Genomic DNA, 338,545 nt, shown 5'->3' on the forward strand with positions numbered 1-338,545 from the left:
TTCACGTTCACCTGGTACCCAGGGCGACGGGTGATCATTTGACCAGGCCCTGGGTCGCGTCGGCGAAACGCGACGAGGAGCTGGCGGCCGTGCGCGCCCTGCTCCTGGACGGCCGGTCAAGCCCGCTCGAACCGTGAGTTGTCACTTGACAGCGGGACCTCCGGGCCTGCATCCTTAATTAGGAAAGTTTCTTTACTATATCGGCCGCACCGTCGCGGATCCGGTCGAACTGGGGGACAGTTCACGGCTTTGTCCTATCTGGACAGTGAATGATTCCTCCTTCGTCATGCCCACCGGCAAAGAAGGAAGTCCACTGCTGTGACGCATCCCGACCCCACCGTTCGTCGCGCCAGAATGGCCGTGGTGGGCGTTTTCGGGCTCTGCGGGCTGATCTGCGCGGTCTGGAGCGCGTCACTGCCGTCGATCAACGCCCGGCTCCACCTCGGCGAGGGCCGGATCGGACTGGTGCTGCTGGTCACCGCGCTCGGCTCGATGAGCTGCATGCCGGTGGCCGGGCGGCTGGCCGACGCCTGGTCGAGCCGCGCGGTGTCGCGGGTGGTGGCGCCCGTCGCGGCGCTCACGCTGCTCGGTCCCGCGCTGGCCCCGAGTTTTCCGGTACTGCTGGCCGCCGCGTTCGTGCTCGGCGGTGCGCTCGGTTCCTTGGACGTGGCGATGAACGGGCAGGCCGTCGAGGTGGAAACCCGATACGGCCGCCCGATCATGTCGGCGTTCCACGGGGTGTGGAGCCTGGGCGGGGTGGCCGGTGGCCTGACGATCACCGTCGGACTGCATCTCGACACGGACGGCACGGCGTTGATGGTCGGCGCCGGCGTGGTCGCGGCGGTGCTGTTCTTCCTGCCGGGCAGGCATTTGCTGTCCGGCGCGGCCCGGCGCGAGGTGGCCGGTGAACCGGTCGTCTCTTCCGGTGGGCTGCCGACGAGCACCATCATGCTGCTCGGCCTGGTCGCGCTCGCCGGTTTCGTCAGCGAAGGCGCGGGTTACAGCTGGGCTTCACTGCACGCACAAGAAGCGCTCGGCGCGGACCCGGCGACGGCGTCGTTCGCGTACACGGCGTTCGCCGCCGCGCTGACCGTCTCCCGGCTCACCGCCGATCGGCTCCGGTCGAAAGTGCGCCCGGCGAACTGGATGCGGTGCGCGGGATCGGTCGCCGTCCTGGGTTACGCGCTCGTTCTCGCCGCACCTCTGCTTCCCGCGGGACGGCTGGCTTTCGGCCTGGTCGGCTGGGTGGTCGTGGCGGCCGGTCTGGCGACCGTCGTACCGGCGATCTTCAGCGCCGTCGGCGCGGGTGGCGCGAACGTCGGGCGCGCGCTTTCCTGGGTGACCACCATGGCCTACGCCGGTCAGCTGGGCGGACCCGCGGTCATCGGCCCGCTCGCCGACGCCACCTCGCTGGGCACCGCCATGGTGGTACCCGGCCTGCTCGCGGCGGTGATCGCCATCGCCGGACCGATCGTCGTCCGGCGGGCGACCGACCGGCGACTCACCACAGCCCGACTCGACTGAGTGACACGCACCATGGGGGTAAATCGATGCTCTATGCCGGAATCAGCTGGACCGCCGCGGGTTTCGAGATCGCGGTTCTCGACGGGAACGGGCACGGTGACCGGCCGCCCGTGCGGTTCGCCGCGGACCGGACCAAGGAGATCGCGTCCTATCTGAAAGGTCTCGGCGGCCCCGTCACCACGGTCGTCGACAGCACCAACGGCATGCTCGACGGCGGCTTCATGGCCGCCGGCCTGGACATGTACCGCGCCGACCCGGCCATCCTGCCGCCGAGGCCTGCCTTCGGCTCGGTGTCCGCCGTCGAGCTGGCGCGCGCGGCCTGGCGGGATCCCGCTTCCGTGGTACGACTGAAGATCGATCCGGGTTCGCTCACCGGGCGGATGGACGAACACTTTGCGGCGATGGCCTCCAGTGACGAAGCGTTGGCCACGATGACAGCCGCCGGACGCTCGCTGGAGCACGGCGATCGGACGCGTGGGCAGATCGCGCTCACCTTCGACGACGGCCCAAATCCTCCTTACACAGGGCGGATTCTCGACATTCTCGAGTCTTACGGCGTCTGCGCCACCTTCTTCTGTGTCGGGCTGAACGCGGGCGCGCGCGGCGAGGACCTGCGACGCATGGCGGAACAAGGCCATGGCATCGGCAATCACACGTGGTCCCATCCCTACCTGCCGGATCTCTCGCCGACGGAGCTGGCCGACCAGCTGAACCGCACCGGCGACGTGGTCGCGGCGGCCGTCGGCACCGCGCCCGCGTTCTTCCGCCCGCCCTACGGATCACGGACGCCCGAGGTGCTCCGTTCGCTGACGAACCTCGGCACGCGGCTCGCGCTGTGGGACGTCGACACCGAGGACTGGGCGATGCGCGGCCCGGACGTGATCGCGCGAACCGTGCTTCGGCGAACGAAACCCGGCTCGATCGTGCTGATGCACGACGGAGGCGGCGACCGTTCCCAGACCGTCACCGCCTTGCCGTCGGTGATCGAAGGACTGCTTGCCCGCGGACTCGAATTCGTCCGCGTCGAAGACCTGGTGACCCCGAACTTCGCGACAGGAAAGAGATGACGATGCATCCCATCGAGCTTGCGGAGACCCACGTCGGACCGAGCATGCTGCGCAGGCTGGCGGCGGCCTGGCCCAAGCGCGCGACCATCCGCACCGACATGGCCGGGGTGGTCAACCCCGGCGAATACGACCCCAGCCTGCTGGACTACCCGCTGCACCTCATGCCGTTCTCGGAGCACCCGCGGTTCCTCGAAGCGTCGGAAAAGCAGCGGTTGCTGGTCAACACACTGGCGTGGATCGCCTACAACGAACGTGTCATCGCCGCCGAGGAACACGTGGCGAACCCGACCTTCGAAAAACTCGCGCACGGCGTCTTCTCCGGCGTCGACCGCTACGAGGTCAAGGAGGTCGTCCAGCAGTCCCACATCGACGAGGTGTGGCACACCTACATGCACATGATGGCGATGCAGCGCACCCGCGAAGCACGCGAGATCGACCTCGAAGAGTCCTTTGTGGAGCCGGTCACGAACCGCAGGCTCTACGCGCTCGCCGAGAGCATGGCCGAGCAGTGGCAGCGCGACCTGCTCTATCTCATGTGGACGGTCGTCGGCGAGGTCAGCATCAACGCCTTCCTCGACCTGCTGGCCGGTGACAAGTCCATCCAGCCGATGCACGCGCTGATCGCCCGGCTGCACGCCCGCGACGAGGCGGCGCACGGTCCCGTGCTCGCCGAGCTGATGAAGGAGATCTACCCGAAGCTGGAACCGGAGCGGCAGGAGTTCTTCATCCGGTACCTCCCCGAGGCGATCACCGCGTTCGGCGCCGAGGACTACGAGCTGTGGCCGCAGGTGCTCCGGTTCGCCGGTATCGAGCACGTCGACGAGATCATCGCCGACTGCCGGGCCGCGGAGGACGGCGAGGTCATGATGAACGATTTCGCCACCGTGCACCGGCTGCTGCGGGACCTCGGGATCGAAGACAAGGTGAAGTACCACTTCGTGACGGCCAAGGGCGGGGTGAAATGATCCTGACCGGGCCGGAGATCACCGAGTCGGTGACCGACGGCCGGATCGCGATCTCCCCGTTCAGCCCGGATCAGGTCAATCCGAACAGCTACAACGTCAAGCTCGGCGGCACGCTGATGTCCTACCGGGACAAGATCGTCGACGCCTACCATCCGAACCCGACCAAGACGATCCAGCTGCCCGAGGACGGGTACGTGCTCCAGCCCGACCAGCTCTATCTCGGGCACACCGAGGAGCGGATCGGCTCGGACATCTACGTGCCGCTGTTGTTCGGCCGGTCCTCGGTCGGCAGGCTCGGGTTGTTCGTCGAGATCACCGCCCCGATCGGGGACATCGGATTCCACGGCCAGTGGACGCTCATGCTCTCCCCCGTGCAGCCGTTGCGCGTCTACCGCGGTATGAAGATCGGCCAGATCATGTTCTTCGTGTCCTCCGGTGAGATCGACCTCTACGCGGGGAAGTACCAGTCGGCGGTCGGCCCGCAGGAGTCCCGCTACTGGCGCGACAGAGTGGCGGTGACCTCGTGATCCTCACCCGCAAGGCGATCGAAAAGGCGCTGGAGAGCGGGGACATCGCGATCGACCCGTTCGAGGCGGACCGGTTGTCGCCCAACGCCTACGACTGGCGCCTCGGCGAGAAGATGCGAGTGTTCGACACGGAACTGGACGCGGCCAGATCGACGCCGTTCACCGAGCTCGTCATCCCGCCCGAGGGTCTCGTGCTCGAACCGGGGAGGCTGTACCTCGGGGTCACCCACGAGCGGACCCATTCCGAGCGATACGCGCAGATGATCAACGGTGACCACACCATCGGCGGGCTCGGCATCTGGGTCCATGTGTCGGCGCCGCTCGGGCACGTCGGCCACGCGATCAACTGGACATTGGAGATCAGGGTGGCCAGGCCGGTCCGGGTCTATCCGCTGATGACCTTCGGCAAGATCATCTTCCTGGTGGCGCACGGATCGCCGTCGAGCTACCAACGGATCGGGACGAAGTACACGAACACGGCCGGTATCGACATTTCCCGGCTGTACGAGGAATTGTCGTGAAGACGCTGACCGGGATCGACCTCCCGCCGGGCAGCCCCGGCGGGAGCGTCGAGCTGCTCAAGGATCTCTACCTCGCGCCGGAAGCACCGATCGAGGCCGGTGTCTTCATGCTCGGCTCCGGCGCCACCCCCGGCGGGCCGGAACTGCTCGACGTGCCGGGCAAGCAGCTCGGCGGACCAGGGTTCTGGTCCTATGTAGACGATCTGGCGATGGCCATCCGGTGCCGTTTCGATCCGGCCGATTTCGACGCGGTGCACTGGCAGCACCTGAGTTTCGGTGCCACACCCGCGTTGCTCCGCGCGTTCCCCGACCACCCGCGGATCGCGCTGGTGCACGGCACCGACCTGCTCTTCGCGGCGGAGCATCCCACCCAGCGTGAGGTGCTGCGCGAGGCCGCGGCGGCGGCGGGCGCGGTCGTCGTGCCGACCTCGGCGATGGCCGACCTCCTGCGCACGGTCACGCCGGTCGAACCGAAGCGGATCGTCCACCTGCCATGGGGAATCCCCGATCGGCTGCTGCACTCACCGCCGCCCCGGCCCGAACGGCGGGACGGCTTCCGGGTGCTGTACGCGGGGCGCCTGACCGCGGAGAAGGGAGCGGCCGAGCTGATCGCGGACCTGACGGGGCTGCCCGATGTGACGTTGTGCGTCGCGGCGCCCGAGCACGAGTTCGCCGCACTCCCGGTGGACACGGCGCAAGTCGACTACCTCGGCTGGTTCGACCGGCCCGCGTTGTGGCAGGCCTTCGCGCGGCACGACCTGCTCGTGGTGCCGTCGACGACCTTGGAGGCATTCGGACTCGTCGCGGTCGAGGCGCAGGCCTGCGGACTGCCGGTGGCGTATCAGCCGGTGCCGGGGCTGACCGAGGTGCTGGGCGACTCGGCCATCCGGGTCGCCCGGTCCACGCTCGCGGACACCGTCCGGCTGCTGGCCGAGGACGACAGCGCCCTGACGGACCTGCGTGCGGCCGGGCTGTGCAACGCGGCCCGGTTCCCGCTGTCCAGTACCGCGGCCGGGCTGGAAGCGCTGACCGCCGGGGTGCGCCGGTGATCGCGCAGCGCGGGCTGTTCGCCGGGCCCGATCCGGTGATCAGCAAGGATCTCTACGCTCAGCTCGTCTCGGGCGGCGCCCGCCGCGACCGGACCACGCTCACGCTCGAACCGGCGTCGAAGGTCTCCGGCAACACCTACTTCGGGCGGTTCCCGGCCGGCTACTGGCAGCGCTGGACGAGCGCCGGCGTGGTCGAGGTCGAACTGGAGGCCAGTGGTTCCGGCACGGTTTCTTTGCTGGCATCGGATTTCGAGGGCGAGCCACGGGTGGTGGCGGCGCAGGTCGTCGACGGCGCACCGATCTCGCTGGCCGCTCCCCTCGACCGGTTCGTCGACGGCGGTGCGCTGTGGCTGGACTGGGAAACCGAACCGGGCGAACGACTCGTCGTCCGCGACGTGCGCTGGACGGTTCCGGCGGCGGAGCGGGCACGGCCGACGGTGGTGACCATCTGCACGATGAACCGCCCGGCCGACTGCCTCGCCACGCTGACCGCGATCGCCGGTGACGACCTGGCGCTGGCCGCGGTGCACGCCGTGTACGTCGTCGATCAGGGCACAGACCACGTTTCGGCCGAGGACGTTTTGCCGCCGGCCAAGCTCCGGTACCTGCGGCAGCCGAACCGGGGTGGCGCGGGCGGCTTCACACGCGGCCTGTACGAGGTCGCGGGCGAGCACGTGAACGTGCTGTTCATGGACGACGACATCGTGCTGGAACCCGACCTGATCGTCCGGATGACGGCGTTCTCGGCGGCCACGGCGGAACCGCTGATCCTCGGCGGCCAGATGCTGAACCTGCTGCACCCCACGCGCTTGCACGCGGCGGCCGAGTACACCGACCTGGACGGCATCCGGCCGGGCAGGCCGGTCCGGCACAGCCTGCACGCGGTCGACCTGCTGGCCACCGATCCGGCCACCGGCAGGCCGTACCGGCAGGAGTTCCGCGTCGACGCGGGCTACAACGGCTGGTGGGCGTGCCTGATCCCGGCCGAAGTGGTCAAGGAGGTCGGCTATCCACTCCCCCTGTTCTTCCAGGGCGACGACGCCGAGTACTCCTACCGGGCCAGGGAACAGGGGTTCCCGACGGTGACGCTGCCGGGCGCGGGCCTGTGGCACACCGACTTCCCGTGGAAGGACGCCGACGAGCTCAATCGGTATTTCATCCTGCGCAACTACACGATCATCTCGGCGCTGCACGGTGATTTCCCCGTGCTGAAGATCGCCGGAACCCTGCTCGCCGAGCTGGTCGAGGCCCTGCTGGGCATGCGGTACGGCGCCGCGGCGACACTGATCCAAGCGGTGTCGGACTTTCTCGACGGGCCGGACATCCTGCGCGACGGCGGGGTTTCGGCGCTCGCCCGGATCCGCGAGGTGCGTTCCCGCCATCCTGAGACCGTCGTACATCCACCGACGGCCGTGCCCGGACTCGCGTCGAACGACATCGTGATCAGCGAACCGGGTGTCTTCGACCGGCTGGCACTCGGGCCGTTGCTCGGCGTGCACCGGCTCGCCGTGGGCTCCGTGCCGGTTTCGGAGGCCGACTGGTGGCGTGTCGGCGCGTTGCGCACGGCGGTCGTGACCGACGCGTCGCAGCGGGGCGTCCGTGTCCGCACGTACGACCGGGGGCACCTGGCCCGGCTGGCGTACCAGGGCGCGCGGGTGCTCACCAGGTTCATCCGCGACGGCGCCGCCGTCCGCGAGCAGTACCGCGCGGCGCTGCCGCGGCTGACCAGCCGGGACGCCTGGACCGGATTGTTCTCGGACGAAGGATTGATCGCATGAAGCCCTTGCTGGTGGCGACGGATCTCGACGGCACGGTGGTGCGCCCGGACGGCACGATCTCCGACCGCACGGTGTCGGCGTTCGCGCTGGTCGAAGAAGCGGGTGCCGAATTCGTGGTCGCCACCGGCCGTCCGCCGCGGCTGGTGGCCGAGATCGCCGGGAGATTCGGTGACCGGGGCCTCGCGATCTGCTCCAACGGCGCCTATCTGTACGACATGCACACCAGGACGGTCGTCGAGGAGTACGCCATCACGACACCGGATCTCGTCGAGGCGGTCGCCAGGCTGCGTGCGGTGATCCCCGGCATCGGCATCGCCGTGGAGCACGCCGACCGGTTGGTCGCGGACTCGATTTACGAGCCGTGGGAATGGGACCGCGGCGCCACGGTCGAGCGCGCCGACGACGCGACGCTGCTGAGTCTGCCCGCGCCGAAGCTGCTCGGCAGGCACCCGTCGCTTTCCGCCGACGAACTCCTCGCACTGGCCAAGCCGGCCTTGGACGGGCTCGTCGCCGCGTACCACTCCAACGGCTCACGCCTGGTCGAAGCGATCGCGATCGGGGTGAACAAGGCGGCCGCGCTGGCCCGGCTCGCCGAGCGGAGCGGGGTGGCGGCCTCGGACGTGATCGCGTTCGGGGACATGCCCAACGACCTGCCGATGCTGTCCTGGGCGGGTACGGCGTACGGCGTCGCCAACGCGCACCCCGACGTGCTCGCGCTGGTCGACCACGTGATCGGCAGCAACAGCGAAGACGGCGTCGCCGTCGTACTCGAACAGCTCTACGCGAAGGAGAACTCCGTTGTCGGTGAATGAGTTGGACCGGCTCGTCAACGCCTGCCTGCTGGCCGGGTACACCGGGGCCGAACCGCCGTCGTGGGTGCATTCGGCGCTCGACGAGGGGCTCGCCGGGGTCACCCTGTTCCCGGCCAATCTGGCCGGTGGCAGGCAAGCGATCGTCCGGCACACCCGCGCGCTGCGGCGGACGGCCCCCGACGCGCTGATCGCGCTGGACGAGGAGGGGGGTGACGTCACCCGTCTCGACCACGAAACCGGCAGCGCGTATCCGGGCAACCTGGCGCTCGGTGAGATCGACGACCTGGCCTTGACCGCCGAAGTCGCCGCGGCCATCGCGGCCGAGCTGAAGGCCTGCGGGGTCAACCTCAACCTGGCCCCGTCGATCGACGTCAACAGCGATCCCGACAACCCGATCATCGGCGTCCGGTCTTTCGGCGCCCGGCCGGAGCTGGTCGCTTCCCACGGCGCGGCGTTCATCGAGTCCATGCAGGACGGTGGCGTGTCCGTCTGCGCCAAGCATTTTCCCGGTCACGGCGCGACGGTGACCGATCCACATCACGCACTGCCCATTGTGGACTCTCCGGCCGCGACCTTCCGCGAGCGCGAGCTGGCGCCCTTCGTGTCGGCGATCAAGGCGGGCGTCCACGCGATGATGACCGCCCACGTGCTCTATCCCGCACTGGACCCGGACAACCCGGCGACGCTGAGCCGCCGTCTCCTCCACGACCTCGTCCGCGAAGAGCTGGGCTACGAAGGCGTGCTGCTCTCCAGCGCGATCGCCATCGAGGTCGGTCAAGGCAACCAGGACATCGGCGCGGTGGCCGTCCGTGCTCTGCGGGCGGGATCGGATCTGCTGCTGCTCGGGCCGACCGAGGGCGCGGAGCTCGCCGCGGTCATCCGGGCGTCGGTCGCCGAAGCCGTCCGCGCGGGCACACTTTCGTGGGAAACCCTGGAAACCGCAGCCGCACGGGTGTCCACCTTGCGCACCCTGGCCGCACCCCGCCCGCTCGGACTCGAAGCCGCGCGGCGCGCTCTGCGCGTCGAGGGACCGGTCACCTTGACCGCTCCCGCCTTCGTGGTCGAACTGCGCGCCGGTGGCAACGCGCTGGGTGAAGCCCACTGGAGCCTCGCCGGCCGGTTGACCGAACTCGGCGCCGCCCACTCGACGGTGCTCGCCGCCGAAGACGACCCGGTGGTCCTGCCGTCTACCGGCCCGGTGGTGCTGGTGGTCCGGGACGCTTACCGGACCCCTTGGCAGGCGGCCCGGCTCGCCGAGGCGCTGGCCGCCCGGCCCGACGCGATCGTGGTGGCCGTCGGTATGCCGGACGACGTGACTCCGCAGGTCAAGGCCAGTATCCGGACCTACGGCGCCGGTGCGGTCAACATCGAGGCGGCGGTGGAACAGCTCACCGCACAGTGGCCGTGAGCGGCCGACATCGGCGCTCGGACCTGTTTGCGCGATCCCGCCACCGCCGTCTATCTTCCTCCGTGTCCGGATAACGGCTCAAGATGTCCGCATATCGAACGCGGCACCTGCTCCGGCCGACGCGACGAGGAGCGAAAGTTGACGAACGTGCCCGCCTCGCACGACACGGCCGGTTCGCGGTCCGGCGGCGTCAGCCGGTCGGCGTTCAGGCGGGTCCTGGCGGGCAGTACCGCCGGCGCGGTGCTGGAGTGGTACGACTTCGCGCTCTACGGAATCCTGGCGGCCACCGTGCTCGGGCCGCTGTTCTTCCCCGGTGGCGACGGGTTCGCCCAGCTGCTGCTCGCGCTGGCGACACAGGGACTCGGCTTCGTCGCGCGCCCGATCGGCGGCATCGTCTTCGGGCATCTCGGTGATCGCCTCGGGCGCAAACCCATGCTGGTGACCACTTTCCTGCTGCTCGGGCTGTCGACGTCGGCGATCGGGCTGCTCCCCACCTACGCCCAGGCCGGCATCGGCGCGACGATCTCGCTCGTCGTGCTGAGGCTGATCCAGGGGTTCGCCCTCGGCGGCGAGTTCGGCGCGGCGGTGCTGATGGTCAGCGAGTACGGAAGCCCGAAGCGGCGCGGCTTCTGGTCGGCGTGGCCACAGGCGGGAGCGCCGCTGGGCACGGTGCTGGCCACGGCCGTGGTCGGCGGGATCGCCTTGGTATTCCCCGAGAACACCTTCGACCAGTGGGGGTGGCGCGTCGGTTTCCTGTTCGCGATCCCGCTCCTGGTCATCGGTTTCTGGATCCGGCGGCGCATCGACGAGTCGCCGGTGTTCCAGGAGGCGCGAGCGCGGGCCACGGCGGCCACGGACGTCGTCCGGGAGCGATCGAGCATCGTCGAGACACTCGCCCACCCCGGTCCCCTCCTCCGCGGTCTCGGCGTGCGGCTGGGCGAGAACGTGGCGTTCTACGTCTACACCGTCTTCGTGGTCGCCTATGCCACGAAGACCTTCGGCTACGACAAGCCCGACGTCCTCCTCGCCGTGGCCGTCGGGTCACTGCTGCAGTTCGCCGGGATGCTGACCGGCGGCTACTGGTCGGACCTCGTCGGGCGGCGTCTCGCCATGCTGGTCCCGGCGGCGGGCCTCGCGATCTGGGCACCGGTCTTCTTCGCCGTCGTCCAGGCCGACAACCTGTTTCTGCTCTATCTCGGCGTCGGCGTCGGCGCGGCACTGCACGGCCTCCTGGCCGGGCCGGAAGCCGCGTGGATCGCCGAGCTCTTCCCGACCCGCCGCCGGTTCGCCGGTGCTTCCCTGGTGTTCCAGGGCTCCTCGATCATCGCCGGCGCACCCGCGCCGCTCATCGCCGTGTGGCTGGCCGGAAAACACGGTCCCACGGCGGTCGTGCTGTACCTCGTCGGCACGATCGCCGTCACCCTTCTCGCGCTGCTCCTCAGCACCGAAACCCGGGGCGCCGACCTGAACTCCGACAGCAGGTGACCAGCCACTTTTCGAGCCGTCCGGCCGGACATCCTCCTGTTCCGGGCAGGACACCGGTCCGGACGTGTCCTACGCGCCGCCGGATCCATACGGGCGGGTAAGGATTTCCAGCACGTGACCGTCCGGATCGTCGAAGTAGACACCCCGGCCGCCGTCATTGGTGTTGATCTCCCCCGCGCCGCGGTGTCCCGGCCCCGCCCAGTACGTCAGGCCTTTTTCGCGGATCCGCCCGAAAATCGTGTCGAACTCGTTCTCCTCGACCAGGAAAGCGTAGTGCTGCCTGGAGAACTCCTCGGTGCTGTGCATGACGTCGAGCGAAACCCCGTTATCGGTCTGGACGACCAGGAAGGGTCCGAATTCGGCTGCCTCGGGCAGTCCGAGGATCGAAACCAGGAAATCCGCCGTGGCGGACCGATCGGTTGCGTGGATGATGGTGTGATTCAGCTGAACTGTCATGGAAAACACCATGACACCTCGAGTTCGCTGGAGGTCAACACGGTCGCCCGTAACGTTTCACGACCCGTCACGACTTGACTACGGGAGCCGACACGAAGGGGACGTGATGCGTGCTTTGGTGATGGCCGGTGTGGCCGGTCTGCTCATCCTGACTCTCGCGCCACCGGCCGCCGCGTCCGGCGTCCCGGAGCAGTGGTCGGCCGGGCCGTTCACAGCGCAGGTCGCGGTCATGGCCGGGGACGTCGACGGCGACGGCAAGGACGACCTGGTCAGCTACAACACCTATCTGTACGGGTGCTACGTGCTGCGGTCGAGCGGCTCCGCCTTCCAGCCACAACAGAACTGGGGTGCCGGAGACTTCCTGAGCAGCGGCTTCAACGGTAACGCCAACTTCGTCGGCGACATGGACGGCGACGGCCGCGCGGACGCCATCGCCGTCCGGCGGTCCACGGCCTCGACACCTCGCGGCATCTTCGTGGCGAGGTCGATCGTGGACCACTTCGGCGTGGAACGCTTCGGAACGCCCAAGCAGTGGCTGAACAACACCATCGCCGGTGACTACGGGAACCTGGCCGCCGATCTGGACGGCGACGGGGACACCGACGTGATCGGCCTGTTCGACGTGGCCACCCTGGCGGCGAGGTCCGACGGCGGCACGACCCTTCCGCTGGTCGCGTGGGCACCGCCCATCCGCGGCGGGAAGGCGACCCTGGCGGCCGACGCGACGGGTGACGGCAAGGCCGACCTCATCCTCGTCGACGCGGACGGCACGAGGGTGGTGACCGGCACCGCGAACCGCTGGTTCGACGCTCCGGTGTCGTGGTCGGCGATTCCCTTCCACGGCGGCAAGAAGACGCTCACCGCGGACATCGACGGCGACGGCGACGCGGACCTCGTCGCGATCAACGAAAACGACGTGCGGGTGATGCGCTCCACCGGGTCGAGCTATTCCCCGCCGGAATCGTGGTACGCGGGCTCCTTCTACGGCACGAAGGAGACACTCACGGCCGACGTCGACGGAGACGGCGACGCGGACCTTGTCGCGGTGAACGCCGACGACGTCCGGGTTCTGCGCTCGCAGTAGCGAGTCTGCCTTCACCGATCAGAAATCCTCCGCCGCGGCGTCAGTTCTGGTAGCCCCCTCGCCCCGGTGGAAGGATTGACGACCATGACCGACGCCAGACCGCTGGACGCCGACGAGGCCACGTTCATCGCGGCGGCCCGCTCAGGCGATACCGCTCGGTTCGCGCTGCTCACCGAGCGCCACCGGCGTGAGCTGCAGGTGCACTGCTACCGGATGCTCGCGCACTACGAGGACGCTCAGGACATGACGCAGGAGACGTTCCTGCGAGCGTGGAACAAGCGGGAGTCGTTCAAGGGCGACGCCGCGCTGCGGACCTGGCTGTACCGGATCGCGACGAACGTCTGCCTGGACTTCCTGGAGAAGCGCACCCCCGTGCCGTCCGGCCTCTCGGACTCCGGTTCCGGAATGCGGTACCTGCAGCCGTACCCCGACCGGATGCTCCCCGAGGACCCGCAGGAATCGGCGGTGGCGCGGGAGACGATCGAGCTGGCGTTCATCGTCGCCGTCCAGCACCTGCCGCCGCGGCAGCGAGCGGTGTTCATCCTGCGCGACGTCCTCGGCTGGCCGGCGTCGAAGGCCGCCGACGCCCTCGATTCGACCGTCGCGTCGGTGACCAGCGCCCTGCAGCGGGCCCGCGTGACGATGCGCGGGCAACTGCCCGCCCACCGCCTCGACTGGCGCGGCCCCGCCACCCACGAACTGTCGGATGACGAACGCGACGTGGTGAAGGCGTACATCGACGCCCATGAGCGCAACGACCTCGACGGGCTGATGTCCCTGCTGCGCGACGAGCTGCGCTTCGCGATGCTGCCCGAGCTGGGCCCAGTACTCATGACGGCCGAGGACGCGGTCGGCGGCTGGGTTTCCGGTGGGCTCTTCCAGCCAGGCCACGACGACTGGCGCGGGATCGCCACGACCGTCAACCGCATGCCCGCCGCCGCGCTGTACCTCCGCACCCCCGCGGACCGGGAGTACCGGCTGTTCGCCATCGCGGTCCTGCGCGTCGTCGACGGGAAGATCGCCGATCTCACCGGATTCGACGCCACCGGCAAACCATGGCTGGCGCTGCCCCCGACGCTGTGACCACTCAGCGCCTTGTCTCGTATCGGGTCATCAGCACGCCACCGGGAAACGTCCGCGTCTCCACCAGGGTCAGGTTCACCCAGCTGTCCAGCGCGGTGAAGAACGGCGTGCCGCCGCCCACCAGAACCGGCACGGTGACCAGCACGTACTCGTCGATCAACCCGGCCCGCATGGCGGCCCCCGCGAGGGTCGCGCCGCCGATGTCCATCGGGCCGGCGTCCTCGTCCCTGAGCCGGGTGATTTCGGTGACCGCGTCGCCGGTGACCAGGCGGGTGTTCCCGTCGACCGTGCCGGTCGTCGAGGAGAACACGACCTTCGGCATGGCCCGCCAGCGGCGGGCGTACTCGATCACCGCCGGTGTGGCGCCGGGCTGCCGGTCGGCGGTCGGCCAGTGGGAACTCATCGCCTCCCACAGCTTGCGTCCGTACAACGCCAGCCCCGTCGCCGCCACCCGGTCGGACCACCAGCCGAACAGCTCGTCGTTCGGCGACGAGTCCGGTCCCTCACCACCGCCCCAGCCGAGGTCGTCCCCGGGCGCGGCGATGTAGCCGTCCAGGGTCACATTCATGCCGAAGGTCAGTTTCCGCATGGCGTCAGCCTTCCGTGAGTCGATCTCACACGTACAGACGGTCGCGGCGCGAAAACCTCATCGGTGCGCGAAAGACCGGGCAGCCCGGATCCCCGGCGTCAACCGGCATGAGCCGCGGCGAAGGCCAGGAGCGGTACAGCGGTCCGCGGCGGATCCTCGATGTTGGGCGAATGCCCGAGCGCGGGCAGCATCTCGACTGCCGCGCCTGGAACAGCGCGGTAGTCGCCGGCGGAGGACGGGCGCCACCGACGGTCCTCCTCGCCGAAGATCACCAGCAGCGGTTTGCCGAGCGGCGCCAGCCGTTGCGGGAGCGCCCGCTCGTCCAGGTACGCGCGGATCGCCTGCGACATCGCGCCGAACACGGAGAAGTCGATGTCACGGAACTGGTCCACGAACGATTGGGGGATCTCGAATCCGGTGCGGAATCCGTCGTTCATGGCCTGACGGATCTGAACGTCGGTCAACTCCGCCGATGACGCCGCCCGGATGGGGACCTCCTTCGCGATGTATGCGGCCATGCTGGGGCCGGTGTTGATGAACACCAGCGCGGTCACCAGGTCGGGTCGTTGCTCGGCAAGGGCGGTGGCGAACACCCCGCCACTGGAGTGGCCGACGATGACGACGTGTTCGACACCGAGCCCGTCCAGTACCGCGCCGACCCGGTATGCCTGGTCCGGGACCGCATAGCTCGCGGCGTCCGGTTGGGCCGACCGGCCGCACCCCGGAAGGTCGATCCGGATGACGCGATGGGATCGGGTCAACAGCGGCACCATCGGCTCCCACGAGCGGGCCGAGGCGGCGGTCCCGTGGATGAGCAGGAGCGCCGGGGCGTCGCGCGGGCCGTCCTGGCACACGTGGATCCCGCCGCGGCTCAGGACTTCGTCGTTGGAAACAGTCATGCGTGCACTGTGACCGCCGGTGCGCGCCCGCGGCTTGTACGAATGTTCCGGCCGGCATGCGTAGCATGGCGGAATGGGGGGCGGCTTGTCCGAACGGGACTTGGCTGAACGGGACGACGCGGTGTTCTGGGACATCACCTGCCCGAACCGGCCCAGCCGGGTGCCCGGGGTCTCCATGGCCGGGTTCGGTGACCGCGGCATCACCCCACCCGGCCTCCGGTTGATCCCGCACCCGACGGTGACCCTGGTCCTGGTGTTCGGCGGCACGGTTGCCGTGGAGGACGCCACCGGTCGCCGGCAGCAGGGCAGCTTCGCCACCGGGCTCGGGTTCGGCGACGTCGTCCGCTCGCTGCGGACGGACGACGTCGAAGCCCTGCAGGTGCGTCTGTCACCGGTGGTCGCACACAAGGTTCTGGGCACCACCGACCCGGTCGACGCCGTGGTGACCCTCGACGAGCTGTGCGGCCGGGAGGCAGCCCGGATCAGCGACCGGCTGGGCGACCTTTCCTCGTGGGAGGACCGCTTCGCGTGGACCGATACTTGGCTCGCCCGGCGCTGTGCGGCGGCGTCGCCGGTCGCCCCGGAGGTGGCCTGGGCCTGGCGACAGATCGTCGCCACCCGCGGGATGGTCCGGGTCGAGCAGTTGGCGGCCGAACTCGGCTGGAGCCGCAAACGGCTGTGGTCCCGGTTCCGGTCACAGCTCGGCCTGCCGCCCAAACGCGCCGCGAAGCTGGTCCGCTTCGACCACGCCGTCCATCGCCTGGTCGCGGGGCAGGACGCGGCCGGAGTCGCGGCCGACGGCGGCTACACCGACCAGTCCCACCTACACCGGGACATCGTGGCGTTCACCGGGCTGACCCCCACCACAGTGGTCAACGAACCATTTCTCGCGGTCGACCACATCGCATGGGGCTGGCCCAGACCGCGGAAGCCCTGACGCCGAGCCCTTTCCCGCACCGCCTGGACCGGTAGGTAGCGCAGGCGCTACCCCCGGCGTCGGGGCGGCGCCACCGCGGATCGGCGGGTTGACCCGATGGTGCGAAACGCGGCTGACGGAGATGCTTGGTGAAGACCGAAGCCATCGAACGAAGGAAAAGCATGTCGAGAGTGAATTCCCTGCGCCGTAACACTCTTCGTGCCGCCAGTGTGGCGTTGGCCGCGGCTTTCTGCGCGGTCGCGGTACCCGGCGGCGCCGGTGCCGTGGTGAACGGGAAGAACTCCACCGAGCGTTACGAGTTCATGGCCTCGATCCCGGAGGTCGTGCCCGAGATGAACAACGCGAAGGGCGTCTGCGGGGCCGTTCTGGTGCATCCGCAGTGGGTGGTGACCGCGGCGCACTGCGTCGACCCGGACAACAACCCGGCCAGGCCGGAAGGGACCGTGCGCATCGGCAGCGAACGGCGGACGACCGGCGGCACCGTACGCAAGATCGACCGCTGGGTTCGCCACCCCGGCTACCAGCCGGGCGCGCCGAACAAGAACGACATCGCGCTGGTGCGCCTGGACCGCCCGGTCTCCGAGCGGCCCATCCGCATCGCCGACCGTCCCGGTCGTCCCGGCACGCCGACCCGCTTGATGGGCTTCGGCACCACGGTCGACACCGCCGACTTGGAAAAAGTCGTGTTCCCCGAACGGCTCCAGCAGCTCGACACCCGCATCGGCGCCGTGTCCGAATGCTCCCCCGGGTACGCGGATTCGACCCGGCTGTGCACCATCAGCCGCAAGCGCGGCGCGATGGCGTGCATGGGCGACTCCGGCGGGCCGCAGGTCCAGCGCGGGAAGGGTGGCCGCTGGGAGCTGATCGGCGTCACCTCCGGTCCCGGCGACGACGACGTGCCCTGCGCCAACGGGCCCGGCCTCTACACCAACGTGCCGGCCTACACCGGCTGGATCCGCCACACCATCCGCTGAGGTGATCGGCCCGGTCGTGCCCGAACCGCGCCAGAACCGGTCGAACGCCCGGAGCTGGTCGGCCCGGGCGGACCGGGCCCTTCATCGGGCACCTCGCTCGGAGAGCAAGTTGTCCGGCACCCGCGCGCAGGTGCACACCACGTTCCGCGGCGAAGGTAAGATCAAGCGGCGCGTCCGTGGGCATCGGCGACCTCGTCCGAGGCGAGGCAGTCTGCCACCTGATCCGACGGGAGGTCCCGTGGCACTCGAACCTTCGTTCTCCGCCGAGGTGTTCCGTCGAGCCGCCGCGCGGCCGGATTGTTCGCCTCGGCTCTCGCGGGCCGCCGACGCCGTTCGCGAGGGCAAGTTCACCTGGGAGGACGTCGCCGCGGGCACGTGCGAGCATCCGCTGGCACTCGCGTTGTTCGCGCCGCAGGCGAAGGAGAAGGTCTGGCCCGTCCTGGCCGCCATCGAAGCGGAACTCGCCGACGAACAGCTACCCGAGGCTCCCCCACCGCCACCACGTCCCCGCCGGACGCCTGTCGCGGACGAGGACTTCAGCGACGTCACCTATCTCGAAGACCTCGCCGAACCGCCCAGCCATCCCGCCTGGCCCAGGCGGCCTCGCTAGCTTCCCGGGTGCACGCTCGAACGGGCGGCCTCGGTCGTCAGGGAGCGACGCCCCGCCGGGCGTTGCGCCGGCTTCCGTTCACGAAGTCGTTGAAGCGGTCCACCAGCCAGACGGTGCGGAGTCCCAAGGGGCTCATCATCATCGGGCGCGGGAACTCAGGCTCTTCCCGCCACAGTTCTTCCAGGTCCTCGTGTCGCTCGCCGTCGACGATCAGATCGGCGATGAGAGAGCCGACATAGGGTGCTTGGGCCAGACCGTGGCCGTTGCAGGCGATCGAGTAATACGTACTGTCGTCGAGTTGTCCGGCGATGGGCAGCCAGGACGAGGTGATCGCGATCCAACCTCCCCACGCACGGTCGACCGCGACGTCGGACAGCGCCGGAAACCGGGTCGCGAAGGCTCCCGCGAGTTCTTCGACGAGCGCCGGATCCGGTGCCTTCTGCGGGAGCGGGTAGGTCCTGCCCCGTTCGAGGCGCCGGACGCCGAACACGATGGTGCCGCGCGGCGTCAGGCGGTAGTTCTCCATGATGTTGTGCTGAGTGACGAGTCCCGAGCGGCTCGTCCACCCCAGTGCGGCCAACCTGGCGGGGTCGATGGGCTCGGTCTCCACCTCGATGACCCAAATGGGCACGGAGAGCCGTGGCGGAGTGATGTCCCACTCTCCCGCGTACGCGTTCGTCGCCAGCACCACCTTGTCCGCACGCACTTCACCCCACGGAGTGCTGAGGACCACCTGACCGCGGTCGTGTGCGACGTCGGTGACCTTCGTCTGTTCGAAGACTCGCGCGGGCGTGCGGAGCAGGGCACGTCGCAGCCCCAAGGTGAATCGGCCGGGATTCATGATCCCACCGATCTTCTCGCGCATCCCGCCGAGGAATCCGCGGGGGATTCCGAGCTCTTCACTCGTGCCCAGTTCCACGTCGGCGCCGACGCGCCGAAGGAGCTTGGCCACCCGGCGCACGCGCCCCAGCTGGCCACGGGACACCGCCGCGAAGACATTGCCTGTCTGTTCGTAGTCGCAGTCGATGTCGTGCTTCTTGATGAGGTCCTCGACGTGGTACGCCGCATGCTCGGCAAGGCGGATCATTCCCGGCATCTTCTTGCGGTACAAGAGATCGAGGAGCTGAAGATCCCCGCCCGGAGCACCGGCCAGTTGCCCGGCGTTGCGGGAACTGGCGCCGTGTCCACAGAATTCGGCCTCCAGCAGCACCACGTCCTGGCCACGTTCGGCCAGCCGCAGCGCCGTCGACATGCCGCCGATGCCACCACCGACGACCGCGACCTCGCAGGTGAGGTCGCCGGTCAGGGAAGGCAGGACATCCGAGGGCGGATCGACCCAGCCGCTGAAGGCGGTGTACTCGACGTTGCCGGTCTTCATCGCACGCTCCGGACAACGCTGTGTTCGTCCGAAGCCGGTTCGGCACCGGTCGTCACGTTGTGCTCGTGCAGGGCGCGATAGGCGAAGAAGACCACGAACATCTGGAATCCCCAGGTCGCCAGCGCCGCGGTGTAGAAGAGCGTCCGGTGCGCGTCGTCGCCCGGGATCGGGAAGAAGTCGTACGTGATCGCGATGGCGGATCCCGCGAGGGTGACCAGCCCGGTGCAGACGGCCTGCTTTTTGGCGCCGATCCGCCAGAGCCGCCGGATGAAGTAGGCGAGGAAGATCGTCGTGAGCACGTTGACCACGACGTAGAACGTCGCCGGGCCGAGGTGCAGCTTGTCGGCGCGGAATTGCTGGAGGTACAGCCCGGCCACGGCGGCGAGGGCGAACACGCCGACATCGACCGCGACGGACGGCCTGTATCGGTGCGTCACGCGCATCAGCCCCATCACGAGGATGAGGGTGATGCCGACGGAGCGGGAGAAGGCGTCGAAGAAATACGCGATGGTGTAAAGAAAGCTGTTCTGGTCTCCGCCCAGCAATGCCCACAGGAGAAAGTTCGAGCCGGACGTGGCGACGATCATCCATTCCAGGCCGAGCAGATAGTTCTTGTAATGCCGGATGAATTTCCAGCCGAAACAGAAGCCGGCGAAGATCATCCAGAGATCGGCCAGCATGAAGAGCATTTCCTTCATGTCCTTGTTTCCTTCGAGTCGTGCCTTCACCGCTGAACTGAAGGCGGTGTGCGGGCCGGCGGCCGGAGCCCTGGAGACGCTGAGCGGATTTGTGATCCGGCCCATATGCTACGCCGCTCTTAGCCATCCGATCAAGTCACTTGACTAAGATTTTCCGCTGCTAAGCTGGTCTTGACTTAATCAAGCGTCCAACTACGTGCACCGGGAGGATTTCGTGCCACGGATCTCCGCCGCCCAACGGCGTAGCGACTTCATCAAGGCCGCGGTGGAGGTCATCGCGACCTACGGCATCGAAGGCGCGACGACCCGGCGGATCGCCGAGCAGGCTCAGGCGAACCTGGCGATGCTGCACTACTGCTACGACTCCAAAGAGGATCTCTTCGCCGATGTCTACGAGTTCGTGGCGAGCCGGTACCGCGACGCGCTCGAGAACAACGACTCCCCCGGCGACGTGGCGGAGACGGCCCGACGGCTCCTGCGCGGAGTCATGGAGTGCTATCTGGAGTCAATCAGCTTCACCGCGGCGACGGCGGAACTCATCAGCTGGGCGCGGCGCCAGCACGGAGACCGCGGGATCGCGGTGTACGACAAAGCCCTCGAGACGGTGCGCACCGCACTGCGTGACGCCGCTTCCGACCAACCGCTCGAACCGGAGATCGTCGAAGAAATCGCTTTCGTCATCGCCACCCTCGCCGACGGCTTCGCCGCGAACTGGTTGACCTATGGGGATCGGTCCGCCGCGCTCGCCCAGATGGAGCTCGCCACTTCGGTTCTCGACAGCTGGCTCGCGGCGAGGCTCGGCTCCGCACCGGTGGCACCGTGACCTGGCGTCACAACGGCAAGTCGGCCGAATCGACACCGACGACCCGGTCGCCGCAGAAGACGCGTACCGACTCCGCCGGCCCGTGGCCGCCGATGCCCGCCAGGCCCCAGAAGCTCTGAGCCGAGTCGTCGCCGAGGTCGGCGATCTTGGCGCCGTTGACCCGCACCTCGCCGGACAGGATGCGGGAGCCGACGTCGATCGCGCGGCCGGTGTCGGCACCGAACACGTAGGCGTCGAGGCCCGACGGGCTGGCGTTGGCGACGCGCAACGCCCCTTCGTCGGAGTCCACGGCGTGCAGCGAAACGACCGGGCCGAACAGTTCGGCGGTGGCCTGGGCGGGGTCGGCGCCGACGGCGATGGTCGGCGACAGGAAGTAGCCGCCGAGTTCGGGCAGCCTTGCGGGCCGGTGGAGGGTCGCCCCGAGGTTCCACAGTTGCTCGATCCTGTCTTGCAGGGTCCGGAAGTGCGGGGCGTTGGAGATCGGGCCGAGCTGGACGTCCTCGTCGAGTGAGTGGCCGACGACGAGCTTGGAGATCCGCTCGGTCAGCGCGTCGAGAAGAGGGGCGACCAGGCTGCGGTGCGCGAGGATCTTGCCCGGCCCTTCACACCATTGACCGTTGAGTTTGGTCATGCCGTCGAGGATGCCGTCGGCGGTCACGTCGAGATCGGCGTCGTCGAGCACGAGCACCGGGTTGTTGCCGCCCAGCTCCAGCTGCAGGACCTTGAAGTCCTCCGCGGCCGCCCGCGCGATGGCGCGTCCGGCGCCGGGTCCGCCGGTGAACGAGACGATCTTGACGCGCGGGTCGGCGGTCAGCCTGGCGCCGACGTCACCGCCGCCGTGCACCAGCTGCAGCGCGCCGCTGGGCAGCCCCGCCGCGAGGAAGCACTCGACGATGAGCTGCGCGCTGCCGGGCGCGTGCTCGGACGGCTTGAGGATGACGGGGCAGCCCGCGGCGATCGCGCTGGCGATCTTGGCGGCGGGGATGAAGCTGGGCCCGTTCCACGGCGTGAGGATCGCGGCGGGCCCCCACGGTACCTTGTAGAGGCGGACGTCGCGGCCGCCCGCCGCCAGCGCGGTGACCCGGGGGATGTTCACCAGATCCGCCGCCGACGCCCGGATCCTCGCGGGCAGGAAGGCCGCGACCTCGCGTGTGACGCCGATCGGTGTGCCGCTGGTCAGCGAGTCCGTACGGGCGATGTCCTCGATACGGGTCTCGACGATGTCGGCGACGCGCTCCAGTATCTCGGCGCGCTCACGGCGGGCGTCCTCGTCCCAGTGGCCGACGTCGTACACGCGCTCCGCGTGCCGCAGCGCGCGTTCGACGTCGTCGGGTGCCGTCGTGACGGAGCGGTGGACGCGCTCGCGCGTGTTGGGGTCGAGGTTCCACGCGTCGGGGACCGTCTCGGCTTCGCTCCAGGCGTCGGCGATGTAGTTCACCGGCTGGGAGATCGTGCTCTCGTTGCTCATCTTCGCGTTCCTTCGTTGGTCAGGATTGGACGTCGACGACGATGCGGGTCACGTCGCCGGATTTCATCGCCTCGAAGCCCTCGTTGATCTCGCCGAAGGGGATGACACGCGTGACCATCTCGTCGAGCAGCAGGCGTCCCTGCTGGTACAGGCGCGCGAGCTGGAGGATGTCCTGCCGCGCCTGCCCCGAGCCCATGTAGGAGCCGATGAGCCGCTTCTCCTCGAAGAAGAAGTCCGCCGCCGGGATGCTGAGTTCGGTGCCTCCTGGCGCGATGCCGACCAGGCAGGCGGTACCGGTCGGGCGCACGAGGGCCAGCGCCGTCGCCGCGGTGCGGGCCGAGCCGACCGCCTCGAACGAGTAGTCCACGCCGTCACCCAACTGGCGGTGGAGTTCCGCGACCGGGTCGCCGTCCCCGCCGTTGACGACGTGGGTGGCGCCGTAGCCGCGCGCGGCCTTGAGACGCGCGTCGTCCAGGTCGATCGCGACGATGGCCGAGGCTCCGGCGAGCCTGGCGCCTTGGATGATGGCCGATCCGACGCCGCCGCAACCGACGACCGCGACCGTGCTGCCCGGCCGTACGCGGGCGCCGCGGAAGACGGCACCGACGCCGGTGACGACGCAGCAGGCCAGGAGACAGCCGACGTGCGGCGGAACGTCGTCAGGGAGTCGCACCAGCGAGTTCTCGCGCATGAGGACGTGCCGGGAGAACGCCCCGATGTCACCGAGCCGCTCGATCGGCGCGCCGTCCGTGGTCTGGAACGCGGGCCGGGGGCGGCGGCGGATCTCCTCCACCCGCCCGCACTGGGTCGACCGTCCCGCCTCACAGTTGGCGCACCGGCCACAGGACGGTGTCAGCGCGCCGACCACGCGGTCCCCGGCGCGCAGCCCGGACACCTGCGAACCGACCGCCTCGACCACGCCCGCGACCTCGTGCCCGACCACGACCGGCAGTTCGGTCGGCACCGTTCCGGTCATGTAGTGCAGATCGCTGTGGCACAGCCCCACGTTCGTGACCGCGACCCGCACCTCGTGCGGCTCCGGGTCGTCCACCCGGATGACGGTCAGTTCGAGCGGCTCGCCGACGGCGGTCAGCACCGCGGCCTGGGTATCGATCATGTCGAGGTCTCCTTTTCGGCTCCTGCGGTGTCCCTTGTGGACAGAAATCCCTCGATGCCCGCGGTCAGAACCCCGCTCTCCCACGCCTGGGCGGCGGCGAGGTCTTCCCGGGCGAAGGCCGCTTCGACGTCTTCTGCCCGCGGACGCAGGAGCGCGAGGTGAAGCGCCGTCGTGTTCCCCTCGGGCGTCCACTCGATGACGGTGTCGACAGCGCGGCCGATGAGGGCGCCGGGCTCGACGATTTCGTCGAGAAGCCCGACTCGCAGGGCTTCGTCGGCCCGGATACGAGGGGAGCCGAGGACCACGCGCATCGCGTGGTTCCCGACGAGGCGCCTCAACAGCACGCTGGAGGCGTTCGAGATGGTGATGCCCCGGCCGTTTTCCGGTTGGTAGTACTCGGCTTCCGGAGTTCCGATGCGGGCGTCGCAGCACAGCGTGAGTTCCGAGGCTCCCCCGACCGCGATTCCGTTGACGGCCGCGACCACGGGCACTCGCGTCTCAAGAATCGCCCTGGTGAGGTCGTGGAAACTGGCGAACGCTTCCCGCATCTCGGCGTCCGTGGACGGCGCGCTCTGGAGATCCATTCCGGCGGAGAAGGCTCGGCCCTCGCCGGTGAGCACGATCCCGCGCACGCGCTCGCCGGTGCCGAATTCGCGGATGGCGGCCGCCAGTCGCAACCGGGTGGCGACATCCAGTGCGTTGAGTCTTCCGGGCCGCCGGAGGGTCAGCACCGCCACGTCCCGGACGAGGTCGACGCCGAGGAATCCCCGTCGTGCGCCGAGGTCGTAGGTCACGCCGGGATCGTCCGCGGCACGGGCCTTCAGCGCCGGTTTGGAAACGCGTTCGGACGGGGTCCGGGGAAAATCGGCGACGAATTCGACATAGCGCGGCACCTTGAAGCGCGCGAGTTCCTTGCCCGCCCGCTCGACGATCCGCTCGGCCGTCGCACGACAGGAAGGCACTCCGGCCGCCAGCTGGACGAAAGCCTTGACCTCCTCGCCGAGGGTCTCGTCGGGTTCGGCGACGACGGCGGCCGAGACCACCAGATCGTCCCGCTCCAGGGCGGCTTCGACCTCGACGCTCGCGACGTTCTCGCCACCGCGCCGCACCATGTCCTTGATCCGGCCGACCAGCCGGATTCCGCCGTCCGGGCGCCGGACGACGACATCGCCGGTGTGGAGCCAGCCGTCCCGAAGCACCCGGGCGGTGTCCTCCGGACGGTTCCAGTAACCGTTCATCATCGGCGTGCCCGCGACGACCAGCTCCCCGGCCTCGCCGTCGGGCACCTCGGTGCCGCAGGGATCGACGACGCGGACCTGTTTCGTCGGGACCGGCCTCCCCAGGTTCCCGCTTCCCACCGCGTCGGTGTCACCGAACGGGCTGAACAGGTCGATCCCGGACTCGGTCATCCCGTAGATCTCGCGCCACGGCGCGCCCCAGCGCTCCTCCAGCCGAGCGTGCAGCCCGACCGGGATTCCCGAGCAGAACACGAGCCGGAGGTCGTTGTCGCGGTCTTCGGGCGTGGGCGGCTGTTTGAACAGCAGCGTCGGCATGGACCCGAGGACGTAGAAGAAGGTCGCACGATGCCGCCGGACGTCCGCCATGAAGGTCGACGCGGAAAACCGGGGCACTACGACCAGCGGGGCGCCGACCGTGAGGGCCAGCGCGGTGTTCCACTGTGGATCCATGTAGGAAAACGGTTGCGCCGTGAGAAGAACGTCTTCGGGTCCGAGCCCGGTCGCCGACGCGCAGATCCAGCCCAGCCGCACCCAGTAGTCGTGGGTGAGCATGCACGCCTTGGGGAAACCGGTCGTGCCCGAGGTGTACTGCAGGTTCGCCAGCGTCCCGCCGTCGATCGGCACCGCCGGAGGCGCCACCGGGAACGGCTCCGACCCGTCGTCGGCGACATCGACGACGCGGACACCGGCGAGTTCGTCCTCACCGGCGATGACACCGGCGATCAGCTCCACGCGATCGGCGTCGGTGAACACGACGCGTGCGCCCGAGTCCCGCAGGACGAAGGCGAGGTCGGCCCGCCGGTAGGAGCTGTTGACCGGGACGGTGACCGCACCCGCCTTCAGCGCGGCGAGCCACACCACGGGCCAGTGCACGACGTTCGGGAGCATGATCGCGACACGGTCGCCCTGCCCGACGCCGTCGGCCTCGATCAGCCGGTGGGCCAGCCTGGAGGTCCAGTCGTCGATCTCGGCGAAGCTCCAGGACCACTCGCCGAACCGCAGGAACTCCCGTTCCGGGGAGTCCCGCGCCCGGTGCGCCAGCAACTCGGTCAACGTCGGGACGGCGGGGTCGTCGCCCGCCTGTCCGGCTGTCACTTTCGCGGTCATGGCGAACTCCTCTGCCTCTTCGCCGCGGCCTGGACGATCCACGTCATGGCCGGGTCCTCGCTCTTCATCCACTCCGGATGCCACTGGACGCCGAGCACCGGGGCACCTGGCAGTTCGACCGACTCGACCACGCCATCGCTCGTCCGCCCGGTCACGACCAGACCGGTGCCGCAGCGGTCGACGGCCTGGTGGTGCCAGGAGTTGGTCATCGCGCGCTCACCGAACAGGCCGGCGGCGATCGAACCTTTCTCGAACGACACGAGGTGCTCAGCGGTGCCATCGGTGGGCGCGGCCTCCGCCGACAGGTGACTCACGGACCCGGCCGGAAGATCGGCGACGAGGGTGCCGCCGAGCGCGACGTTGAGCACCTGCATCCCCCGGCACACACCGAGCACCGGAATCCCCGCCTCCAGCGCGGCACGGACGAGTGCGATCTCGTACTCGTCCCGGGCCGTGTCGTGGGCCATCGGGTCCAGTCGTGGATCGATGTCGCCGACCACCGCCGGGTCGCCACCCCAGAACGCCGGGTGGACGTCTTGCCCGCCGGTGATCACGACGCCGGACAACCACTGACAGATCGCCGTCGCGTCGGTGTCGTAGGAGAGATGCACCGGGAGGCCACCGGCCCGCGCGATCCGGCTCGCGAAGTCCGACATGTAGCTGTCGAGACAACGGTCTCCGTACCGCTCGTCGGCTCCCTTGACCAGCTCCAGCCGGAACCGCCTGCCGGTGGTGCCGATCAGCGGACGCGCGCTCACGGGAACTCGAAGTAACGGGTGGATTCCCACTGCGAGAGTTCAGCGAAGGGATCGCCGCCTTTGGTGTGGAACTCCATCCACTCCCATCGCCGCGACGCGACCCAGAAGCCCACGAACTCGTCGCCGAGGTACTCGCGCAGCAGAGGATCGGCGTCCAGGGCCGCGCCCGCCTTCGACATCGTGTCCGGGATCCGGGTCACTCCGTGGCCTTCGGGCAGGCACCACGCCATGTCCGTGACCTGCTCCGGCGGCTCGATCCCCCGCTCGATGCCCGCCAGCACTCCGGCCAACACCCCGGCCAACGCCAGGTAGGGATTGACGTCGGCGCCGGGGAGCCGGTACTCGAGGCGCGAGTACCGGGGGTGCCCGGTGATGGCGCGCACCGCGGCCGTCTTGTTGTTCACGCCCCAGCTCACGGTGGTGGGCGGCCCGGTGAAGTCCACCAGTCGCCGGTAGGAGGTGATCTGCGGCAACGCGAGCGAGGTGTTGCCCTCCATCGTGGCCAGCAGTCCTCCGACCGCGTGCCGCATCAGCGGGGACGGGCCGTCTTCGGCGAAGAACCGGTTCTCTCCGTCGCGCTGGAGCGACAGGTTGAGGTGGGCGCCTTGTCCGTAACCTGCCGTCGGCTTGGCCATGAAGGTCACGGTGTGGCCTTGGTCGAACGCGACCTCCCGCATGATCTGCCGGGTCCGCGCCCAGGAGTCGGCCAGCGTGATCGGATCCGTCGGCGCCAGATTCAGCTCCGTCTGCCCGGCGGCGGCCTCGTCGGTCCATGCCTCCCAAGCGATACCGACGCTATCGAGGCGGCCGACGACCGCTTCCATGTAGTCGATCCAGTCCTTGGACCTCGCCAAGTGATACGTCGCTCCCGTGCCGCCGCCCAACGGCGTCAGACCCCGGTACCCGAGTTTTCGCGCCTCTTGAACGGATTCCTCGAACAGCGTCGCTTCGATCTCCACGGCGACGGTCGCGGTGTACCCGAGCACCGCAAGCCGCGCCACCAGCTTCCGCACGAGATTCCGCGGACAGATCGGCACGGGCGTGCCGTCCTTCAGCCAGTAGTCGCCGATGACCGAGTCCAGCCCCGGCTTCCACTCGACCAGGGTCGACAGGTCGGGGACCAGCTGGATGTCGTGGAGATTGCCACGCCAGTCCGGAAAAGCGTCACCGAGGACGATCTCGTTGCCCAGGTCGATCGCGAACAGGATGTCGGCGAAGGCGAAGCCGGATTCCTTGCCCGAGGCGAACTTCGTCATCGACACGTTCTTGCCCAGAAAGCTTCCGTCGTGATTGGTCGCCTCGAGGCGCACGGCGCGGGTATCAGACATCGAAGCGAACCCTCCAGGACGCGGCCGTCATGACCGACATCTGTGCCAGCGTGCCCTTGAGCCGCAGACCGGCCGCCAAGGAGGCGACGAAGTCGTCCGCGCCGCTGAACACACCCGCGAGAACGTCGGGCGGCCCCGCCATCAGATACTCGGTCGTCCCGTCGCCGAACCGATGCCGTTCCGGACCGCCGGGGCCGTCGGCGTCGACGATCAGCACCTCGGGAATGCCCGGTATTCCCCTTGTCACCGCCCAGAAATGCCGGGCGGACTCGCGCCAATGCGGTAACGGCGGCGTCAGCGCGCGCAGGATGCCCGCGGCCAGGACGACATCACCGGCGGGCTCCCGCGTGGACGCGAAGCGCCTTCGCAGATCGACGACGACCGTCGCGTCGGGCTCGCCGAAGACTCCACCGGTCACCGTGATCGCCTTGTGGCCTGAGGAAATCGTGGCGGCCTGTGGCGTGTCGTGGGAGCGGATCGCCACGGTGCCGTCGGCTCGGCCCAAGAGCTCGTGTGCGTGACCGATCCGCGAGGAGTCGCGCAAGGTGCGTCCGATCAGCCGGACGACCGGACTCGCGTCGTCTTCGATCGTGATGGGGAAGGTGGAGCCCTCCCGCACGGGCGCCTCGGGAAACGTCATGATCTCGGCCATCGCGGGCCCTTTCGATCTTGGCGAGTGTCGCGTCATAGTTAGTCAAATGACTCGATCAATTGACAAAGATGATGGGCGTCCCGTCGCGCGTTGTCAACAGACCCTTTCGAGCGAGCGCCTGAACCGCCCCTTGACGAGAGATGAAAGTTGCCACACACTCGGCCAACTGACTTAATCGGATGACCTACTCGGTCAGGAGCTCTCATGAAAGTCATCCATCGGCGCTACGTCGCCTACTCCGAAACCCACTACGCCGGCAATCTCGTCGACGGGGCGTTCGGCCTGGCGCTGTTCGGCGACGCCGGAACCCATCTCGCGATCGTCACGGACGGCCACGAAAGTCTCTTCGCGGGTTACTCGTCCGTGGAATTCCTGTCGCCGGTGCGTGGCGGGGACGTCATCGAGGTCGAAGCCCGGCTCGCGGCCAAGGGAAACCGGAGCCGGACGATCGACTTCGAGCTGCGCGTCATCGCCAGGGCTCTCGACCACACGGGCAGAGCGGAAGTCCTCGCCGAGCCCATCGTCGCCACCCGGGCTCGCGGGACCGGCGTCGTCCCCGTCCTCCCGCAGGACCGAAACCCAGAAGGAAGTGCAGCATGAAGGACACAGACGCGTCGGAGTCCGCCGACATCGTCGTCATCGGCGCCGGAATCTCCGGTATCGGCGCGGCCCGGCATCTGATGGCCGACTTCCCGGGCAAGAAGGTCATCCTGCTGGAGTCCCGCGACTCGATCGGCGGCACCTGGGACCTGTTCCGCTATCCGGGTGTCCGGTCCGATTCCGACCTGCACACCTACGCCTACGAGTTCAAGCCGTGGCGGCACCGGAGCGCGATCGCCGAAGCGCCGTTGATCCGCGAATACCTCGGCGAGACGGTGCGCGAGTTCGGCCTCGACGACATCCTGCGGCTCCGGCACCGAGTGACCGCCGCCGACTGGTCCAGCGACGAGGCACGGTGGACGCTTCAGGTCACCGCGACCGACGAAGCCGGTACCGAACGCACGAAGACCATCAAAACCCGCTTCGTCTTCAGCGCCACCGGCTACTACCGATACGAAGAGGGGTACACGCCCCCCTTCGAGGGCCGTGGCGATTTCCGGGGGGACATCCTGCATCCCCAGCACTGGCCCGAAGACTACGACCACAGCGGCAAACGCGTGGTGATCATCGGCAGCGGCGCCACGGCGGTGACGATGCTCCCGGCCATGCTGATGGGTGAGGGGGCCGCGGCGCACGTGACGATGCTCCAGCGCACACCGAGCTACATCGCCTCCCAGCCGCGAGTCGACAACATCGCCGTCAAGCTCACCAAGCTGCTCGGGGCCAAACGCGGCTACGCGGCCACGCGCCTGAAGAACATCTGGATCGACTTCCTGCTCGTCAGCAGCCTGCGCAAGTTCCCCGACTTCGGCCGGAAGGCGCTTCGCAGGTGGACGCTCAAGGAACTTCCGGCGGACGTCGACGTGGACACCCATTTCAATCCGCCGTACGCCCCCTGGGACGAACGCCTCTGCGTCACCCCGGACGGCGAGTTCTTCAAGGCACTCCGCGACGGCGACGCCGAGGTGGTCACCGACCGGATCGACCGCTTCATCGAGGACGGCATCCTTCTGCGGTCGGGCAAGACGTTGAAGGCCGACCTCATCGTCACCGCGACCGGTCTCGTCATGCAGCTGCTGGGCGGCATTCAACCCACAGTGGACGGTCGTCCGGTGAAGATGTCCGACGTCGTCCTCTACCGCGGCGCCCTCATCTCCGGAGTGCCGAACTGGGCCATGATGCTCGGCTACACGAAGGCGTCGTGGACCCTCCGGCTGGGCAACGTGTGCCGCCTGGTCGGCGACGTGCTCCGCCGTATGGACGCGAACGGCTACGACATCGCGGTCCCGGTGGCGCCGGAGGAACTGGCCACCACGGATCTCCTCGACCTCACCGCGGGCTACATGCAGCGGGCGAAACCCCACCTTCCCCGGCAGGGCACCGAATCGCCGTGGCGGATGCACACGACGTTCGTGAAGGACAACCGGCTCTTCAAAGGTCAGCTTGTCGACCGCAACATCCGTTTCTCCGTTCGCACACCCGCGGCCGCCGGCCTCACGAGTGCGGCGGCGGACTCGTGACCGCGGCGCGCCTGACGTTGAGCCGACGTCTTCAACGGGGCTTCGTCGTCGCACTGAGCCGCATCCCGGCCCCGCTCCTCAGCCTGGCGGTACGCCCACCGGTCAACAGCGATGGCGACCGGATGGCACCCGACGTCGCCCTCCTGATGAAGCTCACGGCGGCCGGTGCCGACTACAGCGACCTTCCGGTGAAAGCCGCCCGAGAGGTGACCGAGCGCGACGCGGCCTTGTTCGCGGACCGGATCGCCCCTTGCGCGATCGAACGAGAAGTCGATCTCGGCGATGGGTTGCCGTCGACCCGCTACAGCACCGGCAAGACCTCCCGAGCGCTGATCCTCTTCTTCCACGGCGGCGGTTTCGCACTGGGGAGCCGCGAGGGCTACGCCGCCCCGGCGCGGATGCTCGCACAGGGAACGGGCGCCGACGTCTTGTCCGTCGAGTACCGGCTCGCCCCCGAGTACGCCTTCCCGGCGGCGCACGACGACGCGCTCGCCGCGTGGCGGTACGCCGTCGAGCACGCGGCCGACTGGGGTGTCGACCCACACCGGATCGTCGTCGCCGGGGAAAGCGCCGGAGGCAACATCGCCGCTGTGCTCTGCCAGCGGCTCCGAGGTCAAGCGGTCCAGCCGATGGCGCAGGTGCTCATCCAGCCGGTCACCGACATCTCGCGGCGACGTCCCTCTCAGGACGAGTTCGCCGGGTCCCCCGCTTTGTCGGCCAAGCAGATCGACTGGTTCATGGGCCACTACCTCCCCGAAGGAACCGACCATCGTGACCCGCGGGTCTCCCCGTTACTGGCAAGTGACCTGGCAGGTCTGCCCCGCGCCATCGTGACGGTCGCCGGTTTCGACCCGCTCCGCGACGACGGACTCGCTTACGCGGCCGCGCTGACGGCGAGCGGCGTACCGACCGCGGTGATCCACGAGCGCGGACTCGTGCACGGCTACATCGCCTTCACCGCGATCAGCCCGAGCAGCAGGACCGCCACGGGACGGCTCGTGCGAAGCGTCGCCGCGGCACTGACATCGACACCGGTACGGAGCGAACCATGACCGAATCCATCCAGGAGCACACAGCGGACGTCGTCGTGGTCGGCGCGGGCATGGCGGGCCTGATGGCGGCGACCACCCTGTCCGATCAGGACGTCGTCGTGCTCGAAGCCGCCAGCCGGGCCGGTGGTCGCGTGGAGTCGGCTCGCCGAGGCGACTACTGGATCAACCTCGGCACCCAGTTCACCGAGGGCACCGGTCCCTTGATCGAAGCCCTGGAACGCCACGGGGTCGGCATGGGGACACTGGCCGGTAAGAAGGTGGCCCTAGCGCTTCACGGAAAACAGGTCGACACCTCGAATCCGTTCGGTTTGATGGTCCGCTCCCGGATGACCTTCGGCGACCGGGTCGGGCTCGCGGCCGTCGGCGCGCGCATCATCGCGGCGGCACCGTTCCTGCAGCTGAACCCCGACACCCGCCTGGCGGAGCGCGTCCGGGCGAGGCTCGACGCCCTCTCCGCGTCGTACGTACTTCGAGGAGTGCGCTCCGAAGTCGCGCGAGACATGGTCCGGTCCTGGTCCGGGCAATGGATGGGCTGCGAGCCCGAGGAGACCGCCGCGACCCAGTTCATCACTTCGATGGGCATTCTCCTGACCGATCCGGCGAAGGTGCCCAACCTTTCCTTGCCGGAAGGGGGAAACCAGACCCTCACCGACATCCTGGCCGCCGACCTCGGCGATCGGCTGCGGCTGAACTCGCCGGTGAGATCGGTGGAGTGGACCGAGAACAGCGTCGTCGTGGCTTACGAGGACGAGAACGGACCGGCGCGGATCCGTGCCCGCCGGGCGATCGTCGCCGTTCCCGCCGACGTGGCCGTGAAGCTCATGCCAGGCCTCCCCACCGGCTATCGGAGGGCGTTCGACGACATTCGCTACGGCCGTTACGTGGTGGTGGGTTACTTCACCCGCGAGGAGGGCCCACAGCGGTGGGACGACTACATCGCCGTGTCGACACCACAGCTGTCGTTCCAGGCGATGTTCAACCATGCCGCGGCGTTGCGCGGGCCCGGCCCGCGAAAGCCGGGCGGCGCGCTGGCCTGCTTCGCGGGCGGCGCGGTGGCCGACAGTCTTTTCCAGCTCACCGACGAGGAGATCATCACCCGCTTCACCGCGGACCTCCTCTCGCTCTACCCAGAACTCGAAGGAAAGCTCGACGAAGGAATCGTCCGGCGCCACCACCGGGTCGTGCCGTTCTGGGCACCCGGCGGACGTGCCTCGCTGGCGACGCTGCGCGGAAACCTCGGCCCCGTCCACCTGGCCGGCGACTACCAGCTCGACATGCCCTCACTCGCCGACGCCGCCACGTCGGGTGAGCGGGCCGCGAAGCGGGTTCTGGCGAGCATGTCGTGAGGGCGGGCCCTCTGTCGTCATACCCGTCTTATCGAGGGTAAGGCCAATATCGCGTGATCGGCTCGATGCCGTTCTCTCCGCTGAGACTCGAACACCGTGTTCGATTTAGGACTGTGTGCGGTTTCGTGGTGGGGTCGTGAGTGCTGATCGGGGTGAGAACACCACTTGGCACTCACGACTTCCCTCGGCGGACCTGCACCCGGACGCGGGCACACCGAGCCACTTCGGTATACCAAAGAGCCGGTTCGGACCCCGGCAGGAAAGGTGCTCCCCGTGTTGATCCGTGACGTCCGCCCGTGGGGTGGACAGCGCAGCGACGTCGAAGTGGCCGGTGACCGGATCGCGGCGGTGCGGCCGCACGATCCGGCCGCCGCCACGGCGCCCGGCACGGTCGAGGGGCGCGGGCGGCTGCTGTTCCCGTCGTTCAGTGACGTGCACGTCCACTTGGACTCGACGCGGATCGGCCTGCCGTTCCGGCCGCACACGGGCGCGCCGGGCGTGTGGGCGATGATGCTGAACGACCGCGAGAACTGGCGCGACGCCGAGGTCCCCCTGCCCGAGCGCGTCGCCGGGACGCTGGAGCGGATGATCGCCAACGGCACCACGCGGGTGCGCAGCTACGCGCAGGTGGACGTCGACTGCCGGTTGGAGAAACTCGACGCCGTTCTCGCCGCGAAGGAGCGGTTCGCCGCGCACGCGGACGTCGACGTGATGGCGTTCCCGCAGGCCGGGATCCTGCGCGAGCCCGGCACCGCGGACGTGCTGGAGGCCGCGCTGCGGTCGGGTGCCACGGTCGTCGGCGGGATCGACCCGTGCTCGCTGGACAAGGACCCCAAGGGGCATCTGGACGTCGTGTTCGGGCTCGCCGAGAAGTACGGCGTGGAGGTGGACATCCACCTGCACGAGCCGGGGCACCTCGGCGTGTTCTCGACCGACTTGGTGATCGAGCGGGTCCGCGCGCTGGACATGCGCGGCAAGGTGACCATGTCACACGCGTACGGCTTGGGCTCGGTCTCGGAGTCGGTGAGCCGCCGCATGATCGACACGTTCGCGGAGCTGGACATCGCGATGGCGACCGTCGCACCGTCCGTCGACGGCCAGCTGTCCCTGGCGGACCTCACGACCGCCGGCGTGCGCGTCGGTCTGGGGGAAGACGGCCAGCGAGACTACTGGAGCCCGTACGGCAACTGCGACCTGCTCGACCGCACCTGGCAGCTGGCCTTCACCCACGGCTTCCGCCGCGACGACCTTATCGAAATGGCACTGGCCGTCGCGACGATGGGCGGCGCGTCGATCATGAGCCACGACGTCCCTAGGCCGGCCGGCATCACCGACCGTCCCGGCGTGGCCGTGGGCGATCGCGCCGACCTGGTACTGGTGGACGGCGAGACCCCGACGAGCGCGGTGATGGACCGCAGCAAGGACCGCACGGTGCTGCACGACGGCGTCGTCGTGGCGGACGGGCTGGCGGTGGTGAACCTCTGATCGGCCGCGCCTCGACGTGCCCCGATAGTAGGCTTCGGGCGTGAGAACCCGGCCCGCCACCCCAGACGACGTAGACGCTCTCGTTCCCCTCTTCGAGCACTGGGGACACCCACAAGATCGCGCGGGGGTCGCGGAGATTCTGAAGCAGTGGCAAGACCTTCCCCGAGGCGCTCTCATCGTCGCCGACGACAACGCCGACGTCGTCGGAATGGCCGCTGTCGTGGCGAATCCGCGACTGGCCGACGCGAAACGCAACGCCCATCTGCAGGGACTCGTGGTCGCCCGGCGGCGGTTGCGCACCGGCGTCGCGAGCATGTTGCTGACCGCGGCGGAGGACCTCGCCCGCGAATGGGGCTGCGTGCGGCTGGAACTCACCACGTCACGCACCCGGGACGCCGCACAGCACTTCTATCGGGCTCGTGGCTATCACGAGACCACGAGCCGGCAGGAGCGCTTCATCCGCGAGCTCCACGACCGGACCGCGGGCATGGCGCGCTGAGGGGTCAGTGCCCGTCCGGCTCGGAGCCGATCCGGTACGGCACCGGCCTGCCGTCCGCGTCCCGGACCGGCACCGGATTGCCGTCGGCGTCGACGATCTTGCCGTCGACGATCCTGTCGCCGTTCTTGAGCCGGGAAAGCGCCTTCAGGTCCGAGTAGTCGATCACTCGCGTGGCGGCCGCGAACACTGACGGGTTGTCGTCTGTCTTGCCCGCCTTCAAGTGGTTGAAGAACAGGTTCAGCAGGACCGCCGTCAGCGCGGCGGCGCTGATTCCCGAGTGGAAGATCGTGCCGACCCACGCCGGGAAGTGATGGTAGAAGTCCGGCGCCGCGATCGGGACCATGCCCAGGCCGACGGAAGCCGCGACGATGACCAGGTTCATGTTCCCGTTGTAGTCCACTTTGGACAACGTCTTGATGCCGGACGCCGCGACCGTGCCGAACAGGACGAGACCCGCGCCGCCCAGTACCGGATAAGGAATCGCGGCGACCACCCGCCCCAGTACCGGGAGCATGCCCAGTACCAGCAGGACCACCCCACCGGCGGTCACCACGAACCTGCTCTTGATCCCGGTGATCGCGACGAGGCCGACATTTTGGGCGAACGCGCTCTGGGCGAACCCGTTGAAGACCGGCGCGATCGCCGAAGACGCCATGTCGGCCCGCAGCCCGTCGCCGATCCGGCGTTTCCCGACGGGCGTGTCGACGATCTCCCCCACCGCCAGGATGTCGGCCGTGGTCTCCGTGAGGGTCACCAGGATGACGATGAACATCGAGGCGATCGCGGCGACGCTGAAGGTCGGCGGGCCGAAGGCGAACGGTGTCGGCACGGCGAAGATCGGGCCCTCCCCGACCGCGGAGAAATCGGCCTCGCCCAGCGCGGCGGCGAGCACGGTGCCGACCACGATGGACAACAGGATCGAGAGCCGGGACACCGCCGGGATCGGGACCTTGCTCAGCACCAGCACGATGACCAGCGTCAGCGCGGCCAGCCCGATGTTGGAGACCGAGCCGAAATCCACCGCCTTGGCGTCGTTGCCCATCGCCCACCGCGCGGCGACCGGCATCAGGCTGAGGCCGATCACCGTGATGACCGTGCCGGTGACCACCGGCGGAAAGTACTTCACCAGCCGAGAGAACACCGGCGTGACGAGCACGCCGAGCAGCGCCGAGGCGATGACGGCGCCGAACACCGCGGGCAGGCCGCCGTCGGCCACGATCGCGGTCATCGTCGCCACCCCGGCGAACGAGGTTCCCTGGACCAACGGAAGCCGGGAGCCGAAGAAGGGCAGGCCGAACGATTGCAGAATCGTCGCCAGCCCACCGATGAAGAGACAGGAGGCGACCAGCAGGCCGATCTCCGACGGCGAGACCCCCGCGGCGCCACCGATGATCAGCGGCGGCGCGATGATGCCGCCGTACATCGTCAGTACGTGCTGGATGCCGTAGGTGAAACTCTTGCCCGCCCCGAGCCATTCGTTCTCGGAACCGCCTCTCGCGGCCGCGTCACCCGCCATCGGCCTTCTCTTCACCATCGGATCCGCCTCTCAGCAGTGCCGGGCCCCAAGTTTCGATCTGCGGAGGTTAACTTCCACATGGCAGAATTGGCAAGACCGGGCGAGCCGGCCCAGGGCCGGGGGGGGGCGACGGCGAGCGCTGGAGCCAATTCTTTCCGGAGTATGACGGGAGCTCTCGTTCCGTGGTCCGGCGCCGCCCACCGGTGTTCTGATTCCCTTCCACCGCAACACTGGAGGGAAATCATGGACAAGTTCCGCAATTCGACGACGCGTCCGGCACCGAGACGCAAGGCTCTCACCCTCGCGCTTCTCGTGCCGTTGGTATCGCTCACGGCGGTGATCGGCGCCGGGACCGCCGAGGCCGCGACCGATCGCACGATCAAGGTGGTCACCTACAACGTGGGCGACGCGGGTGGCCTCAAAGCCGACCTCGTCCGTCTCATCGAGACCGAACGTCCCGCGGTCATCGGACTGCAGGAGGTCGCCGACCGCGAGGAAGTGGTGAAGGACGCGGCGGCCGCGACAGGTTATGTCGCCATTTACGAAACTGACCGTCAAGCGGTGAAGCACAACGCGATCCTCGTACGCGGCAACCTGACCATCTCCGGCCACGGGGCCACCGAGATCTCCCCTTCGTCCAAAGTGGACCCGTCCACCCCGGGAACCGGGCCCGCGGAACCCGGCGACTGCGGCTGCTGGGTACCGCCGAAGTACATCAATTGGGTGCGCGTGGGAGGTTCCGAATTCCAGTGGGTCGTCGGCGTCGCGCACCTCACGCCGTCCGCGCAGCGGTACGACCTCAACCGCGAACTGCACAATCTCCAGGTCCGCAACACCGCCGACTGGTTCTCCTCGCGGGTGGCCGAGCCGATCGTCATGGGTGACTTCAACGCCGAACCGGGATCGGACCTGATGACCGGTCTCCGGCGCGTGGCCAAGGCGTACAGCGCCCCGAGTCACGAAACCCGGTCCATCGACCACGTGTGGGCGAAGAGGGATTCGGCGGGCTCCGAGGTCGACGCCCTGTCCGGCTACGGCAGCGACCACCGTCCGGTTCGGGCCCGGGTGACGGTGACCCGATGAGGAGGCTCTCGTACCTGCGCTCGTTGGTGATCGGCGCGGTCGTCGCCGCGTGCGGTGCAGGTCTCCTGACGGCGCTGCCGAGCGCGACGGCAGTCGAAGCCGACACCGGACCGCGAGACGAGTCCCTGGACTTCCGGTTTCCGGCGGCGGACCTGATGCGGGTGCCGGACACGAACACCTACATCGCCGTCGGGGCCAGCATTCCCGGCAAGAAGCTGCCGTACACGAAGGTCGAGTTCGCCGACGGCTCCTTCCAGCGCCGCGGCGCCATCGATGGTGACGCGTGGGACGGTGTCACGTTCCCCACCGGCTACTGGGCACGGCGGGATTCTCCACTGTGGACACCATCGATGTTCGCGCACCAGGAGGACGGGCGCGTCGTCTACTACGTGTTCTACAGCGCGGCGCTACCCGGGCCCGAACCGGACGGCCAGGCGAAACACTGCATCGGCTACGCCACCTCGTTGCGCGCCACCGGAGGGTTCGTCGCGAACGCCGATCCGCTGTTCTGCCCCGGACACGGGTGGGCGATCGACGCCGACGTGAGCCGGGGCCAGGGCGAGGTCTGGCTGACCCTGCGCAACGGCGCGTGGACCCAGAACCGGATCACCGCGCTGGGCGCGGCCAAACTGGAATTCGACCGGGCCCGGCACGTGCGGCGGCTGTCGGAGGACGACGCGAAGAAGTTGATCGACAACGCGAATCTCGAGTGGACACACCACAACAGTCCCGCCGAAGACGTACTCACGATCGAGAATCCCAACGCCGTCCGTATCGACGGCGAGTGGTTCCTCTTCTATTCGGGGAACAACTGGTACGCGAACCGCTACTCCACGGGCGTCGCGTACTGCGGAACCGCGTTGACCGGCAACCGGTGCACGCCGATGTACGAGCAGCGGGCGTACTTCTCCTACGAGCCCGACCCGGAGGGTGAGCCGCGGTTCCGGCCGGGGCTGCCGGACAAGTACCGCAAGAAGAACCTGCCGGGCAACAAACGGGGCCCGGGAGCGTTCACCGCCTTCCCAGCGCCCGATGGTTCCTGGTGGGCGTCCTGGAACTACATCACCGACGCAAGCCTTCTCCCGCAGGAGGACCCGTCGCCGGAACGACGGAGCAGGATCGCCCGGCTGACCAAAACCGGCAGCGGAGCCACCGCCGACTTCACGGTCACCTGGTAACCGCGAGTTTCGCGACGGCTCGTGAGTGACGATGAGGGTCTCAACCCTCTTTGTCACTCACGAGCCCATCCGGGTCAGGACGTCACGCGGGTCAGCCAGGAGCGCAACTCCGTCGCCATGACGACCGGGGCGTCGAGGTGGACCAGGTGCCCCGCCCGCTCGACAGGGGTGAGCGAGGCACCGCGAATGCCCGCGGCGAGCCGCTCGCCGGTGGCCGGCGGAATCCAGGTGTCCTCGGTGCCCCAGAGGATCTTCACCGGGAGGTCGATGCGGTCCAGCAGTGCCTCGTTCTCCTCGAGGTACCGCTCGTCGTATGCGGCGATCTGGCGATAGAAAGCCGGTTGTCCCTCCTCGCCGAGCCATGGGGCGGCAAGCCGGGCGAGGTCGTCCTCGTGCAGTCCGCGGTGGGACGCGTTGCCGATGTACGCCTTGACCAGAGCCTCGTGGATGTACGGCGGGACCTGGGCGAGGACGTCCGGGTGCTGCTTGACCAGGCGGAAGAACGGTGAGCCCGCGGGCGGGATCGCCACGACGTCGGCCATCAGCAACGACGCGTACGCCACCTCGTGCACCAGATGGGTGCGCAACGAGACGGCGCCGCCGTAGTCGTGCGTGACGACGTGCGGCCGATCGAGTCCCCAGTGCGTGAGCAACGCCGCGAACGCCTCGGCCTGGACACCGAAGTCGACGGGATGTCCGGCGTCCTTCGACGACTGGCCGTAGCCCGGCATGTCCCACAGGTACACGGTGAAGTCGCCGCTCAACGCTTCCGCGAACGGGCGCCACAGCCACGACGACCACGGCGTTCCGTGGCAGAACACCACCGCGGGTCCCGAGCCGGTCTTGTCCCAGGCGATGCGCCGCCCTTCCCAGCTGAACGTCTCACGAAGATCCATATCCCTCATCGTAGGCGGCCCGCTGCTCGGCGAATCCTGAATCGAGTCCGTGGCGATCAGATTTTCTTCGACACGGACTTGACACAATCTACGGTGATGGCTATAAGAAAAGTATCGGTCAGGAACCTGGTGAAGACGCCCCTGGAAGTGATCGAGATGTACGGCACAAGCGTTCCCCGCCCCGCTGGGCGGCTGCCGAAGACACGGCAGGCGGGCTTCGTCGAGCTGATCTGCCTCGACCCGGTTTGGGTGCGCACGGAGTTCGATGCGATCATCGCCGCCAACTTCGGCGCCGACACGCGGGCCGCGGTTCCCGTACGCCGCCCACCACGTCACGCACCGGATTTCCGCGACCGTCCCGGTGAAACGGACCGGAGGCCCATCCTCCCCTCGTGGATCGGACGCGGTGATCTCGCGAGGATGGCCCACCGGGTAGGAGCCAGGGAGCGGTCTCCTCCGCCACGCGGCGGCGGTGTCACACGGCAAGCTAGTCCAAGACGTTTTACTTACCCTGCCTGGAAGTTGAGTCCGATCCGCCCGCCACGGCACCGCGCTGCGGCGGGCACCGGATTGCCCCGGGGCGGCAGTCCCACAGATCTCAAGCGGGTTCGACCGCCCATCCCGAAACGATTGGTGTGGAAGGAGACTGTGACATGTTGATGCGTACCGACCCGTTCCGTGAGCTCGACAGGCTGACCCAGCAGTTCCTCGGCGCCAACGGGACACTGGCCCGTCCGGCGGCGATGCCGATGGACGCCTACCGCACCGGCGACGAGTACGTGGTCGCCTTCGACCTGCCCGGTGTGCGCCCGGACTCGATCGACCTGGACGTCTCACAGAACGTGCTGACCGTGAAGGCCGAACGGCCCGGACCCGGCGACGACTCCGCCGAGTACCAGGTCGCCGAGCGGCCACGTGGTGTGTTCAGCCGGCAGCTGTTCCTGGGCGAGACGCTGGACGCCGACAACATTCAGGCCGGCTACGAGGCCGGTGTGCTCTCGTTGCGGATCCCGGTCGCCGAGCGCGCCAAGCCGCGCAAGATCGCCATCAGCGCGGACAACGACACCAAGCGGATCAACGCCTGACCGATCGTCCGTAAGGCCCCGGAGACACCCGTTCTCCGGGGCCTCGCCCGACCGAGCTGGAGGATCGTGGTGGACCAGGACAAGCCATGGAACGACGTGGCCGATCAGCTGCGCCCGGCCCGGGCCGACCTCGATGTCGACGGCGACCCCCTCGACGGCGAGGAGCCGATCGAGGTGGTCGATGCCGATCCTGCCGACGTCGCCGACCAGCGCCGCGTCGTGCCGCTGCCCGACGACCAGTCCGGTCTTTGAGCGCACCGACGGCGGGCGAGGGGAGCTGAGCGATGCCCCGGCACGATCCCTATCGAGTCCTCGGCGTCACCCGCACGGCCGAGGACGGCGAGATCACCGCGGCGTTCCGGGCACTGGTGCGCGCTCTTCATCCCGACACCCGGCGTGAACCCGCCGATCCGGCACGCCTGGCCGAAGTTCTGGCCGCTTACCGCCTGCTGCGCGACCCTCGTCGCCGCGCGGCCTACGACCGCCGGCATTCCCCCGCGGCACCAAGGGATCCGGGAGCCACGCCGATTCCCGTGCGCGTGCGCACCGGTCACTCACCCCGGCAACCCGACATCCGGGTCAGCCCGGTCCGGCGCCACTTCGGCTGAGTGACGCGCGAAAGTCGGCGGGAGCCGCTCCGCGGCCATGGCACGGGAGCCGGGCCTGTCCCCGGAACGAGTGAATCCGCCTCACCGGAGCACCGCTCGGTGCTCGCGAAGGACCGGGACCGCGGCCCGGTCCGGTATCCAGGGTCCATGCGCATCCTGTCCGAGTCGCGGCTGTCCGCCGTCCTGTCCGCCGCCCTCACCTGTCCGAGGGTCGTGGTCAGTGGCAATTTCGCCACCCCGTATCGCGCCCTGGAGCTGCTGGACAAGGCCGTGGCCGAGTACCGGCTGTTCGCGCTCAACGCCCAGCCCGGTCTTCCCGACCGTGCCGGGGTGACGCTGGAGACGCCTTTCGTCGGGGCCGGGATGCGCGGGAAGCCGATGCTGCGGTACTTCCCCTCCCGCCTGTCATTGGTGCCTCGTCTGCTCCAGCAGGCCCTGCCGCCCGACATCGTGGTGATCCACACGTCCACCCCGGTGGACGGATGCGTGTCCCTGGGCACGGAGGTGAACATCCTGCCGTCGGCGATCGAGGCGGTGCGTGCGCGCGGCGGTCTCGTGATCGCCCAGCTCAACCCCCGGATGCCCTACACCTACGGCGACGGCGTGCTCGCCTGTGACGAGGTGGACTACGCGATCGAGGTCGACGAGCCGCTGCCCTCGCCCGTGCCGCGCCCGATCAGCGACGTCTCGCACGCGATCGGTGAACGCGTCGCCGAACTCGTCCCGGCCGGCGCGACCCTGCAACTCGGCATCGGCGCCGTCCCGGACGCGGTGCTCGCCGCGCTGACGACGCGCCGGGGTCTCGCCGTGTGGTCGGAGATGTTCAGCGACGGAGTGCTGGGGCTGGAACGGGCGGGCGCGCTCGACCCGGACGCGCCGGTGACCGCGTCGTTCGTGTTCGGCGGCGCGGAACTCTACGACTGGGTGGACCGCAATCCCCGCGTGCGGCTCCTGCGCACCGAGAAGACCAACGACCCCGGCCTGATCGCCCGGCAGCCACGGCTGGTCTCGATCAACAGCGCCCTGCAGATCGACCTGTACGCGCAGGCGAACGCCAGCCGAGTGCACGACGTCATCTACTCCGGGTTCGGCGGGCAGACCGACTTCGTGGTCGGAGCACTGCACTCCCCCGGCGGCCGCGCGATCATCGCCCTGCCCTCCTGGCACCCCAAGGCCGACGTGTCCACCGTGGTACCTCGGTTGGCGGGCCCGGTCACCTCGTTCCAGCACAGCTACTTCGTCAGCGAACAGGGCACCGCCACCATCTGGGGCCACGACGCCGGTGAACAGGCCGAGCAGATCATCGGGCACGTCGCCCATCCCCGGGCGCGCGACGAACTCCGGGAGGCGGGCCGCCGCCTCGGTTTCCCGCTACGGGACGGGAGTTGAGCTTTCGCCGAAAAGGACGATTTCCGCCTGTAGTCACGTTGTTACGTCCATCAGCCTGAATCTTTCGGGAAGCCGCATGGACGGCGGCATACTCATCTCATGGGCGACGGCGCACTGTCAGACGCGGAGCACACGGGTCCGAACGGACGACGCCGGGTCGTCTACGTGACACATCACCTGCCCTGGCCCGTCGACAGTGGCGGACGATTGCGCGAAGCGCAGCTCATCGCCAGGCTCGCCGATCGCTTCGACATCGACCTGGTCGCGGTCAGCAAGGACCTGGACAAGGACCGACGGGGTATCCGGCAGGCGTGCGCGCTCGGTGTGCGCCCACGGCTCTTCGCCGCGACCCAGGCGGAGGGAGTGTCGGGTCCTCACGCGTTACGGCACGATTCCGCACCGGCTCGCCGTCACCTGCGGCACCGATGGAGACGCGGGGCCGGTCGCGCGGCAGGCACGGAGGTCGTCCACGTCGAGGGCCACTACCTCATGTCGCTGTTGCCGCGGTCGGCGCGCCGACGGGCGATTCTGGTCGAACACAACATCGAGTCCGCGCTGTTGCGCCAAGCGGTGCACGCGGTTCCGCCGCCTCGACCGGAGCTTTCGGTGACTTCTGCCGACGCCGCCCGAACCCGGATCGACGAACGGCAGGCGTGGCTGACAGCGCGGATGGTGGTCGGGGTGACACCGGAGGACGTCAGCGCGATCGCCGAAGTCGTCGGACCGGCCAGGGCGCGGCTCGTGCCGAATGGCGCGGATCATGTCCTCGGTGCCGACGAACGAAAGTTCCGGCGCGATCCGGAATGCGCGTCGCAGCTCGTTTTCGTCGGGAACTTCGCGTATTCGCCGAGCGCGGACGCGGCGCACGAGCTCATCGAACGCATACTTCCCGCCGTGCGCGCGCTGGCCGGGCCCGCTTCGCTGGCGTTGGTCGGCTCCGGTCCGCCTCGGTGGCTGTACGAGGCCGCGGCGCGGCGCGGTGGTGTCACGGTGACAGGCACGGTCGCCGACGTCGTTCCGTGGTTGCGCGGCGCGACGGTCGTCGTCGCGCCGCTGCGGATAGGCGGTGGTGTGAAGGTGAAGGTCCTCGAAGCGCTGGCCTTGGGCAAGGCCGTCGTCACCACCGGCATCGGCGCACAGGGACTGCGACACCTGCCGCCCGGTTCGCTCGTACTGGCGGACGAGCCGCACGAGTACGCCGTCGCCGTCGCGCGACTGCTCACCGACGATTCCGAACGCGAGCGCCAGGAGTCCAGAGCCCGGCTGGCCGCGCGACGGCTCCCCACCTGGGACTCCGCCGCGGAGCGGCTCGCGGCGTGCTGGAGTGAGGGCTGATGTCCACTGAGCGCGGCATCCACGGCCCTGTCCAAGGACTGGTCGTCGGGGACCACAACCGCGTCGAAATCGTCCTGCCGCCGGGTGAGTCGGTCCCGTTCATGGCGCCGCCGCGGCCGAGGCACAGCCTCATCGGCCGCACCGAAGCACTCGACGCCCTGCGGCGCGATGTGCTCGCCGGCCACGACTCGGCGCTGTTCGCCCTCAAGGGCATCCCTGGCGTGGGCAAGACCGCTTTGGCCATCGCACTCGCCCACGATCCGCGGGTGGGCGGCACCTTCATCGGCGGTGTGCTGTGGGCAGGCCTCGGCCCTTCACCGGACGTGATGACCCTGCTGGCGAACTGGGGTGCGGCGCTCGGCATCCCGGCCGAGCAATTGGCGACCGCGGCCAGCCCGCAGGCCCGGGCCCAGATCGTCCACCTCGCCATCGGCCTGCGCCGCATGTTGCTGATCGTGGACGACGCGTGGAGCCTCGAAGCGGCTCTCGCGTTCCGCCTCGGCGGTCCCAACTGCGTGCATCTCCTGACCACGCGGATCCCCGCGGTCGCGACGCGCTTTGCCGCGAAGGCGACGGATATCAAGGAACTCCAACGGGACGCGAGCTTGCGGCTGCTCACCCGCCTCGCGCCCGAGGCCGCCGAGGCCGACCCCGCGGGCGTAGGCGATCTCGTCGACCTCGTCTCCGGGCTGCCGCTTGCCCTGATCCTGATCGGTAATCACCTGCGGACCCGCTCCGCCGGGGGAAGCCGTCGGCGGGTGCGCGAGACCATCGTGCGGCTCCGGGACGCCAAGAACCGCCTCACCGTGAGCGAACCGCGAGGCTTGCTCGACAGCGGCGCCTACGACACACCTCTCTCACTGGCCGCGTCGATCCAGGTCAGCGACGCGGCTTTGCCCGATGAGGGGCGGCGCGCGCTGCGCGACATCACGGCGTTCCCGGCGAAGCCGAACTCCTTCGGTGAGGACGCGGCGGCCGACGTCCTGGAACGCGGTTTCGAGGATATCGACCTGCTGGTGGATCTCGGCCTGCTCGAGCACACCGGCGATCAGCGCTACACGCTGCACCAGGCGATCCACGACTACGCGCACGCGGACGGCCCGACCACGCGGGCGCGGGAACGCTTGGCGCGCCACTACGTCCACAGCTTGGAGGCGACGCGGATGCCCCGGTCGGGATCGACCAGGCCGGACGGACTGGACGAGGGCTGGTCGGCCGATACGGCGAACGTGCTCACGGCCCTCGACTACGCACAGGAACGCGGGCTGCACGAGGAACTGGTGTCCGGCGCGAACGACTTCGCGGAGCATCTCAACCGGCGGGGTCTGCTCACGCAAGCCCAGTTGCACCTCGAACGTGCTCTCGCCGTCGCGGATCGGGTGTCCGACGTCGACGCGCTCACCCGGACGAGAATCAACCTCGCCGGCGTTTACCAGCAGCGCGGCGAGCTGCGCGCGGCCGAGGACCTGCTCGACAAGGGCCTGGGGAAGGGCACGGACGCGGCCCGTGGCGGGCTGCGCTTCGACGCGCTGCTCAAACTCGGTTGGGTGCGTGGACGGCTGGGCAAGGTCTCCGAAGCCCGCGCGGCTCTCTCCGCAGCCCTCGACATCCATGACGAGATCGACCGGCCGGGTGGGCGCGCGGCGGCACTGATGGGGCTCGGGTGGCTCGACACCGTGCACGGCAGACAGGCGGAGGCGGCCGAGAGCCTGGTCGCGGCGTTGGAGGTGGCGAGAAGCACCGGGGAGAAGTACCAGATCGCGGACATCCTGCAGCGGGTCGGCTGGCTGGAGGGCATGCGTGGCCGCCGCGAACAGGCACAGGAGGCCTTCGCCGAGGCCGCCTCGGTGGCTCGCGAAAACGGCTTCCCCACCGTGCTCGTGGACGCGCTCAACGGTCTGGGATGGCTGGACGGTCTGCGAGGCGACTATGGCAGCGCCCGGGTCCTGTTCGAAGAGGCGATCGCCTTCGCCGAGGCGACCGGGTACGCCGAGCGCTACACGCTGCTCGGTGGTCTCGCGTGGGTGGTCAAGGAAGAAGGCGATTTCGCCGACGCCCGCGCCCGCTACGAGGAGGCCCTGGTCATCGCCAGGGAGAAGGGCGAGACGGAGAAGACATCCTTGTTCCTGGCCAAACTCGCCGAGCTGGAGGTCTTGCTCGGCGAACCCGGCAACGCGCGGGTGCACGCCCGCGAGGCCGTGGACCTCGCCCGCGAGCTCCACCTGCCCGATCGGCTCGTCGATCCGTTGCGCACCCTCGCGACCATCGCCCGCGGGCAGGGTCTGCCCGAGCGGGCCCTCTCCTTCCTCGACGAGGCCACCGGCCCGGCCCGGGAAATCGGCAACGACTTCCTGCTGGCAGACGTGGCCAACGAGACCGGTTTGGCACACCTCGACCTCGGCAGGCTCGAGACCGCCGAGGAATTCATGATCACGGCGGCGGACCACGCCCGCCGGGCCGACGCCGGTGATGCCCTCGGTCGCGCGCTCTTCGGCCGGGCGAAGCTGGCACTGGCCCGCGACGACCTTGCCGGAGTGCGCGCGTTCGTCGCCGACGCTCTGCGCGTACTGGACGGTGCGAGCCCGGCGCTGGCGCGGGAGGTGAGCGCGTGGCGAGACCAGGTGCTCGGCTCGTCCACCTGACCGCACGGCTCGGGGCGGTCGCTTTCACGATCGGCTTCGGCTACGCGGCGCTGGCCCGCGTCGGCGTTCTCCTGCCCGCTCTCCGGTCCGTCCACAAGAGACACTCGCGGCCGGTCGATCCCGGCGGAGCACCCGACGGGCACGCGGTGACCTTCCTGGTCCCCGCCCGGCAGGAGCACTCGACCATCGGCCGTGCTCTCCGCTCGATGCTGGCCTGCCGGCCTGGCGACGGCGGAGTGGTGGCTGTCGTGGACAGTGACGACCCGCGCACGATCACGGCGGCCGAGGGCGCCCACGACGGCAGCGGGCGTCTGCGGGTACTCCACGACGCGAGCCCTGGCGGCAAAGGCGCCGCCCTGACGGCGGCTCTGACCGTCATCGACACCGAGATCGTCGGCGTGTTCGACGCCGACAGTGTCGTCCGGCCCGGTCTGCTACCACCCGTGAGGCAGGCTTTCGCGGACGGCGCCGACGTCGTGCAGGTACCCGTCCGGCCGTGCTGGAATCGCCCGGCCGCATGGCACGGCACGCGCACGCTTCTGGACTACGCGGCCTGGTCGAGTGGCCGGGCGGGGACGACGACAGGCGTCGTCCGGCTGAGCGGAACCGGTGTCTTCTTCCGGACCAGCCTGTTGCGCGCGGTCGGCGGGTGGCGGCCCTCGCTCACCGAGGACTTCGACCTCGCCCTGCGCCTGACCGCGGCCGGGGCCCGGATCACGGTGGTCGACCGTCCCGACCTCGCCACCGACGAGCAGGTACCGCACTCGGCGTCCAGCCTGCTCCGGCAGCGGATTCGCTGGCACCAAGGCTTCCTGGAGATCCTCGCCACCGGAGTGTGGTGGCGGATGCCGACCACGCGCATGCGGATGTCCGCGGTGGGCCCGCTTCTCGTCCCGGTCGGCCGCGCCTTGGCGGCTGTCGCGGCGGTGCCCACGCTTGCCGCCGTTCTGGCCGCGGGGAGCGCGCCGCTCACCCTCCTTGTGCCGGCGGGCCTCAGCTGTCTCGTCCTGGCCATCGACGTCGCGGTCTTCGTCCGGCTCGCGCCGTCCTACGGAGTACGACCGTCCCTGGCACGGCTGGTGGCACTGGTGCTCGGCGCCGTGCCCTTCTACACGGTGTCGGCCACCGCGTCCACGCTCGCCGTTGTCCGTCAGCTCACTGGACAACACGATTGGGAGACAACGGAACACGCCGCTTCGGAGTAGCCTCGCGGCACGGTGGCGTGAAATCGCACGAGGAGGCCTGGTGGATCCGATAACAGTGATCGTCACCGCGTTGGTGGCGGGTGGCGCGGCAGGGCTGCAGAGTTCAGCGGGCGATGCGATCAAGGACGCCTACGCCGGGTTGAAAGCGTTGATCATCCGCCATTTCGGGACCAAACCCGAGGTGACCGTGGCGGTCGAGCAAGCCCAGGAGTCTCCGGAGGTCTGGACCGCTCCCCTCAAGGACGCCTTGACCAAGGCCGGCGCCGATCAAGTGCCGGAAATCGTCCGGGCGGCGCAGGAGGTCATGCGGCTCGCCGAGCCCGAGGCGGCGAAGGCCGGTAAGTACAACGTGACCATCACCGGGAACGTGCAGGGCATGGCGACCGGCGATCATCAGCATGTCGAAATGAAGTTCGGTCAGCAGACCTGAACCCGCTCACCGGTCGCGGATCACCCGGTCGCCCAGGATCAGGAAGTCGAGGCCGAGCTCGCGGAACGCGCGCAGGGCATCCACCGCCGTGTTCACGATCGGTTCCCCCGGTCCGTTGAACGAGGTGTTGACGAGCACCGGCGGCACCCCCGCCCGCCGAAGCGTCTCCAACAGGCTTCGCACCACAGAAGCCGATCCGTCCGGGAGAATCTGCGGCCGGGTCGTGCCGTCCACGTGCACGGCGGCGGGCATGACTTCGAGCCCGTGCTCCGAGACGACGGCGTTGCCGATCATGTAGAGATCGCGCAGTCCCTGACCCGGCCATAGCCGGGGCGCGTAGCCGTGGAGCGTGACCGGCGCGAACGGCCGCCACCGCTCACGCCGTTTCACCGTGTTGAGACGGTCGCGCATGCTCGGGGCGCTGGGGAGCGCGATGATCGAGCGGTGCCCCAAAGCACGCGGCCCCACCTCGGCTCTTCCCTCGGCGACCGCGCCGATGCGGCCGTCGAGCAGCATCTCCACCACCGTGTCCGGCGTGAACGGGGTGACGACGAGGTCTCCGAAGTCCGGATGTTCTTCCCCGATCGCGGTCCCGAGGTACGGCGACTCCAGCAAGCCGGTCATCACCGGAGGGCGGACGGACCAGGCCGCGCCCAGTGCCACCCCCGCGTCGTGCGGGAAAGGCGGGATGTAGACCGGTTCCGGCAGCCTGCCGTTGGCCACCGAGTTGAGGGCGACGCCACCGGCGAGGCAGACGTGCGGGAATCCGGTCAGCCGTCGGGTTTCGGCGTGGAGAGCGGGCAGCGCGAGCTCGACGGTCCGCTGCGCGGAAGCGGCCATCCGGACGGCGACCGGGTCACGGGCGAGGTCGTCCGCCGTGCTCGTCACCGTGCCGAATCGCTCACCCAGATAGCTCCCCCAAGCGTCGACGATCGTCTGGTACTTCGTGCGGGGGTGGAGGCCGAAGAAGGACGGGCCTTCTTCCACGAGGTCCCCGAGTGGCAGCGGGTCGACGCCGTCGGTCGTCTCGTACGCCGCCAGCCCCATCGTCTTTCCGGCGTCCAGAATCCCCAGGCCGAGAGCGCGGGTGGTGGCCTCGTACAGCGCGCCGAGCGAGAATCCCCGGTGCCAGTGACGCAGTGGCCGTAACCCGGTCATGCGATCGGCCGCGTAGACCGTGGTGCCGTAGAACTCGCCACTCCCGTCGACGACCAGGACACCGGCCCGTTCGAAACCCGACGCGTGAAAGGACGACAGCGCATGGGCCACGTGGTGTTCCACGAAGACGATCTCGGGCCGGTGCGGGGTGGTCAGCTCCTCGGCGAGGGCACCGAACAACGCGGACAACAGCCGTCGTCGGTCACGGCCAGGGAAATGCCAGAGGTTGCTGTGCGGGATGTCCCAACCGACGGCGACGACGTCGACGTCCCGAAAACCGATGCCCGCGGTCCTCAAGCAGTGGGCGGCGGCCCGCGCGGGAAAGCTGTCCCAAGCGTGCTTCACGCGAGTGAACCGCTCCTCCTCGGCGAAGGCATGGATACGGCCTTCACCGTCGACGAGCGCCGCCGCCGTGTCGTGCCACTCCCAGTTGATTCCGAGCACCCACACGTGGCCCTCCCTGCCCTGCGCCGACCCGACGGCTGTCTGGACGATTGTCGCCGCTGGCCAGGCCCGCCCATACCGCTCGGCAGGTACATCATTTAGTCGGCTAAAGGCGAAAACCCCGAAGAAAGGCGTCGAGTTCGGCTCGGCCCGGCGACGTGGCAGGTCCCCGCCGGGTGACGGCGATCGCGGCCGCGGCGTTCGCCCGGCGGGTGGCTTCGACCAGCTCGGTCCCGGCGATGAGTTCGGCGGCGAGCACACCACAGTGCGCGTCCCCCGCACCGTTGGTGTCCACGGCGTCCACCGCGAAACCCGGCACGGTGACGACCCGCTCCGCGGTGACCACCCGGCATCCGGCGGGTCCGTCGCGGACGATGACCGTCTCCACGCGATCGCTTCCCACGTCGAGGATGTCCGCCTCCCTGACATTGCAGCTCAGAATGTCCACATGCGACAGCACTGCCGAGAGCACCGGAGCCGGGATGTCCCCGGCGAGCGGACCCGGATCGAACAGCACGGTCGCGTCACCGGCACGCGGCAACCAGTGCGTCAGCGCCTCCGCGTTCGTCTCGTGCAGCAGGCTGTATCCGGTGAGATAGACGACGTCGTGGCCGGTGGGGACGATCTCGTCGAGCAGGCCCCGCGGCATCCGTCCTTCGGCACCGGTTCCGGTGATGAAGGTGCGTTCGCCGTTGTCCTCCACCAAAGCGACGGAGATACCGGTGTCGCCTTCGCCCGACCGGCCGTGCGCGAGGACGATGCCCTCGGCCGCCATCGCCGCCCTGGCGAGGTCGGCGAAGTTCCCGGTGCCGTGCATCCCCGCGTAAAGGACGTCTGCGCCCGCCCTCGCGGCCGCGGCCATCACGTTGAACCCACCGCCAGGCAGGAAGTCCATTGTGGACGCCATCACGTCACCGCCGGAAACGGGCAGCTTCGGTACCCGCATCACCAGGTCCAGTACGACCTGGCCGGTGTGGATCAACCGTCCGCTCATCGGACGGCCGATCCGGGGAAGGTCAGGTGGAACCGGAAGCGCGCCGGGTCCAGCAGGCTCACCACATGCTCGACCAGTCCGCCAGTGGCGTCCACAGTGGACCGGGTGGTGTGCAGGAACAGCTCACCCGGTTCGCGTTCCAGCAGCGCCGCCGAGGCGGTGTCCAGCTTTGCGGTGCAGATCCACTGCTCGCCGCCCGCCGCGCGCAATCCGGCCGCGCGCAGTGTTCTGGCCAAGGACCCTTTGACCAGGCTTTGGTCGGACAGGTCGGGCAACGGCACGTAGGCGGTCTCAAGGGAAACAGGCCCGGTTCGCGGATCGCGGCGCAGCCGTCGGACCTGAGTCACCCGCGCGAGGCCGTACCGCTTGGTCAGCTCGGCGTCGGACACTCGCTCGATGCCGAGCAGTTCGGTTTCGATCGCCACACCACCGCGCTCGAACGCCTTGGCCCAGCCGGTGAGCTGGTCGAGCTCGACGTCGTCGAAGGTGACGAAGGAACCGACCCCGGTCTGGGTGGTGATCAGACCGCGGTGCTGCAGATCCGCCAGCGCGCCACGGACGGTGCCACGGCTGACCGAGTACCGGCGGGCGAGTTCGTTCTCCCCCGGCAGCCGGTCTCCATGGGCGAAGCGGCCGGAAGTGATCTGCCCGGCGAGCTCATCGACCAGCCGGTTCCGCTTACCGAAGCCGACCTCGCCGCCGACCTGTCCAGTCATGTACATACATGTACAGCCCGAGTTTGCCGATGTCCAGACCGCTCTTGCTAACGCGACACCGGCGCCCTACGGTGACCTGGGAGCGCTCCCAGGCAGTTGTCAACCGTCAAAGCAGACGGAGGAGACCCACTCCGATGAGACCGCTTTCCCTTCCCCGCCGGTTCCGCCAGGCCACCGCCGCCCTGACCCTTCTCACCCTCGCCGCCGCCCTCACCACCGCCACCGCGCACGCCGCCGACTATCAACGGATCCTCAACGGCGCCTTCACTTCCGGCACCGCCGATCCGTGGTGGGCGAGCGCCGGGGTCACCAACCGCGTCGTCGACCAAGAGCTGTGCGCGTCGGTCACCGGCGGCACGACGAACCCGTGGGACGCCTTGATCGGCCAGAACGGCGTGCCGTTCGAGGCCGGTCAGCAGTACACGATGTCCTTCGACGCCTACGCCACGACATCCCAGCCCATCGCGGCCAACGCGGGCGAAGGTGTCAGCCCGTATCGCGGGATCGCCCGGCACGAGGTCCAGCTGGGCACGAGCAAACAGAGGTACACCTTCACGTTCACTTCGGAGCTGGACTTCCCGGATTCGGGCAACGGCCAGCTCACCTTCCAGCTCGGTGGCAACCCGGCGGACAACACCATCTGCGTCGACAACGTCTCCTTGGCCGGCGGCGTGATCCCACCCGGTGGTCCGCCCGCGCCGACGAAGAAGGTGCAGGTCGACCAAGTCGCGTACGCACCAGGACTGCCGAAGCACGCCACCCTCGTGTCCGACGCGGCGACCGCTCAGCCATGGGCACTGAAGAACTCCGGTGGTACGACCGTCGCCACCGGCCTGACCACACCGAAGGGTGTCGACTCGCTGTCCGGTGATCCGGTGCACCTGATCGACTTCTCGTCCTACGACACCGCCGGCACGGGATACACGCTGACCGTCGGCTCGGAGACCAGCTTCCCGTTCGACATCTCCGTCGACCCGCTCAAGAAGCTGCGCTACGACTCGCTGGCGTTCTTTTACCACCAGCGCAGCGGAATCGAGATCGAAGCGCAGTACGTCGGCGCCGCGTACGCGCGGCCGGCCGGCCACCTCGACGTCGCGCCCAACAAGGGCGACACCACCGTGCCCTGCCGGTCCGACCTGAACTGCGGTTACACGCTGGACGTGCGCGGAGGCTGGTACGACGCGGGTGATCACGGAAAGTACGTCGTCAACGGCGGTATTTCGGCGTGGCAGGTGCTCAACACCTACGAGCGCGCGAAGCTGATCGGCGACGCCACCGCGCTCGGCGACGGCAAGCTCGCCATCCCGGAAAAGGCCAACGGGGTGCCCGACATCCTCGACGAGGCCCGCTGGGAGGTGGACTTCCTGCTGAGGATGCAGGCACCCGACGGCATGGTGCACCACAAGATCCACGACGCCGACTGGACCGGCCTTCCCACGCTGCCGCACCAGGACAGCCAAGCGCGACGGCTGTCGCCGACCAGCACCGCCGCGACGCTGAACATGGCGGCGGTCGCGGCGCAGGCCGCCCGTGTCTGGAAGACGATCGACCCGGCGTATTCGGCCAAGGCCCTCACCGCGGCCACGAGGGCTTACGCGGCCGCGAAAGCGACTCCGAAGAAGATCGCCGACCCGAACGACGGCACCGGCGGCGGCTCGTACTCCGACAGCACGCTGACCGACGAGTTCTACTGGGCCGCCGCGGAAATGTACGCCACCACCGGCGAGGCGTCCTATCGCGTGGACGTCACCGGCTCGACCCTCTACAAGGGACAGTCGATCACCGACCGGGGCTACGACTGGGGTTCCACCGGCCCGCTGGGTGACATCACCCTCGCACTGGTGCCCACCGGCCTGCCGACGGCGGACGTCGCGGCGATCAAGGCGGCGTTCGTGGCCACCGCCGACAAACACCTGAACCAGATGGCGTCACTCGGCTATCCCGCGCCGTATCGGGAACCCGACGGCAGTTACGTGTGGGGCTCGAACGGCCTCATCGCCAACAACGCCTCCGTGCTCGCGCTCGCCTACGACTTCACCGGTGCCGCCAAGTACCGCGAAGGCGTGTTCGAGGCACTGCACTACCTGCTGGGCCGCAACCCCGTGAGCTACTCCTACGTGAGCGGATACGGCGAGCAGCCGGTGCGCAACGTCCACCACCGGCACTGGGCCAACCAGCTCGATCCGACGCTGCCCACCGCACCGCCCGGGGTGCTCTCCGGCGGTCCGAACAGCTCGCTGCAGGATCCCGTCGCCGAACGCCGGCTCGCCGGTTGCAAACCGCAGAAGTGCTTCGTGGACCACATCGAGGCCTACTCGCTCAACGAGGTCACGGTCAACTGGAACTCGGCGCTGGCATGGATCGCCAACTGGGCGGCGGAGAAATCGGGCTCGAGCGACACCACTCCCCCGGCCACGCCGGGCACCCCGGTCGCCTCGGAGGTGACCGCGACGGGAGTCAAGCTGGCCTGGACTCCTTCAAGCGACCCGGAAAGCGGCGTCACGAACTACGACGTCGTCTCGATCGAGGGTGACGCCCCGCGCGTGGTCACCACCGTGACCGGCACGTCCGCGACGCTGACCGGGCTGCGGCCGAACACCGCGTACCGGCTCGCCGTGCAGGCCCGCAACGGGGCCGGACTCAAGTCGGCGCTGTCCGGAGCGGTCGCGGTGACCACCGCACCGGACGGCCAGTCGTCCTGCGAGATCACCTATCAGGCGAGTGGGTGGAACACCGGGCTGTCCGGGAACGTCACCATCACCAACACGAGCGGCGCGGACTGGGGCTCGTGGACCCTCGGGTTCACCTGGCCGGGAGACCAGAGGATCACCCAAGGGTGGTCGGCCGTCTGGACACAGAACGGCACCGCGGTGACGGCGACCCCCACGTCGTGGAACAGCCGGGTGCCGGTGGGCGGTTCGGTGCAGATCGGGTTCAACGCCTCCTCGTCCCCGCCGCACCCGGAACCGACCGGCTTCATCATCAACGGGCAAGCCTGTACGCGGGGCTGAACCCATGAGTGGCGATTCGGGTCCTGACCAAGGGCTCGGAAGCCCGCCCAGCCTCAGTAGCGACAACGGCCGCGGGTGAAGGCTCCTTCCCCAGTACATGATGGCCCCCTTCCTTGCGCTAGGCGCAAGGAAGGGGGCCATCATGTACTTCCGCCGGCCACGCAAGGCCTTCACGGCACCCCTCCGTTGATCAAGCTCGTGCGATCACGCCCGGCCAGACCACGGCAACCCGCACAAGCCCCACCTCAAGAGAGCCCTTCACGGACACGCCGCCTTTGGATGCCCGCTCGGATGGATCACCGCAGCCTGGCACATTACATCGTTTTCGATGTATCGTTTCCGATATGAAGGCCAGCGAGCTGTACCTGCTCGGCAAGCATCTGATGGAGCTCGCCTCCCGGGGCATGCGTGACGACACGGATCCGGAGACCCCGGAGATCTACGACCTGCTCATCTCGGTGCTCGTCGAAAGTCCGGCCATGTCGATCGGCGAGCTGACCGCGCGCACTGGTTTCGCGCAGAGCCATGTCTCCGCGGCCGTCGCGAAGCTGCGGGAAGGAGGTGCCGTGGTGACGCACCCGGATCCGGCGGACCGGCGCCGCACCCTGGTCACGCCGGTCGAGGGGCTGGTGGAGGCGGTGACCCACCGGCAGCAGCGTGCTGCCGAGCAGATCATCGCGGAGGCGCTCGCCGAGCTCGATCCGGACACGGCCGCGGTCGCGGACCGGGCCGCGCGACTCACGCTCGCGGCGGAGGAGTTGTACCGGGTACTGACCGCTCGCGCGTTGGGCGTGCCAGGGCATCTCGACCTGATGCCGCTGAACTCGCTGACCGAAAAGGCGACCGAAAGACCGAAGAGGAGGGGAAAATCATGACTGGGGCGATCGATTACCCGTTCACGCAGGCGGAGCCGTTGCGGTGCCCGGCGGAATTCACCCGGCGGCAGGACGAGGAGCCCGTCGGCCGTGTCCGGCTGGCGTCCGGCGAGGACGCCTGGCTCGTCACCCGTCACGCCGACATCCGGACGTTGCTGGCCGATCCGCGGTTCCGGCCATGGGTGCCCGGAACTCCCGTGGACAGTGGCGGCGAAATGCTCTTCACCATGTCCGGGCCCGAGCACACACGGCTGCGCCGTATCGCGGCCAGAGCCCTCACGCCTCGCCGGACCGAGTCGCTGCGGCCACGGGTCGAAGCCGTCGCGGCGGACCTGGCCGCGAAGCTGATCGCGCAAGGACCGCCCGCCGACGTGCTGGAGGGATTCGCGATCCCGTTCGCCCTCTCGGTGCTCAACGAACTTCTCGGCGTCCCGCCGTCGGCTCGCGACGATCTGCGGACCTGGACCGACGGAATCGTGGCGGTGTTCACCGCACCGGACTACGCGGAGATGGCCGAAGCGGCGCAAAACCTGGGCGGCTATCTCGCGGAACTGGTCGAAGCGAAGCGGAACATGCCCGGAGACGACCTGCTGACCGGGCTCATCGAGGCGCGGGACGACTCAGGTGACGCCTTGCGGCCGGAAGAGGTCACCCACCTCGCCTTCGCGATCATGATCGCCGGATACGTCCCGCCCGCGAACGCGCTGGCCCAGGCCGTACTGCGGCTGGCGGTCGCACCGGAGCTGCCCCGGGATCCCGGCTCCATGTCCGCGCTCGTCGAGGAACTCCTGCGCCAGGACCAAGGTTCGGCCGCGGACCAGGGACGGGTGGCCGTCGAAGACGCCGGGATCGGCGGGGTCCCGATCCGCGCCGGCGACTTCGTCCTCGCGCCGCTGCGAGCGGGTAACCACGACCCCCGGCGGTTCCCCGAGCCGGAATCGGTCGATCTCGCTCGCGCGCCGGGGCATCTCACCTTCGGGCACGGGCCCCATCACTGCCTGGGCGCGGCTCTCGCCCGGCTGGAACTCCGGATCGGCCTCACCGCGCTGCTGGGCGTCGCGCCGCGACTGCGGCTGGCCGTACCGTTCGGGGAACTCACCTGGCGGCGGATGTTCCTGACCCTGCAAGGACCAGTCGCCGTACCGATTGCTTGGTGACTCCCTCCCCCAAGTACATGAAGGCCCCCTTCACTGCGCCTGGCGCAAGGAAGGGGGCCATCACACGACCGGTTTAGTGGGCGAGCACCCCGCTGACCTCGTTCGGCGTCCCCGGCAGCGCGCCGGTCGTGGTCTTCGTACCGGAGGCGAGATCGACGGCGTGAATCTCCTTCTTGCCCGGATCGGTGACATACGCCGTTCCGCCACGCACGAAGATCGCCGGCCGCGGCCGCTGCCATTCGAGCGGTTCCTGCCAGGAGCCGAGCACCGCGATCTTCTTGGTCACCGCGCCGGTCACCGGGTCGATCACGTGGATCTGCCCGTCGGTGCCCAGTACCAGTGCCTCGCCCCGCGGGCCGCGCGCCAGCGACCGGAAGGTGTAGCTGGTCCCGAGTTCCACGTGCTTGAGCGTCGCCTTCTCGGTGTCGATCAGCGACACCCGCGTCGGACGCTCGAGTTCCGCCGCCTTGTCGACCTTGTAGTCGCCCAAGGTGATCGGGGAAAGGTCCGAGCCGGCCTGGTTGCCGATACGGCCGTAGGGGTCCGGGCTGGGGACCTTGGTGATGGCGCCGTCACGATAGATGAGGACGCCGGTCTCGCAGCCGATCACGACCGCTTCGCCCCGCGCGGTGGCTTCACCGTGTACGCCGGGGCACTGTTCGTTGCGCGCGATCTCTTTCTTGTCCTTGTCCAGCACCACGATGCCGGGTCGGGCGTCCTCGTTGCCGATGGTGGTGACCAATTCGCCACCGGTGAGTTCGACGGCCACGCCGTGATGTGCCTCCGGCGTCTTGTGTTTCGGCGCGGGCGGAGCCGAGGCGCCGAGTGTCTTCGGATCGAACACCGTCACCTCACCGGTCCCGTCCGCGAACAGCACCGTCTTGCCGGCGTGGCGGACGACGTGCCCCGGTTTGGCCGCCTTGACCTCGGTGTCGGTCAGCACGGCGCCGACGGCGTCGAGCACGCGGAAGCCGCTGGAAGTCGAGACCAGCAGATGCCGGTCGTTTCCGGCCGGGTTGAGCCGGTTGAAGCCGCCGAGCGGGAGATCCTTGGCCATCTTCAAGGTTTTTCCGTCGAGCACCAGGATTCCCCCGTCATAGGTGACGGCGACGGGGTCGGTCACGACGGCCGCCGACGCCGGGGTGGCACCTTGAGCCCGCGGTGCCGGTTCTTCGGTCGCGCAGGCGGCGAGCGCGAGCGTGCTCACCGCCGTCGTCATCAGTGCGGCATATCGGGTGGGGCGTGCCATTCAACTGCACCTTTCTTCTGTGCCAGGTCTTTTCAGGAGCGGGTCAGGCCGGTGGTGATCGACTCGGTGTTGGCGCGCATCATGTCCAGGTAGGTGGCCGCGCCCTGGCCCGGTTCGCTGAGCGATTCGGAGAACAGCGAGCGCACCGCCACCCGCAGGCCGGCCTGCTCGGCCAGCACCCGGGCGAGCCGGTCGGGCTGGGAGGAATCCGCGAAGATGACCGGAACCCCGGCCGAACGCACGACGTCGGCCAGCGCCTTCAGATCCGACGAGCTGGGTGAGGCGAGGGTCGTTCCACCGGGGATCACGGCGCCGACCACCTCGAACCCGTAACGCTGGGCGAGGTAACCGAAAACATGGTGGTTGGTGACCAGCTTCCGCCGCTCCGCCGGGATGCTCCCGAACTTCCGGGTCATCATGGCGTCGAGCGCCTCGATCTCGCCGCGGTAGCGGTCGGCGTTGGCCCGGATCACCTTTTCGTCGACTCCGGGCACCCGGGCGACGATCTCGTCGGCGATCACCTTCACCGCGTCGCGCACGCGGCCCGGGTCGGTCCAGAAATGCGGATCCTTGGTGCCGCCCGCGTAGTCGATGGGATTCGCCCGCTCTCCCACAGGAAGGGCCGCCACGCCGTTTTCCTCGGCGGTGCGCACCGTGCGCAGCATGCCTTCTTCGAGCCCGAGTCCGTTGTAGACGATCAGCCCGGCGCGTTCGACCTGTGCGGCTTGCTGCGCGGAGATCCCGAACGAATGCGGATCGGCGTTCGGTTTCATCAGCACGGTCACCTCGGCCTGCTCCCCCACGATGTTGCGGGTGAGGTCGCCGAGGATGTTCGTGGTGACGACGACGGAGTTCCGGCCCTCGCCACTCGCGGAACACCCGGAGAGCGCGAGCGACACCGCGGTGACCAGTGCGAGCAGGCGGCGGCTCATCGACCGGTCTCCACGATGTGACCGGCCTTGCCGTCGACCCTCAACGTCCTGGCGCGACGGAGGTTGTCGTTGTAGTCGATCTCGTACACCTCTCCGGAAAGCGGGTTGTTGACGTACGCCCGCGTCGTGTCGACCTGAATCGAGGGCGCCGCGGCCGCGGCAGCCTCGGGCGACAGCAACGAGATCCGGGCCTGCTCCTTCCCGGTAGCGCCGTCGTAAGCGCGCAGGCCTCCATCCCGCGCCAGCACCAGAAGGGGGCCGCCCTCCCCCACCGCGTTCACCGCGGCGACCGGTCCGGTCTCGAGGTATCGCCAGGCCCGGCGGCCGACGTCCAGCGACCACACCGCGCCGTCCCCGGATTCGGCCACGAGCGTGGTGCCGCCCGGCCGATGGGAGAACGCGGTGGCGCGCTCGTGTGCGACGGCTTCCGGCGGGTACGGGATCTTCTCACCGGTGAATGTGCCGTCCTTCTCCGTGACCAGCAGTGCGCCGTCCGCGCAGCCGAACACCACGCCCCGTCGGGTCACCGCCTGCCCCTGCAGTTCCGGGCACGGCGGATCGAGCTCCGCCACCGGTTTTCCTCGCCGGTCATGGACCCGCACCCGGTGGGCGTACGGCTTGCCGGGGTCCGCCACCGAAGCCAGGATGTGCTTGCCGTAGGGCACCGCGACGCCGGCGTGTGGCTCGCGCACGATCCTGCCCAGTTCGGCCACGGAACCCTTGTCGAGCGCGGCCCGGTCGAGCACGGACGCTGAACCGTCCGAAAAGGACACCACGGAAACCACCGGATCGCTGTACGCGCCCAATGGTTGTTTTCCCGGCGCCAGGCCGACTTCCCGGGGCTTCGCGCGGTAGTAGTGCACATGGTCGCCGTGGTCGACCATCCAGGCTCCGCTGTCGATCACGCGCACCGAAGCGTCACCGCCGGTCAGATAACCGAACCGCCCGTCGCCGATCAGGCCGCGTACCCCTTCGACGCGTCCGGCTTCGTGCACCTCCTCGGTGATCAGGTCCACCACGCGCACGGCACCCGAGGCGGGATCCGCGACGATCAATCGTGACTGCGCCTCGGCGGCTTCCTCGGCGCCTTCGACATAGCCATGCGGGACCTCCGCGGCGGTGTCCCGCGGCGGCTCGCCGCCACAGGCCGCCAGAGTCACCGCCGTGACCGCGAGAACGACCGCCGTCCGGCTTTTCTTGAGTCTCATCGTGAACGCTCGATCTCCAGTGTCGGGGAACGGAAGTGCTGTCGCGCGAAGGAAAGGGCCGCGGAGAGGAAGAACAAACCGACCGCGCCGGCGGCGATGGTCGCGCCGGCCGCGGTATCCCAGTGCCAGGACACGAGCAGACCACCGACCGTGGCCACCACACCCAGCAGCGCGGCGACGAGCATGATCGTGGTGATCCGCCGCGACCAGAAGAGCGCCGCCGCCGCGGGGGCGATGAGCAGGCCGAACACCAGCAGCGTCCCCACCACCCGGAACGAAGCGACGATCGTCAGCGTGACCAGCGCCAGCAGCACGGCGTTGGCCAGGCGCGGACGCAGGCCGAGGGTGTGGCCTTTGCGGACGTCGAAGGTGAGCGCGGTGAAGGACCGGTGGCCCAGCAGCGCCACCGCCGCCACGACGACCAGCGTGATCGCCAGGCCCACCAGATCGGCGGAGCCGACAGCGAGCACGTCACCGAAGAGGAATCCGGTGAGATCGACGGCGAACGACCGTGAATGCGAGACGATGATCACGCCACTCGCGAGCATGCCGACGAAGAGAAGTCCGATGGTGGTGTCCTCCGACAATCGCCGCGAGCGACCGAGTGCCGTGACGCCGAGCGCCATCACCCCGGCGCTGACCGCGGCGCCGATCAGCAGGTTCACGCCGGTCAGCGACGCGACCGCCACGCCGGGCAACATGCCGTGCGACATGGCGTCGCCGATGAAGGCCATCCCCCGCAACACCACCCACGTACCCACGACCGCGCACACCACCGACACGAGCACGCCCGCCACGAGCGCTCGCTGCACGAAGGACACCTCGAAGGGGACCAGTAACCACTCCACGCGAACCACTATAATGGTAATGATTGTCATTATCCGAATGAGGTGGGATGAACTCGGACACAACCGCCCTCACACTCGACGGCGTACATGCGCACTACGGCCACCGGGAAGTGCTGTGCGGCGTCACCGCCGAGGTGCCGCACGGGCGCCTCACCGCGGTCGTCGGCGCGAACGGAGCAGGCAAGTCGTCGCTGCTCAACGTCGTCGCGGGGGTTCTGCCACCGACCGCCGGTTCCTGCACCCGCCGGGATCCCCGCCGCGTCGCTTACGTGACCCAGCAGAGCGAGGTGTCCTCATCGCTCCCGGTCACCGTGCGCGCCACCGTCACCATGGGTCGCTGGGCGCACCGCGGCCCGTGGCGCCGACTGTCCGCGATGGACCGTGAAGTCGTCGAGGAATGCATGGCACGTCTCGACATCACCTCGATCGCGCACCGGATGCTGGGCACTCTGTCCGGTGGCCAACGTCAGCGGGCGCTGGTGGCGCAAGGGCTGGCGCAGCAAGCCGGACTGCTGCTGCTCGACGAACCCTCGGCCGGTCTGGATCTGCACGCCCGGGCCATGATCGACGAGGCACTGCGGACCGCGCTCGCCGAAGGGACGACGATCCTGCGCGTCACCCACGATCTCGCGGTCGCACGCCGAGCGGATCACTGTTTGCTGCTGCGGGACGGTCACCTCGTCGCCGCGGGTCCGCCGAGTTCGGTATTGACCTCCGGCCAGGTGGCGGAAGCCTGGGGAATCCCGTTGACCGACTGAGATGCGCCCGCAGGTCCGTGAAGGCCTCCTTCCCTACGGTGAGGGTAGGGAAGGAGGCCTTCACGGACCGCTTGCTCAGCTCGCTGTGCCGCGGAATCCCTTGAGCCGCAAGCTGTTCGTGACCACGAAGACCGAGCTGAAGGCCATCGCGGCACCGGCGATCATCGGGTTGAGCAGCCCCGCCGCGGCCAGTGGCAGCGCCGCGACGTTGTAGGCGAAGGCCCAGAACAGGTTGCCCTTGATGGTGCGCAACGTCCGCCGGGAAAGCCGGATCGCGTCCACCGCCGCCCGCAGATCCCCGCGGACGAGGGTGAGATCCGACGCCTCGATCGCGACGTCCGTCCCGGTACCCATCGCCAGGCCGAGATCGGCCTGGGCCAGCGCGGCCGCGTCGTTGACGCCGTCACCGACCATCGCGACCACCTTGCCTTCGCCCTGCAGCCGCTTGACCACGTCGACCTTGTCCTTGGGCAGGACCTCGGCGATCACCTCGGTGATCCCCACCTCCGCCGCCACCGCGCGGGCCACGGCCTCGTTGTCGCCGGTGAGCAGGACCGGGGTCAACCCGAGCGCCCGCAGCTGCGTGATGGCTTCGGCGGAGGTCGGCTTGACCGTGTCGGCGACGACGAGGACGGCGCGGGCCTTCCCGTCCCAGCCGACGACAACCGCGGTGCGGCCCTCTTTCTCCTCGGCCGCCTTCACCTCGGCGAGCGCCTCCGGCAGGTGATGCGCCCACTCTTCCAGCAGGGCGCTGCGCCCGGCCAGTACCGCCTTGCCGTCGACGATCCCTTGCACACCAAGACCTTCGACGTTGGCGAAGCCCTCGACCGACGGCAGCTCACCCACCCGCTCGCGGGCCGAGCGGGCGATGGCCTGCGCGATGGGGTGCTCGGACGCGTCTTCCAGCGCGCCTGCCAGCCGCAGGGTCTCCTCGGTGTCGACACCGTCGGCGACGTGCACGGCCACCAGCGACATCTGCCCCGTGGTCACGGTGCCGGTCTTGTCGAGGACGACCGTGTCCACGGCGCGGGTCGATTCCAGCACCTCCGGCCCCTTGATCAGGATCCCGAGCTGCGCGCCGCGGCCGGTGCCGACGAGCAACGCGGTCGGCGTCGCCAGGCCGAGCGCGCACGGGCAGGCGATGATCAGCACGGCGACCGCCGCGGTGAACGCCGCCGCGACCGAACCGCCCGCCCCGAGCCAGAACATCAGCGTGCCGGCGGAAAGCGCGATCACGACCGGTACGAACACCGCCGACACCCGGTCCGCCAGCCGCTGGACCTGGGCCTTCCCGGTCTGGGCGTCCTCCACCAGCTTCGCCATCTGCGCCAGTTGCGTGTCCGCGCCGACCCGTGTCGCACGGACGACGAGCCGTCCGCCCGCGTTGACCGTCGCACCGACCACCGCGTCCCCGGGACCGACCTCGACCGGCACACTCTCCCCGGTCAGCATGCTTGCGTCGACGGCGGAACTGCCTTCGGTGATGACACCGTCGGTGGCGATCTTCTCGCCCGGCCGGACCACGAACTCGTCCCCCACGGCCAGCTGATCGACCGGGATACGCACTTCCCCGCCGTCGCGGAGGACCGCGACGTCCTTCGCGCCCAGCTCCAGCAAGGCCCGCAACGCCGCGCCCGCCCGCCGCTTGGAGCGGGCCTCGAAATAGCGTCCGGCGAGGATGAACGTCGTGACACCGGCGGCGACCTCGAGATAGATGTTGCCGTCACCGGCCATGCGCTGAACCGTCAGCTCGAAGGGATGCGTCATCCCCGGCGTCCCGGCTGTCCCGAACAGCAGGGCGTACAACGACCACAGGAACGCCGCCAGCGTGCCCATCGAGATCAGCGTGTCCATGGTGGCCGCGCCGTGGCGCAGGTTCGCCCACGCCGCCTTGTGGAACGGCCACGCCGCCCACACCAGGACCGGTGCGGCCAACGTCAACGAGATCCACTGCCAGTAGGTGAACTGCAGCGCGGGCACCATCGCCAGCAGGATCACCGGCACCGACAGCACCGCGGAACCGATCAGCCGCTGCCGCAACGGCGCGATCGGATCGGCCTCTTCACGAGGCTCGCCGAGGTCGGCGCTCTTCGCCGGGGCGGGTACGGCGGCCGAGTATCCGGCCGCCTCCACCTGTTCGATCAACCGCCGCGGTTCGATACCGGCTGGATAGGTGACCTTGGCCTTCTCGGTGGCGTAATTGACGGTCGCGGTGACCCCGTCGAGTTTGTTCAGTTTCTTCTCGATGCGCATCGCGCAGGACGCGCAGGTCATGCCGGTGATCGCGAGTTCGACTTCGGTCGTCCGCGCCTGGTCGACATCGGATGTCATCGTGCTCACTCCTTTTCCGACTCTCGCGGTCAGCCGTGTCCGCCGTGGCCGTCGTCGGCCACCGGCGCGGCGGTACCCGTGGCGACGGTGAACTCCGCGGTGCGGACCTTCCCCTGGTGCTGGAAATCCAGGAACAGCCGATAGGTGCCGTCGGACGGGACTTCCGCGAAGAAGGTGATGGCGGGTCCGGGTGCGGTACGGCCGTCACCGGGCTCACCGTCGGGGTGCACGTGCAGGTAGGCGAGGTCGCCGCCGCGCAGGGCCACCAAGTGTCCGTAGGCTCCGAGGTAGGGCTGCAAGTCGGTCACGTCCTGGCCGTCCTTGGTCACCATCAAGGTCACCTTCGAAGACCGGCCCGGCGTCAGGTCACCGTCGAGGCGGACCCGGTAGCCATCGACGTTCGCGACACGCGACGGCTGGTACTCGACCGGCTTGAAGTCCCCGGCCGCGGCGACGTCGACCCCCAGCGTGGTCGCTGTACCGCCTGACGGTTTGAAGTCGGCGAAGACGCGGTAGGAACCCGCCTCCGGCAACGCGAGCGGCACCGTCCACGTGCCGTCCGCCCCCAGTTCGGGATGCACGTGCCGGAAGCCGGCGGTGTCGCGGCGGACGACGATGAGATGCATCCGCTTCTCGTGTTCGACATCGTAGGCGGTGATCGGCGCCCCGTCGGAACCGAGAATCCGGAAGGAGAAAGGCCGGGTCGTCCCCGGCGTGAGCGTCGTGGTGGTGGGCGTGAGGGTGTAGCCGCCCCTGGACGACGCGAGCCCGCCGGGCTCGTCGGTCCGCGCTGCCTCCGCGACAGTGCCGCTGTGAGCGTCCCCGTGCCCGGCGTCCTCGCCGCCGGGCAGGCCGGCGGCGCCGGCGAAGGGACCGACAGCGCTACCGGCGGCCCAGGCGCCACCGGCGACCAGGGCAAGCGCCACACCGTAGGCGGAGAGCTTCGCTGCTGTGTTCATCGTGAAGTCCTTAGTACGGGCCATGGGCCCGTGGTCATGGAGCCGCCGCGCGAATCAGGCGGTCAGCTCGTATCCGGCTTCTTCGACGGCCGCGCGCACGTCGGCGACCTCGGGTTCCCGGGAGCTGATGACGGTCACCGCGCCGGTCGGCAGGTCGACACGGACGTCCGTGACGCCGCTGATCTTCCCGACCTCTTCGGTGACCGAGCTGACGCAGTGGCCGCAGGTCATGCCGGTGACGGTGTAGGTGGTCTCGCGCATGGTGTTCTCCTCCGTTTTCTTCGGGTGACTCAGGAACGGACGAGGCGGGCGATGACGTCGCTCGCCTCCTTGATCTTCTCGTCGGCTTTGGCGCCGCCCTTGGCGATGGCGTCGGACACGCAGTGCTTGAGGTGTTCGTCCATCAGCCCCAGCGAAACCGATTGCAGCGCCTTGGTCGCGGCGGAGACCTGGGTGAGGATGTCGATGCAGTACTCGTCCTCGTCGACCATCCGCTGCAGGCCCCGGATCTGTCCTTCGATCCGTCGCAGCCTGGTCAGGTATTCGTCATTGCCTTGCGCGTATCCGTGCATGTCCGACCTCCTGACACCGACCCTACATACCCTAGGGGGGTAGGGCAAGCGGCATACCCCGGTGACGTATGCCACGACACCGCCACCGACGCGCTCCACGCACCGAACGGGCATGCTGGGACGAGACAGGGCGAACCGGAGGGACGGACGTGACCGGTCACGGCGACAGCAAGACGAACCACCTCAAGCGCTTGCGCCGCATCGAGGGGCAGCTCCGCGGACTTCAGAAGATGGTCGAGGAGGACGAATACTGCATCGACATCCTCACGCAGGTCTCCGCGGCGACCCGGGCGCTGCAGTCGTTCTCGTTGGAATTGCTGAAGCAGCACATGGCGGGCTGCGTCGTCGAGGCGGCGGCGAAAGGGGGTCCGGAGGCGGACCGAAAGATCCGCGAGGCCTCGGAAGCGATCGCACGTCTCGTCCGCTCCTAGCCACTCCCCCGGCCACTTCCCGCATTCAGAGGACTAAACGCGGAAGTGGCTCATCGCGTTGACCACTCCGCGGAGGAGACGACCTCGAATCCCCGGCTGGGGAAGACGGCGTCCATGAAGAAGTCGTGCATCGCCGGATCGCCGTCGGCGCAACCATCGCGGAGCACGGTCACGTGGTAGCCGCGGTCCGCCGCGTCGTAACACGTCGCGGCCACCATCGCGCTCGTCGCGACCCCGGCGATCGCGACGGTGTCGACACCGCCCGCCCGGAGCACCAGGTCGAGATCCGTACCAGCGAAAGCGCTGGCACGGCGTTTCAGTACGACGACGTCCTCGTCGGCGACCGGCAAAGTGAGTTCGGTGCCCGCCGAGCCTTCATGGAAGGTGTCCCCGGCTTCGAAGAACGATCTGACCAGCGCGTTGCCCGGTGGCAGGTCCGCACCGTTGCCTCGCATCGCGAAGTGCACGAACACGACCCGGACACCGGCGGCGCGGGCACGCGGAAGCAGTTCGGCGACCTGCGGCAAAACCTTTCCGGCGAACGGATACTTGTCCGTGATACCTCGCTGGAGGTCACCGATGATCAGCGCGACGGTCAAGACGGGCTCCTCTCCAGCAGACGGCTGTGTGTCAGACGACGAAGACGCAGAACGGGTGTCCCGCCGGATCCGCGTACACGCGCAGCGGTTCGTCGGGGTCGTCGCTGCGGTCGAGCAAGAGCCGGCCACCGAGTTCGAGGACGCGTGCGTGCTGCGCGTCGAGCTCCTCGACCGAGTCCACGGTCAGGTCGAGGTGCAACTGCTGGGGCACCGGGGCGGGATCCGGCCAGCTCGCTTCGGGCAGCCGATCGACCCGCTGGAAGGCGATTTGCACGCCGCCTGCCGGGTTTCTCAGTACCAGCCAGTCTTCGCCGCGCTCGTCTCCGGCTCCCGCCGACGGCGGTTCGTCGCCAGGACGGTAGTTCCACACCAGCAGCCGCCGGTAGAACTCGGCGAGCACACGGGCGTCGGTGCAGTCCAGCACCACCTGACAGAACGTCGGACCCTTGTTCGGCTCGACCACGCAGCCACCTCCGGCTCTTCCACCCCATCCCTCAGTACCTGCAGTGAACCTCAGCTCACCGCCGCGCGCTGATCGAGAACGGCGAGAACCTGTTCACACCAACGAATGTTTCCCTGCTCGAACGAGATCCCGCGCGCGAGCGTCAAATAGGGGCCGACCCGGGGCGCGGTAGCGAGAAAGTCCGGCTCGGTGGCGTCACCGAGCAGCCGCTCCCGGAGGCGTTCGAACCGGTTGAGTTTCGTTTCGGCCGTGGCCATCCGGTCCACCACGGCGCGCCGGATCGCCTCGTCGTCGCCCGCTTCGACAGCCTGGATCTGCACGAGCAGTTCGTCACGGATCGCGGTGGGCTTCGGTGCTCGCGTGGTGAAGTCGGCGAGTTCGGCCGCGCCGGCGTCGGTCAAGGAGAAGAGCCGCTTGTTCGGACGGCGCCCCTGTTCGACGACCCGTGCCGCCACCAGGCCCTGCGACTCCATCTTGTCCAGCTCCCGGTAGAGCTGCTGCGGCGTCGCGGTCCAGAAGTTGGCGACCGACGCCTTGAAACTCTTCGCCAGGTCGTAGCCGGAGGATTCACCCTCCAGCAGCATCGCCAGGATCGCGTTCCGCAGCGCCATGGGCTGATCGTAGTCAGCTCGTAGATTAGTCGCAAAGTTGATTACCCACTTGATGGACACTGGACCGGCGAGCATCTACGCTCGGCCTCCTCTACTCAACAAGTTGACTAAGAGGAGCTCGCCATGCCCACGTTCCGTCAGGCCGTCGAAGCGAAAGACGCTGCCGCGATCGAAGCGATGCTCGCCGACGACGTGGTCTTCACCAGCCCTGTGGCGTTCAAGCCGTATCAGGGCAAGGCGATCACCGCGGCCATCCTGCGCGGTGTCCTGCGCGTGTTCGAAGATTTCCGCTATGTCCGCGAGATCCAGGACGGCACGCACCACGTCTACGAGTTCGAAGCGATGGTCGACGGGTTGCGGATCAACGGCTGCGACCTCCTGACCTTCGACTCCGAGGGCAGGATCGCCGACTTCAAGGTGATGGTCCGGCCGCTGCGTGCGGCGGAAGCGCTCGCGGCGCGCATGGGCGCCCAGTTCGAAGCCATCAAGGCCGACGCGCTGGGCTGAATCGGGCGGCGGATTGGGCCGATCGGGGCGGAACCGTCACTCGTCCTGGTCAGTGTGGCGGGCCCGGGTTTCAGGACGAGCGGGAGTGCGCGATCCTCGATCTGTGACGACCGACGACAACATCGACGACGCGCGCTGGCGTGCCTCCTTCTGGCGCGAGATGGCGACGATCGAGCGAGCCAAGGGCGCGCTCATGGAACGTCACGAGGTCGACAGCCACGCCGCCGCGGCACTGCTGGCGTTGTGCGCCGAGCAGGACGGCATCGAGATTTCCGAAGCCGCTCAGCGGCTGAGCTGAGGAAGAGGGCCGTACGCGCAGCCGTCGCGACCGGTGGTGCGGCTGAGGCTGATGGTGGGCTTCCCGGGAAGGTGCCGCACGAGCATCGTCACCCGGTTTCGCACCTTGATCACAACCTGGGGACCGGCGATGAAGGAATACGAGTCCCTCAAGGAGTGAACCACCGTGGGCTGAACCCGAATCGCCACTCAGGACTGGCCGGCGTGCCGTCTGCTCACGATCTCCGTGATCCAGACGGGCGCGAACGGGGACGTGCAGTTCGGCGGAGTCGGATAGTCCTTGAGGACCTCCAGGCGCTCCCCGATGTCGATCGCCCGGGCACGATACTCGGGGTGGTCGATGCCGATCTGCGCCAGGCAGTGGTTCATCGCCCACTGCAGACGGTCCGGGGCTGCCTTCATCTCCGCCTCGATGACGTCGAGCAGACGAGACAGGTCGAGGCCCTCGGGCTTCTTCGTCACGCGCTCGGTGGTCAGTGCCCAGCCCGCGCTCGCGACCACCGGATCCGGATCGGCGAACCAGGCGGACCGCAGCCCTTCGGCGTGCGGGTTCTTCTTCACCACATAGTTCACGAGCCAGTCGTGCACCTTCGGGGTCCGCGCCTCCCGCACCATACGGTCCAGATCTTCACGGTCGAACGCCTTCGGGCGGCAGATCAGGAGCGCGAGCAGTTTCGCCGCGGTGTCGCCGGTCTCCCAGAGCTCGCGGGCGAGCTCCTGCTGGGTCTTCAGCCGTTTGGCGAACGCGCGCAGCTTGCCGAGGTTCACCCCGTGATCGTCACCGTGTTTCTCGTTGACCTGGCGTGCTCTCTGGTCTTCGAGCGCGGCGAGTTCGGCCATCACCTCGGCCATCGTCGTCCCGGACACTTCAGCCTCCTGTCACCGCGAGTGGCGTTCAGCCTACGAGGCGCTTCCGTGTGGAGCAGTCGCCGTCCGGATCGGGCAACCGGGTGACCGGCCCGAAACGCTCATCCAGCGGTGCGGGCAGAGGGGCTGATACGGTTGCCTGGTCGCGGTTCAGACACCAGCCGCCGGGCCCTTTCTTTTTTTGGGTCCGGTATGTCCCGTACCGGGGCAGCAGCCGGGCCCCGTACCGGCAAGGAGTCAATTTGACCGACTATCGCGCACCGGCCGCCGAGCGGCCCCGTTCAACCCGGAGATTCGTGTCCCCTCTCGACGTCTCGGTCACCGCGTCCGACACCGATACGGTGGTCACCGTTTCCGGTGAAATCGATCTCGCCGTCTCCGACGGCCTGCGGCAGACCCTGGAGGAAGAGCTCCGGTTCAGCCCCGCGGCGCTGATCGCTGACCTGTCCAAGGTCACCTTCTGTGACTCGTCCGGCTTCACCGCCTTCGTCCAGATCCGGGCGAAGGCCGATGAGGCGGGCGTCCCGTTCATCCTGGTCACCCAGGAGCGGGCCTTGCTGCGCCCCATGTCTCTTCTCGGCCTCGATGCCGTTTTCAACGTGCATCCGACCCTGGAATCGGCCCGGGACGCGCTCACTCGCTGACGCCCGGTTCCCCGAGTGCCTGCTCGCCGGCGTAGCCGAGCGGCCTCGGGGATGCCACTCGTCGGGCGGCCGACGAACTGTCCACCCGCTGCTTGAAGACCTCGTGAAACGGGTACTTCCCGGCGAGTCGGGAGGTGATGGCGATGTCCACCGCGCAGACCGGTGCGGGCCCGGTCGTGGTCGGGTTCGACGGTTCGGGCGAGGCCCGGCGGGCCGTTCGATGGGCGCTGACCCAAGCGAAGACGCGGGCACGCGGTCTGGTGCTCGCTTATTGCGCGCGTGACCGCCTGCCTCCGCCCGGCGCCGACCTGGTGGCCTCCCCGCTCGCGGGAGCCGTTCCGGAGGCCGCCGACGAGGCGGCCGCGGTGGAACCGGCGCGTCGGCAGCTCGGCTCGATGGCCGAAGCGCTTCATCGCACCGAGCCTGACCTCGACGTCCGGACGGTCGTCCGCGGCGGCACCCCGGAGGCGGTACTGACTTCGGTCGCCGACGAGACGGACGCCGCGATGATCGTGCTCGGGGAATCCCACACCGGCGTCTTCACGCGAGCGATGCTGGGGTCGACCGAAGCCGAAGTGACCAAAACCGCCGGACGGCCGGTCATCGTCGTCCGCGGTGAAGAGTCCGCCCCCGGCGGGCCGGTGGTGCTCGGCACCGACGGCTCCGAGCAGAGTTCCGCCGCGGCCGCCTTCGCGTTCGACTTCGCGGCGCGTCACGGCTTGGCGGTGCACGCCGTCCACGTCGCCCGGATCCCGGTCTGGGGACCGACGAGCGAGCCGCTGCTCGGCGGCCCGATCCTCGACCCCGCGCCCGCGGCACCCCAGGAGATCTCCGACGAACTGGTCGACCGGCAGCTGAAACCCTTGCGCGAGCGGTTCCCCGAGGTGGCCGTGGAGGTCGTGCACGGTATCGGTCCCACCGGGCAGGCACTGACCGGACAGTCTTCGGACGCGGCCTTGCTGGTGCTCGGCCGGAGCGAGCACGGCCCGCTGCGGCGGCTGCTGCTCGGCTCGATCAGCGACGACGCCCTCCATCACGCGCGCTGCCCCGTCGCGGTGGTCCGCGCCTAGGGTAGGGGCGCAGGATCGATTCCAGCAGCGTGCGGTCCGTGTAGGCCAATCTTTCGAGTGGTTTCCGCGATTCACTCCCCGGCTACACCGATCGTATGGATCATCGCAAGGCACCGGTACTCGAGGCGTTGCGCGAGTACCGTGACCGCGGCTTCGTACCGTTCAACGCGCCTGGTCACAAACAGGGCCGGGGCGTCGACCCGCGCGTACTCGAAGTGGTGGGACCGGACGTGTTCGCGTCGGACGTCATCGCGCTCAACGGACTCGACGACCGGTTGATGCGCGCCGGTGTCCTTGCCGAAGCGCAGAAATTGATGGCCGACGCCGTCAGCGCGGAGCACACCTTCTTCTCGACCTGCGGCAGTTCACTCTCGGTCAAAAGCGCGATGCTGTCGGTCGCCGGTCCGCACGAAAAGCTGCTCGTCCCCCGGCACGCGCACAAATCCGTGATCGCGGGGTTGATCATCAGCGGCGTCTGCCCGGTATGGGTACGGCCGCGCTGGGACACCGAACAGCATCTGACCCATCCCCCGGGCCCGCAGGAGTTCGCGGCCGCGTTCGAAGACGAGCCGGAGGCCAAGGGCGCGCTCATGGTGACGCCGACCGATTACGGCACCTGCGGGGACATCCGCGCGGTCGCCGACGCCTGCCATGACCGCGGCATTCCCCTGATCGTCGACGAGGCGTGGGGAGCGCATCTGCCCTTCCACGACGATCTGCCGCCGTGGGCGATGGACGCCGGCGCCGACGTCTGCGTGACCAGCGTGCACAAGATGGGGGCGGCGGTCGAGCAGAGTTCGGTGTTCCATCTTCAGGGTGACCGCGTCGATCCGAACGTGCTCAAGGCACGGGAAGACCTGCTGGGCACGACCAGCCCGAGTTCACTCGTGTACGCCACGCTCGACGGCTGGCGACGTCAGATGGCCTTGCAGGGCAAGGAATTGCTCGCCGCCGCGTTGAAGCTGGTCTCGTCGGTGCGGCAAAGCGTCGCCGAGATCGGCGGTCTCCGGGTCCTGCATGACGAATTCCTCGGGCCGCGGCTGGCCGATTCCGTCGACCCGCTCAAGGTGGTGATGGATGTGCGCGACCTCGGGATCAGCGGATATCAGGCCGCGGACTGGCTGCGGGAGCACCGTGACGTCACCGTGGGGTTGTCGGACCATCGCCGGATCGTCGCGCAGTTCAACCATTCCGACGACGAGAAGACGGCGACCGTCCTGCTCGACGCGCTCGAAGCGCTGACCGAAGCCGACCTGCCGGCCCCGCCCGAAGTCCGCATCCCCGATCCCGCTGACTTCGAACTCGAGACGGCGATGCTGCCGCGTGACGCCTTCTTCGGACCGGCGGAGCAGGTGGCGGCCGACCGCGCCGTCGGCCGGATCTGCGCCGAGATGATCACGCCTTACCCGCCGGGAGCGCCCGCCGTCCTGCCCGGCGAGGTACTGACCGAACCGATCCTGGACTACCTGCGCAGCGGGCTGGGGGCGGGAATGGAACTGCCCGACCCGGCGGACGCGGAACTGAAGTCGGTCCGGGTGGTCGCCCGCCGGTGACCGGCTCATCGCGCGGGCTTGGGCCAGCGCGATGCCGACGCCCGCCACCTTGTCCCACGCCTCCCCGACCGAGCCGACCCGGCCGGACAGCAGCTGGTCCTCCAGGTGATCCTGCAAACCGGGCAGCAGGTGGGCGAGGTCGTCGGCCAATTGCCGCAGCGCGCCGATACGGCGGCTCCGCCGACCTGGATTCCATGCCGTGAAGTACCCCTTTCGGCGTGGCGGAAAACCACGTTTGGCCAGGGCATACCTCGGGTATCTGCCGCAGGTGAAAGACGACGTACTCACGTTCGGTATCGAGGAAGAGTTCTTCGTGGTCGGCCGCGACGGTCACCTGGCCCCGGCGGGCGACATGGTCGTCGACGCCGCGGATGAAGACGAGGGCGAGCTTCAGCACGAACTCACCCGGTCACAGGCCGAATCGGCCACGGACATCTGCACCACGCACGATGAGGCGCTGCGGCAGCTTCGGAACCTGCGCGCGGATCTGGCGAGTGCCGCCGCCCGGCGGGACTGCCGCCTGTTGCCCTGTGGCAGCGCCCCGCTGGCGGAAAGCGAACTCCCGACGATCACGCCGAATCCACGCTACGAGCGGATGGCCGAACACTTCGGAGCCATCGCCCGCACCTCGCACACCTGCGGCTGCCACGTCCACATCGCCATCCCCGACCGGGAAACCGGCATCCGGGTCCTCGCGCGGGTCCGCCCGTGGCTGCCCGCCTTGCTGACCGTCACCGCGAACTCGGCCATCTGCGACGGCTACGACACCAGTTACAGCAGCTGGCGTTATCAGCAGTGGAGCCGGTGGCCCTCGGCCGGACCCCCGCCTGCCTTCACCTCGCTGGACCAATACGAAAGCATCGTGGACGCCTGGTTGCGCGCGGGCGCGATCCTCGATCGCAAGATGATCTACTGGGACGTAAGGCTTTCCGAAAATCAGCCGACACTGGAGTTCCGGTTCTCCGACGTCGCCGCCACCCCCGAGGAAGCGACTCTGCTGGGAGTGTTGATCCGCGGCATGGTCGCCACGATCCTCGACTCGGACGAACGGCCGGCCGAACTGCCCAACGAAGTCCTGCGAGCGCACCTTTGGCGTGCTTCGCGGGAAGGCTTGTCCGGTCGCTGCCCCCATCCCCGCACAGGTGACCTCGCTCCCGCCACGGAGGTGCTCGAGGACGTCGTCGCCTTCGCCGCGAGTGCGCTCAAAGAGAGCGGTGACTACGACTTCGTCCGGGAAGGCTGTGTCCGGCTCGTCGAAGGCGGCAGCGGAGCGGACCGGCAGCGTGCCCGGTTCGCGGAACGTGAACGGGCCGAGGACGTCGTCGAGCTACTGGCCGTGCGGACGGAGTGAACCCCACTCTCAGGCTCGGTCCAGCTCCGGCGGGCGGCGCAGCGGACCCCATTGAGCGTCCTCTTTCGCGTGCTGCTGCAGCAGATCGCGCGCTTCGTCCAAGACGTCGGTGGAAATCCGGGCGACCGGCTCCGGATCGGTGAGCAACGGCTCGTTGTCCGGTCCGGTGCCGGCGATCCGGCCCGAGAGGACCCAGGGTTTCGTGTCCCGGCGCCGTTCATGCTGAAGGTGGCAGTAGTCGTAGAGCTTCCTGGCCAGCCACAGGTCCAGCGGCTGGTCGCGCCACCACGGTTCGGGTTCGAGGGGGTTCACCGACAGGCCGGGCAGTTCCACCCCGGTGAGCTCGTCACGGCTGGTACCCGGCCGGTGCTCCGGCGACGGCGCCCAGCGCACGTACAGTTCTTTCCGTCCCCGCACGAGGTCGGCGAGCTCCCTCAACGAAGTCACTTGCTGCATCTGTCCGCTCCACAGTGGTCACGGTGACCGGCGCGCCGGCGTCCCTGCTCCGCCGGGACTGCCCACGCCGGTCCACCTCGCGGCCGGGGGCGCACAACCTCGTTGCCCCGGCCGCTCGTCTCCGGTTACCCCTTCAGACCGCCGCTACACGGAACGACGGTCCACAAGGTGCGCGATCTCCTCCACCACCCGTGTCGCCTCCGGGATCGACGCGATCATCCAGGCATGGATCATGCCTGCGTACTCGTGGTAATCGAGCCGGACGCCCTGTTCGGTGCAGAGCGTCCGCAGTCGTCGCGCGTCGGCGAGCAGGACGTCCCTGGTACCGATGTAGGTGGTCAGGTTCCCGAGACCGGTGAGATCCCCGGAGATCGGACTGAGCCGGGGATCCGTCCGCGGCAGCGGTCCACTGTAGAGCCGTGCCGCCTCGTTCAGCCCGGTGAGCGCGAGGGATGGATCCCGCCGGTCCAGTGCGGGCTGGGCCGGGTGGCTCATCGTGAGATCCAGCCAAGGCGACAGCAGCACGGTCTCCTTCGGCACCGGACGCCCGTCGTCACGCAACGACTTGACGAGTTCGAGCGCGATCCCCGCACCGGCGGAGTCACCCATCACGACCTGGTCCTCCGGCTGGAGGCCGGCGGCGAACTTGTCGTAGGCGCGCTGGACGAACTCGACGGTCTCGGGGCACTGATGTGCGGGCGCCAGTGGATAGATCGGGACGGTCACCGTGCACCCGGTACGGGTGATGAGCCGGCCGAAGAACTTCCAGTGGTCGTGCTGGATCTGGTGCACGTAGGCGCCGCCGTGGAAGTACAGCACCTGCTTGCCGATCCCGGCGTCGTGCGGCCGGATGGTGTAGCAGGGCCGTCCATCCACTTCGGACTCCCGGACGTCGAACCGGCGGCGGATCGACCGGCTCGGTTCGGTGTGGCCCGCACGCTGGCTGCGTTCGATGCTTCGTCGGAAACGGTCGATGTCGGCGTAGGTCCGTTTCCGTTTGGTGATCCGTGACCAGGCGTAGAGTGCCTTTGCCCGCAGGCTTGGCTCAGACGTGGTCACGGGGCACCGTCCGATGCCAGTTGCGGGAGAACACCCTTCGTTCCCCCTCGTACCCGTCGAGCTGGGCGTCGATGACGAACTCGGTGGGGGTGCAGGAAACCCGGGTGCGGGTCTCGGACCTGGCTTCCCAGTCACCCCGGGAGAAGGTGATCGACCACGAGGTTTCCGCCACCGGGGAACAGAAGTCGTCCGCCACCCACGAGTAGCGCTCCAACACGTTCCTGGTGACTTCGAGATCGATGTCCTCGAAGCGGACCTTGCCCTCGTTCTTCACGATGTCGAGCGCGGACCGGTAGTCGATCAGGTCACGGGAGACGGTCCAGCGTTGCTCACCGGGTTCGAGTTGCGTGGCGGGCAACGGTTCCGTGCCTTCGGGCTCGTCGAACGGACGTGCGGGCACCTCGTCCGCTTCGGCCATCGGCCGGACCGGGAGGGTGAGCGTGCTCTGTCCGGTGTGGACGGTCACCATCGCCGGTTCCGGCGGTGGCCAGGCCAGCGGCCAGTACGACGACGAGAGCGAAAGCCGGATCCGGTGCCCGGCGGGGAAGGCCTGCGCGACCGCGTTGAGTTCGATCCGCACCCGGTAGCGTTTCCCCGGCTCCACCGGTTCCGGATCGTCGTGCCCGTCCCGATGGGTCAGGTTCAGCAACCCGTAGGTCACCCGCGTCGCCCGGCCGTCCGGCGCGACGTCGGACAGGCGGGCGGCGACCATCGCCACCGGCTTGTCCGCGGAGACCTCCAGCTCCACCACCGGTGAACCGAGGATCTCGCACGGTTCGGTGAGTTCGTCGGTGTCGAAGACGAGGGAGCCGCCGTCCTCTTCCCGCTGGTCGTACGGCAGGTCGGGCGGTGCGCTGTAGGAAGCCCACTTCCCCGCGAACTGGCCGACCGACAGCGGCGAGGAAACGGACAGCCGCTCCTGCGGGACCTCTTCGCCCGGCCGGGCGATCCGGTGCCGGGTGAGCCGGTGTTCCGACGGGTGGACGTGCGGTGAAGGCCAAGACGGTTCGCCGACCCAGCGGCCGGGCCGGTCCTCGTAGGACGTCGACGGCGGTACGCTGTCCTGCATCCAGGTCTGGAGCATCGGCCCGTCCATGACGCCGTTCTCGATGTCCTTCAGCCAGTGATCCCACCAGCGGACCAGCTCCTGCAGGTACCCGATGGCCGGACCCGGCCGGCCCAGATGCGGGTACTTGTGCGACCACGGCCCGATCAGCCCTCGGCGCGGGACGTCGAGATTGGCCAGCAGCCGGGATACCGCGTTCGAATAGCCGTCGGCCCAGCCGCTGGAGGCGAGCACGGGCACCTGGACGTCGCTGTAGTTCTCGCAGACCGAAGCGTGCCGCCAATAGCCGTCACGACGCTGATGGCTCAGCCACTCACCGATCCAAAGGCTGCAGTTCTCCAGCCGTTCGAACCACAGGTCGCGCCACCGCTCCCCCGCCAGCGCCGGGTCGGGCGGCAACGTGCTGTAGGCGAACATCGTGGACGCCTCGGCGACGTTGTCCGACAGCAGGCAGCCACCCATGTAGTGCATGTCGTCGGCGTACCGGTCGTCGGTGAAGGACGAGATCGCGATCGCGGCGAGGCCGGGCGGTTTGCGCGCGGCGGTCTGCAACGCGGCGAACCCGCCCCAGGAGATGCCCATCATCCCGGTCCGGCCGGTGCACCACGGCTGCGCCGCGATCCATTCGAGGACCTCTTCGGCGTCGAGTTGCTCCCGTTCGAGGTACTCGTCGGCGAGCACGCCCTCCGACTCCCCGGACCCCCGGATGTCCACGCGGACACAGGCGTACCCGTGGCCCGCCAGATACGGATGATGCACCGAGTCCCGCACCGACGTCAGATCGCGATGGCGGTACGGGATGTACTCCAGGATCGCGGGCACCGGTTCGGTGTCCGAGGCGACCGGACGCCAGATCCTGGCCGACAGCCTGATCCCATCGGACATCGGGATCCAGACGTGGTCGTCCTCGGTGATCTCGTACGGCAGCGAAGCCACCGTCCGCATGGGCTATCCCTCCTCGAATTCGAACCGCAGCGCTTCGGTGCACCGGCGGTATTTCTGCTCCATCTCCCGTTCGGTCTGCGCCGCGACGAAGAGATGGGCGAGTTCGTAGCTGTAGCTGTCCTGCGCGGGCAGCTCAGAAAGCCGCATGCCCTTCTCGGGCACGATCTCGATCTTGACGCCGGGGATCTCGGCCTCCAGGTCGGCGACCTCGGCACGAGTGGGTACGCGGGTCACCATCCCGTCTTCGAACCGGCGGTAGTACCACTTGCCCGCGATCTGGTAGTCACCTCGATGCCGCCGCTCGCCGGGATCCTCGCCGAGCCCCAGCCGCACCATGATCTGGTGGTTCGCCAGGCCGTCGACGTATTCGAAGAGCTCCGCGTGGGACTGGGAGTGCCTCGGGTTGATCTCCAGCAGGCAGGCCTGCCCGGATTCGGGATGGCAGAAGAACTCGATGCTGAACGTCGCGTTGTCGAAGCCGATCTGCTCCATGACCAGCACCGAGATCTCCTTCATCCGCCGGACGGAGTCGTCCGGCAGCTGCGACGGGTACTGGTGTCTCATGAAGCAAGGCGTGTCGGGGTAGTTGATCGAATCGAGCACGCCGTACACGGTGACCTGTCCATTGTGGACATAGCCTTCGGTCGCGGCCTGGACGCCGGTGAGCGCGCCTTCCGCCAGGCAGGCCGCACCGCCGGCGTCGGCGACCGACTGGGGCAGGTCGACCTTGCCGAGGATGTGGTCGAAGGGTTTGCCGACCCGGTCGACTCCCTGGCGGATCTCGGCGACGGCCTTGGCGAGCTCCTCGTCGTCAGCGACGTGGAAGGCCAGTTCGGACGAAAACGACTTCACCGGCTTGAGCCACATGGGGTAGTCGACGCCATCGGGTGGCTCAGGCTTCTCGTTGTCCAGATCGACGATGCCGAACGCGGGCAGCTCGTCGATCACCTTGGCCTGTTCGAGACGGCTCCAGTACTTGTGCTCGGTCTTCAGCACCGCTTCGAGCGAGACGCCGGGCAAACCGTACTTCTCACACAGCATCGCCACCATCGTCGAGGCCGGGAAGTCCCAATAGCTCACGATGGCGTCGATCGTGCCGTCAAAGGCGTCCAGCTGCTTCTGCGCCTTCTCCATGAGGTCGATGATCGGGATTTCTCCGTACTGGAGTTCTTCGACCGTCAGCAACTGGTGGAAGTGGTAGCGGTCCGCGCCCGGGATCCGCCTCAGTACCTCTTCGTTGCTCTCGTCGAGACCGATCACGAAGATGTTCTTTTCCTCGGGGGACCTGGGAGCTGTGTTCATGACCGACGGCTACCCCGCTCCCCGAGCCGGAAAACCCCGCCGTCGCTGGTTTGCCCGCGTTGGCGTGCGGGCATCCGGGCGCCATGACGGAGTTGCCCGGAACGCGTTCACTGTGGCTCGACACCGCTCCCGCTCCTGATCGGACCGGTACTCCGCTGCCGAGGGAGGTCGACGTCGCCGTCCTCGGTGGTGGTATCGCGGGACTGACCACGGCCTACCGGCTGGCGAGGGCGGGACGCTCGGTGCTCGTCCTGGAGGCGGCCCGTCTCGCGGCGGGTGTTTCGGGCCACACCACGGCGAAGATCAGCACTCAACACGGGCTGAAATACGCCACCCTGACCAAGTCCAAGGGCGCCGAAGCCGCCGCGACGTACGCGTACACGCAGGCCGCGGCCCTGGACTGGATCGCCGCCGCTTCCGCCGAACTCGGCATCGACTGCGGGTTCACCCGCGCCGACAGCTTCGTCTACACGACACGGCCGGGGACGGTGGAAAACCTCGAACGGGAAGCCGAAGCCGCCGCGGAAGCCGGTCTGCCCGCCACCTTCGTCACGGACGTCGACCTCGACGTGCCGTCACTCGGTGCGGTGAAGTTCACCGGGCAGGCTCATTTCCACCCGCGCCGGTGGCTGCTCGGTCTCGCGGAGCAGATCGAACGCGCGGGCGGCACGATCGTGGAGGGTGTCCGCGCGGAAGGCGTCGACGAACTCGGTGGTACCCGGGTGCGGACCACCGCCGGTGAGGTACGGGCGGGGGAAGTCGTGGTGGCGACCCACTATCCGATGCTGGATCGCGGCCTGTTCTTCGCGCGGCTCGACCCGGTGCGCGATCTGGTCGTCGCGGGCCCGGTCGAAGGCAATCGGCGGGTGGAGGGGATGTATCTCGACGCCGACACGCATCACTCCGTTCGCGGCTATCTCAACGACGGTGTCCCGTACGCGGTCGCCGGCGGCGAGCACTACCGGGTCGGCGACTCCGTCGACGTGGAGAGCCGTTACGAACGACTGGCGAGCTGGGCGAGCGACCACGCCGGGGTGCACCGGGTGACCCACCGCTGGTCCGCCCACGACTTGTCCACTGTGGACTCCGTACCCTATGTCGGGCGGTACCATCCGGCGAGCCGTCACCTCTGGGTCGCCACCGGCTTCGGCCAATGGGGGATGACCGGCGGCACCGCGGCCGGGCTGCTCCTGGCGGATCTGCTGACCGGCAAGGAGAACCCCTCGGCGAGCCTCTACGACCCCAACCGTTTCGACCTCCGTTCCGCGATCACGACCGTGGAGAACAACGCCACGGTGGCGAAGTTCCTGGTGGGCGACCATGTCAGCGCTCTGCGCAAGCCCGCGGCCCTGGACGAGCTGGCCCCCGGCGAAGCCAAGGTCACCCGGGACGGCGGTGAACTCGTCGCCGCCTACCGTGATCCCGACGGTGAGCTGCACGCCGTCGGCGCGCATTGCACCCACCTCGGCTGCCTGGTCGCGTTCAACAACGCGGAGAAGACCTGGGACTGCCCGTGCCACGGCTCGCGCTTCGCCTTGGACGGCTCGGTGATCCAGGGGCCCGCCGTGCACGCGCTGCCGAGGAAGCGGGAGCGGCGATGACCGGCATCGGTGTCGAAGAGGAGTTCCTGCTGGTCGACCCCAGAACCGGGGTGAGCTGTCCGCGCGCGGAAGCCGTGGTCGCCCGGCAGCAGGCCTGCTGTCCGCTGCCCGACGGCGCCGCGGTGCACCGGGAATTGCGGCCGACGCAGATCGAGGCCGCCACCGGCGTCTGCGAGACCTCGGAAGAGCTGTATCACCACCTGGTGGCGGGACGGCGGTCACTCGCCGAAGCGGCCGCCGCCGAAGACTGCGCCATCATCGCCTCGGGTACCGCGCTGCGCGGTCCGCCCGACCGGGAGCCCCAGGCCGACGACGACCGGTTCGGCAAGGTGGACGACCTGTACGCGGGAGTGGTGCGGTCCTACGAGGCCTGTGGTTGTCACGTCCACATCGGCGTACCCGACCGCGACACGGCGGTGGCCGTGGTGAACCATCTGGCCGAATGGCTGCCCACGCTGCTCGCCCTGTCCGGGAACTCGCCGTTCGACGGTGGCCGGGACAGCGGGTACGCCAGCTGGCGGATGGTGGAGCAAAGCCGGTTCCCCGGCTCCGGGATCGCACCGCACTTCGCGGGCATCGAGGACTACGAGATCCAGGTCGACCGGCTGGTGGACTGCGGCGTGCTCGTCGACGCCAAACAGACCTTCTGGCTGGCGAGGCCGTCACCGAGCTGGCCGACGGTCGAGGTCCGCGCGGCCGATACCGCCTCGACCGTGGACGAGGCCGTCTTGCAGGCACTGCTGACGCGCGCGCTGGTGCGTACCGCGCTCGACGCGCTGGACAAGGGCGTCGAAGCCGAACCCCTCGACCCGCAGATCGCGGCGGCCGCCGTCTGGTCGGCCGCACGATACGGGCTGTCCGGACCGGCCATCGACCCGATCGCCGGGAAACCGGTCCCGGCCGCCGGCAGGCTCGCCTCGCTGCGGGAGCACACGCGATCGGCGCTGGCGGAGACCGGTGATCTGGCGCTCGTGAACACCCTTCTCAACCAGCTGGAAAACGAAGGAACCGGAGCCGAACGGCAGCGCCGGGCCGCCGCCGACGGTGACATCGCGGTGCTGCGAATGTTGACCGAAGAAACGGTTCCGCACGGGTAGATCGGGTATCCCCCGATCATGACGACGACGGAAACGCAGGTGGCCGCGAGGCTGCCGGAGATCCGCGGCCCGCTGTCCGCCGCCGTGATCGACACTTTGGCGGGCGGGCGCACCAACGACTTCGACCTCGACGAGGTGCGGAGCGCCGACCCCTTCGGCGAAGACCTCCAACTGGCCTTGTACGTCTGCTATGAACTCCACTACCAGGGGTTCGCCGAGGTGGACCCGGGCTGGGAGTGGGACACCGGGCTGCTCGGCTTCCGCGGCGCGTTGGAACGCGTCTTTCTCGACGGTATCCGGGCCGCCGTTCCCGGCGGTGACGACGTCGACGGCCTGCTCGACGAACTCCTGGTCGAACCGGTCGACGGCGACGGGGTCTCCCACTTCCTCCGTGACGACGGCGCCTGGTGGCACCTCGAGGAGTACTTCGCGCACCGGTCGATCTACCACCTGAAGGAGGCCGATCCGCACGCGTGGGTGATCCCGCGCCTGCGCGGAAAGGCGAAGGCGGCGCTGGTCGCCGTCGAGTTCGACGAGTTCGGCGGCGGCCGGGCCGATCAGGCGCATTCCCGGCTGTTCGCGGATCTGCTGACCGCGGCCGGCCTGTCACCGGACTATCTCGCCTATCTCGACCACGTCCCCGGCTGCACGCTGGCGACGGTGAACATGATGTCGCTGTTCGGTCTGCATCGGAGCCTCCGCGGCGCCCTCGTCGGGCATTTCGCGAGCGCCGAGATCACCACGGCCCCGGCCGCGCGGCGGATGGACGAAGCGCTGCGACGGCTCGGTGGCGCGGCGGAGTGCCGGTACTTCTACACCGAGCACATCGAGGCGGACGCCGTACACGAACAGGTGCTGCGGCACGACGTCATCGGAGATCTGCTTGCCAGGGAACCGGAACTCGCGGCGGACGTCGCCTTGGGCATCCAGGCGACCGACCTGCTGGAGTCCCGGCTCGCCGAGCACCTGATGAAGGCCTGGTCGGCCGGGGAGTCCTCACTCCTCCGGCCGCTGCACCCCTTGCCGTGAGCGGCGGCGGTGGCTGGTGTCGCAGAACGGGTAGCGCTTGCTGCGACGGCAGGCGCAGAGAGCGACCACGAAGCGGTCCGAGGTGATCGTTTCACCCTCGGGGGTGACGATCTCGACCGGTCCCTCCACCAGCATGGGACCGCCGGGTTCGATCCGCACCCGGGTCCTACGGCCGGTCGGCACGGATCACCACCAGTTCTTCGAGCCGCTGGCCCGCGGTGATCAGGCCGGCGGCTTCGAGGAACTCCGCCCGCTTCCGCATCACCGGGCCGAACGGGATGAACCGGCTCGCCACCACGGCGGCCGTCATCCCGGCGGCCCGCAACTCGTCCAGCGACTGGTCGACCCCCGCCACGGTGGAGTGAACCAGCAGGAGATAGCCACCGGGGGCGACCAGGGACGGCGCTTCCGAGCAGACCGGGCTCAGCACGACCCGCCCGTCCGGCCCCGCGTCCCAGGCCCGTGCCGCGCCGGATGCCGGGATCGGGCAGGGGACATAGGGCGGATTGGCCAGCACGACGTCGTACGGCCCCCTGCGGGCCGCCTCGGCGAGACTGCCGCGCACCGGCCGGACCGGCAGCCGTCGCAGGCGCGCGTTCGCCCACACCGCGGCCAAGGCCCGGCGGGAGATGTCCACGGCGGTCACCGCCCCGGCCCCACCGGCCGCTGCCGTCAGCGCGAGCGCGCCGGTCCCCGTGCACAGATCGAGCACCTTCGCACCCGGTGCCATCCCCGACGCCCGCAAGGCCGTCGCAAGGAACCAGGTGTCGTCCTGTGGTCTGTACACCCCGGGCGGCCGGAGTAGCCACGGGCGCGCCGGGGCAAGTGGTCTCGCGGAACTGGTGATCGCGGTCATGGCCCCTCCGGCTCGCCGACATCGGTGCTTCCGGCTACCCCGGCCGTCCGGCTCCAAACGTCCAAAGTGGTCTCGAAATCCGTACGGGGGAAACAGGATTAGCCCGCCTGTGACGGGGTAGTCCTTCGGAAACCGTCGAGGATTCGAGGTGCCCATGATGGGTGACGACCGGGACCAGACCGCCGAGAGCGGGAAGAAAGAACGCGACGAGGAACGTCAAGAGGTACGGGGCGAGCAAGGCACGTCCTCCGGCGATCCGCACGACGACACGGATCCACAGTCTGGCTGAGCCCCGCCCGGGATCGCCACGGACACCCTCGATCGGGGTATCCGTGGCGTTTTCGTGGCGCCCTCACGGGGTATCTCTATCGGTCTTTGGTGAACGGAGGACCTTTCCGATGAACGAACGTTCGACCATCTCACCCCTGCGGCCAGTGGTGCTGGTCATCGCACTGGTCCACTTGGCATTGGGGCTGCTCGGTTTCTTCTTCCTGCCTGAGGCCAACCCGGCCGGGGAGAACACCCTTTGGATCTTCAGCGCGACCGGGATGCTCAACGTCATCCGCACGGTCGTCGGTGTGCTCGGGGTGGCGGCGGTGCTGAAGCCTTCCGCGATCCTCGCCTACAGCTGGATCGTTTTCGTCGCCTTTGCCGGCTTGACCGCGTTCGGTGTGCTTTCCGCGGCCACGACACTTGCGGGTGACGCTGTCAATGTCGGCTGGGCTGACAATGTGCTGCACGCGCTCACCTCGCTGACCGCGCTGGCCGTCGCCCTTCTCACCACCCGGCGGGCGCGACGAGATCAAGCCCGACCGTCGACGAACGTTTAACTCGACTCCAGCGGGTAATCAGTCGTATATGACGAAGATGGCGCCGCTCAGGATCTTGCTGTGGCACGTTCACGGTTCGTGGTCCGAGGCTTTCGTCCGGGGTGGGCACCGTTACTACCTCCCCACCCTCGACGAAGGCGGACCCTGGGGGCGTGGCCTGAGCGGACGCGACTGGCCCGCCGCGGAAGAGGTTCCCGTCGATCGGCTGAAGGACCTTGACGTCGACGTCGTCGTCCTGCAACGTCCCGACGAGCTTGCCTTGGCGGCCCGGTGGCTGCGCCGTCGTCCCGGCATTGACGTGCCCGCCGTCTACGTCGAGCACAACACCCCCCGGCCGCACGCGGTGACCACCCGCCATCCCCTCGCCGACCGCGACGACATCCCGCTCGTCCACGTGACGCACTTCAACGAACTCATGTGGGACTCGGGCATCGCGCCCACGGTCGTTGTGCCGCACGGGATCCCCGATCCCGGCGAGCGGTACACCGGCGAACTCCCGCACGGTGCCGCGATGATCAACGAACCTGTCCGGCGGGACCGGATCACCGGCACCGACCTGCTGCCCACCTTCGCGGAGATCGCCCCTGTGGACGTGTTCGGCATCGGCAGCGGGGAACTCGAGGGCAAGCACCCCGGAGTGCGGCCGGGGGGTGATCTCCCGAGCCGGGAGTTGCACACCGAGGCCGCCAAACGCCGGGTCTATCTGCACACGGCCCGCTGGACGTCCCTCGGTCTTTCGCTGCTCGAGGCGATGCACCTGGGGATGCCGGTCGTCGCGCTGGCCACCACCGAAGCGACGCTGGCCGTGCCACCCGACGCGGGTGCGATCTCGACGGACGTCCAGGTGCTGACGAAGGCCTATCGAGAGCTTGTCCACGAACCTGATTTCGCCGTACTGGCAGGGAAGGCGGCACGAGAGCACGCGCTGGCGCATTACGGCCTCGACGCTTTCTTGAAGCGCTGGGACGCCCTGCTGACCGAAGTGACCGCTTGATCCGCCCGGAGCGGACGGGAAGGAGACTTATGAAGATCGCGATGGTTTCCGAGCACGCCAGCCCGCTCGCCGCGCTGGGCGGAGCCGACGCCGGTGGCCAGAACGTCCACGTCGCCGAGCTTTCGGCCGCGCTGAGCCGTCAAGGGCACGACGTCACCGTCTACACGCGCCGCGAGAACCGCCGCTCCCCCGCGATGGTGGAGACTCCGGACGGCTACCGGGTCGTCCATGTGTCCGCCGGGCCACCGAAGAAGCTACCGAAGGACGACCTTCTGCCCCATATGGGAGAGTTCGGCCGGGTACTCCGCTCCAAATGGGCCAAGGACCGCCCCGACGTCGTCCACGCGCACTTCTGGATGTCCGGGCTCGCCTCGGTGCTCGCGGCCAAGGACCTGGAAATCCCGGTGACGCAGACCTTCCACGCCCTCGGCGCGGTGAAACAGCGCTACCAGGGCAAGAACGACACCAGTCCGGCGGAGCGCGTCCGGCTCGAGCGGATGATCGCCAAACAGGTCCACCGGGTGATCGCGACCTGTTCGGACGAGGTGTTCGAACTCGTGCGCATGGGCTTGACCCGCTCGCGTGTCTCGGTCGTGCCTTGCGGCGTCGACCTCACGACGTTCACTTCGGACGGCGAGGTCGCTCCCCGCACGGCCCCACATCGGATCGTGAGTGTGGGCAGACTGGTGCCACGCAAGGGTTTCGACATCGCCATCGCCGCGCTGGCCGGATTGCCCGACACCGAACTGGTCATCGCCGGCGGCCCCGGCTCGGGCTCCCTCGACAAAGACGACGAAGCACGCCGCCTGCGGGGCATCGCCAAACGGTTCGGGGTGAGCGACCGGGTGCACATGCCCGGGCAGGTGTCACGGAAGGACATGCCCGCACTCCTGCGGTCCGCCGACGCCGTCGTCTGCACCCCTTGGTATGAACCCTTCGGCATCGTGCCACTCGAAGCGATGGCATGCGGCGCCCCGGTGGTGGCCAGTGCCGTCGGCGGCCTGATCGACACGGTGATCCACGGCGTCACCGGTCTGCACGTCCCGCCGCGCGACCCCAAGGCGCTCGTGACCGCGCTGCGACGGCTGGTCCCGGACGCGTCCCTGCGCGAGACGTACGGGGTGGCGGGCTGCGACCGGGTGCGCGCGCGGTACTCGTGGGACCGGGTGGCGGCGGATACCGTGCGGGCTTACGAGCGGATCCTGACGAACGAGACCGAAGCCGCTTCGGAAGCGGAGGCCGGTGTGGGTTCGTGAGGCGGCGAGGTCGCATTTAGTCGACTGAATGCGGGGTGCGGATGGTCACCCACTGGTGTGGGGCTGGTGCGGGTTGCCGGTCGGCACGAGCTTGATCAACGGAAGATCAGGGACGTTGAGTGTCCCGGATCTCCGTTGATCAAGGTGTGAGACGGGCAGAGGGCCACCTCAACCCACGTATCGCCGCGCCACCGAGTTCCGCTGCGCGTCCTCCAGCAGCACCAGCCCCCGCTCCACTTCCAGCGGCACCACCGCACGATTCCGCAGCACCCAGGGAATCCCCCGCACCGCCTCGGCCACCGCGGTCACGGTCGCCCGGTCCAGCGGCGCCGAGCGCAGCACGGTGACCATGCGACGCAGGATGCTGGATACCGGCCGTCGTAGCCACAGCGTCCATAGGGTGTTCCGGATCCCGAGTTGCCGTCGGCGGCGCGGATCCCGGAGGGTGGACGGCGCGTGGTGGATCACCATCTCTTCGTCCCAGCACATCCACCAGCCCCGCGCGGCCAGATCGAGGGCGAACAGCTCCTCCTCCCCGCCGAGCCACATGCGTTCGGAGAATCCGCCGACGTCGGTGAACGCGCGGACACGCACAGCCGACAGACCCGCCATCACGCCCAGCAACGCGGGGCCTGGCAACCAGTCCGGTCCGGGGACGGGCGAATGCCTCAGTTCCGGGGTGATGGGGTCTTCTGTCAGGCCGGGTTCCACCAGGCACCGGCCGGTCACCACGCCGAGACCGGGATGGCGGTCGAGTTGTTCGGCGGCGCGCGTCAGGGCGCCCGGCTGCCATCGGGTGTCGTCGTCGCAGAAGGCGACGTACGGCGTACTCACCGCCCCGACGGCGACGTTTCTGGCCACCGCCCCCAGGTTCCGGGGCGACCGGAGCACCCGGACCTGGGGGTATCGCCGCTCGACGGCGTCCGCGGAGCCGTCGGTGGAAGCGTTGTCCACCAGCACGATCGGCGCGGCGTCGGGCAATGCCGTCATCTGCTCGAGTGTTTCCAGCAGCTGGTCACGCCGATTGTGGGTGATCATCACGACCGTGATCCGGTCCCGCACTTCAGCCTCCCTGCGCGTGTTCGAGCACGCGGATCTGACGTTCCACTCCGACGGGCAGCGGCCGTCGTTCCGCGAGCGCCGACGGCAGACGGCGGAGGGCTCCGGCGAGCGCGCCCAGTACCCGCGGCTCGCGCGGGATCCGGGTGAGCACTCGAAGCCCGTCGGCGAGGCACTGGCGCACCGGTCGCCGCATGACCGTGATCAGCAACCGGTTCCGCAGTTCCGTGCGCTCACGCCAGCCTCGCGACGGCCGCACCGACGACGGGTGGTGGTGCGCCCGCACGCGGTCCACGTAGCACAACCGCCAGCCGTGGGCGGCGAGATCGTAGGACAGCAACCGTTCTTCGGCGCCGAAATGCAGCAGCGGGCTGAATCCCGCGGCCTGCAGATAAGCTTTCCGGCGGACGACGGCCGAGCAGGCGAGGAAACCGAGCACCGACGGCCCGGGAAGCCCATCGGGCGTGCCCAAGGGACTCTCCGCCATCAGCGAGACGACCGGATCCTCACGTTCTTCTTCCCCGACAAGGGTTTTCGCCGCCACCAGCCCGACATCGGCGTGTGCTTCGAGGATCCGCTCGGCTTCGGCGAGCGCGTCCTCGGCCCACCAGGAGTCGTCGTCGCTGAAGGCGACATACGGTGTCCGCGCCAGCGCGACGCCGAGATTCCGGGCGGCCGCGCCGAGATTCCGCGGTAGCCGGACCACCCGGACACCGGGAACCCCGGCGGCACGATCGGCCGTGTCGTCACTGGACGCGTTGTCGAGCACGATCACCGGAGGCCGTGGCCGCAAGGCCGTCAGTTCGGTCAAGGTCCTGGTCAGTTCCGTGGCGCGGTTCCGGGTGGCGATCACCACCGTGGTCCGGGCACCGGTCATCGCATCGGCCCCGTCTTGAGCGCCTTGACCATGTCCTTGACGAGTCTGTTGTCCGTCGGCAACGCGCGGAGCGCGGCCACCGCCCGGCCCTGGACCGAGGAACACCACCGCCACCACGAATCGAGGACCTCCGGCTGAGTCGCCTCCTCGGCGGGAACGAGCGCCGGCCAGCCGAGGGCGTTGGCCTGCGCGGTCACCTTTCCGCCACCGACGACCGGATCGACGGCCAGCACCGGTACGCCTGCCCGCAGCCCCAGTACCAGACCGTGCAGCCGCGTCGTGACCACGAGATCCAGGTGCGACAGGATCGAGGTGAACTGGTCCGGCGTCTCGCACCGTTCCCAATCCGAAGCCGCCAGACGCGTGTCGAGGGGGATCCTGCCGCAGTTGACCCCGGAGATCCACTCCGTCACCGCGGTGTGGACTTTGCCGTGCCGCGCCGCGTCGCCGTACTCGCGTTGTTCCGGAGCCAGGATGATGCCCGCCGCGAGCACTTCGTCGGTCGCCGCCTCGACAGAGAGATCCGGTACGGCGAGCCCGCCACGATCACGGGCCAGCACCTGGTCGAAGCCGGTGACGGTGTCGTCCTCCGGATCGATCACCGAGACTCCGACGGCGATCCGCCAGCAGTGGGCGAAACGCCGGTGCACCTCGCGAACCTGCCACCCGTGCGCGGGCCCGCAGACGAACACGACGTGGCTGTAGCGCGCCGGATCCACTTCCTCGTAACTCAACTCTCGCGGGCGATAAACGGGACTCCAGGCCAGATCGTGCGGAACGCCCACAGTCGACAATGCTTCGTCGATCCGGCGCATGCTGAGGACATCGCCCGCGGTGGCCTCCCCATGCCGGAAACTCGCCCAGCCGATCACCAATGTGCGCATACTCGACGCTTACCCCGCCCTGCGCGGTTCACACGGGTTTTTCCCGAGGCGTACCCGGGTAGCCCGTCGCCATGACTCCAGCGTTCGGACGTGCCTTGGTGACCGGGGGTGCCGGTTTCGTCGGCTCGCACCTGTGTGAGCGGCTGCTGGCGGCGGGCACCGAAGTCGTCGCGGCGGACAACTTCGCCACCGCCGACGCCGGCAACGTCGAACATCTCCTCGGTCTTCCCGGCTTCCGCTTGGCGACCCGGGACGTCACCGAGCCGCTGGACGAGCCAGACCACTTCGACGTCGTGTTCCACCTGGCCTCCGCCGCCTCGCCCCGCGACTACTTCCGGCTTCCGCTGGAAACACTGCGCGCGGGGTCGTATGGCACCGAGCACGCCCTGGACATCGCCGAACGCGACGGCGCGCGCTTCGTCCTCGCGTCCACCAGCGAGGTCTACGGCGATCCCCGGGAACATCCGCAGCGCGAGGACTACTGGGGGCACGTGAACCCGATCGGCCCGCGCAGTGTCTACGACGAGGCCAAGCGGTACGCCGAAGCGCTCACCTCGGCGATGCGCCGGGAACGCGGGGTGAACACCGCCATCGCCCGGATCTTCAACACCTACGGGCCGAGGATGCGCGCCGACGACGGCCGGATGATCCCGACGTTCGTCTGCCAGGCGCTCGGCGGCGAACCGCTCACCGTGGCCGGGACGGGACAACAGACCCGTTCGATCTGCTACGTGGACGACACCGTCCGAGGCCTGCTGGCGCTGGCGGCCTCCGATCTTCCCGGCCCGGTGAATCTGGGGAACCCGCACGAACTCACCGTGCTGCGGATCGCCAAGGAGGTCTTGTCGGTCACCGGCAGCTCGTCCGCGATCGAGTACATCGACGCGGCGGTCGACGATCCGACGCGCCGCTGCCCCGACATCTCCCTGGCGCGCCGCGAACTGGGCTGGGAGCCGGAGATCGAGATGGCGGAGGGGCTGCCGCGCACGGTCGACTGGTACGCCCGGAACATCCCCCTCGAGCCGCTTCGCTGAGTAGCGACGTCCTGGGCTTTTGCGCCGCGTCGTTTATCCACGATTGCACCGGGTAGCGCTATAGGAGCAAGGGCGGGTCACGGCCCGCATCCCGGAACAGAGAGGTGGCCCGGTGCGCATTCTCGGTGTCAACGCCGTCTTCCATGATCCGGCCGCCGCGCTGGTCATCGACGGGGAAATCGTGGCCGCGGCGGAGGAGGAACGGTTCAGCCGTCGCAAACACGGCAAACGGCCCGTCCCGTTCTCCACTTGGGAGCAACCGGCCGAAGCGGCCGCGTGGTGCCTCGCCGAAGCGGGCATTTCCGCGCGGGATCTCGACGCGGTCGGCTATTCCTACGACCCCGCCCTTGTCGAACCCGAGCTCGATGGCCACGACGGGAAGAACGAAGGTCTGCGGACCGATTACGCCCGCCGGGCACCCGCCTTCCTCAAGGCGGCATTGCCCGGTCTGGACCCCGCGATCGTCCGGTTCGTCCGGCATCACGTCGCGCACGCCGCTTCGGCCGCGCTGGCCGCGCCCTTCGGCGACTGCGCGGTCCTGGTCGCCGACGGTCGTGGTGAAAGTACCTCGTATCTCGCCGGTGAGTACCGCGACGGCAAGTTCGAGGAACTCGCGGCGCAGCGGCTTCCCCATTCCCTCGGGCTCATGTACGAGGACCTCACCGAACACCTCGGCTTCGCCCGCTCCAGCGACGAGTACAAGGTGATGGCGCTGGCCTCGTACGGAGAGCCGCGGTTCCTCGACCAGATCCGCGAAAACGTCCACATCAACGGCATGGGTTTCCGGACCGACCCGATCGACTGGACCTCGTTCGCACCCGCCGTCGAGCCGGGCCAGGAACCGCAGCGGGTACACGCGGACCTGACGGCGAGTGTCCAGCGCTGTCTGGAAGACGTCCTCCTCGACCTCGCCAAAGGGCTCCACGAGCGCACCGGGCTGACCGATCTGGCGCTGGCGGGAGGGATCGCGCTCAACTGCGTCGCTAACACCCGGCTCCACGCGGAGGGCCCCTTCGACCGGATCTGGGTGCAGCCCGCCGCCGGTGACGCGGGCACCGCGCTCGGCGCGGCCCTGCAGCTCGCGGCCGACTTCGGTGAACGCGGCCGTCCGATGTCCGGCGCCGATCTGGGCCGCGGCTGGACGGACGACCAGCTGGAGAGCGCACTCAAGACCGCGAACGTACGGTACGAGCGGCCGGACGACGTCGCCGAAACGGTGGCGGAGGCACTCGCGGACGACCGGATCGTGGCTTGGTTCCAGGGCCGGGCGGAGTTCGGCCCGCGCGCGCTCGGCCACCGTTCGCTGCTGGCGCACCCCGGGCACAAAGCGAATCTCGAACGGCTCAACGACGTCAAGGGCCGTGAACAGTTCCGGCCGGTGGCGCCGATGGTACTCGCCGAACGCGCCGGTGAGGTCTTCTCCCGTGGCCCCCTGCCCAGCCCCTACATGCTTTTCGTGCATGACGTCGCTCCACAATGGAGGGACCGGCTCCCGGCGGTCACCCATGTCGACGGCACCGCCCGCGTGCAGACCGTCGATGCCGCACAGGAACCGCTGGTGGCCAGGATGCTGACGGCGTTCGAACGGCGCACCGGGATCCCCGCCGTCGTCAACACCAGCCTCAACACCGCGGGAAGGCCGATGGTCGACTCGCCGCGGGACGCGCTCGAGTGCTTCGGCTCCGCGCCCATCGACCTGCTCGCCATCGGCCCGTTCGTGGTCCGCCGCCCGTGAACTCCTTGAACGACTTTGGAGGTGTCTCGTGATCGAAGAACACTTCGCCGCGTTGAGGGACGCGGCCGGGAAATCCGTTTCCTGGGCGCCGAAACTCCGTGACTGGGGTGACCATCTGGCCACTGTCCTGTCCTCCGGCGGACGACTGCTCGCCTGCGGCAACGGCGGAAGCGCCGCCGAAGCGCAGCATCTCACCGGTGAGCTGGTGGGCCGGTTCCGCAACGACCGGCGGCCGTTCTCGGCGATCGCCCTGCACGCGGACACCTCCGCCGGCACGGCCATCGTGAACGACTACGGCGAACACGAACTGTTCGCCCGCCAGGTCCGGGCACACGGTCGTCCCGGTGACATCCTCGTCTGCCTTTCGACCAGCGGTACCAGCCAGAACGTCGTCGCGGCGGCGAAAGCCGCCCACGAACTCGGCATCACGACGTGGGCGCTGACCGGCCCCTCCCCCAATCCGCTCGCCTCGCTGTGCGACGAGGCGATCCCCGTGGAGGCCGCGTCCACGGCCACCGTGCAGGAAGTCCATCTGGCACTGGTCCACGCCTTGTGCACCGCGCTGGACGACGCGCTCGGGGTGCCGACGTGAGGCCGCTGGTCGTACTGGGGGACGCCCTGCTGGACGTCGACATCGACGGCACTTCCGAGCGCCTCTGCCCGGACGCGCCCGTCCCCGTGGTCGATCTCGACCGGCATTGGCGGCGGCCGGGCGGCGCCGGCCTCGCCGCGCTGCTCGCGGCGCGGTCCACCGCCCACGTCGTCCTGGTCGCCCCACTCGGTGGTGACCAGGACGGGCGCGCACTGACCGGTTTGCTGGAGCGCGAGGTCGCGCTCGTCCCGATGCCGTTGCGGGGCACCACCGTCACCAAGACGAGGGTGCGGGCCGCTGGGCAGTCCCTGGTCCGTCTCGACAGCGGCGACGGCACGGCGGACCTGGCACCCTTGTCCCGCGAGGTGCGGGACGCGCTGCGTTCGGCGGGCACGATCCTCGTCGCCGATTACGGCCGGGGAGTGACCGCCCATCCCGGCGTCCGGAAGCTGCTCGCGGAGCTGGCGGGCGAGATCCCGATCGTCTGGGATCCGCATCCTCGCGGCGCCGAACCGGTGCCGGGGGTCCGGCTGGCCACGCCGAACCTGGCCGAGGCCGAGCATTTCACCGAAACCCGCTCCGGCCCGGAAGACCTCGCCAAACGCCTCCACGAGCGGTGGCGCGTCGAAGCGATCAGCGTCACCACCGGCCAGCACGGGGCCGTCCTGACCGACGGAGAGCGGTGCGCGACGTTCCGGCCGCCCACCGGTATCACCGCCAAGGACACCTGCGGCGCGGGTGACCGCTTCGCCTCCGCGGTGGCCGCCGCCCTGCTCGACGGGGCGGCCATCGACGACGCGGTGGCCTCGGGGGTCGAAACCGCCGCTCGGTTCGTCGCCACCGGCGGTGCCGCGACCTTGTCCACTATGGACACCCGAGACGAGCAGGAAACCCGGCACAATGGCGCTTCGGCCTTCGATATCGCCGCCCGGGTCCGCGCGCGGGGCGGCAGGCTGGTCGCCACCGGCGGCTGTTTCGATCTGCTGCACCCCGGGCACGCCAGTCTGCTGCGCCAGGCGCGCGCACTCGGCGACGCGCTGATCGTATGCCTCAATTCCGATGACTCGGTCCGTCGCCTGAAAGGACCGGGTCGGCCGATCGTGGCCGCCCGCGACCGCGCGCGGCTGCTCACCGAACTCAGTTCCGTCGACGCCGTCGCGGTGTTCGACGAGCCCGATCCCGCCGCACTGCTGGACCGCCTGCGCCCGGATGTCTGGGTCAAGGGCGGCGACTACGCGGACACGGAGCTTCCCGAAAGCGCCGTGGTCCGACGGCACGGCGGCGAAATCGTCCTGATCCCGACCATCCGCGGTTATTCCACCTCCCGGCTGGTGGCCGCGGCGGAAGGAGCATGATGCGTCCCCTCGGCAATATCCTGATCACCGGCGGAGCTTCCGGCCTCGGTGCGGCGACGATCGAGGCCGTCCGCGAGGCGGGCGGCACCCCGCTCGTCATCGACCGCGCCGAACCAGCCGCCGACGTCGACTTCGTCCAGGCGGATCTGGCGGATTCCACCGCGGCCGAGAACGCCGTGCGGGTACTCGCCGAACGCGCGGGCGGGCTCGACGGGGTGTTCACCGCGGCGGGTACCGATGCCTGCGGAGCACTCGACGAAGTGTCCACAGAGGACTGGGAACGCGTGGTCCGGGTCAACCTGCTCGGTACGGCCGCGGTCGTCCGCGCCGCGCTGCCGTATCTGCGTGAGAGCCACGGCACGGTCGTCACTTGCGCGTCGACGCTCGGGGTCCGGGTCGCGGGCGACGCGAGTGCTTACTGCGCCTCGAAATTCGGCGTCGTCGGCTTCACGAGGGCGCTCGCCATGGAACTCGCCGGCCGCGTCGGGGTGACCTTGCTCGTCCCCGGCGGAATGCACACGGCGTTCTTCGACGACCGCGCCGAGCAGTACAAGCCGCCGCCGGACGCGAAACTCAACCAGCCCGAGCACGTCGCCGCGAGCGTGGTGTTCGCGCTGTCGCAGCCGCCCGGCTGTGAGGTCCGGGAACTCGTGGTGTGCGCGTCGGAGGAAGGGTCGTGGCCGTGAGCGGCGGCATCCTCGTGCTGCGTGCGCTCGGCCTCGGCGATCTGCTCACCGGTGTCCCCGCGCTGCGCGCCCTACGGCGGGCGTTCGACGGCGAACGGCTGGTCCTCGCCGCCCCTGAAGGCCTCCGCGACATCGTCGAACTCATCGACGCGGTCGACGAACTTCTCCCGACGGCGGGCCTCGGCGAGCTGGCGTGGCCCGGTGCACCGCCGCGGCTCGCGGTCAACCTGCACGGCCGCGGCCCGGAGAGCATCCACGACCTGCTCGCGCAGGAACCGGTCGAACTGATCACCCACCGGCATCCCGACTTCCCCGGGGTCGACGGCCCGGACTGGCCCGAAGACGTGCACGAGGTCGACCGCTGGTGCCGCCTGCTCGAAGCGGCGCGCATCCCGGCGGAACGCGACGCACTCGGGCTCCCACCGCCGCCCGGGCCGAGTCCGGCACCCGGTGCGGTGGTGATCCACCCGGGCGCCGCCTTCGCGGCCCGCCGCTGGCCACCGGAGCGTTACGCGCACGTGGCGCGGGAACTCGCCGGAGAGCACCGGGTGGTCGTCACCGGCAGCGCCGCCGAGGTACCGCTCGCCAGAGAGGTGGCGGAAGCGGCGGGGCTGCCGGAAGACGCCGTCCTCGCCGGGAACACCGGCCTCGCCGAACTCGCCGCGACCGTCGCCGAGGCGAAGCTCGTCATCTGTGGTGACACCGGCGTCGGACATCTCGCCACCGCGTACGGAACGCCGTCGGTGCTGCTGTTCGGGCCGACTCCACCGTGCCGCTGGGGACCGCCGCGCGAGGCTCGGCAGCACGTGGTGCTTTGGGTGGGCGATGTCGGCGATCCGCACGCCGACCGGCCGGATCCGGGTCTGTTGCTGCTGCGCGAAGACCGCGTCCTCACCGCGGCCGAAGGACTGCTCGCGGAAAGGGCGTCGCATGGTTGAGCGGGTCGGCGTGATCGGCGCCGGATACGTCGGTCTCACGAGCGCCGCGTGCTTCGCGCACCTGGGGCATCAGGTGATCTGCGTCGACAACGACCAGTCCAAAGTAGGCTTACTCGATCGCGGCGAGATCACCATCGCCGAACCCGGCCTGGCGGAGCTGGTCCGCGAGGGCCTGAACTCCCGTCGGCTGCGGTTCTCCACGGCGCCGGAGACGCTGTCCGATGTGGACGTGCTCCTGCTGTGCCTGCCCACACCGAAGGGCGACGGCGGGAACGCCGACGTCCGTATCCTCGAAGAGGTCGTCGCCACCCTGCCCGACCTGCTCGAATCGGGATGCGTGGTGGTCACGAAGTCCACCGTCCCGGTGGGCACCGGCGCGCGGCTGCCGGAGCTGCTGGGCCGGCCGGATCTGCCGGTGGTGAGCAATCCCGAATTCCTTCGTGAGGGCCACGCCGTCGAGGACTTCCTGAACCCCGACCGGATCGTGCTGGGCTCGACGGAGCAAAACCGGCGCGCTGCCGAACGAGTGGCCGCGTTGTACGGGGAGACCGGCGCTCCGGTCTGGTTCACCGACCCGGCGAGTGCCGAGCTGGCGAAGTACGCCAGCAACGCGTTCCTGGCGCTGAAGGTGTCCTATGTGAACATTCTCGCCGAACTCTGCGAGCACTACGGTGCCGACATCCGCGACGTCGGGCGGCTCATGGGGCTCGACCCCCGGATCGGTCCCGCGTTCCTGTCCCCCGGCCCCGGCTGGGGTGGCTCGTGCCTGCCCAAGGACACCGCCGCGCTGCTGCGGACCGCCGAGCAGGCAGGCGTAGATTTCGGCATCCTGCGTGACGCCATGAAGGCCAACGCCCGTCAGCAGGCCGCCGTGACGCGAAAGATCCGGCAAGCGGTCACCGGCGCTTCGGACGGCTCGCTCGCGGGCGTCCGCATCGGACTGCTGGGACTGGCGTTCAAGGCGGGGACCGGGGACCTGCGGGACTCCCCCGCGCTGGCGATCGCCCGCGAACTCGCCCGCGGCGGCGCGATCCTGACCGCCTACGACCCGGGCGTCGAAGCGGTCGAACCGGACCTCGTCCAGGTGGTGGACGACCCGTATCTGGTGGCGAAGGACGCCGCCGCGCTGGTGGTGCTCACCGAATGGCCCGAGTTCCGTGATCTCGACTGGGACCGGCTCGCCACCGCCGCCGAACGCGCCGTCGTCGTCGACGCCAGGAACCTTCTGGACCCGGCGGCCGTCGCCCGAGCCGGGTTCACCCATACGGGGCTCGGCACCCATCCGAACAGGAGGACACGATGACCCAGCCGTTGAAGGCCCTCGCACTGGTGTGCACGCTGAAACCGTCGCCATCCCCCACGAGCAGCGGGCTGATCGCCCAGCAGGTGCTGGACAAACTGGCCGAACACGGGGCGACCGGCGAACTGGTACGCGTTGTCGATCACGACGTCAAACCCGGTGTCGAGGCCGACATGGGCGAAGGCGACGCCTGGCCCGAGATCCGCCGCAAGATCGCCGCCGCCGACATCCTGCTGATTTCGACGCCGACCTGGGTCGGGCACCTGTCCAGTGTGGCCCAACGCGTACTGGAACGGCTCGACGCCGAACTGTCCGAAACCGACGATGAGGGCAGGCCGTCGATGTTCGGCAAGATCGCGGTGACCGCGGTCGTGGGCAACGAGGACGGCGCGCACAAGATCACCGCGGACCTGTTCCAGGCGCTCAACGACATCGGGTTCACCGTGCCCGCGCAAGGTGGGACGTATTGGAACGGCGAAGCCATGCAGGGCGGCGACTACAACGACCTCGACGAAACGCCGGAAGCGGTCGAATCGACCAACGCGACCCTGGCCCGCAACGCCGTCCACTTGGCGAACCTGCTGCGCACGAGCCAATACCCCGCGTCATGACAAAACGCGGTGTGTAATCGAGTGCCTGGCGGGGTACCTCTGGTGCGTGATCGTGAAAGTGCTGGCGCTCGGTGCTTGCCTGCTGCTGGCCGGTTGCACCGGAGCGAGCGGGCAGGAACCGGTGAAAGAAGCCACCGGGAGGTTCCTCGGCGCACTCGCGTCGGGTGACCAGCGCTCGGCGTGCGCTTTGCTCGCGCCCCGGGTCCGGGAGTCCTGGGGCCCGGAAGGCTGCGAACACGGTCTCACCAGAGCGGCCGTGCCGGGCGGCACTCCGGAAACGACGTCGATCTGGAGCGAAGAAGCCCAGGTCAAGACCGGCGGCGACACCCTCTTCCTGCACGAGTTCTCCGTCGGATGGTTGATCACCGGCGCGGGCTGCCATCTCCGCAACGAACAGGTCTACGACTGCGCGGTAGGTGGGCCATGAGGGCGCGGGGGGTCTTCACCGTTTACCTGGTCTTCGTCGTGGCAGGCCTCGGGTACTGCATCCTTCTCGGGCTGCTGCACCGGTGAAGGGGGGCGACGATGCGACGCTTTCTTCGTGACAACGGCCTTTCACTGGGCTTCGGATTATTGTTTCTGGCCAGTCTCGTGGGACAGGCGTTCGCCGGACTCTCCGCCTACAACGACGGACAATTGCGGCACGCCGCCGAACCCATCGGCCTGATCGACTACCTGACCTCCGCCGATTTCGCCGTCGACGTCGCCGAAAACTGGCAATCCGAATACCTGCAATTCTTCCTCTACGTTTTCGCCACCGTATGGCTCCTGCAACGCGGTTCGCCCGAATCCAAACCCGCCGGCCGGGCCGGCCTGGAGAGCGACGAAGCCCAGCAGGTCGGGGCGCACGCCACCAAGGAGTCACCCCGCTGGGTGCGGGCGGGCGGCTGGCGCACCGGCGTTTTCTCGGTGTCGCTCGGCCTGATGATGCTGGGCCTGTTCCTGCTGTCGTGGCTGGCCCAGTCGGTGGCCGGGATGAGCGCCTACAACGCCGAGCAGCTCGCGGACTTCGGCGACCCCGTGAGCTGGTTCGAGTACCTGGTCTCGGCCGATTTCTGGAACCGGTCCCTGCAGAACTGGCAGTCGGAATTCCTCGCCATCGGCTCGATGGCGGTGTTCAGCGTATATCTGCGCCAGCGCGGTTCCCCGGAATCGAAACCGGTCGGCGCACCCCATCACGTCACCGACGAATCCGGGTGAGTCCCCACCCGTCCGCACTGTCCGAAGTCCGTGAAGGCCTCCTTCCCTACCTTGAGAGTAGGGAAGGAGGCCTTCACGGACATTCGAAAACGCGACGGCCCGATCGGACCGGTAATGCCGCCGCGCTTACGAAGTCTCGGCCAGGACGTCCCGCACCGAAGAAGCGGGCAACTCTCCCGTCAGCGCGAAATCCACCCGCCGCGCCACGGAGACGACCTGGTCGGCGAACCGCTCGTAGAACCGCGCCAGCAACGTCACCGAGATCGCGGGCGCGACGCCGTCGGTCCAGTCGGGGCCGGTGACCAGCTCCATCAGCTCCTCGTAGAGGGCGTCGACGCGCTGATCGGACCGCGCCAGCGACTGGAACACCTCGGCCGTCGGCCCGTCGATCGCCGCGCCGAGGTCTTCCGCCATCGAACAGGCCAGTATGCCCATTTCGCCGAACCGTCCGGTGAGCGCGTCGGGAACGGCGAACTCCGGTGACCGCAGGGCCTGCTCGGCGATGTGCTGGGCGAGGTCGCCCATCCGCTCCAGCCGGTCGGCGCAGTACACCGCGGCGAGCACGGTCCGCAGGTCCCGCGCGACCGGCGCCTGCAGGGCGAGCAGCTTCTGCGCGGTCTCCTCGCACTCGGTCCGTGCCGCGTTCAGTCGCACTTCGACCGTCGCGAGCTCGGCGGCCGCCTCGACGTCGTGGTCGAGGAAGACGCGGTTGGCCAGGCGGAGCTCCTCGCACGCCATGCCGCACATGTCCGACAAGCGCTCACCGAGGACGCTCAGCTGGCCATGGAATCGTTCCCTCATGCCAAGGCCTTCGCTGGTTCAAGGACGTACGTCGCGTAGGCCGACCTGATCACCGGCTGGGCGACATTGCGCACCGGCACCCCGCCCGGGCTGACGCCCTGTTCGCTGCCGTAATGCGCGTGCCCGTGCAGCGCGAGCGCGGCCCCGACCTCGTCGATCGGCTCGCACAACAGGTACGAACCGAGGAACGGGTGGATCTCCGGTGGTTCGCCGTGCAGCGTACCGGGAATCGGCGCGTAGTGCGTCAACGCGACGATCACGTCCGGCTCCTCCTCGCGGAGCCCTTCCAGCGCGGTGCGCAGCCGGTTGGCCGCCGCGATGGTGTGCTCGACGAAATCCTTCATCTCGCGTTCGCCGAACCGGCTCGCGCATTTGCCCGCGAAGCCGCCGCCGAAGCCTTTCACCCCGGCGACGCCGAGTGTGCCGCCGTCGAGTTTCACCGTCGTGGCACTGCCTTCCAGGACGGTGATCCCGCTTTCCTCCAGCAATCCGCTGACCGCTTCGGCCTGGTCGGAGTGGTAGTCGTGGTTGCCGAGCACCGACACCACCGGGACGTCGAGCCCGGCGAACTCGTCGGCGACCACCCTGGCTTCGTCGATGGTGCCGTGCCGGGTGAGGTCGCCGGCGAGCAGCAGCACGTCGGCGTGCTCGGCGATGTTGTCCAATGCCGGCCGCAGCAGGCCTCGGTTGTCCTCACCGAGGTGGACGTCCCCGACCGCGGCGACCCGGATCACCGGATCTCCTCGGCGCGCGCGGGTTCGCGCACGTCGGCCAGCCGGACGTCGTTGTGCACGAGTTCGGCGGCGATGTGTTCGCAGATGACGGCCTCGACGTCGGCCTTGCGGTTCTCGCAGGCGACCTCGCCGCTGAGCCGGACCTGATCACCGCGCACCGTGACGTGCACACCGAGTTCGGCCGTCCTCGGATCCTCGGCCAGTGCCTTGGTCAGCCTCGCTACCAGGTACTGGGGTGCCTCCGCTGGCATGGGGAGCTCCTTCCCGTCGATGATGGACAGTGCCGCGAGCAGGGTGAGGAACGACCACGCGTAAGGCGACTCGGAGGTCTCCTCGGCCACCCGGTGCCAGTCGACCTGCTCGCGGAGGTCGCGCGCGATCCGCAGCAGCGGCCCGAAATCACACCGGTGCGGGCTGAGGACGAGGACCTTGTCGACGAGCAGGTCCGTGCCGTTGAGCACGGGCGCGGCGGTCGCCCCGATCCGCATCAGCGAAGCGCGGTCGAGCATCTCGTCGTTCACCGGCCGGTGGTTGGGGCGGAAGATCAGGTCGACCAGGCAGTCGCCGTCGTAGACCTTGGTGAGCCAGTCCTCGGGCGGGTGCACCCGTCTCATCCCCGCCGCTTCCAGGGCCCGCGCCGCTTCCTCGATGTCTTCGTGCTTGAGGAAGAGGTCGACGTCGTGATCGGACGGAGGGCCGCCTCGCGCGTAGACGGCGAGACCGCCCGCGACGGCGAACCGCACCGAAGTCCCGTCCAAAGTGGTCACCACTTTGGTCAAGGTGTGCAACAGCTCCTTCTCGTTCACGGCCGCTCCCCCACTCCGGTCGCCAGTTCGTGGGCTCGGCCGACGTCCGGTTTCAACGGCTCGGTCGGCAGCCCTTTCCCTTCCTTCAGTCCGTTGAGGAACGCTTCGATCGCCTCCTCCGACGAATATCGCGGCGTCCAGCCCAATTCCTCCCTGGCCCGCGTGCAGTCCATCACCGGCAGGTGCAGGACGGCGTCGAAGAGTCCCGGCGTGGCCGGGATCAAGTGCAGGGACCAGGCCGCGGCGAGCGCGCGCCGGACGAAGACCGCCGGGACCTTCACCGGCTTGGCACCGAAGATCCGGGCCAGCGAGCGGGTGTCCAGCACCGGGTCGGCGGCGATGTTGAACGCGCCCCTGACCTCTTGCAGCGCGCAGCGGCGATAGGCGTCGGCCACGTCGTCGGTGTGCGCGGTCTGGATCCGCAGCTGCGGGATGTCCGGCAGGAGGGGGATCAGGGACGGGCGCACGAGCTTTCCCGGCACGAAGGGACCGCCGAAGAGGCGGCGCTGTTCGGGCGCCGCGGCCTTCTGGAAGAGGAAGCCCGGGCGCAGCCGCACCACCCGCATCCGCGGATGGCTCCGGTCGAACGCTTCGAGAACCCTTTCCACATAAGCTTTTTCGCGGGTATACGCGGCCTTCGGTGAGCCGTGCGTCGGCCACTCCTCGGTCACCGGGTGATCGTCGTCGCGTGGCGAATACGCCCCGATCGACGAGGCGTACACCAGCGCCGGGACCCGCATGGCCTGTGCGGTCTCGAAGACCCGGATCGAGCCGAGCACGTTGGCGCGCCAGGTGATTTCGGGCCGGTGGGTGGGCTGGAACAGCCAGGCGAGGTGGATCACCACATCGGCACCGTCGAACACGGCACGAAGGTCGTCGCGGGCGACGTCGGCGGTGACGAACTCGGTTTTCGGGCTCTCCCATCGGCTGGGGCGCCTGGCCACCCCGACGATCGACCCGACCTCCGGATCCGAACCGAGCGCACGCACCACGGCTGTCCCGACGTTACCGGTGGCGCCGGTGACCACAATCCGCTTTCCGCTTCCGGTCATGGGTACGGTTACCCAAGGTGGACGCGGCTTAATCCGCCTCCAGCCGCTGTACCAGGCGGCGGGCGGGCAGGGCCATCGCGCCGAGCCCGATCGACGTCGTGACCTCGTCCGTGGGCATGACGAGCAGGCGATCGAGTTCCTCGACCAGGCTCCGGCAGCGGTCCAGCTTCTCCGAATCACCCGAACGGGCCACCTCCGCGAGCGTCTCGAGCAGCTCGCCGATCACTCCGCGCGCGTACTCCCCCGGTGGCTGGATCGGTTGCTCGCTCTGGACGGCTTCGCTCACCGCGTCGATCAGCTGGGCGAGCGGCGGCCACAGCGAGACCAGGTTCGCCAGCGGCTCTTCCCGCTCCTCGCGCCCTCGGCGGAGGTTCAGGTACCGGCTCTCCCTGGTCCAGCCGATCGCGTCCTCCGCCTCCGCGACCAGGCTGCGGACGTCACGCATCCGCTCCTGCAGGCGTTCGGCCGCTTCGGGATCGTCACCGCCGCGGACCAGGTGCGCGGTCTCCTCCAGGACGTCCCCGATCGCCGAAGCGAGCCGGGACGTCGCCGTCCGCAGCCGTTCCCCGTGCAGAGGCGGCAGGACGACCGCGTTCAGCACCGCGCCGATCGCCGCGCCCAGCGCGGTTTCCAGCAGCCGGTCGGCGAGCAGGACGGGCTCGGTCGCGCTGCCGTAGGAGATCAAGAGCATGCCGGTGATCCCGACCCACACCCCCGAGTCGCCGAACGCCCGCCAGGAGCCGATCAGCAATCCGGTGAAGACGGCCAGCCCGAGCGCCACCGTCACCGATGGGATCAGCTGGCCCGCGGCGGCCGCCAGCAGCACTCCCACACTGACCGCGCCGACCTGCTGTGCCCAGCCGCGCACGGATCGGTACACGGTGGCCTGCACCAGGAACACGGCCGCGTACGGCGCGAGAAAGGGCTGCGGAAGCCTGAGCACCGCCGTCGCGACGATCCACGCGATCACGGCCGCCGCCGTGGCCTTCGTGATCTGGATGAGGCTTCGCCGCTCCTCTCCCGGGACGCGGATCACCCGGACGATCCACGCGAACGGCGACGTCCACCGGATTCCCCCCGCCATCAGGGTCCCGGCGGCGCGAGGTGGACGACCTTCGTCTGCGTCATCTCGTCGAGCAGTTCGGGTCCGTAGCCGTAGCCGCTCCCGCTGGCCCGCCGCGGATGCGCGGCCCCGCCGGGTGCGCCGCCGAAGACGTTGTTGATCTTCACCGTGCCGACCGGGAGTTCACGCCAGGCCCGCTGCGCGTGCGTCATCGACGAGGTGAGCACGGTGGCGGCGAGGCCGTACTCGTCGCTGGCCGCCTGGCTGAGCGCCTGGTCGAAGTCGGCGACCACGCGGACGGGAGCGACCGGGCCGAAGGTCTCCTCGGTGAAGACCCGCATTCCCGGTGTGCAGCCGGTGAGCACGGTCGCCGGGTAGAACGCGCCGGGACCGTTCGGCAGGTAGCCGCCGATCAGCGGATCGGCTCCCTGCGCGAGCGCCTCCGCCACCTGGCCGTGCACGCGATCGCGATGCCGCCGGTCGACGAGCGGGGCCAGCTCGCGAGTAGCGGCCTCGGCGACCAGTGCGCTGAGGAAGGTGTCGGCGATGTCTTGATGGACATAGATCCGTTCCACGGAAACGCAGATCTGCCCTGAGTTGGCGAAAGCCCCCGTCGCGGCCTGTTCGGCCGCCCAGCGCGGGTCCACGTCGGCGTCGACGATGAGGGGATCGTTGCCGCCGTTCTCCAGCAGCACCTTGGCTCCCGTCCTCGCCGCGCTCTCGGCGATCGAACGGCCCGCCACCGTGCTGCCGACGTGCGCGACGAGGTCGACGTCCGGATGGGCGGCGAGTTCGGCGCCGACACTCCCGTCGCCCTGCAAGGTCTGGAGCACCCCTTGTGGCAGCGCTTGGGACAGCACGCCACCGAGCCAGGCCCCGGTATAGGGGCAGCGCTCGCTCGGCTTGTGCACCACGGTGTTCCCGGTGACCAGCGCGGCGCCGAGCAGGCCGCAGGCCACCGCGACCGGATCGTTCCACGGGGTCAGCACCGCCACCACGCCCCGCGGTTCCGGCACCATCAAGTCGGTCGCCCCGGGGTCACCGAGCAGAGACCTCCCCCGGTGTACCGGGCCCAATTCGGCGTACTGCTCCAGTGTCCCGGCCCCGGCCAGCACACCTTCCTCCGCTTCCGCCCGGGGTTTCCCGGTCTCGTTCTCGATGAGGACGGCGAGTTCACTCGCCCTGGCACGCAGCGACCGGGCCGCGTCCTTCACCGCGGCCCCCCGTTCCGCCGCCGGCGTCGCCGCCCAGGCGGACCACTCGCGCCGAGCCGTGGTGAGCACGGCCTGGACAGCGTCCGGGGTCGCGCACTTGACGCTCCCGACGAGGCTGTCGTCGGCCGGGTTGCGGATCTCCAGCACGGCCGTGCGATCCGTTGCCGTCATTCGCATCTCCTTCGAAGTCTTTGCGAGCGGTTACCCCGAACAAGCGTTCCGACACCTCGTATGTGCCGTTTACCGGATCCGCGGCTGGGTAACGGTCCCGAAAGACGACCACCGAGAAGGGCGGGCCCGTGGCGCAGCGCCGAGAGGACGCGAAGGACGAACAGCTGCAGGGAGCCGGGTGGACCCGCGGGATTCCGTCTTGACCACCCAGCGAGGGGTCCGGATCGATCACACGAACGACTCACTGACGGCCGGAAGCCGCGGCCCCACCCTGCTCGAAGACTTCCACGCCCGGGAGAAGATCACGCGTTTCGATCACGAGCGGATCCCCGAACGCGTCATCCACGCGCGCGGCGCGGGCGCCTACGGATACTTCGAGGCCTACGACGACTCCCTGGCCGATTACCCGGTCGCCGAGTTCCTCACCAGCGGCGAGAAGATCCCCGTCTTCGTGCGCTTCTCCACCGTCGCCGGTTCACGCGGCTCGGCCGACACCGTCCGCGGATTCGCGACGAAGTTCTTTTCCCGGCAACGGAACTACGACCTGGTCGGCAACAACATGCCGGTGTTCTTCATCCAGGACGGTATCAAGTTCCCCGATTTCGTGCACGCGGTCAAACCCGAGCCGCACAACGAGATCCCGCAGGCGCAGTCGGCGCACGACACGTTCTGGGACTTCGTCTCCCTGCAGCAGGCAAGGACCCCGACTTCAACCGGCGCGATCTGTGGGACGCCATCGAGGCCGGGCGGTACCCGGAATGGGAACCGGGGGTGCAGCTCGTCGACGAGGACGCCGAACACGACTTCGACTTCGATGTGCTGGATCCCACGAAGCTCATCCCCGAGGAGCAGGTGCCCGTGCGGCCGGTCGGGCGGATGGTACTGGGCCGCAACCCCGACGACTTCTTCGCCGAGACCGAGCAGATCGCCTTCCACACCGCGAACGTCGTGCCCGGGATCGACTTCGGCAACGATCCGCTGTCGCAGGCGCGGAACTTCTCCTACCTCGACACACAGCTGGTCCGGCTCGGCGACCCCAACTTCCCGCAGCTGCCGGTGAACCGGCCGATCGCGCAGGTGCACACGAACCAGCGCGACGGCCACGGGCAGCAGGGTGTCCACAAGGGACGGACGAGCTACTTTCCCAATTCGCTCGGCGGTTGCTGCCCGGCGATCGCCGATTCCGGCGTGTTCAGGCACTACATCGAAGCCGTGGCCGGGCGCAAGATCCGGGAACGCAGCGAAAGCTTCAAGGACTTCTACAGCCAGGCGACGTTGTTCTGGAACAGCATGACCGCCGTCGAGCGCGAGCACATCGTCACCGCGTTCCGGTTCGAACTCGGCAAGGTGGAGGACCGCGAGGTCCGGGTGAGGACGATCACCGAACTCGACAACGTCGATCACGACCTGGCCGCCCGGGTGGCCGAAGGGATCGGTGTCAGCGCACCCGCCGCTCCCGCGACCCCGCACCATGACCGCACTTCACCCGCGCTTTCGCAGCTGAACCAGCCGACCGGGAATCCTGCCAGCCGCAAGGTCGCCGTGCTCGCCGCCGACGGCGTCGACACGGTCGGCGTCGGCCGTCTCGTCGCGGCCCTGACCGAACAGGGCGCGATCGTCGAGGTCTTGGCACCCACCGAAGCCGAGCTCCGGCCGGGCGGCGAGGGGGATCCACACCATGGCCTCGGTGCTCTACGACGCCGTCGTCGTTCCGTGCGGTCCGGGTGCGACCGACATCCTGGAACGCGACGGCTACGAGGTCCACTTCGCCGCCGAGGCGTACAAGCACGGCAAGCCGGTTGCGGGGTTCGGTTCGGGTCTGAACCTGCTTCGCCGTGCCGGAATGACGGCGAAACGGCCGACGACGCCGAAACCCTGATCGACCAAGGCGTCGTCACCACCACCGCGGCCGAGCAGACCATTCCCGACGGGTTCTTCGCCTCGTTCCTCGCGCAGCTGGGTGAACACCGCTCGTGGCTGCGGAAAACGGACTCGATTCCCGCGTAGCGGGCGGGTCCCGGGTTTGTGCCGGGCGTACCCGGGTATCGGAAGAGAGTGACCCACCTGGATTACACCATCGTCATCCCGACCACCGGCCGGGAGAATCTCCAGACGCTCCTGGCCGGTATCGAAGCCGCCGGGGAACCGCGACCCGCGCGGATCATCGTGGCCGACGACCGGCCCGGCGGTGCCGACCTCGAGCTGCCTCAGTGCACGCCGGAGGTCGAGGTGATCCGCACCGGCGGGCGCGGTCCCGCCGCCGCTCGCAACGCCGGGTGGCGACGCGCGGCGACGGAGTGGATCGCCTTCCTCGACGACGACGTACTGGTCAGCTCGGAATGGCCGAGGAAACTCGCTGAGGACCTTCTTCCGCTCGGACCGGACACCGCGGCGTCCCAGGCCCGGCTCGTCGTGCCGCTGCCCCCGGACCGCCGTCCGACCGATGACGAACGCGGGACCGCCGGCCTGGAGACGGCCAGGTGGATCACCGCCGACATGGCCTACCGCCGGACGGTGCTGGCCGAGGTCGGCGGCTTCGACGAACGCTTCCCCCGCGCCTACCGCGAGGACTCGGATCTGGGGTTGAACGTCGCCAAGGCGGGCTACCTCATCGCGAAGGGCGAACGGGTCACCACCCATCCGCCCAAGCGGTCGGGTCCGCTGGCCAGCCTGCGGGCTCAGCGCGGCAACGCCGACGACGCGCTCATGCGGCGCAAGCACGGTGTCCTCTGGCGTCAGCAGACCGCCGCGGGCCACGGGCGGCTCGACCGGCACGCGCTGGCCACGGCGAGCGCGGTGGGCGCCGCCGCGCTGTTCGCGGCGGGACGGCGTAAGGCAGCCGCCGCGGCGGTCGGGGTGTGGGCGGGGCTGACCGCCGAGTTCGCCGCCCGCCGGATCGCGCCGGGGCCGCTCACGCCCGGCGAGGTTTCGCGCATGCTCGTGACCAGCGTGCTCATCCCGCCCGCGGCCTGCTATCACCGGCTTCGCGGCGAACTGCGCCATCGCCTGTCCCGGCGGCCTCAAGCGGTGCTGTTCGACCGGGACGACACCCTCATCTTCGACGTGCCCTACCTCGACGATCCCGAAGGCGTCCGTCCCGTGCCCGGCGCCAAGGAACTGGTGCACAGCGTGCGGAGCGCGGGCATCCGCGTCGGCGTGGTCAGCAACCAGTCCGGAGTGGCGAAAGGCCTGATCACGCCGGAACGGCTGGCCGCGGTCAACGCCCGCGTCGAAGAGGCGCTCGGACCGTTCGACACCTGGCAGGTCTGCGTGCACGACGACGGCGACGGCTGCACGTGCCGGAAACCGGCGCCCGGAATGGTGCGCCAGGCCGCCGAAGCGCTCGGTGTGGACGTCCGCCGGTGTGTGGTCATCGGCGACACGGGAGCCGACGTCGACGCGGCGCTCGCCGCCGGAGCCCGCGGGATCCTCATCCCGACCGCGCGGACCCGGCCCGAGGAGGTCGTCCGCGCCCGCCGCCGCGCGACCGTCGCCCGCGATCTCGCCGAAGCCGTCCACCTGGCCGTCGCGGGTACCCGATGAGGGGAACGGTGCTGGTCGCGAGGATGGACAACCTCGGCGACGTCCTGCTCGCCGGTCCCTGCGTCCGCGCGGTGGCCGCCGGGGCGGAGCGGGTCGTCCTGCTCACCGGCCCCCGCGGGCGCGCGGCGGGTGACCTGCTGCCCGGTGTCGACGAGGTCGTGACCTGGTGCGCCCCGTGGATCGACCCCGAACCCCCGCCGGTGACCGGCGAAGACATCGACCAGCTCGTCCGGCGGCTGCGCGGACTGTCCCTCGACGCGGCACTCGTGCTCACGTCGTTTCACCAGTCCCCGCTCCCGCTGGCACTGGTGCTGCGGATGGCGGGCGTGCCCTGGATCGGCGCGATCTGCGAGGACTATCCGGGTTCCCTGCTGGACCTGCGGCATCACGTGCCCGGTGATCCGCCGGAACCGGTCCGGATGCTGTCACTCGCCCAGCAGGCCGGGTTCTCCTTGCCTTCGGAAGACGACGGCGGTCTCGCCGTCCGCGAACCGTTGCCGCCGGTTGACCACTTGCCCGGGTTCGAAGCGCTCGATGAGGGCTACGTCGTCGTCCACCCCGCGGCGTCGGTTCCGGCCCGCCAGCCCTCCGCCGCCCGTTCCGCAGCGATCGTCCGGGCACTCCAGGCCGCCGGGCGGCGCGTCGTCGTCACCGGTTCGCCGTCGGAACGCGCCCTCACCCGGGAAGTCGCCGGAGACGCGCTCGACCTGGGCGGGCGCACCTCACTGCCCGAGCTGGCGGCCGTGCTCGCCGGCGCGGATGTGGTCGTCGCGCCCAACACCGGCACCGCCCACCTCGCCGCCGCAGTCGGGACGCCGGTGGTGTCTCTGTTCGCCCCGGTCGTCCCCGCGGCCCGCTGGGCGCCCTATGGCGTGCCGACCGCGCTGCTGGGCGATCAGCACGCCGCGTGCCGGGACAGCCGGGCCCGGATCTGTCCGGTACCCGGCCATCCCTGCCTGGACCGCGTGCCGCCCGAAGCCGTCGTCGAGGCGGTGGAACGGCTCAGCCTGGTGTCGTCTCGCCGCCGAGTGCCGCGATGACCTCGCCGCTGTAGTACGACGAGAGCCGGTTCGACGCCAGGAACACGTACGAGGGCGCGAGGTCGTCGGGGTGGGCCGCCCGCTCGAACGGGACCTGCAGGCCGAACTTCTCCACCTTCTCGGGCGGGAACGTCGACGGGATCAGCGGCGTCCACACCGGACCCGGCGCGACACAGTTGATCCGGACGCCGCGGTCGGCCAGTGCCTGCGCCATCGCGTAGGTCCAGGCGTGCACGGCGCCCTTGGTCGCGGAGTAGTCGATGAGGGACTTGTTACCTCGCAAGCCGTTCACCGAACCGGTGTTGATGATCACCGAGCCCTTGTCCAGATGCGGCAGCGCGGCGTTCGTCACCCGGAAGTAGCTGTGGATGTTCACCTCGAACGTGTGAGTCCACTGTTCGTCGGTGAGTTCTTCCGGCGAGTCGACCGGCCATTGGGTGGCGATGTTGTTGACCAGGATGTCGAGCCCGCCGAGTTCGTTCACGGTCCGGTCGACGATCTCGCGGCACTGCGCCGCCTCGGCCAGGTCACCCGGTAGAAGGAGGCACTCGCGACCCTCGGCCCGTACGCGCTCCTCAGTGTACTTCGCGTCTTCGTGCTCGTTGAGGTAGGCGATCGCGACGTCGGCGCCCTCCTTCGCGAAGGCGATCGCGACCGCCCGGCCGATTCCCGAGTCCCCGCCGGTGATGAGCGCGCGCTTGCCGTCCAACAGGCCACGGCCCTCGTAATCCTCCATGGAGTCACGGGGATGCGGGTCCATTTTCGACGTCACGCCCGGCGGGTCCTGTTGCTGCGGCGGTCGTAACTTGTCGGCCATGGGGGCTCCTCCGGTCGGTTGTGGATCTTCCCGGAGGGGTTACCCGTGTCGGCGCGGTTCTGAACATGGGCGCGTCCGTGAAGGACTCCTTGAGGACTCGTATTCGGCTACCCACTGGCGCGAAGCCTGTGCGGTTTGCCGGTCCACAGGTCGTGATCGGGCACGAGCTCGATCAACGGAAGATCGGGGACGTCGAGTGTCCCGGATCTTCCGTTGATCAAGGTGCGAGAGCAGGCGACGATGCCTGCGGAACACCACCCTCGTGCAGGTCAGGCGCGGGTACGCGAACTCACCGGCCGTCAGTGCACCCGCCGGTCCTCGGCCGTGCCCCGGTACCGGATCGTCCACAGGCTGCGCCGGATGTAGGTGCGCTGCAGCCACCGGTCCCGCCCGTTGTGCCGCGCGAAGAACTGCGACCGCGCGTGCAGCCCCTTCCGGTTGTTGATCAGCAGCGCCGTCCCGGGCTCCAGCTTGACCTGGTGCGCGACTTCGCGGCAGACCCGCTGCAGTTCCTCCAGCGCCTGCTCCGCCTCGACGGTCTCCCCCACCACACCGTTGGCCGAGACCGCGACCTCCGGCGAATCCGACGGTCCGGAGATGATCGGCACGAGGTCGGACAGCACGTCGGCCCCCTTGGCCACGTCGCGCACGTAACTCCCGGGCGCGTTGAGCCGGAACAGGGGACGCCGCAGGACGTCGAGCACCTGGGGGTCGAGTGCGCCGGAGATGTCCCGGCCGTCGGCGTAGTAGGTGACGGCCTCCTTGTTCCCGTCCTGCCGCACGCAGTTCAGCACCAGGAAGTCCGGATTGGACACGTCGTACCGGCCGAGGTCGTCGTGCACGATGTCGTTGTGGAAGTTGAGGAACACGTGCGAGCTCTGATTCGTCTGGCTGCGCGCCCCGGCCGAGACCGGGACGACGTCGTGCACGAGCCGCCCGCTCTTCTCGGTGGTGAACCCGACAGGCTCGCCGAGCAGCTGACTCAGTCCCAACAGGACGGTCTCGGCGACGAACGTCTTCTTGTCCTTGCTGGGTTCCCCGTCGACCGGTGTCTCCGGCAGTTCCGGATCCACCGGCAGGTTGCGCACGAGCGCGACACCGGGGGTGTCGACGTGCCTGCCGAAGTCCAGGATCGTCTGCGACTGGTCGATGGGCAGCCGCGAGAAGACCACCCGCAGCATCGCCAGCGAACGGTCGATGTCGTCGACGGGATTCGGGAAGGTCCGCAGCTCGCTTCCGATGGTCTCGCGGACCTCGTCGGCGAGCACGACCTCCGCGAAGGTGCTGACTAGGGTTTCCTGCTTGCTGGTCATGGCGTCCTATCTGCTTTCCGCCGCCGCTGGACCGGCGGACTTCTCTTCGTCCTTTTCGGACTTCTTCCCGAACCTGGAGATCAGGGCGAGCGCGGGAGCGGTGGCGACGGTCGAGACCAGCGTCATGATCACGAGCATCGCGAACACCGTCGGGCTGATCACCTTCAACTGGAGACCGACGTTGAGCACCACCAGCTCGGTCAGCCCCCGGCAGTTCATCAACGCCCCGAGCGACAGCGAATCGCGCCAGCCGACGCCGGTCAGCCGAGCGGCGGTGGTACTGCCGGCCCATTTGCCGAACACCGCCACCGCCGTGATCAGCGCGCACCACGCCCACAGGCTCGCCTCGCCGAGCAGGCCGAACTGCGTGCGCAAACCGGTGTAGGCGAAGAAGAGCGGCAGCAACAGGGTCACCGTGACACTGCCCAATTTGCCGGCCGCGCGGCTCACCACCGGATCCTTGCGCGGCGCGACCACGCCGAACAGGAACGCGCCGAAGATCGGGTGGATGCCGATCTCCTCGGTCGCCAGCGCCGACAGCATGATCCCCGCGAGCAGGATCGCCAGCACCGCCGTTTCGGGGACCCGCGGCAGCCATTTCGCCAGCACCGGGCGGACCACGTAGACCATCACCAGGGCGAAGACCACGGTCAGCGCGATGGTGAGGAAGACCTCGGTGCCCGATCCGCCCTGGCTGATCGCGATCACGACGGCCAGCAGGCACCAGGCCGCGACGTCGTCGACGGCCGCGCAGGTCAGCGCGAGCGCGCCCAGTGTGGTCTTCGCGATCCCGCGATCGGTCAGGATCCTCGCCAGCACGGGAAAGGCGGTCACGCTCATCGACACCGCGATGAACAACCCGAAGCTCAGGAATCCCACGTCACCGCCGAAGACCGGATACAACCCCAAGGCCAGCACGATGCCCGAAGCCATCGGCAGCGCGATGCTCACCTGGCTCACCGTCACCGCGGTGAACCCCCGCCGCCGCACCGCGTCGAGATCGATCTCCGAGCCGACCAGGTACATGAAGAAAATGAGTCCCAGCTGCGCGAGGATGTTGATGATGGAGACCACATCGCCGGGGAACAGCCAGGCGAACCCGGCGGGCCAGAGCAACCCGAGCAGGGAGGGGCCCAGCAGCACACCGGCGACGATCTCGCCGATGACCGCGGGCTGGCCGAGCCGTCGCGCGGCCAGCCCGGCGAGATGACACGCGGCCAGAATCACCGGAAGCGCGACGAGCAAGCGCGGATACGGATCCGACCCGCCCGTCGCGGCCGTGGTCGCGGCGACGTGGCCCTCGTCGTACGCCGAGCCGAGCCCGAGCACCACGATCACGACCACGAGCGGGACCGCGACCAGCACGGCGCCCGTCAGTACCCGCCGGACGGTGACCGTCCTGCGGGCTTCCGGCTGCGCGGACTTCATCTGTTCCCCTTATCCCGCACGCAGTTCCAGCGTGCAGCATTTGACGCTGCCGCCCGCCTTGAGCAATTCGGACAGGTCCGCGCCGATCGGCTCGAAACCGCGTTCGCGCAGCTGCGCGGTAAGCCCGGTGGCCGCCGGCGGGAGCACGACGTGCTTGCCGTCGGACACGGCGTTGAGGCCGAACACGGCGGCGTCGCGTTCGGAGGCCAGGATCGCGTCGGGGTACAGCTCCTTCAACACCATGAGGCTGTCCTCGGAGAACGCCTCCGGGTAGTACATGACCGTCTCGTCGTCGAGGACGGCGAGCGCGGTGTCGAGGTGGTAGTACCGCGGGTCGATCAGCGTCAGCCCGATCACCGGGCGGCCGAAGAACTCACGGGATTCGTTGTGCGCCTCCGGATTCGTGCGGAACCCGGTCCCGGCGAGGATCTTCTGCCCGGCGACGAGGTAGTCGCCCTCCCCCTCGTTGACCCACTGCGCCTGCCGCACGTAGCGGTATCCGTTGGCGCGGAACCAGTCCAGGTACGCCGCGGACTCGCCACAGCGCTGCGTGTGCTGGAATCGCGCGACGAGCACCTGCCCGTCGACCACGGTGGCGCCGTTGGCCGCGAACACCATGTCGGGCAGCCCGGGCAGCGGGTCGAGCAGGTCGACGCGATGACCCAGGTCGACGTACAGATCGTGCAGCCACTCCCACTGAGCGATGGCCAGTTCGGTGTACGTGGGCTTCTTCGGGTCCATCCAGGGGTTGATCGAGTACTCGACGTCGAAGTACGTCGGTCTGACCATCAGGTAGTGCCTTGGGGTGGCTGTACGTGACACGCTGTCCTCCACGCGGTTTTGGGCGTCTTCCACCGCCGCGCCCTGGGTGAGGGCGCGGGTTCGTCGAACGGGATTCGGTGCTACTTCTGGGTTTCGCTCAGCTTGACCTCGATCTTCCCGGCCAGGTCGTTCGCGTTGCGCATGGCTTCGTCGAAGGAAGAGCCGAGCGCGCCGATACCACCGAAGATGTTGTTGCCGAGCGGCGGTCGCTTGATCAGATCACCCGGCTTCGCGAAGATCTTGAGGTAGTACAGGGATGCCGACTCGCTCACCGCCGGCGGGACCTCGATCGAGGAGATCACACCCCCAGGGCAGATCAGGCACATCGCGGCGGTGTGCACGCCGGTCGGGTGGTAGTGCTGGACATCCGGCCGCACGCCTCGGGAGACGTCCATGAGTCCCTTGATGGGGTCGTAGCCCGCCGAAAGCCGCGCCATGTGGTCGAGTCCCCCGCCGCCGGGACGGACGGCGATCTCCAGCAAATACGGTCTGCCCTGGTGGAACCGGACCTCTGCGTGCAACGCGCCGCGCGTGAGCCCCTGCGCCCGCACCCCGGCGGTCACCACGGCGTGCACCTCGGCCACCTGTTCGGGGGTCAGCGACGTCGGAGCGTGGTGCACGTCGTCGTCGAAGGTCTCCCCCTCCGACGTGACTCTGTCCACAATGGACCCGAGGTAGACCTCGTCGTCCCACGCGAGCGCTTCGATGAGATGCTCGTGACCGTCCAAGAAGGACTCGACGAGCAGGCCGTGCGGCCCGAGGTCCAGCCCTTCGGCCTCCATGTTGTACCAGCTCATGTTGTCGATTCCGGCCCGCGCCTGCGCATAGCGCTCCCGCATCTTTTCCTCGTCGTCGACACGGAAGACGAAGTTGCTGGCCGCGCCGAGCGTCGGCTTCAGGATCACCGGGTAACCGAAGTCCTCGGCCGCGCGCAGGGCCTCGTCGACGTCCTCGACGAACCGGAAGTCCGGATGCGCGGCGCCACCCTTCTCGTGTGCCTGCCGCATGATCAGCTTGTTCCGGCTCGTGCGCGCCGCGTCGACGCCGATCCCGGGCAGCCCGAGCGCTTCGGCGACGGCGGCGACCAGGACCACGCCGGACTCGGAGAAGGTGAGCACCCCGTCGAAGGACTCCTCGGCGTGCCACGCCTTGGCGTGCCGGATCAGGTCGTCGAGGTGGTTGCTGCCGGCGATCCGGTAGCGCTCCCGTGGCCAGAGGTCTTCCGTGCCGATCCCGTTGAGCACGTACAGCACCCCGCCGAAGTCCTCGATCTGCTGGTACCGGGGCAGGTAGTAGTAGGAGTTCTGACTGGCTTCCAGCGCGAGCAGTTTCACGACACACCTCGTAGGGCAGGGCGGGATGGGTGGACGCCGGACGCGCGCACGAGCGGCCGGTCGAGCGGTTCGAGTCCGGTCGGGGCCGGTTCCGCGCCGGTCAGGCGCGCGGCGAGCGACCGGGCGATCAGCGGGGCGAACTTGAAGGACGAGCCGCCGCACGCCGCGTAGGACAGGACCCGGTCGCCGAGGACGGCGAGCATCGGGCCGAGGGTGGAACGCCGGGCGAGGTAGTGGCAGTCCCGGGTGTCGATCAGCCAGTCCCGGCGGAAACCCGGGATCAGCGCGGCGAACGTGTCGATCAGGTGCTCACGCCACCACGACGGCGCGGCGCCACCGCCGACCTCGTCGACGATCCGGCAGGCGCTCGCGGCGCTGAGCTTCAACGGCGTCCCGGCGACCGGCGGGACCAGCCACGCGCCGCCGGGAGTGCCGAGCGAGGTGATCGCCGGGGTCGCCGCCCACGCGGCGGCCTCGGCGGGCGGCACATCGCAGTAGAGCATCGTCTGCCGGTGCAGTACGAGTTCTCTGGAGAGCTCGGGGGCCAGCAGGTCACGCGACCACGGACCGGCCGCGAGCAGGACGGCGTCACCGCGGATGACCTCACCGTCGGCCAGTCGTACCTCGGCCCGGTCGGCTTCGACACCGACCACCTTGCGATGCGGGTGAAGTTCGGCGTGCGCGTGCCGGCGCAGCCAGCCCGCGCAGGCCGCCAGGACCCGGTCGGCGAGCAGGACTCCGGCATGGGACTCGAAAACCGCCCCCGTACCGGGGTGGAACCCGGCGTGTGGGAACGCGGCGGTGAGTTCGTCCGCACCGTACACTTCGGCCTTCGAACCGGCCGCGGTCAGCAGTTCCCGCGCGGCCGTCGCCTTGTCCGCGTCGAGCGCGGTGAGCGCGCCGACCTGCTCGTAGAACGCCGTGGTCAGCAGCTGTTCGAGCTCGATCCACGCGTGATGCGCGCCGACGGCGGCCGTCGTCGTGGCGAGGTCGCCGGGATGCAGCGCACGCAGCACGCGGTGGCGGTCGAACGAAGTGGCGCCGGAGAACGGGATGTCGGCCTGGTCGGCGACGATCACCTCGTGCCCGGCCGACACGCACTCGACGGCGGTCAGCAGCGCGATGACGCCACCGCCCGCGAGCACGACTCGCATGGCCTTCCCCTTCGGTGGAAAGTTCGAGTGGGCGCGACGGGATGCCCGGACGCCGCCACTGGGGAGGCGGCGTCCGGGTCTTGCCCGGTGTCGGGCAAGAGATCAGGACGCGCGCGGGGTCACGAACGTGTCGTTGATGACGTAGCCGTCGAGGCCGTACGTCTCCCCGTACTCGATGAGATCACTGGTGCGGTTGAGGAAACCGCGTCCGTTGTTGTTCAGCGAGGTGTTGCACAGCACGCTGAACCCGGTCTGCTCGCGGAACGCTTCGAGCAGGTCCGTGATGCCGGCGTTGCGTTCCCGCGTCACCGTCTGGGTGCGCGCGGTACCGTCGACGTGCGTGATGGCCTTCAATTCGTCGGAGGTGACGTGGTTGAAGTACAGCATGTACGGATCCTCCACCGAACCGACGAACCACTTCGGCGCGTCCGACTCCAGCGCGATCGGCGCGATCGGGCGGTAGTCCTCGCGACGCTTGATCTTGTTGAGCCGCACGGTGGTGTCCACGGTGAACGGCGCGGCCAGGATCGACCGGTTGCCGAGCGCCCGCGGGCCCATCTCGTACCGGCCGCGCGCCCAGCCGATGATGTTGCCGTCCTTGAGGTATTTCGCGACCTCGCTCGCCACGAGCGGCCGCGTCTCGTACTTCGCCGGATCCGGGACGACGTCCTCGACGAAGTTCTCCCCCGCGTAGACGTCCCATTCGATGGTCGCCTGCCCGGTGTAGAACCACTGCGCGTCGATGGCCGTGCCCAGCGCGGAACCGCTGTCGTTCGGGCAAGGCGGCACGAACACCGAGGAGAACAGACCGCTCTCCCGCCACAACCGGTTCCAGTCGCAGTTCAGCCCACAGCCTCCGGAGATCAGCAGCGGCAGGCCTTCGGTCAGGTTCTTCTCGGCGTAGTCGTGGAACCGGTTGAAGATCGCCTGCGAGTGCTTGGCCGCCGCGTTGCGGTACTCCTGCGACCAGACCCCGGCGTTGTACAGATGCGACCACGACATTTCCTCTTTGGACAGACCGAGGATGATGCCGTCACGGTCGAGGATGAAGTCGATGGTCTTCTGCTCGTCGGGGGTGAGCGGGCCGGGTTCGGCGAACCCGGTCAGCGCCATCTGCTTGCCGGCGTCGTTGAACCGGAACTTTCCCTTGCCGAGCGGGAAACCCGGATCCGCCAGCGCGAAGAGGTAGGCGTACTTCGCGCCCGGGTCGGTCAGCACGTGCTGCAGGTGAGTGGCCTCACCGCGCTCGTCGATCCGGTAGAAGTCCCCGATGTTGCCTTCCCACACCAGGGAGTAGTACGCCTGGCCGGGTGCCGCGGGGGCCATCCCCAACGAGGTGTAGATGTGCGAGCGCTCGTGGGTCGAGGAGAAGTAGCGCACGTCCTTGCCGAAGAACTTGCCCGCCTCGTCGGAGATCGCGCCCTCGCCGACACCGAAGTATCCGGTGCGGGACGGTGGTTCCACCGAGAACTCTCCCTTGACCCAGCCGCCGAGCGCCACCACGTCGGGTTGCCTGTCGAGCATCCCCGCCGCTCGCGCCATCAGCTCGCCGGTGATCCGGTCGTAGCGCGGGTAGTTGTCCTTTTCCGACTCCAGCGCGAACAGCAGCTTGCCGTCCTCGATCGCCACGATCCCGCCATCGTGACCCTCTTTCATGGACAGAATCAGCATTGTGTCACCGAATTTCGCTCGCCTTCATTCGTCGACTCATTCAAGCCGCGCCGCCCGTTGACCGGAAGCTTCGCGCGGGGAGAACAATCAACCTTCCGACGAGCTGCCCGGCAGGGTGCGCACGGCCTCGTGTCGCAGCGACTCGAACGCGTTCTTCCGCGCCCGGCGGCCCACCATCGGGACCGCGGCGGCGAGCGGGTTCGGTTCCCGTTGCCGCTCGGCGGCGAACGCGCTGACCAACCGGGAGACCGCGTAGCGGCCGGCCACAGTGGCGCGCTGGAGAAGTCCGGCGTCCACCACGGATTCGAGGAGTTCGTCCGCGGTCTCGATCATGATGCCCATCGCCGCGGCGACCCCGATCGACGTCGCCCAGCCCGCCCCGCTCTGCCCGAAGTGATGGATGGCCTCCCGCCCGGCGGGCGAAAGATGTTCGTAGGCCGAAGTGAACCGGTCCCGGACGTTGACGTCACCGACACAGAGACTGTCCATGAGCCGTTCGCGATCCGCGAGCCTGCCCGCCGTGTACGCGATCGCCCATTCCGGACGCGCGGCGATCTTGCGGCCGACGATGTTGATCGCCAAGGGCAGATCGCCGCACAGGTCGGCGATCGCGTCGGTCGCGTCGTGTTCGGCGTGGACCCGGCCCACCCCGGCGATCCGCCCGATCAACGCCAGCGATTCTTCGCGGGTGAACGTATCCAGCTCGATCCGGTTCGTGTCCTCCAGCCCGAGCAGCCGGGCGCGGCTGGTCACCACGACCTGGCTGTGCGTGGCCTGGCCCAGCAACGGCCGCACCTGACCTTCGTCACCGACCCCCGCGAGCAACACGAACAACCTGCGTTCGGCGAGCAGGGACCGGTACAGGCCGACGCGCTGCATCGGGTCGTCGGGCACGAGATGCGCCGGCACCCCGAGCGCGCGCAGGAAGCCGCGCACGATCCCGTTGGCCGACCGGCCGCCGGTGCCACTGTTGCTCAGATCGGCGTAAAGCCGCCCGTCCGGGAAGTCGGCGGCGACCTCTTCGGCCAGCCGCAGGGCGAAGGCCGTTTTACCGACCCCGATCGGACCACTGACGACCAGCGGCGCCTTGACCGGACCGGTCGCCCCGATCATCCGGGTGGCCTTGGCCAAATCCCTTTCCCTGCCGACGAAAGTCCTCGATCCCATCGGCAGCTGGGCCGGACGGGCCAAGTGGATGACGCCGGATGCCGACGCGTGCGCGCCATCCGCCGGAATCTCGGCCGGCGGTGGTGCGGGCGCGCGCTCCTCCCGCGCTTCGACACCGCCTCCCGTTTGGCCTGCGACGCTCCGCCAACGCCGTTCCCACGCCGCGCGGTCGCCCCCGCACGCGGAGACGAACGCCAGTGTCACGGCGAGGGTGGGCAGCCGGTGGCCGCTCGCCGCGCTGGACAGCACGGAAGGCGCGAACAGCGCCGTCCTCGCGAGTTCCCGGTAGCTCGGGTTTCCCGCCCGGTTCCGTAACACCCGCAGATCATGAGCGAATGCGGCGATCGGACCAGTGGAGCCGTCCAACGGTCGCTCGGGTCTGCCCATGCCATCTCCTCCCCTGGATGGGGTAACGCGATCGCGCTGCGTAACCGACATCCTTGTGGCCTTCCTGGCCACAACCCTAAAGGACCAATGAACCATGCAGCAGATACAAATAGGTGACTCAATGTACAAAGTCCAATAGTTGGACGCGGAAATTCACCTGCTTGGTGGCACCGGATAGGGTTCCGCCATGTCCCGCTCCCTCCCGCCTCTCGCAGAACTCCGACGCGCCGCCGAAGTGTTCAACGGGTTCGCGAATGCCGACACCTCTTGGCTTCGGCTCCTCGAAGCTGTGTCCGATCAAAACGGGCTCTCCGCGATCGACCTGTCACAGACCGCACATCGCACAATTCTTCTTCGCTGGTTGAACTCGTGGGGTTGCCGTATCCGCTATCCGCGGGAAGGGGAGCCCGCTCCGTTCGACGACGGGATCCGGGATTGGTGGGAAACCTGGGGCGCGGCCCTGCCGGACGTCGAGCTGGTCCACCTGACGGATGCGGGCATCGACACGGCCGCGAAGGCATACGCGGACCTCTCCGGTGTCGTCGTCTCAGCGGGACGGACGAAGCGCACCCTCGGTCCGACCGCCGCCGCGAAGGCGCTGTATGCGTTGCGACCCAACACGATCATGCCGTGGGACGCAGCCATCGCGGGCACGCTCCACGGCGCCAGGGACGGCGCCGCGTTCGGCAGGCACCTGCGCCTCGGCCGCGAGTGGGCCGCCGCCACTCTCGCGGAGGCGGACTCGAACGGCGACGGTATTTCTGCCCTGGTGGGCAGACCGGTGTCACTCGCGAAGATCCTCGACGAATATCTTTACGTCGCCATCACCATGGGCGCGGCGGGTGACTGGGGAACGGACAGCGGAGAATGGTGGAAAGATGGTAACCGGGGATGACGTCAGAAAGATCGCTTCGGAGCTGCCTCGCGCGTATGAAGCGCTGGTCCGGGACCGGGTGAAGTTCCGCGTGGGGCGAATCGTGTTCCTTTCGCTCTCACCTGACGAAACCGTCCTGGGATTCGGCTATCCCAAAGAGGAGCGAGAAGCGCTCGTGGCGGGCGAACCGGACAAGTTCATGATGCCGATCGCGTCCGATATGCGCTATCAGTGGGTTCGCGTCCGTCTGTCCGCGATAGATTACGAAGAGTTACGAGAGCTGATCGTCGACTCGTGGCGAATGTGCGTGCCGAAGAAGGTCTGGGCGGAATACCTCCAAAAGAACCCGCGGTGAAGCCCGCCTTTCGGCGTGAGCCATTCGGCGTCGTCGACTGCCCTTTTCGGTCGCGTGAATCGCCGCCGAATCCGCAGGTTCCTTCACGGCAAATGCGCCTTGGAGTGCCCCAAGGGGCGACCGCCGCGGGCCGCGGTGACGCGTGCGTCGGAGTGGTCTCGCTCGCAATGAAAGGTCCTTTCCTCGCAAATTTTGCAAGGAAAGGACCTTTCATGGCATCCGGCGCGCCGCCCACTCCGCACCCACCCACACGGCGCCGGTCGCGGTCCGCTGTTCAGGTGCGGGAAGTCCGTGAAGGCCTCCTTTCCTACCTTGAACGTCAGGGTGCAGGCCGCCGATGAAGGAATCGGGACGTTGAGTGTCCCAATTCCTTCATCGACGCGGGGGCACCTACTCGGCGACCTCTTCGATCGCCGAGATCCCCCGTGACCCGTGAGTGCCGTACCGCTCCCACACCTCGTTGAGCCGGATCCGCCCGTCCGGCAGGAACTCCGGGGTGTTCGTGCTGTGTCCCGAAATCACCTGCCCGCCGGTCAGCACCATGGTGTAGGCCAGCTCGATCGTCCCGTCCTCGCCGCACTTCCCGGTCAGCGACCCGAGCCGCACGCCGCCGCCGGACAGTTCGGCCCACACCAGGTCGTCCTTCTGCCGGTACCGGGTCACCGGCGCGTCCGGGTCGGCGCTGACCTTCCGGAACCGTTTCCCGTCGTAGTTGATCATGCGTCCTGCTCCTTCGGTCCGGGAGCACCCGGAAACCAGAGATCGTCCGAGGTGAGATCGGTGAGGTCGTACTTCCCGAGGGCGCTGGCGAGCAGCCGCAGTTCGAGTTCGAGGCACCGCACCAGCCGCACGAGCCCTTCGGTCGCGTCCTCGTCGACGGCGAGCAGCGCCGCCCGGCCGAGGCCGACCGCGGAAGCGCCCATCGCCAGGCATTTCAGCGCACGGGCCCCTTCCCAGATCCGGCCGGACACCAGCAGCGACGCGTCGTGCTTGCCGACCCGGCGCAGGCATTCCACCAGCGGCAGGCCCACCTGGTCGAGGAACACCGACGGCGCCCAGCCGGTGCCGCCCTCGGCACCGTCCACGGTGACCGCGTCCGCTCCCGCCGCCCACGCGACCTGTGCCGCCTCACCGACGTCCCGGCCTGGATGCAGTTTCACCCAGGCCCGCGCCCGCGGGTAGTTGTTGCGCATCAGGTGGATCTGCTGGCGCAGGATCTCCCCGGTGAACGTGCCGGGACTGCTCGAGCGCAGCACCATCGCGGTGTCCGTGCCGAACGCTTCGTCCACTGTGTACTGTTCGGCGACCTCGCCCGCGGCCGTGCGCGAGAGCACGGTCATCCCGCCGAGGCCCGGTTTGGCCCCCTGGCCCACCTTCAGTTCGAACGCCAGACGCCCGCTCTCCAGCAGTTTCGTCGCGGACGGGTCGCTGTAGACGAGATTCCAGACCTCCGCGTCGGCGTCCTCGGTGCTCTGCTGCACCACCACACCACCCAGCCCGTCCGGCACCGCGCCGGCGTACGCGCGGATCCGCCCGAGCAGCCCGTCTTCCGCGCTTTCGCCCATCCGCCCGTAGCCGTGCATGGGCACGACGTTCTCGCCGATCACCATCGGCATCCCGAGTCTGCCCGCCTGCTCGCTCGCGGCGATCCCGAGTCCGCTGCCCGCCACCTGCGTTGACCCGAACGCGCACAGGAAGACCGGCGACGGCGCCGTGAAGCCGCCGAGGACCGTCGTCAGCCCGACATCGCCGTAGACCGGTTCCCGTGCGAGGTCGAACATCTTCTCCAGGCGCCGCGGGACGAACACCGGCGGCACGATCCGCGCGCGGTCGAGTTCGTCGGTGCCCGAATCGACGTCCGCGCCGAACAACGTGCGCCCGTATCCCCCGACATCGGGGAAGATCGCCGCGCTGCCTTCCCGCGCCCGCGCGCGGATCGCGTCTTCCGGAAGCTGCCGTGCGGTGATCACGGCGCCGCGATCCCCGGCAGCTTCGGGTACGCGTTGGCCTGCCAGACCGCGTCCAGCCCGGCGAGGTACCGCGTCACCCGCTCCAGTCCCATGCCGAAGCCGGCGCTCGGGGGGAGTCCCTCGCGCGCGAGGTCGAGGTACCAGCGGTACTTCGCCGGGTTCTCCCCTGTCTCCCGCATCCGCTCGATGAGCCGCCGGTACTCGTGCGTGCGCTCACCGCCACTGCACAGTTCGCCGTACCCGTCCGCGGCGATGAGGTCGAAGTTCCGCAGCACGCCCGGTTCGGTGCTCGACTCGCCGTCGGTGAACCCGCGGGACCCCTTGGGGTAGTCGACGATGAAGAACGGCCGGTTCGTCTGCTCGGAGATGATCCGCTCGCCCTGCCAGTCGATCTCCGCGTCGGCGCTCTGCCCGTGCAGCAGCCCCCGCAGCCGCGACACCGCCTCGCGGTGCGTCATCCGCTCGAAGTCCTCCTCCAGCAGCGGCGTGAACGCGTCCTGGTCCCGGCCGAGCGCGGCGAGGTCCATTTTGGACTCCCGCAGTGTGTAGGCGACCACGTGCCGGAGCAGTCCCTGCGCGAGATCGAGGACGTCCTCCCGGCTCGCCCGCGCGACCTCGACGTCGATCTGGGTGAACTCGACCAGATGCCGTCCGGTGGTCGAGGTCTCCAGCGGCTCCAGCCGCACGTTCGGAGCGACGTAGAAGATCTTGTCGAAGGCCAGCAGCGACGCCTGTTTGTACAGGATGACGCTGGTCATCATCTTGTACTTGTGCCCGTAGTAGTCGACGTCGACCTGTTTGGCGCCGCGGCAACCCGGGTCGGTCACTGGCCCGATCAACGGCGGCTGCAGTTCCACGAAGCCGTTCATGCCGAGATACTCGCGGGTGCCCGCGGTGATGCTGTTCTGGATGCGCAACGCCGCCTGTGTCACCGGCGACGTGAGATGCTCGCGGGTACCCGGCGGCAATGCCGCGTCCGCTGTTCCGGTCATGTCCTACTCCCCTGAATTAGTTGAACGGTGTCGATTCCGGGCATCCCGTAGCGCTCGTCGAACGACCGCTCGACGTACCGGAGCGCGTCCAGCAGGTCGCTGGAGGTCATTCGTCGCTCCGACGGCAGGTCGACGAGATCGCCCAGTGGCATCGCGCCGATCCGCTGCCATTCCAGGCGCCCGCCCGCGTCCAGCCGTCCACGCGCCCGGCCGGCGTTGTCCGGGTGCAGGCAGAACGGGACGTCCAGCTGTCCCCGCGCGAACGCGGTGACCAGCGCCCGTCCGAGGTCGCCGTCGAGCGAAAGGACGTTGTCCACCAGCGCTTTCGCCTGCGCGTGGATCCCGGTGTCACCGAGATGACCGATCCGGGAGACGCCCCGCGCGGCGTCGGCGGCGTGTTCGAGGGCGGTCACGTTCTCCGCCACGGTCGGCAGCCGGTGCGCTTCGGCGGTGGTCTTCACGATCAGCCTGCTCGCGCCGGTGCGGGCGGCCAGCCGCGCGGACTCCGCGATCAGCGCCAGCGCGCCGCCGGGAGTCCTCGGGTAGACGCCCATGTAGCCGTAGACCACCACGTGCGTCCGCGCGTGCGGTACGTATTCCCTGATCAGGGCGTGCAGCGCGGCGATCGCCTCCTCGTCCTGCCCGGCGTGGGTCTGCTGCGCGTAGCTGAAGGAAAGGCAGCGCACGCCGTGCCGCCAGAAGAACATCCCCTCCAGCACACTCAGCGCGACCAGCAGCGCGGGCGGGCACAGCTGCCCCATCATGCAGCCGCCGAAGGTCTCCAGATGCGGCTCCAGTTCCGGGCTCCTGGCCTCGGCCAGGGTTTCGCAACAGCGCCGCCAGTTGTCGACGGCCGCCGAGAGCGGCATCCGGCTGTAGGGCAGGCAGTACGACACCGGCCCGCCCTCGGTCGCGTGCAGCCCGAAGTCGAGCAGTGTCCGCACGATCCGGCGGGGATCCGCCGAACCGTGCCGGATCTGCACCGGGAAATCCTCGGACAGCACCCCGTCGAGCAACGCCGCCGTGGTGGCGGGCTCGTGGTCGGCGAGCGGGTAGCCGTTGAGGTCGGCACCGGCGGCCAGCGCCGCCCGTGCCGCCTCGCTGTCGCCGACCCGGGTGTAGCTGTCGATCGTGATGGTGCCGACGGTCGCGGCCCGCGCCGCCCTGGTCGCCAGCAGTCCCCTGGTCATCCGTCCCGGATCCGCGAAACCCATCCGGGGCTGGACGACCAGGTCTCCCCTGGCGTGGTGGCGTTCGACCACCGCGCCGAACGAAAGTCCCCGTCGCGGGGCGAGCACGCTCATCCGGCACCCAGCGGGACACCGGGGGCGCGCACGGACAGCGTCCGCAGGAACGTCCGGAACGGGCTCAGCCCGCCGGAGTCCTCGAACACCGCGTCGAAGCCTGCCTCCAGCAGCCGGGCGGCGTTGCTCCCGCCGGTGACGTCGAGCTTCCCGCCGATCACGACCGGCGTCGTGACCAGCGCCGGCTCCGCGCGGAAGGCGTCCATCAGCCGGACGCCGTCTTGGCAGCCGTGTCCGTTCAGACTGCTGATCACCACCAGGTCCGGCCGCCGGGTGACGCATTCGCGCACGATCGTCGCGTCCGGGACGCAGGCGCCGAGATTGGTCACCCGGCACCCCAGTTCCTCCAGCAGCAGCTCCAAATACACCAGGTTCCAGGTGTGCGCGTCGGACGAGAGCCCGGTGACGATCACGTCGAGACCGGCGTCCGGAAGGGCGGGCTGGACGGTTTCGATGCTCATGGCGCGGCGTTCTCCCTCTCCTCGCCGTCCGGCCGCACGTCGATCTCGATCAGCGCGACCGCTTCTTCGGCCAGGCGCGACGCCTCCGCCGGACTGGCCGCGGTCACCATCAGATCGCCGACGCGGTCCCACGAACTGCGCAGCCCGTCGAACCGGTCACCGGCCGAAACGCCGACGTCGCACAGGAACACGCCCTCGGCCTGTGCCGCCTTCTCGACACCGCGCACGTCCTCGATGAAGCCGGGCTCGATGGACACGAACCGCACCGCGGCACCGCGTTCGGCCTTGCGCGGCAACGCGTCCACAACCGGTTCACCCTTCATCACCGAGAAGTAGGCGCGATTCAGCTCCACCGGGTAGGCGCGCTGGATCAGCTCGATGATGCCGTCGCCCGCGAACCGGCCGGCGCATTCGACCAGATACGGCACCCCGTTCGAGACGATCCATTCACAGTGGACGATGCCGGTGCCGAAGCCGGTCGCCTCGGTGAGCCGCCGGGTTTCCTCGGTCAGCAGCGCGGTCAGTTCGTCCGGGATGTCGGCGGGGACGATGTGCGCGAGTTCCACCGGGCGCGACCCGGGGAACAGCCGTTTGCCGGTGACGTTGGCGAACAACGGTTCGCCGTCCCGCAGCAGCATTTCGACGCTGTACTCGTCGCCGTCGACGAAGCTCTCGGCCAGCATCTTCAGTTCCATCGCGCGGTCCGGGACGAAGACGCCCTCGTCCTGCACGGCACAGTCGGCCCAAGCCTGCTCGACCTCGGCCGGGTCGGTGATCACCTGGGTGCCCACCGACGCCTGCCGGTTCGCGGGCTTCAGCACGATCTTTCCCGGATGCCGCGCCATGAACTCGCGGACCTGCGCCGGGGTTCCGACCTGGGCCGAAGGCGGGTTCGCGACCCCCGCCGCCCGGCTGACCAGGCGCAGCATCCCCTTGTCCCGCAGGATCTGCGCCGCGCCGAAGCCCGCGCCCGGCAGGCCGTACCGTTCCGCGAGCCGGGCCGCGAACGGGGTCGCGTACTCGGTCAGCGGGACCACCGCGGCCGGATCGAGGTCGTCGTGGACGTGGTAGAACTCGTCCGCCTTGCCGGGGAGGTGGAACTCCCACTCGATCAGGTCCCGCACCAGGGCCGAACCCGCCACCGTCTCCCGCGCGCCGCGTTTGCGGACCACGTCGGGCTCCTCGACGAAGATGACCGTTCCGTCGGGCTGGAAGTCCTTGATGGACGAACCCAGCGCGGCGGCCACGAAGCCGACCAGCAGCACCGGGCGCGTCATGACTCGTCCTCCTCCACGTAGTACCAGTTCTCGGGGTTGATCAGGCCGTACGGGTTGAGCGGGGTGAACCCGCGCAGGTTCCCGGCGACTTCGAACAGGCGCCGGGGGAACGTCGGCATGAAGATCACCGGGGCCTGGTCGGCGATGTACTCCTGGTACTCGTACAGCGCTTCGAGGTCGTCGGTGGTGACCGTCTTCGCGATCAGCTCGTCGGCCCTGGCGTCGCGGTAGTTGCTGAAGTTGCAGGCGGCCCCGCTCTGGAAGAGGTTCTCGCCGGTCGGGTAGTTGTAGACCCAGCCTCCACCCCAGCAGGACAGCTCCCACAGCCGCTTCTCGCCCGGCCCGTCCTCCGCCACCAGGACCGAACCCATCACCTCTTCCAGGCGGATCTCGATCCCGGCCTTGGCCGCGTCGTCGCGGAACTGCGTCATGAGCCGGGCCAGCGAAGGCCGCCCTTCCCAGTAACGCAAGGAGAAACTCAGCTCGGTTCCGGCAGGGATGCCCTCGCCCGCCGCGCCGGGCCCGGTTCCGGGCCGCACGCACACGGCGGGGGAAGCCTCGGTGTCCCAGCCGTTTTCGGCCAGCAGCGTACGTGCCCGTTCCAGGTCGAACGGCCAGGACCCGCCGCGTTCGGTGATCTTCGGTGAGACCAGGTCGCTCTTGGGCAGGACCGGGATCGGCCCGGTCTGGCTCCAGCCGTAACCCTGATAGACCTCGCGGGCGCCGTACTCCTGGTCGAAACAGCTCTGGAGTGCCTGCCGCACGTACGGTTGCCGGAGCAGCTGGCCGGCGACGGTGGGGTTGCCGAAGTTCACCGCCATGAAGTTGATGTTGAACAGGATCTGCGGTTCCAGCTGGAATCCGGCGCCGAGCGGGTTCGGCCCGCCCCGCGTCGGGTCGCCGTCCGGTTGGACGCCCTTACCCGGCGGCAGGAAACCGACCTGGACGTCGCCCGACCGCAGCAGTTCGTACTGCTGCTCGTCCGACGTCGTCGAGACCTGGCGCAACTCGTCCAGGTGCGGCGGGTTGGGGCCGCTGTAGTGCTCGTTCGGGACGAAGGTGATGACCCCTTCTTTCGTGTAGCTCTTCAGCCGCCACGGTCCGTTGACGACACTCCACACCGGACTGTCCGCCCACCGGGTGCGGTGGGTGTTGTCCTCGGCGACGGGATCGCCGTTCTCCGCCATCAGGAACTCGTACACCGCTTCCGCTTGGCCGATGTCGTGGGTCGCGTCGGCGGGTCCGGCCGCGGTGCGGTCCCACGCCTTCGGCATCGGCGTGATCATGGTGAGCTGGTTCAGCAGCACCCAGTTCTTCGAGTACGCCTTGTCGAAGGTGAAGCTCACCTTGTCGTCGACGACCTTCTCGAAGGACACCAGGTTGTCCGGGAAGTAGCCTTCGCTGTAGGCGCCGAACTTCGGCCCCTTCGTCTTCAGCATGTTCATCCAGAAGACGACGTTGTCCGCGCAGACCGTCTCGCCGTTGGACCATTTCCACGGTTTGATCCGGACCGTGCAGGTGCGGCCGGTCTCGTCCCACACCGGCTCTTCGCCCACGCTGAGGTCGTAGTCGATCGCGGGTTCGCCGTCGCGGCCGAGCCAGTAGAGGGGCCGGTACATCAGCATCTGGAACTCGTAGAGGTTCCGGATGCCGAAACGCTCTCCGGGGGTGAACGGGAAGATCACCGCGGGCGGGAACCCGGGAAGGCAGGCCCAGGTCGCCACGCCGCCCTTGATCGGCTTGTCCGTCATGGTTTTCGCTTCCTCCGAATTCGGCCGCGGTCAGGCGGCGGTCGCCTCGAGAACTTCGGCGGGCTGCTTGTTGTCCTGCGCCGACAGCGGTTTCGCCAGACTGAAGTAGGTGCCGATCACGATCGCGCCCTGCAGGATCGCCAGCCCCCAGAAGGCGTGGGGCACGGTGGTCGCGTCCGCCAATGTCGACAAGCCGACCGTCGCGCCGACGCCGAGCCCGAGGCCGACGGCCTGGGTGCCGCCGAAGATCCGGCCGACCCGCTCCTCCGGGCTCGCCCGCATCAGCAGGGTGCGGGCGGCGATGCGGCCCTGCGCGAAACAGAACCCGGCGAACGGGATCGCCACCATCAACGCGATGTAGTGCAACGGCTGGATCGCCAGGCAGATCAGGTTCCCGAGCGTGCCGAGCACGGCGAGGTGGATGCCCTTGAACCGTTTGCTGACCTTGCCGTACAGGGCGGCGCCGGCGATGAACCCGGCCCCGGCCAGCGCGTCGACCACGCCGATCATCCAGGCGCCCTGGTTGAACGTCTGCAGGATCAGCGTCGTCAGGATGACGTTGGCGACCATCAGGCCGATGTTCCCGTTGGCGTACAACAGCGCGAGCCGCTTGATCGGCTGGCGCACCGGTACCTCGACCGGCGCCGACGGGTCCACGGTCACCGTCTCGACGATGACCGGCGCCTTGACCGGCTTCCGGCCGATCGCGTAGACGAGGACGGCCGAGAGCATGAAGGTCAGCGAGTTGAAGATGAACAGCGGTGTGGCGCCGAACCAGATCACCAGGAAACCCGCCAGCGACGAGGCGAGCAGCATGCCGGCGTTGCTCGCCATCTCGAAGTGGGAGTTGAACTTCCCGAGCCGTTCGTCGGCGACCCGTTCCTTGATCAAGCCGTTGCTGGCGGGCATGAACAGCGCCGCGGTGCAGGCGAGCATGAAGTTCGCTATGTAGGAGCCCAGGTTCGCCGGGCCGCCGATCCACAGCCACACCGGCAGCGCGAACGCGGTCATCGCGCTGACCAGGTCCGCCGCCACGCAGAGCATCCGCCGGTCGACCCGGTCGACCAGTTTGCCGAACAGCAGCGCGAGCGCGACCTGCGGGACCGACACCGCGATGAACAGCCAGCCGACGGCCAGTGTGGTCTGCTCGGCGTGGAAGACCAGGATCGCGGCCGCGGTGATCTGGAAGGCGTTGCCCGCCGTGGTGATGAAGCCGGCCGGGACGAGCAGCCGTTCGGCGATCCGGGACCGCCGGACCGCGTCGGCGGAGAGGGTGCTGTCGAGTGACATGGGGGCTCAGACCTCGCTCGTCGGGGGGAATTCCAGTGGTGGCACGGCGAACGCCGTGGTGTGCGTGACGTCGTAGGCGTCCGCGGTGATCCGGAGGTCGAATCCGCCCGCGCTCGCGGCACGCGCGGAGAGGTCGATGAGGATCGGTGAGGCACAGCCGATCAGCGCGCGCAGTTCCAGGAAGAGGTCACCCAGCCTGCCGCGGAGCACCTCCTGGTCGAGGTTCCCCGCGAGGGTGCGTTCCGCGGCCGCCCGCAGCCGTTCGACGTGCTGCACCACCAGATCCGCCGCCCGGCTGAGGCTGAAGTCCTCGAGTTCGTAGTTCAGGACGAACCGGGACACCATCGCCGCCGCGCGTTCCGTGGCCTCGGTGGACACCGGAAGCCCGCCTTCGCCGCCGACCTCGGCGGTGAGCTTGGCCAGGGTCTCCGCGAGTTCGTTCCAGGGCGCGACGAGCCGTTCCCCGGCGATCTTCTCCAGCGCGGCGCGGCTGAAGTTGGTCCTGGCGAACTCGGGGGCGGTGAGGTTGAGATAGAACCGCGCGAGGTCGCGCGGCAGTTCGGCCGCCAGTTCACGGGCCCAGACCACATGTCCCTTGCTGGTGGAGAACTTCTCGTTCTCGAGTTCGTAGAACTCGTTGACCAGCAACGTGTCCGGCAGGACGTAGCGGCCGTCGTGGGCGATCAGCTCGGCGACGTGGACGACGCCCCAGGTGAACAGCGGGTCGAACCCCATGAACACCACGACCCGCGCGTCGTTCTCCGCGAGCCACGCGTCGTCGTCGGCGACGACCGGCTTTCCGTTGCGTCGCAAGGCGTATTCGGTGCAGTACATCGACGCGGGCATGCCCTCGACCCAGGCGTTGAGCGTCTGCCCCGGCGTTTCCGCGAACGGCGCGGGCAGCCCCCAGCTCACCGGATAGGTGATGGCGAAGTCCGGCAACGGTCCGGCCAGCAGTTCGCGCATCAGCCCGAGCACGTGCGGCCGCCAGGCGGGACCGCGTTCCTCGTAGTAGGCGAGCAACTGTTCGCGGTACTCCGAGACGGGGAAGACCAGGATCTCCGTCTCGCGGTAGGTCACCTCGTCTGCCGGGTCGAGCACCGAATACGGCTCGATGAGCGCGTCGAAGTCGATCGGGTGCCCGCATCCCTCGCAGAATCCGCCGCGGCTGTCGGCGAGACAGGTGGGGCAGCCACCGCCGACGAAACCTTCGACCAGGAATTCGCCCTCGCGCTCGCTGTAGGGCAGCCGCACCTTGCGCAGGCGAAGCTTTCCGTTGTCGTACAAGCGGTTGACGTAGTCGTGCACAAGGACCTTGTAGCCGTCGTCGGTCGGCGAGAAGCCGTCGACCTCGACGCCCATCGCCTTGAAGGTGCGCTGGATGTTCTCGGTCGACTGCTTCACCAGCTCGGGCGGGGTCACCCCGACCCGGGCGGCGCTGGTGACGAGGTAGGTCTGGCTGTCGTCGGTGCACGAGGCGAACACGCCCTCGCGACCCGCCGCGCGCAGATACCGCCGGTGCACGTCGGCGCCGAGATACGGGCCGGCGATATGCCCGATGTGCAGGTCCCCGTTGGACGTCGGCGGGCCGCCGATGATCACGACCGGTCTCGTGTCGGCCATGCTCACACCCCCGCCCGCTCGGACGGCTGTGCCGCGTGCCGGGCGGCGAACTTCGCCGTCATGTCGGCGTCCCACCAGATCGCGTACATCTCGAAGTCCTCCGCACCGTCGTTGAGGATGCGGTGCTCGGTGCCGGGCGCGTGGAACTCGATGTCGCCCGGCCGGAACGCGCGGCGTTCGCCCCCGGTCTCGACGACCGCCTCGCCGCTGACGGCGATGAAGATCTCGTACTCGTGGTGAGAGTGCGCACCCGTCGCGCCGTGGGCGGGCACCGTGACCCAGGCACCTTCGAACGGCGCGTTCAGCGCCGCCCACGGCAGGAGCCGCTGTCCGTAGGCGCCGTTCTCGAAGACCATCTTTTCCCGCTCCAGCGGACGGATCTCCATGACTGCTTCTTCCTTTCCGTGGCTCAGCGGGTGGCGACGATGGGCGCGGTGTCCGACGTCGGCTGCGGCGGCACCGACGGGGCCTCGCCGCGATGGGCGAGGATGTCCTGCAGGATGTCGTTGGCGCGCGGGGCGAGCACGCTCAGCAGCGAGTCCGCGATCCCGTGCGTCGCCTCGTTGACCCCCTGGAGGTAGACGGCGGCGGTGGCGGGCTGGTCGATCTCCAGCCGGTAGTCGCGGGTCACCTTGATCTCCGAGAGACCGATCGATTTCGCGATCTCCTGGACCATCCTCGGCATCTCCGGCGAGAAGCCGGTGCCGAGCAGCACGAGATCCGTGCGCAGTTCCTGCGTCTCGCCGGTACGCCGGTCGGTCAGTTCCAGCACGACCTCGTCACCCTCGTCACGGGCGTCGGTGATGTCGCTCATCGTGATCATCCGCAGCCGCGAACGCCCGGAAAGCCGGTCGAGGTACATCGAGCGGTAGAGCGCGTCCATCGTGCCCGGCGCCAGCCCGGAGTAGTTCGTGTGGTGCATCTCGGCGAGCATCTGCTCGCGTGCCGCGGGCAGCGCGTCGAAGAACTTGTCGACCTGGGACGGGAAGAACAGCTCGTTGTTGAACTTGCTGCTCTCGTAGTAGTTCAGGCCGATCGACCGCATCACCATCGTGGGCTTGCATTCGGGCAGGTCGTTCTGCACCGCGCCGAACAGTTCCGCCGCGCTCTGGCCGGCGCCGATCACCGCGACGCGGTAGGGCAGGTCCTTGCGCAGCTTGGCGATCCGCGGCAGGTACTGGGTGCTGTGGATGACGCGGTCCTGGTTCACCGTCCGGAGCTGGTCCGGGATCCGCGCGTCGCGGCCTGCCCCGACCACCAGGTACCGGCTGCGGATGACCTCGCCGTCGGCGATCCGGGTCTCCCAGCCGGTGAGCGTGCCGTCCGTCCACACGGGAGTGATCTCGCGGCATTCCCGGCCGCGCTGAAGATCGACCATCGACAGCGAGTCGGCAGTCCACTTCAGATAGTCGGCCAGCTCGACCCGGTACGGGACGAAGCTGCCCATGTTCACGAACTCGTTGAGCCGGTTGGTGTCGTGCAGATAGTTGAGGAACGAGAACCGGCTGCGCGGATTGCGCAGGGTCACCAGGTCCTTGAGGAACGAGACCTGCGACAACGCCTCCGGCAGGAGCATGCCCCGCTGCCAGGAGACCTCCTCGTCGCGTTCGATCAGGACCGAATCGCGGGCCAGGCCGGGCGCGAGCTCCTCCAGTGCCACTGCGAGTGCCAGGTTGGACGGTCCTGCTCCGACTGCGAGAAGCTCGACATCACGGTTCGCCATTGTTTGCTCCGCCATCGTTGAGAGTGCTTGGAAGGTGTTCTGCGGTGCGGTCACGCGGTCAGCCACCGGTGGCCACGGAGGGCAGCAGGGGGTACGCGGTCAGCCGGACCTGGGCCATGGCTTTGTCCAGCACCACCTCGCAATCGTCGGGATCTCGACCGGCACAGATCACATACGCGTGGCGCGAAATGAACTCCGCCGGCGGCAGCCGCATCCGCGCGCCCGGTTCGACGAGCCCGCCGGAGGCGAGAATCCCGTTTCCCAGCAAGGGTTCCGGCACCGAAACCGATTCGACGACGCAGTCCTGCTTGGGGTAGCCGAACCGCACGCCGACCCACCGGTCCTCGGCCTCGTGCGGGATATGGGGCCGCATGCCGAGCGCGACGTCGACCGCGGCGGCGCCCGGGTCGATCCCGGTCGCGAACCGGGCCAGCAACGGGATCAGGTCCCCGCCGAGCCTGCCGTTGATCTCCACGATCACCGGCCCGCGTTCGGTGAGCTTGAGTTCGGTGTGGGTGACGCCGTACCGGAAATCGATCGCGCCGTGCGCTCGGGCCAGCGTCGAACGGAGTACGGGGTCGGCGAGCAGTTCGTCGGAGGAGCTGACCAGGTGGCCGAGTTCCTCGAAGTACGGATGCATGCCGACCGTCTTGTGCGCCAGGAACATCGGCGTGTACTCGCCGTCGACGACGGCGCCGTCCACGCTGATCTCCGGGCCGGTCAGATACTCCTCGACCAGCGCCCCGCCCTGGTAGGCGGGAGAGCCACCGAAGCTGGCCTCCTCCGCGGTGCGGAACGCCTTCCGCACCGCCTCGCCGTCTTCCGCGAGGCTGACGCCGATGCTGGCCCCTCCCCCGCGCGGCTTGACGACGACCGGATAGCCGATCCGCTCAGCCACGCGGACCGCCTGCTCTTCGTCGTGCACGAAACCGAAGTCCGGCTGCGCGACCCCGGCCGCGGTGAGCGTCCGGCGGCTGAGCCATTTGTCGCGGCAGCCCTCGATCGCGGAGATCCCCGCGCCCGGCACGCCGAGTTCGTCCGCGACGTGCGCCGCGGTCACGATCAACGCCTCGTCCCACGAAACCACGCCGAATACCGGCGTGGTCGCGTTCAGCGCGCGGGCCGCGGCCAGTACGGCGTCACGGTCCTGCAGGTCCAGCACCGTGGCGCCGGTGATGTAGCGGTCCTGCCAGGTCGGTTCGTCCCCGTTGAACAGCCACAAGGGATGCCGGTGACCGGCCGACGCCAACAGGTACTCCCGGTACGGCCGCATCCCGCAGCCGATGACCAGGACAACACCCTCCGCTGAGCTCATTCCCTCTCCCCACCAGCCCGTCGCTTCGTCGCGGGCTACTACATCCCGGGGATTGGTTGACCGGAACCCTTGATTCGGGCAGAACAATCAACGGGATGCGTGGTGGAGCACGTCTCGTGAGTGGCAGGGATGGTCAGAACCGTCAGCACCGCTCCCGACTTACCTGCTGTTCGGGACCGGGCCTAGTTGCGGTTCCCGTAGGACTGCTCGCACGGGTATCCGTCACGGTCGGCGTCCCAGCTCAGCGGACGGCCCGCGGCCACCCAGGCGTTGAACGCGTACTCGAACGAGTACCCCTCGGAGAGAAGCCGCTGACACGAAGTGAGCCGCTGGACCGCGGGCGTCCGGGTGACCGTCATCGGCGGCTCCACGACGACCACGGAAGTGGGCGGCGGCGGTGCGACGACCACGGCGGTGGTCGTCGACGGCGGCGCGAGTTCGCGCACCACGGTGACCGGGGTACCGACGGTGGGCGTCCCGCAACCGCCCAGTCCCCCGGCGGATACGGCGGCACCTGCCGAAACCAGCAGCGCCGCGATCTTCCTGTTCATCTACTTGCCTCCCGATGGAACCGCCGGATGCTCTCCAGAGGAGGTCGGCGGTTCCACCGGTGTCATGACACGAATCGCGTGATCGAGGCCGTAAGTCCCCGGAGGCCGGGAGTTATGGCAGGGCAGGGACCGGGCCGGAAAGCCCTAGGACTGGACGACGTTCACCATCCACGAGATGCCGAACTTGTCGGTGCAGGCGCCGAATTCGTCGCCCCACATCTGCTTTTCGAACGGGACCGAAACCGTGCCTTCGGCGGACAGTTTCTCCCAGTATCCGCGCAATTCCGCACCGTCGTCACCACTGAGGCTGACCGACACATTGGTGCCCGGGTTGTGCTCCATTCCCGGCGGCGTGTCCGAGGCCATGATCGTGTACCCGCTCGGCGATTCGAGCTGGGCGTGCATGATCTGGTCCGCCACGGGCGAGTCCGCCATCCCGTATTCGCCGAACGTGTTCAGCGTCAGTTCCCCGCCGACCACCGACTTGTAGAACTCCATGGCCTGGCGGGCGTCACCGGCGAAACTGATATAAGGGTTGAGACGAGAAGCCATCGAACGCTCCTTCGGATCGGTTCACCGAGCATCCTGGCAGACCCCGCGGAACGCGACAATGACGGAACTACGGCCGGGTGAATCCGGCAGGGGGCCGAAAATTCAACGCGGTTCACCGAACGCGGTGAGCGAATTCCCGAATGCGCCTTTTCCGGCGAGCGTCGTTGTGACGGCCCGCCCGCAGACGTCTACCCGGGAGCACGAGAAGGACGCATCTTGGATCGCTGGACGATAGCTACCGATTGACTTTCGATAGATAACGCGCGAAGATCGATGCATGCTCACAGCGCAACGGGCGGTCGCGCCCCTCAGAGTGTTCCTCGTGCTCCTGTTCGGGATCCTGGTGCTCTTCCAGGTCATGTCCCTGCCCGGGCAGTTCGCGCACATGGCCCGCCAGAACCCCGACCTGGCCTACCTGCGCTGGCCCGCGACGGCCGTTTCCGTCTTCTGGGTGCTGTGCGTCCAGGTCGTGGTCGTGGCCACCTGGCAACTGCTCACCCTGGTCAAGAAGGACCGGATCTTCACCGAAGCGTCGTTGAGGTGGGTGGACGCGATCGTCTGGGCGATTCTCGCCGGTTGGCTCGTGCTCGCGGGCGTGTTCCTCTACGTGGGCTTCAACGCCAAGGACCCGGGCCTGCCACTCCTGTTGTTCCTGGCGTTGATCGGCGTCGCCGTACTGGGCCTCCTCATGGTGGTGATGCGCACGCTGCTGCGCCAGGCCACCACGCTGCGGTCCGATCTGGAACAGGTGATCTGATGCCGATCGTCGTCCGCATCGACGTCGAACTGGCCAAACGCAAGATGAGTGTCGGCGAATTCGCCGAACTCGTCGGCCTCACCCCGGCGAACGTGGCCGTGCTGAAGAACGGCCGCGCCAAGGCGGTGCGGTTCAGCACCCTGGAAGCCATGTGCCGAGTACTCCAATGCCAGCCCGGCGACCTGCTGGAATGGGTCGACGACGAAGCCTGATCGGGCTCAGCCGGAGACCAGCTCGAACTTCAGGTGGAAGTTGTCGAGCGTCGCGGGCAACGGCCGCTCCGGACCGAGGACGGCACCCGAAACCAGCTCGAAACGACGGTCGCGGATCAGGTGGGCGAGCATCGTGCTCGCGCAGAACAGCACCAGATCGCGGCCGGGGCAGATGGCGGGGCCGGCGCTGAAGGGCACCAGCGCCGGATTGGCCGCCGCGCTGCCGTCCAGCCAGATTTCGGGTTCGAACCGGTCGGCATAGGGCATCGACTCCGGATCGCGGTGGAAGAACGGGGTGAAGATCAGGATCGTCGTCCCCGCCGGCCCCCACGCGGTATCGGCGGTGCTCTCGCGCAGCAACGCCGGCGTGGTCGGCCACAGCCGGACCGATTCGAGAGCGCAGGCACGCAGGTAGGCGAATTGATTCGGCTGGGCCAGATCGGCGTCACCGAGTTCCTCGTCGGCCCGTTCGCGGGCGGCGGGATGGGTGGCGAGCAGCGCGAGGGCGCGGAAAGTGACGATTCCGGCCGCGTCGAACGCGAAAAGCCAATGGGCGACCTGGTCGGCGACGACCTCGGGTTTCCGTTCCTCGGTGGCGGAGGCGATGACCTCGGCGAGGCTGCCGGGTTCGACCCGCTCCAGGTGCTCGATCAGCCGCTTGCGGAACCGCTCGTGCAGTTCCTCGCGGCGGGGATGCGCGTAGGCCCAATTCGCGTCTTTACGCAGCCGGGCGAGCATGTCGGTGAGTTCGTCGTCGCCCGCGGCGGACTCGCCGAGGGTGACCTGCCGGACGATCCGCCACCAGGCGAGGTTGAAGGTGTCCCAGTCCAGGGTCCCCTTGTCCCACAAGGACGCCGCTTCCTTGGCGATCACCGTCGCGAAGGGGGCGGCGAGGTCGTGGAGCGGACGGCCCGGTTCGAGGACCTCCTCGTTGAACCGACGGCGCGGCGGCCGGTCGGTCGCGTCCGAGATCAGCACGCCGTGCGGCTGGAAGTGGCCCAGCGCGGCCCTCTTCTCCTTCGTCGACGGGCTGAACGGCACCGGCGCGGCGGCGAGCACCTCGGCGACGTCCTCCGCGGAAAGCGCCAGATCGACCGAACGCCCTGGCACCCGCAGCCGCAACGGCCCCGGCCCGTATCGGGCCCTGAGCCGACCCAGCAAGCGCACTGCCGGGCGGTCCACCTGCAGTTTCTGCGCAGCGGCCAAGCCGAGCGGCCGCCGCTTGATCACCCCGCCCGCGAGCGTGGGCAGCACGACCTGCACGGCGACGCGGAGCGTGTCCTGAATGGAGGCGGTGGCCGGTTCGGTGTTGGTGACCATGACTCCCGGCTACCCATCGCGATGGGCGCGAAACCGGTTTGACCGGGTGGTGGGCCGGGAAATCGCTCGAAATGGCGACCAAGGCACCCGGGGCGGATCCGCCCGAAACCACTGACCTGGACCGGCTCCGTGAGGCGGCGTCCTCCTGTCACGGATGTGATCTCTACCGCGACGCGACCCAGACCGTCTTCGGCGAGGGGCCCCGCAAGGCGGAGATCATGGTGGTCGGAGAACAGCCCGGCGACCAGGAAGACCGGGCGGGTGCGCCGTTCGTCGGACCGGCCGGACGGCTCCTCGACCGGGCCCTCGACGAAGCGGGTTTCGATCGCCGGAAGATCTACGTCACCAACGCGGTCAAACACTTCAAGTTCAAACGCGACGAACGCGGCAAGCGGCGCATCCACAAGACGCCGTCGAAGACCGAGATCGTCGCGTGCCGTCCGTGGCTGCACGCGGAACTGGCGGCGATCCGTCCGGAGCTCTTGATCTTCCTCGGCGCGACAGCGGCGAAGGGGCTGCTGGGCGACGACTTCCGCATCACCAAAAGCCGTGGCGAGCGGATCGAGCTCCCCGAATTCGACCTCACCGCCGTCGCCACGGTCCACCCGTCCGCGGTGCTGCGCGCGCCGGACCGCGACGAGGCCTATCAGGCCTTCGTCGCGGACCTCGTGGCGGCGCGCGGCCGTTGATTCACCGCTGGATCAGGCCACTTCGGAGCTGCGACCGCTGCTCGCGTGCAGGCCGAGCATGTCCAGCAGCCTCGCGCAGTCATCGGCGCTCGTCGCCCGTGAAGCGACGGCGAGCGCCGCCTTGCGGCGCACCGCCTGGTACTCCGGGGAGTCTTGGCCCTCCGGGAGCAGGTCAGGTACCGAGTGAAGTCCGAGTTCGTTGCTCATCATTCCCCCTTCAGGTGAAGGCCGACGTAGGGCCAAGTACCCACGACAGCCGGCTTAAACACAGGTGACTCCGTTCGGATGATCAGCCGCGCAACGCCGGAAGCAGCTTGTCCTCGGCGAACCGGAGGAAACCTTCCTGCTGATCGCCGCCGATCTGGATGAGGGCGAGGTCGGTGAAGCCCGCCGCCTCGTACTCGGCGGCCTGCTTCACGATCTGGTCGACGTCCGGTCCGCACGGGATGGCCGCGGCGACGTCCTCCGGTTTGACGAACTGCGTGGCCCCGGCGAACCCCGACGGCCCCGGCAGCTCGGCGTTGACCTTCCAGCCGCCCGCGAACCAGCGGAACTGCTCGTGCGCGCGCCGGACGGCGGCGTCGCGGTCCTCACCCCAGGACACCGGCATCTGGGCGATCTTCCGGCTCGGCGGGCCGAGTTTGGCGGCGTCCCACTCGCGGCTCAGCGATTCGTCCGGCTCGACCGCGATCATCGCGTCGGCGACCGGGGCGAACCTGGTCACCGACTGTGACCCGGACACCGCCACCGCGATCGGGACGCGCTGCTCCGGGAGGTCCCAGAGCTTCGCCGAATCCACCCGGAAGTGCTCACCCGCGTAGTTGAAGTACCCGCCGTCGAACAGCCCGCCGATGATCTGGAGTGCTTCGGCGAGCATCTCGTGGCGAACGTTCGCCGGTGGCCAGCCCTGGCCGATGACGTGCTCGTTGAGGTTCTCCCCCGCGCCGAGGCCGAGGGTGAACCGGCCGTCCGAGAGCGCCTGGATGGTCGCCGCCTTCTGCGCGACCACCGCCGGGTGGTACCGCATGGTCGGGCACGTCACAAAGGTCATCAATTCGACCCGTTCGGTGCTCTGGGTCACCGCTCCCAGTACGCTCCACGCGTACGGCGAATGGCCCTGTTCATCCAGCCAAGGTGAGTAATGGTCGCTCATCACCTCGAAGTCGAATCCCGCCTCCTCCGCCCCGGCGGCGTACTTCACCAGGTCCTTCGGTCCGGCCTGTTCGGTCATGAGCGTGTAGCCGATACGCATCGAAGCCTCCCTTCGCGTCTGATCACCGCGTACCCACCCGTTGTCGAGGTCAACCGAAGGTTTATCCGGCGAATCGATCGGGGTACCTGCCCGGGTGAGAGAGGAGTCACGGATGCCTCAGCAGGGTTGGAGCGACAAACGAGAACGTCAGTACGAGCACATCAAGGAATCGGCCGAGGACCGGGGCGTGAGCACCGACCGCGCCGAGGAGATCGCCGCGCGCACGGTCAACAAGAACCGCGCGCAGGCCGGCGAGTCGCGCGAGGCGAGCCGCTCCTCCCTCGAGGACATGTCACCACAGCGACGGGGTGGCAAGCGCTCGGGCAATCGGCTGGGGCCGAACGGCCCGACCAAGGACCAGCTCTACAACGAAGCGAAGAAACGCAACGTCAAGGGCCGGTCGAAGATGTCCAAAAAGGAGCTTCAGCGGGCCCTCGGCCGTTGATCACGCGTCCCGCGGCGGGTCCCCTCCGCGGTTGTCATACGGCCACGGACGGATAGGTTTGAGAATGGATGCACACGGACGGGGCCGCCTCACCCCCCAAACCCGGCCTCAGTCGGACGGCTTGGTCGACCAGGTCGAGCTTCGCCTCCCTGCGGAGGCGGAACAGATTCCTCTCGTCCGCACGCTCACCCATGGGGTGGTGGCGCGTGCGGACTTCGGCTTGGACGCCATTTCAGACGCGAAGATGGCCGTCGACGAAGCCTGTTCACAACTCGTCCAGCCCGCGGAACTGGGAGCCGTGCTGTGCTGTGTCTTTCACGAGATTCCGGAGGGCATCGCCGTCTCGATCTCGACGCGGACTTCGAAGCCCTTCTTGCCGAGCGAAACGACGTTCGGCTGGCATGTCCTGACAACCTTGACGCGCTCGGTGACGGCGCGCGCCGAGCCGATTCCCGGCGAAGTTGGGGGTATCACGACGATCGAACTCGTCCTGACCCCGGGAACGAGCGACGGGTGAGCGGCGAGCGCAAGACACTCGCACGGCAGGCGGACGACTACGCCCAGTGCGAGCCGCTCTTCGAGGAGTTGTCCACCCTGCCGGCGGACTCCCCGCGCCGCCAAGAGGTGCGGGCCCGGCTGGTCACCGAACTGCTGCCCCTCGCCGAGCACATCGCCACCAGGTTCTCCGGCCGGGGCGAGCCCCGCGAAGATCTGGTGCAGGTGGCGCGGATCGGGTTGATCAACGCGGTCGATCGCTTCGATCCCGCCCGGGGCCACGACTTCCTCTCCTTCGCCGTGCCCACGGTCATGGGCGAGGTCCGGCGGCACTTCCGCGACACCGGCTGGTCGGTCCGGGTTCCGCGGCGGCTCAAGGAACTCCACGTTTCCCTCAGCCAAGGGACGGCCGCGCTGTCCCAGACTCTCGGACGTGCGCCGACGCCGACGGAACTCGCCGAATACCTGGGCCTCGACATCAACGAGGTGCGTGAAGGCCTGCTCGCCGGCCAGGCGTACCAGACGTTGTCGGTCGACAAGCCGGTGCACGACGACGCCACCGAAGCCCTTTCCCTCGCCGACACTATCGGTGAGGAGGACCACGAGATGGCCTTGGTGGAGAACCACGAGGCGCTGCAACCGCTGCTGCGGGAACTGCCGAAGCGGGAGCGGGCGATCCTCGTGATGCGGTTCTTCGGCGGCTACACGCAGACGCAGATCGCCGAGAAGGTCGGCATCTCGCAGATGCACGTCTCGCGGCTTCTTTCGCAGACGCTGGACCAGCTGCGAGGAAAACTCTCGGAGTAGGCGCCCCACGCCTCGTGGGCGCTGAAGATCGGTGCGGTACATGATGGCCCCCTTCCTTGCGCCTGGCGCAAGGAAGGGGGCCATCATGTACTTGGGGGCCGCAGGGCACAGCCCAAACGTCCGTGAAGGCCTCCTTCCCTACCTTGAGAGTAGGGAAGGAGGCCTTCACGGACTTGTTTTCCTACGGCGTCGTATACGGCGCGTGCTGTTCGATCGACGGGCTGGCCGTCGGGAAACGCCCTTCCTGGCCGGGAACCGGAGCCACCGTGGTGCCCTGCTGTTCGGGCTCGACACGCTGCCTGGGGCGGTTGATCACCGCTTCGGCCTCCTGCTCACCGCGGATCCGGGAGAGCACGCTCAGCGTGATCCCGTGGGCGATGGCCAGGACCAGCAACAGCACACCCAGTCGGCCCACCACACCCGGCAGGTCACTGCCGCCGATGTCGACCGTCGACAGCAACGCCAGCACGCCCAGGGTCGCGAGGTGGAACAACACCGTGATGAGCCAGGTCATGGACGCCCCGGCGGCGGGATCGCCGTGCGAACCTCGCAGGTAGCGCTTACCGCTCTGGTAGATGATCAGGCCGTCGAGCATGACCAGCGCCACCCCGATGACGAGGAAGGCTACGTATGCGTTGGTAGTCATGCCGGGACGCTCCCTTCGTAGAGGACCTCACCCACAGAGATACCCGGGACTTCCACCTGGAAAACGCGCTTTTCCAGGCGGAAGTCCCGGGTATGGGTCAGCTGCCGGGGCGGTCGACGTCGCCGCGCCAGGCGCCGGTCTCGTGACCGCGGCTCTCGATGAACTCCTTGAACCGCTTCAGGTCGCTCTTGACCCGGCGGTCGAGGACACCGAGCTTGTCGGCCACGTTTTCGACGAAGCCCTCGGGGTCTATGTCCATCTGCGCGGTGACCCGGGTCTTGTTGTCGTCCAGGCGATGGAAGGTGATGACGCCGGCGTGGTCCGGACCGGAGTCCGACGTCCACGCGACGCGCTCGTCGGGGTGCTGTTCGGTGATGGTCGCGTCGAATTCCCGGCTCACCCCACCGAACTTGGTCACCCAGTGGGTGTGGGTCGCGTCGATTTGACGGATCTCTTCGACGCCTTCCATGAACTGCGGGAAGGACTCGAACTGAGTCCACTGGTTGTACGCGGTCTTGACCGGTACGTCGACGTCCACCATTTCGGTGATCGTGCTCATGCATCCTCCTGTCGGTTGGGTGCTGTTCGAGCCGGCACTCTCTCGGCTACCCGGCGCTCCCCGCGCTGAAACTCGCCGTGATTGACCAGCCGTACTCCCGGGTACCCGGCGGACAGAACACTCCGAGGAGGTGCTCCATGATCGAGGAAATCCACCGGAAGCCGGCGGCGGACAAGTCGATCGGCGAACTGGTCTCCGACCTGAGCGACGAGGTCAAGCACCTCGTCCGCGACGAGATGCGGCTGGCCGTGGTCGAATTGCAGGGCAAAGGAAAACGCTTCGGGCTCGGCGCCGGGCTGTTCGGCGCGGCCGGCGTCTTCGCCCTGTTCGGCCTGGCGACCCTGATCGCGGCGGTAGTGCTGGCACTCGCTCTCGTCATGCCCGCGTGGCTGGCGGCCGTGGTGACCGGCGCCGCACTGCTGCTGATCGGCGGCCTTGCGGCCGTCGTCGGCCGCAAGGAGGTCGCGAGTGCGACCCCGCTGATGCCGGAAGAGGCCATCGAAGGCGTCCGCAAGGATGCCGACACCGTCAAGCAGGGGGTGCGCTCATGAGTGATTTTCCCAAGAACGCCGAAGAAGCCCGCGCCGATCGCGACGTGACTCGCGAGGAACTCACCGAAACCCTCGACGCGCTCGGCAAGAAACTCGACGTGAAGGCCCGCGTGCACGACAACCTGGACGCCAAGGTCGACCAGGCCAGCGAAAAGATCGCCGAAAAGGTTTCGGAGCCGGCCGCGCGAAAGTTCCGTCAGGGTGCCGAAGTCGTCCGCGCCAACCCATTGCCGGTCTTCGCCGGAGTTCTCGCGCTCCTCGTGACGATCCGTCTGATCATGCGAAAGAGGTCTTCGTCGTGAACAAGGTTCTCTACAAACCGATGAACATGGTCATCAGCGCCCTCGGCGGGATCCTCGCCGGGGCGGCGTTCAAGCAGATCTGGAAACGCGTCAGCGGTGACGAGGACGCGCCGGACGCCATGGACCGGGACTTCACCTGGGCCCAGGTGATCGTCGCCGCCGCCGCGCAGGGTGCGATCTTCGGCGCGGTGAAGGCGGCCACCGAACGAGCGGGCGCGATCGGTTACCGCAAGGCGACCGGCGACTGGCCCACCAAGGACTGACCCGGAAGGGTGACGATGCGCGTAGTGATCATCGGCGGCGGTTTCGCCGGCTACAACGCCGCCAAGACCCTGCTCAAATCGGTCGACGACGACACGGAAATCGTCGTGCTGAACCCGACCGATTACTTCCTCTATCTCCCCTTGCTCCCCGAAGTCGCCGCCGGAATCCTCGAACCCCGGCGGATCTCGGTGTCCATTCCCGGCACCCTGCGCGGCGTGCGCCTGGTGCTCGGCACCGCGACGTCGGTCGACTTCGACGGCCGGACCGTGAGTTACACCGATCCCGAGGATCGCGAACACCACATCGGATACGACAGGCTCGTGCTCGCCGCGGGCAGTGTCAACAAACTGCTGCCGATCCCTGGGGTGCCCGAGTACGCCCACGGTTTCCGTGGTCTTCCCGAAGCCCTCTACCTCCGTGATCACGTCACACGGCAGATCGAACTCGCCGCCTCCGCGACGGATCCGGCCGAACGCGACGCACGCTGCACGTTCGTCGTGGTCGGTGCCGGATACACCGGGACCGAGGTCGCCGCGCAGGGTCCGGCCTTCACCGACGCGCTCGCCGCGCGGCATCCCGAACTCGAAGGCCAGAAGATCCGGTGGCTGCTGCTGGACGTGGCCGAACGCGTCCTGCCGGAACTCGACCGGCGGCTCGGCAAAACCGCCGACGAGGTGCTGCGGGCACGCGGGGTCGAGGTGCTGATGAAGACCTCCGTCGACAACGCCGACGAAAAGGGCGTGACGCTGACCTCCGGCGAATCCGTGCCGACCAACACCCTCGTCTGGTGTGTCGGGGTCCGGCCGGATCCGCTGATCGAGGACCTCGGCCTCAAGACGGCCAAGGGCAGGCTGGTCGTGACCGCACAGCTGAACGTCCCCGGACGGCGGGACGTCTACGCCTGCGGTGACGCGGCCGCGGTGCCGGATCTGACCCGGCCGGGCGAATACACCCCGATGACGGCACAGCACGCCGAACGCCAGGGGAAGCTCGCCGGACGGAACGTGGCCGCGTCACTGGGACACGGCTCGCACGGCACCTACCGGCATCACGATCTCGGCTTCGTCGTCGACCTCGGCGCCCACCAGGCCGCGGCGAATCCGTTGCACATCCCGCTTTCCGGTCTCGCGGCCAAGGCGGTCACCCGTGGCTACCATCTGCTCGCCATGCCGGGTAACCGGCTGCGGACCGCCGCCGACTGGGCACTGGAAGCGGTGGGCAAACGGCAAACCGTGCAGTTAGGACTCGTCCGGTCGGGCTCGGTGCCATTGGACACCGATTCCCCGGAACTCCCCCGGACCAAGTGTTAGAGGAAAGGTGATCATGTCCGCCGAACCCGATCCCGTCCGCGCCGAAGGCCCCTCGGTCGTCACCGACGGTGGCAACGAAGCGGCGAAACTCGTCGTCCTCGACCCCGCCGGCGAAGGCAAGAACGGCGAGCTCCCGGCGACCTGGCGTCCGCTCACGGCCCAGCGTCAGGTGATCTGGTGCCGTCTGCCGGTGGACGGTGCGTTGACCCAGGCCGACGATGTGGTCGGTGACGCGGAACCCGGCGGGCCGCCGATCGATGTCGTGGCGAGCGGCGAGGCGGCCGGAGACGCGTTGCGGCTGGCGGAACGGCACCCGCGCGCGGTCGGCCACGTGCTGCTCGTCGATCCCGTACCCGACGAGACCTCCGAACTGGCCGAGCGGGTGCGTTCGGCCGGGACCGTGGTCGAAGTGCTCCCCCACAGCACGGGCGAACCGTTCAACCGGGTCCCGCCGCCGTTGCCCCTCGGGCATCCGGACGTCGTCGCCGGGCTCACCAGGATCCTCGAGGACGTTTAGCCGCCGGACGGCGGCGGTATCCGCCGCCCATGAGCGAAACCGTTGCGGACCACGTTCTGGCCAGGCTGCGCGAATGGGACGTCGAGCAGGTCTTCGCCTATCCCGGGGACGGGATCAACGGGCTGGTGACCGCGTTCGGCGCGGCGGACAACAGACCTCGCTTCGTGCAGACCCGGCACGAGGAGATGGCGGCGTTCGCGGCCGTCGGGTACGCGAAACTGAGCGGTCGGCCGGGCGTCTGCATGGCGACGTCCGGCCCGGGCGCGATCCACCTGCTCAACGGCCTGTACGACGCCAAACTCGACCACGTGCCGGTGGTCGCGATCGTCGGGCAGACGGCGCGCAGCGCGATGGGTGGCAGTTACCAGCAGGAGGTGGACCTCCAGGCGTTGTTCAAAGACGTCGCGAGCGAGTACCTCGTCGAGGTGAATGTCCCCGAACAGCTGCCGAACGCGCTCGACCGCGCCCTGCGCACGGCCATGGCCCAGCGCGCTCCCACCGCGCTGATCATCCCGGCGGATCTGCAGGAAGAGCCCTATCACCCGCCACAGCACGAGTTCAAGCACGTGCCGTCCTCCCCGCCGGATCACCCGCGGGCCAGTGTCGTCCCGCCGACCGAAGAACTCACCCGGGCCGCGGAAGTGCTGAACGCGGGCGAAAAGGTCGCGATCCTGATCGGGCAAGGCGCGCGCAACGCCGTGACCGAGCTGCGTGAGGTCGCCGAACTCGCCGGCGCCGGAGTGGCGAAAGCGTTGCTGGGCAAGGATGTCCTGCCCGATGACCTGCCATACGTCACTGGCTCGATCGGCCTGCTCGGGACCCGGCCCACCTACGAGATGATGCGGGACTGCGACACCCTCCTGATCGTCGGTTCGAACATGCCGTACGCGCAGTTCCTGCCGGAATTCGGCCAGGCCCGTGCGGTCCAGATCGACATCGACCCCCGGTTCCTCGGGTTGCGTTATCCGACCGAGGTCAACCTGCTCGGCGACGCGAAGAGCACCTTGCAGCAGCTGATTCCTTCGCTGGAACGCAAAACCGAGCGGGGCTGGCGGGAGAAGATCGAGAAGAACACCGCCGAATGGCAGGAGACCGTGACCCGCCAGGCGATGCTGGAGGCGAATCCGGTCAACCCGATGCGGATCGTGCACGAGCTGTCCGAACGGATCCCCGAAGACGCCATCGTCACCGCGGATTCCGGTTCGGCCACCAACTGGTACGCCAGGAATCTGCGCATGCGCGGCCGGATGCGGGGCACGCTGTCCGGCACGCTGGCGACGATGGGTTCCGGCGTCCCGTACGCGATCGGCGCGAAGTTCGCCCATCCCGACCGGCCGGTGATCGCGCTGGTGGGCGACGGCGCGATGCAGATGAACGGGATGGCCGAACTGCTGACCATCGCCCGGTATCGCGAACTGTGGGCGGATCAGCGGTGCGTCATCTGCGTGTTCCACAACGGCGATCTGAACCAGGTCACCTGGGAGCTGCGCGCCATGGGTGGCTCACCCAAATTCGAACCCTCGCAGAGCCTGCCGGAAGTGTCCTATTCGGACTTCGCGCTCCAAGTCGGCCTCGGCGGGATCGCCGTCGACGATCCCGCCCGGCTCGGGGAGGCGTGGGACGTCGCGCTGTCGGCCGATGTGCCGACGGTGCTCGACATCCGCTGCGACCCCGAGGTGCCGCCGATCCCGCCGCACGCCACCTTCGAGCAGCTGAAGTCGATGACCGAAGCCGTCCTCAAGGGCGAGCCCGACGCCTGGCACATCGTGACGCAGGGGATCAAGACGAAGATGCAGGAACTGCTGCCTTCGCGCCGCTGACGCTCAAGCGGTGACGCCGCCGTCGAGGACGATGTCGTGCCCGACGACGTACGCGGACTCGTCGGAGGCCAGCCAGAGTACCGCCGCGGCGATCTCGTCGACCGTGCCGATGCGGCCCAGCGGGATGACCGCGGCGAGCCGTTCGGCACGGTCGGCCTCGGTCTCACCGGGCCGGAAGGACATTCCGGTGTCGGTGGCGCCGGGGCTGACGGCGTTGATGCGGATCCCTTCGGCGATGTGGTCGCGGGCGGCGGTGCGGGTCAGCACACTCACGGCGGCCTTCGAAGCGGCGTAGGCGGCCATGCCGGGCAGGCGGTTGTGCGAGCCGATGTTGGACGCCATGTTGACGATGACTCCCCCACCGCTCGCCCGCATCCGCGCGATCTCGTGCTTCATGGACAACCAGGTGCCGGTGAGATTGGTACGTATGACGGCGTCGAACCCGTCTTCGTCGAGATCGGCTGTCGGCGCCGGAGTGCCGAGAACACCCGCGTTGTTGAACGCGATGTCGAGCTTTCCGTGCCGCCGCACGGTTTCGGTGACAAGGCGCTCGACTTCGGCGCCGACACCCACATCGGCGGCCACCGCGTCGGCCGCGCCGCCCTCGGCCTCGATCTCCTTCACCGTCTGCCGCAGTTTCTCGCTGTCCCGACCGGAGACGACGACCTGCGCGCCTTCGCGCGCGAAGGCCGCCGCTGTGGCGCGGCCGATGCCGGAACTTCCGCCGGTCACCAGCACGACCTTGCCGCTGAAACGCTTCCCCACCGTGCTCACAGTACCCAACTTTCTGGTCCGATCGTTCTAGTATTCGGAGCTGAAAAAATCATCGCGACCGGGCGGCATCGAGGACCGCGAGAGCCTGCTCCGCCGTCGCCTTGGCCCGTGGCGCCGGATCCGGCCCCTTGCTCAGCACCCGCATGCCCTGCAGAACGGTGAGCAGGAAGCGGGCGAGCGCCTCCGGATCGGTGGCGGCGTCGAGTTCGCCTTGCGCCTTCGCCCGGCTCAACGCCATCCGCAAGGCCAGCTCGAGCGCGTCCCAGCTGCGCTCGACGGCGCGGGCGACCTCGGGATCCTTCGGCATCATCTCCATCGCGGCGTTGACGACGAAACAGCCGTCGCGCCCCGATTCATCGAGAATTTCGGCAAGATAGCGCTCGATGAGCCGCCGCACCCCCGCGAGCGCGGGCCCCGGTCCGGCGAAGTCCTCGACGAACCGCTCGTTGCCCCGGGCGATGTAGCGGTTCAGCGCCGTCAGGTACAGGTCGTGCTTGGTACCGAAGGTCGCGTAGAGACTCGCCTTGCCGATGCCCAGCGCGGCGACGAGGTCGTTGACCGAAGTGGCCTCATATCCCTGCCGCCAGAACAGTTCCAGCGCGGCGTCGCAGGCCGCGTCGACGTCGAATTCCTTCACCCGGGACACGAGAGGAAGACTAGCCGTATCTGTAACAGTCGGTCAAATAAGCGGCAGTGTGCGATGGGTCTCGTCGTAGGCCGACCGGGCCTCCTCCACCTTCGGCAGGTTCTCCGTCGACCAGACCGAGAGGGTCGCGAACAGCGGCGCCAGGCTTCGCCCCAGGTCGCTGATCTCGTACTCGACCCGCGGTGGCACTTCCGCGTGATAGGTCCGCGTGAGGAGGCCGTCGCGTTCCAGTTGCCGCAGCCGCTGGGTCAGCACCTTCGGCGTGATCGTTCCGATCCGCCGCTCGAGTTCGACGAATCGCAGCCTGCCGAACTCGTTGAGTGCCCACAGAATCGGCGTGGTCCAGCGACTGAAGACGAGGTCGACCACCGGGGCGATCGGACAGGCCTGCTCAGGGGTCGGCAAAGCGTCGGCTCGCATGGGACCAAGTTACGCGGCTCCGGGTTGCCGAGTCGTCATGATCCGGACACCTCCTCGCCCCCGAAGGCGGCGTAACGTTCTGTTATGGAGTTGACCACCGAGAGGCTCGTCGTCCGCGAGTGGTCCGAGGACGACGCCGAAGCCGCGCTGGCGATCTACGGCACCACTGAGGTGACCCGCTGGCTCACCCCGGCGATGAACCGGGTGGCCGACGCCGCGGCCATGCGTTCGGTATTGCAGGCCTGGCACCAGGCACAGCCCAATCTCGTGCCGCCGCGCGGGAGATGGGCGGTGCAGCGCAAGAAGGACGGCGCGGTCGTCGGCGGGCTGGGCATCCATCTGCTGCCCCCGTACGAAGAAGACCTGGAGATCAGCTGGCAGCTGCATCCGGACGCCTGGGGCGAGGGATACGCTTGCGAGGCCGCCCGCGCGCTGATCGGCTGGGCGTTCACCCAGGACACGGACGAACTCTTCGCCGTCGCGCGGCCGAACAACGTGCGCGCCATCGCGACCGCGAAACGGCTCGGAATGGCCTGGGTCGGGGAAACCGACAAGTACTACGGGCTCCGCCTGCAGGTGTACCGGATCCGGCACACGGACCTCGTCTAGGCCCGCTGGTCCACACGCGACATATCGCCCGTCCGCGGTGGCGACGATCCACCCCCGCGGGACCCCGGACCGCGGCCTCGGCCTCGTCGCTGACCGCGAGCAGCCCACAGCCGCTGTCGGCGTCCCAGCGCGTCGCGCGCGTTGCACTCGCACGCAAATCGAGATACCGTCACCATTCAGATGATGAAAACATCCGAACTGGGAGACCTGCCTTGTCCGACGTTCCCGAGATCTCCTTGACCGACCCCCAGGTCCTGCACGACCCCTTCACCGCCTACAGCCCCGCCCGCGAGCGCTCCCCGGTCGCCAAACTGGTCGCACCAGGACTGGCGATGTGGGCGGTCCTGCGCCACGAAGAGGCGCGGAAGATGCTGAGCGACCCGCGCTTCGCCTTGAGCCCGAACAGCTACCAGCGGATGGACATCCCCGACCATTGCCGCCCGTACATGCGGACCATGCAGGAGGCCGAAGGCGCGGAACACCTGCGGCTCCGGCGACTCGTCTCCCCCGCGTTCACTCCGCGCAAGGCCGCCGCGCTCCGGCCGGGCATGGAACGGCTCGTGAACGAACTCCTCGACGGTTTCGCCGGGGAAAGCCAGGTGGACCTGATCACCGCGTTCGCCCGCCCGCTGCCGATGGACGTGATCTGCGCACTGGTCGGCATCCCCGAAGCCGACCGCCCACGCTGGCGTGAGTACGGCGCGACGGTCGCGGCCGGGGACGGCGCGGGACTGGCGAAGGCGGTCCCGGGGATCGTCGAGGACTCGCTCGCCGCCATCGCGCACCGGAAGCTCGAACCCGCCGAAGACGTCGTCTCGCAGCTCCTCCAGATCCAGGCCGACGACGGGGACAGGCTCAGCGAAACCGAATTGGTCGCACTCGTCTGGCAACTCGTCCTGGGCGGCCAGGTGCCCGGCAACCTCATCGCCAACTCCGTCGAAACCCTGTTCGCCCACCCCGCCCAGCTGGCCGAACTCCGCGAAGACCCGGCGCTCATGCCGGGCGCGGTCGAGGAACTGATGCGCTGGTGCAGTCCTCAGCTGCTGACGATCCCCCGGTTCACCACCGAGCACGTCCGGATCGGCGACGTCCTGATCCCCGAGGGAGAACCTGTTACCGTAGCGATCCCGGCGGTGAACCGCGACCCGAGGACGTTCCCCGACCCGGAGGTCTTCGACATCCGGCGCGCGGCTGGACCGGCATGGCACCTGGCGTTCGCCCACGGACCACATTTCTGCCTCGGCGCCTCGCTGGCCAGGGCGCAGACCGAGGTCGCACTCACCGCCCTGCTGCGCCGCTTCCCCGACCTCGCGCTCACGGACGGTCTGCGGCGGATCCCGGATCCGGGCACGTGGCGGCTCGACGCACTGCCGGCCAGCCTGCGCGCGCCGGTTGCGGGCTGAAACACGTTCTAATAGCGTGACCGGCTGTGAGACACGGGATCGTACTGTTCACCAGTGACCGGGGCAGCACACCGGCCGCCGCCGCACAGGCGGCCGAAGCCGCCGGCTTCGACACCTTTCACGTGCCGGAACACACGCATATCCCGGTCAAACGGGAGGCTCCGCATCCGCGCACCGGCGACTCGTCGCTGCCCGACGACCGGTACCTGCGCACGCTGGATCCGTGGGTGGCGCTGGCCACGGCGGCGTCGGTGACCACGCGGATCCGGCTCGCGACGGCGGTGGCCCTCCCCGTCGAGAGCGATCCGATCACGCTGGCGAAGACGATCGCCAGCCTCGATCACCTCTCGGCCGGGCGGGTCACCCTCGGCGTCGGCTTCGGCTGGAACATCGACGAACTGACCGATCACGGCGTCCCCGCCGGCAAGCGGCGGACAGTCCTGCGCGAGTACCTCGAGGCGATGCGAGCGCTCTGGACGGACGACGAAGCGTCGTACGCGGGCGAGTTCGTCTCGTTCGGCGCGAGCTGGGCGTGGCCGAAACCGGCGCAGGCACGTATCCCGGTGATCGTCGGCGCCGGCGGGACGGAGAAGACCTTCCGCTGGATCGCGAAGTCGGCCGACGGCTGGCTCACCACACCGGGTGACACCGACATCGAGGGCAAGGCCCGGCTGCTGCGCGAGATCTGGCACGAAGCGGGCCGCGACGGCGAGCCGGAGATCTCGGCGCTCGGGGTGCGCCCGGATCCGGAAAACCTGGCCGGGCTGGAAGCGGCCGGGGTCACCGAGACGATCTTCGGTCTCCCGGACCGCTCCCCCGGCGAGGTCGAAGCGTGGCTCCAGCGCCTCGCCGGGAAACTCGGCCTCAGCGCTGGGAATCGATGAGGTAGCGGCCGTCCTGCTGCACCATGACGAACGTGGCCCGCTCCGTCGTCGTCCCCCCGGACGCCTTGAGGTAGGTCAGCGTCGCCGTCACCGTGGTGCCGGATTCGGACACGTTCGACACGGTCACCCCGCGGTAGTCCTTCCAGAAGTTCGAGTACCGCTCGAAACTCTGGTTCTTCGCCCGCTTGAAGTTGTCCGTCAGTGTCGCGAACCCGGCTTGGAGATTCCCGGGGATCAGCGCGTAGTAGGCCGCGAGCGCCTGCCCGGGCGTCTGCGCGGGAGGCGGTGGCGCCGAGGATGACGTGGACGGGGGCGGCGTTGACGACGACGGGGCCGAGGAGGGCGGCTGCTGCGGCTGCGGTTCGGCGGACGACGACGGTGTCGGTGTCGGCGTCGGGGCGGCGGAGCTGGCCGGCGGCGCCCCGGCCGAGGGGTTGTCCCCCCTGTTGGCGAGCACCACGACCACGGCCGCGACGGCCGCCAGCACGAGGAATCCGGCGATCACACCGATCAGTGCGCCCTTGCGCGCCCGCGGCGGCGGCTCCTCGGCGACCAGTGTCGTCGGTTCTCCCGCCGCCAGCGCCCGCAGCTCCCGCTCGGTCTCGGCCATCGTCGGCCTGCTGTCCGGCCGGACGTCGAGCAGCCTGGTCAGCAGCGGGGTGAGAATGCCCGACCTGACCGGCGGGGTGATCTCCCCACTCGACGCGCGGTACAGCAGCGCGATGGGGTTCTCCGCCGTTCCGTAGGGCGTACCGCCTTCGAGCGCGGTGTACAGCGTCGCGCCGAGCGAGAACACGTCGGAAGCGGAGGTCGCGTCCTCGCCACGGGCCACCTCGGGCGCCAGGAACGCCGGTGTCCCGGAGATCTCGCCGGTCGCGGTGAGCTGGACGTCGCCCATCGCCCGCGAAATCCCGAAGTCGGTGATCTTGACGGTGCCGTCCTCGCCGAGCAGGACGTTGCCGGGCTTGATGTCGCGGTGGACGATGCCCGCCCGATGCGCGGCCGCCAGCGCCGAGCACAGCTGGATGGCGAGGCGGATGACGTCGTCGACCTCCATCGGCCCGTCGCGCAGTTTGTCCGCGAGACTGGTCGAGGGCAGGTACTCCATGATGATCCACGGGCGGTCCTGCTCGTCGATCACGCCGAAGACGGTGATGGCGTGCGGATGGACCAGCCGCGCGGCGATCCTCGCCTCACGCAGCGCGCGATTCTTGGCCTCGTCGGCCTTCTGTTCCCCTTGCCCGTGCGGCAGAAGGAGTTCCTTGATCGCGACCGTGCGCTCCAGGTTGTCGTCGCGCGCCCGCCACACGGTGCCCATGGAGCCGCCGCCGACGGGCTCGATGAGGTCGAACCGGTCGGCGAGGCGGCGGATCTCCTCCATTGTCGACGTCCCCCTGGCAGGTTTGGTGTTCGCGCGAACCTTGCCAGCATGCCAGGAACGCGCCGGAGCGGCGGACCCGGCACGGCCGTTGCGGGCGCGGTGTCGGTCACGTCGCGGGCTGGACCGTTCAGCGGAACCCCGCCCTTCCGGCTGCCCGAAAGTTCGTATCCCGGTCCACCGGGCGCGCACTTTACTTCTCCGGTGTGACTTGTTCTCGGGAAAGGGCGGCGATGCGGGAAACCATCGGCGGGCGCGGCGTGCTCGAAGGCGCGTTCGCGTTGCTCGAAGCACTCAACGAGCACGGCGGGCGGGCCGGGCTGACCCAGCTCGTGCGTGCCACCGGGCTTCCGAAGACCACCGTGCACCGCCTTCTCGACCAGCTGACCGACCTCGGCGCGGTCGAACGGGCCGGCCACGGCTACCGGATCGGCTCGCGGGTGTTCCGGCTCGGCCGGTTCTGGCAACCCGAACTACGGGAGCTGGCCAAGGAATGGCTGCCGGCGCTTTCCGCGCGGATGCGCGTGAGCCTCGTGCTCGCGGTCCCGAGGGAGGGCCGCGCGCTGGTCGTGGCGGGCGCGGTCCTGCCGCCTGACGACGTCCCCGTGCGGCCGGGCGGCCCACTGCCGCCCGGGACCGCCGCCGGACGGCTTCTCGCCGCCCATCACCCCGCGCTCGCCGAACCGGACGCGGACGCGGTGGAGATCCGCGCGGCCGGGTACGCGGCCGAATCGGAGACCATCACCGCCGGGCTCGGTTGCGCGGCCGTCGGCATCAGGACACCGGACGGCCGGGTCGGCGCCGCGCTCGCCGCCGTCTTGCCCGCGCGACGCGACCCGGTTTCGACGGTCTCCGGATTGGCGAGCACCGCACGTTCTTTCAGTTCCGCTCTCGCCGAGTTTTCCCGGTCGAACCGGGCAGGATGATCGACGAACAACGAACAATTCCCGATCAATTCCGAGCACAGCGGCGAAGCAGAATTTCGGGCGGAATATTTCCGACGAAGTGCGCTGTTACGGCGAACCGGATCACGCTGCGTCCTCGGACGGCGCCACCGAGTGCCGAACCTCGACATTTTTGCTGATTCCAGCCCGTTTCCGTGATCGACCGCCTACCGGACAACACCCGGTCGACAATTCAATCCCCGTTTCCCTGCTCCATTCGGCGGTGCTGCCCGGAGGGGCGCCAAGTACCGTTCAGGCATTCTTTCGACCAAGGAGGGAATTCCTTGAACAGACGTTCTTTGAAAAGACGCGGCTCGGCCGTGTCCGCATTTCTCGTCATGGTGTTCGTCGCGTCCGCCACCGCGGCCGTCCCTGCGCAGGCCACGTCCCTTTCCGGACGGCCGGTCGTGGCCGGGATCGACCTGGAGCGGGCGACGATCCCCGATCTGCAGCGGGCGATGCGCTCCGGACGGCTGTCCTCGGTCGAGCTGACGGCGTTCTATCTGCATCGCATCCGCAAGCTGAACCCGACGCTGCACGCAGTGCTCAGCACGAACCCGGACGCGCTGCGCCTCGCCGCGGCCAGCGACCTGCGACGGCACCGGCACCAGTCGAAAGGCCCGATGGACGGCATCCCGGTGCTGCTCAAGGACAACATCGACACCGCGGACCGGCAGCCGACCACGGCCGGATCGACCGCGCTACAGGAATCCCGCCCCTACCGCGACGCCGGCGTGGTCGAGAACCTCCGCGAGGCCGGGGCGGTCATCCTCGGCAAGGCCAACCTGTCGGAGTGGTCGAGCTACCGCTCCACCAGTTCGTCGAACGGCTGGAGCCCGCTCGCCGGCCAGACCGCCAACCCCTATGTCCTCGACCGCAACCCGTGCGGTTCGTCGGCCGGTTCGGGGGTCGCGGTCGCGGCCCATCTGGCGACCGTCGCCGTCGGGACCGAGACGGACGGCTCGGTGACCTGCCCGTCCGGCGCCAACGGCATCGTGGGTGTCAAGCCGAGCCTCGGGCTGGTCAGCCGCAGCGGGATCGTGCCGGTGTCGAAACAGCAGGACACCGCGGGCCCGATGGCGCGCAACGTGGTCGACGCCGCGATCCTGCTCGCGGCCCTCAACGGCGCCGACCGCCGCGACCCGATCACCGTCGACGCCGCGAAGCAGTCGCTCGACGACTACACGAAATTCCTGGGCCCCCACGCTTTGCGCGGTAAGCGGATCGGTGTCTGGCGCGAGGTCTACACCCCGGACGACACGACCAAGGCGGCCTTCGAGCAGGCGCTGAGCAGGCTCCGGAAGCTCGGCGCGACCACGGTGGAGATCACGATCCCCTACCTGGACGTCATCGCGGCCAACGAGTTCCCCGCGATCAGGACCGAGTTCAAGCACGACATCAACGCCTACCTCGCGTCCACCGGCGGCAAGCACCCCGCCGACCTGGCCGGACTGATCCAGTACAACCTGGACCACGCGGCGGTCGAAATGCCGTACTGGACCCACAACCTGTGGGACCGGTCGCAGGCGACCACCGGCGATCTCACCGATCCGGCCTACCGCGCGATGCGGGAAGCCGCGACCAGCGCCGCCCGGCGAGGTCTCGACGAAACACTGCGCGGCAACGGTCTGGACGCGATCGTGGCGCCCACCAACAACGCCGCGTGGAAGACGCAGCTCGGGGTCGGCGACGGCGCGCTGCTCATCGACTCGTCCGGTCCGGCCGCGGTTTCGGGTTACGCCAACCTGACCGTCCCGATGGCGTACTCCGGCCCGTTGCCGCTGGGGCTGTCGATCATGGGCGGGCGGTTCAGCGAACCGTCACTGCTGGCCATCGCCTACGCCTTCGAGCAGGACACGAAGGTCCGGCGGTTGCCGACGTTCATCCCGTCCATCGGCTGACCTCGCGAGGTCAGGCAATGTGCCGTGAAGGCCTCCTTCCCTACCCTGAGAGTAGGGAAGGAGGCCTTCACGGCGCCCGGGTCGCCGGTCCGGCCAGGGAGGTGGAAGGAATCGCTACCAGGCCTTGCCGAACTTGAAGCGGAACTCCGGGTCCTCTTCGGCCGGCTTGCCCGCTCCCTTGATCCTGGCCTTGGGCTTGCCCGCCTTCTTGCGTTTGGCGGCCAGCGTCTCCGGATCCCACGGGTTCTCGAGCAGGCGTTCGGCGTCGGGCTCTTTCGCCGGTTCGTCTGTCACTGCGCGGCCGCGGGTTCCTTCGGCACCGGTTTGACCGCCCAGAGATCCGCGTTACCGGCGGGCTCGGCCATCTTCTTGACGTCGCTGAAATCGTTCGCCTGCCTGGCCAGGAAGACCCCCATCTGACGCAGGTCGCCCATCTTGCGGACGGAGTCTTCGACCAGGTCGCTGATGGCCTGGACGAACCCGTTGAGCACCCGGATGATGTTCCCCGCCTCGCCGAACGGGTTGATGAGGTCCTCGAGGAAGTTCGACGTGGCGTCCGCGATCTGGTTGGCGCACTCGCTGATGAACTTGATCGCGTCGGCATACGTCTCGTAGACGATGTCGATGCAGCTTTCCATCGTGCCCGCGATCTCGTTGAACACGCCTTCGTTACGCGAGATGCGCTTCGTCGCGTTGATCGCGTAGGTGTTGTACGAGTCGTACCCGCCGCCCTGCCAGTACGCGGCGAGGTTGTTGCGGGAGTCGTCGATCGCCGTCTCCGAGTCGACCATGTACCAGGCCTGGCCCCACCATACGGCCAGTTCCTCCATCCGGTCGGCGTTGCCGAAGAGGAGGTCACGGATCATGAACAGGGTGTCGAGCGCACCCTTGTGCTCGTGCTCCTCGGCCGCCTCCTGGACCTTCTTCGCGCTGTTCTCCGGCCATTCGGCCTTCTGGCGTGTCGGCATGATCTGTGCTGTTCCTTAAAGTCGCGGGAGTATCGGGGCCTAGAAGCGCTTGTTGGCGTCGTCGTCGCCCATGTAACCGAACCGCTCGTAGTACTCGGCGTCGCGGTTTTCGTACTCCTTGGCGACCTTGTCCAGGTTGTCGCGGACGTCGTCGATCTGCTCGATCCCGAGCCGCGTGGTCTTCAGGATGGTCTCGCGGGCGGCGTTGTAGTCGCGCGGGAAACCGGTCTTCATCCCGAGCAGCCCCATGTCGGTCTCCGCCATGGCCGCGTAGTCGGAACCGAGTCGGAGGAACTCGTTCCACGCGTTGCTCGCGGTCTGCCACGCCTCCGTGTTCTTGCGGAGGGCGTCCGGCACGACGTAGTAGCCGGTGCCTTCGATCTGAGCCAAGGTCGTTCTCCGTTCAGCGATCAGCGGGGGCGCGAGGCGGCGAGGGCCTGCTGCCTGAGTTCCTGCGCGTGCTCTTCGGCGGCGACGATCGCCTCCAGCAGGCTCGCGCTCAACGCGGGGGCGGTGGTGTACGGGAGGTTGTCGAGGTCGAGTTCGATCCGCTCCAGCCGTCCGGTGCCGGAGACCTCGATGACACCGAGGTCGTCGGGGATGTCGACCTCGATGGTCTGCGACCGGGCGTCCGCGAGCGCCCGCGACCGCGCCGCGTCACGCTCCTCGATCTCGCTGACCAGGTTCTCCAGCCTGCTCTTGCGGCTCACGCGCGCACCCCCGGGACGAGTCCGGCGGCCTTCTCACGACCGGCTGCCGCGGCCGCGGCACGGGCGGCGGCGATGGCCTCGATCGTGTCCGGGCCGATGTTCTGCGGGTAGGCCTGACGCAATGCTTCCGCGCTGACGTCGAGGTCGGTCAGCCGTCCGTCACCGTCCACCTCGGCCTCGACGAGGCCACTGTCCGAACGACCGGAGAAGCGTTCTTCGGCGTGCTCGGCGGCCAGGCGTTCGAATTCCGCGGCCTTCGCCTCCCACGCTGCCATTTCCGCAGCCGTGGGCGGCTCCCAGTCGTATCCGTTCATGCCCTGCATGTAAGCATCGTTGACTTTGCCGGAACGGCTGTTTCAGGACATCGCCGAAGACAATGTGGCCCAGATCACTCCGCCACTCGTCACCCCCTGGCGTCCGCCAGGAACGCGAGGCTGCGCTCGGCCTCCGCGACGGCGGAGCCGGACTCGACGTGGCCATCGATCACCAGCGTGGCCAGCCCGTGGAGCAGGCACCAGAGTGTGACGGGAAAGCCGCCGGGATCGTTCCGTTCGCCCACCCGTTCGGCCAGCACCGCACAGGTCACCCGGTGCGCCTCGGCGAGCTCCGGATACGCGGCGCGGTCCCCGATCCCGGCTCCGGACATCAGCCGGTACAACGCGGGATTCTCCACCGCGAAGCCGAGGTAGGAATGCCCGAGCGCGGTCACCGTCCCGGCACCGCAGGCCCGCAGGCACCCCTGCAACTCGGCGTGCCCTTCCAGGGCGACGGCCACGAGCAGCGCGTCCTTGTCACGGAAGTGTCGGTACGGCGCCGCGGTGGACGCGCCGACCTTCGCGACCGTGCCGCGCAAACTCACCCCCTCGGGGCCTCGCTCGACGAGGGCCTCCCGTGCGGCCAGTACGAGCGCACGACGAAGGTCCCCGTGGTGGTAAGCACGTTTGACGACCATGGCGGACCCCCCAGCCCTTGATGCCACGCGAACGCCCCACCTTAGCCGGTCCGCGGGCGACCAGCGGCGACGCACTGGGTGGATTTCGGGACGTCAGATGTCCCGAAATCCACCCAGTGCCGCACGAAAGGTGCGCCTCACCCGGCCAGATCGTTCGCCGCGACGTACCCGAACGTCATCGCCGGGCCGATCGTCGAGCCCGCACCCGCGTAACTGTTCCCCATCACCGCCGCGCTCGCGTTCCCGGCGGCGTACAGGCCGGGGATGACCGAGCCGTCGCCACGCAGCACCCGTGCCCGCGCGTCGGTCACCATTCCGCCCTTGGTGCCGAGGTCACCGGGGACGATCTTGAACGCGTAGAACGGCGGTTCCCACAGCGCGGCGAGGCAGGAGTTCGGCAGGACGTAGGGGTCGGTGTAGTAGTGGTCGTAGACGCTGGCACCGCGCCGGAAGTCACCGTCCACACCGGACAGTGCCTGGCCGTTGAACCGGTTGACCGTCGCGCGCAACGCCTGCGGCGGGACGCCGATCGCGGTGCCGAGCGCCTCCACGGTCCACGCCTTCTTGACCGCGCCCGCCGAGTACCACTCATCGGGAAGCGGTAGCAGCGGCGCGACATCGCGGAAGAGGTACCGGTTGCGGTAGTGCTGGTCGACGACCAGCCACGCCGGGATGGTGGGCGACACCGGGTTCCGGTCGTACATCGTGTGCACGACGTCGCTGTAGGGCGCGGCCTCGTTGACGAACCGCTTCCCCGTGCCGTCCACCATGAGCCCGCCGGGCAGCGTCCGCTCGGCGAGGCAGAAGTACGGCTCGCCGGGCAGCGGGATCGCCGGGCCCCACCAGGCGTCGTCCATCAGGCTCAGCGCCGCACCGGCCCGTTTCCCCGCCAGGATGCCGTCGCCGGTGTTCGACCGGGCGCCGACCGTCCACTGTGTACCGATCGGCTGGCGCTGGTATTCCGCCCGCATGGCGCCGTTGTGCTCGAAACCGCCGGAGCCGATGATGACGCCGCGCCGGGCCTTCACCACCCCCGCCGCGACGGTGACTCCGGTGACCTTCCCGTTCTCGATGACGAGATCGGTCAGGGGCGTGTTCAGCCACACCGGGACGCCTGCCCGCTGCAGGCCGGCCCGCAGTCCCGCGGCCAGCGACTGTCCCATGGTGAGCGCTTTCCGGCCGGCGAGCGCGGCGGCGGTGCCGCGCGCGAGGCAGGCGGCGGCCACGGCGGCGCCCTTCGGGTGGACCGCGGCCAGCGCGAGCCATTTGTAGTCCGCGCTGAAGACGACCATGCCGGCGGGCGTGGCGAGATAGGGCGGGTTCAGGTTGGCCAGTTCGGCACCCAGGATGGTGCCGTCGAGCTGGTCGGGTTCGATCGAGCGGCCCTCCGGCATCCCGCCGGGCAGTTCCGGGTAGTAGTCGCTGTACCCCTCCATCCACCGGAACCGCAGCGGGCTGTTGGCCATCACGAACGAGAGCATCGCCGGGCCGTTGGCCAGGAACGCCTGCTGCCGCGAGGCGGGGATCGACGGACCGACCACGGCGGCCAGATACCGCGCGGCCTGTTCCGGGGTGTCGCGGACGCCGGCCGCGGCGAGCACCGAATTGCAGGGGATCCAGATCCCCGCCCCCGACCGGGCGGCCGAGCCACCGAACTTCGCCGCCTTCTCCAGCACGACACAGCTGAGCCCCCGTTTGGCCGCCGTCAGCGCGGCGGTCATCCCCGCCGCGCCCGCGCCGACCACGACGACGTCGTACTCGCCGATCACCGCGCCGTCGGCCGAAGCCGTTCCGGCGAACGGCAATCCCGAAGCGAGCGCGATTCCGGTGCCGCGTAGAACCTGGCGCCGGGACAAGCGGAAGTCGGCTCCCATGAATCCTCCTCGCGTGGGGATCGAGCGAGGTCATGTTCTCCAGCCGGAGGCGAAAGTGAAACAAGTTCTACCCGCTTGGCGCAGGCCTGGCCGGGGCCGCTCCGCCGGTCTCCTCAACCGGCGCGGGCATTCGGCCGAACGCTCTCAGCCCAGGGCACGGACCAGGTCCAGTGCGCGGCCGAGGGTGGTGAGCCGGTCGGCGACCGTCTCCCCCGCCGGATAGAGCCGGACGGTGTCGACGCCGGCGGCCTGCCACACGCGCAGCCGTTCGGCCACCATCGGTTCGGTGCCGATCAGCGTCGTGCCCAGCACCATTTCGTCGGTCACCAGCGCGGCCGCGCCTTCGCGGTCGCCTGCTTGCCAGCGCTCCCGCACCGCCGCGGCGGCCTCGGCCCAGCCTTGCCTGCCGTAGGCGTTGTGGTAGAAGTTCGTCTTCGCCGAACCCATCCCGCCGAGGCTGAACGCGAGTTCGGACTTGCGGCCCGCGACCATTCCGCGCAACTCGTCCTCGTCCCTGGCGAAGGCGACTTCGGCGCCTTGGCAGACTTCGAGGTCCGCCCGCGTCCGGCCCACCTTCGCCAGGCCGGCGTCGAGATGCGAGAAGTAGGCCTGCGCCCCTTCCGGGACGAAACTGGTGCCCAGCCAGCCGTCGGCGATCTCGCCGGTCAGCTCCAGCAGCTTCGGCGAGAGCGTGGCGAGGTGGATCGGGATGTCCGGATTCGGCGCCGTCGACAACCGCATCGGCTTGGCCTCGCCCGGCAACGGGATCTCGAATTCCTTGCCGGAGAACGAGATCTTCTCCCCCGCGAACGCCTGGCGGATGACCGCGACCGTCTCACGCATCCGGGTCAGCGGGCGGGCGAACGAAACGCCGTGCAAGCCCTCGATCACCTGTGGACCCGAAGCGCCGAGCCCGAGGGCGAACCGGCCGCCGGAAAGCTCCGCGAGGGTCAACGCGGCCTGCGCGATCGCGACCGGGGTCCGGGTGCCGAGCTGGATGATCCCCGAGCCGAGCCGGATCCGCTCGGTCCGGGCGGCGAGATAGCCGAGGACGGATGGCGCGTCCGACCCCCACGCCTCGGCGACCCAGCAGTCGTCGAGCCCCAGTTTTTCCGCCTCCAGCACGAAGTCCAGCGTTTCCCGCCAGCCACGCGAGGCCTCGACAGTGGTCGCCGTCCGCATCACGCGTGCGCCGCTTCTGCCCGCTCCTTGATCGCGGCGAGAGTGCCGGTCATCGCGTTCTCGAACTCACGCAGCCGGACGAAGACGATCTTCTCCTCCTTGTCCGGCATCCGGTCGATCGCCAGCGAAAGACCCGAACGCCCCGGCCCGAGCCGCATCCACTGCCGGAGCTTCGTTCCGCCGTTCTCCGGCTCCAGGGTGAAACGCCACAGCGCGGTCGGTGTCGCGGGGTCCTGAACCGCCCAGGTGAACACGCGCGGCGCCTCGCATTCGACGACGTACGACGTCGTCTCCCATTCGCCGAGCGCGTCGTGCTTGCTGCGACCGACGAATCGCCTGCCGACCGCGGCGTCGCCGACCGTGCCGTCGCACCACTCTGCCGACTGGAGTTCCGGGCTCATCTCCGGCATCAGCCGCACGTCCGAGACGATCGCCCACACCCGCTCCGGGAGGGCGTCGACCCAAGCCTGGACCTCGACCGTCGGCCTGTCGGCGTACTTGGCGCCGGTCCACTCCATCGTGGCCACCTCTCCGTGCTGGTGACCTCGATAGTTGCGTAGATAGACTGAGCTTGTCAAAGAGGACGTCAAACCTGCTGGGCAGTGAAGCGACGCAGGACGTCGGGACGGTTCGCGAGCTTGGCCGGATAGCCGGGGCCGAGCTTCGCGCGGCTGTTCTCCGCGGTGAGCGGCCCGGCACAGTGCGCGCAGACGACCTCGGCGTGCGTGTCGTGCCCACAGGTGTCGTGGTGGAGGATGACCGGCGGCCCGGCCTCACCGGAGAGCCAGCGGTCCCCCCACCTCGACATCGCGGCGAGCACGCCGTAGAAATCGGCGCCCTTCTCGGTCAGCACGTAGTCGTAGCGGACCGGCTCGGCCTGGTAGGCGCGCTTTTCCAGCAACCCCTCGGCGACCAGGCGGCGCAGCCGGTCGGCGAGGGTGTTCCGCGCGATCCCGAGTTCCTGCTGGAACTCGTCGAACCTGCGGATCCCGTAGAACGCCTCGCGCAGGACCAGCGGGGTCCACCAGTCGCCGAGCAGGTCCATGGTGCGCGCGATCGAACACGGCCACTGCGCGAACGAAGTCCGTTTCATGACGGCGAGCCTACGCCCGCCGCAATTGATCCGGTCATTCCTCCACCATTCTCCGGCGCTCAGGCACTGGCTCGAAATGTTTCGATCCGGTCAAGAAGATCCCGCGCGTTAATGTCGGCCATCCGCTTCCGGACGCATTCCGACAGCGGCCGCAAACGATCCCGCGTACGGGCGGAACGGATTCCGCCCGCGATCTCCATCGCGGCCAGCCCGACCGCCGCCGCGCGGTCGAGGTCACCCTCCAGCGCGTGGTCGACGGCGAGCCAGATCATCGTCAGCGACCGGCTGCGCGCCATGTCCGGGCCATAGCCCTCGATGGCCTCGGTGAGCGCGGGGATGGCCTCCCGGCTGTGCGCGACGTCGACGAGCCTGGCGAGTTCGGTGCGCACCGTGCCGATCATCGCGGCCATGTCGTTGGCGGTGAAGAAGGCAGACCACGATGGGACGGCGTCCGTCGGAGAACTGGCGAATTGTTCCGGCGCAAGGGAAATCTTGTCCAGTGCCTGCCGGACATCGCCGAGCAGCGCGTAGGCCCACGCTTCGTTCGCCGACAGGATCGCCTGCGACAACGGCGTTCCCGCCCGGCGTGCCGCGAGTTGTCCTTGCCCGAATTGACCGAGGGCGTCGGCGGGTGAGCGGTGATGCAGATACAGCCGGCCGAGCCGGTAATGGATGTTGGCGACGAGATCGTCGTTGCCGGCCTCCGCCGCCAGTTCGAGGGCTCGGTGGAAATGCCGCTCCGCCCTGACCGGCCTGCCGGTGTCGAATTCCGTCCAGCCGACCAGGTTGTGCAGATCCGCCACCACACCGGCCAGCCGCCGGGACAGCGCCGCGGACATGATGCCCCGCCGCAGCGCCGCACCGTAGGGCTCCAGCACCCGCAGCAGCTCCCGGCAGGCGCCGCCACCTTCTCGGTAGTCACGCGCACGAAGCGCCGCGATGACGCCCTCGAGCCGGTCGACGTCGGCCTGCCCGACACGCATCGGGAGCCGGTCAATCACGGCGCCGCCCTTGGGCCCACGGCACCGCCGGCGCGGTATCGCGGCCGGACCGGCTGGTCTCCGGGGCACGATCTCGCGGCACCGGCGGCCGCGGGCCGTAAACGGCTTCGCGCCGCCGACGGTCTTCATCGGGAATGACGACAGTGATTCGTACGCCCATTTTGATAGGTCCCTCCCAATCCACAACGATCAAAGCTCGCCGAGGTCCAGGACGGAGCCACGCCGGTCCCTGGAATTTCATGAACGACGCAAGATGATGTTAACCACGATAAATATCGAAACCAGCCGCCGAATGGTGGTCCTATTGGCATTCACCGGAGTATGCACGTGCGGAATCTCTTTCTTTTGCACGGCTGATCGCATTTCCGCCGCGCTCACCGCACGTGGCCGACGAAGACCGTCTGTGAGCACATGAGACACAGCTCTCAGCCGAACGTGTGAAAGTTGTCGACTGGGGTCACGAAAAGGCTTCACATTGCGTTATCCATAGTTGAAGATCAACAGCAACCGAACGTAAGGGGCTGAAGCATTGGACAAGGAAAACGACCTCATCCGGGGGACGATCATCTTCGGCCTGCGCACTTTCGGTGCGGACCCCATCCCCGTCCGGGCCGATCTCGAGTACGACCCCGAGGATCCCTACGCCGTCGTGGTGGCCTACCACTCAGGCGCCGGGACGGTCCGCTGGATGTTCGGCCGCGACCTGCTCGCGGACGGCCTCCTCACCCCATCGGGTGAAGGCGATGTGATCATCAGCCCGGCCGACGACGCCGCGATCGTGATTTTCGCGCTCAGCGCGCCCGACGGCTGCGCGGTGCTCGAAGCCCCGGCGCAGGAGCTGGCCGAATTCCTCGACCGCACCTACGACGTGGTGCCCGCCGGTTCCGAGCCCGAATGGTTCGACTTCGACCAGGAGATCGGCAAACTCGTCACGGAGTCCTGAGCCGGGAGGACGGGCAGCGGCGCCACGGGGCACCGCCACCCGTTCCGGTTCAGCCGAGTTCGCGCAGCCCGGGGACGACCTGCTCGGAGAACGAGCGCAGGAAGCGCTCCTGGTCGTGGCCGGGACCGTGGAAGACGAGGTGGTTGAACCCGGCCTCGACGTACGGCTTGATCTGCTCGACGGCGTCGGCCGGGTCGGAGGTGACGATCCAGCGGCGGGCGACCTGCTCGATCGGCAGCGCGTCCGCGGCCTTCTCCATCTCCGCCGGATCCTCGATGCCGGCCTTCTGCTCCGGGGTGAGCGAAAGCGGCGCCCAGAACCGGGTGTTCTCCAGCGCCTGCGCCGGATCCGGGTCGTAGGACAGTTTGATCTCGATCATCTTGTCGATGTCGCCGGTGCTCCGGCCGACCTGCTCCGCGCCTTCCGCGACCGCCGGCAGCAGCTTTTCGGTGTAGAGCTCCATCCCCTTGCCGCTGGTGCAGATGAAGCCGTCACCCTGCTTGCCGACGTATTTCGCCATCACCGGGCCACCCGCCGCGATGTAGATCGGCACCCCGCCCTCGGGACGGTCGTACACGGTCGCGTCGGTGGTCTGGTAGTACTCGCCCTCGAAGGTCACCCGCTCCTCGGACCACAGTTTCCGCATCAGGTCGATCGCCTCGCGCAGCCGCGCGAACCGCTCCTTGAACGCGGGCCACTCGATCCGGGCCACCGCGACCTCGTTGAGCGCCTCGCCGCTGCCGACGCCGAGCAGGATCCGGCTCGGGTACAGGCTGCCGAGGGTGCCGAATGCCTGCGCCACCACGGCCGGGTTGTAGCGGAACGTCGCGGTCAGCACGCTGGTGCCGAGGACCACCCGTTCGGTGCGTTCACCGACCGCGGCCATCCACGCGAACGAGAACGGCGCGTGGCCGCCCTGATGCCGCCAGGGCTGGAAATGGTCGCTGACCATCACGCTGTCCAGTCCGACCTGCTCGGCGAGCACGGAGTACTCGACGAGGTCGCGCGGGCCGAACTGCTCGGCCGACGCCTTGTAACCGATCTTCAGTGCCATCCGGGGTCCACCACCTGGGCTCAAGGGTTGTTCTCCCTCACCTTGGCACAGAGTCGATCAGGTCCGCCCATGGTTCGACCGCGCGGGCGGTGTCGGGAACGCCACCCCGGCTTCACGCGCGAACGCGTTCAGAGGACTAAACGCGGAACACCCGGAAGTCCGGCCCCGGCTCGGTGAACTCGATCCCGTTCTCGTCCATCGCGTTGAAGACGGTGAACCGGCCGTTCGGAAAGACGAAGCCCAGCGCGACCATGCCCCCGGCCATGTCGCGGGTCACGCATTCGAGGAGTTCGACGCCCAGGAGTTCCTGTCCCTCCAAAGCGGACAGTTCGGGGTGGACGTCGTGCCGCCACCGGAGCGGACTGGGCTCCGCCGGATCGCCCCAGGGCCAGTTCGCCTTGCCGTAGGGGTCGATCGTGTTCCAGGTGAGCGAAAGATCGTCGAATTTGAAGTGCCTGATCTCGAGTCGCTCGTCGCCGAAGTCCACCACGACCGGCGCGTCCTCGAGCCACTCGTCGTATTCGACGAACCAGGTCAGGTGGACATGCCGCAGCCTGCGCCCCACCAATCCGCGCAGCCGGTCCCCGTGTGCCGCCCGGATGGTGCTCAGCCCGGAAAGCCATACGGGCTCGTACCCGTCGATGTCGAAGAAAGCCACGCGGCCAAGCGTGCCAGTACCCGAAAAAGGCCCGCGCGAGCGGGCCTTTTTCGGTAGCGGGCTTGCTCAGTCGTAGGACAGCGCCTCGACCAGTTCGCCACTGTCCGGGTTGGGCAGTGCCCTGGCCACGTCGGCCTGCGCGACGATCCCGACCAGCTTGTGGCCGTCGATCACCGGCAGCCGCCGGACCTTGTGGTTCGACATGGTGCGCATGATCTCTTCGGCGTCGTCGTCCGCGCCGATCGTCACCGCCTCGCCCTGCGCCAGTTCCGAAGCGTGCAATGCCCTGGGGTCCTTGCCCTCGGCGAGCACCTTCACCACGATGTCGCGGTCGCTCAGCATGCCCTGGAGCTTGCCGTCCTCCCCGCAGATCGGCAGCGCGCCGACCGATTCGGAGGCCATCTTCTTGGCCGCGTCGAGAATGGTTTCGGAACCGGATACACAGGTCACGTCCGCCGTCATGATGTCCCGTGCCGTAGTCATCGTTGACTCCCTTCGTGAGGATGTGGCTATCGGATACCCGCTGTACGCGGGCCGACACCCTCAAGCCGCCGAAGGCTCCAGGAGGATCTTGACCGCGCCGTCCTGCTTCTTCTGGAAGATCTCGTAGGCGTGCGGCGCCTCCGCTAGCGGCAACTTGTGCGTCGCGAAACCCTCGACGCCGAGCGGGTCGGCGTCGTCGGTGATCAGCGGCATGATGTCGTCGATCCAGCGCCGGACGTTGGCCTGGCCCATCCGCAGCGTGATCTGCTTGTCGAACAGATCCATCATCGGCAGCGGGTCGACCATGCCGCCGTAGACGCCGCTCAGCGAGATCGTGCCGCCGCGCCGGACGCCGTCGATGGCCGCGTACACCACGCTGAGCCGGTCGATCGCGGCCTTCTCGGTGATCTTCGCGCCGATCGGGTCGGGCAGGAGGCCGACGAGGTTCTGCGCGAGCCGCCCGACCGGGGCGCCGTGCGCCTCCATGCCGACGGCGTCGATCACCGAGTCCGCTCCCCTGCCGCCGGTGGCTTCGCGGATGAGGTCGCCGATGTACTTGTGCTCGCGGGTGTCGTAGGTGATGACACCGGCCGCGGCCGCCTTCGCGAGCCGTTCCGGCACGAGGTCGATACCGATGACCTTGCCCGCGCCCCGGTGCTTCGCGATCCGGCAGCAGAACTGGCCGATCGGGCCGAGCCCGAAGACCACGACCGTGCCGCCCTCGGGGATGTTCGCGTAGTCGACGGCCTGCCACGCCGTGGGCACGACGTCGGACAGGTACACGAAGCGCTCGTCCGGTGGGCCCTCCGGCACCTTGATCGGGCCGTACTGGGCCTGCGGGACACGCAGGTATTCGGCCTGGCCGCCCGGGACCTGGCCGTAGAGCTTGGTGTAGCCGAGCAGCGCCGCGCCCTTGCCGCGCTCGGTGACCTGCGTGGTCTCGCATTGCGACTGCAGGCCGCGGTCGCACATGAAGCAGTGGCCGCAGGAGATGTTGAAGGGCACCACGACACGGTCACCGGGTTTGAGGCCGGTCACCTGGGCTCCGACCTCTTCGACCACGCCCATCGGCTCGTGTCCCAGGATGTCGCCTTCGTCGATGAAGGCACCGAGGACCTCGTAGAGGTGCAGGTCGGACCCGCAGATCCCGGTCGAGGTGATGCGGACGATGGCGTCGGTCGGTTCGAGCAGCTTCGGGTCCGGCACGGTGTCCACCCGGACATCGCGTTTCCCATGCCAGGTGACGGCCTTCATGGTGCTCCCTTCGGCGAAGTGGCCTCTACTGCCCGCCGGATGCCCGCATGCGCATCCGGCAAACCTCGCCCACTCGTGGCACCGTGGAACGATGCGAACCAGGATGCTCGCCGTCACCGTCGACTGCCGCGAGGCCGAAGCACTGGCCGCGTTCTGGAAGGAGGCGCTCGGCTATCCCGAAACGAAGCGCTGGAAGGACAGCCACGGACTGACTTACGTCGAGTTGAGAAGCCAGGACGAGCCGAGCCTGCTCTTCCAGCCGGTGCCCGAGGAGAAGTCCGGCAAGAACCGGCTGCACCTAGACCTCGCCCCCACCGAACTCGAGCAACGCGAAGAGGTCGCCAGGCTGGTGTCACTCGGCGCCAAGATCGTCGACGACCCCGAGGACGACGACTGGGTGGTCATGACCGACCCGGAAGGCAACGAGTTCTGCGTGCTGCCGCGACGCTGAAGCGCCATTCAGGGGAACTCAGGCGGCTTCCTCACCCGATCGGGTCCCGGGCGCGGCGCGCAATCCGAGCATCTCCAGCAGCATCCGGCAATCGGTCGCGTCGCGGGCGTTCGCGACCACCGCTTCGGTCGCCTTGCGCAGCACCGCCGCGCGGACGGCCGTCTCCCCACCCTCGGCCAGCTCGGCGACCGGGCGCGGTTCCTCGTGCAGGTTCCCCATGACCCACCTCCCCCTTCGTCTTCTTTGATACCTGATCCAGGCTGGGAAGGCCTCCTGTTTTCGTGCGGTTCCAGCGGCGCGTCCGCCGGTTTCTCCCTAGACTGGCGCCACTCGAACGAGCGGACGGAGCGGGAACTGACCACCGAGTTGCGCGGGGAGATCGTGACACTGGCCCCGGTCACCGAAGCCCACGTCCCGGAGCTGCGGCGGATCATCGGCACGGCCGAGGTCAGGGCACGCTGGGGGTCGGTCGACGATTCCCCCACCTGGCCGTTCGACGATCCGCTGACGGCCTGCTTCACCGTCCTGGAGGACGGCATCGTCCGCGGCCTCGTCCAGTACGGCGAGGAGGAGGACCCGATGTACCGGCACGCGTCGGTCGACCTCTTCCTCGACCCGGCGGCGCACGGCCGCGGGCTGGGTACGGACACCGTCCGCACGATGGCCCGCCACCTCGTCCACGATCTCGGGCATCACCGGCTGGTCATCGATCCCGCCGTGGACAACGACGCCGCGATCCGCTGCTACAAGGCCGTCGGCTTCCGCGAGGTCGGGGTGATGCGCCGCTACGAACGCGACACCGAGGGAGACGGCTGGCACGACGGGCTGCTGATGGACTTGCTCGCCGAAGACCTCACGTAGCGGGTCAGCGCGACGCCGAGCAGCACCACCGCCATCCCGGCGAGCACCCGCGGGCCGAGTTCCTCGCCGAGCACGATCGCGCCCAAGGCCACCGAGACGACCGGCAGCAGGTAGCCGACGGTCGCCGCGGAGGTCGCGCCTTCGTCGGCGATGAGCCGGTAGTTGAGGTAGAAGGTGACGCCGGTGCCGAAGATCCCGAGTACGACGACGGCGAGCACCGCGGTCACGTTCAGCGGCCCCGTCGGCGCCGCGTCGAACGGCAGCGCGAGCGCGCTCAGCCCGGTGGCGGTCAGCAACTGGGCGGCGGAGATCGCGATCGGTCCGCCCTGGCCGACGAGTTTCCGCCCCATGTAGGCGAAAGCGACGGCGTAACTGATTCCGGCACCGAGCAGGGCCAGCGTGCCCCAGCCGAACAGTCCGCCGCTCTTCTGCCAGGGCGCGAAGATCAGCAGGATGCCGGCGAAGCCGAGGACCAGCCCACCGGCCCGGACCGCGGTGATCCCGCGTTCGCCGCCGATCGCGATGCCGATCAGCAGCGACCACAACGGAGTCGTCGCGTTCATCACCCCGGCGATTCCGGAATCCACGGTCAGTTCACCGATGCTGAACAACGCGAACGGCAAGGCGTTGCAGAAGAAGGCGGCGACGAGGAGCCTGCCCCAGATCCGGCGGCCACGCGGAAGGCGTTGCCCGGCCCAGCGCGCCAGTACGAGAAGGACGGCCGCGCCGAGGGCGCAGCGGATGACGGTGAGCTGAACGGGCGGAAGCCCGGTCAGCGCGAGCTTGATCCACAGGAAGCCCGATCCCCACAACAGGGCGAGAACACCCATCCGGATCAGGGTTCCCGGCGCGCCGATGCTCACTTTGGTCCTTTCGCCTTGCCGCTCGAACACCTCTTCAAGCTGCCTCGGCGGACCCGTCAGGACAAGTGAAAAGATCTACACCGACGTTAAGTGGTCCTATATGTTCGCCGGCGGTCACGGTCGTGGCCGCCGGGAAAGGCGGCCACGACCGGCTCACGAGGAGATCAGTACTCGCCCGGTCGTTCGCAAGGCGGAACAGGGCCTGCTCACATTTCGCGGTCGCGCATGACCCACCTCCCTCTTCGACTGGCGCACCGGTGGGGAACGGGCGCGTTCTCGCTCAGTTTGCGGGCAGGCTTTCCTCCTCCACGCCCCCGGTGGCCGTGTTGTGACCCATGTGATGGGAAGGTTGTCGCGCGCGGAGCCATTTCGCCCAGCGGCGAATCGGCGGATGGCCCTGCCCGCCTTCGGACCGTTGTGGCACGATCTGCCGCGGAGCAGGGAGAAAGGTGCTTCTGGTGACCGAGAATTCCGGTTCGGCCAGATCCGGGGAAACCGGGAAAGCACGGACGGAACCGCGGCCGGTTTCGACGGCGGCGTCGGCGTTCGGACGCGCGCTGCGGCAACGGCGGCAGGCCAAGGGACTGGCGCTGCGCGACCTTCAGAGAATCGCCTATGTCGACAAGAGTCTCATCAGCCGGGTGGAACGCGGCCTCACCCCGCCGAGCGCGGAATTCGCCGAAGCCTGCGATCGCGCGCTGGAGGCGGGCGGGACCCTGATCGTGCTCGCCGAAGCCGCCCGTGCGGAACCTTACGTTCACCTTCCGCCTCCGCCGAGCCATTTCGTCGGCCGCGAGGAACACTTCGCCCTGCTCGACGAAAAAGTCCTGACCGGACCGGCCAAGGTGGTCTTCGTGGCCGGGCCGCCCGGGGTCGGGAAGACCGCGCTGGTCCTGAAATGGGCGAACTGGCGGCAAGAGGAGTTCGACGGCGTCCTCTGGTCGGATCTGCGCGGCTACGCGGCGGGCTCCCCCGCCCAGCCCGCCGACATCCTCGACGACTTACTCCGCTGCGTCGGCGTCCGCCCCGACCGGGTTCCCGCCGAGGAGCACATGCGGCTCGCCCTCCTGCGCGGCCTGTTGCGGGGCCAGCGCACGCTCGTCGTGCTGGACAACGCGCTCGACTCACACCAGGTGCGGCCGGTGCTGCCCGGCACCCCGGACACCACCGTGCTGATCACCAGCAGACGACGGCTCTCCGGACTGGTCGTCGGCAGCGGCGCGGTCCAGGTTTCCTTGGAACCACTGGAAGAGCTCGAAGCGACGCGGCTCATGGCCGAACTCATCGGGGACGAACGCGCGGCGGGCGACCCCGAGGGGGTCGGCGAACTCGTCCGGCTGTGCGCGGCGCTGCCGCTGGCGGTGAACATCGCCGCCGAACGGGTCGCCACCCATCCTCACCAGAGTGTCGGCGACCTCGCCGTCGAGCTCGTCGCCGAGGGTCGGCGGCTGGAACTGCTCGCGATCGACGACGACGCCGTCGGGGTCCGGGCCGCCTTCAGCTGGTCCTATCGCGCGCTCGACGCCGACACCGCCCGCATGTTCCGGCTGCTCGGCCTCCACCCCGGTCCGCGGTTCACCGCCGGCGCGGCGGCCGCGCTCGCCGGACTGCCCGAACACGACGCGCGGCGACTTGTCGACAAGCTCATCCAGGCACATCTCGTCCAGCAGGTCGGCGCGCTGTACTACCGCTTCCATGACCTGCTTCGCGTCTACGCCGCCGAAGAGGCCGCCGCCGAACAATGGCGGGACGAGCGGCAGGCGGCGGTTTCCCGGCTCACCCACTGGTATCTCCACGCGGCCAACGCGGCGAGCTGGACACTGACGCCCGCCCGCGACCACCACGTCGACCTCGGCCCCCCTCCCGAAGGCGTCGAGCCGCTGCGGTTCGCCACGTTCGACGAGGCCTACATCTGGTGCGCGTCGGAGATGCCGAGCATCACCGGCGTCGCCCGGCTGGCACTGGAGCACGGGCTGTACGAGATCGGCTGGCGGCTGCCGGTGGAGATGTTCGACTACCACCTGCTCGGCAGGCCGTGGCAGACCTGGATCTCCAGCCATGACGTGGCGATCGAGTCCGCGAAGGCGGGCGGCGACCTCGGCGGGCTGGCGTGGTCGGCGATCAACCTCGCCGAGGCGCACCGGCGGCGGGGCGCCCTCGACCGCGCCCACGAGCTGTACAGCCAGGCCGTCGACATCTCCGGCGAGATCGGCGAGAACCCGAGCCTCGGCTGGGCGCTGGTGGGACTCGGCAACATCGCGCACGAGCGGGAGGACTACGCCGAAGCCGTGCGGCTGGCCGAACAGAGTGTGGCGGTGAACGCGCGGATCGGTTACCAGCTGGGCGAAGCCACCGCGCGGGTCCACCTCGGCCGCGCCTATCGCGATCTGGGAGACCGGGACCTCGCCCTCGACCACGGCCGTCGCGCCCTCGACGTCTACGCCAAGGACGCAGACCAGCACGGCATGGGTTTCGCGCTGGTGCCACTGGCCAGGACCTGCCGCCGGTTCGGCGAACTGGAGCAGGCGCTCGAGTACTGCGAGCAGGCCCTGACCGCCTACCGGAACTGCGGCGACGTCTGGGGACAGGCCGACGCGCTCGACGAACGCGGCTGCGCGCTGGCGGCACAGGGCCACACCGAAGCCGCGATGGCGGCGTGGCGCGACGCGCTCCAGCTCGTCATGGACCTCGACGACCGGAAGGCGAGCGTGCTGCGCGGCAGGCTGGAAGGCGCCGTCTAGAAGCGAGGCACGTGTCTCGTTTTTGAGTGAGGCGAGTAGCCGGCGGGTCTCAGCCGAGCGTCACCGGCAGGTTGTGCAGGCCTCGGGTGATCGCGCTCGGCCACCAGACGAGCCGGTCTTCGGGCACGGTCAGCGTCATCGACGGCGCGCGGTCGAACAACGTCTCCAGCGCCGCGGACGCCTGCATCCGCGCGAGCGCGGCGCCGATGCAGATATGCGGGCCGACCCCGAAGGCCACGTGCCGCACCGGCCGCTCACCCGGGCGGAACGCGAGCGGTTCGGGGTGGACGTCGGGGTCACGATTGGCCGCCAGCAACGACAACAGGATCGGGTCGCCGGGCTCCATGCGCTGTCCGGCCAGTTCCATCGGCTCGGTGACGAACCGCCAGCTGGTGTTCTGCAGCGGGGTGTCGCGGCGCAGGACCTCCTCGATGACGAGGGTCAGCCGCGAGCCGTCGGCGCGGGCGCGGGCCGCCTCCTCCGGATGTGTGATGAGGGTCAGCGCGGTGGAGGCGATGAGGCTGATCGTGGTCTCGTGCCCGGCGATCAGCGAAAGGAACGCCGTCGCGGCGACCTCTTCCGCGGTGAGCTTTCCTGCGGCCTCCTGCGCGAGCAGGTCGCTGATCAGGTCGGCGCCGGGCTCGGCCCGTTTCCGCGCGACGACGTCGGCGAGCAGTTCGTCCAGTTCGTCGGTCGCCTTCAGCATCGACGGCATGTCGGTGACGTCACCGGCGGCGACCACGAGCGCGGGCGGGCGGACCTGGTCCAGGAGGGTGTCCGGGATGCCGATCAGCTCGCAGATCGACCGGATGCCCAGCGGGTAGGCGAAATCCTCGACGAGGTCGCCCTCGCCGCGCTCCAGGATCGGGTCGAGCAGTTCGTTCGCCAGCTGATGCGTGCGGTCGCGCAGATGCTGCAGCCGTCGCGGCCCGAACGCGCCGGCACAGGCCTTCCGCAGCCTCGCGTGCTCGTCGCCCTCGACGTTGTTCATATGGCCGATGAGCGTCGGGCGGTGGTCGGCTGGCAGCCCGAGATTGGCCTTGCGCCAGTGGTCCGCGGCGACGGACGGGCATTTGGACAACCGCGGGTCGGCCATCGCCGAGACGACGTCCGCGTGCCGGGTCAGCAACCAGGTCCAGGTGTCGCCCGGCAGCGGAAGCCGGAACGCCGGTGCGTTCGCCCGCAGCCATTCGTACGCGGGCGAGGGGTCCCGGTCGAAGTCCGGGCCGAACATGACCGGGCCCGTGGCGGCGTCGTATGCGGCGTCTGGCATACGAGTCACCCTGCCAGCTTGTGGCGGCATCGTGTCCGGCGAACGCAGGCATTGTGCTGTCTCACGCGATCGTCAACGCGGTCCCCCTGTCACCCTCTTGTGGTGACCAGCAAGATCGAGGCGGGTGCGGTGCGTAACGGATGGAGGTGGCCCTCGTCAGCGACTTCGGGCTACGGGAGGAACTGAAGACCGCGAACCGTGACGTGGTCACGGACCGGCAGACCGGTTCGGTCCGCGGGTTCGCCGACACCGTCGGGCTCGCCGCCGCCCGCGTCTGGCGGCTGCGCAGCCGTGCCTGGAACACCCTGCGGCATCCGGCGGGCTGGGAACTGTGGCGGCTGCCGCCCGCGGCCGTCGTCTGGATGCTCGGCACCGAACTCGCCGTCGCCGGCTGGGCCCTCTACAGCGGGTTCAAGGCCTCCGCCACCACCACCGACCTCGTCCGCTTCGGCGTGATCGCGGGCTGCGCCATCTGGTACCTCGTCCAGACCCAGCACCCCGAGGAACAGCGGCGCGCCGACGACCGGCGTGGCGAGCACATCGACCAGACCGCCGTCTGGCTCGGCAGCGCGGCCGTCCTGCTGCCGCCCGCGTACTCTCTCACGCTGCTGCTGATGGTGCGCGTACAGCGCTACTCCATCGCGCACAAGGCGATGACGACGTTCCTCTTCACCACCGCCGCGCACGCCGCGTCCATCCTCGGCGTGCACACGCTCATCGAACTGACCTCGCTGCACACCTGGCTCGAATCGGGCACGCTCCCCCAGCAGGCAGGCGACATCGTGTTCGCCGCCGCCGCGCTGGTGGGCGCCGCGCTCTGGTACTTCGCGTCGCAGACGCTCCTGATCGGCATCGCGCGTGGCCTGGCCTGGGGCGGGTGGCGCCGTCAGAAGCTGATCGGAAGCTGGGCCGACAACGCGGACTTCGTCTACGCGCTGCAGCTCGCCGCGTGCACCACGATCCTCGGCGCGGTCAACATCGCGCTGGTGCCGCTGGTGATGATCGGGGTCGCGCTGCGCTCGACCCGGCTCTCGCAGGCGCTGGCGGACACGATCGCGCGCAGCCAGCGCGACCGGAAGACCGGGCTGCTGACCGAGGATTCCTTCCACGCGCCCGCGGCGCTCAGGTTGCTCGAAGACCAGACCGACCGGCGGCCGACGGCGTTCCTGATGCTGGATCTCGACCACTTCAAGCAGTGGAACGACAAGTACGGACATTCCGGCGGCGACATCGTGCTCGGCTGCGTCAGCGCGGCACTGCGGCAGAACACACGAGCCTCCGACGTCGTCGGGCGCTGGGGCGGCGAGGAGTTCGCGGTGCTGCTTCCGGACACCACCCGCGAGGAGGCCATGCGGATCGCCGAGCGGATCCGGGAGGCCGTCGCGAAGACCGCGATCACCGGGCTGACCGAACTCGCCAGCGGTCACGCCACCAACGAACCCCGCGCCGTGGGGCCGATCCACGGCTGCACGGTGTCGATCGGTGTCGGGCTCTCGCCTGAGCACTCGACGGATTACGGCGAGCTGTTCCGTGCGGCGGACGCGGCGATGTACGCGGCGAAGCGGGCCGGGCGGAACCGGGTGGTCGTCGCTCCCTCGGTCCCGGCCGCCCCCGAACCTCCGGCACCCAGGGCGCCGACGTCGCCGCTGAGCCGGGCGGGCGACTCACGCCGGGAATGACCCGGCCGCGTTCAGAGGACTGAATGCGGCCGGGTCATCCTCAGCGGCGGGTCACGAGACGGGTATCGAGCAGGTCGTCGACCACCCGGGTCTCCACACCGGACCGCCGTTCGAACGCGGACCCGCACAGCGGCCACAGCGCGACCAGCACGACACCCACCGCGGACAGCGCGGCGAGCACCAGCGCGGCGACGAACTGGGCGGCACCGGCGGTCGCGGTGTGCAGGACGGCGAACCCGAGCAGCACGATGACGGTCGGCAGCACCGCGGCCAAGGCCACCAGAACGGCGGGGGTGCGGCGCAGGTCGCGGCGCCGGGTGGTCAGCCAGGCGGCGAGAAGGCAGGCGAAGGACGCCCCCAGCAGGCAGGCGCCCGCCGTGTCACTCAGCCGGTGCCAGCCCAGCGCGACGGTCGACGACGCGACCCACGCGACCGCGACGCCGCCCACCCCGATGATCGCCGGACGGAACCGTTGGGGCAGAACGAAAGCGAGGGCCATCAGAATCGCCATGGCGGCGCTGACGTGTCCGCTCGGGAAGCTGTTGTGCGCGGGACCGTAACCGCCGTCGGGCAATTCGGGGCGGTCGAGCACATACAGCTTGAGCAACTGCGCGGCGACGAGCGGGAGCACGAGGACGCTCAAGGCGGGAACGAGGAGGCCGGGTTTGCGGCGAAGTGACGCCAAGCCGGCCAGCCCGACGACGGCGGCGCCGATCACCAGCACCATGTCCTGGTCCCGCAACGGTCCCGCCCAGTCCATTGTGGACCACCGGCCGGACTGCGCGCTGCGGACGACGCCGTTCTCCGCGAGCTGCCCGGCCGACGTGTGCACGAAGAGCACGAAGGTCACGACGAACGCGGCGGCCAGGCCCAGTCCGGTGGCGAGCTGGAACACGGCCCTGGACAGGGTGCGCCTGGTCTCGGCGTGCCGTCCCGGCAGCGGACGGTGGGCGGGCGTCGGTTTCGCTTCCTGGGTGAGTAGGGCCATGCATCCCACTGTCCCCACGGCGTTTCGCGGTGAGGTCCGGACAATGTCATGGTTCTGCTACAAGATCGAGCCGACTCGCATCCGCGCGGCGTTGTCCGAATAATGGCGGCGTGGCAAGTGTCCTTGTGATCGAAGACGACGCGTCCGTCCGGGAGGGTCTGGAACTCGCGCTGCGCCGTCAGGCGCACACCGTCCACACCGCCGAGAGCGGTGAGCTCGGGCTGGAGAAACTGCGGGTGTTCCAGCCCGACATCGTCGTACTCGACCTGATGCTGCCCGGGATCGACGGCTTCGAGACCTGCCGCCGCATCCGCGCGGCAGGCGAGGTGCCGATCATCATGCTCACCGCCCGCAGCGACGATTTCGACATCGTGGCCGGGCTGGAGGCGGGCGCCGACGACTACGTGACCAAGCCGATCGAGCCTCGCGTGCTCGACGCGCGGATCCGGGCGGTGCTGCGGCGCGCGGTGAGCGAGAAGCCCGCGAGCGAGGACCCGGCCGGGGAACGGCACGGCGCGCTGGTCATCGACCGCGCCGGGCTGGTGGTCACGAAGAACGGCGTGCCGGTCTCGCTCACCCCGACCGAGCTGAAACTGCTGCTGGAACTGTCGCGGACACCCGGACAGGTCTACAGCCGCCAGCAGATCCTCTCCGCCGTGTGGGATCACGACTATCTCGGTGACTCCCGGCTGGTCGACGCCTGTGTCCAGCGGCTTCGCGCGAAGATCGAAGACGTGCCCGCGAAGCCCGATCACGTCCAGACCGTCCGGGGCTTCGGGTACCGGTTCGGCCGTTCATGAGGCTGCTCTCCGGCCTGCGGCCCCGGCTCATCCTGGCCTTCGCGGCGATGACGATCATCGGGGCGGCGGCCGCGGCGGGCGCCAGTTACGTCTCGGCCCGCAACGCCATCCTCGAAGCGGTCCAAGACGCGGCGATGAACCAGCTGAAGGACCGGGTCGGCGCCTACGACCGCCCGCTGTCCACGCCCCCGACCCAGGACCAGCTCAACGATTTCGCGGGCACCCTGCGGTTGAACGCCGTCGCGGTCCATGGGACCCTGCGGTCGGTCAACGGCCCGGACCTGACCCGGTTCTCGACCGAACTGCGGCGGACGGTCGCGGGCGACCTCCGTATCCAGTTCCAGCGGCTGGACCGCGACACCGGCCCCGAACTCCAGGTCGGCCTGCCGGTGCTGACACGGCAACCCGACGGGTCGATGCGCGCCAGCGGTATCGAGGTGTACTCGCTCACCTCGCTCGTCCAGCAGCAACAGGCCATCGAGGAACTCGCGAAGTCCGCGTGGCGGATGGCCGCGCTCGCGCTGCCGCTGGCCGCCGCGCTCGCCTTGCTGGCCGCCAGGCAGGTACTGCGGCCGGTACGGGCGCTCAACACCGCCGCCGCCCAGCTCGGCGAGGGCAGGCTCGACGTCCGGCTGCCCGCCAAGGGATCCGACGAGCTGGCCGAACTGGTCACCACCTTCAACAGCACCGCCACCGAACTGGAACGCACGGTCGGCGAGCTGAGAGCCATGGAGGCCGACGCCCGCCGGTTCGTCGCCGACGTCTCGCACGAACTCCGCACCCCGCTCGCGGCGATGAACGCGGTCACCGACGTCCTGGACGAGGACGCCGAGACGCTCCCGCCGGACACCGCCGTCGCGGCGCGGCTGGTCTCCGGCGAGACCCGTAGACTGACCCGGCTCGTCCAGGACCTGGTCGAGATCTCCCGCTTCGACGCGGGCCGCGCCGAACTCGTGCTCGACGAATGGGATCTCGCGACGGCGATCCGGGACAGTCTCGACGCCCGCGGCTGGCGTGACGGCGAAGACCTGGTCACCGACCTGCCCGACGGGGTCCTCGCCCGGGTGGACCGGCGACGGCTCGACCTGATCGTGGCCAATCTCGTCGGCAACGCGTTCCGGCACGGCGCAACGCCGGTCGAAGTCCGCCTGCGTACCGGCGACGAGGACGTCACTCTGGAGGTCGAAGACCACGGCCCCGGGATCGACCCCGAGGTCCTGCCGCACGTGTTCGACCGGTTCACCAAGGCCGACACCGCCCGTGCCCGCTCCGAGGGCAGCGGGCTCGGTTTGGCGATCGCGCTGGAGAACGCCCGCCTGCACGGCGGCGACATCACCGCCGCCGACACCGGGTACGGCGCCCTGTTCGTCCTGCGCCTGCCGCACCGGACCGAAGGAAGGACGCGATGAGAAGGACCCGGGTATTGCCCGTTCTCGCAGCCGCGACGCTGGTGGCGGCCTGCGGCGTCCAGCCGACCGGCGTCGTCCCGGCGGGGCCCGGCCCGTCGATCCGCGCGACCACGGGGAAGTACTTTCTCGGCGGTGTGACGCTGTACTTCGTCTCCGACGGCCGGGTCATCCCGGTTGCGCGGCCCACCCAGGACTTCATCTCACCCGAAGGCGCGCTCACGTTGCTGCTGAAGGGACCGACGGAGCGGGAAGCCGCGCAGGGCCTCACCACGTTCGTCCCGGCGGAGGTGGGGCGGGTCGAGGTGTACTCGGGCGACCCGACCACCATCGTGCTGCCGTTCAGTGTGCGGAAACTTTCGAACCAGGCCATCAACCAGCTGGTCTGCACCACGATCGCGGCCTCCGCGGCGACCACCCGGGCTCCAGGCTCCCCGGGAGTGAACGTGGCCTCACCGGACGACAGGATGCACTTCCAAGCCTGCCAAGCGGACTGAAGTCGTCACTCACGGTGGTCACAGAAAAGCACTTCTAGTGGCTGTACGGACGCGAGCCCTGTTCGGTTCACCGATCAAGGTAACTGTGGGCGAGCACACTCGCGCGTGACTTTGCCGTGTCCATTTCGTAATGTTGCCCGGAGCTCGCGGCCCCCGACGCGAGTTCCCGTCCCCGAAGTGGTGAGTGATCAGAGAAATGGCCGGCAGACATCGCAAGAAAAAGGCTTCGCAATGGAAGCTCCCCGCGGGTATCGCGGCAGCCGTCGCCACGGCGCTCCCGGCGTCGATGTGGCTGACCACCGCAGGCTCCCCTGACGTCGAAGCGGCCAGTGCCGCGCTCGCACTGCAGGCTCCCCCGGCCTCCAGCGTGCCTCCCCCGCCGTCGACCAGCACGACCCCGCCCTCCAGTTCGAGCAGCACCCCTCCCCCCGCCCCGTCGACCACCGTGGCTCCCCCGAAGCCGACGACGTCGACCAAGGCCCCCGCCCCGGTGAAGAAGATCGTCCCCGCCGCGACCGCGTCGTGTTCGACCAGCCTCGCCGGCACCAAGCCGCACGTGGCGCAGGTCGGCAACCACATCAAGGCGAAGTTCGGCGTCTCGAACATCGGCGGTGTCGCCGGCCGCGCCAACGCCAGCGACCACCCGTCCGGGCTGGCGCTGGACTTCATGGTGGACACCGCCACCGGCAACGCCATCGCCGACTACCTCCTGGCGAACCAGAAGGACTTCGGCGTCACCTACGTCATCTGGCGCCAGCGGTACAACGACGGCAGCGGCTGGGACACCATGGAGGACCGCGGCGGCGCGACCGCCAACCACATGGACCACGTCCACGTCTCCTTCGCCAAGAGCGCGAAGGTCAGCGTCAGCTGCTGACGACGCCTTTCAACGACGTCGAGCGGACCGGTCGCCGGGCTGGACCACAGGCCGGCCCACGACCTCTTCCACGCCTTTGACGGCGAGCCGGTCCGCTCGCTCGTTCTCCGGATGGCCGGCGTGCCCCTTGACCCAATGCCATTCGACGTCGTGCCGCGAGGCGGCTTCGTCGAGACGGCGCCACAGGTCGGCGTTCTTGACCGGCGTCTTGGCCGAGGTCATCCAGCCGTTGTTCTTCCAGTTCCGCACCCAGCTGGTGATGCCGTTCCGGACATACGTGCTGTCGGTGTAGATGTCCACGGTGACCCGGCGCTTCAGGCTCTCCAGCGCTTCGATCGGCGCGGTCAGCTCCATCCGGTTGTTCGTCGTCGGCCCGGGATCCCCGCCGTAGATCTCCTTCTCGACCGTGCCGTACCGCAGCACCGCGCCCCAGCCGCCGGGGCCGGGGTTCCCGCTGCACGCACCATCGGTGTAGATCTCGACTGAAGCCGCTGAATCCGCCACAGCGACACCCTAGCGACGGGACTCAGTCCGGCAGGAGCGGCACCCACGGCTCCTCGGCCTGCCCGAGCTGCACCGCGCGCGTGATGGACTTCGAGCCGAAGCGGTCCCGGACCGTGTCGAGCGTCGAGTCGAGCGCGTCCCTCGGTTTCGCCTCGAAGGGCAAGGCCAGCTGGATCGCGTCGTCCTGCGACAGATTGGTGAGCGCGAGACCGATCAGGGTGAGCCCACGTTCGTCGATCAGCGGTCTCGCCGCGGCGAACAGCTCGCGTGCCGCGGCGACGATCGCGCCGGTCTGTTCGGTCGCCTCCAGCAGCGTGTGCGAACGCGTCGCCTTGGTGAAGTCGCCGAACCTCATGCGCAGCACGACCGTCCGGCACACCCGGTGCGCCGCGCGCAGCCGACGCGCGAGGCGATCGGCCAGGGTCAGCAGCATCGCGTCGAGTTCGGCCGGCGAGCGCGGCTTGCCGCCGAGCGCGCGCTGCGCCCCCATGGACCCGCGACGGCGGCCGGTCCGCACCCGCCGCGGATCGTCGTTGTGGGACAAGGCATGCAGATGGGTACCGACACCACGGCCGAGCAGGCGCACGAGTTCCTTCTCGCCGAACCCTTCCATCTGCCCGACCGTCGTGACGCCGCGCTCGCGCAGTTTCCGCGCGGTCACCTCGCCGACGCCCCACAGCCGTTCGACCGGCAGCGGGTGCAGGAACTCCAGTTCCTTGTCGTGCGGCACGACGAGCAGTCCGTCGGGCTTCGCCACGCCGCTGGCGACCTTCGCGAGGAACTTCGTCCGGGCCACGCCGACGGTGATCGGCAGACCGACCTGCTCCAGCACGTCCCGGCGCAGTTTCGCGGCGATCCGGCTCGGCGTGCCGGCGATCTTCCGCAGCCCGCCGACGTCGAGGAAGGCCTCATCGATCGAAATACCTTCCACCAGCGGTGTCGTGTGGTCGAAGACCTCGAAAACCGCCTTGCTCGCCTCCGAGTACGCGTGCATCCGCGGTGGCACCACGATCGCGTCCGGGCACAGGCGCCGCGCCTGGCCGCCGCCCATCGCCGTGCGGACGCCGTACGCCTTGGCCTCGTAACTGGCCGCCAGCACGACGCCTCCGCCGACGATGACCGGCCGCCCGCGCAGGCTCTGGTCGTCCCGCTGCTCGACCGACGCGTAGAACGAATCCAGGTCGGCGTGCAGGATGGGCCCCTCGGTCGGCATAGAACATATGTTCGCATCAAGCCGCCCGTCGGGCCAAGTCCCGGATCGGTGGGACTGTCAGACCGTGGAGGGCTCCCGGCGCGAACCGAGGCGGGCACGCAGGAAGTCCGTCACCGATCGTCCGCCCGCGAAGCACCAGATCGCGATCACCGGGTCGCAGATCGCGCAGCCGAACGAGGAATCGTGCAGGAACGGGATGATCGGGGCGCCCTTGAGATGGTGCACCACGTCCCAGCCGGTGTGCAGGAGCCAGGCGATCCCGATGAACGTCCATGATTCGAGGCCGCGGTAGGCCACGTAGGTCACCACGGCGGCGAACGCGAACTCCCAGATCCCGAGGCCGCCTCCGCTGAGGTAGGCGGCGCCGGCGCCCGCCACCATGATCGCGTTGAAGCGGCGGCGGTGCGGTTCGTGGATGAGCGACATCAGGACGACGTAGACGAGGCCGACCAGAATCGGCGCGATGATCATCATGACTCGACGCTAGAACGCCGGGCTCGTCCGCCCCAGTGGCGTGAACGACGCCTTCCAACGGGATCTCGCCATCGGCGCGGTAGGTTCCGGGTATGCACACCGTTGCCGTGCTCGCACTGGACCAGGTGATCCCGTTCGACCTGTCCACCCCCATCGAGGTCTTCACCAGGACACGGTTGCCGGACGGCGGCGCGGGCTACCGGGTACTCGTCTGCGCCGAACGACCGGAGGTCGACGCCGGGCATTTCACCTTGCGCGCGCCGTGGGGACTGGAAGCGCTGCGCGAAGCCGACACGATCATCGTTCCCGGCACGGCCGAACCCGCCCGGCCGGTGCCGCTGGCCGTCCATGACGCGCTCACCTCGGCGGCCGCGGCGGGCACCCGGATCGCCTCGATCTGTTCCGGCACCTTCATCCTCGCCGCCGCCGGGCTGCTCGACGGCCTCCGCGCCACCACCCATTGGCTCGCGGCCGAACCACTCGCCGAGGCCTACCCGGCCATCGACGTCGACCCGGCCGTGCTCTATGTCGACAACGGGCAGATCCTGACGTCGGCGGGAGCCGCCGCGGGCCTGGATCTGTGCCTGCACCTGATCCGCCGCGACTACGGCTCCGCGATCGCGGCCGACGCCGCCCGGCTTTCGGTGATGGCACTGGAACGTGAAGGCGGCCAGGCCCAGTTCATCGCGTTGCGGCATCCCCCGGCGCCGCGTGGTTCGGCACTGGAACCCACTTTGCTCTGGATGCAGGAAAATCTCGCGCGCGACCTCAGTCTCACCGACATCGCCGCGCGGGCCGGGATGAGCACCCGCACGCTGATCCGGCACTTCCGCGAACAGACCGGGACGACACCGCTGCAATGGCTGCACCGGACACGCATCCGGCAGGCGCAGCATCTGCTGGAGACCACCCAGGATGCCGTCGAGCGGATCGGCTCCGAGGTCGGGTTCGGCTCACCGACCTCGTTCCGTGAACGATTCAAGCGCACGACGGGCGTCAGTCCGGGTACCTACCGACGTGCTTTCCGTTGAGCCGTAGGAAGTTCAGGCGGCCAAGGCGGCTTCTGCACCGGCATGCGCCCGGGCCTGCTCGGCGAACCGCCTTCGGGCGACGACGACTCTGAGCCATCGTTCGGAACGCTCGGCGTCCAGATCGGAGGTGGCGCGGGCGAGCACTTCGGCGGCGTGCGCGGCGGAATCGATCTCCGCGGCGGCGCCGAGGTAGTCGCCGGACTCGATGAGCTTGTACGCGTGGCGCATCTCGGTCTGCGCGGTGGAGTAAATGGCGTAGGCGGCCAGATTGTGCGCCAGCGGCCCCAGTGAATGCGACATCGGATTCTCCGTCCTCGTTTTCCTTGCCTCTCTACTGACACGTCGAACGGTGGCGCCGCGGTTCGACATGACCCCGGCCTTTTCGAACTTCCTCGCAGGGTTGCGCGAAGTGGGCGCTTCACGACAGCCTGAAGCGCATGCCAGCCCGAGCGGCGTCGTTCCGCAGCGTCTTCGCGGTAGCCGAGTTCCGCCGGATCTGGCTCGCGCATCTGCTCTCGGTCGCCGGTGACCAGCTGGCCAGGGTCGCGCTCACGGTGCTGGTGTTCGATCGGACGTCGTCGGCGGGCTGGGCATCGGCCGCGTACGCGCTGACGTTCGTGCCCGATCTCCTCGGCGGCGCGCTGGGCGGCGTCGCGGACCGGTTCTCGCGTCGCACGGTGATGGCGGCGACCGACGTCGGCCGCGCACTGCTGATCGCGCTGATGGCGGTGCCGGGCCTGCCGCTGCCCGCCGCGGCCGCCCTGTTGTTCCTCGTACAGCTCATGGCGGGGCCGTTCTACGCGGCGCGGCAGGCGATGCTGCCGGATCTGCTCGACCCGGACCGGTTGGTCGTCGGCCAGGCCGTCATCTCTTCGACCTATCAAGCCGGGCTCGTGGTGGGCTTCGGCGCGGGCGCCGCCGTCGTCACCGGCCTCGGCGTGCCCGGCGCGCTGCTGATCGACGCGGGTACGTTCGCGCTCTCGGCACTCATGCTCCGCTTCGGGCTCAGGCCGTACCCGCCCTCGGCCCCACGCCACCACCAACGCCCGTCCCTGATCGCGGGTTGCCGCCTGATCGCCCGCGACCGCAAGCTGCGCCGGCTGCTGCTCATCGCCTGTTGCTGCGGTTTCTACGTCGTCCCCGAGGGGCTCGCCGTCCCGGTCGCGGCCGAACTCGGTGGGGCGGATGCCCTGCCGTGGCTGCTGGCCGCGAACCCGGTCGGCTCGGTGCTCGGCGGGCTCCTGCTGAGCCGCATCCCGCCCGAACGGCAGGTCCGGATCTTGGGCACGCTGGCGGTGGCGAGCAGCCTGATACTGATCCCGACGGGCTGGGTGCCGGGCCTGGTCCCGATCGTCGTGCTGTGGACGATCTCGGGTGCGTTCTCCGCGCACGACATGATCACCCAGACGCAATACAGCCTCGCCGCGCCGCCCGACCATCGCGGTCAGGCGATCGGGGTCGCGATCGCCGCGTTGCGCACGGCGCAGGCGGCGGGGATCGCCGCCGCCGGGCTACTGGCGCAGGTCGTCGCGCCGACCACCGTCATCACCGTCGCGGCGGTCGCGGGCGCCGTTGTCGCCGGTATCGCCGGCGTCGGCTGGTCGCGTGCGGTGTCGTCCCGCCGTGGCCCTGGAGATCCCGGGGATCACGCGGGGCCGGTCGGCGGGACGACACCGGTCGGTGAGCACGGTTCCTGACAGCGGCTGATCATCACGTCCAGTTGTTGTCACGACGGGTCGTCCAGTTGTTGTCACGCACTGCGTTCACCTCCTTTCCAAGATCCGAGCGCACGTCCGTGGGGCAGATCACTCACGTCCAGTTGTTGTCACGCCGAGTGGTCCAGTTGTTGTCCCGCATGCTGTTCACCTCCCTCGAAATAGCGATGAACCCGGCAATCACTCACCAGTTGTTGTCCTGCATCGGTGCACCTCCCTCGTTTCGGTTGGGCTGTCCGGGGGAATTCGCGGCCGCGCTTCTTATCGTCCGGACAGCGGGGGTCGTCGCAGTCCCAGTTCGATTACGGTGTAGATCACCGACGGAAGAGGGTTCGTGGACGGACGACTCGGTGGCGCGCTGCGGAGGCTCAGGGCCTGGCACCTGTGGAGCCTGCCGCGACCTGTGCGTTCCTACGTGCTGGTCGTGAATCTCATCGCAGTCCTCTCGACCGCCGCCACGGCCCGCCTGGTCCCGGTCACCGGCACCGACCTGGCCCGGTTCGGCATCTTGACGCTCTGCGCGGCCATCGCGATCGAGGGCACCCGGCAGATCGAACGCCAACGGGAGTACGACAGGGCCCCATCGGTCGCCTACGTCGATACCAAGGCGGTCTGGAGCGTCGCCGCCGTCATCGCGCTGCCGCCGGTGCTCGCCGCCGCGATGGTCGTCGTGACCTACACCATCGCATGGCTGCGGATCTGGCCACATCAACGGCCGGTACTACCCCATCGGTGGATCTTTTCCGCCGCGACGGTGCTCTGCGGCACCCAGGCCGCCGTCGTCGTCCTCGGTCTCGGCATGCGCCACTACCCCGGTTCGCCCGACTCCGGGCTGCTCGCCGGACTGGGCGACCTCGCCGTCATCATCGTGGCCGCGGCCCTGCGCTGGGCCATCAACACCGTGCTGGTGATGGTCGCGATCGCGCTTTCGTCGCCGCCGAAGTCGATCGGCGAACTGTTCTCCGGATTCGGTGACCAGATCCTCGAAGCGGGCGCACTCGGCCTCGGCCTGGTGACGGCCGTCGTCCTCGTCCAGGCGAACCCACTGGTACTGGTCGGGGTCGTCATCGCCTTGGTCGCGCTGCACCGCGGGCTGCTGCTGACCCAGTACCGGCGCGACGCGCACACCGACGCCACCACCGGGCTCGTCACGAAACGCCGTTGGCGCCAGCTCGCCGAAGAACACCTCGGCCGGACGCGCGCGGGCCGCAAACTCGGCGTGCTGTTCCTCGACCTCGACAACTTCAAGACGATCAACGACACCTACGGCCATCCCAACGGCGACCTCGTCCTGCGCGCCGTCGGCGACGCACTGCGCGCCGAGATCCGCGAACAGGACGTCTGCGGGCGGTGGGGCGGCGAGGAGTTCGCGATCGTCATCCCGGACGTCCACAGCGAGGAGACCCTGCGCCAGGTGGCCGAACGGATCCGGCACCAGGTCGCGATGGTCTCGGTCGCCCTGCCCGATCGCGACACGGTGCTGACCGACCTGACCGTCTCGATCGGCGGCGCGCTGTACCCGGCCGCCAACGTCTCCAGCGTCGACGATCTTCTCGTCGCCACCGACACCGCGCTCTACCGGGCGAAGCAGGGCGGGCGCAATCGTGTGGAGTTGGCCCCGCCTGTCCAGTAGGGCTGACTGACGGCTTGTCGTGACTCGCCGGGGTGGGTGTTGTGTTGCCGGAATTCGGCAACGGCCTTCAGACTTCAGGTGCTCAGACCGGTCAGGAATTCACGCAACCCGGGCCACACGCAGAAACCAACCCCGAGCAGCCACTATCGCCGGAATTCGGCGACGGCTGTGGTCTTCGCAAGATCCATAACTGTCGGTGGCCGGTTGTACGGTTCTTGGCGTGGACACTCAGATCGCCACTTTGGCACTACTGAAGGAAATAACCGAACCGGATGCTTTGGAGGCTATCAATGCTTCGCTCGCGGCTGACGGGACGTTGACGGTCACCACCCCGACCGGGCACGGCTACGACAGCACACCGCCGCCGCTCCACGAGCCGCGCACGCAACGCCCGCCGGCCGANNGGACCGCGTATCCGGTCGGTATGGCTCGCTCGACTCGAGACGGCGTCCGTCGAAGAAGGCGTGCCGTGTCCCGCGCGGATCTACTCGGCCTCCGCGAGGGCGCGTCGTGACGGGGTAAGGACGGCGTCACGCCCCCGCGCACAAAGCCCACTAGCCGACGAATCACCACCCTTTTAGACCTCGCCGCAAAACGGCGACGGTCCGCCCGGCACGAACCACATTCGCCACAGATGGCCTACCGGCATGGTCTACCCCGGGAAGTCACTCCCCTGACCGCTCGACTCGGTACGACATTCACCGAAGTAGGTATGCCGTGCCCAGCGAAATGTGTGTCCGCGCGCCAGGAAGCCGCCCGGCCAGTAAGGGCGCGGTCACGGACGGAGACGACCCCGCGCAAGGTCCACTGGCAGACGAACCGCCACCGTCGTGAACCCATCGCCGGAAAACGGCAACCCCTCCTGTCCACCTGGCGCCATCACCGAAGAACGGCCACAGCTCCGCACCCCGGACCACCCAGCCCGCCCACCCCGATGAAACCGGCGTGAACACCTGGTGACACCTCACGGACCCCGCCACCGAGCGCAGCCGGAGATTGTCCACTTCATCACCTCATTCGCCCCCTCGGCGAGGTGTTCAAGGACACTTTTTGGCGGGTTCCTACAAGACCCGGCCCTCGGCATGCGCCACCGGCGACATTCTCGTACCGGCCGGTAAGAGGCAGGCTGTAAACAGGTACAGGTGACTGTCTCGCGCGTGATCCGGCGGGCTGTCGCCTGTTGTGCTGCGTACTTTGGGAGGCTCAGTCGGTGTTCAGTCGTGTCGCCATCGTCAACCGCGGAGAAGCCGCGATGCGGCTCATCCATGCCGTCCGCGAGCTTTCGGCGGAGACCGGACAGCGGATCGAGACCGTCGCTCTCTACACGGATGCGGACCGGTCGGCGACGTTCGTGCGGGAAGCCGACATCAGCTACAACCTGGGTCCTGCCTCGGCGCGTCCCTATCTGGACTTCGCCGTGCTGGAGCGGGCGCTGACCGAGACCGGGGCCGACTCGGCTTGGGTCGGGTGGGGTTTCGTGGCCGAGGATCCGGCCTTCGCCGAGCTGTGTGAGCGGCTGGGTGTCACCTTCATCGGGCCGAGTCCGGACGCGATGCGCAAGCTCGGTGACAAGATCGGCGCGAAGCTGATCGCCGAAGAGGTCGGCGTCCCCGTCGCCCCGTGGAGCCGCGGCGCCGTCGCGGATCTCGACGCCGCCATCAAGGCCGCCGCCGAGATCGGCTACCCGTTGATGCTCAAGGCGACCGCGGGTGGTGGCGGGCGCGGTATCCGCGTCATCACCTCGGCCGACGAACTCAAGGACGCTTACGAGCGCACCAGTCTGGAGGCCGAGCGCGCCTTCGGCAGTGGCGTCGTGTTCCTGGAGCGCCTGGTCACCGGCGCCCGGCACGTCGAGGTCCAGGTCATCGCCGACGGCCAGGGCACCGCGTGGGCGCTCGGCGTCCGCGACTGTTCGGTGCAGCGCCGCAACCAGAAGATCATCGAGGAGTCCGCCTCCCCGGTGCTGAGCCCCGATCAGGCCGACGAGCTCAAGCGGTCCGCCGAGCGGCTCGCGCTCGCCGTCGGTTACCGCGGCGCCGGCACGGTCGAGTTCCTTTACCACCCTGGCGACAAGCTGTTCGCCTTCCTCGAGGTCAACACCCGCCTCCAGGTCGAGCATCCGATCACCGAGCTGACCACCGGCATGGACCTGGTCAAGGCCCAGCTGCACGTCGCGTCCGGCGGCAAACTCGAAGGCCTCCAGCCCGCCGAAGCCGGTCACGCCGTCGAGGCGCGGCTCAACGCCGAGGACCCGGATCGCGACTTCGCCCCTTCGCCGGGCCGCATCGCGCGCCTGGATCTGCCCGCGGGCCCCGGCATCCGCGTCGACACCGGGGTCAGCGAAGGCGACACGATCCCGGCCGACTTCGACTCGATGATCGCGAAGATCATCGCCTACGGCCGCGACCGCGACGAGGCACTCGGCCGCTTGCGCCGCGCGATGGCGCAGACCACGGTCATCATCGAGGGCGGCGCGACCAACAAGAGCTTCGTCCTCGACCTGCTCGACCAGCCCGAGGTGATCGACGGCAGCGCCGACACCGGCTGGATCGACCGCGTCCGCGGCGAGGGCAAGCTGGTCACGCACCGCCATTCGGCGATCGCGCTCGCGGCCGCCGCGATCGAGGCCTACGAGGACGAAGAAGCCGTTGAGCGTCAACGGCTTCTCTCCACCGCGCATGGTGGCCGCCCGCAGGTCCAGCACGAGAGCGGCCGCCCGCTCGACCTCAAGCTGCGCGGCGCCGCGTACCGGGTGAGCGTGGCCAGGATCGGCCACCGCCGGTTCCGTGTCGGCGTCTCCGCCGCCGGCGGTGACATCCACGCCGCCGACGTCGAGGTCGACCGCTTCGACGAGCACACCGGCCAGATCACCGTCAACGGCACCCGCTTCCGCCTGGTCACCGGCACGCACGGGCCGATCCACCTGGTCGAGGTCGACGGCGTCACCCACCGTGTCAGCCGCGACGAGGGCGGCGTCGTCCGCTCCCCCGCACCCGCGCTCGTCGTCGCGACCCCGCTCGAGGTCGGCGCGGAGGTCGAAGCGGGCGCACCGGTGCTGGTGCTGGAAAGCATGAAGATGGAGACGGTGCTCCGCGCGCCGTTCCGCGCGAAGCTGCGCGAGTGCGTCGTCTCGGTCGGCAGCCAGGTCGAGACGGGCGCGCCGCTGCTGCGTCTCGAGCCGCTGGCGGAAGAGGGCGCCGAGGTTGTCGAGGACACCGGCAGCGTCGAGATCGAGCTGCCCGTGGAACCGGACAGCGCGTCGGCGTCGCAGCGGATCGCGCGGGGACAGCAGGATCTGCGCAGCCTCCTGCTCGGCTTCGACGTCGACCCGCACGACGAACGCCGCACTCTCAGCGCGTACCTGGCCGCCCGTTCCGAAGTCGAGGACAACGGCGACCGCCCGCTGGAGGGCGAGGTCGAACTGCTGACCGTGTTCGCCGACCTCTCCGAGCTGATCCGCAACAAGCCGGCGGGTGAGGAGATCAAGACCGACACCCGGATGCACAGCGCCCGCGAGTTCTTCCACACCTACCTGCAGAGCCTCGACGTCGAACGCGCCGGCCTGTCGGAGTCGTTCCAGCACAAGCTCAAGAAGGTACTGGCGCATTACGGCGTCCAGGATCTGGAGCGGACGCCGGAACTGGAGGAGGCGGTCTTCCGTATCTTCCTCGCCCAGCAGCGGGCCGCTTCCGACGTCGCGATCGTCACCGCGCTGCTGCGGCAGTGGCTCACCGAGGCGCAGCCGTTCGAGGCGATGCGCGAACCGGCGGGCAAGGCGCTGGAGCAGCTCATCGCCGCCACCCAGGTCCGCTTCCCGGTGGTCAGCGACCTCGCGCGCAGCGTGGTGTTCCGCTGGTTCGCCCAGCCGTTGCTGCGCCGCACCCGCGCCGAGGTCTACAGCGAGGTCCGCAAGCACCTGCGCCACCTCGACCGGCACCCGGACTCGCCGGACCGCGCCGAGCGGATCGCGAGCATGCAGGCCAGCGCGCAACCGCTGGTACGCCTGCTCGGGCAGCGGATCGGACGCCCCGGCACCGACCACACCCCGCTGCTCGAAGTGCTGAGCCGCCGCTACTACGGCAACCGCGCGCTCACCGGCGTCGGGCAGGTCACCGTCGGCGGCTGCACCTTCGTCACCGGTGACTACGCCGACGACGGCGAGCGGTTCCACATGGCCACCACCGCCGTCGACCGCGCCGGGCTGCCCGGGGCGATCAAGGCGGTCGCCGATCTCGCCGCCGGCCTGCCCGCCGACACCGACGTCGAGGCGGACCTCTATCTGACCTGGGACGACGAGTCGGCCGACGACGACGCGATGGCCGCCGGACTGCGCGAGGTCCTCACGGCCGAGTCGCTGCCGAGCCGGATCCGGCGCGTCACCACCACGGTCGCGGGGCACAGCGGCGCGGTGATGCACCACCACTTCACCTTCCGCCCGTCTTCGACCGGTTTCAGCGAAGAACGGCTGATCCGCGGCCTGCATCCGCTGATCGCCCAGCGGATGCAGTTGCAGCGGCTGGCGAACTTCGACCTCACCCGGCTGCCGTCCGGTGACGAGGACGTCTACCTGTTCAAGTGCGTCGCGCCGATGAACCCGGCGGACCAGCGGCTGGTCGCGCTCGCCCAGGTCCGTGACCTGACCCCGTTGCGGGACAACGACGGCAAGCTGCTGGCCCTGCCCGCGGTCGAAGGCACGCTGGCCGGTTGCCTCGACGCGATCCGGGGAGTGCAGGCGAAGCTTCCGCCGAAGAAACGCTTCGACACCAACCGGATCACGCTCTACGTGTGGCCGACCAGTGAGCTCACCGGCGAAGAGCTCAACACCGTCGCGCAGCGCGTGCAGCCGTCGACGGCCGGGGCGGGGCTCGAAGAGGTCCAGTTCCTCGGCAGGCAGCGCGACCGCGCGACCGGCGAGGTCACCGAGGTCTCCGTGCGGATCGGCTACGACGTCAGCGGCGGCGTCCAGATGTCGCTGTCCGAGCCCACCACCGGGCCGATCCTGCCGCTCGACGACTATCACCAGAACGTCCTGCGCGCCCGGCGCCGCGACACGGTGTACCCGTACGAGCTGGCCAAGATGCTCGGTTCGTTCACCGAGTACGACATGGACGACACCAGCACCCTCGTCCCCGTCGAACGGCCGATGGGGCGGAACAAGGCGGCGATCGTCGCCGGGGTGGTCACCACGCCGACCGAGCGGTACCCGGAGGGTGTCAAACGGGTCGTGCTGCTGGGCGACCCGACGAAGGCGCTCGGCGCGCTGTCGGAGCCGGAATGCTCGCGGGTGATCGCGGCACTGGACCTCGCCGAAGAGATGCGGGTCCCGCTGGAGTGGTACGCGCTCTCGGCCGGTGCCCGGATCTCGATGGAGTCCGGTACCGAGAACATGGACTGGGTCGCGGCCGCGCTCAAGCGGATCGTGCACTTCACCCAGGACGGCGGCGAGATCAACATCGTCGTGGCGGGCATCAACGTCGGCGCCCAGCCGTACTGGAACGCCGAAGCGACGATGCTCATGCACACCAAGGGAATCCTGGTGATGACGCCGGATTCCGCGATGGTGCTGACCGGCAAGCAGTCGCTCGACTTCTCCGGTGGCGTCTCGGCCGAGGACAACTTCGGCATCGGCGGCTACGACCGTGTCATGGGCCCGAACGGCCAGGCGCAGTACTGGGCGCCGAACCTCGCCGCGGCCCGCGACGTCCTGATGGCGCACTACGACCACACCTACGTGGCACCGGAGGAATCCGGGCCGCGCAAGGCGATCACGAACGACCCGATCGACCGGGACATCTCGTCGTTCCCGCACGCGGCCGTCGACAGCGACTTCACCACGGTGGGCCAGATCTTCTCGCGTGAGGCCAACCCCGACCGCAAGAAGCCGTTCGACATCCGCACCGTGATGCGCGCTTTGTCGGACCAGGACCACCCGGTGCTGGAACGCTGGCCGGGAATGGCCGACGCGGAGACCGCGGCCGTACAGGATGTGCACCTCGGCGGGCGGCCGGTGTGCCTGCTCGGTATCGAGTCGCGTTCGGTGCCGCGCCGCGGCTTCCCGCCCACCGACGGCCCGGACACCTACACCGCGGGCACGCTGTTCCCGCGGTCGTCGAAGAAGGCGGCGCGGGCGATCAACGCGGCCAGCGGCAACCGGCCGCTGGTGGTGCTGGCTAACCTGTCCGGCTTCGACGGCTCACCGGAGTCGATGCGGAAACTGCAGCTGGAGTACGGCGCGGAGATCGGCCGGGCGATCGTCAACTTCGAGGGCCCGATCGTGTTCTGCGTGATCTCGCGGTACCACGGTGGCGCTTTCGTGGTCTTCTCGAAGGCACTGAACCCGAACATGACGGTGCTGGCGCTGGAGGGCTCGTTCGCCTCCGTGCTCGGCGGGGCGCCCGCCGCGGCGGTCGTGTTCGCCGGTGAGGTCAACGCGCGGACCGCGGCGGACGAGCGGGTCCGGTCGCTGACGGAGAAGCTCAGCGGGGCGACCGGCGCCGAACGCGCCGCGCTGGCCGCCGAACTGGCCGAAGTCCAGTCGTCGGTGCGGTCCGAGAAGCTGGGCGCGGTCGCCGCCGAATTCGATGGCGTGCACAGCATCGAACGCGCGGTGAAGGTCGGTTCGGTGGACGCGATCATCAGCCCGGCGGAGATGCGCCCGCGCATCATCGAGGCGATCGAACGAGGCCTCGCGAAAAAGTAGTACTCAAGTGAGATGAAGGGGCCTTTCATGGCAAATTTCGCAATGAAAGGCCCCTTCATCTCACGGGTCGGCAAGCGGCTCAGGCCTTGGGGTCCTCAGGCGGAAGCTCCCCGAAGTCCTCGGGCACGATCTTGTCCAACGCCGCCCGGAACTCCTCCACTGCCCGTTCCTGCTCGACCGGATCGGACGGGACCGACGGCAGTTCGGCGTCGGGCCCGGATCCCACGATCTCGACCCGCACCGAAGCGACCTCCAGCACGGAGTCGGCCACCTTGATCCCGACACCGGCGCGCAACCCGATCGCGACCGCGTCGCTCGGCCGGGCGGAAATGCGGATGTCGGAATCGAGGACGAGGTCCGCGAAGAAGATCCCGTCCCGCAGCGCGGTGACCTCGACACCGGTGACGTGGTGCCCGAACGATTCCACCACCTGGCCGATCAGTTCGATCGTGCCGGGACGCGGCAATTGGATCTTTTCCTGCGCGAGCGCCACCGCGCTCGCCTCGGGACCGCCGATCGTGATCGCCAGCCAGCGGCGCTCGCCCTCCCGCTCGCGCAGCAGCATCACCGGTGCGGCTTCCGGAGCCAGGACTGCCATCCCCTCGACGTCCATCGGGATCATGCGCGGTACCTCATTCCTTCGAAGAGCCGGTGTCGTCCTTCAGCACCTTGTCCGCCACCACTTCCGAGGGTGCGGGCTGGTCGCGGCGCTGGAACGGGGTCGTATGCCCCTCGGCACCCAGCCGCGGGATCATGTGCGGGTAGTGGAGTTCGAACGCCGGTCGTTCGGACCGGATCCTCGGCAGGTCGAAGAAGTTGTGCCGGGGCGGCGGGCAGGTCGTCGCCCATTCCAGGGAATTCCCGTGCCCCCACGGGTCGTCGACCTCGACGACTTCCCCGAACCGGTGGCTGCGGACGACGTTCCAGAGGAACGGCAGCACCGACGCGCCGAGCAGGAACGCGCCGATGGTGGAAATGGTGTGCAGCAAGGTGAAACCGTCGCTGCTCAGGTAGTCGGCGTAGCGGCGCGGCATGCCCTGGTTGCCGAGCCAATGCTGGACCAGGAACGTCAGGTGGAAACCGATGAAGGTGGTCCAGAAATGCAGCTTCGCGAGCCGCTCGTCGAGCAGGCGCCCGGTCATCTTCGGGAACCAGAAGTAGATCCCGGCGAAGGTGGCGAACACGATGGTGCCGAACAGCACGTAATGGAAATGCGCCACCACGAAGTAGGTGTCGTGGATGTGGAAGTCCAAGGGCGGCGAGGCGAGGATGATCCCGGTCAGCCCGCCGAGCAGGAACGTCACCATGAACCCGATCGACCACAGCATCGGTGATTCGAAGGTCAGCTGCCCTTTCCACATGGTGCCGATCCAGTTGAANNAACGGCAACAGCACCGCGCCGGTGGCGAACATGTGGTGTGCCCAGACGGCGAAGGACAGCGCGGTGATCCCGATCGTGGCGAACACCATGAGCTTGTAGCCGAACAGTGGTTTCCGGCTGAACACCGGCACGATTTCGGTGATGATGCCGAAATACGGCAACGCGACGATGTACACCTCGGGATGGCCGAAGAACCAGAACAGGTGCTGGAACAGGATCGCCCCGCCGTTGGCCGGATCGAAGACGTGCGCGCCGAGCCGTCTGTCCGCTTCCAGCCCGAACAGCGCCGCGGTGAGGATCGGGAAGACCGCCAGGATCAGGATCGTGGTGAACAGGATGTTCCAGGTGAACAGCGGCAGCCGCCACATGGTCATCCCCGGCGCGCGCAGGCAGAGGATCGTGGTGACCATGTTGACCGCGCCGAGGATGGTCCCGAGCCCGGAGACGATCAGGCCCATGATGACCAGATCGGCGCCGACACCCGGCGTGTGCGCGGCGTTGGAGAGCGGCGTGTACATCGTCCAGCCGAAATCGGGCGCGCCGCTCGGCGTGAGGAAAGCGCTGAGCGCCATCAGCCCGCCGAAGAGGTAAAGCCAATAGGAGAACGCGTTCAGCCTCGGGAAAGCGACGTCCGGTGACCCGATCTGCAGCGGCAGGATGTAGTTGGCGAAGGCGAAAAGGTTCGGTGTCGCGTACAGCAGCAGCATGATGAGGCCGTGCATGGTGAACAGCTGGTTGTACTGCTCCTGCGACAGGAACTGCATGCCCGGCCTGCCCAATTCGCCGCGCATCAGCAGCGCCATGAACCCGCCGGCGAGGAAGAACCCGAACGAGGTGCACAGGTAGAGCAGGCCGATCGTCTTGTGGTCGGTGGTGCGGATGACGTTGAGGAACACACTGCCCTTGGGGGGCCGACGGCGTCCGCCGAAGCGGACGGCCTCCGGCCGGGGCGATGTCTTCACGGCGGTCATGGCCACTCCCAGCACGAGGACACACCTTCTGACAGCTGGTACCCCTCCAGGAGAGTCCCTACACACCGGCTTTTCAAGAGCTGGAGGACGATTCCTCCGTTCGCCGTCAGCCGCGGGGACTCCGGGAGCGGACCGCGAGCGCCAGCAGCGCGGCGGCCGGTCCGGCGAGGCGCCGCCCGGCCGGCCACACCGCCCGCAGTTCCCGGCCGAAATCGACGCCCTCGACCGCGACCTGGACGAGCCTGCGGTCGGCGACGTCCCGTGCCACGTCGAGCTCGCTGATCACCGCCGGTCCGGCGCCCGCGACCACGGCGTTGCGGACCGCGGAAGCGGACCCCAGCTCCAGCAACGGTTTCGCCGGACCGGCACCGGCCTTGCGCAGGGCGGTGTCCACGGTTTCCCTGGTCCCGGAACCCGGCTCGCGGACCACCAGCGGCGTCACCGCCAGTTCGGCCGCGGTCAGCGGACGGCGTCTGCGCGCCCAGGGATGACTTCCGGCCACGACGAGGACCAGCCGATCGGTGGCCACCCGCTTGGCCGAAAGACCCGGCAGCGCGCCGGGCGACTCGACGAAACCGAGGTCGACCTTGCCCTCCCTGGCCAGTTCCGCCGCCTGGTCGGAGTTCGTGACCTCCAGTCCGAGGTACAGCCCCGGGTTTCCGCGTTTGAGTTCCCCGATCCAGCCAGGCACCAGATGTTCGGCCAGTGTCATGCTCGCGGCGACGCGGAGTTGTGCCTCGTGCTGGGTGCGCAACGCTTCGGCACCGTCGAGGAGGCCGTCGAGTTCGGCCAGCACGCGGTGAGCCCAGCCCGCGATGACCCGGCCGTCGGGGGTGAGCGCGGACCCGCGCCGCGTGCGGTCGACCAGCACCAGTCCGAGCCGCCGTTCCACTGTGGACAGCCGTTTGCTCGCCGACGGCTGCGCGATCCCGAGCCTGGCCGCGGCCTGCCCGATACTGCCGAGCTCGTCCACGAGCACCAGCAGACGCAGGGAGTCCAGATCGGGTGTGGTCATAGCCCAAGTCTATGACCTACCCCTGGTATTCCCCGCTACCGAGGCCTGCCCGTCGAGACGATGCTCGGATCATGAGCACCACGCACGCGAGACCGACCAAGCCCTACTTGACCGCTTTGGCCATCACCGGCGCCGGAGTGGCGGCCGCGTACCTGGTCGGCACGGCGGTTCCGGTCGTCAGCGCGCTCACCATCGCCGTCGTGCTCGGCATCCTCGCGGGTTCGCTGCCCGCGCTGACGGACGAGACCCGCAAGGCGATCTCCGGCGTCACCAAGAAGCTGCTTCGCGCCGGTGTCATGCTGTTGGGGCTGCAGCTCTCGCTCCCCTCGGTGCTGGCGCTCGGCCCCGGCACCCTGCTCGCCGTCGTGCTCACGGTGGGTGTCACCTTCCTCGGCACGATCGGCCTCGGCAGGCTCCTCGGCGTGCCGCGCGGGCTGGCGATGCTGGTCGCGACCGGGTTCTCGATCTGTGGCGCGTCGGCGATCGCCGCGATGGAAGGCGTCGTGAAACGGGAGGACTCCGACGTCGCGACCGCGGTCGCGCTGGTCACCTTCTACGGCGGACTCGCCATCGCGGCCGTCCCGCTGCTCGGCGGCTGGCTGCGCCTCGACGCGGTGCGGATCGGTGAATGGGCCGGGCTCAGCGTGCACGAAGTCGCGCAGGTCGTCGCCGCGGCCACGCCCGCGGGCAGCGCCGCCGTCGCGGTCGCCATCGTGATCAAGCTCAGCCGGGTGGTCCTGCTGGCCCCGATGGTCGCCGCGGTCGGCGTGCACGAACGCCACCGCCCCGCCGACGGCGGCAAGCGTCCGCCGCTGATCCCGCTGTTCGTCATCGGCTTCCTCGCGATGGCCGCCGTGCGCAGCACCGGGATCGTGCCGGGTGTCGCGCTCGACGTCGCCAAGGTGGCCTGCACGCTGCTGCTGGCCGCGGCGCTGTTCGGACTCGGCTGCGCGGTCCGGATCGGCACGCTGATCCGCACCGGCGGCCGCGCCCTGCTGCTCGGGCTGCTCTCCACCCTGCTGGTCGGGACGACCGCGCTGGTCACGCTGGCCGTGCTCGGCTGAGGACGGCCACCGCGAGCAGCGCCACGACGCCTCCCGCCGGCATCACCGCCGGGACGCTCGCGGCGTCGACGATGAATCCGCCCAGCAACGCGCCCGCGGAAAGAGTCGCCTGGAACGACGAGGTGAACAGCACCGACGCCGCCTCGGGAGCGTGCGGGGCCGCCTTCGCGAACCACGTTCCCGAGCAGACCGGGACCGCGCCGTAGGCGAACCCCCAGAGCACCAGCAGCGCCAGCGTGCCCACCGGGGAATCGCCGAGGAACGGCAGCGCGCACATCGCCACACCGATCGCCCCCGCGGCGGAGAGGAAGGTCAACCGCAGATCGCGCGCGATCGCCGCCCCCGCGACGAAATTGCCCACGATCCCCGCGGTGCCGTAGACGAGCAGGAAAACGGTGATCAGCTCCGGGCTCACCCGGGTCACGTCGCGCAGGAGCGGCGTGACGTAGGTGTAGGTGCCGAAGTGGGCGAGCACGACCAGCATCGTGACGAGCAGGCCGAGCCGGGTCGCCGGTCCACGCGTCAGCTCGCGCAGGACGCGGAGGCGAGTGGTAGCCATCGGCGGCAGCGAAGGCAGCGACACGGCGAGCAAGGCGAGTACACCGAGGGTGAAGACGCCCATCATGGCGAAAGCCGCCCGCCAGCCGAACAGTTCACCGACGAACGTCCCCGCCGGCACCCCCAGAACCGAGCCGAGCGGCACGGCCGAGAAGATCACCGCGGTCGCCGTACCCGCGCGTCCGGGACCGACGAGCCGCGTGGCGAGCCCGGAACCGATCGCCCAGAACGCGCCGATCACCAGCCCCACCAGGATCCGGGAGACCAAGACCGCCCAATATGCCTGCGCGGTCGCCGCGACGACGTCGGCCAGCGCCAGCACCGCCATCAGGACGCACAGCAGGGCCCGCCGGTCGATCCGCCCGGCGGCGACGGTGACGACCGGCGCGGCGAGCGCGGCGAGGAAGCCGGGCAGGGTCATGGTCAGGCCCGCCGTCCCCGGCGTGATCCGGAAGTCCTCGCCGATCGGGGTCAGGAGGCCGATCGGCAGGATCTCCGTGGTGACGAGGGAGAAGATCCCCAGCGTCACCGCGAGGACGGCGAGCCATCCCTTCAGCGGGGTCCGGGCGGAGGTGTCGAGGGTCGAGGCGGTCATAGGCCCCAGCCCAGCACCGCGCGGACACCGCGGTCTGGCGGAATCGCGACGTGGCTGTGGAACTAGTCACGCGAGCGCTGGGTCACCACGATGCAGGCGACCACGATCAACGCCGTCACCGGCGCGGCCGCCGGAAGGTGCTCGCCGAGCAGCAGGACCGCCCAGACCAGGGTCAGCAGCGGCTGCGCCAGCTGCAGCTGGCTCGCCCGCGCGACCCCGATCTCGGCCATTCCCCGGTACCACACGAAGAACCCGCCGAACTGCGAGATGAGCGCGACGTACAGCAGGCCGATGATCGCCTCGCCGCCGAGGTGCAGTGGTTCGGTCACCGACCCGAAGACCGTCAGCGCGGCGGTGACCGGCAGCGCGAGCACCAGCGCCCAGGCGATCACCTGCCAGCCGGCCATCTCCCTGGCCAGCCTGCCGCCCTCGGCGTACCCGAACGCGCACAGCACGAGCGCGGCGAACAGGAACAGGTCCGCTGTGGACAGTCCGCCACCACTCTGGCTCACGGTGAACACCACCACCGCGAGCGCGCCCACCGCGGCGGCGAGCCAGAACCGGCGGGACGGCCGGTGGCCGGTGAGCCTCGACGAGACGACGGCGGTGGCCATGGGCAGCATGCCGATCACCACCGCGGAATGCGCCGTCGACGACGTCTGCAGGGCGAGGGTGGTCAGCGTCGGGAACCCGAGGACGCAACCGACGGCGACCACAGCCAGGCCGCGCCATTGTTCGCGCTTCGGCAGGGGGACCCGGAACGCGCGGAGACAGGCGGCGGCGACCAGTGCCGCCAGGACACATCGCGCCCCGGTGGCGGTCCACGGGCCGAAACCCTTGAGCGTCCAGACGGTGGCGGGGAACGTGAAGGAGAAGGCGAAGACACCCAGCGCCGCCAGCGCGGTCCCGGAGTGGACCGCTACTGCCCGGTCCGCGATAGCGCTATTATCCAGTCTCATGTCCGATGGTAGCAGCGTCGCCAACCTGGTAACACAGCTGCGTTCCGAGCTTGAGCGCTATCCGATCGACGGAAAGCTCCCGTCGAGCCGGGAGCTCGTCCGGCAGCTGAAGGTGAGCCCGGTGACGGTGTCGCGGGCCATCGCGGCACTGGCCTCGGAAGGTCTGGTGATCACCCGCCCCGGCGCCGGGGTCTTCCGCGCGCCGCCGCGTCGCGAGTCGGCGGTGACCGGCGATGTCTCGTGGCAGGAGGTGTCGCTGAGTTCGCAGTCCGGCCTCCGCGCGATCGACGCGACCGGGGTGCTCACCGCGTTGAGCGACCCGCCGTCGGGCGTCATCGACCTCAACGGCGGCTACACCCATCCCAGCCTGCAACCGGAACGGGAACTCGCGGCGGCGTCGGCACGGGCCGGCCGTCGTCCCGGTGCCTGGACCCGGCCGCCGATCTGCGGTCTGCCCGAACTGCGGGCCTGGTTCGCCCGCGACATCGGCAGCCCGGTGAACGTCGAAAACGTCCTGGTCACCGCGGGCGGGCAGAGCGCGCTGACCACGGCGTTGCGCGCGCTCGGCGCCCCCGGCGCGCCGGTGCTGGTGGAATCGCCGACCTACCCGGGGATGCTGGCCATCGCGAGGGCGTCGGGGCTGCGGCCGGTCCCGGTGCCGATCGACCGCGACGGCGTGCGGCCCGAACTGCTCGCGGACGCCTTCCGCGACACCGGCGCGCGGCTGTTCGTCTGCCAGCCCGCGTTCCAGAACCCGACCGGCGCGGTCCTGTGCGCCGAACGCCGGGCCGAGGTCCTGCGGATCGCCCGTGACGCGGGCGCTTTCGTCATCGAGGACGATTTCGCGCGGCTGATGGCCCATCCCGGCAGCCCGGCTCCTCCACCGCCGCTCGTGGCCGACGACCCCGACGGCGTCGTGGTGCACATCCGGTCGCTCACGAAACCGGCGTCACCGAACCTGCGGATCAGCGCGCTGGCCGCCCGCGGCCCGGCGCTGGAACGACTGCGGGGACTCCACGCCGTCGAGAGCTTCTTCGTACCCCGGCCGCTGCAGGAAACCGCGCTGGAACTGGTGAGTTCTCCCGCCTGGGCGCGTCATCTGCGGACTCTCGCCGCCGCGTTGCGCGAACGCCGCGACGTCGCCGTCTCGGCACTGCGGGAGTTCCTGCCCTCGTGGCGCGCCGTCCCGGTCCCGACCGGTGGCTATCACCTGTGGCAACCGCTGCCCGGATCCGCCGACGAAGTGACGTTGACCAGCGCCGCTTTCCGCGCCGGAGTAGCGGTCACGCCCGGCAGGCTCTACTTCGCGGCCGAGGCGCCGGGGCCTTATCTGCGGCTGAGCTACGTCAGCACCGCGACCGGCGCACAGGTTCGGGACGGTATCCGACGCCTTTCCCAGGCGTACCAAGAGCTCCCCGGTTAACCCCCGGCGCGGTCTGCTCGTACCATCGCCCACGGAGGCGACGAGAAGGCATGACACAGCCGGCGGCGGAGCCGCACGATTCACCCGGCAGGCTCTGGGAGCTGCTCGACGACGTCGAGCGCAAGGCGCTGCGCGCCGAGGCCGAGCTGCGCCGGTACCCGGCCGGGACGGTGATCATCCGCGAGGGTGACCGGTCGGACTGGGTGCTGATCCTGATGAGCGGGCGGGTCAAGATCACGTCGGTGTCCACCGGTGGTTACGACGCCGTGCTGGCCGTCCGCGACCCCGGCGACATCATCGGCGAGATGGCGTCGATGGACGGCAGCCTGCGGTCGGCGACGGCGGTCGCCGTCGAACCGGTCACCGGGCTGTGGCTGTCCGCGCGGTCGTTCAACTCCGTGCTCCGCCGGCACGCCGGCATCTCGGTGGTCCTGCTCCGGATCATCACCTCCCGCCTGCGTTACGCAAATTCGCGCCGCACCGAATTCGGCGACAGCACCGCCGCCGAGCGGATCGCCGCGATCCTGGTCGACCTCGCCGAGCGCTACGGCGTCCCCGTCCCCGACGGCACCCTGATCGCGTTGCGGATCAGCCAGCGCGACCTGGCCGGTCTCGCGTCCGCGTCCCGGGAAGCCGTCGCGCGGACCCTGCGGACCCTGCGCGCCGACGGACTGCTCAGCACCGGACGCCAGCGGCTGGTCGTCCGGAGCCTGAACGACCTCAGGCAGCTCGCGCCCGACGACCACTGAGCCGCCATGGCAGGCCGAAGTGCCGCTCCACGCGTGCCCCGGTCACCGAGAACAGTTTCCGCACGCGGGGTTCGTTCTCCGGATCGAAGTCCGGCGTGGTCTCGATCAGCGTCGCGAGTTCGCGGATGAGCCTGTCTGCGGCCGATCCCGGCACCAGCAGTACCCGCACCGGCGCCAGGCTGCGCACGGCCGGGGGCGGCGCGATGAGATCGACCCGGGCGCGGACCAGGCCGGTGAGCCTGGCCAGCCGGAGGAAGGCGCCCGCCGCCGCCCAGGCCAGGAGCTCCCCGATGACGACCGGCGACAGGATCAGCGCCAGCCCGGCCGCCTGGCCCACGGCGAAGCCCAGCATCAGCCAGTCCTCGAAGCCCAGGCGCTCGCCGGACCGGCCGCGGGACCGGGTGAACGACACTTCCCGGTAGCGCTCGCTTTCGGTGACGATCGCGAGCGGACGGATCCGGCGCAGCCACGGCGCGAACCGGCGCACGATCAGCCACTCGCCGCCGTCGGAATCGGTCACCCGCATCGCACTCCCCCTTCCCGGTGACCGGATCCTGGCACAGATCGCCGGTCGTCATACGGTCATCCGGGGAGTCCGGCGACGAAGCAGGGTGCGATGCCGCACCACCCGCGCGCCGAACCGGGTGAGCACCTCGCGCACGACCGGGTCGCCGGGGTCGAACATGACGCGGTCACGGAACAGGCCGTGCAGTTCGACGACCAAGGGGTCGGCGAGGTCTCTGTGGACCTTGAGGATCGCCAGCGAGACAAGGCCGGTCCGATCCTTGTTCCAGCCGGCGACATCGACGCGCTCCGGTGCCTTCCGGAACCACCGGACGGCCTGCGCGACGGACCCCGCGACGATCTGCCCCAGCATCTCCAGCAGCCGAACGGGCACCAGCACCAGCCCAAAGAGTAGATAGAACAGGCCTTCGACGAGCCCTTCCAGGAGCAACACCCCGCCCAACAGTCCGTAGACCGCCTTCTCCACTGGTCCGTCCTCGTCGCCCTTGTGACCGTCCTTGCGGTCGTTGGGCAAATCCTTGAGATACAGCGTCCAGTCCGCGGTGATCTTGTAGTGCCGGTAGCCGCCCTTGAGCAGCGCGAACGGCTGTACCCACCGGCGCCACGGCGCGAAACGGCGAATGATCTCCCACTGACGCCCCTCGGGATCGATCACCTTCATTCGGCCCTCCCCTTCCGATGTCACGCCGTGGCCGGCGGAAGGAACTTTGACAGAGAACGGCCTCGCGTTCTGCGTCACCTGACACAGAAGGCGGAACCGGTTGTACGCGCCTTGTACGACAGGGAAGGACTCTGCTGTCCCGTCACCCGGAATCGAATCCAGGACGGAGCACTCCCGTGAAGTTCACTCGCGTCGCACAGGGCCTGTTCGCGGCCCTCGTCGCCATCGCGGCGGCCGGCGCCATCCCAGCCCCCTCGCTCGCCGCTCCCGCCGCGACGGCCGCCGTCGGAAACACGGTGGTGTACAAGGAGAAAACCGAAGGTTACGACTGCTTCAGAATCCCCGCCGTGGTCAAGGCGAACAACGGCGATCTGCTCGCGTTCGCCGAGGGCCGCAACGGCGGCGCGAGCTTCTGCAACGACAGCGGCGACATCGACCTCGTCGTGAAACGCTCCTCCGACAACGGGAAGACCTGGAGCGCACCGAAGGTCGTCATCGAAGGTTTCGGTGACACCAAAGGAAATCCCACGCCGATCGTGCTTCCCTCCACCGGGCGGATCGTGCTGCTCTCGGTGATGGAATGCGTCAAGAACCCCGACTGCAACCGGATTCCGCGTGTTTCGCTCAGCGACGACCACGGCCAGACCTGGACCGCACCCAAGGTGCTCACCACCCAGCTCGGGTTCGGCACCGCGCCGGGCTGGCTCGCGACCGGCCCGTCGCACGGCATCGTCCTGACCCGCGGCGCGCACGCCGGCCGGATCGTCGCCGGGATGAGTTACACCATCGGCGGCGCGAACAGCGGCGCGCTCATCTACAGCGACGACCAGGGCGTCACCTGGAAGCGCGGCGCCACCGACACCCCGGCGCCGTCGGCCGCGCTGAACCCACAGGAGATCAGCGTCACCGAACTGCTCGACGGCCGGGTCTACGCCGCGGCGCGCAACCAGGCCAACAACGGCGACAAATGCCTCAGCGGTGGCGCGAAGAACCGTGCCTACGCCATCAGTTCCGACGGCGGGGCGAGCTTCTCCACCGAATTCACCTTCGAGGAGGATTTGATCACCCCGGTCGTGCAGGCCTCGACCGCGCGGATGACCGCGACCGACAAGGCGGGCAAGTACAACCGGATCCTGTTCGCCGCACCGTCGGTCTGCGACCGCCGCAAGGAACTCGTCGTCCGGTCGTCGTTCGACGAAGGCGCGAACTGGCAGGGTAATTCCGCCGGGACACTGGTGTGGAGCGGCGACGCCGCGTACTCCGACATGGTCCAGCTGTCCTCGGGTTCGGTCGGCGTGCTGTACGAAGCGGGCCCGGCGGGCAACGCCAACGAGACCATCCGCTTCTCGACCGTCACCGAGACGACGCTCGGCGCCCCGGTGTGCGGCGGCGGATACGGCGTCATCGATTCGGCTCCGCTCGGGGCGGCGGGCACGGTTTACCTGTCCTACAACGCTTCCAACGGGCAGAACTGTGTCAGCACGATGAAGAGCACGGCCGCGGGCACCGCGACGGCGACGTCGGCCTATCTCGAGGTACAGGGCGCGTCCCGGAGCACCGACTCCGGCTCGTTCGCGTGGTTCGCCGGTCCGGTCCGCGCCGCCGCCGCGGGCAAATGCGTCCGGTGGGGCGGTTCCGCGGGCGGCGTCACGTACAACAGCCCATCGGAACACTGCGGCTGAGCTATCGGGTCTCGCGAGCGGCAATGCGCCACCGCCGCACGATGTTCCCAATGTCGCATCTGAGACGCTGAGCGCCTCCACTGCGACATTGGGAACCTGACCAGCTCCCCGATCCGCCACTGAAGACCATCCAGACCAGCCACTGACGAGGTCAGGCGCGACGCGACACCCACCAGAGCCTCGCTCCCAGCACCACCGCGACCGCGGCGGAGGCGGTGAGCCACCAGAACGTCGCCTGGAACGCCGGCTCCGCCCCCGACGGCAGCAGGTTCGCGAGTACGACGGCGAACAGCGCCGTTCCCGCCGCCCCGCCGACGCGGGCGACGATGTTGATCTGTGCGGCGGCGTCGGGCATCTGCTCCTTGGTGACGGCCGCGTAGCCGGCCGTCGTCGCGGGCATCAGCAGGAAGGCCACAGCGAATCCCCTGGTCAGCAGCAGGATCTGCACGACGACGCCGTCCGGTGGGAAGCCGCCGATCGCGAACGGGACAGTGGTGGCGAGCGTCGCGACACTCCCCCACGCGGCGATGAGGCCGGCGCCGTAGCGGTCGGTGAGCCTCCCGGAGATCGGCAGCGCGATCGCCGTGCCGACCCCGAGACCCATCAGCAGCAGTCCCGTCTCGACGACTCCGTTTCCACCAAGGACCTGAAAGTACAGCGGCAGCAGGAAAAGCGCGCCGAACAGCGCCGGGGCGGCGAAGAAGGAAAGGGCGGCGGCCGCGGTGTAGACCCGGCTCCGGAACAAGGTCAGATCCATGACCGGGTTCTCGCGGCCCCACGACCGCCGGATGAACAGCGCCAGCGAAACGACCCCTGCCACGAGGGGCACCAGCACACCCGCGCCGAATTGCTCGCCGCCCTCGCCCCAGGTGGTGAGGCCGTACAACAGCGCCGGAATCGCCGCGGTCACCAAGAGGAGACCGAGCCAGTCGGGGCGCGTCGCCGCGCCCTTCTCACCACGGGGAACCAGGCGCAGTCCGAGAATGAGCGCGATCACTCCGACCGGGATGTTGATCAGGAACAACCATTCCCAGGACAGCCCTCGCAACAGAACGCCACCCAGGAGCGGCCCGAACGTCGGGCCGACGCTCATCACGATGCCCAGCGTCCCCATGACCCGGCCGAGCCGGGCGGGTCCGACGGCCTGGCCGAGCACCGTTTGGCCGGCGGGCAGGAGCAGCCCGGCGGCCAGGCCCTGCAAAACGCGCAGCCCGATGAGCCAGCCGATGTTCCCGGCGAGCGCGCACAGCACCGAAGCCACGGTGAACGCCGCCAGCGAGACCAGCCAGACCCGGCCCGCGCCGAATCGGCGGCCGAGCCAGCCGCACAGCGGCAGCGCGACCGCGAGCGCCACCAGGTAGGCGGTGAAAACCCATTGCACGGAAGCGATTCCGGCACCGAGTTCACGGGTGAGCGTCTCGGCGCCCACCGCGAGGACCGTGGTGTCCAGCATGGTCATGAACGCGCCGAGCACGATCACCCAGGCCATCCGCCAGGCCTCGGCCGGAACCTTGTCCGGCGGCGGGGCCGCCTCCGCCCGCCGTTCTACCGAAACAGCCATCGGGATGTTCTCCTCACGTGCCCGGGGATCTTGACCCGGCTCACGCTAAGACCTCCAGCTAACTTGAGGTCAAGCGAAGAACACCCGCGTCACTTCGGCGGACGCAGCCGCGGGGAAAGCTTGGTGAGCGCCAATTTCTCCAGCTGACTGGAGATTTCCGCGAGCCCGGCATCGAAGCGGTCCAAATCCACACCACGCTCGGACAGGTCGTCGCGGACGTGCTTCTCGACCTTCGCCCAGTCGTTGCGATACCGGGTGGCGAGTTCCTTCCACGGCACACCCGCCAGTTCGGTGGCGAGGTCGCGGTCGTAGATGAGCACACCGCGCTCCAGCAGATACGCGATGCCCGGGTAGCCGAGATACCCTTGCCAGTACGACCCGTTGTCGTTGGCCGTGATCGATCCCGCGGCCGGATCGTGGCGCACGTCGTAGGTCTTCGCCTTGTCCGACGACGCGACGCGTGCCGTGTCACCGTCGACCTCGACCCGCCCGTCGGCCACCGCGCCGAGTGCCTCGTAGATCTTGATGACCGGGGCCGGTTTCCATTCCGCGGCCACTCAGCCCTCCAGCCGTTCGAGCAGGACGACGTCCACCGTGTCGCCCTCTTCCTTACCGATCGCCTTGCGCACGTCGGCCTTCACCGGGAGCTTGTGGGTGCCGTCGCCCAGCGCCATGAACGAACTCCGGAACGGCTGCCCGTCGATGGTGCCGCGCACCTTGACCAGTCCCTTGGTGCCGAAGAACTCGGCGGAGCCGGGCATGACCACATACGTCCAGCCGCCCTTCTCCGGGCTCTTGAGCAGCGTCGCGGTGAACCGTTTGTCCATGGCGGCACCCTACGGCAGGGCACCGACGAAACCGTCTCTCAAAGTGCCACACGGATACGTACGCGGCGGCCGACGTCGCGCGCCCAGGTGCGGATCGACGGCCAGTCGCGGAAGTCGCCCGCCCACGGACCCGCGGCCATGATCTTCCAGAACAGGCCTCGCGCGGTGGCCGGGGTGAGCCTGCCCCCGAAGGTGGCCGTGCGCTCGGCGTCGATCCGCGCGGCGAGCAGGGCGACCCCGGCGGGCAGGCTCACCCGTTTGCCCGCGGCGAGTGGCCCGCAAGGCCCGCTGTGGAACAGCCAGACCGGACGGGTCCGGAGCGCCTCCTCGTGCTCGGTGAGCAGGCGCACCGCCTCGGGCCGCCAGCGCCGGTGGTACAGCGCGCTGCCGACGATCACCGCGCCGTACGGTTCGATGTCCTCGACCTCGGCGGCGTCCAGCAGATCGGCCGTCAGCCCGGCCTCCCGCAGTTCGGCGGCGATCACCTCGGCGATCTCCCTTGTCCCGCCCGATTTCCCGGCGTGGGCGACGAGTACTGCGGTCATCCCCCCATTGTCCGCGCGGCCGCAACCCGGGCCACCGTCCGGCCCGTCGACACGCCGCATTCGGTTCACCTCTTCACCCGTCAGGGGCGTCGTTCACCCAGGTGGCAGGAAAGCCGGTCTCAAGGCCGGGTCGGGTTCGTCGTAGTAGCGGTGGAACACCGCGGTCTGCCCGCCGGACAAGGGCGGCACGATCCAGCTCCACTCCGCCTGGCAGCGGCGGCCCGCGCGTTGTTCCTTGGCGATGTGGGCGAGGAAGCGCCGTGATTCGGTGTGGTGGTCGGCGATGGTCACACCCGCCGCGTCGAAGGAGTGCTGGACGGCCAGGGTCAGTTCGACCAGCGCGCGGTCGCGCCACAGGGTGCGCTCGGACGCCGTCGACAGGCCCATCAGGTCGGCGATCACCGGCAGCAGGTCGTAGCGGTCGGTGTCGGCGAGGTCGCGCGCGCCGACCTCGGTGGCGAGGTACCAGCCGTTGAACGGCGCCGCGGGATAGGTGATCCCACCGATCTCCAGGCGCATGTCGCTGATCGCCGGTACCGCGTGCCAGCGCAGCCCGAGCCCGGCGAACCATCGATGGTCGGGGTGCGACAGCGGGACCTCCAGCACGGCGTCCGACGGCAGCCGGAACAGGCGCCGCTCCCCCGCTTCGGACTCGACGAGCAGCGGGAGCACGTCGAACGAGCCCTTGCGCTCGGGCGGGCGCCAGCCGTGCGCCTGGACGGACTCGGTGAAGTCGGCGTAGCGCGGATCGCCCAGCACCGAGCCGTCGCCGAGCCGGTAGCCGGCGTAGCGGATGAGCTGGTCGTTGTGGATCTTCGGTCCGGGCCCGGCCGGGCCGTCCGGCGCGAACACCGTGACGGTCGAGCGGATCCGGCCGCCTCGGGTCGCCTCACGCAAATGGGTGACGCACTCCTCGGCGATGGCGGCCGCGCCGGTGACGTCACGACGGTCTCGCACCTTCAAGCCCTGCCAGTACAGCCTGCCGATACAGCGCGCGGAGTTCCGCCAGGCCACCCGTGCGCCGAACTCGACCTCGGCCGTGGTGTGGCGATAGGTGCCGGTCTCGTAAATCTCGGCGCGAACCCGATCGAGCCGCTCGCGCAGCCGCGCTTCCCCGCTGCCCGTTTCGGCGTGGAAGAGCCGGAGGAAGTCCTCCGCCTCGGCCACGTCCACGCCGCTTCCCCGCGAGGCCGCCTCCGGAGGCAACCGGGGGATGTCCGTCACCCGCATGGACGCCGCCTTTACTTCGGCCTCCCACTCTCCGAATTCGACGCCGGCACCGGCGGCGGGAACGATCACCATTCCTCCTGCACTTCGGGAAATGCCCGGAGGGTCACGCCTGATCGACGAGGTGGCCGGGTCCGGGACCAGACGAAGGACGATACCCCACAAAAACACCGACACTATCAACCAAACGGCAAAAGATCCACACAGGACCATGTTTCCGCAGGCAGAAAGCTTGTCGACGACAATATTTGGAATTGCGTGCGACTTCGCGGAAGATCCACCGATCTACCCAAGGTGAAATGATCACGTAATTCCAAGATCGCTTTTATGATCGTTCCAACCGATAGCGCCAGTCACTCTTTCGAGTGCATTCACTCATCCCTTCTTCTGCTTTATCGGCGGACCGGTGTATTGAGCCGTGCGCGCCGTCGCTAGAGTGCGGGGACCTCCGACGGAAAGGAAGCTCGTGGTCGACAGGCGGATCCCGGTCATCCTGGTCGCGGGCTTCCTCGGTGCCGGGAAGACGACCCTGCTCAATCACCTGCTGGCCAACCGCCAGGGTGCGCGGATCGGTGTCGTGGTCAACGACTTCGGCAGCATCGCGGTGGACGCGATGGCCGTCTCCGGCCAGGTCGACACGATGATGTCGTTCGGCAACGGCTGCCTGTGCTGCGCCGTCGACGCGAGCGGGCTCGACGCCATGCTCGCCAAACTTTCCGAGGCCGAGGCCGGCATCGACGTCATCGTGATCGAAGCCAGCGGCCTCGCCGAACCGCGTGATCTGATCCGGCTGATGATCGCCAGCGAGAACCCCGCCATCGCCTACGGCGGCCTGGTCGAACTCGTCGACGCGGCCGAGTTCGAGCAGACCAGGCGACGCCATCCGGAACTGGACGAACACCTCGGATTCGCCGACCTGATAGTGCTCAACAAGACCGACCGGGCCGAGAAGGACGCCTTGGCCAAGCTGCGCGGCACGATCGACGAGATCGCGCCCGGCACGCCGGTGCTCGCGACCTCGCACGGCCGGATCGATCCCACCCTGTTCTTCGACGCCCGGCCGCGCGAACGAGTGGGCCAGTTGTCGTTCGACGACCTCCGCGAGGAGGAGCACGACCACGAGCACCACTTCCACACCGCCTACGACAGCGTCGCCTTCACCGCCGAGCGGCCACTGGATCCGCGGCGGCTGATGGACTTCCTCGAACAGCGCCCCGGTGGGCTCTATCGGATCAAAGGCTTCCTCGACTTCGGCCCGAACGGCCCGCGGTCCCGGTTCGGCCTGCACACGGTGGGCTCGTTCATCCAGGTGGAACGGTCGGCGTGGCCGTCCGGCGCGCCGCGCCGGAGTGAACTGGTGCTGATCGGCTCGGGGATCGACACCGAAGCCGTCACCGCGCGACTAGAAGCGTGCGTCGCGGACGATCCCGACGTCGTCGACGAGCGGGGAATGCTCCGGGTCCTGCGCTTCGTCCAGGACTGAATCAGGCCTGACACGCCGAAACGCCGAAATACCGGGAATCGCCGCGTGTCTCCTTGACACTGATTCCCGGAAGGAATCTCGAGCTGGACCACCTGTATCGGGAGGACAGTTCCATGACGGACACCGCCGGACGCTGGTATCTGGTCGGCGCGCTGCCGGAGGACTCTCCCGCCGCGCATCTGATGACCCGCTCCGAAGACCTGCGCTACCGGCGTTCCGCCTGCGGGGAAAAGGAAGCCCGCCGGTGGACGCCGGTGGATCTCACCACCACCGACGTGGTTCCGTGCCCACGGTGCGCCGCGACCCTGCCCGGCCACCGGTCCACACGCAAGGCCGAACCCGCCGGGAACCCGCAACTCGCCTTCGACCTGCCGCTCTAGAACGCGTTTCGTCCTCTAAACGCGTTCCTTGCACGCGCAACTACCGCATTCAGAGGACTAAATGCTTTCCTTCTTCGCCCGGCTCGGCGCGACCCGAGGCGGTTCGTTGGGCATCTTCGGGTAGACGGGCGGCCATGGCGCGTCCATGAGCCCGTTCTCCATGTCCTTTTCGGACATCTCCAGCAGCGGCTCGATCGACTGCGGTTTCGTTTCCGCCCAAGGATCTCCGCGTTCGGCGAAGCGAGCGGGCACAGTGGACAGCGTGAGCTTGTCCGGCTCGACGGTCTCCAGCTCGTCCCAGCCGATCGGCGTCGACACCTGCCCGCCGACCCGCGGCCGCACACACCAAGCGCCGAACACGGTCTTGTGCGGCGCGTTCTGATTGAAGTCGACGAAGACCCGAGAGCCGCGTTCTTCCTTCCACCACTGCGCCGTCATCTCCTCCGGGTGACGGCGCTCCAGTTCACGGGCGAGCGCGACGGCGGCGGCGCGGACCTCGTAGCCGTCCCATTTCGGTTCCAGTGGCACGTAGAGATGCAGGCCGCGCGAACCCGACGTCTTCAGCTGCGCGGTGATGCCCAGTTCCCCGAGCAACGCCTTCGTCAGGACCGCACCGCGGCGCAACTCGGGAAAACCGATCCCGGGCGACGGGTCGAGGTCGATCCGCAACTGATCGCTGATGCCGGGCGCGGCGGCCCGGTTCGGCCAGACGTGGAAGCCGAGGCAGCCCTGGTTGACCGCCCAGATGACATGCGCGAGGTCCTTCGCCACGAGCGCGTCCGAAGTGGTCCCGTTCGGCGTGGACACCACCGTCGTGGTCAGCCACTCGGGCGCGTTCTTCGGGACCCGCTTCTGAAACCACGATTTGCCGCCCGCGCCGTCGGGGTAGCGCTCCAGCAGCAGCGGCCGTCCGCCGAGTTGCGCCAGCAGCGGCACGGAAACCGCGCGGTAGTACTCGACGAGGTCCAATTTGGTCTCGCCGTTCTCCGGGAAGTAGACCTTGCCCGGATTGGACACCGTGAACTCGACGCCGTCGAGATCCAGTGTGACCGGTTCCGACTTCATGTTTCCCCCAGCTCGGTGAACATTGTGGCCAGCTCGGCGGGCGGGACCTCTTCCAGCTGCGCGTAGGTGCAGGAGGCGGGGTCACGGTCGGGACGGAAGCGCACGAGCCTGCCGCCGTGGCGGAACCGCGTTCCCTCGACGTGCTCGTAGCGGACCTCGGCGACCCATTCGATGCGGAGCGGCTCCCAGCTCAGGTCCTTCTTCGGCGCCCACCGGCTGTTCGCGCCGGGCAGCCGGCCGCCCGCCTCTTCGTGGGCCTCGACCCACTCCCGCCAGGGGTGGTTCTCCTTCGCGTTCTCCCGCAGTGGCGCGAGTTCGTCCACCAGTTCGCGGCGCCTCGCGGCGGTGAAGCTGCTGGCCACGCCCACGTGGTGCAGGACGCCTTCGTCGTTGTAGAGCCCGAGCAGCAGGGACCCGACACCGACGCCGTCCTTGTGCCACCGGAATCCGGCGACGACGCAGTCCGCGGTCCGCTGGTGCTTGACCTTCCACATCACCCGCTTGTCCTGTTCGTACGGCGCGTCGGCGGGTTTGGCCATGACGCCGTCGAATCCCGCGCCCTCGAAGCGGGTGAACCAGTCCTGGGCGACGTCCGGGTCCTTCGACAGGGGCGTGAGATGGACGCGGGCGAATTTCGTGTCGACGACGCTTTCGAGCAGCTTCCGCCGCTCCCCGAACGGCTCCGGCGTGAGATCGCGGTCGCCGAGGGCGAGCAGGTCGAACACCACGAAACTGGCCGGCGTCTCCGCGGCCAGTTTGGTCACCCGGGACGCCGCCGGATGCAGACGCAGTTGCAGCACCTCGAAATCGAGCCCGCCCTCGGTGACCAGCACGATCTCGCCGTCGATGACGCAGCGTTCGGGCAGCGCGTCCTTGAGCAGGTCGACCAGCTCGGGGAAGTACCGCGTCAGTGGCCTGTCGTTGCGCGAGCCCAGCACGACCTCGTCACCGTCGCGGAAGACCACGCAACGGAAGCCGTCCCACTTGGGCTCGTACAGCAGGCCCGGCGTGCGCGGCAGTTCGTGCACGGCCTTGGCCAGCATCGGCTTCACGGGTGGCATCACGGGCAGTTCCACGAAGCGATCCTAGGCCGGGTCACCGACAAAAGCTCCCGGAACGGACGGCGTCAAAGCTCGGCCAGCAGGAGACCGCTGCGTGGTTTCGGCGTGAAATAGGTGGCCTTCCTCGGCATCCTCAGCCCGGCCGCGTGCACGGCGAGCACCTCCGCGTACGGGACCGGGGCCAGCAGCAGGACCGCGTCCGCGTCTTCGGGCACCGGGGCGCCCGGCAGCAACGGCCGCACGCCCGGCCCCTCCGGATCGACGCCGAGGGCGCCGCGGAGCAGCTCCTGCTCGACCACGGCGTGGTCGCCGCCCGCCTTTCCGAGCACCACCCGGAACGCGGCCTCCCCCGCCAGCACGGTGACCTCACCGGCCTCGGACGGCGGTTCCGGCGGGCCGGGGTGGACGTCGAACCCCGCCTCCGTCCACCGCCGGACCAGCGTGACCGCGTCGAGACCGGTGCCGGCGAGCACCCGGTGAATGGGCCCGATCCGCAGTCCCGGTCCCCCGGTGACCAGCGCCAGCAGCGCGCCGCGCCCCGACGCCGCGGCGGCCGCGACACGGTGGTTGCCGTCCGCGACCAGGAGATCCATCTCCGCCAAGGCCGCCAGCAGTTCGGCTTGACCGGCTCCGGGACCGGCAAGCCACAGTTCGTGCTTCCGGCCCGCCCCGTCCACTGTGGACAGGGCGGGTACCTCCCCACGGCAGAGCCGTTCGATCAGCGCGGTCAGTTCGCGGCCGCCCGTCGCGGGGACCAGCATCGCGGCGCTGGTCGCGACGCCGAGCCCGGCGAGCATCGCGGCCCGCTCTTCGACGACGTCCGGGTAGACGTCCTCGGTGTGCCGGACCCGCGTCATCCCGTCGTCGCGGACCGCGGCCGGGTCGACCAGGCACAGCACACCCAGCGCGACGCCGTCCGGTCCGTCGATGCGATAGGGCGCGACGACGGCCGACACGGGGCGATAGTGCTGCTCCCGGATGCGTTCGAAAGTGGCCCTGGCCTGCGGCAGCGCCTCTTCGATCGAGAGGCCGCCCGCCAACGCGGCCGGCGTCCTGGCCGGATGCTGGACCGCCAGCAGGCTGTCGTCCCGGGAGCCGGCGAGCGCGGCGATCACCCGGCCCGGGTCGGCGAACTCGTCGACGTCGGGCCCGGGGACGGTGTCCCGGACTACCCAGCCACGGGCGATCGGGCGGATCCAGTTGCTCATCCGAGCCATTTTGCGGGAAAGCTCACGGAAAAAATCGGTCCCATGACCGGGTGTCTTCATGGAATGCTTACCCATGCGAAGTAGTTGACGCCCTTCATGAGCCCGAGGAGACCGCCACAGATGACCACCCCGGCCCCGGTCACCGCGAAGGAAGGGGTCGGTTTCCGGTCCGAACGCGGCCCCGTCCTGATCGCCGTGATGCTGTGTTCCGGCCTGATCGCACTGGACTCGACCATCATCGCGACGGCGGTGCCCTCGGTGGTCGCCGATCTCGGCGGTTTCTCGCAGTTCCCGTGGCTGTTCTCGATCTACCTGCTGACGCAGGCGGTCACCGTGCCGCTGTACGGCAAGTTCGCCGACCTCTTCGGCAGGCGACCGGTGATGTTCTTCGGGATCGCGGCGTTCCTGCTCGGTTCGGTGCTCTGCGGCGCGGCGTGGAGCATGCCGGTGCTGATCGCCGCCCGTGCGGTGCAGGGCATCGGCGCGGGCGCGATCCAGCCGATCGCGCTGACCATGGTCGGCGACATGTACACGGTCGAGGAACGCGCGCGGGTGCAGGGCTATCTCGCGAGCGTCTGGGCGATCTCGTCGGTGGTCGGGCCGACGCTGGGCGGGGTGTTCGCCGAGTACCTCGACTGGCGCTGGATCTTCTTCATCAACCTGCCGCTCGGGGCGCTGGCGGCGTGGATGCTGTTCCGGAACTTCAGCGAGCGCGTCGAACGCCGCTCGCACCGCATCGACTACCTGGGCGCCACCCTGCTCACCCTCGGCTGCTCGCTGCTGATCCTCGGCCTGCTGGAGGGCGGGGTCGCCTGGGGCTGGGCGTCCGCGCCGAGCCTGGCGATCTTCGCCGCGGCCGTGGTGCTGCTGGTGTCGTTCGTGCTCGTGGAACGCAAGGCCGAGGAACCGGTGCTGCCGCTGTGGATCTTCACCAAACGGACCTTGATCGGCGGGAACCTGATCGCCGTCGTCGTCGGCATGCTGCTGATGGGGCTCACCTCGTATCTGCCGACCTTCGCGCAAGGCGTGCTCGGCACCGGCGCGCTCGTCGCCGGATTCGCGCTGGCGGCGCTGACCGTCGGCTGGCCGATCTCGGCGTCGCTGGCCGGGCGGGTCTACATGCGGATCGGCTTCCGTGACACCGCGCTGATCGGCAGCGGGATCGTCATCGCCGGCACCGCGATCACCGTGTTCCTGTCGGGCGGTTCGTCGATCTGGCTGGCGGCCGGTGCCGCGTTCGTCCTCGGGCTCGGCCTGGGCCTGGCGTCGAGTCCCACGTTGATCGCCGTGCAGTCCACCATCGGCTGGGAACGCCGCGGCGTCGTCACCGCGACCAACATGTTCAGCCGCTCGCTGGGCAGCGCCGTCGGCGTGGCGATGTTCGGCGCGATCGCGAACGCCACCCTGGCGAACCGGTTCGCCAACCCGCCGTCCGGGGTCGTCGGCCTGCCGTCCGGGGTCGACGCGACCAGCATCGTGCTGGAAGGCAAGGCCGAGCCGACACCGACGACGACGTTCGTGCGTGACGCCCTCGCGGACGCCACGCACCACGTCTTCCTGGCGATGCTGGTGGTCGCCGTGCTCAGCGTCGGCGCGCTGCTGCTGATGCCGCGGCGGACCGAAGAGCTGAAGTTCGACTAGGCCGTGTTCTGCATCGGGACGGCGTGTTCGACGAAGTTCTCGACGAAGCGCTCGATCGGCTCCGGACCGGCCGGATAGAGCACGAACTTGCTGAGCCCGGCGTCGATGTACTCGGCCACCAGATCGCGGGCGGCGCTCCAGCTGCCCGCGATCAGCCGGGACGGGTCGGCGTCGGAGCGTGCCCCGACCGAGGCCGCCAGCGCGTCCGGGATCCCGTTCTCGGCGACGATGAGGCTGATCCCGAAGTGGTCGGCCTCGACCTCACGGCCCGCTTCGGCCGCGGCCTTCTGAATGGCCTCCCGGCCGGCGCGGGCTTCCTCCGGAGTGATGAAGCTGGCCAGCCAGCCGTCCGCGAGCCTGCCGACTCGCCGCAGCGCGCCCGGCGCCTTCCCGCCGAGCCAGAGGTCGAGCCGCTTGGCCGGCCGCAGGCCCAGCCCGGCACCCTCCACGCGGAAGAACTCGCCCTCGAAGGCCACTTCCTCGTGTTCCAGCAAGGCCCTGATCAACCGCAGCGATTCGTCGAACACCGCCGCCCGCCGGCCCGGCGGCACCGGGAAGAGCGGCAGTTCCGCGTCGCGGGCGGGCTTCAGGCCGAAGACCGGAAGCACCCTTTTCGGCGCGAGCGCGGCGAGGGAAGCGAGCTGTTTGGCGACCAGCACCGGATCACGGCCGGGGAGCACCATCACACCGGTGCCGACCTTCAGCTTCGAGGTGCGAGCGAGCGCGTGCGTCAATCCGACGACCGGGTCGATCCTCGGCGAGTACACCGCCTCGGGCAGCCAAAGCGAATCGATGCCCGTCCGCTCCAGCAGGTCGACCGCGGCACCGAATTCCTCCGGTGCCGTCCCGGTCCCCAGCCCGACGCCGAGCCGGATCTTCAGATCCTCCGCCACACTCGCTCCCTTCCGCCAGTTTCAAGCTCGTGGGTGCTCCGGTCGTTGGAACGACCCAAATCACTCACGAGCCCTCCACACAACCATGGACTCATCCCGCGAATTCCCCGTAGATTCCGTTGGTGTGCGGGCCGTTCCCGCGCGGATTGGGGGATTCTCATGGCGGTACCGGCTTTGCGCGCCTGGACACGACGCTTCCACCCGGCACCGGCGGCCGGGACGCGGCTCGTCGTGTGCCCGCACGCGGGCGGGTCGGCGAGCGGGTACCGGGCGCTGTCCGCGGCGCTCTCGCCCACCGTCGAGGTGCACACCGTGCAATACCCGGGCAGGCAGGACCGTCTCGCCGAGCCCGTCATCGACGACCTGCACGTCCTCGCCGAGCGGCTGGTGGACGTCGTTTCGGCGATTCCGCGGCCCTTCGCCCTCTTCGGGCACAGCATGGGCGCCAGCGTCGCCTTCGAGGTGGCCCGGCGGCTCGAAACCCGTGGCGTCGTCCCGGCGGCGCTGTTCGTCTCGGCCCGCCGGGGTCCGGACGTGTACAAGGAGAAAATGCACCACCTCGCCGACGACGCCACGTTCATCGCCGAGGTGAACCTGCTCGGCGGTACGAACGCGATGGTCCTCGACGACCCGGACATCCGCCAGCTCGTCCTGCCCGCGCTGCGCGGCGACTACAAGGCCATCGAGACCTACCGCTACCGGCCGGGCCCCGACGTGACCTGTCCGGTCGTGGCGCTCACCGGGAACGCGGACCCGGTCCTGACCACGCCCGACGTCGAGAACTGGCGCGAGCACACCACCGGCCCGTTCGAGCTGGAGGTGTTCGAGGGCGGTCACTTCTACCTCGACGACCATCTGGACGCCGTCGTCGCCAAGATCCTCGGCACGCTGACCGTCAGTCCCTGACGCCTCAGGCCCAGGCGGACAGCTCCTTGGCCAGCGCGGTCGGTCCGCCGGCGGTACGCAGCGTCGGCGGACCGGGCCAGCAGTCCTGGTGGTCGCCGGTGCGCAGCGTCTCGGCGAAGCGGGCCACCCGCCGCGGCTGCGGCGCCACCGTCCGGCCACCGAGGTAGCCGACGACGACGTGGTGATCGTCCCCCGCGTGCGTCGCGACCCCCGCCGACCAGCCGTGCTCCTCGTGCCACAACAGGTCGACGTCACGCTCGGGGAAGCCGGGGAGACGCCAGTTCAGCCGCATGCTGGCGGTGACCGGGCCGGTGAGGTCGGCCGTGCACGCTTCCATCCGTATCCCCAAGGCCGAAGCCACATCCTCCAGATACGCGTTCAGCCTGGTCGTCAGATCCAGACCTGCTTCCGCGGGGGCGGGGATCGAGGTGGTCACGGGCCCTCATCTTCCTGTCGTCTCTTGTCGGCGAGACGGGAAATACCCACCCGCACCCGGCTTCACACCCTCATTTCGTCACACCCCGGTTTCGGTTCGCTCAAGCCGTGGCTTCGATGACCCGGGTCAGCGCCTTGTGCAGCGTCTCCAGCTCGGAGACCTCCATGCCGAGCTTTTCCACGACTCGGTACGGGATCTTTTCCGCCTCCGCCCGCAACGCGCGACCCGATTCCGTCAGCTCGACCGTCAGCAGCCGCTCGTCCTCGGCGCTGCGCCTGCGCGTGACGTAACCGATCGCCTCCAGCCGTTTGAGCAGGGGCGACAGCGTCGCCGGTTCGGCGCGCAGAGCGAGGCACAGTTCCTTCACCGACCGCGGCCCCCGCTCCCACAACGCCAGCATGACCAGATACTGCGGATGGGTGAGCCCATGCGGCTCCAGGAGCGGGCGGTAGATGGCGATGACGCTCCGCGAAGCGACCGACAGCGCGAAACACACCTGACGCTCCAGCGCGAGCGGGTCCTCGCCCAGATCGATCGACTTCATCTCCGGCCCCTCCGAACTCATGCCGCCGATCCTAGCCGTGGCCTCGGCAACACTAACGATTAGCGTACTAACTATTAGTGTACTATTCGAACGTCGAAGGAAGGGAGCCATCCGATGCCCCGCACGCGCCCGGACCCGATCCGCTGGCTGTGGTACTCACTCGGCGGCAAACTGCCCGAGCGCTACCACGACTGGATCCTCCACGACGCGACCACCAAAAGCTGGCGCTGGCGGCACGTCGCCCGCAGCACGGTGATGATCGCGCCGCTGTGCGCGGTGTGGCTGCTCCTGCCGGGACCGCTCACGCTGAGGCTGGCGATCGTCCTGATGGCCGCGTTGGTGGCGTACTTCTACTCGATGGCCTACATGGAGGAGAGCATCGAACACCGGCTCGCCAAGAACGGCTTCGAGCCGGGCACCGGCCGCCGGACCCGCGCCGAGGCCACCGCGATCGCCGACGCGGAGATCACCGAGCGCTATCTGGCCCGCTACCGCGACCAGGCCCGATGAACCTTCGCGGCTAGAGTGCGCGGTGATGAGACGCAAGCTCCGCCCGCCGCTCCCGCCCCGCCACGGGCTCGATCCCGCGAGGCTCAAAATGCCGGCCGAGGGACCGTGGACGACGTTGCGGGAGCATCTTGTCGAGCGTCTCCCCCGGGTCGCGCCCGAGCGGATCGAGGAGATGCTTCGCGAGGAGCGCATCGTCGGGCTCGACGGGCCGCTGGGTGTCGACGCGCCGTTCGTGCCGGACTCGTTCATCTGGTTCCACCGCGACCTGCCCGACGAGGTCGAGGTCCCGTTCGAGGTGTCCGTCGTGCATCGCGACGAGCACATCCTGGTCGCCGACAAACCGCATTTCCTCGCGACGATCCCGCGCGGGCAGCACATCCTGCAGACCGCGCTGGTCCGCCTCCGCCGGCGATTCGACCTCCCGACACTCAGCCCCGCGCACCGGCTCGACCGGGTCACCGCCGGGCTCATCCTGTTCGTGATCACCCCCGAACTCCGCGGCGCGTACCAGACGATGTTCCGGGATCGCTTGGTGCACAAGGAATACGAGGCCATCGCGCGCTATGATCCTGCCATCGCGATGCCGCGTGAGATCAGCAGCCGCATCATCAAGGAACGCGGGGTCATCGCCGCGCAAGAGGTCGACGGGCCGCCCAACGCCGAGACCCGCGTCGAACTGATCGAGCATCGCGACGGCCTCGGCCGTTACCGGCTGCTTCCCGCGACCGGCCGCACCCATCAGCTCAGGCTGCACATGAGCGGCCTGGGATTGCCGATTCTCGGCGACGACTTCTACCCCGAGCTGACCGAAACCCCGCTCGACGACTTCACCGAACCCTTGCAGCTGCTGGCGAAGGTCCTGGAGTTCACCGATCCGGTCACGAAGGAACGCCGCCGCTTCGAAAGCGGGCTGACCCTCAAGGCGTGGACGGACCTCGACGCGTGGCGCCGAGGTCCGTGACCCCGGCTCACTTCCGCCAGAACTTGATCCCGCTCCAGGTGACCTTGACCGGTCCGGCGCCGCTGGCCGTCCGGTAGGCCCCGAACTTGTCGTAGTAGCTGCCGGCACTGCTGCTCACGGTCTGCTTCAGCGAACCGTTGATGTACACCTTGTGCGTACTGCCGACCTGATGGACGGTGTTGACCCGCACCGACGTCCCGACGGTGGCGCCGCTGCCCACGGTCTCCCCGCCGTGGACGGCGTAGAGCCGACCGCCGCGTTCGACCGCGAGCATGAAGAACGGACCGGCTGTCGGCGCGTCGCGGAAGGTCTGCTTCAGGCTGATCCGGGTGCCCGCCATGCCGGTGAGCCGGAACGAGCCCTCGAACTGCCTGGTCCCGCCCGGGTAGGTCACGTAGCGGCGTTCCGCCCGCTGGTCACCGCTCCCGGTGGAGCAGGTCAGTTCGAAGTCGAGCCCGTCGACGGTGCCGCAGCCACGTTCCTGGACGTTGAACGACGGGTTCTCCGCCGTCCACGGTCCGGTTCCGACCTGGGCGCCCGCCGGCATCGCCGACGCCACCAGGCCGAGCACGGCCCCCGCGACCACCCCGGCGGTCCGCAGTCGTCTCCGCATCCTGCCTCCTGCGCATTCAGGGCGGCGGTGGTCCAGACCAGGACCAGGGTGCGACTGTACGAGCACGAACCGTCATCGGACAAGAAGCCGGCGCGCCGATGTCCCGCTGATCGGCGACCGAAGTGGTCCTCCACACCGCCAGACGCGCCAACGGGCAACGGTTCCACAGCACCGATCACGCGATAGCCCTCGCCGACGACCAAGGGCGGGTCTTGACCTACGCCACCGCGCAGCCTCACCCAGCCAGGTCACGCTGTCTCAGCGAGGATCCCGGTAGAACGCGCCGAGTTCCGGAGCCAGCCGCCCGGCCGGGACGTCATGGAACTCGCCGTCCAGCTGAACATGCTTCGCGCCGGGGATCGCCTTGGTGGTCAGCAGGGCGGCGGTCTTCAGCCAATCGGTGCTTCCGCTGCTGTTCACGACGAGAACCGGAGTAGCGATCGACGCAAGGCGCTTCGCGGGTACCTTCGAATCGCCCATCACGCGGGCTTCGTAGACCAGCGTGGGCGCGAAAGACCGGAGTTCGGCCCACATCGGCGTCGCTTTGGCCTCCTCGACGGCCTCCGCGGGCGAGCCGACGGCCGCGGTCATGAACAGTGTGACGGCCTCGTCCCACCGGTCGGCCGCGACGAGGGCGCGCATCTCGTCCGCGTATCCCTCGGGGACTTCTTCCGCTTCGGCGCGATACGGCGGTTCGAAGACCGACAGCCGCGCCATCGGCACACCGGACGCGGCGGCCAGCAGGGCGAGCGCGCCACCGGAGGAGATGCCGTGCACGATCACCGGCTCGGCGAACGAGGCGACCACGGCGGCGAGGTCTTCGATCTCGCGCTCGACCGCGTACGGTGCGGTGTCCCCACTGTCGCCCCGCCCCCGGCGGTCGTAGGTCACCACGGAGAACTCGGCCGTCAGCTCCGCGACCAGCGGTTCGTCGCCGTGCCGGTCGTTGGCGGCGCCCGCCACGACGACGACCACCGGCCCCGCTCCGCGCCGTTCGAACGCGATCGGCGTTCCGTCCGCGGACTTGACTGTGTCGATCATGGCGGTCATCTTGCCGGGCCTCCGCCGGAGACGCAGCTCCTTATCCTACTCGAACACGCGTTCGACAAGCGGCGGTGGCCGGGGTAGGTTCGGTTACCATGACACCCGCGCTTCAGGCCTCGCTGTTCGACGAGTGCGCCACCCTCGGGCTCGGCTCGCTCGGCGCGCTCCGGCGCACCGAGCTGACTAGAGGTGCCTGGATCGACGTCCTTCCCGGCTGGCTGACCGGCGCGGACGAGCTCTTCACCCGGCTCGCCGAGGACGTGCCGTGGCACGCCGAACGACGGCAGATGTACGACCGTGTCGTCGCCGTGCCCCGGCTGCTCAGCTACTACCGCGAAGGCATGCCGCTCCCCCACCCGATCCTCACCGAGGCGCGCGAAGCGCTCTCGGCGCATTACGCGGACGAACTCGGCGAGCCGTTCGTCACCTCGGGTCTGTGCTTCTATCGCGACGGACGCGACAGCGTCGCCTGGCACGGCGACGACACCGGCCGCTCCCGCACCGAGGACACCATGGTCGCGATCGTCTCCGTCGGCGCCGCCCGCCAGGTGGCCCTCCGCCCGCGTGGCGGCGGTGAGACGATCCGGCACGCCCTCGGCCACGGTGACCTGATCGTCATGGGCGGAAGCTGCCAGCGGACCTGGGAGCACGCCGTCCCCAAGACCGCGAAACCGGTCGGGCCCAGGATCAGCATCCAGTTCCGCCCGCGCGGCGTCGCCTGAGGTTTCAGTTCAGCAGCACGGGCAGCGCGTCGACGCCGTAGACGATCGAGACCTTCCGGAACTCCAGCGCGTCCGGTTCGATCGCGAGCCGCATCTCCGGGAACCGGCGCACCAGTGCGGGATAAGCGGTGCGCAGCTCCATCCTGGCCAGTTCGGCGCCGATGCAGCGGTGGATACCCCAGCCGAAGGCGAGATGCGACGTCGGCTCACGGGTCGCGTCGAACCTCTCCATGTCGTCACCGAGGACGCCGTCGCGGTTCGCGACACTGAGCGAGCACAGCACGATGTCGCCCTTCGCGATCTGTACGCCGGCGACCTCCATGTCCTCCTTGGCGAACCGCGGGAAGGCCATCTGCACGACGGTCAGGTACCGCAGCAGTTCCTCGACGAACTTGTGGACGGCCTCGTCGTCACCACGGACGGTCTCGAACAGCGACCGGTCCTTCAGCAGCACGAGCGCGCCGAGCGCGAGCATGCTCGCCGTCGTCTCCAGCCCGCCGGTGAGCACGCCGTCGGCGAGCCCCGCCAGTTCGCGATCGTCGATCTCGTCGCCGTGCTCCTTGATGAGCATGCCGAGCAGGCCGTCGCCCGGGTTCTCCCGCTGTTTCTTGACGATGTCGTCCAAATAGGACAGTGACTCGCCGATCGCCCCGAGCGAGGCGCCCGCGCCGCCGAACAGGTCGAAACGCGCGGTGCTCAGCCGCTGGAAGTCGTCGCGATCCTCGTAGGGCACACCGAGCAGTTCACAGATCGTCAGTGACGGGATCGGCAGGGCGAAGGCCTCCCACAGATCGACCGGGCCGTCCGCCTTCTCCATCGCGTCGAGCTGCTCGGCGACGATCTCGTCGATCCGCGGTGTGAGCCGCGAAAGCCGCCGCATGGTGAACTCCGGGGTCAGCAGACGCCGCAGCCTGGTGTGCACCGGTGGATCGGCGAACCCGAGCCCACCGGGGTTCTGCTCCTCGGTGACGCCGGCGTTGCCGACCAGGTTCGTGAAGTCGCTGCTGAACTCGGTCACCTTGCCGAGCACGGCCTTGGCTTCGTCGTAGCCGGTGACCAGCCACGCGTTCATGCCGAACGGCAGATCCAGCTTGCTGATCGGCGCTTCGGCGCGGATCCGGCCCAGCTCGGCGACCGGATCCAGACCGTCGCGTTTGAGCGGCATCAGGGCGTTGTCCGGAAGGATCGACATCTTCGACAGGTCGAAGCCGTTTTTCTGCTGGCGCGCGAGGTAGCGGCGGCCGATCCATGCCAGCACGCGCGAGCGAATGCTCCCCATGTTTTCCACCCTACTCCAGCCGCGTAGCGCCTGACCTGGCACAACAGGCCGTCCCACTCGATTCGTCACGCCCAGGAGGTCGCGCGGGGGCCGCACTGGGTTCCCAGCGAGTGGGAGACGTCGATCACGGTGGGTCACGGTCGGCCGGGATCTCACCTGACATCCGGCACGCGTCGTGAGATTGTCGGACCTCACTGGGAGGATTCGGACATGTCAGCCGCGCTCATCGGACGAGACCATCCCGCAGGAGTACTCCGCGCGGAGATCACCCGTGCCGCCGAAAGCCACGGCGGGCTGGTCCTGGTCACCGGCGAGGCCGGGATCGGCAAGACCACGCTCGTCACCGGCGCCGCCGAAGAGGCGAAACGACTCGGCGCGCTGGTCCTCAATGGCTCCTGCTGGGACTCCGCCAGCGCACCCGGCTACTGGCCGTGGACGCAGGTGATCCGCGGGCTGCGCCGCTCGGTCGAGCCGGGCCGGTGGGCCGCGATGGCGGGCAGCGAGCTGGACGTCCTGCTCGGCGAAGCTCGCGGGGACGGCGCCGCCGACGGGTTCCTTCTCTACGACGCCGTGACGAGCGCGCTGGTGGCGGCGTCCCAGGACCGGCCGGTCGTGGTGGTGCTCGACGACCTGCACTGGGCCGACACCGCGTCCCTGCGGCTGCTCGAGTTCGCCGCGCAGCACACCTGGTTCGAGCGGCTCCTGCTGATCGGCACGTACCGGGACGTCGAAGTCGAAGCGCCCGGACATCCGCTCCGCGCACTGATGCTGCCGTTGCTCACGAAGGCCACGTCGGTCACGCTCACCGGCCTCCAACCGGACGAGGTCGGCACGCTCATGGCCAGGACGGCGGGCGCGGAACCGGACGACGCGCTCGTCGCCGAGGTTCACCGCCGCACCGGCGGCAACCCGTTCTTCGTCGAGCAAACAGCGCGGCTGTGGCACAGCGGCGGATCCGCGGAGACGATCGCGCCCGGTGTCGCCGACGCCCTGCAGCGACGGCTTTCCCTGCTCCCCCAAGCGGTTCTCGATCTGCTGACCACCGCGTCCGTACTCGGCAGGGAATTCCACCGACGACTGCTCGCGGGAGTGGCGTCGGCACCCGTACCGCAGGTGGACCGGCTGCTCGACCAGGCCGTCGCGGCGCGACTGGTCGTGGTGCGCGGACAAGGCCGGTTCGCCTTCGCCCACGACATCGTCCGCGAGACGCTGTACGCGGACTTGTCCGAGCCGGAACGGCAGAGGCTGCACGGAGCGGTCGTCACCGCGGTCCGTGCGTCACCGGCGTCGCCGGACAGGCTCTTCCCCGCCGACCTGGCCCGCCACGCCCTGCTCGCCGGCCGCGAACTCGATCCGGATCAGGCCGTCGATCTGTTGCTGGCCGCGGCGATCGACGCCACCGGCCGGATGGCCGTCGAAGAGACGGTCACGCATTACCGGCGGGCGATGGAGATCGTCGAGAATCCCAAGCGGCGCGCGGTCATCGCGCTCGAACTCGGCGCGCATCTGACCCGCCACCATGACACCGAAGAGGGCAGGCAGGTCCTCGACGAGGCCTCGGCACTCATCCGCGAACTCGACGACGACGATCTGCTCGCCAGGCTCGCGCTGACCCTGATCCGCGCCGATCACCGGGGCCTGCGCGCCGACGAGACCGTCGCACTGCTCACGGAGGCGCATCAGCGGCTCTGCGGACGCGAGCCCGGTGAAACCCTCTCCGTCGACCGGATGACGCAGGAACTGACCGCGCGCATCATGATGGCCGCCCGCGACGACCACGACGACTCCGCGCTGCTGTTCGGCTTGTGGGCCCGGCACGACGCGATCTGGGGCCCGGGCACCGCCGCCGAGCGGGAACGGCTCACCGACGAGCTGATCGCGCTCGGCCGCCGTACGGCGAACCCGGAACTGGAGCATTTCGCGTCGTCGTTCAAATGGGTGGCACTGATCGAGCAGGGCGATCCGCGCTATCTCCAGCAGTACCAGGACTTCGTCGCCATGGCGGATGCCGGCCAGGTCCCGAGTTCCCACCTCGCCTCCATGATCGACCAGAGCATCATCGCCACGATCCAGGGCCGGTTCGACGAAGCCGACGCGTACTTCCACCACGTGGCCACCGCCCGCGAAAGCTACGACCATCCGCATTTCGGGGATCTCGACCAGTTGCAGCACTGGGCGCGATGGTGCCTGCAAGGCCGGTTCGACGATCTCGCCGCGCTGCACCGCGAGGTCGCCCGCGGCGGCGGCTACTCCTACAGCCGGATGCTCGAAGCGATCACCGCCGCTCAGCGGGAAGACGTCGCCGAAGCCGTGCGGCTCACCGACCTCGCGGCCGACGCGAAGCCGTACTCCCGCGATCTGGAGCCGCTGTGGCTGCGCTGCCAGGCGCAGACGGCGGCGGTCTCCGGCGATCCCGAACGCTGCGAAGCGGCCCGCGCACTCCTCACGCCCTACAGCGGGGAATGGCTGGTTTCGTTGTACGGCTGCGAGATCTCCGGCCCGGTCGACCTCTGGCTCGGCAGGCTCGACCTGGCCCAGGAACGCTGGAACGACGCCGTCGAAAGGCTGAACAGCGCCGTGCTGTCGGCCGAAAGGCTGCGTGCCGCGGCCTGGACGGTCGAAGCCAGGTCCTGGCTGGCGAAGGCACTCCTCGGCCGGAATCTCGAAGAGGACGCGGCAGCCGCGGCGACCCTACTGTCCGAAGTGGACAAAGAAGCCACCGCGCTCGACATGCGGCAGGTCACCACCAGGGTGACGGAAGCGCGGAAGAACCTGCGGGCTCCGGCGGCAAGGTCGGCCGAGTTCCGCCGCGACGACGCCGTCTGGACCCTGTGCTTCGACGGCGTCACCGTCCGTCTCCCGGACTCGAAAGGCTTGCGGGATCTGCATTTCCTGCTCGGCAGGCCGGGTTCGGACGTGCCGTCCGTGCGGTTGCTCGATCCCGAGGGCGGCGCGGTCGTGGTCGCGGCCAAGAGCCTCGGGGGTGACGCCGTCCTCGACGACGAGGCGAAGGCCCGCTATCGCGCGCGGCTCGCCGAACTCGACGACCTGGTCGACACCGCGACCGGGCTGGGCCGGGACGCACGCGCCGCGGCGCTGGACCGTGAGCGCGACGCGCTGCTGGCGGAACTGCGGTCCGCCGCCGGACTCGGCGGCCGCACCCGGCGGCTCGGTGACGAGGCCGAACGCGCCCGCAAGACGGTGACCGCACGAATCAGGGACACCCTGCGCAAACTCGACGAGCAGCATCCGGCGCTGGCCGCGCACCTGCGCGCGTCGGTCACCACCGGGTCTTCGTGCCGCTACGCGCCGGACGACAAGGTCCCCTGGCGGCTGTGAGCCGCCAGGGGACCTTGCCACCCCCAGCTCATTTCCGGTTGTAGAGCCGCATCGTCAGCGTCCCGAAGACCGCGAGGATGACCCCGCCCGCGATCAGCACCCAGGTGATCTCACCGCCGTCCCAGTTGCCGTCCATCATCGACCGGACCGCCGCGACCACGTGGGTCACCGGGTTGACGTCGACGAACGCCTGGAGCCAGCCGGGCATCGTCTCGGGGTTGACGTAGATGTTGCTGAGGAAGGTCAGCGGGAACAGCACCATCATGCTGACCCCCATCACCGACTTCTCGCTGCGCAGCAGCAGACCGAACATCGTCCAGATCCACGAGAACGCGAACGAGAACGCCAGCAGCAGAAGGATCGCGGCGGCCACGCCGCCGACCCCGCCCGCGGGCCGGAAGCCCATGATCAGGCCGATCCCGAGGATCACCAGCGAGGCGATGAGATAACGCAGCATGTCGCCGAGCAGATACCCGACCATCGCCGACGGCCGCCAGATCGGCAGCGTGCGGAACCGGTCGAACACGCCCTTCTCGATGTCGGTGTTCACCGAAATGCCGGTGTACATGGTGATCATCAGGATGCTGCTCGCCATGATGCCCGGCAGCAGATACTGCAGGTACTGCGTCGGCGAACCGGACAGCGCGCCACCGAACAGGTAGGTGAACATCAGCGTCATCATGATCGGGAACGCGGTGACGTCGAACAGCTGCTCGGGCACGTGCTTGATCTTCAGCATCGCGCGCCACCCGAAGGTGACCGAGGTCGACAGCGCGCTCGGACGCGGTGGGCGGTTCTTCGCGATCAAGACGGCTGCGAGGTCTTCGGGCTTCGGTGCCGCGAGGACGGGTTCGTTGTCTTTGACTGCCGTGGTGCTCAAGCTGTTTCCTCCTCTATGCCGCGCGCGTCCGCGATCGCGTCGCCAGGGCGCACGTAGGAATTAGTTGTTCTGTCGAGGGGAACGGCGCCCTGCCGCCCCGATAGCGGGGCACCGCTCAAGCCGCACTCTCCTCGTGAGTGGCGGTGCGGTCGGTCAGTGCCAGGAAGACCTCGTCGAGGCTCGGCTGGCCGAGGGAGAAGGTGTCGACGACGATTCCCTCGCGGGCCAGCTCGGCGAGCGCCCGCGCGGCGTGTTCGGCGGCGCCCTGTTCGGTGCTCTCACCCGAAAGCCGGGCGGTCAGCGCGACCGGGTCCGATTCGAGCACCACCTGCGCGTCCAGCGTGCGGACGAGCAGCGCTTCGGCCTCCGGGCGCTGATCGGCGTCGCGCAGCCGGACGTGGACGGCACCCGCGCCGACCGACGCCTTCAGCTGCCCCTTGGTGCCTTCGGCGATGACCTTGCCGTGGTCGATGACCGCGATCCGGGACGCCAGCTGGTCGGCCTCGTCGAGGTACTGCGTGGTCAGCAGGACGGTGGTGCCGTGCCGCACGATCGCGCGCACGATGTCCCAGACCTGGTTGCGGCTGCGGGGATCGAGCCCGGTCGTCGGCTCGTCGAGGAACAGCACGTCCGGGGTGTTGAGGATGCTCGCGGCGATGTCGATCCGCCGCCGCATCCCGCCGGAGTAGTTCTTCACCTGCCGCCCCGCGGCCTCGGTCAGGCCGAACGCCGCCAGCAGTTCCTCCGCCCGCGCCCGGGCGGCCGGTTTGCGATGCCCGGTCAGCCTGCCGATCAGCACCAGGTTCTCGGTCCCGGTCAGATCCTCGTCGACCGAGGCGTACTGCCCGGTCAGGCTCACCATGGACCGGACCGCGTCGGCCTCGCGGACGACGTCCTTGCCGAAGACGCGAGCCTCCCCGCCGGTGGGGCGGAGCAGGGTCGCGAGCATTTTCACCGCGGTGGTCTTGCCGGCGCCGTTCGGCCCGAGGACGCCGTATACGGTGCCTGCGGGGACCTTCAGGTCGATCCCGTCGACCGCCCGGTTCTCTCCGAACACCTTGACCAGCCCCGAGGCTTCGATGGCCAGTTCACTCATTTTCGTTGTTCCTTTCCGAAGCTTTCAGCAGACGTACGGACGGGCGACGCGTGCCTCGCGCAGAGCGAGGCCCCACCAGAGGAGTTCGTCGAGCAAGGTGGTCACGGCCTGTCCCTGCCCGTCGCTGTCGAAGGGGGTGCCGTCGCGGGCGAAGGAGCCGTCGAGGAGGTTGAAGGCGACCGTGTCCCGCATCGTCACGGTGTGCAGCTCGGTGAAGATCGAACGAAGCTGCTCCACCGCGTGGAGGCCCTGCGATCGGTAGCCGTAGGAGACGAAGCCGACCGGCTTCACGCGCCACTCGTCGTAGGCGCAGTCGATCGCCTGTTTGAGGGACGCCGGAAAGCTGCGGTTGTATTCAGGGGTGACGACGACATAGGCCTCAGCCTCGTCGATCCGCGCGGTGAACCGCTGCATCTCCAGCGTCGCCTGCTCCGGCAGCCCGGCGGGCAGGTCGAACTCGATCAGGTCGAGCACGTCGAGGACGAGGTCGTCCCGGTCATCCGCGCGGCCGGTGAACCACTTCGCGACGGCGTCCCCCACTCGCCCTTCGCGGGTACTGCCGATGATCACCGCGACGCGCAGCGGGCGGTTGTTCATGACCGACCTCCTCTCGTCTCACTGCTCAGGCGCGAGAAAGCCGCCTGGCTTTCGCTAGATCGGATCTAGCGAAAGCCAGGCGGCTTCGGTCGGTGATCTCGCCCGTCTGCCGCTACGCGGCGTCCAGCGCGATCGCGATCGCGCCCAGCAGGGAAGCGTCCTGGTCGAACTTCGCCGACACCAGTTCCGGCGGGAACGGCACGGCCTGCGCCAGCCGCTCGCGCAGCGCGGGCAGCAGGACGTCGGCCGAGCGCACCAGCCCCCCGCCGACCGCGATGCGCTGCGGGTCGAGCGCGATGGCGAGGTTCGCGACATGCATCGAGAGTTCGTCGAGCGCCGCGGAGACCAGCTCCTTGGCCTGCGCGTTCTCCCTGGCGAGGGCGAACAGCTCGCCCGCGGTCACCGGGCGGCCGAGCAGCACACTCGCCCGGCCGCCCAGCCCACGCCCACCGACGGCTTCCTCCAGCGGCGCCGCTCCGCTGGCGAACCCGTCGGTGTCCTGCGGTGAGAGGAGGTTGTACCCGATCTCTCCCGCAGCGCCATTCGCGCCGGCCAGCAGCCGGCCGCCGACGAGGACCGCCGCGGCGATCCCGGTCCCCAGTGAGAGGAACACCGCCGGATCGGTGTCGGCGAGCGCCCCCCACCGCCATTCCGCGAGCGCCGCCGCCTTGGCGTCGGTGCCCACTTCGATCCCGACGCCGCCGAACTCGGCCGCGACGAGTTCCCGCAGCCGCAGTTCCTCCCAGCCCGGCACGTTGGGGGCCAGCAGGATGCGGTCCTCCAGCACGATGCCGGGACTCACGACGCCGATCGCGGTGAAACCGTCCGTGGCGCCTTCGTCGGCGAGCAGTTTCCGCGCGGCGGCGAGCGCGCGGCTCACCACCTGTTCGGCGCCCGCGTGCGCGTCGGTGTCGAGCCGCCGGGTGGCCAGCAGGTTCCCGGTCCGGTCGGCCAGCCCGATCGCGACCTTCGTCCCGCCGAAGTCGATCCCCAGGATCAGGTCTTCCCCCGTCACTTCCCGGTCCCCTCTGCCGCCCCCGCGAACGATTCCTGGATCCCCTTCGGCCCGAACGGCCACACGCGTTCCGCTTTCGCGTAGACGAGGAACGCCGCCACGCCGACCGCGATCCAGCCCACCGAAAGCCCGATCGAAAGCCAGGTGGCGGAGAAATAGATGTAGACCCAGCCGAGCAGCGCGATGATCGTGGGGATCGGGTAAAGCCACTGCCGGTACGGCCGGTCCAGCTCCGGCCGCCGCCGTCGCAGCACCACGATCGCCGCGACCTGCGCCAGCGACTGGACGATCACCAGCACCGTCACCGCCGCGTTGATCACCGCGGTCAGGGTGAACAGCGACCCGATGGCGGTGATCAGGCCCATCGTCAGCACACCGGCGGTCGGCAGGTGCAGTTTCGGGTGCAGTTTGGCGAACACCGGCAGGAACACCTTGTCGCGCGCGGCCTCGAAGGGGACTCGAGATCCGCCGAGCAGGCCGGCGAACACCGAACCGATCGCGGCGATCACGATGAACACGGTGATCACCTTGGCCGTGCCCGTGCCCCACGCCTGTTCCAGCACGGCGGAGGCGACCGACGTGGCGTTCTTCAGCTCCTCCAGCGGGATCGAGCCGAGCACGCCGAGCTGCAGCAGGAAGTACAGGCTCATGATGCCGAGGATCGAGAAGACGATCGACCGCGGCAGCGTCCGGCCGGGGTCGCGGACCTCACCACCGAGGTAGGCGCTGGTGTTGTAGCCGAGGTAGTCGTAGATGGCGATGATCAGGCCCGCGCCGAGTCCGGCCCAGAACGCGCCGCCGTCGAGCGAGAACGCGCCAGGCGTGAAGGCGAACGCTTGCGCGCCGTCGAAATGCGTGAACGCCGCGACGATCACCGACAGCGCGGCGAACAGCATGACCGCGAACAGGACGGTGGTCAGCTTCCCGATCTCGCCGATCTTGCGGAACAGCGCCAGCACGATCAGGACGATGACGGCGAGGCCGATGATCTTGCCGAGTCCGGTGGTCCCGCCCTCGTCCGCCACGCCGGGGATCAGGTAGCCGAGGTACTGGACGAGGCCGATGATGCCGGTGGACATGATCAGCGGGATGAACAGCACCGCGCTCCAGGCGAACAGGAACGGCATGAGCCTGCCGGTCCGGAAGCCGAACGCCTCGCGCAGGTAGACGTAGGTGCCGCCGGCGCCGGGGAGCGCGGCGCCGAGTTCGGCCCAGATCAGGCCGTCGGCCAGCGCGATGACCGCGCCGATCAGCCAGCCGAACATCGCCTGCGGACCGCCGAGGGTCGCCACCATCGCGGGGATGGTGACGAACGGGCCGATCCCGCACATCTGGGTCATGTTGATGGCGGTCGCCTGGAGCGGCCCGATCTTCCGCTCGAGCCCCGGCTGCGGGGATGAACTCAAAACGCGCCTCCCTATTAGTTAGTAAAGTTTCTTAACATAATTTCCGGCGTGTCGGAAGGCCGGGCGGCGAAGTTGTCGCGCACCGGTCCGGTCCGAACTGCCCGAAAGGGCGAAATCCGCGAAATACGCCCGAACGGACCAAGCCGGGACGTATCAGGGGGCCGTCATTCCGCGTCCTTATCCGAGAGGACGTCTTCCAAGGACGGTGAGGTCCATGAAACGGCTGCTCAGCACGGTGATGGCGATCGCCGCACTCGGCTTCGCGACAGGCTGCGACGGCACCTCCGCCCCACGGGACACCGCGCCCGCCGATGTGACCGGCGGCGGGGTGACCACCGAGGTCGCTCCGACGGCGTCGACCGGATCGACGACGTCATCCGGTGGAGGCGGCGGCCGTACCGAAGATCCGGGGCCGCCGCCCGGGGTGCCCGGCAGTCCGATCGAATACGACCACACGCGGATCGGCGCTGAACCGAAGATCGCCAAGTCGGACATCGAAGGCGACATCAGAAAGGCGTGCGGCCCGGGCCTGTGCGGGGTGAAGGTGGTGATCACGGGCAAGGGTGACTGCACCGCGCACATCACGCCCTCCCCGGTCAAACCCGGCGGCAGGGTCACGGTCACCGCGGCACCCTGCAAAACCGAGGTGACCGAAGAGACCACGACCTCGGAAAACCCGCCCTCCAGCAGCGAACAGCCCGGCCAGACCACCTCCGGATGACCACGCGGCGGGGCCTGCGCCGTCCGGAGCCGAAAGCCGCGGAACCCGGCTCCGGACCGCCGCAGGCGCTCAAGCTGGTCGGCACGGTGCTGGCCAACACGACCCTGCTCACCGCGCTGCTCTACTTCTTCGGGCTCGTCGAAACGCAGGTGCTCTTCGCGTACTTCCGCGTGCACTACACCCTTCTCGCCCAGACCCCGGACGAGATCTTCGCGCGCGGCGCGGACGGCCTGTACCTGCCGGTGGCCGGTGCGGCGGGGACGGTGCTCGGCTTCCTGGTCGCCGTACGGATCCTGCGGCTGCGCCTCACCGAGACCGCCTGGACCCGGCTGCTCCGGATCTGCACGCCGATCGCGGCCGTCCTCGGTGCCTCGCTCCTCGTCACCATCGTGTTCGTCGCGTTGAATCCGGAGCCGTTCCGCGACCACCCCGGACTTCCCGGACTCGGCTTCGCCCTCGGCGTGCTGATGCTGCTGTTCGCCTGGCGCCGCTGGACTTCGGACTCCCGGTCGAGCCTGCTCGAACTCGTCCTGGCCTACGCGCTGGTCAGCATCGGGTTGTTCTGGGCCGTCAGCGACTACTCGGCCGCCGTCGGCACCCGGCGCGGTTTCGAGACCGCGGCGGGGCTCCCCTCACGTCCCGCCGCGACGCTCTACAGCGCCGAAAGCCTCAACCTCACCGCGGGTGGCGTCCTCCAGGTGAGATGCGCGGCTCCCGATGCCGCCTACAAATACCGGTACACCGGGATGAAGCTGCTGTTGCAGTCCGGCGGCCAGTACGTGTTCGTGCCGTCGGACTGGCGGGCGAGCACCGGTGTCGCCTTCGTGCTCCCGAAGACCGAGAAGCTACGACTGGAATTCGGCCCAGCCCGGTCGGTACCGCCCGCCGCCTGCTGAGTCAGCCCAGTCGGCGCACCAGCCACTCGCCGACCATTTCGTCGACCACCTTCGTGATCGGCAGTTGCGGCGCGGGGTCGATACCCGGGTCTTCGGCCAGCGGATGCGCGAGTTCGGGCACCCGGTTCAGGCGGACGTCGTCCGGGCGGGTGTACTGCCCGCGAAGCGCGGCGACGAGATCGTCGGCGTCCGCGCGCAAGGACGGGTAGTCCTCCTCACCGCTGACGAGTAACAACGGAACCTGCTGTTCCCGCGCCGATATTTCACCCGATCGTGCGACGAAGTCGAGCTGATCCGCCGCCTGATTCGCTTTGTCATCCCACGAATAGGGCTGCTCCAGCATGCCTTCCACCAGGCCGACCACCGAACGCGCCCGGATCGCGGGGTTGACCAGTGCCGCCGCGCGGACCGGGATCTCCCGGGTGGCGAGGATCGTCAGCGCCACGGCGCCGCCCAGCGAACCGCCGACGACGGCCATCCGGGAGGTGTCGAAGCCGAACCGTTCGCGCAGCTGGGCCAGTGCGGCGGGAAACTCCAGGGCGGCCTGCGCGACGATCGGGTCGACGTAGGCGAGCATCGCGTCACGGCGGGCCCGTTCGACGACGGCGTCCATGGTGCCGTCGATCATTCTCGCGCCGCATAACGGCATTCCGAGATAGACGCGCCACGCAGGCACTTCCGCCAGCGGCAACGCGGCCGCGAACGCGGCGTCGGACCGGGGCGAATCGATCATATGCCAGGCGACGACCACCGGCGCGGGGCCGCTGACCTCGGTCGATGGCGGCAAGGCGGTGAACGGGACCCCCGCGGCCGTGCCGGTAACCGGTTCTCCCACCACTGTCCTTCCCCGTGCGCTGTCGATCTCCACGATATCGAGGACGCACCAGCGGTGGACCTCGTTCCGCCACAAGCGAAACAGTATGCCCACGAGGTCACCCCGACGCGCCGCGGAGGTGGTTGCCGACGACCGGCGGCGGCCGAATAGTGTTGCGGCCCGGCCCTTTGGAGGTGAACCGCCCGTGCCCGATGTCGACTACTACGAGGTGCTCGGCGTGGGCGAGGCCGCCTCGGTCAACGAGATCAAGACCGCTTACCGGCGCCTCGCGAAGTCGCATCACCCGGACACCGGGGGTTCCGCGCTCACGTTCCAGCTGGTCCGCGAGGCCTACGACACGCTCAGCGATCCGCTGCGGCGTGCGGGCTACGACGCGGGCGGACGCTCCGTACGCGCGCCGATCCGGCCGCGGCCGAGACGTCGCTTCGGCGACGAACCGGGCTACGAGCCCGAGCCGGTCGTGATCGATCCCGAAGACCTCGAATGGTGGGAATTCGCCGCACAGGACGAACGTGTGCGCCACGGACGGCGGCGCGGCCCCGGGCATACGCCCGTCGTGGCGGCGGTCGGCGGGATGGTGCTGGTCCTGCTGCCGGTGCTGACCGGCGTCGGGTTCTCGGCCCCCACCCTGATCGTCTGGCTGATCCTGACCGCCGGAACGGCCCTGCTGGTGCAACGGCTCGCACGCGGCTATCTCGCCGCTTCCCGTGCCAGGAACCGGTTCGCCGCGGAGTTCGGCGGGAAACGCGTGTTCGGCACCCCCGGCACCGAGACCGACGAACTCGCCGAGCGGCTCACCGCCGACCTGCTCGAACGCTATCTGACCAGGCTGCCGGGCGCGCGGATCTTCCACGGCCTCTCGTGGCCGGACTCGGTCTTCGCCGACATCGACCACGCGGTGTTGTGCGGCAAGCGGCTCGTGCTCATCGAATCGAAGCTGTGGCTGCCCGGGCACTACGAAACCGACGACGACGGCCGTCTGCTGCGCAACGGCCGCGCCTTCCGCGGCGGCGGGAGCAGGCTGACCGAAAGCGTCGCCGAATACCGGCGGATCCTGCCGGGGGTCGCGGTGCGCGGGGCGATGATCGTGTACCCGAGCCGGACCGGCGAGGTCACTACCGAGTACGAGGATCTCTCCCCCGCGCCGCCGATGACGCCGGAGCAGTTCCTGCACGAGATCGGCGGCTGGCTGGCGGCGGAGCCGTCCACTGTGGACTCGGCGACGATGCGGACCGTGCGGGACCGCGTCGTGGGCGGGAACGCCTAGCGGCAGCCCGCGTTTCGTCCTCTGAATGCGGTAGTGCGCGATGCCGACTACCGCATTTAGAGGACGAAACGCGTTTCGGGGCGACGTGTGAAGGCCCCTTTCCCTCGGCTGAGCCGAGGGAAGGGGGCCTTCACGTACTCGCGAGAGAACTACCGGGCCGAGCGCTCCTTGTTCGCGCGCGCGGAGCGGGTGCAGACCTCACCGACGTCGACCGTCTGGCCGCGGTCGATGTAGACGTCCGCCAGCCCGACGAGCTTGCCCTTCGGCGACGTACAGGTCAGCTGGTACGCCTCCTTGGGGCCGTAGGTCGGCGGGATCGGCGACTGGAACGAGACTCCGCCGGTCCAGTCGTCCACAGTGGACGGCTTGGCCTGCGCGTAGTTGACCAGCACGGCCGTGTACTCCCCGGCGGGCGGGTCGTACAGGATCGCGTGCTCTTCCGTGGTCGAACCGTTCGCCGACGACGAGACCATGTTGCCTGCCGCGTCGAAGACGTACAGGTCCCAGTCGGAGTCCTGGCTGGCCCACTTGACATCGACACTGAACTTCCCGTTGTCCACCTTGGGGAGCCCGTCGACGCGGAACTTGAAGCTCTCCGACGTCGGGTCGGTCGGGTAGTTCGTGTTGACCGCCGGGACCCCGGCCGGGTTGGCCACCTGGATCGAGGGCTGTGCCGGACCCTGCGGCTCGCGGCCGTAGCGGCCCGCGACGTAGGGCCGGGTCGACGGGTTGACCGACCACGCGAACCGGCCACCGGTCGAGGCCAGCGACGAGTTCAGATCGTCGGTCACGTAGATCGGCGGCTTGGTCGAGCCGTCCGGCTGCACCACCGGCGAGGTCGGCGTCTGGAAGGTCTTGTGCAGCTTCAGCTGGTAGCCCTTCGGTGCGGTACCGATCAGCGTCGAATGCGCCGCCGGGTCCGCGGCGTTGGCCAGCATGTCCACGAAGGCCTGCCGGTTGCCGCCCTTGCCCGCGCCCGCCGCGGGGGCGACACCGGTGTACTCGGCGACGACACCCTCGGAGAACGGCGGGTGGAACTCGTTGGGACCGACCTCGAACGTGAAGCCCCAGCCACCGGTGGCCCAGTACGACCAGTCTTCGGTCGAACCGGTCGTGTCGTAGAGCGCCCACGACGGCTGGCTGGTGTATCCGTTGCGCGAAGCCATCTTGTCACCGAGCGCCTTGTACGCCGGCTCGTCGAGCGGCGGGCGGACGGCGGCGACACCCGGGACACGCAGCACCAGGTTGGAGTAGGTGTGCAGCGTGATCAGGTTGGTCACCTGGCGGTTGGACACGATCGAGCGGATGTTCTGCGTCTCGGGCTCGGAGAACGGGCCGGAGCCGCGGAAGGTGTCGCTGCGCCACAGGGTGGACGCCCCGGCGCCGCCCCAGAAGCCCGCGTAGTTGCGGTTCGGGTCGGTGCCGCGTTCACGGCCGCCCGGGTTCGCCTTGCAGACGCCGGTCGCGAATTCCTTCGGCGAGTCGTTGACGTTGCAGTTCTTGCGCTTCATCTCGTAGTCGAAGCGCGAGAAGTCACCCTTGGGCTCGGCTTCACGGGAGATCTCGAAGCCGTCGGCGTTGACGATCGGCACGATGATGTTGCGGGTCCGGCCGACCAGGCCACGGATCTCGGCGTTGCCGCCGGTGTAGCCCTTGATCAGTTCGTGGGCCCATTCCATGGCGTGCTCGCCGGCAGGCCACTCCCTGGCGTGGTGCACGCCCATGGTGAAGTTGACGGGCTTGCCGTCGGCGATGTTCTTGACGTCGGTCGCGATCTCGAGGCCGATGACGTCACGGCCTTCCCAGGTCGGCTGCGGCAGGGTGAACGCCGTGACCAGCTTGGGGTTCTTGCGGGCCAGTTCCTTGACCTCGAACTGGTAGTCGTAGAGGTGCCGGTAGCTCGTGCGCCCGGACGGCAGGGTCGAGGCCTGCGTTTTCGCGTCGTACTCGCTGTCGGCTTTGGCGTTCCGGATCGACTTCGCCGAAAGATCGCCTTCGATCACCTTCGACTTGAAGCCGCTGTCCGCCAGCGTCTTGCGGTCGGTGTCGTTGGCGAGGACGACCTCGACCCCGGTGGCGTCGGCCTTCTCCGTGACGTCCAGGCCGAGCCGGAGGAGCTTGTCCTTGTCCTGCTTGCCCGGCGTCTCGACCCGGACCAGTTCGGCGCGTTGCGGCGCGGACGCGGCACCGGTCGGGGTTCCCTGCGGCGTGAGCGCGAGGAAATCGACGCCCAGCAGCGCGTCGCGCGTCTGCCCGTCGTACCGGCAGGTCTGCACGACGAGCTTCTGGTCCTTCTTCACGAAGCCTTCGGCGAGCTCGTGACTGCGCAACGCGGCGGACGCCGCGACCACGGCGCCGGTGGCCTTGTCGAAGACCGCGACATCCCAGTCGCCCTCACCGCCGCCGCGAGGCGCGATCCGCGCCTGCAGCAGACCGTCTACTGTGGACGTGAACTCCCGGCGATCGGTGCCGGACGTGCCCGGCTTCTGCAACGCGGCGAAACAGGAACGCGGGACGGCCCGGTCGGCTCGCACCACGTTGTCCGCGGCCCCCGCCGTCGTGGCCGACGGAAGTGCCACGAAAGTGCCGGCGAGTACCAGTGTCGCCGCCGTCCATCCCGCTCTTCGCCGGTTTGGTGAATACCCCACAGACTGACCTCCTTGGACAGTCCGGTGACCGGGTGAGGTCACCGGTAGCGAGACCCTAGACCCGAGACCCCACCCGGGGGACCCGCCACAAGTCGCCTACACCCCTTTCGGCCCAACGATCTCACCGACCGTGCCGGAACGGTCACCATCGACCACGCCGTGAAAGAGGACTTTCCTGTCGATCCCGACAGGTAGGCCTAAGAAAACCTTCAGGTTCGGTGGTTACCTTTCAACCATGACGACGTCCCAGGTCACCGCCAGGTCACCGCTGGCCCTGCTGGCCGCCGTGGTCTCGGTCGCCGGCGGAGCGCTGCTGATCCTGCTGCTGCAGGTACTCCCCGCCACCAGCGACATCAGCCCGGTCCGCCGCACCATCAGCGAATACGCGCTGAGTGAGCACAAATGGATCTTCGACGTCGCCGTCCTGCTGGTCGCGTTCGGTTCGGCGATCGGCTTCGGCGCGCTGATCCACCGCAGGCATCTTCCCGCGCTGTCCGCGGCCTCGATCTTCTGCGCGCTCTGGACGGTGAGCCTGGTGGTGATCGTGGCGTTCCCGAAGAACAACTGGGCGATCGGGCCGAGCACCGGCGGGACGGTGCACCGGATCGCGAGCGTCGTCGCCTTCGTCGCGCTGCCGCTCGCCGTGTGGTTCGCCGCGAAGGCCGTCTTTCCCACCTCCCCCGGGCGCCGTGCGGTGACGCGGGTGCTCGCGGTCGCGGCGCTGGCCTGGTTCGGCGTGATCCTCGGGGCGATCGTGATCTCGATGAACGGCGGCGAGCCATGGTGGCGGGCGATCCCGCTGGGGCTCGTCGAACGCGCGATGGCGCTGACCGGGCTGATCGCGCTGGCGTCATTGCTCATCCCGGTGCGGGTGGCCACCGCGCCGGTCACCGACGAGGCCGAAGCCTTGCGGGTCGCGTCTTGACCGCCGAAGACCTCGCCCGCCTCGCCCGAGGCTGGGACGAAGCCGCCGACGGCTACGAGGCCTACTACGTTCCCCGGTTCGCGCCGTGGGTCGCGGCGGCGACGCGGGCGCTGCCCTCGGACCTGCCCGACGGCCCCGTCCTCGTCCCCTGCTGCGGCACCTTCCCGGAACTCGACGTGCTGCTCGAGCACCTGCCCGGTCGCGAGATCGTCGGCATCGACCTGTCCGCGGGCATGGCCGCCAGGGCGCGGAGGCGCGCCGCGGATCACCCACTCGTGCGCGTTGCCGAGGGCGACGCCTCCGAACTGGAGCCGGCCTCCGCCGCCGCGGTCGTGTCGGTCTTCGGCCTGCAGCAACTGCCCGCCCCCGACAGCGCGCTCCGCTCCTGGGCGAGGGCGCTGCGTCGGGGCGGGGTGCTTTCCGTTGTCTACTGGCCGCACAGCACCGAACCGGGTGGGCCGTTCACGGTGCTGTCCGACGTCCTCCGGGCACACGTGCCCGCCGGTGACCGCTCCTGGGAAGAGCGGCTCTCACCCGCGCTGGAGGGCACCGTCGTGGAGCGGGACGAACAGGTGTCGTTCCCGATGACCCATCCCGACGCGGACACGTTCTTCACCGCGCACACCTTGTCCGGCCCGATGCGGCCGCTGGTGGACGCGCGCGGCGAAGAGTTCATCGCGATGCTGCGCGAGGAGTTCCTGCGCCGTGCCCCGGAAGGGGAATGGCGGCACCGGCCCCACGCCCGGCATGTCGTCGCGCGGGCGCTGGGTTAGGCGGTCACCGGCAGGCATTCGTCCAGCAGGCCGACGATGTCGCGCCACGCTCGCCGCGCGTGCACCGGATGGTGACCGACGCCGGGGAGCACGGTCTGCTCGACCGGCGGATGGTGGAAGGCGTGCAAGGCGCCGCCGTAGACGACGAGACGCCAGTCGACGCCCGCCTCCTGCATCTCCGCGGCGAACGCCTCCCGTTGCGAGGGCGGCATGATCGGGTCTTCCGAGCCGACCCCGGCCCAGACCGGGCAGCGGATACGCGCCGCCTCACCGGGACGTCCCGTGGTCACCGCGTTGATCGTCCCGATCGCGCGCAGGTCGACGCCGTCACGGCCGAGTTCCAGCGCGATCGCGCCACCGGTGCCGTAGCCGATGGCGGCGATCCGATCGGGGTCGGTCCGCGGTTCGGCGCGTACCGCGTCGAGGGCCGCGTGGCCGATTTCCCGCATCCGGGCCGGGTCGGCGAGCAGAGGCATCACGTACGCCAGCATCTCCTCGGGGTCGGTGAACCACCGTCCCCCGTTGAAGTCGAAGGCCAGCGCCACATACCCCAGTTCGGCCAGGGCGTCGGCACGCCTTCGCTGAAAATCGTTCAGCCCCGTCCCCTCGGGGCCGACCAGGACGGCGGGCCGCCGTCCGTCACCCGCCGGGAGCGCGAGATGGCTGACCATCGTCAGCCCATCGGCCGGATACTCGACCGTGCGCGTCGTAACCGTCGTCATGAATTCGGACTGTAGCGATCACCGAACCCGGTGACGGCCATGTTCACCGCTGGCGGAACATCGACGTGGCGAGGTGACTCCAGTCACACCCACAAAGTCCCCGAGTGTCTCTACAAACCAACTGCTTAGTACGGCAGACTCGGCGTCACTTCCACTCGACGACGAGGAGTCACCCGTGACCGAACACCCTTCCCGCGTAGCGATCGTCACCGGGGCCGGCCGTGGCATCGGTGCCGCCGTGGCCAAGCGGCTCGCCGCCGACGGATTCGCCGTCGGCCTGCTGGACCTCGACGAAGCAGGCGTCAAGCAGGGAGCCGAAGCGATCGTCGCCGAGGGCGGCAAGGCCACCGGTGTCGCGCTGGACGTCAACGACGCCGCACAGGTCGAGGCAGCGGTGACCCGGGTGGCCGAGGAACTCGGCGCGCCGACGGTGCTGATCAACAACGCCGGCATCACCCGCGACAACCTGCTGTTCAAGATGACCGAACAGGACTGGGACTCGGTACTGGGCGTGCACCTGAAGGGCTCGTTCCTGATGACCCGCGAGGTGCAGAAGTACCAGACGCAGGAGAAGTGGGGCCGCATCGTCAACCTGTCCAGCACCTCGGCGCTGGGCAATCGCGGGCAGGCCAACTACTCCGCGGCGAAGGCGGGCATGCAGGGCTTCACCAAGACCCTCGCGATCGAACTGGGCAAGTTCAACGTCACCGCGAACGCCATCGCCCCCGGCTTCATCGCCACCGACATGACCGCGGCGACCGCCGAACGGCTCGGCATGTCGTTCGAGGACTTCAAGGCCGCGGCCGCGTCGCAGATCCCGGTCCAGCGCGTCGGCACCCCCGAAGACATCGCCAACCTCGCGTCGTTCCTGGTGAGCGACGGTGCCGGGTTCATCTCCGGCCAGGTCATCTACGTCGCCGGCGGACCGAAGGACTGAGCCATGCGCGAATTCGCCTCCCTGCAGGACTTCGAGAACGCCGTCGGCGAGCACTTCGGGTACAGCGAATGGATGACGCTCACCCAGGAGCGGGTCAACCTGTTCGCCGACGCCACCGACGACCACCAGTGGATCCACGTCGATGTCGACAAGGCCGCCGAAGGCCCGTTCGGGGCGCCGATCGCCCACGGTTTCCTGACGCTGTCGCTCATTTCGGGCTTCGTCGGGAAGATCTACCGGGTCAACGGGCTCACGATGGGCATCAACTACGGCCTCAACAAGGTCCGCTTCCCCCAGCCGGTCAAGGTGGGCTCGAAGATCCGGGCCGGCGCCGAACTGGTCGAGGTCACCGACGTCCCCGGTGGCAAACAAGCCGTCGTCCGGTGGACGATCGAGATCGACGGCGAGGCCAAACCGGCTTGCGTCGCCGAAATGGTCGCCCGGCTCATCGCCTGACCAGGTGACCTCCGGCACCTCGCCGGGCCACCACTACCCGACATACCGACTGGTCGGTACCGTAAGCGGAAAGCGAGACGCTGGAGGCACGATGAACCAGACCGACCCGCCGGGCCTCGACCTGGCCAGGCTCAAGGCCCACCTTGACGAGCACCGGCCGGGCCTCGTCCAGGGTGAGCTGAGCGGCCAGGTCGTGGAAGGGGGCCGGTCCAACCTCACCTACATCGTGGGCGACGGCCGGTCCCGCTGGGTGGTCCGCCGTCCACCGCTCGGCCACGTCCTGCCGACGGCGCACGACATGGGCCGCGAGTTCCGGGTGATCTCCGGACTGCGCGACACGGCCGTCCCGGTACCGGAAACCGTGCTGCTGTGCGAGGACGCCGATGTCATCGGCTCGCGGTTCTACGTGATGGAGTTCGTCGAGGGCACGCCTTTCCGCACGGACACCGAACTGGCCGCGCTGGGCCCCGCCAGGACGAGGGCGATCGCCGACGAGCTGGTCGACACGCTGGTCGAGCTGCACGCGGTCGATCCGGAATCGGTGGGGCTCGGCGATTTCGGCCGCCCGGAAGGGTTCCTCGAACGCCAGTTGCGACGCTGGAAGAAGCAGCTCGACGGCAACCGCAGCCGCGATCTCCCCGGCGTCGACGAACTCCACGACCGGCTCGCCTCGTCGGTCCCCGAATCGGGGCGGCCGTCGATCGTCCACGGTGACTACCGGCTGGACAACGTGCTGGTGAACGCCGACGACCGGATCACCGCGGTGCTGGACTGGGAGATGTCCACCCTCGGCGACCCGCTGACCGACCTCGCGCTGCTGGTGGCCTACGCCGAACGGGACAAGGTGTCGCTGCGGTTCGTGTCCAACGCCAGTTCCGCGCCCGGCTATCCGGGCAACGACGAGGTCGTCGCGCGGTACGCCGAGCGTTCGGGCCGCGACGTCTCGCGGCTCAACTGGTACGTGGGCTTCGCGTTCTTCAAACTCGCGGTGATCTTGGAAGGCATCCACCTTCGCTACAGCAAGGGCCAGACGGTCGGCGCCGGATTCGACGGCATCGGCGCGGGCGTCGTCCCGCTGATCGCGCACGGGAACGAAACTCTCAAGGAAGAGGGATAAGAGATGGACTTCGCCTTCGACGCGAAAACCGAGGAACTGCGGGGAAAACTCCTCGAGTTCATGGATTCGCACATCTACCCGGCCGAGGCCGTCTTCGAGACTCAGCTGGCCGAGCGCGACAGCGAATGGTCGCAGCCGCCGATCGTCGAAGAACTCAAGGCCGAGGCCCGCGAACGTGGGCTGTGGAACTTCTCCCTCCCCGGTGACCACGGCGCGGGTCTCACGAACCTGCAGTACGCGCCGCTGGCCGAGATCACCGGCCGCAGCCTCCGGCTCGCCCCGACCGCGCTCAACTGCGCGGCGCCGGACACCGGCAACATGGAAGTCCTCACCATGTTCGGCACCGAGCAGCAGCAGAAGCAGTGGCTGCGGCCCTTGCTCGACGGCGAGATCCGGTCCGCCTTCGCGATGACCGAGCCCGACGTCGCCTCCTCCGACGCGCGCAACATCGCCACCAGCATCCGCCGTGACGGTGACGAATACGTCATCAACGGCCGCAAGTGGTACATCTCCGGCGCGATGAACCCGAACTGCAAGATCTTCATCGTGATGGGCAAGACCGATCCGGACGCGCCCGCGCACAAGCAGCAGAGCATGATCCTGGTCCCCCGCGACACTCCCGGCATGACCGTGAAACGCGGCATGCACGTGTTCGGCTACACCGACGGCGACCACGGCGGGCACGCCGAGGTGATCTTCGAGGACGTCCGTGTGCCCGCGGAAAACCTCATCGCCGGTGAAGGTGACGGATTCGCCATCGCGCAGGCCCGCCTCGGCCCCGGCCGCATCCACCACTGCATGCGGGCCATCGGGATGGCCGAACGCGCGCTGGAACTGATGTGCCGCCGCGCGCTTTCCCGCGAGACCTTCGGCAAGCCGATCGCCGAACAGGGCGTGGTGCAGGACTGGATCGCCGAGGCGCGGGTCAAGATCGAGCAGCAACGGCTGCTGGTGCTCAAGACCGCTTGGCTGATGGACACCGTCGGCAACCAGGGCGCGCACACCGAGATCCAGGCGATCAAGATCTCCACGCCGATCACCGTCGAATGGATCCTCGACAAGGCCGTCCAGCTGTTCGGGGCGGGCGGGGTGAGCCAGGACTTCCCGGTCGCCGAGATGTGGGCGCAGGTCCGGACGCTGCGCCTGGCCGACGGCCCGGACGAGGTGCACAAGCGCTCGCTCGCGCACCGTGAACTGAAGAAGTACCGCGAGGAGGCTTCGAAGTGACCACCGCAGAAGACCTGAAGGGTCGGGTGGCCGACCTGCTGGCCGCGTATCCGCCGGAAAGCACGCCACGCCAGGACTTCCTCGACGCCCGGTTCGACGCCGGGCTCGCGTGGATCCACTTCCCCGAAGGGCTCGGCGGGCTCGGCGCGCCGCGCTCTCTGCAGTCCGTCGTGGACAAAGAGCTCGCCGCGGCGGGCGCGCCGGACAACGACAAACGGCGGATCGGGATCGGTCTCGGCATGGCCGCACCGACCATTCTGGCCTTCGGCACCCCTGAGCAGCACCAGCGTTTCCTGCGTCCACTGTGGACCGAACGGGAGGTGTGGTGCCAGCTGTTCAGCGAGCCGGGCGCCGGATCCGACCTCGCCGCGCTGGGCACCCGCGCGGTACGCGACGGCGACGACTGGGTGGTCACCGGGCAGAAGGTCTGGACGTCGGGCGCGCACAAGTCGCAGTGGGCCATCCTGGTCACCCGCACCGATCCCGACGTGCCGAAGCACCGGGGCATGACGTACTTCCTGTGCGACATGACCGCGCCGGGAGTCGAAGTCCGGCCGCTGCGCCAGATCACCGGCGAGGCCGAGTTCAACGAGGTCTTCCTCAGCGAGGTCCGCATTCCCGACGCGCACCGTCTCGGCGCGGTCGGCGAGGGCTGGAAGGTCGCGCAGACCACGCTGATGAACGAACGCGTCGCCATCGGCGGGACCGAGTTCCCGCGGGACGGCGGCATGGTCGGCGTCGTCGCGGAAACCTGGCGTGAGCGACCGGAACTACGGACCTCGGATCTGCACGATCGCCTGCTGAAACTGTGGGTGGAGGGCGAGAGCCTGCGGCTGGTGAGTGCGCGGCTGCGGCAGCAACTGGCCGCCGGCGCACCGGGGCCGGAGGGTTCGGCGGTCAAGGTCGCGTTCTCCGAGCTGAACCAGGCCGCTTCCGGGCTGGAGGTCGAACTGCTCGGTGACGAGGGCCTGCGCTACGACGACTGGACGATGCGGCGGCCCGACGGCGTGAACTTCCTCGGCCGCGAAGCCGGCTACCGCTACCTGCGCGCGAAGGGGAACTCCATCGAGGGCGGCACCTCGGAGGTCCTGCGCAACATCATCGCCGAGCGCGTGCTGGGACTGCCGTCCGAGCCGCGCATCGACAAGGACGTCGCCTGGAAGGACCTGCCCCGATGAGCGACCTGCTCTACTCCGAGGTCGAAGAGGATCTGCGCGCGAGCGTCCGCGACCTGTTCAAAGACCGCGCGGAACCGGCGTCGCTGATCGCCAGGACCGAAACGGCCGAACCGTACGACCTCAAGCTGTGGCGGACCCTCGCCGCCGACCTCGGCGCGGCGGGTCTCGCCGTTCCCGATGCGTTGGGCGGGCACGGTGCTTCGGCACGCGAAGTCGCCGTCGTGATGGAGGAACTCGGGCGCAGCGTCGCCCCCGTCCCCTATCTCGGCAGTGCCGTGCTGGCGACGTCGGCCTTGCTGGCGACCGACACGTCACAGGCGAGAGTGGCCGAACCGCTGGGGAAACTGGCCGCGGGCACGCTCATCGGCGCGCTGGCCGTACCGCTGTCGACCGCACCCGGCGCCGACTTTCCCTCGGCGGTCACCGCGGCCGCGGACGGCACGCTCAGCGGCCGGGTCCGCAGTGTCGCCGACGCCTCGGTGGCCGAACTGATCGTCGTCCCGGCGGTGGGCCCCGACGGCCCCGGGCTCTACACGGTCGACGCCGCTTCGCCGGGGGTGACGGTCACCGAGGCGATCTCACTGGATCTGACCCGGCGCATCGCCGACGTCACCCTGGAGAACGTGATCGCGAAGCGGGTCGCGGACTCTTCCACCGCACCGTCCGCTTTGGACACCGCGCTGGTGACCGCGGCGGGCCTGCTCGCTTCGGAACAGCTCGGGATCGCCGAATGGGCGCTGACCGAGACGGTGCACTACCTCAAGGAGCGCTACCAGTTCGGCCGTCAGGTCGGCTCGTTCCAGTCGCTGAAGCACCGGCTGGCGAACCTGTACACGGATCTGGTCAACGCCAGGGCGACCGCCCGCTACGCCGCCGATTGCCTGGCTTCCGGCGACGACATCGCGATCGCCGTCGCGGTGGCGCAGGCCCGCAACTCCCCCATCGCCGTCCACGCCGCCGAAGAAGCGATCCAGCTCCACGGCGGTATCGGGATGACCTGGGAGCACCCCGCGCACCTGTACCTGAAGCGCGCGAAGAGCGACGAGATCGCTCTGGGCACTCCTGGGCGGCATCGCGCGGCCCTCGCACCACTGATCGACCTGCCCGCCTGATCCTCCCGGCGGGGTCCGTCCCGGAAAGTGTCGGACCCCGCCGGTAAAACCTGTTCGAACATCAGAGCGAACAGGGAGTCACCATGAAACTGCTCGTGGCCACCTCGAAGACCCAGGGTGCGCGGGAGAACGACTTCAACGACTGCGTCGAAGGCGAACTGGTCTGGATCGCCCCGTACTGCGCCGAAGGTGACACGTCGCCGGATTCCGCCTGCGGCTGCGGCCGGTCGTTCTGCGGACTGAACTCGCACGAAGGGACGACGACGGCGCTCGTCGCCGAACTGCCTGGCTTCACCTATTCCGACTACACCGAAGCGATGCGGTCGAGTCTGGCCGCACAGGGCTGGCCACCGGAAGCCGCCGACGAAGTGGCGAGAGGCCTGCTGGCCTTCACCCTCGGATGGGAGGTGGGCACGGTACTCGAACGCCGCTGCGACGTGTTCGCCGAACGTCTCGTACCCGCGCCACCGGGTTGAGCCCTCCGGGCCCGGTGCTCGTCGGGATCGCCGCTATTCGGGTCGCAGCGCGGCCAGCAGGAGATCCGCGTAGTGGTCGCCGATCTGGCGCGCCGAGAGCGCGCCTCCGCGCCGGTACCAGGAGCCGAGGTGGTGCACCGAGCCGAAGAAGAAGTCGACGATCACGTCGGCCGGTTTGTCGGCGCGGAACTCGCCGGACTCCTGGCCTTCCTCGATCAGCGTGCGGAACCGTTCGTGGTACTTGCGGCGTTCCGCGCGGACGGCCTTCTGCTTCTCCACGCTGAGCTGGTGCATGGACTGCATGAAGATCGTGTTGTCGTCGAGGTTGTCGATCGTGCTGACGACGACGTCGGAGGCGGCCGAGCGCAGCCGCTCCCGCAGTGGCGCCTCGCTCGAAGCCACCTTCTCCAGTTGCTCGGTCTGCGCGCGCAGCACCCGGGCGTAGATCTCGTAAAGGAGGTCGTCCTTGGAGCCGAAGTAGTGGTACATCGCACCCTTGGTGACCCCGGCCGCCTCGACGATCTCCTGCACGGAGGTGCGGTCGAAACCCTTCTTGGCGAAGAGTTTCGTGGCGTGCGACAGCAGCCGTCGCGGCACGGCGGCCTGGTCGTCGCCGCTCGACTCGGCCGTCCCGGCCCTGCGGGTGGTCGCTCGTGTCATGGCCGGCTCCTTTTCGTGCGGACGCTCAGCATACCGGCCGGTTTGTCGAGGTCCGGGGAACGGGACCCCTACGCGCCGGTGCGCTCGAAGAACCGGCGGGGGTTGTCGACCAGCATCGTCGTTATGTCGGATTCGGTGACGCCACGCTCGCGCAAGGCGGGCAGGACGTCCTGGGTGATGTGGAGGAAATGCCAATTGGGTGCCAGGGCGGCCATCCGGTCGCGATCGAACCAGTCGATGAAACAGGAGGCGTCATGGGATAACACCATGCTTTCCGCGTAGCCGCGCTCGCACATCGCCGCGACCGTGCCGACGCGCTCTTCGAACGACAGCAACGGGTCCAGCCCGAACCGGTCCATCCCGAGCAGCGAGCCCTTGTCGGCGATTTCGGTCAGGTAGTCGAGGTCGGTGCTGTCCCCGCTGTGCCCGATGAGCACCCGGCTCAGGTCGACACCTTCGGCCTCGAAGATCGCCTGCTGTTCGAGGCCGCGCCGGGTCGGCGCGTGCGTATGGGTCAAGATCGGCGTCCCGGTCTCCCGGTGCGTCCTCGCGACCGCGCGCAGCACCCGTTCGACGCCCGGGGTGACCCCCGGCTCGTCGGTCGCGCATTTCAGCAAAGCCGCCTTCACCCCGGTGCCGGCGATCCCGTCGACGATGTCGCCGGTGAACAGGCCGACCAACGGGTCTTCACCGTCGTCGAAGATAAGGCCGGGCCCGCGGTGGTGCAGGTAGTGCGGGACGTCGTTGTAGGTGTACAGACCGGTCGCGACGATGATCCGGAGTTCGGTTTCGGCCGCGACCCGCCGCACGCGCGGGAGATAGCGGCCGAGCCCGATCACGGTGGGGTCGACGATCGTGTCGATCCCGGCGGCCTTCAGCTCGTTCAGCCGCCGGATCGCGTCGGCGACATGTTCTTCTTCGCGGAAGCCGTCGTGTTCGGGGTGGTTCGCCAGGAACTCCGGGCTGAGGACGAACAGGTGCTCGTGCATCAGGACGCGGCCGAGTTCGGCGGTGTCGGCGGGTCCGCGGACGGTCTCGACCAAGCTCATCGGCTCAGCCCCTTGCCCGGAGCTCGCGGCGGAGGATCTTGCCGCTCACCGTCTTGGGCAGCTCGTCCAGGACCTCGACCACCCTCGGGTACTTGTACGCGGCGAGGCGTTCCTTGCAGTACGCGACCAGGTCCCGCGGATCGGGCGTGCTGCCCGGCGCGGGGCTGATGTAGGCCTTCACGGTCTCGCCGCGATAGTCGTCCGGGACACCGACGACGGCCGCTTCGCGCACCGCCGGATGCGTGTACAGGACGTCCTCGACCTCGCGCGGCCACACCTTGAAACCGGAGGCGTTGATCATGTCCTTCTTTCGGTCGACGACGTAGACCCAGCCACGCGGATCCATGAAGCCGATGTCGCCGGTCAAGAGCCTTCCGCCGGGAAGGGCGGCTTCGGTCGCCTCCGGCCGGTTCCAGTAGCCGGGGACCACCATCGGTCCTTCGACGGCGATCTCGCCAGCCTTCCCCAGCGGGAGTTCTTCGCCGTCCTCGCCGAGGATGCGCACGACGGTGCCGGGGACGGGCAGGCCGATCGAGATCGTCCCCGACTCCTCGTCGATGGGTGCCTCCAGACTGCCCGGCACGACGATGCAGCCCGCGGTCGTCTCGGTGAGGCCGTAACCGTTGTGGATGTAGTGCCCGAACCGCTCGCGGAACACGTCGACGACGGCGGGCGGCAGCGCGGCTCCGCCGGAGTACAGCAACCGGAACGACTCGAAATGTTCGCGACCGACGTCGGGCTGCGCCATCAGCGCCATGTACGCCGTCGACGGGCCGACCGTGTACACGGGTTTGTGCTCCAGGAAGGCGTCGAGCACGACGCCGGGTTCGAACCGGTACGCGAGCGCGAGCGTGCCGCCGATGTCGATGGCGGAGGCGATTTCGCAGACCATGCCGGTGATGTGGAAGAGCGGCGCCAGTCCGAACAGGGTGGCACCTTCGCCCAGACCGCTGAAGGTGCTGAGGACGGCCGCGTTCGCACCGAGGTTGCCGTGGGTGTTCATGGCACCCTTCGGCGTCCCGCTGGTGCCCGAGGTGTAGCTGATCAGCGCCACGTCGTCCAGGCCGAGGGCGAGATCCGGTGGCGGCTCGCCCGCCGCGGCCCGCGCCACCTCGAGCAGATCGGCCGCGCCCGGAGTCGGCTCTCGTACACTCCCGCCGAACACGCGCGCGTCGTCGCGGGCCTGCAGATCGAGTTCACTGGTGGTCAGCGCGATCTTCACGCCACTGCCGGGCACGAGCGGGGCGACACGGCGGTTCCACCCACTCTGCGAGCACACGACCGCGCGCACCCCGGCGTCCTCGAAGACGTGCCGGAGTTCGCGCTCGCGGTACATCGGGTTCACCGGAACGACGATCCCGCCCGCTTTCCAGGCACCGAGCAGGGCCAGCACGAACTGCGGAATGTTCTGCAGGATCAGGGCGAGCCGGTCACCGGGCGCGAATCCCGAAGCGATCAGGTGTCGCGCGATACCGTCGGAAAGCTCGTCGACCTCGCGATAGCTGATCCTGCCGTCGAAATAGGCGATCGCGGTGGCGTGCGGCGTACGCCGGACCGCGCGCCGGAAGGACGCCGGGATGGTGGTCGCCTCCGGTATCGCCGCGGCCTTCATCCGGTCGTCGTAAGCGGCCAGCCACGGCTTCGCATCGTAGGGGCTCATGCAGGCGTCCTCCTTGACAATCCCCACACCGACCAGTCGGTACGACCGACCGTATGAGCAGGCGTCGACGCGCGTCAAGGGCTCGACGAAGTACTAAGCATCTGCTTAGTATGGCGATGAGGCAAGGAGGCCGACGTGACTCAGTCCAATTTGGACACTGTCCGGTTCGCCGTCGACGGCACCGTCGCCACGATCACCTTCGACAAACCCGAACGCGGCAACGCGATGGATCAGCAGATGCAGGTCCGCTACGGGGAACTGCTGGGCGAGGCGTCGGCCGACCCAGGGGTGCGTGCCGTCGTCGTCACCGGCAGCGGGCGTTCGTTTTGCCCCGGCGCTGATCTGGGCCTGCTGGCCGGCATCTCGGCAGGCACCGCGGCCCCACCGGAACACGAGGGTTTCCGCAACGTCCTGGCCGCCGCCTATGCCGACGTGCCCGTGGTCGCGGCGATCAACGGCGGCTGCGCCGGACTCGGTTTCGTGATCGCCTGCGCCGCCGACGTCCGGTTCGCCGCCGCGGGCGCGAAGTTCACCACCGCGTTCGCGCGGCGGGGCCTCATCGCCGAGTACGGCGTCGCGAAACTCCTGCCGGAACTCGTCGGCCGGGGCCGGGCGCTCGACCTGCTGCTGTCCGGCCGCACCTTCACCGCCGAACAAGCGCACGAATACGGCCTGGTCCAGGAAGTCGTGCCGCCGGAAAAACTCTCGTCACGCGCGCACGCGTACGCCGCCGAACTGGCCGCCTACAGCGCGCCTCGCTCCATGGCGCTGATCAAACGACAGGTCAGGCGAGAAGCCGGCCTCTCCCTGGAAGAATCCGCGCGCGAAGCCACCGCCTTGATGCACGCTTCCTTCACTTTTCCCGAACTACCCGAGGGCCTGGCCGGCTGGAACGAGCGCCGCCCGCCGAAGTTCCCGCCATACCAAGGGGATTAGGCTGCCCCGGACTATCAGCCCGGGGCAGCCGTCCTGATCAGACCGTTTCGCGAGTGGTCGCCGAGGCCTTCTCGGCGGCCAGCGTGGTGCAGGTGCGCACCCACAGCTCCCAGCCCGCCAGCGCCTGGTTGCAGTTCCAGCCGGTCCAGCGCATCGCCTGCGCGCCCTCGTTGCCGGCGCGGTTACAGGCGGTTTTGCTGCTCCAGCCTTCACTCTGCTTGCGATACGGCGTGCAGGAAGCCGCGGCGACGTCACCCGACGCCCCGGCCGCGCACGGCTCCGCCGTGCTCGCCATCGCCGACCCCGCGGTGAGCACCGATCCCGCGACGGTCGCGGCGAGAACGGCGCCACGGAACACAAAGCGTTTGCTCATTGAGTTTTCCTTACCGCGAGCAAGACCCCACTCACACAGTGGCCTATTCCCCGGCGAAGATCAACCTCCGGGCGGGATCGGCCCGTCGCCGAGGGTGGTCGGCGGGCTCTCGGGTTTCAGCGGTGGTTGCGGCGTGGCGTTCGTAGCGGTCGCGGTATTGGTGGAGGAATCCCGGTCGCCTGTCGGTGGCTATCCGGACTGCCCGTGAATGACCATTGCAAGACTCCGGAACCGCACCCCGACGTCACGCCGTCACACATCGGCCGGTAGTGAAGGGCCCCTTCACAACCTTCAGGGTAGGCAAGGAGGCCTTCACGGACCCGAGGAGCGCGACACTCCGCACGCCACGCCGGCCTTACCCCTCAATAGAACCCTCGTCAGCACTCGCGCCCCGACGTGGAACCCACCACCGAACCGGCTCACTCGCCGAAGGCCTGCTCCACCTTCCGCTGCAGTTTGTTCATCCCACCGAGCCAGCGGTCGGTCTGCGTGGCCCGCGCGGCGTAGTATTCCGCGACCTCGGGGTGCGGCAAGACCAGGAAGCGCTTTTCGGTGATGGCCTCGAACAACGCGTCGGCGACCTGCTCCGGCTGGATCGCCGCCGCGCCCATGAGCAGCTCACCCGCGGGCCCGCTGTTCTCCAGCATCGCCGTCCGCACCCCCTGCGGGCAGATCGCCTGCACGGTGAGGCCGCGGTGCCGGTAGGTCGCCGAAAGCCATTCGGCGAAGGCGAGTGCGCCGTGTTTCGTCACCGAGTACGACGCCGAACCGAGGCTGGTCAGCAAGCCCGCCGCCGACACCGTCGAAATGAAGTGCCCGCGGCCGCGTTCGAGCCACGGCGGCAGCAACAGCCGCGCCGCGCGGACGTGCGCCATCACGTTCACGTCCCAGATCCGCGCCCAGTCCTCCTCGGGCGCGTCCACGCCGCCCATCGGCGCGATTCCGGCGTTGGCGCAAAAAATGTCGATCTCACCGAGGGTTTCGCGCGCGGTCTCGATCAGCGACGCGACACCCGCTTCGCTCGCGGCGTCACCGGCCACGGCGGTTCCGCCGATCTCCTCGGCGACCTCGGCCGCGGCATCCCCGTTCAGGTCGCCGACGACGACACGGGCGCCTTCAGCGGCGAACCGGCGGGCGAGGACGGCGCCGATGCCGCCGCCTCCGCCGGTGACGACGACACCGGATCCACTGAAGGACGCGGTCACAGGCCACCCGCCAGCGTCACGCCGCCGTCGAGGACGACGGTCTGCCCGGTGATCCAGCCCGCCTCTTCCGACAGCAGGAACGAGACCGCGCCGGCGATGTCCGCCGGGACCCCGAGCCGCTTCATCGGGTACGACGCGGCGACCTCTTCCTCGCGGCCTTCGTACAGCGCCGTCGCGAACTTGGTCTTCACCACGGCCGGCGCGACGGCGTTCACGCGGATCTTCGGGCCCAGTTCGAAGCCGAGTTCCTTGGTGAGCCGGATCAGCGCCGCCTTGCTGACGCCGTACATGCCGATCCCGGGCGACGCGCCGAGCCCGGCGACGGAGGCGACGTTCACCACCGCGCCGCCGTGCTCCCCCATCCACGCGTCCCGCGCCCGGCGGGTCCACGAAAGCGGCGCCAGCACGTTGACGGCGAAGATCTTGGCGGCGGCTTCGGGGTCGATGTCGAGCGTGGGCCCGTACACCGGGTTGATGCCGGTGTTGTTGACCAGCATGTCCAGTCGTCCGAAGGCCTCGATGGTCTTGGCGACGGCCTCGTCCTGGTGCGCGGTGTCGTCGGCCTTGCCGGGAACGGCGATGGCCACACCCGGGCCGCCCAGTTCGTTGACCGCTTCGGCCAGCGGTTCCGGCTTGCGTGCGGTGATGCACACCTTCGCGCCGCGCTCGACCAGGTCCTTGGCGATCCCGAGACCGATACCCCGGCTCGCGCCGGTGACGATCGCGACGCGGTCCTTGAACGAGTTCACTCTTCGATCTCCTCCGTGTTCACTGGCGAGCGCCATCACTAAGCGAGCGCTCACTTACAATGGAAATGTCCGGCGCCGGTGTCAAGCCCACCATCCGGTGCGAGCCTCTGAGAGGATCTGCGGATGACCATGTCGCTGTCGGCCGAACTGTGGCCCGACGTCCAGCCGGAGACGGCACGGCGGCTGATGCTGGCCGGGGTCGAATCCTTCGCCCGGCGCGGCTATCACGCGACCACCACCCGGGACATCGCCTCGGCGGCGGGCATGAGTCCCGCGGCGCTGTACGTGCACTTCCCGTCCAAGGCCGCGCTGCTGTTCGCGATCTCCAAATACGGCCACGAGCAGACGCTCTCACTGGTCGAGAGCGTCGTGGCGCGCGAGAACGACCCGGTCGAGCGGATCCGGCTACTGGTCGAGGACTTCGTCGCCTGGCACGCCCGGCGGCACACCGTGGCGCGCGTCGTGCAGTACGAACTCCACGCGCTGCCGGACGAGGAGTTCGAGGTCGTCGCGAAACTGCGGCGCCGCATCGAGCGGGTCGTGCGCGAGGTCATCACCGAAGGCACGGACGCGGGCGTGTTCACCGTCGGCGATCCGCACACCGCCGCGCGGGCCGTGCTCTCGCTCGGCGTGGACGTCGCCCGCTGGTACACCGAGCGTGCCCGCCAGACGCCGAAGCAGCTGGGGCAGGAGTACAGCGAGCTGGTGCTTCGCATGCTGGGCACGAAACTCTCCTGACCAGTACTGATCGACCTCCGTCGGCGATACCGCCACCAGAGTGACATACCAACCGGTCGGTATCGAGATTTAACCGATGAGACGTTGACCACATACTAAGCGGTTGTTAACTTGCCCGGACGCATCCCCGCAGCAGCGCCGAGGGAAGGGCACACCGATGGCCGACAGTGCACAGAACTCCCCCGAAACAGCCCCAGAGCCCGCCACGGAACCGACGATCACCGTGTCCCAGCGCAGGAGGGCCGCCACCGCCGCGGCACTCGCCTCCTCCGTCGAGTGGTACGACTACTTCGTCTTCGGGATCGCGGCCGCGTTGGTGGTGGGGAAGACCTTCTTCCCCACCACCAACCCGGCGGCCGGCGTCCTCGCCTCGTTCGCCACCTTCGCGGTCGGCTTCCTCGCCCGGCCGCTCGGCGGGATCATCGCGGGCAGTCTCGGCGACAAACGCGGCCGGAAACCCGTACTGGTCATGGCCATCGCGTTGATGGGGGCGGCGACCACGCTGATCGGCCTGCTCCCGACCTACGACACGATCGGCATCACCGCGCCGATCATCCTGGTGCTGCTACGACTCGTGCAGGGTGTCGCCGTCGGCGCCCAGTGGGGCGGCGCGATGCTGCTCGCCACCGAATACGCGCCGCCCGGCAAACGCGGTCTTTACGGCAGCCTCGTCCAGCTCGGCGTCCCGATCGGCGTGGTGCTGGCGAACACGGTGTTCCTGATCGCCGCGCAGGTCGCGCCACCGTCGGACTTCCTCACCTGGGCGTGGCGCATCCCGTTCCTGGCCGGCATCCTCGTGCTCGGCCTGGCCTGGTACCTGCACGTCAAGATCGACGAGACCCCCGAATACCGCCGCGCGGAAGCGAAACTCGCGGCCGAGGAACGCGGGCGGGCGAAGTCCCCGTTGCGCGAGGTGCTGCGCCATCACAAGGGCACCGTGCTGCTGGCCGGCGGCTCGTTCATGGTCAACACCGCCACCTTCTACATCCTGCTCAACGGCGTTCTCGACTACGCCACCCGCCATCTGGGGATGTCGCGTACCACCGTGCTCGTCGCGACCCTGCTGATCAGCACCCTGCAGCTGGCGATCATCCCGCTCTCGGCGAAACTGTCCGACCGCATCGGCAGGCTCAGGATCTACACCCTCGGCGCGGCGGGGGTCGCGCTCTGGGCGATCCCGATGTTCCTGCTGATCGACACGGCCTCACTGCCGTTGTTCGTGGTCGCCTCGTTCGTCGGGTCGCTGTTCCTCGGCATCATGTACGGCCCGCAGGCGGCGCTGTTCGCCGAACTGTTCACCGCCGAGATGCGCTACACCGGCGCTTCCCTCGGTTACCAGATCAGCGCGGTGGTCGGCGGCGGGCTCGCGCCGTTCATCATGGTGCTGCTGCTGGAGTCCACCGGGACGTCGATGTCGGTATCGCTCTACATCATCGTGCTGGCCCTGATCTCACTCGGCTCGATCGGCCTGCTGGCCAAACGTGCCAGGGCCGCGCGGTCCACTTCGGACTCACACGACCGCGCGCGCGAAGCGGTCGGCGACCAGCCGTAGCCGTTCTTTGACCTCGTCCGGCGCCTCCTCCACGACGAAATCGACGTCCCAATAGGCGAGGTAGTAGGGCATCACGGAAAGGTCGTTTGTTCCGACCCTGACCCGGCAGGTGTGCTCGTCGATGGCTTCGATCGTCCCGGCGGTCGGTGCGACGTATTCGGCGAGCGCGTCCGCCGAGGCGCTCACCCGCAGCACCATCTGGTGCGGATACGGCGCCGACGTGATCCCACGGGAGACATACGCCGCGAGGTCCTCGGCCGGTGGTTCCCTTGGCGTGAACCGGAAGCTGGTGTCCGGGACGCCGTCGATGCGGTCGACGCGGAAGGTACGCCAGTCGTCGCGGTCGAGGTCGAACGCGACCAGGTACCACCGGCGCCCGGTGTGCACCAGGCGCAGGGGCTCGATGGAGCGCTCGGTGACCTCGCCATTGTGGCTGCGGTATCCGAAGCGGAGGCGCTGATGGTCGCGGCACGCGGACGCGATGACCGTGAGCGCCTCCGCGTCGATGACCGGGACGACGCCGCCGAGCGGGATCATCGCGGTGTTCAGCGCGGTCACCCGATGCCGCAGCCGGGCGGGCAGCACCTGCTCCAGTTTCGCGAGCGCGCGCACCGAGGTCTCCTCGATCCCCGACACCGTCCCGTTCGCGGCCGTCCGGAGGCCGACGGCGACCGCGACGGCCTCGTCGTCGTCCAGCAGCAGCGGCGGCAACGCGGCTCCCGCGCCGAGCCGGTAGCCGCCCGCGACGCCGGGAGTGGCGTGCACCGGGTAACCCAGTTCCCGCAGCCGCTCGACGTCGCGCCGGACCGTGCGGACGTCCACCCGCAGCCGGTCCGCCAGGTCCGCGCCCGGCCAGTCGCGCCGTGCCTGCAGCAGGGAAAGCAGCCTCAGCAGCCGTGCCGACGTGGCCGTGGTCATCGGTTCACTCGCTTCATGGGAGGGAGTCTGGCAGACATTGAGGACAGAGCCAGTCCGCATTGGTCGCGGCCGATCAGGCCGTAAAGTGATCGAGGTGATCGATCCCGCGCACCTGCTGTCCGTCGCCCGCGAAGAGGCCGAACTCGGCAAAGCCGAGGGCGGAGTCCCGATCGGTGCCGCGTTGTTCGACACCGACGGTGTCCTGCTCGGCCGCGGGCACAACCGCCGGGTCCAGGACGGCGACCCGTCGATGCACGCCGAGACCTCCGCGTTCCGGAACGCGGGCAGGCGGCCGCACTACCGGGACACCGTCATGGTCACCACGCTCTCCCCCTGCTGGTACTGCAGTGGGCTGGTACGCCAGTTCGGCATCGGTCGCGTGATCATCGGCGAAGCGGCCACGTTCGAGGGCGGGCACCGGTGGCTGGAGGAGAACGGCGTCGAGATCACCCTCCTCGACGATCCCGCGTGCACCGCGCTGATGACCGCATTCATCCGGGATCATCCGGAACTGTGGTTCGAGGACATCGGGGTTCCGGCCGAAGATTAACCGAGCGGTTCCTCGGTCTCGAAGACCACGGTCCGGTTGCGGCCTGCCGCCTTCGCCGCGCGCAGGGCCTGATCCGCCGCGCCGACGAGCCGGGCGAGTGTTTCGCCGTCCGCGGGATGCGACGAGACGCCGATCGAAACGGTCACCCCGGCGAACAGCGGGTCACCCGGTGCGGTCCCACCCAGTGAGACGGACGTCGACGCGATCCGCAGGCGGATTCGTTCGGCGATGGCATGCGCGTCGAACCGGCTGGTGCCGGGAAGCAGGACGACGAACTCCTCGCCGCCGAACCGGCCGACCAGATCGGCGGCGCGGACCTCCGCGCGCAACGAGTCCGCGACAGCGCGCAGAACGTCGTCGCCGACTTCCCTGCCGTGCTGGTCGTTGAGCCGCGCGAAGCTGTCCAGATCGAGCATGAGCAGCGAGAGATCGCCGCCACGGGTGCGAAGCAGCTCGAACTGGGTGCGGGCACCGTCCAACCAGGACGACGCGGTGAGCAGGCCGGTGCCGGCATCCGTACCCGCGTGGCCACGCAAAGCGCGCATCGTCCCGGCCCGGTGAAGTACCACGAGGGCCCCGGCGAGGACCACGGTGACGAACGGCCAGTCCACCGCCGACCACGCGAGCAGCAGGCCGAACGCGACCATCGCCGCGTCGAAGGCGAACCCCGACGGTTCCGCCCCGAATTCGGCCGCCGGGGCGGCAAGGGCGGCGTCGACGGACAGGAACACCAGACCGGTCGCGAAAGCCAGCGCGAAGCCCTGGAAATCCCTTACCGCGTCGGCGAAGGGGGGCGCGCCGACCAGGATCGGCACCAGCGAAGCCGCGATCGCGGACAACATGGTGGCGGCCACCGCGAAGATCTGGCGATGCGGGAGCCCGCGCCGGATCCGCAGCCAGCGGTAACCGGCCGAGACGACGACGAGCACGGCGGCCAGCGCGGGTGGCAGCAGCAACGCGCCCGCGAAGATCCAGGCGGCGTCCAATCCGGCACCGAGCCGGGTGTCGGCGCGGGAGCGCTCGACGGGCCGCGCGAACTCCGAACTGAGGATCATTCCCGCGAGCAGAGCGGAAAACGGGAGCAGCGACGACACCGCGGGCGGCCGCAGCGCGAAAAGGTAGGTGGTGGCGGCCAAGGCGGCCACGTCGACGAGGAGCAGGTACCCGATCAGACCTCGTCTGGGTAGCTCCCACAGGCTCCAGGCCCCCAGCAGACGGCACGGCGCGGCGAGCCGGTCTCTTCGGCCGCGGCTTCCGGTCGCCATCAGGGAGTCCCCCACCATTTCGGCAAACTAGCCGGTAATCGCGGTGCTGTCGATCCGCTTTCCGGGTCAAGACCCCCTACTAAGGTCGGTCGTTTCCGCCGGGAATCCCGGTGAATTCTTGACAGTCCTCAATGGTCTAGTCCACCGTGAGTGAGCACACAGTGACCTCCCGGTTGATACGCCGCGTCAAGACGGAGGTGCTCCACACCTGCGCGCCTCGTCGCGCGCGTACCAGTTGGAGGACCTATGAAATCCCTACGACGCTGGGCAACACTGGCCACCACCGTCGGCGCCGCTCTCGCCACGGCCGTCGGCCTCGCCCCCGTCGCCTCGGCGGCCTCGGATGCGGTGCTCGCCTCCCCGTATCTGTACCAGTGGTCGGGACAGACGGACCCGATCGCCGCGATGAACGCCACCGGGGTCAAGGCCTTCACCCTCGCGTTCATCCTCTCCGACGGCGGCTGCAACCCGAAGTGGGACGGCAGCCGTTCGCTCACCGGCTCCGACGCCACGATGATCAACAACATCCGGGCCAAGGGCGGCGACGTCATCCCGTCGTTCGGCGGCTGGTCCGGGACGAAGCTCGGCCCGAAGTGCGGCACACCCGCGGCACTCGCCGGCGCGTACCAAAAGGTGATCGACGCCTACAAACTCAAGGCGATCGACCTCGACATCGAGAACACCGACGAATTCGAGAACTACACCGTCCAGGACCGGATCCTGAACGCCGTCAAGATCACGAAGCAGAAGAACCCCGGCCTGCGCGTGGTCATCACCATCCCGACCGAGGTCGGCGGCCCCAACGCGCACGGGAAGCGGCTGATCAACCAGTCGAAGACGCTCGGCGCGGGCGTCGACGCGTGGTCGGTCATGCCGTTCGACTTCTCCAGCGGCGGTGACATGGCGGGCAAGACCCGCAGTGCCGTGGACGGGCTGAAGAACGTCGTGAAGGCCACCTTCGGCCTGAGCGACGACGCGGCCTACCGGCGCAGCGGGCTCTCGTCGATGAACGGGAAGACCGACGTGGCAGGCGAGACCGTCAGCGTCGCCGACTTCCGCGCGATCCGCGACTACGCGGCGAGCAAACATCTCGCCCGCCTGTCGTTCTGGGCGGTGAACCGCGACTGCAACAACTGCGCGGGCATCGCACAGGGCAAGTACGACTACACCAAGATCGTGGCGGGTTACACCGGCTGACTTCCGTTCCCCACCGGTGGTCAGTGAAGGGCCGTCCAGGACTTCGTTCCTGGGCGGCCCTTCGGTCCGCCTAGGACCGCGTCGATCGTGCCCTAGGTGTCCACAGGGGACATTCGGTAGCCAAGTGCCCGCTGTGGTACATGATGGCCTCCTTCCCTACCTTGAGAGTCAATGCCAGGAACTTAAGCCAGCAGGACGGGTGCGATTCAGCCGTATTCGCACTGCTCAGGCGGTCTTTGGAAAGGCTGCAGCCGGATTCGGCGTGGAACGTTTCAGGGAACGGCCCGGATCTAGCGTCGGCTCGGCCGAAGGGATGCCATGAAGGCCTCCTTCCCTACTCTCAGAGTAGGGAAGGAGGCCTTCGCCACCTCAAGAATACGGACCAACCGGACATTTACCCCGGACTACGTCCTTTATGGACAGTTCGAGGATCTCTAGTGCCGCAGCTTAAGTTTCTGGCATTGACCTTGAGAGTAGGGAAGGAGGCCTTCACGGACACGAGCAACCGTGACAGGGCAGTCTGTCAGCGAACGCAGTCCGGCGCGGTGTTCAGCGGGCGTCCCCGCGACCACACGAGGTCCACCGGATGCACCGAACCGTCCGGCGCGATGGACAGGATCGGCAGCGCCTTGTCGAGCTGGTTCCCCGTCGTCTGGTCGAAGGCGACGAACCCGGTGGCGCCGGGCACCGGCGAGTTGCAGTCGATGCTGCGCAGGACGTCCGGCACCGAAACGGGATCCGACGACACGTTCTGCACCGCCGCCTCGACCGCCGCGGCGACCGCGTCGTGTTCGATCATCGCGGCGCCGTCCCACAGTTCCTCCTTGGGGAAACCGTGGGTGCCGGTGAATTCGGCGATGAAGTTGTCGTAGTTCTTCTTGTACGTCGGATACGCCGGATCGGCGGTGAACATGTCCCACTGGTCGGGATAGGCCAGCGCGGTGTAGCGGAGCCGGACGGCGATGTCCTTGTCCAGCGGCAAGGAATTCCCGGCGAGCGTGCTCGCGTCGTCCCCGGTCATCACGGTCACCGAGTCGAGCCCTTCGCAGGCGCCGTCCCCCGCCAGCGCCGCGACGAGTGCGCCCAGGTCGAGTCCGCGCCCGGCGAAGTAGATCAGATCGGGTTTGGCACCGCAGATGTCGTTGTGCCATCTGCTGAACAGCCCCCGCAGGTTGGCCTCGCGCGACTTGTCGGTGAGCGGTTTGACTTCGTACGTCTTGGTGAAGACGACCGGAACCTTCGACGTGCTCTTGAAGGCCTCGGCGAGCGTGGTCGCGTAGGTGTCCTCTTTGCCGACTCCCTGGATCATCATCACGCGGCGGAATCCGTGCGCCGCGATGTACCCGGCGGCGGCGCGCGCCTCGTCGGTGTTGGTCGGGCCCACGCGGAAGAAGTTGTCGATCCGCGCGCCCTTGGGGTCGGTGTTCATGTTGTCCGCGGTGACCGTGGCGCCGATGGACGCGATGCCGTGTTTGGACAACTCGGCGACCAGGGCCCGGCTGTTCTCCGAACTGGTGCCGATGTCGGTGACCGCCACGATCCGCTGGGCGGCGGCCGCGGCGATGATCTCGTCGGCGACGACGCGCCAGTGGTCGGCGTTGCTCCCGTAGTTGGCCAGCAGGAGCCTGATCCCCGGCGGTCCGTTCTTCGGCCAGGCGGCGGTGATCGCGCCCTGGATCTCCCGCCGGACGAACGGGAACGGCTGGCTGTCGACGTTCGGATCCGGGGCGAGGTTCTCCAGCACCACGATGGTCTTGAAGCTCTCGCCCGCCGCGTCGTTGCGGGCCTTGATGAGTTTTTCCAGCGGGTCGAGCGGATCATCCTCCCGCACCGGCCCGGAATCGAGGTTCAGTCCGACGCAGACGTACGACGAGCCGACCGACGCCTCGTCCGCGTCCACCGCGCTCAGCCCGGCGCCACAGGACTCCCACGGCTTGAGCCCCACCAGCACGGCGCCCACCAGTACGACCACGACCGCGATCAGCAGCGCGCGATGACGGTGCGCCCAGCCGCGGGGCCGCACCGGCGGGCCCGTCGCCGCGCGTTCACGGGCACGGGACATACGGGTTCTCAACGCGTCGAGCCAGGACATGACGAGGCTCCGTTCGGGTTCAGGGGAATTCGCCGCGACGGGCGAGGTCTTTGGCCGACACGAGCGCGCCGACGTCGGGGCGATGCGAAGTGGTGGCCAGCGCGGCGAAGGCGTTCGCGATCACCTGGTGCTGGTTCTGCCCGGGAACCGCGAACGGGTTGGCGGCCAGCCTGCCCGCCGCGATGAGCCGGGCGACGTTGTTGCGGATCTCGGACCGATCGGTGGGATGACCTTCGGCGTCGAGGTTGACCAGTTCGTCGTACAGCTCCGCGTGCGGCCGCTCGGGCGGCAGATCGTCCGGCGCGTTCAAGACCAGCTCGAGTTTCGCGACCCACTCCGCGTGCGGGATCCGGTTGAACTCGCGCTCGAAGAAGGTGACCACTTCGCTGATGTCACCCAGCGCGAGGTTGCAGTAGGCCAGGCGCACCGGATCCTGCGCGGTGTCCGGATCGTCGCGCAGCGCCTTGAACTGCCCGGTGTAGCTCGGCCCGGCGCCGTCACCGCGCCGGGCCAGCGCGGACACCAGGTTCGCGGCGATCCACGGATGCAGTGCCGCCTGGTCGTCGGTCGTTCCGGCCGAGTTCTTCGCCGTCACCCACAGCGCGGTCCGCAGTTCGGTCAGGATCCGCCCGACATGCGGCTGGTCGATCCGGCTCTGCGCGGCGTCCGGGATCAGCCAGGGCGCGGTCGCGAACGGGGCCGCGGTCACGAAGTCGTCGATGTGGACGTCGTCGAGATGTTCGGTCAAACCCAGCTCGGTCAGCCTGCGATAACACGGGTCCTGCTCACCGCGTGGGTCGGTGGTGAGCACGTCACGATCGCCTTCCCGCACGTCGCTCGCCCGCAATTGCGCGGCGAGCTGCTCGACCGCCGACGGCAGTCCACCGGTCGCCCGGTGCGCGAGCCCCACCTTCGGGGTCCGCGCGCCGGAATCGAGGACGCGCGCGATCAACCCGATCGGCTGAGGCGCGAGCCGGACCGGGTAATAGGGCGATTCGAGTACACCAGGCCTCGGGTTCGCCCAGTCGTCGTATGAGGCTTCCTCGCAGTCCGCCACCGGCCGGACGGTGCGCGGCGCGCCGGCCGCGGGTTTCCACGGCGCCAGCCAGGCGGTGCCCCAGGCGTCATGCCATCGCCCGCTGGTGGCGATGATCAGCAGCGCGTCATGCGCCTCGCGGTCGTTCGGATGCTGGACGGCGAAGCGTTCCCGTGCCGCGATCAGGTCGGCGAGGAACTCGGTCCCGCCGGCGTGGTCGACGTCGTCGAGCGCGATCACCCAGTTGTGCCAGTGCCTGCGCCGTGGCGAGATGTCGCAGGCGCACGGGCTCTTTTCCTCCGGTTTGGCCAGCCTCGGATGGTTCTCCCGGACGTCACCGAGGAAGGCCGCCATCAGCCATTCGGTGACCGCCTTCGCGTCACGGGCACTGCCGTGGGCGAGCCGGTTGAGTTCGAGTAGCGCGTCGAACGGCGTCCTGCCCTCGGCGTTCGGGAAATCGGCCAGTGACCGCAGAGCCTTGCCGAGCCTCGGCCGGATGTTGCGGACCAGATGCGGGAACGTCTGGCGGAAGACCGCCGCGTACGACGGTTCGACGAGACCGGTCGCCTTCGCGGTCTCGGTCAGCGTGTCGAGCAGCGTGTCCATCGACGGCGTCCAGCGGATCCCGTGGAAGCTGTTGATCAACGCCTTCAGCTGACTCAGGTCTTCGTCACGATTCCGGCCGGATAGTTCTGCCTGAACTGCGATCAGCGCAATGGTGAAACGAACGAACTGCGGTTTCGGGCGATTTCGCCATTTACTCGACAACGAGTAGGCCAGTTTTGTGAGCACGTCGATCGTGCTCGCCCGGTCGCCGTGCCCGAAATCGAACCCGGCGTGCACGACACCCCAGCCCAGGTCCCGGCGGATCGCCTCCAGCGCCGTGGTCTTTCCCGAACCGACCGGCCCGAGCAGCACCGCCACCGGCTGCGGGCGCGAAGGGTTCCCCGTCTCGCGGTTGATCAGCATTCTCCGGGCGAGCAGCACCGCGGGAGAATGTCGGCCCACACTCATTTTTCCTGTTCAGCCCCTAGCAGTGATCCGGAAGGGAAAGAGAGTGCGGACCATCGTAGGTACTGGGCCGGGGCCGGAACACCGGAAAAGTCAGAGCAGACACGAAAGGACGAAATCCGGCAGGAATCGTAATTCTTGATCGACGGTCAGCGATAACGCCGATCACCCGGATGGCGCTACCCGCCCCATTGCGGGAGACGGCCGCCGGGATATCCACCGCGATGGCCGTCGCCGTAGTACCAGTCGTAGTAGTCCCAATAATCCTGCTGGCGCTGCTCGGCGCGGGGATCCCGCTGTTGCTCGGGAGGCGCGACGGGCGTCGGCGTGGGAGACGGCGTCTCCGAACCGTGCATCGACGCTGTCAGCGGCGGCGGAGGCGCGACACGGCCGCCCGATGGGCCGGACGGGACAGGCGAAGGCACCGCGTCGCCGGGGGCCTCGACCGCCTGCGGGGCGATGGTCAGCGACGGCGGCGGGATCGGCATCCCCGGGATGACCTCGGCGGAGTCGGCCGGAACGAGCAGCACGGCCAGCAGGCCGCCGACGAAGAGACCGCCCGCGGAAAGCGCGGAGATCCACCGGAGCTTCCCGCTGCCCACGGCTTCCGGAGCCCGGTGCTTCGGCCCGCGCGGCCCCCGGCGACGGGGTGCCGCGCCGGCTTCCCGCATCAATTCGCTCAGGGCGTCCCCACCGTCGACGCGGCGAGCCGTGCGTGCCATCGGCATCTCCAAACCCCGGTCCGTCGCGTAGCGCGACGGCCTCATCCCGGGGTGGATCCTAGGAACACGGCGGCCGGTTGTAAACGGTGTCGTCCATAGCGGACAGACGATCCGGCCGAGCGGTCAGGCGGCGGCCGTGACGGCCAGCGCGGCCTCGCCCGCCTCGGTCAGCTCGGCGGGCACCCGGCCGGTGACGGCGGAGAGGCCGGTGGACTCGGCGGGACGGATGTAGCCACCGTGCGCGAGGGCGTGCGCGGTCATCTGATCGCAACAGGCGAACCCGTCGATGAAGAGATCCGGCTCGCAGCTGCACGACATCTGCGCGCGGCGGGCCGCGACCGCTCGCAGCATCGCCATGGCTCGATGGGACAGTTCGACCTCTGAACCGGACACCGGTCTGGACCTCTCTCGATCAGCCACCTGAATCAGCAGCACTTACACCGTGTTATCGGCCGCTGCTCCATCAGTGTTAACAAGTTCTCAGACGTTGTCGGTGACTTCTTGGTTCCGTGAGCTTTTCGTGCTCTTCGCGGGTGCCAGGGTCGGTTCCAGTACCCGCGCCCACTGGGCGACGATCTGCTTGCGGCGCTTCGTGTCGTCGGTCAGCAGATTCGCCAGGCCCAGGCCGCGGGCGAGATCGAGAGTGGCCTGGACCAGCTCACGGACGCCCTGGTGGGACTCGTCGACGCCGAGGAGTTCGACGGTCACCCGGTGCGCCTCCCGGCCGACGCGCGCCTCCAGCGGCACCAGGGTCGCGCGCAACGCCTCGTCGGTCGACGCCGCGACCCAGAGGTGGAGCGCGGCGCGGAACATCGGCCCGCTGTAGAGATTGAGCACCATGTCGACGGCCCGTTCGATCCGCGACCGTCCGGACGGCAGCTCGGCCGCCCGGGAGCGCAGTTCCACGATCTGGATCTCGCCCACATGTTCGACCGCCGCCGCGACCAGGTCCTCCCTCGCCGGGAAGTGATGCTGCGCGGCACCGCGTGAGACCCCGGCGCGTTCGGCGATCACCGCGACGGTGGTCCCGTTCCAGCCCAGCTCACCGATGGTCTCGACGGCGGCCTCGACCAGCCGCCGCCGGGTCGTGCGGCTGCGCTCCTGCTGCGGTTCGCGGATCATGGCCGTGATTCTCGCCTTCCGTGTGGGCTCGTGAGTGGTAGTGACGGTCGGACCCGCCACTACCACTCACGAGTCAGTACGACCGAGGCAGGCCGAGGCTGTGCTGGCCGACGAAGTTGAGCACCATCTCGCGGCTCACCGGCGCGATCCGGCCCAGCCGGACGGCGGTGACCAGCGTGCCCAGCCCGTATTCGCTGGCGAGGCCGTTGCCGCCGTGGGTCTGCACGGCCTGGTCGACCGCGCGGATGGCGACCTCGGCGGCGGCGTACTTCGCCATGTTCGCCGACTCGCCCGCGCCGAAGTCGTCGCCGGAGTCGTAGAGCGACGCCGCCTTCTGCGTCATCAGCTTGGCCAGTTCCAATTCGATCTTGATCTCGGCCAGCGGATGCGCCAGCCCCTGGTGGGAGCCGATCGGGACGCCGCCCCACACCTTGCGCTCGTTGGCGTAGGCGACGGCCTTGCCCAGCGCGTAGCGGGCGATGCCGAGTGAGAACGAGGCGCCCATGATGCGTTCCGGGTTGAGCCCGGCGAACAGCTGCGCGATCGCCGCGTCCTCCTCGCCGACCAGCGCCTCGGCGGGCAGGTGGACGTCGTCGAGGAACAGGCCGAACTGCTTCTCCGGCGAGATGATGTCCATCTCGATCTGCTGGTACTCGAAGCCGGGCGCGTCGGTCGGGACGGTGAACAGCGCGGGCTTGAGCTTGCCGGTCTTCGCGTCCTCGGTGCGGCCGACGACCAGGACGGCGTCCGCCTCGTCGACGCCGGAGATGTAGACCTTCCGTCCACTGAGGACCCAGCCGTCACCGTCGCGTTTCGCGGTGGTGGTGATCTTGTGCGAGTTCGACCCGGCGTCGGGTTCGGTGATCGCGAAGACCATCCGCCGGGTGCCGTCCGCGATACCGGGCAGCCAGCGCTTCTTCTGCTCGTCGGTGCCGAAGCGGGAGATGACCGTGCCGCAGATCGCCGGCGAGACGACCATCAGCAGCAGCGGGCTACCCGCCGCGGCGAGTTCTTCGAGTACCGCGGCGAGATCCGCGATACCCGCTCCTCCGCCGCCGTACTCCTCGGGCAGGTTCACGCCGAGGTAGCCCAGCCGTCCGGCCTCGGACCAGAGTTCTTCGGTCTTGAGCCCGGCGCGGGCTTGTTTGGCGTAGTACTCGTGCCCGTACTTCTTGCCGAGTTCGGCGACCGCCGCCCGCAGCGCGACGCGCTCCTCGGGCTCGGTGAAGTTCATCGCGTTCATTCGTTCTCTCCTACCACCGCGAGGATCGTGCCCACTTCGACCTGCTGTCCGACGACCACCGGGAGTTCGGTCACGACGCCGTCGGCCGGCGCCGCGATCCGGTGTTCCATCTTCATCGCTTCCAGCCACAGCAACGGATCACCGGTCTTGACCGGGTCTCCGATCTCGACCGCGAGCCGGACGACCGTGCCCGGCATCGGCGCCACGAGCGAACCGGCGGCGAGCGCCGCGTCCGGATCGGTGTACCTCGGCACCACGCTCAGTTCGACGGCGCCTTCCGGCGAATCGACGTACACCGTGTCGCCGTACCGGGCGACGGCGAACTTCCGCCGCACCCCGGAGACTTCCAGTACCACGCCGTCGCTCTCGGCGGAAACCAGTTCGACGCCTTCGAACCCGTCGGCGCGCAGGCCGTCACGGCCGAGGGTGTAGACCACCTCGATCTCGTCGTCGCCTTGGCGAAAACGTTTGCGCTGCCCTTGGGAACGGACGTTGCGCCAGCCACTCGGCAGTCGTCGCTGCACCTGGGCGCCCTCGCGGTTCGCGGCGGCGCCCGCCAAGGCGGCGGCCAGTGCGGAAATCCGTACGGTGTCCGCTGTGGCCAGTGGACGTGCCAGGGTTTCCAGGCCGTGCCGGTCGAAGAAGGCCGTGTCGGTCTCGCCCGCCAGGAAGGCCTCGTGCCGGAGTACGTTCACCAGCAGGTCGCGGTTGGTGACCACGCCGTGGATCTCGGCGCCCGCCAGGGCGCTGGCCAGCGCCCGCGCCGCGCTCGGGCGGTCCGGGGCGAAGGCGATCACCTTGGCGAGCATCGGATCGTAGTGCACACCTACGGTCTGGCCGCTGACGAAACCGGAGTCGAGCCGCACCCCGGGGCCGACCTCGAACTCCCGTCGCGCGGCGGGAACCTCGAACCGGTGCAGGGTGCCGCTCTGCGGCTGCCAGCCTGCCGAGGGGTCCTCGGCGTAGAGCCGGACCTCGATCGCGTGCCCCCGCGCCTGCGGCTCGGCGATCGGGAGGTGCTCGCCCTCGGCGATCCGCAGTTGCAGCGCGACGAGGTCGAGACCGGTGGTGGCTTCGGTGACCGGATGCTCCACCTGCAGGCGGGTGTTCATCTCCAGGAAGTAGAACCGCCCGTCCGGTCCGGCCAGGAACTCGACCGTTCCGGCGCCGACGTAGTCGATCGCCTGCGCGGCCTTGCGCGCCGCGTCGAACAACGCCGCCCGCATGGCTTCGTCGACGAACGGGGACGGCGCTTCTTCGACGACCTTCTGGTGGCGGCGCTGGATCGAGCATTCCCGCTCCCCCACCGCCCACACCGTGCCATGGGTGTCGGCGAGTACCTGGACCTCGATATGCCGCCCGGTCTCCAGGTACCGCTCGCAGAACACGGTCGGGTCGCCGAAGGCCGACGCGGCCTCCGCGCTCGCGCCTTCGACGGCCTCGGCGAGTTCGCCGAGGGAGCGCACGACGCGCATCCCGCGCCCGCCACCTCCGGCGGATGCCTTGACCAGCAAGGGAAGGTCGGCTTCGGTGACTTCGGCCGGGTCCAATTCGGACAGGATCGGCACCCCGGCGCCGGCCATCATCCGCTTGGACTCGACCTTGGAGCCCATGCTCTCGATGGCTTCCGGCGGCGGCCCGACCCAGGTCAGCCCGGCGTCGATCACGGCGCGGGCGAACCCGGCGTTCTCGGACAGGAACCCGTATCCGGGGTGGATCGCGTCGGCGCCGGTCTCGACGGCCGCCTTGATCAGCAGTGCGGCGCGGAGGTAGGTGTCGGACGGTGCGTTGCCCGGCAGCCGGACGGCGACGTCGGCCTCGGCGGCGTGCGGGGCTTCGGCGTCCGCGTCGGAGAACACCGCGACCGTGCCGATCCCGGCGTCACGGCAGGTGCGGAACACGCGGCGGGCGATCTCCCCGCGGTTGGCGACCAGAAGTTTCTCGATCATCCCGCTCACATCCTGAAGACGCCGAAGCCCTCGGCGCCCTTCACTGGTCCATTGTGGATCACGGACAGGCTGAGCCCGAGCACCGTGCGAGTGTCGCGGGGATCGATGATCCCGTCGTCGTAGAGCATCCCGGAGAGGAACATCGGCATCGACTCCGCCTCGATCTGCCCTTCCACCATGGCGCGCATGGCGGCGTCGTGTTCCTCGTTGTAGTCCTGGCCACGCGAGACCGCGGCGGCGCGGGCCACAATGGACAGTACGCCCGCGAGCTGCTGCGGCCCCATGACCGCGGATTTCGCACTGGGCCAGGCGAACAGGAACCTCGGGTCGTAGGCGCGGCCGCACATGCCGTAGTGCCCGGCACCGTACGAGGCACCCATGAGCACCGACAGATGCGGCACCTTGGAATTCGACACGGCGTTGATCATCATCGCGCCGTGTTTGATGATGCCGCTCTGCTCGTACTCCTTGCCGACCATGTAGCCGGTGGTGTTGTGCAGGAAGACCAGCGGGGTGTCGATCTGGTTGGCCAGCTGGATGAACTGCGCCGCCTTCTGCGACTCCTCACCGAAGAGCACGCCCTGTGCGTTGGCGAGGATGCCGACCGGGTAACCGTGAATACTCGCCCAGCCGGTGGCGAGACTGCTGCCGTACAAGGGTTTGAACTCGTCGAAGTCCGAACCGTCGGCGACCCGGGCGATCACCTCGCGCGGGTCGAACGGCACCTTGAGGTCGGCGGGCACGATGCCGAGCAGGTCCTCGGCGGAGTACAACGGCTCCGCGTAGTCCGGTTTCGGCGTCGGCCCCTGCTTGCTCCAGTTCAGCCGCTTGACGATACCGCGGCCGAGCCGGATGGCGTCCTCTTCGTCCGCCGCGAGGTAGTCGGCGAGTCCGGAGGTCCGGGCGTGCATCTCGGCACCGCCGAGTGATTCGTCGTCGGACTCTTCACCGGTGGCCATCTTGACCAGCGGCGGCCCGCCGAGGAACACCTTGGCACGTTCCTTGACCATCACGACGTAGTCCGACATGCCGGGCAGGTACGCGCCACCGGCGGTGGAGTTGCCGAACACCAGCGCGATCGTGGGCACCTTCGCCGCCGAAGACCGCGTGATGTCGCGGAAGATCCGGCCGCCGGGGATGAAGATCTCCTTCTGCGTCGGCAGATCCGCGCCGCCGGACTCGACGAGGTTGATCACCGGCAGGCGGTTCTGCGCGGCGATGTCCGCGGCGCGGTAGCTCTTCTTCGCCGTCCACGGGTTGCTCGCCCCGCCTTTGACCGTGGGGTCGCTCGCCGAGATCATGCACTCGACGCCTTCGACCACGCCGATCCCGGTGATCACGCTGGCACCGACCTGGTAGTCCGAACCCCAGGCGGCCAGCGGCGAAAGTTCCAGGAAGGGCGAGTCCTCGTCGAGGAGGAGCTCGATCCGCTCGCGGGCGAGCAGCTTGCCGCGTTTGCGGTGCCGGGTGACGTACTTCTCGCCGCCACCCGCGATGGCCTTGGCGTGCTCGGTGTCGATCTCGGCGAGTTTGCCGAGCATGGACTCGCGGTTGGCGGCGAATTCCTCGCTCCGCGTGTCCACAGTGGACCTCAAGGTGCTCATGCGGTGTATCCCAATCGCTTCGCGGCCAAGCCGGTGAGGATCTCGTTCGTGCCACCGCCGATGCCGAGGATGCGCACGTCACGGTAGTGACGCTCGACTTCGGCCTCGCGCATGTAGCCGAGGCCGCCGTGCAGCTGCACGGCCTCGTTGACCACCCATTCGGCGGTCTCGACGGCGGTGTTCTTCGCGAAACAGGCTTCGGCGATGACCTCTTCGCCCGCCACGTGGCGCTGGGCGACCTGCCGGGTGTACGTCCGGGCGACATCGATCTTGCGGGCCATCTCGGTGAGCTTGTGCTGCACCAGCTGACGGGAGATCAGCGGACGGCCGAACGTCTCGCGCAGGCGGCACCAGTCCAGCGTCAGGTCCAGCGCGCGTTGCGCGTGCGCGTATCCCTGCACGGCGAGCGAAACCCGCTCGGTGACGAACTGTGTCGCCACCTGGGCGAACCCGCTGTTCTCGGCACCGATCAGGTTTTCGGCGGGCACGCGTACGTCCACATAGGACAACTCCGCGGTGTCCGAGCAGAGCCAGCCCATCTTCTCCAGCTTGCGGGACACGGTGAAACCGGGGGTACCGCGTTCGACGACGATGAGCGAGATCCCGTGTGCGCCGGATTCGCCGGTGCGCACCACGGTGGTCACGAAGTCCGCGCGGCAGCCCGAGGTGATGAAGGTCTTGGCGCCGTTGATGACGTACTCGTCACCTTCACGCACGGCCGTCGTGCGGATTCCGGCGACGTCGGAGCCGCCGTCGGGTTCGGTGACCGCGAGCGAGCCGATCTTGGCGCCTTCCAGCGTCGGCCGGACCCATCGTTCGATCTGTACCGGATCGCCGGCCGCAGCGATGTGCGGGACGGCGATGCCGCAGGTGAACAACGAGGCGAACAATCCGCCGGAACCACCCGCGTAGTGCAGTTCCTCGGCGATGACCACCGCGTCGAGATAGTCGCCGCCCCCGCCACCGACCTCCTCGGGGAAGCCGACGCCGAGCAAGCCGAGCTCGCCGGCCTTGCGGTGCAGATCGCGGGGCAGTTCGCCCTCGCGCTCCCAGTCGTCGAGGTACGGCAGGATCTCGGTTTCGGCGAAGCGCCGGACCGTCTCGCGCAGTTCGACGCGTTCCGGCGTGGTGAAGGGGTCGGTCACAGGAGAGCCTCCGGGATGTCGATCTCGCGCGAGCGCAGCCATTCCCCGAGGGCCTTCGCCTGCGGGTCGAACCGCGCCTGCGACGCGACCCCCTCACCGAGAATGCCTTCGACGACGAAGTTGAGCGCCCGCAGATTCGGCAGAAGATGACGCCGGACCTCCAGCTCCGCGGTCTCCGGGAGCAGCAGCTTGAATTCGGTGACGGTGAGCCGGTGCGCGAGCCAGCGCCACGCCTCGTCGGACCGCGCCCAGACGCCGACGTTCGCGCTGCCGCCCTTGTCCCCGCTGCGGGCGCCGATCACCTTGCCGAGCGGCGCCCGGCGGACCCGCGCCTGGGGGTAAGGAGCGGGCAGACCGTATTCGTCCACATCGGACAAAACCTGCGTCTCGGTGGCTTGCGCGATGTCGCGGCGCGAACCGTCCGGCAGGACGGCGACGTGCGGAACCTTTCGCGCGTCGACGAAAGCGGCCCGGTAGACACCGTAGGGCGAGGCCGCCGCCGGTGGCGCGGTGACATGGAAGCCGGGATAGCTGGCCAGCGCGAGTTCGATCGCCGCGCCGCTGAACGCCCGCCCGGCGACCTCCGGGTCGGCGTCCTTCACCGCGACGTGCAGGAGAGCGCTCGCCTGCTGTTCGGTTTCGGCGTCCGCGTGGTCGGTGCGGGCCAGTGTCCAGCGGATCTCCGACGGCGGCCGCGCCTTGAGCGCGCCTTCGAGTTGTTCCTTGACCAGCGTGGCTTTCGCTTCGATGTCCAGTCCGGTGAGGACGAACGTCGTCTCGTTGCGGAAGCCGCCGAGCCCGTTCAGGCAGACCTTGAGCGTCGGTGGCGGTGGTTCACCGGTGACACCGCTGATCCGGACGCGATCCGGGCCGTCCTCGGTCAGGGTCAGCGTATCGAACCGTGCCGTGACGTCCGGACCGGCGTAGCGGGCGCCGGTGATCTCGTAGAGCAGTTGCGCCGTAACGGTTCCGGCGTTGACGACACCACCGGTGCCGGGGTGTTTGGTGATCACGCTGGAACCGTCCGCGGAGATCTCGGCGATCGGGAATCCCGGGACGCCGATCTCGTGTTCGGTGAAGAACGCGTAATTGCCGCCGGTGGCCTGCGCGCCGCATTCGATCACGTGCCCGGCCACCACCGCGCCGGCGAGCGAGTCGTAGTCGTCACGTGCCCAGCCGAAGTGCGCGGCGGCCGGGCCGACGATCACCGACGCGTCGGTGACGCGCCCGGTCACCACGATGTCGGCACCCGCGGTCAGGCATTCCGCGATCCCCCACGCGCCGAGATAGGCGTTGGCGGTCAACGTCTTGCCGAAGCCGAGTTCTTCGGCGCGCTGGAGCAGATCGTCGCCCTCGACGTGCGCGACAGCGACGTCGACACCGAGTTTCGCGGCCAGTTCGCGCAGTGCGTCCGCGAGTCCGGCGGGGTTGAGCCCACCGGCGTTCGCGACGACCTTGACGTCCTTTTCCTTGGCCAGCGCCAGATTCTCCTCCATCTGACGGAGGAACGTCTTGGCGTAACCGCGGTTCGGGTCCTTCATCCGGTCCCGGCCGAGGATGAGCATGGTCAGCTCGGCGAGGTAGTCGCCGGTCAGCACGTCGAGCGGGCCACCGGTGAGCATCTCGCGGACGGCGGAGAACCGGTCGCCGTAGAACCCGGACGCGTTGCCGATCCTGATCGGGGTCATGCGAACTGCCCCGGCCGCCTGCCCGCACCGGGAGGCCCGGCGAAGGCCTGCGCCAGCCCGAGCCATTCCTCGACGTCCTTGCCGGTGGCGCCCAGATCGGTGTCGGCGGGATGACGCCGCTGGGTCACCACGAGACAGAAGTCGACGGCGCTGCCGGTGAGTCGCTGCTCGGCGTCCTCCGGCCCGAAGGCCCAGGTGGCGCCGTCGGGCGCGGTCAGCTCGACCCGGAACTCCTCGGACGGCGGAGCGAGCGAGTTGAGTTTGTAGGCGAAATCGCGGGTCCGCGTACCGAAGCGGGCGATATGCCAGAGTCTGTCCGTGTTCTCGTGTTGGACGCCGAGCGCGTCGTAGATGTCCTGGCCGTGGGCCCACGTTTCCATGAGGCGCGCCGTCACCATGGACGCCGCGCTCATCGGCGGGCCGTACCAAGGGATCTTCTGTCCGTCGGGGACGGCGGCGAGTGCCTCGGCGAGCTCCGCGCGACCCGCCCGCCATTCGGCCAGCAGCTCGCGGGGAGGTTTCTTCGCCCCTTCTTCGGCGCCCTTGTCGACGTAGGTCTCCCCCGTCGCGAGCAGCCCTTCGATCTCGGCCTGCCAGTCGGCCTCGGAGCCGCGCGCCGCGATGAGCGCCTTCTTGTCCGTCCAGGCCAGATGAGCGATCTGATGGGCGATCGTCCAGCCTTCGGCCGGGGTCTGCCGCGCCCAGTCCGACGCGGGCAGTTCCGCCACCACGTCGTCGATGGCCTGCGATTCCGCCGCGAGATCCCCAAGGATCACGCCAAGGTCAGCCATGCCCGCCTCCTCGCGTCCAGCCAAGGCTCGCACCACTCGACGGAAAAATCAAGCACGCCTGATTGTTTTTTGGTCGCTCGTCGCCGGCGTAGCGGCGACACGAGGTCAGCCGGAGATGATGTCCAGCGCGACGGACCGGCCGCCCGCCAGCGAACGGATCCCTTCCTCGGCCGCCATCTTCACTTGCTCCGGCGTGGCGCGCTCCGGGCCGAGAAGGGCGGTGATGGACGCGGCGAACACCCGGGCTGGGTCCTCGACCGGCAGTCTGTGCTCGATCGAGGCGGCCGTCGTCAAGAAGCCCGTCAACAGGGCCTGCAGGGCGAACGCCTGATCGGCGAGTGCCCAGTCGTCCCTGGCGAGGTCGTGGCGCCGCCAGATCGGCAGGATGTGGTGCAGGAACGCGCCCGCCCCCAGCGTTTCGAGCAGGGTCGCCGACCGCGGGTCCTCGGCGAGGACACCGAGCAGGGCGTCGTCGCCGGTCTGCAGCGCGTTGACGAACGGATGCCGGACCGCGACCTCCAGCATGTTCGGGCCGAGCCGCGAGGGCCTGGCCAGCTCGGGGTCGGCGGTGACCGCCGCGATGACCTCGTCGGCGAGCGCGACGAAATCGCGGCTGATCAAGCCGAGCAGCAGATCTTCCTTGGTCTTCCAGTAGAGGTAGACGGTGCCCTTGCCGACGTGGGCCTTGGTGGCGACCTCGGCGATGGTGACGCCCTTGCTGCCCCGGCCCAGCAGTAGTTCGCCCGCCGCCGCCAGGATGCGTGCCGCTTTGGGCGAGCCGTGTTCAGGCAGTTCCGCCAACGATGGTCCTCTCCGGTGGGCCGGTCAGTAGCGCGCCGACGATATCCGCATTCTTGTACACCGCGATCTCCTCGAGCCGCATGATCCTGTCGGCCAGGCGTTTGCCCGCTTTGAACCGGCTCAGCAGGGGCATCGTCCGCCGGAGGAGGAGCTGCGCCCGGTTGTCCGCGACGAAGATCCTGCGGTCGGCGAACGCGCCGTCCTGGTAGTGGCCGACATAGGGCCGGAGTGCGCGTTCCCAGGCGGAGAGGGCGGCACCGACGTCGCCGGGATGCCGCTCCAGCATGCCGCCGAGCAGATCGGCTCCGGTGAGCCCGGACGAAACACCCATTCCGGCGTAGAGCGTGACGCACCAGGCGGCGTCACCCATCAGGACGACGCGTCCTCGGTGCCAACTGTCCAGGCGCACTTGCTCGACGGAGTCGAACAGAACGTCGTCGGCGGACTCGAGCGCGTCGATGACGTCACCGAGCACGTTCCCCAGCGGCTTCGGTCCGAAAGCGGCCCGCACGCGTTCCGCGGGAGACCGGGTGAATTCGGCGTCGACGTCGTCAGTGCGGTAGGTGAGCATGACCGTCGGGTCGTGGTCGGAGAATGCGAAGACCCACAGCGAGCGGTCCGGTTCGAGCAAGGTGGCGCCCTGCCCGGGAGCGAGACCGGCCGGCGTGCCGGTGTACTGGAACGCGGCGACCATGTAGTTCATCCGCCGCAAGTACTTCTCGTGCGGACCGAACACCAGTGACCGCACCGTGGACCGCAACCCGTCCGCACCGACGACGAGGTCGAAACGCTCGGTGGTCGTCGTGTCCGAGGCGGTGTCGAGCAAGGTGACGTCGACACCGTCGGCGTCCTGCTCGATGGCGGTGGGCACGGTCGAGTACCGGATCTCCACGTCGTCGGGGAGAACGGAGAACGCGGCCTTCTCGACGTCGCTTCGCAGCATCAGCCACGGTTTGCCGGGCATGTCGGCATAGGACATCCCAGGACGGCTCGACCCGGCGCGGTCGAGGTCGAGACCGCGCGTCATCGAGGCGCGGTCGTGGATGGCGTCGACCATGCCCAGCCTCTTCGCGGCCGCCTGGCCGGCACCGAACAGTGCGACGAAGTACCCGCCCGAACGTCTTCGCGGCGCTTTCTCGATGAGCACCGGCCGCCATCCCGCCCGGCGCAACCGTGCCGCGGTGGCGATGCCGCTGACCCCCATGCCGACGACGAGTACCCGCCCGGATTCGTTCTCTCCCATGCCATCGAACATACTGACCAAAATGTTCATTCGGTCAGTTTGCGATTCACGTCACAGTTTGGAGAAGTACGTGAAGGACCCCTTCCTGTACATAGGCGCAAGGAAGGGGGCCTTTATGTACTCAGACAAACGCGGGAGGCGTCCGCCTCACCTCCGGGGACGTGGGCGAGCGCGGTGCCCATGAGACCGAGGCCGATGATCGATACCGGCATGTTCGCGTTGTCCGTCATGGCACGATCGTCGACGTTGATACCGGCATGAAGGTCAAGCGGGGAAAGCGATGAAGATCGGTGAACTGAGTCACCCGGTGGGCGTCAACGCCCACCAGTTGTGTTACTACGAAGCCCAAGGCCTCCTGAAGGCGAGCCGAGGCGCGAACGGCTACCGCGAGTACGACGAGACGGCTTTGCTCCGGGTGGACGAGCAGCTGGCCAAGCTGGCACGTTCGCGGGACGCGCTGGCCGAGTACATCGTCGTGGCCGAGCGGGTCGGCGGCGAAAGCCACCCGCCCTTCGACGGCGCCGCCGCGTGAACGAGGCACAGGAAGCGGTCCGGCTGCGGGAGCAAGGCACCGACGAGGCCCGCCTGCGGCTGATCGAACTGACCGAGCGGAACCCGGGGAACGCCGTGGTCGCCTACCAAACCGCGTGGGCGCACGACTCAGCCGGACTGGAAGCCGAAGCGGCACCGTTCTACGAGCGGGCGCTCACCGGCGAAGGTCTGTCCACAAAGGACAGGCATGGCGTGTTCGTCGGGCTCGGCAGCACGTATCGCGTGCTCGGCCGCTACGACGAAGCGCTCGAAACCCTGCGTCGCGGCCTCGACGAGTTCCCGGACGACGCGGCACTGAAGACGTTTCTCGCGATGGCGCTCTACAACGTCGGCGAGGCGCGCGAGGCGGCCGGAACCCTGTTGAAGGTCCTGGCGGCGACCAGCGCCGACGCCGGGGTGCAGCGATACCGGCGGGCGGTCGAGTACTACGCCGATCACCTGGACGACGTCGAATGAAGCCTTATTGACACCTTGTCAACATAGTCCTACTTTCACGTCATGAGCGCGTATGCCGAAATCACCTACGAGGTCGCCGATCGCGTCGCGACGGTCACGCTCGACCGGCCGGAGGCCCGCAACGGGTACACCATCCGCATGGCCGACGAACTCGGCGACGCGATGGACCGGGCCGACCGCGACGAGGACGTCCGTGCGGTGATCCTGACCGGCAACGGCAAGGATTTTTCGGTGGGCGCCGACCTGTCGCAGGGCGGTTTTGACTTCGACCCGGAGACCGGCCCGGACGCGGCCTGGCAGGAACCGGCGGGGCGCTGCTCGAAGCGGATCTTCACGATGAACAAACCGGTCATCGCGGCATTGCGGGGCGCCAGTGTCGGCGGCGGCCTCACGATCACGCTGTCGTGCGATTACCGGCTGGCGTCCACGGATTCCCGCTTCGGCTTCGTGTTCGTCCGCCGCGGCATCTACCCCGAAGGCGCGTCCGCGTGGTTCCTCCCCCGGCTGGTCGGGATGGGCACCGCACTCGACTGGATGATCAGCGGCCGCGTCTTCGGCGCCGAGGAGGCGAAAGCCGCCGGACTGGTCCACCGTGTGCACGAGCCCGGCGAAGTGCTCGACAAGGCCCGCGAGCTGGCCAGTGAGATCGTCGCGACGACGGCGCCGGTCTCCGTCGCGGTGACCCGGCAGCTGCTGTACCGGATGGCGAGCGCCGCGTCGCCGTTCCCCGTGCACGAACTGGACTCCCGGCTGATCGGCGGGCTGGGCACCAGCCCGGACGCCGTCGAGGGGGTCCTGTCCTTCCTGCAGAAACGACCACCGGAGTTCTCCATGCGCGTCGATACCGACCTGCCCGACCACCTGCCGTGGCGGAACGCATGACCGCCTATCCCCCGGAACCGTGGAACCTGGCAGGCCAGGCGTATCTGTCGGTCTGGCGTGTCCCGGTGAGCGAACTTCCCGACCTGCCCGAAGGCGCCGAGCCCGTCGTGGTCGGCGGTCGCGCCCAGGTCTTCGCCGCCTGGGTCGACTACCAGGAGCCCGGACGGCTCCGATACCACGAACTGCTGGCGACGGTCGCCGTCCGCGGCAAACGTCTCTCCAGCTCCATCACCGACATCTGGGTCGACAGCGAGGTCTCCCTCGCCGGCGGGCGCGCGCTGTGGGGCATCCCGAAGGACCTCGCCGCGCTCGACTTCACCCACGGACGGACCTTCACCGCCTCTGCGGCCACCCATGAGGACTGGATCGCGACGGCCGCCTTCACCGCCCGCCCGAGCCTCCCGGTGAAGCTGCCCGCCGCCTTCGATGTCGTCCAGACGCTGGACGGCCGGCTCAACCGGAGCCCCGTCCGAGCGGCGGCACGGCCGCATCCCGCGGCCGCCGACTGGAAGATCAACGAGGCCGGACCACTCGCCTTCCTCGCCGGTCAGCGGCCCGTCCTGAGTGCTCACCTGCGCGATTTCAGACTCGTTTTCGGCGGCTGACCAGCCGCTGAGCGTGATCGTCTAACCCGCCAGGGTGAGCCCGCGACACGCCACCCATTGGGGCACGTGCAGCCTCCGACCCCTACATGTAGTCTCTGGGAACCGACATCGCCCAGCGACGGGGAGACCGCTCGGGAGCGGTTGTCGGACAGCTTGGTGAACCTGCAGCGCACGGCCTTGTGAGGCCTTGTGGTGCTTCAACGCGCCCTTTTGGAGACACGCATATGTCAGTGGAAACCGGTCAGCGGCCGCCCTCGTCTTCGGACACGACGCCCGCGACCGTGCGAGTCATCCGGCGGGACGGCAGCGTGTCCCCCTTCGACGCGAACAAGATCTCGGTCGCCGTGACCAAGGCCTTTCTCGCCGTCGAGGGCGGTGACGCGGCCGCATCGTCGCGGATCCACCACCTGGTCAAGGAACTGACCGAGCAGATCGAGGCCACCCTGCTCCGCCACGCCGGTCCCGAGACCGCGCTGCACATCGAGCAGATCCAGGACATCGTCGAGCTCGCGCTGATGCGCGGCGAGCACCACAAGGTCGCCCGCGCCTACGTCCTGTACCGCGATGAGCGCGCGAAGGCCCGCGAGGCCGAGAAGCCCGCCACCTCCGACGTCGCCATCAGCGTCAAGGCGGCCGACGGCTCGCTCCGCCCGCTCGACTGGGCCCGTGTCTCGCACGTGGTCGGCGAGGCCGTCGCCGGACTCGAAGACGTCTCGGCCGAGCCGGTGCTGGCCGAGGCCAAGCGCAACCTCTACGACGGCATCAGCGCCGACGAACTCGCCCTCGCCCAGATCATGGCCGCGCGCGTGCTCGTCGAGCAGGAGCCGAACTACTCCTACGTCAGTGCCCGGCTGCTGGCGGACAAGCTCCGCGGCGAGGCGCTCAGCTACCTCGCGGGCGTTCCGCAGCAGGCCAGCCAGGACGAGATGACCGCGCGGTACCCGCAGTACTTCCGGGACTACCTCAAGCGCGCCATCGAACTGGAGCTGGTCAACCCCGAGCTGCAGACCTTCGACCTGGACAAGATCACCTCGGCCATCCGCGCCGAACGTGACCTCGACTTCGGCTTCCTCGGCCTGCAGACCCTGTACGACCGGTACTTCCAGCACCACAACGGCGTCCGGTTCGAACTGCCGCAGGCGTTCTTCATGCGCGTCGCGATGGGGCTGGCGATCCGCGAGGACAACCGCGAAGACCGCGCCATCGAGTTCTACGAGCTGCTGTCGTCGTTCCACTTCATGGCGTCCACCCCGACGCTGTTCAACTCGGGCACCACCCGCCCGCAGCTGTCGTCCTGCTTCCTGACCACCGTCGACGACGACCTGGACTCGATCTTCCAGGCGTACAAGAACAACGCGCTGCTGGCGAAGTACTCGGGCGGTCTCGGCAACGACTGGACCCCGGTCCGCGGCCTCGGCGCGCACATCAAGGGCACCAACGGCCAGTCGCAGGGTGTCGTGCCGTTCCTCAAGATCGCCAACGACACCGCCGTCGCGGTGAACCAGGGCGGCAAGCGCAAGGGCGCGGCGTGCGCGTACCTCGAAACCTGGCACGTGGACATCGAGGAATTCCTCGACCTGCGCAAGAACACCGGTGACGACCGTCGTCGTACGCACGACATGAACACCGCGAACTGGGTGCCGGACGAGTTCCTCCGCCGGGTCGAGGCCGACGCGCAGTGGACCCTGTTCTCGCCGAACGAGACCCCGGACCTGCACGACCTCTACGGCACCGCGTTCGCCGAGCGCTACCGCGAGTACGAGGCCGCCGCCGAACGCGGCGAGCTGAAGGTGTTCCGCAAGGTCCGCGCGGTCGACCTGTGGCGCCGCATGCTGACCATGCTGTTCGAGACCGGCCACCCGTGGATCACCTTCAAGGACCCGTGCAACCTGCGTTCGCCGCAGCAGCACGTGGGTGTCGTGCACTCGTCCAACCTGTGCACCGAGATCACGCTGAACACCACCACCGACGAGGTCGCGGTCTGCAACCTCGGCTCGGTGAACCTGCTCAAGCACGTCACGCCCGAGGGCTTGGACACCAAGCGGCTCGAGAAGACCGTGCGCACCGCGGTGCGCATGCTCGACAACGTGATCGACATCAACTTCTACACGATCCCGGAAGCGCGCCGCTCCAACCTGCGCCACCGCCCGATCGGGCTCGGCCTGATGGGCTTCCAGGACGCGCTGTTCGAGATCGGTGTCCCGCTGTCGTCGGACGAGGCCGTGCAGTTCGCGGACACCAGCATGGAGCACATCAGCTACTACGCGATCTCGGCGTCGACCGACCTCGCCGAGGAGCGCGGCCAGTACCAGACGTTCGAGGGTTCCTTGTGGAGCAAGGGAATCCTGCCGATCGACTCGCTGCAGCTCCTGATCGACGCCCGGCAGGGCGACGCGCTCGACGTCGACACCTCGTCCACTTTGGACTGGGCGCCGCTGCGTGAGCGGGTCAAGACCGTCGGGATGCGCAACTCCAACGTGATGGCGATCGCGCCGACCGCGACGATCTCCAACATCTGCGGGGTCGGGCAGTCGATCGAGCCGCTGTTCCAGAACCTGTTCGTCAAGTCGAACATGTCCGGTGACTTCACCGTGGTGAACCCGCACCTGGTCCGCTCGCTCAAGGAGCGCGGGCTGTGGGACGAGGTCATGGTGTCGGACCTGAAGTACTTCGACGGCAGCCTCGGCCAGATCGACCGCGTGCCGGACGACCTCAAGGCGCTGTACGCCACCGCGTTCGAGATCGAGTCGAAGTGGCTGGTGGACGCGGGTTCGCGGCGCCAGAAGTGGATCGACCAGGCGCAGTCGCTGAACCTGTACATCGCCGCCCCCAGCGGCCGCAAGCTCGACGAGCTGTACCGCTACGCCTGGCACAAGGGCCTCAAGACCACGTACTACCTGCGGGCGCGGTCCGCGACGCACGTGGAGAAGAGCACCCTGCGCGGCACCGACGGCAAGCTGAACGCGGTCTCGGCCACCCCGGCCCCGGCCACACCTTCGGCACCCAAGTCAGTCGCTCCGGCGCCCGCGGCTCCGCCCGCCCCGTCGGCTTCCGCCGCGGTCTCGCCGTCGCCCGCCGCCGCGGTCCCGGCCGTCCCGGTGACCGCTCCGGCACCGGCCGCCAAGCCGGAGCCGAAGGAGATGCCGAAGGTCTCGGACGTCGACTTCGTCGCCACCGAAGGCGCCGCATGCCGGATCGACGACCCCGACTGCGAAGCCTGCCAGTGACCGCCCGGTCGTGAGTGGCGATTCGTGTTCTAACCCGAATCGCCACTCACGACCCACCCGACCACCTCGTGAAGTGAGCTTCTATGACCACCTTTGACGCCTCCGCCGACGCCACCGGCCTCGGTGAGATCGAAGTCGGCGCCGCCCGGATCAACGTCGACGACAAGCGGATGATCAACGCCCGAGCCGACGTCAACCAGCTGCTGCCGATGAAGTACACCTGGGCGTGGGAGAAGTACCTCGCCGGCTGCAACAACCACTGGATGCCGACCGAGGTCGCCATGCAGGCCGACATCGCGCTGTGGAAGTCGCCCGACGGCCTCACCGAGGACGAGCGCACCATGCTCAAGCGCAACCTCGGCTTCTTCGCCACCGCGGAATCGCTGGTTGCCAACAACATCGTGCTCGCGGTGTACCGGCAGATCACCAACCCCGAATGCCGCCAGTACCTGCTGCGCCAGGCGTTCGAGGAGGCCGTGCACACGCACACCTTCCAGTACATCTGCGAGAGCCTCGGCCTGGTCGAGGGCGAGCTGTTCAACATGTACCGCGAGGTCCCGTCCATCTCGGACAAGGACGCGTGGGCGCTGAAGTACACGCAGAACCTGGAGAACCCGGACTTCGAGACCGGCACCCCGGAAGCCGATCAGAACTTCCTGCGGGACCTGGTCGCCTTCTACGTGATCTTCGAGGGCATGTGGTTCTACACCGGCTTCGCGCAGATCCTCTCGCTCGGCCGCCGGAACAAGATGATCGGGATCGCCGAGCAGTACCAGTACATCCTGCGCGACGAGTCGATCCACCTGAACTTCGGCATCGACTGCATCAACCAGATCAAGATCGAGAACCCGCACCTGTGGACCGAGGAGTTCCAGGCGGAGATCCGGACGATGCTGACCGAGGCATGCGAGCTTGAGGTCGCCTACGCCCGCGACACCATGCCGCGCGGCATGCTCGGCCTCTCGGCCGAACTGATCGAGCAGTACATGCACTTCATCACCGACCGGCGGGCGCAGCAGATCGGCCTCGCGCCGATCTTCGGCGAGACGGAGAATCCGTTCCCGTGGATGTCGGAAGCGATGGACCTCAAGAAGGAGAAGAACTTCTTCGAGACCCGCGTCATCGAGTACCAGTCCGGTGGCGCCCTCGACTGGGACTGATCCCCTGAGCTGACGAAAAGGCCCGCCCCGCGCACTCGCGCGGGGCGGGCCTTTTCACGCGCCTCCAGCCGGGAAGTCCGTGAAGGCCTCCTTCCCTACCTTGAGAGTCAATGCCAGGAACTTAAGCTGCGGGGCTAGAGATCCTCGGACTGTCCATAAAGGACGTAGTCCTTGGTAAATGTCCGGTTGGTCCGTATTTTTGAGGTTGCGAAGGCCTCCTTCCCTACCCTGAAAGTAGGGAAGGAGGCCTTCATGGCATCCCCTCGGCCGGGCCAACGCTAGATCCCGACCATTCCCTGAAACTTTCCACGCCAAATCCAGCCGCAGCCCTTCCGGAGACCGTCTGAGCAGGGCGAATACGGCTGAATCGCACCCGTCCTACCTGGCTTAAGTTTCCGGCATTGCCCCTGAGAGTAGGGAAGGAGGCCTTCACGGACACGCCACGTTCGCCACCGCGACGGAGGTTCATCACATGTCCGGCGGAGGGGTAGCGGCCCTGAGTACGCTCCACAGTGCTACTGGTTCGCCCGGCCTCCCCGGCCGGTCGAGGTAACAGGGAACCCGGTGGGAATCCGGGACTGCCCCGCAGCGGTATGTGGGAACGAAAGCCGTCACCGTGCGAGACACGGTAAAGCACTGGGACATGGCGCCCCGGGAAGCGACGGCCGGTAGGAGCGAGTGAGTCGCCCACGAGTCCGAAGACCTGCCCGTGGTACGCGCGCCGACGGCGTGCGTGAGTCCGGGCCTCGTGGGATGGGCACGACCGAACAGCGGTCACTCCTGCGCGCGCTCCGGGCTCTGACGACAAGCTCGCGAGGAGAGAGCTGTGACCGAAATCGGCACCACTGTGCTGGGCTACCCCCGGATCGGCCCGGACCGGGAACTCAAGCGTGCGCTCGAAAGCTACTGGGCGGGCAAGAGCGACGAGGCCGTGCTTCTGGAGACCGGCCGTGCGCTGCGCGTCCGGGCCTGGCGGGAGCTGACCGACGCCGGACTGGATTCCGTCCCCTCCAACACGTTCTCGCATTACGATCAGATGCTCGACACCGCCGAACTGTTCGGCGCGCTGCCGGAGCGCTTCACGAAACTCGGCCTTTCGCCACTCGACACCTACTTCGCCGCCGCGCGCGGGGTGCAGGACGCGCCGGCGATGGAGATGACGAAGTGGTTCGACACCAACTATCACTACATCGTCCCCGAACTCGGGCCTGACACGACGTTCGCGCTCAGCGGCACCAAGCCGCTCGACGAGTACCGCGAGGCCCGCGCGATCGGCGTCGCAACGCGGCCGGTGCTGGTGGGGCCGGTGACGTTCCTGCTGCTCGCCAAGCCCACCGAAGGCGCTCCGGAGGGCTTTCGGCCGCTGGAGCTGCTCGACAATCTCCTCGACGCCTACGTCGAACTGCTGCGGCGCCTGTATGACGAAGGCGTCGAATGGGTGCAGTTCGACGAACCCGCCTTCGCGGCGGACCGCACCGAGCGGGAACTCAACGCGCTCATCCGGGCCTACCATCGGCTCGCGAAGGCGACCGCACGGCCGAAGATCCTGGTCGCCGGGTACTTCGGCGGACTCGGTCGCGGGCTGGGCGTACTCGCCCGTTCCCCGATCGACGCGGTCGCCGTCGATCTCGTCAGCGACGAGTCCTTTGTGGACGCGGTCGCGGCCGAGCCGGCGTTGCGCGACAAGGAGCTCCTCGCCGGAGTCGTGGACGGGCGCAACGTCTGGCGCACCGATCCCACTCGTGCGCTCAGCCGGGCGGCGAGGCTGCTCGGGACCGCGAGGACGGTCAGCGTCTCGACGTCGTGTTCGCTGCTGCACGTGCCCTACGACGTCGAACGTGAGACCGGGCTCCATCCGCGCCTGAAAGGTTGGCTCGCCTTCGCCAAGCAGAAGGTGGACGAGGTCGTCCTGCTCGGCCGGGCGCTCAAGGAAGAAGGCGTCGACCTCTCGGCCGCCCGTGCCGCGGCCGCCGACCGCGTGTCCGCGACCGAACTGGTCGACGCCGGAGTCCGCGCCCGGCTGGAATCGCTGCGCCCGGAACACTCCGTCCGCTCCCCCTACGCGCGACGCGCGGCGGCACAACAGGAAGCCTTGAAGCTCCCGCCGTTGCCGAGCACCACGATCGGCTCGTTCCCGCAGACCACCGACGTCCGCAAGGCGCGCGCCGCGCACAAGGCCGGCACGCTGGACGACGCGGGGTACGGGACCGCGATGAAGGCGGAGATCGAACGCGTCATCCGGCTGCAGGAGGACCTCGGCTTGGACGTACTGGTGCACGGCGAGCCCGAGCGCAACGACATGGTGCAGTACTTCGCCGAGCGGCTGGCCGGATTCGCCGCCACCGACTTCGGCTGGGTGCAGTCCTACGGCTCGCGCTGTGTCCGGCCGCCGATCCTGTACGGCGACGTCTCACGGCCGGAGCCGATGACCGTCGGGTGGGCCCGCTACGCGCAAAACCTGACCGAGAAGCCGGTCAAGGGGATGCTGACCGGGCCGGTGACGATCCTGGCGTGGTCGTTCGTCCGCGACGACCAGCCGCTGGGCGAGACCGCCCGCCAGGTCGCGCTGGCCATCCGCGACGAAGTGCACGACCTGCAGGCGGCGGGCATCCGCGTCATCCAGGTGGATGAACCTGCCCTGCGGGAACTGCTCCCGTTGCGTGCCGCGACACACGAGGCGTACTTCGCCTGGGCGGTCTCGTCGTTCCGGCTGGCGACGTCCGGGATCGACGACGCGACCCAGATCCACACCCATATGTGCTATTCGGAGTTCGGCGAGGTCCTCAGCGCGATCGACGCGCTCGACGCCGACGTCACCAGTATCGAGGCCGCGCGGTCGAAGATGGAGGTCGTCACCGATCTCGGCGCGGCGGGCTACGGCCGCGGCGTCGGGCCGGGTGTGTACGACATCCACTCGCCCCGTGTCCCGGACGTCGACGAGGTCGGCGGGCTGCTGCGGACCGCCGTCGGCGCAGTGCCCGCCGAGCGGCTCTGGGTCAACCCGGACTGCGGCCTGAAGACCCGCGGTTACGCCGAGGTCGAACCCGCCCTGCGGAACCTGGTCGCGGCCGCCCGGATGGTCCGCGCCGAGCTTTCCTGACGTTCCGTGAAGGCCTCCTTCCCTCGGCTGAGCCGAGGGAAGGAGGCCTTCATGTCCTTCCGCCGGGGTATTGTCAGGACGTCAATAAGGGTGCGATGGTGGAGCCGCAACCGGTCTCGACGGGGAGATGGTCACCATGGCGAACACGGTCGAAAAGGTCACCGGGGCACTGCGCGAACGGGTCCCACCACTCACCTCGATCCCGTTGCCGCGTTCGGTCGACCAGCGCTGGCTCGGCGCGACCTGGCCGGTCCGCGAACTCGCGCCCGCCCCGCCGGGCCTCAAACCCGTTCTCGGCGACGAAGGCCCGCCCGTCATCGGGCACGCACTGGACTTCATGCGCTTCGGCATCGAGTTCGGCCTCAAACGCTACGAAACCTACGGTCCGGTGTCGTGGATGGGCGCGTTCGGCCGCCGCATCGTCGCGCTCTCCGGCCCCGAGGCCACGCAGATCGCGTTGGTGAACAAGGACAAGGCCTTCTCCCAAGAGGGCTGGAAGTTCTTCATCGAACAGTTCTTCGACCGCGGCCTGATGCTGCTCGACTTCGGCGAGCACCATCTGCACCGCCGGATCATGCAGGCGGCGTTCACCCGGCAACGGCTCACCGGCTACGTCGACCAGATGGGACCGGCGCTGCGCGAAGGCGTCGCGGCCTGGGCGGACCGGCCCCATCCCCGGATCTACTGGTCCCTCAAGCAACTCACGCTCGACGTCGCGACGCGTGTGTTCATGGGCATGCGCTCCGGGGACGACGCGGCCGCGATCAACCGCGCGTTCGTGAACTCCGTGCGCGCCGGCACGGCCATCGTGCGCTTCCCCGTTCCCGGCGGGCGCTGGTCGGCGGGGTTGCACGGCCGCAAGGTGCTCGAACGCTACTTTTCGGCGAACCTGCCCGCGAAACGGCGAAGCGAAGGCGACGACCTCTTCACCGCGCTGTGCCACGCCACCACCGAAGACGGTGATCGCTTCACCGACGCCGACGTCGTCAACCACATGATCTTCCTGATGATGGCGGCGCACGACACCTCGACCATCACCAGTGCCGCCGCCGTCTACCACCTCGCCAAGAATCCCGAGTGGCAGGAACGCGCGCGCCGGGAATCCCTCGCGCTCGGCGACGACGTGCCGGACATCGAGGCGCTGGAGACGTTGACGACGCTGGACCTGGTCATCAAGGAATCACTGCGGCTGGTCGCCCCGGTGCCGTCCCTGGCCAGGAAAACCGTGAAGGACACCGAAGTTCTCGGGCACTTCATTCCAGAAGGGACACTGGTCGGGATTTCCCCCACCGTCAACCATTTCGCGCCGGAGCACTGGACCGACCCGATGCGCTTCGACCCTGGCCGCTTCAGCGAAGAACGGCGCGAAGACAAGTCGCACCGCTACGCGTGGATGCCGTTCGGCGGCGGCGCGCACAAGTGCGTCGGGCTGCATTTCGGCACGTTCGAAGTGAAGGCACTGCTGCACGAGATGCTGCGCGCGTATCGATGGTCGGTCCCCGAGGACTACACCGCTCGCTGGGACTACGTCTCGCTGCCCGTTCCCGCGGACGGCCTGCCGGTCCGGCTGACGGCGCGCTGAATTTCGATCAACAGCTCCCCACGATCGAGTACTCTTGGTAACTTCTGGTCACCACTCGTGTAGTAGTCATCACCCTTTCAGCCGGTAGACACCCCGTAGCGCGCGTGATGCCGTGGCACTATTCCCGGTCGGCTCATACCTAGTGTGGATCACTGAGCCCGGACACCCCGTCTGAGCTGGCCATTAACCGCGCATGAAGAGGTGAAGTGTGCCTGAGCCTGGTGCCGCGCCAGGGTTGGTGGACGTCGCTCGGAGATGGGCCGCGACGCTCGCTGACACTAAAGGAGTATCGCTTCCCCAAGAGCAACTCGAACAGCTGTTGCTCGGCGTCGCGCAGGACGCCGTCCGGGCCGAGCCCGACCACCGGCCCGCTGTCCAGCGTTTCTCCAAGCTCTATTCCGCCTCGCCCATCGGGATCGCGCTCGCCGATTCCGACGGCCGGATCGTCGAGGCGAACGACGCGCTCGGCCAGCTCCTCGGCTACCGTCCCTCGGCGCTGCGCGGGCGGAACATCGCCGACCTCGGCTCGGCCGACCACGACATCGCCCGGTTGCGGAACGGGCTCTCGCAGCTGATGAAGTCCAGCAGGCCGACCCAGCAGGAGCGCCTGTTGCTGGACCACCACGAGGAAGGTCCGCTCTGGGTCGACGTCACCCTGACCGACCTGCCCGGTGACCGGCCCGGCTCGACCTACCCGGTGCTGATGGTCTCCGACGCCAACGAAATCCACCTGTTGCAGGAACGACTACTGCACCAGAACGTGCACGACCCGCTGACCGGACTGCCGAACGCGGCCGCGTTCGACAACGCCCTCGAAACCGCGCTGGCCGGCTCCGGCGGCGAGCAGGTCGCGCTCGTCTACCTCGACGTCGACGGCTTCAAGGTGATCAACGACGGGCTCGGCGCCGGTGTCGGCGACCAGGTGCTGCGCGGGGTCGCGGCCAAGCTCAAATCCGTGTTCACCGGCAGGCACAACGGTTCGGTCGCCCGGCTGTCCGGTGACGGGTTCGCCGTCCTCCTGCGCGGCGAGTTCACCTCACCCCAGGTGATCGCGCTGGTCGAGCAGGCGCTGGAGGAACTGGCCGAGCCGATCTACCTCGGCGGGCACGGCATCGGGGTCAGCGCGAGCGCCGGCATCGTCGTCCGCCCGGTCGCCGAAGGCGGTCCGAAGGATCTGCTTCGCGCCGCGGAGATCGCCCTGCACCGCGCCAAGGAGGCGGGCAAGGCGCAGTGGATGCTGTTCGACCCGGAACTCGACGCCCGCGACCGCGGCCGCTACCAGCTCGGCGCGGTCATCGCGGGCGCGCTGGAGAACGGTGAATTCTCGCTGATCTACCAGCCGACGGTGAAGCTCGCGAATCCGGATCAGCTGGCCGCGGTCAACGCCGGACTACGCTGGAACCATCCGGAGAAAGGCGAACTGGACTCCGACGAGTTCTATCCGCTGGCACAGATCACCGGGATGACCATCCCGCTCGGCCGGTGGCTGCTCGCCGAATCGCTCGCCGCCACCGCACGCTGGCGGAGCCGGTTCGGCGAGGCCGCGCCGGATGTCTGCGTGCGGCTGCCGAACCGGCTGGCCATCGACCCCGATCTGGTGCTGCTGGTCAAGGAACAGCTCGACCGCCACAACCTCCCCGCGCAGGCACTGCGGCTCTGCACGGACCGCGAATCCGTCCTCGACCCGCGCTGCGGTGAGGTGCTGGACTCCTTCGCCGTCCTGGCCGATCTGGGTGCCCAGCTGGTGCTGACCATCTCCGGCTCGGCCGATCTGGAGCTGATCCCGCAACATCGGCTGCCCGTCCGCCACGTGATCCTCTCCGGCGCGGTGGTCGACGCGCTGGCCGACCGCGAAGACGAGGCCGACGTACGGCATCTGTGCCAGCTGGTCGCCCGCGCCAAGGAGCTGAAGCTGCGCATCGGCGCGGAAGGCGTCCGCAGTCACGACCAGGCCGAGCGGCTGCGACGGTACGGCGTGCTCGCGGCGCGCGGTCCGTTCGTCGCCGACTCCGCCACCGGGGACGAGGTCGACGAGCTGATCGAACGGCACGCCCACTGACGTGTTTTCTTCGGTGAACCCGCGGCCGCGATCGACGTCGGCAGCGGGGTCTTCGGCCGGGTGGGTTCACGCGTACGGTCACTTTCTCGGGCGCACCTCGGCTCCGCTCACTGACGTGACAGGATCCGTCCATGGACCAAGGTGACACCGCCCCGGACTTCACCCTTCCCGACGACAAGGGCGAGGAGCGCACGCTGTCGGACTTCCTCTCCTCCGGCCCGGTCGTGCTGTTCTTCTATCCCGCCGCGATGACCAGTGGCTGCACCGCGGAAAGCTGCCACTTCCGCGACCTCGCCGCGGAATTCGCCGAGGTGGGCGCGCACCGGGTCGGTATCAGCCCGGACGCCGTCGCCAAACAGCAGGAGTTCTCGGCCAAGCACGGCTTCGACTATCCGCTGCTGTCCGATGTGGACGGTGTGGTGGCCAGGCAGTTCGGGGTCTGGCGCAAATTCAGCCCGCTGCACGCCAAACGGCACACGTTCGTCATCGACACCGACCGCAAGGTGCTCGAAGTGATCAAGAGCGAGCTGAAGTTCACCGTGCACGCCGACAAGGCACTCGCGGCCTTGCGCGCGCGTAAGGAGTAAGGCCAAGGTGGCGGTTCCGTGAAGGCCTCCTTCCCCACTCTCAAGGTAGGGAAGGAGGCCTTCACGGACTTTCCAGCTTCTTCGCCTCAGGGGCGCTTGAGCCGCCAGACCCGATGGACGCCGGTGCAGGCGGGGGCGAGTGGCGGTTCGGCGGCCTCGGAGCCGGTCATCGTGAACCCCAGCCGGGCGGGCACGGCACCGCTCGCGACGTTCTTCTCGTCGTGCCGGATCGCGACCTCCGGCGCGCCGAGGCGGAAGGCTTCGTCGGTCAGCAGCCGGGCCGCCCTGGTCGCGAACCCCCGGCCGGTGTGACGGTGGCTGAGCCAGTAGCCGATCTCGATCCCGTACGGCCGGGAGATCATGCCGGTACCGCCGACGAGATCCTTCTCGAAGAGGATCGCGAAGTCGTAGCACTTGCCTTCGGCCCAGTTCCGCGCGCTGGCTTCGAGGAACTCGGCGGCTTCCTCGCGGCCGTAGCCGTTGGCGGCCCAGATCATCCAAGCCCCGAGGTGCTCCGCGGAGTCCCCCGCGACCGCCGCCAGCGTGCCGAGCTGCTCCGGCTTCCAGCGGCGCAGCACGATGACGTCGTCGGTGAGGGTTTCGGCGGGCGCTTCCATCGCCTCATGGTGCCGGACGATGGCTCGGCACGCCGCTGTTTTTGTGGCGCCTCAGGTGAGGATCGCGCTGTCCGGGATCACCGTGTCGTTCTTCAGCGCGTCGAACAACAGCTTCGACTTCGTCTTGTCCCAGTTCTCCGCCGACCCGTTGGTCACCGGCACCGTCGTGGTGACCACGCCGCCCGAGGAGATCCCCCGCATGGCCAGCGCCAGTCCCACCAGGTTGTGCACGTGGTCGCCCGAGTCCATGGTCAGCGCGTCCGGCGCGGTCGACAGCAGCGGGAACAGCGAGAACGGGTTCAGCAGCGTGCCGGGGCTGCTGATCTCGCTGACCAGCGCGCCGATGAACTTCCGCTGGTTGGCGACGCGGTCGAGGTCCGAGCGCGGGGTCGCTTCACTGTGTCGCATGCGGACGAACCCGAGTGCCTGCGGACCTTGGAGGTCCTGGCAGCCCGCGGGGATCTTGATCCCGGTGAGGGTGTCCTCCATCGGCTTCTCGACGCACATGTGGACCCCGCCGATCGCGTCGACGATCTTGGCGAATCCGCCGAACCCGATCTCGGCGTAGTGGTCGATGCGCAGGCCGGTGGCGCCTTCGACGGTCTGCGCGAGCAGCGCGGGCCCACCGATCGCGAACGCGGAGTTGATCTTGTTCGTACCGTGGCCGGGGATCTTCACCTGCGAGTCACGCGGGAGGCTCAGCAGCGTCGGCTTGGTGCTGTTGTCCGGGACGTGCGCGACCATGATGGTGTCGGTGCGCCTGCCTCCGCCCGCGGCCTTGCTGTCGCCGGTGACGAGCTTTTCCTGCTCCTCGGGAGTCAGCCCGTCCCGGCTGTCGGAGCCCACGATGAGCCAGTTGGTGCCCTCGGCCGCGGCGGGGCGGCCGGCGTAGTCGGCCAGCGCGTCGACGCGGTTGATGGAGAACTCCAGGTACACCCACACGCTGGCGAGGAACACCACGAACACGGTCAGGAGGGTGAGCAGCACCTTGCCGAAGCCCCAGCGACGACGGCGGCGCGGCGGGCGCGCGCCGTCGGCGGGGCGGCCGGGAGGAGGCCCTGGACGTCGCGGTGGCGGACCGGCGGGGCGTTCCTCGCCCCGGTAGCCCATCGGCTTCGTCCGCTCGTCGTACGGACTGCTCCCCCGGCCCGGCAGCGGCATCATCTGCGCCGGCTGATGCTGCCGGGGGCGGCCGGACGGCGGCCGCTGTGGCGGCATCCGTCGCCCTCGGTCGTCGCCTCCATACGTCATGCCGAATCACCCGTCCCGATTTCGCGTGTAGGGCCAGTCAACCGCAGACCCTAAGTGAAGGACGTGCGGCACCCCGTATCGGTTGGGTGGCGTTTCACCGGTCGTTGTCGGCGAAACCCAGTTCGGCGATTTCGTCCCACCGCTGGATGAATCTCTTCCACCCCCGGCCTAGACCGGGATCCGCAGCCGTTCCGAGCTCGGCCGGCCCCAAGCCCCGCGCACCGTTTCGTCCGTCCCCCCGGCTTCGATCAGCTCGAGGGTGAAGGCCCGTACGAGACGGTTCCAAACGCGGGATCGTCGTAGCATCGCGTGCCCTTCACCGCCGATTTCGAATCGCGCGGACCGCGATGTCACCTTTTCGGCTCGTTCCGCGAAAGCGTGTGAGGCCACCGGATCGGTCATCCGGTCCTTGGTGCCGTGTGCGATGAGCACGGCACGCCCTTCGAGGGCGCCGATGGGTTCACCCGGCGGTGTCCACGGAGCCAGCCCGCAGACGCCGACGACGGCCGGGTCGTCCGCGACGCGAAGCGCGACCCGCCCGCCCATCGAATGGCCGACAAGGATCACCGGCACGCCAGGGTGATCGTCGTGGAGCTGTTTCAACGCCCATCGCGCGTCGGCGAGCGCGTCGACGCCCTGCTCGTTCCAGCCGTAGATCCGATTGCGCAGAAGACGCACTTCGACGCCGTGCCCCCGGACGGCACGGTGGACGTCCTTCGCCAGCGGCACCATCCGCTGGTACGCCAGCCGCCACCACGCCACGCGGGCATGACTGTGCTCCGCGCCGCCGTGCAGCACCAGCACCACGGCCTTGACCCGGCCACGCGCCCGCAAAGTCCGCACCGCGGGTTCAGCCTCGCTCACCCTGGCCCCTCCAGTCTCCCAAGCCCGGCCGCAGCGATCGGGTCAACCTCGATCATGACCCGAGGTATTCCACTTCGGCCATTGGTCCACGCGCTACATTCGTCGCTGACCTCCAGACGGAAGGGCGGATGTGGTGAGCACCACCGAACGTTTTGCAGACGTCTCCGAGCGGCTCGCGGAAGCCGAACGGGGTAACGCGGCACAGATCCGGCAAGCGGCGGAGCTGGTACTGGGGGTCGTCCGGGCCGACGCGCTGGTGTTCACCGCCGGTGCGGGGCATTCGCTGGCCGCGGTCGCCGAGACCTTCTACCGCGCGGGCGGGCTCGCCTGCGTGTATCCGGTGTACCACCCCGAGCTGCTGCCACTGCACGGGGCGCAGCACAGCACCAAGACCGAGCGCCGGTCCGGGCTCGCCGAAGAGGTGCTGGCCGAGCGGGCGCCGGGACCCGACGACCTGCTGGTGGTGTTCTCGACGTCGGGCGTCAACCCGTACCCGGTCGAACTGGCCGCCGGGGCGCGGGCGCGCGGTGCTTCGGTCGTCGCGGTGAGTTCGGCCGCGTGCGTGGCCGCGGCGCCGAAACGCGCGGCGACGACGCTGATCGAAGAAGCGGACATCGTGCTCGACTCCCACGTCCGCCCCGGCGACGCGAGCTACCCGCCAGAAGCCCCTCGGACCGCGCCACTGTCCACAGTGATCAACGCGTTCCTGTGGAACCTCGTCCTGGCCGAGGTGGTCGACCTCGGTGCGGAGCAGGGCGTCGACATCCCGCTGTGGCGCAGTTCCAACGTGGACGGTGGCGACGAGGCCAACGCCGCGCTGCTGGCCAAGTACAGCGTCCGGGTCCCCGCGCTGCGGTAGGCGCACCCGTACCATCGCCGGACGTGACGGGCTCGTGGTGGTGGGATCTGCTGATCGGCGTGGGTGCGGCCTTGCTGCTGACGTGGCTCGCGCTGGTCGCCGTGCTGCTCGCCGCCCGGCCCCGTGGTGGCTTGCTGCGGGAGGCGCTGCGGCTGTTGCCGGACGTGCTGCGCCTGGTGCGACGGCTGGCCGCCGACAAAAGCCTGCCGCGCGGGGTGCGGATCCGGCTGGGTCTGCTGCTCGCCTACCTCGCCCTGCCGCTCGACGTCATCCCTGACTTCATCCCGGTGCTGGGTTACGCGGACGACGCCATCATCGTCACCGCCGTGCTGCGCGGGGTGGTGCGCCGCGCCGGCCTGGACGCCGTCCGCGCGCACTGGCCGGGCACCGACGACGGCTTCGCGGCCGTCGTCCGGCTCACGGGTCTGGACCGGCCGCCGCGGTGAGCGCTGAGGCACGGCGGGTGAGGAGGATTTCGGCACGAGTTCGAGCAGGTACATGATGGCCCCCTTCCTTGCGCCTGGCGCAAGGAAGGGGGCCATCATGTACATCACGCGAGCACGGCGGTCACGCGGCCGCGGGCTCCTCCGAGAACTGCGTCAGGTACAGCGACGCGTAGCGCCCCTCCCGGGCCAGCAGCTCCTCGTGCGTCCCCCGCTCGACGATCTCCCCGTGTTCGACGACCAGGATCTGGTCCGCCGCCCGCACGGTCGACAGCCGGTGCGCGATCACCAGCGCGGTCCGCCCCTCCAGCGCGTCGGTCAGCGCCTCGCCGACGGCCGCCTCCGACTGCGAGTCCAGATGCGCCGTCGCCTCGTCGAGGACGACGACCCGTGGCTGCGCCAGCAGGAGCCGGGCGATGGTCAGCCGCTGGCGTTCCCCGCCGGAAAGCCGGTAACCCCGCTCCCCCACCACGGTCTCCAGCCCGTCCGGCAGCTCGCGGATCAGCTCGGCCAGCCGCGCGCGCTCCAGCGCCGACCAGATCTCGGCGTCGGTGACGCCGGGCCGGGCGTATTCGAGGTTCGCCCGGATCGTCTCGTGGAAGAGATGCCCGTCCTGGGTCACCACCCCCACGGTGTCGCGCAGTGCGGCGAAACTCAGCTCACGAACGTCCACATCGGACAAACGAACCGAGCCGGCGTCGACGTCGTAGAGCCGCGGCAGCAGCGAGGCGATCGTCGACTTACCCGCGCCGGAAGAGCCCACCAGCGCCACCATCTGGCCGGGTTCGGCACGGAAGCTGATGCCGTGCAACACTTCCTCGCCACCGCGGTGATCCAGAGTGGACACATCCTCCAGCGACGCCAGCGAATACCGGTCCGCCGCGGGGTAACCGAACCGAACTCCCGCGAACTCCACCGAGACCGGGCCTTCCGGCAGCTCGCGCGGGGCGGGCTTCTCCTCGATCATCGGCTTGAGGTCGAGCACCTCGAAGACCCGCTCGAACGACACCAGCGCGGTCATCACGTCCACCCGGACGTTCGCCAGCGCGGTCAGCGGCGAGTACAACCTGGTCAGCAGCAACGCCAGTGCGACGACGGTGCCCGGTGCGAGCGCGCCGGTCAGCGCGAGGTAGCCGCCCAGCCCGTAGACCAGTGCCTGCGCGAGCGCGGAGACGGTGGTCAGGCTGGTCAGGAACCAGCGCGTCAGCATCGCCGTCCGCACCCCGATGTCGCGCACCCGCCCGGCCCGGGCGCCGAAATCGCCCGTTTCCCGCTCCGGATCGCCGAAGAGCTTCACCAGGGTCGCGCCGGGCGCGGAGAACCGTTCGGTCATCTGCGTGGTCATCGACGCGTTGAGCTGCCCGGCCTCTCGCTGCAGCGTGGCCATCCGCCTGCCGAGCCGCCGCGTCGGCAGGATGAACACCGGCAGCAGCACCAGTGCCAGCAGGGTGACCTGCCAGGACAGGGTCATCATGACCACCAGCGACAAGGCCAGCTGGATCACGTTGGTGACCAAACCGGACAGTGTCGCGGTGAACGTGCGCTGCGCGCCGATGACGTCGTTGTTGAGCCTGCTCACCAGCGCGCCGGTGCGCGTGCGGGTGAAGAACGCGATCGGCATCCGCTGCACGTGCCGGTACACCGCGACCCGCAGATCGAGGATGATCCCCTCGCCGATCCTCGACGACTGCGCCCGTTCCGCCAGGCCGAGGCCGGCGTCGACCAGCGCCAGCGCGGCGATCACCACGGCCAGCCACACCACCAGCGACACGTCGTGCCCGCCGACGATCGTGTCGACCACCTTCCCGGCCAGCACCGGCGTGCTCACCGCCAGCACTGCCGAAACGACGGTGAGCACCAGGAATATCAGCAACCTCCGCCAGTGCGGCCTGGCGAACCGCGCGACACGGCGGAGCGTCCCCTTGTGCAGCCCCTTCGGAACATCGGCCGACTTCATCGCCGAGTTCATCAGCGACCACGTGTTGTCCATGGGATCCTTCTCCTCGCCCCCGTAAACCTCGACATTGGTCGAGATTTTTCCCGGATATAACCAGCACCAACACCGAAGGAAACCGGATGCTTCCCGGTTTCCGCGTCCTCTTTCCAGCGGAGGACGCCGCGTCGGTAGCCTGAGCCGGTGACCAAGGACCCAGACCGGCGACGACTGACCATCGACCTGGTCTTCTACATGGGCTGCCTCGTCTTCGCCGCGGTGAACACGGCCGTCGCGGAATTCTACGGTTACCGCGTGTGGGCCAACTTCGCCGTAGCAGGTTACGGCCTCGCCGTGGTCCACACCGGCTGGCTGATGGTCGCCGCGCGGCGCGGCATCCGGCCCTCCGGCGCGCTCGGCTCGCGGTGGACGAGTATCGGCGCCATCGGCTTGTTCGCGATGATCCTTCCCTTGGGAATGCTCGTCATTCGCCGTCTGACCGGAGTGGACTGGTTGATCACGCCGGACTCCTGGGCCGCCCAGCCCGAGGTCTGGGTGATCGAACGGTCGGCGAAACTCCTGCTGGAGAACGGAACCCCATACGTCGACGTCACCGCGCTCGGTCGCGCGGCGGAAGTAAACGATTACACCCCTTACGGTCCGGTGATGACCGTCTTCGGCCTGCCACGCGCGCTGGTGGGCGGCGGACCGCTGGCCGACGCCCTCACCGACGCGCGCTGGATGTTCGCGCTGACCGCCGTCGCGTGCGTGCTGCTGACGTTGCGGCTGCTGAAGTGGCCGAAAGTCCCGGTAAGCGCCGCGCAACTCGCGCTCGCCTGCCCGCTGACCGCGCTGACCTGGGCAGTCGCCGGGCCGGATCTGGCGATCGTCGGCCTGCTGATTCTCTCGTTCGCGCTGGCCTCGACCGGCCGCGCGCTCGCGTCGGGTCTGGTGCTGGCCTTGGTGATCAGCGCGAAGCTCATCGTCGCGCCCGCGGCTGTCGTGCTGGGTGTCCTGCTGCTCACGCGGCGTGGTCCGCGCGCACTGGGCGGATTCGCCGCGGCACTCGTGGTGACGACACTCGTCCTGCACTTACCGGTGTATCTCGTGGACCCGAAGGCCTTCGTCGAGCACGTCTTCCGGTTCCCGCTGGGAATGGGCGTGATCAAGTCACCGGCGGCGAGCCCGTTGCCCGGTCATCTCATCGCCTCGCTCGGCCCCGTCGGCACGGCGTTTTCCTTCGCCCTGCTCGGGATCGCGGCCGTCGCCATCCTGGTCTGGCTGGTCCGCCGTCCCCCCGCGACCGGGTCGGACGCGCTCTTGCGCACCGCCGTCGGGATCGGCGCGCTGATTCTGCTCACTCCGGCGACGAGGTACGGCTACCTGGTGTATCCGCTGGTCCTGCTCGGTGCCAGGCTGGCCTTCCCCGGCGGTGAAACCGATGAAACAGCGGTCCCGGGGAAGGGAACTGCGCCCCCCGCGCAGCAGTCCGCTACTTCTTCGTGACTACTTCTTCTTGACCCTGGTGGCACCGCCACGACCACGCAGCTGGACGCCGGACTCCGAGAGAACCCGGTGCACGAACCCGTACGAGCGGCCCGTGGACTCCGCGAGAGCGCGGATGCTCGAGCCCTTCTCGTATTTCTTCTTCAGGTCAGCGGCCAGCTTGTCACGCGTGTTGCCGGTGATCCGCGCGCCTTTCTTGAGATCAGCCACGTCGATCGCCTTCCCGCCGAGAGTGTTCTGGGCCACATTAAGCGCCCCTGTCGCCGCAATGATCGAACACTGAGCGCCGGAATGCCAGACGACGAGCGCAAAACTGCTGAAACCGCGATCACATTGGGCCATTTCAGTGGCCGGATGGCATCGATCAAGCACCCGAACGGACGCAGGCCTCACGCAAGCTGGACAAGTTCCAGATAATCGGCGGACCAATGGTCCTCGGTTCCGTCCGGCAGCAGGATCACGCGTTCCGGCTCCAGCGCCTCGACCGCGCCCGGATCGTGCGTCACCAGGACGACGGCTCCGGCGAAGCTGCGCAGCGCGTCCAGGACCTGGGCACGGCTGGCCGGGTCCAGGTTGTTCGTCGGCTCGTCGAGCAGCAAAACGTTGGCAGCGCTGGACACCAGCCCGGCCAGCGCGAGCCTCGTCTTCTCACCGCCGGAGAGCGTTCCGGCGGGCTGATCGAGTTGCTCACCGGTGAAGAGGAACGACCCGAGAAGGTTGCGCAACTCCTGCGCGCCCGTACCCGGTGCGAGTCGGCGGATATTTTCCCACACGGACGCATCATGGTCGAGCGTTTCGTGTTCCTGTGCGTAATAGCCCAAACGCAATCCGTGACCCGGAATGGTCTTGCCGGTATCCGGAGTTTCCATTCCGCCGAGCAGCCGGAGCAGAGTCGTCTTTCCGGCACCGTTCAATCCGAGTACGACAACCTTCGAACCGCGATCGATCGCGAGGTCGACGCCGGTGAAGATCTCGAGCGAACCGTAGGACTTCGAGAGTCCCTCCGCGGTGAGCGGGGTCCGGCCGCACGGGGCGGGCTCCGGGAACTTGATCCGGGCGACCTTGTCGGCCTGACGGGTCTCGTCGAGCGAGGCGAGCATCTGCTCGGCGCGGCGCGCCATGTTCTTGGCGGCCACCGCCTTCGTCGCCTTGGCACCGAGTTTCGCGGCCTGCTGCTGCAGCGCGGACGCCTTCTTCTCGGCGTTGGCGCGCTCGCGGCGGCGGCGCTTCTCGTCGGTGGCGCGCGCGTCGAGATAGCGCTGCCAGCCCATGTTGTACAGGTCGAGCTCACCGCGGGTCGCGTCGAGGAACCACACCTTGTTGACCACGTCGGCGAGCAGGTCGACGTCGTGGCTGATCACCACGAGGCCGCCGTCGTGCTGCTTCAGGAAGCCGCGCAGCCAGTTGATGGAGTCGGCGTCGAGGTGGTTGGTGGGCTCGTCGAGCAGCAGGATGGTCTCGGATTTGCCGCCGGCGCCCGCCTCGGCGGCGGCGAACAGGATCCGGGCCAGCTCCACGCGGCGACGCTGGCCACCGGAGAGCGTCTGCAGCGTCTGCTCCAGCACGCGGTCGGCGAGACCGAGGTTGGAGCAGATCCGGGCCGCTTCGCTTTCGGCGGCGTAGCCACCGAGGGAGGCGAACCGCTCTTCGAGACGGCTGTAGCGGTTCACCGCCTTGTCGCGTTCCTTGTCGTCCGCCAGCTCCGACATCGCGGTCTGCGCCTTTTCCATGTTGCGCAGCAAGGCGTCGAGGCCGCGCGCGGAGAGCACGCGGTCCTTCGCGGTGACGGACAGGTCGCCCTCGCGCGGATCCTGCGGCAGGTAGCCGAGCTCGCCGCTGCGGCGGACCTCGCCCGCATACGGCTCACCCTCCCCCGCCAGCACCTTGAGCGAGGTGGTCTTGCCGGCGCCGTTGCGGCCGACCAGGCCGATGCGGTCGCCCTGCTGGATGCGGACGTTGGTGTCGTCGAGCAGGATGCGCGAACCAGCGCGCAGCTGCAGGCCAGAGGCCGTGATCACGGGAACTCCCGGTAAAAGGGGTGGATGAGCGGACAGCTTCGACTCGCCGGCCGACGGCCGGCGAGGAGCTACTCCAAGAGGATGTCCACGCGATCAGTGTACGGGCCGGTGTCGACCGGTTTTATCCGACCGTGCCCGACGTCACGGCTCGCGCAGGGTGATCTCGACCGCGATGGCGCGTTCGGCGGCGTCGTCGAGCACCGCTCGACGCGGTTCGGCGATGTCGAGGACGCGCGGCTCCGCACGGGCGAACAACGGCGCCAACCGCCGGTCCTCGCGCAGCGTTTCCAATGCCCGGGCGTCACCGCCGAGCACGACTGCGTCCACTTCGGACAGTCGTGGCACGAGGACTTCGAACGCGTCCTCGGCGGCGGAACGGAGCGCGGTGCGCGCCTGCCCTTCCCGGCGGCGCGCGAAACGCTGTTGCGACCAGCCACCGGCCGCGGACCGGCCTTGCACGAGATGCCGATCGGTCCTGGACCGGACGATCACTCCCCCGCGCGCGATCCCGACGCTGTGCCCGCCACGACGGGCCAGCAGGAGCGCGATACTTCGCGGGATCAGCGCGTGCTCCACGAGCGGGCCGACGGCGAGACCTGCCACGGTTCCTTCGGCGTTCAGCGGTCCGAAGGGGACGGTCGCGACGGCGACGACGCCGTTGCCCGCGACGACCGTGACGGTGTCCGGCGCGAGTTCTGTCGAGCGGACACCGTCGTTGCGGACGGCGAAGCGGGCGTACCAGCCTTCGAGACGGTCCGGGGCGACCTCGACCGCCCGGCCACCGCCCGCCACCTGCCGCTCTTTCACCATGTGCCCAACGTACGTGCCCGGCTTGGGTCGTGAGTGGCGATTCGGGTTCTAACCCGAATCGCCACTCACGACCACCTGTACCGACGCCGACCCGCACACTCCCCGACCCCCGCGCGTGAAGGCGACCAGGAGCTAGACCGGCTTGACCGGACCGCGGCCGACGGACTTGCCGACGCCCGCGGGCCGCTCGGCCGCGCCGGCCTGAACGAAACCGTTGATGTGCAAGGAAACCGAGCGGACCGATCCGGTATCACCACCGGCGGCGTCCATCGCGGTGAACGTCCACGTGCCGTCGGCGGCCACACCGGAGATCAGGCCGCCGAGAGCCTGCACCGGCTTGTAGGTCCCGGTGAACGGCGCGTTCGCCGCGGCCACCGAACTGAACGGAGCGGCCGCGGTGTCGGTGAAGACGACCTGGCACAGGTTGTTGCCCGAGCCGCCGCCGCGCTGGAACAGCGTCGCCTTCGCACCCGAAGGCGAGGTCAATGTGCCGACCAGGTCACCGACGTAGGAGTGGTTGATGCCCACCGTCTCCGACTTCTCGTCAGTGCCGCACGTAGTCCCGTCGACCGAGAACGTCACCTTCGACGCGCGCCCGACACCGCTCACCGCGATCGGCACGGTCACGCCGGTCGGGTCGCTGTCCGGGATCGCCACCGCGGCTCCGGCGTAGGCGAAGTTCCGCGTCACCGGCGACGGGGTGCCGACCGGCAGCGAGAACGTCGACGTGGTCGGCGAGAACGAACCCGCGAAGGTCACTCGCGCGTTCAGCACCACCGGCACCCCGAGTTCCTGCGTGGCGGGAACGGTGATGGTGAAGTCGTTGACGCCGGTCTGCCCGGGGCTGATCGTGCCGTACGACTTCGAGCGCGGCGCGACCGTGACACCGGGGGTCGGGCTGGTGAGCACCACGCTGGTCGACGTCGCGGTGCCGTCACCGCGATTGGTCACCGGCAGGGTCACCTTGGCGGTGTCACCCGGATCGAGCGCGGAACCACCGTCGGCCGGGGTGACCGTCGGCTGCCCCGCCTGCGCGAGCGGCTGCGGGCTGGCGCCGGTGTAGGCGAGGACCTTGTCGGCGAGGATGACGCCGGCGCCGCTGGAGTTGTCGCGGCCCGGGGTCAGGATGTCGACGGCGGTGTCGACGAGCGCCTCACGCACCTCGGCCGGGGGCAGCCCCGGGTTGCCCGAGAGCACCAGTCCCGCGATCGCGGCGGCGTGCGGCGCGGCGGCCGACGTGCCGTAGAACGTGGTGAAACCGGAGACGCTGGTGGAGACGCCGTCGGCCGCGGTGATGTCCGGCTTGGCGCGGACCTCACCCCCGGTCCCGGACACGTTTCCCGGGGTGATCGGCGTGCCGTCGGCCTGGTAGAACATCCGCCGCGGACCGTCCGAAGTGAACCGTTCGACCTTGGTGGTCGCACCGAAAGTTCCCGGGAACGGACCGGCCGGATTGGCCGGGTCGCCCGGTTCGAGCGCCCGCGGGAACGCCTTGGCCGCCGGGGCCGCCGCGACGCTGAACGCGGCCCGCGCGGCCGAGTGCCCGACGGTCACGCCGGGGCTGGTGTAGGCCTTGAGGCCGTCGGCCGAATCGGAGAACCGGCCGCGCAACGCGGAAAGCGACAGGTAACGGCCTTCACCGGAGAACTTGACGATCGCCAGCCGCAGTCCGGTGCCGCCTGCCGCGGGCGTGTCCACTCGCTCGTACGGATCCTGGGTACCGGTCTGGTTGTCCTGGCTGAAGTCCACGACGTTGCCCGCCGCGTTCAGCAGGTACAGGTCGTAGTCGTTGTTCGAGGCGCCCAGCGGGTCCGACCAGAACAACGTGACCGGCACGCGCGCCGAGGAGGCGTTCGAGATCGGCTCGAAGATCTGGTTGCCCGCGGGACCGGCGAAGTTGTGCGCGGTACCGGCGTACTTGCCGACGCTCTTGCCGGAGTCGACGAAGTCGCCTTCCCAGTGGCCCGAGGTGCCGTCGGCGACGTTGCCCTCGTTACCGGCCGAGGAGAAGTAGAGCGCGCCGTCCGCGGTCACGTCGTTCACGGCCTGGGCGATGATCCAGTCCTGGAACGGCGACTCCTTGAAGTACAGGACGTCGTCGACGATGACGTCGCAGCCCGCGTCGAACCGCAGTTTGCGGATGTTGTCGGCGAAACTGGCATCGGAGTTGAACGCGCTGGCGAAACCGAGCGACGCGTTCGGCGCGACATCGTGGATGATCTCGAGCATCGCGGTGCCCTCGTCGCCGTCGCCCTCCTGGCCGGGGATGACGTCGATGCCCGCCGGCAGTTCGCCGCGAGCCTGCGAGACAGCGAGTGAGTTGATGCCGTCGGACAGCGCGCAGATCTTGGTGCCGACGCCGGTGACGCCGAACTGCCGGCGCGCGGTGTCGGCGTTGTGCGCACGGTCCCCTTCACTGGTGATCGGCCCGGCGGCGGCACCGACCTGCCCCTTGGCCTCGACGGCCTTCTTCAGCTCACCCTCGATCCGGGCGGCCTTCTCTTCCTTGCTTTCCCGCTTCGCCTGCTGACCGGCGGGCTCGGCGAGCTGACGGGCGGTGAACGCCTCGTTGGCGGTTTCGACCTTCTTGACGTCCGCGCGGCCGGCGATCGCGGGGACCGCGTTCAGCGGAACCTCGGCGCGGACGCTGCCGTAGCGGGCCGAGACCGCGCGAATCCCCGCACCGGATTCACGCAGGCTCTTGAGGAGCTCGTCCGAGACCTGGCCACGGATGTCCACGAGTACGGTGCCGGCCGCGGAGACATTCGCCCCAGACCCCAGTGCGGGAACCGCGGAAGCCGACATCCGCTGTGCGCGGAGTTTCTGTTCGACGAGCAGCCGGCTGTCCACCTTGGACTCACCGGCGTGCTGGCTCTTCTTGATCGACTGCAGTGCCTCGATCTGCCGGACGGTGTTCTCCGAGAACGCGTCCGGGGACTGCCCGGTTTCCGCCGCCGCGACGGGCGGGCCGACCAGGCCCAGCGCGGTGACGATGGCCGCGGTGCCCGCGGCCAGGATCGTTCTTCTTCTCCTGCTAGAACGGGTTGGACGCACGTGCGCCTCCGATTCTTGGGCGCGTGCCCCGACTCACGCAGACCGACGCCGGCGATCACCGGCTGGATCAAGCTAAGTACCGAGCGTGCACCGGCGGCAGGAGCCGTTCGAGTGACTTCGGGAGGGCGTTCAGCGTAATGCCGGGAAGTCCTACAGCACGAACGAGTCCGACCAAGGCTGGGAAGCACGCCCGGACAAACCGTCCAAAAGCGTCACCGCCTGCTTGTCGGTCAGCGACGCCACGAAATCGACCACCGCGCGCCCCCGCGCCAGCCCTCGTACGGCGTCCGCACCGGTGACCGGTTCCCCGGTCGCCCCGATGAGCAGTTCCGGCGACGTCCGCGCGAGCGCGGAGAACTCCGCTTGCGCCAGTTCCACCAGATCGTGCAGCCGTCGCGGCAGCCGGTAGAACTCGTCGCGGTCGAGCAGCCACGCGTCGAGCGCGTCGACCAGCGTGGTCACCAGGCTCGCCTGTCCGCGTTGGTGCAGCGCCAGTTCGGGACGCAGCAGCACGAACCGGCGATGCACGAACTTGAGCACCTGCACCTCGTGCCACTGCGCGGGCCGCAGCGTGAGATGCCCCGTCCGGGTCGAGGGCGACGGCACCACCTGCACGCCGTCGACGAGCCGCGCGGTCCATTTCGCGGAGAAGTCGGCGGTGGCCTGCTCGGCCTCGATGGAACCGTCGAACGCGGTGGCGAGCAGACCGTCGACGAGTTCGGCGCGGACACGGGCGACGGCGCTGGTGAAGGCGTCGTCGTCGACGATCCAGCCGTCCTTGGCGTGCATCCGGCGGCGCAGCCGTTCCAGCGAACGACCGGGCAGCCGCCGCTCGGCGGTCAGTGTCGCGTCGTCCAGCCCGGCGAGGTCGAGCGCGTGCTCGACCCAGCCGGTGAACTCGGCGGCGACCGGCGCGTGCTGCAGTACTCCGATCCGGTGGAAGTCCTGCAGGTCGTGGATGGCGTAGGCGATGTCGTCGGCGGTGTCCATCACGGAAGCTTCGACGGTCTGCTGCCAGGGTTCGATCCGGCCGTCGAACGGCGCCCGTGCCTGGGCGAAGTCGTCGAGTTCGGTGCTGTAGGCGGAGAACTTGCTCGCGCCGGTGCCGGGGGCGTCGGCGGGCTCGGCCGCACCGCGCGGCTGGACCGCCATCGACGTCGGATGCGGGTCGGGCACGTGCAGCCTGGCCCACGGGTACTTCAGCACCGCGGCGCGCACGGCCGTGGTGAGGTCGAGCCCGGAAGCGGACGGGCCGCGGACGTCGGTCGTGGTGATGATCCGGAACGACTGCGCGTTGCCCTCGAATCCGTCGGCGAGGCCGAACCGGTGCCGGGCGATGCGGTCCAGGGTCTGCTCGCCCAGGTGCCCGAACGGCGGATGCCCCAGGTCGTGCGCGAGCGCGGCGGCCTCGGCGACGTCCGGGTCGCAGCCGCCCAGTTTCGCGGCGAGTTCGGCGGAGTCGCTGGTGGCGTTGATCCGCTCGGCGATCGCCCGGGCGACCTGCGCGACCTTGAGGCTGTGGGTGAGCCGGTTGTGCAGCAGTCCGGCACCCCCGGCGCTGACCACCTGGGTCACTCCGCCGAGCCGGGCGAAGAACGGTGACGCCGCGATGCGGTCCCTGTCGATCCGGAACGGGCTCGTGGCGAGATCGCTGAACCCGGCGCTCGCGCTCTCCGGTTCGCGCCGCCACGTCCTGGGATCCGTCAGCCTCGGGTCCGTCTGTTCCATGCGTGACACCGTATCCGTCGCGGCGGCATGATGAGTTGCCTACGGACGGAAATCCGAAAGCGCGCTTTGAGACACTGCCCAGGTGGCGGACGTGGTGATCGCGGGCGGCGGCCCGGCGGGACGCGCGCTGGCGCGTGCCTGCGCGCGACGCGGCCTGGCGACGGTCCTGATCGACCCCGCGCCGGAGCGGCGCTGGCGGGCGACTTATGGGCTGTGGGCCGACGAACTGCCCTCCCTGCCCGAAAGCGCCGTCGCCTGTGCGCCTTCGACGACGCTCGCCTTCGGCACCGGACCGCACATCCTCGAACGGCAGTACGTCGTGCTGGACAACGCCGGTCTGCGGACGTGGCTGACCGGTGGCTACGACGTCGTCCGGGGGACGGTGTCCGGTGTGGACCACGGCGGTCTGGGTTCGTCGGTGCGGCTGGAGGACGGCCGGGTCCTCGCGGCGGGCCTGTACTTCGACGCCTCCGGAGCCCGGCTCCGGGGAAACCGGTACGAACAGACGGCGTTCGGCGTCGTCCTCCCCGCCGAGGAGGCGCTGCGGCTGGTGGACAGCCCCGGCACGGCCGTGTTCATGGACTGGCGGGAGACCGGGTCCGGTTTCCTGTACGTGCTGCCGCTCGGCGACGGCACCGTCCTGGTCGAGGAGACCTCGCTGGCCCGCAAACCCGGCCTGCCGCCGGAGCTCCTGGCGGCGCGGCTGCGGACCCGCCTGGCGGCCGTCGGGCTGACGTCACGCGGGCGCGAGGAACGCGTCCGGATCGTGCTCGACGTGCCGTCGCCCCGGCGCGGCCGGACGGTGCCGTTCGGCGCCGCCGGCGGACTGGTGCATCCGGCGACCGGATACAGCGTCGCGACCTCGGTACGGCTCGCGGATCCGGTCGCCGACGCCGTCGCCCGCGCGTGGGAGCGAGGGCCCGCCGCGGCCGCGTCGGCCGCTCACCGGGTGCTCTGGCCGTCCTCCGCCCGAACCGTCCACAGTCTGCGGCTGCACGGCCTGCGCAGCCTGTGCGGGATGCCGTCCGAGCTGCTCCCGGTGTTCTTCGAGCTGTTCTTCTCACTCCCAGTCGAGCTTCAGCGGGCGTTCACGTCGGGTCGCGAAGACCTGCCGGGTACCACCGAAGCGATGACGGCACTTTTCCGGATGGCGCCATGGTCAGTGAGAAAACACCTGATCGGGTGGCATGGGCTCCGGGGATTGCTCCGTTCTGGGTAACCCGGGTGCCTTCCCGATGAACATCAGTTGACACGTGTTTCGTTTCGGCCCGTTACCAGCGAATATGCGCTTGTGACGTTGCAGATCGCGGTCCGCTTCGCTTACCAGCCGTTGTACAGCCTGCACACCGGTGGCGTCGTCGCGTTCGAAGCACTGGCGCGGCCGGGACGCGGCACCGCGCACGAACTGCTCGCCGACGCGCGGCGCAGCGGCAAGCTGGCCGAGGTCGACATCGGCCTGGCCGCCGAGGCCGTGCGCCAGCAGAACGACCCGCAGAACCCCCTCCCCCTGCATCTGAACCTGTCCGCCAGGACCGTGGCCGCGCCGCCGTCGGAATTCGATCCGCTCACCGACGCGCTCGGCCTGGCCGGCCGCCGGACCAGGGACGTCGTACTGGAGATCGGGCCGCCGTTCTCCCTGGTCCCCGCCGATCAGCTGCTCACCGGGATGCGGCGGCTGACCGACCTCGGCTTCCGGCTGGCGCTCGACGGGCTGGGCCGCGGCGACCTCCCGCTCACGCTGCTCGCCTCCGCGCCGATCGACCTGGTGAAACTGGACCGCACCGTGCTCCGGGGCCTGCCGCACGATCCGGCCGCCGTCGCGGTGGTCGAAGCGGTGCTGCACTTCGCGTCGCGCACCGACAACCGGCTGGTCGCCACCGGGCTCGAAACCACCGAGCAGCTGGAGGCCGCGCGGAAACTCGGCGTGCGGATCGCGCAGGGCAACCTGCTCGCGCCACCGGACGGCAACCACGCGCCGCTCCCCGCCCCGGACGCGCCGGGCCCGTTCATCCCCGGCACCGCCCGCGCCCGTCGCGTCGGCGACTTCCTCCGGCCCGCGACCACCCTGCCGGAGGACGCCACCTGCGACGACGTCCGCGAGGTGCTGGCCGCGGCCGACGGGCCGAGCGGCGTCGTCGGCATCGACGACCGGCACCGTCCACAGTGGTCGGTCGACCGGACACGGTTCCTGGTCTCGGTGACCGGGATGTACGGCCACGCCCTGCACGCCAAGCGGCCGGCCTCGCGGCTCGCCGACGCGCCGCACACCATCCACGTGGACGCGAGCGCGCTCGAATTCCTCGAACTGGTCACCGACGCGGACTGGGGCCGCACCGGCGACGACGTCGTGGTGGTCGACGACCGCGGCCGCTGCCTCGGCGTGGTGCTGGTGACCGAGGTCGTCCGCGGGGTGGCGGAGGCGAAGGTCGAGGAGGCCGTGTCGCTGAGCCCGCTGACCCGGCTGCCCGGCAGCGACGCCGTCGCCAGGGACGTCGACCGCCGCATCAACGCCCGGGAGCCGTTTGTCGCGGCCTGGCTGGACGTCGACTCGTTCAAGACGGTGAACGACACCGCCGGGTTCGCCGCGGGCGACGACCTCATCCGCACCCTCGGCCGGACGCTCACCGAGCTGGAGTCGCGGCTGCGGCGGATGCGCGTCAGCCACGTCGGCGGGGACGATTTCCTGATCGCCTGCGACGTCGACGAGATCGGCACGGTCGCCGCCGCGCTCCTGGACACGCCGTGGTCGGCCGACGAGATGCCGGTGACGGTGTCGCTCGCGACCCTGGTGTGCGGCAACGGCGCGATCAAGTCCTATAAGGACGCTTCCCGGCTGCTGGCGCCGTTGAAGAAGCGCGCCAAGGAGGTGCCCGGGTCCAGCTGGGTGCTCGGACGCCCGGGTTCGGACCGCGTCGAGGTGCTGCGCGGGATCACGACCCGGGGCCTGCCCTCCCCACGCGCCGCCGCGGGCTTCTGACCCCCGTGCGTTTCGTCCTCTGAACGCGGTCCTTGCGCGCGCAACCACCGCGTTCAGAGGACGAAACGCGGGAGGTTCAGAGGTCGTAGGCGGCCAGGTAGGCGGAGAAGCGTTCGTCGACCTCGCCCGTGGTGAGGCCGAAGTTTGCGAGGTCGTACCGGTGCGCGGGTTTCCTTTCCCCAGTCCGGCTTTCAGTGTGCAAGGCGGTCATCGCGTCCCGCGCTTCCGCCGACAACGGCAGCCCGAAATGCTTATAGACACCTTCGACCGTCCCGATCGGATCGGCGACGAAATCCTCGTACCGGACATCGCAGAACCGCGCCGGGTCGTGCCGCGCCCGCGCTTCGAGCGCCCGTTCCGCGCCCCGCGCCCACAGCTCCAGCTGGCCACGGCCGATCACCTCGCCCCGGAAGACGTCGGACCAGCCGTCGGACGCCTGCTCGTTCAGGCTGCAGACCGACGCGATGATCGTGCTCGGCGCGCGATGCGTCTGCACGATCAACGCGTCCGGGTACACCTCCAGCAGCGCGTCGAGCGCGAACAGATGGCTCGGGTTCTTGAGCACCCAGCGACGCCCGGCGTCGGGCAGCCCGATCAGCTGCAGGTTGCGCCGGTGCCTGCGGTAGGCGTCGGTCCAGCTCTGCCCGTCCAGCCAGCGCGAATACGACGGCACGTGCGCGAGGCATTCGTAGGAGACCGACTTCAGCGACTGGCGCAGCAGCTGCCAGCATTCCTCGACCTGATCGGCCGACATGTGGTGCAGGCCCATGAACTCGGGATGTTCGACGTGATGCCGTTCGTACCCCGCCTGGATCCCTTGGAACACCGGGTTGTCCGCCCAGGTCTCGCGCGGCGGCCTCGGCTGCGGCACCTCGGTCAGCCAGACCTCCAGCCCTTGGTGCGCCGGATCCTCGGTGAGCAACCGGTGCAGCGCCGTGGTCCCGGTGCGCGGCAGACCGGTGACGAAGATCGGCCGCTCGACGGGAACCTCGGCGTGGGCGGGATTCTGCTTCCACGACGCCTCGCTCAACGACCTCGCCACCAGAGCACCGCGCAGGAAAGCGCGGTGGACCTTGTTGCCGTACGGTGTCAGCCCCGCCTCGCCGGCGTACGAATCCAGCAGGACCCGCAGTCCTTCGAGATGGTCGTCGCCACCGAAGTCGTCCAGCCCGGTGAGTTTCGCCGCCGACGCGTGCAGATCCTCGACGGTGCCGATGTTTTCCCGTCCTGGCAGCATGTTCTCCCCTTCAGTGGTGGTATTCGCCGGCGTTGACGTCGAGGCATTGACCGGTGACGCACCGGGCCAGCGACGAGGCCAGGAACACGACGGTGTCGGCGATCTCGTCCGGTTCCGGCAGGCGGCGAAGGTCGATCGTCTCCGCCGTTTCCGCGTACACCTGCTCTGGCGGCACGCCGCGTTCCTTGGCCAGATGAGCGAAATACCACTTGAGCGAGTTCGCCCAGATGTAGCCGGGCGCCACGGAGTTGACCCGGATCCCGCGCGGGCCGAGTTCCGAAGCGAGACTTTGCGCGAGGGCGAGGAGGCTCGACTTCGCCATCTTGTACGCGCCGAAGGTCCGCCGCGAATGCCGCAGCACGGCCGAATTGATCATCACCACCGAACCGTCACTCTCGTCGAGTGCCGGGGTGAACAGTCGCGTGAGCCGGAGCGCGGCGAGCACGTTGGTCTCGAAGCCCGCGCGCACGTCGGCGAGGTCGACGTCGGCGAGGTCCATGATCGGCGGGATGGCGAAAGCGTTGTTCACCAACGTGTCCACGCGCCCGAATGCCTTCACCGCGGCATCGGTGAGGTTCGCGGCCGAAGCGTCGTCGGTGATGTCGGTGGGCACGGTGATCGCGCGGCGGCCGAGCGCGTCGACCTCCTTCGCGACCTCGGCGAGCCGGGATTCGGTTCGGGCGGCGAGAACGACGTCGGCGCCCGCCGAGGCACAGCGCACCGCGATGGACCGGCCGAGCCCCGGCCCGACACCGGAGACCACGACCACCTTGTCCCGCAACAGATCGGTCATCCCAGCATCCTCGCCGCGACGGCGGTCTGACGGGCCGCGATCCGCGCCGCCCACTCCTGCGGGGACACGCGCGCCTCGTCGTGGAACGGCAGCCGGTCGGCGAGTTCGCCGAACTTCACCACCTCGACGTGGGGACCGTCGGCGGCGTCGAGCGCGCGGGAGAGCCGCTGCCAGCGGATCTGGACGTATCCGCGGTCGTGCCCGGTGCGTTCGAGCCAGTTGGCCAGGCCCGGATCGCGTTCACTGATCACGAAGCGGATCTTGCCGTCCGGGTCGACCCGTGCCTGGTCGGCGGTGAGGCTGGTCTGGTGATTGATGTAGTCCAGCGAGAGGTACCAGATGCTGCCGAGCTGGATGCCCTGATACGGCGCGTCCGAACGCGGCACCGTGACGATCATGACCTCCTCGTCGCCGAGTTCGTAGTGCCCGGCCGACGAGTACTGCGTGGTCAGGCCGCCCGGTGTGGGGCGTGGTTCGGTCATCGTGTTCACCGGCAGGCGCAGGTAGAACCACTTCGGGAAGGCGAGGAAGGTCCGCAGCCTGCTCAGCAGGATCTTGCCGGTGACGCCGTAGCGCTTGGCCAGCACGTCACGCGTGAGTGGCGCGGGGGCACCGCCCGCGGTGTCGGCGCACTGGATCTGGATCGTGCCGCGGCGTTCGGTGGCCCAGTCGCTGTAGACCTCGCGGACCACGAGCATCGACGAGCCAGGACCGAGGACGAAATAGTTCGAGGCACGTTTTCCCGCCGAGAACTCATCGGCGCTGTCGGGGCCGGGGTCGGCCTTCGCCGGTCCGAAGCGGAGTTCGAACGTGCCGTCCTCGGCGATTTCGATCTCACGGTCGTCGAAGGCGGCAAGGCTGTCCGGCACCTCGACGGGTGAGTAGTCGCCGTTGAGGATCTGGAAACTGACGTCGGCAGTGCTCCCCCGCGTCCCGGTGACGACGTACTCCCGGTCTTCGCGGATGTTCGCGTTGAAGTACAGCGTGTCCGGGTTGTCCAGGCCCATCTTCGTGTACGGACCGGTGGACTGGGTGAAGTACGGATAGTCGCGTTCGTAGGCCCACGCCATCTGCAGGGACGCGCGGATGCTGCCGGCGAGGTAGTCGTACCCCTCGACGAGATCCTGTTCGGTCCGGATGTGCGGCGCCTCGGCGATGACCTTCTCGGCTTCGACGATCGCGTCGGCGAACGGTTGAGTGAGCACCGGCGACTCCTCATACTGGTACAAATGCGTACCGACTTGGTACGTTTTTCGCAGGATCAGACTAGAACGCGTTCTAAGGGTGGGTCAATGACCGTGACTCGGCGCTCTCCACCGACCGAGCGAGTCGTGCGGCTGCTCGACTTCTTCGCCGCCCGCCCCGGGCAGCGCTTCGGTCTCTCGGAACTCGCCCGCGAACTCGAGCTGGCCAAGCCGACTTGCCTGGGCATCGTGACGGAGCTGACCGCGGGCGGCTACCTCGTCCGGGACCCGCGGCCGGTCACCTACCGGCTCGGGCCGGCGATGATCGCCGCGGGCCGCGTCGCGGGCGAAGGCTTCGGCGCGAGCGAGGTCGCGCGACGGCATCTGGAGGACCTCAGCAAGCGCTACGGCGCCACCTGCACCGCGTCGGCCGTGGTCGGCGACCGGATCCTGATGCTGCAGAGCGCCGGGCCAGGGCGGGTCAAGCTCGGCGAGACGTACCCGTTCGCCCCGCCCGTCGGCCTGATGTACGTGCTGTGGGATTCCGACGCGGCGTTCGACGCGTGGCTCGCCAAACCCCCGGCCGTGCCCGTGCGGCTGGACGAAGCGCACCTGCGTCGCGTCGTCGCCGAATGCCGCGAACACGGTTACCTGGTGGAGAGTCTGACTTCGGCGGGGCGACGGCTCTACTCGCTGATGGCGGGTGTCGGCGCGGAAGAACTGCCACCGGAAGTGCGGGGCCTGGTCGGAGAGCTCGTCTCGAGTCTCGGCGAGCGCGTCTACCTCGGCGCCGACCTCGAACCGCGCCGCAAACACGCGGTGAGCCTGCTCGCCGCGCCGTCGTTCGACGCGGCCGGGCGACAGGAACTGGTGCTCACGCTGTCGGTCGGCGAGTCGATCACCGGCGCCGAGATCGCGCGGCGGGGCGCGGCGCTGGTCGCCATCGCCGATGCCGTCACCGCCGAGTCGGGCGGCCGCCGCCCCCGCGTTCAGTCCTCTGAATGCGGTAGTTGCGCACGCAAGGACCGCATTCAGAGGACTGAACGCGGGGTCAGGACCACCGGTTCGCGGTGAGCTTGAAGCTCGGCAGGTCGTCCATCGACATCATCGTCTCGTACAGCCGGTCGTACTGGGTGGAGGCGACCAGCCAGACGCCGTCCACGCGCCGATAGGTGTCCTCGTAGAACGCCGCGCCTTCGATCACCACCCGGTGTTCGGGGACGATCACCTTGTCCCGCATCAGCCAGGTACCCCGCGCTGTGTCGCCGTCGACGTCGATCTCCGGCTGTCCGGCGAAGTGCACCGTCGTGACGCCGGGCCCGACGGCGTCGCGCATGAACCCGACGATCGCCTCGCGACCCTCGAAGTCCAAAGGCTCGCCGTACGAGGGCGTGCCGTAACGCGCGTGCGCGTCGATGGTCAGGGTTCCGGCCATCTCGTCCCACAGCTTCAGGTCGAGGCACCGGAGGTAGCGGGCTTTGAGGCGTCGGATCTCTTCGAGTGCGACCAGGTCCATGCCGCCAGCGTCCTCCTCCCCTTGACCAAGTACAAGAACTTGTTCTACTTTTCTGCTCTCCAACCACGGAGGTCGCCATGACGTCCCCGGCGTACGAACTCACCCATCTCGAAGCACTCGAAGCCGAAGCCGTGCACATCTTCCGCGAGGTCGCGGCGACGTTCGAACGGCCGGTACTGCTGTTCTCCGGCGGCAAGGACTCGATGGTGATGCTCCACGTGGCGGCCAAGGCGTTCTGGCCGTCGCCGCCGCCGTTCCCGGTGATGCACGTCGACACCGGGCACAATTTCGAGGAGGTCATCGAATTCCGCGACCGCACCGTCGAGAGGTACGGCCTCCGCCTCGTCGTCACCAGTGTCCAGGACGACATCGACGCGGGCCGCGTCGTCGAAGATCCCCAGGCGGGCCGGAACCGGCTCCAGACCGCCGCCCTGCTGCGGGCGATCCGCGAGCACGCGTTCGACGCCGTCTTCGGCGGCGCGCGGCGCGACGAAGAGAAGGCGCGGGCGAAGGAACGCGTGTTCAGTTTCCGTGACGAGTTCGGCCAGTGGGATCCGCGCAATCAGCGGCCCGAGCTCTGGGATCTGTACAACGGCAGGCATCGCAAAGGCGAGCACATCCGCGTCTTCCCGTTGTCGAACTGGACCGAACTCGACATCTGGCAGTACATCGAGGCCGAGGGCGTCACCTTGCCGTCGATCTACTACTCGCATCGGCGGCAAGTGGTCCAGCGAGACGGGATGCTGCTCGCGCACACCCGGTTCCTCACCCTCGCGCGAGGCGAAACCCCTTACGAGGCAACGGTCCGGTTCCGCACCGTCGGCGACGCGACCTGCACCGGTTGCGTCGAGTCGACGGCCGCCTCGCCGGGTGAGGTGGTCGCGGAAGTCGCCGTCACCCGGCTCACCGAACGTGGCGCCACCCGCGCCGACGACCGGATCTCGGAGGCGGGCATGGAAGACCGGAAGAAGGAAGGCTACTTCTGATGGGTGCCTCGCAGCTTGTCCGGATCGCCACCGCGGGCAGTGTCGACGACGGGAAGTCAACCCTGATCGGACGGCTGCTCTTCGATTCGAAGACGGTGTTCACCGACCAGCTCGAAGCCATCGAACGCACCAGCCGCGCCCGCGGTGAGGCGTATCCGAACCTGGCGCTGCTGACCGACGGCCTGCGCGCCGAACGCGAGCAGGGCATCACGATCGACGTCGCCCATCGGTATTTCGCCACCCCCCGGCGGAAGTTCATCATCGCCGACACACCGGGACACGTGCAGTACACCCGGAACATGGTCACCGGAGCGTCCACCGCGGATCTCGCGCTGATCCTGATCGACGCCCGCAAAGGGGTACTCGAACAGTCGCGGCGGCACGCCTTTCTCGCGAGCCTGCTCGGGATCCCGCACCTTGTCTTGTGTGTGAACAAAATGGACCTCGTCGAGTGGTCGCAGGAACGCTTCGAGGAGATCCGCGAGGACTTCCGGCGGTTCGCCATGAAGCTCCAGGTGCACGACCTCACCTTCGTCCCGATGTCGGCCCTGCATGGCGACAACGTCGTGCACCGCGGCGCCAGTATGCCTTGGTACGAAGGAACTTCCCTGCTGCACCACCTCGAACAGGTGCATGTGGCCTCGGATCGCAACCTCGTCGACGCGCGGTTCCCGGTGCAGTACGTGATCCGGGAACACAGCCGAGATTTCCGCGGTTACGCCGGCACCGTCGCGGGCGGGGTGTTCAAACCCGGCGACGAGGTCACCGTGCTGCCGTCCGGATTCACCACGACGGTACGCGCGATCTGGGGACCGGGTGGCACGACGATCACCGAAGCCTTCGCCTCGCAGGCCGTCACGATCGAACTCGCCGACGACCTCGACCTCGGCCGCGGCGACCTGATCTGCCGTCCCGGGAACCGTCCGCACACCGGCCGCGACGTCGACGCGATGGTGTGCTGGTTCTCCGAGCGAAGCGCCCTGTCGCCGGGAGCGAGCTACGTCGTACGGCACACCACCCGCGAGACCAAGGCCGAGATCCGCGACCTGGACTATCGCCTCGACGTCACCACGCTGCACCGCGACGAGACCGCGAAATCCTTGTCTCTCAACGAGATCGGCCGAATCCGGCTGCGCTCACGGCAGCCGTTGCTGTTCGATTCCTACCGCCGCAACCGGTCCACCGGCGGTTTCCTCCTCGTGGACGAGCATTCCGGCGCGACGGTCGCGGCCGGCATGATCACCGGCCCGGGCGTGACGGCGTCGAACGTCGTCTGGCATACCGCCGCCGTCACCAGGGAGGAACGCGCGACACGCGGGCTCACCGTCTGGCTCACCGGACTTTCCGCGTCCGGGAAGTCGAGTGTGGCCGTGGAACTGGAGCGACGGCTGGTCGCGTCCGGTAGGCCCGCGTATCTGCTGGACGGCGACAATCTGCGGCACGGGCTGAACGGCAACCTCGGCTTCGGCCCGGCGGATCGTGCCGAGAACGTCCGGCGCGTCGCGGAGGTCGCGAAGCTGTTCGCCGACGCCGGAGTGGTGTCGGTGGTCTCGCTGATCAGCCCGTATCAGGCAGATCGTGAACTCGCCCGCGCCGCGCACGAGGCGGCCGGATTGCCGTTTCTCGAAGTCTTCGTCGACACCCCGCTCGAAGTCTGCGAAGACCGCGACCCCAAGGGAATGTACGCGAAGGCGAGGGCGGGTGAGATCAGCGGGTTCACCGGGGTGGACGCGCCCTACGAGCCACCGGAGAGCCCGGATCTGGTGCTGACGCCGGAAAACGGGGACCCCGCCGCGATGGCCGCGGTGATCCTCACCCTCCTCGACTGAGACTAAGCCACCGTGGGAAGCCCGGTACAGAGCGGTCGCCGCGGGAGCGCCCGCGAACTCACCGGAGGCGAACAGCGCACAGGTCAGGATCGGTTTGCCGTGACCTGGCCGATCCGGCGAGCGGCGGGTGTTCAGCCCGCCGGTGTGACGAATCCAGTGTCGTAGGCCTTGATTACCGCCTGTGTCCGGTCCCTCGCACCGAGTTTCGCGAGGACGTTCCCGACATGCGTCTTCACCGTCTGCACACCGAGATACAGCTCGCCCGCGATCTCCACATTGGACAGTCCGCGCGCCATCAGGCGCAGCACCTCGCGTTCGCGTTCGGTGAGCCCGGCGCCGTCGAGGCCGTCCTGCGGGCCGTGGTTCACCCGCTGCGCGGCCAGCCGCCGGATCGCGGCCGGGAACAGCAGGGACTCCCCCGCCGCCACGGTCCGGATCGCCGCCACGATCTCCTCCGGCCGGGCCCGCTTCAGCAGGAATCCGCTCGCGCCCGCCAGCAGGGCGTCGTAGACGTAGTCGTCGTTTTCGAAGGTGGTCACCACGATCACCTTCGGCGGATTGTCCATAGTGGACATGAGATGTGTCGTCGCGCGGATACCGTCGACCGAGGGCATCCGGACGTCCATCAGCACGACGTCGGGCCGGAACCGCGAGACCAGCCCCGGCACCTCGGCGCCGTCGGCCGCCTCGCCGACGACCTCCAGATCCGGCTCGGAGGTGATGATCGCCCGCAACCCGGCGCGGATCAGCTGTTCGTCGTCGACCAGCAGGACCCCGATGCTCATCGCCGGTTCCCCCATGGCACCGCCACCTCGACCTTCCACTGTCCCTCCGCACGGCCCGCGGCGATCGTGCCACCGAGCACGTCCACCCGTTCCGCCATTCCCCGCAGCCCCCGGCCGCCCCCGTCGCGTGACGGCGCCGCGGCGCCGAGCGGGTTGGCCACCCGCAGCCGCAACAGTTCCGGCCCGGCGTCGACGAGCACGGTCACCGGAACCTTACCGGCGTGCCGCAACGCGTTCGTCAGGCATTCCTGCAGGATCCGATACGCCTCGCGGGAAACGACCGGCGGCACGGACGACGGTTCACCCCGGACCTCGGCCGTCACCTCCGCCCCCGCCAGCCGGGTCGCCTCGACCAGCGAGGACAGCTCCCCCAGCCCGGACTGCGGCGTCCGCGCAGACGCTTCTTCGCGCAGCAGCCCGAGGACGTGGTCGAGATCGTCCAGTGCGGCGCGGGCGGAGTCCTCGATCGCGGTGAGCGCCTGCTCGGTGAAGTCCGGATCGGAGCGCAGGGTCCGGCGCGCGGCCCCGGCCTGGATGGTCACGACGCTGAGCGCGTGCCCGACCGAGTCGTGCAGTTCCCGCGCCAGCCGGTTGCGTTCGGCGAGCTGTTCGGTGCGCTTCTCCAGCTGAGCGATCCGTTCCGCGGCCGAAACCCCCAGGAGGCTCTCGGCGCAGCGGGTCAGTACCGCGCCCGCTCCCCACACGAGGTAGGCCAGCGCCACGACACCGAGCAGGAACGCCAGCGGGATCCACGCGCTCGCCCACCCCTTCGGCACCACGATCGGATCCTCCGCGGACAGTGCGATCCGGCCGGTGAACGGGGCCGCGATCGTGAAACCGAAGCCGACCGGCACACACAGGCTCGCCAGGCTGACGACGCACCCTGTGCCCACGTGCAGCAGGTACATCGCCGTCGACCGGAGCCGGACGGGCCAATTCCCCGCGGGTCCGAACGTCACTCCCGGAACCGGGTCGTCCAGCAGTTCCCGCACGGCCGCGCCCTCCAGCACGCGCACGGCGGGGAGGAACGACGACGCGATCATCACCAGGACGACGGTGATCAACCCGATGACGATCCCCCGCTCCATCGTCACGACCAGCGGAAGCAACGAAGGCACCACGATGGCGGCGAAGAGCAGATACGGCACGCTGAGGGCGCCACCGAGGATGAAATACACCCACCGGCGGTAGGTCGCCCGATCCGTGAGCGGGCCGAAAAGTCGCATGCGCTCTTTCTAGCTCGCGCCGGGCCGGCGCGGATCCCTCATCAGTATTTCGGCGATCTCCCTCGCCAGGGTGACCCGGTGCGCGTCCCCGTCGATGCCGGTATGCGCCACGGCGCCCTCCAGCAGCAGGAAGAGCTGCTCCGCGAGCCGCTCCGGATCGGCGGCCCACGGCGCGTCCTCGCGGAGGAGTTCGGCGAACTTCGCCCGCACCGCCGCCTTGTGCCGCCGGATCACGTCGAGTCCCGGATGTCCGGCGGTGAGTTCGGCGGCCGCGTTGAGGAACGCGCAGCCACGATCGCTCCCGAGCTTCGGATGATCGACGTAGGCGTCGAAGACCGTCAGCGCCCGAGGCGGATCGGCTTCGGCCAGCCGCTCTTCGAGATACGCCCACCAGACGTCGTGACGACGCCGCAGGTACGCGACCGTCAGCTCCGTCTTCGACCCGAAGCAGGCGTACAGCGTCTTCTTCGTGACGCCGGCGGCCTCGGCCACGGCCGCGACGCCCACCGCGTTCAGGCCCTCCTGGTAGAAGAGCGCGCTCGCGGCGCTCAGGACGCGCTCTCCGGCGGGAGTCAGCATGCTTCAACTATACCGATCGGTTGACCTGGGCGCTCAATGCGGGAACACTCCATGGGTATACCGATCGGTATACCCATGGAGGAGGACTAGTGGTTTCTTCGTACAAACGCGAGTTGACGCTCACCGCGGCGGGGTTGTCGCTGATCGCGGTCTCCTACGGACTCGCGAGGTACGCCTACGGCTTGTTCGCGCCGACCCTCCGCACGGAGTTCGACCTCGACGGCGGCACGCTCGGCGCCATCGCCGCGGGTAGTTACGTCGCGTACTGCCTCGCCGTGGTCGCCTCGGCCGCCGTCACGGCTCGCCGCGGCGCGCGGGCGGGAGCGCTCGCCGCCGGGACGACCGCGACCGCGGGGACCGCCCTGATCGCGGCCGCGCCGAACGTCGTCGTCCTCGCTCTCGGCGTCGTCCTGGCCGGAGCCAGCACCGGCCTGGCCTCGCCTTCGCTCGCCGACGCGGTCTCACGCGTCGTCCGCACGACCCGCCGGGACCGCGCCCAGACGGTGGTGAACGCCGGAACCGGACTCGGTGTGCTGATCTCCGGGCCGGTCTCGCTGCTCGCCGTCGGCGACTGGCGGCTGGCGTGGTGGGCCTTCGCCGCGGCCTCGGCGCTGGTGACACTGTGGATCGCCCGCGCGGTGCCGCCGAGCAGGGAAAAGAGCGAACGCGGGCTTCCGGACCCGCTGTTCCCGCCTGCCACCGGACGGCTGCTGCCCGCCGCCGCGACGCTCGGCCTGGCCAGCGCGGCGATCTGGACGTTCGGCCGGGACATCGCCGTGAGCGTCGGCGGGCTCGGCGAGACCGAGTCGACGGTGGTGTGGATCGTCCTCGGCGCCGTCGGCCTGGCAGGCGCGTTCACCGCCGAGCTGACCTCGCGGGCGGGAATTCGGCGGGCCTGGTCGGCGGGAATGGTCCTGTTCGCCGTCGCCACCGCCCTCTTCGCCCTCGCCACGCGGTCGCTCCCGGCGCTCATCATCGCGGCAGCACTCTTCGGTGCCGTCTACATCGGACTGACCGGCGTGCTGATCCTCTGGGGCACCAGGGCTTATCCGACGTCGCCCGCTTTCGGCGTCGGCGCGGCCTTCCTGATGCTGGCGCTGGGCCAGGCCGCCGGGGCACCGCTCATCGGTTTCCTCGGCGACCTCACCGATCTCCGCGTCGGCTTCCTCGTGGCGGCCGCGATGGCCCTGCTGGGGGTCTTCTTCGCGCCCCGGGAAGCGACCACGACCTACAACTTCGGGGTCCGTTCCCTCTCAAGGGTGAGTTCCGTCCCGCCGGAGCGGGAATCCCGCGCCGGCCGCGCGTGATGTCCTCGTCGGCATGAACCTGCTGCTCGGCCTGCTCACCCTGCCCGTCTACGCGCTCATGCTGTGGCCGCTCGTGGTCGCCGCCCGTCGGGTGCTGGGGGTGCGGATCGGCGTGCTCCGCGCGTTGTGCGCGGCAGGCTTCGGCTGGCTCGTCGCGGGCGGCATCCTCAGCGCGTTCCCACGGCCGGTGTACGCGAGTGGCGGCGCCTTCGCCGGGCTCGTCATCCCGGTGGCGGGCGGTGCTTTCCTGGCGACGCTGATGTTCCTGTTCGTCGCGGAATTCGTCCTGCCGTCGGGTTCCGGAACCGGGCTGATCGGCAGGATCCGCTCGCTGCGCCGTCGCGCGGCCAGGACGCGGCGCTACTCGCAGATCACCCGGATCGCGATCAAACACGGACTCGGCCGCTATCTCACCGGCCGCCGCGAACCCGGCCTCGCCCGGGTCCGGCACGCCAAGCCGGCGCGTTCGCTGCGGCGCGCGCTGGAGGAGGGCGGCGTGACCTTCGTGAAGCTCGGCCAGCTGCTCTCCACACGGTCGGATCTCCTGCCGCCGGTGTACATCGACGAACTGAGCAAACTCCAGGACCAGGTCGCCTTCGCCGACGCCGACGAGATCGCGACGGTCCTGAAGGAAGAACTGGGCGGCGACCCGGACGAGATCTTCGCCGAGTTCGATCCGGAGCCGATCGCCGCCGCGTCGATCGCGCAGGTATACCGGGCGCGGCTGCGCGACGGGCAGGAAGTCGTGGTCAAGGTGCAGCGGCCCGGGGTGCAGGCGCTCGTCGACCGTGACCTCGACATCGTCCGCCGGGTGGCGGCCGCGCTGGACCAGCGTGCGGGCTGGGCGCGCTCCCTCGGCGTCGTCGACCTCGCCGAAGGCTTCGCCGACGCGCTGGTCGAGGAACTCGATTTCCGCACCGAGGCCAGGAACATCGAAGCCGTCGCCGCCGCCTACCCCGGCACCGAGGTCGCGCTGCCGACCGTCCACAAAGCACTGTCCACCGAGCGCGTGCTCGTGATGCGCCGCCTCGACGGCAAACCGCTCGCCGCCGCCAGGGATCAGGTCCCGATGGCGGAGCGGGCCACCCTCGCGCGCTCGATGCTGCGGTGCGTGCTCGGCCAGGTGATGGGCAGTGGCGTCTTCCACGCCGACCCGCATCCCGGCAACGTCCTGCTGCTCGCCGACGGCAGGCTGGGCCTGCTCGACTTCGGCTCCGTCGGACGGCTCGACTCGGGGCTGCGCGGCGGGCTGCAGAACCTGATCCTCGCCCTCGACCGGGGTGACCCGGCCGCGCTGCGCGACGGCCTGCTGGAGATCGTCGACCGGCCGGACGAGATCGAGGAGCAGCGGCTGGAGCGGGCGCTGGGCGCCTTGGTTGCCAAGCACTTCAACCATGGACAGGCCCCGGATCTGGACATGTTCACCGACCTGTTCCGGGTGATCGCCGACTTCCGGCTCAGCGTGCCCTCGCCGATCGCCGCGGTGTTCCGCGCCTTGGCCACTCTGGAGGGAACGCTGGCCGCACTGGCGCCGGGATTCAACATCGTCGTCGAATCCCGGGCCTACGCCGCCGAACAGGTCGGCGCCGGATTGCGGCCGGAGTCGTTGCGCAGCAGTGCCACCAGCGAACTGATGGCGCTCCTGCCGGTACTGCGCCGCCTCCCCCGCCGCGTGGACCGGATCGGCAACGCGCTGGAACAGGGCAGGCTTTCGGTCAACGTCCGGCTGTTCTCCGACGAACGCGACCGCGACGTCGTCACCGGTCTCGTGCACGAACTCCTGCTGGCCTTCGTCGGCGCGGCCACCGGGCTGATGGCCGTGCTGCTGCTGGGCAGCGCGACCGGCCCGGAGATGTTGCCCGGCGTCACGCTGCACCAGCTGTTCGGCTACAACCTGCTGGTGGTCAGCGCACTGGTGGGACTGCGGTTGCTTTTCGTCGTTTTCCGGCGGAGCGGGCAACGGTCACGATCATCCCGATGACGACGAGCGCTCAACCTCGGGGCGCGTACATGATCACGCCGACCCCCGCCAGGCAGATCAGCGCGCCGATGACGTCGTAGCGATCCGGACGATAACCATCGGCGACCATGCCCCACACCAGCGAGCCTGCGACGAACACTCCCCCGTACGCGGCGAGAATGCGGCCGAAGTTCGCATCGGGCTGCAGCGTCGCGACGAAGCCGTAGAGGCCCAGCGCGACGACACCCGCGCCGATCCAGAGGTGACCGCGGTGCTCGCGCACGCCTTGCCAGATCAGCCAGGCTCCGCCGATCTCCAGCAGGGCGGCGAGCGCGAACAGCGCGATGGAGCGGACGATCATCCGGGCAGCTTAATCACGGGAAGCGGCGCGGCGATTTCTCAGGTGCTCGCGGTGAAGTACATGATGGCCAGGTCGCTAGTCGGTCCAGCCGCCGTCGACATCTCAAACGCCTTCGCCGGAACGAACCAAAACACGCGCGACGAGACGCGGTATAGGGCGTTATACGCTTACCGCCCCAATGCTATGAAAGGTCCTTTCCTTGCAAATTTCGCAAGGAAAGGACCTTTCATAGCGCGGAATACGTGAAGAGGTCAGACGGTGAAGCCGAGGGCTCGCAGCTGTTCGCGGCCGTCCTCGGTGATCTTCTCCGGGCCCCACGGCGGCATCCAGACCCAGTTGATCCGGAAGTCCTTGACCAGCCCCGTTCCGCCGCCGACGAGCGCGGCACCGGTCTGGTCCTCGATGACGTCGGTCAGCGGGCAGGCCGCGGACGTCAGGGTCATGTCGATGGTGGCGGTGTTGTCCGGCTCGACCCGGATGTCGTAGACCAGGCCGAGGTCGACGACGTTGATGCCCAGCTCCGGGTCGACGACGTCGCGCATCGCCTCTTCGAGGTCCTCCACCTTCGCCACTTCGGCGGCGTCCGGGGCGGTGGTCTCGGCGTCGAGGTCGGCGGCGGTGCGCCCCTCGCGGGTTTCGGTCTGCTGTTCGGTCATGCCGTCTCAACTCCGTTGGTCGTGCGGGCGACGGCGTCCTTGAACGCCATCCATCCGAGCAAGGCGCATTTCACGCGGGCCGGGTACTTGGCCACGCCGGCGAAGGCGATGCCGTCCTCCAGCACTTCTTCGTCCGGCTCGATCTGACCTTTGCCCTGCATCAGCTCGACGAAGGCGTCCATGGTGGTGAACGCCTCCTCCACGGTGTGCCCGACGACGAGATCCGTCAAGACCGACGTGGAGGCCTGGCTGATGGAGCAACCCTGTCCCTCGTAGGAGACGTCGGCGACCTTCCCGTCGTCGACCTTCACCCGCAGTGTCACCTCGTCGCCACAGGTCGGGTTGACCTGGAACGATTCGGCGTCGAACGGCTCGCGCAGACCGCGGCCGTGCGGGTTCTTGTAGTGGTCCAGGATGATCTCCTGGTACATGCTTTCGAGGTTCATCAGGCCACCCCGAAGAACTTCTGCGCCTCGCGGACACCGTTCACCAGGGCGTCCACTTCGGTCAGGGTGTTGTAGACGTAGAACGAAGCGCGCACGGTCGCCGGGACCGAGCAGGCCCGGTGCAGCGGCCACGCGCAGTGGTGCCCGACGCGGACGGCGACCCCGAGGCTGTCCAGCACCTGGCCCGAGTCGTGCGGGTGGACGCCGTCGATGACGAACGACACCAGCCCACCTCGGTCGGTCAGGTCGGTGGGGCCGATGATCCGCACGCCGGGGATCTCGCCGAGCCCGGCCAGTGCCGCCTCGGTGAGGACGTGTTCGTGCGCGGCGACCCGTTCCATGCCGATCGCCGAGAGGTAATCGGCGGCCGCGCCGAGGCCGACGGCCTGCGACGTCATCGGGGTGCCCGCCTCGAACCGCTGCGGCGGCGCGGCGAACGTGGTCTGCTCCATGCGGACCAGCTCGATCATCGAGCCGCCGGTCAGGAACGGCGGCATCGCTTCGAGCAGCTCGCGTCGTCCGTAAAGGACACCGATGCCGTACGGGCCGACCATCTTGTGCCCGGCGAAAGCGGCGAAGTCGACGTCGAGGTCGTGGAAGTCCACCGGGAAGTGCGGCACCGACTGGCAGGCGTCCAGCACGACCAGCGCGCCCACCTTGTGTGCCTTCTCCGTCAGGAACTTGACCGGGTTGATCGTGCCGAGCACGTTGGACTGGTGGGTGAACGCCAGCACCTTGGTGCGCTCGGTGATCAATTCGTCCACATCGGACAGGTCGAGGCGGCCGTCGGCGGTGACGGAGAACCACTTCAGCGTCGCGCCGGTGCGCTGGCAGAGCTGCTGCCACGGCACCAGGTTCGCGTGGTGCTCCATCTCGGTGATGACGATCTCGTCGCCGGGGCCGACCTTGAACCGCTCGGCCCCGGGACCGGCCGTGGCGGCGTTGCTCACCGCGTAGGCGACGAGGTTGATGCCCTCGGTGGCGTTCTTGGTGAACACCAGCTCGTGCGGGGAGGCGCCGACGAACTCCGCGATCCGCACGCGGGCGGATTCGTAAGCGTCGGTCGCCTCCTCGGCGAGCTGGTGCGCGCCGCGGTGCACCGCGGCGTTCGAAGTCTCGAGGAACCGGCGCTCGGCTTCGAGCACCTGCACCGGTTTCTGCGACGTCGCACCGGAATCCAGATACACCAAGGGTTTCCCGTCCCGAACGGTCCGGGTCAGGATGGGGAAGTCGGCCCTGATGGCCGCTACGTCAAGCGGAACAGAGTTAGCCGTGGTGGTGGTCATCGGGCCAACTCCTCTCGGTGTAGTCGTGAAGTTCCAGGATCAGACGGCGGCGGTCTCGGGGGAGCCGGTGTACTTGACGTACCCGTTCTCCTCCAGCTCGTCCGCGAGCTCACGGCCACCGGACTCGACGATCCGGCCGCCCGCGAAGACGTGCACGAAGTCGGGCGTGATGTGCCGCAGGATCCGCGTGTAGTGCGTGATCAGCATGACGCCGGCGTCGTTGTTCGACTTGAACTCGTTGACACCTTCGGACACGACGCGCAGCGCGTCGACGTCGAGGCCCGAGTCGGTCTCGTCGAGGATGGCGATCTTCGGCTTGAGCAGCGCCAGCTGCAGGATCTCGTGGCGCTTCTTCTCGCCGCCGGAGAAGCCCTCGTTCACCGAACGCTCGGCGAACTCGGACGAGATCTCCAGTTTGCCCATCTCCTCCTTGACCTCCTTGACCCAGTGGCGCAGCTTGGGGGCCTCGCCACGGACCGCGGTGGCCGCGGTGCGGAGGAAGTTGGACATGGACACGCCCGGAACCTCGACCGGGTACTGCATGGCGAGGAACAGGCCCGCGCGGGCACGCTCGTCGACGCTCATCTCCAGCACGTCCTCACCGTCGAGCAGGACCTGCCCGGAGGTGACTTCGTACTTGGGGTGACCGGCGATGGCGTACGACAGCGTGGACTTGCCCGAACCGTTGGGGCCCATGATCGCGTGGGTCTCGCCCGACTTGATGGTCAGGTTGACGCCCTTGAGGATCTCCTTGGGGCCCTCCTCGGTCGTGACCGAGGCGTGCAGATCCTTGATTTCCAGCGTAGGCATTTCTTTCCTAAAGTCTGATGTGGACGGACGAGGGCTTAGACGCCCACGGCTTCGAGTTCGGCTTCGATCGCGGCCTCGAGGCGCTCGCGCACCTCGGGGACACCGATCTTGACGAGGATCTCGTGGAAGAACCCGCGTACGACCAGTCGACGCGCGGCGTCTTCGCCGATTCCGCGCGACTGAAGGTAGAACAACTGCTCGTCGTCGAACCTTCCCGTGGCGCTCGCGTGGCCGGCGCCTTCGATCTCGCCGGTCTCGATCTCCAGGTTCGGGATCGAGTCCGCCCGCGCGCCCGGCGTCAGCACCAGGTTCCGGTTGAGCTCGTAGGTGTCGGTGGCCTCGGCGGCCGCCCGGATCAGCACGTCGCCGACCCACACGGTGTGCGCGCCGTCGCCCTGCAGCGCGCCCTTGTACATCACCCGCGACTTGCAGTTCGGCACCGCGTGGTCGACGAAGAGACGGTGCTCCTGGTGCTGTCCTTCGTCCGCGAAGTACAGGCCGAGCATCTCGACGTCGCCGCCCTTGTCGGCGAAGGTCGCCGTCGGGGAGACGCGGACGAGGTCACCGCCCAGGGTGATGACGATGTGCTTGAGGCTGGCGTCGCGGCCGAGCTTGAGGTGCTGCTCGGAGACGTGCACCGCGTCGTCGGCCCAGTCCTGGACACTGACCACGGTCACGTTCGCCGAATCACCGATGACGAACTCGACATTGTCGGCGTAGGTGCCGGAGCCGACGTGGTCGAGGACGATGACGGCCTCGGAGAACTGCTCGGCGCGCACCTGCATGTGCCCGTAGGCGACCTTGCCCTCGCCGGGGCCGGTGATCTTCACCGTCGACGGCTTCGAGGTCTTCGTCTCCTTGGGCACCGTGATGACGGTGGCCTCGGTGAACGAGGAGTAGGCTTGCGCGGCGATCCGGTCGCTCGGGACACCCGCGGCGCCGAGGCGCTCGTCGTCCCGGCCGACCTGCTCGATCTTCAGCTCAGGGGCGGCGTCGGCGTCCACGGTGGCCGAACCCGAGGCGGCGGCGGACCCGTCGTGCAGGCCGCGCAGCCGCTTCATCGGCGTGAAACGCCAGTTCTCCTCACGGCCGCCCGGGACCTCGAAGGCCCCGACGTCGTAGGAGGTGAAGCGCTCCGCGCGAGAGGTGGCCGGAACGACCACCCCTTCGCGCATCGCTTCGGAAACGTTGTTCTCGGTAACCGACATGACTAGCCGACGGACCCTTCCATCTGAAGCTCGATCAGGCGGTTCAGCTCGAGCGCGTACTCCATCGGCAGCTCACGCGCGATGGGCTCGACGAACCCGCGCACGATCATCGCCATGGCCTCGGCCTCGTCGAGACCGCGCGACATGAGGTAGAACATCTGGTCTTCGCTGACCTTCGAGACGGTCGCCTCGTGGCCCATGGAGACCTCGTCGTTGCGGATGTCGACGTAGGGATACGTGTCCGACCGCGAGATCGTGTCGACCAGCAGCGCGTCACAGACCACGCTGGACCGCGAGTGGTGCGCCCGCTTCGCGACCTTGACCAGGCCGCGGTAGGAGGTGCGGCCACCGCCGCGCGCCACCGACTTCGACACGATGGTCGAGGAGGTGTGCGGCGCCAGGTGCTCCATCTTCGCGCCGGCGTCCTGGTGCTGGCCTTCGCCCGCGAAGGCGACCGAGAGGACCTCGCCCTTGGCGTGCTCGCCCATCAGGAAGACGGACGGGTACTTCATCGTGACCTTGGACCCGATGTTGCCGTCGATCCACTCCATGGTCGCGCCCTCTTCGCACTTGGCGCGCTTGGTGACCAGGTTGTAGACGTTGTTCGACCAGTTCTGGATGGTCGTGTACCGGCAGCGGGCGCCCTTCTTCACGATGATCTCCACGACCGCCGAGTGCAGCGAGTCGGACTGGTAGATCGGCGCGGTGCAACCCTCGACGTAGTGCACGTAGGCGTCTTCGTCGACGATGATCAGGGTCCGCTCGAACTGACCCATGTTCTCGGTGTTGATCCGGAAGTAGGCCTGCAGCGGGATGTCCACCTTGACGCCCTTGGGCACGTAGATGAACGAGCCACCGGACCACACCGCGGTGTTCAGTGCGGAGAACTTGTTGTCACCGGCTGGGATCACGGAGCCGAAGTACTCCTTGAAGATCTCCGGGTGCTCCTTGAGCGCGGTGTCGGTGTCCAGGAACAGGACGCCCTGGGCCTCCAGGTCCTCGCGGATCTGGTGGTAGACGACCTCGGACTCGTACTGCGCGGCGACACCGGCGACGAGGCGCTGCTTCTCCGCCTCGGGGATGCCCAGCCGGTCGTAGGTGTTCTTGATGTCCTCGGGCAGGTCCTCCCAGGAGGTGGCCTGCTTCTCCGTGGACCGCACGAAGTACTTGATGTTGTCGAAGTCGATCCCGGAGAGGTCCGCACCCCAGTTGGGCATCGGCTTCAAGTCGAAGAGCTTGAGCGCCTTCAGTCGCGCTTCGCGCATCCACTCCGGCTCGGACTTCTTCGAGGAGATGTCGGTGACGACGTCCTCGTTCAGTCCGCGACGGGCGCTAGAGCCCGCCTCGTCGGAGTCCGCCCAGCCGAACGCGTACTTGCCAAGGGACTCGATGGTCTCTTCCTGGCTCATGGGCGCGGTGGTGGGAGTGCGCTGCTCGGCAGCGGCAGTCATGCGGGTTTCCCTCCATTCGGGATCCGTGCTGTGCGCCCCGGGGAGGGCGCCGTGCTTCCCGGCCGGGATGCGGCCGGTCGACCCGTCGAAGCGACGGGTACGTGTGTGGTGCACGCGTTGTCACCGCGCGCGATGGTCGCGAGCCGCTGCACGTGTGTACCCAGCAGGTGTGCGAACGCCTCGGTTTCGGCTTCACACAACTGGGGGAACTCGGCGGCGACGTGGGCGACCGGGCAATGGTGCTGGCAGAGCTGTTCGCCCGCCCCGACCTGACGGGTCGACGCAGCGTAGCCCTCCCTGGTCAGCGCGGCGGCGAGGGCCTCGGCGCGGACGGCGGGATCCGCGTGCTTCGTGATCGCCTCCCGATGCGGGCCGACGAGCGAGGCGACCCGGGCCTCGGCGAAGGCCTTCACGGCGTCTTCGCCCGCGTGCTCGGCGAGGAACCGGATGGCCGAGGACGCGAGGTCGTCGTAGGCGTGCCCGAACCGGGCGCGGCCCGTTTCGGTGAGCAGGAAGTTCTTGGCGGGACGGCCTCGGCCGCGGGGACCGCGGCGGGGCGCGTCGCGGGTCTCGGCCTCGCCGTCGGCCAGCAGCGCGTCGAGGTGCCGCCGGACGGCCGCGGCGCTGATTCCCAGCTGCTCGGCGACCACGACGGCGGTCATCGGACCCTGTTCCAGCAGCAAGCGGGCCACTTCGTGCCTGGTCCGGCCCTCGGGGCCGATCTGCGCGGGGACAGGCTGGACGTCGGCGCGGGGCATTTCGCCACCGGCCTCGTCCTGTGTCCCCGTCTTTTTCACAACACAAGTGTGACGTATTTCCGGGGAGACGGCAAAGAGGGGTGCCTCACGGAGTGTCGCGCGTCACGTCGCCGCCCTCTTCTCCCCCGGTAACCACGTACCCGTTCACTCTGTTCCCGGCATCGCTACCCTTCGTGCGTGGCAGTGGGCGAGCACCCGGCGGGGCGGGACACGGACGAGGCACGGCCCGGGGAAGCTTCAGCGGCGGGATCGGTGGCGACGCTGTCCCCGGGGCGCCCGCACGAGCCCGAACCGCTCGACGACAAGGAACTGCGCGGACTGCACGTGGTCCGCCGGTTCGGCGCGGTCGGTTCCCTCTTCCTCGCCCTCGGCTCACTCGGCGCGGGTGCCGCGCCGGTGATCAACCCGGTCCAGGAGATCCCGGTACTGCGGCTGTTCACCCGCATTCCCACCGTCTCGCTCGCGATGGGCCTCGCCGGGATGGCGATCATCGTGCTGAGCTGGCTGATGCTCGGGCGGTTCGCCCAGCCCGCGCGCCGCCGCCTCGCCACCCAGGGGCAGCTCGCCCGCACCATCGCGCTCTGGTGCGCGCCGCTGCTGGTCATCCCGCCGCTGTTCTCCCGCGACGTCTACAGCTATCTCGCGCAGAGCGAGATCGTGGCCCGCGGGATGGACCCGTACTCCCTCGGCCCGGCCGAGGCGCTCGGCGTCTCCGATCCGCTGACCTCCGGGGTCTCCAACATGTGGCGCGAGACCCCCGCGCCCTACGGTCCGCTGCTGCTCCGGCTCGGTGGCTGGCTCGCCCCGCTGAGCAGCGGGAACATCGTCACCGGGGTGCTGCTGCAGCGCGGTCTCGCGCTGATCGGCGTCGTCCTGATCATCTGGGCGCTGCCCAAGCTGGCCCGGCGGTTCGGCGTGCAGCCCGCCACCGCGCTGTGGCTCGGCGCGGCGAACCCGTTGCTGATCTTTCACTTCGTCGCGGGCGCCCACAACGACGCGCTGGCGATCGGCCTCATGGTGGCCGGGCTGGAGGTCGGTCTCCAGCGGATGCCGGTGCGGTACAAGCACGACGCCGTCCCGCCGCTGGCGAAGGGCGAATTGCTGTTCATCGCGCTCGGGGTGGTGCTCATCACCCTCGGCGTCGCGGTGAAGATCAACGCGATCCTGGCGCTTCCGTTCTTCACGGTGATGGTGGCCAGACGCTGGCACGGCCGGATCAAGGACCTGCTCACCGCCGCGATCCCGATGGCCTTGCTGTTCGGCGTGGTGCTCGTGGCGGTCTGTTACGGCACCGGCCTCGGCTTCGGCTGGGTCGGCGCGCTCGGGACGCCGGGACTGGTCCGCTCGTGGATCTCGCCGACGTCGGAGCTCGCCGCGCTCGGCGGCGTCCTCGGCATCGCGCTCGGCCTCGGCAACCACACCAACGCGATGGTGCCGATCCTCGGCACGCTCGGTTACCTCGTCGCGGGCGCGGTGACGGTCAAATTCCTGTGGGACAGCTTCAACTGGCGCTACCGGCCGATCATCGGCCTCGGCGTCTCGCTGGGCGCGGTGATGGTGCTGCACGTGGCGCTGCAGCCCTGGTATCTGCTGTGGGCGATCATCCCGCTCGCCGCGGCGGCCGGCACCTCGCGCTTCCGCATCGCCGCGACCATCGTGACCGCCGTCCTGCCGTTCCTGCTCCCCACGACGGGCAGCACCTTCGACGGCCGCGGTTACGTCCTGCCGTTCGCGTGGGCCGCGGCCGGGGTCGTCACGCTTTTGGGGCTGTTCGTCGTCCACCGCCTCTCGCCCCTGCTGCTGTCCAGACCGTCCCCGGAGCATTCGGTCCCCGCGTGACGCCGTATCGTGACCTGTCGTGAACGCCCCCGCCGTCGAGATCACCGGGCTGGTGAAGCGCTACGGATCCACCATCGCGGTCGATGGACTCGACCTGCGGATGGAACGTGGCACACTGCTCGCGCTGCTCGGCCCGAACGGGGCCGGCAAGACCACCACCGTCGAAATCTGCGAAGGCTTCCTGCGGGCTGACGACGGCGAAGTCCGCGTGCTGGGCATGGACCCGGCGCGGGACGGCCGCGCGCTGCGGCCTCGGATCGGGGTGATGCCCCAAGGCGGCGGTGCCTATCCCGGCGTCCGCGCCGACGAGATGCTCGGACTGGTCGCCGCGTGCGCCGCGAATCCGCTCGATCCGGCCTGGCTGCTGGACGTCCTCGGGCTCGCGGGAGCGCGGAAGACGCCGTTCAAACGCCTTTCCGGCGGGCAGCAGCAGCGGCTCTCCCTCGCCTGCGCGCTCGTCGGGCGCCCGGAACTGCTCTTCCTCGACGAACCGACGGCCGGGATGGATCCACAGGCCCGTCGCCTGGTCTGGGACCTGCTCGAAGCGCTGCGCGCCGACGGGGTCAGCGTGCTGCTGACCACGCATCTGATGGAAGAGGCCGAAACACTGGCCGACACCGTGGTGATCGTGGACCACGGCAAGGTCGTCGTCGAAGGCTCGCCGCGTTCGCTGACCGTCGACGCCGGCGAGGCCGCGCAACTGCGGTTCAAGGCCCGCACGAGGCTCGACACGGGCCTGCTGACCGCGGCCCTGCCCGAAGGCCACCTCGTGCACGAGTCGTCGCCGGGGACCTACCTCGTCGAAGGCGCGATCAGTCCGCAGGTGGTGTCGACGGTGACGGCCTGGTGCGCGCAACAGGGCGTCATGCCCGAGGAACTCCAGGTCGGCAGGCGCACGCTGGAAGAGGTCTTCCTGGAGCTGACCGGACGGGAACTGCGCGCATGACCACGACGCCCACCCCCCGGTTCGTCCCGGGCACCTTCACCCCCGCCCCCGGTCGCGGTTCACTCGGCAAGATGCTGCGCACGCACGCGAAGGTCGAGGCGAGCCTCACCCTGCGCCACGGCGAGCAGATCCTGCTGACCCTGCTCATCCCACTCGCGCTGCTGATCGGCTTGTCGCTGCTGGACATCCTGCCGTCGGGACAGCTCGGCGATGCGTCCAAAGTGGACTGGATCACGCCGAGGATCCTCGCGCTGGCGGTCATGTCGTCGGCGTTCACCGGTCAGGCCATCGCGCTCGGCTTCGACCGCCGATACGGCGTCCTCAAACGACTTTCCGCCACCGCGCTGCCCCGCTGGCTGCTGATCGCCGGCCGCGTGGCCGCCGCGCTGGTCGTGGTCGCGCTGCAGGCCGTGATCCTCGGTGCCGTGGCGGCGCTGCTGGGCTGGTCGCCGTCACTCGGCGGGCTCCTCGGCGCGCTCCCGTTCCTGATCATCGGCACCTTCGCGTTCGGCGCGCTGGGGCTGCTGCTCGGCGGGGCACTGCGCGCGGAGGCCGTGCTGGCGCTGGCGAACATCGTCTGGTTCGTGCTGCTGCTCGCGGGCGGCATCCTGCTGGCGCCGTCGACGATGCCGCCGGGACTGGCGACGGTCGTCGAACTGCTGCCTTCGGGCGCGCTCGCCGAAGGTCTCCGCTCGGTTCTTCTCGACGGCTCGTTCGGCTGGGGCCCGTTCGCGGTCCTCGTCGGCTGGGGGATGGCCGCGGGCGCGCTGGCGAGCAAGACCACGCGGCTCACCTGAGGCGGCCGACACAGGGAGACGCGGCCGGTGGAACGCTCTCAGGAAGGGCGTTCTAGCATCGGTTGGTGCCGTTCCAGAGCCTTGTAGCGCGTCTGCCGTATCCCTCGTCCGCGGTTCAGCGAGCGGTCGCGATCGCGGCGGTGATCGCGCAGGCCGGAATCGGGGTCACCGGTTCGGTCGTCCGGGTCACGGGTTCGGGCCTCGGCTGCCCGACGTGGCCGCAATGCGTCGAAGGCAGCATCGTCCCCGAGCCGCATCCCGAATTCGACGCGCTCAACCAATGGATCGAATTCAGCAACCGGATGCTGACCGGCGTCGTCATCCTCGTCGCCGCGTTGTGCGTGCTCACCGCGTGGCGCGTGCGGATCGAGCACCCGAGCCGCCGTCGCCTGGTGAAGCTGGCCTGGACGATGCCCGCGGGTGTGGTGCTGCAGGCCGTCGTCGGCGGCATCACCGTGCTCGCGAAGCTCGAATGGTGGACCGTCGCCCTGCACTTCCTGGCGTCCACTCCCCTGGTGTGGCTCGCGGTACTGCTGCTTCGCGCGTTCAACGAGGGTGACGAGCCCGCGCGCCTGCTGATCCCGGACGCGGGCCGCAAGACGCTGATCGTGCTCGCCGCGGCGATGTGGGCCGTGCTGGCGGCGGGCACCACCGTGACCGGGGCGGGCCCGCACGGCGGGGACCCCGGTACCCACCGCCTGCAGGCCCCGATCGAGACGCTCACCCAGATCCACGGCGGGCTGCTGGTGGTCTACCTGATCGTGCTGGCCGTCTTCGGTCTCCAGCTGATGCGCGGGGAAACCCCGAAGCAGGTATGGCGGCGCTACACGATCGTGTGGGTGGTCGCGCTCGCCCAAGGCGTCCTCGGCTCGGTGCAGTACGCCCTGGGGGTGCCGGAGGCACTGGTCTCCCTCCACGTCCTCGGCTCCGCACTGGTGATCATCTCGACCGCCGCGCTGTGGTGCGCATCACGCGATCGTGGTCCCGTTCCGGTTTCTCAGGCCGCTGACCGGGAACTCGCCACTTCGACCTGACCCACCGGCAAACCGGACGTAACCCCCGGGCGGCGTGCTCGCCAGACACTGCCCTTACGCTGCGTTCGGTGCCCCGCACGGGGGTCACCACCGAGTCGAGGCCCGAGGTGTCGTATGACCGCCAGCACCGAGCCGGACGCACCGGCCAGTCCGTCCAAACCCCTGATCTCCCACCGGCGCGGCTCCGGGGAGATGCTGATCCTCAAGACCTTTCTGCTGGTCCCGTTCGTCGCACTGCTCGCCGCCGTGCCGATCGTGTGGGGCTGGGGCATGACCTGGGTGGATCTCGCGCTGGCGGTCGTGTTCTACACGATCGGCACGCTCGGGGTGACCGTCGGCTACCACCGCTACTTCACCCATGGCGCGTTCAAGGCCGGTCGTCCACTGCGGATCGCGCTGGCCATCGCCGGGAGCTTCGCGGTGCAGGGATCGGTCATCTTCTGGGTGGCCAGCCACCGCCGTCACCACGCCTTCGCCGACCGCGAAGGCGACCCGCACTCCCCCTGGCTGTTCGGGACGTCGCCCACGGCGCTGCTGCGCGGGTTCTGGCACGCGCACATGGGCTGGATGTTCGGCCGCGAGGTGACCAACTACGAGCGCTTCGCGCCGGACCTGGTGGCGGACAAGGACCTTCGCGTGGTGAACCGGTACTTCTGGCTGTGGATCACCCTCAGTCTGGCACTGCCCGCGATACTCGGCGGGCTGATCAGCTGGTCGTGGTGGGGTGCGGTGACCGGATTCTTCTGGGCCGGACTGGTCCGCATCGCGTTCCTGCACCACGTCACCTGGTCGGTGAACTCGATCTGTCACATGGTCGGCGAGCGCCCCTTCGCCAGCCGCGACAAGGCGGCGAACTTCTGGCCGCTGGCGATCCTGTCCATGGGCGAGTCGTGGCACAACTCCCACCACGCCGACCCGACCTGCGCGCGGCACGGCGTCCTGCGCGGCCAGCTCGACGTGTCGGCACGGGTGATCTGGCTGTTCGAGAAGTTCGGCTGGGCGCGGGACGTGCGGTGGCCGAAGCCTGAGCGCCTCGCCGCCAAGCGCGTGAAACCCGCCTGACGCTGTCTCGCCCTCGCATTTCGTCCTCTAAACGCGTTCCTTGCGCGTGCAACTACCGCGTTTAGAGGACGAAATGCCCGGCCTCATGGCCGGGGTCAGGCGAGTTGCTGCCGGACTGCGGAAGCGAAACGCCACGCGGCGGAGGCGTCGGTCTGCCGGAAGCCGAGCGAAGGCTCGACGAGTTCGAGTTCCAGCAGCAGCGGCTTGCCGTCCGGTCCGGTGACGAGGTCGACGCGGGCGTAGAGCAGCTCCGCGCGCAGGATCCCCAGCAAGGCCGCGGTCGCGTCCAGCGCGTCTTCGGCCAGCGCGCGGAACGACGCGGGCGGTTGCGCGGGGGCGAGCTTTTCCGTGACGTACAAACCGGATTCGTCGAGTTCCCTGCCCAGCATCGCGGCCTTCGAGAACGCGTGCGAGTACACCCCGCCGAAGAACACCAGCGCGAGTTCGCCCGCGGTGTCCACACTGGACTGATACGGCTGCATCAGCGCGGTGCGCCCCTCTGCGTGGAGACGCCGCAGATGAGCCGCGGCGTCCTCGCCGGACGCGAACCTTCCCACACCCTGAGAGCCGGCACCGATCGCGGGCTTCAGCACGAAGTCGCCCTTGGGCCAGCGCGGGGCGTCGTCTCCCGGCGCGATCAGCGTGGTCGGCACGACCGCGACCCCGGCGTCACCGAGTTCGGCCAGATAGGACTTGTCGGTGTTCCAGCGCACGACTTCGGCCGCGTTGGCCAGCGCGGGCACGGATTCGGCCCAGGACAGGAACTCGTCGCGGCGCTCGGCGTAATCCCAGGTGGCACGCAGCACGACGATGTCCGCGGCGCCGAAGTCGACGGTCGTGTCGTCCCAGGCGGCCCAGCGGGTCTTGAAGCCGAGGTCGGCCAGCGCCTCGGGAACCGCGTGTTCGTCGCCGTCGCTTTCCGGCAGCGCGGAACAGGCGACGAGGATCGCGGAACCGCTCACTTCCCCGCCATCCGGCGGCGGTGCTCGGCGCCGATCTTGGTGGCCTTCACGGTCTCGCTGTCCCATTCGGCGGGTTCGAGGTCCTCGACGGCCTCGACCAGCGCCTCACCCGTCTCCACGGAGGGGACGACCACGTCACCGAGGGCGCCGTCCGCGCCCACCAGGACGACCCGGGCCCCGGCCCGGCCGATGTTCTCCACCACCGCGCGCGACGGCTTCCCGTGCCGCTTCACGAAGTCGCGGGCGGCCGCGAGCTGGCGCGACGTGGGGGCGGCGGTCTCGGTCTTCTCTTCGGTCTCAGCCACGGCCAGAGCTTAACCGCGGATGGCCCGTGACGCGGAATAACCGTGGCGTCGGCCATAGTTGTGCCGGTCGGAAAGACCTTGAACGAGGAGGATGTATGCCCACGGCAGTGCAGATCCGGCGAACCGGCGGTCCTGAAGTCCTAGAGCCGGCGCGAGTCGAGGTCGGCGAACCCGGAGCCGGTGAACTGCTCGTGGACGTCGCCGCGGCGGGCGTCAACTACATCGACACCTATCACCGCGAGGGCATCTACCCCGTCGACACGCCGTTCATCCTGGGCATGGAGGGCGCCGGCACGGTGGCCGCGATCGGGCCGGAGGTGACCGGTTTCGCCGTCGGTGACCGCGTCGCCTGGCAGGGCTCGCTCGGCAGCTACGCCCAGCGCCGTGTGCTGCCCGCCTCGATCGCGGTGAAGATTCCCGACGGCGTTTCCGAGGAGACCGCCGCCGCGACGATGCTCCAGGGTGTCACCGCGCACGCGCTGATCGCCTCGACCTACGAGGTCAAGGCCGGTGACGACGTCCTGATCCACGCCGCCGCCGGCGGGATGGGCCTGCTGCTGGTCCAGCTGGCCAAGGCACGCGGCGCGCGGGTGATCGGCACCGTCTCCACCGACGAGAAGGCCGAACTCGCCAAGCAGGCGGGCGCGGACGACGTCATCCGCTACGACCAGGTCGATTTCGCCAAGGCGGTCCGCGGACTCACCGACGGCAAGGGTGTCGCGGTGGTTTACGACGGCGTAGGCAAGTCCACTGTGGACGGCAGCCTGGCGAGCCTGAAGATCCGCGGCCTGCTCGCCCTCTACGGCGCGGCCAGCGGCCCGGTGCCGCCGATCGACCCGCAACTGCTCAACCGCAGCGGCTCGGTGTACCTCACCCGACCCACCTCCGCGCACTACGTGCTCACCCGCGAGGAACTGGAGTGGCGGGTGAACGAACTCTTCGCCGCCGTCGGAGACGGCTCGCTGAACATCCGGATCGGCGGCCGCTACCCGCTGGCCGACGCCCGCCAGGCGCACGAAGACCTCCAGGGGCGGCGCACCACCGGCAAGCTCCTGCTGATCCCATGACGGTGCGCTGGCCGGAGGAGGTCCGGCTCGAAGGTGAAGGGCTCGTCCTGCGGGACTGGGTGGAAGACGACATCGCGTTCATGCCCGGCCTGTTCGACAATCCCGCCGTCGCGCGCTTCACGCCGTTGCCTTCGCCGTTCGACGAGGTGGCGGCGAAAGGCCACTACGAGAAGAGCCTCGCCCGCCGGGCTGAAGGTTCGGGGCGGCGGCTCGCCATCACCACCGACGGCGGCGAGCCGCTCGGTGAGGTGGTGCTGTTCCTGCACGAGGAGGGACACGCAGAGCTCGGCTACGCGGTCGGACCGGCCCACCGGGGGCAGGACCTGGCGGCACGGTCCCTCCGGGTGCTCACCGCGTACGCGCTGGAACTCGGTCTCGGACCGCTCCGGCTGAAGATCGACGCGCAGAACGCGGCCAGCGAGGCCGTCGCCCGCCGCGTCGGCTACGTCCCGGCTGACGTTCCGCCGGAGATTAAGGTCGAGAAGGGGCTGGAGCGCACCCTGCGCACCTGGGAGTACGCGTGAAGTACATGATGGCCCCCTTCCTTGCGCCTAACGCAAGGAAG

The 338,545-nt window shown here is 68.9% G+C and carries 325 protein-coding genes, 2 pseudogenes and 1 riboswitch (1 of these 328 only partly in view); of the genes and pseudogenes, 153 read left to right on the plus strand and 174 right to left on the minus strand.

Going from position 1 to position 338,545, the window contains the following annotated elements; translation table 11 throughout:
• From AVL48_RS36350 to AVL48_RS36400, 11 genes are all read left to right on the plus strand, one after another.
• Nucleotides 1–137, plus strand: partial view of an HIT family protein gene (locus AVL48_RS36350; RefSeq protein WP_061980981.1) — the final stretch only. It extends 307 nt beyond the left edge of the window; the window shows 137 of its 444 coding nt (coding positions 308–444); its start codon lies beyond the left edge, outside the window; its stop codon occupies nucleotides 135–137.
• Between the two features lie 226 nt (nucleotides 138–363).
• On the plus strand, nucleotides 364–1,524 hold the full coding sequence (locus tag AVL48_RS36355; protein ID WP_143104695.1) for an MFS transporter: 1,161 nt from the start codon (nucleotides 364–366) through the stop codon (nucleotides 1,522–1,524).
• A 26-nt stretch (nucleotides 1,525–1,550) separates the two neighbouring features.
• Nucleotides 1,551–2,591 carry a polysaccharide deacetylase family protein gene (locus tag AVL48_RS36360; protein ID WP_061980979.1) on the plus strand — a complete coding sequence of 347 codons (1,041 nt, stop codon included), beginning with the start codon at nucleotides 1,551–1,553 and terminating at the stop codon, nucleotides 2,589–2,591.
• The gene (locus tag AVL48_RS36365; protein ID WP_244162450.1) at nucleotides 2,588–3,556 is read left to right on the plus strand and encodes a diiron oxygenase; all 969 of its coding nucleotides are present in this window, start codon (nucleotides 2,588–2,590) and stop codon (nucleotides 3,554–3,556) included. The genes AVL48_RS36360 and AVL48_RS36365 overlap by 4 nt, the downstream gene beginning before the upstream one ends.
• Nucleotides 3,553–4,083: a dCTP deaminase gene (gene dcd / locus AVL48_RS36370; protein ID WP_061980977.1), complete on the plus strand. Its 531-nt coding sequence runs from the start codon at nucleotides 3,553–3,555 to the stop codon at nucleotides 4,081–4,083. The genes AVL48_RS36365 and dcd overlap by 4 nt, the downstream gene beginning before the upstream one ends.
• Nucleotides 4,080–4,604: a dCTP deaminase gene (locus AVL48_RS36375; RefSeq protein ID WP_061980976.1), complete on the plus strand. Its 525-nt coding sequence runs from the start codon at nucleotides 4,080–4,082 to the stop codon at nucleotides 4,602–4,604. Before dcd ends, AVL48_RS36375 begins: the two co-directional genes overlap by 4 nt.
• On the plus strand, nucleotides 4,601–5,653 hold the full coding sequence (locus AVL48_RS40460; protein WP_083426608.1) for a glycosyltransferase family 4 protein: 1,053 nt from the start codon (nucleotides 4,601–4,603) through the stop codon (nucleotides 5,651–5,653). The genes AVL48_RS36375 and AVL48_RS40460 overlap by 4 nt, the downstream gene beginning before the upstream one ends.
• The gene (locus AVL48_RS36385) at nucleotides 5,650–7,431 is read left to right on the plus strand and encodes a glycosyltransferase (RefSeq protein WP_061980974.1); all 1,782 of its coding nucleotides are present in this window, start codon (nucleotides 5,650–5,652) and stop codon (nucleotides 7,429–7,431) included. The genes AVL48_RS40460 and AVL48_RS36385 overlap by 4 nt, the downstream gene beginning before the upstream one ends.
• Nucleotides 7,428–8,243 (plus strand): HAD family hydrolase, encoded by an 816-nt coding sequence (locus tag AVL48_RS36390; RefSeq protein WP_061980973.1) that lies wholly within the window; start codon nucleotides 7,428–7,430, stop codon nucleotides 8,241–8,243. Before AVL48_RS36385 ends, AVL48_RS36390 begins: the two co-directional genes overlap by 4 nt.
• Nucleotides 8,236–9,651 carry a glycoside hydrolase family 3 protein gene (locus AVL48_RS36395; RefSeq protein WP_061980972.1) on the plus strand — a complete coding sequence of 472 codons (1,416 nt, stop codon included), beginning with the start codon at nucleotides 8,236–8,238 and terminating at the stop codon, nucleotides 9,649–9,651. Before AVL48_RS36390 ends, AVL48_RS36395 begins: the two co-directional genes overlap by 8 nt.
• Before the next feature lie 138 nt (nucleotides 9,652–9,789).
• Nucleotides 9,790–11,136 (plus strand): MFS transporter, encoded by a 1,347-nt coding sequence (locus AVL48_RS36400; protein ID WP_061980971.1) that lies wholly within the window; start codon nucleotides 9,790–9,792, stop codon nucleotides 11,134–11,136.
• Between the two features lie 69 nt (nucleotides 11,137–11,205).
• On the opposite strand, the gene AVL48_RS36405 is transcribed toward AVL48_RS36400, so the two are convergent.
• A complete protein-coding gene (locus AVL48_RS36405; RefSeq protein ID WP_061981144.1) occupies nucleotides 11,206–11,592 on the minus strand; it encodes a VOC family protein in 387 nt (128 codons plus the stop codon).
• Between the two features lie 106 nt (nucleotides 11,593–11,698).
• Here AVL48_RS36405 and AVL48_RS36410 point away from each other — a divergent pair, with 106 nt between their 5' ends.
• Both AVL48_RS36410 and AVL48_RS36415 read left to right on the plus strand, forming a co-directional pair.
• Nucleotides 11,699–12,676, plus strand: a complete 978-nt coding sequence (locus tag AVL48_RS36410) for an FG-GAP repeat domain-containing protein (protein WP_061980970.1) — start codon at nucleotides 11,699–11,701, stop codon at nucleotides 12,674–12,676.
• 84 nt (nucleotides 12,677–12,760) lie between these two features.
• A complete protein-coding gene (locus tag AVL48_RS36415) occupies nucleotides 12,761–13,759 on the plus strand; it encodes an RNA polymerase subunit sigma-70 (protein WP_061980969.1) in 999 nt (332 codons plus the stop codon).
• Between the two features lie 4 nt (nucleotides 13,760–13,763).
• Here AVL48_RS36415 and AVL48_RS36420 read toward each other — a convergent pair whose 3' ends face one another.
• Complete coding sequence (locus tag AVL48_RS36420) at nucleotides 13,764–14,348, minus strand: dihydrofolate reductase family protein (protein ID WP_061980968.1); 585 nt, start codon at nucleotides 14,346–14,348, stop codon at nucleotides 13,764–13,766.
• A gap of 98 nt (nucleotides 14,349–14,446) precedes the next feature.
• Nucleotides 14,447–15,247: an alpha/beta fold hydrolase gene (locus AVL48_RS36425; RefSeq protein ID WP_061980967.1), complete on the minus strand. Its 801-nt coding sequence runs from the start codon at nucleotides 15,245–15,247 to the stop codon at nucleotides 14,447–14,449.
• Between the two features lie 73 nt (nucleotides 15,248–15,320).
• Here AVL48_RS36425 and AVL48_RS36430 point away from each other — a divergent pair, with 73 nt between their 5' ends.
• The 3 genes from AVL48_RS36430 (at nucleotide 15,321) to AVL48_RS36440 (ending at nucleotide 17,768) form a co-directional block, all read left to right on the plus strand.
• Nucleotides 15,321–16,184: an AraC family transcriptional regulator gene (locus tag AVL48_RS36430; RefSeq protein WP_061980966.1), complete on the plus strand. Its 864-nt coding sequence runs from the start codon at nucleotides 15,321–15,323 to the stop codon at nucleotides 16,182–16,184.
• Nucleotides 16,185–16,345: 161 nt separating this feature from the next.
• Nucleotides 16,346–17,158 (plus strand): S1 family peptidase, encoded by an 813-nt coding sequence (locus tag AVL48_RS36435; RefSeq protein ID WP_061981143.1) that lies wholly within the window; start codon nucleotides 16,346–16,348, stop codon nucleotides 17,156–17,158.
• 238 nt (nucleotides 17,159–17,396) lie between these two features.
• Nucleotides 17,397–17,768 carry a hypothetical protein gene (locus AVL48_RS36440; RefSeq protein WP_061980965.1) on the plus strand — a complete coding sequence of 124 codons (372 nt, stop codon included), beginning with the start codon at nucleotides 17,397–17,399 and terminating at the stop codon, nucleotides 17,766–17,768.
• A 37-nt stretch (nucleotides 17,769–17,805) separates the two neighbouring features.
• Here AVL48_RS36440 and AVL48_RS36445 read toward each other — a convergent pair whose 3' ends face one another.
• Together AVL48_RS36445 and AVL48_RS36450 are read right to left on the minus strand one after the other, a co-directional pair.
• The gene (locus tag AVL48_RS36445; RefSeq protein WP_061980964.1) at nucleotides 17,806–19,146 is read right to left on the minus strand and encodes an NAD(P)/FAD-dependent oxidoreductase; all 1,341 of its coding nucleotides are present in this window, start codon (nucleotides 19,144–19,146) and stop codon (nucleotides 17,806–17,808) included.
• A complete protein-coding gene (locus AVL48_RS36450; RefSeq protein WP_061981142.1) occupies nucleotides 19,143–19,844 on the minus strand; it encodes a hypothetical protein in 702 nt (233 codons plus the stop codon). The genes AVL48_RS36445 and AVL48_RS36450 overlap by 4 nt, the downstream gene beginning before the upstream one ends.
• 214 nt (nucleotides 19,845–20,058) lie before the next feature.
• Here AVL48_RS36450 and AVL48_RS36455 point away from each other — a divergent pair, with 214 nt between their 5' ends.
• On the plus strand, nucleotides 20,059–20,667 hold the full coding sequence (locus AVL48_RS36455; RefSeq protein ID WP_061981141.1) for a TetR/AcrR family transcriptional regulator: 609 nt from the start codon (nucleotides 20,059–20,061) through the stop codon (nucleotides 20,665–20,667).
• A 7-nt stretch (nucleotides 20,668–20,674) separates the two neighbouring features.
• Here the strand turns inward: AVL48_RS36455 and AVL48_RS36460 are convergent, their stop codons facing one another.
• Genes AVL48_RS36460 through AVL48_RS36485 form a run of 6 tightly spaced genes read right to left on the minus strand, consistent with a single transcriptional unit; the run spans nucleotide 20,675 to nucleotide 28,335 of the window.
• A complete protein-coding gene (locus tag AVL48_RS36460; RefSeq protein ID WP_061980963.1) occupies nucleotides 20,675–22,135 on the minus strand; it encodes an aldehyde dehydrogenase family protein in 1,461 nt (486 codons plus the stop codon).
• 19 nt (nucleotides 22,136–22,154) lie between these two features.
• Nucleotides 22,155–23,252: a Zn-dependent alcohol dehydrogenase gene (locus tag AVL48_RS36465; RefSeq protein WP_061980962.1), complete on the minus strand. Its 1,098-nt coding sequence runs from the start codon at nucleotides 23,250–23,252 to the stop codon at nucleotides 22,155–22,157.
• Nucleotides 23,249–25,597, minus strand: a complete 2,349-nt coding sequence (locus AVL48_RS36470) for an AMP-binding protein (RefSeq protein ID WP_061980961.1) — start codon at nucleotides 25,595–25,597, stop codon at nucleotides 23,249–23,251. Before AVL48_RS36470 ends, AVL48_RS36465 begins: the two co-directional genes overlap by 4 nt.
• Nucleotides 25,594–26,355 (minus strand): gamma-glutamyl-gamma-aminobutyrate hydrolase family protein, encoded by a 762-nt coding sequence (locus AVL48_RS36475; protein WP_061980960.1) that lies wholly within the window; start codon nucleotides 26,353–26,355, stop codon nucleotides 25,594–25,596. The genes AVL48_RS36470 and AVL48_RS36475 overlap by 4 nt, the downstream gene beginning before the upstream one ends.
• On the minus strand, nucleotides 26,352–27,683 hold the full coding sequence (locus AVL48_RS36480; RefSeq protein ID WP_061980959.1) for a glutamine synthetase family protein: 1,332 nt from the start codon (nucleotides 27,681–27,683) through the stop codon (nucleotides 26,352–26,354). Before AVL48_RS36480 ends, AVL48_RS36475 begins: the two co-directional genes overlap by 4 nt.
• Nucleotides 27,676–28,335: a hypothetical protein gene (locus AVL48_RS36485; RefSeq protein WP_061980958.1), complete on the minus strand. Its 660-nt coding sequence runs from the start codon at nucleotides 28,333–28,335 to the stop codon at nucleotides 27,676–27,678. The genes AVL48_RS36480 and AVL48_RS36485 overlap by 8 nt, the downstream gene beginning before the upstream one ends.
• Nucleotides 28,336–28,539: 204 nt before the next feature.
• Between AVL48_RS36485 and AVL48_RS36490 the strand changes: the two genes are divergently transcribed.
• From AVL48_RS36490 to AVL48_RS38840, 6 genes are all read left to right on the plus strand, one after another.
• Entirely contained in the window at nucleotides 28,540–28,935 is a 396-nt protein-coding gene (locus tag AVL48_RS36490; protein WP_061980957.1) for a hotdog fold domain-containing protein, read from the plus strand.
• Complete coding sequence (locus AVL48_RS36495) at nucleotides 28,932–30,455, plus strand: flavin-containing monooxygenase (protein WP_061980956.1); 1,524 nt, start codon at nucleotides 28,932–28,934, stop codon at nucleotides 30,453–30,455. Before AVL48_RS36490 ends, AVL48_RS36495 begins: the two co-directional genes overlap by 4 nt.
• The gene (locus AVL48_RS36500; RefSeq protein WP_061980955.1) at nucleotides 30,452–31,507 is read left to right on the plus strand and encodes an alpha/beta hydrolase; all 1,056 of its coding nucleotides are present in this window, start codon (nucleotides 30,452–30,454) and stop codon (nucleotides 31,505–31,507) included. The genes AVL48_RS36495 and AVL48_RS36500 overlap by 4 nt, the downstream gene beginning before the upstream one ends.
• Entirely contained in the window at nucleotides 31,504–32,853 is a 1,350-nt protein-coding gene (locus AVL48_RS36505; RefSeq protein WP_061980954.1) for a flavin monoamine oxidase family protein, read from the plus strand. Before AVL48_RS36500 ends, AVL48_RS36505 begins: the two co-directional genes overlap by 4 nt.
• 273 nt (nucleotides 32,854–33,126) lie before the next feature.
• Nucleotides 33,127–34,338 carry an amidohydrolase family protein gene (locus tag AVL48_RS36510; protein WP_061980953.1) on the plus strand — a complete coding sequence of 404 codons (1,212 nt, stop codon included), beginning with the start codon at nucleotides 33,127–33,129 and terminating at the stop codon, nucleotides 34,336–34,338.
• A gap of 40 nt (nucleotides 34,339–34,378) precedes the next feature.
• Nucleotides 34,379–34,837: a GNAT family N-acetyltransferase gene (locus tag AVL48_RS38840; protein WP_074038186.1), complete on the plus strand. Its 459-nt coding sequence runs from the start codon at nucleotides 34,379–34,381 to the stop codon at nucleotides 34,835–34,837.
• A gap of 4 nt (nucleotides 34,838–34,841) precedes the next feature.
• Here AVL48_RS38840 and AVL48_RS36520 read toward each other — a convergent pair whose 3' ends face one another.
• Nucleotides 34,842–36,371 carry a nucleobase:cation symporter-2 family protein gene (locus AVL48_RS36520; protein WP_061980951.1) on the minus strand — a complete coding sequence of 510 codons (1,530 nt, stop codon included), beginning with the start codon at nucleotides 36,369–36,371 and terminating at the stop codon, nucleotides 34,842–34,844.
• Nucleotides 36,372–36,596: 225 nt separating this feature from the next.
• Between AVL48_RS36520 and AVL48_RS36525 the strand changes: the two genes are divergently transcribed.
• Both AVL48_RS36525 and AVL48_RS36530 read left to right on the plus strand, forming a co-directional pair.
• Nucleotides 36,597–37,436: an endonuclease/exonuclease/phosphatase family protein gene (locus AVL48_RS36525; RefSeq protein ID WP_061980950.1), complete on the plus strand. Its 840-nt coding sequence runs from the start codon at nucleotides 36,597–36,599 to the stop codon at nucleotides 37,434–37,436.
• Nucleotides 37,433–38,614 carry a family 43 glycosylhydrolase gene (locus AVL48_RS36530; RefSeq protein ID WP_061980949.1) on the plus strand — a complete coding sequence of 394 codons (1,182 nt, stop codon included), beginning with the start codon at nucleotides 37,433–37,435 and terminating at the stop codon, nucleotides 38,612–38,614. Before AVL48_RS36525 ends, AVL48_RS36530 begins: the two co-directional genes overlap by 4 nt.
• Before the next feature lie 74 nt (nucleotides 38,615–38,688).
• On the opposite strand, the gene AVL48_RS36535 is transcribed toward AVL48_RS36530, so the two are convergent.
• Entirely contained in the window at nucleotides 38,689–39,510 is an 822-nt protein-coding gene (locus AVL48_RS36535) for an alpha/beta fold hydrolase (protein WP_061980948.1), read from the minus strand.
• 653 nt (nucleotides 39,511–40,163) lie between these two features.
• On the opposite strand from AVL48_RS36535, the gene AVL48_RS36545 reads away from it, so the two are divergent.
• The 8 genes from AVL48_RS36545 to AVL48_RS36580 all read left to right on the plus strand — a co-directional run bounded on the left by AVL48_RS36545 (nucleotide 40,164) and on the right by AVL48_RS36580 (nucleotide 48,204).
• Nucleotides 40,164–40,595, plus strand: coding sequence for an Hsp20/alpha crystallin family protein (locus tag AVL48_RS36545; protein WP_061980946.1), 432 nt, complete (start codon nucleotides 40,164–40,166; stop codon nucleotides 40,593–40,595).
• Between the two features lie 69 nt (nucleotides 40,596–40,664).
• Nucleotides 40,665–40,847 carry a hypothetical protein gene (locus AVL48_RS36550; protein ID WP_061980945.1) on the plus strand — a complete coding sequence of 61 codons (183 nt, stop codon included), beginning with the start codon at nucleotides 40,665–40,667 and terminating at the stop codon, nucleotides 40,845–40,847.
• Nucleotides 40,848–40,879: 32 nt separating this feature from the next.
• Nucleotides 40,880–41,203, plus strand: a complete 324-nt coding sequence (locus AVL48_RS36555; protein WP_061980944.1) for a DnaJ domain-containing protein — start codon at nucleotides 40,880–40,882, stop codon at nucleotides 41,201–41,203.
• A gap of 147 nt (nucleotides 41,204–41,350) precedes the next feature.
• Complete coding sequence (locus AVL48_RS36560) at nucleotides 41,351–42,592, plus strand: acetyl-CoA hydrolase/transferase family protein (protein WP_061981140.1); 1,242 nt, start codon at nucleotides 41,351–41,353, stop codon at nucleotides 42,590–42,592.
• 99 nt (nucleotides 42,593–42,691) lie between these two features.
• Complete coding sequence (locus AVL48_RS36565; protein WP_061980943.1) at nucleotides 42,692–43,927, plus strand: glycosyltransferase; 1,236 nt, start codon at nucleotides 42,692–42,694, stop codon at nucleotides 43,925–43,927.
• The gene (locus AVL48_RS36570; protein WP_061980942.1) at nucleotides 43,927–46,569 is read left to right on the plus strand and encodes an NB-ARC domain-containing protein; all 2,643 of its coding nucleotides are present in this window, start codon (nucleotides 43,927–43,929) and stop codon (nucleotides 46,567–46,569) included. Before AVL48_RS36565 ends, AVL48_RS36570 begins: the two co-directional genes overlap by 1 nt.
• On the plus strand, nucleotides 46,536–47,774 hold the full coding sequence (locus AVL48_RS36575; RefSeq protein ID WP_061980941.1) for a glycosyltransferase family 2 protein: 1,239 nt from the start codon (nucleotides 46,536–46,538) through the stop codon (nucleotides 47,772–47,774). Before AVL48_RS36570 ends, AVL48_RS36575 begins: the two co-directional genes overlap by 34 nt.
• Before the next feature lie 55 nt (nucleotides 47,775–47,829).
• Nucleotides 47,830–48,204, plus strand: a complete 375-nt coding sequence (locus tag AVL48_RS36580; RefSeq protein ID WP_061980940.1) for a hypothetical protein — start codon at nucleotides 47,830–47,832, stop codon at nucleotides 48,202–48,204.
• Nucleotides 48,205–48,210: 6 nt separating this feature from the next.
• Here the strand turns inward: AVL48_RS36580 and AVL48_RS36585 are convergent, their stop codons facing one another.
• The 3 genes from AVL48_RS36585 to AVL48_RS36595 all read right to left on the minus strand — a co-directional run bounded on the left by AVL48_RS36585 (nucleotide 48,211) and on the right by AVL48_RS36595 (nucleotide 51,516).
• Nucleotides 48,211–49,812, minus strand: coding sequence for a carbamoyltransferase C-terminal domain-containing protein (locus AVL48_RS36585; protein WP_061980939.1), 1,602 nt, complete (start codon nucleotides 49,810–49,812; stop codon nucleotides 48,211–48,213).
• A gap of 100 nt (nucleotides 49,813–49,912) precedes the next feature.
• Nucleotides 49,913–50,800 carry a PfkB family carbohydrate kinase gene (locus AVL48_RS36590; protein ID WP_061980938.1) on the minus strand — a complete coding sequence of 296 codons (888 nt, stop codon included), beginning with the start codon at nucleotides 50,798–50,800 and terminating at the stop codon, nucleotides 49,913–49,915.
• Nucleotides 50,797–51,516 carry a GntR family transcriptional regulator gene (locus tag AVL48_RS36595; RefSeq protein WP_143104694.1) on the minus strand — a complete coding sequence of 240 codons (720 nt, stop codon included), beginning with the start codon at nucleotides 51,514–51,516 and terminating at the stop codon, nucleotides 50,797–50,799. Before AVL48_RS36595 ends, AVL48_RS36590 begins: the two co-directional genes overlap by 4 nt.
• Nucleotides 51,517–51,650: 134 nt before the next feature.
• Between AVL48_RS36595 and AVL48_RS36600 the strand changes: the two genes are divergently transcribed.
• The 3 genes from AVL48_RS36600 (at nucleotide 51,651) to AVL48_RS36610 (ending at nucleotide 56,559) form a co-directional block, all read left to right on the plus strand.
• Complete coding sequence (locus tag AVL48_RS36600) at nucleotides 51,651–54,527, plus strand: glycoside hydrolase family 9 protein (RefSeq protein ID WP_061980936.1); 2,877 nt, start codon at nucleotides 51,651–51,653, stop codon at nucleotides 54,525–54,527.
• Between the two features lie 344 nt (nucleotides 54,528–54,871).
• On the plus strand, nucleotides 54,872–55,402 hold the full coding sequence (locus tag AVL48_RS36605) for a MarR family winged helix-turn-helix transcriptional regulator (RefSeq protein WP_061980935.1): 531 nt from the start codon (nucleotides 54,872–54,874) through the stop codon (nucleotides 55,400–55,402).
• Nucleotides 55,399–56,559, plus strand: coding sequence for a cytochrome P450 (locus AVL48_RS36610; RefSeq protein WP_061980934.1), 1,161 nt, complete (start codon nucleotides 55,399–55,401; stop codon nucleotides 56,557–56,559). The genes AVL48_RS36605 and AVL48_RS36610 overlap by 4 nt, the downstream gene beginning before the upstream one ends.
• 73 nt (nucleotides 56,560–56,632) lie before the next feature.
• On the opposite strand, the gene aztD is transcribed toward AVL48_RS36610, so the two are convergent.
• The 4 genes from aztD to aztB are packed head-to-tail and all read right to left on the minus strand — an operon-like array spanning nucleotide 56,633 to nucleotide 60,796.
• Nucleotides 56,633–57,808, minus strand: coding sequence for a zinc metallochaperone AztD (aztD, locus tag AVL48_RS36615; protein ID WP_061980933.1), 1,176 nt, complete (start codon nucleotides 57,806–57,808; stop codon nucleotides 56,633–56,635).
• A gap of 32 nt (nucleotides 57,809–57,840) precedes the next feature.
• Nucleotides 57,841–58,740 (minus strand): zinc ABC transporter substrate-binding protein AztC, encoded by a 900-nt coding sequence (aztC, locus tag AVL48_RS36620; protein ID WP_061980932.1) that lies wholly within the window; start codon nucleotides 58,738–58,740, stop codon nucleotides 57,841–57,843.
• Entirely contained in the window at nucleotides 58,737–59,948 is a 1,212-nt protein-coding gene (locus AVL48_RS36625) for a PQQ-binding-like beta-propeller repeat protein (protein ID WP_061980931.1), read from the minus strand. The genes aztC and AVL48_RS36625 overlap by 4 nt, the downstream gene beginning before the upstream one ends.
• Nucleotides 59,945–60,796, minus strand: coding sequence for a zinc ABC transporter permease AztB (gene aztB / locus AVL48_RS36630; RefSeq protein WP_061980930.1), 852 nt, complete (start codon nucleotides 60,794–60,796; stop codon nucleotides 59,945–59,947). The genes AVL48_RS36625 and aztB overlap by 4 nt, the downstream gene beginning before the upstream one ends.
• Nucleotides 60,797–60,843: 47 nt before the next feature.
• Here aztB and aztA point away from each other — a divergent pair, with 47 nt between their 5' ends.
• A complete protein-coding gene (gene aztA, locus AVL48_RS36635) occupies nucleotides 60,844–61,554 on the plus strand; it encodes a zinc ABC transporter ATP-binding protein AztA (protein ID WP_061980929.1) in 711 nt (236 codons plus the stop codon).
• Nucleotides 61,555–61,629: 75 nt separating this feature from the next.
• Here the strand turns inward: aztA and AVL48_RS36640 are convergent, their stop codons facing one another.
• Genes AVL48_RS36640 through AVL48_RS36655 form a run of 4 tightly spaced genes read right to left on the minus strand, consistent with a single transcriptional unit; the run spans nucleotide 61,630 to nucleotide 65,416 of the window.
• On the minus strand, nucleotides 61,630–63,885 hold the full coding sequence (locus AVL48_RS36640) for a heavy metal translocating P-type ATPase (protein WP_061981139.1): 2,256 nt from the start codon (nucleotides 63,883–63,885) through the stop codon (nucleotides 61,630–61,632).
• Between the two features lie 29 nt (nucleotides 63,886–63,914).
• Nucleotides 63,915–64,844, minus strand: coding sequence for a hypothetical protein (locus AVL48_RS36645; protein WP_061980928.1), 930 nt, complete (start codon nucleotides 64,842–64,844; stop codon nucleotides 63,915–63,917).
• 54 nt (nucleotides 64,845–64,898) lie between these two features.
• The gene (locus tag AVL48_RS36650) at nucleotides 64,899–65,105 is read right to left on the minus strand and encodes a heavy-metal-associated domain-containing protein (protein ID WP_061980927.1); all 207 of its coding nucleotides are present in this window, start codon (nucleotides 65,103–65,105) and stop codon (nucleotides 64,899–64,901) included.
• A 29-nt stretch (nucleotides 65,106–65,134) separates the two neighbouring features.
• Nucleotides 65,135–65,416, minus strand: a complete 282-nt coding sequence (locus tag AVL48_RS36655; RefSeq protein ID WP_061980926.1) for a metal-sensitive transcriptional regulator — start codon at nucleotides 65,414–65,416, stop codon at nucleotides 65,135–65,137.
• A 149-nt stretch (nucleotides 65,417–65,565) separates the two neighbouring features.
• Between AVL48_RS36655 and AVL48_RS36660 the strand changes: the two genes are divergently transcribed.
• Nucleotides 65,566–65,847, plus strand: coding sequence for a metal-sensitive transcriptional regulator (locus tag AVL48_RS36660; protein ID WP_061980925.1), 282 nt, complete (start codon nucleotides 65,566–65,568; stop codon nucleotides 65,845–65,847).
• A 50-nt stretch (nucleotides 65,848–65,897) separates the two neighbouring features.
• Here AVL48_RS36660 and AVL48_RS36665 read toward each other — a convergent pair whose 3' ends face one another.
• From AVL48_RS36665 to AVL48_RS36675, 3 genes are read right to left on the minus strand one after another with little or no spacing between them, the layout of a single operon-like run.
• Complete coding sequence (locus AVL48_RS36665; RefSeq protein WP_061980924.1) at nucleotides 65,898–66,446, minus strand: cysteine hydrolase family protein; 549 nt, start codon at nucleotides 66,444–66,446, stop codon at nucleotides 65,898–65,900.
• A gap of 31 nt (nucleotides 66,447–66,477) precedes the next feature.
• Entirely contained in the window at nucleotides 66,478–66,909 is a 432-nt protein-coding gene (locus tag AVL48_RS36670; protein ID WP_061980923.1) for a VOC family protein, read from the minus strand.
• 50 nt (nucleotides 66,910–66,959) lie between these two features.
• Nucleotides 66,960–67,520, minus strand: a complete 561-nt coding sequence (locus AVL48_RS36675) for a PadR family transcriptional regulator (protein WP_061980922.1) — start codon at nucleotides 67,518–67,520, stop codon at nucleotides 66,960–66,962.
• A 123-nt stretch (nucleotides 67,521–67,643) separates the two neighbouring features.
• On the opposite strand from AVL48_RS36675, the gene AVL48_RS36680 reads away from it, so the two are divergent.
• Both AVL48_RS36680 and AVL48_RS36685 read left to right on the plus strand, forming a co-directional pair.
• Nucleotides 67,644–68,027 carry a nuclear transport factor 2 family protein gene (locus AVL48_RS36680; protein ID WP_061980921.1) on the plus strand — a complete coding sequence of 128 codons (384 nt, stop codon included), beginning with the start codon at nucleotides 67,644–67,646 and terminating at the stop codon, nucleotides 68,025–68,027.
• Nucleotides 68,028–68,130: 103 nt separating this feature from the next.
• Nucleotides 68,131–68,325 carry an ANTAR domain-containing protein gene (locus AVL48_RS36685; protein ID WP_061980920.1) on the plus strand — a complete coding sequence of 65 codons (195 nt, stop codon included), beginning with the start codon at nucleotides 68,131–68,133 and terminating at the stop codon, nucleotides 68,323–68,325.
• Nucleotides 68,326–68,513: 188 nt separating this feature from the next.
• On the opposite strand, the gene AVL48_RS36690 is transcribed toward AVL48_RS36685, so the two are convergent.
• Entirely contained in the window at nucleotides 68,514–69,191 is a 678-nt protein-coding gene (locus AVL48_RS36690; RefSeq protein WP_208616232.1) for a DNA alkylation repair protein, read from the minus strand.
• A 296-nt stretch (nucleotides 69,192–69,487) separates the two neighbouring features.
• Here AVL48_RS36690 and AVL48_RS36695 point away from each other — a divergent pair, with 296 nt between their 5' ends.
• Nucleotides 69,488–69,835: an STAS domain-containing protein gene (locus tag AVL48_RS36695; protein ID WP_063816500.1), complete on the plus strand. Its 348-nt coding sequence runs from the start codon at nucleotides 69,488–69,490 to the stop codon at nucleotides 69,833–69,835.
• Here the strand turns inward: AVL48_RS36695 and AVL48_RS39420 are convergent.
• Nucleotides 69,825–69,986: a hypothetical protein gene (locus AVL48_RS39420; protein WP_156515798.1), complete on the minus strand. Its 162-nt coding sequence runs from the start codon at nucleotides 69,984–69,986 to the stop codon at nucleotides 69,825–69,827. The two genes, AVL48_RS36695 and AVL48_RS39420, sit on opposite strands and share 11 nt — an antisense overlap.
• Between AVL48_RS39420 and AVL48_RS36700 the strand changes: the two genes are divergently transcribed.
• From AVL48_RS36700 to AVL48_RS36710, 3 genes are all read left to right on the plus strand, one after another.
• Complete coding sequence (locus AVL48_RS36700) at nucleotides 69,979–70,905, plus strand: universal stress protein (RefSeq protein WP_061980917.1); 927 nt, start codon at nucleotides 69,979–69,981, stop codon at nucleotides 70,903–70,905. The two genes, AVL48_RS39420 and AVL48_RS36700, sit on opposite strands and share 8 nt — an antisense overlap.
• A gap of 95 nt (nucleotides 70,906–71,000) precedes the next feature.
• Nucleotides 71,001–72,458, plus strand: coding sequence for an aminotransferase class I/II-fold pyridoxal phosphate-dependent enzyme (locus AVL48_RS36705; RefSeq protein ID WP_061980916.1), 1,458 nt, complete (start codon nucleotides 71,001–71,003; stop codon nucleotides 72,456–72,458).
• A gap of 268 nt (nucleotides 72,459–72,726) precedes the next feature.
• Entirely contained in the window at nucleotides 72,727–73,809 is a 1,083-nt protein-coding gene (locus tag AVL48_RS36710; RefSeq protein WP_061981137.1) for a carboxylate-amine ligase, read from the plus strand.
• Between the two features lie 9 nt (nucleotides 73,810–73,818).
• On the opposite strand, the gene AVL48_RS36715 is transcribed toward AVL48_RS36710, so the two are convergent.
• The 4 genes from AVL48_RS36715 to AVL48_RS36730 form a co-directional block, all read right to left on the minus strand.
• Nucleotides 73,819–74,265 (minus strand): DUF6098 family protein, encoded by a 447-nt coding sequence (locus tag AVL48_RS36715; protein WP_061980915.1) that lies wholly within the window; start codon nucleotides 74,263–74,265, stop codon nucleotides 73,819–73,821.
• 144 nt (nucleotides 74,266–74,409) lie between these two features.
• Nucleotides 74,410–75,324, minus strand: a complete 915-nt coding sequence (locus tag AVL48_RS36720) for an alpha/beta hydrolase fold domain-containing protein (protein ID WP_061980914.1) — start codon at nucleotides 75,322–75,324, stop codon at nucleotides 74,410–74,412.
• A complete protein-coding gene (locus tag AVL48_RS36725) occupies nucleotides 75,311–77,335 on the minus strand; it encodes a CocE/NonD family hydrolase (RefSeq protein ID WP_061980913.1) in 2,025 nt (674 codons plus the stop codon). Before AVL48_RS36725 ends, AVL48_RS36720 begins: the two co-directional genes overlap by 14 nt.
• A 3-nt stretch (nucleotides 77,336–77,338) precedes the next feature.
• Entirely contained in the window at nucleotides 77,339–78,637 is a 1,299-nt protein-coding gene (locus AVL48_RS36730; RefSeq protein WP_061980912.1) for an ATP-grasp domain-containing protein, read from the minus strand.
• An 83-nt stretch (nucleotides 78,638–78,720) separates the two neighbouring features.
• On the opposite strand from AVL48_RS36730, the gene AVL48_RS36735 reads away from it, so the two are divergent.
• The 3 genes from AVL48_RS36735 to AVL48_RS36745 are packed head-to-tail and all read left to right on the plus strand — an operon-like array spanning nucleotide 78,721 to nucleotide 82,364.
• Nucleotides 78,721–80,238 carry an FAD-dependent oxidoreductase gene (locus tag AVL48_RS36735; protein ID WP_061981135.1) on the plus strand — a complete coding sequence of 506 codons (1,518 nt, stop codon included), beginning with the start codon at nucleotides 78,721–78,723 and terminating at the stop codon, nucleotides 80,236–80,238.
• Nucleotides 80,235–81,335 (plus strand): carboxylate-amine ligase, encoded by a 1,101-nt coding sequence (locus AVL48_RS36740; RefSeq protein WP_061980911.1) that lies wholly within the window; start codon nucleotides 80,235–80,237, stop codon nucleotides 81,333–81,335. Before AVL48_RS36735 ends, AVL48_RS36740 begins: the two co-directional genes overlap by 4 nt.
• Nucleotides 81,336–81,353: 18 nt before the next feature.
• The gene (locus AVL48_RS36745) at nucleotides 81,354–82,364 is read left to right on the plus strand and encodes an iron-containing redox enzyme family protein (RefSeq protein WP_061980910.1); all 1,011 of its coding nucleotides are present in this window, start codon (nucleotides 81,354–81,356) and stop codon (nucleotides 82,362–82,364) included.
• Here AVL48_RS36745 and AVL48_RS36750 read toward each other — a convergent pair.
• The gene (locus AVL48_RS36750) at nucleotides 82,332–82,547 is read right to left on the minus strand and encodes a CDGSH iron-sulfur domain-containing protein (protein ID WP_061980909.1); all 216 of its coding nucleotides are present in this window, start codon (nucleotides 82,545–82,547) and stop codon (nucleotides 82,332–82,334) included. The two genes, AVL48_RS36745 and AVL48_RS36750, sit on opposite strands and share 33 nt — an antisense overlap.
• Nucleotides 82,531–83,220 (minus strand): methyltransferase, encoded by a 690-nt coding sequence (locus AVL48_RS36755; RefSeq protein ID WP_074038187.1) that lies wholly within the window; start codon nucleotides 83,218–83,220, stop codon nucleotides 82,531–82,533. The genes AVL48_RS36750 and AVL48_RS36755 overlap by 17 nt, the downstream gene beginning before the upstream one ends.
• A gap of 157 nt (nucleotides 83,221–83,377) precedes the next feature.
• Between AVL48_RS36755 and AVL48_RS40670 the strand changes: the two genes are divergently transcribed.
• The 4 genes from AVL48_RS40670 to AVL48_RS36770 all read left to right on the plus strand — a co-directional run bounded on the left by AVL48_RS40670 (nucleotide 83,378) and on the right by AVL48_RS36770 (nucleotide 86,300).
• On the plus strand, nucleotides 83,378–83,509 hold the full coding sequence (locus AVL48_RS40670) for a hypothetical protein (protein ID WP_279626631.1): 132 nt from the start codon (nucleotides 83,378–83,380) through the stop codon (nucleotides 83,507–83,509).
• A 109-nt stretch (nucleotides 83,510–83,618) separates the two neighbouring features.
• Complete coding sequence (locus AVL48_RS36760) at nucleotides 83,619–84,050, plus strand: DUF4383 domain-containing protein (protein ID WP_061980908.1); 432 nt, start codon at nucleotides 83,619–83,621, stop codon at nucleotides 84,048–84,050.
• 28 nt (nucleotides 84,051–84,078) lie between these two features.
• The gene (locus AVL48_RS36765) at nucleotides 84,079–85,044 is read left to right on the plus strand and encodes a glycosyltransferase (RefSeq protein ID WP_061980907.1); all 966 of its coding nucleotides are present in this window, start codon (nucleotides 84,079–84,081) and stop codon (nucleotides 85,042–85,044) included.
• Between the two features lie 29 nt (nucleotides 85,045–85,073).
• Nucleotides 85,074–86,300 carry a glycosyltransferase gene (locus AVL48_RS36770; protein WP_061980906.1) on the plus strand — a complete coding sequence of 409 codons (1,227 nt, stop codon included), beginning with the start codon at nucleotides 85,074–85,076 and terminating at the stop codon, nucleotides 86,298–86,300.
• Between the two features lie 168 nt (nucleotides 86,301–86,468).
• Here AVL48_RS36770 and AVL48_RS36775 read toward each other — a convergent pair whose 3' ends face one another.
• Genes AVL48_RS36775 through AVL48_RS36785 form a run of 3 tightly spaced genes read right to left on the minus strand, consistent with a single transcriptional unit; the run spans nucleotide 86,469 to nucleotide 89,120 of the window.
• Complete coding sequence (locus AVL48_RS36775) at nucleotides 86,469–87,338, minus strand: glycosyltransferase family 2 protein (protein WP_061981134.1); 870 nt, start codon at nucleotides 87,336–87,338, stop codon at nucleotides 86,469–86,471.
• Nucleotides 87,339–87,363: 25 nt separating this feature from the next.
• Nucleotides 87,364–88,236, minus strand: a complete 873-nt coding sequence (locus AVL48_RS36780) for a glycosyltransferase family 2 protein (RefSeq protein ID WP_061980905.1) — start codon at nucleotides 88,234–88,236, stop codon at nucleotides 87,364–87,366.
• Nucleotides 88,233–89,120, minus strand: coding sequence for a polysaccharide pyruvyl transferase family protein (locus AVL48_RS36785; protein WP_061980904.1), 888 nt, complete (start codon nucleotides 89,118–89,120; stop codon nucleotides 88,233–88,235). The genes AVL48_RS36780 and AVL48_RS36785 overlap by 4 nt, the downstream gene beginning before the upstream one ends.
• 71 nt (nucleotides 89,121–89,191) lie before the next feature.
• On the opposite strand from AVL48_RS36785, the gene AVL48_RS36790 reads away from it, so the two are divergent.
• The 10 genes from AVL48_RS36790 (at nucleotide 89,192) to AVL48_RS36835 (ending at nucleotide 98,571) form a co-directional block, all read left to right on the plus strand.
• Nucleotides 89,192–90,154 (plus strand): NAD-dependent epimerase/dehydratase family protein, encoded by a 963-nt coding sequence (locus AVL48_RS36790; protein WP_061980903.1) that lies wholly within the window; start codon nucleotides 89,192–89,194, stop codon nucleotides 90,152–90,154.
• A gap of 112 nt (nucleotides 90,155–90,266) precedes the next feature.
• Nucleotides 90,267–91,889: a carbamoyltransferase family protein gene (locus AVL48_RS36795; RefSeq protein ID WP_061980902.1), complete on the plus strand. Its 1,623-nt coding sequence runs from the start codon at nucleotides 90,267–90,269 to the stop codon at nucleotides 91,887–91,889.
• A gap of 28 nt (nucleotides 91,890–91,917) precedes the next feature.
• On the plus strand, nucleotides 91,918–92,481 hold the full coding sequence (locus AVL48_RS36800; protein ID WP_061980901.1) for a D-sedoheptulose-7-phosphate isomerase: 564 nt from the start codon (nucleotides 91,918–91,920) through the stop codon (nucleotides 92,479–92,481).
• Nucleotides 92,478–93,836, plus strand: coding sequence for a PfkB family carbohydrate kinase (locus AVL48_RS36805; protein ID WP_061980900.1), 1,359 nt, complete (start codon nucleotides 92,478–92,480; stop codon nucleotides 93,834–93,836). The genes AVL48_RS36800 and AVL48_RS36805 overlap by 4 nt, the downstream gene beginning before the upstream one ends.
• Nucleotides 93,836–94,522: an SDR family oxidoreductase gene (locus tag AVL48_RS36810; protein WP_061981133.1), complete on the plus strand. Its 687-nt coding sequence runs from the start codon at nucleotides 93,836–93,838 to the stop codon at nucleotides 94,520–94,522. The genes AVL48_RS36805 and AVL48_RS36810 overlap by 1 nt, the downstream gene beginning before the upstream one ends.
• The gene (locus tag AVL48_RS36815; protein ID WP_061980899.1) at nucleotides 94,513–95,460 is read left to right on the plus strand and encodes a glycosyltransferase family 9 protein; all 948 of its coding nucleotides are present in this window, start codon (nucleotides 94,513–94,515) and stop codon (nucleotides 95,458–95,460) included. Before AVL48_RS36810 ends, AVL48_RS36815 begins: the two co-directional genes overlap by 10 nt.
• Nucleotides 95,453–96,763, plus strand: a complete 1,311-nt coding sequence (locus AVL48_RS36820) for a UDP-glucose dehydrogenase family protein (RefSeq protein WP_061980898.1) — start codon at nucleotides 95,453–95,455, stop codon at nucleotides 96,761–96,763. The genes AVL48_RS36815 and AVL48_RS36820 overlap by 8 nt, the downstream gene beginning before the upstream one ends.
• Complete coding sequence (locus tag AVL48_RS36825; RefSeq protein WP_061980897.1) at nucleotides 96,760–97,371, plus strand: flavodoxin family protein; 612 nt, start codon at nucleotides 96,760–96,762, stop codon at nucleotides 97,369–97,371. Before AVL48_RS36820 ends, AVL48_RS36825 begins: the two co-directional genes overlap by 4 nt.
• A gap of 46 nt (nucleotides 97,372–97,417) precedes the next feature.
• A complete protein-coding gene (locus tag AVL48_RS36830; protein WP_061980896.1) occupies nucleotides 97,418–97,798 on the plus strand; it encodes a hypothetical protein in 381 nt (126 codons plus the stop codon).
• Between the two features lie 98 nt (nucleotides 97,799–97,896).
• Nucleotides 97,897–98,571: a DUF6766 family protein gene (locus tag AVL48_RS36835; RefSeq protein WP_061980895.1), complete on the plus strand. Its 675-nt coding sequence runs from the start codon at nucleotides 97,897–97,899 to the stop codon at nucleotides 98,569–98,571.
• 126 nt (nucleotides 98,572–98,697) lie between these two features.
• Here AVL48_RS36835 and AVL48_RS36840 read toward each other — a convergent pair whose 3' ends face one another.
• The 6 genes from AVL48_RS36840 to AVL48_RS36865 are packed head-to-tail and all read right to left on the minus strand — an operon-like array spanning nucleotide 98,698 to nucleotide 104,412.
• Nucleotides 98,698–99,372, minus strand: coding sequence for a phosphate signaling complex PhoU family protein (locus tag AVL48_RS36840; protein WP_061980894.1), 675 nt, complete (start codon nucleotides 99,370–99,372; stop codon nucleotides 98,698–98,700).
• Complete coding sequence (locus tag AVL48_RS36845; RefSeq protein ID WP_177242273.1) at nucleotides 99,369–100,106, minus strand: metallophosphoesterase family protein; 738 nt, start codon at nucleotides 100,104–100,106, stop codon at nucleotides 99,369–99,371. The genes AVL48_RS36840 and AVL48_RS36845 overlap by 4 nt, the downstream gene beginning before the upstream one ends.
• Complete coding sequence (locus AVL48_RS36850; RefSeq protein ID WP_061980893.1) at nucleotides 100,103–100,912, minus strand: nucleotidyltransferase family protein; 810 nt, start codon at nucleotides 100,910–100,912, stop codon at nucleotides 100,103–100,105. The genes AVL48_RS36845 and AVL48_RS36850 overlap by 4 nt, the downstream gene beginning before the upstream one ends.
• Nucleotides 100,909–101,964, minus strand: coding sequence for an NAD-dependent epimerase/dehydratase family protein (locus AVL48_RS36855; RefSeq protein WP_061980892.1), 1,056 nt, complete (start codon nucleotides 101,962–101,964; stop codon nucleotides 100,909–100,911). The genes AVL48_RS36850 and AVL48_RS36855 overlap by 4 nt, the downstream gene beginning before the upstream one ends.
• Before the next feature lie 28 nt (nucleotides 101,965–101,992).
• Nucleotides 101,993–103,048 carry an FUSC family protein gene (locus AVL48_RS36860; protein ID WP_061980891.1) on the minus strand — a complete coding sequence of 352 codons (1,056 nt, stop codon included), beginning with the start codon at nucleotides 103,046–103,048 and terminating at the stop codon, nucleotides 101,993–101,995.
• Nucleotides 103,048–104,412 (minus strand): aldehyde dehydrogenase family protein, encoded by a 1,365-nt coding sequence (locus AVL48_RS36865; RefSeq protein WP_061980890.1) that lies wholly within the window; start codon nucleotides 104,410–104,412, stop codon nucleotides 103,048–103,050. Before AVL48_RS36865 ends, AVL48_RS36860 begins: the two co-directional genes overlap by 1 nt.
• A 178-nt stretch (nucleotides 104,413–104,590) precedes the next feature.
• Between AVL48_RS36865 and AVL48_RS40675 the strand changes: the two are divergent.
• The 4 genes and pseudogenes from AVL48_RS40675 to AVL48_RS36880 all read left to right on the plus strand — a co-directional run.
• Nucleotides 104,591–105,042, plus strand: a pseudogene (locus AVL48_RS40675) (catalase); the annotation flags it as partial.
• A 105-nt stretch (nucleotides 105,043–105,147) separates the two neighbouring features.
• A complete protein-coding gene (locus AVL48_RS40925; protein ID WP_425266105.1) occupies nucleotides 105,148–106,419 on the plus strand; it encodes a catalase in 1,272 nt (423 codons plus the stop codon).
• 48 nt (nucleotides 106,420–106,467) lie between these two features.
• Complete coding sequence (locus AVL48_RS36875; protein WP_061980889.1) at nucleotides 106,468–107,955, plus strand: HAD-IIIA family hydrolase; 1,488 nt, start codon at nucleotides 106,468–106,470, stop codon at nucleotides 107,953–107,955.
• Nucleotides 107,952–108,995, plus strand: a complete 1,044-nt coding sequence (locus AVL48_RS36880; protein ID WP_061980888.1) for a glycosyltransferase family 9 protein — start codon at nucleotides 107,952–107,954, stop codon at nucleotides 108,993–108,995. Before AVL48_RS36875 ends, AVL48_RS36880 begins: the two co-directional genes overlap by 4 nt.
• Here the strand turns inward: AVL48_RS36880 and AVL48_RS36885 are convergent.
• The 8 genes from AVL48_RS36885 to AVL48_RS36920 form a co-directional block, all read right to left on the minus strand.
• Nucleotides 108,958–109,812, minus strand: coding sequence for an SDR family oxidoreductase (locus tag AVL48_RS36885; protein ID WP_061980887.1), 855 nt, complete (start codon nucleotides 109,810–109,812; stop codon nucleotides 108,958–108,960). The two genes, AVL48_RS36880 and AVL48_RS36885, sit on opposite strands and share 38 nt — an antisense overlap.
• 299 nt (nucleotides 109,813–110,111) lie before the next feature.
• Entirely contained in the window at nucleotides 110,112–111,125 is a 1,014-nt protein-coding gene (locus AVL48_RS36890; protein ID WP_061980886.1) for a TauD/TfdA family dioxygenase, read from the minus strand.
• A gap of 6 nt (nucleotides 111,126–111,131) precedes the next feature.
• On the minus strand, nucleotides 111,132–112,553 hold the full coding sequence (locus tag AVL48_RS36895; RefSeq protein WP_061980885.1) for a cation:proton antiporter domain-containing protein: 1,422 nt from the start codon (nucleotides 112,551–112,553) through the stop codon (nucleotides 111,132–111,134).
• A gap of 9 nt (nucleotides 112,554–112,562) precedes the next feature.
• Nucleotides 112,563–113,387 (minus strand): dimethylargininase, encoded by an 825-nt coding sequence (gene ddaH / locus AVL48_RS36900; protein WP_341865673.1) that lies wholly within the window; start codon nucleotides 113,385–113,387, stop codon nucleotides 112,563–112,565.
• Between the two features lie 68 nt (nucleotides 113,388–113,455).
• A complete protein-coding gene (locus AVL48_RS36905) occupies nucleotides 113,456–114,709 on the minus strand; it encodes an ATP-grasp domain-containing protein (RefSeq protein ID WP_061980884.1) in 1,254 nt (417 codons plus the stop codon).
• Nucleotides 114,706–115,863 carry an NAD(P)/FAD-dependent oxidoreductase gene (locus AVL48_RS36910; protein ID WP_061980883.1) on the minus strand — a complete coding sequence of 386 codons (1,158 nt, stop codon included), beginning with the start codon at nucleotides 115,861–115,863 and terminating at the stop codon, nucleotides 114,706–114,708. Before AVL48_RS36910 ends, AVL48_RS36905 begins: the two co-directional genes overlap by 4 nt.
• A gap of 102 nt (nucleotides 115,864–115,965) precedes the next feature.
• Nucleotides 115,966–117,534 carry a carbamoyltransferase C-terminal domain-containing protein gene (locus AVL48_RS36915; protein ID WP_061980882.1) on the minus strand — a complete coding sequence of 523 codons (1,569 nt, stop codon included), beginning with the start codon at nucleotides 117,532–117,534 and terminating at the stop codon, nucleotides 115,966–115,968.
• Between the two features lie 87 nt (nucleotides 117,535–117,621).
• Entirely contained in the window at nucleotides 117,622–119,088 is a 1,467-nt protein-coding gene (locus AVL48_RS36920) for an ATP-binding protein (RefSeq protein ID WP_061980881.1), read from the minus strand.
• A 361-nt stretch (nucleotides 119,089–119,449) separates the two neighbouring features.
• On the opposite strand from AVL48_RS36920, the gene AVL48_RS36925 reads away from it, so the two are divergent.
• Together AVL48_RS36925 and AVL48_RS36930 are read left to right on the plus strand one after the other, a co-directional pair.
• Nucleotides 119,450–119,983, plus strand: a complete 534-nt coding sequence (locus AVL48_RS36925; protein WP_244162451.1) for a hypothetical protein — start codon at nucleotides 119,450–119,452, stop codon at nucleotides 119,981–119,983.
• On the plus strand, nucleotides 119,967–120,317 hold the full coding sequence (locus tag AVL48_RS36930) for an MmcQ/YjbR family DNA-binding protein (RefSeq protein WP_061980879.1): 351 nt from the start codon (nucleotides 119,967–119,969) through the stop codon (nucleotides 120,315–120,317). Before AVL48_RS36925 ends, AVL48_RS36930 begins: the two co-directional genes overlap by 17 nt.
• Before the next feature lie 390 nt (nucleotides 120,318–120,707).
• On the opposite strand, the gene AVL48_RS36935 is transcribed toward AVL48_RS36930, so the two are convergent.
• From AVL48_RS36935 to AVL48_RS37000, 14 genes are all read right to left on the minus strand, one after another.
• Complete coding sequence (locus AVL48_RS36935; RefSeq protein ID WP_061980878.1) at nucleotides 120,708–121,037, minus strand: avidin-fold protein; 330 nt, start codon at nucleotides 121,035–121,037, stop codon at nucleotides 120,708–120,710.
• A complete protein-coding gene (locus AVL48_RS36940) occupies nucleotides 121,034–122,287 on the minus strand; it encodes a glutamate synthase-related protein (RefSeq protein WP_061980877.1) in 1,254 nt (417 codons plus the stop codon). The genes AVL48_RS36935 and AVL48_RS36940 overlap by 4 nt, the downstream gene beginning before the upstream one ends.
• Nucleotides 122,284–123,279, minus strand: coding sequence for an asparagine synthetase A (locus AVL48_RS36945; RefSeq protein WP_061980876.1), 996 nt, complete (start codon nucleotides 123,277–123,279; stop codon nucleotides 122,284–122,286). The genes AVL48_RS36940 and AVL48_RS36945 overlap by 4 nt, the downstream gene beginning before the upstream one ends.
• Complete coding sequence (locus tag AVL48_RS36950; protein WP_061980875.1) at nucleotides 123,276–124,583, minus strand: methylaspartate mutase; 1,308 nt, start codon at nucleotides 124,581–124,583, stop codon at nucleotides 123,276–123,278. Before AVL48_RS36950 ends, AVL48_RS36945 begins: the two co-directional genes overlap by 4 nt.
• Complete coding sequence (locus tag AVL48_RS36955) at nucleotides 124,580–125,044, minus strand: cobalamin B12-binding domain-containing protein (protein ID WP_061980874.1); 465 nt, start codon at nucleotides 125,042–125,044, stop codon at nucleotides 124,580–124,582. Before AVL48_RS36955 ends, AVL48_RS36950 begins: the two co-directional genes overlap by 4 nt.
• A complete protein-coding gene (locus AVL48_RS36960) occupies nucleotides 125,041–126,321 on the minus strand; it encodes an ATP-grasp domain-containing protein (protein ID WP_061980873.1) in 1,281 nt (426 codons plus the stop codon). The genes AVL48_RS36955 and AVL48_RS36960 overlap by 4 nt, the downstream gene beginning before the upstream one ends.
• A complete protein-coding gene (locus AVL48_RS36965) occupies nucleotides 126,318–128,072 on the minus strand; it encodes an ABC transporter substrate-binding protein (RefSeq protein WP_061980872.1) in 1,755 nt (584 codons plus the stop codon). Before AVL48_RS36965 ends, AVL48_RS36960 begins: the two co-directional genes overlap by 4 nt.
• A 30-nt stretch (nucleotides 128,073–128,102) precedes the next feature.
• A complete protein-coding gene (locus AVL48_RS36970; protein ID WP_061980871.1) occupies nucleotides 128,103–129,362 on the minus strand; it encodes an MFS transporter in 1,260 nt (419 codons plus the stop codon).
• 6 nt (nucleotides 129,363–129,368) lie between these two features.
• A complete protein-coding gene (locus tag AVL48_RS36975) occupies nucleotides 129,369–130,985 on the minus strand; it encodes a class I tRNA ligase family protein (protein WP_061980870.1) in 1,617 nt (538 codons plus the stop codon).
• 2 nt (nucleotides 130,986–130,987) lie between these two features.
• Nucleotides 130,988–131,371, minus strand: a complete 384-nt coding sequence (locus tag AVL48_RS36980) for a cupin domain-containing protein (protein ID WP_061980869.1) — start codon at nucleotides 131,369–131,371, stop codon at nucleotides 130,988–130,990.
• A 23-nt stretch (nucleotides 131,372–131,394) separates the two neighbouring features.
• Nucleotides 131,395–132,708 (minus strand): lysine N(6)-hydroxylase/L-ornithine N(5)-oxygenase family protein, encoded by a 1,314-nt coding sequence (locus AVL48_RS36985; RefSeq protein WP_061980868.1) that lies wholly within the window; start codon nucleotides 132,706–132,708, stop codon nucleotides 131,395–131,397.
• A 58-nt stretch (nucleotides 132,709–132,766) separates the two neighbouring features.
• Nucleotides 132,767–134,023: an ATP-grasp domain-containing protein gene (locus tag AVL48_RS36990; RefSeq protein WP_061980867.1), complete on the minus strand. Its 1,257-nt coding sequence runs from the start codon at nucleotides 134,021–134,023 to the stop codon at nucleotides 132,767–132,769.
• A gap of 182 nt (nucleotides 134,024–134,205) precedes the next feature.
• Nucleotides 134,206–134,574 (minus strand): hypothetical protein, encoded by a 369-nt coding sequence (locus AVL48_RS36995; protein WP_061980866.1) that lies wholly within the window; start codon nucleotides 134,572–134,574, stop codon nucleotides 134,206–134,208.
• 144 nt (nucleotides 134,575–134,718) lie between these two features.
• Nucleotides 134,719–135,126, minus strand: coding sequence for a VOC family protein (locus AVL48_RS37000; RefSeq protein ID WP_061980865.1), 408 nt, complete (start codon nucleotides 135,124–135,126; stop codon nucleotides 134,719–134,721).
• Between the two features lie 277 nt (nucleotides 135,127–135,403).
• Here AVL48_RS37000 and AVL48_RS37005 point away from each other — a divergent pair, with 277 nt between their 5' ends.
• Together AVL48_RS37005 and AVL48_RS37010 are read left to right on the plus strand one after the other, a co-directional pair.
• Nucleotides 135,404–135,883, plus strand: coding sequence for a DUF2975 domain-containing protein (locus AVL48_RS37005; protein WP_061980864.1), 480 nt, complete (start codon nucleotides 135,404–135,406; stop codon nucleotides 135,881–135,883).
• Nucleotides 135,883–136,095 (plus strand): helix-turn-helix domain-containing protein, encoded by a 213-nt coding sequence (locus AVL48_RS37010; RefSeq protein ID WP_061980863.1) that lies wholly within the window; start codon nucleotides 135,883–135,885, stop codon nucleotides 136,093–136,095. The genes AVL48_RS37005 and AVL48_RS37010 overlap by 1 nt, the downstream gene beginning before the upstream one ends.
• 6 nt (nucleotides 136,096–136,101) lie before the next feature.
• Here AVL48_RS37010 and AVL48_RS37015 read toward each other — a convergent pair whose 3' ends face one another.
• The gene (locus AVL48_RS37015; protein WP_061980862.1) at nucleotides 136,102–137,415 is read right to left on the minus strand and encodes a cytochrome P450; all 1,314 of its coding nucleotides are present in this window, start codon (nucleotides 137,413–137,415) and stop codon (nucleotides 136,102–136,104) included.
• 71 nt (nucleotides 137,416–137,486) lie between these two features.
• Here AVL48_RS37015 and AVL48_RS37020 point away from each other — a divergent pair, with 71 nt between their 5' ends.
• Nucleotides 137,487–138,104: a UdgX family uracil-DNA binding protein gene (locus AVL48_RS37020; protein WP_061980861.1), complete on the plus strand. Its 618-nt coding sequence runs from the start codon at nucleotides 137,487–137,489 to the stop codon at nucleotides 138,102–138,104.
• 12 nt (nucleotides 138,105–138,116) lie between these two features.
• Here the strand turns inward: AVL48_RS37020 and AVL48_RS37025 are convergent, their stop codons facing one another.
• Together AVL48_RS37025 and AVL48_RS37030 are read right to left on the minus strand one after the other, a co-directional pair.
• The gene (locus AVL48_RS37025; protein ID WP_061981130.1) at nucleotides 138,117–138,311 is read right to left on the minus strand and encodes a hypothetical protein; all 195 of its coding nucleotides are present in this window, start codon (nucleotides 138,309–138,311) and stop codon (nucleotides 138,117–138,119) included.
• Between the two features lie 82 nt (nucleotides 138,312–138,393).
• Nucleotides 138,394–139,356 carry a TIGR03557 family F420-dependent LLM class oxidoreductase gene (locus AVL48_RS37030; RefSeq protein WP_061980860.1) on the minus strand — a complete coding sequence of 321 codons (963 nt, stop codon included), beginning with the start codon at nucleotides 139,354–139,356 and terminating at the stop codon, nucleotides 138,394–138,396.
• A gap of 112 nt (nucleotides 139,357–139,468) precedes the next feature.
• On the opposite strand from AVL48_RS37030, the gene AVL48_RS37035 reads away from it, so the two are divergent.
• From AVL48_RS37035 to AVL48_RS37045, 3 genes are all read left to right on the plus strand, one after another.
• Entirely contained in the window at nucleotides 139,469–139,801 is a 333-nt protein-coding gene (locus AVL48_RS37035) for a hypothetical protein (RefSeq protein WP_061980859.1), read from the plus strand.
• Between the two features lie 64 nt (nucleotides 139,802–139,865).
• Entirely contained in the window at nucleotides 139,866–140,318 is a 453-nt protein-coding gene (locus AVL48_RS37040) for an ATP-binding protein (RefSeq protein ID WP_061980858.1), read from the plus strand.
• On the plus strand, nucleotides 140,315–141,103 hold the full coding sequence (locus AVL48_RS37045; protein ID WP_061980857.1) for a SigB/SigF/SigG family RNA polymerase sigma factor: 789 nt from the start codon (nucleotides 140,315–140,317) through the stop codon (nucleotides 141,101–141,103). The genes AVL48_RS37040 and AVL48_RS37045 overlap by 4 nt, the downstream gene beginning before the upstream one ends.
• Nucleotides 141,104–141,284: 181 nt before the next feature.
• On the opposite strand, the gene AVL48_RS37050 is transcribed toward AVL48_RS37045, so the two are convergent.
• Both AVL48_RS37050 and AVL48_RS37055 read right to left on the minus strand, forming a co-directional pair.
• On the minus strand, nucleotides 141,285–141,749 hold the full coding sequence (locus AVL48_RS37050) for a hypothetical protein (RefSeq protein ID WP_061980856.1): 465 nt from the start codon (nucleotides 141,747–141,749) through the stop codon (nucleotides 141,285–141,287).
• 97 nt (nucleotides 141,750–141,846) lie between these two features.
• Nucleotides 141,847–142,308: an SRPBCC family protein gene (locus AVL48_RS37055; RefSeq protein WP_061980855.1), complete on the minus strand. Its 462-nt coding sequence runs from the start codon at nucleotides 142,306–142,308 to the stop codon at nucleotides 141,847–141,849.
• A gap of 137 nt (nucleotides 142,309–142,445) precedes the next feature.
• On the opposite strand from AVL48_RS37055, the gene AVL48_RS37060 reads away from it, so the two are divergent.
• The 6 genes from AVL48_RS37060 to AVL48_RS37085 are packed head-to-tail and all read left to right on the plus strand — an operon-like array spanning nucleotide 142,446 to nucleotide 147,072.
• A complete protein-coding gene (locus AVL48_RS37060) occupies nucleotides 142,446–142,859 on the plus strand; it encodes a phage holin family protein (RefSeq protein ID WP_061980854.1) in 414 nt (137 codons plus the stop codon).
• Nucleotides 142,856–143,161: a DUF3618 domain-containing protein gene (locus tag AVL48_RS37065; RefSeq protein WP_061980853.1), complete on the plus strand. Its 306-nt coding sequence runs from the start codon at nucleotides 142,856–142,858 to the stop codon at nucleotides 143,159–143,161. The genes AVL48_RS37060 and AVL48_RS37065 overlap by 4 nt, the downstream gene beginning before the upstream one ends.
• Nucleotides 143,158–143,424, plus strand: coding sequence for a DUF4235 domain-containing protein (locus AVL48_RS37070; RefSeq protein ID WP_061980852.1), 267 nt, complete (start codon nucleotides 143,158–143,160; stop codon nucleotides 143,422–143,424). Before AVL48_RS37065 ends, AVL48_RS37070 begins: the two co-directional genes overlap by 4 nt.
• 15 nt (nucleotides 143,425–143,439) lie before the next feature.
• Nucleotides 143,440–144,735, plus strand: coding sequence for an NAD(P)/FAD-dependent oxidoreductase (locus AVL48_RS37075; RefSeq protein WP_061980851.1), 1,296 nt, complete (start codon nucleotides 143,440–143,442; stop codon nucleotides 144,733–144,735).
• A 13-nt stretch (nucleotides 144,736–144,748) separates the two neighbouring features.
• Nucleotides 144,749–145,252: a hypothetical protein gene (locus AVL48_RS37080; protein ID WP_061980850.1), complete on the plus strand. Its 504-nt coding sequence runs from the start codon at nucleotides 144,749–144,751 to the stop codon at nucleotides 145,250–145,252.
• A 29-nt stretch (nucleotides 145,253–145,281) separates the two neighbouring features.
• Nucleotides 145,282–147,072, plus strand: coding sequence for a thiamine pyrophosphate-requiring protein (locus tag AVL48_RS37085; RefSeq protein WP_061980849.1), 1,791 nt, complete (start codon nucleotides 145,282–145,284; stop codon nucleotides 147,070–147,072).
• Nucleotides 147,073–147,075: 3 nt separating this feature from the next.
• On the opposite strand, the gene AVL48_RS37090 is transcribed toward AVL48_RS37085, so the two are convergent.
• The 3 genes from AVL48_RS37090 to AVL48_RS37100 are packed head-to-tail and all read right to left on the minus strand — an operon-like array spanning nucleotide 147,076 to nucleotide 148,912.
• Nucleotides 147,076–147,837: a glucose 1-dehydrogenase gene (locus AVL48_RS37090; RefSeq protein WP_061981129.1), complete on the minus strand. Its 762-nt coding sequence runs from the start codon at nucleotides 147,835–147,837 to the stop codon at nucleotides 147,076–147,078.
• 58 nt (nucleotides 147,838–147,895) lie between these two features.
• The gene (locus AVL48_RS37095) at nucleotides 147,896–148,492 is read right to left on the minus strand and encodes a TetR/AcrR family transcriptional regulator (RefSeq protein WP_061980848.1); all 597 of its coding nucleotides are present in this window, start codon (nucleotides 148,490–148,492) and stop codon (nucleotides 147,896–147,898) included.
• 33 nt (nucleotides 148,493–148,525) lie between these two features.
• Nucleotides 148,526–148,912, minus strand: coding sequence for a winged helix-turn-helix transcriptional regulator (locus tag AVL48_RS37100; protein ID WP_061980847.1), 387 nt, complete (start codon nucleotides 148,910–148,912; stop codon nucleotides 148,526–148,528).
• 84 nt (nucleotides 148,913–148,996) lie between these two features.
• Between AVL48_RS37100 and AVL48_RS37105 the strand changes: the two genes are divergently transcribed.
• The 3 genes from AVL48_RS37105 to AVL48_RS37115 all read left to right on the plus strand — a co-directional run bounded on the left by AVL48_RS37105 (nucleotide 148,997) and on the right by AVL48_RS37115 (nucleotide 151,808).
• Nucleotides 148,997–149,521, plus strand: coding sequence for a GNAT family N-acetyltransferase (locus AVL48_RS37105; RefSeq protein ID WP_061980846.1), 525 nt, complete (start codon nucleotides 148,997–148,999; stop codon nucleotides 149,519–149,521).
• A 212-nt stretch (nucleotides 149,522–149,733) separates the two neighbouring features.
• Nucleotides 149,734–150,924 carry a cytochrome P450 family protein gene (locus AVL48_RS37110; protein WP_061980845.1) on the plus strand — a complete coding sequence of 397 codons (1,191 nt, stop codon included), beginning with the start codon at nucleotides 149,734–149,736 and terminating at the stop codon, nucleotides 150,922–150,924.
• Nucleotides 150,925–150,950: 26 nt separating this feature from the next.
• Complete coding sequence (locus AVL48_RS37115) at nucleotides 150,951–151,808, plus strand: LLM class F420-dependent oxidoreductase (protein WP_061980844.1); 858 nt, start codon at nucleotides 150,951–150,953, stop codon at nucleotides 151,806–151,808.
• On the opposite strand, the gene AVL48_RS37120 is transcribed toward AVL48_RS37115, so the two are convergent.
• Nucleotides 151,789–153,189: a serine/threonine-protein kinase gene (locus AVL48_RS37120; RefSeq protein WP_061980843.1), complete on the minus strand. Its 1,401-nt coding sequence runs from the start codon at nucleotides 153,187–153,189 to the stop codon at nucleotides 151,789–151,791. The two genes, AVL48_RS37115 and AVL48_RS37120, sit on opposite strands and share 20 nt — an antisense overlap.
• A gap of 230 nt (nucleotides 153,190–153,419) precedes the next feature.
• Between AVL48_RS37120 and AVL48_RS37125 the strand changes: the two genes are divergently transcribed.
• The gene (locus AVL48_RS37125) at nucleotides 153,420–154,112 is read left to right on the plus strand and encodes an IclR family transcriptional regulator (RefSeq protein ID WP_061980842.1); all 693 of its coding nucleotides are present in this window, start codon (nucleotides 153,420–153,422) and stop codon (nucleotides 154,110–154,112) included.
• A gap of 356 nt (nucleotides 154,113–154,468) precedes the next feature.
• Nucleotides 154,469–156,031, plus strand: a complete 1,563-nt coding sequence (locus AVL48_RS37130) for an amidase (RefSeq protein WP_061980841.1) — start codon at nucleotides 154,469–154,471, stop codon at nucleotides 156,029–156,031.
• A 114-nt stretch (nucleotides 156,032–156,145) separates the two neighbouring features.
• Here AVL48_RS37130 and AVL48_RS37135 read toward each other — a convergent pair whose 3' ends face one another.
• From AVL48_RS37135 to AVL48_RS37185, 11 genes are all read right to left on the minus strand, one after another.
• Nucleotides 156,146–156,325 (minus strand): hypothetical protein, encoded by a 180-nt coding sequence (locus AVL48_RS37135; RefSeq protein ID WP_061980840.1) that lies wholly within the window; start codon nucleotides 156,323–156,325, stop codon nucleotides 156,146–156,148.
• A complete protein-coding gene (locus AVL48_RS37140) occupies nucleotides 156,322–156,999 on the minus strand; it encodes a hypothetical protein (RefSeq protein WP_061980839.1) in 678 nt (225 codons plus the stop codon). Before AVL48_RS37140 ends, AVL48_RS37135 begins: the two co-directional genes overlap by 4 nt.
• A 39-nt stretch (nucleotides 157,000–157,038) precedes the next feature.
• Complete coding sequence (locus tag AVL48_RS37145; protein WP_061980838.1) at nucleotides 157,039–157,389, minus strand: hypothetical protein; 351 nt, start codon at nucleotides 157,387–157,389, stop codon at nucleotides 157,039–157,041.
• Between the two features lie 20 nt (nucleotides 157,390–157,409).
• Nucleotides 157,410–157,709 carry a hypothetical protein gene (locus AVL48_RS37150; protein WP_061980837.1) on the minus strand — a complete coding sequence of 100 codons (300 nt, stop codon included), beginning with the start codon at nucleotides 157,707–157,709 and terminating at the stop codon, nucleotides 157,410–157,412.
• Complete coding sequence (locus tag AVL48_RS37155; protein ID WP_061981128.1) at nucleotides 157,706–158,023, minus strand: YbaB/EbfC family nucleoid-associated protein; 318 nt, start codon at nucleotides 158,021–158,023, stop codon at nucleotides 157,706–157,708. The genes AVL48_RS37150 and AVL48_RS37155 overlap by 4 nt, the downstream gene beginning before the upstream one ends.
• An 89-nt stretch (nucleotides 158,024–158,112) precedes the next feature.
• Nucleotides 158,113–158,661 (minus strand): TetR/AcrR family transcriptional regulator, encoded by a 549-nt coding sequence (locus tag AVL48_RS37160; RefSeq protein WP_061980836.1) that lies wholly within the window; start codon nucleotides 158,659–158,661, stop codon nucleotides 158,113–158,115.
• Nucleotides 158,662–158,798: 137 nt separating this feature from the next.
• Nucleotides 158,799–160,535 carry a 3-oxosteroid 1-dehydrogenase gene (gene kstD / locus AVL48_RS37165; RefSeq protein WP_061980835.1) on the minus strand — a complete coding sequence of 579 codons (1,737 nt, stop codon included), beginning with the start codon at nucleotides 160,533–160,535 and terminating at the stop codon, nucleotides 158,799–158,801.
• A gap of 144 nt (nucleotides 160,536–160,679) precedes the next feature.
• Nucleotides 160,680–161,717, minus strand: coding sequence for an LLM class flavin-dependent oxidoreductase (locus tag AVL48_RS37170; protein ID WP_061980834.1), 1,038 nt, complete (start codon nucleotides 161,715–161,717; stop codon nucleotides 160,680–160,682).
• On the minus strand, nucleotides 161,717–162,235 hold the full coding sequence (locus AVL48_RS37175; RefSeq protein WP_061981127.1) for an SRPBCC family protein: 519 nt from the start codon (nucleotides 162,233–162,235) through the stop codon (nucleotides 161,717–161,719). The genes AVL48_RS37170 and AVL48_RS37175 overlap by 1 nt, the downstream gene beginning before the upstream one ends.
• A gap of 68 nt (nucleotides 162,236–162,303) precedes the next feature.
• Nucleotides 162,304–162,810 (minus strand): winged helix-turn-helix transcriptional regulator, encoded by a 507-nt coding sequence (locus tag AVL48_RS37180; RefSeq protein ID WP_061980833.1) that lies wholly within the window; start codon nucleotides 162,808–162,810, stop codon nucleotides 162,304–162,306.
• Between the two features lie 59 nt (nucleotides 162,811–162,869).
• Nucleotides 162,870–163,940, minus strand: coding sequence for a tetratricopeptide repeat protein (locus tag AVL48_RS37185; RefSeq protein ID WP_482746680.1), 1,071 nt, complete (start codon nucleotides 163,938–163,940; stop codon nucleotides 162,870–162,872).
• 400 nt (nucleotides 163,941–164,340) lie between these two features.
• Between AVL48_RS37185 and AVL48_RS37190 the strand changes: the two genes are divergently transcribed.
• Nucleotides 164,341–164,754 carry an SsgA family sporulation/cell division regulator gene (locus AVL48_RS37190; protein WP_061980831.1) on the plus strand — a complete coding sequence of 138 codons (414 nt, stop codon included), beginning with the start codon at nucleotides 164,341–164,343 and terminating at the stop codon, nucleotides 164,752–164,754.
• Nucleotides 164,755–164,803: 49 nt separating this feature from the next.
• Here AVL48_RS37190 and fgd read toward each other — a convergent pair whose 3' ends face one another.
• The 4 genes from fgd to AVL48_RS37210 all read right to left on the minus strand — a co-directional run bounded on the left by fgd (nucleotide 164,804) and on the right by AVL48_RS37210 (nucleotide 168,203).
• On the minus strand, nucleotides 164,804–165,808 hold the full coding sequence (gene fgd, locus AVL48_RS37195; protein ID WP_061980830.1) for a glucose-6-phosphate dehydrogenase (coenzyme-F420): 1,005 nt from the start codon (nucleotides 165,806–165,808) through the stop codon (nucleotides 164,804–164,806).
• A gap of 136 nt (nucleotides 165,809–165,944) precedes the next feature.
• Nucleotides 165,945–166,466, minus strand: coding sequence for a hypothetical protein (locus tag AVL48_RS37200; protein WP_061980829.1), 522 nt, complete (start codon nucleotides 166,464–166,466; stop codon nucleotides 165,945–165,947).
• 66 nt (nucleotides 166,467–166,532) lie between these two features.
• Complete coding sequence (locus AVL48_RS37205) at nucleotides 166,533–166,949, minus strand: CBS domain-containing protein (protein ID WP_061980828.1); 417 nt, start codon at nucleotides 166,947–166,949, stop codon at nucleotides 166,533–166,535.
• A 60-nt stretch (nucleotides 166,950–167,009) separates the two neighbouring features.
• The gene (locus AVL48_RS37210) at nucleotides 167,010–168,203 is read right to left on the minus strand and encodes a zinc-dependent alcohol dehydrogenase (RefSeq protein ID WP_061980827.1); all 1,194 of its coding nucleotides are present in this window, start codon (nucleotides 168,201–168,203) and stop codon (nucleotides 167,010–167,012) included.
• Nucleotides 168,204–168,294: 91 nt separating this feature from the next.
• Between AVL48_RS37210 and AVL48_RS37215 the strand changes: the two genes are divergently transcribed.
• Entirely contained in the window at nucleotides 168,295–168,654 is a 360-nt protein-coding gene (locus tag AVL48_RS37215) for a VOC family protein (protein ID WP_061980826.1), read from the plus strand.
• An 18-nt stretch (nucleotides 168,655–168,672) separates the two neighbouring features.
• Here the strand turns inward: AVL48_RS37215 and AVL48_RS37220 are convergent, their stop codons facing one another.
• On the minus strand, nucleotides 168,673–168,873 hold the full coding sequence (locus AVL48_RS37220; protein WP_061980825.1) for a hypothetical protein: 201 nt from the start codon (nucleotides 168,871–168,873) through the stop codon (nucleotides 168,673–168,675).
• Between the two features lie 135 nt (nucleotides 168,874–169,008).
• On the opposite strand from AVL48_RS37220, the gene AVL48_RS37225 reads away from it, so the two are divergent.
• A complete protein-coding gene (locus tag AVL48_RS37225; RefSeq protein ID WP_063816508.1) occupies nucleotides 169,009–169,515 on the plus strand; it encodes a GNAT family N-acetyltransferase in 507 nt (168 codons plus the stop codon).
• Here the strand turns inward: AVL48_RS37225 and AVL48_RS37230 are convergent.
• The gene (locus AVL48_RS37230) at nucleotides 169,440–170,378 is read right to left on the minus strand and encodes a DMT family transporter (protein WP_061981126.1); all 939 of its coding nucleotides are present in this window, start codon (nucleotides 170,376–170,378) and stop codon (nucleotides 169,440–169,442) included. The genes AVL48_RS37225 and AVL48_RS37230 overlap by 76 nt on opposite strands.
• 458 nt (nucleotides 170,379–170,836) lie before the next feature.
• Here AVL48_RS37230 and AVL48_RS37235 point away from each other — a divergent pair, with 458 nt between their 5' ends.
• Entirely contained in the window at nucleotides 170,837–173,119 is a 2,283-nt protein-coding gene (locus tag AVL48_RS37235; protein ID WP_244162453.1) for a helix-turn-helix domain-containing protein, read from the plus strand.
• 49 nt (nucleotides 173,120–173,168) lie between these two features.
• Here the strand turns inward: AVL48_RS37235 and AVL48_RS37240 are convergent, their stop codons facing one another.
• Nucleotides 173,169–174,392: a cytochrome P450 family protein gene (locus AVL48_RS37240; RefSeq protein ID WP_061980823.1), complete on the minus strand. Its 1,224-nt coding sequence runs from the start codon at nucleotides 174,390–174,392 to the stop codon at nucleotides 173,169–173,171.
• A 140-nt stretch (nucleotides 174,393–174,532) separates the two neighbouring features.
• Here AVL48_RS37240 and AVL48_RS37245 point away from each other — a divergent pair, with 140 nt between their 5' ends.
• Complete coding sequence (locus tag AVL48_RS37245; protein WP_061980822.1) at nucleotides 174,533–176,071, plus strand: GGDEF domain-containing protein; 1,539 nt, start codon at nucleotides 174,533–174,535, stop codon at nucleotides 176,069–176,071.
• A 40-nt stretch (nucleotides 176,072–176,111) separates the two neighbouring features.
• Here the strand turns inward: AVL48_RS37245 and AVL48_RS37250 are convergent, their stop codons facing one another.
• Nucleotides 176,112–177,059, minus strand: coding sequence for a phosphatase PAP2 family protein (locus AVL48_RS37250; protein WP_061980821.1), 948 nt, complete (start codon nucleotides 177,057–177,059; stop codon nucleotides 176,112–176,114).
• A 110-nt stretch (nucleotides 177,060–177,169) separates the two neighbouring features.
• On the opposite strand from AVL48_RS37250, the gene AVL48_RS37255 reads away from it, so the two are divergent.
• The 4 genes from AVL48_RS37255 (at nucleotide 177,170) to AVL48_RS37270 (ending at nucleotide 180,639) form a co-directional block, all read left to right on the plus strand.
• Nucleotides 177,170–177,859, plus strand: a complete 690-nt coding sequence (locus AVL48_RS37255; RefSeq protein ID WP_061980820.1) for a response regulator transcription factor — start codon at nucleotides 177,170–177,172, stop codon at nucleotides 177,857–177,859.
• Nucleotides 177,856–179,268, plus strand: coding sequence for a sensor histidine kinase (locus AVL48_RS37260; protein ID WP_061980819.1), 1,413 nt, complete (start codon nucleotides 177,856–177,858; stop codon nucleotides 179,266–179,268). The genes AVL48_RS37255 and AVL48_RS37260 overlap by 4 nt, the downstream gene beginning before the upstream one ends.
• A 14-nt stretch (nucleotides 179,269–179,282) precedes the next feature.
• The gene (locus tag AVL48_RS37265) at nucleotides 179,283–179,762 is read left to right on the plus strand and encodes a GerMN domain-containing protein (protein WP_244162454.1); all 480 of its coding nucleotides are present in this window, start codon (nucleotides 179,283–179,285) and stop codon (nucleotides 179,760–179,762) included.
• A gap of 196 nt (nucleotides 179,763–179,958) precedes the next feature.
• Nucleotides 179,959–180,639, plus strand: coding sequence for a VldE C-terminal domain-containing protein (locus AVL48_RS37270; RefSeq protein ID WP_061980817.1), 681 nt, complete (start codon nucleotides 179,959–179,961; stop codon nucleotides 180,637–180,639).
• Between the two features lie 9 nt (nucleotides 180,640–180,648).
• Here the strand turns inward: AVL48_RS37270 and rnhA are convergent, their stop codons facing one another.
• The 3 genes from rnhA to AVL48_RS37285 are packed head-to-tail and all read right to left on the minus strand — an operon-like array spanning nucleotide 180,649 to nucleotide 182,830.
• Nucleotides 180,649–181,143 carry a ribonuclease HI gene (rnhA, locus tag AVL48_RS37275; protein ID WP_061980816.1) on the minus strand — a complete coding sequence of 165 codons (495 nt, stop codon included), beginning with the start codon at nucleotides 181,141–181,143 and terminating at the stop codon, nucleotides 180,649–180,651.
• Nucleotides 181,144–181,165: 22 nt separating this feature from the next.
• A complete protein-coding gene (gene dinB, locus AVL48_RS37280) occupies nucleotides 181,166–182,356 on the minus strand; it encodes a DNA polymerase IV (RefSeq protein WP_061980815.1) in 1,191 nt (396 codons plus the stop codon).
• 57 nt (nucleotides 182,357–182,413) lie between these two features.
• Complete coding sequence (locus AVL48_RS37285) at nucleotides 182,414–182,830, minus strand: DUF6010 family protein (RefSeq protein ID WP_061980814.1); 417 nt, start codon at nucleotides 182,828–182,830, stop codon at nucleotides 182,414–182,416.
• Between the two features lie 92 nt (nucleotides 182,831–182,922).
• Here AVL48_RS37285 and AVL48_RS37290 point away from each other — a divergent pair, with 92 nt between their 5' ends.
• Entirely contained in the window at nucleotides 182,923–183,861 is a 939-nt protein-coding gene (locus AVL48_RS37290; RefSeq protein WP_061980813.1) for a GlxA family transcriptional regulator, read from the plus strand.
• 12 nt (nucleotides 183,862–183,873) lie between these two features.
• On the opposite strand, the gene AVL48_RS37295 is transcribed toward AVL48_RS37290, so the two are convergent.
• On the minus strand, nucleotides 183,874–184,161 hold the full coding sequence (locus AVL48_RS37295; RefSeq protein WP_061980812.1) for a hypothetical protein: 288 nt from the start codon (nucleotides 184,159–184,161) through the stop codon (nucleotides 183,874–183,876).
• 137 nt (nucleotides 184,162–184,298) lie between these two features.
• Between AVL48_RS37295 and AVL48_RS37300 the strand changes: the two genes are divergently transcribed.
• The 3 genes from AVL48_RS37300 to AVL48_RS37310 all read left to right on the plus strand — a co-directional run bounded on the left by AVL48_RS37300 (nucleotide 184,299) and on the right by AVL48_RS37310 (nucleotide 193,909).
• Nucleotides 184,299–185,558, plus strand: a complete 1,260-nt coding sequence (locus AVL48_RS37300; RefSeq protein WP_061980811.1) for an MFS transporter — start codon at nucleotides 184,299–184,301, stop codon at nucleotides 185,556–185,558.
• 352 nt (nucleotides 185,559–185,910) lie between these two features.
• Nucleotides 185,911–187,209, plus strand: coding sequence for a GGDEF domain-containing protein (locus AVL48_RS37305; protein WP_425266100.1), 1,299 nt, complete (start codon nucleotides 185,911–185,913; stop codon nucleotides 187,207–187,209).
• Between the two features lie 1,210 nt (nucleotides 187,210–188,419).
• A complete protein-coding gene (locus AVL48_RS37310; RefSeq protein ID WP_061980810.1) occupies nucleotides 188,420–193,909 on the plus strand; it encodes an ATP-binding protein in 5,490 nt (1,829 codons plus the stop codon).
• Nucleotides 193,910–193,988: 79 nt separating this feature from the next.
• Here AVL48_RS37310 and AVL48_RS37315 read toward each other — a convergent pair whose 3' ends face one another.
• From AVL48_RS37315 to AVL48_RS37325, 3 genes and pseudogenes are all read right to left on the minus strand, one after another.
• Nucleotides 193,989–194,531 carry a bifunctional nuclease family protein gene (locus AVL48_RS37315; RefSeq protein ID WP_061980809.1) on the minus strand — a complete coding sequence of 181 codons (543 nt, stop codon included), beginning with the start codon at nucleotides 194,529–194,531 and terminating at the stop codon, nucleotides 193,989–193,991.
• Nucleotides 194,532–194,541: 10 nt separating this feature from the next.
• A pseudogene (ctaD, locus tag AVL48_RS37320) lies at nucleotides 194,542–196,261 on the minus strand (aa3-type cytochrome oxidase subunit I).
• Between the two features lie 106 nt (nucleotides 196,262–196,367).
• Nucleotides 196,368–197,276 (minus strand): LysR family transcriptional regulator, encoded by a 909-nt coding sequence (locus AVL48_RS37325; RefSeq protein ID WP_061980807.1) that lies wholly within the window; start codon nucleotides 197,274–197,276, stop codon nucleotides 196,368–196,370.
• Between the two features lie 71 nt (nucleotides 197,277–197,347).
• Here AVL48_RS37325 and AVL48_RS37330 point away from each other — a divergent pair, with 71 nt between their 5' ends.
• Entirely contained in the window at nucleotides 197,348–198,340 is a 993-nt protein-coding gene (locus AVL48_RS37330) for a YeiH family protein (RefSeq protein ID WP_061980806.1), read from the plus strand.
• Here AVL48_RS37330 and AVL48_RS37335 read toward each other — a convergent pair.
• Both AVL48_RS37335 and AVL48_RS37340 read right to left on the minus strand, forming a co-directional pair.
• The gene (locus AVL48_RS37335; protein WP_061980805.1) at nucleotides 198,318–199,493 is read right to left on the minus strand and encodes an MFS transporter; all 1,176 of its coding nucleotides are present in this window, start codon (nucleotides 199,491–199,493) and stop codon (nucleotides 198,318–198,320) included. The genes AVL48_RS37330 and AVL48_RS37335 overlap by 23 nt on opposite strands.
• A 62-nt stretch (nucleotides 199,494–199,555) precedes the next feature.
• Nucleotides 199,556–200,452 (minus strand): DMT family transporter, encoded by an 897-nt coding sequence (locus tag AVL48_RS37340; RefSeq protein ID WP_061980804.1) that lies wholly within the window; start codon nucleotides 200,450–200,452, stop codon nucleotides 199,556–199,558.
• Between AVL48_RS37340 and AVL48_RS37345 the strand changes: the two genes are divergently transcribed.
• Together AVL48_RS37345 and AVL48_RS37350 are read left to right on the plus strand one after the other, a co-directional pair.
• Nucleotides 200,451–201,875 (plus strand): aminotransferase-like domain-containing protein, encoded by a 1,425-nt coding sequence (locus AVL48_RS37345; protein ID WP_061980803.1) that lies wholly within the window; start codon nucleotides 200,451–200,453, stop codon nucleotides 201,873–201,875. The two genes, AVL48_RS37340 and AVL48_RS37345, sit on opposite strands and share 2 nt — an antisense overlap.
• A 50-nt stretch (nucleotides 201,876–201,925) precedes the next feature.
• Entirely contained in the window at nucleotides 201,926–202,624 is a 699-nt protein-coding gene (locus AVL48_RS37350; protein ID WP_061980802.1) for a Crp/Fnr family transcriptional regulator, read from the plus strand.
• Here AVL48_RS37350 and AVL48_RS37355 read toward each other — a convergent pair.
• Both AVL48_RS37355 and AVL48_RS37360 read right to left on the minus strand, forming a co-directional pair.
• On the minus strand, nucleotides 202,596–203,150 hold the full coding sequence (locus AVL48_RS37355; protein WP_061980801.1) for a hypothetical protein: 555 nt from the start codon (nucleotides 203,148–203,150) through the stop codon (nucleotides 202,596–202,598). The genes AVL48_RS37350 and AVL48_RS37355 overlap by 29 nt on opposite strands.
• Before the next feature lie 48 nt (nucleotides 203,151–203,198).
• On the minus strand, nucleotides 203,199–203,810 hold the full coding sequence (locus AVL48_RS37360) for a hypothetical protein (RefSeq protein WP_061980800.1): 612 nt from the start codon (nucleotides 203,808–203,810) through the stop codon (nucleotides 203,199–203,201).
• Nucleotides 203,811–203,986: 176 nt separating this feature from the next.
• On the opposite strand from AVL48_RS37360, the gene AVL48_RS37365 reads away from it, so the two are divergent.
• Nucleotides 203,987–205,492: a sialidase family protein gene (locus AVL48_RS37365; RefSeq protein WP_061980799.1), complete on the plus strand. Its 1,506-nt coding sequence runs from the start codon at nucleotides 203,987–203,989 to the stop codon at nucleotides 205,490–205,492.
• A 151-nt stretch (nucleotides 205,493–205,643) separates the two neighbouring features.
• Here the strand turns inward: AVL48_RS37365 and AVL48_RS37370 are convergent, their stop codons facing one another.
• From AVL48_RS37370 to AVL48_RS37390, 5 genes are all read right to left on the minus strand, one after another.
• Complete coding sequence (locus tag AVL48_RS37370; RefSeq protein WP_061980798.1) at nucleotides 205,644–207,053, minus strand: DHA2 family efflux MFS transporter permease subunit; 1,410 nt, start codon at nucleotides 207,051–207,053, stop codon at nucleotides 205,644–205,646.
• An 89-nt stretch (nucleotides 207,054–207,142) separates the two neighbouring features.
• Entirely contained in the window at nucleotides 207,143–207,610 is a 468-nt protein-coding gene (locus AVL48_RS37375) for a hypothetical protein (RefSeq protein ID WP_061980797.1), read from the minus strand.
• Nucleotides 207,611–207,880 (minus strand): DUF1905 domain-containing protein, encoded by a 270-nt coding sequence (locus AVL48_RS37380; protein ID WP_061980796.1) that lies wholly within the window; start codon nucleotides 207,878–207,880, stop codon nucleotides 207,611–207,613. It lies immediately after the preceding gene.
• 38 nt (nucleotides 207,881–207,918) lie between these two features.
• Nucleotides 207,919–208,425 carry a flavodoxin domain-containing protein gene (locus AVL48_RS37385; RefSeq protein WP_061980795.1) on the minus strand — a complete coding sequence of 169 codons (507 nt, stop codon included), beginning with the start codon at nucleotides 208,423–208,425 and terminating at the stop codon, nucleotides 207,919–207,921.
• Nucleotides 208,426–208,518: 93 nt separating this feature from the next.
• Nucleotides 208,519–209,727: a nitric oxide synthase oxygenase gene (locus AVL48_RS37390; protein WP_061980794.1), complete on the minus strand. Its 1,209-nt coding sequence runs from the start codon at nucleotides 209,725–209,727 to the stop codon at nucleotides 208,519–208,521.
• Nucleotides 209,728–210,118: 391 nt separating this feature from the next.
• Between AVL48_RS37390 and AVL48_RS37395 the strand changes: the two genes are divergently transcribed.
• Both AVL48_RS37395 and AVL48_RS37400 read left to right on the plus strand, forming a co-directional pair.
• Entirely contained in the window at nucleotides 210,119–211,135 is a 1,017-nt protein-coding gene (locus tag AVL48_RS37395; RefSeq protein WP_061980793.1) for a CobW family GTP-binding protein, read from the plus strand.
• Nucleotides 211,136–211,248: 113 nt separating this feature from the next.
• The gene (locus AVL48_RS37400) at nucleotides 211,249–211,515 is read left to right on the plus strand and encodes a hypothetical protein (RefSeq protein WP_061981123.1); all 267 of its coding nucleotides are present in this window, start codon (nucleotides 211,249–211,251) and stop codon (nucleotides 211,513–211,515) included.
• 57 nt (nucleotides 211,516–211,572) lie between these two features.
• On the opposite strand, the gene ligD is transcribed toward AVL48_RS37400, so the two are convergent.
• From ligD to AVL48_RS37415, 3 genes are read right to left on the minus strand one after another with little or no spacing between them, the layout of a single operon-like run.
• A complete protein-coding gene (gene ligD / locus AVL48_RS37405; protein WP_061980792.1) occupies nucleotides 211,573–212,580 on the minus strand; it encodes a non-homologous end-joining DNA ligase in 1,008 nt (335 codons plus the stop codon).
• Nucleotides 212,577–213,656: an ATP-dependent DNA ligase gene (locus tag AVL48_RS37410; RefSeq protein WP_177242272.1), complete on the minus strand. Its 1,080-nt coding sequence runs from the start codon at nucleotides 213,654–213,656 to the stop codon at nucleotides 212,577–212,579. The genes ligD and AVL48_RS37410 overlap by 4 nt, the downstream gene beginning before the upstream one ends.
• A gap of 50 nt (nucleotides 213,657–213,706) precedes the next feature.
• On the minus strand, nucleotides 213,707–214,858 hold the full coding sequence (locus AVL48_RS37415) for a DUF1015 family protein (RefSeq protein WP_082857901.1): 1,152 nt from the start codon (nucleotides 214,856–214,858) through the stop codon (nucleotides 213,707–213,709).
• A gap of 111 nt (nucleotides 214,859–214,969) precedes the next feature.
• Here AVL48_RS37415 and AVL48_RS37420 point away from each other — a divergent pair, with 111 nt between their 5' ends.
• On the plus strand, nucleotides 214,970–216,490 hold the full coding sequence (locus AVL48_RS37420; RefSeq protein WP_061980790.1) for an MDR family MFS transporter: 1,521 nt from the start codon (nucleotides 214,970–214,972) through the stop codon (nucleotides 216,488–216,490).
• Here the strand turns inward: AVL48_RS37420 and AVL48_RS37425 are convergent.
• On the minus strand, nucleotides 216,487–217,383 hold the full coding sequence (locus tag AVL48_RS37425; RefSeq protein WP_082857892.1) for a TIGR03854 family LLM class F420-dependent oxidoreductase: 897 nt from the start codon (nucleotides 217,381–217,383) through the stop codon (nucleotides 216,487–216,489). The two genes, AVL48_RS37420 and AVL48_RS37425, sit on opposite strands and share 4 nt — an antisense overlap.
• Nucleotides 217,384–217,542: 159 nt before the next feature.
• Between AVL48_RS37425 and AVL48_RS37430 the strand changes: the two genes are divergently transcribed.
• Nucleotides 217,543–218,289, plus strand: a complete 747-nt coding sequence (locus AVL48_RS37430) for a thioesterase II family protein (RefSeq protein WP_061980789.1) — start codon at nucleotides 217,543–217,545, stop codon at nucleotides 218,287–218,289.
• A 4-nt stretch (nucleotides 218,290–218,293) separates the two neighbouring features.
• On the opposite strand, the gene AVL48_RS37435 is transcribed toward AVL48_RS37430, so the two are convergent.
• Both AVL48_RS37435 and AVL48_RS37440 read right to left on the minus strand, forming a co-directional pair.
• Nucleotides 218,294–218,725: a DUF6292 family protein gene (locus AVL48_RS37435; protein ID WP_061980788.1), complete on the minus strand. Its 432-nt coding sequence runs from the start codon at nucleotides 218,723–218,725 to the stop codon at nucleotides 218,294–218,296.
• A 100-nt stretch (nucleotides 218,726–218,825) separates the two neighbouring features.
• Entirely contained in the window at nucleotides 218,826–219,269 is a 444-nt protein-coding gene (locus AVL48_RS37440; RefSeq protein ID WP_061980787.1) for a MarR family winged helix-turn-helix transcriptional regulator, read from the minus strand.
• A 114-nt stretch (nucleotides 219,270–219,383) separates the two neighbouring features.
• Between AVL48_RS37440 and AVL48_RS37445 the strand changes: the two genes are divergently transcribed.
• Complete coding sequence (locus AVL48_RS37445; protein ID WP_061980786.1) at nucleotides 219,384–219,779, plus strand: DUF5313 domain-containing protein; 396 nt, start codon at nucleotides 219,384–219,386, stop codon at nucleotides 219,777–219,779.
• 25 nt (nucleotides 219,780–219,804) lie between these two features.
• A complete protein-coding gene (locus AVL48_RS37450) occupies nucleotides 219,805–220,740 on the plus strand; it encodes an RluA family pseudouridine synthase (protein WP_061980785.1) in 936 nt (311 codons plus the stop codon).
• Between the two features lie 7 nt (nucleotides 220,741–220,747).
• Here the strand turns inward: AVL48_RS37450 and AVL48_RS37455 are convergent, their stop codons facing one another.
• Both AVL48_RS37455 and AVL48_RS37460 read right to left on the minus strand, forming a co-directional pair.
• Nucleotides 220,748–221,353, minus strand: a complete 606-nt coding sequence (locus tag AVL48_RS37455; RefSeq protein WP_061980784.1) for a hypothetical protein — start codon at nucleotides 221,351–221,353, stop codon at nucleotides 220,748–220,750.
• Nucleotides 221,354–221,611: 258 nt separating this feature from the next.
• Nucleotides 221,612–222,394: an alpha/beta fold hydrolase gene (locus tag AVL48_RS37460; protein ID WP_244162455.1), complete on the minus strand. Its 783-nt coding sequence runs from the start codon at nucleotides 222,392–222,394 to the stop codon at nucleotides 221,612–221,614.
• A gap of 98 nt (nucleotides 222,395–222,492) precedes the next feature.
• Between AVL48_RS37460 and AVL48_RS37465 the strand changes: the two genes are divergently transcribed.
• Nucleotides 222,493–223,119, plus strand: coding sequence for an alpha-ketoglutarate-dependent dioxygenase AlkB (locus AVL48_RS37465; RefSeq protein WP_061980782.1), 627 nt, complete (start codon nucleotides 222,493–222,495; stop codon nucleotides 223,117–223,119).
• 4 nt (nucleotides 223,120–223,123) lie between these two features.
• Here AVL48_RS37465 and AVL48_RS37470 read toward each other — a convergent pair whose 3' ends face one another.
• The gene (locus AVL48_RS37470; RefSeq protein ID WP_061980781.1) at nucleotides 223,124–224,398 is read right to left on the minus strand and encodes a cytochrome P450; all 1,275 of its coding nucleotides are present in this window, start codon (nucleotides 224,396–224,398) and stop codon (nucleotides 223,124–223,126) included.
• A gap of 210 nt (nucleotides 224,399–224,608) precedes the next feature.
• Here AVL48_RS37470 and AVL48_RS37475 point away from each other — a divergent pair, with 210 nt between their 5' ends.
• On the plus strand, nucleotides 224,609–227,737 hold the full coding sequence (locus AVL48_RS37475) for an ATP-binding protein (protein WP_061980780.1): 3,129 nt from the start codon (nucleotides 224,609–224,611) through the stop codon (nucleotides 227,735–227,737).
• A 28-nt stretch (nucleotides 227,738–227,765) separates the two neighbouring features.
• Here the strand turns inward: AVL48_RS37475 and AVL48_RS37480 are convergent, their stop codons facing one another.
• The 5 genes from AVL48_RS37480 to AVL48_RS37500 form a co-directional block, all read right to left on the minus strand.
• Nucleotides 227,766–228,617: an ABC transporter permease gene (locus AVL48_RS37480; RefSeq protein WP_061980779.1), complete on the minus strand. Its 852-nt coding sequence runs from the start codon at nucleotides 228,615–228,617 to the stop codon at nucleotides 227,766–227,768.
• Between the two features lie 115 nt (nucleotides 228,618–228,732).
• Nucleotides 228,733–229,713 (minus strand): ATP-binding cassette domain-containing protein, encoded by a 981-nt coding sequence (locus AVL48_RS37485; RefSeq protein WP_061980778.1) that lies wholly within the window; start codon nucleotides 229,711–229,713, stop codon nucleotides 228,733–228,735.
• Nucleotides 229,714–229,737: 24 nt separating this feature from the next.
• Nucleotides 229,738–230,310, minus strand: coding sequence for an NADPH-dependent FMN reductase (locus tag AVL48_RS37490; protein ID WP_061980777.1), 573 nt, complete (start codon nucleotides 230,308–230,310; stop codon nucleotides 229,738–229,740).
• Between the two features lie 112 nt (nucleotides 230,311–230,422).
• Nucleotides 230,423–231,325, minus strand: a complete 903-nt coding sequence (locus tag AVL48_RS37495) for an ROK family protein (RefSeq protein ID WP_061980776.1) — start codon at nucleotides 231,323–231,325, stop codon at nucleotides 230,423–230,425.
• Entirely contained in the window at nucleotides 231,322–232,731 is a 1,410-nt protein-coding gene (locus AVL48_RS37500) for an APC family permease (protein WP_061980775.1), read from the minus strand. Before AVL48_RS37500 ends, AVL48_RS37495 begins: the two co-directional genes overlap by 4 nt.
• Before the next feature lie 214 nt (nucleotides 232,732–232,945).
• On the opposite strand from AVL48_RS37500, the gene AVL48_RS37505 reads away from it, so the two are divergent.
• Both AVL48_RS37505 and AVL48_RS37510 read left to right on the plus strand, forming a co-directional pair.
• On the plus strand, nucleotides 232,946–233,452 hold the full coding sequence (locus tag AVL48_RS37505) for a hypothetical protein (RefSeq protein WP_061980774.1): 507 nt from the start codon (nucleotides 232,946–232,948) through the stop codon (nucleotides 233,450–233,452).
• On the plus strand, nucleotides 233,449–234,348 hold the full coding sequence (locus tag AVL48_RS37510) for a hypothetical protein (protein WP_061980773.1): 900 nt from the start codon (nucleotides 233,449–233,451) through the stop codon (nucleotides 234,346–234,348). The genes AVL48_RS37505 and AVL48_RS37510 overlap by 4 nt, the downstream gene beginning before the upstream one ends.
• Before the next feature lies 1 nt (nucleotide 234,349).
• On the opposite strand, the gene AVL48_RS37515 is transcribed toward AVL48_RS37510, so the two are convergent.
• On the minus strand, nucleotides 234,350–235,183 hold the full coding sequence (locus AVL48_RS37515; protein WP_244162456.1) for an alpha/beta hydrolase family protein: 834 nt from the start codon (nucleotides 235,181–235,183) through the stop codon (nucleotides 234,350–234,352).
• Between the two features lie 184 nt (nucleotides 235,184–235,367).
• Between AVL48_RS37515 and AVL48_RS37520 the strand changes: the two genes are divergently transcribed.
• Nucleotides 235,368–236,450 (plus strand): J domain-containing protein, encoded by a 1,083-nt coding sequence (locus AVL48_RS37520; protein ID WP_061980771.1) that lies wholly within the window; start codon nucleotides 235,368–235,370, stop codon nucleotides 236,448–236,450.
• A gap of 149 nt (nucleotides 236,451–236,599) precedes the next feature.
• On the opposite strand, the gene AVL48_RS37525 is transcribed toward AVL48_RS37520, so the two are convergent.
• Nucleotides 236,600–239,098 (minus strand): M14 family zinc carboxypeptidase, encoded by a 2,499-nt coding sequence (locus AVL48_RS37525; RefSeq protein ID WP_061980770.1) that lies wholly within the window; start codon nucleotides 239,096–239,098, stop codon nucleotides 236,600–236,602.
• Nucleotides 239,099–239,333: 235 nt separating this feature from the next.
• Between AVL48_RS37525 and AVL48_RS37530 the strand changes: the two genes are divergently transcribed.
• Both AVL48_RS37530 and AVL48_RS37535 read left to right on the plus strand, forming a co-directional pair.
• Nucleotides 239,334–240,023: a DUF998 domain-containing protein gene (locus tag AVL48_RS37530; RefSeq protein WP_061980769.1), complete on the plus strand. Its 690-nt coding sequence runs from the start codon at nucleotides 239,334–239,336 to the stop codon at nucleotides 240,021–240,023.
• Entirely contained in the window at nucleotides 240,020–240,796 is a 777-nt protein-coding gene (locus AVL48_RS37535) for a class I SAM-dependent methyltransferase (protein WP_061980768.1), read from the plus strand. Before AVL48_RS37530 ends, AVL48_RS37535 begins: the two co-directional genes overlap by 4 nt.
• Here AVL48_RS37535 and AVL48_RS37540 read toward each other — a convergent pair.
• On the minus strand, nucleotides 240,793–241,518 hold the full coding sequence (locus AVL48_RS37540; protein ID WP_061980767.1) for a dienelactone hydrolase family protein: 726 nt from the start codon (nucleotides 241,516–241,518) through the stop codon (nucleotides 240,793–240,795). The two genes, AVL48_RS37535 and AVL48_RS37540, sit on opposite strands and share 4 nt — an antisense overlap.
• A 175-nt stretch (nucleotides 241,519–241,693) precedes the next feature.
• Between AVL48_RS37540 and fabG the strand changes: the two genes are divergently transcribed.
• The 7 genes from fabG to AVL48_RS37575 all read left to right on the plus strand — a co-directional run bounded on the left by fabG (nucleotide 241,694) and on the right by AVL48_RS37575 (nucleotide 248,021).
• Nucleotides 241,694–242,455: a 3-oxoacyl-ACP reductase FabG gene (gene fabG / locus AVL48_RS37545; RefSeq protein ID WP_061980766.1), complete on the plus strand. Its 762-nt coding sequence runs from the start codon at nucleotides 241,694–241,696 to the stop codon at nucleotides 242,453–242,455.
• 3 nt (nucleotides 242,456–242,458) lie between these two features.
• Nucleotides 242,459–242,911 carry a MaoC family dehydratase gene (locus AVL48_RS37550; RefSeq protein ID WP_061980765.1) on the plus strand — a complete coding sequence of 151 codons (453 nt, stop codon included), beginning with the start codon at nucleotides 242,459–242,461 and terminating at the stop codon, nucleotides 242,909–242,911.
• 91 nt (nucleotides 242,912–243,002) lie between these two features.
• A complete protein-coding gene (locus tag AVL48_RS37555) occupies nucleotides 243,003–244,028 on the plus strand; it encodes a phosphotransferase family protein (RefSeq protein ID WP_061980764.1) in 1,026 nt (341 codons plus the stop codon).
• A gap of 3 nt (nucleotides 244,029–244,031) precedes the next feature.
• Complete coding sequence (locus AVL48_RS37560) at nucleotides 244,032–245,255, plus strand: acyl-CoA dehydrogenase family protein (protein ID WP_061980763.1); 1,224 nt, start codon at nucleotides 244,032–244,034, stop codon at nucleotides 245,253–245,255.
• A complete protein-coding gene (locus tag AVL48_RS37565; RefSeq protein ID WP_061980762.1) occupies nucleotides 245,252–246,433 on the plus strand; it encodes an acyl-CoA dehydrogenase family protein in 1,182 nt (393 codons plus the stop codon). Before AVL48_RS37560 ends, AVL48_RS37565 begins: the two co-directional genes overlap by 4 nt.
• Complete coding sequence (locus tag AVL48_RS37570; protein ID WP_061980761.1) at nucleotides 246,430–247,545, plus strand: acyl-CoA dehydrogenase family protein; 1,116 nt, start codon at nucleotides 246,430–246,432, stop codon at nucleotides 247,543–247,545. The genes AVL48_RS37565 and AVL48_RS37570 overlap by 4 nt, the downstream gene beginning before the upstream one ends.
• A gap of 83 nt (nucleotides 247,546–247,628) precedes the next feature.
• Nucleotides 247,629–248,021 carry a DUF7715 family protein gene (locus AVL48_RS37575; protein WP_061980760.1) on the plus strand — a complete coding sequence of 131 codons (393 nt, stop codon included), beginning with the start codon at nucleotides 247,629–247,631 and terminating at the stop codon, nucleotides 248,019–248,021.
• 33 nt (nucleotides 248,022–248,054) lie between these two features.
• Here AVL48_RS37575 and AVL48_RS37580 read toward each other — a convergent pair whose 3' ends face one another.
• The 3 genes from AVL48_RS37580 to AVL48_RS37590 all read right to left on the minus strand — a co-directional run bounded on the left by AVL48_RS37580 (nucleotide 248,055) and on the right by AVL48_RS37590 (nucleotide 251,390).
• On the minus strand, nucleotides 248,055–248,681 hold the full coding sequence (locus AVL48_RS37580; protein ID WP_061980759.1) for a TetR/AcrR family transcriptional regulator: 627 nt from the start codon (nucleotides 248,679–248,681) through the stop codon (nucleotides 248,055–248,057).
• Between the two features lie 68 nt (nucleotides 248,682–248,749).
• Complete coding sequence (locus AVL48_RS37585) at nucleotides 248,750–249,730, minus strand: phosphotriesterase family protein (protein WP_177242271.1); 981 nt, start codon at nucleotides 249,728–249,730, stop codon at nucleotides 248,750–248,752.
• A gap of 4 nt (nucleotides 249,731–249,734) precedes the next feature.
• Nucleotides 249,735–251,390: an AMP-binding protein gene (locus AVL48_RS37590; protein WP_061980758.1), complete on the minus strand. Its 1,656-nt coding sequence runs from the start codon at nucleotides 251,388–251,390 to the stop codon at nucleotides 249,735–249,737.
• A gap of 135 nt (nucleotides 251,391–251,525) precedes the next feature.
• On the opposite strand from AVL48_RS37590, the gene AVL48_RS37595 reads away from it, so the two are divergent.
• Nucleotides 251,526–252,326, plus strand: coding sequence for an enoyl-CoA hydratase-related protein (locus AVL48_RS37595; RefSeq protein ID WP_061980757.1), 801 nt, complete (start codon nucleotides 251,526–251,528; stop codon nucleotides 252,324–252,326).
• Between the two features lie 37 nt (nucleotides 252,327–252,363).
• On the opposite strand, the gene AVL48_RS37600 is transcribed toward AVL48_RS37595, so the two are convergent.
• The 3 genes from AVL48_RS37600 to AVL48_RS37610 all read right to left on the minus strand — a co-directional run bounded on the left by AVL48_RS37600 (nucleotide 252,364) and on the right by AVL48_RS37610 (nucleotide 254,653).
• Nucleotides 252,364–252,699: a hypothetical protein gene (locus tag AVL48_RS37600; protein ID WP_061980756.1), complete on the minus strand. Its 336-nt coding sequence runs from the start codon at nucleotides 252,697–252,699 to the stop codon at nucleotides 252,364–252,366.
• A 419-nt stretch (nucleotides 252,700–253,118) separates the two neighbouring features.
• Nucleotides 253,119–253,904 carry an SDR family oxidoreductase gene (locus tag AVL48_RS37605; protein WP_061980755.1) on the minus strand — a complete coding sequence of 262 codons (786 nt, stop codon included), beginning with the start codon at nucleotides 253,902–253,904 and terminating at the stop codon, nucleotides 253,119–253,121.
• A complete protein-coding gene (locus tag AVL48_RS37610; protein ID WP_061980754.1) occupies nucleotides 253,901–254,653 on the minus strand; it encodes an SDR family oxidoreductase in 753 nt (250 codons plus the stop codon). Before AVL48_RS37610 ends, AVL48_RS37605 begins: the two co-directional genes overlap by 4 nt.
• Nucleotides 254,654–254,776: 123 nt before the next feature.
• Here AVL48_RS37610 and AVL48_RS37615 point away from each other — a divergent pair, with 123 nt between their 5' ends.
• Nucleotides 254,777–255,391: a TetR/AcrR family transcriptional regulator gene (locus AVL48_RS37615; RefSeq protein WP_061980753.1), complete on the plus strand. Its 615-nt coding sequence runs from the start codon at nucleotides 254,777–254,779 to the stop codon at nucleotides 255,389–255,391.
• A 157-nt stretch (nucleotides 255,392–255,548) separates the two neighbouring features.
• The gene (locus tag AVL48_RS37620; RefSeq protein ID WP_082857894.1) at nucleotides 255,549–256,943 is read left to right on the plus strand and encodes an MFS transporter; all 1,395 of its coding nucleotides are present in this window, start codon (nucleotides 255,549–255,551) and stop codon (nucleotides 256,941–256,943) included.
• On the opposite strand, the gene AVL48_RS37625 is transcribed toward AVL48_RS37620, so the two are convergent.
• A complete protein-coding gene (locus tag AVL48_RS37625) occupies nucleotides 256,902–257,861 on the minus strand; it encodes a helix-turn-helix transcriptional regulator (RefSeq protein ID WP_061980752.1) in 960 nt (319 codons plus the stop codon). The genes AVL48_RS37620 and AVL48_RS37625 overlap by 42 nt on opposite strands.
• An 85-nt stretch (nucleotides 257,862–257,946) precedes the next feature.
• Here AVL48_RS37625 and AVL48_RS37630 point away from each other — a divergent pair, with 85 nt between their 5' ends.
• A complete protein-coding gene (locus AVL48_RS37630) occupies nucleotides 257,947–258,411 on the plus strand; it encodes a nucleoside deaminase (protein ID WP_177242270.1) in 465 nt (154 codons plus the stop codon).
• Here AVL48_RS37630 and AVL48_RS37635 read toward each other — a convergent pair.
• The gene (locus tag AVL48_RS37635) at nucleotides 258,408–259,694 is read right to left on the minus strand and encodes a GGDEF domain-containing protein (RefSeq protein ID WP_061980751.1); all 1,287 of its coding nucleotides are present in this window, start codon (nucleotides 259,692–259,694) and stop codon (nucleotides 258,408–258,410) included. The genes AVL48_RS37630 and AVL48_RS37635 overlap by 4 nt on opposite strands.
• Before the next feature lie 228 nt (nucleotides 259,695–259,922).
• Here AVL48_RS37635 and AVL48_RS37640 point away from each other — a divergent pair, with 228 nt between their 5' ends.
• Entirely contained in the window at nucleotides 259,923–260,873 is a 951-nt protein-coding gene (locus tag AVL48_RS37640; protein WP_061980750.1) for a chitinase, read from the plus strand.
• A 523-nt stretch (nucleotides 260,874–261,396) separates the two neighbouring features.
• Here the strand turns inward: AVL48_RS37640 and AVL48_RS37645 are convergent.
• From AVL48_RS37645 to AVL48_RS37705, 13 genes are all read right to left on the minus strand, one after another.
• The gene (locus tag AVL48_RS37645) at nucleotides 261,397–262,965 is read right to left on the minus strand and encodes an ABC transporter substrate-binding protein (RefSeq protein ID WP_244162457.1); all 1,569 of its coding nucleotides are present in this window, start codon (nucleotides 262,963–262,965) and stop codon (nucleotides 261,397–261,399) included.
• 19 nt (nucleotides 262,966–262,984) lie between these two features.
• Complete coding sequence (locus AVL48_RS37650; protein ID WP_244162458.1) at nucleotides 262,985–265,015, minus strand: hypothetical protein; 2,031 nt, start codon at nucleotides 265,013–265,015, stop codon at nucleotides 262,985–262,987.
• A gap of 176 nt (nucleotides 265,016–265,191) precedes the next feature.
• On the minus strand, nucleotides 265,192–265,734 hold the full coding sequence (locus AVL48_RS37655; RefSeq protein WP_244162459.1) for a hypothetical protein: 543 nt from the start codon (nucleotides 265,732–265,734) through the stop codon (nucleotides 265,192–265,194).
• Between the two features lie 123 nt (nucleotides 265,735–265,857).
• Nucleotides 265,858–266,127, minus strand: a complete 270-nt coding sequence (locus AVL48_RS37660) for a hypothetical protein (RefSeq protein ID WP_037321108.1) — start codon at nucleotides 266,125–266,127, stop codon at nucleotides 265,858–265,860.
• A gap of 87 nt (nucleotides 266,128–266,214) precedes the next feature.
• The gene (locus AVL48_RS37665; RefSeq protein WP_061980748.1) at nucleotides 266,215–266,856 is read right to left on the minus strand and encodes a TetR/AcrR family transcriptional regulator; all 642 of its coding nucleotides are present in this window, start codon (nucleotides 266,854–266,856) and stop codon (nucleotides 266,215–266,217) included.
• Nucleotides 266,857–266,929: 73 nt separating this feature from the next.
• The gene (locus tag AVL48_RS37670) at nucleotides 266,930–268,099 is read right to left on the minus strand and encodes an acyl-CoA dehydrogenase family protein (RefSeq protein WP_082857895.1); all 1,170 of its coding nucleotides are present in this window, start codon (nucleotides 268,097–268,099) and stop codon (nucleotides 266,930–266,932) included.
• Complete coding sequence (locus tag AVL48_RS37675) at nucleotides 268,096–270,048, minus strand: acetyl/propionyl/methylcrotonyl-CoA carboxylase subunit alpha (RefSeq protein ID WP_061980747.1); 1,953 nt, start codon at nucleotides 270,046–270,048, stop codon at nucleotides 268,096–268,098. The genes AVL48_RS37670 and AVL48_RS37675 overlap by 4 nt, the downstream gene beginning before the upstream one ends.
• 5 nt (nucleotides 270,049–270,053) lie before the next feature.
• Nucleotides 270,054–271,652 (minus strand): acyl-CoA carboxylase subunit beta, encoded by a 1,599-nt coding sequence (locus tag AVL48_RS37680; RefSeq protein WP_061980746.1) that lies wholly within the window; start codon nucleotides 271,650–271,652, stop codon nucleotides 270,054–270,056.
• On the minus strand, nucleotides 271,649–272,797 hold the full coding sequence (locus AVL48_RS37685; protein WP_061980745.1) for an acyl-CoA dehydrogenase family protein: 1,149 nt from the start codon (nucleotides 272,795–272,797) through the stop codon (nucleotides 271,649–271,651). Before AVL48_RS37685 ends, AVL48_RS37680 begins: the two co-directional genes overlap by 4 nt.
• A complete protein-coding gene (locus tag AVL48_RS37690) occupies nucleotides 272,794–274,485 on the minus strand; it encodes an acyclic terpene utilization AtuA family protein (protein WP_061980744.1) in 1,692 nt (563 codons plus the stop codon). The genes AVL48_RS37685 and AVL48_RS37690 overlap by 4 nt, the downstream gene beginning before the upstream one ends.
• Entirely contained in the window at nucleotides 274,482–275,276 is a 795-nt protein-coding gene (locus AVL48_RS37695; RefSeq protein ID WP_061980743.1) for a TIGR03084 family metal-binding protein, read from the minus strand. Before AVL48_RS37695 ends, AVL48_RS37690 begins: the two co-directional genes overlap by 4 nt.
• Before the next feature lie 105 nt (nucleotides 275,277–275,381).
• Nucleotides 275,382–276,077 carry a TetR/AcrR family transcriptional regulator gene (locus tag AVL48_RS37700; RefSeq protein WP_061980742.1) on the minus strand — a complete coding sequence of 232 codons (696 nt, stop codon included), beginning with the start codon at nucleotides 276,075–276,077 and terminating at the stop codon, nucleotides 275,382–275,384.
• Nucleotides 276,061–277,320: an FAD-dependent monooxygenase gene (locus tag AVL48_RS37705; protein WP_244162460.1), complete on the minus strand. Its 1,260-nt coding sequence runs from the start codon at nucleotides 277,318–277,320 to the stop codon at nucleotides 276,061–276,063. The genes AVL48_RS37700 and AVL48_RS37705 overlap by 17 nt, the downstream gene beginning before the upstream one ends.
• A gap of 280 nt (nucleotides 277,321–277,600) precedes the next feature.
• Here AVL48_RS37705 and AVL48_RS37710 point away from each other — a divergent pair, with 280 nt between their 5' ends.
• From AVL48_RS37710 to AVL48_RS37755, 10 genes are all read left to right on the plus strand, one after another.
• Nucleotides 277,601–277,852, plus strand: a complete 252-nt coding sequence (locus AVL48_RS37710) for a MerR family DNA-binding transcriptional regulator (RefSeq protein ID WP_061980741.1) — start codon at nucleotides 277,601–277,603, stop codon at nucleotides 277,850–277,852.
• Nucleotides 277,849–278,328, plus strand: a complete 480-nt coding sequence (locus tag AVL48_RS37715; RefSeq protein ID WP_061980740.1) for a tetratricopeptide repeat protein — start codon at nucleotides 277,849–277,851, stop codon at nucleotides 278,326–278,328. Before AVL48_RS37710 ends, AVL48_RS37715 begins: the two co-directional genes overlap by 4 nt.
• Before the next feature lie 42 nt (nucleotides 278,329–278,370).
• Complete coding sequence (locus AVL48_RS37720) at nucleotides 278,371–279,210, plus strand: enoyl-CoA hydratase-related protein (protein WP_061980739.1); 840 nt, start codon at nucleotides 278,371–278,373, stop codon at nucleotides 279,208–279,210.
• On the plus strand, nucleotides 279,207–279,815 hold the full coding sequence (locus tag AVL48_RS37725; RefSeq protein WP_061981113.1) for an acetoacetate decarboxylase family protein: 609 nt from the start codon (nucleotides 279,207–279,209) through the stop codon (nucleotides 279,813–279,815). Before AVL48_RS37720 ends, AVL48_RS37725 begins: the two co-directional genes overlap by 4 nt.
• 224 nt (nucleotides 279,816–280,039) lie before the next feature.
• Complete coding sequence (locus tag AVL48_RS37730) at nucleotides 280,040–283,042, plus strand: ribonucleoside-diphosphate reductase subunit alpha (RefSeq protein WP_061980738.1); 3,003 nt, start codon at nucleotides 280,040–280,042, stop codon at nucleotides 283,040–283,042.
• Nucleotides 283,043–283,125: 83 nt separating this feature from the next.
• Nucleotides 283,126–284,202 (plus strand): ribonucleotide-diphosphate reductase subunit beta, encoded by a 1,077-nt coding sequence (locus AVL48_RS37735; protein ID WP_037344090.1) that lies wholly within the window; start codon nucleotides 283,126–283,128, stop codon nucleotides 284,200–284,202.
• A 502-nt stretch (nucleotides 284,203–284,704) separates the two neighbouring features.
• A riboswitch (cobalamin riboswitch) is annotated at nucleotides 284,705–284,927 on the plus strand.
• Between the two features lie 101 nt (nucleotides 284,928–285,028).
• On the plus strand, nucleotides 285,029–287,302 hold the full coding sequence (gene metE / locus AVL48_RS37740) for a 5-methyltetrahydropteroyltriglutamate--homocysteine S-methyltransferase (protein ID WP_061980737.1): 2,274 nt from the start codon (nucleotides 285,029–285,031) through the stop codon (nucleotides 287,300–287,302).
• A 136-nt stretch (nucleotides 287,303–287,438) separates the two neighbouring features.
• Nucleotides 287,439–288,884 carry a cytochrome P450 gene (locus AVL48_RS37745; RefSeq protein WP_177242269.1) on the plus strand — a complete coding sequence of 482 codons (1,446 nt, stop codon included), beginning with the start codon at nucleotides 287,439–287,441 and terminating at the stop codon, nucleotides 288,882–288,884.
• 208 nt (nucleotides 288,885–289,092) lie between these two features.
• Nucleotides 289,093–290,943 (plus strand): putative bifunctional diguanylate cyclase/phosphodiesterase, encoded by a 1,851-nt coding sequence (locus tag AVL48_RS37750; protein ID WP_244162461.1) that lies wholly within the window; start codon nucleotides 289,093–289,095, stop codon nucleotides 290,941–290,943.
• A 131-nt stretch (nucleotides 290,944–291,074) separates the two neighbouring features.
• Complete coding sequence (locus AVL48_RS37755; RefSeq protein ID WP_061980734.1) at nucleotides 291,075–291,530, plus strand: peroxiredoxin; 456 nt, start codon at nucleotides 291,075–291,077, stop codon at nucleotides 291,528–291,530.
• Between the two features lie 86 nt (nucleotides 291,531–291,616).
• On the opposite strand, the gene AVL48_RS37760 is transcribed toward AVL48_RS37755, so the two are convergent.
• From AVL48_RS37760 to AVL48_RS37770, 3 genes are all read right to left on the minus strand, one after another.
• The gene (locus AVL48_RS37760; RefSeq protein WP_061980733.1) at nucleotides 291,617–292,147 is read right to left on the minus strand and encodes a GNAT family N-acetyltransferase; all 531 of its coding nucleotides are present in this window, start codon (nucleotides 292,145–292,147) and stop codon (nucleotides 291,617–291,619) included.
• 51 nt (nucleotides 292,148–292,198) lie between these two features.
• Entirely contained in the window at nucleotides 292,199–293,398 is a 1,200-nt protein-coding gene (locus AVL48_RS37765; protein WP_061980732.1) for an LCP family protein, read from the minus strand.
• A 168-nt stretch (nucleotides 293,399–293,566) separates the two neighbouring features.
• A complete protein-coding gene (locus AVL48_RS37770; protein ID WP_061980731.1) occupies nucleotides 293,567–294,262 on the minus strand; it encodes an alpha/beta hydrolase in 696 nt (231 codons plus the stop codon).
• Nucleotides 294,263–294,392: 130 nt separating this feature from the next.
• Here AVL48_RS37770 and AVL48_RS37775 point away from each other — a divergent pair, with 130 nt between their 5' ends.
• Both AVL48_RS37775 and AVL48_RS37780 read left to right on the plus strand, forming a co-directional pair.
• Complete coding sequence (locus AVL48_RS37775) at nucleotides 294,393–295,121, plus strand: sugar isomerase domain-containing protein (RefSeq protein WP_061980730.1); 729 nt, start codon at nucleotides 294,393–294,395, stop codon at nucleotides 295,119–295,121.
• Nucleotides 295,122–295,144: 23 nt separating this feature from the next.
• Nucleotides 295,145–295,567, plus strand: coding sequence for a YkvA family protein (locus tag AVL48_RS37780; protein WP_061980729.1), 423 nt, complete (start codon nucleotides 295,145–295,147; stop codon nucleotides 295,565–295,567).
• Between the two features lie 121 nt (nucleotides 295,568–295,688).
• Here the strand turns inward: AVL48_RS37780 and AVL48_RS37785 are convergent, their stop codons facing one another.
• Entirely contained in the window at nucleotides 295,689–297,554 is a 1,866-nt protein-coding gene (locus AVL48_RS37785; protein ID WP_061980728.1) for an ABC transporter ATP-binding protein, read from the minus strand.
• Between the two features lie 147 nt (nucleotides 297,555–297,701).
• Here AVL48_RS37785 and AVL48_RS37790 point away from each other — a divergent pair, with 147 nt between their 5' ends.
• On the plus strand, nucleotides 297,702–299,003 hold the full coding sequence (locus tag AVL48_RS37790; RefSeq protein ID WP_061980727.1) for a glycosyltransferase 87 family protein: 1,302 nt from the start codon (nucleotides 297,702–297,704) through the stop codon (nucleotides 299,001–299,003).
• On the opposite strand, the gene AVL48_RS37795 is transcribed toward AVL48_RS37790, so the two are convergent.
• The 5 genes from AVL48_RS37795 to AVL48_RS37815 form a co-directional block, all read right to left on the minus strand.
• Nucleotides 299,004–299,213, minus strand: coding sequence for a helix-turn-helix domain-containing protein (locus AVL48_RS37795; RefSeq protein WP_003071237.1), 210 nt, complete (start codon nucleotides 299,211–299,213; stop codon nucleotides 299,004–299,006). It lies immediately after the preceding gene.
• A gap of 179 nt (nucleotides 299,214–299,392) precedes the next feature.
• Nucleotides 299,393–301,021, minus strand: coding sequence for an ABC-F family ATP-binding cassette domain-containing protein (locus AVL48_RS37800; protein ID WP_061980726.1), 1,629 nt, complete (start codon nucleotides 301,019–301,021; stop codon nucleotides 299,393–299,395).
• 141 nt (nucleotides 301,022–301,162) lie between these two features.
• Nucleotides 301,163–301,831 (minus strand): acVLRF1 family peptidyl-tRNA hydrolase, encoded by a 669-nt coding sequence (locus tag AVL48_RS37805; RefSeq protein ID WP_061980725.1) that lies wholly within the window; start codon nucleotides 301,829–301,831, stop codon nucleotides 301,163–301,165.
• 132 nt (nucleotides 301,832–301,963) lie between these two features.
• Entirely contained in the window at nucleotides 301,964–304,885 is a 2,922-nt protein-coding gene (locus tag AVL48_RS37810; RefSeq protein WP_487246458.1) for a S8 family serine peptidase, read from the minus strand.
• Between the two features lie 150 nt (nucleotides 304,886–305,035).
• Nucleotides 305,036–306,613, minus strand: a complete 1,578-nt coding sequence (locus tag AVL48_RS37815; RefSeq protein ID WP_061980724.1) for a deoxyguanosinetriphosphate triphosphohydrolase family protein — start codon at nucleotides 306,611–306,613, stop codon at nucleotides 305,036–305,038.
• Between the two features lie 82 nt (nucleotides 306,614–306,695).
• On the opposite strand from AVL48_RS37815, the gene AVL48_RS37820 reads away from it, so the two are divergent.
• Nucleotides 306,696–307,832, plus strand: coding sequence for a lycopene cyclase family protein (locus tag AVL48_RS37820; protein ID WP_061980723.1), 1,137 nt, complete (start codon nucleotides 306,696–306,698; stop codon nucleotides 307,830–307,832).
• Nucleotides 307,833–307,904: 72 nt separating this feature from the next.
• The gene (locus tag AVL48_RS37825; protein ID WP_061980722.1) at nucleotides 307,905–309,590 is read left to right on the plus strand and encodes a GGDEF domain-containing protein; all 1,686 of its coding nucleotides are present in this window, start codon (nucleotides 307,905–307,907) and stop codon (nucleotides 309,588–309,590) included.
• A gap of 76 nt (nucleotides 309,591–309,666) precedes the next feature.
• Here AVL48_RS37825 and AVL48_RS37830 read toward each other — a convergent pair whose 3' ends face one another.
• From AVL48_RS37830 to AVL48_RS37840, 3 genes are read right to left on the minus strand one after another with little or no spacing between them, the layout of a single operon-like run.
• Nucleotides 309,667–310,827: a sulfotransferase family protein gene (locus AVL48_RS37830; protein WP_061980721.1), complete on the minus strand. Its 1,161-nt coding sequence runs from the start codon at nucleotides 310,825–310,827 to the stop codon at nucleotides 309,667–309,669.
• Between the two features lie 10 nt (nucleotides 310,828–310,837).
• The gene (locus AVL48_RS37835; protein WP_061980720.1) at nucleotides 310,838–311,620 is read right to left on the minus strand and encodes an SDR family oxidoreductase; all 783 of its coding nucleotides are present in this window, start codon (nucleotides 311,618–311,620) and stop codon (nucleotides 310,838–310,840) included.
• On the minus strand, nucleotides 311,617–312,825 hold the full coding sequence (locus AVL48_RS37840) for a hypothetical protein (RefSeq protein WP_061981111.1): 1,209 nt from the start codon (nucleotides 312,823–312,825) through the stop codon (nucleotides 311,617–311,619). Before AVL48_RS37840 ends, AVL48_RS37835 begins: the two co-directional genes overlap by 4 nt.
• A gap of 93 nt (nucleotides 312,826–312,918) precedes the next feature.
• Between AVL48_RS37840 and AVL48_RS37845 the strand changes: the two genes are divergently transcribed.
• Nucleotides 312,919–313,878, plus strand: coding sequence for a helix-turn-helix domain-containing protein (locus AVL48_RS37845; RefSeq protein WP_244162472.1), 960 nt, complete (start codon nucleotides 312,919–312,921; stop codon nucleotides 313,876–313,878).
• Here the strand turns inward: AVL48_RS37845 and AVL48_RS37850 are convergent.
• Nucleotides 313,856–314,320 carry a nuclear transport factor 2 family protein gene (locus tag AVL48_RS37850; protein ID WP_061980719.1) on the minus strand — a complete coding sequence of 155 codons (465 nt, stop codon included), beginning with the start codon at nucleotides 314,318–314,320 and terminating at the stop codon, nucleotides 313,856–313,858. The two genes, AVL48_RS37845 and AVL48_RS37850, sit on opposite strands and share 23 nt — an antisense overlap.
• 77 nt (nucleotides 314,321–314,397) lie before the next feature.
• On the opposite strand from AVL48_RS37850, the gene cysD reads away from it, so the two are divergent.
• Both cysD and cysC read left to right on the plus strand, forming a co-directional pair.
• A complete protein-coding gene (gene cysD / locus AVL48_RS37855) occupies nucleotides 314,398–315,306 on the plus strand; it encodes a sulfate adenylyltransferase subunit CysD (RefSeq protein ID WP_061980718.1) in 909 nt (302 codons plus the stop codon).
• Entirely contained in the window at nucleotides 315,306–317,135 is a 1,830-nt protein-coding gene (gene cysC, locus AVL48_RS37860) for an adenylyl-sulfate kinase (RefSeq protein ID WP_061980717.1), read from the plus strand. Before cysD ends, cysC begins: the two co-directional genes overlap by 1 nt.
• A gap of 131 nt (nucleotides 317,136–317,266) precedes the next feature.
• Here cysC and AVL48_RS37865 read toward each other — a convergent pair whose 3' ends face one another.
• From AVL48_RS37865 to AVL48_RS37875, 3 genes are read right to left on the minus strand one after another with little or no spacing between them, the layout of a single operon-like run.
• A complete protein-coding gene (locus AVL48_RS37865) occupies nucleotides 317,267–317,920 on the minus strand; it encodes a response regulator (RefSeq protein WP_061981110.1) in 654 nt (217 codons plus the stop codon).
• Complete coding sequence (locus tag AVL48_RS37870; RefSeq protein WP_061980716.1) at nucleotides 317,917–319,146, minus strand: sensor histidine kinase; 1,230 nt, start codon at nucleotides 319,144–319,146, stop codon at nucleotides 317,917–317,919. The genes AVL48_RS37865 and AVL48_RS37870 overlap by 4 nt, the downstream gene beginning before the upstream one ends.
• Before the next feature lie 9 nt (nucleotides 319,147–319,155).
• Entirely contained in the window at nucleotides 319,156–319,725 is a 570-nt protein-coding gene (locus tag AVL48_RS37875) for a TetR/AcrR family transcriptional regulator (RefSeq protein WP_061980715.1), read from the minus strand.
• A gap of 89 nt (nucleotides 319,726–319,814) precedes the next feature.
• Here AVL48_RS37875 and AVL48_RS37880 point away from each other — a divergent pair, with 89 nt between their 5' ends.
• Nucleotides 319,815–321,032, plus strand: coding sequence for an MFS transporter (locus AVL48_RS37880; protein WP_061980714.1), 1,218 nt, complete (start codon nucleotides 319,815–319,817; stop codon nucleotides 321,030–321,032).
• Between the two features lie 13 nt (nucleotides 321,033–321,045).
• Nucleotides 321,046–323,013: an ABC1 kinase family protein gene (locus tag AVL48_RS37885; protein ID WP_061980713.1), complete on the plus strand. Its 1,968-nt coding sequence runs from the start codon at nucleotides 321,046–321,048 to the stop codon at nucleotides 323,011–323,013.
• A 10-nt stretch (nucleotides 323,014–323,023) separates the two neighbouring features.
• On the opposite strand, the gene AVL48_RS37890 is transcribed toward AVL48_RS37885, so the two are convergent.
• The 8 genes from AVL48_RS37890 to AVL48_RS37925 form a co-directional block, all read right to left on the minus strand.
• A complete protein-coding gene (locus tag AVL48_RS37890) occupies nucleotides 323,024–323,353 on the minus strand; it encodes a YnfA family protein (protein ID WP_061980712.1) in 330 nt (109 codons plus the stop codon).
• Between the two features lie 251 nt (nucleotides 323,354–323,604).
• On the minus strand, nucleotides 323,605–324,009 hold the full coding sequence (locus tag AVL48_RS37895; protein WP_061980711.1) for a metal-sulfur cluster assembly factor: 405 nt from the start codon (nucleotides 324,007–324,009) through the stop codon (nucleotides 323,605–323,607).
• Nucleotides 324,006–324,455, minus strand: coding sequence for a Fe-S cluster assembly sulfur transfer protein SufU (gene sufU, locus AVL48_RS37900; RefSeq protein WP_034311809.1), 450 nt, complete (start codon nucleotides 324,453–324,455; stop codon nucleotides 324,006–324,008). The genes AVL48_RS37895 and sufU overlap by 4 nt, the downstream gene beginning before the upstream one ends.
• On the minus strand, nucleotides 324,455–325,741 hold the full coding sequence (locus tag AVL48_RS37905; RefSeq protein ID WP_061980710.1) for a cysteine desulfurase: 1,287 nt from the start codon (nucleotides 325,739–325,741) through the stop codon (nucleotides 324,455–324,457). Before AVL48_RS37905 ends, sufU begins: the two co-directional genes overlap by 1 nt.
• A 39-nt stretch (nucleotides 325,742–325,780) precedes the next feature.
• Nucleotides 325,781–326,551 (minus strand): Fe-S cluster assembly ATPase SufC, encoded by a 771-nt coding sequence (gene sufC / locus AVL48_RS37910; protein ID WP_061980709.1) that lies wholly within the window; start codon nucleotides 326,549–326,551, stop codon nucleotides 325,781–325,783.
• 35 nt (nucleotides 326,552–326,586) lie between these two features.
• Nucleotides 326,587–327,759 carry a Fe-S cluster assembly protein SufD gene (gene sufD, locus AVL48_RS37915; RefSeq protein ID WP_061980708.1) on the minus strand — a complete coding sequence of 391 codons (1,173 nt, stop codon included), beginning with the start codon at nucleotides 327,757–327,759 and terminating at the stop codon, nucleotides 326,587–326,589.
• 2 nt (nucleotides 327,760–327,761) lie between these two features.
• Nucleotides 327,762–329,210 (minus strand): Fe-S cluster assembly protein SufB, encoded by a 1,449-nt coding sequence (gene sufB / locus AVL48_RS37920; protein ID WP_037320983.1) that lies wholly within the window; start codon nucleotides 329,208–329,210, stop codon nucleotides 327,762–327,764.
• Complete coding sequence (locus AVL48_RS37925) at nucleotides 329,207–330,007, minus strand: helix-turn-helix transcriptional regulator (RefSeq protein WP_425266102.1); 801 nt, start codon at nucleotides 330,005–330,007, stop codon at nucleotides 329,207–329,209. The genes sufB and AVL48_RS37925 overlap by 4 nt, the downstream gene beginning before the upstream one ends.
• A gap of 213 nt (nucleotides 330,008–330,220) precedes the next feature.
• Between AVL48_RS37925 and mptB the strand changes: the two genes are divergently transcribed.
• The 5 genes from mptB to AVL48_RS37950 all read left to right on the plus strand — a co-directional run bounded on the left by mptB (nucleotide 330,221) and on the right by AVL48_RS37950 (nucleotide 335,646).
• The gene (mptB, locus tag AVL48_RS37930) at nucleotides 330,221–331,807 is read left to right on the plus strand and encodes a polyprenol phosphomannose-dependent alpha 1,6 mannosyltransferase MptB (protein ID WP_061980707.1); all 1,587 of its coding nucleotides are present in this window, start codon (nucleotides 330,221–330,223) and stop codon (nucleotides 331,805–331,807) included.
• Between the two features lie 19 nt (nucleotides 331,808–331,826).
• The gene (locus tag AVL48_RS37935) at nucleotides 331,827–332,753 is read left to right on the plus strand and encodes an ABC transporter ATP-binding protein (protein WP_061980706.1); all 927 of its coding nucleotides are present in this window, start codon (nucleotides 331,827–331,829) and stop codon (nucleotides 332,751–332,753) included.
• Nucleotides 332,750–333,550, plus strand: coding sequence for an ABC transporter permease (locus tag AVL48_RS37940; protein WP_061980705.1), 801 nt, complete (start codon nucleotides 332,750–332,752; stop codon nucleotides 333,548–333,550). The genes AVL48_RS37935 and AVL48_RS37940 overlap by 4 nt, the downstream gene beginning before the upstream one ends.
• A 65-nt stretch (nucleotides 333,551–333,615) precedes the next feature.
• The gene (locus tag AVL48_RS37945) at nucleotides 333,616–334,584 is read left to right on the plus strand and encodes a COX15/CtaA family protein (RefSeq protein ID WP_061980704.1); all 969 of its coding nucleotides are present in this window, start codon (nucleotides 333,616–333,618) and stop codon (nucleotides 334,582–334,584) included.
• Nucleotides 334,585–334,698: 114 nt separating this feature from the next.
• Complete coding sequence (locus AVL48_RS37950) at nucleotides 334,699–335,646, plus strand: acyl-CoA desaturase (RefSeq protein ID WP_061980703.1); 948 nt, start codon at nucleotides 334,699–334,701, stop codon at nucleotides 335,644–335,646.
• Between the two features lie 95 nt (nucleotides 335,647–335,741).
• Here the strand turns inward: AVL48_RS37950 and AVL48_RS37955 are convergent, their stop codons facing one another.
• Together AVL48_RS37955 and AVL48_RS37960 are read right to left on the minus strand one after the other, a co-directional pair.
• The gene (locus AVL48_RS37955) at nucleotides 335,742–336,608 is read right to left on the minus strand and encodes an ATP-grasp domain-containing protein (protein WP_061980702.1); all 867 of its coding nucleotides are present in this window, start codon (nucleotides 336,606–336,608) and stop codon (nucleotides 335,742–335,744) included.
• Nucleotides 336,605–336,913 carry a hypothetical protein gene (locus AVL48_RS37960; protein WP_061980701.1) on the minus strand — a complete coding sequence of 103 codons (309 nt, stop codon included), beginning with the start codon at nucleotides 336,911–336,913 and terminating at the stop codon, nucleotides 336,605–336,607. Before AVL48_RS37960 ends, AVL48_RS37955 begins: the two co-directional genes overlap by 4 nt.
• A 95-nt stretch (nucleotides 336,914–337,008) precedes the next feature.
• Between AVL48_RS37960 and AVL48_RS37965 the strand changes: the two genes are divergently transcribed.
• Together AVL48_RS37965 and AVL48_RS37970 are read left to right on the plus strand one after the other, a co-directional pair.
• Nucleotides 337,009–337,980 carry a quinone oxidoreductase family protein gene (locus AVL48_RS37965; RefSeq protein WP_061980700.1) on the plus strand — a complete coding sequence of 324 codons (972 nt, stop codon included), beginning with the start codon at nucleotides 337,009–337,011 and terminating at the stop codon, nucleotides 337,978–337,980.
• Nucleotides 337,977–338,504: a GNAT family N-acetyltransferase gene (locus tag AVL48_RS37970; RefSeq protein ID WP_061980699.1), complete on the plus strand. Its 528-nt coding sequence runs from the start codon at nucleotides 337,977–337,979 to the stop codon at nucleotides 338,502–338,504. Before AVL48_RS37965 ends, AVL48_RS37970 begins: the two co-directional genes overlap by 4 nt.
• The last annotated feature ends 41 nt before the right edge of the window (nucleotides 338,505–338,545 follow it).

This window comes from Amycolatopsis regifaucium, from assembly GCF_001613935.1.
In the GTDB taxonomy this organism is placed as follows: domain Bacteria; phylum Actinomycetota; class Actinomycetes; order Mycobacteriales; family Pseudonocardiaceae; genus Amycolatopsis; species Amycolatopsis regifaucium.

Coding starts and splice junctions, on each gene's coding strand:
- AVL48_RS37590 (WP_061980758.1), bottom strand. CDS start 251,390: ATGAGCCCCTACGATGCGAAGCCGTGGCTGGCCGCTTACGACGACCGG.
- AVL48_RS37895 (WP_061980711.1), bottom strand. CDS start 324,009: ATGACCGAACAGCAGACCGAAACCCGCGAGGGGCGCACCGCCGCCGAC.
- AVL48_RS37335 (WP_061980805.1), bottom strand. CDS start 199,493: ATGACCGCCTCGACCCTCGACACCTCCGCCCGGACCCCGCTGAAGGGA.
- AVL48_RS37805 (WP_061980725.1), bottom strand. CDS start 301,831: ATGGTGAAAGAGCGGCAGGTGGCGGGCGGTGGCCGGGCGGTCGAGGTC.
- AVL48_RS36450 (WP_061981142.1), bottom strand. CDS start 19,844: ATGAAGGAAATGCTCTTCATGCTGGCCGATCTCTGGATGATCTTCGCC.
- AVL48_RS37650 (WP_244162458.1), bottom strand. CDS start 265,015: ATGAGTGTGGGCCGACATTCTCCCGCGGTGCTGCTCGCCCGGAGAATG.
- aztC (WP_061980932.1), bottom strand. CDS start 58,740: ATGAGCCGCCGCCTGCTCGCACTGGTCACCGCGGTGTCGCTCGCGCTC.
- AVL48_RS37540 (WP_061980767.1), bottom strand. CDS start 241,518: ATGACGACGGTTACGACGCGCACGGTCGAGTATCCGGCCGATGGGCTG.
- AVL48_RS37705 (WP_244162460.1), bottom strand. CDS start 277,320: ATGGGAGAGAACGAATCCGGGCGGGTACTCGTCGTCGGCATGGGGGTC.
- ligD (WP_061980792.1), bottom strand. CDS start 212,580: ATGAAGTCGGAACCGGTCACACTGGATCTCGACGGCGTCGAGTTCACG.
- AVL48_RS36735 (WP_061981135.1), top strand. CDS start 78,721: ATGACGGAGTTGCCCGGAACGCGTTCACTGTGGCTCGACACCGCTCCC.
- AVL48_RS37850 (WP_061980719.1), bottom strand. CDS start 314,320: ATGGACCTGGTCGCACTCGAAGAGATCCGACGCCTCAAAGCCCGCTAC.
- AVL48_RS37600 (WP_061980756.1), bottom strand. CDS start 252,699: ATGAGCAAACGCTTTGTGTTCCGTGGCGCCGTTCTCGCCGCGACCGTC.
- AVL48_RS36675 (WP_061980922.1), bottom strand. CDS start 67,520: ATGGCGCTGCGGAACGCGATCCTGGCGATGCTGCTGGAGGGTGAATCC.
- AVL48_RS36990 (WP_061980867.1), bottom strand. CDS start 134,023: ATGAGCTCAGCGGAGGGTGTTGTCCTGGTCATCGGCTGCGGGATGCGG.
- AVL48_RS37675 (WP_061980747.1), bottom strand. CDS start 270,048: ATGATCGAGAAACTTCTGGTCGCCAACCGCGGGGAGATCGCCCGCCGC.
- AVL48_RS37890 (WP_061980712.1), bottom strand. CDS start 323,353: ATGATCGTCCGCTCCATCGCGCTGTTCGCGCTCGCCGCCCTGCTGGAG.
- AVL48_RS37625 (WP_061980752.1), bottom strand. CDS start 257,861: ATGACCACGGCCACGTCGGCACGGCTGCTGAGGCTGCTTTCCCTGCTG.
- AVL48_RS37340 (WP_061980804.1), bottom strand. CDS start 200,452: ATGAGACTGGATAATAGCGCTATCGCGGACCGGGCAGTAGCGGTCCAC.
- AVL48_RS37350 (WP_061980802.1), top strand. CDS start 201,926: ATGACACAGCCGGCGGCGGAGCCGCACGATTCACCCGGCAGGCTCTGG.
- AVL48_RS36545 (WP_061980946.1), top strand. CDS start 40,164: ATGTTGATGCGTACCGACCCGTTCCGTGAGCTCGACAGGCTGACCCAG.
- AVL48_RS37055 (WP_061980855.1), bottom strand. CDS start 142,308: ATGAGCACGATCACCGAAATGGTGGACGTCGACGTACCGGTCAAGACC.
- AVL48_RS36840 (WP_061980894.1), bottom strand. CDS start 99,372: ATGAGGGAACGATTCCATGGCCAGCTGAGCGTCCTCGGTGAGCGCTTG.
- AVL48_RS37970 (WP_061980699.1), top strand. CDS start 337,977: ATGACGGTGCGCTGGCCGGAGGAGGTCCGGCTCGAAGGTGAAGGGCTC.
- AVL48_RS37325 (WP_061980807.1), bottom strand. CDS start 197,276: ATGACCACACCCGATCTGGACTCCCTGCGTCTGCTGGTGCTCGTGGAC.
- AVL48_RS36465 (WP_061980962.1), bottom strand. CDS start 23,252: ATGATCGATACCCAGGCCGCGGTGCTGACCGCCGTCGGCGAGCCGCTC.
- AVL48_RS36820 (WP_061980898.1), top strand. CDS start 95,453: ATGGTTGAGCGGGTCGGCGTGATCGGCGCCGGATACGTCGGTCTCACG.
- AVL48_RS37025 (WP_061981130.1), bottom strand. CDS start 138,311: ATGAGCAACGAACTCGGACTTCACTCGGTACCTGACCTGCTCCCGGAG.
- AVL48_RS36680 (WP_061980921.1), top strand. CDS start 67,644: ATGCCCACGTTCCGTCAGGCCGTCGAAGCGAAAGACGCTGCCGCGATC.
- AVL48_RS37585 (WP_177242271.1), bottom strand. CDS start 249,730: ATGAGCTTGGTCGAGACCGTCCGCGGACCCGCCGACACCGCCGAACTC.
- AVL48_RS36785 (WP_061980904.1), bottom strand. CDS start 89,120: ATGCGCACATTGGTGATCGGCTGGGCGAGTTTCCGGCATGGGGAGGCC.
- dcd (WP_061980977.1), top strand. CDS start 3,553: ATGATCCTGACCGGGCCGGAGATCACCGAGTCGGTGACCGACGGCCGG.
- AVL48_RS36555 (WP_061980944.1), top strand. CDS start 40,880: ATGCCCCGGCACGATCCCTATCGAGTCCTCGGCGTCACCCGCACGGCC.
- AVL48_RS36650 (WP_061980927.1), bottom strand. CDS start 65,105: ATGCGCGAGACCACCTACACCGTCACCGGCATGACCTGCGGCCACTGC.
- AVL48_RS37485 (WP_061980778.1), bottom strand. CDS start 229,713: ATGAGTGAACTGGCCATCGAAGCCTCGGGGCTGGTCAAGGTGTTCGGA.
- AVL48_RS36965 (WP_061980872.1), bottom strand. CDS start 128,072: ATGACGGACAAGCCGATCAAGGGCGGCGTGGCGACCTGGGCCTGCCTT.
- AVL48_RS36915 (WP_061980882.1), bottom strand. CDS start 117,534: ATGCTGATTCTGTCCATGAAAGAGGGTCACGATGGCGGGATCGTGGCG.
- AVL48_RS37640 (WP_061980750.1), top strand. CDS start 259,923: ATGAAATCCCTACGACGCTGGGCAACACTGGCCACCACCGTCGGCGCC.
- AVL48_RS36360 (WP_061980979.1), top strand. CDS start 1,551: ATGCTCTATGCCGGAATCAGCTGGACCGCCGCGGGTTTCGAGATCGCG.
- AVL48_RS37140 (WP_061980839.1), bottom strand. CDS start 156,999: ATGCCGACACGCCAGAAGGCCGAATGGCCGGAGAACAGCGCGAAGAAG.
- AVL48_RS36740 (WP_061980911.1), top strand. CDS start 80,235: ATGACCGGCATCGGTGTCGAAGAGGAGTTCCTGCTGGTCGACCCCAGA.
- AVL48_RS36745 (WP_061980910.1), top strand. CDS start 81,354: ATGACGACGACGGAAACGCAGGTGGCCGCGAGGCTGCCGGAGATCCGC.
- AVL48_RS36640 (WP_061981139.1), bottom strand. CDS start 63,885: ATGACATCCGATGTCGACCAGGCGCGGACGACCGAAGTCGAACTCGCG.
- AVL48_RS37160 (WP_061980836.1), bottom strand. CDS start 158,661: ATGGTCGTCAAACGTGCTTACCACCACGGGGACCTTCGTCGTGCGCTC.
- AVL48_RS37580 (WP_061980759.1), bottom strand. CDS start 248,681: ATGACACGAGCGACCACCCGCAGGGCCGGGACGGCCGAGTCGAGCGGC.
- AVL48_RS37385 (WP_061980795.1), bottom strand. CDS start 208,425: ATGACCGCAGTACTCGTCGCCCACGCCGGGAAATCGGGCGGGACAAGG.
- AVL48_RS37080 (WP_061980850.1), top strand. CDS start 144,749: ATGTCCGCCGAACCCGATCCCGTCCGCGCCGAAGGCCCCTCGGTCGTC.
- AVL48_RS37510 (WP_061980773.1), top strand. CDS start 233,449: ATGACCACGCGGCGGGGCCTGCGCCGTCCGGAGCCGAAAGCCGCGGAA.
- AVL48_RS37490 (WP_061980777.1), bottom strand. CDS start 230,310: ATGAACAACCGCCCGCTGCGCGTCGCGGTGATCATCGGCAGTACCCGC.
- AVL48_RS36955 (WP_061980874.1), bottom strand. CDS start 125,044: ATGAGCATCGAAACCGTCCAGCCCGCCCTTCCGGACGCCGGTCTCGAC.
- AVL48_RS37830 (WP_061980721.1), bottom strand. CDS start 310,827: ATGCTGCCAGGACGGGAAAACATCGGCACCGTCGAGGATCTGCACGCG.
- AVL48_RS36825 (WP_061980897.1), top strand. CDS start 96,760: ATGACCCAGCCGTTGAAGGCCCTCGCACTGGTGTGCACGCTGAAACCG.
- AVL48_RS36910 (WP_061980883.1), bottom strand. CDS start 115,863: ATGCGAGTCGTGCTCGCGGGCGGTGGCGTCATCGCGCTGCTGACCGCC.
- AVL48_RS37380 (WP_061980796.1), bottom strand. CDS start 207,880: ATGGACAAACGGTTCACCGCGACGCTGCTCAAGAGCCCGGAGAAGGGC.
- AVL48_RS36485 (WP_061980958.1), bottom strand. CDS start 28,335: ATGGCCGAGATCATGACGTTTCCCGAGGCGCCCGTGCGGGAGGGCTCC.
- AVL48_RS37075 (WP_061980851.1), top strand. CDS start 143,440: ATGCGCGTAGTGATCATCGGCGGCGGTTTCGCCGGCTACAACGCCGCC.
- AVL48_RS36765 (WP_061980907.1), top strand. CDS start 84,079: ATGACGAAGATGGCGCCGCTCAGGATCTTGCTGTGGCACGTTCACGGT.
- AVL48_RS37475 (WP_061980780.1), top strand. CDS start 224,609: ATGTCAGCCGCGCTCATCGGACGAGACCATCCCGCAGGAGTACTCCGC.
- AVL48_RS37180 (WP_061980833.1), bottom strand. CDS start 162,810: ATGAAACGGACTTCGTTCGCGCAGTGGCCGTGTTCGATCGCGCGCACC.
- AVL48_RS37315 (WP_061980809.1), bottom strand. CDS start 194,531: ATGATCCCGATGGACGTCGAGGGGATGGCAGTCCTGGCTCCGGAAGCC.
- AVL48_RS36880 (WP_061980888.1), top strand. CDS start 107,952: ATGAGGGGAACGGTGCTGGTCGCGAGGATGGACAACCTCGGCGACGTC.
- AVL48_RS37185 (WP_482746680.1), bottom strand. CDS start 163,940: ATGAAGACCGTCGGCGGCGCGAAGCCGTTTACGGCCCGCGGCCGCCGG.
- AVL48_RS36995 (WP_061980866.1), bottom strand. CDS start 134,574: ATGAACAGGAAGATCGCGGCGCTGCTGGTTTCGGCAGGTGCCGCCGTA.
- AVL48_RS37415 (WP_082857901.1), bottom strand. CDS start 214,858: ATGGCTCGGATGAGCAACTGGATCCGCCCGATCGCCCGTGGCTGGGTA.
- AVL48_RS37665 (WP_061980748.1), bottom strand. CDS start 266,856: ATGATCCGCGAACCGCAGCAGGAGCGCAGCCGCACGACCCGGCGGCGG.
- AVL48_RS36890 (WP_061980886.1), bottom strand. CDS start 111,125: ATGACCAGCAAGCAGGAAACCCTAGTCAGCACCTTCGCGGAGGTCGTG.
- AVL48_RS37680 (WP_061980746.1), bottom strand. CDS start 271,652: ATGAGCACCTTGAGGTCCACTGTGGACACGCGGAGCGAGGAATTCGCC.
- AVL48_RS36505 (WP_061980954.1), top strand. CDS start 31,504: ATGACCGAATCCATCCAGGAGCACACAGCGGACGTCGTCGTGGTCGGC.
- AVL48_RS36560 (WP_061981140.1), top strand. CDS start 41,351: ATGCGCATCCTGTCCGAGTCGCGGCTGTCCGCCGTCCTGTCCGCCGCC.
- AVL48_RS36755 (WP_074038187.1), bottom strand. CDS start 83,220: ATGACCGCGATCACCAGTTCCGCGAGACCACTTGCCCCGGCGCGCCCG.
- AVL48_RS37455 (WP_061980784.1), bottom strand. CDS start 221,353: ATGCGGAGACGACTGCGGACCGCCGGGGTGGTCGCGGGGGCCGTGCTC.
- AVL48_RS40670 (WP_279626631.1), top strand. CDS start 83,378: ATGGGTGACGACCGGGACCAGACCGCCGAGAGCGGGAAGAAAGAACGC.
- AVL48_RS36410 (WP_061980970.1), top strand. CDS start 11,699: ATGCGTGCTTTGGTGATGGCCGGTGTGGCCGGTCTGCTCATCCTGACT.
- AVL48_RS37155 (WP_061981128.1), bottom strand. CDS start 158,023: ATGAACGGATACGACTGGGAGCCGCCCACGGCTGCGGAAATGGCAGCG.
- AVL48_RS36435 (WP_061981143.1), top strand. CDS start 16,346: ATGTCGAGAGTGAATTCCCTGCGCCGTAACACTCTTCGTGCCGCCAGT.
- AVL48_RS36535 (WP_061980948.1), bottom strand. CDS start 39,510: ATGGATCTTCGTGAGACGTTCAGCTGGGAAGGGCGGCGCATCGCCTGG.
- AVL48_RS37210 (WP_061980827.1), bottom strand. CDS start 168,203: ATGAAGGCCGTCACCTGGCATGGGAAACGCGATGTCCGGGTGGACACC.
- AVL48_RS37295 (WP_061980812.1), bottom strand. CDS start 184,161: ATGTCGCATTCACTGGGGCCGCTGGCGCACAATCTGGCCGCCTACGCC.
- AVL48_RS37175 (WP_061981127.1), bottom strand. CDS start 162,235: ATGGAGTGGACCGGCGCCAAGTACGCCGACAGGCCGACGGTCGAGGTC.
- AVL48_RS37555 (WP_061980764.1), top strand. CDS start 243,003: ATGAACCAGACCGACCCGCCGGGCCTCGACCTGGCCAGGCTCAAGGCC.
- AVL48_RS37100 (WP_061980847.1), bottom strand. CDS start 148,912: ATGCGAGCCGACGCTTTGCCGACCCCTGAGCAGGCCTGTCCGATCGCC.
- AVL48_RS36855 (WP_061980892.1), bottom strand. CDS start 101,964: ATGACCGGAAGCGGAAAGCGGATTGTGGTCACCGGCGCCACCGGTAAC.
- AVL48_RS37360 (WP_061980800.1), bottom strand. CDS start 203,810: ATGAAGGTGATCGATCCCGAGGGGCGTCAGTGGGAGATCATTCGCCGT.
- AVL48_RS36645 (WP_061980928.1), bottom strand. CDS start 64,844: ATGAACACAGCAGCGAAGCTCTCCGCCTACGGTGTGGCGCTTGCCCTG.
- AVL48_RS37875 (WP_061980715.1), bottom strand. CDS start 319,725: ATGCTGACTCCCGCCGGAGAGCGCGTCCTGAGCGCCGCGAGCGCGCTC.
- kstD (WP_061980835.1), bottom strand. CDS start 160,535: ATGGGAGCCGACTTCCGCTTGTCCCGGCGCCAGGTTCTACGCGGCACC.
- AVL48_RS36970 (WP_061980871.1), bottom strand. CDS start 129,362: ATGTCACTCGACAGCACCCTCTCCGCCGACGCGGTCCGGCGGTCCCGG.
- AVL48_RS36960 (WP_061980873.1), bottom strand. CDS start 126,321: ATGACGCGCCCGGTGCTGCTGGTCGGCTTCGTGGCCGCCGCGCTGGGT.
- AVL48_RS36520 (WP_061980951.1), bottom strand. CDS start 36,371: ATGGTGAAGAGAAGGCCGATGGCGGGTGACGCGGCCGCGAGAGGCGGT.
- AVL48_RS36610 (WP_061980934.1), top strand. CDS start 55,399: ATGACTGGGGCGATCGATTACCCGTTCACGCAGGCGGAGCCGTTGCGG.
- AVL48_RS37615 (WP_061980753.1), top strand. CDS start 254,777: ATGACCATGTCGCTGTCGGCCGAACTGTGGCCCGACGTCCAGCCGGAG.
- AVL48_RS37300 (WP_061980811.1), top strand. CDS start 184,299: ATGCCAGCCCGAGCGGCGTCGTTCCGCAGCGTCTTCGCGGTAGCCGAG.
- AVL48_RS36420 (WP_061980968.1), bottom strand. CDS start 14,348: ATGCGGAAACTGACCTTCGGCATGAATGTGACCCTGGACGGCTACATC.
- aztD (WP_061980933.1), bottom strand. CDS start 57,808: ATGGCACGCCCCACCCGATATGCCGCACTGATGACGACGGCGGTGAGC.
- AVL48_RS37570 (WP_061980761.1), top strand. CDS start 246,430: ATGAGCGACCTGCTCTACTCCGAGGTCGAAGAGGATCTGCGCGCGAGC.
- AVL48_RS37835 (WP_061980720.1), bottom strand. CDS start 311,620: ATGACCGATCTGTTGCGGGACAAGGTGGTCGTGGTCTCCGGTGTCGGG.
- AVL48_RS37040 (WP_061980858.1), top strand. CDS start 139,866: ATGGATGCACACGGACGGGGCCGCCTCACCCCCCAAACCCGGCCTCAG.
- AVL48_RS37760 (WP_061980733.1), bottom strand. CDS start 292,147: ATGGAAGCGCCCGCCGAAACCCTCACCGACGACGTCATCGTGCTGCGC.
- AVL48_RS36490 (WP_061980957.1), top strand. CDS start 28,540: ATGAAAGTCATCCATCGGCGCTACGTCGCCTACTCCGAAACCCACTAC.
- AVL48_RS37725 (WP_061981113.1), top strand. CDS start 279,207: ATGACCGCCTATCCCCCGGAACCGTGGAACCTGGCAGGCCAGGCGTAT.
- AVL48_RS37710 (WP_061980741.1), top strand. CDS start 277,601: ATGAAGATCGGTGAACTGAGTCACCCGGTGGGCGTCAACGCCCACCAG.
- AVL48_RS37130 (WP_061980841.1), top strand. CDS start 154,469: ATGGTGTTCGTCGCGTCCGCCACCGCGGCCGTCCCTGCGCAGGCCACG.
- AVL48_RS36945 (WP_061980876.1), bottom strand. CDS start 123,279: ATGACCGGAACAGCGGACGCGGCATTGCCGCCGGGTACCCGCGAGCAT.
- AVL48_RS37550 (WP_061980765.1), top strand. CDS start 242,459: ATGCGCGAATTCGCCTCCCTGCAGGACTTCGAGAACGCCGTCGGCGAG.
- AVL48_RS36865 (WP_061980890.1), bottom strand. CDS start 104,412: ATGACGGCAACGGATCGCACGGCCGTGCTGGAGATCCGCAACCCGGCC.
- AVL48_RS36595 (WP_143104694.1), bottom strand. CDS start 51,516: ATGACTGGACAGGTCGGCGGCGAGGTCGGCTTCGGTAAGCGGAACCGG.
- AVL48_RS37735 (WP_037344090.1), top strand. CDS start 283,126: ATGACCACCTTTGACGCCTCCGCCGACGCCACCGGCCTCGGTGAGATC.
- AVL48_RS37560 (WP_061980763.1), top strand. CDS start 244,032: ATGGACTTCGCCTTCGACGCGAAAACCGAGGAACTGCGGGGAAAACTC.
- fgd (WP_061980830.1), bottom strand. CDS start 165,808: ATGGCACTGAAGATCGGTTACAAGGCGTCGGCCGAGCAGTTCGGCCCG.
- AVL48_RS37755 (WP_061980734.1), top strand. CDS start 291,075: ATGGACCAAGGTGACACCGCCCCGGACTTCACCCTTCCCGACGACAAG.
- AVL48_RS37120 (WP_061980843.1), bottom strand. CDS start 153,189: ATGGAGGAGATCCGCCGCCTCGCCGACCGGTTCGACCTCATCGAGCCC.
- aztA (WP_061980929.1), top strand. CDS start 60,844: ATGAACTCGGACACAACCGCCCTCACACTCGACGGCGTACATGCGCAC.
- AVL48_RS37620 (WP_082857894.1), top strand. CDS start 255,549: ATGGCCGACAGTGCACAGAACTCCCCCGAAACAGCCCCAGAGCCCGCC.
- AVL48_RS36590 (WP_061980938.1), bottom strand. CDS start 50,800: ATGAGCGGACGGTTGATCCACACCGGCCAGGTCGTACTGGACCTGGTG.
- cysC (WP_061980717.1), top strand. CDS start 315,306: ATGGGTGCCTCGCAGCTTGTCCGGATCGCCACCGCGGGCAGTGTCGAC.
- AVL48_RS37285 (WP_061980814.1), bottom strand. CDS start 182,830: ATGATGATCATCGCGCCGATTCTGGTCGGCCTCGTCTACGTCGTCCTG.
- AVL48_RS37170 (WP_061980834.1), bottom strand. CDS start 161,717: ATGCGGACGGCGACCACTGTCGAGGCCTCGCGTGGCTGGCGGGAAACG.
- AVL48_RS37885 (WP_061980713.1), top strand. CDS start 321,046: ATGAACCTGCTGCTCGGCCTGCTCACCCTGCCCGTCTACGCGCTCATG.
- AVL48_RS37250 (WP_061980821.1), bottom strand. CDS start 177,059: ATGGCCCTACTCACCCAGGAAGCGAAACCGACGCCCGCCCACCGTCCG.
- AVL48_RS37670 (WP_082857895.1), bottom strand. CDS start 268,099: ATGAACGCGATGAACTTCACCGAGCCCGAGGAGCGCGTCGCGCTGCGG.
- AVL48_RS36700 (WP_061980917.1), top strand. CDS start 69,979: ATGTCCACCGCGCAGACCGGTGCGGGCCCGGTCGTGGTCGGGTTCGAC.
- AVL48_RS37370 (WP_061980798.1), bottom strand. CDS start 207,053: ATGGCTGTTTCGGTAGAACGGCGGGCGGAGGCGGCCCCGCCGCCGGAC.
- AVL48_RS37390 (WP_061980794.1), bottom strand. CDS start 209,727: ATGGTGATCGTTCCCGCCGCCGGTGCCGGCGTCGAATTCGGAGAGTGG.
- AVL48_RS37015 (WP_061980862.1), bottom strand. CDS start 137,415: ATGGTCACCAACACCGAACCGGCCACCGCCTCCATTCAGGACACGCTC.
- AVL48_RS37420 (WP_061980790.1), top strand. CDS start 214,970: ATGACCACCCCGGCCCCGGTCACCGCGAAGGAAGGGGTCGGTTTCCGG.
- AVL48_RS36715 (WP_061980915.1), bottom strand. CDS start 74,265: ATGCAGCAAGTGACTTCGTTGAGGGAGCTCGCCGACCTCGTGCGGGGA.
- cysD (WP_061980718.1), top strand. CDS start 314,398: ATGACGTCCCCGGCGTACGAACTCACCCATCTCGAAGCACTCGAAGCC.
- AVL48_RS36725 (WP_061980913.1), bottom strand. CDS start 77,335: ATGCGGACGGTGGCTTCGCTGCCGTACGAGATCACCGAGGACGACCAC.
- AVL48_RS36885 (WP_061980887.1), bottom strand. CDS start 109,812: ATGGCCGACAAGTTACGACCGCCGCAGCAACAGGACCCGCCGGGCGTG.
- AVL48_RS36780 (WP_061980905.1), bottom strand. CDS start 88,236: ATGACCGGTGCCCGGACCACGGTGGTGATCGCCACCCGGAACCGCGCC.
- AVL48_RS37085 (WP_061980849.1), top strand. CDS start 145,282: ATGAGCGAAACCGTTGCGGACCACGTTCTGGCCAGGCTGCGCGAATGG.
- AVL48_RS36600 (WP_061980936.1), top strand. CDS start 51,651: ATGAGACCGCTTTCCCTTCCCCGCCGGTTCCGCCAGGCCACCGCCGCC.
- AVL48_RS36430 (WP_061980966.1), top strand. CDS start 15,321: ATGGGGGGCGGCTTGTCCGAACGGGACTTGGCTGAACGGGACGACGCG.
- AVL48_RS37440 (WP_061980787.1), bottom strand. CDS start 219,269: ATGAAGTCGATCGATCTGGGCGAGGACCCGCTCGCGCTGGAGCGTCAG.
- AVL48_RS37065 (WP_061980853.1), top strand. CDS start 142,856: ATGAGTGATTTTCCCAAGAACGCCGAAGAAGCCCGCGCCGATCGCGAC.
- AVL48_RS37035 (WP_061980859.1), top strand. CDS start 139,469: ATGCCTCAGCAGGGTTGGAGCGACAAACGAGAACGTCAGTACGAGCAC.
- AVL48_RS37000 (WP_061980865.1), bottom strand. CDS start 135,126: ATGGCTTCTCGTCTCAACCCTTATATCAGTTTCGCCGGTGACGCCCGC.
- AVL48_RS36975 (WP_061980870.1), bottom strand. CDS start 130,985: ATGGCCGACACGAGACCGGTCGTGATCATCGGCGGCCCGCCGACGTCC.
- AVL48_RS36480 (WP_061980959.1), bottom strand. CDS start 27,683: ATGTCTGATACCCGCGCCGTGCGCCTCGAGGCGACCAATCACGACGGA.
- AVL48_RS37245 (WP_061980822.1), top strand. CDS start 174,533: ATGGAGGTGGCCCTCGTCAGCGACTTCGGGCTACGGGAGGAACTGAAG.
- AVL48_RS37450 (WP_061980785.1), top strand. CDS start 219,805: ATGAGACGCAAGCTCCGCCCGCCGCTCCCGCCCCGCCACGGGCTCGAT.
- AVL48_RS37060 (WP_061980854.1), top strand. CDS start 142,446: ATGATCGAGGAAATCCACCGGAAGCCGGCGGCGGACAAGTCGATCGGC.
- AVL48_RS37330 (WP_061980806.1), top strand. CDS start 197,348: ATGAGCACCACGCACGCGAGACCGACCAAGCCCTACTTGACCGCTTTG.
- AVL48_RS37205 (WP_061980828.1), bottom strand. CDS start 166,949: ATGACTACGGCACGGGACATCATGACGGCGGACGTGACCTGTGTATCC.
- AVL48_RS36810 (WP_061981133.1), top strand. CDS start 93,836: ATGCGTCCCCTCGGCAATATCCTGATCACCGGCGGAGCTTCCGGCCTC.
- AVL48_RS36655 (WP_061980926.1), bottom strand. CDS start 65,416: ATGCACGGATACGCGCAAGGCAATGACGAATACCTGACCAGGCTGCGA.
- AVL48_RS37575 (WP_061980760.1), top strand. CDS start 247,629: ATGAAACTGCTCGTGGCCACCTCGAAGACCCAGGGTGCGCGGGAGAAC.
- AVL48_RS37215 (WP_061980826.1), top strand. CDS start 168,295: ATGCGAACCAGGATGCTCGCCGTCACCGTCGACTGCCGCGAGGCCGAA.
- AVL48_RS37005 (WP_061980864.1), top strand. CDS start 135,404: ATGCTCACAGCGCAACGGGCGGTCGCGCCCCTCAGAGTGTTCCTCGTG.
- AVL48_RS36445 (WP_061980964.1), bottom strand. CDS start 19,146: ATGAAGACCGGCAACGTCGAGTACACCGCCTTCAGCGGCTGGGTCGAT.
- AVL48_RS37815 (WP_061980724.1), bottom strand. CDS start 306,613: ATGGAACAGACGGACCCGAGGCTGACGGATCCCAGGACGTGGCGGCGC.
- AVL48_RS37655 (WP_244162459.1), bottom strand. CDS start 265,734: ATGGCACGCACGGCTCGCCGCGTCGACGGTGGGGACGCCCTGAGCGAA.
- AVL48_RS37220 (WP_061980825.1), bottom strand. CDS start 168,873: ATGGGGAACCTGCACGAGGAACCGCGCCCGGTCGCCGAGCTGGCCGAG.
- AVL48_RS36760 (WP_061980908.1), top strand. CDS start 83,619: ATGAACGAACGTTCGACCATCTCACCCCTGCGGCCAGTGGTGCTGGTC.
- AVL48_RS37260 (WP_061980819.1), top strand. CDS start 177,856: ATGAGGCTGCTCTCCGGCCTGCGGCCCCGGCTCATCCTGGCCTTCGCG.
- AVL48_RS37345 (WP_061980803.1), top strand. CDS start 200,451: ATGTCCGATGGTAGCAGCGTCGCCAACCTGGTAACACAGCTGCGTTCC.
- sufD (WP_061980708.1), bottom strand. CDS start 327,759: ATGTCGGTTACCGAGAACAACGTTTCCGAAGCGATGCGCGAAGGGGTG.
- AVL48_RS37645 (WP_244162457.1), bottom strand. CDS start 262,965: ATGTCCTGGCTCGACGCGTTGAGAACCCGTATGTCCCGTGCCCGTGAA.
- AVL48_RS37695 (WP_061980743.1), bottom strand. CDS start 275,276: ATGGCTGACCTTGGCGTGATCCTTGGGGATCTCGCGGCGGAATCGCAG.
- AVL48_RS37470 (WP_061980781.1), bottom strand. CDS start 224,398: ATGGGGAGCATTCGCTCGCGCGTGCTGGCATGGATCGGCCGCCGCTAC.
- AVL48_RS37720 (WP_061980739.1), top strand. CDS start 278,371: ATGAGCGCGTATGCCGAAATCACCTACGAGGTCGCCGATCGCGTCGCG.
- AVL48_RS36895 (WP_061980885.1), bottom strand. CDS start 112,553: ATGAAGTCCGCGCAGCCGGAAGCCCGCAGGACGGTCACCGTCCGGCGG.
- AVL48_RS37290 (WP_061980813.1), top strand. CDS start 182,923: ATGCACACCGTTGCCGTGCTCGCACTGGACCAGGTGATCCCGTTCGAC.
- AVL48_RS36460 (WP_061980963.1), bottom strand. CDS start 22,135: ATGAGCAACGAGAGCACGATCTCCCAGCCGGTGAACTACATCGCCGAC.
- AVL48_RS36935 (WP_061980878.1), bottom strand. CDS start 121,037: ATGATCAACTACGACGGGAAACGGTTCCGGAAGGTCAGCGCCGACCCG.
- AVL48_RS37105 (WP_061980846.1), top strand. CDS start 148,997: ATGGAGTTGACCACCGAGAGGCTCGTCGTCCGCGAGTGGTCCGAGGAC.
- AVL48_RS36415 (WP_061980969.1), top strand. CDS start 12,761: ATGACCGACGCCAGACCGCTGGACGCCGACGAGGCCACGTTCATCGCG.
- AVL48_RS37125 (WP_061980842.1), top strand. CDS start 153,420: ATGCGGGAAACCATCGGCGGGCGCGGCGTGCTCGAAGGCGCGTTCGCG.
- sufB (WP_037320983.1), bottom strand. CDS start 329,210: ATGACTGCCGCTGCCGAGCAGCGCACTCCCACCACCGCGCCCATGAGC.
- AVL48_RS36860 (WP_061980891.1), bottom strand. CDS start 103,048: ATGGCGGGGGGAATCCGGTGGACGTCGCCGTTCGCGTGGATCGTCCGG.
- AVL48_RS36390 (WP_061980973.1), top strand. CDS start 7,428: ATGAAGCCCTTGCTGGTGGCGACGGATCTCGACGGCACGGTGGTGCGC.
- AVL48_RS37950 (WP_061980703.1), top strand. CDS start 334,699: ATGACCGCCAGCACCGAGCCGGACGCACCGGCCAGTCCGTCCAAACCC.
- AVL48_RS37020 (WP_061980861.1), top strand. CDS start 137,487: ATGGCGACCAAGGCACCCGGGGCGGATCCGCCCGAAACCACTGACCTG.
- AVL48_RS37050 (WP_061980856.1), bottom strand. CDS start 141,749: ATGACTACCAACGCATACGTAGCCTTCCTCGTCATCGGGGTGGCGCTG.
- AVL48_RS37870 (WP_061980716.1), bottom strand. CDS start 319,146: ATGCGACTTTTCGGCCCGCTCACGGATCGGGCGACCTACCGCCGGTGG.
- AVL48_RS37465 (WP_061980782.1), top strand. CDS start 222,493: ATGACACCCGCGCTTCAGGCCTCGCTGTTCGACGAGTGCGCCACCCTC.
- AVL48_RS36570 (WP_061980942.1), top strand. CDS start 43,927: ATGTCCACTGAGCGCGGCATCCACGGCCCTGTCCAAGGACTGGTCGTC.
- AVL48_RS36730 (WP_061980912.1), bottom strand. CDS start 78,637: ATGAACACAGCTCCCAGGTCCCCCGAGGAAAAGAACATCTTCGTGATC.
- AVL48_RS37765 (WP_061980732.1), bottom strand. CDS start 293,398: ATGACGTATGGAGGCGACGACCGAGGGCGACGGATGCCGCCACAGCGG.
- AVL48_RS37905 (WP_061980710.1), bottom strand. CDS start 325,741: ATGACCACCACCACGGCTAACTCTGTTCCGCTTGACGTAGCGGCCATC.
- AVL48_RS37270 (WP_061980817.1), top strand. CDS start 179,959: ATGGCCGGCAGACATCGCAAGAAAAAGGCTTCGCAATGGAAGCTCCCC.
- AVL48_RS37430 (WP_061980789.1), top strand. CDS start 217,543: ATGGCGGTACCGGCTTTGCGCGCCTGGACACGACGCTTCCACCCGGCA.
- AVL48_RS37240 (WP_061980823.1), bottom strand. CDS start 174,392: ATGCCAGACGCCGCATACGACGCCGCCACGGGCCCGGTCATGTTCGGC.
- AVL48_RS36980 (WP_061980869.1), bottom strand. CDS start 131,371: ATGGAGATCCGTCCGCTGGAGCGGGAAAAGATGGTCTTCGAGAACGGC.
- AVL48_RS37505 (WP_061980774.1), top strand. CDS start 232,946: ATGAAACGGCTGCTCAGCACGGTGATGGCGATCGCCGCACTCGGCTTC.
- AVL48_RS36950 (WP_061980875.1), bottom strand. CDS start 124,583: ATGAGCGTGCTCGCCCCGCGACGGGGACTTTCGTTCGGCGCGGTGGTC.
- AVL48_RS37635 (WP_061980751.1), bottom strand. CDS start 259,694: ATGGTGGGGGACTCCCTGATGGCGACCGGAAGCCGCGGCCGAAGAGAC.
- AVL48_RS37010 (WP_061980863.1), top strand. CDS start 135,883: ATGCCGATCGTCGTCCGCATCGACGTCGAACTGGCCAAACGCAAGATG.
- AVL48_RS36425 (WP_061980967.1), bottom strand. CDS start 15,247: ATGACTGTTTCCAACGACGAAGTCCTGAGCCGCGGCGGGATCCACGTG.
- AVL48_RS37745 (WP_177242269.1), top strand. CDS start 287,439: ATGGCGAACACGGTCGAAAAGGTCACCGGGGCACTGCGCGAACGGGTC.
- AVL48_RS36625 (WP_061980931.1), bottom strand. CDS start 59,948: ATGAGACTCAAGAAAAGCCGGACGGCGGTCGTTCTCGCGGTCACGGCG.
- AVL48_RS37445 (WP_061980786.1), top strand. CDS start 219,384: ATGCCCCGCACGCGCCCGGACCCGATCCGCTGGCTGTGGTACTCACTC.
- AVL48_RS36605 (WP_061980935.1), top strand. CDS start 54,872: ATGAAGGCCAGCGAGCTGTACCTGCTCGGCAAGCATCTGATGGAGCTC.
- AVL48_RS36530 (WP_061980949.1), top strand. CDS start 37,433: ATGAGGAGGCTCTCGTACCTGCGCTCGTTGGTGATCGGCGCGGTCGTC.
- AVL48_RS37460 (WP_244162455.1), bottom strand. CDS start 222,394: ATGATCGACACAGTCAAGTCCGCGGACGGAACGCCGATCGCGTTCGAA.
- AVL48_RS36930 (WP_061980879.1), top strand. CDS start 119,967: ATGGTAACCGGGGATGACGTCAGAAAGATCGCTTCGGAGCTGCCTCGC.
- AVL48_RS37530 (WP_061980769.1), top strand. CDS start 239,334: ATGACGACGTCCCAGGTCACCGCCAGGTCACCGCTGGCCCTGCTGGCC.
- sufC (WP_061980709.1), bottom strand. CDS start 326,551: ATGCCTACGCTGGAAATCAAGGATCTGCACGCCTCGGTCACGACCGAG.
- AVL48_RS36565 (WP_061980943.1), top strand. CDS start 42,692: ATGGGCGACGGCGCACTGTCAGACGCGGAGCACACGGGTCCGAACGGA.
- AVL48_RS36525 (WP_061980950.1), top strand. CDS start 36,597: ATGGACAAGTTCCGCAATTCGACGACGCGTCCGGCACCGAGACGCAAG.
- AVL48_RS36365 (WP_244162450.1), top strand. CDS start 2,588: ATGACGATGCATCCCATCGAGCTTGCGGAGACCCACGTCGGACCGAGC.
- AVL48_RS37690 (WP_061980744.1), bottom strand. CDS start 274,485: ATGACCCCGATCAGGATCGGCAACGCGTCCGGGTTCTACGGCGACCGG.
- AVL48_RS36790 (WP_061980903.1), top strand. CDS start 89,192: ATGACTCCAGCGTTCGGACGTGCCTTGGTGACCGGGGGTGCCGGTTTC.
- AVL48_RS36920 (WP_061980881.1), bottom strand. CDS start 119,088: ATGGGCAGACCCGAGCGACCGTTGGACGGCTCCACTGGTCCGATCGCC.
- AVL48_RS37785 (WP_061980728.1), bottom strand. CDS start 297,554: ATGGACAACACGTGGTCGCTGATGAACTCGGCGATGAAGTCGGCCGAT.
- AVL48_RS37865 (WP_061981110.1), bottom strand. CDS start 317,920: ATGAGCATCGGGGTCCTGCTGGTCGACGACGAACAGCTGATCCGCGCC.
- AVL48_RS37355 (WP_061980801.1), bottom strand. CDS start 203,150: ATGCGGGTGACCGATTCCGACGGCGGCGAGTGGCTGATCGTGCGCCGG.
- AVL48_RS37730 (WP_061980738.1), top strand. CDS start 280,040: ATGTCAGTGGAAACCGGTCAGCGGCCGCCCTCGTCTTCGGACACGACG.
- AVL48_RS36705 (WP_061980916.1), top strand. CDS start 71,001: ATGGATCATCGCAAGGCACCGGTACTCGAGGCGTTGCGCGAGTACCGT.
- AVL48_RS36405 (WP_061981144.1), bottom strand. CDS start 11,592: ATGACAGTTCAGCTGAATCACACCATCATCCACGCAACCGATCGGTCC.
- AVL48_RS37965 (WP_061980700.1), top strand. CDS start 337,009: ATGCCCACGGCAGTGCAGATCCGGCGAACCGGCGGTCCTGAAGTCCTA.
- AVL48_RS36470 (WP_061980961.1), bottom strand. CDS start 25,597: ATGACCGCGAAAGTGACAGCCGGACAGGCGGGCGACGACCCCGCCGTC.
- AVL48_RS36835 (WP_061980895.1), top strand. CDS start 97,897: ATGCGACGCTTTCTTCGTGACAACGGCCTTTCACTGGGCTTCGGATTA.
- AVL48_RS37030 (WP_061980860.1), bottom strand. CDS start 139,356: ATGCGTATCGGCTACACGCTCATGACCGAACAGGCCGGACCGAAGGAC.
- sufU (WP_034311809.1), bottom strand. CDS start 324,455: ATGAACCTCGAAAGCATGTACCAGGAGATCATCCTGGACCACTACAAG.
- AVL48_RS36775 (WP_061981134.1), bottom strand. CDS start 87,338: ATGATCACCCACAATCGGCGTGACCAGCTGCTGGAAACACTCGAGCAG.
- dinB (WP_061980815.1), bottom strand. CDS start 182,356: ATGCCGACCGAGGGGCCCATCCTGCACGCCGACCTGGATTCGTTCTAC.
- AVL48_RS36495 (WP_061980956.1), top strand. CDS start 28,932: ATGAAGGACACAGACGCGTCGGAGTCCGCCGACATCGTCGTCATCGGC.
- AVL48_RS37940 (WP_061980705.1), top strand. CDS start 332,750: ATGACCACGACGCCCACCCCCCGGTTCGTCCCGGGCACCTTCACCCCC.
- AVL48_RS36770 (WP_061980906.1), top strand. CDS start 85,074: ATGAAGATCGCGATGGTTTCCGAGCACGCCAGCCCGCTCGCCGCGCTG.
- AVL48_RS37400 (WP_061981123.1), top strand. CDS start 211,249: ATGACGGACACCGCCGGACGCTGGTATCTGGTCGGCGCGCTGCCGGAG.
- AVL48_RS36985 (WP_061980868.1), bottom strand. CDS start 132,708: ATGGCGAACCGTGATGTCGAGCTTCTCGCAGTCGGAGCAGGACCGTCC.